Source organism: Aquipseudomonas guryensis, from assembly GCF_014164785.1.
Lineage (GTDB): Bacteria > Pseudomonadota > Gammaproteobacteria > Pseudomonadales > Pseudomonadaceae > Aquipseudomonas > Aquipseudomonas guryensis.
In genome coordinates this window covers 279,127-733,692 of sequence record NZ_JACJFN010000002.1, presented here as the reverse complement: position 1 = coordinate 733,692, position 454,566 = coordinate 279,127, and the positions used below count along the sequence as shown (strand labels likewise).

Here is a 454,566-nt window from a genome sequence, read left to right as displayed (position 1 = left end):
TCTTCGGCAAATTCGCGTTGCAAGCGGTTCAGGGCTGCCAGGAACGGCTTGAACGGGCCACCACCCAGCAACTCCCGCGCAGAAGCCTTCTCATGGTCCTGAAACGCGATCAGGCCGCCCTGCTGATAAACCCGCTCGGATTCATCGGAAAACAGCACGGCATCACCGTCGAAGGCGATGCGCAGCTCGTTGCTTGCTGCCCGCCGTGCCCCACCAGAAAGAATGGTGGCAGCGGCAAAGCCCGCATCCAGGGCACTGCGCACATCTTCGACATGGGTGGAGAGGAACAGGTGGCAGCCGAATGCAGCCAGATAGGGGTAAGGGCTGCGGCCGCCGACGAAGGCGGCGCGGGAAATGCCCAGACCGTAGTGCTGGATCGAGTTGAACACGCGCAGGCCGGTATCGGCACTGTTGCGTGACACCAGGATGACCTCGACACGGGCCTGGCCCAGACTGGTGTTGAGGCTGAGCAGCTTTTCCACCAAGGGGAAAGCGTCGCCAGGGCTGAGAATCTCCTCCTCGTGGTCGATCTGGTACTGGCGGTAGGCAGCGACCCCTTCGCTCTCGTAGATGCGATGGCTGTCACTCAGGTCGAACAGTGCTCGCGAGGAAATCGCCAGCACCAGCTTGTCACCCAGTCCCTTGCTCATATCGACCTCAATGTACGTCCAGAAAACGCAATGCCTGGTACAGCATGCGGGTTTTCGGTAATTCACAGCCGGCAGCAGCAGCGGCGGCCAGCGGTGCGGCGTAAATGGCCTCAAGCTCCAGCGGGCGCTGCAGCGTGAAGTCGTGGTACATGCTCGGCAGGTAGTCTGGCATGCGCTCGGTGGCCTCCAGCAGCTTGTCGGCACAACCTTCCGGCAACACATGGCCACAGGCAGCAGCACCCTGCACCACTTCGAGCATGATGGCGTGGATCAGCGCGCGACTATCGGCGTTCGCCATCAGGCGCGTAGTACCCGCGTTGAGCAGCACGGACAAACCGTTGTACGGCACGTTCCACACCAGTTTCTGCCAGCGCGCTTGCTCCAGTGCGACCATTGCCGTGGCCTCCAGCCCGGCGGCGCGGAACATCGCAGCGCCCTCCTCGACAATCGCCAGGCACTGCTCCGTACTGCTCGACGGGCCCGAGTGGTAACCCAGGCTCAGCGCCCCCAGTGCCTGGTGTTCGATCACCCCAGGCGCGGAACGATGCGCGCAGATATAGCAGAGCCCGCCGAGCAGGTGCAGGGAGTCCGGCAGCAGAGGGCGTAACTGCTCCTCCACCGCCAGGCCGTTCTGCAGCAACACAACCCTGGCCCCCGGCGCTGCGACGCTACCAATCAGCGGCGCCAGCTCGGCGTTACTGGTGGTCTTGGTACCTACCAGCAGCCAATCGCAAAGGGGCATTTGCTCCACGCTCGGCCAGGCCTGCACCGGCTGCAGATGCAGCCGGCCATGCACGGCACTGTTGAGTTGCAGACCATGCTCGGCAACGGCTGCATATTCGCTGCGCAGCAGGAAATGCACATCGAAACCGGCACGGGCCAGCATCAAACCGTAGAAGCCACCAATGGCACCGGTACCGATAATGCCAATGCGCGGGCCTGATCCATTTTGCATCAAGGTAACTCCTCGGACTCCAGGTGCAGGGCCTGCTCGATGGCCGCATTCAGGCCAGCGGTGCTCAAGCGGCACTGCAAGGCGCCAAAAAACTGGCCGTCACGGATCAGAAACAGGCTGGGAAGCTGGAAAACCTCATAGAGTTCGACCAGGCCGCCATTATCTCCGGCATCGACCCAGCACAGCTGCTCCACCGCCAGTGGCAAGCCAGGCAGCTCGCGGCGCACCCAGCGGCAACTGGCACAACCTATGCTGGTGAATATGAGCAAGGACGTGCCGTTCAGTTGCAACAGACGCTGCTCGGCATCGAAGTCGGTCAACTCCAGACTGGGCACTATACTGTTCATGTGTGATGTCAAATGAGTGGCATCCGGAGTAGTCAACATGCGTCATTTCTTGCGTCACCCCAGCGACATGCCAGTCGAACTGGTTCAACGCAAACACGCCTTCCTGCCGCGACAAAGGCTGAACAATATCAGTCTCGGGGGCGTGGCGTGCAATTCCAACAAAGGCTTTCGCAAGGGCACGGCAGTCGAGCTGCGCATTCCCTTGCTGGGCGAGCAGGCGCGCTATCCGGGCGTTGTGGCCTGGTGCCGCAAGCAGACCGAGGACTATCTGGTCGGCATTGCCTTTATCGATGAAGACACGCTGTTCCGTGCGCGCATGGTCGAGCAGGTCTGCCAGATCGAGCACTACCGCCATCAGAGGGAACGTGAGCTCGGCGAGGATCTGCCGGTCGAAGCAGTGGCTCGCGAATGGATTGCCCTGCATGCCGAAGAGTTCTCCGGCGCCAGCCTGAACTAGTGTTTTCGCGCCTGGCGCGGCTTTTAAGCGGCCGCGCCCATTGTCGAGCCCGCCCGTTACGCGCTAAGGTTCCGCTTCCCCGCTGCGCCCATGATTAGCTGTGCCTCTGGCGCCCGGCACCCGTGACCTGATGACTCTGACTGATGAATAGCACGATGGCTGATTTACCGATCGACGATCTTAACGTTGCCTCCAACGAAACCCTGATCACCCCGGCGCAGCTCAAGCGCGAAATTCCTCTCACCGCCGCCGCCCAACGCACCGTTGCCCATGGCCGCGAAGTGGTACGCAATATTCTCGATGGCAAGGACCACCGCCTGTTCGTGGTCGTCGGCCCCTGCTCTATCCACGACATCAAGGCTGCCCACGAATACGCCGAGCGCCTCAAGGTGCTGGCTGCGGAAGTGTCCGACAGCCTGTTCCTGATCATGCGCGTGTACTTCGAGAAGCCGCGCACCACGGTCGGCTGGAAAGGTCTGATCAACGATCCGTACCTAGATGACTCGTTCAAGATTCAGGACGGCCTCCACATTGGTCGCCAACTGCTGCGCGACCTGGCCGAGATGGGCCTGCCGACCGCCACCGAAGCCCTCGATCCGATCTCCCCGCAGTACCTGCAGGACCTGATCAGCTGGTCGGCCATCGGCGCGCGCACCACCGAATCGCAGACCCACCGCGAAATGGCCTCCGGCCTGTCCTCCGCGGTCGGCTTCAAGAACGGCACCGACGGCGGCCTGACCGTGGCGATCAACGCACTGCAATCGGTTTCCAGTCCGCACCGCTTCCTCGGCATCAACCAGGAAGGTGGCGTCTCGATCGTCACCACCAAGGGCAACGCCTACGGTCATGTGGTGCTGCGCGGCGGTAACGGCAAGCCGAACTATGACTCGGTGAGCGTGGCCATCTGCGAGCAGGAACTGGCCAAGGCCAAGATCCGCCCGAACGTCATGGTCGACTGCAGCCACGCCAACTCCAACAAGGACCCGGCCCTGCAGCCACTGGTCATGGAGAACGTGGCCAACCAGATCCTAGAAGGCAACAACTCCATCGTCGGCCTGATGGTGGAAAGCCACCTGGGCTGGGGCAGCCAGTCGATCCCCAAAGACCTCTGCGACCTCAAGTACGGGGTCTCCATCACCGATGCCTGCATCGACTGGGACACCACCGCGAAGACCTTGCGCAGCATGCATGCCAAACTCAAGGACGTCCTGCCCAAGCGCCAGCGCAGCTGATTGGAGCAGGAATGAAAACGCCGGGCATTGCCCGGCGTTTTTGTTTGTTCTGGCCTGTCAGTGGTTACGCTGACGCCGCTCCAGATAGCGCTCCACGTAGGAGCAGGACGGAATGACCGTGTAGCCCATGTGCTCCGCGTACTCCAGCGCCTGTTCGGTCAATGCCGCGGCAATGCCGCGACCGCGCAGTGGATTGGGCACGAAGGTACGGTAGATATCCAAGGTCTGCTTGCCCAGGTCCATATAGGCCAGGTACGCCCGATGGCCATCGATGATGGCCTCAAACTGGTGACCCGCCAGGTCATGGTGGATGGACAACCCTTCGCTCATTGCTACTCCTCAGCGGGTTCTAGAACAGAACCCTTACCTTATCGATCTTTTCCAGGCGAAGAAACATCTCGGCCGAGCCGGTACCAAACTGAACACTCAGGAAAACTTTGCCGTTCTCTACCTTGTGCAATAGGCCTTGATAGTAGGCACCGTCATAAGTAATGAACTGTAGTCGTTTTCCCGCATGTTCGGCCAGACTGGCGACTTCGACAAAATCGTACTGGCGCAACTTGCCTGGTTGCTCGACCTCAGGTGCACGCACCAACTCCTCCTCTTCTTCAGGAGCAGCCACCGCATCCGGGTCGACCCAGGAAAACGCCAGAGGATGCACCGCCTGCTGATTGATCAGCAGCACCGGACGCAGCATGGCTACTACATCCTTGGGCTCGAAGAACTGCAAGCCATCCCAGCTCATGCCTTCCGTGGGCGCCAGCTCCAGGCGCAGCGCCTGTGGGTCCTTGTAGTATGCGCCCAGCGACTTAAGCAACTCGGGGTCCAGAGCAATCCGCTGTGCGCGGAGAGCGCGATTAAGCTGATCCAGCGTAGTCTGCAGATAGGCTTCTTCAGTCTGGCCGAGTTTGCCGGCGCAATAGCTCTGGACCTTGCGCTGGTACTGATCATCATTGATCTCCAGCGTCACCGTGGACAAACGCGGTGGATTAACCCGCAAATCACCGGGCCGCTCTGACATATTGGCCAGTGCAAAATTGACACGATACTCACCCATGTCACGGGTGTCGGCTGTCAGATTGAAAGTCAGCGTCTGGGCGCCTGGCTGGTACAGGTAGGAAAACTGCGCATCGGTTTCCAGCGTGCGGTAGCCCATCTCAAGCAACTCATCACTGCCGATATAGCGAGAGCTGCCGCAAGCGACCTGCGACAGAGCGGTGTAAATAGACGCCTCCTCTGGCTGCTGGCTTATCTGCGTCATGAAAGGGCCATGCACGTCGAACTCCAGACCCTTGATGTTGACCGCCATCTGCTCCGGAAACTTGCCAGCACTCATGCTCTCCTTGAAGCGCAACAAGTCCATGAGTCCCTTGAACTTCAACTCGGCATGTTCGATGCGGAAATGGTCGCGCATCAGTGGCACTTGCACATTAATGCCGGAAATCCCGACCCGCCCATCGAAGGAGGAGGTAATCCCGGAATAACTTATGCGCATGATGGACGATAACTGCTCGATCGCATCGTTCATGATCGAACGGACCGACAACCACAGCGATGCCTTGATAAGCAGTGCCAGGGCAAGAACACCCAGCAAGCCCCATTTAATCAGCTTCGACATATGCAACGTCCTTGAAGTATTTCGGGAGAACAGCCTTCCCGCTGGCCGCCCCGGATGTTATCAGGCAGGCAGGACACCAGCCACGATCTGAGCTAAATTGCTGGCCAAGACGTCACTCTAAGCGCCTGATCTGTATGTTTTTTAAGCAAAACATAGAGGCATAGCTAGATAAAAGAAAAAAAGTGGCTTGTCTTGCGCTCGGTCAGTTTACTTACTAAAAGTAATGGGTAGTATGTAGCCCGGCTAATTTCCCAGTGTTGGGGAATTGCTTTTATGGAAAGTCCACCTCAAGGGGAACACGATGAACAACGTTCTGAAATTCTCTGCTCTGGCCTTGGCAGCAGTTCTGGCTACCGGTTGCAGCAGCATGTCCAAAGAAACTGAAGCCCGTCTGACCGCTACTGAAGACGCCGCTGCTCGTGCTCAAGCTCGTGCTGACGAAGCCTACCGTAAGGCTGATGAAGCTCTGGCTGCTGCTCAGAAGGCTCAGCAGACTGCTGACGAAGCCAACGAGCGCGCTCTGCGCATGCTGGAAAAAGCTAGCCGCAAGTAATACTTGCCAAGGCTTTGAAGAAGCCGACCTGTTCGCAGGTCGGCTTTTTTATTGCCTGTGAATTATCCAGGCCAATAAAAAGCCCGCCGATGCGTGGCATGGCGGGCTTCGAAACGCTCAATCTAGATCAGAACTGGAGCTGCGCGGCATTGTCTGCCAGCGAACCCTGCCCCTGCTGCGGTATGGCGATCTCGATAGGCATGCCATCTTCGGCAGCTACCACCTCGCGCACCACTTCCCAATCCAGACGCATCTGCCCAGCGACCTCGTCGCGCTTGAGCAGCGCGTTGATCACAGCCGTGTGCTTGTCCACCACTGAAGGTACGCCATGGTCATCCAGCGGCGCATGCGCTTCCAGGTAGACCTTGCCATTGCTCATGCCGAACTTGTACGGCTCGTTGATAATGCGCACCGAGGTACCCACAGGCGCCATCTTGGCCAATTCCAGCACGTTGTGGTTGAGCATGCGGAAACAGCCGTGACTGACGCGCATACCAATGCCGAACTTCTTGTTGGAGCCATGGATCAGGTAGCCCGGAGTACCCAGGGTGAACTTGAACGGCCCCAGCGGGTTGTCCGGGCCTGGCGGCACATAGGCCGGCAGCGGGTCACCGTCGGCAGCGTGCTCAGCACGGATAGACGCGGGCGGCGTCCAGCCCGGGTTGGGTGTTTTGGCGGTGATGGTGGTTTTCGCAATGGGCGACCCCCAGCCTTCCCGGCCAATTCCCAGCGGGAAGGTGTGCACCACATTCTGCCCTTTCGGGAAGTAGTACATGCGGTACTCGGCCAGGTTGATCACGATGCCCTCGCGCGGCCCTGGTGGCAGGATGAAGCGAGTTGGCAGCACGACTTCGGCGCCCGCGCCCGGTAGCCAGGGATCGACGCCCGGGTTGGCGACGACCATTTCCAGGTAACCGAGATCATTGGCTACGCCCAGATCCGCGAAGGTGTCTTCGTACTTGGCTTTGATCACCTGCACCTGGCCGACGATGTCATCGCCTGGAGCAGGAAGCGGCAGCTCCAGGGCTGCTACGGGGCCCGCCAGGCAAAAACTGGCGAGAGTCAGGTTACGGGCGACGGCAGGAACGCGCGACAACATCCGGAAATCCTTGGCATGAATGGCTGATAAATAGACTCGGAATTGTACACCGGCAATGCTGGTGCTGGGAGACCCCGCCAACCCGCAGAAATCAATTCGACGAGCTGGCCAAACCCTGCCTACAAAGCTTCGGGCCAGATCGATCGCTCACCTCGGCGCTGAGCCTCCAGCACGCTCTTGCAAGCCTGGCAAAGGCGCTTGTCGCGCAGACTGGTCTTATCCACTGCGCGCATCACCGGCAAGGCCGGCAGCAGGCCACCGCACAGCGTGCGATCGGCAAAACCCTGCAGTTCGAGCTGACGAGCGACCAGGTGTACACGCGCTTCGCGGCAGGCGAACAGGTCGAGCTGTTCGTCCGGCACGATCAATTGGTAGGCATGCAGGGACCAGGCAGGGCGCGGCATTGGGAGCTCCGAGAGGGGTCGCCACGATAGCCGAAAGGCTGCGTACGGGGAAGACTCAGAGCAAGGGTTGCAACTGTGGCCAGACGTTATCCAGCAGGCGTTGCTGGGCGCTCACGGTCGGGTGGATGCCATCGGCCTGGATCATTCCGGCCACACCACCAACGCCCTCGAGGAAGAACGGTACCAGCGGCACCTGTTTTTCCGCTGCCAGATTGGCATAGACGGCAGCAAAGGCACGCGTATAGCGCTGCCCGTAATTGGGAGGTAATTGCATACCCAGCAACAGCACCTTGGCACCGGCTGCACGTGAGCGGTCGACCATCGCCGCAAGATTCTGTTGCAATCCCGACTGAAGGCCAGGAACCCCATAAACTCAAGGGTTCCAGCCAATGCCCAGTCAATCGAATGCCGAAACTGTTAGAAATCTGTTAGAAAGCGCCCCGCCGAAACTGGCAACACCGCTCGCCAAGCCTTGGCACTACAGGCGGAACGGACGCTACTACCTGCGCATCCGAACCCAAGGCCGACCGTTCGTCACCTTTACCGTCTCTCTGCGGACCAGCGACCGAAGTACAGCAATGGAAATCTCTACCAACATTCAGCGTGCCCTCGCCTACTTCCACCTCGACAAGCCCGAGGCGAGCTGGGAGGAGCTGAAGGTGCGGCTGCTGGCCATCACTGATGAGTCTCTTGCGATTGCGCACGGCAACCTGGGGTCTGACTTCGCGCATAGCGAGTTCTACCAGGAGATGTATTTCGCCCTGCGGGAGGTCAGCAAGCAGGGCAACCTGAGCCTTGACCAGTACAGGGCACTGGCTACTGGGCAGAGCATCATGGCTGCTGCAAATGCTCGAATCGAAGGCCGACCGGAGGCGCTGGTCAAACTCATTGATAGACTCAATCAGAATGACCACCACAATAGCCAAGGAGGCGTTCACCCGTCCCTATCTGTAGGCGCACCGCAAGACCCTTTGAGTTGGAACGAGCTGTCCGAGCTGTACATGGTGGAACGCAGTATCAACCTCAAGGAGAAGAGCAGGAAAGGTGCCATGACGACCCATAGGGCCATCGGGGGCGCCTTCGAGTCCATCGGACTGAACGACTTGCGGGGCCATACGCGGGAAGATCTCATAGCGCTCCGTACTAAGCTCCTTGAGGGCCGCCAAGCCTCTACGGTGAATAACCTGCTGTCACAGCTCGGGGCCGTCTTGGAGTGGGCCGTTAGTACCGACAAGCTCACTAAGCACTATGCCGACAAGCTCAAGATAACCAAGGGGGCAGATAGCAAGCGTGAGGCGTTCACTCGGGAACAGGTGCTAACCCTCATGGAACAAGCAAACGCCCTTCCTGTGGCCTCCTGGGAGCGCTGGGCGCTGTCCCTGCTGTCCATCACAGGGGCTCGTGTTGGGGAGGTCAGTTTCCTTACCAAGGCCGACATCAAGCAGGTTGATGACCTATGGTGCATCGACATCAACGAAGATGAGGATGGCAAGTCCATCAAGACCAAACACAGCAAGCGCCTTGTGCCTCTTGTGGATGGAGCCCTTGGGTTTGACCTGTCGGCATTCCTTCAGGCAGTCGATGTAGGCGCCCTGCCCTCAGACCATGGCGTGAGCCCCGACAAGGCCAGCAAGGTTCTCGGCCAATTGATCAAGCAGACCCTTGGGGATGAATTAGGAGAGCACCGAACCCTCCATTCCCTGCGGCACCACATGGCAGCTTCGATGAAGGCGGCAGGTGTTGAACTTCAGTACGCCCAGGCCGTGACAGGTCATGCCTCGCGGACGATCACTTACGATACCTACGGGGGAAGCATCCCGGTCCAGAGAAAGCACGAGGCTATCTGCAAAGCCCTGGAAGAGGGTGTCGCGCAATGAGCACGCCTCAAGCCATGCAGGACTCCCTACGCCCGTTGCTGGGCCTCGCCTGCTACCCAAATGCCAAGGTGGCCCGAGGACAAACAGCAAGTCAACTCGGGAAGGGCTGAGCAGGTAAGCGCAAATCCCCTCACTGGAAGACAGACAACGTCTCCAGGAGGTGGACTATGCAAGCTGTACCCGATGACTTATCAACCAGCAACTCGTACTTCAAGCGCTGGGCTATGCAGCGACGAGCATGCCCTCACCTGCTCACTGACTTCGCGAAGGCCTCTGCCACGACGACCAAGAATGAGAGCACTACTCCTGCTCCCCCAGAAACAAACAGTCCAAGGAGGGGACGCCCGGAGCTCAGAACGGAAAACCCGGTCGCGAATCTCGTCCCGTTCCTGTCGCTCGACCGGCTCCGATGGTTTGACGACATCGTCTGCGGCTCAATAGCCACTTCAGCCGGGGCAAGTCGAGGCAGGTTGAATGTGCGACCGGGAGAAGTCATCGCGGCACTCCACCTTAAGACAATCTCGGCGAGTGCTATCGGACAGCGCGCAACCTCGAACAGAGGGGCGCAGGTCGTTGCCCAGGCAGCAAGACATGCAGCGCGAGGTGTCGAACACTATTTCTATCGCCATCCTCACGAGAGAAAACGCTTGGAGGCCGAATTGGGAATTAGCGCAGGGTAATAAAGACCACCTTCTACGAGGATCGTCCGCACGACGCCTTGTACATAGCCTCAATCTCTTCAGGCGGCTGTGGGTAGTCTCTGCGTGTCGACGGACTCGCTTTGTAAAGGAGCATAAATCGATCAGCTGTCAGGCAGTTGGACATGATCTGCTCAAGCGATGCTGGGGGTATATTTCTCGCAATGTCCGTCACGCAAGCTTCGTACTTAGAGCCGCGCAACTCTGAACAGTCCTTCAGCGGACCGTAGTAGCCCTTGTACAAAGTATGAGCCAGCATGCCAACAACGGGCACACCAACCAGCAGAGACAGTACCCCTATAGCTTTCATCATTGCGTGCAAGACTCCATGGTGGTGCTGCCATCATAAATCACCTACCCCTGTGAATGAGCCAGCCGTCGCACTGAAACGCACTGGTACACCATCGAGGCCGAAGCGCCATCAAGATGCTCACTGGGCGCGCTCGTCGTGAGCCGGATGGTGCCTGGGGAGTCTACGCCTGGGTCTTGATCGATGTCGGCTTCATGACCAAGAACGCCTACATGGGCGCCCAGAACATCACTGAGGCCGGCAAGAACCATCAAGTTCGGTTCTCGGCTCGTTCCCCTTCACCTGGCTCCTCCGTGAGTCGGGCAACTACATCATGGACGCTGAGCAGCAAGCCCTCCTGAAGTGAGATGACTTGCTGCCCCACTATATATTGTGGATTCAGACCAAGGCGAACACGACATATAGGCCCTCACTTAAAGGAGAACACAACATGACCTGTTAAGGAGGACACATTGAAAACTATCAAACCGCTCCCGCCACTCGAAGAGCTGGAGCGCTGTTTCCGCATCGACCCTACTGCCCCCAGTGGCCTTACCCGCATTGGCTCCCCAGGACGAAAACAGGGCAAGCTCGGCGCAACTGGGGGGATAGGTTCGGACGGATACTGGCGAGTGAACTTTCACGGATCAAGCTACCGAATCCATCGGATCATCTGGGCACTGGAGAATGGCCGAGACCCTGGCGAACTTCTCGTAGACCATATCGACGGGAACCCGTTGAACAACGCGACAAACAACCTCCGCGCGTGCACCGATGCCGAGAATCTACAGAACAAGCGATCACCGGGACGCGCTTCCAATAGCGACTTGCCCAAAGGGATCATCAGGCAAGGTCGTTATTACGTTGTACGAATAATGGCGCATGGAGTTCTTGAGGGGGCCAAACTGCTCAACCTCAGAGCTGCCACCCTATACGCACAACAGCTGCGGGCTGGGCTTCACGGGGATTTTGCGCGGGACGACTGAGGGCCAGCAAAAGTCCTCACTTAAAGGGAGGGGGCCTAAAGGTTACTTCTTAAAGTTCCTCTCCATGTCTTCTTTTGGATTCCCCCGCAGAGATGCTCGGGGCCTCCGCTGAGATGATCATCTTCAGTGAACAACCTGCGTACCCGACACTGGATACACCATCAACACAGGCTTGCCGATTGCACCTCATGCCGACTGCCAGTCTCCTTGTCGTGGACCTACACGCTGGTCGTGGCGCTGGAACAGTCCAAACTGCCTGAAGACAAAAGCGGAGCGACATAGTTCACAGAATTTGATAAAAGGCACTAAGGGGCATGCTTCATGCCTGTCCCGCAGGCACGCCCAGGGTAGCCAGGGTTCTCATAAGAAGCTGAACGGAAGTCGGCATGTTTAAAACCAGTTTGGGCGCATTTGACGGCACGAGTTGGGAAGCCCTGTGCCAGCAGGTCTTCAAAAAAAAGCACGCACAAGATGGCTACCAGCATATCCCCGCAACGCCAGGCGATTACGGCTTAGAGGGGTTTTGTTCTGCCACGGGGATCGGATTCCAGTGCTACTGCCCTAATAATCATTACACCCGAAAAGAGCTACATGAGCATCAACGTGACAAGATCACAACTGACCTAAAAAAGCTCAAAACCTATGAAGCTCAGCTCGCAAAGATACTGGCTAATACCACTATTTCTATTTGGCGCTTCGTAACACCCGAAATTGCCCATAACGACTTAATTTTGCACATAAGAGCAAAAGAGAAAGAAGTTAGATCCTGGGGGCTTCCGTTCTTGAGCGAAGACTTCACTATTGAACTGCACGATGCAGACTATTACATCCTTGAAATCAATGAGATCAGGACCGCCAGCGGCGAAGGAATAGACTTTAACGAAGACCCAGCAATTCTGCCGACATTGATTGAGGCGCACGAGGTCTATGAAGGTAACGTCCTGAGAAAAACCTCCGCGCGACTGGCAGCAAAAATCGACTCCACAAGGCATGCTGAGTTGGTAAATAAACTCCACCAGCAAACCCTCGACAGTTTTTTAGAGTCAGATGGTTATTTTCGTAGAGTAGAGAGAACCGCTCCAGTTCTCTACTTCAAGATGGTTAGGCTGATAAATGAATTTGAGCAGTACGTTCAAGAGCAAGCCTATGCCTATGAAGGCTCGCCGCAAGAGCTTACTGAGAGTGTGCGCCAGGGCTTGGAGCAGAGACTGCTAAAGCTCGGCCCAGAAATTACTGACGCCACTGCTGCCACAGTAGCACGACATATGGTAGCGCGCTGGCTTGCCATTTGCTCTCTTGACTACAACTGATGCCCACATGAATTTAATATTCCAGCAAAGACCAACACCTGTACTTCCAGAGCACAGACCACTTTATAAAATATCCCAGATTCTGTTGATTCTCTTTTTAGCTTCTCGCGGCAACAGGTCGAGCTTAGCAAGGCTGCATTTATTTAACTGGGCACTGAAGTCTCCAGATAGAACTGCTCGGCTCTCAGCGGCAGCCCGGTCCAAATCCCTCAACATATCTGCCTGGGGATTTGACCCCGCATTAGCAATCGCGATCAACTTTGCATGCGCAGAAGAGCTTATCTCTACATCTGGAGGCGGCTATGATCTCACCGACAAGGGGGAGGCACTTGCCAAAGAAATAACGCGAGACCCACACACACTGCCCGGCGAAAAAGAAGCACTAATAACAATTGGAAAAGGGATAACCGAGGGAATGGTCGAAGCAATCGCAAAGGGATGGGACTCAAAATGATCATTAGAGCAATCAAGCTCAGAATCAACACTCCCAAAGGGCTACACGGATTTTTCTTTTCATTCTCGCGAAACCTAACAGTCATCAAAGGGAATAACTCCAGCGGGAAAAGTACATTCTTCAACTCTTTGCTCTATTCGCTGGGCATGGAGGAGTTGGTTGGAGGAAAGAGCGAACGCATTCTCCCCTATGCTGTCAGGGACTACTTAGAGGACCCAGGCCAGAAGCTCAGTGTAATTTCATCAGAAATTCTGACAGAGATTGAGAACAGGAAGGGGGACATAGTAACGCTCCGAAGAGCCATCCGAGATGATGCCAAGGACAGTAAACTTGTAGAAATTGCACGAGGGCCAGTCTTAACCAATGGCCTGCCCTTTGATAACCCGACGCCAACATACTTGCATGACCCCGGCAGCGCTCAACGCAAGGAAGGATTCTTCCACTTCTTAGAAGACTTCTTGGACTTAAACCTTCCGAAGGTAGCAACAACAAATGGCCCAGAAGTAAAGTTATATCTACAAGCCATATTCGCCGCGCACGCTGTAGAGCAAAAGCGCGGCTGGACCGACTACATCGCCAGTATTCCTTTTTATGGAATTCGAGAAGCCCGCACAAGGGTCTCCGAGTACATATTAGGCCTCGGTGTTTTTGAAGCCATCTCCAAGCGCAATCAACTAAATACTGAATCCATCGCAATTGATCAAGAGTGGCGCCAGGTAGTATCCGAAATAAAATTAGAAGCCAGCTCACTTGGCTTTGTACTCCAAGACACACCATCTCAACCCAAAACAGACTTTGATCCAGAGCAAGTAAATTTGAGCCGCTCCATCGAAGGCGGCAGCGTGCTTCTACCTGATTACATTAGCAACCTGCTACGCGAGCACTCTGAGTTACTCATAAAAACCAATGACGCCAAAGAGCCAGCAAGCGCCTCCATCACTAAGCAACTGGAGTCCGCAGAAGAGGAAGTGCAGTCATTAAGCGTGCTGCATGAGAGAGCAAAGTCTAACCTTGCAATGCAACGAGCCTCGCTAATTGATTACGAGGAGCTGCTAAAAGAAGCCAAATCCGATCTCGACAAGAACAAGGCTGCCCTTAAACTCCAAGAGCTCGGGGCAAGCCATGCTATTCAATTAGCTGTCGGGCTCTGCCCTACGTGCCATCAAGGGGTAGATGACACCTTACTTAGAGAGTCGAAGACTGGTCCCAGCATGGACCTAAAAACAAATATCGGATACCTTGAAAGCCAGCACCGGATGCTTCAGCGGCAAATTGCTGGCCTTAAAGAAGACATCAGCAAATCAAGCACGACAATTGTTGGCATTGAGAGCCGTCTAAACTCAAAGAGAGATCACGCTGTATCCCTGCGAGGGAGCTTAGGTTCTACAAATTTGCAGCAAAAAACAATTTTACGCAGACAAGTTCAAATTGAAATTGAAATTGAGCGGTTACAGAAACTTGAAGAAAGCGTATCTAACAAATTAGAACCACTTCAACAAATAGCCAGACGATTGGAACTCAACCAACTGGCTCGCCGCGACCTACCGGCCAAACAGTATGATGAAAATGATGAATCTCGAATTTCGGTTTTCGAGAAAAACTTCAGAGCCAACGCGGGGTCATTTGGATATGAAAGCGTCTCAAACATATCAGAAGTCAAGATAAGCCGAGAGACCCTTGTGCCAGGGCTCGAACAAATAGAACTTCGAGAGATCATCAGAAAGCAGCCAAAAACCGATATTAAAGCGGACTCCAGTGCCAGCGACTTCGTACGACTAATCTGGAGTTACTTGCTTGCACTTTATCAAACATCGGCCAACCCGCACACACCGGGCAATCATCTCGGAATAATTCTTTTTGACGAACCAGGGCAGCACTCAATGCGCTGGGAAAGCCAGAGAGAGCTACTGCTACGGTTCGCGGCAGAGCCTACATTACAAAGCATTGTTGCTGCGTCATTCGATGAGTCGGAAACCGTCTTTAGGGACGTGACCAACAGTGTTCCGCACAAGCTCATTCGGTGGGAGGGAAAGCTCATACGACCGCTTACTGAGTAGCCACATTCAGAAATGTGTGGGGGCCATAGGCCTCCCCTTCGAAAAACCAACAGAAATTTCTGAGCCCTTATATCCACAATCAAGCCCAGCTCAATCCCCCCGTTACGCCACCCCTACCCCCCCTCGAAAGCCCGCTCCAGAGCGGCCATGTGTTAGAAAAAGAGTTAGAAGCCTGTTAGAAAATCTGATTGACAGACACAGCGGGGCGCCCATTAAGATGGCGCCTCCTGACCTTCTCAGGGACTACTTCAGAGTAGGGGTTTCAGTGCCGGCCAGACGTTATCAAGGAGCCGAGGCTGAGCAGCAGTAGTCGGGTGAATACCATCGGGCTGCATCATGGAGGGCACGCCAGCCACGCCTTCCAGCATGAAAGGCACCAAAGCAGCGCCGTACTCTTCGGCCACTTTGGGGAACACTTCGGCGAAAGCAGTGGTGTAGCGCTGACCGTAATTCGGTGGCAGACGCATCCCCAAAATGAGCACTTTGGCCCCCGCCTTCTGCGATAGCTGAACCATACCCGCAAGATTCTGTTGCAATTGCGCAGGGGCCTGTCCACGCAGTCCATCATTGCCACCCAGCTCGATAATCACCAGCTCCGGCTGATGCTGTGCAAGCAGCGTGGGCAGGCGCGCGAGACCGCCAGCACTGGTGTCGCCGCTGATGGAAGCGTTGATCACTGACTGCGGGAAACCACCCTCGGCCAGGCGTTCTTCCAGCAAAGCAACCCAGCCCTGACGGGTATCCATGCCAAAAGCGGCGCTGATACTATCGCCCACGACCAGCACGCTGCCGGCCATGGCGCCCTGGGGCCACAACACCTGGGCCAACAACAGTAGTGCAGCAGCACCGCTTACCCACCACGCACGCATCGGACTCTCCATGAGCGCTAGCATTCTTTCTGCGCGGCACCTTAGCAAAGTGGTACCCAGCACGGAAGGCGAGCTGAGCATCCTGCACGACCTCAGCCTCGAGCTGAACCGTGGCGACAGCCTGGCCATCGTCGGCAGTTCCGGATCGGGCAAGTCCACCCTGCTCGGCCTCCTCGCAGGTCTCGACCTGCCCAGCAGTGGCGACGTGGAGCTGGCCGGACACAACCTGACCAATCTGGATGAAGATCAGCGCGCACGAGTTCGCGCCGAGCATGTGGGTTTCGTCTTCCAGTCCTTCCAGTTGCTCGACAACCTCAATGCCCTGGAAAACGTCATGCTGCCGCTGGAGCTGGACGGCCGTCGCGATGCCCGCGAACGCGCCCGGGATCTGCTCGAACGTGTCGGCCTCGGTCAGCGCCTGACCCATTCACCCCGCCAACTGTCCGGCGGCGAACAGCAGCGCGTCGCCATTGCTCGCGCCTTTGCCGCCGAGCCGGCGGTGCTGTTTGCCGACGAACCGACCGGCAACCTCGACAGCCACACGGGCGAACGCATCAGCGACCTGCTGTTCGAGCTGAACCAGGAGCGCGGCGCGACCCTGGTGCTGGTCACCCACGATGAACGCCTGGCGCATCGTTGCCGGCGCCTGATTCGCCTGGAAGGCGGCCGTCTGGTCGACACTGTGGAGCCCTGATGCGCGCCCTGCCGCTGTCACGCTTGTTCGCCCTGGCCGTGCGCCAGTTGCTGCGCGATGCCCGTTCCGGCGAGCTGCGCGTACTGTTCTTTGCTCTGCTGATCGCCGTGGCATCCAGCACTGCCATCGGTTACTTCAGCGCGCGCCTGAATGGCGCCATGCTGTTGCGCGCCACCGAGTTCCTCGGTGCCGATCTGTTGCTCTCCGGCAGTGCGCCGGCTACGGCGGAACAGATCGCAGCAGGCCGCCAACTGGGCCTGGAGCATGCGCAGGTGGTCGAATTCTCCAGCGTGATCGCCACCGATCAGGGCATCCAGCTGGCCAGCGTCAAGGCTGCCAGCGCCGGCTATCCGCTGCGCGGCGAGCTGAAAAGCGCAGCGGCGCCTTATCAACCCGAACAGCCCGGTACAGGCCCGGGGCCCGGCGAAGCCTGGGCGGAGGCCCGGCTGTTTGCCGCGCTGGACCTGAAGATCGGCCAATCGATTGAAGTCGGCAACCTGCCACTGCGCCTGACCCGGGTACTGACTTACGAACCGGATCGTGCCGGTGATTTCTACAGCCTCACCCCGCGCGTACTGATGCACCTGGACGATCTGCCCGCCACCGGCGTTGTGCAGCCCGGCAGCCGAGTGCGCTACCGCGAATTGTGGCGCGGAGACGAGCAAGCCCTGCAACGCTACCAGGATGGTTTGCAAGCAGGCCTGGCGGCACACCAGAGCATTGAGGACGCGCGCTCCGGCAACCGCCAGATCGGTGGCGCATTGGGCCGTGCCGAACGCTACCTGAACCTGGCCAGCCTGGCTGCCGTGCTGCTTGCCGGCGTCGCTGTCGCCTTGTCAGCGGCGCGCTTCGCAGCCCGGCGCTTTGACAGCAGTGCACTGTTGCGCTGCCTGGGCTTGTCACGCCGCGAAGCCCTGAGCCTGTTCGCCCTGCAGCTGGCGCTGCTCGGTCTGCTGGCCTGCATCGCTGGCGCAGTGCTCGGCTGGGCTGGTCAGTTGATCCTGTTCAAGCTGCTCGCAGGCCTGCTGCCGGCCGGCGTGCCGCCTGGCGGCGCCCTGCCCGCACTGGCCGGCATGGCCACCGGCCTGGTGGCATTGGCCGGTTTTGCCCTGCCGCCTCTGGCCGCTCTGGGGCGCGTACCGCCATTACGGGTACTGCGCCGCGATCTGCTGCCGGTGCCGCCGAGTTCCTGGTTGGTCTACGGCGCAGCGCTGCTGGCCCTGGGGCTGATCATGTGGCGCCTGAGCCTGGACCTGAAACTGACCCTGGCCCTGCTCGGTGGCGGTTTGCTCACCACCCTGTTGCTAGGCGGTTTGTTGCTGCTCACGCTGCGTAGTCTGCGCCGGTTGCTGGCGCGAGCCTCACTGCCCTGGCGACTGGGCCTGGGTCAGTTGCTGCGTTACCCGCTGGCTGCTGCAGGACAAGCCCTGGCCTTCGGCCTGATCCTGCTAGCCATGGCGCTGATCGCCCTACTGCGCGGCGAGCTGCTGGATACCTGGCAGGACCAGTTGCCCGAACAGGCGCCCAATCACTTCGCCCTCAATGTGCTGCCGGCGGAAAAGGAGGCCTTCGCCGCGCGTTTGGCCGAGATCTCGCCGCAGCCAGCCCCGCTCTATCCAATAATTGCCGGGCGCCTGACCGAGATCAACGGCGCAGCGGTCAAGCAGATTGTCAGTAAGGACAGCACCGGCGACCGCGCTGTAAGGCGTGATCTGAGCCTGACCTGGTCGGCTGAGCTGCCGAGTGGCAACGAACTAGTCGCCGGCCAGTGGTGGACGACTGGCTCTGCCGGGCCAGTGCCGGGCGTCTCGGTGGAATCCGAGTTGGCCGAAAGCCTGCAACTGCAACTTGGCGACCTGCTGACCTTCGATGTCGGCGGCCTGCAACGTCAGGCCCGCGTCAGCAGCCTGCGCAAAGTCGAATGGGACAGTTTCCAGCCGAACTTCTACATGATCTTCGAGCCCGGCACCCTGCAGGATCTGCCCGCCACCTACCTGACCAGTTTCTACCTGCCGCCCAACAGCGAGCAGCAACTGGTGGAGCTGGCGCGCGCCTTTCCGGCGGCCACCCTGCTGCAGGTCGAAGCGCTATTGGCGCAACTGCGCAGCATCCTGGCCCAGGTCACCCTGGCCGTGGAGTACGTGTTGCTGTTCGTCCTCGCGGCAGGCCTGACCGTGCTGTTCGCCGGCCTGCAATCCACCCTGGATGAACGCATCCGCCAAGGCGCCCTGCTCCGCGCCCTGGGCGCCGAGCGCCGCCTGCTGATCGCCGCGCGGCGTACCGAGTTCGCCCTGCTCGGCGCCACCAGCGGCGTGCTGGCCGCACTCGGTTGCGAGCTGGTGAGCCTGCTGCTGTACCGCTTCGTCCTCGATCTGCCCTGGCAGCCGCATGCGTGGTTGCTGCTATTGCCGTTGATTGGCGCACTGCTGGTGGGGACTGCCGGTGTCATCGGCACCCGCCGCGCCCTCAACGTCAGCCCTTTGGCCGTACTTCGCGATACGTGAGAGCTGCATGAGCCGTTATCGTCCGCCGCGCACCGCCGGCACCGCGCTGATTACCCCGGAAGGGGAAGCGCGCCTGCGTGCAGAACTGCACGAGCTCTGGCATGTGCGTCGCCCACAGGTGACCCAGTCGGTCAGCGAAGCAGCGGCCCAGGGCGACCGCTCGGAAAATGCCGAATACACCTACGGCAAGAAGATGCTGCGGGAAATCGACAGCCGCGTGCGCTTCCTGACTAAGCGCCTGGAAAGCCTCAAGGTGGTCGACAGTCGTCCCGCCGATCCAAACAAGGTCTACTTCGGCGCCTGGGTGACCCTGGAAAATGACAATGGCGACGAGACCCGCTATCGCATCGTCGGCCCGGACGAACTGGACCTCAAGCTGGGATTGATCAGCATCGACTCACCGCTGGCAAGGGCGCTGATTGGCAAGGCGCTGGATGCCGAAGTACGGGTGCAGGCACCGGGCGGCGAGCAGACTTTCTACATCACCGCGATCGACTATCCCTAGAGCTCAGCGCAGGCTGATCAGCCCTTGGCGGGCAACCCGTACCAGTTGTTCGATCAGCTCGGCATTCACCGGCTGCGCCTCGCCACCAACCACCACCAGATCGAAGCCGTTGCTAGGCAGTTGCGCCAATGCTTCGGCGTCTGGCGAGGCGAACTTGATCAGAAAATTACGCGCTCCCGGCCAATGCTTGGGCCAGCCTTCGAGGCTCTTGAGCAAACGTGGTTGATGGCTGCCGACCAGCAGCACCTGCGGATGACGGCTGACCGCGGTACGCGGCAGGGAGGAGAAATACAGATGTGGGCGCGGGCAATTCATGGATACAGTCTCAGCCTCGTAATCCCGCCGGACTGCGGTGAGAGGCGACACCGGCCAGCGCTTTAGCGGTATTTGCCCAACCGGGCGGCGCCCCGCAAGTTGCTCTTAAATCGGCGCCATGGGTGATGCTAAAAATCCTCGCACCGCTCTGTCAAGCCGCAAGCAGACCGAGAGGTGTGGCTGTCGTTGTGCACTCTCCCGATCGCTTGATCACCTTCTTCTATTTGCTAAGCCGCGCAGGCCACTGATCACCGCTACCAGAGCGTCAGGCACCGGCCTTTATCTTCTGCAGCAGGCTGATCAGCCACGCCTGGGCGAGTGAGTTCCCATGTGACGTTTCTCCAGGTAACAACTCGGGGTTTGCAGGCAAGGTCGAGTAAATAGTGACCTGAATTTGCAAACGGCCGTTTAGAGCCTTCGCTCTAATATTCCTGCTTCTTGGCACATTTCCTGCCCTTCAAGCCGCAGCTGAAGTGCCTACCCAGGATGGTTACGGCTGGCTGAACCCAGGGAATACTGCCCATCATTGCTTGAGAGCACCCAATGAATAATAAGAAGACTCTGCTCGCCCTCTGCATCGGAACCGGAATCCTCCTGTCCGGTCAGGCCGAGGCCGGCCTGTTCGGTTCCACCGGCTACACCAAGACCAAGTACCCGGTCGTCCTGGCCCATGGCATGCTGGGCTTTGATAGCATTCTCGGTATCGACTACTGGTACGGCATTCCCTCATCGCTGCGCTCCGATGGCGCCAGCGTCTATGTCACCGAAGTCAGCCAGCTGAATACCTCCGAACTGCGTGGCGAGGAGCTGCTGGAGCAGGTCGAGGAAATCGCTGCCATTAGCGGCAAGGGCAAGGTCAACCTGATCGGCCACAGCCATGGCGGCCCGACCATTCGCTACGTCGCCGCCGTACGCCCGGACCTGATCGCCTCGGCCACCAGCGTCGGCGCCCCGCACAAAGGTTCTGACACTGCCGACCTCATTCGCCAGATTCCTCCGGGCTCTGCCGGTGAAGTGATTGTTGCCGGTATCGTCAACGGCCTCGGTGCACTGATCAACTTCCTCTCGGGCAGCTCCAGCACCTCGCCGCAGAATGCCCTGGGCGCCCTGGAATCGCTGAACAGCCAGGGCGCGGCAGCCTTCAACGCCAAGTACCCACAAGCCATTCCAACCAGTGCCTGCGGCGAAGGCGCCTACAAGGTCAACGGCGTCAGCTACTACTCGTGGAGCGGCAGCAGCCCGCTGACCAACTTCCTCGACATCAGCGACCTGCTGATGGGCGCATCCGCGCTGGCCTTCGACGAGCCCAACGACGGCCTGGTCGGCACCTGCAGTTCGCACATGGGCAAGGTGATCCGCGACAACTACCGGATGAACCACCTCGACGAGGTCAACCAGACCTTCGGCCTGACCAGCCTGTTCGAGACCGATCCGGTCACTGTCTACCGTCAGCACGCCAACCGCCTGAAAAACGCCGGTCTGTAATCAGCCTGTCGGGGCCTTCGGGTCCCTTTGGCTAGCCTATTCGAGTATCGACGTGAATCGAAAACTGCTTTTTGCCGCCCCTCTGGTAGTCGGAGGCAGTATTGCACTGACGCTCTACCTGAACCCCGCGGCCGACCTCCCGAAACCGGTCAACACGCCTGCAACGCCGACAACCACCAGCCAACCTGCGGCGATTACCAACAGCAACACGCAAACTGCAGCAACAAGCACTCAGGGCAATACGCCCTATGCCCTGCCCCCGTCCTTCAGCGGCACCACAGTAGACGGCCAGTTCCGCGTCGACAGCGCCGGCAATCTGCTGATCAGCGAGGATATCCGGCGGATCTTCGACTACTTCCTCAGTGCCCTGGGCGAAGACTCGCTGCAGCACAGCATCAAACGCCTGCAGGCCTACATCACCAGCCAGTTGCCAATGCCCGCCCGCGAACAAGCGCTGGCCCTGCTTGAACAGTACCTGCAATACAAGCAGCAACTGGTACAGCTGGAAAAGGACCTGCCGCAGATGGCCAGCGTGGATGCCATGCGCCAGCGCGAGCAAGCCGTGCAGGCCTTGCGCGCCTCGTTGTTCAGCGCCGAGGCGCATCAGGTGTTCTTCGGCAACGAAGAGGCCTACAACCAGTTCACCCTGCAGCGCCTGGCCATCCGCCATGACCAGAGCCTGAGCGATGACGAGAAAGCCGCGGCCCTCGATCAGCTGCGCAATAACCTGCCGGAGTCCATGCAGGAACTGATCGTGCCGCAACTGCAGACCGAGCTGCGCCAGCAGACGGCAGCCTTGCAGGCGCAAGGTGCCAGCCCGCAGCAGATCCAGCAGCTGCGTCTGCAACTGGTCGGTGCCGAAGCCACCGCACGCCTGGAGGCGCTCGACCAGCGCCGCCAGCAGTGGGCGCAGCGCCTCAACGACTATCGCCGCGAGAAGGCGCTTATCGAAGCCAACAGCGGCCTCAGCAGCAGCGACAAGGCGGCAGCCATCGACAGCCTGGCTGCCGAACGCTTCGACGATCAGGAGCGCCTGCGTCTGGCCGCCGCCGAAGAGCTGGTCAACGCCCGCGAACAGACACCCTAAGAATCTGTTTCTGATCTTTTGATCGTTCCTACGCTCCGCGTGGGAATGCTGCTGCAGACGCTCTGCGTCTGTGGGACGCAGAGCGTCCCAGGCTCGGGTTCCCACGCGGGAGCGTGGGAACCATCGGCAAGCCGGAAACGACGAGGCCCGCAGATGCGGGCCTCGTTCATTGCAGAGGGACTCAACCGGCGATGCGGCGATCCAGCGACAGCTTGCCGGCCCCCTCGATGACCAGGGTGGCACTGATCAGCGCCAGGATCATCGCGTACTCATAGCCATTGGCGCTCATGAAGAAGCCATTGACCCAGTGCACGCTGAAGATGGCGACCAACATGGCAATCAGCAGGGAGATCGCGGCCGGGCGAACCAGCAGGCCAACCACCAGGGCCAAGCCACCGAAGAACTCGGCGCTGCCAGCCAGGGCGGCCATCAGGTAGCCAGGGGTGATGCCGATGCTTTCCATCCACTGGGCCACGCCTTCCAGGCCGTAACCACCAAACCAGCCAAACAGCTTCTGGGCGCCATGGGCGGCGAAGGTCAGACCGGTGACGATGCGCAGCAGGGTGATGCCGTAACCGGCTTGGGTGGAGAGAGCGGTTTTGATCAGTGCGTTCATGCCAATGCGTCCTTTAGTGCGAGAAGTGAGAGTTAGCGGTTGCTGAAGAACAGATTAGATGAATTTATCGATTTAAAAAGTACAAATTTGCGCTAATTAAAATCGAAATAATCGATTACTTTCGCATGCTCACTTTCTGCCCCTGCGGTTCGATCAAATAGCGCTCGCGGTCGTAGGCCAGGTAGTACTTGTTCACGCTGCTCACGTAGCTGACCACACCCATGCCCAACTGCTCCATGGCGACGCGCTCGACCTGAAAAAACCAGCGATTGGGGTCCAACCCCCGGCGCCGCGCCTCGGCCCGCAGGCTCTGCACCCGTTGCGGGCCCATGTTGTAGCCGGCCAGGACAAAAGCCATGCGCTCTTCCTCGGCGATCTGCCGGCTGGAGAAGAACTCGCGGCGGATGCGCGCCATGTAACGGGTAGCGGCAAGCACATTGCTGTCCAGCGCCTGGATATTGCTAACTCCGACGCTGCGCGCCGCCGCCGGGGTGATCTGCATCAGGCCGGTGGCACCTGATGCTCCGCGCGCAGCCGGATTGAGGGTGGATTCCTTGTAGGCCACCGCCGCCAACCGCAACCAGTCGAGATCCTGCTGCTGGCCGTGTTTCTGCAGCACCTGACGGACCCTCTCCAGACGCTGACGGTCATTGCCCGTGAGAGGGTTACGCACCTTGTACAGACGGCGGTAGACACGCTGGAAGGTGGCATCCTGATCGGCAGGCTGGCGGTAGCTGGCCAGGAACCGATCGATACTGGCGCGCAGCATCAATGCATCGCGGCGCACGAACCAGCTCATGTCAGCCTTCTGCCCTACCAGCAGATGCCTCTCGATGCGCAGCCGGGGCAGCACCTTGCTCCAGCGCTCGGCAATCGGCTGCTCCACGGCCGTCCAGGGGTAGATGCCGGCCTGGACCATCTCCAGCACGTCCTCCACGGCGAGACTGGGGTCAGCCCACTCGACTACGATCGGCGGCTGCTTGCGTTCGGCCAGGCGCTGATTCACCTCGCGCAGGGCTTCAGGAACGGCACTGCCTGCCGGCAGAATCAGGCTGCGCCCGGCCATGTCTTCGAGTTTGCGGTAGTGACGATTGCCGCGATTACCCACCACCACAATCGCCACATCGCGGCGGATCGGCGCACTGGCCGTGACCCTGCGTCCGGTATGCGGGGCCAGCAATTCTCCCGGTGCCACCAGATCACCCTGGCCCTTCTGCAAGGCTGCAAGCAGTTGATCCTTGGGCAACGGGATGATCTTCAGGCGCAGGTTGCGGCCGTCACGGGCATTGCGATTGAGGTATTGCTCGAAGGCCCGCAGGCGATGACGCTCGACGCCTATCGCCTGGCCCTTCACTTCACCGGAGCTGTTGCGGCTCTGGTTGACCAGCACGCGCAACTCGCCACTCTTGCGCACCTCAGCGAGGTCGCGCAGCGGCTGATCACTGCCACGCACCTCAGCCGGCGAGCTGGCCAGACGCGCCTGGGCGGGCATGGGCAGCCAGACCAGGCAGCAGAACAGAAGCAGTAGCGCGCGGGTCATCCGGCCTCCGGGTTAAGCCAGGCACAGCACACGCCTGGCCGACTGAGAGCGCCCGCATGTCGGCAAGTTCCGGCAAACGGGGGCGCGGAGAGTGTCACAGACACTCGGCGCTCGCCACTCGAAGCTGGTAACCAACTTGAAATATCATAAATAACCCAATGAAATTATTGGCTTTATTGATAAATATCGAGCTCTGCTATGCTGCCCGGCGCAGCCCGGAGGTAGCACCATGCAACTCATCGACATCGGCGTCAATCTGACCCACCCCAGCCTGGCCCGGCAACGTGACGAAGTGCTCGCTCGCGCACAGGCTGCCGGCGTGTACCAATTGGTCCTGACCGGCACCAGCCTGGAAGAGAGCGAACAAGCCCTGGCCTTCTGTGAAGAACTGGACGGCACTGGCCAGCGCCTGTTCAGCACCGCCGGCGTACACCCGCACGATGCCAGCCAGTGGAACGCCGACAGCAGCCGCCAGTTGCGCGCCTTGCTGGCGCAAGCGCCGGTGCGCGCGGTGGGCGAATGCGGGCTGGATTTCAACCGCGATTTCTCCCCTCGCCCGCAGCAGGAAAAAGCCCTGGAGGAGCAACTGGCCTTGGCGGTCGAACTACAGCTGCCGGTGTTCCTGCATGAGCGCGACGCCAGCGAACGGCTGATCGCCATCCTTCGCGAGTTTCGCGACCGTCTGCCGGCGGCGGTGGTGCACTGCTTCACCGGCGAGAAAGCCGCGCTGTACGGCTACCTCGACCTCGACCTGCATATCGGCATCACTGGCTGGATCTGCGACGAACGCCGTGGCACTCACCTACACCCGCTGGTGCGCGAGATTCCGGCCGGGCGGCTGATGCTGGAAAGCGATGCGCCGTTCCTACTGCCGCGCAGCCTGCGACCGAAACCGAAGAGCGGGCACAACGAACCGGCGTTTCTGGGCGAGGTGTTGCGTGAGGTCGCCCTGCATAGAGGCGAAAGTCAGGAGGCGCTGGCAGTGCACACAACTGCCAGCGCGCGGGCGTTCTTCGATCTGCCGTTAATCAGCCAAACACCGTCACCGTCTGCCGACTGAGGGCCAGCAGCTCACCCGAGGGGCTCCACAGGCCGGCGGCGATATGCCCGTAGCCATCGCGGGCATGTTCGATCTCGGCCCGGTACAGGCACCAGTCATGAGTGGTCAGCTTGGCCACAGGCTGAACGAACTCGATGGTCCAGGTCAGCGAGCTGCCGGGTGTCGGCGTCTTCAGGTGTGACAGCGGAATCGGCGGCCAGGCATCGACCAGGGCCAGCAGATGGGTTTCGCTGATCTTGTCGTAGGACACATCACTGCGCAGGCGTACCCAGCCGCCCATCTCGCGCGAGGTGTTGCCGCTGAACGGCATGCCGCCCAGGCCCCAGCGCATGGCCAGGAAACGGGTGAACTCGGGAGTGACGCCGGCGATGTACGGCAGCTCCTGGCATTCTTCCACCGGTTTCATCGCCGGCGCTGGCACGGCGGGAACGTCGATTGCCGACTGACGCGAGGCACCAAAGCTGCCCTGCATGAGGGCCACCACTTCGCCGTTCTGCACCGCGCGACCCAGTATCTGGCTGACCGCCTTGCCTTCGCGCAGCACTTCGACCTCGAAGGCCACCGGCTCGCCCATCAGCAGCGGACCGACAAAGGTGATCGACAACGAACGCACCGGGCGTCCGGCCGGCACCTTGGCGCGCATGGCTTCGTAGATCATCGCCGCGACCAGGCCACCGAACGTGGCCCGCCCCTGCCCCCAGAGCGGTGGTACTACAACGTGTTGCGGGCGGTTATGCACCGCCTGGATCAGTTCAGCAAAAGTCATGCAGCAGTCTCCTGTTATCTGCTCAACAGCTTAGGAGAAAAGCACACCACTGCGGGAGGGGCGTTCTAGACAATTCAGCCGCGAAATTGCCGTCTATTCAGTCTCTTCCGGGAAGTGCTTGCAGAGTGCCTGCAAGGCCTGGTCGGCTTGTTGCTCGGCTTCATCCAGCTGAAGCTGCCAGAGCGCGGTACAGGGTTGCAGATCAGGCTCACTGGGCAGGCGGGCTAACCATTGCAGATGATCGTGCCAATCGCCCAGCGCACCCTGGGCCTGGCGCAGGCCACTCAGTGCACTGGCCGAGAGATCGCTATGGCGCGGATAAGCTTCGGCGCAGTAACGCAGACGCTTGATCAGCAGGCGCAGGCGATGGCGGTCATGGGCCGGATCGCGCAAGGCCGTGGCCAGTTGCCGGACCTGCTTCGCCAGGTACTTGCGTACGCGCTTGCGGCCCACCTGCCACTCCCCCTTCCTCAGGGCCTCGCGACAGTTGTCGGGCCAGTCGTCGAGGAGGATGAACAGGCGCTGCAGGGCCAGGCTGTCGAGCAACCTGGCATAGCCCGCTGCCAGCTGCATACGTCGCTGTCGAGCCAGGTCGGCGTGGTCCAAGCGCTGCAGTTCGCCGGCCAGCACCTCGAGGTCGCGCAGGGGGCCGCTGAGTTCACCCAGCGCCGCAGCGGCCTGTTCCAGCTGGGCGCAGAGCGCCTGCCGACGCAGCGGGCGCAACAGGCTGCGCAGTTTGCGCAAGGCAATGCGCAGGTCATGCAGGGCCTCGTTATCCGTTTGCGCCTGCAAACGGGCACAACAGGCGTAAAGCCGCACTTGCTGGCTCAGTATCTGCCCCTGCAGCTTGCTCAGTAATTCCGTCACTCTGCCCTCCCTGAAAGCTTCTGCCCCCATCATGGCCATATTGCCGTTGCTGTTGTGAGCAGCAAGTGGCCAATGGTCGCACGCTTACTTTAACTAACGTGGCTCCTGCGCCAAGGCAGCACGCGACGCAGCTGGCGCAACGCGGTGCGCAACTCATCAGGTGCACTGGGCTGGCCGGCATAGCGCTGCGCCTCATAGATCCGCGCAAAGGCCTGGATGGCCTCGGCCTGGACCGGCAGCTCCCGCGCCGCACGATGGGCAAAAGCGCGCATGCCTTCGCCGCGCTGGCGAACCACGGCGTGGCGCGCCAAGGCCCGCTCAAAGCCACGCAGCAAACGCTGTTGTGGATCGCTTTCGCGGCGCCAGGGTTTGAACAGCCAGAGCGCTACCAGCCCCAGTAGCACCCCGCCGCCACCCACCAGAGCCAGGGCCAGACGCTGCCAGTCGAGAGTACCGAACCAGCGTTGCAGCAGGCTCAGCTGCTGCTCTCCGCGATAACCGAGCACCCAGCGTTGCCAGCCGTAGTTGATGTTGTCCCAGGTCAGGCGCAGGTTGTTCAGCCAGCCGATATCGCGATAGCGCAACAACGACAGAGGCGACTCTTCGAGAAAGCTCTGTTCCTCGGCGAGAGCCTGTTCCAGGCCCAGTTCGATACGTTCGGGGGCCACCTGAAAGGTCGGATCGACGCTGATCCAGCCCTTGCCGTCCTGCCAGTATTCGACCCAGGCATGGGCATCGAACTGGCGCACCGACAGGTAATTGCCGGCCGGATTCAGCTCGCCGCCTTGGTAACCAGCCACCACCCGCGCCGGAATGCCGGCCGCGCGCAGGACGAAGGTCATGGCCCCGGCGTAATGGGCACAGAAGCCCTGGCGCGTGCGAAAGAGAAACTCGTCGATGCTGTCGGCGCCCACCGGTGGCGGCTTCAGGGTGTAGCCATAGGGCTCGCGGTTGAAATGCTGCAACAAGGCCGCCACTAGCGCCGCGTCCTTGTCGTACTTGCTCCGCAGCTGATCGGCCCAGGCACGGCTGCGCGGATCGCCCTGAGCGGGCAGCTGCAGGGCGCGTCGAGCCACTCCAGGTGGGAGTTCTGCCTGGCGCAGCGCCTGCGGCCAGGAGCTGACCTGATAGAGCAGGTTCTGCACCACCGGCTGGCGATTCTCCAGGCGGAAATCGTTCATCTGGCGCACACCGTCCTGGTTGCTCAGGCCGACATCCAGGGCGAACAACCACGGCTTGCCAGTGGGCTGCATGACGATGCTGTAGTCCAGCACCGGGCCTTGCTTGCGCCAGTCGGCAGCGCCGCTCTGTTTAGCCCCCTCCGACTGCGACCAACGCCGGCCATCGAAGTGCTCCAGGGTCAGCGCGCGCCAGTACAGCTCACTGCGTTCGGGTATCGAACTGCTGAAACTGGCGCGGAAGGCCAGCGCATCGGAACGGCTGAGCTCGGCAATATCAGCCGGCGCCATGCTGTCGGACAGGCCGGTAAAGGACTTGTTCGGATTGGGCAGGCTCCACAGCGGGCCCAGGCGCGGGAAGAACACGAACAGCAGCAGCATCAGCGGCAGCGCCTGCAATTGCAGGGTAACGGCCAGCTTCAGGGTGGCCCGCGGCTGCACCGCTACCCCGCTCTGCTGCAGACCGATCAGCGCCGCCAGCAAGGCGGTCACCGGCAACAGGCTGTACAGCGCGGCGAGCAGGCTGTCATCGAACAGGTAGGCCGTCACCACCACGAAGAAGCCGAGGAAGATCAGCACCATGGCATCGCGCCGGCTGCGCATTTCCAGCAGTTTGAGGATGAAGGTCGCTACCAGCAGCAGGACGCCGGCATCCAGGCCGATCAGACTGCCGCGTGAGAGGAACACCCCGGCGGCCGTGGCCAGCAGCAGGCCGACCCGCACCAGGGTACTGGGGTAGGTGGCGCGCATGCGGAACACCTGGACCCGCCAGCCGGCGCAGAACAGCCACAGGCCGATGATCCACGCCGGCAGGTGCAACAGGTGCGGCAGGATCACCAGCACCTGGGCCACCAGCAGCCAGGTCAGGGCAATCCGTGGAATCGGCTGGATGCTGCTCATGCGGCCACCCCGTACAGTGCCAGGGCGCGCAGGCAGGCCTCGCGGTGCGCGTCGCCATAGTCCGGTGCCAGCTCGCTACCGGGCAGGCGCAGACCGTAGGGCTGCTGACGATCGTCGAGCTGCAGCACCCAGTGGCAGAGCAGCGACAGGCGCGCTTCCGGGTCGCCGCCAATGGCCAGGAAGTCCAGCCACAGGTCGCGCCCAGCCAAGGCAGCGAAATCCTTGACCAGCAGACCCTGGCCGCGGGAATAGGCTTTCCAGTGCAGACGGCGCTTGGAGTCGCCGGGCTGGTAGGTTTTCAGCCCCTGGTAATCATCGGCGCCCTGCCCGCTGGCGCGAGAACCTTCATCTTCCTCGTCCTGACCGGCACCGGCGGCCAGGGGCAGATCGCCCTCCAGCGGCTTTGGATAAACCAGCACCGCCTGGTCCAGGTCGACCCAGCTCCAGGCCACCAGCAGGCCCAGCGGAAAGCGGCTTTCCACCCGCAGGCGTCCGGGGCGCAACCAGCCTCGGCGGGTTGCCGGCAGGCTCAGCTCGCACTCGCGCTGGCCGTTCTCCGGCACATCAAGGGTCTGCAGCTCGCCCTGGGGCCAGCCCAGACCGACGGCATGGTGCGGGCTGCCAACGCTCTCCAGGCGCACGCGAAAGCGCGCCTGCTCGCCGACGAACACCGCACCGCTGCTGCCGGCCTTGAGCACCAGCCCGGTGAAATTGCGGTAGGTGTGCAGGATCGCGACGATGAACACCGCCGCAAGGACGAAGGTCAGGCCATAGGCCAGGCTGTTCTCGTAGTTGATCGCGGCCAGCAGCATGAGGAACAGCACCAGGCCGAATGCCGCGCCGACCCGGTTGGGCATGATGAAGATGCGCCGCTGGTTGAGCTGCACCTGGGCCGCCGGCGGAATGCGCCGGGCCACCCAGTTGCGCCAGCGCGCCTGGCCGCGTTCGCGCAGGGTCAAACCGCCGGCACCTCGCGCAGCAGCCACTGCACCAGCGAGCCACCACCATGCCCGGCCGGATCGGCGCGCTCGCGCAAGCGGTGGCCGACCACCGAAGGCAGCACGGCCTGCACATCTTCCGGAATCACGTACTCGCGGTTGGCCAGGAAGGCCCAGGCCCGCGCCGCCGATAACAGCGCCAGGCTGGCCCGTGGCGACAGCCCCCAGGCGAACTGCGGCTCGCTGCGCGTGGCCTCGACCAGGCGCAGCACGTAGTCGACCAGCGCATCGCTGGCACGCACCTGGGGAATCAGCGCCTGGATGGCCGCCAGTTCGGCATGGTCGAGCAGCGGTTCCAGCTTCGGCAGCAAGTCGCGACGCGCCTCGCCCAGCAACAGGGCCTTTTCCGCAGCCCTGGCCGGATAACCCAGGGACAGACGCATGAGAAAGCGATCGAGCTGCGATTCCGGCAAGGCAAAGGTGCCGCCCTGGCTGACCGGGTTCTGCGTGGCGATGACGAAGAAGGGTTCCGGCAACGGGCGCGTGGCGCCTTCGATGGTCACCTGGCCCTCCTCCATGGCCTCCAGCAGCGCGCTCTGGCTTTTTGGCGTGGCGCGGTTGATCTCGTCGGCCAACACCAGCTCGGCAAAGATCGGCCCAGGGTGAAAAGTGAACTGGCCACTGTCCTTGTCGAACACAGAGGTGCCGAGGATGTCACCGGGCAACAGGTCGGAGGTGAACTGGATGCGTTGATAGCTCAGGCCGAGGATGCGGGCCAGGGCCTGGCTGAGGGTGGTCTTGCCCATACCCGGCAGGTCTTCGATCAGCAAGTGCCCGCGTGCCAGCAGGCAGGTCAGCGCCAGGCGCACCTGGGGTTCCTTGCCCAGCAGAATCTGGTTCACAGCATGCAGTACGGCATCCAGCTTGGTGCGCATCGATCACTCCTTCTAGTCAGACGCCGATGCTACTGCGCTGTCAGGCCCTGGCATAGGCCGTAGTAATTTTTGCTCACGAACTTCTGAGCATTGTGTTGATCCAGACCAAGGCCCACTCAACCTGCTGCACCTAACCTGTGAGCCTACCTCCGCAAAGGATGCGCGCCATGCAGATGCCCACACAGCCAGACTGGCACGCCCACACGGGCGAGGAAACGCTGCAGCAACTGCGGGTCAGCCAAGCGGGCCTGAGCAATGCCGAAGCCAGCGAGCGGCTGCGGCAACACGGCCCCAACCGGCTACACCAGCGTCAGGGCCCCAGCGCGCTGAAACGCCTGGCCCTGCAGTTCCATAACCTGTTGATCTACGTGTTGCTCGCCTCCTGCGTGGTCACCGTATTCCTCGGCGAGTGGCTGGACAGCGCCGTGATCCTCGGTGTGGTGCTGATCAATGCCGTGATCGGTTTCATCCAGGAAGGCAAGGCCGAACAGGCCATGCGCGCCATCCAGAAAATGCTCACCCTGGAGGCGCGGGTACGCCGTGACGGCCAGACGCAGAGCGTGCCCGCCGAACAACTGGTGCCGGGTGATCTGGTGCTGCTGGAAGCGGGTGACCGGGTACCGGCAGACCTGCGCCTGCTTGATACCCGCGACCTGCGCATCGAAGAAGCGGCGCTGACCGGTGAATCAGTGCCGGCCGACAAACAGTCCGCCGCCGTTGCCGCCAATGCCAGCCTGGGTGACCGCCACTGCATGGCCTACTCCGGTACGCTGGTCAGCACGGGCAGCGCCAGCGGCCTGGTGGTAGCCACGGCAGGCAATACCGAGCTGGGCCGCATCAATAACATGCTGAGTGCGGTGGAAAGCCTGCAGACACCACTGCTGGCGGACATGGCACGCTTCGCCAAGCACCTGACCCTGGTCATCCTCGGCCTGGCCGTACTGACCTTCGCCTTTGGGACCCTGCTACGCGGCTATAGCGCCGAAGATATGTTGCTGGCGGCTGTCGGCCTGGCCGTAGCGGCGATTCCCGAAGGTCTACCGGCGGTGCTGACCATCATCCTCGCCCTCGGCGTACAGCGCATGGCAAAGCGCCAAGCCATCGTGCGCCGCCTGCCGGCGGTGGAAAGCCTGGGGGCCGTCACAGTGATCTGCTCCGACAAAACCGGCACCCTGACGCGCAACGAAATGACCGTGCAGCAGGTATTTACCGCTGCCCACCGCTACCGGATCGACGGGATCGGCTACGCCCCGCAGGGCAGCGTGCACTGCGACGATGATCAGCTGTGCGATCTGGCCAGCGCCGACGACCTGCGCGAGCTGGCCCGCGCCGGGCTGCTGGCCAACAGCGCCACGCTGTGCCTGAGCGACGCGCAGTGGTGCATCAGCGGCGACCCCACTGAAGCGGCGCTGCTGACCCTGGCCGGCAAGCTCAGCCTGCGTCATGAGCATGAAGACGCGCGCCTACCGCGGGTCGATGCCATTCCCTTCAGCTCCGAACGGCGTTGCCTGGCCAGCCTGCACCACGACCACAGCGGCCATGCCCTGATCTACCTGGTTGGCGCCCCGGAGCGGCTGCTGGAAGTATGCAATCGCCAATGGCGTGAAGGTTCATCGGAGCCCATTGATCCGCGCTACTGGCACCGGATGCTGGGCGAAGGTGCCAGCCAGGGACTACGCATGCTCGGGCTGGCCCTGCGTCCCCTGCCCACCTCGCCGAACCAGCTGACCTACGAGGACCTGGAAGGCGATTTCATCCTGCTCGGCCTGGTCGGCATGATCGATCCACCGCGCGAGGAAGCCATACAGGCCATTGCTGAATGCCACAGTGCGGGCATCGCCGTGAAGATGATCACCGGAGACCACGCCGCAACGGCAGCAGCCATCGCAGAACGCCTGGGGCTGGGTCGTCACGCACCGCTGACCGGGGCGGAAATCGATGGCCTCGACGATGCCCAGCTAGATGCCCGCCTGGCCACCACGGCAGTGTTTGCCCGTACCGACCCCAGCCATAAGCTACGCCTGGTCGAACGCCTGCAAGCCTGCGGGGCACGGGTGGCAATGACCGGCGACGGAGTCAACGACGCGCCCGCACTAAAGCGCGCCGACATCGGTATCGCCATGGGCATCAAGGGCACCGAGGCCGCCAAGGAGGCGGCGCAGATGGTTCTGGCTGACGACAACTTCGCCACCATCGCCCACGCCGTGGAGGAAGGCCGCACGGTCTACGACAACCTGAAGAAATCCATCCTCTTCATTCTGCCCACCAACGGTGGCCAGGCGCTAGTGCTGCTGGTTGCCCTCGCCCTCGGGCTCACCCTGCCGATCACGCCGCTGCAGATTCTTTGGGTGAACATGGTCACTGCGGTAACCCTGGCCTTGGCGCTGGCCTTCGAGCCCGCCGAACAGGACCTGATGCTGCGGCCGCCGCGCGATCCCCGCGAACCGTTGCTGTCCGTGGCGCTGTTGTGGAAAGTTGGTTTCGTTTCGCTGCTGCTGACCCTAGCCAGCCTGGGCCTGTTCCTTGCGGCCCAGTACTGGGGCTGGAGCCTGGAAGCCAGCCGCAGCCTGGCCGTCAACGCGTTGGTGGCCGGCGAGATCGGCTATCTGTTCAGTAGTCGCCGGCTGCACGGCCCGGCACGCTTCAGCCTGCGTGACAACCCGATGGTCTGGGGCATGGTCGCGACCATCATGCTGCTGCAGCTGGCGTTCACCCAGTGGGCGCCCCTACAGGCATTGTTCGGCACGGCCTCCCTGAGTATCGCCGGCTGGGGACTCTGCCTGGCGATGGCGCCGGCCTGCTGCGCACTGGTTGAGCTGGAGAAATACCTGCTGCGCCGCTTGGCTAACTCGGGCGCTGCAGGCTGAACACATCGCGGGTCCGGCAATACTGGCTGCCGCCCAGGCGGCCGACCAGGTCCAGGCGCTGCGCATCGATCCGCCCCTGCTCGTTGAGCACGGCGTCATCAATATGTGCCAGCAGGACCTCGACGAAGATCAGGTGACAGTTGGGTGAGGTCCGCGGGAACGGCTGTACTTCCAGCAGGCGGCACTCGAATGTCACTGCCGCGCCAGCTACCCGGGGTGGCCGTACCAGCGTCGAAGACACGCTGGCAATGCCGCAGTGGGCGAACTCGCTGATGCCGTGGGGCAAGTGAGCGGCGCTGGCATTCATGGCCTCGGCCTGGGCGAAGGACACCAGCTGGATCACCATTTCGCCGGTGTCCTTTACGTTGCGCAGGGTGTCCTTGAGGCTGCCATCGTCACGCGAACCGACATTGATCATCAGGCTAGGCGGATCATCGCTGATCACCTGAAAGAAACTGAACGGCGCCAGGTTGCTGATACCCTCGCGCGACTGCGTAGAAACCCAGGCTATCGGTCGCGGAGTAACCGTGGAGGCCAGCCAACGGTAGGCCTCCAGTGCACTCAAACTTCTAAAATCGAGCTGCATGCCACCCTCACTCAACGGCCGGCACGCGACTCACGGATATAGAAACGCGCTTTCTGCGCCTTGGCCGCACAGCCTTCGAAGGCTTCGAACTGCTGCTGGGTCTTGGCCCCGGTTAGCAGCGACAACGCCTTGGAGTAGCTGACCGTACCGGCAAAGCCTTCAGCCTTGGCAATATCCAGCTCGCGCCAGGCGGCATCCAGCTGGTTGGCGCAGCTGTCGCGATAAGCTGTCTTGCTCGCACCGGCACAGCCACTGACGAGGATGACGAGCAGTGTCAGCAAGGTGAAATTCTTCATGGGGTAAGGCTCCTGAACAGCGGATTCTTGTATGGGATGCCGTAAGCGGCGAGAAGTGCCCGAGCTTTGCTTTTGCCAAGGTGCCGCCTGAACCAGCAGAGGCTTCCAATGCTGGCTGCGTTGCAGGCAAATTCTAGCAAAGCGCTCCTTGGCGCAAGGTAGCACCAAGGGTATGGTCAGGGCATGTATGGGGGAAATGTAAATGAGCAAAAAAGTAGCCCTGGTTCTCGGCTCAGGGGGCGCACGCGGTTATGCGCATATCGGCGTGATCGAGGAGCTGGAGGCCCGCGGCTATGAGATCGGCTGCATTGCCGGTTGTTCCATGGGCGCAGTGGTCGGCGGCATCTACGCTGCCGGTAAATTGCGCGAGTACCGCGAATGGACGGAAAGCCTGGATTACCTCGATGTGCTGCGCCTGCTCGATGTGAGCTTTCGTCTCGGCGCCATTCGTGGCGAAAAAGTCTTCGGCAAGATCCACGAAATGGTCGGTGAGATCGACATCGAGGACCTGGCCATCCCCTATACGGCAGTGGCAACCGACCTGACCAACCAGCAGGAAATCTGGTTTCAGGAAGGCTGCCTGCACAAGGCCATGCGCGCTTCTGCAGCCATTCCCAGCCTGTTCACCCCGGTCACCCAGGGTAATCGCATGCTGGTCGACGGAGGCCTGCTCAACCCGCTGCCGATCGTACCGGTGGTGGCCAGCCACTGCGACCTGATCGTGGCGGTCAACCTCAACTCGCTCAACCAGAAGCAGTACCACCTGCCGGTGATCGAACGGCCGGCGGCGATCAAGGGGCGCATCGACCACTTGATGGGCTCGCTCAGCGCCCGCCTGCCCTTTCTCAAGCGTGACAGTGACGAGGAAGAGGACGGCGATGTGGCCGTCGAGGTCAATCCCTGGCTGGAAAGCCGCCCCAGCAAGTCCAAAGCACTGATGGAAGAAGCCGCACCGAAATCGGCCAATAGCTCCCGCGTGCTGGGCAACGTCGGTCCCGCGTCGCTGCTGGAACTGGTCAACCAGAGTTTCGAGGCCATGCAGTCGTCGCTGACCCAGTACAAGATCGCCGGCTACCCGCCGGATATCCTGATCAACGTGCCCAAGCGCGTGTGCCGCTTCTTCGAGTTCCACAAGGCTCCGGAACTGATCATGCTCGGCCGGCAGATCGCCAGCGATACCCTCGACAAGTACGAGCGCGACCATCCGTAGCGTTTCGTAGGGTCGGAAACCGCGCAGGCTTCGCTAAGCGGGTTCCCCCCACCCTACAGCTCGCGCAGCCGATAGCCGACGCCGGCCTCGGTGAGAATGAAGCGCGGCGCCGCTGGGTCGTCGCCGAGCTTCTGCCGCAAATGACCAACCACCACGCGCAGGTAGTGACTGTCCTCGACATGGGTGGGGCCCCAGATGTCCTTGAGCAGTTGCTGCTGGGTCACCACGCGGCCGAGGTGGCGGGCAAGCATGGCCAGTACTGCGTATTCCTTGCGGGTCAGGGCGACTTCCACAGCATCCAGGGTCACTCGCCGATAGGCGAAATCCAGGCTCAGCGGCCCGCTGCTGACCACCGCCTCCTGCTGCTCACCCGCGCCGGCCTGGCGCAGCAGTACACGCACCCGAGCGAGAAACTCTTGAATGCCAAAAGGCTTGGTCACGTAATCATTGGCGCCGCCGTCCAGGGCCAGGACCTTCTCGCCTTCGCTGGCGCGTACCGAGAGCACCAGCACCGGCACCTGTGACCACTCACGCAGTTCGCGCAGCACCTGCTGGCCGTCCATGTCCGGCAGGCCGAGGTCGAGCACCACCAGGTCCGGCTTACCCAGCGCGGCCTGGGCCAGGCCCTCGCTGCCATTGGCACCCTCCAGCACCTTGTAGCCCTGGGCGGTGAGGCTGATACGCAGAAACTTGCGGATCTGCGCTTCGTCATCGATCACCAGGATGGTCGAGGGATTGCTGGTCATGCGGACTCATCTTCTGGCAAGGGTTGCGGCTGCAGCGGCAAGTGCAGGGTCAGGCTGGCGCCACGGCCATCCAGGCCATCGCCGACAGTGACGCGGCCGCCATGGGCGCCGAGCATGCCCTGGCAGATTGCCAGGCCCAGGCCGGTGCCCTGGCCGCCGCGATCACCACGCGCCGCGGTATAGAACATATCGAAGATCTTCTCCCGCTCGTGCTCGGGAATACCCGGGCCTTGATCGCTGACGACGAAACGCAGCTCGGCACCATCCGCCTCCACTGCTACGCGCAGACGGCCCTGGCTCGGCGAGAAGCGCGCCGCATTCTCCAGCACATTGACCAGCGCCTGTTCGATCAGCGCGGCATGCACATAGAGCAGCGGCAACTCGGCAGGCAGCGCGGTCTCGACCTGCAGCGGCGCCAGCACCGGGCGCAGGCGTTGCAGGGCGCTGGCGACGATATCGACCGGCGCCACCCAGTCGCGCGACAGCTTCAGGGCGCCATGCCCGAGGCGGGTCATGTCCAGCAGGTTCTGGATATAGCGGTCGAGCCGTTCGGCTTCGTCACGGGTGCCTTCCAGCAGCTCGCGGCGATCGGCCAGGGGAATCTGTTCCCCCAACGCCAGCAGGCTGTCGATGGAGCCGCGCATGGCGGTCAGCGGCGTACGCAGGTCATGGGACACCGAGGCCAGCAGCGCGCTGCGCAACTCTTCGGTTTGCCCATGCAGACGAGCGGCCTCCAGGTCTTCGGCCAGCTGCGCCCGCTCCAGGGCCTGGGTCAGCGGCTGGCCCAGCGCGGCGAGCAGGCGGCGCTGCTCCGGCGGCAACGCGCTGCCATCCTTGGGGCAGACCCCCAGCAAGGCCAGCGGTCCCTCCTCGCCCGATAACGGCCACCACCACCAGCGCCCGCCCGGCAAGGTGCCGGTGCCCAGACCGGCCGGCTGGTCGTGCTGCCATGACCAGTCGGCAGCGGCACGCTCCTGTTCGGCGAGCAGGCGCTGGGCGCCGGCTTCGACTTTCCACACGCCGTCTGTGCTGCGTGCCAGCAGGCTGACTTCCACTTCCGGCCACAGGGCGAACTGCTGCATCGCCGCTGCCAGCACAGCCTGGCGGTCGGTGGCGGCGGTCAGCTTGCGCGACAGTTCGAGCAGCGCGGTAGTTTCCGCCTGGGTCTGGCGCAAGGCCTGCAACTGACGGCGCTGGCGGGTGGCCAGGTTACCGGTGAGGGCTGCCATCAGCAGGAAGAACAGCAGGGTCAGCACATCCTCCTGGCGTTCGATGGTCAGGGTGAAGGTCGGCGGAATGAACAGGAAGTTGTAGGTCAGGAACGACAACCCGGCACAGGCCAGCGCCGGACCCAGGCTGCTGCGCACCGCCACCACCAGCACGGCAGCGAGGAAGATCAGGGAGATATTCGGCAGTTCCAGCACCTGGGAAAGCCCCAGGGCAATACCCGCGGCGCCAGCTGTGGCTAGCAACGCCAGCAGATAGTCACGCCAGACCAGCGGCTGACTGACCCGCGGCATTGGCGGGGCCTGGTCGACCTCGGTATCCAGCACGCTTATTTCCAGGCCCACGCCCAGACTGAGCAAGCGTTCGGCCAAGCCTAGACCGAAGCGCCAGCGGCGACGCAGGCGAGCGCGACTGCGACCGACCAGGATCAGGCTGGCACGGCGCTCGCGGGCATGTTCGAGCAGGGTATCGGCCACCGAGTTACCGCGCAGACTGACCACCTCGCCCCCCAGGCGCTCGGCCAGTTGCTGGGCGGCCTGCAGATTAGCCAGGCGGGTTTCGTCACGCTCGCCGCCGGTGTCCACATGCACCACCGACCAGGGCAGATGACGGCGTTCGGCAACCCGGCTGGCATGCCGCACCAGGCGCTCGGCCTGGGCATCGCCATCGATGCCGAGCAGCAGGCGGCCGCGCACGGTCGGCGCTTCCTGGCCCTGCAGGCGATAACGCCGGTTGAGGTCGGCATCCACCCGCGCCGCAGCAGTCTGCATGGCCAGTTCGCGCAGGGCGGTGAGATTGGTCTGGCTGAAGAAGGCGTCGATGGCAGCGCGTGCCTGTTCCGGCACGTACACCTTGCCCTCGCGCAGGCGCTCGAGCAACTCGCGCGGCGGCAGGTCGATCAGCAGGATCTCGTCAGCTTCCTGCAACACCCAGTCCGGCAGGGTTTCGCGCACCTGCACGCCAGTGATGTCGCGCACCTGATCATTCAGCGCCTCCAGATGCTGCACGTTGACCGTGGTGTAGACGTCGATACCGGCTTCGAGCAGCTCCTGCACGTCCTGCCAGCGTTTGCTGTGGCGGCTGCCGGGGGCATTGCTGTGGGCCAGTTCGTCGACCAGCACCAGCTTCGGTGGGTTGGCGAGGATACCGTCGAGGTCCATCTCGTTCAGCGCCACGCCACGGTATTCCAGATGGCGCTGCGTTTGCTGCGGCAGGCCGGCGAGCATGGCTTCGGTTTCTGCGCGGCCGTGGGTTTCCACCACCCCGACGCGCAGGTCGACGCCCTGGCGCAGTTGCGCCTGCGCCGCCTGCAGCATGGCGAAGGTCTTGCCCACGCCGGGCGCCGCGCCGAGGAAGACTTTCAGCCGGCCACGCCCCTCGCGGGGCATATCGGCCAGCAAGGCATCGGCGCGCTGGGTGTCACTCATGGAGTGGTCTCATGGAAAGCGATGGCGCGATTGTCGGCCAGGGCCAGGTTGAGCGCCAGTACGTTGACCACAGCCGGCCCCACCAGCGGTTGTTCCACATGTTGCTCGACCAGGCGCTCCAGGCTGTCCGCCGGAATGCCACGCGCCTCGGCGATACGGGCAATCTGGAAGCGCGCTGCCGCCGGCGACAGGTGCGGGTCGAGGCCGCTGGCGGAGGTAGTTACCAGTTGCATGGGTACAGGGCCCTGCCCTTCCCTCGCCAGACGTTGGGCATCCTTGCCGATGCGTTCGGCCAGCGCCGGGTTGCTCGGTGCGAGGTTGCTCGCACCGCTGGATACGGTGGCGAAAGCGGCAGCCGACGGGCGCGGCTGGAACCACTCGACACCTTCGAAGTTCTGCGCCAGCAGAGCGCTGCCACGCACGGCACCCTTGCCGTCGAGCACCAGGCTGCCGTTGGCCTGTTCGGGGAACGCCAGTTGCGCCACGCCGGTAACGGCCAGCGGATAAGCGACACCGGTAATCAGGGTCATAAAGGCCAGCACACTGAGGGCTGGGCGGATTTGCTTGAGCATGATGGATCTCCAGATTCTGTGTAGCCCGGATTGCATCCGGGCTACGGACTCATCTTGCAGGGTGGGAAGCGCTGTACGCTTGCCACCCTGCTCTCGGTTAAACCAGCCCGACGGCCACCAGCAGCACATCGATCAGCTTGATCCCTACAAAGGGCGCCAGCAGGCCGCCCAGGCCGTAGATCAGCAGATTGCGGCGCAGCAGGCTGGCGGCATCGGCGGCCTGCACCCGCACCCCGCGTAGGGCCAGCGGAATCAGCGCGACGATGATCAGCGCGTTGAACACGATGGCCGAGAGAATCGCGCTCTGCGGGCTGTGCAGCTGCATCAGGTTGAGCGCCCCCAGCTGCGGGTAGATGCCGGCGAACAGCGCCGGGAGGATGGCGAAGTACTTGGCCACGTCGTTGGCTACCGAGAAGGTGGTCAGCGCGCCACGGGTCACCAGCAGCTCCTTGCCCACCTGCACCACGTCGAGCAGCTTGGTCGGGTCGGAGTCGAGGTCGACCAGGTTGGCGGCCTCGCGGGCGGCCTGGGTACCGTCATTCATCGCCAGGCCAACGTCGGCCTGGGCCAGCGCCGGCGCGTCGTTGGCACCGTCGCCACACATGGCGACCATCTTGCCTTCGGCCTGTTCGGAGCGGATGCGTTGCAGCTTCTTCTCCGGGGTGGCTTCGGCGATCAGGTCATCCACACCCGCTTCGGCGGCAATCGCAGCGGCGGTCAGCGGGTTGTCACCGGTGACCATCACGGTGCGGATGCCCATGGCGCGCAGTTCGGCGAAACGCTCGCGGATGCCCGGCTTGACCACGTCTTTGAGGTGAATGGCGCCCAGCAGGCGTGCATCACCAGCCACCAGCAGCGGCGTACCACCGCTCTGGGCGATCTTCTCGATCTCGCGGGCCAGCGGTGCCGGCACTTCATCGCGGCTCATGCCCAGGTAATTGAGCACCGCATCCACCGCACCCTTGCGGTAGCTGTGGCCATTCCAGTCGGCTCCGGACAGACGCGTCTCGGCACTGAAGGCAATCGATTTGATCGCACTGCGCTCCGGCTCCTGCATCGGGCTCAAAGCGCGCAGGTACTCGACGATCGACTTGCCCTCGGCGGTGTCGTCGGCCAGCGAAGCCAGCAGCCCAGCTTCCGTCAGATCCTTGCCGGATACGCCAGGCGCCTTGATCATCGCGCTGCAACGACGGTTACCGAAGGTGATGGTGCCGGTCTTGTCCAGCAACAGCACATGCACATCACCGGCGGCTTCCACCGCACGGCCGGACTTGGCGATCACATTGAGGCGCACCAGGCGGTCCATGCCAGCGATGCCGATGGCCGAGAGCAGGCCGCCGATGGTGGTCGGAATCAGGGTCACCAGCAGCGCCACCAGATACACCAGCGGCAGGTCGCCACCGGCATAGCGGGCAAATGGCTGCAGGGTAGCCACCACCAACAGGAAGATCAGGGTCAGGCCGATCAGCAGGATATCCAGCGCCACTTCGTTGGGCGTCTTCTGCCGCTTGGCGCCTTCGACCAGGGCGATCATCCGGTCCAGGGTCGACTCGCCCGGGTTGGCGGTGATCTTTACCAGTAGCCAGTCGGAGACGACGCGGGTATTGCCGGTCACCGCCGAGCGGTCACCACCGGACTCGCGGATCACCGGCGCGGACTCACCGGTGATGGCCGCTTCGTTGACCGCGGCGATGCCTTCGATGACTTCGCCGTCGCCGGGGATCAGCTCGCCGGCTTCGACGCGGACGATATCGCCGCTACGCAAGCTGCTGGCCGCCACGGTCTCGAACTGCTGACCACTCTTGCGCCGCGCATTCAGGCCCTGGCTACCGGCCTTGAGGCTGTCGGCGCGGGCCTTGCCACGGCCTTCGGCCAGCGCCTCGGCGAAGTTGGCGAACAGCACGGTGAACCACAACCACAGGGCGATCTGCACGGCCAGGCCGGTAGAAACCTGTGGGTTGGGGATAAAGCACAGCACGGTGGTCACCACGGCAGTCAGTTCGACCACCAGCATCACCGGAGAGCGCAGCAGTTGGCGCGGATCGAGCTTGACGAAAGCCTGGCGCAGCGCCGGCTGCCACAGCGCGGCGAGGGAGGTTTTCGGCTGTTGTTTGGCGTCTTTCAGCGCCTGTTTATGTGGTTCGGTACGGGCATTCATCATGGTTCTCCCTTAGAAGCCCTGGAACAGGGTCAGGTGCTCGGCAATCGGGCCCAGGGCCAGTGCCGGCAGGAAGGTCAGGCCGCCAACCAGCAGAATGGTCAGGGTCAGCAGGGTGACGAACAGCGGGCCATGGGTCGGGAAGCTGTTGCTGCCCACCGGTGCGCGCTTCTTCGCCGCCAGGCTGCCAGCGATGGCGAGGATCGGCAGGATGTAGCCGAAGCGACCGATCAGCATGGCCAGGCCGATCATCAGGTTGTGGTACGGCGTATTGGCGCCGAAGCCACCGAACGCCGATCCGTTGTTGGCCGCGCCGGAGGTGTAGTTGTAAAGAATCTGGCTGAAACCGTGGGCACCTGGGTTGCTCACCGAGGCAGCCGGGCCCGGCAGGCTGGCGGCCAGGGCGCCGAGTACTAGCACACCGACCGGCATCACCAGCAGGGTGGCCACCAGCAGGCGGACTTCGCGGGCTTCCAGCTTCTTACCGAGGTATTCCGGGGTACGGCCGATCATCAGGCCGGCGAGGAATACCGCGATCAGGACGAACAGCAACATGCCGTAGAGCCCTGCGCCCACGCCGCCGAAGATCACCTCACCGAGCATCATGTTGAACATTGGGATCATCCCGCCCAGTGCACTGAAGCTGTCGTGCATGGCGTTGACCGAGCCGTTGGAGGCCGCCGTGGTAGTCACCGCCCACAACGCCGAGGCCGTGGTGCCGAAGCGGCTTTCCTTGCCCTCCAAAGAGCCGCCCTGCTCAATCGGCAACGCACTCAGCGCCGGGTTCGGCTGATGCTCGGCATACAGGGTGCCGCCCAGGCCGATGCTGAACAGAATCAGCATGCAGGCCAGCAGCGCCCGGCTCTGGCGCAGGTCCTTGACGTAGTGGCCGAAGGTGAACAGCAGCGCCACCGGAATCAGGATGATCGAGGCGGTCTCGAACAGGTTGCTCCAGGCCGTCGGGTTCTCGAACGGATGCGCCGAGTTGACGCCGAAGAAGCCACCACCGTTGGTGCCCAGCTGCTTGATGGCGATCTGGCTGGCAGCAGGACCCAGCGGTACGACCTGATCAGTACCAGTCAGGGTGTGCGCCGTCACGTATTCGAGGAAGGTCTGCGGCACCCCTTGCCACACCAGGAAAATCGCCAGCAGCAGACAGAACGGCAGCAAACCGTAGAGCGTGGCGCGAGTCAGGTCGACCCAAAAGTTGCCGACACTGTTGCTCGAACGACGGGCGATGCCGCGGCAGAACACCACCAGCACAGCCAGGCCGACCGCCGGGCTGACGAAGTTCTGTACACCGAGGCCGACCATCTGGCTGAAGTAGCTGAGTGCTGCCTCGCCGCTGTAGGCCTGCCAGTTGGTGTTGGTGACGAAGCTCACTGCGGTATTGAACGCCAGGGTCCACTCCAGGCCAGCGAAGCCCTGTGGATTAAGCGGCAGCATGCCTTGCAGCAGCAGGATGGAAAACAGCGCCAGCAGGCTGACCAGGGTGAAGGCCAGCAGCGCCAGGCTGTAGGTTTTCCAGTCCTGCTCGGCCTGGCTGTCGATGCCGGCCAGGCGATAACAAAGCCGCTCGACGGGTTCGAGCACGGGGCTCAGCAGGGTCCTCTGCCCTTCCATCACGCGGAACAGGTAGCGCCCGAGGAATGGTGCCGGCAGCAATACCAGCACGAAGAAGGCCAGGATCAGCCAGTAGTCTTGGACTTGCATGGCGCCTCCTAGCTACGCTCGGCGCGCAGCAGCGCAACCAGCAAATAAATAAAAAGTCCCACGGCCAGGCCGAGTGACACCCCGTCGAGAATGCTCATGTGTGTGCTCCTTGTTGCGGTGGTTACCGCTTGAGCGAATTTTCGGCAGGGAGGGCGTAAAGGAACGAGTGCCGAGCCCGTGGCGCGGCATAAAGAAAGCGTAAAGAAGTGCCTGGAACTGGCTGCGGCCGACTTGGGCAGGCCTTGAAAGGTTGTCGATACCAGCGTTGCTGGCCCCTGCGCGAAGCCAGGGCGGTTATGCGCAAGCAAACGACTTGAGCCGGTTCTCAAACAATGCGGCAGCTGTACCAGCGACTCGTCGAGCAATGGCGGGCAGCTGAATAGCTCGGCCAGAAACAGAACGGCCAACCGACCTGCGGCTGCAGGTGGGTTGGCCGTTGTTCAAGCGGCGGGCGACAAAGGTCACCCGACAGTGCTTATTGCTCGATCGAGGTTTCCTCGGCGGCACCTTCACTATCCATCAGTGCCGGGTCTTCGATGACCGGAGCCTCTTCCGACATATCGCCGCCCATGCCAGCCCCCAGGCCACCACCGGTGGCGAAGGCCATGGCGACGAACTCTTCGACGCTCATCTGCTTGCCGTTGAAGTTCACCTGATTGTTGGCGTAATGCAGGCTGGAAACGATGTTATCGCCTTCCATGGTGGCCAGTTCGGTGGCCACCGCCATGCCGCTGGCCATGTCGCTCATCATCGTGGCCTGCTGGGCAATGGCTTCTTTGTCGGTCTCGCCACCGATGGCCGCCTGCACACCCACCACGTCACCGATCATGGCCTTGGACACCAGCAGTTTGGCGTCCAGCTGAGCAATCAGCTGTTTGGCCAGTTCCGGTGCCGGCAGTTCAAAGGACTCGGGCTTGTTCAGGTCCAGTGCCAGGCTGAAGCTGCTTTCGCCGTTGGCGGTCTTGAACGAGAGTTTTTCCAGGGCCAGGCTCGGTTTGCCGGCCAGCAGCGTCTCGATGTCGGCCTTGAACAGTGCGGTTTGCTCTGCGCTCAACTCGGGCATGCCGGTTTCGCTGTCGACCTGGCCGGCCTGAAGCAGCTCGCCATACAGTTCGACCAGCGATTGCAGTGCCGTGGCATCGAGGTTCTTCACGCCCCAGATCATCTGCGAGCCGCCGATGTCGTTGCCCTGGTAGCTGATCATGCCGATGTCGTAGCTGTAGCGAGCGGACAGCTTGTTGTCGCTCTCGGTGGTTTCGTCACGCTGGACGAAATCCTTGAGCAGGATCGGCTGGCTGTCGCCCAGCAGCAGCTCGATGCTCTGCAGACGCACTTCGTTGTTGCCCAGGTAGAAATCGCTGCTGCCCTTGTGCGCTTCGCTGTCCAGGGTCAGGCCCTTGAACTGCAGGGTCATGTTCTGCGCGTTATCCAGCGTGGACGTGATCTTCAGGCTGTCCATCAGGCCATTGGCGCTGATTTCCTGGGCATCGGCGCTGCTGTCGAAGTCGATGTTGAGGCCGCTGAACTCGAGCGTGCTTTCTGCGTCCAGGGCGGCCTTGAGCGGCTGCAGTTGCAGGTTGCCGTCGAAGGAACGGTCATAGCCGAGGCTGACCTGGCCATTGAGCGGCGACACACCGTTGCTGGCGGCGAACCATTTTTCCAGTTCTGGGCTCTGTTCCAGCGCGTAGTTGCTGGTGGCCATGACCGGCATCAGCTTGAAGGCCTGCAGGCGCGACAGCGGGAACGGGCCGTGTTCGATGCGATCGGTGACCACCCACTCCAGGTTGCTCGGCGACTCGCCATCCAGCGAACCGGAGAACTTGACGCGGTAGCGCGCATTGCTGCTGAAGAACTGGCGCTCCAGCGACAGCAGCTCGATCGAGACGCTGATACCAACGGCAGGAAGGGTCTTGGCCATTTCCTCGTTGGCCTGCTTGATCGAGGTGTCGAGCAGCGCGGGAAGTTGTTGGCCGGTGTACCAGGCCCCAGCCGTGCCCAATGCCCCAATGGCCAGGATGACGCCTACCGCAATGCCTGCAGATTTTTTCATGGAATGACTCGCGATTGTCCGTTGTGTGGTGTTGTTCTTCCCTGCGCCCGCAAAGCCTCTAACGAGCTGTTGCGCGGGCTGAGGCGAGGCTGCTGCCCCGGCTTCAACTGCCTGAGGCAGCGACAAAGCGCTGCAAGGCTAACACCGGACAAAGCCTGCGACCAAGGCAGGGCTGGCAAGAAATTGCACAGGATGCCAACCCGGTCGAACAACCCGACAGGCCAGCAGACACAAGCAAACGCCGGTACTGCGGGATCAATCGCGGTTTTCTTCGCTGACCATGCTCACGGCCTGCACGGACTCCTTCGGCTCACGGCTGACCCAATCGCCAAGCAGACTGAAGGCCACGGCCAGCAGGGTCGGACCGAGGAACAGGCCCATGAAACCGAAGGCCAGAATGCCGCCGAACACACCGAGCAGTACCACCACCAGTGGCAGATTGCCGCCGCGGCTGATCAGGTAGGGTTTGAGGACGTTGTCCACGCCACTGATGACAAACATGCCCCAGAGACCGAGGAACACCGCGAAGCCGTACTCGCCCTGGCTGACCAGCCAGGCCGTGGCCGGGATCCAGACCAGCGGCGGACCCATGGGGATCAGGCTGAGCACAAAGGTGATAATGGCCAGTACCAGGGCGCCGGGCACCCCGGCGATATAGAAACCGATCAGCGCCAGCACGGCCTGCGCCGCCGCGGTGCCGATCACCCCGTTGACCACCCGCTGTACGGTGCCGGCCACCAGTTCCTGGTAATGCCCGGCACGCTCGCCGATCAGACGCTGCAGCATGCTTTGCACGAAGGCCGCCATACGCGGGCCGTCACGGTAGAAGAAAAACACCAGAATCAGGCTCAGCACCAGTTCGAGCATGCCCCCACCGACTTGTGCGCTGCGGGCCAGCAACCAGTTACCGACCTGGCCCAGATAAGGCCGGATCGCGGCGAACAGGGCCACGCCCTCCTCGTCGATACGGTTCCACAGCCCGACTAGGCGTTCGCCCACTAGCGGCAGGCCACCCAGCCAGCCCGGAGGATCCGGCAGGCCATCGACCTGAAAGCCTTTGAACAGCTCGGTCGCATCACGGACATGGTCGGCCAGGTTGAAGCCCAGCCAGACCAGCGGCACCGCTACCAGCACCATCCAGCAGGCGGTGAGAATGGCGGCCGCGGTGTTTTCCCGGCCATTCAGTGCTCGGGTCAACAAGCGCATCAGCGGCCAGCTGGCGAAGGCCAGCACGCCAGCCCAGAACAGCGCCGAGAAGAACGGTGCCAGTACCCAGGCGCAAGCGCCGAGCAACACCAGCAGGAGGATCTGTACCAGCAGGCGATCATTGTTAAGCATTGCAAAGGTCCTGCAAAAAGATCTCGATGGGCCGCCAGGCGACCCGACAGCACAGTATTCAGCGCAATTGTTGCAACAGCAGGCCATCACCTGTGGCAGTGCCAAGCTCCAGGCGGCTGGCACGCACGCCCTGCGCCTGCAGGGCCTGGCCCCATGCAGCGGCAGCCGGCCCGGACAATCTGACTCGCAGGGTGCTATCCAGGTTCAGGGTCCGCCCCAGCAATTCACTCCACACCTCATCCGGCGCGGCCAGATGCGGCAAGTCCAGCGCGCCATGTTCACGCAGTTGACGCAGCAGGGTCGCCGCAACCGGCAATACGACCGGCAGTGGCGTGCTGGCATCCAGTTGCTCGGCATGCAGATAACTACGCCGATTGCCGCGCGTAATCCCGTACAAGGCCAGCAGGCTGTCCTGCTGTGGCGGCGCCAGACGCAGCAGCAGATAGCTTTGGCGCTCCTCCGGGCCATACAACTTGGCATTATCGAAGATGTTGTTGGCCCAGAGGCTACTGGAGCCGCACTCACGGCCCTCGCACCAGTAAAGCAACTGGGCGCCCTGCTCGAGCAAGGCACGGCGCGCCGCCGCGAGGGCCTCGCGTGGCGGATGTTCGTCCGGCAAACGGTAGGTCAGTGCACGCAGGCGCCCTTCGACCAGCACTTCGCGTTCCAGACGCAGCTGGCTGCTGATGCGTTGCACCGCGCCCAGTGGGTAGCGTTTCTCCAGGCTGGCAACATCCTGGTAATCGACTATTTCGCTGCGTGGCAGGCGCGGCAGTACGTCGAGATCCTGACTGCCCGGCATATCGGCAGCCAGCGCAGAGCCACTCAGGCACAACAGGTAAAAGGAAAGTCTGGAAAGCATCCGGCCCTCAGCGTATCAACATGGTTTGCGCAGTTTTCACTACAGAGTCTTCGTCGCTTGCCCGTAGCGGAACCTGCAGCCCGCGCTGCACCGCCGGACGCGCCTCGATAGTTGCCATCCAGCGCTGCAAGTGCGGCAAGCCATCGACGGCAACCCCAGCCCAGTCATGTACGCGCACCCACGGATAGGTGGCGATATCGGCAATGCTGTAGTCACCGGCAAGGTAGTCGGCTTCGCCCAGGCGCGTGTCGAGCACTTCGTACAGCCGCCGGGTTTCGTGCTGGTAGCGGTCGATGGCGCCTTGCAGTTTCTCGGGAAAGTAGCGGAAGAATACGTTGGCCTGCCCCTGCATCGGCCCGACCCCACCCATCTGGAACATCAGCCACTGGATCACCCGCGAGCGGCCCTTGGCATCAGTGGGCATGAGCTGACCAGTCTTCTCGGCCAGATAGATCAGGATGGCGCCGGACTCAAACACGGCAAAGTTGTCGTTGTCCCGATCGACTATGGCCGGGATACGTCCGTTGGGGTTGATGGCGAGAAATTGCGCGGCCTTCTGTTCCCGCTTGTCGAAGGACAAGGCATGTACCTGATAGGCCAGGCCCAGCTCCTCGAGGGCGATGGATACCTTGTGGCCATTGGGTGTCGCGGCTGTGTAGAGATCGATCATGGCGGATTCCCCTGGCAATCTGCCCAGCCTCGGCAGTTGTCAGGGGCAAGTCAAGCGCGCGGGAAGAAACGATTGAAACAGTCTGCAACCTGCTGCGCACCAGCCTCATCGTTGAGATGCAGGTGATGGCCGCCAGTCAGTTTGTGCACCTCGAAATGGCTACCTTCGAGCAACCCGGCAATTCGTGGCTCGACCGCCATATGCCCCTGCGCTGCCAGCACCAGACTGACCGGACATTGCACGCTACGCACGAACTCCTGGACATGGGCGAAGGTCAGGCGCATCACCGAGGGCAAAGTCAGGCGGATGTCGGTACGCCAGGTGTAACCGCCCGGTACCGGCTCCAGGCCGCGCTGGGCGAGCAGTTCGGCGGCTTCGCGGCTGACCGCGACCACGCCCTGCATGCGCGCCTGTACTGCACGGTCGAGATCGCCATACACCGGCTTGCGTTTGTCACGTACGGCCAGGCGGGCGCGCAACGCATCGCCCAGGCGCTTGGCCGAACCTTCGGCTTCACCGGTGAAGGGGATCAGGCCATCGATCAATGCCAGGCGCTCGATGCGCTCCGGCACGGCGGCTGCCAGCAGGGTCGAGATGATCCCGCCGAGGGAATGCCCCATCAGGCTGAAGCGCTCCCAGCCGAGCTGTTCGGCTACCAGTAACACATCCTCCAGGTACTCCCACATGCTGTAGCTGGAGTTGCTGGCGTAGTGCCCGGAATGACCGTGACCGGGAAAATCCAACGCGACGATGCGCAGCCCGTGCAGCTTGGGCGCCAGGCGCGCGTAGGTCATGGCGTTGTCCAGCCAGCCATGCAGGGCGATCACCGGGATGCCATCCTCGGGGCCGAACAGGTGTGCGGCCAGCTCCACATGCGGCAGGCTGAAACGGGTTTCCTCGACGCTGAAGGTCATGCGCTGCGCTCCATGTCCTGGCCCTGCCAACGGCTGAACAGTTCGCGCAGCAGGCGCGCGGTGTCTTGCGGACGCTCCAGGGGGAACATATGCCCGCCGGGCATGGTGTGATACTCGCCCTGGGGAACACGGTTGACCAGCCGCGCATGGTGCGCCATCACTACCCGGCTGTGCCGACCGCGCACCAGGGCCAGCGGCACCTGCAACTGCTGAGGGCGGCCGGGACTGGTGTGCGGCACGCTGCGGTAGATGCTGATCTCGGTGGCCGGATCGAAGCGCAGGCGCAAACCGTCCGTATCCGGGCGCAGGCCATGCTGTACATAGTCATCCAGGCACTGCGGATCGAATCGGCTGAACAGGGTCTTGCCGGCAAAATAGCTGCGTGCCTCGGCCAAGTCATTGAAGGCTTCGCGGCGCCCAACAGTGCGGCCAGCCGGAGTGATTCGGTCGATGAAGCCGAAGCGCTTGGCGGCGCGGATCACCATCTGATCGACGCGGGTCAGCAGCGGTGAATCGAGCATCACCACACCGCGATAAAGGTCAGGCCGGCGCAGCGCCGCATGGTAGTGCAGCACGCCGCCGAGAGAATGACCGACACCCCAGACCGCTTGTTGCTGGGCCTCGAGGTGCGCGATCAGTTCATCGACCAGGTTCTGCCAGTTGTCATCCACCGGGAAGCGCGGATCGTGGCCGTGCTGTTCCAGATGCTGCACCTGGTAGTCCGGCGCCAGGGCGGCGAACAGCTTGCCGTAGGTGGCCGAGGGAAAACCATTGGCGTGGGCGAAGAACACGGATTGCGACATGACAGTGGGCTACGCGGGAAAGATGCCTGAATTGTCGGACAGCACAGCCCGAGCAGCAATCGGCGATCGGTCTTAGATCGGAGGCACAACGGCCAAAAAACAGCAGCGACGCGCCAGCAGGCGCGTCGCAGAGGGGTTAGCAGGCTTCTGCTTGCGCCTCGCCGCGCAGCTGATCGAGCGCCGCCGCCAGCAGCAGGGTCAGCGCCACCGGCACCACCCAGCCCAGGCCCTCGTTCGCCAATGGCAGCTGGGCGAGGAAGCCCGGCAGCAGCGCTTTGAAACCAGCGGCACTGATTGCATCGGCCAGGCCGAACAGCAGAGTCACCAGCATCACCGGAATGAACACCCGCGACGCCGAGTTCCAGAAGCGGCTGAGCAGGCTCAGACCGATCAGCACGATGGCCAGCGGGTACAGACCGACCAGCACCGGTACCGACACGCTGATCAGTTGCGACAGCCCCTGGTTGGACACCAGCAGGCTGAACAGGCCGAACGCCAGCACCACCTTGCGGTAGGACACCGGCAGCAGCTCGCTGAAGTACTCGCCACAGGCGGTCAACAGGCCCACGGCAGTGGTCAGGCAGGCCAGGGTGATAACCACCGCCAACAGCAGGCTGCCCGGCGTGCCGAAGGTGAACTGCACATAGGCGGTGAGAATTTGCACGCCGTTCTGCGCATCGCCGGCAATGCCCTGGCTGGTGGCGCCAAGATAGAACAGCGACAGGTAGACCAGCGACAGACCGGCAGCGGCGATCAGGCCGGCGATCACCGAGTAGCGCGTGACCAGGCGGCTGTCGCTTACCCCGCGGCCACGGATGGCAGTGGCGATCACGATGCCGAACACCAGCGCGCCCAGGGTATCCATGGTCAGGTAGCCCTGCAGGAAGCCCTGTATCAGTGGCATGTCCTGATAGTCGGCGCTGCTCTGGCCAATCTCACCGGCCGGCGCCAGCAGCGCCGCGCCACCGAGGACCAGCAAGGCAGCGAGCAGCACCGGGGTAATGTACTTGCCGATGCGGTCGACCAATTGTCCTGGATTGAGCGAGAGGAACAGCACCACGGCGAAATAAGCGACGCTGTAGATCATCAGCGCCAGGTCACTGTTGCCGCTGAACGGCGCCACACCCATCTCGAACGACACCACCGCAGTGCGTGGCGTGGCGAACAGCGGGCCGATGGCCAGATAGACCGCCACTGCGAACAGCGTTCCGGCCTTGCGCCCCAGTGGCGCAGTCAGGTTGGCCATGCCACCGCCGACGCGGGCCAGGGCGACCACGGTGAGCAGCGGCAAGCCGACGCCGGTCAGCAGGAAACCGAGGGCGGCGGCCCACAGGTTCTCCCCCGCCGCCATACCGGCGCTGGGTGGGAAGATGATGTTGCCGGCACCAAGGAACAGGGCAAAAGTCATGAAGCCAAGGGCCAGGAGATCGGGGCCTTTCAAACGGGTCATAGCGGGAAGTACCAAGCTGGAAAACAGGGAGAAAACGCAGGTTTCCTTTGAGTTCAGGAAGCGTGCCGCGCCCGGTTCAGGCGATTCACAGGTACCCGCCGCCAGCCCTTGTGGAGCCTCGCCGGGATATATAGTTGCAAGCCTAACGATTTTATCGATGCGCCGCGTCTGACAGCGGTCGGGCTGTCGATCGGACGCAACAATCTGTCGCCCCGACACAAATTTCTGATCGAATCGACAGCAATAAAAAAGGCCACCCGAAGGTGGCCTCTTTCAGATCAAGAACACCTTAGGCGTTCTTGGCCTGCCAGCCAGTCAGCTCGGCCAGGGCCTTGCCAATGTCGGCCAGAGAACGCACGGTTTTCACACCAGCGTCCTGCAGGGCAGCGAACTTCTCGTCCGCAGTACCTTTACCACCGGAAATGATGGCGCCGGCGTGGCCCATGCGCTTGCCGGGCGGCGCGGTGACGCCAGCGATGTAGGACACCACCGGTTTGGTCACGTTGGCCTTGATGTAGGCAGCAGCTTCTTCTTCAGCGGAACCGCCGATCTCGCCGATCATCACGATCGCCTCGGTCTTCGGGTCTTCCTGGAACAGCTTCAGGATGTCGATGAAGTTGGAGCCCGGAATCGGGTCACCGCCGATGCCGACGCAGGTGGACTGACCGAAACCGGCGTCAGTGGTCTGCTTCACGGCTTCATAGGTCAGGGTGCCGGAACGCGAGACGATACCGACTTTGCCTGGCAGGTGAATGTGACCCGGCATGATGCCGATCTTGCACTCGCCGGGAGTGATCACGCCCGGGCAGTTCGGGCCGATCAGGCGTACGCCCAGCTCGTCGCACTTGACCTTGGCTTCCAGCATGTCGATGGTCGCGATGCCTTCGGTGATGCAGACGATCAGCTTGATGCCGCCGAAAGCCGCTTCCAGGATCGAGTCCTTGCAGAACGGAGCCGGAACGTAGATCACCGAAGCGGTGGCGCCGGTGGCTTCAACGGCTTCCTTGACGGTGTTGAACACCGGCAGGCCCAGGTGAGTGGTGCCGCCCTTGCCAGGAGTCACGCCGCCAACCATCTTGGTGCCGTAGGCAATGGCTTGTTCGGAGTGGAAAGTACCCTGCGAGCCGGTGAAGCCCTGGCAGATGACTTTGGTGTCTTTATTGATCAGGACGCTCATTACTTGCCCTCCGCAGCTTTGACGACTTGCTCTGCAGCGTCGGTCAGGCTGGTTGCTGCGATGATGTTCAGGCCGCTTTCGGCCAGGACCTTGGCGCCCAGTTCAGCGTTGTTGCCTTCCAGACGGACCACGACCGGAATCTTCACGCCGACTTCTTTCACGGCGCCGATGATGCCTTCGGCAATCATGTCGCAACGAACGATGCCGCCGAAGATGTTGACCAGTACGGCCGCGACATTGCTGTCGGACAGGATGATCTTGAACGCTTCGGTCACGCGCTCTTTGGTCGCGCCGCCACCTACGTCGAGGAAGTTGGCTGGCTTGCCGCCGTGCAGGTTGACGATATCCATGGTACCCATGGCCAGGCCGGCACCGTTGACCATGCAGCCAATGTTGCCTTCCAGGGCTACGTAGTTCAGTTCGAACTTGGCAGCGTGGGCTTCGCGCGGATCGTCCTGCGACGGGTCATGCATGGCGCGCAGCTTGGGCTGGCGGTACATGGCGTTGCTGTCGATGTTGATCTTGGCGTCCAGGCAGTGGAGGTTGCCGTCTTTCTTGATGACCAGCGGGTTCACTTCCAGCAGTGCCAGGTCGTAGTCCTGGAACAGCTTGGCCAGGCCAACGAAGATGTGGGTGAACTGCTTGATCTGGTCGCCTTTCAGGCCCAGTTGGAAAGCCAGCTCGCGGCCCTGGTACGGCTGAGCGCCGACCAGCGGATCGATGGTGGCCTTGAGGATCTTCTCGGGAGTGTCGTGGGCGACTTTCTCGATGTCCACGCCACCTTCGGTGGAAGCCATGAACACGATACGGCGGCTGGAACGGTCGACGACGGCGCCGAGGTACAGTTCCTTGTCGATGTCGGTGCACGACTCGACCAGGATCTTGGTGACCGGCTGACCATTGGCGTCAGTCTGGTAGGTCACCAGACGCTTGCCCAGCCACTGAGCGGCGAACGCCTTGGCGTCTTCCTTGTTACGCACCAGCTTTACACCGCCCGCTTTACCGCGGCCACCGGCGTGCACCTGGGCTTTGACAACCCACTCGCTGCCACCGATCTTTTCGCAGGCCGCAGCCGCTTCTTCCGGGGTGTCAACGGCGAAGCCAGTGGAAACCGGCAGGCCGTATTCAGCGAACAGCTGCTTACCCTGATACTCGTGAAGATTCATGCTTATCTACCGTTCTTCGTTTAGGTATTGCGCATCGGTGCTGCGCTCGAAGGCGCCGCACCACCTGTGACTGCTCTGGTTAGCAGTCCTGACGGACATTCCTGCGACACACCGTGTGGGGCTGCCGCGGGCCGTACGCCGTGGTTCTTTTCCTGCGTTTGAGCGTCTGGCCAGGGCCAGACGCCGCATGCTCTAACGTTTCTTAACGCTTCTTGCGGTTGGCAATGTGGATGGCATGGCCATTCACCGCCAGGGCCGCTTCGTGCAGCGCTTCGGACAGGGTCGGGTGCGAGAACACCATCATGCCGAGGTCTTCGGCACTGGTACCGAATTCCATGCCAATGGCGCCCTGCTGCACCAGCTCGGCCGCGCTTGGGCCGATGACATGCACGCCCAGTACGCGGTCGGTCTTGGCATCGGCGATGACCTTGACCAGACCGGCAGTGTCGTTGGCAGCCATGGCACGGCCGCTGGCAGCGAACGGGAAGGTGCCGACGTTGATTTCAACGCCCTCGCCTTTCAGCTGCTGCTCGGTCTTGCCGACCCAGGCGATTTCCGGGTGGGTGTAGATGACCGACGGCACCAGATCGTAGTTCATCTGTGCCTTGTGACCGGCGATACGCTCGGCAACCATCACGCCCTCTTCCGAGGCCTTGTGCGCCAGCATCGCGCCGCGCACCACGTCGCCGATGGCATACACGCCCGGAACGCTGGTGGCGCAGTAGTCGTCGACGAAGATGAAGCCGCGCTCGTCGAGGGTCACGCCACTATCGGCAGCCAGCAGGTTGGTGGTCACCGGGCGACGGCCAACGGCCACGATCAGCTTGTCGAAGGTCAGCTTCTGCTCACCGGTAGCGTCGGTGAAGGTCACAGTCACCTGCTTCTTCTTCACTTCGCTGCCAGTCACACGGGCACCCAGGCGGATGTCCAGACCCTGCTTGCTGAAGATCTTCAGGGCTTCCTTGGAGATCTGCTCGTCGGCGGCAGCAAGGAACTTGTCCATGGCTTCCAGCACGGTGACTTCGGCGCCCAGGCGGGCCCACACCGAACCCAGCTCCAGACCGATAACGCCAGCACCGATCACGCCGAGTTTCTTCGGCACGGCCTGGAATTCCAGAGCGCCGGTGGAGTCGACGATCACATCCTGGTCAACCGGAGCCGGCGGAATGTCGACCGGCTTGGAGCCGGAAGCGAGAATCACGTTCTCGGCTTCGACGATCTGCACGGTGCCGTCGGTGCCGGTGACTTCAACCTTCTTGCCGGCCAGCAGCTTGCCGTGGCCTTCCAGCAGGGTGACGCCATTGGATTTGAACAGGCCGGCAACACCGCCGGTGAGGTTCTTGATGATGGTGTTCTTGCGCGCGACCATCGCCGGCACATCCATGGTCACGCCTTTGGCTTCGATACCATGGATTTTGAAGCCTTCATGGGCCTCGTGATACTTGTAGGAGCTGTCCAGCAGCGCCTTGGACGGAATGCAGCCGACGTTCAGGCAGGTACCGCCGAGGGCAACCTTGCCATCCTTGTCCTGGTACTTCTCGATGCAGGCGGTCTTCAGACCGAGTTGTGCGGCCTTGATGGCGGCCACATAGCCCCCAGGGCCAGCACCAATCACTACCACGTCGAATTTCTGGGTCATAACTCATTCCTTCTCGGATAAAACCGGGCGGCCCCTTGTGAGGACCGCCGCGTGTACAGCAGCGGGATCAGATGTCCAGCAGCAGACGAGCCGGGTCTTCCAGCAGGTTCTTGATGGTCACCAGGAAGCTCACGGCTTCCTTGCCGTCGATCAGACGGTGATCGTAGGACAGCGCCAGGTACATCATCGGACGGATGACCACCTGGCCATTGATGGCCACCGGGCGCTGGATGATGTTGTGCATGCCCAGAATCGCGGCCTGCGGCGGGTTGACGATCGGCGTCGACATCATCGAACCGAAGGTACCGCCGTTGGTGATGGTGAAGGTGCCACCGGTCATTTCTTCGATCGACAGCTTGCCGTCACGGGCCTTCTTGCCGAAGGTGGCGATGCCATTCTCGACTTCGGCCAGGCTCATCAGCTCGGCGTTGCGCAGCACCGGCACCACCAGGCCACGGTCACTGGACACGGCAACGCCGATGTCCTGATAGCCGTGGTAGACGATGTCGTTACCGTCGATCGAAGCGTTGACCGCTGGGAAGCGCTTGAGCGCCTCGACGGCAGCCTTGACGAAGAACGACATGAAGCCCAGGCGCACGCCGTTGTGGGTCTTCTCGAACAGATCCTTGTACTTCGAACGCAGGGCCATGACTTCGTGCATGTCGACTTCGTTGAAGGTGGTCAGCATGGCCATGGTGGACTGGGCCTCGACCAGACGCTCGGCGACCTTGGCACGCAGGCGAGTCATCGGTACGCGCTTTTCGACGCGATCGCCAGCGGCGAATACCGGGGCATCGGCAGCTGGTGCAGCCGGTTTGGCCACCGGGGCCGGCGCTGCTTTCTTGGCAGCTACAGCGGCGACGGCGTCTTCCTTGGTCACGCGACCACCTTTACCGGTGCCGGTGATGCTGTTCGGATCGATACCACCTTCTTCGGCGATCTTGCGCGCGGCCGGCGAGAGAATCGCTTCGTCATCGCCAGCGGCCGGGGCAGCAGCAGAAGCGGCAACCGGAGCGGCAGCAGCTGGGGCAGCAGCTACTGCTGCGCCAGCGGCACCCAGCTTGCCCAGCAGCTCGCCGGAGAGCACGGTGTCGCCTTCGTTCTTGACGATTTCGGCGAGCACGCCGTCGGCTTCAGCGAGGACTTCCATCACCACCTTGTCGGTTTCGATGTCGACGATCAGCTCATCGCGCTTGACCGCATCGCCCGGCTTCTTGTGCCAGGTAGCCACGGTGCCGTCGGCAACCGATTCCGGGAAGGTTGGGGCTTTGATCTCGATAGCCATTCTGAGTGTTTCCTTAAATTCGTTTTCTTCAAGGAGGCGACGGCCCGTGCCGTCGCCTCGATACGCGAAGGCGTTAGACAGTAAAGGCGTCGTTCAGCAGTTTTTCCTGCTGTTCGGCGTGCATCGAGGCGTAACCGCAAGCCGGCGCTGCCGAAGCATCGCGGCCGGCGTACTCGAGGAACAGGCCTTTCTTGTGCGCAGAAGCGACGCGACGCATGTGGTGCTGGCTGCAGTACCAAGCGCCCTGGTTCATCGGCTCTTCCTGACACCAGACGATGTGCTTGAGGTTCTTGTACGGGGCAATCGCCTCGGCCAGATCCTCTTCCGGAAACGGATAGAGCTGCTCGATGCGCACGATGGCGATGTCTTCGCGGCCTTCGGCACGGCGCTTGGCCAGCAGGTCGTAGTAGACCTTGCCGCTGCACAGGATCAGACGCTCGACCTTCTTCGGCTCGATCGGATCGATCTCGGGAATCACGGTCTGGAACGAACCTTCGGCCAGATCTTCCAGAGTCGAGATGGCCAGCGGGTGGCGCAGCAGCGACTTGGGCGTAAGCACGACCAGCGGCTTGCGCAGCGGACGAATCACCTGACGGCGCAGCAGATGGTAGATCTGTGCCGGGGTGGTCGGCACGCAGACCTGCATGTTGTGCTCGGCGCACAGCTGCAGGTAACGCTCCAGGCGCGCAGAGCTGTGCTCCGGACCCTGCCCTTCATAACCGTGCGGCAGCAGCATGGTCAGGCCGCACAGACGGCCCCACTTGTGCTCACCACTGGAGATGAACTGGTCGAACACTACCTGGGCGCCGTTGGCGAAGTCGCCGAACTGCGCTTCCCAGATCACCAGTGCGTTGGGCACGGTGGTCGAGTAGCCGTATTCAAAAGCCAATACCGCTTCTTCGGAGAGGAAGGAGTCGTAAAGGTCGAACTTCGGCTGGCCTTCGAACAGGTTTTGCAGCGGCAGGTAAGTGCTGGCGTCCTTCTGGTTGTGCAGCGCCGCATGGCGGTGCGAGAAGGTACCGCGGCCAACGTCCTGACCGGTGATGCGCACCGGGTGACCGGCTTGCAGCAGCGTGGCGTAGGCCAGGTTCTCGGCGTAACCCCAGTTGATCGGCATGGCGCCGGCGGTCATCTTGACCCGGTCTTCCAGCACCTTGGCCACCTGACGTTGCAGAACCAGACCTTCCGGCAGGTCGAGCAGCTTGCCGGCCAGATCCTGCAGGGTCTTCAGATCGCAGCGGGTGTCGTGACGGGCAGTCCAGGCATGGCCCAGGTACGGGCGCCAGTCGACGAACAGCTCCTTGTTCGGCTCCTTGACCAGGCTCTTGACCACGTGCTGGCCGTTGTCCAGCGCGTTGCGGTACTCGTCGATCTTGCTCTGCACGCGCTCGGCGTCAAGACGGCCGCCGTTAATCAGGCTTTCCGCATACAGCTCACGGGTGGTGCGCTGCTTGGCGATCTGCTGGTACATCAGCGGCTGGGTGCCGCTCGGCTCGTCGGCCTCGTTGTGGCCACGACGACGGTAGCAGACCAGGTCGATGACCACGTCACGCTTGAACTGCATGCGGTAGTCGACGGCCAGCTGGGTGACGAACAACACGGCTTCCGGATCATCGCCATTCACATGGAAGATCGGCGCCTGGATCATCTTCGCCACGTCGGTGCAGTACTCGGTGGAGCGCGAGTCTTCCGGACGGCTGGTGGTGAAACCGACCTGGTTGTTGATCACCAGGTGAATGGTACCGCCAGTCTTGTAGCCGCGGGTCTGCGACATCTGGAAGGTTTCCATGACCACGCCCTGACCGGCAAATGCCGCGTCACCGTGGATGGAAATCGGCAGTACGGTGTCGCCGTTCGGATCGCTGCGGCGATCCTGACGGGCACGCACGGAACCCTCGACCACCGGAGAGACGATCTCCAGGTGCGAAGGGTTGAACGCCAGTGCCAGGTGCACTTCGCCGCCCGGGGTCATGACGTTGGAGGAGAACCCCTGGTGGTACTTCACGTCACCGGAAGACAGGCCGTCGACCTTCTTGCCTTCGAACTCGTCGAACAGGTCGCGCGGGTTCTTGCCGAAGGTGTTGACCAGTACGTTGAGACGGCCGCGGTGGGCCATGCCGATGACGATTTCCTTGGTACCGTAGGAACCGCTGCGCTGGATGATTTCGTCCAGCAGCGGAATCAGGCTCTCGCCGCCCTCCAGACCGAAACGCTTGGTGCCCGGGTACTTGGTGCCCAGGTACTTTTCCAGGCCTTCGGCGGCAGTCAGACGCTCAAGCAGGTGACCCTGCACTTCCGCGGAGAATGCCGGACGGCCGCGCACGCTTTCCAGACGCTGCTGGAACCACTTGCGCTGCTCGGAATCGACGATATGGGTGAACTCGGCGCCAATGGTGCGGCAATATGTCTGCTGCAGCGCCTCAAAAATTTCCCGTAAAGTCGCCTCTTCCTTGCCGATGTAAAGCTCACCGGTACGGAAGGTGGTGTCGAGGTCGGCGTTGGTCAGACCATAGTGGTTGACCGCCAGGTCAGCCGGAGCCGGACGCTGCCACAGACCCAGCGGGTCGAGCGTCGCAGCCTGATGGCCACGCATGCGGTACGCCTGAATCAGACGCAGGACTTCAACCTGCTTCTTCTCGTGCTCGCTGCTGACACTGCCGGCGGAAACCGGTTGTGCGCGGCGCTGGTTCTTGGCCAGCAGCACGAAATGATCGCGGACGGTCGAGTGCGAAACGTCGGTGGCGGCATTGCCGTCAGTCGGCAATTTCTGGAAATAGGTGCGCCACTCTTCTGGCACAGCGTTGGGATCGTGCAGGTAGAGCTCATAGAGCTCTTCCACATAGGCAGCGTTACCACCGGATAGGTGGGCACTGTCCCACATGCGCTGCATCACGCTTTCTTGCATGCTTGGTCACCCTCGGTAAGGGGACACCACCGGCGTGGAGGCCGTAATTGAGGCTCAAAGTCCTGAAGCAGCGACGGGTAAGCCACTACGGATCCCGCAGATAGTCCGGGCACCAGCCCGGATGCCCCTGCTGGTCATCAAATTCTTTTCAAGTAAGAACCGCGGCTTTGTGAGCTGCGGTTCTGGTTTTACTGCAGCAGCGGAGTTACGCCGCTGCTGCAGGTGTCACGGGTAAAACTGAATCAGGTACCGCTCTGCAGCAGCATGTTACGTACGTGGCCGATTGCCTTAGTCGGGTTGAGACCTTTCGGGCAAACGTTCACGCAGTTCATGATGCCGCGGCAACGGAACACGCTGAACGGATCGTCCAGCGAGGCCAGACGTTCTGCGGTCTTGGTGTCACGGCTATCGGCGAGGAAGCGGTAAGCCTGCAGCAGTGCAGCGGGACCGAGGAACTTGTCCGGGTTCCACCAGAAGGACGGGCAGCTGGTGGAGCAGCACGCGCACAGGATGCACTCGTACAGACCGTCCAGCTTCTCGCGCTCTTCCGGTGACTGCAGACGCTCGATGGCCGGAGCCGGCGTGTCGTTCTGCAGGAAAGGCTGCACCTTCTCGTATTGCTTGTAGAAGATGCTCATATCGACCACCAGGTCACGAATGACCGGCAAACCAGGCAGCGGGCGAATCACCAGCTTGTTGCCCTTGACCACGGTGGAGATCGGCGTGACACAAGCCAGACCGTTCTTGCCGCTGATGTTCATGCCGTCGGAACCGCACACACCTTCACGGCAGGAGCGACGGTAGGAGAAGCCCTCGTCCTGTTCCTTGATCAGGGCCAGTACGTCGAGCACCATCAGGTCCTTGCCGTCGATATCGACGGTGAAGTCCTGCATGAACGGTGCGGCATCCTTTTCCGGGTTGTAGCGATAAACGCTGACTTGCAAAGTTTTACCAAGAGACATGATGACCACCCTTAATAAGTACGTACTTTGGGTTCAAAAGCAGGAACGGTCTTCGGCGCGAAGTTCACAGCGCGCTTGGCGACACGTTTCTCACCCGGGAAGTACAGGGAGTGGCACAGCCAGTTCTCATCATCGCGATCCTCGTAGTCTTCGCGGGCATGCGCGCCACGGGACTCGGTACGGGTATCGGCGGCGATGGCAGTGGCTTCGGCCACTTCCAGCAGGTTTTGCAGTTCCAGTGCTTCGATACGCGCAGTGTTGAATGCCTGGCTCTTGTCCGCGATCTTGACGTTCGCGATCCGCTCACGCAGGTCGGCCAGTTGGGTAATACCCTTTTGCATGTACTCGCCGGTGCGGAAGACACCGAAGTAGTTTTGCATGCACTGTTGCAGTTCTTTACGCAGCGGCGCGACATCTTCGCCGGTGCTGCGTTCGTTGACGCCAGCCAGACGCTTGAGCGACTGCTCAATGTCGGTTTCGCTGGCACCGCGGACTTCCACGCCTTCTTTCAGCGCTTTTTCCAGGTGCAGACCAGCGGCACGGCCAAATACCACCAGGTCGAGCAGCGAGTTGCCGCCCAGACGGTTAGCACCGTGTACCGACACGCACGCCACTTCGCCTACAGCAAACAGGCCTTCGATGATCTTGTCGTTGCCGTTGGCATCCTGGGTGATGGCCTGACCATGAATGTTGGTCGGCACGCCGCCCATCATGTAGTGGCAGGTAGGGATCACCGGAACCGGCGCAACTACCGGATCAACGTGAGCGAAGGTCTTCGACAGCTCGCATATGCCTGGCAAGCGGCTGTGCAGCACTTCTTCGCCGAGGTGATCGAGCTTCAGCAGCACGTGATCCTTGTCCGGGCCACAGCCGTTGCCGGCGATGACTTCCTTGACCATGGAACGGGCGACCACGTCGCGGCCGGCCAAGTCTTTGGCGTTCGGCGCATAACGCTCCATGAAGCGTTCGCCATGGGCGTTGATCAGGTAACCACCCTCACCACGACAGCCTTCAGTAACCAGTACACCAGCGCCGGCGATACCGGTCGGGTGGAACTGCCACATCTCGATGTCTTGCACCGGTACACCGGCACGCAGGGCCATGCCCACGCCGTCACCGGTGTTGATCAGGGCATTGGTGGTGGAGGCGTAGATACGACCCGCACCGCCAGTGGCCAGAACCACGGCCTTGGAGCGGATATAGACTGTTTCGCCGGTTTCGATGCAGATAGCGATGGTGCCGACGATGGCGCCGTCCTGGTTCTTCACCAGATCAACCGCGTACCACTCGTTGAGGAACGAGGTACCAGCCTTGAGGTTGGCCTGGTAAAGGGTGTGCAGCAGGGCATGACCGGTACGGTCAGCTGCGGCGCAGGTACGTGCAGCCTGAGTCGGGTTGTTCGGGCCTTTGGACTGACCGCCGAACGGGCGCTGATAAATGCGGCCTTGTTCGGTACGGGAGAACGGCAGACCCATGTGCTCCAGCTCAAATACAGCTTCCGGGCCTACGGAGCACATGTATTCGATCGCGTCCTGGTCACCGATGTAGTCGGAGCCCTTGACGGTGTCGTACATGTGCCAGCGCCAATCGTCGTTCGGATCGGCCGAAGCGATTGCGCAGGTAATGCCACCCTGAGCAGATACGGTGTGCGAACGAGTCGGGAAGACCTTGGTGACTACAGCAGTCTTGTGGCCGCCCTGAGCCAGTTGCAGTGCGGCACGCATGCCTGCACCGCCGCCACCGATGATGATGGCGTCATAGGAAAGAGTACGAATGCTAGACATTAATCAGACACCCCAGAGAATCTGTACGCCCCAGACGAAGAACGCGAACATGGCAATGCCGCAGAACGCCTGGAAGAGAAAACGCACGACAGTCGCCCACTTGCCCAGCGCCATTGGCGTCAGATAGTCAGTGGAGATGGTCCACATGCCGACCCAGGCGTGTACGCCCAGGGCCACCAAGGCCAGCAGACTGAAGATGCGCATCGCCGTGTGAGCGAACAGACCGTGCCATTCGGCATAGCCGAGGCCCGGATTCACCACGAGGAAGCCGATCAGAAACAGGAAATAAGCCGCGAGAACAACCGCAGACACACGCTGGGCCATCCAGTCGTAGAGGCCCGAGCGAGAGAAGTTCGTTACGTTGGTTACCATATCCACACCCCTGCCAGCAGGATCACCACCACGGAAACCACGATGACGATTTTCGAGCCCAGCTTGCCGCCTTCCAGCGACTCGCCGACACCCATGTCCATGATCAGATGGCGTACACCGGCCACCAGGTGATACAGCAGAGCGGACAAGAGGCCCCAGACAATCAGCTTGGCCAGCGGACTGGTCAGACACGCCTTGACTTCTGCAAAGCCTTCCTCGGTGCTCAGCGACTTGTCGAGTGCAAACAGCAGCACGGCAATGCCGACAAAGAGGATGACACCGGAAACACGGTGCAGAATGGACGTATAAGCAGTGATCGGGAGTTTGATAGTCCTGAGATCTAGGTTTACAGGTCGTTGGCTATTCACGGCTTTTTTCACACTAGAGGCCCCTAACAAACAGGGCAAGTTGTCGGGAAGTGCACTGGTCAGGTACCCCTCACCAAGGGAGTGCCAACCGCCAAAACGCAGGCCCTAAAGCCCCTGACGGCCGGTCGCAGAGTATAGACAGTTAGGCAACTAATGACAACGTAAAGACCCTCGCTAAAAGCGGATTGCGCCACCTTAATAAATGGCGTATTAGCGGCACATATAGCGACCCAAAACAGGGCTGGAAGCCGTCTGCCATCTGGCTTGGCGCAAATTGACATTCAAATTTATGTCTCTATAGTGTCCCGGGCCCTGCGTGGGGGGCCGTCTGATGATTTCAAGCATAAACAGGAGGCCGAACATGGCTGACAAAAAAGCGCAGTTGATCATCGAGGGCAATGCCCCCGTAGAGCTGCCCGTTCTGACCGGCACCGTTGGTCCCGATGTAGTTGACGTACGGGGCTTAACCGCCACGGGTCGCTTCACATTTGATCCTGGCTTTATGTCGACCGCCTCTTGCGAGTCGAAAATCACCTATATCGATGGCGACCAGGGCATCCTGCTGCATCGCGGCTACCCGATCGAGCAACTGGCCGAGAAATCCGACTACCTGGAAACCTGCTTCCTGCTGTTGAACGGCGAACTGCCGACGGCCGAGCAGAAAGCCCAGTTCGTCAGCACCATCAAGAACCACACCATGGTTCACGAGCAGTTGAAGAGTTTCTTCAACGGCTTCCGCCGCGATGCCCACCCGATGGCCATCATGTGCGGCGTAGTGGGCGCCCTCTCCGCCTTCTACCACGACTCCCTGGACATCAATAACCCGCAGCATCGTGAAGTATCGGCCATGCGCCTGATCGCCAAGATGCCGACCATCGCTGCCATGGCCTACAAGTACTCCATGGGCCAGCCGATGATGTATCCGCGTAACGACCTGAACTACGCGGAAAACTTCCTGCACATGATGTTCAACACCCCGTGCGAGATCAAACCGATCAGCCCGGTACTGGCCAAGGCGATGGACCGCATCTTCGTCCTGCACGCCGACCATGAACAGAACGCCTCCACCTCCACCGTACGCCTGGCCGGTTCTTCCGGTGCCAACCCGTTCGCCTGTATCGCCGCGGGCATCGCTGCGCTGTGGGGCCCGGCACACGGCGGCGCCAACGAAGCCGTGCTGACCATGCTGGACGAGATCGGCAGCGTCGAGAACATCGACAAGTTCATCGCCAAGGCCAAGGACAAGAACGATCCGTTCAAGCTGATGGGCTTCGGTCACCGCGTTTACAAGAACCGTGACCCGCGCGCCACCGTGATGAAGAAGACCTGCGACGAAGTGCTCGGCGAGCTGGGCATCACCAACGACCCGCAGCTGCAACTGGCCATGCGCCTGGAAGAGATCGCCCTGACCGATCCGTACTTCAAGGAACGCAACCTGTACCCGAACGTCGACTTCTACTCGGGGATCATCCTCAAGGCGATCGGCATTCCGACCAGCATGTTTACCGTGATCTTCGCCCTGGCGCGCACTGTCGGCTGGATCTCGCACTGGAAGGAAATGCTCTCCAGCCCTTACAAGATCGGCCGTCCGCGCCAGCTGTACACCGGCTACGCACAGCGCGACATCGTGCCGCTGGATCAGCGCAAGTAAGCGTCGCTGCAACAAGAAAAAAGGCTGCCATTGGCAGCCTTTTTCGTTTCAGCCGTTGCTCAACGCCCCTCGGCTTTGGCTCGCAACCCCTGCAGGGTGTTGAACGGCGCATCCACCACGAAGCTGTTAGCCAGCCAGGATGGCACGCTGCCGCCCGGTTCGGTGTGCACCTGGTAAGTGACCTCAACCTCCCCCGCCGACTTCGGCACGAAGCTCCAGTAACCTTGCAGACTGCTCACGCGCACATAGTCCTTATCCAGGGGCAGGTACTGGGGCAGACCCTCCATCTTGCGGACCAGGCTGCCGTCGGCATTTACCTGGGTCACCACACGCAGGATCGAATCGCGAGCGGTCACGGGCCAAGGCATCTCGAAGCGGGTATAGACCCAACTCTCCACCCCCTCATGTTTGAGCAGCATCTGCCCGGCGCAAGCATGAATCCAGGGGCAGGAACCCTGCACATCATCCTGCAGGGCGCGCAGCCTGGCGACATCACTCTTGATCGTGGTCACACCCCGGTAGGCCTTGTATTTCGACCCTTCAACGGCACTTAGATAGACACGGATACCCTCCTCATCCTTGACCAGCTGCCAGTCTTCTGCACGCGCCAACCCGCTGGCGGCCAATATACCGAGACCACAGAATGCAGCCACACGCGTCAATCCCTTCATGGGTATTCCTTAAGCAAGAAAAACAGTCGGCAGAAAGTGCTGACCGTATGAACATCACTATGCTGTGGCCTGTTCCAGCCAGCCCAACAGACGAATCGCCTCCTCCCGACTCTCGCCACACACCACAGGGTCGGCACTGAAGCCAGAACAAACGGCAGGACGCTCGGCCTGACCGAAGATGGCGCAGAGATTATCGAGCGTCAGATGGATACAACGCTGCCCCGCGGCCTTGCCATCGGGCATGCCGGGGATCGGCGAACTGATGGAAGGGGCGATGCAGCAAGCACCGCAACCCGCACGGCAATTCATGGCAACAAAACCTCTGAACAGTCTGATCAGCTAAGACAGCCGATTTTATCCGTGGTGCCGAAAAAACGCAGCCTGACCAGGCTTGTCGCACCGGCAACGCCTGACTAGGCTGGCCCAGGAATGTTAAGGAGCGCTGGCATGCCCATCTGGCTACAAACCGCAGTGATGCTGACCCTGTCGAACATTTTCATGACCTTCGCCTGGTACGGCCACCTCAAGTCCCTAGGCCACAAACCCTGGTACATCGCCGCCCTGATCTGCTGGGGCATTGCCCTGTTCGAATACCTGATCATGGTGCCGGCCAACCGCCTCGGTTACACCGAGCTTTCGGTCGGCCAGCTGAAGATCATGCAGGAGGTCATCACCCTGGCGGTGTTCGTGCCCTTCAGCTTGTTGTACATGCAGCAACCGCTGAAGCTTGACTACCTGTGGGCCGGTTTGTGCCTGTTGGGTGCGGTGTACTTTATCTTTCGCAGCTGATCAGCCTTTAGGCACCTGCTTGAGTCGCGCCAGCAGGCTGGAGGTGTCCCAACGTCCACCGCCCATGGCCTGCACATCCGCATAGAACTGATCGACCAGCGCCGTCACCGGCAGTTGCGCGCCGTTGCGGCGGGCCTCGTCCAGCAGGATCGACAGGTCCTTGCGCATCCAGTCCACCGCGAAACCGAAATCAAACTTGCCGGCCAGCATGGTCTGGTGACGGTTTTCCAGCTGCCAGGACTGTGCAGCGCCCTTGCTGATCACCTCCATCGCCGCATGCCCGTCGAGCCCTGCGCACTGGGCAAAATGCAGCGCCTCGGCCAGCCCCTGGACCAGGCCGCCGATGCAGATCTGGTTGACCATCTTGGTCAGTTGCCCGCTACCCACCGGGCCCATCAGCTTGACCATCTTGGCGTAGCTGTCGATCACCGGCGCGGCGCGCTCGTAGAAGGCCTGCTCGCCGCCGACCATTACCGTCAGCACGCCATTCTCGGCGCCGGCCTGACCGCCCGACACCGGCGCATCGAGAAAACCCAGCTCGCGCTCGGCAGCCAGCACCGCCAGCTCACGGGCGACATCCGCCGAGGCCGTAGTGTGGTCGACCAGCACGCTACCTGGCGCCATGCCGGCAAAGGCTCCGTCGACGCCGAGCACCACGCTGCGCAGATCGTCATCATTGCCCACGCAAGTCATCACCAGCTCGGCGCCCTGCGCCGCTTCACGCGGGGTCGCCGCCGACTCGCCGGCAAACTGCGCAACCCACGCCGCCGCTTTGGCAGCCGAGCGGTTGTACACACAGACCTGATGCCCCTTGCGCGCCAGATGCCCGGCCATGGGGAAGCCCATTACGCCCAGCCCGATAAACGTCACCTTCGCCATGCACACCTCCGTCATCAATGGACGCAAGCATAGCCTGCCACCTGGGGTGCCCGGCCAGCACAGCGGTGCAGGAAAACTGTATGGATATCGTTTTGCCCAAACGCCGCGCAACTCCCATACTGCCCGCAAGCAATGGAGGGCCTATGCGCAACTGGTTGGTAATCGACCTGGAAGCCACTACCGAAGAAGGTGGCTGGCCAGTGGAAGACATGGAAATCATCGAGATCGGTGCCAGCCTGGTGGCGGCCGATGGCCACGAACTGGACCACTTCCAGCGCTTCGTGCGTCCACTGCGCCGCCCCTGCCTGACCAGTTTCTGCCGGGAACTGACGCATATCAGCCAGGCCAATATCGACAGCGCCGCGCCGCTGACGAGCGTCTGGCCGAAATTCGAACGCTGGCTGGAACCGCACCTGGGCAAACTGACAGGCTGGGCCAGCTGGGGTGACTACGACCGTCGTCAGTTTGAACTGGAATGGCAGCGCCATGGCCTGCACAGCACCCTGCTGCAATATCCGCATGCCAACCTCAAACAGCGCTTCGCCGAGGCCCGTCAGCTCAAACGTGCCGTCGGCCTGCACATGGCCCTGCAACTGGCTGGCCTGAGCTTTCAGGGCCAACAGCACCGCGCCCTGGAAGACGCACGCAATACCGCGCGCCTACTGCCGCTGATCTTTCCCGGCTAAAGCCCGCCAAGTCCGTGACGGAGCGCGTCGCCTTGGGCATACTGACGGGCCCTTTTTCACCCCTTCGAGGAACCCCGCATGTTCAAGGTCAACGAGTACTTCGACGGCACCGTCAAATCCATCGGCTTCGCCATGAATGAAGGCCCGGCCACTGTCGGCGTGATGGCCCCTGGCGAATACGAATTCGGCACCAGCCAGCTGGAAATCATGCATGTGGTCGCCGGCGCCCTGACTGTCAAGCTGCCGGGCAGCGACAACTGGGAAACCTTTGCCGCCGGCAGCCAGTTCACTGTGCCGGCCAACAGCAAGTTCCAGCTGAAAGTTGCGATTGATACTGCCTATCTCTGCGAATATCGCTGAGTTAGGCCGCTCTGCAGAACCGGCCCCGGTGGCCGGTTTTTTTATCCTTGCAAAACGACCGACCAGTCATGTTTACGGAAAGCCCTATGCCCCGCTCCCGCGCCATTCTTCTGCCGATTCTCCTGCTCTTGGTGGCAATGGTCTCCATCCAGAGCGGTGCGTCCCTGGCCAAGGGCCTGTTCCCGTTGATCGGCGCCGAAGGCACCACCGCCCTGCGCCTGAGTCTTGGTGCGCTGATCCTCTGCCTGGTCATGCGCCCCTGGCGCACACCGGTCAATTTCTCCGCCTGGCCGTCGCTGCTGGGTTATGGCTTGTCGCTGGGCAGCATGAACCTGCTGTTCTACATGTCGCTGAAGACCATTCCTCTCGGCATCGCCGTCGCCCTGGAGTTCACTGGGCCGCTGGCCCTGGCGTTGTTTGCCTCGCGCCGGCTGCTGGATTTCGTCTGGATCGCCCTGGCGGTGTTCGGCCTCTGGCTGTTGCTGCCCACCGAACAAACCAGCGCCCATCTGGACCCGCTGGGCATGGCCCTGGCCCTGGGCGCCGGGGTGTGCTGGGCGCTATACATCGTCTTCGGGCAGAAGGCTGGAGCCGCCCACGGCGCGCAGACCGTGGCGTTTGGCACCATAGTGGCGGCACTGCTGGTGTTTCCGATCGGCCTCTGGCAGAACGGCAGCACACTGTTTTCCCTGGACCTCCTACCCATCGCCCTCGGCGTCGCACTGCTCTCCTCGGCCCTGCCCTACAGCCTGGAGATGATCGCCCTGACCCGCCTGCCAGCGCGTACCTTCAGCATCCTGATGAGCATGGAGCCAGCAGTTGCCGCGCTGATCGGCCTGCTGGTGCTCAGCGAGCGCCTGAGTGGCAACCAGTGGCTGGCCATTGGCGCGATCATCATCGCCTCGGTCGGCGCGGCGGCGACCAGCCGGGGGAAACCGGTGCCACCGGTCGAGCATTAAGCCCTCAGGGGCGCCGTCGCCGCGCCCAGAACAGCCCGACGATCTTCCAGGCCCGCCCTCCATCCAGGCGACGTGCCGGCCACAGGTTGCCGCAGGCGATAAACAGGTTGAAGAAACCGAGGAAGATCGCCACCGGGCCGTAATACCCCAAATCCGGGCCCAGCAGCGGCAATGGCAATAGCACCAGAGCCGCCACGCTGAACTGTGCCAGCACACCACCCCAAGCCACCTTGACCTCATCGAGAAAGTCCGCCGGCTTCTGGAATTGACACAGGCCGTGGAAGAACCCCAGCTGCACGGTGAACACCCGCAGGCCCAGGCGATTGGCAACGAAGGCATGGCCCCACTCGTGGATCAGGATGATTGCCAGGTAGCAAAGCGTTGCCATGCCCCCATAGAGCCCATACTCCGCTGCCCAGATCAGGCAGAGCCCGGCAAACAGCCCCACTGACCAATGCACGAAAACCGGAGCCGTGTAGATACGCAGCCACGGCACCAGCAGGTAGCCGTTGTTCATACCGATACGCCGGCCTCGGGCAACATCCGCAACTCACTGCTGATCGCCAACCCCTCCAGCTCAGCCAGGTACTCCTCCAGCGTCAGTAGGCCGAGACAGGGCAGCGCGCCGCGCGTGGCGAGAGTGCCGGCGGCCAGCTTGCGCGCCAGGGCGACCGCGGCCATGCAGGGAATGTTCGGACCATCGTTGTGCAGCGCCTGCAGTTCCCAGCACAGGGTTTGCGCCTGATTTGCCTGATCCAGGCCCTGCAGGCGCACGAACATGCCGCTCAGGCCATCACCCAGGGGTTCGACCAACACGGCGCCACGCCGGAGCAGACCGGCCAGCGGCACACCACTGCGTAGCAGGCCGCCGCGCACCAGCCAGGACAGCAGCCAGGTGCCGAACTGGGTCAGGCGCAGGCCGACGCCAGCCGAGAAGCGCACGCTGCGCACGCCCGGATAACGCGCCGGAAACAGCTGCAAATCGGGGATATCGCAGTTGCCCACCCAGCGCCGACCCAGCGGCGCGGCGAAGTCATGCGAACTGAGATCTTGCCAGCCATAAACCGCCTGCCAGGCACCATCACGCCACTGCTGAAAGGGTTTGCCGCAGTAATTGAGCACCGCCGCCAGGGTCGAGACACCCGGCGTCTTCTCCGATGAACTGATGCCATGCCAGATCGCATCCAGCCGCGAGAAGCGTGGCAGCAGGCTGTCGATCACCGCGGCACTGAGTGCCGGCACCGAGCTGGCGCCGCCACAGACCAATACGCCGGCCGCTTGCGCCGCCTGATCCAGTGCACCGATGCCACAGACGAACTCGCGGGCATCGGCCAGGTCGACGTAATGCGCGCCCGCCGCGATGCAGGCCTCCGCCACCCGGTAGTCCTGGTTCTGGAATGGCCCGGCAGTGGAAATTACCAGCTGCGCCCCCAACTCGCGCAAACGCTCGGCCAGATCGGCCTGGTTCATGTCCAGGCACACGGCCTGGCTGCCGGTTTCTGCCGCCAGCGCCTCGGCCTTGGCCAGATCACGCCCGGCCACCCACACGCGAATGCCGGCAATGCTGCACAGGCGCAGAACGATCACCGTGCCGAAATTGCCATAGCCGCCCAGCACCACCACCCGATAATCCGTCACCCGCCCTACTCCTTGTTCAGCCAGCGTCATTGCTGTCGCTATTGAACTGCAGCTCGGCTAGCCGCGCATACAGCGGATTGCTCGCCACCAGTTCGTTATGGGTGCCGATGGCCACCAGCTTGCCATGCTCGATCACCGCGATGCGGTCGGCACTCTTCACCGTGGCCAGGCGGTGGGCGATCACCAGGGTGGTGCGGCCCTGCATCAGGGTCGGCAAGGCCTGCTGGATCAGGTGTTCGCTTTCCGCATCCAGGGCGCTGGTGGCCTCATCCAGCAGCAGGATCGGCGCATCCACCAACAGCGCGCGGGCAATCGCCAGGCGCTGACGCTGGCCGCCGGACAGACCCAAGCCGGCATCGCCCAGGTGGGTCTGGTAACCCTGCGGCAGACGCTGGATAAACTCGTGGGCATGCGCCGCGCGCGCCGCTGCCTCGACCTCGGCCTGGCTGGCCTCGGGTTTGCCGTAGCGCAGGTTGTCTTCCACGCTGCCGTAAAACAGCGCCGGATTCTGCGACACCAGGGCAAAGCAGCGGCGCAGATCAGTCGGATCGAGCCGGTCAATGGCCACACCCTCGACCAGAATCCTGCCTTGCTGCGGGTCGAAGAAGCGCAACAGCAGGTCGAACAGGGTCGATTTGCCGGCCCCGGACGGCCCGACCAGGGCCAGGGTCTCACCGGCACGCACCGTGAGACTGATGCCATCCACGGCGAAATGCTCGGGCCGCGACGGGTAAGCAAAGCGCAGATCCTCCAGCACCAGCTCACCGCTGATCCGCGTCGGCAAACGCTGCAGATCGCTGCTGGGCGCGGTGATGGCATTGTCCGTCTGCAGCAGCTCGGCGATGCGCTCGGCGGCGCCGGCAGCGCTCTGCAGCTCGCCGATCACCTCGCTGACCGCACCGAAGGCCATGCCGACAATCAGGCTGTAGAACACGAAGGCGGCCAGGTCGCCGCCGGAAATCTTCCCGGCAATCACGTCCATGCCACCGACCCAGAGCATCACCCCGACCGCGCCGAGCACCAGCACGATAACCACGGTGATCAGCCAGGCGCGCTGCTTGATACGCTTGCGCGCCGTGTCGAAGGCCGCCTCCACCGTCAGACCGAAGCGGGTCTTGTCCTGGGCCTGGTGGTTGTAGGCCTGCACGGTCTTGATCTGGCCGAGGGTTTCGCCGACATAGCTGCCAACATCGGCCACGCGGTCCTGAGTCTGCCGCGACAGAGCACGCACGCGGCGGCCGAAGATCAGGATCGGCGCCACCACCAGCGGCAAAGCGACTATGACGATGGCGCTGAGTTTGGGGTTGGTGACGAACAGCAGAACGATGCCGCCGAGCATCATGATGATGTTGCGCAGGGCCATCGACAGCGAGGAGCCGATCACCGTCTGCAGCAGCGTGGTGTCGGCGGTCAGCCGCGACTGGATCTCCGAGGCGCGGTTGCTCTCGTAGAAGCCCGGATGCAGTTCGATCAGGTGGTTGAACACGCGCTTGCGGATATCGGCGACAAAGCGCTCGCCGATCCACGACACCAGGTAGAAACGGGTGAACGTACCGACCGCGAGGGCCAGCACCAGGGCGAAGAACAGCCCGATCGACTGGTTCAGCGCCTGCTGCGACTGAGTCGCCAGGCCTTGGTCGACCAGCAGGCGAATGCCCTGGCCCATGGACAGGGTGATGGCGGCGGTGAACATCAAGGCCAGCAAGGCACCCAGCACCCGCCAGCGATACGGCGCAACGAAGCGTGCAGCCATGCGCAAGGCAGTACGCTGGCGGGAAGACAGGATCGACGGCATGCGGTTCTCGCAGACAGGCCCATGGCCCGGATTAGTCGGTTGCCGCATGCCGCCATGAGCCAGCAGTGGCTTGTTCACCGGTACAGGCCGGCCTGTTACAGCAGATGGGGGCTGTACGGCAACAGATCAAGCCAGCAGTGTCTGGTGCGTTTATTCATGCAGGAAACGCCGCGCGTGGTCGGCATCCGGCAGCAGGCAGCTGGCGTAGCGCCCGAACAGGCGGTAGCGGTTCAACGCGATACGGTCATAGCACCAATCGCGCAGCGGGCGCGGAGTCAGCCGCAGCCAAGCCAACAGGCGCCAGGGAGCTGGCAGCTGGGCGAGAATGCGCAGCACGGCAGTGGAGCGGACAAACAGCTCGGCGCCTTCCACATAGGCCATGGTGTCGAAATGATCAGTCGGCAAACCGAACCACTGCAGGATCGCCTGGCCTTCGCTCGACTGCACAGAGCACAGGCGAAAGCGTACTTCGCGGTCATGGCGAATCAGGAACTTCGCCCAGCCATTGCACAGCTTGCACACGCCGTCGAACAGCACCACGCGCTCGCCGGGCTGGATAAAGGGTGGCACCGGGTTAGTGGTCATCGCACGCTCCTTGGCAATCTTGTCGGCATGCTACGCCAATCAGCGGCTGGCGAAGCGGTAATGACCGATCACCTTGAAGGCGAACAGGATGTCCTCTTCCTGGGTACCACGGCCGATGTTGTGCAGGATCAGCGGCACGCCTTGCGCGGTGCGGCGGTCGGAGACAATGCCGATATGGGTCAGGCCGCGGCCCAGATCCCAGGTGACGATATCGCCGGCCTGGTAATCCGCAGCCTGCTGGCTGATAACTTTGGCCAGGCCCTGGCGGCGTAACCAGGTCATCAGATTGGGCACCCGGCGGTGGTCGATATTGCGGTCGGGGCGCTTGAGCCCCCAGTTCTGCGGGTAGGCAGCGAAATGCCCGCGCATGTCTTCGTGCACCGCCTGCTGCAGGTCCAGGCCCTGGGCACGCAGGGCGCGGATCAGCACATCAGTGCACACGCCGGTAGCCAGCGGTACATCGCCGCCGGGATAGGCCAACTGGCGGTAGACCGGGTCATAGCTGAGGGTCACGCCAACCTGACTGCGAGCCGCACTGATCAGCTGCTCCGGCTGAATGACTGCGGCCCATACGGGCTGAGCCAGCAGCATCAGGAGCGCCAGCAGAACGCCCCAGCGCATGCAGGCGCGTTCAATGACCACAACTTGCTCCTTGGCAGCGCTCAGTGTTGAAGTCGTAGAGCGTGGAATGCCCCAGCTCTCCCTCGGGATATGGCACACCCTTGGGCAGGAAAAACGTTGCCAGATGCGCTCCATACAAGCCAGCCGGTAACCGCTGGGCCTTCAACAGGACATAGGCGTTATGCACAAACAGCTCCGGCGGTGCAGGTGGGCTGGCCATGGGGGGCAAGTCATGGCCAAGCTTGCTGGCCTTGTTCGCCTCTATTGCCTGCCAGGCCGCGATGTCGGCATCGCTTGCCGGACGCATCAGTCCCTTCTCCACTGCATCGGCCAGCCCAGCCGGACCGGCCTTGGGCAGACTGGGGTCGACAAAGCTTTGTGGAGGAGTGTCCGTCGAGGTGAGTTGCACCGCGTCTTGTGGCAATGGCTCGCCCACTACCATCGCCCCATTACTTATCTGATAGACCAGATCGACATTGCGCTTGAATACACGCTGCGCCAGAGGGTTCAGCTGACTTCTGTATTTTTCGTCAACATAGAGATAGCCGCAGGGCCCCTTGTCTTCATAGCTGCTGGTACGCAACGGTGTTTCGGCTGGAAGCCCTGCCACTACCTGACGGTGATAACCCACCGCGAGCACAGCCAGGATTTCACTGCCTTTAGTCCAGCCAATATTCCAGATCGACGGCTCGTACGCACCCAGAAGCAGTACAACCGGCCGCTCCGGTGAATTCACCAATACATCGAACTGGGTGGCTTGGTGACCGCTCTGATCGATCTGTACATCCAGCTCGCGCCCGCTGTAATTGCCTGCTGCATAAACCAGGGTATCGGCCGGCAGCTCCAGGCCCGGCAGCTCGCAGACGGGGCTGGCCTGCTTGGGCACGGTTGGTGGTATCGACACCTGGAAAGGCACCAGTTCTGGCGGGCTGTCAGCAGACAGAGCCTGGATGCGCTTACGGTAGAGAACGATCAGGCAATCCCTGTCATCGACGTTGCATAACTCGGTGCGCGAGGACAGCCAGCTGCGCTGGACCTGCAATGCAGCTTTGCGCTGAGCCCCGTCCAGCTTTTCCAGCTGTTCGCTGAAACGTCGACCGAGCAGCCCGTCCAACCGGTCCAGCTCCTGATAGGCGCAAATAGTGCGCTCGATGGGATGCTGCGCCTTGGCGCAATTGAAGCTCGCAGCAAACACCGACTCAGAAGCGAGCAGCAGCCCAATACAACTAAACAGCAAGCGCATAAAACCTCCTTGTTTGAGATAAAAACGACTCAGCGCAGTGGGTACAGTAACTCTTCCTTGTACCCCGCCCATACTCGCACCGCGTCGGGGAAGGCCTCGTCCAGCGCCGGATCGCCGCTATCCACCAGCAACGGCCGACCTTCCAGGGTGCCGAGTTTGCGCTTGGTGGCGATGACCCGCAGGTGATCCAGGCCGATGGCGCGCAGCACCCGTGGGCTGATCTGCTGGTTGCCGCGACCGATGATATGGCCCTGGCCACCGATGGCGGTGACCAGCAGGCGCGCCGGATAGCCGTCAACCAGTTCGAATAGCTGGGCCTCGGTGACGTCGTGGGCCAGCACCGCGCCATTCTCGATCACGTCGACGCCGAGCAGGGTGGTCTCCAGGCCGAGATTCTGCGCCAGCCCGTGCAGGGTCGAACCGGGGCCGAAGACGTAGCGCACGCCCTCCTCCCAGCTTTCCTGCAGCCAGTCGGCCAGGTCGACCAGCACCAGCTCCTCGGACTCCATGCCGGCCTGCTTGGTGTGCTGCATGAAGCTGCCTTCGACCGGCACCGTCAGCTCGCCATACCAACGGGCGCTGACCTTGCCATCGCGTAACGCCGTTTCGTCGAGATCGCGCACTTCGCCACTGGCCAGGCGCACCAGGCCGCCTTCCACCAGGCGTAGGGCCAGCTCGCCAGCGGCGCGCGGACTGATGGCGTAGACCCCGGAGTGGATCTTTACCCCGGCCGGAATACCCAGTACCGGTTGTTCCTCGCGGACGGCAGCGCAGATATCGCGAGCGGTGCCGTCGCCGCCAGCGAACAGGATCAGCGCACAGCCGGCATCCTGCAGCGCCTGCACGGCACGTTGGGTATCGGCGGCGCTGGTCGCGCCCTCGCCCAGATCACCCAGTACGCGATGGGCATAGCCCAGCTCAGCCAGCAGATCGGCACCCATCGGCCCGGGGAAACTGAGGAACTGCAGGCGCTCGGCCACCGGCCGCAGGCATTCCAAAGCGATGCGCGTGCGCTCGGCGGCCCGCGGCTCGGCGCCGCGGGCCAACGCCTCGGCGGCCACCCCGTCGCTACCCTTGAGCGCCGCGGCGCCGCCCAGGCCAGCCAAGGGGTTGATGATCAAGCCGATATGAAAGGTGGCGCTCATGCAGATTCCCGCTCCGACTACATACAAAGTCTGATTGGCAGACAGCGGACTTTGCCGAAAACTGCTGCAACCGACTATATAAAAACTTCAATTTGAACCGCAGGCCCGCTAAGCAGGTCAACCCTTGACGGGCGCGGTAAGCCGACTGGCTTAGTGCCCCGTTCTTCAAGCGCTCGTTTGGCGCTTCTAACTGTCACCGTGCGTTCACACAGCCTATCTAGACTGCGCGCATTCACCTGATGAGGAGACAGGCCATGAGCTTGAAAGACAGCAATTCCACCCCTCAACGTGTCGTACCGTTGCAACCTCAGCATCCGGTAGGCGGCTCGGTCATCGATGCCCAGGGTCGTGAAGTACCGATCACCGAAGGCATGATCCAGCGCGCCTGCCGCGAGCTGGAGAAGCACTGGTCGCTGCCCAAGCAAGCCTAAGCCTCATCCCCTCTGCCCTCTGGGCCAATCAACCCGGGCATTGCCCGGGTTTTTCTTTGCGCTCACATCAGCTGCGCACCCAGCGCGCCGACCAGTTGGCGTAGGGCCGGCGCCTCATCGTGCAAACGCACACGCAGCCCGTCGATCTCACGACGATAGGGGTAATGTTTGCGCAGGCCATCGAAGGCAGCCTTGCGCTGCTCGGCGTTACCCACCAGCGAGCGGCGGAAATCCGCATCGTCGCGGCGCGGGTCATACACCGCACGGCACAGGGTGGCCAGCGCCCATTCCGGCGTGGCATCGGCGTGCAGGCTCATTTCGTTCAGCCAGGCCGGCGGTAGCAAATCACTCAACTGCACCTGCTCAGCCAGTCCGCTGGCGGCGCAGTAGGCCTGGTAGATCTGCGCGGTGCCGCGCAGCTTGCCGTCGAGGCTGTAGCCGGCGATATGCGGGGTGGCGATCTGGCACAGCGCGGCCAGCTCGGGGTCGGCCTGCGGCTCGCCCTCCCAGACATCCAGCGCCACCTGCAGATTCGCCCCCGCGCGTAGATGACCGAGCAGCGCCTGGTTATCCACCACCGCGCCCCGGCTGGCATTGATCAGCCAGCTGCCAGGACGTATTTGCTGCAGCTCGCTGGCGCCGATCAGATGGCGGGTCGTGGCATCCAGCGGGGTGTGCAGGCTGAGCACATCGCAGTCACGCAGGATGCCTTGCAGCTCGACAAAGTCGCCCCCTTCGGCGGCTTGCCGGGGTGGGTCGCAGACCCGCACATCCCAACCCAGACCGCGCAGCACTTTGACCAGGCGTCCACCCACCTGGCCGGCGCCGATCACGCCATAGCAACGTTCGGCCAGCGGCTTGCCGGTTTTTTCTGCCAGGGCCAGCAGCGCGCCCAGCACGTAATCCACCACGCCGCGGGCATTGCAGCCAGGGGCGCTAGACCAGGCGATGCCGGCTTCCTTGAAGTAGTCGAGGTCGAGGTGGTCGGTGCCGATGGTGCATGTGCCGACGAAGCGCACCGCGCTGCCTTCCAGCAAGGCGCGGTCGACGCGGGTTACCGAACGCACCAGCAGGACTTCGGCATCGCCCAGGGCGGCACGGTCGATGGCGCGCCCCGGATGGCGGCTGATTGCGCCAAAACCGGCAAAGAACTCGTCGAGCAGGGGGATATTTTCGTCGGCTACGATACGCATGCGGCTCTCCACAACAGAGGCGCTATTCTAGGCGCAGCCGGGCCGGCTGGGTATTCGGCCTTTCCTGACCGTTCCGTCAGGGCGTAAACTAACGCGCCTCGCGCATTTTCCCGTTGGTCCCCGCATGTCCGCCCTATCTCGCCCCGCTCGCGTCCACACCGAACTGCGCGCCCTGCTCAAACTGGCTACGCCAATCATCATCGCCCAGCTGGCCAATACCGCCATGGGCTTCGTCGATACTGTGATGGCCGGTCGCGTCAGCCCCCGTGACCTGGCCGCCGTGGCGCTGGGCAACTCGCTGTGGGTGCCGGTGTTCCTGTTGATGACCGGCATTCTCCTGGCCACCACGGCCAAGGTGGCGCAACGCTTCGGTGCCGGCCAGGAAAGCGACATCGGCGCGCTGGTGCGCCAGGGCTTGTGGCTGGGCCTGGCGGTAGGTTGCGGCTCGGCCGCCCTGCTGTGGAACGCCACGCCGGTGCTGCGTCTGATGGACGTCGACCCCAGCCTGATCGAACCGGCCATGGGCTACCTGCGCGGCGTCGCCTTCGGCTTTCCGGCGGTGGCGCTGTATTATGTGCTGCGCTGCTACAGCGACGGCCTCGGTCACACCCGGCCGAGCATGGTCCTGAGCCTGTGCGGCCTGCTGCTGAATATCCCGCTCAACTATGTGCTGATCTACGGCAAGTTCGGCCTGCCGGCGCTGGGCGGCGTGGGCTGCGGCTGGGCCACTGGCATTGTCATGTGGTGCATGCTGCTGGGCATGCTGTGGTGGGTGAACTGGGCGCCGTTCTACAAGCCCAGCCAGCTGTTCAGCCGCTTCGACTGGCCGCAGTGGCCGGTCATTCGCCGTCTGCTCAGCGTGGGCGTGCCGATCGGCGTGTCGGTGTTCGCCGAGTCGAGCATCTTCGCCGTGATCGCCCTACTTATCGGCAGCCTAGGCGCCACCGTTGTAGCCGGGCACCAGATCGCCCTCAACTTCAGCTCGCTGATCTTCATGATTCCCTACTCGCTGGGCATGGCCGCCACCGTGCGCGTCGGCCAGGCGCTGGGGCGCGGCGAGCCGCGCAATGCGCGTTTCTCCGCCGGGGTGGCGATGGGCACCGCGCTGGCCTATGCCTGCCTGTCCGCCAGCCTGGTGTTGCTGCTGCGCGAGCAGATCGCGCAGATCTACACGCCGGACCCGGCAGTGATCGCCGTCGCGGCCACACTGATGATCTATTCGGCGCTGTTCCAGTTCTCCGATGCGGTGCAGGTGACTGCCGCCGGCGCCCTGCGCGGTTACCAGGACACCCGCGCGACCATGCTGTTCACCCTGTTCGCCTACTGGGGCATCGGCCTGCCGGTGGGTTATGGCCTGGGCCTGGCCGACTGGTTCGGCGAACCCTCCGGGCCCAGCGGGCTGTGGCAGGGGCTGATCGTCGGGCTGACCTGCGCGGCCATCCTGCTCGGCATTCGCCTGGCGCGCAGTGCCCGGCGACGCATCCGCGCTCAGTCGTCGAGTGCGACGGTAGCGGCCAACGCGGCCCAATAATCGGTCGACAGATAGGGCCGACCGGCCAGCAGGTGCTCCAGGTAAGCGCGGCTGGGCGCCAGCCCCTCGCTGCGCCAGAACGGATTGGCGATGTAGACCCAGGCGGTGATCGGTCCCTGCGCGGTCTGCACCGCCAGGCGCTCGCGGCTGTAGTACACCGGGGTGCCTTCGAAATGATCCAGTTTGAAGATCTCGTGCTGGTCAGCCAGGCGATACAGCACGCCCTCGACCACGCCGCCGAGCTGATGGCGAATATTGGCGTAGGCGCGGCCGGGATGGTCATGAGCGCGCTTGTTGAAGCACAGGGCAAAGCCCGGCAAATGCCCGGACAGCACCTCCTCCACCCGCAATCCGCGCGCCTGCATGCGCGCCGGGTTCATGTTGGAGCCATAGGCGAAGTAGTAAGGCATTACTCGACTTTCTTGCGAATCCAGTAGAGGTAGACGCCGCCCTCCTCGCTCTGCTCGACCAACTGGTGATCGAGGAACATGCAGAACTTGGGAATATCGCGACGGGTCGAGGGGTCGGTGGCGATCACCTTGAGCAGGCCACCGGGCGCCAGGTCGCGCACCTTGTTGTGCAGCATCATCACCGGCTCCGGGCAGTTGAGCCCGCTGGCGTCGAGAATGGCGTCGGGAATGGCGGCAGAGTGTTGGGACATCGAGTTACTCCAGAAACAGGCTGCAATTGTCGCCGATACGTGCCCCTCAGGACAGCCGACGCAGATGGCAGGTCACTTCCTCGCGGTCATGGTAAAGCTGCTTGCAGGCGATCGAGACCTTGATCTTGCGCGCGGCGAAGGCCTCCTCCAGGCGCTGCAGCAGGCGGCAGACTTCGGCATAGCGCTGCTTCATCGGCAGCTTGAGGTTGACCACTGCCTCGCGGCACAAGCCCTCACCGATCCAGGTTTCCAGCAGCGCGGCGTTGCGTGCCGGCTTCTCGACGATGTCGCAGACCATCCAGTCCACCGGCTGCTTGGGCTTCCAGGTGAAACCGTCGACCATCAGGTGCTGCACCAGACCGGTATCCATCAGGCTTTCGGCCATGGGGCCGTTGTCGATGGCGGTGACCAGCATGCCGCGCTTGACCAGTTGGTAGGTCCAGCCGCCCGGTGAGGCGCCGAGGTCGACACCGGTCATCTCGTCCGACAGGCGCGTGTCCCACTGCTCACGTGGGATGAAATAGTGCCAGGCCTCTTCCAGCTTGAGGGTCGAGCGGCTCGGCGCTTCACGCGGGAACTTCAGGCGCGGGATACCCATCGGCCATAGCGCCGAGTTGTTAGCCTCGGCGAGACCGAGGAACACCTCGCGGCCGCTCTTGAAGGTCAGCAGCAGGCGCGGTTTGCTCGGGTCGTCGACCAGCTTGCCGGCCGCCGTCAGGGCCTTGCGCAGCGGCGCCTTGAATTTCTTGCAGAAGTTCGACAGTTCCTTGCCGTCGTTGGTGTCGAACACCTCAAGCCACAGACTGCCGCACACCGGGTAAGCGGCCAGGTTGTTCAGCAACACGCTGATGCGGTCGGTTTCCGGCAACTCCACGTAACTGCCACGGGCCCATTGGCGCGGGAAGATCAATTTATTGAACCGCAGACCCTGCATCAGCCTCTCAGTACCATCGGCCTCGCTGCAAACAAACTCGGCGTGAGCGCTACTCGCCTTGCCCTTGGCATAGCCGGGCACCCCCAGGCGCGCGGCGTGGTCGCTGATCTCGGAACAGACTTCACCTTCGAAGCCGGGACGGCAGTGCAGTAGCAGGGTATTCATGGTGGTTCTCCTCAGGCCGCGCATGATAGCCGAGTCCACCCGGTGCAGTGCGTCCGCTAGCAGGGCGAAACTGGCGGGAGTTGACTGGGCGGTCTAGTTTCACTCTTTGGCCGCAACCGATGCTGACCATGCAGGAGATATGCAGATGGCTTCCCTTGATAGCCTCAATTGCCAGCGCAGCCTAGATATCGACGGCACGATCTACCACTACTACAGCTTGCCGGAGGCGGCCAGGAGCCTCGGCGATATCAGCCGCCTGCCGCTGTCCCTCAAGGTGTTGCTGGAAAACCTGCTGCGCTGCGAAGACAACGCCACGGTTAGCGTTTTCGATATCAAGGCCATAGTCGAGTGGCAGCAGGAGCGGCGCTCCGACCACGAGATCCAGTTCCGCCCGGCTCGCGTGCTGATGCAGGACTTCACCGGCGTGCCGGCGGTGGTCGACCTGGCCGCCATGCGCGCAGCCATGGCCGCGGCCGGTGGCGACCCGCAGAAGATCAATCCGCTGTCGCCGGTAGACCTGGTGATCGACCACTCGGTGATGGTCGACCAGTACGCCTCACCCGCTGCCTTCGGCCAGAACGTCGACATCGAGATGCAGCGCAATGGCGAGCGCTACGCCTTCCTGCGCTGGGGACAGGATGCCTTCGCCAATTTCCGCGTGGTGCCGCCAGGCACCGGCATCTGCCACCAGGTCAACCTGGAATACCTGGCACGCACTGTGTGGACCAAGCAGGAAAACGGCCAGACCTTGGCCTTCCCCGACACCCTGGTCGGTACCGACTCGCACACCACCATGATCAACGGCCTCGGCGTGCTCGGCTGGGGTGTCGGCGGCATCGAGGCGGAAGCAGCCATGCTCGGCCAGCCGGTGTCGATGCTGATTCCCGAGGTGATCGGTTTCAAACTCAGCGGCAAGTTGCGCGAAGGCATCACCGCCACCGACCTGGTGCTGACGGTAACGCAGATGCTGCGCAAGCAAGGCGTGGTCGGCAAATTCGTCGAGTTCTATGGCGACGGCCTATCCGAACTGCCCCTGGCCGACCGCGCGACCATCGCCAACATGGCCCCGGAATACGGCGCCACCTGCGGCTTCTTCCCGGTGGACGCGATCACCCTCGGCTACCTGCGCCTATCCGGGCGCCCGGAAGCCACCATCAAGCTGGTCGAGGCCTACAGCAAGGCCCAGGGCTTGTGGCGCGAACCCGGCCACGAGCCGCTGTTCAGCGCCAGCCTGGAGCTGGACATGGGCAGCGTCGAGGCTTGCCTGGCCGGACCCAAGCGCCCGCAGGACCGCGTACCGCTGCCGCAGGTAAGCCAGGCCTTCGACGACTTGCTGGCACTGCAACTCAAACCCGCTGCGGGCGGCCCCGGCAGTAGTAGCCTGGTCGAGCATGACAGCCAGAGTTACAAGCTGCAGGACGGCGCCGTAGTGATCGCTGCCATCACCTCCTGCACCAACACCTCCAACCCCAGCGTGATGATGGCCGCCGGCCTGCTGGCGAAGAAGGCCGTGGAGAAAGGCCTGAGCCGTAAGCCCTGGGTGAAAAGCTCGCTGGCCCCCGGCTCCAAGGTGGTCACCGAGTACTTTGCCGCCGCCGGCCTGACTCGCTATCTGGACGAACTGGGCTTTGCCCTGGTCGGCTACGGCTGCACCACCTGCATCGGCAATTCCGGCCCGCTGCTCGAACCGATTGAGGCAGCGATCCAGCAGGCCGACCTGACAGTGGCCGCGGTGCTTTCCGGCAACCGCAACTTCGAAGGCCGCGTGCATCCGCTGGTCAAGGCCAACTGGCTGGCATCACCGCCGCTGGTGGTGGCCTACGCCCTGGCTGGAACGGTGCGCATCGACCTCAGCAGCCAGCCGCTGGGAACCGGCCGGGACGGGGCGCCGGTGTACCTGCGGGATATCTGGCCAAGCCAGGCAGATATTGCCGCGGCCGTTGCCCAGGTCAGCAGCGCCATGTTCCGCCAGCAATACGCTGCGGTGTTCAGCGGCGATGCGCAGTGGCAGGCGATCGCAGTGCCGCAGGCCGCCACCTATGTCTGGCAGGCGGACTCCACCTATATCCAGCATCCGCCGTTCTTCGCCGATATTGCCGGCGATCCGCCGCATGTCGGTGATATCCACGGCGCACGCATCCTCGCCCTGCTGGGTGACTCGGTGACCACCGACCACATCTCCCCGGCCGGCAATATCAAGAAAGACAGCCCGGCCGGGCGCTACCTCGGCGAGCACGGCGTGGCCCAGGCCGACTTCAACTCCTATGGTTCGCGGCGCGGCAACCACGAGGTGATGATGCGCGGCACCTTCGCCAATATCCGCATCCGCAACGAGATGCTCGGCGGCGAGGAAGGCGGCAATACCCTGCACATGCCCAGCGGCGACAAGTTGGCGATCTACGACGCAGCCATGCGTTATCAGGACGAAGGCGTGCCGCTGGTGATCTTCGCCGGCCAGGAATACGGCACCGGCTCGTCCCGCGACTGGGCGGCCAAGGGCACCAACCTGCTGGGGGTCAAGGCGGTGATCGCCGAGAGCTTCGAGCGCATCCACCGCTCCAACCTGGTGGGCATGGGCGTGCTGCCGCTGCAGTTGCGTACCGGGCAAACGCGCAAGACCCTGCAACTGAATGGCACGGAGAAAGTCACCATCGGTGGTTTGGATGGGGTCAGCCTGCGCCCACACATGAGCCTGGCCCTGGACATCACCCGCGCAGACGGCAGCCATGAAGAAGTCGAAGTGCTGTGCCGCATCGACACGCAGAACGAGGTGGAATACTTCAAAGCTGGCGGCATCCTCCACCATGTGCTGCGGCAGATGCTGAAGAGCTGACTGAACAGGAACCTAGCCCGGTTGCAATCCGGGAAACATCCATCACGTCCCGGATTGTATCCGGGCTACACCTGAAGCGGGCAGGTGGTCTGCCTGCTTCAGGCCACCCCGTCAGTTGGTTACCGTGGCCTTCGGTGTGCGCCCGTAGACGTCCTCCAGGCGTTCGATGTCGTCCTCGCCCAGGTAGCTGCCGGACTGCACCTCGATGATCTCCAGAGGTATCTTGCCGGGGTTGCTCAGGCGGTGCACCGAAGCGATAGGGATGTAGGTCGATTGGTTCTCGGTGAGCAGGAACACCTTGTCGTCGCAGGTCACCTGCGCCGTGCCGGAGACCACGATCCAGTGCTCGGCGCGGTGGTGATGCATCTGCAGCGACAGCTGCGCACCGGGTTTGACCGTGATGTGCTTGACCTGGTGACGGGAGCCGTTGTCTACCGAGTCATAGCTGCCCCAGGGACGGTAGACGGCACAGTGACTCTGGGTTTCCTTGCGGCCCTGGGCATCGAGCAGGCTGACCATCTTCTTGACGTCCTGCACGGCATCCTTGTGCGCCACCATCACCGCATCCTTGGTTTCGACCACCACCACGTCACGCATGCCGATCAGGGTCACCAGCTTGGACGTGCCGTGCACGAAGCTGTTCTGGCTGCTATGGGTCACCACATCACCCTTGAGCACATTGCCGTCGCTGTCCTTCTCGTGCACATCCCACAACGACGACCAGGAGCCGACATCACTCCAGCCCGCCGCCAGCGGGACGACGCAGGCGCGCGCGGTTTTCTCCATCACCGCGTAGTCAATGGAGTTGTCCGGGCAGCACTCGAAGGTACCGGCATCGATGGTCAGCATGCCAACCGTGGCCTTGCTGCGTTCCAGGGTCAGTACGCAGGTGTCATAGATGTCCGGTTCATGGTTGCGCAGTTCATCCAGAAAGCGACTGGCGCGGAACAGGAACATGCCGCTGTTCCAGTAATAGCCACCGCTGCGCACAAACTCGCTGGCGCGCAACGCATCCGGCTTCTCAACGAACTGAGTCACCCGGTAGGCGCCAGGAGCCAGACCATCACCCTCCTCGCTGCGACCGGCCTTGATGTAGCCGAAGCCGGTCTCCGGTTTGTCCGCCGGCACGCCGAACAACACCATCTCTCCCTCTTCCGCCGCCGCGCGTGCCAGCTCCAGGGCCTTGCGCAGGTTCAGCTCGTCGCTGATCACATGGTCGGCAGGCAAGATCAGCATTAGCTCATCGCGCCCCTCGGCCAGCAGTTGCAAGGCAGCCATCGCCACTGCCGGCGCCGTGTTGCGACCAAAGGGTTCAAGCAGCATCGACTGGGCATGGCTGCCGATCTTGGCCAGCTGTTCGTTGACGATGAAGCGGTGATCCAGATTGCACACCACGATGGGCTTCTGCATACCTTCAAAAGCCAGACGCTGCAGGGTCTGCTGGAACAGAGACTGCTCGCCGGTAAGAGCAAGGAACTGTTTGGGATACAGCTTGCGCGACAGGGGCCAGAGCCGCGAACCGCTACCGCCGGAAAGGATGACCGGGATCATGGGGTGTCTCCATTTAATATCCGTTCAAATAGGACCTGTCCCTTGCAGCCGGAACGGATGTACCGGGCCTGGGAAATGCTTCAGGGCTTACCTCAAGGCAGTTGCCCGCATGATGCGAAGCGATCAAGTCGCCCGGCAGCCGGCAAAGTGCAGTCACACAGCGGTCGTCAAGGATACCAAGACGAGCCGTAATGAACCTCCGCCAACCGAGCAGCAGCTTCCCTGCGCGTCCTCCATGGCGGGCCGAGCAGCCGTTTTTCTTGGAAATTGTGTCAGCCGCCAGCAAGCGCGAACTGAATGGATAACGCCTTACCAGCCGATACCGACGAGTTGTTCGGTACTGGTATGGCGCATGAAACCAACCAGATCGAGCATCCTCTTCTCCGGCGCGAGCTTCTCGACCACGGCGGCGAACAGTTCATCGCCATTGCCCAGCACGATCACGTCGGCATCGGCCACCACCTGTTCGAGGTCGGTGCGCAGCAAGGACGATACGTGGGGTATCTTCGACTCGATGTACTCGCGGTTGGCCCCATGCACCCGGGCATATTCGACATTACGGTCATAGATCTGCAGGTCGAAGCCCTTGCCGATCAGCATCTCCGCCAGCTCCACCAGCGGACTTTCGCGCAGGTCGTCGGTGCCAGCCTTGAAGCTCAACCCCAGCAGCGCCACCTTGCGCTTGTCGAAGCCGGCGATGATGTTGAAGGCTTTCTGCACCTGGCCACTGTTGCTGCGCATCAGTGAATTGAGCAGCGGCGAGTCGACGTCCAGCTGGTTGGCGCGGTAGGCCAGCGCGCGCACATCCTTGGGCAGGCAGGAGCCACCGAAGGCGAAGCCGGGCTTCATGTAGTACTTGGACAGGTTGAGCTTGTGGTCCTGGCAGATCACATCCATCACCTCGCGCCCATCGACCCCGACCGCCATGGCGATATTGCCGATCTCGTTGGCAAAAGTGACCTTGGCCGCGTGCCAGACATTGCAGGTGTACTTGATCATCTCCGCGACTTCGATGCTCTTGCGGATGATCGGTGCGTCCAGCTCGCTGTAGATGGCTTCGAGCAGGTCACCGGAAGTGCTGTCCAGCTCGCCGATCACGGTCATGGCCGGGAAGTCGTAGTCCTTGATCGCCGTGCTTTCGCGCAGGAACTCCGGGTTGACCGCCACACCGAAGTCCTTGCCGGCCTTCAGCCCCGAGTACTTCTCCAGAGTCGGGATGACCACCCCACGCAAGGTTCCCGGAAGCACGGTACTGCGCACCACCACGGTATGCCGCGTGGCTTTCTCCGGCAGAATCTTGCCAATCTGCTGGCAGACTTCCTCGATATAGGACACATCGAGGTCGCCATTGCGCTTGCTTGGTGTCGGCGGAGCCAGGAAGGAAATATCCGTCGCCATCACCGCCTCACGCACATTGAGCGTGCCGCGCAAATTGCCGCTGCCGACCCCCTTTTGCAGCAGAGCTTCCAGGCCCGGCTCGACTATGGGTGATTTGCCACTGTTGATCAGGTCGATTTTCAACGCCGAGATATCCACCCCGACAATCTGGTGGCCACGCGCCGATAGACAACCGGCACATACCGCGCCGACATACCCCAAGCCAAAGATGCTGATGCGCATTGAACGATCTCCTCCTTGCGTTAACCCGTGCAGCAACCCCCAGGTAGCTGCACCCTCGCGAGACCGACAGGTACTACAGACTCCTCGTCCCACACTTCAAATTGCACATTCCACTGTTGCTTATTTGAAATGCTATTCCGGCATTCAACGTGTCGAGAGCAAAACGAATGCCAGTTATATCCAGCCAGACTCAAGACCGAACAATCTCAAACTTTCCTTACAAAACAGACATCTAGTTAGCACTGCTAAACACAGCGCAGCCAGAGCTAGCCAACATTACGGCACCAAAACAAGGCAACCGCTCTAGAATGCAGCGCACGGCAGGCTTTTTAGAAAACATCACCTAATAAATTAATAGCTAAAAATGAAATAAAAACACTGGTTTAGTAGCTAATTCTACTAACAGCCATTTTATTGACCCCAGCAGAGCCAACAGTTTTTTGCTCTGCACAGAGATGCCAGACCAAGATGAATAATTGGTTACGTCTTGCCGCCCCGTTATTGCAATAACTCATCGGCCACTTAATAAAAGTGAACGACAAGTACTGAAAATATTATTGACGCCAAAATTTTATTGACCGTCTTCTGCGGTTACACTGCAACCCCTTCAGGATCAGCCGCTAAACTTCCAGCAGCCACGGCCGATCCATCCTGGACAGCCACCCGCACAAGAATCGACACGCATGCGCAATAATCAGCCCGTCACACAGCGTGAACGCACCTTCCCCGCCCAGCAGCGCCTGATCTCCACTACGGACATCAAGGGCCAGATCACTTACTGCAATGAAGCCTTCATCGACATCAGCGGCTTTACTCGCGAAGAGCTGATGCGTGCGCCGCACAACCTGGTGCGTCATCCGGACGTACCGCCCGCCGTGTTCGAACACATGTGGACGACCCTGAAGAAGGGCCGCCCGTGGATGGGCATCGTCAAGAACCGCAGCAAGAATGGCGACCACTACTGGGTCAACGCCTATGTCACGCCAGTGCTTGATAACAACCAGGTGGTGGGTTACGAGTCGGTACGGGTAAAACCCACCAGCGAACAGGTCAAACGCGCAGAAGCCCTCTATGCGCGGATCAATGCCGGCAAGTCGGCCATTCCTAGTAGCGATGCCTGGTTGCCGATGTTGCAGGCCTGGCTGCCATTTATCCTGGTCAGCCAGATCGGTTTCCTGGTCGGCCACTGGATGGGCTCGACCTGGGGCTTCCTGCTCGCCGCCCTGCTCTCCGTGCCGCTGGGCCTGGCTGGTCTGGCCTGGCAGAACCGCGGGGTGAAACGCCTGTTGCGCCTGGCCGAACAGACCACCTCCGACCCGCTGATTGCGCAGATGTATACCGACAGCCGTGGCGCCGAGGCGCGCCTGGAAATGGCCATGCTCAGCCAAGATGCACGCCTGAAGACCTGCCTGACCCGCCTGCAGGACACCGCCGAGCGCCTAACCAAGCAGGCCCGCCAGGCCGATCAACTGGCGCACAACAGCTCCGCTGGCCTGGAGCGTCAGCGCGTGGAGACCGAACAGGTCGCCACCGCCATCAATGAGATGGCCGCCACCACTCTGGAAGTGGCCAGCAACGTGGCCCGCACCGCCATTGCCACCCAGGAAGCCAATCGCCTGACCGGCGAAGGCCGCAATGTCACGGCAGAAACCCGCGCGGCCATCCAGCGCCTCTCGGTATCGGTCGGTGAAACTGGTGAAACCGTGTCGCGCTTGGCTCAGGACAGCAACGAAATTGGTGGCGTGGTCGATGTGATCAAGGGCATTGCCGACCAGACCAACCTGCTCGCCCTCAACGCCGCCATCGAGGCGGCCCGCGCCGGCGAGATGGGCCGCGGCTTTGCCGTGGTGGCCGACGAGGTGCGCTCGCTGGCCCAGCGCACCGCCGAATCCACCGGGCAGATCCACGGCCTGATCGCCAAGCTGCAGCGCACCGCCGAGGAAGCGGTGATGACCATGGAGGTCGGTCGCAAGCAGGCCGACGAAGGCGTCGAGCGCGTACTGCAGGCCGACCAGGCCCTAACCGGGATCAGCGAGGCAGTGGCCAATATCGCCGACATGGCCAATCAGATCGCCGCAGCCGCCGAGGAACAGAGCGCAGTGGCCGACGAGGTGAACCAGAACATCACCACCATCGCCCAGCTGGCTGACCAGACTGCCGGAGAGGCCTTGAGTACGGCCCATCTCAGCCAGGAGCTGACAGCCACCGCACAGGATCAGTATTCGCTGGTCGAACGCTTCAACCGCTGATTCAACCTTCAACAAAAAGGCCGGCATATGCCGGCCTTTTTGTTGCGCACAGGTTTACCGCTGCAGGAACCCGACCACCGCATCGGCCGCCGCCTGCAGATGCTGCTCATGGCTGAAACCGGAAGCCTTCAGCGGCTTCAGGTCATGATCGCCAGCAGCCAGCCAGTGCAACTGGATACTTGGCGCCAGCGTATAGCCGGCCACCGTCTGGCGATTGCCCATGGCATCGCGCTCGCCTTGGACGATCAGGGTGGGTGTGCGCAAGTCGGCCAGGTGCGCCACCCGCGGCTTGTCCTGTTTGCCCACGGCATGGAAGGGATAACCGAGACAGACCAGCGCATCGGCCTGTAGCTCATCAGCCAGCAAACTGGCCATGCGCCCCCCCATGGATTTGCCACCAATCGCCAGTGGCCCGGTCACCTGCGCGCGCACGGCCGCATACACCTGGCGCCAACACTCCAGCAGCTGTGCCTGCGGGTTGGGCGGCCGTTTGCCGCCATCGACACGCCGCGCGGCCATATAGGGGAACTCGAAGCGCAATACGCTGACACCCCGCGCCGCCAGCAGCTCAGCCATGCCCTGCATGAAGCCGCTATCCATCGGTGCGCCAGCGCCATGGGCAAGTATCAGCGTGGTCTGCGGTATCTGGCCTGCCTGCGACATTCCGTCAGCCCCATTCCATAGCCACCCGTGCGCGCGGCATTGATCCCCGTCAATAACTGTCACCGTGCCATTACCCATGCTTAGCCTGCTTTTAATAAACCGTGGATGGAAGCCCAACACATGAACACAACCAGCAGCACCGCCTACAACTATAAGGTGGTCCGCCAGTTCGCCATTATGACGGTGGTTTGGGGCATAGTCGGGATGGGGCTCGGCGTGTTCATCGCCGCGCAACTGGCCTGGCCCGAACTCAACTTCAACCTGCCGTGGACCAGCTTTGGCCGCTTGCGCCCGCTGCACACCAATGCGGTGATCTTCGCATTCGGTGGCTGCGCGCTGTTTGCCACCAGCTATTACTCGCTGCAACGCACCTGCCAGACCCGGCTGATATCCGACAGTCTGGCCGCCTTCACCTTCTGGGGTTGGCAACTGGTGATCGTGCTCGCCGCGATCAGCTTGCCGCTGGGCTGGACCAGTTCCAAGGAATACGCCGAACTGGAATGGCCGATCGACATCCTGATCACCATTGTCTGGGTCGCCTACGCCCTGGTGTTCTTCGGCACCCTGCTCAAGCGCAAGACCAAGCACATCTATGTGGGCAACTGGTTCTTCGGTGGTTTCATCCTCACCGTGGCAATCCTGCACATCGTCAACAACCTGGAACTGCCGGTCAGCCTGACCAAGTCCTACTCGCTCTACGCCGGCGCCACCGACGCCATGGTCCAGTGGTGGTACGGCCACAATGCCGTGGGCTTCTTCCTCACCGCTGGTTTCCTGGGGATGATGTACTACTTCGTACCCAAGCAGGCCGAGCGCCCGGTGTACTCCTATCGCCTGTCGATCGTGCACTTCTGGGCGCTGATCACCCTGTACATCTGGGCCGGCCCGCACCACCTGCACTACACCGCGCTGCCAGACTGGGCACAGTCGCTGGGCATGGTCATGTCCCTGGTGCTGCTGGCACCGAGCTGGGGCGGCATGATCAACGGCATGATGACCCTCTCGGGCGCCTGGCATAAGCTGCGCAGCGACCCCATCCTGCGCTTTCTGGTGGTGTCCCTGGCGTTCTACGGCATGTCGACCTTCGAAGGCCCGATGATGGCCATCAAGACCGTCAACGCCCTGTCCCACTACACCGACTGGACCATCGGCCACGTGCACGCTGGCGCCCTCGGCTGGGTGGCGATGATCTCCATCGGCGCGCTGTACCACCTGATCCCCAAGGTCTTCGGTCGTGAGCAGATGCACAGCATCGCCCTGATCAACGCGCACTTCTGGCTGGCCACCATCGGCACCGTGCTGTACATCGCCTCCATGTGGGTCAACGGCATCACCCAGGGCCTGATGTGGCGTGCGGTCAACGAGGACGGCACCCTCACCTATTCCTTCGTCGAAGCCTTGGAAGCCAGCCATATCGGCTTCGTGGTGCGGGTACTGGGTGGCGCGATCTTCTTCGCCGGCATGTTGCTGATGGCCTGGAACACCTGGCGCACCGTGCGCGCCGTGCAAGCGGCCGAATATGACGCTGGCGCACTGATTGGCGAGGGGGCCCACTGATGAGCAGCAAACACGAAATACTCGAAAAAAACGTCGGCCTGCTGGCCTTGGCTATGGTTCTGGCCGTCAGCATCGGCGGCCTGACCCAGATCGTTCCGCTGTTCTTCCAGGACGTGGTCAACGAGCCGGTGCAGGGCATGAAGCCCTACACCGCACTACAACTGGAAGGCCGCGACATCTACATCAAGGAAGGCTGCGTTGGTTGCCATTCGCAGATGATCCGGCCGTTCCGTGCCGAAACCGAGCGCTACGGCCACTACTCGGTCGCCGGTGAAAGCGTCTGGGATCACCCGTTCCTGTGGGGCTCCAAGCGTACCGGCCCAGACCTGGCGCGCGTCGGCGGGCGCTACTCCGATGATTGGCACCGCGCGCACCTGTACAACCCGCGCAACGTGGTACCGGAGTCGAAGATGCCGGCCTATCCCTGGCTAGTGGAGAACAAGCTGGACGGCAAGGGCAGCGCCGCCAAGCTCGAAGCCATGCGCACCCTGGGCGTGCCCTACAGCGATGCCGAGATTGCCGGTGCGGCCGAGGCCGTGCAGGGCAAGACCGAGATGGAGGCGCTGGTCGCCTACCTGCAGGTCCTCGGCACCAGCCTGAAGAACAAGAGGTAAGCCATGGTCATTCACCCCAACCTGTTCCTGTCACGGAGTACACAGCCATGACCTCTTTCTGGAGTGGCTATATCACCCTGCTCACCCTTGGCAGCCTGGTCGCCTTGCTCTGGCTGATCTTCGCCACCCGTCGTGGCGAGCGCCCGGGCCCTACCGACCAGACCATGGGCCACGCCTTCGACGGCATCGAGGAGTACGACAACCCGCTGCCCAAGTGGTGGTTCATGCTGTTCCTCGGCACCATCGTCTTCGCCGTCGGCTACCTGGCGCTCTACCCCGGCCTGGGCAACTGGAAAGGCGTGCTGCCAGGCTATGAGGACGGCTGGACCCAGGTCGCCCAGTGGCAGCGCGAAATCGACAAGGCCAACCAGCAGTACGGGCCGATCTATGCCAAGTACGCGGCCATGCCGGTCGAAGACGTGGCCAAGGATGAGTATGCGGTGAAGATGGGCGGTCGCCTGTTCGCCTCCAACTGCTCGGTCTGCCACGGCTCCGACGCCAAGGGTGCCTATGGCTTCCCCAACCTGACCGACCGGCACTGGCGCTGGGGCGGCTCACCGGCCGAAATCAAGCAGACCATCAGCGCCGGCCGTCACGGCATGATGCCTGCGCAAGCACCGATGATCGGCGACGATGGCGTGCGTAACGCTGCCGCGTTCGTACTCGTCGAACTGGCCGGGCGCAAGCTGCCGGAAGGTGTCAGCGCGGATATCGAAGCCGGGCGCAAGGTCTTCTCCAGCACCTGCTTCGCCTGCCACGGCGCGGAAGGCAAAGGCACCCCGAGCATGGGCGCGCCGGATCTGACCAACCCCAGCGCCTTCATCTATGGCAGCAGCTACGCGCAGCTGCAGCAGACCATCCGCTATGGCCGTAACGGCAACATGCCCGCGCAATTGCCCTTTGTCGGCAGCGAAGACAAAGTGCATCTGCTGGCCGCCTACGTGTACAGCCTGTCACACGACGAACGCAGCGCTGCAGTCGAGCAATAATCGAAAAGGAGGGCGTCGCCCGACGCCCTCCTTCACCTAGCAATACACTCGCCCCCTGCCTGCAACCCTGACTGCAGGCGGCCTGCCGCTCTGCGACCCAGTGTCGCACCCCGCCGACAAGTTGCACCTCAGCCCCCTTGACATGGGCTAAGCTGCTGACAATCGCACGTTGTAACAACTCCAACGCGACCCCTTCTTCAGCGCAACACGCCCCAGCTGCGAAATGTTCGCAACTGGATGGCTATTTTTACCGTTCGAAACCAGGGTAAAAGCCGCTAAAACCTTGATCGTACAGGCATGTAGCGTTGCAATGGGCACCCCGTTTCTCCATACTTGCCGCCGATTTTTACCCCCCTAAGAAACCTCCATTAACCGTGGAACCCCTAGCATGAGCACAGCAATCAGTCAGACTGCTTATAACTACAAGGTGGTCCGCCAGTTCGCCGTTATGACGGTGATCTGGGGCGTCATCGGCATGGGTCTAGGCGTGTTCATCGCCGCACAACTCGTGTGGCCGGAACTCAACCTGAACCTGCCGTGGACCAGCTTCGGCCGCCTGCGCCCGCTGCACACCAACGCAGTAATCTTCGCCTTCGGCGGCTGCGCCCTGTTCGCCACGTCCTACTACGTGGTGCAGCGTACCTGCCAGGCCCGCCTGATTTCTGATGGTCTGGCTGCCTTTACCTTCTGGGGTTGGCAGGCTGTGATCGTGCTGGCCGTAATCACCTTGCCGCTGGGTTACACCAGTTCCAAGGAATACGCCGAGCTGGAGTGGCCGATCGACATCCTCCTGGGGATCGTCTGGGTCACCTATGCCGTGGTGTTCTTCGGCACCATCATCAAGCGCAAAGCCAAGCACATCTATGTAGGTAACTGGTTCTTCGGCGCCTTTATCCTGGTTACCGCCATGCTGCACATCGTCAACAGCATGGAAATTCCGGTCAGCCTGACCAAGTCGTACTCGCTGTACGCTGGTGCTACCGATGCCATGGTGCAGTGGTGGTATGGTCACAACGCGGTGGGCTTCTTCCTCACCACCGGTTTCCTGGGGATGATGTACTACTTCGTACCCAAGCAGGCCGAGCGTCCGATCTACTCCTATCGCCTGTCGATCGTGCACTTCTGGGCGCTGATCACCCTGTACATCTGGGCCGGCCCGCACCACCTGCACTACACCGCGCTGCCGGACTGGGCGCAGTCCCTCGGCATGGCCATGTCGCTAATCCTCCTGGCTCCGAGCTGGGGCGGCATGATCAACGGCATGATGAGCCTCTCGGGTGCCTGGCATAAGCTGCGCAGCGACCCCATCCTGCGCTTCCTGGTGGTGTCCCTGGCGTTCTACGGCATGTCGACCTTCGAAGGTCCGATGATGGCCATCAAGACCGTCAACGCCCTGTCCCACTACACCGACTGGACCATCGGCCACGTGCACGCTGGCGCCCTCGGCTGGGTCGCGATGATCTCCATTGGCGCGCTGTACCACCTGATCCCCAAGGTCTTCGGTCGTGAGCAGATGCACAGCATTGCCCTGATCAACGCGCACTTCTGGCTGGCCACCATCGGCACCGTGCTGTACATCGCCTCCATGTGGGTCAACGGCATCACCCAGGGTCTGATGTGGCGTGCAGTCAACGAAGACGGCACCCTCACCTACTCCTTCGTCGAAGCGCTGGTTGCCAGCCACGAGGGTTACCTGGTGCGCATGATCGGCGGTGCGTTCTTCGCCACCGGCATGCTGCTGATGGCCTACAACACCTTCCGCACCGTGCGCGCAGCCAAACCGACTGAATACGAAGCTGCCGCCCGCATTCCTGCCGAGGTTGCTCACTGATGAAAAGCCACGAAATAGTCGAGAAGAACATTGGCCTGCTGGCGTTCTTCATGGTCATCGCCGTCAGCATCGGCGGCCTGACCCAAATCGTTCCGCTGTTCTTCCAGGACGTCACCAACACCCCGGTCGAAGGCATGAAGCCGCGTACCGCGCTGGAAGTCGAAGGTCGTGACATTTACATCCGCGAAGGCTGCGTTGGCTGCCACTCGCAGATGATTCGTCCGTTCCGTGCCGAGACCGAACGCTACGGCCACTACTCCGTCGCCGGCGAAAGCGTCTGGGATCACCCGTTCCTGTGGGGCTCCAAGCGTACCGGTCCGGACCTGGCCCGCGTTGGCGGCCGCTACTCCGATGAATGGCAGCGTGCGCACCTGTACAACCCGCGCAACGTAGTGCCGGAGTCGAAGATGCCGGCTTACCCGTGGCTGGTCGAGAACAAGCTGGATGGCAAGAACACCGCCACCAAGCTGGAAGCCATGCGTACTCTGGGCGTGCCCTACACCGACGAAGATATCGCCGGCGCGGCAGAAGCTGTGAAAGGCAAGACCGAGATGGATGCGCTGGTCGCATACCTGCAAGGTCTGGGCACCTCAATCAAGAATAAACGGTAACGCATGATGGATATCGGGACGCTTCGCGGTATCGGCACCGCCGTGGTTTTCATCGCTTTCATTGGCGTGGTGCTCTGGGCCTACAGCAGCAGACGCAAAGACAGCTTCGACGAGGCCGCCAACCTGCCCTTCGCCGACGACGCACCCGCCAAAGAGCGTGACGAAAAAGCTTCTGGGAGCAATAAAGAATGACTACCTTCTGGAGTCTCTACATCACGGTGCTGAGCCTGGGCACCATCATCGCCATGGCCGTGCTGATCTTCAGCGTGCGCAAGGGCCAGCGCCAGGACGCCACCGAGGAAACCCTCGGTCACGAGTTCGATGGCATCGCCGAGTACGACAACCCGCTGCCAAAGTGGTGGTTCATGCTGTTCGTCGGCACCATCGTCTTCGCCCTCGGCTACCTGGTGCTCTACCCGGGCCTGGGTAACTGGAAAGGTCTGCTGCCAGGCTACAACGAAGCTGGTGACGGCAAGCCGTTCGCCAATGGTGAATCCGGCTGGACTGGCGTGCACCAGTGGGAAAAAGAGATGGTGCGGGCCGACAAGCAATACGCCCCGCTCTATGCCGCCTACGCCAAGATGCCAATCGAGGAAGTGGCCAAGGACGAAAAAGCCCTGAAAATGGGTAACCGTCTGTTCGCCTCCAACTGCTCGGTCTGCCACGGCTCCGACGCCAAGGGTGCCTACGGCTTCCCCAACCTGACCGACAACGAATGGCGCTGGGGCGGCTCGCCGGCCGAGATCAAGCAGACCATCATTGCTGGCCGCAGTGGCGCCATGCCGCCGCAGGCTCCGCAGATCGGCGAAGACGGCGTACGTAATGTTGCCGCCTACGTACTCACCGAACTGGGCGGCCGCAAACTGCCGGAAGGCGTGACTGCCGACATCGCTGCCGGTAAGAAAGTGTTCGAGACCACCTGCTTCGCCTGCCACACCAAGGAAGGCACCGGCAACAAGATGATGGGCGCACCGAACCTGACCAACCCCAGCGCCTTCATCTACGGCAGCAGCTACGCGCAACTGCAGCAGACCATCCGCTATGGCCGCAACGGCAACATGCCGGCTCAGCTACCCTATGTGGGCAGCGAAGACAAAGTGCACCTGCTGACCGCCTACGTGTACAGCCTGTCGCACGGCGAGAAAGCCGAGCAAGTCGAGAAGTAAGCAACACCCGCCCGGGACGCGACCGCTGGTCGCACCCGGGCACAGCTCGATCAGGCGTACCATAGAGCCGTGAAATTCTGACTCCTTCGGCAAGTATCGACAGGAGCACTCACCCAAGCCGTGGTACGACCCTGATGAGCGACCAGATTCCCGTTCGAAACATCACCCCTCCTGCCGCCACAGGCAACGCCGGCGTCGACCTCTACGCCAGCCAGGAAAAAATCTATACCCGCGCCTTTACCGGCCTGTTCCGCAACCTGCGGGTCAGCGGCGGAGCCTTTCTGTTCCTGCTCTATTTCGGTACCGCCTGGCTCAGCTGGAATGACCGGCAAGCAGTCTGGTGGGACCTGCCCGAGCGCAAGTTCTACATCTTCGGCGCCACCTTCTGGCCGCAGGACTTTGCCCTGCTGTCCTGGCTGCTGATCATCTGTGCCTTCGGCCTGTTCTTCATCACCGTGTTCGCCGGTCGCGTCTGGTGCGGCTATACCTGCCCGCAAAGCGTGTGGACCTGGGTGTTCATGTGGTGTGAGAAAGTCACCGAGGGCGACCGCAACCAGCGCATGAAGCTGGACAAGCAGCCCATGAGCGGCGAGAAATTCGCACGCAAGGCAGCCAAGCACAGCCTGTGGATTCTCATCGGCCTGGTCACCGGCCTGACCTTCGTCGGCTACTTCTCACCGATCCGCGATTTGATCCCCAACCTGCTCAGTGGCGAGGCCGATGGCTGGGCCTACTTCTGGGTCGCTTTCTTCACCCTCGCCACCTACGGCAATGCCGGCTGGCTGCGCGAGCAGGTGTGCATCTACATGTGCCCCTACGCGCGCTTCCAGAGCGTGATGTTCGACAAGGACACCCTGATCGTCTCCTACGATCCGCGCCGTGGTGAAAGCCGTGGCCCGCGCAAGAAGACCGCCGACTACAAGGCCGAAGGCCTTGGCGACTGCATCGACTGCACCATGTGCGTCCAGGTCTGCCCGACCGGTATCGACATCCGCGATGGCTTACAGATCGAGTGCATCGGCTGCGCCGCCTGCATCGACGCTTGCGACAGCATCATGGAGAAGATGAACTACCCGAAAGGCCTGATCAGCTACACCACCGAGCACAACCTCTCCGGACAGAAGACCCACCTGCTGCGCCCACGGCTGATCGGCTATGCGATTGCCCTGGTCGCCATGATGGGCCTGTTCGCCTGGGCGGTCGGCCATCGTTCGCTGGTGGAGCTCGACGTGCTCAAGGACCGCGTACTTTTCCGCGAGAACGAGCAAGGCTTCATCGAGAACGTCTACACCCTAAAACTGATGAACAAGGCCCAGCGCGATCTGACCTTCCTGGTCAGCGTCGAAGGACTGGATGGTTTGGTCTACGGCGGCAAGAGCGAACTCAAGGTCGCCGAAGGTGAGGTACTCTCCGTGCCGGTGGAGTTGTCCATCCCGCCGGAAAAACTGCCCTCCAGCGCCAACGAAATCCTCTTCAAGGTCCAGGCCGTTGAAGACCCGAGTATCCACAGCGACACCGACAGCCGCTTTATCGGCCCCAGCGTTCGCTAACCATAGGAAATTGCATGCAACCCGACACCTTCGCCCGGCCCTGGTACAAAGAATTCTGGGTCTGGTTCATTCTCGGCATTCTCGGCATGTCCGTGGTGCTGGGCACCTCCATGCTGGTGATCGCCACGCGCAATCCGCCGGGGTTGATCTCCGACAACTATTACGATGTCGGCAAAGGCATCAACACCTCGCTGGAGCGCGAAAACCTCGCCGTGCGCCTCAAGCTCAAGGCCAGTCTGCAGCTGGACAATGAGCGAGGCACCGCCAGCCTGCAGTTGCAGGGCTACAGTAAGCCGCCGCAACTGGTGCTCAACCTGATCTCGCCGACCCAGCCCGAGCGTGATCGCCGGGTAGTCCTGCAAGCCCAGGCGGACGGCAGCTATGCCGGCAACCTGCTGGATGCGGTCGAAGGCCGTCGTTTCGTCGAAGTCATCGGTCAGGAAGGCGGCCAGGACTGGCGCCTGTTCGAGGAAGAACAACTGGCCAGCGGCCAGTCGGTTCAGCTCGGCGAGTGATCCGCCCGCGTCCATGAGCAGCAGTCCCCTTCCCTGCTATCACTGCGGCCTGCCGGTACCTGCCGGCAGCCGTTTCGAGGCCCGCGTGCTGGGTGCGCCGCGGGCCTTGTGCTGCCCAGGCTGCCAGGCCGTGGCCGAAGCCATCGTCGCCGGCGGCCTGGAAAACTACTACCGCCACCGCAGCGACAACGCAATTAACCCGCAGGCCCTGCCCAAGGCCCTGCCGGATGAGCTGGAGCTTTACGACCGCGAGGAGGTGCAGCAGGACTTCGTCCAGCACCAGGGCGAACTCAGCGAAACCAGCCTGCTGATCGAAGGCATCAGCTGCGCCGCCTGCGGGTGGCTGATCGAGAAACACCTGCGCACCCTGCCCGGTGTTGCCGAAGCCCGTCTCAACCTGTCCAACCATCGCCTGACCCTGCGCTGGGCCGACAGCCTGCTGCCCCTCAGCCAGTTGCTCAAGGAGCTGCGCAGCATCGGTTATGCCGGCCACCCCTGGCAGGACGATGCAGCCAGCACCCGCCTGGCGGCCGAGAACCGCAAGTCGCTACGGCAGATCGGCGTCGCCGGCCTGCTGTGGATGCAGGTAATGATGGCGGCAATGGCCACCTGGCCGGAGTTCAATGTCGACCTGTCGCCCGAGCTGGACAAGATCCTGCGCTGGACCAGCCTGTTCCTCACCACGCCCATCGTCTTCTACTGCTGCGGCCAGTTCTTCCGCGGCGCCCTGCGCGACCTGCGCACCCGCCACCTGACCATGGACGTGTCGGTGTCGCTAGCCATCGGCGGCGCCTATGTCGCCGGTATCTGGTCCACCGTCACCGGCATCGGTGAGCTGTATTTCGACGCGGTCGGCATGTTTGCCCTGTTCCTCCTTGCCGGTCGCTACCTCGAGCGGCGCGCCCGCGAGCGCACGGCGGCGGCCACTGCGCAACTGGTCAGCCTGCTGCCACCGTCCTGCCTGCGCCTGGATGCCGAGGAGCGTAGCGAGCGCGTGCTGCTGCGCGAACTACAGGTCGGCGACCGCGTGCTGGTGCCACCGGGCGCACTGCTACCAGCCGACGGACACATCGTTGCCGGCCAATCCAGCGTCGACGAATCGCTGCTCACCGGCGAATACCTGCCGCTGCCACGCGGCATCGGCGATGCGGTGACCGCCGGCACCCTCAACGTCGAGGGGCCGCTGACCCTGCAGATCAGCGCTCTCGGTGCCGACACCCGGCTGTCTGCCATCGTCCGTCTGCTGGAGCGCGCCCAGGCCGACAAGCCGCGCATCGCCGAGCTGGCCGACCGGGTCGCGCAGTGGTTCCTGCTGATCGTCCTCGGCGTGGCCGCCATCGTCGGCCTGGTCTGGTGGCAGATCGACAGCGAGCGCGCCTTCTGGATCGTCCTCGCCCTGCTGGTCGCCACCTGCCCCTGTGCCCTCTCGCTGGCCACGCCGACCGCGCTGACCACCGCCACCGGCAGCCTGCACAAGCTCGGCCTGCTGCTGACCCGCGGCCATGTGCTGGAAGGCCTCAAGCAGATCGACACGCTGATCGTCGACAAGACCGGCACGCTCAGCGAAGGACGCCTGACCCTGGAGCGCATCGAGACCCTGCGCGAGCTGGATGGCGACGCCTGCCTGGCCCTGGCAGCGGCCCTCGAACATGGCTCCGAACACCCCATCGCCCGCGCCTTCGGTCACTGCACGCAAGGTGCCGAACAGCTCGCCAGCGAACCCGGCCAGGGCCTGCAAGGCGTGGTCGATGGGCGCCTGCTGCGTATCGGCCAGCCGGCCTATGTCGCCGCCCTCGCTGGGCGCAGTGCGCCGGCAATTCCTGGCGAGCACGGCCAATGGCTGCTGCTCGGTGACGAGCGCGGTCCGCTGGCCTGGTTCGTCCTCGGCGACCGCCTGCGCGAAGACGCCCCGCAGCTGCTGGAAGCCTGCCGCGCGCAGGGCTGGCAGATCATCCTGTTGTCCGGCGACAGTTCGCCGATGGTTGGCGAAGTGGCACGCCAGCTGGGTATCGACGACGCCCGCGGCGGCCTCACTCCGGATGCCAAACTGGCCGTGCTGAAGCAACTGCAACAGGCCGGCCACCGCGTGCTGATGCTCGGTGACGGGGTCAACGACGTGCCGGTGCTGGCCGGCGCCGACATCAGCGTGGCCATGGGCAGCGCCACCGACCTGGCCAAGACCAGCGCCGATGCCGTACTGCTGTCCAACCACCTGGGTAGCCTGGTGCAGGCCTTCGCCATGGCCCGCCGTACGCGGCGCATCATCCTCGAGAACCTGACCTGGGCAACGCTGTACAATGGCCTGGTGCTGCCCTTCGCCGCCCTGGGCCTGGTCACTCCGCTGTGGGCCGCGGTCGGCATGTCGGTCAGCTCGCTGCTGGTAGTGCTCAACGCCTTAAGGCTGGCCCGCACCTGATCCTGCTGTAGGAACGAGCTCTGCTCGCGAACGATCCAACAGAGGGCAATTTCGCGAGCAGAGCTCGCTCCTACACAAGCCCGCCCCGGAGACTTTATGTCCGCCATCTACATCCTGATCCCGATTGCCGTGGCCCTGGTCGGCTTCGCCATCTGGCTGTTCGTCTGGGCGGTGGACAACGGCCAGTACGACGACCTCGACGGCCCGGCCCACAGCATTCTGTTCGACGACGAAGACCCGCAGCACAAGGCCGGCATCGCCGAAGCCGACCAACCCGAACAGCAGGACCAGCCCCGTGCTTGAACTGGCCCCACTGCTGGTTTCCGCGCTGATCCTCGGTCTGCTCGGCGGCGGGCACTGCCTGGGCATGTGTGGCGGCCTGATGGGCGCGCTGACCCTGGCCATCCCCCCCGAACAACGGGCCCGGCGCTTTCGCCTGCTGCTGGCCTACAACCTCGGGCGCATTCTCAGCTACACCACGGCCGGGGTATTGATCGGCCTGGCCGGCTGGGCCGTGGCCAGCAGCCCGGCAGCCATGGTGTTGCGGGTGATCGCCGCGCTGCTGCTGATCGCCATGGGCCTGTACCTGGCCGGCTGGTGGAGCGGCCTGACCCGCCTCGAAGGCCTGGGCCGCCATCTCTGGCGCCACCTGCAACCCATCGCCACGCGCCTGATGCCGGTCAGCAGCCTGCCGCGCGCCCTGCTGCTCGGCGCCATCTGGGGCTGGCTGCCCTGCGGTCTGGTCTACAGCAGCCTGCTGTGGGCGGCCAGCCAGGGTTCGGCACTGGATAGCGGCCTGCTGATGCTGGCTTTCGGCCTCGGCACCTGGCCGGTGCTGCTGGCCACCGGCCTGGCGGCAGAACGTTTGACCGCCCTGCTGCGCCAGCGCGGCGTGCGCATGGCCGGTGGCCTGCTGGTGATCCTGTTCGGCCTGTGGACCCTGCCCGGCCCGCATCAGCACTGGCTGATGGGGCATTAGCCGGCACACGCTCTGCTCGCCGACGACGCAACGCAGCCTGGCGCGCTCCACCAGCTTGATACAGGTCAAGATCACCCGCCGCGCACCTCCCTAGACTCGCAACCACTGCTTGCCTATCCGGGGACAATCGTATGCTCGACGCCATTCGCTGGGACGCTGACCTGATCCGGCGTTATGACCTGCCCGGCCCGCGTTACACCTCCTATCCCACCGCCGTACAGTTCCACAACGAGGTCGGCTCGTTCGACTTGCTGCATGCGCTGCGCGACAGCCGTAAAGCCCTGCGCCCGTTGTCGCTGTATGTGCATGTGCCGTTCTGCGCGAACATCTGCTACTACTGCGCCTGCAACAAGGTGATCACCAAGGATCGCGGCCGCGCACTGCCTTACCTGGAGCGCCTGGAGAAGGAAATCAACATCCTCTCCTGCCATCTGGACCCGCGTCAGCCCGTCGAGCAGCTGCATTTCGGCGGTGGTACGCCGACCTTCCTCAGCCACGACGAACTGCGCCGGCTGATGGGCCATCTACGCCAGCACTTCAACCTGCTGGATGACGACACTGGCGACTACGGCATCGAGATCGATCCGCGCGAAGCCGACTGGTCGACCATGGGTCTGCTTCGTGAGCTGGGCTTCAACCGCGTCAGCCTGGGCGTGCAGGACCTCGACCCGGCGGTACAGCGGGCGATCAATCGCCTGCAGAGCCTGGAAGAAACCCGCGCCATTGTCGAAGCGGCGCGTACCCTGCAATTCCGTTCGGTGAATATCGATCTGATCTATGGCCTGCCCAAGCAGACTCCGGAAAGCTTCGCCCGCACCGTGGCCGAAGTCATTGCCCTACAGCCGGATCGCCTGTCGGTGTTCAATTACGCCCACCTGCCGGAACGCTTCCTGCCGCAACGCCGTATCAACAGCGACGACCTGCCCAGCCCCGCTGACAAGCTGGCCATGCTGCAAGGCAGCATCGAGCAACTCACCGCTGCTGGTTACCGCTATATCGGCATGGATCACTTCGCCCTACCCGACGACGAACTGGCAACCGCCCAGGAAGACGGCACCCTGCAGCGCAACTTCCAGGGCTACACCACCCATGGCCACTGCGATCTGATCGGGCTTGGCGTGTCGGCCATCAGCCAGATCGGCGATCTGTATTGCCAGAACAGCAGCGATCTGGGCAACTACCAGCAGAGCATCGACAATGGCCAGCTCGCTACGCTGCGCGGCCTGCAGTGCAACGACGACGACCGCATCCGCCGCGCCGTGATCCAGCAACTGATCTGTGAATTCCAGCTGGACTTCGCCACCATAGAAACGCAGTTCAACATCGATTTCCGCGGCTACTTTGCCCCGCTCTGGCCGCAGCTGCAGCAACAGGCATTGGACGGTCTGATCGACATCACGGACAGGGGTATCGACGTGCGCCCGGCAGGCCGCCTGCTGGTGCGCTCGGTGTGCATGTTGTTCGACCACTACCTGGAACAACAGAACCTGCAGCGCTTCTCACGGGTTATCTGAAGATTACCGGCGTAGCGCGGATGCAATCCGGGGCGTGCCCGTCCCGGATTGCATCCGGGCTACCACCGGCATATCCGCTTCTAGAACACTCACCCCAGCGCCAGTCCGGCCGCCGCCTGCATCTGCTCGTCACTCAAGCCGGCTTCGCGCATGGCCTTGAGCAAATTGGCACTGGCGCTGCTGAGCGCCCCTTGCAAGGAAGCCAGCTCGCTGCGCAGCGCCTCGACGCGCAACTGGCGAGCCTCGGGATTCAGCCCTGGCTCGGCCATCAGCGCCTCCAGCTCGGCCTTCTTCTCGGCGATCTGCTGCTTCAGCGCACGGATCAGCCTGAGCAGCTCCTTGAGGCTGTCCGGCAGGTTGCTCTCGTCGATATCCTCGTTCTTCGCGCTAGAGCGCACCTGCCCAAGCTCCGAAAGGCTCACGCGCAAGCCATCGGTGATTGCCTCCGCGCTAGGCGTTTCACCACGTTCCCGGGCCACCTGGCGCTGGATGCCCAGGCTCAGGCGCTCCGTCAGGCCACCCACATCAATCCGTAACATGAACTTGCCCTGCAGCTGTACTCAACGGCCTTGTCGGCGGACTGCCGAAAAACTTGAACATCCAGTCAAGGACTGGCCAGCCCACCCGCCCCTGCGTTACCCTTGCGCTTTATGGGTGTTAAGTCAGCAGGGATCTCCGAGATGTCCGAATCCATCAAGGTTCACACGCCGCATCAGGCCCATTGCAAGGATTGCAGCCTGGCAACGCTGTGCCTGCCGCTGTCGCTCAATCTCGAGGACATGGACTCCCTGGACGAAATCGTCAAACGTGGGCGACCGCTGAAGAAAGGCGAATTTCTTTTTCGCCAGGGCGACCCGTTCGGTTCTGTGTTCGCCGTGCGCAGCGGCGCGCTGAAGACCTTCAGCCTCTCGGACGGCGGTGAAGAACAGATCACCGGCTTCCATTTGCCCAGTGAGCTGGTAGGCCTCTCCGGCATGGATACCGAGTTCTACCCGGTTTCGGCCCAGGCCCTGGAAACCACCTCGGTCTGCGAGATTCCCTTCGAACGCCTGGACGAGCTGTCCGTCCAACTGCCCCAGCTGCGTCGCCAGCTGATGCGGGTGATGAGCCGGGAAATCCGTGACGACCAGCAAATGATGATGCTGCTGTCGAAAAAGACCGCTGACGAACGCATCGCCACCTTCCTGGTCAACCTGTCCGCGCGCTTCCGTGCCCGTGGTTTTTCCGCCAACCAGTTCCGCCTGGCCATGTCGCGCAACGAGGTGGGTAACTACCTGGGCCTGGCGGTGGAAACCGTGTCTCGCGTATTCACCCGTTTCCAGCAGAACGGTCTGCTCGCCGCGGAAGGCAAGGAAGTCCACATTCTCGACCCGATCGAGCTGTGTGCACTGGCCGGCGGCAACATGGATCGCTGATAATTCGCTGCCCATAGCGCCTGGAGTACCGCGATGATGTTCGACGAATTCAGCATCAAGTCCCTGATTCGCCCCGTACCCGACTTCCCCAAGCCGGGCGTGGTATTTCGCGATATCACCCCGCTGTTCCAGTCTCCGCGAGCCCTGCGCCTGGTCGCCGACAGCTTCATCCAGCGTTATGTGGAGAGCGACTTCAGCCACATCGCCGCCATGGATGCCCGCGGTTTTCTGATCGGCTCGATCATTGCCTACGAACTGAACAAGCCGCTGATCCTGTTCCGTAAGCAGGGCAAGTTGCCTGCTGATGTACTCGCTGAAAGCTACCAGACCGAATACGGCGAGGCGCTGCTGGAAGTGCATGCCGACAGCCTGTGTGAAGGCGATTCGGTACTGATCTTCGATGACCTGATCGCCACCGGCGGCACCCTGCTCGCCGCCGCCCGCCTGGTCCGGCGCATGGGCGCCACGGTGCACGAAGCCGCCGCGATCATCGACCTGCCCGAACTGGGCGGTTCGCAGAAGCTCAACGACAGTGGCATTCCCACTTTCTGCCTGACCGCTTTCGCCCTCAACGAGCGCTGAGTTCCACCGCACGCGGCGCAGTGGCCGCATGCGGCAATCAATCGTCGCGGGTCAGCACTTCCAGCAACTCGATCTCGAAGATCAGGTTGGAATTCGGCGGAATCGAACCCACCTGGCGTTCGCCATAGCCCAGGTGCGCCGGCACCCACAGCTTGCGCTTGCCGCCCACACGCATGCCCATCAGCCCTTGATCCCAACCTTGAATCACCCGGCGCGTACCGATCACGCACTGGAACGGCTTGCCGCGCTCGTAGGATGAGTCGAAGGAGCTACCATCCTCCAGCCATCCGCGGTACTGGGTGGTGATCAGGGCGCCCTTGACCACGGTCTTACCGTCGCCCAGCTGGATATCTTCAACCTGCAATTCGTTGCTCATCGCTCACTCTCGTTCGATCAATCGGCAACCTACCTCGGCGGCCCGCGCAGGCTTTTCGCAGGATTCTGCCGAACTGGCAAGCGACGCACAGCAACTTCGCCAGCCTATAAACTGCGTTTCAGGCTAATAACTGCACACCACTTGGCAGGCAAAGACAGAAAGCCTGCGCTTTCAGGCTAAAATGCCCGGCTGTCTACCGATCATCCTGTCGAAGCCTGAAACCATGTCCCTGCCCAAGCACCAGCTCGAACTGTTAAGCCCGGCGCGCGATGCCGCCATCGCCAAGGAAGCCATCCTGCATGGCGCCGATGCCGTGTATATCGGCGGGCCGAGCTTCGGGGCGCGGCACAACGCCAGCAACAGCGTGGCAGACATTGCCGGCCTGGTGGAATTCGCCCACCTGTTCCATGCCAAGGTCTTCGTCACCATCAACACCATTCTGCATGACGACGAAGTCGAGCCGGCGCGCCAGTTGATCCATCAGCTCTACGACGCCGGCGTGGATGCGCTGATCGTGCAGGACATGGGCGTGATGGAAATGGACATCCCGCCGATCGAGCTACATGCCAGTACCCAGTGCGATATCCGCACCCTGGACAAGGCCAAGTTTCTCTCCCAGGCCGGCTTCTCGCAGATCGTCCTGGCGCGTGAGCTGAACCTGGAGCAGATCCGCGCGATCAGCGACAGCGTCGATGCTGCCGTCGAGTTTTTCATCCACGGTGCGCTGTGCGTGGCCTTCTCCGGCCAGTGCAACATCTCCCACGCGCAGACCGGGCGCAGCGCCAACCGTGGCGACTGCTCGCAGGCCTGCCGCCTGCCCTACACCCTGAAGGATGACCAGGGCCGCGTGGTCGCCTACGACAAGCACCTGCTGTCGATGAAGGACAACAACCAGACCGCCAACCTGATCCACCTGGTCGATGCCGGCGTGCGCTCGTTCAAGATCGAGGGCCGCTACAAGGACATGAGCTACGTGAAGAACATCACGGCTCATTACCGCCAGGAACTCGACGCCATCCTCACCCAGCGCCCCGAGCTGGCGCGCAGCTCCAGCGGCCGCACCGAGCACTTCTTCACCCCGGACACGGAAAAGACCTTCCACCGTGGCAGCACCGACTACTTCGTCACCGACCGCAAGATCGACATCGGCGCCTTCGAGTCGCCCAAGTTCGTCGGCCTGCCGGTGGGCGAAGTGCTCAAGGTCGGCAAGCACGACCTCACCGTGCAGACCACTGAACTGCTTAACAATGGCGACGGCCTCAACGTGCTGATCAAGCGTGAGGTGGTGGGTTTCCGCGCCAACACCGTGGAGCAGCTGGCCCAGGTCGAAGAAGAAGGCAGCACGCAGTGGCAGTACCGCGTGGTACCCAACGAGATGCCGGCCGAGCTCAAGCAGCTGCGCCCGCACCACGTGCTCAACCGCAACCTCGACCACAACTGGCAGCAGGCGCTGCTCAAGACCTCGTCCGAGCGCCGCGTGGCGGTCAGCTGGCAAGTCGAGCTACGCGAAGCCGAACTGCGCCTGATGGTGACCAGCGAAGACGGCAGCAGCGCCAGTGTCAGCCTGCCGGGCCCGTTCGGCCCAGCCAAGGATGCGGAACAGGCACGCGCACAACTGGCCGACACCCTGAGCAAGCTGGGCACCACCATCTATTACGTCAGCGACGTGCAGATCGACGCGCCGCAAGCCTTGTTCATCCCCAACTCGCAACTCAAGGCTCTGCGTCGCGAGGCCATCGAGGCGCTGAGCGCTGCGCGCGTGGCCGCGCATCCACGCGGCAGCCGCAAGGCCGTCAGCGTGCCGCCGCCGGTGTACCCGGAGTCACACCTGACCTTCCTCGCCAACGTCTACAACGACAAGGCCCGCGCTTTCTACCAGCGTTTCGGCGTGCAGCTGATCGATGCGGCTTACGAGGCCCACGAGGAAAGCGGCGAGGTGCCAGTGATGATCACCAAGCACTGCCTGCGCTTCTCCTTCAACCTGTGCCCCAAGCAGGCCAAGGGCGTCACCGGCGTGCGCACCAAGGTGGCGGACATGCAGCTGATCCACCAGGACGAAGTGCTGACTCTGAAGTTCGACTGCAAGCCGTGCGAGATGCACATCATCGGCAAGATGAAGGGCCACATCCTGCACCAGCCGCAACCGGGCAGCGCGGCCAGCTCAGGCGGCATGGTCGGCTACATCAGCCCGGACGACCTGCTCAAGACCATCAAGCGCAAGCCGGCTGGTAGCCACTGATCACCAGCCCCAGCGCGCAGCCATAAACTGACCGACTGGGCCAAGCCCACTCAGCCAGCCAGGGCGTTTGGCTATTCAGCTGGTCAGGGTTGTGCGCGTACCTTGCATTGCATGGGCGTCGCCTCATAGCCCCAGACCACCGTGGCCTCACCCTGATGCTCCCACAGGGACTCGTTGCGTCCCTGGTATTTGCTGCCGCTAGCAGCAGGCTGCTGGTACATCAGCGACACGCTGTCCGCGAATTCGACCACAACCGTGGCCGGCTCGGTCGGATAAAAGGTGGCAATCACCTCCTTGCTTGGTACCCCATCACAGGCGTAGACCACCGGCCCGCTGCCCTCGACCAGGGCATAGCGAGCCTGCAATTCAGCAATGCGCTGGCGATAGCTGTCTCTTACACACAGCACCTGGTCATCACTCTTCCAGCAGTCATCACGCCCCTTGATCCAGCCTCGCTGCTCGGCTTTGAGCACCGGAGGGTGCTCATTGGTCGCCTTGGCGCTTGCCTGCTGATAGACCGTGGCCATGGACTGATCTAGCTCGGCCAGATCAGTGTTCTGACAGATCAGGGCCTCAATGCTGCCGGTTGCCACCTTGCTGCAATCGAATGTCGGCGTGAGGGCCGCCTGGGATATCAGCGGCAGCGCGGCCAGTGCCGACAGAAGTGCATGTCTGCAATGGATCATGAAACCTCCTTGAAATGTTCAGTGCGTGTAATAGGGGGCTGCGCTACCACTGCCCATTCATCACCCTACGGGTAGCCGCGCGCACGGCTTCAGGGTAGCCCGGCTGCATGTACCACACCGCCGGATGTTCACTGGCGCTGAGCGCACGTTGCTCCGGCTGCAGGTTGGTACGCATCAGCAGGATCACATCGCTGCTGACCCAGGGATGCCGGTACCAATAGTGGTGACCGACGATATCGAAGCCTCGGGCCATCTGGTTACCGGATACATCCAGCAGGGTGACATTGCCCAGGTAACGATCACGGGTGAACTGGCGCAGGCGCTGCTCTGCCTTGCTACTGCCAATACGCGGCCCGCCCGGCATCAGATGGTGGGCGTAGTCGAGGGCATCATCCTGGTCGGAAACGGTGATCAGCACCTGCTCTGCCACCCGGCTGATGGCCGGCAGGCGATGCTCGAACAGCTCTTCCGGCACATCGGCGGCGGCAAACACCACAGCACCGATTCGGTAGCGTTCCTGCAGCTGGGCAGTGGTCAGATCGGGATGACGGGCCTGAAAGGTTTGCAAGGCCAAGGATGCCACGCGTCCACCCGCGCTGTAGGCAATCAGGTTGATACGCTCGGCCGCCGTATGCCGGGCCAGCAGTTCGATCAGCTGCGCCAGCGCCTGACTGGATTGACGGGCGCGTTCGACATCGACGCCCAGCAGATAACTCATGATGTTCTGGTGCGACGGCCAGGCGAAGGCCAGGCCCACGAAATCGCGCCCGGCAAAGTGCACCAGCTCGCCGGTCAGGGACGCGGAGTTGGCGAAGTCGACCTTGGCACCATGTACATAGATGATGATTTCCTTGTCACGCGCCTTGGCCAGCTCCAGGTTGATAGCGTCCACATAGGCTTGAACCTGTGGATCCAGGGGCACCCCAATAGGGTTCTGCACAGCCAGTGCGGCCACTTGCCGAGCCTCGACCAGGCTCAGCGGTAGTTCTCGCTCGCGCGTTTCACTGAGCGATGCCTCGCGTAGCTCCGGCCAGCTGTCCTGATGATCGCCCAGCCGCACCTCAGCCCTTCCCAAATGCAGCGCCGAGCTGAAAGTATTGCCATAGGCCACGCCCTGCCGCTCACGGTTGGTCGCATAGAACAACTCTACGGTGGGCACCCGCTCGACGTCATCCAGGTGCGCAAATGGATCGACCGCAGCCTGGTGATAGATAACCGGGGTGTTCATCAGCACCAGCGGTGGCGGACTGTTACAGGCCGCAAGCAACAGAGCCAAACTAGAAGTCAGAATGGTGCGGATGGCGTGCGTCAATGGCTGGCACTCAGAAAGCGCGGCGCTCGGATGCTCGCCGCCACTCGCCTCTTATTACCCTATATCAAACGACCTCACCAGCCGTGCCCCGGTCACAACAGCCAAACCATCAACCGGACACGGCCACATGCAACGGTGGCCGTTAGCACTGATGGCGCGGGCCAAAAACGCCTGTTCAAGCAGGCGGCTACAGCCCCATCTGCTTGCTGATGATCTCGTTCATCACTTCGCGCGTGCCGCCGCCGATGGAGAGGATGCGGTTGTCGCGGTACAGGCGCTCGACCAGCGACTCGCGCATGAAGCCCATGCCGCCAAGCAACTGTGTCGCGTCGTAGGTGATGCGGTCGGAGACGTCGGTGGCGAAGTTTTTGGCCATGGAGATTTCCTTGATCACGCTTTTGCCAGCCGCCATCTTGGCGGCCTGGCGATAGGTGAACTCGCGCGACACTTCCAACTGGGTAGCCATCTCTGCCAGGCGATGCTTGAGCACCTGAAACTTGCCGATCGGTTTGCCGAAAGCATGCCGGTCATTAGCCCACTTCAACGCTTCCTCCAGGGCCAGCTGTGAGGTCATGTTGGCCATGATCGCCAGCGACAGGCGCTCGCTCTGGAAGTTGGCCATGATCCCGGCAAAGCCCATGTTCTCGGCACCAATCAGGTTGCCCACCGGCACCTTGCAGTCGTCGAAGAACAGCTCGGCGGTATCGGATGCCCACCAGCCCATCTTCTTCAGCGAACGACCGACGGTGAAGCCTGGCGTCCCCTTCTCGATCAGCAACAGGCTGACGCCGCCGAATCCTTCGCCGCCGGTACGCACCGCCACGGTGTAATAGTCGGCGCGCACGCCGCTGGTGATGAAGGTCTTGCTGCCGGTGACGCGGTAGAAGTCGCCCTCTTTCACCGCGCGAGTTTTCAGGCTGGCCACGTCGGAGCCGCCCGAAGGTTCGGTCACCGCCAGGGCCATGATCTTCTCGCCGGCCAGCACCTGCGGCACCACGCGCTCGCGCACTTCCGGGCGGGCCCACTTGAGTACCGGCGGCAGGCCGATATCCAGTGAACCGAGGCCGGCCACTAGGCCGCCGGAGCCGCAGCGCATCAACTCTTCGCTGGCCGCCACCTTGGCAAACAGGTCGCCCTCGTGACTGCCGCCGAACTGCTCCGGATAACCGATACCGAGGATGCCAGCAGCACCGGCCTTGCGGTACAGCTCGCGGGGAAACTCCTCGGCCTCCTCCCAGTCCGCCACATGCGGCAGTATCTCGCGCTCGACGAAACGGCGCACCGAGTCGCGCACCAGCTGATGGGATTCGTCGAAGTATTCCTGAAAGGCAGACATGGGCAAGCTCCGGATAAGGATGCAGTGACCTTAACCGAGCGCTTGCTTGGTTTTCAAGATGAGATTTCAGCCGTCTCCTGAGCCATACCGGTCGCACCGAAGCGCTCGCGATAGGCACTGGGCGGCAGACCGACACTATTGCGGAAAGCGATGCGAAAGCCCTCCACCGTGCGAAAGCCGCATTGCTCGGCAATCCGCTCGACGCTCTGCCCCCCGCCCTCAAGCAACGCACGGGCTCGCGCCAGGCGCTCGTGCTGCAACCAGGCCTTGGGTGACATGCCGGTGGCATCGCTGAAACGGCGCAGAAAGGTGCGCTCGCTCATCGCCACCCGCTTGGCCAACTGGCTGATTTCCAGCGGTTCGGACAAATGCTGACGCACCCACTCCAGCAGACCGGACAAGTCATGGCGCACGGCCTGAGCCACCGGCGCGGGAATGAACTGGGCTTGGCCGCCGGCACGCTGCGGAGCCATCACCAGACGCTGCGCCACGCGATTGGCCACCTGGCTGCCGAAATCCCGCGCCACCAGGTGCAGACAGGCATCGATACCGGCCGCGCTGCCCGCCGAGCTGATCAGTTGGCCGGCATCCACGTAGAGCACCTGCGGGTCCACCTCGATGGCCGGATAGCGCCGCACCAGCTCATCGGTATAACGCCAGTGGGTGGTGGCGCGCTGGCCATCGAGCAGGCCGCTGGCCGCCAGCACGAACACCCCGGAACAGATCGACAGCAGGCGCGCGCCGCGCTCATGAGCTGCGCGCAAGGCCTCAAGCAGTTCGGCGGGTGGCAATTCGGCACGGTCGCGCCAACCGGGGATGATGATGGTACGGGCTTCGGCCAGAGCCTCCAGGCCAGCGTCCGCCAGCACCTGGATGCCGCCCATAGCACGCATCGGCCCTTGGTCCAGGCCGACGATGCAGTGGCGGTACCAGGGGAAGTCGAACTCCGGGCGGGCCAGGCCGAACACTTCCACGGCAATGCCGAACTCGAAGGTACAGAGGCCATCGTAGGCAAGGATGGCCACCAGGCCGGGGTCGTTGCGCATTGGCGGATTTTTTCCTATCACTGTCTGAACCGCCACTGTAGCCAAGATTGGCGTCTGGATACAGTGGCGCCACACCCACCGACCGGAGCCTCACATGAGCCTGATCAGCCAACACCCCGCCGCCTCTTCCGCCATCGCTCTGATGCACTTCAGCCAGCGCCTGAGCTTCGAGACCGACTGCTCGGACGTACATGCCAGCCAGCAGGACGGCGATGTCGACTATGTATTGGTCGATGTGCGCGGCGAGGCGGCCTATGCCAGCGGCCATGTGCCAGGCGCCATCAACATCCCGCACCGGCTGATGGAGCGCGAGTACATGGCACGCTACCCGCGCGACACCCTGTTCGTCGTTTACTGCGCCGGCCCGCACTGCAATGGCGTGCACCGCGCCGCCGTGCGCCTGGCCAGCCTGGGTTATGCGGTGAAGGAAATGCTCGGTGGCGTCACCGGCTGGCTTGACGAAGGCCTGAGCCTGGTCGGCGCCCGCGGCGAGCAAACGGCCAACAGCCAGCCGGGCATCCGCTGCGCATGCTGAATCAGGCCAGAGTACGAGCAGCGCAGGTGACAGACATTCCCGCGTTGCTGGTACTCATGCGCGAGCTGGCGGCATTCGAGGATTACCTGACGGACTTCGCTGTTGATGCCCAGGCGCTGTGTGAACGGGCCTTTGGCCCCAGCGCGCAGTGCCAGGTGTTTGTCGCCGAGAGCGCCGGTGTGCCGTGTGGCTATGCCGTGGCGTTGCTGATCCCCTTCACCTACGATCTGCGTCCAACCTGCCTGCTCAAGGAGCTGTATCTGCAACCTGAACAGCGCGCGCAGGGACTGGGCAGGCAGCTGCTGGCCGGCGTGGCGAGCTGGGCTATAGACCAGGGCGCAGGGCGCATGAAGTGGGATGTATTGGTCGGCAACAGCCGTGCGGAACGCTTCTACCAGTGCCTCGGCGGACGCCCGGTGAGCAAGTGGCTGGCCTATGAAATGGCAGAGCCAGCCCTGGCGCAATTGGCCGGGCAGCTACCTGGATAACTCGCTCAGTCAGCGATTGGCCGGCGCCCGGCGAAGGCATGCGCCAGGGTGCCACCGTCCACCAGTTCCAGCTCGCCACCCAGCGGCACGCCATGAGCGATGCGCGACAGGATGATGCCCTTGCCGTGGAGCATCTGCGCGATGTAATGGGCCGTGGCCTCGCCCTCCACCGTCGGGTTGGTGGCGAGAATCAGCTCGGCGAAGTTACCGGCAGCCACCCGTGCGAGCAGCTCGGGGATACCAATGGCTTCCGGGCCCAGGCCATCGAGCGGCGACAGGTGCCCCTTGAGCACGAAGTAGCGGCCGCGGTAGCCGGTCTGCTCCACCGCAAACACATCCAGCGGCCCTTCCACCACGCACAGCAGCGAATCATCGCGGCGCGGGTCGGCACACTGCGGGCACAGCTCATCCTCGCTCAGGGTACGGCAGCGCGAGCAATGCCCCACCCCTTCCATCGCCGCAGTCAATGCCTGAGCCAGGCGCATGCCGCCACTGCGATCGCGCTCAAGCATCTGCAGCGCCATACGCTGAGCCGTCTTCTGCCCCACTCCGGGCAGGATGCGCAGGGCGTCGACCAGTTGGCGAATCAGCGGGCTGAAGCTCATGAGGAATACCGTAGGAGATGGCTTTGAATGGTAGGCACGGAGCGAGGGGTGATCAGACGCTGTGCAGAGCAAGGCGCGATTCGGTCCGGGCAGCGGAGTTTACTTGCCGTAAATGAGCATGCCCGGACCGAATCGCAACGCCGCTATGTGCTGCGGCTGGACGCCCCGGTTTAGAAAGGCATTTTGAAACCGGGGGGCAGCTGCATACCTGCGGTCATGCCGGACATCTTGTCCTGGCTGTTCTGCTCGACCTTGCGCACAGCGTCGTTGACGGCTGCGGCGATCAGGTCTTCGAGCACTTCCTTGTCTTCCTGCATCAGGCTGTCGTCCAGGGTGATGCGCTTGACGTCATGGCGACCGGTCATCACCACGCTGACCAGGCCGGCGCCGGACTGGCCGGTGACTTCGGCGTTGGCCAACTCTTCCTGCATCTTGGCCATTTTTTCTTGCATCTGCTGAGCCTGTTTCATCAGGCCTGCCATGCCACCTTTCATCATGGTGAACTCCTTAATTGTTCACAGGTTCGATGGAGTCGGCGCGGATCACCGCGGCGAACTGTTGAATCATCTGCTGCACCAGCGGGTCATCGTGGATCGACTGCTCCGCCTGGCGCTGGCGTTCGGCGCGCTTGCGCGAAGCCGCCTGGGCCGGGGTTTCCTGCTCGGGCAGGATCAACTCGATGCGCAGGTTGATACTACGCCCGAGATGCTGGTTCAGTGCATCGTTGAGGCGACGCTGCTGGGTGGCATTGAACAGGGCACTGTGGCCCGGGTCCAGGTGCAGCAACCAGTCATCGCCATTGGTTTCGATCAGGGTGCAGTTGGCGCCGATGCTGCCCGTCATACCGGACAGGCCCAGACGCGGGAACAGATCCAGCCACTCGGCAGCCAGGCCGGTGGCCGGCTGGGCCGCTGGCAAGGGTTCTGGCTCAGCGACAGGTTCGGCTGCCGACACATCGAAGTTGTAGTCGAGGCTGTCACCATCGACTTCGGCATAGTCGTAATCACCAGGAGGCGGCTCATCGTCATCGCCCTCGTCAACGACTGCAGCGACTGGCGCTACTGGTTCCGCCAGCGCGGCTGCCGGCGCAGGTTCCGGAGCTACTGCTGCGGGAACTGGCTCAGGCTCGCTTACAGGTTCCGTGACAACCGGCGGTGCCAGCGGCTCGACGGCCGCCTCAGCCGCTGGCGCGACTGGCTCGGTCGGTTTCTCTTCCCAGGGCAGATCGATCACTGGCGCTGCTGCAACCACGCTGGGCACGCTGACCGGCGAGCTGGCTTGTTCCTCGACAACCACTGGCGCAACGGCCGCGGCAACAGGCGCCGGCGCGGCAGCCACGGGCGCTGGCAGCACTGCAGCGGCTGGCTGCGCGGCAACAGGGGCAACGATAGGAGCCGGCTGGGCAGCAATGGCTGCGCCGGCCACTGGGTTGTGTGTGGAATCAGCTGTGGCCTTGCTGATTCCCAGATCCTTTGACGGTAACTCCTTCAAAGGTGAGCGTGGTGCTCCGTCGGCATCCGCGGGACGGAACGCCAACATGCGCAGCAGCACCATCTCGAAACCGCTGCGCGGGTCCGGCGCTAGCGGCAGGTCGCGGCGGCCGATCAGGCCCATCTGGTAATAGAACTGCACATCCTCAGCCGGCAGCGCCTGGGCCAGCGCCAGCACCTTGTCACGGTCGCCCTGGCCATTGTCCACCGCTTCCGGCAGGGCCTGAGCCACAGCCACACGGTGCAGCACGTTGAGCATCTCGGAAAGCACGCCGCCCCAATCCGGGCCTTGCTCGGCCAGATGACGCACCGCTTCGAGCAAAGCTCGGGCATCGCCTTCCAGCAGCGCATGCAACACGCCATACACCTGACCGTGGTCGAGGGTGCCGAGCATGGAACGCACATCAGCGGCCAGCACCTTACCTTCGCCAAAGGCGATGGCCTGGTCGGTCAGGCTCATGGCATCGCGCATCGAACCATCGGCGGCGCGGCCGAGCAGCCACAGGGCGTCGTCCTCGAACGGCACGCTCTCGGCGGTCAGGACGTGAGTCAGGTGCTCGACCACCCGCTCCGGCGGCATGTTCTTCAGGGAGAACTGCAGGCAGCGCGAGAGGATGGTGACCGGTAGTTTCTGCGGGTCGGTGGTGGCGAGCAGGAATTTGACGTGGGGTGGCGGCTCTTCGAGGGTCTTGAGCAGCGCGTTGAACGAGTGCGTGGAGAGCATGTGCACTTCGTCGATCAGGTAGACCTTGTAGCGCCCGCGGCTGGGTGCGTATTGCACGTTTTCCAGCAGTTCACGGGTGTCTTCGACCTTGGTGCGGCTGGCGGCGTCGACTTCGATCAGGTCGACAAAGCGGCCCTCGTCGATCTCGCGGCATACCGAGCACTGTCCGCATGGGGTGGAGCTGATACCGGTTTCGCAGTTCAGGCACTTGGCGATGATCCGCGCGATGGTGGTCTTGCCGACCCCGCGGGTGCCGGTGAACAGGTACGCATGGTGCAGGCGCTGGCTGTCCAGGGCATTGATCAGGGCCTTGAGCACATGGGTCTGGCCGACCATTTCGCGGAACGAGCGCGGACGCCATTTACGTGCAAGAACCTGATAACTCATTGAAAACCGTCGCGTCTGGGTAACCGAGGGGCTAATCCTAGCGGAGCACCGGGTAAATTGCATCCGCGCTGGCGGATTGCTCTGTCGGCAAGAGCCATGCGCAGCAGTCAAAGCGACTTTCTGCGCCAAGGACAAGACGTTTGCCCAGCCACAGCACGCAGGGCTAGCCAGCAAGAGAGTTGAGATAGGGAGGAGAAACGACTAACCCAAGGCGGGTTATGGAGGCGGCCCCACCAGCCACACCCCGGCACACGATGTTCCCGCTGTGGCTGCTTCCTTCCGGACCTGACCAGGTTAACGGGTAATCGTTGCGAGGGGACCGATGGGACCACCATAACGAAGCCCGTCAGACGACGGGCCGCGCCATTGTACTGGTTAGAAACAAACTTACAACCGCTTCAAGCACTTAGCTTAGCGAACAGGCAAACAGCCGCCGCCAGGTCAGACGCGGAAGCGCCCCACCAGCTGCTCCAGGCCGTGGGACAGTTCGGACAGTCGCGCACTGGCCTGGGTACTCTGTTCGGACGTTTGTGCCGCCTCGTTGGACAGGTCGCGGATATCGCTGATATTGCGCGCGATCTCTTCGGTCACCGCACTCTGCTCCTCGCAGGCGGTGGCGATCTGTGCCGCCATGTCATTGATCCGCGCCACCGAGTCACCGGTGGCCGACAACGCACCATCCACCCCAGCCGCACGCTCGACACTGTCACGGGCCTTCTCGCTGCCCGAGTGCATGGCCTTGACCGCATTCTGCACGCCTGTCTGCAGGCGCTCGATCATCTGCTGGATGTCCTTGGTCGAATCCTGGGTGCGCGCCGCCAAGGCACGTACTTCGTCGGCGACCACGGCGAAACCGCGACCTTGCTCACCGGCACGCGCGGCCTCGATGGCGGCATTCAGCGCCAGCAGGTTAGTCTGTTCGGCGATGCCCTTGATCACCGCCAGCACGGCGCCGATGTTGGCGGTCTCCTGCTCCAGGGTCTGGATGGTCGCCGAAGCGCTTTCCACTTCCTGGGCCAACTGGCGGATGGCATGGATAGTCGCGCCGACTACCTGCGCCCCGTCACGCGACTGACTTTCGGCACTGCGCGCCGCATCCGCGGCATTCTGCGCATTACGCGCCACCTCGTGTACCGCGCTGCTCATTTCGGTCGCTGCGGTGCTGACCTGATCCACCGCGGCATGTTCGCTGCTGATCAGGCGATCATTGGCCGCCGCCATACCGGCCAGGGACTCTGCCGAGTCGGCCACCTCACCGGTAACCCGACCGACCTCCTTGATCAGCGGCTGCAGCTTGTCGAGGAAGCGGTTGAAGGCATGGCTGAGCTTGCCCAGTTCGTCACGCGACAGCACATCCAGACGCACGCGCAGGTCACCATCACCATCGGCGATCTGCTCGATGCGGTGCAGCAGGTTGTGCAGTGGGCGGGTCACCAGAATCGGGAAGCCCACCACCAGCACAGCGCAGATCAACAGGCCGATGGCGATGATCCCGCCTTGCTGCCAGCTGCGTTTTTCGCCCAGGGCGATGGCTGCGGTGCCTTCGGCATTGGCGGCGGTGTCTTCCAGCTCACCGAGCTTGTCGATCGGGTCGCGGATAGCTTCGAACTGCGCCTCGCTGTCGCCATAACTCAGCAGAGAGGCGGCGGCAGGATCACTGCCCGCCAACTCCAGCACGCGACTGGAGGTGGCCTTCCACTGGGCGAAACCCCGATCAAAGTCCGCTACCAGCTTGAGCGCTTCAGGGCTCGGCTGCATCTCGGCGAACTTGTGCACGCGTTCATAGGCTTGCTGGGCATTCTCGGCATGGGCTGCCTTGAGCGCCTCGGCATGGTCGCTGGCACCCTCGTCGAGCAAACTGCGCTCGGCGACAAAAGCCTGGTACAGATCGCGATCAGCATTCAACAACAGGCTGATGGCGGGCAGGTAACGGTTGGTCAGGCGGGTACTGGAGTCGGTCACCTGGCTGATGCCCTGCATACCCAGAATGCCCATGAGCACCAGCAGCACGGCGAGCAGAAAAATCGGCAGGGCAATCTTCCAGCGGAATCCAAGATCGGCGAATAGACGAAACATGACAAGACTCCACAGCTTATGAGCAGTTTGTAGTTATGTCGGTAAGCATAGTCATTTTCCTGACCCGTGCTCCGAGCCCACTCGCCGCTACAGATGATGCGCCGGCAGCCACCTGTTAGCCTGTATGCCAGGTACGCAAAAGAACTTGTATGCGCATTTCCATCCATCCCTCGGGCCAAAGCCAGGCCACTGACACCCTCGCGAGCCACAGACTCTGGCTCGGTATCAGTCTGTTCTGCCTGCTAAGCAGTACCGCCCTGGCGCTCGCCAGTGGGCTTTATCTGCTGCAGATCCGTGAAACCAGCGGCACCCTGCTCGGCGGCCTGGGCAGTGCAAGTGCAGTGCTCCTGCTATTGCCGGCACTGCTGGCATTGGGCTCGGCCTGGCTGCTCGGCATGAGCGGCGCACGCATGCTCTGGGCCCTGACTTTTCTGTTGCTTGGCGCTGTAGCGCTGTATCGCTGGGCAACATTTCCAAGCGACCCGAGCGGCAATCTGCTCTATTCGCCGACGCAGGATGAACTGAGTAGTTTCGCCCTGTTCTGCGGTATAGCCCTGCTGCCTCTGCTGCTGCCCAGACGCCGACAGCGGAGCCCAGGCTGGTTACGCTGGTTGTTGGCAGGAGCGCTCGCATTACTCTGCCTGTGCGTCCTGTTGCTGGTGGCGCAGCAGGCGCAGATACATAGCCTGCCCTACTGTGCCTTCGACAGACAGAGCGGCCAGCAACTGAGCATCTGCCTGCATGATGAGCCACGCATACTGATCAACTAACCGCCCCTAAGCCTTGGCAGCGATGCCGAAACCACAGCGCGTTGTGGTAGCGTGCCAGCCGAATCACCCGCCCCGCGGGCCCCTTTCCCCTGTTGCATGGAGCGCCTCATGGCCATCACCAAAGACCAGCTGATTTCCGACCTCGCCGAAGCCATCGACCTGCAGAAGAGCGATGTCCGCGCCCTGCTCGAACAACTCGGGGAGATCGTTGCCGACGCCCTGGAGAACGACGGCGAAATCACTCTGCCAGGCATCGGCAAACTGAAAGTCAGCGAACGCCCTGCGCGTACCGGGCGCAACCCGCAAACTGGCAAGGCCATCGAAATCGCCGCCAAGAAGGTGGTCAAACTGGTACCGGCCAAGGCCCTGACCGACGCGCTCAACTAAATCGCCAGCCTGCCTGCGCGCCTGCATTGCTGTAGAACAGGTCAGGAAGTTGATCCAGGTTCAAGAACCATCAACGCGAGTTGCACCAAGGTCCAATGCTCCTTTAACGTCATCTGCACCTCGTCCAGCACGGCGAGGCCCCATGGATAGTTAAGAACAAGGAAATCACAGCATGTTGAAGAAGATTGTTACTGCCGCTGCACTCGCCACCCTGTTGAGCGGTTGCGCCACTGGCCTGTCGCCAGTCGGTGTTGGCCTGATCACTGACGTCAAAGGCCCGATCACCGCCACCACCGCTCAAGGCAGCAAGCAGGGTACTTCCTGCGCTACCACCATCATCGGTCTGATCAACAAGGGTGACGCCTCCATTGAAGCCGCCAAGGCCAATGGCAGCATCTCCAGCGTTGCCTCTGCCGACTACCACACCAAAGGTTTCTACCCGTTCTTCGGTAAGACCTGCGTGACCGTCACCGGTAGCTAAGCAGTACCGCGACCCCGGGCTTGCCCCGGGGTCGAACCGCGCAGTGCGTTAAGCGCCGAAGCCATTCAAGGCGGTCAGAAACTCCGCTTCATCCATCACCCGCACCCCCAGCTCACTGGCCTTGGCCAGCTTCGAGCCCGCGCCAGGTCCGGCAACCACGCAGGTGGTCTTGGCCGACACCGAACCTGCCACCTTGGCCCCCAGCGCCTCCAGCTTCTCCTTGGCAACGTCGCGGCTCATTACCTCCAGCGTGCCGGTCAGCACCCAGGTCTGCCCAGCCAGCGGCAAGCCCGCGACCTGCTTCTTCTCGCTGGCCCAGTGCATGCCGAACGCCAGCAACTGCTGCTCGATGGCGCGCGCCCTGGCGACGTTCTCGGCCACGGCAAAGAACTCGCGCAGCGACTGCTTGGCCTTCTCGTTGAGCCCCTTCATCACGCTCAGTTCCAGCCAGTCCTGACTGAGGGCGATCACGCCCTCCAGGCTGCCGCCTTTTTCCGCCAGGTTCTTCGCCCCGGTGGCGGCGATTCCGGCAATGTTCAGGCGATCGAGGAATTCGGCAAAGGTGGTGCAGGCGGCGAACTCGGCATGCAGCTCGCCCTCCTCCTGCAACTGCACACCGCGCTCCAGCAACTGGGCGATGACCGTCTGGTTGTGGCTGTCTTCGAAGAAGCTGTGAATTTCATGGGCCACTTCGCCACCGACATCCGGCAGCCAGGTCAGCACTTCGGGCAGCGCTACCTGGATGCGGGCGAGCGAACCCAGAGCCCGAGCCAGCAGCTTGGCCGTCTCTTCACCGACATCGGGAATGCCCAGGGCATAGATGAAACGCGCCAGGGTTGGGCGCTTGCTCTCGGCAATCGCCGCCAGCAGGTTGCGCGTGGACAGGTCGGCGAAACCTTCCAGCACCACCACTTGCTCGTAGGTCAGGGTGTAGAGATCGGCCGGTGAACTCACCAGACCGGTATCCACCAGTTGCTCGACGATCTTGTCGCCGAGCCCCTCGATATCCAGGGCACGGCGCGACACGTAATGGATGATCGCCTGCTTGAGCTGGGCGCCACAGGCCAGACGGCCGACGCAGCGGTATACCGAGCCTTCGCTGAAGGTTTCCTTGCCCTTGCTGCGCTTGACCAACTGGGTGCGTTCCACCGCCGAGCCGCACACCGGGCACTGCTCGGGTATATGCACCGGCCGGGCCTCAGCCGGGCGGCGTTCGAGCACCACCTGCATGACCTGCGGGATCACGTCACCGGCGCGGCGGATGATCACCGTATCGCCGATCATCAAGCCCAGGCGCGCCACTTCGTCCATGTTATGCAAGGTGGCGTTGGACACCATCACCCCGGCCACCTTGACCGATTTCAGCCGCGCCACCGGCGTGACCGCACCGGTGCGGCCAACCTGGAACTCGACGTCCAGCAGCTCGGTCAGTTCCTCACTCGCCGGAAACTTGTGGGCAATGGCCCAGCGCGGCTCGCGGGCACGGAAGCCCAGCTCACGCTGATAGGCAAGGTCGTTGACCTTGAATACCACGCCATCGATCTCATAGGCCAGACTGGCGCGGCGCTCACCGATATCGCGGTAATAGGCCAGACACTCATCGGCGCCCTTGGCCAGTTTCAGCTCACGGCTGATCGGCAGGCCCCAGACTTTCAGCTGCTGGAGAATGCCCACCTGGGTCGCCGGCAAATCGCCTTCGACCCGGCCGATGCCGTAGCAGCAGAACTCCAGCGGACGGCTGGCGGTAATCTTCGGGTCAAGCTGGCGCAGGCTGCCGGCTGCCGCGTTGCGCGGGTTGGCGAAAGTCTTGCCGCCACTCTCCAGCTGCCGTGCATTGAGCGCATCGAAGCCGGCCTTGGACATGAACACTTCGCCGCGCACTTCCAGCACGCTTGGCCAGCCTTCGCCATGCAGCTTGAGCGGAACGTTGCGGATGGTGCGCACATTGCTGCTGATGTCCTCGCCAGTGCTGCCGTCGCCACGGGTGGCGCCGCGCACCAGTAGGCCGTTCTCGTACAGCAGGCTGACGGCCAGGCCATCCAGCTTGGGCTCGCAGCAATACTCGACCTCCGCGCCACCACCAAACAGATCGCCGGCCGGCAGATCCAGGCCTTCGCGTACGCGGCGATCGAAATCGAGCAGGTCGCCTTCTTCGAAGGCGTTGCCCAGGCTGAGCATCGGCACTTCGTGTTTGACCTCGCCGAAGGCGCTGAGCGCCGCACCACCGACGCGCTGGGTCGGCGAGTCTGCCGTGACCAATTCGGGGTGCGCCGCCTCCAGCGCCTTCAGCTCGTTGAACAGGCGGTCGTACTCGGCATCCGGAATGCTCGGCTGGTCCAGCACGTAATAACGATGGTTGTGCAGATCCAGTTCGGCGCGCAGGGCGAGGATGCGGGCAGCAGTGGCGTCGGTCATTGCAGTGATCTCTCAAACGAAAAGAGCAGCCGGGGCTGCTCTTTCTGTGTAACGGCGGCGGTTAACGCTTGTGGGTCAGCTTCTTGCGCTCGAACTCGGCGATGCGCTGACGGTAATGCTCGATGGTCTGCGCGGTCATCACGCTGCGCTGGTCATCCTTCAGCTCGCCGTTCAGCTCATGGGACAGCTTGCGTGCGGCAGCCACCATGACGTCGAAGGCCTGTTTCGGATGACGCGGTCCCGGCAGGCCGAGGAAGAAGCTAACACCACGGGTGCTGAACAGCTCGATGTCGTCCAGGTCGAAGGTGCCCGGCTTGACCGCGTTAGCCATGGAGAACAGCACTTCGCCATTGCCGGCCATGCTTTCGTGGCGGTGGAAGATGTCCATCTCGCCGAAACGCAGGCCGCTTTCCAGGATGTTCTGAAGCAGCGCCGGGCCATTGAAGACTTCACCTTCACGGGCCACCACGTTGATCACCAGTACTTCCTCGACCGGCACAGCTTCCTTGGTCTGAGTCGGCTCAGATTCGGGACCATCATCGACCGGGTTGAGCAGCGTCGGCACCGGCTCTTCGGTGTCGAGGTTGAGGTCACCCTGCTGCGGCTCGATATTGCGCCGGCGATTCAGCTCGGTGGCGCTCATCGACGGCATGTCTTCTTCGGTCAGACCCGGTTCACGCTTGCGATCGAGGACACGCGGCGGGCTGAGCAGATCCGGATCGGCATCATCGTCCGGTAGATTGCTGAAACTGTGGTCGAGCTTGAACTTCAGTTTGCCCTTGCCGCCACGCATGCGGCGCCAGCCGTCGAAGAGAATGCCGGCAATGACGATGATGCCGATGACGATCAGCCATTCGCGCAGACCGATTTCCATGAAGTTTTCGAGCCCCTAAACCAGTAATTATGATGATGAAGAAAGGGCTTCCTGCCCTCTGAAAAACGCAGACAACTGTATGTTCTTACAGGTATTTTCTGCGCGTCACAAAATTGAGGCCTAAGCTAGCACGACGAACGGTAAATGTGCACCGTTGCCAGGCAATCTTGACCATATCGCCGCTAGGCCTCGACCAGCGACATTGCCTCCTCCACGTCCACTGCCACCAGGCGCGAGCATCCTGGCTCATGCATGGTAACCCCCATCAACTGATCGGCCATTTCCATGGCGATCTTGTTATGGGTGATATAGATGAACTGCACCGTGGCCGACATTTCCTTGACCAGGCGCGCATAGCGGCCAACGTTGGCGTCGTCCAGCGGCGCATCGACTTCGTCGAGCATGCAGAACGGCGCCGGATTGAGCTTGAAGATGGCAAACACCAGGGCCAACGCAGTCAGCGCCTTTTCCCCGCCGGAAAGCAGGTGGATGGTGCTGTTCTTCTTGCCCGGCGGCCGCGCCATGATCGCCACGCCGGTATCCAGTAAGTCTTCGCCGGTCAGCTCCAAATACGCGTGCCCCCCGCCGAACACCTTGGGGAACAGCGCCTGCAAGCCGGAGTTGATCTGGTCGAAGGTTTCCTTGAAACGGTTGCGGGTTTCCTTGTCGATCTTGCGGATAACGTTTTCCAGGGTATCCAGCGCCTCGACCAGGTCGGCGTTCTGCGCGTCCAGGTAGCGTTTGCGCTCGGATTGCTGCTGGTATTCGTCGATGGCCGCCAGGTTGATCGGCCCCAGGCGCTGGATCCGCGCAGCAAGGCGTTCCAGCTCCTCTTCCCAGGCCTTCTCGCTGGCCTCGCTCGGCAGGCTGGCGAGCACGCCGTGCAGGTCATAGCCGTCTTCCAGCAACTGATCGTGCAGCGCCTTGCGCCTTACGCTGAGCTCCTGCCACCCCATGCGCTGCTGCTCCAGCTGGCTGCGCAGCAACTGCGCCTGCTGCTCGGCCTGGGTGCGGCGCTTCTCGGCGTCGCGCAGTTCGCGATCCGCGTCCTCCAGGGCCAGGCGCGCCAGCTTGAGTTCGTCTTCCACGCCCATGCGCTTGTCGAGCAGCTCTTCCAGCTTGATACGCAGCTCTTCCAGCGGCGCCTCGCCCTCCTCCAGATTGAGGCTGAGCTGCTCGCGGCGCTCGATGGCGCGCTCGAATTGCAGTTCCAGGCGCTCCAGGGCCTGGCGGGTGGACTCGTGCTGGGCCTTGATCGAACCCAGGCGCACGGCCAGTTGGTGGGCATGATCCTTGTGCTGACGGGCCTCCTGACGCACCCGGTCGAGGCGCTCGCGCAACTGGTCACGCCTGGCCAGCAGCTGCTCGCGCTGCTCGGTGTCGACCGCCATGGCATCCAGAGCGTCCTGCAGGATCAGGCGTGACTCACCCAGCTGCTCCTGCTCCAGTTCGCGCTGCTCGGCGAGCTCCATCAGTTCAGCATCCAGACGGCGGCGGCGCAGGGTCAGCTGTTCGGCCTTGGCCTGACCGGCGGACAGCTGCGCCTTAAGCTCGCCCTGACGGCGGGCCTGCTCCTGCACCAGGCGGCGCTGCTGCTCGCGGGCCTCTTCCTGCTGACGCTGGCTGGCCTGCAGCTGCTGCAGGCGCTCTTCCAGATCGGCCAGCGCCGCTTCACGTTCTTCGCGTTCCAGCCCCAGGCGCTCCAGCTCCTGACCACGGGCTAGCACACCGCTTTCGGCGGCACTGGCACGGCGTACACGCAGGAAGTGCCGACCGACCCAGTAACCGTCACGGCTGATCAGGCTTTCGCCGTCACCCAGCTGACTGCGCCGCGCCAGGGCCTCATCAAGGGTCTCGACCGGGCGGACCTGACCCAGCCAGGGCGCCAGATCGAAGCCGGCCTCGACCTTGTCCAGCAGGCTGCCGGCCAGGCGCGCGCCGCCAGACTGCGGATTAACCAGGCGCAGTTCACCTTGGTCGAAGCCGGCCAGGTCGAGACCAGTGAAATCATCCAGCAGCACTGCCTGCAGGTCTGCACCGAGTACGGTTTCCACCGCCAGCTCCCAGCCGGCTTCCACTCGCAGGCCTTCGGCCAGGCGTGGGCGATTGTTCAGTTGCTGCTCGCGCAGCCATTCGGCGGCGCCCTTGCCGGGATTCAACGCGGCCTGTTGCAGGGCTTCCAGGGAGACGATGCGGCCATTCAGGCGCTGCAGTTCGCCCTGCGCTTGCTGCTGGGCCTGGCTGGCCTGTTGCAGCTCGCCGCGCAGTTGTTCGAGGCGTTCAACCAGAGAGTCTTCGGCAGCATGCAGCTCTTCCAGATTCAGCTCGCTGGCGGCCAGCTGCTCGGAGAGCTCGAGAATCGCCGCGTCTTCCGGATCGGCGGCCAGCTGCGCCAGTTCCTCGGCCAGCCGACGCTGACGTTCGCTCAGGCGCTCCAGGCTCTGTTCCAGCTGTTGCAGGCGCGACTGCTGCACTTCGGCCTGGCGCTGCGGCTCGGCACTGCGCTGGTTGAAGCCTTCCCACTGCTCCTGCCAGCCGTGCATGGCGCTTTCCGCCTCTTCCAGGCTGGCCGCGGACTCTTCGGCGGCGGCGGCGGTCAGCTCCTGCTCGGGCTCGAGCATCTCCAGCTCTTCACCCAGGGTGGCCAGCAGAGTGCGGTCGTGGCCGAGGTGCGATTCGGTTTCCAGACGCGCGCGCTCGGCCTCGTTGAGGTCATCCTGCAATTGGCGCAGGCGCTGCTGGCCATGCTGGATGCTCTGCTCGACGCGGGCGATATCGCCACCCACCGAGTAGAAGCGCCCCTGCACCTGGTTGAAGCGCTCGGACAACTCGTGGTGGCCGTCACGCAGGCGCTCGATGCTGGCGTCGGCATTGCGCTGCTCGGCGACCAGCGCTTCGAACGCCACTTCCTGGTCGCCGATCACCCGCTCGCGGTTGCCGACCTGCTCATTCAGCGCCTGCCAGCGCAGGGCCGACAGCTGGGCCTTGAGCTGACGCTCCTCGGCCTTGTATTCCTGGTATTTCTCGGCGGCCTGGGCCTGGCGGTGCAGGCGTTCCAGCTGGCGTTCCAGCTCTTCGCGCAGGTCGGTCAGGCGCGCCAGGTTCTCGTGGGTGCGGCGGATACGACTCTCGGTCTCGCGGCGGCGCTCCTTGTACTTGGAGATGCCGGCAGCTTCCTCGATGAAGTTACGCAGGTCCTCGGGCTTGGCCTCGATCAGCTTGGAAATCATGCCCTGCTCGATGATCGAGTAGCTGCGCGGGCCCAGGCCGGTGCCGAGGAAGATATCGGTGATATCGCGACGGCGGCACTTCACGCCGTTGAGGAAGTAGGTGTTCTGCGCGTCGCGGGTCACCCGGCGACGGATGGAAATCTCAGCCCAGGCCGCGTACTCGCCGCCCAGGCCACCATCGGAGTTGTCGAAGATCAGCTCGATGCTGGCCTGGCTCACCGGCTTGCGCGTGTTGGAGCCGTTGAAGATGACGTCGGTCATCGACTCGCCGCGGAGGTTCTTCGCCGAACTCTCGCCCATCACCCAGCGGACGGCGTCGATAATATTGGACTTGCCGCAACCGTTGGGCCCGACCACCGCCGCCATGTTGCTCGGGAAAGTCACCGTGGTCGGGTCGACGAAGGACTTGAAGCCGGCCAGTTTGATGCACTTCAGGCGCATGCCATGACCTCCCCCGGGGCAAAACCGGGAGACTGCAGAGCGAGGCTGTCCGCTGCCGTGAAGGTCATGTTTTTCCTTGGATTTCGGGGGTTGCGCGCAAGATCGGCGGAGTTTACCACAGGGTTTTTGCCGGCCAAGACTGCCGTTTGCCGGCAGTGCCGCACGCTGCCTGCCTTCCCATCAGCTCGCCGCGCTGACTACCCGACAACTGGCACCCTCAATAGTGCGAATCGTGCTGTTTTTTCTGCGACTTACCGCCCTTGTTCGAGCTTTTGCCCTGACCCTGACCTTGCGTCGACTGGCCATGCTCGTAGTTCTGCGAGCTGGACTTGCTCCCACCGCCCTGCTGGGAACGGTATTGTCCCTGCCCTTGCTGCCCCTGCTGATCGCCCCACTTATCCCGCTCATGCCCAGAGCCATGGCCGCCCTGATTGGCAGAATACGGATGCTCCCGGCTCAGGCCAGGCGGTATGCCCTGGTAGCCATGCGGCTTCCAGGGACCCCGATAATCATCGCCCGAATACCAGCCGTGGTCGTCCCAGCGATAGTAGATACGGTCGCGGAAATACAGACGCGGATAACCGATGCTGACATAGACATCCAGGTCGTCATCCCAGCGCCAATCCCCATAGGGCGGTGGCGTATGCCGAGGATGCCCGCCATAGCCGCCATAACCCGGATACACCGTGCAAGCCGACAATGGCAGAAGCAGGGCTAGCAAAAGCAAGATGCGCCGATTCATGACGGTAACCTCGGGCCAGGGACAACACTCAATTTGGACAGTTTAGTCCGCCCCAGGTTGCACGCCGGCTAGCGGTCAGGGCCTAGCGTAGCGCTGGCCCAGACCTGCCGGCACACTGCTGGCATCGGTCGGCTGCCACGGACCGTGCGGATTGCTCGCCCAATTCCAGCCATCGGCCCAGCGATAGTAGGTGCGCTCGCGGTAATAGAGATCGCGACTGCCCTTGAGCACGTACACGCCCAGCGCACCATCCCAGTAGCTGCTGCCACCCGGCGGCGGAGCGAAACGGGGATGGTTCTGCGCCTGTTGCGGGACGTTCGTGGGCACAGACGGCGCGATGCCGCCCAGACTGCAACCGCCGAGCAGAAGCAGCAACGCCAACGGCAAATGGCGCCCCAGACGGCTCATTTGCGCTGGTCCGCGCTGTCGATCAACAACTGCTGAGGATCGCGACTGCTACTGGCAATCGGCTGACTGTTGCCGATCCACTCGCCGGCAGTGGCATTGCCAGCCCGCGAAATCCGCGCCACCAGCTGTACTTGCGCGAAACTGGAAATCTTCAGTTGCTCCATCATCGCATCGCGGTCGCTCAGCTCGACGTCCGCCGGCAGCTCGGCCACCGTCAGGCGTTTGACCGCCAGCGGCATCGGCGGGCCGGACACCGCACGGGCAAAGACAAACACCGTGTCACCCGGCTGCACCTTGGCCTGCAGTGCAGGGGCCAGTTCGACGCGCACCTTGAGCAGCGGCATCGACTTGGTCAGCGTATCAGTATCGCCAGCCGGCGCAGGCTGACCCGCCGCTTGTAAGCGCTCGCGGGCCCGCTCGATACCGCCTTGAATCGACTGGCGGGACGGATCCTCCGCTGGCATCAGCGCCACCAGGCGCTGCCAATAGTCGATGGCTTCGGCGAAACGCTCATCCTCGAACGCGGCAATCCCCAGCAGGCCAAGACTGGTCGCTTCCTGTGGATCAGCTTTTAGCGCTTCGTCGGTCAGCGCCTGGATCTGTTCCGACCACTGTTTCTGATTGGCGAAGTACAGGGCCTGGGCCCACTGCCCGAGCAGCTCCGGCGCCCGCCCAGCAATGCCGACCGCCTGTTCATAGGCAGCAGCGGCCTCGCCGGCACGCTCCTGGGCCATGTAGATGCGACCGAGGAAGTACCAGGATTCAGCCGACTTGGGATCGTCCTGCACCGCCCGCTCCAGCTTGGCGGTCATCTCGCCGATGCCCGGCAGGCTTGGACTTTCCAGCTCGGCCAGCTGCTGGCTGGCGCCCCAGTGCATATACAGGCCCAAGCCGGCGAAGGGCACCAACAGTGCGGCAATCAGCGGCAGCGCCTTGCCCAGACGGGAGACACGCTCGCCAGTCGTGCCTTCGGTATCGGCCAGCAACTCGCGGGCGGCCTCGGCCTGCCCCGCCTGCAACTGCTCGGCAGTCAGCACACCAGCAGCCTGCTGGCCTTGCAGCTCAGCCAGGCGTTCCTGATAGAGAGCAACGTTCAGCGCGGTACGGTCTTCTTCGGCCTGCGCCTTGCGCCCACGCAGTACGGGAATCAGCAGAAAAGCCAGGGCGACCAGCAACAGCAGGCCGGCAGCGAGCCAGAATTCGATCATTTGGGGTCCTGGGAGTTTTGCTTGAGCAGCGCATCGAGGCGCTGGTTTTCACTGGTCGACAAGGCAACCTGTGCCGGATTGTTCTCCACCTTGCGCCGGCGCAGCACCAACACGCCGAGCCCAAAGACGCCCAAGCCGAGCAGTGCGAACGGGCCGTACCAGAGCAGGTAGGTGCGGGTATCTACCGGTGGTTTGTAGAGCACGAAGTCGCCGTAGCGCAGCACCAGGAAGTCGACGATCTCGGCGTTGCTCTTGCCCTCCTCCAGCATGCGGAAGATTTCCCGGCGCAGGTCGGTGGCAATCGGCGCATTGGAGTCGGCGATGTTCTGGTTCTGGCACTTGGGGCAACGCAGCTCCGCGGTGAGCGTACGGAAACGCTCGCGCTCGGCTTCGTCCTTGAACTGGTAGGTGTCGATGGCAGCCCAGCTCATGCCAACCAGACTCAAGCCGAGCAGACAGGCGATCAGCAGACGCTTCACGGCTTCTCCTCCAGCAGGGCCTGGTAGCGCGGCGCCAGCTCCTCGCGCCAGACTTTCTCATCGATAGCGCCGACGTACTTGTGGCGGATGATGCCCTGGGCGTCGATCAGGAAGGTTTCCGGCGCGCCATAGACACCCAGGTTGATGCCCAGCGAGCCCTGCGGGTCGGCTATGTTGACCTGATAGGGATCGAGGTAGTCCTTGAGCCACTGGCGTGCGGCCGCGCCGTCATCCTTGTAGTTGACCCCGTGGATCACCACACCGGCCTCGGCCAGGCGATTGAGCATCTGGTGCTCGGCCTTGCAGGTCGGGCACCAGGTAGCCCAGACATTGACCAGCGCTGGCCCCTTGAGGTCCTTCTCGGTGATCAGGCGCTGCTCGTTCTTCAGGTCCGGCAGGCTGAAGGCCGGCAGCGGTTTGTCGATGAGCGCCGAAGGCAGCTCCTGTGGATTGAGGAACAGGCCACGGTAGAGAAAGACCGAAACGCCGAGGAACAACACCAGCGGTAACAGCAGGATCAGCCGTTTCATGCTGCCACCCCATTCAAGCCGAGGGCATCGCGCACGCGGGTTTTGACCTTGACCCGGTAGCGCTTGTCGAAAGCGGCCAGCAGACCGCCCAGGCCCATCATCAGGCCGCCGAACCAGATCCAGCGCACGTAGGGTTTGATGTGCACGCGCACCGCCCAGGCGCCGTCTTCCAGCGGCTCACCGAGCGCCACGTAGAGGTCGCGGGTGAAACCGGCGTCGATACCGGCCTCAGTCATCGGCATGTTCTGCACGGTGTACAGGCGCTTTTCCGGATGCAGCAGCGCAACTTCCTCGCCGTCTTCAAGCACACGGATGGTGCCCTTGTCCGAAGTGAAGTTGGGGCCTTCGAAGTGTTCAGCGCCCTCGAAGACGAAACGGTAGCCACCCAGTTCCAGCGACTCGCCAGGGGCCAGGCGCAGGTCGCGCTCGGCGCTGCCCTGACTGACCAGCACCACGCCGATGGCGCACACGGCGATACCCAGATGCGCGAGCTGCATGCCCCAATAACTGCTGTTGAGACTCAGGATGCCCTTGAGCAGGCCCTTGTGCCGGGTCTTGTCGAACAGGTCGCGCACGCCGGCCAGCAGCACCCAGGCCGCCAGCAGGAACACCGCCAGCACAGCCCAGCTGAAGTCACCGAACAGCCAGGTAGCCAAGCCACCCAGCGCGGCGCTGCCGAGCAGTACCGGCGCGAGCATGCCGAGCAGCCAGCGTACCGGTGTGTCCTTCCAGCGCACCAGCACGCCGATCGCCATCACCAGCATCAGCAGGGCCATCAGCGGCACGAACAGCGCGTTGAAGTAAGGCGGACCGACCGACAGCTTGGCGCCGCTCAGCGCATCCAGCACCAACGGGTAGAGCGTGCCGAGCAGGATCATCGAGGCCGCCACCACCAGCACCAGGTTATTGGCCAGCAGCAGGGTCTCGCGCGACCACAAAGCGAAGCCGACCTGACTCTTGACCACCGGTGCACGCACGGCGAACAGCGCCAGCGAACCGCCGACCACCAGTAGCAGGAACGCCAGGATGAACACGCCGCGCTCCGGATCGGTGGCAAAGGCGTGTACCGAGGTCAGCACCCCGGAACGTACGAGGAAGGTGCCAAGCAGGCTCAGGGAGAACGCGGCGATGGCCAGCAGCACGGTCCAGCTCTTAAACACGCCTCGCTTCTCGGTCACGGCGAGGGAGTGGATCAACGCCGTGCCGACCAGCCAGGGCATGAAGGAGGCATTCTCTACCGGGTCCCAGAACCACCAGCCACCCCAGCCGAGTTCGTAATAGGCCCACCAGGAACCCAGGGCGATACCGATGCCGAGGAAGGCCCAGGCAACGATGGTCCATGGCCGCGACCAGCGCGCCCAGGCGGCATCCAGCTTGCCGCCGAGCAGCGCGGCGATGGCGAAGGCGAAGGCCACGGAGAAGCCGACATAACCCATGTACAGCATCGGCGGATGGACGATCAGGCCGATATCCTGCAGCAGCGGATTGAGGTCGCGGCCGTCCTGCGGCATGTCCGGCAGCAGGCGTTCGAAGGGGTTGGAGGTGACGATCAGGAACAGCAAAAAGCCGATGCTGATCATGCCCATCACCGCCAGCACGCGGGCCAGCATCACTTCCGGCAACTGCCGGGAGAAGATCGACACGGCAAAGGTCCAGCCCGCCAGGATCAGCGCCCACAGCAGTAGCGAACCTTCGTGGGCGCCCCACACGGCACTGAACTTGTAGTACCAGGGCAAGGCACTGTTGGAGTTGCTGGCCACGTAGGCGACGGAGAAATCGTCGACCATGAACGACCAGGTCAAACAGGCAAATGAAAACAGCAGAAAGGCGAACTGGCCCCAGGCTGCCGGCTGCGCCAGGCTCATCCACTGGCGATCACCGCGCCAGGCGCCGATCAGCGGCAAGCTGGCCTGCACCAGGGTCAGGCACAGGGCGAGGATCAGCGCCAGGTGGCCCAGCTCGGGCACCATCAGATTCAGGTTCATGCTCAACCCTCGCTCTTGCCAGGCTGCAGCTGACCGCTTTCCTGCAGCGCCTTGGTCACTTCCGGCGGCATGTAGTTCTCGTCGTGCTTGGCCAGTACTTCATCGGCCACCAGCACCCCATCGGCATTCAGCTTGCCCAGGGCGACAATGCCCTGCCCTTCGCGGAACAGATCCGGAAGGATGCCGCGATAACGGATGGTGACGTTCTTGGCGAAGTCGGTGACCACGAACTCCACGTCCAGCGAATCGCCGCTGCGTTTCAATGAGCCTTCGGCGACCATGCCGCCGGCGCGGATACGGGTATCGACCGGCGCTTCGCCATTGGCGATCTGAGTCGGCGTGTAGAACAGGTTGATGTTCTGGCTCAGCGCCATCAGGGCGAGCGCCACAGCGATGCCGGCGCCGATCAGGATGGCGAGGACGATGTACAGGCGTTTCTTGCGGACCGCGTTCACTGTTGTTTCTCCCGGCGCAAACGGCGCGCCTCGTCTTGCAGGTAACGACGCCGCGCCAGGATCGGCAGGGCGACGTTGAGAGCCAGTACGGCCAGGCTGATGGCATAGGCCGACCAGACATACGGTCCGTGGGTACCCATGGCAAGGAACTCACCGAAGGACGAAAAACTCATGCCTTACCCCCGACCAGCCGTGCTACTTCGGCCTGAGCCCAGCTGCTGCGGGCTTCGCGACGCAGCACTTCCAGGCGCATGCGCATAAACAGCACCGCACCCAGGAAGCAATAAAAACCCAGTACCGAGATCAGCAGCGGCAACCACATCTCCGCACTCATGCTGGCCTTGCCCGTGACCTTGAAGGTGGCCGGCTGGTGCAGGGTGTTCCACCACTCCACCGACTTCTGGATGATCGGGATGTTCACTGCACCAACCAGGGCTAGCACGGCACAGGCCTTGGCCGCGCTGTCGCGGTTGCTGATGGCATTGCCGAGGGCGATCACGCCAAAATAGAGGAACAGCAGGATCAGCATCGAAGTCAGCCGTGCATCCCACACCCAGTAGGTGCCCCAGGTCGGCTTACCCCAGATGGCACCAGTAACCAGCGCGATGAAGCACAGCCAGGCACCGATCGGTGCGGCCTGCTGCAGGGCGACATCCGCCAGTTTCATCTTCCAGATCAGCCCGACCGCACCCGCCACCGCCATCAGCAGATAACAGGACTGGGCGAGAAAAGCGGCCGGCACGTGGATATAAATGATCCGGTAGCTATTGCCCTGGTACTTCTCCGGCGGCGCGAAGGCCAGCCCCCAGACCAGGCCAACCACCAGCAGCACCACAGCGGCAGCAGCCAGCCAGGGCAGCCAGCGCCCGCTCATCTCGTAGAACCACTTGGGTGAGCCCCACTTGTGAAACCAGGTCCAGTTCATCTTCACGGTAACTCTGTAGTTATTCGCCAACGCTGATCTTCAAGCCAGCGGCAATTGCAAAGGGTGTCAGGGTGACTGCCAGGGCAGTCAGGCTGGCCAGCCACAACAGGTGACCGGCTGCCGGCAATCCTTGCAGGGCCGCCTGCAACGCCCCACTGCCAAGAATCAGCACCGGGATGTACAGCGGCAGAATCAGCAGCGCCAACAGCAGGCCGCCACGCTTGAGGCCGACAGTCAGCGCCGCACCCACCGCGCCAAGCAGGCTGAGCACCGGAGTGCCCAGCAGCAGAGACAACAGCAACACCGACAGGCAGCGCGTAGGCAAGCCCAGCATCAGTGCCAGCAACGGCGACAGGATGACCAGAGCTAACCCAGAGAAAGCCCAGTGTGCCAGCACCTTGGCCAACACCAGAAGAGGCAGGGGGTGCGACGAAAGGACCCACTGCTCCAACGAGCCATCCTCGAAATCACTGCGGAAAAGCCCGTCTAGCGAGAGCAACACGGCCAATAGCGCAGCCACCCAGACCAGGCCCGGCGAAAGGCTTTGCAACAATTGACTCTCAGGACCGACAGCCAAGGGAAAGAGCGCAATGACGATGGCGAAAAACACCAAAGGATTAGCCAGTTCCGCCGGACGGCGAAACAGCAGGCGTGCCTCGCGGGCAACCAATTGCAGGAAAACACTGCTCATGCTGCTGGCCTGCCGAGCTCAAGCTCGCGGTAGCCGGAGGGCTTTTCGCTGAGCGTGTGGTGAGTGGTCAGCACGACGATGCCGCCCTGCTCGCAGTGCCGGGCCAGATGGTTCTCCAGCTGGGCCACCCCCTGTTTGTCGAGGGCAGTGAAGGGTTCATCGAGAATCCACAGCGGCGGTGCATCGAGGTACAGACGGGCAAGTGCCACGCGGCGCTGCTGCCCGGCGGACAGGGTGTGACAGGGCACATCCTCGAAGCCGCGCAGGCCGACGGCGGCCAGCGCCTGCCAGATCGCCTCGCGCTCGGCCGGGCAATGCAGTGCGCACAGCCAGGCGAGGTTTTCTTCGGCAGTCAGCAGGCCCTTGATCCCCGCGGCGTGGCCGATCCATACCAGACTGCGGCCGAGCTCGCCATGCTGTTTGGCCAAGGACTTGCCATTGAGCAGCACCACCCCCGCCGTGGGCTGCATCAAACCCGCCAACAGGCGCAGCAGGCTGGTCTTGCCACTGCCATTGGGCCCACTGACCTGCAGCAGGGTGCCGCCGGACAGGTGCAGGTCCAGCCCCTCGAAGAGCAGGCGCCAATCCCGCTCGCAGGCAAGGGCTTGGGCTTCTAGATGCAGGCTGGTCAAGGCATGGCTACCCATCAGGGGTTCAAGTCGGCAATATTCAGGCCGCTATACTGACGCAAGTTGACTGCACAGCCGGCCCGAACGGGGCGGCATTATACATGCCGGGCTCCGCCCTCGAAGCCGGCTTTTTCGACAGGGTGTAACCCGGCAATGGCAGAAATCACCAGCCCTCGCCCACTTCCGCCAACACCGCCGCCAACGCGCCCGGCGCAGCCTGCTGCCGACCTGGCCGTCAAGTTGCTGCAGCCACTGGAAGGCCTGCTCGCGACTGGGCAGACGGCCAAGGCAGAGGTGGTGGCGCTCAAGGAAGTCGCGCAAAGCTTTCAACTGCTGCTCAAGCTGACCCTGGACAACGGCAAACAGACCACGGTGGAAGCCAGCAGCTCGCGCCCCTTGAACCAGGGCACGGCGCTGGCAGTAACCGCGCTGTCGGACACTCGCCTGCTGCTGGCCTTGCAAACCGGCAACAGCAAGGTGCTGACGAGTCTGGACCTGCAGCAACTGCCAATCGGTACCCTCCTGCAAGGCAAGGTCGAGGCTCGCGAACAGCTGGTACAGGTCAAGACCCAAGAGGCCGTCTACAAAGTGCTGGTCAGCTTGCTCAACACCCCGCTGGCCGGCAGCAAACTCAGTGTGGAAACCCCTCTGCCCCTGCCCATTGGCAGCCTGCTGACGGCCCAGGTACAGGGCAGCCAGGCACTTAACTTCCTGCCTCTGAGCGGTCGCCTCGATCAGTTGGTGCTGGGTCAACAACTGGCCACCCAGCAGGGTCGCCAAGGCTCACTGGAAGGGTTGTTGAAAAACCTGCAGGGCCTGAGCCAGCAAAACGCTCTGCCGGAAAACCTGCGCGCCAGTGTCGACAAGCTGCTCGGCCTGCTACCGGAAGCCGGCCAGCTGAGTACTCCCAAGGGCCTCGCCCAGGCCCTGGAAAACAGCGGCCTATTCCTCGAAGCAAAACTGCTGGGCGGCCAGACCAGCAACCTGCCACAGGATCTCAAGGCCAACCTGCTGCGCCTGGTCGCGCAACTGCTACCCAATCTACCGACCGCACCAGCACTGCCAGGCACTCTCGGCGCCGTCAGCACCGCTACTGCATTGGCTCAGGCACTGCCGGCCCTGGTGCGCAACGCCCTGGGCAGTCTCGGCCAGGCCAATCTGCGCCAGCAAGGGCTGAGTTTCCCCCTGCCCTCGCGCCTGCTGCAATCGATGGAGGGCGAGGCCGATCTGGAAGCCCTGCTGAAGCTGGCCGCCGCCGCCGTATCCCGCCTGCAGACCCATCAGCTGTCGAGCCTGGCGCAGAGCCAGGTAACGGCCGAAGGCAACCTGCTGACGACCTGGCAGCTGGAGCTGCCGATGCGCAATCACCAGGACATCGTGCCGCTGCAGATCAAGCTGCAGCGTGAAGAGCAGAACAACGCCAGCAAGAAGGAGCAGAAGGAGGTGCTGTGGCGGGTCGAGCTGGCCTTCGATCTGGAGCCGCTGGGGCCGCTGCAGGTCCAGGCGCAGTTGATCCGCGGCAGCCTGTCGAGTCAGCTATGGGCCGAACGCTCGAACACCGCCGAACTGATCGACCACGAACTGGGCCATCTGCGCGAGCGCCTGCTCGCTGCGGGGCTGGAGGTCGGCGAGCTGGCCTGTCGCCAGGGCATGCCACCGCAAGGGCCCAAAACCCATGTGGAACAACGCTGGGTAGATGAAACCGCATGAAGCAGAAAGCACCGCGCCAGGCCATCGCCCTGTCCTATGACGGCAGCAGCGCGCCCAGCCTGACCGCCAAAGGCGACGACGAGCTGGCCGAAGCCATCCTGGCCATCGCCCGCGAATACGAAGTGCCGATCTACGAGAATGCCGAACTGGTGCGTCTGCTGGCGCGCATGGAGCTGGGCGACGCGATTCCCGAACCACTCTATCGCAGCATCGCCGAGATCATCGCCTTCGCCTGGTACCTGAAGGGCAAGTGCCCGCCCGGATTTGACGAGGAGCGCGACGTCACCCCGCCACTACCGCTGCTCAGCGCCCCTCAAGAATAAGCGCGAGCATCTCGTTCTCGCTGCCCTTGCCCAGCGGGAAGTCCAGCAGCTGCCAGGCGAAATAGCCGGAGCGGAAGTAATACACCTGCTGGAAGCCCCAACCCACGGCACGCTGGGCCGCTTGCGCGCTGTGCGGGCAGACCTCGCTGTCGCAATACAGCACGATCGGCATGCTGCGCGGCCAGGCTGGCTCGGCTAGATCGGCGAAACGGCCATGCAGGTCCAGATGCAAGGCGCCGTGCACATGCCCCCACGCCCACTCGCGCGCAGGTCGCACATCGATGAACAGCACACCGAACTCATAGAGCTGGCGAGCCTGGATGGCATTCACCGTGGTCGCGCCCTTGACCTCCAGCGGCGCTTCGGCGGCTTCCACGCGCCAGACCAGCAACAGGCATAACAACAGCAGACTGCAACGCATGGCAGACCTCCATGGGAAGGCAAGACCCTGAGTTTCAGCTTAGGTGGGCGGTCATCGGCAGCTTGGAACCATTCGCGCAAGCGGGCGAAGGGCTAAGAGCAGGAGGGAGTAAGAACCTGTTTACGAGCTTCTAGATTAGAGCCAGACAAGACGCAACGACCAGAGGGAGTAACAGCCGCAGGCTGGCCCGAAGGGTGAACGTCAGCGAATCAAACGGCCGAGGAAGCGGAGTTTACGAGTTGTAAATGAGCTTTCCGAGGCCATTTTTAACGCAGGATGGCCGACAGCCAGGAGATCGTAGACAGGTTCTAAGAATTCAGGAGCGCTGTTTCTGGGCCAACTGCAGCTTGCTGACCAGCTCGGCTTCGGCCTTGGTTAGGCCGCAGGAATGAGTCAGGTCATCGACGCTGGCGCCCATGCCAGCCAGGCGTGCAGCCTGAGTGAAGGACAGGCTGGAAGGATCGCGCTGCTCCATCTGGTTGAGCTTGTCCGGCAGCGGCGCCACCACCCGACGCAGTTCATGCAGCTCTTCGCCCATGCGGATACTGCCGGTCAGATAGGTATCCAGGCGCCGGCTCAGCTCGCGCAGGCGCTGGTCACGAACGGTGTCGCGCTCACTCTGCAGCTGTGCCTGCTGGCGCAGGGTCATCACCAGCCAGAGGCAGGTACCTGCGAGCAGCACACAGAACAGGCCAAGCACGGCCACCGCGATCTCCAGCATGGATCAGAAGCTCTCCAGCTCGGACCATTCTTCTTCGGACATCATCTTGTCCAGTTCGACCAGAATCAGCAGCTCGCCGTTCTTGTTGCAGACGCCCTGGATGAACTTGGCGGACTCGTCGTTGCCCACGTTCGGCGCGGTTTCGACCTCGGACTGACGCAGGTAAACCACTTCCGCCACGCTGTCGACGAGGATGCCGACCACTTGTTTGTCAGCCTCGATGATCACGATGCGGGTGTTATCGGTAACTTCCGCCGAGTCGAGGCCAAAGCGCTGGCGGGTGTCGATTACCGTCACCACATTGCCACGCAGGTTGATGATGCCCAGTACATAGGCGGGAGCACCCGGCACCGGGGCGATTTCGGTGTAGCGCAACACTTCCTGGACCTGCATCACGTTGATGCCGTAGGTCTCGTTATCCAGGCGGAAGGTTACCCACTGCAGGATGGGATCTTCTGTACCTTGCGCAGACGTTTTCTTCATTTCCCTAGCCTCGTCTAGAACCGCATTGGGCGGCATACGCGGGTGCACCCCGCTGTCATTACTATAGAGCCCCACGCCAGGCGGGGCCGAGCAAATTAATGGCGCTTGGCAGATGCCTGATTGCGTGTCGCACCACTGGCGATCAACTCGGCCAGGGCAGACACATCCAGCAGCGCGCACATGTGTTCGATCACCGTACCGGCCAACCAGGGCCGCTGGCTACGCTGACTGCGCCACTTGACCTCATCCGGCACCAGGCGAATCGAGCGACTGACCTGATGCACCGCCAGCCCCCACTCGTAGCCCTCCACCGAAATCACGTACTGCAGACCATCGCGAAAATCATCACGATAACGCTCGGGCATGACCCAACGCGCCGTATCCAGCACCTTCAGATTGCCTGCCTGGCTGGGCAATATGCCGAGAAACCAGTCGGGCTGGCCGAACAGGGGCGTCAGCTCGGCATTTGCCAGCGGATAGATGGTCCCCAGACACACCAGCGGCACAGCCAGAGTGAGACCTGCGACATCGAACAGCAGGCACTCGAAAGAATCCTCGGCCCAGCTCGGCCGGCCATCGACGCTGAACTTAGCCGGTTCGACCGGAGCTTGCGGTGTCTGCTGCTCGACCCGCGCCTCGACTACCGGCGCAACGGGTTCAGCCAGCGGCACGCTGACGGCAGGCGGCAATTCGATAGTGGGCAAGACCAGGGGCCGCGCTTCGGCCAGCGCCAGCGGACGCTCGATGGGAGCGGCAAGCACCGGATGTGGCGTAAGGCGCGCATCACGCACCTGCTCCTCGATAACGGCCGCTTCGAATTCGTCCAGCGTGATGCTCTGTTCCAGCTCGGCAGCCGCTTCCTGCAGCAGGGCATCCAGATAGGACTGCAGGGCCTGCTGAGGTCGGGTGGCGGTGGCAACAGTACGACTCATGACGGACTTCCACAAAAAAGGGTTCTACAACCTATCGGCCGGCCTACTGCATGACTTGAACCGACATACTCAGCATAGGCCAGCATTTCAGGCTACCTGAGTTGCAGGCGATGCCGCCAGCAGATGCTTGAGCAAGGCCCGGTAGGCAATCACGCCACGGCTGTTGGCATCGAACTGCGACGGGGTCTGCCCCGCACGGCTGGCGTCGCGCAAGCGCGTATCAACCGGCACGTAAGCCTGCCACAGATGCTCCGGATAGGAATTGCGCAGCACGCGCAGGGTATTCAGCGACGCCTGGGTACGGCGGTCGAACAGGGTCGGCACGATGGTGTAAGGCAACGCCTGCTTGCGCGAGCGATTGATCATGGCCAGGGTACTGACCATGCGCTCCAGGCCTTTTACCGCGAGGAACTCGGTCTGTACCGGAATCACCAGTTGCTGGCTGGCTGCCAGCGCATTGACCATCAGCACACCAAGCAACGGTGGGCTGTCGATGATCGCGTGGTCGAACTGGTTCCATAGCTGCGCCAGGCTCTTGGCGATCACCAGGCCCAGGCCACTCTGCCCCGGCGATTGGCGCTCGAGCGTGGCCAGCGCGGTACTAGAGGGGAGCAGTGAAATACGTTCATTACTGGTCGGCAGCAACAGGCGTGCCGGCAAGCCTTCGGGCACAATCCCCTGGTGCTGGAACAGGTCGAAACAGCTGTGCTCCAGACTGTCCGGATCGTGCCCGAAATAGCTGGTCATCGAACCATGCGGATCGAGGTCGACGATCACCACTCGCTTGCCGGCATCGGCCAGCAGGCCGGCCAGAGCGATGGATGTGGTGGTCTTGCCGACCCCACCTTTTTGATTGGCTACTGCCCAGACTTTCATCTTCATCGTCCTCCCGGCACGGCCATTACCTTACCGAGAACTGATTGTCGCCTCATGGCGCAGGCGTCGGAATATTGGCGGAATCCCCCGCAGGGACCGCTACCGGCTTCACCGGTGCAGGTTGCGTGCCAGCCCGTTGCAGCGCCGCATCGGGCTTGGCATTGGCACTGCCTGTTCCACTGATACTGCGCCTTACCTCCAGATTACGCGAGATCACCAGCACCACGCGGCGGTTACGCGCGCGTCCGTCCGCAGTGGCGTTGTCCGCCACCGGCTGGAATTCCCCGTACCCCACCGCAGCCAGCCGCCCCGGATCAACCCCATCCATCGCCAGCATGCGGACGATGCTGGCCGCACGCGCTGTCGACAGTTCCCAGTTGCTGGGGTACTCAGCCGTACTGATCGGCAGGTTGTCGGTAAAGCCCTCGACATGGATCGGGTTCTCGTAAGGCGCGAGGATCTTCGCCACCTTGTCGATCAGGGTGAAGGCCAGTTCGTTCGGCACCGCATCGCCGCTAGGGAACAGCAAGCTGGAATTCAGCTCGATCTCGATCCACAGCTCGTTGCCGCGCACGGTCAGCTGTTCGGCATTGATCAGGTCACCGAAAGCATCTCGCACGCTGCTGGCAATCTCTTGCAGCGGATCTTTCGCTTGCGGCGATGAACTGTTCGGGTTGTCCTCGATCATCGAGCGATCGGGTTCCGTGGTGCGCGGCCTCTCGTCACCGATGGGAATCGGCTTGATTGCCCGTTCCGGCTCGCTGAACACCCCGACCAGGCTCTGCGAAAGCACCTTGTACTTGCCTTCGTTGATCGAAGAGATCGAGTACATCACCACAAAGAAGGCGAACAGCAGGGTGATGAAGTCCGCGTAGGACACCAGCCAGCGTTCGTGATTCTCGTGTTCTTCGTGGTTGCGTCGCCGGGCCATGTCGGTCCCCTGCCCCTGTCAGTCCATGAAGCCTTGCAGCTTCAGCTCGATGGAGCGCGGGTTCTCGCCCTCGGCAATGGACAGGATGCCTTCCAGCAACATCTCGCGATAGCGCGACTGCCGGACAGCAATGGCTTTGAGCTTGTTGCCCACCGGCAAGAGCAACAGGTTGGCGAAGGCCACGCCATAGATGGTGGCCACGAAAGCCACGGCAATACCGCTACCCAGTTTGCTCGGGTCAGCCAGGTTACCCATCACATGGATCAGGCCCATCACCGCGCCAATGATGCCGATGGTCGGCGCATAGCCGCCCATGCTTTCGTAGACCTTGGCAGCCTGGATATCGCGGCCTTCCTGGGTATACAGGTCGACTTCGAGAATACTGCGGATTGCCTCGGGCTCGGCGCCATCGACCAGTAGCTGCAGCCCCTTGCGGGCGTAGGGATCGTCCTCGGTGTCGGCAATCGGCTCCAGCCCGAGCAAGCCTTCCTTGCGCGCGGTCATGCTCCAGCCGACAACCTTGGCGATACCACCGGCCAAGTCGATCCGTGGGGGAAAAAGGATCCAGCGCAGGATGACCAGCGCGCGCTTGAACACGCTGACCGGCGCTTGCAGAAATGCGGCGCCCAGGGTGCCACCAATCACGATCAGCGCGGCCGGGCCATTCAGCAGAGCCCCTAGGTGGCCACCTTCCAGATAGTTGCCACCAATAATCGCGACAAATGCCAGGATGACCCCGACAAGACTCAGTACATCCATCAGATACAGGCCTCGGCCAAATGCCGACCAATATCTTCGAGACCGTATACCGCATCCGCCAGGTCAGCTTTGACAATGGCCATCGGCATGCCATAGATCACGCAACTGGCCTCGTCCTGCGCCCACACCTGGCTGCCGCTTTGCTTGAGCAGGCGCGCTCCTTCGCGGCCATCGGCGCCCATGCCGGTAAGCACCACGGCCAACACCTTGTCGTTATACGACTTGGCGGCGGAGCCGAAGGTGATGTCGACACAGGGTTTGTAGTTCAGACGCTCATCGCCCGGGAGGATGCGCACGGTGCCGCGCGGATCAACCATCATCTGTTTGCCGCCCGGCGCCAGCAGGGCGAGACCGGGGCGCAGCACGTCGCCATCTTCGGCTTCCTTGACAGAAATCCGGCACAGCTTGTCCAGGCGCTCGGCGAAGGCTTTGGTGAAGGCAGCCGGCATGTGCTGGATCAGCACGATGGGCGACGGAAAATTCGCTGGTAGTTGAGTCAACACCCGCTGCAGGGCCACTGGGCCGCCAGTGGACGTACCGATGGCCACCAGTTTGTAGGATTTACGCTTTGGGGCAGGCGAGTTCCCCCCGGCAGACGCCGTCGCGCCAGCCGGTGCAGCCGCCGAGCGAGCAGCCGGGGCCGCCGCCGGCGCGGCACTTCGGGCAGCTGGCGCAGGAGCAACGGGCGCCGCCACAGGCGCCGAACTGTAGCCGCTATAACGGCGGTTACTGCGCGCAATCGAATGAACCTTCTCGCACAGCAGCGCCTTGACCTTCTCCGGGTTACGCGAGATGTCTTCGAAGTTCTTCGGCAGAAAATCCACCGCGCCGGCATCCAGCGCGTCCAGAGTGACCCGGGCGCCTTCGTGGGTCAGCGAGGAGAACATCAAAACCGGCGTCGGACAGCGCTGCATGATGTTCCGTACCGCGGTGATGCCGTCCATCATCGGCATCTCGTAGTCCATGGTGATCACGTCAGGCTTCAAGGCCAGCGCCTGATCGATCGCCTCGCGGCCATTGGTCGCGGTACCGACCACCTGGATATTCGGGTCGGCGGAGAGAATTTCCGATACCCGGCGACGGAAGAAGCCGGAATCGTCCACCACCAGGACCTTGACAGCCATAAACACTCCTGAGCGGCTGGCAGAGCCAGGCCGCAATCAATCAGAGACGACGCGCGTAGCGCTTGAGCATACTCGGTACGTCGAGGATCAGGGCAATACGCCCGTCACCGGTAATGGTCGCGCCGGACATGCCTGGAGTGCCCTGCAGCATCTTGCCTAATGGCTTGATCACCACCTCCTCCTGACCGACCAACTGGTCGACCACGAAGCCGATGCGCTGGCTGCCCACGGTAAGAATCACCACATGCCCTTCACGCTGCTCTTCGTAGCTGGCGCCACGCACCAACCAGCGCTTGAGATAGAACAACGGCAGTGCCTTGTCGCGCACGATTACCACTTCCTGTCCGTCCACCACGTTGGTGCGTGACAGGTCGAGGTGGAAAATCTCGTTGACGTTGACCAGCGGGAAGGCAAAGGCCTGGTTACCCAGCATGACCATCAGGGTCGGCATGATCGCCAGGGTCAGCGGCACCTTGATGATGATCTTCGAGCCCTGGCCCTTGACCGAGTGCACGTTGATGATCCCGTTGAGCTGGGAAATCTTGGTTTTCACCACGTCCATGCCGACACCGCGGCCGGACACGTCGGAAATCTCGGTCTTGGTCGAGAAGCCCGGAGCGAAGATCAGATTGAAACACTCGGTTTCACTCAGGCGATCCGCCGCATCCTTGTCCATCAGGCCCTTTTCCACGGCCTTGGCGCGGAGAATTTCTGGATCCATGCCTTTGCCGTCGTCGGAGATCGACAGCAGGATGTGGTCGCCCTCCTGCTCGGCCGACAGCACCACCTTACCGCCACGCGCCTTGCCCGACTCCTCGCGCTCTTCCGGCGTCTCGATACCGTGGTCAACCGCATTGCGCACCAAGTGCACCAGTGGATCGGCTAGCGCCTCGACCAGGTTCTTGTCGAGGTCGGTTTCTTCGCCGACCAGTTCCAGGTTGATCTCTTTCTTCAGCTGACGTGCCAGGTCGCGAACCAGACGCGGGAAGCGGCCGAAGACCTTCTTGATCGGCTGCATGCGGGTCTTCATGACCGAAGTCTGCAGATCCGCAGTCACCACATCGAGGTTGGAAACGGCCTTGGACATGGCCTCGTCACCGCTATTCAGGCCCAGGCGCACCAGACGGTTACGTACCAGCACTAGCTCGCCGACCATGTTCATGATCTCGTCCAGGCGCGCGGTATCCACCCGCACCGTGGTTTCGGCTTCGCTGGCGGCTGGTGGGGCTTTGTCTGCGGCTGCGGCTGGCGCAGGCGTTGGTGCGGCAGCCTTGACCGGCTCGGCCTTGGCCGCAGGTTTGGCGGCCGGCTTGGCGGCAGCAGGCTTTGCCGCCGGCGCAGCTTTCACCGCTGCGGCAGGGGCGACGGTCGGCTGCACGGCGGTCTCGTCGAACTTGCCTTTGCCGTGCAACTGATCAAGCAGCGCCTCGAACTCATCATCGGTGATTTCGTCGCCTGCCGCCGCGCTCGCCGGCCCTTTGGCAACAATCGGGGCTGGTTCTTCCTCAGGTGCGACGAACTTGCCCTTGCCATGCAACTGGTCAAGCAGTGCTTCGAATTCGTCATCGGTGATCTCGTCACCGGCCTTGGCCGGAGCAGCCGCGACCGCAGACGGCGCAGCTACGACGGGCTCGGCGAACTTGCCCTTGCCGTGCAACTGATCGAGCAACGATTCGAACTCGTCATCGGTGATTTCATCACTGGAAGCAGGCGCAGGAGCCGCACCCGGCTCATCAGATTCACTGATCGCTTCGAGCAACTGCTCGAACTCGCTATCGGTGATGTCACCGGAGACAGCCTCGGCGGGCGCCTCTTCGGCTTCCAACTCCGCTTCAGGCTCGGCGACCTCAGCCACTTCATCCGCACTTTCCGGGTCAGCCAAGCGCGCCAGTGCCGCGAGCAACTCGGGTGAAGCCGGCGTGACAGTTGAACGCTCGCGCACCTGGCTGAACATCTCGTTGACTGCATCCAGAGCCTGCAGCACCACGTCCATCAACTCGGCAGTGACTCGCCGCTCACCCTTGCGCAGGATGTCGAAGACGTTTTCCGCGATGTGGCAGCACTCCACCAGCTCGTTCAGCTGGAGGAAACCTGCGCCCCCTTTGACCGTGTGAAAACCGCGGAAAATAGCATTGAGCAGATCCGTATCATCCGGTCGGCTTTCCAGCTCGACCAGTTGTTCGGACAACAACTCAAGAATTTCGCCGGCCTCTACCAGGAAGTCCTGGAGGATTTCTTCATCGGCGTCGAAGCTCATCGGTGCGCTCCAAAGGCTCTGTTAGAGCCTTAAAATCCCAGGCTGGACAGCAGATCATCGACATCGTCCTGATTGGATGCGACGTCCTCACGCTTATCGGCATGAATCTGCGGACCTTCACCCCGGGAAGGCTCTTTTTGTTTTTCTTGCTCGGCGCGTAGCGCCTCGTGGTCATGCTGGATACCAGCAAACCGATCGACATGGCTGGCCATCAACACCAGCTTCAACAGATTTCCTTCAACCTCGGTGACCAGTTGCGTCACACGCTTGATCACTTGGCCGGTCAGATCCTGATAGTCCTGCGCCAGCAAAATGTCGTTCAGGTAACCGGAGAGTTTCTGGCTGTCACGCTCGCTGTGGGCGAGGAACAGTTCAATACGCTTGGCCAGTTCACGGAAGGCATCGGCGCCCAGCTCGCGGCGCATGAACTTGCCCCAGTCAGCGCTGAGACTCTGTGCCTCGTCACCCAGGTCATTAACCAGCGGTGCGCTCTGCTCGACCAGGTCCATGGTGCGGTTGGCCGCTTTCTCGGTCATCTGCACCACGTAGGACAGGCGCTCGGTAGCGTCACTGATCTGCGAAATTTCCTGGGCGTGGGGATTACCGGGATCGATCTGGAAATTGACGATGGCGTTGTGCAGCTCACGCGTCAGCCGGCCAACTTCCTGGTACAGACCGCGATCGCGAGTCTGGTTGAGTTCATGAATCAGTTGTACAGCTTCGCCAAAACGGCCCTTTTCCAGGCTGTCGACAAGTTGCGTTGCATGCATCTTCAGGGTCGATTCGAGCTCGCCCAGGGAGTCATCGTGTGCCATAGCGCCCTCGTGGCGAACATCAGCCATTAACCCGCTCGAAGATCTTTTCGATCTTCTCCTTCAGCACCTGAGCCGTGAACGGCTTGACCACGTAGCCATTCACGCCGGCCTGCGCGGCCTCGATGATCTGGTCACGCTTGGCCTCGGCCGTCACCATCAGCACCGGCAGGGTTTTCAGGCGATCGTCGGCTCGCACCGCGCGCAACAGGTCGATGCCGGTCATGCCGGGCATGTTCCAGTCGGTCACCAGAAAGTCGAAGCTGCCACTCTGCAGCATCGGCAATGCCGTGACTCCGTCATCCGCCTCGGCGGTGTTGGTAAATCCCAAATCACGCAAGAGGTTCTTGATGATCCGTCGCATCGTCGAGAAGTCATCAACGATGAGGATTTTCATGTTCTTGTCCAAGTCGACCTCCGTACAGTCTTAAACGTCACCGGCCCCCGGGGACGCCGCAATCGTGAAACCGGTAGCCCTTCAGCTGGCCCGCCACTCACCCAGACGCGCGCGCAAACGTGCGGCGCACTGGCTGTGCAGCTGGCTGACACGGGACTCACTGACTCCCAGGACCTCACCGATTTCCTTGAGATTCAGTTCTTCGTCGTAGTACAGCGCCAAAACCAGGCGTTCGCGCTCCGGCAGATTGGCGATGGCATCGGCCAGCGCCGACTGGAAGCGCTCGTCTTCCAGCTCATGCAGAGGTTCGGTCTGGGTGCTCCCGGTGTCTTCATGCATGCCGCCATGTTCACCGTCCTGCATCAGGTCGTCGAAGCTGAACAGGCGGCTGCCCAAAGTGTCGCCAAGAATGCCGTAGTAATCCTCGAGACTCAATTGGAGTTCGGCCGCAACCTCTTGATCTTTAGCGTCTCGGCCCGTTCTTGCTTCAATCGTACGGATCGCATCACTGACCATGCGGGTGTTGCGGTGTACCGAGCGCGGCGCCCAGTCCCCCTTGCGCACCTCATCGAGCATGGCACCACGGATGCGGATGCCGGCGTAGGTTTCGAAACTGGCGCCCTTGCCTCCGTCATATTTCTTCGAGGCTTCGAGCAGACCGATCATGCCGGCCTGGATCAGATCATCCACCTGCACGCTGGCTGGCAGTCGCGCCAGCAGGTGGTAGGCAATGCGCTTGACCAGCGGCCCGTAGCGCTCAATCAGCTGGTGCTGGGAATCCTGCGCCTGCGCCTTGTTGTACATACGGAGTCCACTGGCTGCTGCTGTCATACCGCCGTTCCCGCGATCGGTTGCTGCACCAAACGTTCGACGAAAAATTCCAGATGGCCGCGCGGGTTGGCCGGTAAGGGCCAGGTGTCGACTTTCTGGGCGATCGCCTTGAACGCCAGTGCGCACTTCGAGCGCGGGAAAGCTTCATAGACCGCGCGCTGCTTCTGCACGGCCTTGCGGACTGACTCGTCGTACGGCACGGCACCCACGTATTGCAGGGCCACGTCGAGGAAACGGTCCGTCACTTTAGTCAGCTTAGCAAAGAGGTTGCGACCTTCCTGCGGGCTGTGGGCCATATTGGCCAGAACCCGGAAACGACTCATACCGTAGTCGCGGTTGAGCAGCTTGATCAGGGCATAGGCGTCGGTGATCGAGGTCGGTTCATCGCAAACCACGACTATCACTTCCTGGGCCGCGCGAACGAAGCTGACTACGCCATCACCGATCCCGGCGGCGGTATCGATCACCAGCACGTCGAGGTTATCGCTGATGTCACTGAAGGCCTGGATCAGACCGGCATGCTGCATGGGCGTCAGTTGCACCATGCTCTGCGTGCCAGAAGCCGCCGGCACGATACGAATGCCGCCGGGCCCCTGGATCAGCACGTCCTTGAGGTCACACTCGCCGGATATTACGTCGGCCAGGGTGCGCTTTGCCGTCAGGCCGAGCAGCACGTCGACGTTGGCCAGGCCAAGGTCGGCGTCCATCAGCATGACCCTGCGGCCGAGATCGGCCAGCGCCAGCGACAGATTCACCGATACGTTGGTCTTGCCGACGCCACCTTTGCCGCCGGTCACTGCAATCACCTGTACGGGATGCAAACTACCCATGTTTTCTACACACCTTGTCTTGCCTGGACTGGGCTGATCGGGCAACTACACCGACCTTTCCTCAACACTAGATCGCCTTGGCCGCTACCGCCTGCCCTAACCCGCTCGCCTGGCCGGATTGTGGTACAGGCCGGCGAATACATCCGCCATGGCTTCTTCGCTCGGATCTTCTGCGGTTTGCAGGCTGACAGCCCGGCTCACCAGTTGGTGGCTGCGCGGCACCTGCACATCGTCCGGAATCTTCGGCCCATCAGTTAGATAGGCTACCGGTAGATGCTGGCTGATAGCCAGCCCTAAAACTTCGCCAAGGCTGGTGGCTTCATCCAGTTTGCTCAGGATGCAACCGGCCAGGCCGCAGCGCTTGTAACTATGGTAGGCCGCCTTGAGCACTTGGCTCTGGCTGGTGGCGGCCAGCACCAGGTAATTTTTGGCATTCACGCCGCGCCCGGCGAGGCTTTCCAGCTGCATGCGCAGGGCCGGATCGTTGGCCGGCAGGCCGGCGGTATCGATCAGCACCACGCGTTTGCGCGCCAGCGGCGCCAGGGCCTGGACCAGCGACTGGCCCGGATCGACCAGGGTCACCGAGACATCGAGGATACGGCCGAGGGTCTTCAGCTGCTCCTGGGCACCGATACGGAAGCTGTCCATGCTCACCAGGGCAATACTCTGCGGGCCGTACTTGAGCACATAACGCGCCGCCAGCTTGGCCAGGGTGGTGGTCTTGCCCATGCCGGCCGGGCCGACCAGGGCGATCACGCCACCCTCCTCCAGCGGCTCTACTTTCGGCGTCTTGATCGCGTGGGCCAGGTGCGCCAGCAGCATGCGCCAGGCCTGGCGCGGCTCGGCCACCTTGGCAACACGCTCCAGCAGCGCCTTGGAAATTTCTGCGGACAGGCCCATGCGCTGCAGGCGACGCCACAGGTTGGCCTGTTGCGGCTTGCGGGTCTGCAGCTGACCCCAGGCAATCGAGCCCAGCTGCACTTCGATCAGTTCACGCAGGCCATGCAGCTCGAAGCGCATGGCATCGATGGCGCCCTGGTCTGCGCTCGGACGAGCCGCGACGGGTGCCGCCTGCGGGGCTGCCGGGCGCTGCGGCTTGACCAGGGAGGCAGGCAGTTCGGGGGCGATGATCGATTCGTTGGCGAACAGCTGGCGATCCTTACGCTCGTCGGCAATCGCCCGGCTGGTCAGGTCGGCCTGGGCATTGGCGATCTTCGCCTGGGTCTTGCGCAGCTCGGCCTCCAGCGCCGGGTTAGGCTGGCGCACCGGCTCGGCCGGCAGCTGATAGTCCAGCGCGGCAGTCAGCTCGACACCGCCGGCCACCCGACGGTTGCCGATGATGGCAGCGTCGGCGCCCAGCTCATCGCGCACCAGTTTCATGGCTTGACGCATATCGGCGGCGAAGAAGCGTTTGACTTGCATGGCTTAGAACCCTCAGTTCTGGCCGACCGTGGCAACGATCGTGACCTGCTTGTTATCCGGTATTTCCTGATAAGCCAGGACATGCATGCTGGGTACTGCGAGCCGCGCAAAGCGCGAGAGCATCGCCCGAACCGGGCCGGCCACCAGCAGTATCACTGGTTTGCCGAGCATTTCCTGGCGCTGCGCCGCTTCCACCAGGGAGCGTTGCAGCTTTTCGGCCATGCCAGGTTCGAGGAGGATGCCATCCTCGGAGCCCTGACCGGCCTTCTGCAGGCTATTGAGCAATATCTGTTCCAACCTGGGCTCCAGGGTGATCACAGGCAGCTCCGGCTCTAGTCCCACAACGCTTTGCACGATTGCACGGGCCAGCGCGACACGCACCGCGGCGACCATCGCGGCGGGATCTTGACTCTTTGGCGCCACATTGGCGATGGCTTCGGCGATGGTGCGGATGTCGCGCACCGGCACCTGCTCCTGCAGCAAGGCCTGCAGCACCTTGAGCAGGGTCGACAGCGACACCAGGCCCGGCACCAGCTCTTCGGCCAGCTTCGGCGAGCTCTTGGCCAGCAGTTGCAGCAGCTGCTGCACTTCCTCATGGCCGAGCAGTTCATGGGCGTGTTTGTGCAGCACCTGGTTGAGGTGCGTGGCGACCACGGTGCTGGCGTCCACCACCGTGTAGCCGAGTGATTGCGCCTGGTCGCGCTGGGTCGGATCGATCCACACCGCCTCCAGGCCGAACGCCGGGTCCTTGGCGGCGATGCCGTTGAGGGTGCCGAACACCTGCCCCGGATTGATTGCCAGCTCACGCTCCGGGTAGACCTCGGCCTCGGCCACGCTGACGCCCATCAGGGTCAGGCGGTAGGCGTTGGGCAACAGGTCGAGGTTGTCGCGGATATGCACCGAGGGCATCAGGAAGCCCATTTCCTGGGACAGCTTCTTGCGTACCCCCTTGATCCGCGCCAGCAGCTGCCCACCCTGGGCCCGATCGACCAGCGGGATCAGGCGATAGCCCACCTCCAGGCCGACCATGTCTACCGGGGTGACGTCGTCCCAGCCCAACTCCTTGACCTCCTGGGCGCGCTGCGCCGGCAGCAGCTCCTGCTGGCGCTGGACTTCCTTGACCTCTTCTTCCTTGCCCTTGCGCTGCTTGTTGGCGATCCAGTAGGCGGCGCCAGCAGCCGCAAGGCCGAGGCTAATGAAGGAGAAATGCGGCATGCCCGGCACCAGGCCCATGGCAATCATGATGGCCGCGGCGACCGCCAGTGCGCGCGGCGAAGCGAACATCTGCCGGCCCACCTGGGCGCCCATGTCTTCCGAGGTCGACACGCGGGTGACCATGATTGCCGCCGCAGTGGACAGCAACAGCGAGGGAATCTGCGCCACCAGACCGTCACCGATGGTCAGCAGCGTGTAGATGCGCCCAGCATCGGCAAAAGCCAGGTCGTGCTGGAACATGCCGATGGCGATGCCGCCGATCAGGTTGATGAACAGAATCAGCAGACCGGCAATGGCGTCACCGCGGACAAACTTGCTGGCACCGTCCATAGAGCCATAGAAGTCGGCTTCCTGGGACACTTCGGTACGCCGGCGCTTGGCTTCCGCCTGGTCGATCAGGCCGGAGTTGAGGTCGGCGTCGATGGCCATCTGCTTGCCGGGCATGGCATCCAGGGTGAAGCGTGCGCTCACCTCGGAAATGCGTCCGGCGCCTTTGGTAACCACCACGAAGTTGATGATCATGAGGATGGCGAACACCACCGCACCGACCACGTAGTTACCGCCGATCACCACCTCACCAAAGGCCTGAATCACCTTACCGGCAGCATCGTGACCGTCCTGGCCATGCAACAGCACCACCCGCGTGGACGCCACGTTCAACGCCAGACGCAGCAGCGTCGCGGCCAGCAGCACGGTCGGGAACACGGCAAAATCCAGCGGGCGCAAGGAATAGATCGCCACCAGCAGGACCACGATGGACAGGGCAATACTGAAGGTAAACAGCACGTCGAGCAGAAATGGCGGGATCGGCAGCATGACCATGGCGAGCATGACCAGCAGCATCAGCGGGATGCCCAGATTGCCGTGGCGTAATCCCGACAGGTTGGTGCGTACGTCACCGATGATTTGCGCGCGATCCACTGCCACTTGTTTTCCCCAGCCTATTCAATCTTTTGACGCGAAAGCGCGCCGTGCTGAGGTTATGGCAAGAAGCATTCCAATTTGCTCGACGAGCCTGCAGCACCCGCGAAACAAGGGCCGCCCTGCTTATTACAGGACGGCTCAGCGGCTAGGCGGCAATGCGCTGACGCGCCCGTGGATCGCCCGGCAGGTAACTACCCGTCACCAACTGGTAAGCCTCGGAAGTGCGCTTGCCGGGGATGCCGTCGACCTTGACGAAAATTCCAGGAAAGGTATTCAGCCAAGCCTGAAGGACCTCGACCCGCCGCGTCTGGAGTGGATCGGTGGACGCACTCATCGAGTAAGCCCCTACCAACGGCACCGTTGCCACCACGGGTTTTGGCTGATCGGCGAACTCGGTCAGGCCGCGCTCGGCCATGCGCCGCAGCAACACAGCGGCGCCACATTGCCTGGAAACCGCGCTGTCGGACCAGGTGCCATCGGCCACATATTTACCGCTGTTGTAGTGATTGGAGTAACTCCACAGATAGGGCGTCAGCACATGCGGGTGGTGCAGGCGGTAGCCGAAGCCGTTGTATAACTCCAATTGGTAGAGCGTACCGGCCAGACTCCAGTCGGTCATCGCGCCCAGTTTCTTCAGCAGCAGGGCATCTTCGGCGCTCTCCTCCCAGGTAAAGGGCGGATTTCCGCTCTTCGGCCGCCCGGCGGGTACCTGCACGGTACGCGCCGTGAGTGGATCGCCGTTGTGCAGGTGGCCGGTGAAGCTTTGACTGCTTTCCATATTGTGCACCACCGCGATAAAGCCCCAGGGCACACCTAGGGCCTGACCGACCTGCTGGTATCTGGCGCGGTTGCCATTCAATTTATCGATCAGGGCTTCGACCTCGCCGGCCTTGGCCGGACGGATCTGGCAGCTGTTGAAGAGGTGTTCGTATTCGCCGCGCAGGGCGCTCGTGAGGGCAATTCTGGCCATGGGATGCTCCGTAGCGAGTGATCTGACTCCGTTCAGGTTCAGTACCACGGCAACGGCAAGGCCACCGACCTACTAGCAGGTGTAGGTCGCACGGCAGAGCTGTCAAAGGCAGGCGACGAACGTGCAGCGCACTAATCGTCGCGGCGCAGATCCGGTGGAATCGGCAGATCCGGCAGCGGCCCTGGGCGCTTGCCCTTGCCGGCGCGGAACTGCTTGAGCTGGTAGACGTAGGCCAGCACCTGGGCCACGGCCAGGTAGAGGCCGGCGGGAATTTCGTGATCGATTTCGGTGGAGAAGTACACCGCCCGCGCCAAGGCGGGCGATTCGAGCAGGGTAACCTTGTGCTCCTGGGCGATCTCACGAATCTTCAGCGCCAGGAAGTCGCCGCCCTTGGCCAGCAGCACCGGCGCATTGCCCTTGGCCGGGTCGTACTTGAGGGCCACGGCGAAGTGCGTCGGGTTGGTAATCACCACGTCGGCCTCCGGCACCTGCTGCATCATGCGCCGCTCGGCCATCTGCCGCTGCAACTGGCGGATCTTCGACTTGACCTCGGGCTTGCCCTCGCTGTCCTTGTACTCGTCGCGCACTTCCTGCTTGGTCATCATCAGCTTCTGCTTGGCATCCCAGAGCTGAAAGGGCACATCCACTGCTGCGATAAGAATCAGACCACAGGCCAGCCACAGGGTGCTCTGGCCGACGATCAGCGCACCGTGAAAAATGGCCGAGTCGACCGATTCATTGGCCAGGGCCAGCAGGTCATCCTGGTCAGCCGAAAGCACTGCAAGCCCCACCAGCAGGATGATGACGAATTTGGCCAGGGCCTTGAGCAACTCGACCAAAGCATGGGTCGAGAACATGCGCTTGAGCCCTGCCAAGGGATTCATCCGGCTGGCCTTGGGCTGCAGGGCCTCAGCCGAGAACAGCCAGCCGCCCAGGGCAATGGGGCCGACAATGGAAGCAATCAGCAGCACGATCAGAAACGGCTGCATCAATTCCAGCGCCACCTTACCGGCTGCCAGCAAATGCAGAGACATGTTGCGCTCATCCAGCAGGTCTTCGCGCGACATGCTGAAGCTGCTACGCATGATGTCCAGCAGGTCATCGCCCATCTGCGCGCCGAACATCAGCAGCGCAATGGCACCTGCCAGAGTCACCGCGAGGGTATTGAGCTCCCGCGAGCGGGCAATCTGCCCCTTCTTGCGCGCCTCTTCCAGGCGCTTACTAGTGGGTTCCTCGCTTTTGTCGGCACCGCTCTCGCTTTCCGCCATGCGTTACCTCACCCGCGCCAGTTCGCGCAGCAGTTGCAGGGCCTCGCTGGTGAACATCTGGAAATGTGCGAGGAAATCGGCGGTGCCCACCCAGAAAATGAACAGCCCCAACACCAGGGTCAGGGGAAAACCGATGGAAAAGATGTTCAACTGCGGCGCCGCGCGGGTCATCACACCGAAGGCCAGGTTGACCACCAGCAGGGCGATCACCACCGGCAGCGACAGCAGCAGGCCGGCGGCCATGACCCAGCTGAGCTTGCCGGCCAGCTCCCAGTAGTGGTCGAGCAGCAGACCCTGCCCGACCGGCAAGGTGATGAAGCTCTCGGCGAGCACCTCGAACACCACCAGATGGCCATTCATGGCCAGAAACAGCAAGGTCACCAGCATCAGCAGGAACTGGCCGAGCACCGGCACCGACACGCCGTTGGCCGGATCGACCATGGAGGCGAAGCCCAGGCCCATCTGGATGGCGATGATCTGTCCGGCCACGGCGAACAGGTGGAAATACAACTGCAGAACGAAGCCGAACATCACCCCGATCAGCACCTGTTCGCCAATCAGCAGCATCGACTGCAGGCTCACCGAGTCGACCTGCGGCATCGGCGGCAAGGTCGGTGCCAGCACCAGGCAGATCGCCAGCGCCAGGTACAGGCGCACCCGCGCCGGCACCAGTTGGGTACCGATCACCGGCATGACCATCAGCATCGAGGCGATCCGAAACAGCGGCAGGAGGAACTGCCCCAGCCAGCCGCCGATCTGTGCGTTGGTCAGTTCGAGCATCAGCCGATCAACAGCGGGATGTTCTGGATCAGGTTCTGGGTGTACTCCATCAGCTGGCGTACTAGCCAGGGTCCGGCCCAGATCAGGGTGAGCAGCATCACCAGCAGGCGCGGGACGAAGCTCAGGGTCTGTTCGTTAATCTGTGTCGCAGCCTGAAACATGGCCACCAGCAGGCCCACCAGCAGGCTGGGCATAACCAGCAGGCCGACGATCAGAGCAGTCAGCCAGAGCGCTTCACGGAACAGGTCGACGGCGATTTCCGGAGTCATATCAGCCTCGCTATAGGGTGCCGAAACTGCCGGCCAGGGTACCCATGATCAGCGCCCAGCCATCGATCAGGACGAACAGCATGATCTTGAACGGCAGCGAGATGATCAGCGGCGAGAGCATCATCATACCCATCGCCATGAGGATACTGGCCACCACCATGTCGATGATCAGGAACGGGATGAAGATCATGAAGCCGATCTGGAACGCGGTCTTCAGCTCGGAGGTGACGAAGGCCGGAATCAGGATGGTCAGCGGCGCCTGCTCCGGCGAAGCGATATCGGTACGCTTGGACAGGCGCACGAACAGCTCCAGGTCGGAGGCGCGGGTCTGCGCCAGCATGAACTCCTTGATCGGCCCCTCTGCCTTGGCGATCGCCTGCTGCGCCGGCAGCTGCTCGTTGAGGTAGGGTTGCAGGGCATCCTGGTTAATCTTGTCGAACACCGGGGCCATGATGAACAGGGTCAGGAACAGCGCCAGACCGATGAGGATCTGGTTCGACGGCGTCTGCTGCAGGCCCAAGGCCTGACGCAGAATGGAAAACACGATGATGATCCGGGTGAAGCTGGTCATCAGCATGACGAACGCCGGAATGAAGCTCAGCGCCGTCATGATCAGCAGGATCTGCAGGCTGACCGAATACTCCTGTTGCCCTTCGGCGTTGGTGCTCAGGGTAATCGCCTTGAGCGACAGAGGGTCATCGGCGCCGAACGCCAGCGGTGCCGCCAGTGCCAGCAGCAGGGTCAGCAGAATGCGCCAGGCGCTCATGTCTTGTCCTTGTCCTTGGGGCCCTGCTGATCCTTGCCGAGCAGCTCCATCAGGCGCTGGGCAAATTCCGGCGTGGCCGGTTCGGCCTCACTGAGCAGCACCGGCTCCTTGAGCACATGCAGTGGAGTGATACGCCCGGCGCTGATACCCAGAAGAATCTGTTCGCCGCCCACCTGCACCAGCAATAAACGATCACGCGGACCGAGTGCCTGGCTGGCCACCAGTTTGATCGACTGGCCACCGCGCGGGCCGAACTGCTGCACCCGGCGCATGACCCAGGCCAGGGCGAAAATCAGGCCAATCACCAGCAGCAGGCCGAACAGCAGCTGTACCAGTTGACCACCGATGCCGGCGGTAGCCATCGGCGTCACCGCTGGTGCAGCCGCTTTCGCCGGCACCTCGGCCAGGGCCATCAGTGGCAGGGCCAGCAGCAAACCGAAGAGTTTGTGCATGATCGTCTCAGCGCAGTTTCTTGATGCGCTCGCTGGGGCTGATCACGTCGGTCAGGCGGATGCCGAACTTTTCGTTGACCACCACCACCTCGCCATGGGCGATCAGCGTGCCGTTGACCAGAACATCCAGCGGCTCGCCCGCCAGACGATCGAGTTCCACCACCGAGCCCTGGTTGAGTTGCAGCAGGTTGCGGATGGAAATATCGGTGCTGCCGACTTCCATGGAGATCGATACCGGGATGTCGAGGATCACGTCCAGGTTCGGCCCGTCCAGGCTGACCGGACCATTACCGGGCTTGGGCCCGGCGCCAAACTCTTCCATCGCCACGCGCGGTGCCGCCGGCTCTGCCGCGCCACCACCCTGGGCCATCAGCGCATCGATATCATCCTGCGCGGCGTCATCGCCGGCTTCGGCCAATGCCGCAGCCCACTCATCGGCCAGTGCCTGCTCCTCGGGGGAGGTGCCTTCTTCTTCGTCTGCCATCGCTATTCCTCGGCGGGCTAATTATTGGGGCAGGCCTGGTCACACCAGACCCTGGCGCCTGCTTAACGCAAACGCTCGATAGGTTCGATTACCTGCATGGCCAGGTTGCCTTTGTGCGCGCCCAGCTTGACCTTGAACGCAGGCACGCCGTTGGCACGCATGATCACGCTTTCCGGCAACTCCACCGGAATTACGTCACCCGGCTGCATGTGCAGAATGTCGCGCAGGCGCAGCTGGCGGTGAGCCACGGTGGCACCCAGCGGTACATTGACGTCGAGGATGTCCTCGCGCAGGGCCTTGATCCAGCGCTCGTCCTGGTCGTCGACATCGGACTGGAAGCCGGCATCGAGCATCTCGCGGATCGGCTCGATCATCGAATACGGCATGGTGATATGCAGGTCGCCGCCACCACCATCCAGCTCGATATGGAAGGTCGAAACCACAACCACTTCGCTGGGGCTGACGATGTTGGCCAGTGCCGGGTTCACTTCCGAGTTGATGTACTCGAAGTTGACATCCATCACCGCGTGCCAGGCTTCCTTGAGGTCGACAAAAGCCTGATCCAGCACCATGCGCACTACGCGCAGCTCGGTCGGGGTGAACTCACGACCCTCGATCTTGGCATGACGGCCGTCGCCGCCGAAAAAGTTGTCGACCAGCTTGAACACCAGCTTGGCGTCGAGAATGAACAGCCCGGTGCCACGCAGCGGCTTCATCTTCACCAGGTTGAGGCTGGTCGGCACGTACAGCGAGTGTACGTACTCGCCAAACTTCATCACCTGCACGCCCCCCACGGCCACGTCGGCAGAACGGCGCAGCAGGTTGAACATGCTGATGCGGGTGTAACGGGCAAAACGTTCGTTGATCATCTCCAGGGTCGGCATGCGCCCACGGACGATGCGGTCCTGGCTGGTCAGGTCATAGCTTTTGACGCTGCCGGGTTCGGCGTCCGCCTCGGTCTCGACCAGGCCGTCATCGACACCATGCAGCAGCGCATCGATTTCGTCCTGTGACAGCAGGTCTTGTACGGCCATGTGTAACTCCCGCCTACTGCAACACTAGATTGGTGAACAACACCTGTTCGACCACCGTTTTTCCGGTTTCCTTCTGCGCCAGTTCCTGCACCGTGGTGGTGGCCTGCTGACGCAGCATTTCCTTACCTAGCGGGGTGATCAAGGTCGCGAAGTCCTGGCCGGAGAACATCATCACCAGACGGTTACGTAGCACCGGCATATGCACCTTGAGGGCATCCAATTCGGCCTGATCGCGGGCCATCAGGGCCACGCTGACCTGCATGTAGCGCTGTCGGCCCTGGTGATTGAAATTGACGATAAAGGCCGGCGCTATCTGTTCATAAATAGCCAGCTTCTTGACGGGAGCCGCAGACTCGGCAGCGCCCTCCTCGGCCGGCACATCCTCTTGCGCCTTGCTATCGCTCTTGCCCAGCAGGAACAGCGTGGCGCCCACCGACAGACCAACAGCCAGCAGCAGCGCCACCACGATCAGGATGATGAGCTTCAACTTGCTCTTGCCAGCGGGTTTGTCGCCATCCACTGGAGGTTGCGGCGCTTGTTTCTTTGCCATGCCAAAAATCCGTCGCTGATCAGGGTTTTGTCTGCGGTCAAAGGCTTAGGAGCAAGTGTTATGCCACCTTGTAAACAAAATAGCTGCTCAAGCGCCCGCCGACACAGCCTGCCGATATACCAAGGCACAGACCGCCTGTCACCCGAAAACGACTGCGCCCGGCGCTTTTCTCAGCACCGGGCGCAGTTTTCACCTTGAATCGAGGTGCGACAGGTCAGGCGTAGTAGTCCACCAGGCCACGCGGAGCGCTGCTGGTGGGGCTGCGAACCTCGCTGATGCCACTGAGCAATTCTTCATCCCCCCCCAGGCCGGAACCACCGGAGCGGCCGGACTGACGCTGAGAATCCTCACCGCCACCTTGCCAGCCGCGCGCCAGCGACTGATCGGAGACGTTGACATCCAGCTGGCCTATGCCCTGCTGGGTGAACATGTCACGCAGGCGCTGCATCTGCCCTTCCAGCTGGTCACGCACGTTGGCGTTGGCACTGATGAAGGTCACCTGAGCGGCCTGATCCTTGTTCATCTCGATGCGCACTTCCAGGCGCCCCAGCTCAGCCGGGTCGAGCTGGATCTCCGCCGACTTGAGGTTCTGGCTGGACAGCCACATGACCCGGTCGACCACCGCCTCACTCCACGCGCCCTGCTGCATGGCGACTGCCTGCCCCGGCACCAGCGGCAAACGCTGTGCACCAGTCGTCTGCTGGGCAATCGCCTGGCTCAAGGCGCTGAGCTTGCTGGCCAGGGCATCGGCGCGTGCGTCCGTCTGCCCCTCACGCACACCCGGCAGGCTGCTTTCCACGCTTTCGCCAAGCAGTTCGGCCGTATCCAGCTCGCTGCTTTCGCCCTCTTCTGCGGGTACGGCATCACCGGCCATTGCCGCCAGAGCATTGGCAAAGCCTTCACTGGGATTGACCGCCTTCTGCGCCGCCAAGGCCCCGGGACTCAACTGCTGCTGAGCCGCCGCCTGGTTTTGCGCCCCTATTTCCAGCGCCATACGCACACCCGGCAGACTGTTGAGCATATCCAGCTCGGGATCATGACTGGCTTCGGTAAGTGTCGCTGGCGCAGCACTGTTCACCGTCGGGGTGGTAGGCGGCAGGGTTGGCAGCGCTGTATCGCTGCTGGCCTCGCCCTCGCCTTCCGGGACAACCAGGCCTTCACCCTCAACCGCGGTTTGCGCAACCTCTTCGACGGGTAGCTGGCCTGTCATGGCCATCAGCAGCAGAGGGTCGAGGGTCGACTCTTCCTCAGCCACACCTTCCTCCGGCAAGGCCTTGCCGCTATCGGCAACAACTGGCTGCTCCGCGGCCGCCTCGCCAGCCGCCGGCTCTGCCGATTTATTCTCGTCAGCCGACCGCGCGTCGGACTTGGCTGCCGCCTCCTTGCGTTCCGCCACCTTGTTCTGACGCTCCTTGGCGTACACCTCGGCAAAGCTGGAGGCCTCGTTTTTGACGGGCTCTGGCGCATTGGCCGGAGGCTTGGCTACAGCCGCCTTGGGCCGCACATCGGGCGCGGTCTGTAACAGGAAATCCGGTGCAACGGACATGGGTACTCTCCGTTTGGGTTGGGTCGTACCGGGATATAGCAAGCAGTGGGCCAGGTTCCTGATGCGCGACCAAGAACATGCCAAAGAGCGGGAAATTGGGCGCGAAAACTAGCGGTAACGCTGGCGCTCGGCGCGAAACAGGATGCGCACGATGGCGAACTCGCGCTCGACCTGTTCGATCAGCCCAGGGGCCGCATCCAGCTGTTCGCGACGCGCAGCCTCTTCCAGCTGCTTGCACAGGCCTGCCAGTAGTGGCGCGCCCATGTTGCTGCAGCTGCCTTTGAAGCTGTGCGCAGCCAGGCGCAAAGCCTGTGCATCGGCGGCCTGCAGGGCATGCTGCAGGCTACGCAGACGCTCATCGGAGTCGGCCAGAAAAGTATCCAAGAGCACCGGATACTCGTCTTCCATGACATCCTGCAGCGCTACCAGCACATTGTTGTCGAGGTGGAGGTCGGACACCTGCTCACTCCTTGATCGCGAGCGGCGATTATGCCTGAGCCGACCAGCAGAACTCCACGCTTACCCCACGACCGTCCGCCGACCACTCGCAGTGCTGGGTCAGCTGGCGCACCAGGCGCAAGCCACGGCCACTGAGTCCGGCGCTCACCTGCGTGCAATCCAGCGCACCGACGACATCGAAACCACTGCCACTGTCCTCGACCCGCACGCGCAAACGCCCGCCCTCGGTCTGCGGCAGGAGCTCCAGATGAAAGCGCACATAGCCGTCCTGCAGTTCGCCCAGGCGCGTGGCGCGTTGCTGGTAGTACTGGGCAAAACCATCGGCATTGCACTTGAGCGCCGAGTCCAGGCCCAGCACACCATGTTCCAGGGCATTGGAGTACAACTCGGCCAGTACCGTATACAGCGCTCCGCCCTGGGCGCGCAGGCCCTGCACTTCAAGCAGTAGCTGCAACAGGAAAGGCAGCGGATTGAAGCGTTTGAGGGTTTGCGCGCGGAACTCGAAACTGGCCGACCAGTCCAGCGGGCTACTCTGGCCGCTATCGGAGAAGGCCAGCGGCGGCCGACTCAGCCCGCCCTCCTCGATCAGGCCGAGTTCGATCATGCTCACGTCGTCCTGGGCCTCGCCACGGAACGCCGCTAGCGCCTGCTGGATCTCGTCAAACAGGCGCTCGGCAGGATGCTGCCCCTCGAAAATCGCCTGCAGGCGCTGCTCACCGAACATCTGCCCATCGCTGTCGCAGGTTTCCAGCACTCCGTCGGAGAATAGGAACAGCCGATCACCCAGGGCCAGCGGATGCACCTCGTAGTGGTCATTGAAGCTGGCAGACTCCAGCACCCCCAGCGGCAGGTAGCGCGAGACCAGGGCGGTGCGTTCGCCGGTAGCCGCGTGGTACAGATAGCCATCGGGCAAGCCACCGTTCCACACTTCCACCACCCGACGCTGGAAGCTCAGGTTGAGCACCGTCGCGCAGCAGAATACCCCTACCGGCAGGATGCGTTTGAGCTTGGCATTCATCTCACGGAGGATTTCCGCCATGGAAAAACCCTTGGCGGTCATACCGTAGAACACTTCGGCCAGGGGCATGGCGCCGATGGCGGCCGGCAAGCCATGGCCGGTGAAATCGCCGAGCAGCACATGCATACCACCCGAAGGCTTGAAGGCCGCCAGCAGCAGATCACCGTTGAACAGGGCAAAGGGCGACTGCAGGTAGCGGATGTTCGGCGCATTCAGGCAGCCCGAATGCGCCACCTTGTCGAATACCGCCTTGGCCACCCGCTGCTCGGTAAGCAGGTGCTCGTTGTGCTTGGCGATCAGGTCGCGCTGGCGCATGACCGTATCCTGCAAACGACGCAGACGATCCATGGCACGGATCTTGGCTTCCAGAATGACCCGGTTGTAGGGCTTGGCGAGAAAGTCGTCGCCCGCCTCCAGGCAACGCACCAGCGCTTCGCTCTCGGTCAGCGAGGTGAGGAAGATGATCGGCACCAGTGACTCGCCAGCGCAGGCCTTGATCCGCCGCGCCGCCTCGAAACCATCCATCACCGGCATCAACGCATCCATCAGCACCAGCTGCGGACGCTCCTGCTCGAACAGCATGACCGCCTCAAGGCCATTACTGGCAGTCAGCGCGCGATGCCCCTGGCGATTGACAATAGTGGACAGCAGCATGCGATCCGCGGCGTTGTCCTCGGCAATCAGAATGGACAAGCGCGTCGGCATGCTGGCTCAGCCGATCTGGAACAGCTGTTCGAAGTTGGAGATGGACAGAATCTTGCGCACGTCCGGATTGCAATTGATCAGGCTGATGCGCGCATGGTCGCCACCGGCATGGTCTCGCAGCAGCAGGAGCATGCCCAAGGCCGAGCTGTCGAGGTAAGTGGCAGCTTTGAGATCCACCACATAACGTTTGGGAGTCATGTTCACGCGCTCGTAGGCGTCGCGGAACTCCTGGTGCGCCGAAAAATCGAAGCGCCCCTGAATCTGAATGGTCAGTTCCTGTCCGTCATTCGAGGGCAGTGCGCTGATGCTCATGAAGCACTCCTTATTGTTTGTACGTGCTGCGCTGCGACAGATTTAGCACCGGCTGTCACAGCGGGCAACCGCGATCATCGTTGATCACGCATAGGCAGGCGTTGGGCCAGTTCGTCGAGCAGTTTCTGCTCGCGTTTGTCTTCAGCCAGGCGCGCCTCATCGAGGTAACGTTGCACCAGCTTGCGTAGGCCCTCCAGACGAGCATAGCGCTGTTGCCAGATGCTGCGCGCCTTAGCCAGATTTTCGCGGTGCCAGTTGACGCTCTGATGCTGCTGGCCAATGGCGGTTTCCAGTTGCGAGAGGAAACGCTGGTAGTTCATCAGCCACTGCCCGGACACGCCCTGGCGGCCTTCGGTGATCCATTGCTGCTGGTAGTCGCCACGGTAGCGCTCGAGTTCGCCAAGTTGCGCCTCGGCCTTGCCCAGCAGGCCCTGGCAGTGGCCCAACTGACGGGCGGCTTCGCGCTCGGCGCGCTCGGCCATCTCAACTACCGGTGCCAGGCGCGCGGCACGACTGTTGGCCATTTATCAGGCCTGCGCCGTGGGATTGAAGACCTGGCTCAACTGCGTGGCGCTGGCGTCGAGCCCTTCGCTCTCCTGCAGGCCCTGGCGCAGGTAGCGCGCCATGGCCGGTTGGCGGGCGATGGCCAGATCGGTATCGGCATCACCGCCAGGTACGTAGGCGCCGACGCTGATCAGATCGCGACTTTGCTGATAACGCGACCACAGCTGCTTGAACCGCTGGGCCTGGCGCATGTGTTCCGGGCTCACCACCTGCGGCATGACCCGGCTGATCGAGGCTTCGATGTCGATGGCCGGGTAGTGCCCCTCCTCGGCAAGCCGGCGTGACAGCACGAAGTGACCGTCGAGCACGCCACGGGCAGCATCGGCGATCGGATCCTGCTGGTCGTCACCCTCGGAAAGCACGGTGTAGAACGCGGTGATCGAACCGCCACCGGCCTCGGCATTGCCGGCACGTTCTACCAGCTTTGGCAAGCGGGCGAAGACCGAGGGCGGGTAACCCTTGGTCGCTGGCGGCTCGCCGATGGCCAGGGCGATCTCGCGTTGGGCCTGGGCGAAGCGGGTCAGCGAATCCATCAGCAGCAGGACGTTCTTGCCCTTGTCGCGGAAATATTCGGCGATCCGCGTGCAGTACATGGCGGCGCGCAGACGCATCAAGGGCGCGTCATCGGCTGGCGAGGCCACCACCACCGAGCGCTTGATGCCCTCCTCGCCGAGAATCTCGTCGATGAACTCCTTGACCTCGCGACCGCGTTCGCCAATCAGGCCCACGACGATGATGTCGGCCTCGGTGAAGCGGGTCATCATGCCCAGCAGCACCGACTTACCCACACCGGTACCGGCAAACAGGCCCAGGCGCTGGCCGCGCCCGACTGTAAGCAGGCCGTTGATCGAGCGAATGCCCACATCCAGCGGCTCGCTGATCGGATGGCGATTCAGCGGATTGATCGCCGGGCCGTCCATCGGCACCCAGTCTTCGGCCTTCATCCCGCCCTTGCCATCTAGGGCGCGACCGGCGCCATCGAGCACCCGGCCGAGCATCGACATGCCCATCGGCAGACGCCCGGCATCAGGCAGCGGCACTACTCGGGCACCCGGAGCAATCCCCGCCAGGCTACCGACGGGCATGAGGAAGATCTTGCCGGCGGAGAAGCCCATCACCTCGGCCTCCACCTGCACCGGGTGGTAGCTGTCATCGTTGATCACCAGGCAGCGACTGCCCAGCGCGGCACGCAGGCCTTCGGCCTCCAGGGTCAGGCCGACCATGCGCAGCAGGCGTCCCTCGACCACCGGCTGGCTCGGCAGCTCGACCGCCTCGCTGTAGCCAACCAGGCGCTTGGCGAAACTGATCCGCTCAAGGCGCATCGGGCATATCCAGGTCCACGCGGATATCCGCCTCAGGCGGATTGGTCACTTGCGTGCGCTGCTGCTCGAACAGCTGCTTGAGCGCCAGCGCCATACGCGTTTCTATGCTCGCATCGATGCGGCTGTGCTCGCTCTCCACCCGGCAACCGCCAGGCAGCAGGGATTCGTCCTCGACAATCCGCCAGTTTTCTTCATGGCGCTCGCGCAGGGCTTTGACCAGTTCGAAATCCTGCGGATGAATGTGAATGCGGATATTGCTGGCACCCATCGGCAGAAGGACCAGCGCCTCGCGCAGGACGCTGCGGATCTGACTGGAGTCGGTGGTCAGCTCGCGCTGGATCACCTGGCGGGTCATCTGGCTGACCAGGTTGACCAGGGCCTGTTCCAGCTCCTGATCCTGGTTGGCGATGGGTTCCAGCAGCTGGCTCATCAGCTGTTCCAGACTCTTGACCTTGAGGGCCAGGGCCGCCTCGCCTTCCTGCTTGGCCTTGAGCTGGCCGGCGTGGAAGCCATCCTTCTCGCCGATGGCAAAGCCTTCGTTGTAGGCATCCTGACGGATCGCCTCGACTTCATCGAGCGTCAGCGGTTTGACTTCCTCGATGGCAACCTCTTCCATCTGCGGCTGCAGCTCGGGTTCGGCAACCGGTTCGGGCTCCGGCTCGGCCGGCACTTCCACGGCAGGATCGAAGCTGGGCAAGGCCCAGCGATCGAAACCGCCGACATCCTTGGCGCGAATCAGCTCGCTGGGGGCTTCCTTGGGGGCCATGCCGGTGTCCGCCGCTTAGATCATCGCTTCGCCGCCCGCGCCGCCGAGAACGATCTCGCCAGACTCGGCCATGCGACGGGCAATGGTGAGGATTTCCTTCTGCGCGGTCTCGACGTCGCTGACGCGAACCGGCCCCTTGGCGTCCAGGTCGTCGCGCAGCAACTCGGCGGCGCGCTTGGACATGTTCTTGAAGACTTTTTCCTTGATTGCTTCGTCGGCGCCCTTGAGCGCCAGCACCAGCACATCGGACGACACCTCGCGCAGCAGCGCCTGGATGCCCTTGTCGTCGACATCGGCGAGGTTGTCGAAGACGAACATCAGATCTTCGATCTGGGTCGACAGGTCTTCGTCGACTTCGCGGATCGAGTCCATCAGTTGGCCTTCGATCGAACTGTCGAGGAAGTTCATGATGTCCGCGGCGCGCTTGACCCCGCCGAGGTTGGCGCGGGTGGTATTGGAGCTGCCGGAAAACTGCTTCTCGAGGATCAGGTTGAGTTCCTTGAGCGCCGCCGGCTGCACGGTGTTCAGCGAAGACACGCGCAGGACGATGTCCAGGCGCACCTTGTGGTCGAAGTGGCCAAGCACCTCACCGGCCTGATCCGGGTCGAGGTACGCGACCACGATGGCCTGGATCTGCGGGTGTTCGTAGCGGATCACGTCGGCCACGGCGCGCGGTTCCATCCATTTCAGGCTGTCCAGACCGCTGGTGCTGCCGCCCAGGAGGATACGGTCGATCAGGTTGCCGGCCTTGTCCTCGCCCAGGGCGGCGGTGAGCATCTTGCGGATATAGGCATCGGAGCCCACCCCCAGGCTGGTCTGATCGCCGACAATATCGACGAACTCGCCCATCACCTGCTCGACCTGCTCACGCTGCACATTGCGCATGCCGGCCATGGCCACGCCGACCCGCTGTACTTCCTTCGGCCCGAGGTGGCGCAGCACCTGCGCGGCATCGGTTTCGCCGAGGGACAGCAAGAGAATGGCGGCCTTGTCGACCTTGCTCAGTTTGGTGAGGCGGACGTTTTCGTTACTCATCGGCGTTGATCCACTCTTTCACAACCTGGGCAACGCGGCCCGGATCTTCTGCCACCAAACTCTTGATGGCGTTCAATTGTGCATCATACCCCTCGGAGGGGCTCGGCAGCAGAATGCTCTGCGGGCCACCGAGGCTGACGCGATCGGCCGACAGCTCGCCGTCCAGGCCGCCCATGTCACCCAGCTCGACATTGCCATCGGCGCCCACCCCGCCTTTGTTCGGGTTGGCGATGTTCTTCATCACCGGACGCAGGACGAACCAGACCAGGATGAAGATCAGCAGTGCCGGCACCAGTTGTCTCAGCCCGCCCATGGCCATCAGGAACAGTTCGTTCTGGTACCAGGGCAGTTCGACGACATCGGCCAGGTCGGTGGTGAACGAGGTGTTGATCACGCTGACACTGTCACCGCGGCTGGCATCGAAACCCACGGCGTCCTGCACCAGGCGAGTGAAGCGCGCCAGTTCCTCGGCACTCCAGGGCGCACGGCTGGCTTCGCCGGTTTCTGCGTTGATCTTGACCTGATCGTCGAGCACCACTGCTACCGACAGGCGCTTGAGGCGGCCCTGCTGCTGCTTGGTGTAGCTGATCGAACGGTCCAGCTCGAAGTTGCGGGTGGACTGCTCGCGCTTGTCCGCCGGATAAGGTGCCAGCATCGGCAGACCGGTCGCCGGATCGATGACCTGTTGACCATTGGCATCCAGCAGCGGCTGCCCAGAGGCCACCGGCCCAGGCGGCGCCGGTGCCGCTGCAGCCTGCTCCGGCGCGGAGGCGGCACCTGGCGGCTGGTTGCTCAGGGCACCCGGCACGCCTTGCGGCGGCAGGCTGCTGGAGCGCTGTTCGTTGACCTGCTGCTCGCTGCGCAGGGCCGGTTGGTCTGGGTTGAACATTTCCGAAGTTGATTCGACTGCGCTGAAGTCGACATCCGCCGACACTTCCGCCTTGTAGCGACCGGTGCCCAGCACCGGCTGCAGGATGTTGTGCACGCGCTGGGTGAACAGGCTTTCCATGCGCCGGCTGTAGTCGAACTGCTTGCCGGCCATGGTCAGCTCGGACATTTCCTGCTGATCGGAGAGCAGGTTGCCTTTCTGGTCGACCACGGTGATCTGCGATTTGCTCAACTCCGGCACGCTGGTGGCGACCAGGTTGACGATGGCCATAACCTGACTCGGCTCCAGGGTACGGCCCGGGTACAGCTCGACCAGCACCGAGGCGCTCGGCTTGCGCTCATCGCGCACGAACACCGAACTTTTCGGAATGGCCAGGTGCACGCGAGCACCTTTGACATTGTTCAAGCTGGAGACGGTGCGCGCCAGTTCGCCTTCCAGGCCGCGACGGTAACGCGTGGCCTCCATGAACTGGCTGGTACCCAGGCCTTGCTCCTGATCGAGGATCTCGAAGCCGATGTTGCCGTCGCTCGGTGCCACGCCGGCGCCGGCCAGTTTCAGCTGCGCACGGCCATAGTCTTCGGACTTGACCAGCAGCGCGCCGGAGTTCGGCTCGATGGTGTAGGCGATATCGGCAGCGGCCAGGGTCTCGATAACCTGGTTGGTGTCCATCCCCGCCAGGTTGCTGTACAGCGGACGATAATCCGGCTGTTGCGACCAGAGCACCACAGCGAAACCAATCGCCACGCTGGCGGCCAGGCCGACCAGCAGGCCGATCTGCCGCAGCATCGACATGTCGGAGAGGTTTTCCAGGAACGACAAACCGAGCAAGGGTTTCTTCGGTTCCGCCGCCGTGGTGGCGGGCATATTTGCAGCGACTGCTTCAGCCATGACTCAATTCCGCTCTGTTAAACCGGCATCTGCATGATGTCTTGGTAGGCCTGGACCAGCTTGTTGCGCACCTGGGTCATGGCCTGGAAGGAAACACTGGCTTTCTGCGAGGCGATCATCACGTCGGTGATGTCGACGCCGCCCTGGCCCATCTCGAAGGCGTTGGCCAGTTGCGTCGAGGCCTGCTGGGTCTCGTTCACCTTGCCCACCGCCTGGCCGAGCATCTCGGAGAAGCTCGGCGCACCCGGCTCCGGCGCGCTAATGGCAGGCGGCTTCTGCTTGGCCATGGCCTCCATCTGCATGGAGCGCATTTCCAACATCAGGCGATTGAACTCGACACCTTGACTCATGATCGTTCTCCGGCGGCCGCGGTTTTTTGACGCTACGCGGCTCTGTAAAGAGGTATCTGCAACAAGGGTGCCAAAAAGAAAGGCCCGCACGGGCGGGCCAAAGAGGGGTCTAGCGTGAAGCGTTCAGCCAGAGGACTGGCTGACTACTCAAGGAGCTATAGGCTCCTAGCTGGCGAACAGGTAAGCCTCGACATCCATACCGGCATCCCGCATCTGCGCCAGCTTGTAACGCAGGGTGCGCGGGCTGATGCCCAGGCGCTCGGCGGCCTCCTTGCGACGACCACGCTCGGAGCGCAGGGTATCGATGATCATCTGGAACTCACGGCGCCGCAGGTCGTCCCCCAGGGCACCGGATGCCTCCGCCGGCGACTCCTGCTCCAGCGGAGCCGGGCTGTTGATCACCAGACTGAGCGGTGGCGCAGTCATCGGCAGCGGCGCCATGCCGATAGGCGCGGTCAGACACAAGTCATGGGGCTGGATCAGCCCACCTTGCTGCAGGATCAGCGCACGCTGAATGGCGTTATCCAGTTCGCGCACATTACCCGGCCAGGGATGGGCAATCAGGCAGGCACGCGCCTGCGGAGAAAGCTGCACGGCGCCGTGATTCATTTTTTTGACGTGCTTGGCCAGCAGGCGCTCGGCCAGCGGCAGAATATCGGCAGTACGCTCGCGCAGGGCACGCCACGCCAGCGGGAAGACCGACAGGCGATAGTAGAGGTCTTCACGGAAACGCCCAGCAGCGACTTCGCCGGCCAGATCGCGGTTGGTGGTGGCCAGTACGCGGATATCCAGGGTGATCGGCTTGCGCGCGCCAACCCGCTCCACTTCGCGCTCCTGCAACACCCGCAGCAGCTTGGCCTGCAGCGCCATGGGCATCTCGGAAATTTCATCGAGCAGGATGGTGCCACCTTCGGCCAGCTCGAACTTGCCTGGCTGAGCGGCGATGGCGCCAGTGAACGCGCCCTTCTCGTGACCAAACAGGGTGGCTTCGAGCATGTTGTCCGGAATCGCCGCGCAGTTGATCGCAATGAACGGCTTGCCGGCCCGCGGCGATTGCTGGTGGATGTAGCGCGCCAGCACCTCCTTGCCGGTACCGGACTCGCCGGAGATCAGCACGGTCGAATCGCTGCGTGCCACCCGCGCGGCCAGCTCCAGCAATTGCAGGCTGGCCGGCTCGCAGGCAATCGGACCATCGCAATCGCTGGCACTGAGGCGGCCAAGTGCGTGACGAGCGACCAGATCCAGCAGGGCCTTGGGCTCGAAGGGTTTGACCAGGTAATCCGCAGCGCCCTGACGGATCGCATCCACCGCGCGCTCCACGGCGCCATAAGCGGTCATCAGCAGCACCGGCAGTTGCGGGTAACGGCTGCGGATCAAGGCCAGCAGTTGATGGCCGTCCATGCCCGGCATGTTGACGTCGCTGACCACCAGGCTGAAGGCCTCCTCGGTCAGCGCGACTAATGCCTCTTCGGCGCACGCCACGGCACGCAGGTCATGGCCGCCGAGCAGCAGGGTGTCGGCCAGTGCCTCGCGCAACGCGCGGTCATCTTCGACCAGCAGAATTTTGGCAGTCATGGCATTACTCCTGAGAAACCGGATGCGCTGCGGGCAGCAGCGGCAGAACGAGGGTGGCACAGGTGCCGCGGCCCACCCGCGAGCGCAGTTGCAGCTCGCCTTGGTGGGCACGTGCCACGGCCTGGACCACAGCCAGGCCGAGGCCGGTGCCGGTGGTCTTGGTGGTAAAGAACGGCTCGCCGAGGCGCGCCAGGGTCGCCGGATCGATACCGTCGCCGTTATCGCTGACGCACAGGCGCAAGGTGTTGCCACGGGCGTACAGATGAATCTTCAGACGCGCCTCGCGGCCGGCCGCCTGAATCGAGTTCTGGATCAGATTGAGTACGGTGCCGACCAGGGTGTCGCGGTTGCACAGCAACTCGCCGGCGCGGGCATCGCATTGCCAGCGCACGCTCATGTCCTGCACATGCACCTCGGCGGCGGCGCGCAGGGCATCGAAAAATACCGACGGCGCGATACGGTTGGGCAAAGGCAACTCGCCGCGGGCAAACACCAGCATGTCACGCACTTGGTGCTCCAGCTCATGCAGGCGCTCCTTGAGGCGCCCGGCGAAGCGCTGCTGCTGCTCCAGAGGCAAGGCCTGCTCGGTCAGATGGCTGGCATACAGCAGTGCCGCGGACAGCGGCGTACGAATCTGGTGGGCCAACGAGGCGACCATGCGGCCGAGGGCCGAGAGGCGCTCATGACGGGAGAGTTGATCCTGCAGGCGACGGGTTTCCGTCAGGTCAGTCAAAAGCACAAGCTGCCCCGGCTCGCCATGCAACGAACGGGTGGCAATGGATAGCCGGCGGCCATCCTTGAGGGAAATTTCATGACCATCATCTTCGCGTGGGGCAAAACTGCGGCTGATGACTTCACGCCAGAGCATGCCAACCAGCGGCTTCACCAGCAGAGTACGCGCCACCGGATTGGCCTCGCGGACCACGCCCTGGCCGTCGATCACGATCACCCCACCGGGGAGCAGATCGAGCAGGCTTTGGAGGCGATGGGCCAAGCGCTCCTTCTCCGCCAGCTCCTGCATGCGCTGGGCGCTGACCAGAGCCAGCTGCCCCTTGAGCTCGGTAACCCGAGCCTCAAGCATGCTGTAGGAGGCCGTGAGCTGCGTCGACATCTGGTTGAACAGCTCGAACGCCTGCTCCAGGCTGGCACGACTGGCCTGTTCAACCGGCGCGGCAACGGCGGCTTGAGGACTCGGGGATGGTTGGGCAGCTTGGCTCATGCTCTTCTCTCGCTTGGCAAACCGTCAGAAGACGGTCAGTCAGAAGAGTCATAGCAATCGCCGTGCCTAAAAAAATATTGTTTATTTTCAGATACTTAAAAAATAAAGCCGGAGGCTGCGTCAAAGCTCCGGCTTTAGGGGCTGGGTGAAGCGGCTTTCTCAGTCCTCTTCCCCTCCCTCCTCGTCCCGCCGACTCATGCCGTACTTGCGCATCTTCTCTACCAGCGTGGTGCGGCGGATACGCAGACGCTCGGCAGCTCGCGCCACGACCCCACCGGCGTCATCCAGGGCTTGCTGGATCAGTCCCTGCTCGAGGTTACCCAGGTAGTCCTTGAGGTCGAGGCCTTCCGGCGGCAGCATGGCTGCCGTAGAAACACCGGGGAGCCCAGCGCCAATGGCGGCGCGCTCCTCGAACTCCTCACGCAGACTGGTCGCCAGCTGTTCGTCTTCGTCATCGACATGACGGAACTTCTTCGGCAGCTCGCCAACGCCGATCACCCCATAGGGATGCATGATCGCCATGCGCTCGACCAGGTTTGCCAGCTCACGGACGTTGCCCGGCCAATCGTGGCGGCACAGCGACATGATCGAAGCAGAGTTGAAACGAATCGAACCGCGCTTTTCGAACTCCATGCGCGAGATCAGTTCGTTCATCAGCAACGGGATGTCTTCCACCCGCTCACGCAGGGGTGCCATCTCGATGGGAAATACGTTGAGGCGATAGTAGAGGTCCTCGCGGAAGGTGCCCTCTTCGATCATCTTTTCCAGATCTTTGTGCGTGGCCGCAATGATGCGTACATCGGCACTCTGCGTCTTGTTGCTGCCAACGCGCTCGAAGGTACGCTCCTGCAGCACGCGCAGCAGCTTGACCTGCATCGGCAGCGGCATATCGCCGATTTCGTCGAGAAACAGGGTGCCGCCATTAGCCAGTTCGAAACGTCCAGCACGGCTGGTGATGGCGCCGGTGAACGCGCCCTTCTCATGGCCGAACAGTTCGCTCTCCAGCAACTCAGCGGGAATCGCCCCGCAATTGACCGGCACGAACGGCGCTTCGCGACGCTTGGAGTGGTAGTGCAGGTTACGCGCGACCACTTCCTTGCCGGTGCCGGATTCACCAAGAATCAACACGCTGGCTTCGGTATCGGCCACCTGCTGCATCATCTGCCGCACCTGATGGATGGCACGACTGGTGCCCACCAGGCTGCGGAACAGGTTGGGTTCGCGCTGCCGGCCACGCTCGCGCGCCTGGTCGTACATCTCGCGGTAGACCTGGGCGCGGTGCAGGGAATCGAGCAACTTGTTGTAGCTGGCCGGCATTTCCAAGCTGGCCAGCACACGCCGACGCAGATCCTCCGACCAGTCGGCCGGGGCAGCTTCGCCAATCAGCAGCAGCGGCAGGTTCTCGTCCCAGGCCGTCAACTGCTTGAGCAGCTCCAGGGCACCGCCCTTGACTTGCACGTCGCCCAGCAGCACGCAAAGCACGGTGCGGCTCGAGTCCAGCGGCGCTACCGCCTCACGCCATGTGGCGCTATCGCAGGAGAAGTGCTCTTCACCGAGAAAATTGAGGATCACCGCCAGATCACGGCGGCGCTCGCTGTTGTCGTCAATCAGCAGGATCTTAGTTTCACGCCACATCTTATTAGGGTCTGACTCGCGAGCTGAAAATGAAGTTGCTCACTAAGGTCGTGGGCAACACCGGCAATTGGCCACTAGTAAAGTCAAAAATCAGGCGTGAGTCAATTTTATGACGTGAATTTTCTGCTTTTAAGCGATAAAAATTTGCTGCAAGAAGGGATAGTAAAGGACAACAGCCCATTGAAGGGCTGTATCAGGTGAACAGCTGGTAAACCTTGGCACCTTGCTGCGACTGGTTGAGCTGCACCAACTCGCCCGCCAGACGCCGTTGCTCGCTCTGGCACATGGTCACCAGTTCGCGATAGAGGTCGAGCAACTCCTGCATGCGCTCACGCAGCACACCTTCATCGTGCTCCGCCTCGACCATGGCCTCGTCAACCGCTTGCCGGCACTGGGCATCAAGCTCACCGATAGCCATCCAGTCCTGGCGAGCCAGGGCGTCACGCAAGGCACTGCCGGTCGCTTCGAGACGTTGCACAGATGAACTCATGACATTCCCCCTCGGTTACGGAAAGCCTTAGTGGCTGATGGCATCCCAACCGGATTTCACATTACGCAGCAGCCCCGCCACTTCATCGACCAGAGCCACATCATTGTTCAGGTTAGCCTCGATCAGGCGAGAAACCATATACTCGTAAAGCCGATCGAGGTTGGCAGCGACTTCACCGCCCTGCTGCAGATCCAGCCCTTCACGCAGGCCACCGATGATACCAATAGCCTTGCTGATCAGCTCACCCTTGATTGCCACCTGACCATGCTGCATGGCACCACGCGCCTGCGCCAGACGTGACATACCACCTTCCATCAACATCTGGATCAGTCGATGCGGGCTGGCATCGCCAACCTGCGCTTGGGTATTGACGGTTTGATACTGCTTGAGGGCCGCCATCGCGTTCATGATCACTCCACTGAACATTGCCTGGATACATCTTATGTATCGGCAATCCGGTGGACAGCTTTAACGCGAAAGACGCAGGAAAGGACGAAAAACGCAAATTAGCCGGCTGTCGCCGCAGGCTCTACCTCGGGACCGATAGCATCCCAGGCGGTCTTGATCTGGGTCAGCAATGCATGCACTTCATCGAGGCTGCTCAGGGTGCTATCCAGCGCCACGCCAGCCAGCTGGCGAGTCATATAGTCGTAGAGAGCATCGAGGTTTTCCGCGATCTCGCCACCCAGATCCTTGTCCAGACCGGCCTGCAGCACACCCAGGATGGTGATGGTGCTACCTACCGCAAGGCCACGAATCTCGGTATCCCCTTCTGCCTGCGCATGGCGCGCCAGACGAACACGCTCAAGGGCACCGTCCAGCAACATCTGCACGGTACGGTACGGCGATACGTCCTGGCTGGTCTTGACCTGCTTGTAGGTATCGATGGGTTTCTTGCTCATCTATCAATCCTTCTTCACGAAGCCCGGCAGGCTCGCCAGTTGGCTGGTCAGACTCTCGCTGGTCTTCTGCAAGCGCGCAACCAGACTGTCCATCGCGGAGTACTGCGCAACCAGACGCGCCTGAACCTTCTCGATGCGCAGATCCAGCGCTTCACGCTGATCATCGATATTGGCCAGAGTGCCGGAGAGCGACTTGGTGCGCTGATCGAGCACACCATCACTTTTCAGATAGTTGCCGACATTGCTCTCCAGCCGCGTCATCAAGCCATTGCTGCCACTGAAGTACTCGGCCACCCCTTCGAAGTTGTTATCCAGGGCAGTACTCAGCTTAGTGTCATCGATCTTCAGCGTACCGTCCTTCTGGGTGGTAATACCCAGCTCAGCCAGAGCACGCGCACCATCCGGGCCGGTCATCTTAACCAGCTCATTACGAATACCGGACATCAGGCCACGTACCGTGACATCACCCACCAACGGCCCGGCCACAGGGTTCCCGTCGGTTACCGGGACAACGGCGCTCAGCTGCCCAACAGTACTGATAAGGCTGTTATAGGCGTCGACAAACTTCTGCACATTGCTTTTAACCGTGCCCTTGTCGACACCGACCGTGACATCGACGGTCTTGCCGGCCAGAAGATCGGCGCTACTTTGGGCGCTGACCAGATTGAGGGTAAGACCGTCAATCGCGGTGGTCACCGTATTGCTATCACTGGTGACCTGCAGACCGTCGACATAAAGAATGGCCGACTGCGCCCTGGTGATCACCCCGGAAGCACCAGTGGTGGAATCGGGGCCTGCGCTAGTCGCGGTCACGCCAACAGCCGGATTGAGCGCAGTCAGGGCATTAGTACCCGTCACCCCACCCGAGGAAGTGGCGGCAAACGTAAGATCGCTTCCATTCGTGGAACTCAGGACCAGGCGAGCACCCGAACTGTCTGTCTCGATGACTGCCGAAATACCCTGCGGGTTGCCATTGATGTTGATCATGTCGCGAACGTCTTCGAGCGTGAAGCCATCAGCGATGCTCACGTTCAGATTGACGCCGCCAGAACTGATTGCAATATCACCGGCCTGGAAAGTAGAAGTCCCGCCGCCGGCAATGTTGCTCAATTCCAGGTTGACGGAAGGCTGGAACGCCTGGGTGGTCAGGGCCACAGTGCCGCTAGTGACACCATCTTCGGTAGCGGCCACCTGGATATCATTGCCCTCACCGGTCTTGCTGGAGCTGAGCACCAGACGCGAACCCGATGCATCGGTGACGATAGTGGCACTTATCCCTGCGCTCTTGCCTTCTGCGTTGATGCTGTCGCGAAGGCCACTGAGGGTATTGTTGTCTGCAGTGACATCGACTTCGATACTGGAGGAGCCGGCCGATATGGTCAGCTTACCGCTATTGAACGTGGTGCCTGAGGTGCTGGACACCGACTGCAAGGCGACCTTGCTGCTGGAGGCGAGCTGCTGCACCTGCATGCTGTACTTGCCGGCATCTGCCGAGCTGGCGGCCTTGGCCGTGAGTACGCTGCTGTTGTTGGATGATGCAGTACGCGTCTCAAACACCGAAGCCTTGCTCAGGCTTTGGATGGCTGTTTGCAGACCGCTGAGCGAGCCCTTGAGGGTGCCAAGCGCAGAGAAGCGCGAGGTGGTGACTTTTTCCAGTCGATCCAGTTGCTGGGTTTTCGGAGCTTTCTCCGCATTTACCAGCGCTGTCACGATGCTATCGATATCGATGCCCGATCCGATGCCCAGAATACCAGCCATGTTACACCTCGCCAAAAATATGACTATTCACGCCTTGTGAGCGCATAACAGTCAAAAGCCATGCCAAACTTTACGTCAGGCTTCGGCCTTGAACAGCAGACTACGAACCTCTTGCAAGCTCTCAGCCAGCTGCAGCGCCTCTTCCGAGGGAATTTGTCGGATGATGTCCCCGGAGGTGGAGTCAGTGACTTTCACTACCACCCTGCCGGAAGTATCTTCCAGAGAAAAATTGATATTACGGCGCACCGACTGCACGAACTCTTGAATGGTTGAAACAGCAGATTCAACCTGTTCGCGCGAGATGCTCGCGGTTTCGCCTGGTGCCGTTTGGGCCGCTCGCTCTTCGCCGGCCGGCTCAGCACCTACTACCTGCTTGCGCGCAGTGTCCACGGGAGTTGCGGCAGAAGCCGAACGCCCTGTGGCAAGCGCCGGATTCAGCGAATTCTTGATTGAGCCAACGTCCATAATTTTCTCCTCACAACGAGGGAACGGGGAGAAGAGCTGCGCCCTTCTCCCCGTAGTCTAGCGCCTCTAGCCTTAGCCGAGCAGGCTGAGTACAGCCTGCGGCAGCTGGTTGGCCTGAGCCAGGATTGCGGTACCGGCCTGCTGCAGGATCTGGTTTTTAGTCAGTTCCGAAGTTTCCGCAGCGTAGTCGGTGTCGCGAATCCGGCTACGAGCAGCCGAGGCGTTCTCGCCGATGTTCTGCAGGTTCGAGATGGTGTTCTCGAAGCGGTTCTGCACAGCACCGAGTTGAGCACGCTGGCTGTCGATGTTGGAGATCGCGGCGCTGATAATACCCAGGGAGTTCTGCGCACCGATGGAGGTGCTGATATCGACGCTGTCGACCGCCTCCAGGTTGCTGAACACACTGGCGGCCTGCACACCACCGTCAATACTGTCGAAGTTCTCGACCTGGAAGGCATCGGCAGACTCGAAGCGTACCTGACCGACCGATACAGCACCGGCACCGGCAGCCAGAGTAGCTACCGCACCGACCAGATCGCTGGCGTCTTCAAGGTCGTCGACACCGTTGTCGCCGTTGAAGGACAGGCTCTGCAGGTCAGCACCTACAGCGGCACCACCTTCCACTTCAGCAGCCCACTCGGTGATGACGATGTCGTCACCGCGCTCGCTGGTCATTTCCACGGTGCCGTCGTTGTTGATCTTGGCGGAGATACCAGTACGACCGGTCTCCTTGTTGATCTCGTCGGCCAGGGCGGACAGGTCGCTCCAGTCAGAGATGCTGGCGGAGATTGCCACGCCATCGCTCTCTTCGGCGTTATTCGAGCCGTAGAGGGTGAAGCTGATGGTGCCTGGATCGGTAGTGGTGCCAGTCAGGTTCTCCAGGCGAGCCGAAGTACGAGCAGTGGCGGTCACACCGGTGGAGCCGGACACGCCATTCACAGCCTCAGCCAGCTCACGAGCAGAGCTGCCGTCATTCAGGGCAACCGAAGCATCGCCCAGCTTGCCGGAGATGGTCAGACCATCACTGGTAGCCGGCGAAGAGGCGTAGCCATAGGCAGTGGTGTAGGCAGCGAAGTCAGCCACAGCCGAGGCGGCAATACCATCCTGCGAGTTGGTGGTATCGGCAACGCTGCTATTGAAGCGGCTGGCACCGATACGCGAAGCACCGGCGGCACCGATCGATACACTGATGGTCTCGAAGGCGTTGGCACCCACCTGGAAGCTCTGCGAGCCAAAGGTACCGTCGAGGATCTTGCGGCCACCGAAACTGGTGGTGTCGGCGATACGGTTCAGTTCCTGTTGCAGCTGAGCGACTTCAGACTGCAGGGCGGCACGTTCACTGGCGCCGTTGGAGCCGTTAGCCGACTGCAGAGCCAGGTCACGCATACGCTGCAGGATGCCGGTGGACTGCTGCAGGGCACCTTCAGCGGTCTGCGACAGGGATATACCGTCGTTGGCGTTGCGGGTGGCAACGTTCAGACCGTTGATCTGGCTGGTCAGACGGTTGGAGATCTGCAGACCGGCTGCGTCGTCTTTGGCGCTGTTGATGCGGAAACCGGTGGAAAGGCGCTGGAGGGAAGTATCCAGACCCTTGGACGAGGTGTTGAGGTTACGCTGAGTGTTCAGCGAGGCTACGTTGGTGTTGACTGTCAGGGCCATGGTGTTTGCCTCCAAAGGACCGTACTAACTGGGTTTGCCTGAGCTTGCGAGCTTTGGGCCTGCTTTGCTCAGACGCCCCGTGAAGTTCGCATTCGATCTTTGTATCGGCGTTACCCGGCGCAACTTTAGGAGGCTTTAACGAGGAAAAATCATTTTTTTTATTTCATTAAAAACAAACAGTTAGCCAATTTAATAAGTAAAAAACTGATTTCCACTGGAAGTTTGACGCGCCACAGCAGTGCTTTTGCGGTGGCGCATCAAGCATTTATCTGCTTAGACCCGTTTCAGCCAGGCATCCGGCCAGTGGGTAATGTTCTTGCTCAGGGTACTTTCATTGAACGGCCAGGCCGGCTGCTCGATGATGAACTGCGGATTAGCCGCAGCAAAATCGATAGCGGCGTTAGACGGGTTGTCAGTGCCCCAGTCCTTGCCGGCACGTGGCACATCCTTGACTTCCTTCATCACCCCATCGGTAGAGACGATGTAGGAACCCGGAGTCACCAGCGGCGAATACAGGCGCAGTTCTTCAGCCACATGGGCATAGGTGTGGTTGGAGTCGAGGATGACCAGCACCGTTTCCCCTGGCTTGATCAGCGACTTGACCTGCGCCACCACATCATCGGCAACCGAGCTGCCTTCGATCAGGGTCAGATAGCTGAACAGCTCGTGTTCCTCGATAGCCTTGCGGTTGTGCGGACGGATTTCGATATCGATACCGATCACCCGGCCCTTGCCCATGGCCTGGAACAGGCTGGCGTAATAGATCAGGGAGCCACCGTGGGCCACACCGGTCTCGACTATCACGTCCGGCTTGACCTTATAGATCACCTCCTGCATGCGGATCATGTCTTCCGGCAGCTGGATTACCGGACGGCCCATCCAGGAGAAGGTATAGGGATACTTCTGGTTCCAGCCGAGGTTGACCCATTGCTGGGACAACAGCTCGAAGGACTCGTCGGTGTATAGATCCAGCTCGCGGACAGCGCCGCCCTCTTCCAGGATCAGCTTCTTGTTATCGGTATCGACTGTCAGTTTCACGTCCTGCTCCTTTCCGAGTATCAAATTCGCCCACGCCACCAGGCGAGGGCATCATCCAAACCGCTGTGTAGATCGAATCGCGGCTGCCAACCGGTTGCCAGCAGGCGCTGGTTATCGGCGATCAGCAGCGGTGGGTCGTTGGCCGCAACCGGAATAGCTCCGAATTGCAGCAGGTGTTCAGCATTCAGCTGCCTGGCCAGATACTCGATGACCTCGCGCAGGCGTATCGGCTGACCACCGCCAATATTGAATGCACCATCGGCATTGCTGTGCATCAGTTGCACCAAAGCCGCGGCGACATCCGCCACATGCAGTAGGTCACGCAGCTGTTCACCATGGGAACAGCGCGCCGGCTCGCCCTTGAGCAGCGCCGCGAGCACAGCCGGCACCAGGCGCCCCGGCGCCTCGTATGGCCCATAGGCATGAAAGATTCGCGCCCAGGCCAGTGGTATGCCATGCAGCTGGCCGAACAGCTCGACCAACTCACGGGTGGCATTTTTACAGCGGCCGTAAGGGGTTGCCGGCTGCAGAGGAGTTTCATACTCCCGGCAGACGCCCTCGCCACTCCACTCGTACTCGGCGCAGCTGCCGACCAGCACAGCCTGCTCGCCGCCAGTGCGCTGAAAAACCTCCAACAGCTCCAGGGTCGCGCGCACCCAGGCGATATTCTCCGGCGAGGTCCAGTACACCCCGGGTTTGGCGCACCAGGCCAGGTGCAGCAATCGCGTCGGACGTACCGTCTCGATCAACGCGGAAGGCGTGCCGGGCTCAAGCAGGTCGACCTGATGCACACCCGCAAGCGCCCTACCCTCCAGTGTTTGGCGGCCACAGGCGGCATGCACCTCATGCCCCGCCGCCGCCAGCTGTTCGACCACCTGACGACCGACGAAGCCATTGGCTCCGGTGACCAGCACTCGCGCCATCAGAGGCACCGTAACTCGGGAACGGCCACCACAAAACGGCCTCCCCAGGACGTGACCGCGGCTTGCTGTTCCATCACTTCGGCCAGCAGGTTCCACGGCAACACCAGTACATAATCCGGCTTCTCGGTGGCAATACGCGCTGGTTCGACAATCGGAATGCGGCTACCGGGCAGGAACTTGCCCTGTTTGTGTGGATTGGCATCGGCCACCCAAGCCAACAAGTCGCCACGCACGCCGGCGTAGTTGAGCAGCGTGTTGCCCTTGGCCGCCGCACCATAACCCACCACCTTCTTGCCCTCGGCTTTGGCCTTGAGCAGGAAGCGCAGCAGCTCGTGCTTGATGTGCTCGGCGGCCGGTGCCAGGCTGGCGTAATAGCTGGCAGTCTTCACCCCGCTCGCCTCCTCGTGCGCCAGCATGGCAGCGACCGTCGCAGCAACTGGACGCTCGCCAGCAGCACGCTGGGCGAATACCCGCAGCGAACCGCCATGGGTCGACAGCTCTTCGACGTCGAACACAGCCAGGCCATTACGCGCGCAGAGTGCCTGCACGGCGGTCAGCGATAGATATGAATAGTGCTCATGGTAAAGCGTGTCGAACTGGTGTTCGGCCATCAGCCGCAGCAAATGGGGAAACTCGAAAGTCACCACGCCGGTGGGCTTGAGCAGCGCGGCGAAACCCTTGAGAAAATCGTTGATGTCCGGCACATGGGCCAGCACGTTGTTGGCCGCCATCAGGTCGGCGCTCCAGCCCTCTTCCGCCAGCATGCGAGCAACCGCCTCGCCGAAGAACAGTTCACGGATTTCCAGCCCCTTGTCCCTTGCGGCCCGCGCCGTGCTGGCGGTCGGTTCGATGCCCAGGCAGGGAATGCCGCGCTTGGCCACATACTGCAGCAGGTAGCCATCGTTGGCGGCGATCTCCACCACCCGGCTCTGCGTATCCAGGCCAAAGCGCTCGGTCATGCTCGAAACATAGTTCTCGGCATGCGCCAGCCAACTGCTGGAGAACGAGCTGAAGTAGGCATAGTCGGCATCGAACAGGCTGTCCGCGGCGCGGTAGTCCTCGGTCTGGACCAGCCAGCAGTCATCGCACACCAGTACCCGCAGTGGCACCCATTGCTCGGCTTGGTTCAGCTGCTCGCGAGTGACATAAGCGTTAGACGGCGGCGCGGTGCCCAGGTCGATCAACGGCAGGTGCAGATGCGCACCGCAGCCTCGGCAGTTCATAGTTGGACTCCTTGGAAACTCTCATCCAGCAGCGGATGGCCGGCATCACGGGCCGACAGGTTCTTGAATGGCAACGGCCAGTCGATGGCCAGACGCGGATCGCTGACGGACAAACCGCCTTCGTGCCCCGGGGTGTAATCGGCGCTGTGCAGATAGAGCAGCTCGGCGTCGTCGCTCAAAGCCTGGAACCCATGGGCAAAGCCCGGCGGCAACAGCAGACTGCGACCATCGCCCGCCTCCAGCCGCTCGGCATGCCAATGCAGGAAGGTCGACGAACCCTGGCGAACGTCCACCGCCACATCCCACACGGCGCCACGCATACAGCTGATCAGCTTGCTCTCGGCGTGTGGTGGATACTGGAAATGCAGACCCCGTACAGTGCCGCGCTCGCGGGTCAGCGACTGGTTGATCTGCCGAACATGGAACGGTTGGCCGAACAGCTGCAGGCTGCCCTCGCAATACAAGCGGGCGAAACGCCCACGCTCGTCCTGATGCACGCGGTGCTGCAGGACGAACAGCCCGGGCAGTGGCAGCTCGCTCAGTTGCAGCTCGCTCATGCCTGCCCCCAGTAGGTGGCCAGTTGCGCCAGGGTCACCGCGCGCATGTCTTCGCCGCGCCGCCAGGCCAGGTGCCAGTCGAGAGTCTGTTGCAAACAGTCATCCAGCGCCCAGCGTGGCTGCCAGCCGAGCAGCTGACGCGCGCGACTGCTGTCCAAGCGCAGCAAGCCGGCTTCATGCAGCTCACTTGGCTCGATCTGCAGTCCCGGCGCCTGCGGCCAGCGCGCAGCCAGACGCGCCACCACCTCACCGACGTTGCAGGTGTCGCTATCGGCCGGACCGAAGTTCCACGCACCGGCCACGGCCGGCCCCTGTTCGTAAAGCCCCTGGGCCAGTTGCAGGTAACCAGCCAGCGGCTCCAGGGCGTGCTGCCAGGGACGCACGGCCTGCGGGTAACGAAGGGTCACCGGCTCGCCACGCGACCAGGCGGCCAGTACATCCGGTACCAGACGATCCGGGGCAAAATCACCACCACCCAGCACATTGCCGGCGCGTGCCGTGGCCATGGCCAGGCCGTGTTCGACATAGCGAGCCGCGGGAAAATAGGAAGCGGCAAAGGATTGCGCCACCAGCTCACAGCAGGCCTTGCTGCTGCTATAGGGATCATGGCCGCCGAGCGGCTCGTTCTCCCGATAGGGCCAGGCCCACTCGTGGTTGGCATAGACCTTGTCGGTGGTCACCACCACGCAGGCGCGTACACCGCCGACCTGGCGCACGGCCTCGAGCAGATGCAGGGTGCCCATGACATTGCTGGCGTAAGTACCCAGCGGATCGCGGTAACCTTCACGCACCAGCGGCTGTGCCGCCAGATGCAGGACAATCTCCGGGCGTACATCCTGCATCACGTTCAGCAGTGCCGGCAGATCGCGCAGGTCGCCGATGCGACTGTCGATGCCCTCGCCCACCCGCGCCAGTTCGAACAGGCTGGGCTCGGTCGAGGGATCAAGGGCGAAGCCAGTCACCTGAGCGCCCCAGCTCTGCAACCAGAGCGCCAGCCAGCCGCCTTTGAAGCCGGTATGGCCGGTCAGCAGAACCCGCTTGCCCTGCCAGAAGGCCTGATTCAGCTCCACTGTTTCCACGGCGCCTCCCCGCTCTGCCACAGCTGCTCGAGGTAGTTCTTGTCGCGCAGGGTATCCATCGGGTGCCAGAAGCCTTCGTGCTGGTAGGCCATCAGCTGGCCTTCGCTGGCCAACTGGTCCAGCGGCTCGGCTTCCCAGGTGGTCGCATCCTTGTCGATATAGGGCAGCACCTTGGGTGACAGGACGAAGAAGCCGCCATTGATCCAGCCGCCATCGCCACGCGGTTTCTCGACGAAACCGGTGACTTGGTCACCTTCGCGGGCCAAGGCACCGTAACGCCCCGGCGGCTGCACGGCGGTGACCGTGGCGTACTTGCCATGTTGCTTGTGGAAGGCCACCAGGGCAGCAATGTCCAGATCGGACACGCCGTCACCGTAGGTGAAGCAGAAGGCCTCATCCTGCTCAAGGAAGCGCCCGACCCGGCGCAGGCGCCCGCCAGTCATGGTCTCTTCGCCGGTGTCGACCAGGGTCACGCGCCACGGCTCGCTGTAGTTCTGGTGCACTTCCATCTGATTGCTGCGCATGTCGAAGGTGACATCCGAGGTATGTAGAAAGTAGTTGGCGAAGAAATCCTTGATCGCATAGCCCTTGTAGCCCAGGCAGATGACGAAGTCCTGGATACCGTGGGCGGAGTACTGCTTCATGATGTGCCAGAGGATCGGCTTGCCGCCGATCTCGATCATCGGTTTGGGCTTGAGGTGCGATTCCTCGCTGATCCGGGTACCCAGGCCGCCGGCCAGGATCACTGCTTTCATTGTTGTTCTCCTTGTTCGCAGTAGCGTTGCCACATCTGCTGGTAAGTCTGCTCCATACGCCGGGCAAAATCAGCGCCATCGCACAGGGCCGAGGCTCGCATCTCTTCACGCAAGCCCTGACGTATTTCGGCCAGCCGCACGGAGTCTGCCGCCAGCTCAACCAGTTTCGCCAGGTACTCCTCCTCGCTGTCGGTACACCACTCGCCGCGCCCCACTCCGTGCAGAATCAGCGCGCCGACACGGCCCATGGAGGGCCTATCGCGCAGCGTGACGACCGGCAAGCCCATCCACAGGCTCTCGTAGAGCGTGGTGCCGGAGTTATGCGGGAAACAGTCCAGGGCAATATCCATCTTGCCCAATGCATCCCAGACCGGCGAGGTATAGCCGAATTCCAGGCGAGAGGCGTCAATGCCCTGCTCGGCGAACTTGTGCCGATAGTGCTCGCACAGGCCGGCGTCATCGAAGGCGCTGCTGTCGAGGATCAGACGCGAGTTGGCAACGCGCTTGAGCAGCTCAGACCAGACACGAATCACCCGATGATTGAGGCGTACCGGCCGAGTCAGACTCCCGAAAGTGATGAAGCCGTTGCTTTGCGCCGGCAGGGGCGAAACTTCCGGCAGCATCGCGTTGGGCATATAGGCCACCGCCGGGCCGGGCATGCGCCAGAGCTGTTCGGCGAACGCGTTCTCGCAGCCTGGAGGCAGCATCTGCTCATCGGCGAGGAAGTAATCCACCGCCTTCAATCCGGTACCGAAGGCGAAGCCCATCCACCAGCTGACTTGTACGGGCGCCGGCTTCAGCGCCAGGCAGGCCAGACCATTGTTGGCCGTGTGCCCGGCAAGGTCGATCAGAATATCGATCCGGTCCGCGCGTATCTGCTCGGCGACCAGCTCATTACTCAGGCCGACACAGTGCCGCCAATGATCGGCATAGCCCATGAAACGCTCGGTGACCTGATCCTCCAGGCGCACCAGCGAGTAGGCAAATACCTCGACCTTGTGATGATCGTGGTTACGCATCAGCGGCTCGATGAAGAGCGCACAAACGTGGTGGCGAAAGTCTGGCGAAATGTAACCGATGCGCAGCCTGCGCTTGGGCTCCAGGCTATTGGCATAATCGAAGTAGCGGCGCTTGGGGTAGAAACGCTCGATGATGTCCTGGTAGATGGCGAAGACCTGCTCGCCGCTCCAGTCTGCGTGATAGTTGGCGAAAAAGAAGGTGTTGGTGCGCGCCTGGGCGGTATCCAGCACGTCCCGCAACAGCTCGATGGCGCGATCCAGATTACCGAAGTTGGCCTCGACCCCCGCCAGATTGATCAGCACCGGCCGGTAATCCGGTGCCACGTCGAGAGCCTTCTGGTAGGCCTCGCGCGCCTCGCTGATGCGCTTGGCGGCGCTGAGAATGTTCCCGAGGTTGTTCCATAGGTTGGGCTCTCGGCCATTCAAGCTGATCCCCACATGCATGACCCGCTCGGCCTCATCGAGCAGCCGCGCATCCAGGTAGGTGTTGGCCAGGTTGTTCCAGGCCTCGGCCTGATCTGGGGTAATCGCCAATGCGCGCATGAAGCAACCCTCGGCCTCATGCTGGCGCCCTACCGAATGGTAGACCCCGCCGAGCATGTTCCAACCCACCTGGTAGTCGGGCTTTATCTGCAGGCCGAGCATCAGATGCTCCAATGCACGATGCGGATTCTGCTCGTTCTGGTAGGACTGCCCTATCCAGCACTGCGCCTCATGATGCCGCGGATCGAGAGCCAGGGCCTGCTGAAGATAGCCACGCCCCTCGTCGCCCCGGGCAGCCAGCACGGCGGACATACCGCGGTGGAACCAGGCCGTAGGGTTGTCCGGGCAGCGCTGTGTCCACTCACGCATCAGCAGCGCCTCATCCTGCTCGCGCTGCGACTTGCGCAGGAAGTTGCTCAGGCGCTGCCAGGCCGTGTCGCAAGCGGGGTCGAGGCGCACCAGCTCGCGTAGGGTCGCCTCTGCCGCCGTAGCTTGTCCCTGCCGGGCATAGACCGCGGCCAGCACCAGGCTGGCTCGCCACTGCCCAGGCTGTGCAGCCAGCACGAGTTCGGCCAGACGCTGCGCGGTAGCGACATCGTGGTCCAGCTCCAGATCGGCAAGCGCGGCAGCCACCTCCAGATCATCCGGCCATTCGCGTCGCGCCGACTTGAGCAACGGATAAGCTCGATCACGCTGCCCCAACTGATAGCGAGCCAGGGCCAGCACTAGTTGCTCTCGGGAAGAAAGTGACTCAAGGTCGGAAATCAGGCTGAGAACCTGCTGCCACTCACCGGCGGCATAGGCCTGTTCGATACGCTGCTGAACGAGCTGCTGCGAACTCTTGCGCAGGCAGCACTTCTTGTATTTCAGGCCGCTGCCGCAGAAGCACGGCGCATTGCGCGCGGGCAACACAGCGGGCAGTTGACCGAGGATGTCCAGCTTGGCCTGCAGCTGACCGATCAGTTGCAAGGCTTCGAGAGCCCCAGGATGCTCGGGCTGCAGCGCCAGAACCTGATCGAATGCAGAGATCGCCGCTGGCCAATCCTGCGCCTGCAGGCTGGCCTGACCGAGCTTCATGGCATAGTCGACGTTCTGTGGCTCGAGCTCCAGCAGTTGATCGAAGGCACGCAGGGCGGTGACGCTGTCGTGGCTGGCCAAGGCGGCCTCACCGAGAAGCTGCCAGGCCTCGCGGTCCTTCGGCAGCTGCCGAAGCAACTCACTACAGCAATTGCGGGTGCGGGTGTAATCCCCTTCCTCAAAACCGAGACGTGCCTGTCGGCGAAAAAAATCCACTAGCCACTCGGTATCAACTGACATGCCTGGTCCCGTCAATTTTTCATCACTATTTATGCAAGTTAGCAATTAACAAGCCAAATGGAATCAGAAAAATCAGGGAAGCACGAACCGCGGATAGCCCACATCAGCACTCCGCGGCCTGATACGGTGCCGATCAGCGCAACTGATTGAACAGGTTGAGCCCAGCGATCTTCACATAGCTCTGCTGCGCGGCTTCCAGAATCACGGTCTGGAAGGACAGCCGGGAAAGCGCCTCGGCATAGTCCAGCTCGCTTAGCTCGGCCTGGACGGCCTTGTTGACCAGAGTGACGTCTTCGTTGTCGACCTCGGTGGAATCAACCAGATTCAGGCGGGCACCAATCTCGGTCTGCACCTCCAGGACCTGGCCGATACCGTTGTCCAAGTTGGTCAGGGCGATGGCCACCTCATCGCGGATCGCCAGGTTGCCGACCGTGGTGGTCGGCGACGACTCCAGCGCCTGGCGCAGGCGCGAGATGCTGTTGAGGATGCTGCGCTGCTCTTGGAACTGCGGTTGCACGCCGAACTCGTCACCGGCCGCCGCCGCGGCACTCAGACTGAAGTCCACACCGAACACGCTGACCGTTGCCGGGTAAGGCCCAGGGGCCGAGCCGCTGGCGATCGGCGTACTGCTCGGTCCAACCGGTTGTGAGTAAACGTCGTAGTCACTGGCGTTGGTAAAGCGCAACACCACACCCGAGGTCGGGAACTGCGCGTTGAAAACGGCCTGGTTGGTGATGGTGCCGCCCGTAATCACGGCCGTCGAGGGGTTGGTCGAGGCGCGCGTTACCGCGAACTCGGTGGGTGCCGATTCCAGGGTGAAACTGTGCGTACCGATGCCTGGAGAGCCTGCCACGGCGGGCGGCTGGATATCCGCCAGAAGGTTGTCCAGGTCTTGTTCGTTGTCGCCTTCCTGCAACACCACGTCCAGCTGGAAGCGCATGCCACGGAAGTTGATGACATTGCCGCCGTTGGCCAGCGGATCGATCACTCCGCCCCCCGGAACCTCCGAGGTTACGTCAGCGCCGGCGGCATCATAGATGCGGAACTCGCTACCACTGACAAATGCCAGGGAGTAAGGCTCGCCCGCCCGGAAGATGCTGTTGAAGGCATCATTGTCATTGACCAGCCCCGGCGACATGAAGACACGCTGATCGGCACTCGGCACCGCAGGAATGGTCGTCGCCGGCAATGGCGGTACCTGGCCTGCCAGAGCGGCATTGTCGATGCCGCCGGTACTCAGCACACGGTTGGCATTGGTCACGTCTTCGAACAGGCGCTTGCCGTTGTCGTTGATCGCCACCGTGGTCGAACTGGCCACCTGCAGGCTACGCTGGCCTTCGTCACCGAAATACGAGTAGGTGCCATCCGGATTGCGCACGAACGGCTCGGTCTTGCCGAGAAAACCGGAAAACAGGTATTCGCCGCGGGCGTTACGGCTGTTCATCAGGTTGAGCAATTCGCCCTCGCGCTCGTCCAGTTCCTTGGCGATCGACTTGCGGTCATCGGCAGACAGCGCACCACCACCGGCCTGCACGGCCAGCTCGCGGATACGCTGCAGCACCGTATTGACCGAGTTGAGCGTGGTTTCTTCCTGGGTCAGGCTGTTCTTGGCCGCAGTCAGGTTTTCCTTGTACTGCCCGAGCAACGATTCCTGCTGCTGCAACTGCAGCAGACGCACCGACGCCACCGGGTCGTCCGCCGGAGTCAGGATGCGCTTGCCGCTGCTGATCTGCTCCTGGGTACGGATGACATTGGAGTAGTTGCGACCAATGCCGTTGACACCGTTATTGAAAGCCTGGATGGAAGAAATACGCATGACCATGATGGCAGTCCGGCTTTAGAAGGTGTTGATAAGGGTATCGAACAAGGACCGCGCAACTTGAATGATCTGCGCCGAAGCCTGGTAGTACTGTTCGAATTGAATCAGCTTTGCCGCCTCTTCATCCAGGTTCACCGCCGACACCGAATCTCGGTTGTCGGTCGCCTGTTTGAGGATCGAAGTAGTTGCTTCGCCATCGACCCGCGCCTGGCTGGTCAGGGTGCCGACCCGCTCGACCAGGTCACCGTAGGTATCAGTAAAACTCGTACCAGTGGTCTTGGGGAAGTTCGGGTCGATACCGACGGTCGTCTTGTTCTGCAGATCCGCCAGTTTCAGCGCATTGCGATTGTCGGAAACGCCGTTGGTGTTGAACGAGATGGTGAAGTTGTCACCGGTCTGGGGGCGGCCGCTGATGGTGAAGTCGAAGGTGAAATCATCCGGCGCGATACCGGCGGTAATCTGCTGGGTGTTGTTCTGCCCCGGCACGATAGTGTTGCTGCTGAGCACCGCACCGGTGGTGTCGACCACATCGTAGTCGGTGGTCGAGGTGAACACGATACGCAGCGGCGGCGCGGTACGTAGGCTGTTTTCCAGGGCAGCCTGGGCCACCGGATCGTAGATGTCGATCTGGGTGATCAGGCTCGGCTGGGTGATGGTGCCATTGCCGACATTGGCCGGGCTGGTTTCCGCTTTCAGCGGCGAGGCGAACGCCAGCTCCTGGGGGTTGGTCAGGTCGGAGCGAATGTAGCTGCCTTCGTTGCGGGTCGGCATGATGCGAAAGCGATCGCCGGCCGCGAAGGTGCCGGCTGCCACATTGACCGAGAAGCCATCGAAGACCAGCGGCGTACCGCTGGTGATGTCGTAGGGCGCCGGTGCCGCCACCAGAGGGGTATCCGGATCGGCATCGTCGTCATACAGGGCAGAAACCATCTGGCCGTCGGAAATCCGGCGCACCGTGTATTCGGTGGCACTGGTGAACTCCACTTCGTAGTCACTGGTGGTCAGCGTCGTGGTGTCCTCGATCAGCACGTTCAGGTTGGCCGTGCCGTCACTGTTGCCAATTCGCGCCAGGCTGCGCTGGGTCAACAGGGTCGGATCATTGATATCGCGAAACAGCGGCTCACCGAAATTGCCCTTGAGATCGAGCCCCTGCCCCAGCTGGGTATTGATCTGGTCGGCAACCGAAAGCGCCAGGCGGCCAACCGCATTCAGGGTCTCGTCGAGCACGTCTTCGCGGTAGCGAATCAGCCCGCCCATTTCACCACCGGTGATCAGCGAGGTGATGCCCTGGCGCGAGTTGCCGCTGACGAACTCCACTTCGCTACGCAGGGGGTCCGCGCGCCCTTGCACGACGGCCAACTGCGCAGCCGTTGAACCCACCACCAGCGGCTGGCCGGAGCCGATGAACAGGTTGTAGGTATTGTCATCCTGCGGCACCACGGTGACGCCGATGAACTCGGACAGCTGGCGCACCGCCTCTTCGCGGGCGTCCAGCAGGTCGTTCGGCTGCTGGCCATTGGCACCCGCGATGGCAATGGCATCGTTGTAGCCGGCAATCGAGGTGGCCAGCTGGTTGACCTGATCAGTCACCGCTTCGAGCTGTTTGTTGATGAACGCATTCTGCTCATACAGGCGGTCGTAGATCGTATTGAAACGCTTGGCCAGGCCTTCTGACTCGGACAACACCAACTGCCGCGCCGGGATGTTGGCCGGATCTTCCGCTGCGGTCTGCAGCGCCGCAAAGACCCGCTGCAGCCCCGGCGTAATACCGGTGGTGCTGCTGGCCAGCAACGAATCGAGCTGATTGATCTGGCTCAGATAGGCACTCACATCGCTATTCAGCGCCGTGCTGGTCCGCACCTGGGTGGTAAGGAATTCGTTGTAGATACGCCGCACGTCGACCAGCGTGGTACCCGAACCAATGTAGCCGGCGCCACTGAACTGCGGGATACGCGTGGCCTGGATCGTGTCCTGTCGGGAAAACCCGGGGGTGTTGACGTTGGTGATGTTGTGGCCGGTGACCGCCAGCGAAGTCTTGTTCGCCGAAAGCCCGGACAGGCCAATACTCAGTAGGTCAGCCATAACTCAGCCTCAAGTCCTCGTGGTCGAGCTGTCGACGGCAGCTACAGCTTCATAGGTCTGCATCTTGCGGGCGATCTGGTTAATCTTGCGCGCGTACTGCGGGTCGGTGGCATAACCAGCCTCCTGCAGTTCGCGTACGAAGCTTTCCGGGTTCTCCGTTGAAGCCAGCGCCTCCTGATAACGGCCGTTACTCTGCAGGAAGCTTACATAGTCGTTGAAGCTGTGCTGGAACGACTCATAGGTACGGAACGACGCCGCTTCCTTGACGGCTTTGCCACCCTGATATTCGGTGGTTAGCACCCGCGCTGAATCACCCTGCCAGCCGCCATGAGCCTTGATGCCGAACAGGTTGTGACTGCTGCTGCCGTCCTGCTGGCGGATGATCGACTTGCCCCAACCGGTTTCCAGCGCGGCCTGGGCCACTAGATAACGGGCATCGACGCCAATCTTCTGCGCAGCCTCTTCGGCCATCGGCAGCATGGTAGCGATGAACTCTTCGGCTGAACGGAACGCCGACTTGCCCGGCGCCAGCGGTGGTTGGGCGATACGCCGGCCACTGATGGCATCGCTGTCGGCCAGCTTCAGCGCCTCGCCCTTGGCGACGTTGCCGGGTTGCCCCACCAGCCAGTCGGCGCCCGCCAAGGGCTGCGCCTCGGCCTCGGCGCTGGCCGGGACGATACCGGCCAGCAGACGATCGGTGAGTTTGCTCGGCAGGCTCAGGCGCCGCTGATTGAGCAACGAGGAATCATCGCGTGCAGAGGCTGCCGACTCACTCTTGAAACCTTGCGGGATAGCGGCCGCAGACGCCTGCTCGGCAACCTGGGCAAAAGGATTCGGCCGTGCCCGGTCGCCGCCTTTCATCTTCGACAACTGACGCTCCAGCACATCGGCCAGGCCGATGCCGCCACCGCTCTTCGACATGGTCACGGCCAGCTGCTGGTCGTGCATATCCTGGTAGGTCTTGCTCTCGTTGCTGTTCATGAAGTTGCCTTCGGCGAACACTGCGTTCGCCGAGCGCATGGCCTTCATCATCTCGTTGAGGAACAGCGACTCGAACTCCTGCGCCACCTTCTTGATGTTGCTGTCACTGTCGCCATTAACCTTGAACTGATTGAGCCGGTTCAGGTCGGTGTAGGCACCGCTGTCGTAGGCTTTGCCGCTGACCAGGCCGGCGGCTGCAAGTTTGGAATCCATGGCCGCCTCCTTTAGATCACGATCAGGTCAGCCTGGAGTGCGCCGGCTTGCTTGAGCGCCTCGAGGATGGCCATAAGGTCGGAAGGTGCGGCGCCCACCTGGTTCACCGCACGCACAATTTCATCCAGGGTGGTGCCAGGGCCGAACTTGAACATCGGCTTGGCCTCCTCCACGGCATCGATCTTGGAATTGGGCACCACCGCTGTCTGGCCGCCGGAGAGTGCCTCAGGCTGGCTGACAATCGGGTCTTCGGTGATGGTCACGGTCAGGCTGCCGTGGGTCACTGCCGCCGGTTGCACGCGCACGTTCTGGCCAATGACGATGGTACCGGTGCGCGAGTTGATGATGACCTTGGCTACCGCCTGCCCTGCTTCGACTTCGATGTTTTCCAGCACCGACAGGTAATCGACGCGCTGATTCGGGTCCAGCGGCGCACTGACGCGGATCGAGCCGCCATCGATGGCTTGGGCCACGCCTGGGCCAAGCAGGCCGTTGATCTGGTCGACGATGTTCTTAGCCGTGGTGAAGTCCGGACGATTGAGGTTGAGCGTCAGGCTGTTGCCCTGCTCGAAGCCACTCGGCACCGGCCGTTCCACTGTGGCCCCGGCCGGAATGCGCCCGGCCGACGGCACGTTGACGGTAATACGCGAGCCATCGGCGCCGCCGGCATCGAAGCCACCAACCACCAGATTGCCCTGGGCCACGGCATACACGTTACCGTCGATACCCTTCAGCGGCGCCAGCAGCAAGCTGCCGCCGCGCAGGCTCTTGGCGTTGCCGATCGAGGAAATCGTCACGTCGATGGTCTGCCCAGGCTTGGCGAACGGCGGCAGTTCGGCGTGGATGGAGACCGCTGCGACGTTCTTCAGCTGCACGTTACCGCCACCCGCCGGCACTTTGATGCCGAACTGCGCCAGCATGTTGTTGAAGGTCTGCAGGGTGAACGGCGTCTGCGTGGTCTGGTCGCCGGTGCCGTTGAGGCCGACCACCAGGCCATAGCCGATCAGCTGGTTGGCGCGCACGCCCTGGATGCTGGCCAGGTCCTTCAGGCGCTCGGCCTGCACGGTGCTGGTAGCAAGCAGCAGGCAGAGGGCAGATATCAGTCGCTTCATGATCGGTTACCTGGTCAGAACGGGAACAGCGGGCTCATGAAGAATCGATCGAACCAACCCGGCTGGCTGGCATCGGCGAAGGCGCCAGTGCCTGAGTAGGTGATCCGGGCATTGGCCACACGGGTCGAGGAAACGGTGTTGTCAGTGGCGATATCGTCGGCGCGCACCATACCGGCAATACGCACCAGCTCATCGCCGGTATTCAGGGTCAGCCACTTCTCGCCACGCACGGACAAAATGCCGTTGGGCAGCACCTCGGCGACGGTCACGGTGATCGAGCCGGACAGGCTGTTGCTCTGGTCGGCAGCGCTGTCGCCTTCCGTCTCGCGGGTGCCGCTATAGCTGGCATCCAGACTGAGCCTGGCAGCATCGAGCGGGTTCAAGCCACTGCTGGGGTTATCGACGGACACTCCGCCGCCAAACAGGGAGGTCAGACCGATGCTGGTGCTACTGTCTTTGCCCATCTTCGAACCGGCTGATTTGCTTGCCTGGGTCTTCTCGCTGAGGGTGATGGTGATGATGTCGCCCACCCGATAGGCCTTACGGTCGTCATACAGATTGGTTTCAAAACCCGCCTGATAGATCGCGCCATTGGTTTGCGCCGCCGGCAGCGGCGTACGCGGCAGCACCGGGGCATAGTAAGGGTCATCCGGCTTCGGTGGTGGCGACACACAGCCACTCAGGGCGGTGACGCTCAGCACGGTAAGAAAAATCATCAGCCGGTTCATAACCACTACCTCACGGCGTTCGTGTTGCTTCAGGCAATCAGCAGGCCAGGCCTGCTATCGCGCGTTAAAGATTCTGGGTAATAAAGGACAGCATCTGGTCAGCGGTGGAGATGACCTTGGAGTTCATCTCGTAGGCACGCTGGGTGGTGATCATGTTCACCAGTTCCTCGACCACGCTGACGTTGGAGTTTTCCAGGGTGTTCTGCAGCATCACGCCGAGGCCAGTCAGGCCGGGGGTACCGACTTGCGGTGCACCGCTTGCCGCGGTTTCCAGGAACAGGTTGTTGCCGATAGCCTGCAGGCCCGCCGGGTTGACGAAGTCGGCAGTCTGGATATTGCCAATCACCTGCGCCGCCGGGTTGCCGAAGGTGGTGACCGAGACCGTACCGTCTTCACCCACGGTAAAGGTCTGCACCTCAGCCGGCAGCACGATGGCAGGTTCCAGGGCAAAGCCCTGGCTGGTGACAATCTGGCCATCTGAATCCAGGTGAAAACTGCCGTCACGGCTGTAAGAGACAGTGCCGTCCGGCAGCAGGACCTGGAAGAAGCCACGGCCGTTGATGGCCATGTCGAGCGGCTGCTCGGTGGTCTGCAGGCTGCCCTGGGTATGAATCTTCTGGGTGCCGGCAATGCGCACACCGGTACCCAGCTGCAGGCCGGTAGGCAGCTCGCTGTCCTGGCTGGACTGGCCGCCAGGTTGGCGACGGATCTGGTACAGCAAGTCCTCGAACTCGGCGCGATCACGCTTGAACCCGGTGGTCGAGACGTTCGCCAGGTTGTTGGAAATGGTGGTCAGGTTCATGTCCTGAGCGGACAGGCCGGTTTTGCTGACCCAGAGTGCCGGAAGCATAGCGTTCTCCTCGAGTGCCGGTTTTCCGGCACTGCGCGTTGGTAATTAGCTGAGTTGCATGACCCGTGCCATGGCGGTAGCGCCTTCCTCGGCGGTACGCATCATCTTCACGTGCAGTTCAAACTGGCGGGACAGCGAGAGGATCGCCGTCATCTCTTCCACGGCATTGACGTTGCTGGCTTCGAGAAAGCCGGACGTTACACGTACGTTGGCATCGGCCAGCTGCGGCTGGGTGGCGTCCTTGAGGCGGATCAGGCCGTCGGTGCCCTTCTCCATGTTCTGCAGATCTGGCTTGACCAGCTTGATGCGGTCAACCTCTGCCATTACGCTCGGCGCCTCGCCGAGGGCACGGATACTGATGGTGCCATCCTGACCGATCTCCACCTTCTGCTCCGGCGGCACGGCAATCGGCCCGCCATTGCCGAGCACCGGCAAACCGTTGCCGGTACGCAGCTGACCCAGAGCATCGATCTGCAAGCTGGCGGTACGGATATAGGCTTCGCTGCCATCGGCAGACTGCACGGCAATCCAGCCCTGACCATCGACGGCCACATCCAGCTCACGTCCGGTTTCCTGCAGGGTGCCCGGCGTGAAGTCGGTGCCGGGGCGCTCGCTCATGGCGTACACCCGCGCCGGGTAGCTCTCGCCGAACACCGGCATGGAACGGGCCTGCTCGAAATCGCGCTGAAAGCCATTGGTGGAAATGTTCGCCAGGTTGTTGGCGTGGGCACGCTGAGCCAGGGTGTTCTGACTGGCACCGGTCATGGCGACGTACAGCATCTTGTCCATGGTGTTCTCCGAGGGTCGGCGCTTGCCGCTCGCTACTCTGTTGCAAGCTATTCAGCAAATGCCGTGCCACACCCGAAAAACAATCATATATCTTTGATTTAAAAAGAATTATTAAATGCATAAAGGCTCCCGAAGGAGCCTTTATGGAAGATAGACGGCGACGGTTTGCCGCTGGCGGCAAGCCGTCGCCCGAGCCACCTCAATCAACGCAGGTTGATGATGGTCTGGGTGATGGCGCTTTCGGTCTCGATGGTCTTGGCGTTGGCCTGGTAGTTGCGCTGCGCCACGATCAGGTTGACCAACTGGTCCGACAGCTCGACGTTGGAGTCCTCCAGTGCACCGGACTGCAGGGCGCCCAGAGTCCCTGAGCGTGGCGTGCCCACTACCGGTTCACCGGATGCAAAGGACTGCACCCAGGCAGTCTTGCCCACCGGCGTCAGCCCTTGCACGTTGGCGAAGTTGGCCAATACCACCTGCCCTTGGACCAGCGACTGACCGTTGGTGTAGCGGGCAAAGATCACCCCGGTGTCGTCGATTTCCAGGCCGGACAGCTGGCCGGTGGTGTAGCCGTTCTGGCTGACGCTGCTGACGGAAAAGGCACTGGCGTTTTGTGTCGTACCACGTGGGTCGAAGGTGATGTTGTCGGTACTGCCCAGGGCGCCGTTCCAAACGAAACCAGTGGGTGAAGCGCCAGTGGTATCGACAGTGGCCGGAATCCAGCCGTCACCAGCAGAACCCGTGGTATCGGAGAGGAAAGTAATTTCGTTGGTCAGCGGGTCGATCGTGTAACCGGTGCCTGCGGTACCGCCCGTGGTGTCGGTAATGCTGCTCAGCTGCCCCGAGGTATCGAACGCAACGTTGAAGGACAGCGGTGTATTCGCCGCATCCTGCGGATTGAGCGGGTTCAGGCCGTCGATCAGCACATGCATGACCCAGGTATTCTGCCCGCCGGAAGCCGCAGTGGCATCGTCCTTGACGAAATACTGGGTCATCACATGGGAGTTGCCCTGGCTGTCATAGATGTTCAGCGAGGTGGACGAGTTGTAGGTCAGCGGATCGGCAGGATCGAAGGTCGGCGCCGCCGAGGTGCCAGCATTGCCGGGGCGCACATTGGTCGAGTTGAGGTTGAACACCTGGGAGATAGTCGAAGTCGCCTGCGGCTGCTGACTGGCCGTCTGGATGCGCAGGTCATCCACAATGCCGTTCTGCAAGTTGCCATTGGCATCCACGGTGTAGCCCTGCAGGCGATAGCCAAAGTTATTGACCATGTAGCCATCACGATCCGTACCGAAGTAACCGGCACGGGTGTAGCTCACCTCACCATTGTTGCTGGTCTGGAAGAAGCCGTTGCCGTTGATCGCCAGGTCCAGCGCATTCTGCGTGTAGTTGATGTTGCCCTGGTTGAACAGCTGCGACACATCCCCAAGCAGCACACCACTGCCTTGCGGGTTGGAACCACTGCCGAGTACCGAGGCGGCATATACGTCTGCAAACTCCGCCCGCGACTGCTTGAAGCCTGCAGTGCCAGCGTTGGCAATGTTATTACCGGTGACGTTGAGATCACTGGTGGCCGCGCGCAAGCCGCTGAGACCGATATTGAAACCCATGGAAGACTCCTTTGCCGTTACTGCCGGCGCTTACGATCTGTGCGTTATTGACCGATGACCTGGACCTGCGACAGCGGCACGCTGCCCAGCCCCGCGAGGTTCAACATCAGCTCACCACCGTTCTGCCCGAGGGTGACGCTGTCGACATTGGCTGGCAGCAAGGTGTACAGCCCCTTGGTTCCGTCGGCGTAGCTAGCCTGCGCCTCGAACTTGTAGGTGCCAGGCGGCATGACCTTGCCGCTGGCATCCTTGCCATCCCACATGAAGCTGACATTGCCGGCGGCCTGCTGACCGAGATTGACGCGATTCACCACAGCGCCTGCGCTGTCATAGACGTTGACGTAGACGTTGCTGCTGGTGACCGGCAGAACCAGGCTGGCCTTGAAGGTTTCAGCGGTATCCACCACGGCCTTGTCGGTCGGCACAATGACCTTGTGTCCGACCAGCGAAGAAGCCTGCAAAGCCTGCGAGGACTGGTAGCCAGACAGCAGCGAACCCATGCTGGTATTCAGCTTCTCGATACCTTCGACCTGGCTGAACTGCGCCAACTGGGCGATGAACTCACCATTGCCCTGCGGCTCCAGCGGATTCTGGTTATTCAATTGAGCCACCAGCAGGTTGAGGAACTCATTCTTGCCAAGCTCCTTGTTCTGGGTGGTGTCCTGCTTGATCTGATATTGATCCAGGGCCGAACTAACGCCACTAACGCTCATGGTCTTGCTCCTCGTTCGCGGCTTACTGGCCCAGGGTCAGTACGCGCTGCATCATCTGCTTGGCGGTATTCATCATTTCCACGTTGGTCTGGAAGGCGCGACTGGCAGAAATCATGTCGGCCATCTCCTCAACCACGTTGACGTTCGGGTAGTACACATAACCTTTCTCATCGGCGGCCGGATGGTTCGGCTCGTAGCGCGGCATCAGGCTGCTCTGATCCTCGACAATGCCCAGCACCTGCACGCCACGCCCCGCTTCGTCCTGCTCGGCGAACAGCGAACCACGATCGCCCTGCATGCTCGATTCGAACACGGTGGCGAATACCGGGTGGCGCGCGCGGTAGGTCTGGTTGATGCTGGAGGACACCGTCTCGGCGTTGGCAATGTTGCTGGAGATGGTGTTCAGGCGAGTGCTCTGCGCGCTCATGCCGGTTCCGGCGATATTGAAGACACTGGCAAGTGACATGTTAGGTATCTCCCTTATTCGCCGCGCAGGGCGCCGACCAGCCCTTTGAATTTGCTGTTGAGCAGGGTGAAGCTGGCCTGGAACTGCACCGCATTCTCGGCGTAGCTGGCTTGCTCCTGCTGCATGTCGACGGTGTTCTGATCAATGGACGGGTGGAACGGGGTACGGAAGCGCAGCGCCGGGTCAGCCAGTTCGATACCCGCAGCCGGGATGTGCTGGCTGTCGGTACGGCTGAGGTTGACCTGCTTGCGCGAGGTCTTGTCATTCTGCTCGGCCAGCACGGCAGCGAAATCCAGATCGCGAGCCCGGTAGTTCGGCGTATCGGCGTTGGCGATATTGTTGGACAGCACCTCTGCGCGCTGGGCGCGGAAACCGAGTGCCTTTTCATGGATACCGAGTGCCTTGTCGAAACTGATGCTCATGACCTTTAACCTTTGCCGGTGGGCGATCTGGCGGTGCTGTGCCAGATATTTAGCAAAGGCTATGCCAATATTTATTTTCCTTATTTATCAATAAATTAGAATAAGTATGGCAATCAAAAGAGCGGCAAGCGGCAAAGCTTTTCCGCTATAGGCAAGGCAAGCGGCAATACCAGACAAGGCGTTTGCCGCCCAAACGAAAACGGGAGGCCAGTGGCCTCCCGTTTATGTCTCGCTAACGCTGCAGGCGTTATTTCACCTTGTAGATGATCCCCGGACTGCACTGCACCATCTGATACAGATCCGGCAGAGCATTCAGCGCCTCGGATGCACCGAGGAACAGATAACCGCCCGGCTTCAGCGTGGCATGGATACGCGTGAGGATGTCCTTCTTCACCTCGGCAGAGAAGTAGATCAGCACGTTACGGCAGAACACGATGTCGAATTTGCCCAGCGCCGCATAGCTTTCCAGCAGGTTAAGCGGACGGAACTCCACGCGACTCTTGATCGGCGCCTTGACGGCCCAACGGCCCGGACCTTTAGGGTCGAAATAACGCTGCAAGCGCTCCTGCGACAACCCGCGCCCCATAGCCAGGCTGTCGTACTCACCCGACTTGCAGTTGCTCAGCATCGACGGCGACAGATCGGTAGCGACAATCTGTACGCCAGCCTTGAGCTGGCCCAGGTTGCTTTTTTCGAACTCATCGATGGTCATCGACAGCGAGTAAGGCTCCTGCCCCGAAGAACAGGCAGCCGACCAGATGCGCAAGCGCTGGTTCGGCGAGGCCTTGATCATCTCCGGCAATACCCGGTTCTTGAGGACTTCGAAGGGGTAGGTATCACGGAACCACAGGGTTTCGTTAGTGGTCATGGCATCGACGACCTGCTCGCGCAGACCACCGCGCGGCTGCGTCTGCATTTTCTGCACAAGCTCGCCAAGCGTCTTGATGCCTTGCTGTTCCATCAGCTTGTTGAGACGGCTGGAAACCAGGTACTGCTTGTTGCTACCCAGTAAAATACCGCACGCCTTCTCCAGGAAGGTCCGGAACTGCTCGAAATCCAAATTGCCTGAAGACACTAATGCCGCCTCACCATACATAGTTACTACCGAAGGCAGCGCCCTCAGCCCCCATCTGCGACACGGATGCGCTCAACCACACGGGAAGCCAGGTCATCCGGGCGGAACTTCGCCAGAAAGTCATCCGCCCCGACCTTCTTCACCATCGCCTGGTTGAACACGCCGGACAGCGAAGTATGCAGAATCACGTGCAGCTTCTGCATCCTTGGATCGGCCCGAATCTCCGCCGTCAGGGTGTAGCCGTCCATTTCCGGCATCTCGATGTCGGAAATCAACATAAGAAACTCTTCTGCCGGATTCTTGCCTTCCTCGACCAGCTTGCGCAGGTAATCGTAGGCCTGGCGTCCATCATTGAGCGCAACCACCTCGACCCCGATGCTTTCCAGGCAACGTGACACCTGCTTGCGCGCCACCGAGGAGTCGTCGCAAATCAGTACTCGCTGCGATACTGCCTTGGCCTGGGTTGCGGTATCCACCACGCCCTCGGATATGGCTTCAGACATGGGCGCGACTTCGGCGAGGATTTTCTCCACGTCGATGATTTCCACCAACTGATTGTCCACACGCGTCACTGCCGTCAGGTAATGGTCGCGCCCGGTGCCCTTGGGTGGCGGATGGATTTCTTCCCAGTTCATGTTGACGATGCGCTCGACCGAACGCACCAGAAAACCCTGAACCTTGGTGTTGTACTCAGTAATGATGACGAAGCTGTTCTTCAGGTCATCCAGCCCGGCACGCCCGGTCGCCATCGACAGATCCATGATCGGGATCGTGCCGCCGCGGATATTGGCCACCCCGCGCACCACCCGACTGGATTTGGGCATGATGGTGAGCTTGGGGCATTGCAGCACCTCCTTCACCTTGAATACGTTGATCCCGTACAACTGCTGCCCCTCAAGACGGAACAGCAGCAACTCCAAACGATTTTGCCCGACTAACTGGGTACGTTGGTTAACCGAGTCCAATACTCCGGCCATGCCCAGACTCCTTTTATTGTATGTAACCGGACGCCTTGCTCTAGCGTAGCAGGCGGCACGAGCCTTGCTTTGCAGTCAGCATGAACGCGATAACGACACTTTCCCGACGCCTGATGGCAAAACGCCGCACTCTTGCTGGAGTTTTACCTGCTTTGTGCCTGCTCGGCTACAGCTCACTGCAGGCCGGGTCTTTCACGCTACCTGAAGAGCTTATCGGCGCCAGCGAAGGCTTTCTTGAGTTCACGGTAGAAGACTATTTAGAGCGTAGCGAAATCCAGGCGCGCTATGAGATTCGTATCAATCCACTCGACCCGCGGTTACGCCTGGCAGCTTGCGACAGTGATTTGACGCAGAGCTTGGAAAGCCCAGTACAACCAGTGGGCCGCGTCACCGTCCGAGTCAGCTGCGAAGGCAGTTCACCCTGGACGGTATTCGTCCCCGCCCAGGTACGCCTGTTCCGTCCTATCGTCGTAGCCACCCGCCCCCTCAAGCGCGATCAGGTACTGGGGCCGGCAGACGTGAGCATGATCGAGCAGGACATCGGCCCTCTCAGCCGAGGCTATCTGACCGACGCAGCGCAGGCCATCGGCAAAAAACTGACACGCCCACTGCAAGCGGATCAGGTTTTGACTCCTGCGAGCCTGGAATTGGCTGAGTCGATTCGCCGTGGTGATCAGGTTGTGATCACCGCACGTAGTGGTACGATCAGTGTACGAATGCCTGGTGAAGCCCTCTCGGATGGGGTTCTTGGCGAGCAGATCAATATTCGCAACCAGCGTTCGCAACGCACAGTCAGGGCTCGCGTAGTGGGGCCTGGGCAGGTTGAGGTAGAAATGTAGGCATGATTCTTGTAGCGCTATTGGCCAAGGGTTTCCTACACTGTTAAGCAACGCACACTAAAGCGCCCTAAAGTTTCGACGGATCCAGCCGACAAGCTTGGCAAGCGTCCAGATACCGTCCGAGGTTTGAATCATGGTTATCGACTTCAACCGGCTGAACAATGCCACCACACCCGCCAATGCAGGGCGGACCGGTAGCACCCAGTCCAGCGGCCGTAACGAAGCCGTAAACAATCAGCCCACTGCCCTGCCAACTGCTGAAGAGCAGGCCAGCACGGCGAAAACCGGCGAGTCCGTACAGCTCAGCCGCGAGGCTCAGCAGTTGCAAAAGGTCAGCGATAAACTGCGCGACCTGCCGACCGTCGACAAAGAACGCGTGGCCAAGCTCAAGCAGGCGATTGCCGAGGGCAGCTACCAGGTCGACAGCCAGCGGGTTGCCGGCAAACTGCTCGATTTCGAATCCCAGCGCTAGTCCCAGGGCTGCGCTGGGGAGACTGGACGCCCAATCCCCAGAGCCAGCGATGCACGACACCAATCTGCTCCAACTTGTCACCGAGGATATCGACAGCGCCCAGCAACTGCTTGAGCTGATCGATGCCGAATACCAGGCCCTGGGTCAACGCGACCTGCCCCGCCTGCAGGAAATCCTCGCCAGCAAACTCCCACTGCTCACCCTTCTGGATCAGCACAGCGCTGCGCGCAGCAAACTTCTGCGCGAACAGCAGCTGAGCGCAGATCGTGCTGGCCTGCAGGCTCTGGCCGCACGCAGCCCGGATGGCGAAGCACTGCTTGCCCGCAGCGACGAACTGAATCAGCTCCTATCCAGCTGCCGCGATGCCAACCAGCGTAATGGCCGCGTGATTCGCGCCAATCAGGCATCGCTGACCAGCGTGCTCGGCATTTTGCGCGGTGGCGAGACACCAGGCCTCTATGACAGTCGTGGCGGGGCCGCTAGAATCGGCCAGCAGCGCCCGCTCAGCCAAGCCTGATCTAACGATTCAGTACGGCAGGACATACCGGCAATATGCCAGTATTCTACTGCCGCAATAATTTGTGCCTGGAGATTTTTGGACCGTGTCCAATGCATTCAACGAGGAAGATGGCCCACAACCTCCCAAGGTGCTCACCGCGCCCCTGGAAGTCTTCGCCAACCTGCGCCTGCTGCAACAGAGCCACGACCCGCTGATCATTACCTTCAAGGATCGCAACCAACGCTTTCAGAGCTACCTGATCGAGGTAAATCGCGAGCGCGGCGTACTGGCTTTCGACGAACTGGTGCCGAATGACGGCGAACGGTTTTTCGCTGCCGGCGAAACCTTTCGCGTTGAGGCCCTCCACGACGGTGTGCGGATTGCCTGGGAATGCGAAGACCCGGTAAAAATTGGCGACCTGCAAGGTGCCCGCTGTTACTGGGGCTATATGCCGGAGCGGATCACCTATCACCAGCGACGCAATGCATTCCGCGCCCACCTCAGCGCCGGCCAGTTGCTCAGCGTAGAACTATCCGGCAGCAAGCTGAGCCCCGCCCTCAAAGGCCAGCTCCTGGACATCTCGGCCACTGGCTGCAAACTGCGCTTCCAAGGCGACATCACCTCGCGCCTGCAACCGGGCCAGGTCTATGAAGGCCTGCGCGTACAATTGCCGTTCGGCGTGATGACCACCTCGGCAGAGTTGCGCCATCTGTACTTCGATGAAAAAACCGGCATGAGCTTTACCGGTATACGCTTCTACCGCATGAGCGGCCTGGAACAGCGCCAGGTCGAGCGCTTCGTCTACCAACTGCAACGCGAGGCCCGCCGCAGCGACGATTAGCAGGCTGTTGAAAAACTGCCTGCGTTGCCATCGCGGCGTTAAAAACAGGCTCACAGCTGAAAGCTGAACGCGCTTTAGCGCGGCCCCGAAGGGGTGAGCGCAGCGAATCAAATGCTCATTTACAGCTCGTAAACTGCGCTTTTGACTCACTACGTTCACCCCTGCGGGCCAGCCTCGGCTGTTACTCCGCGTTGCTCCGTTCCGCCTGTTTTGACCAGCCGGAGGCTGTTACTAACGTAGCGCCTTGCGCTGGCTGTCTCACCAACGTTTTTCAACAGCCTGCCAGCGGCCCCGCACTCAGAGCCGCCAGTCGAAAGCTAGACCTGACCCGCCAGCACGCGACGCTCCCACGGGGTTATCTCATCGAGGAAGCTGCTCAGCTCCAGCGTCTTGCTGGCGATATAGCCTTCGATGAACTCCTGACCAAACCACTCGCGCGCCAACTGGCTGCCTTGCAAGCGCGCCAGGGCAGCATGCAGCGTACACGGCAGACTCTGCCCTTCCGGCACCTCGAACTCCCCCTGAATCGGCGCAGTCGGCTGCACCTGCTCGCGCAGGCCATGCAGCCCGGCAGCCAGGCTCGCAGCCAAGGCCAGATAGGGGTTGGCATCCGCACCCGGCAGACGGTTTTCCACCCGCCGCGCCGCCGGTGCGCTGGCCGGAATGCGCAAGCCCGCCGCCCGGTTGTCATTCGACCAGCAGGCGTTGTTTGGTGACGCATAGGGGTGACAAAAACGCTGGTAGGAATTCACGTTGGGTGCAAACAGCAAGGCAAATTCAGCCAACGCAGCCTGCTGCCCACCGATGAAGTGATAGAAAGCCGGTGTCGCCTCCCCCGCGGCATCGGTGAAGATATTCCGCCCCGCCACCTGCTCGACCACGCTTTGATGGATATGCATCGAGCTGCCTGGCGTATGTGCCAACGGCTTGGCCATGAACACCACATTGAGGCCGTGCTTGAGCCCCACCTCACGCAGCAGGTGTTTGAACAGGAAGGTCTGGTCGGCGATCAGCAAGGCATCGCCATGCAGCAGATTGATCTCGAACTGACTGACGCCCATTTCATGCATGAAGGTATCGCGCGGCAACCCCAAGGCCGCCATACTGCTGTAGATCTCATCGAGGAACGGCCGCAACCCGCTGGCAGATGACACACTGAATGCCGAACAACCACTCTCGCGGCGCCCATCCAGGCCTATAGGGGGCTGAAAAGGCTGCTGAGGGTCGCTGTGCTTGTCGAAGATGAAAAACTCCAGCTCAGTCGCCACCACCGGCTCCCAACCATGCTCGGCATAAGCCGCCAGAACACGCTTGAGCAGGCCACGTGTAGACAAGCCTGAGCTGCGCCCATCCAGCTCGTCCGCATCACAGATCGCCATGGCCCTTGGCGGATTGCTCCAGGGCAAGCGGAACACCCTCTCTGGCGCACTGCTCAGCTGCAGGTCGCCATCATCACTGCCGTAGAAACGGGCCGGCGGGTAACCGCCCATGATGCACTGCAGTAGCACGCCACGGGCCAGCTGCAGCCGACGCCCTTCGAGAAAACCCTCAGCTGTCATGACCTTGCCTCGCGGCACGCCATTCAGGTCCGGGGTTACACATTCAACTTCGTTGATGCCGGTCAAGCGCTCGAGGAGCGAACTGCGGCCGTCGGTGGTCATGACTCTGATCCTTGTTATTCACGGGGCGTGTGTAGTGCACTGCGTACAAAATACGCATCACCCGTTTTAAATATCAAGCACACAAGTGACCACGGCAGCGCTAACGCAGAAAGTGCGCCACCTGCTCCGCCTCGAACGGCCAATCCAGCTCGGCGCCGTTGTCGCAGCGACGCAACACCGGAATGCGCAGACCATAGTGTTCGACCCAATCTTCGCGATCGGCGATATCCACCAGCTCGACCAACAGACCGTGTTCGACGAAAGGCATCAGCACGGCTTCTGCCACCTCACAGAGGTGGCAGCCCAGGGTGCCGAAAAGTTGGCATTCGGGAATCATGGCAGGTGTCTCTTGCTGCACTCAGAGCTGCAAGTTTACACCGCCATCAGGCAACGACGGGGTCAGCCTCAGGCTGCAGAAGCCCTTGCAGGCCATCCAGCAAGCGTTCATTGAGCGCCTTGGCCTTGTCCAACAGCGACTCGTCGAAGCGTTCGTCGAGGCTGAAGCCGCCGTCGAGCAACTGCTGCAGGGTGCCCTTGGCATCCTCGGCAATCTCGTTGGCGCTGCGCAGGGCATCCAGCAGGCCCTGGGCGTAATCGACCAGCGCACCATTGACGGCGCTGACCGGCTGGCCGCCCTGCTCGGCCACCGCACTGTAGGCATCGGTAGCCTGGCGTACGCGGGTCTGGGTCAGGCTGAGTGACATCGAAGCCAACTGCGAGCCATCCATATCCAGCTGCATGGCTCGGTCGAAGGCACCAGCAAGGTCGCCGGCGTAGAACTTGCTGGACAGGTCCTGCACCTGACTGAACAGATCCTCCAGGGCTGCACGCTCTTCCGCATCCAGTTCGCCCTCGACCGTCACCTGCCAGGCGCCGATCTGCATGCTGCCGGACTGACTGCTGGCCACCACTGCAGAACCATTGCCATCGCTCGCCGCGGCCACACTGGTCTGCGACCAACTGGCGGATGCCTGGGCGATGGAAATACTCAATCGATCACCATCACGGGTGGTCACCTGCATATCGAAGGTTTCCGCCATGGCGGCGAAACGCTCGCTGTAGCCCGCCAGCGCTACAGCACCGCCACTATTGGCGGCTGGGGCTTGCAGTCCATCCTGCAGCCCCTGCAAACCATCCTGGATCTTGTCGTAGGTCGTATCGATATCCTCGGCGATCTTGCCTTGCAGCACGCCCATACCGTCGAGAATCTTGCGCGCTTCGGCAAAGCCCTTTTCCACGCCCTCGCGAGCCTGGTCGAGCAAGGACTGCAGCTCCTGCGGATCGGCGCCGGCAGCCGCTTCGCTTTTCAGGCGCTGATCGATGAAACCGATGACCCGCTCGGCCACCTTGTCCGGGCTGAAATCATCTCGCTTGCCATTCAGCGCCCCGGGCTGCAGGCCCAGGCGTTCGGCAAGACGATTGGCCAAGGTGTTCTGCGCATTATTGGCAGCAGAGCGCGAGCCGGACTGGTTGTTCAGCGGCGAAGAGCCGGAGAAAGAGGGTGACAGCGAGGCCAGAGCATTCATGGCGGTATACCGGTGTAGGACATTCAATCCGTTGACGGCCCGGCAGAAGAAAACTTGAGCCGCCAGCGACAGACGGTTCAGCTTGCCCTGGATCAACAGATGCCGCGGTTGTCATGGACGCCGCCCCATGGCTTGGGCATGCTCGCGGGCAACCAAGGGAGAAGTATCTTGTTTGCCGACCTGCTGATCATCCTCGCCTGCTCGCTCGTGGTTATCGCGCTATTTCGTCGCCTGCGCCTGCCTCCGGTGCTCGGCTACCTGTGTGTCGGCTTGCTGATCGGGCCGACCGCACTGAACTGGATCAGTCACTCGCAAGACTTGCCCCGCCTGGCCGAACTGGGCGTGGTGTTCCTGCTGTTCACCCTGGGGCTGGAGTTCTCCCTGCCGCGCATGCTCGCTCTGCGCCATACCGTGTTCGGCCTGGGTAGCGCGCAGGTGCTGCTGTGTGGCACCGCCCTGAGCGGCACCCTGTATCTGTTCGGTTTGTCAGCCGCCAATGCAGTGCTGCTGGGGCTGGGCCTGGCGCTGTCATCCACGGCCATCGTCAGCAAGGAATTGAGCAGCCTGGGCGAGATATTCAGTGGCCACGGGCAGAGCGCGATCGGCGTGCTGCTGTTCCAGGACCTGGTTGCGGTACTGCTGCTAACCCTGGTACCGGCCATTGCCGGTAGCAGTGACGGTCTCTGGTACTGGGCCCTGCCACTCACCCTGGGCAAGACTGCCCTGCTCTTCTTCGGTCTGTTGCTGGCCAGTCGCTGGCTGCTACCGAAGTTGTTCCACGAAGTCGCCGAGGCTCATTCGGCAGAACTCTTCGTCATGCTGGCCCTGGTCATCGTCCTGCTGACTGCCTGGCTGACCCATCTGCTAGGGCTGTCCATGGCGCTCGGCGCCTTTCTCGCTGGCATGCTGCTCGGCGAGAGCCATTATCGCCACCAGATCGAAGCAGATATCCGCCCGTTCCGCGACATCCTGCTCGGTCTGTTCTTCGTCAGCGTCGGCATGCTGATTGATCTGCGCCTGTTCGCCGAGCATGGCTGGACGATTCTCGGCGTGACCCTCGGCCTGCTGGCCATCAAGGGCCTGCTGATCGCCGTACTGGTCAAGCTACGTGGTGAGAATGGCGAAACGGCCTGGCGCACCGGGCTTTCCCTGGCCCAGGCTGGTGAATTCTTCTTCGCCCTGGTCGCCCTCATGCATCAGGTAAAAATGCTGGATGAGCGCAGTGGCAGCCTGCTCCTGGCCGCCGCCTTCTGCTCGATGGCACTCACGCCACTGCTCATGCGCAGCGCCCCGTTGCTGGCCAAGCGCCTGCACGCCGGCACCACCCGGCAGAGCCAGATCGAGGAAATCGCCAGCAGTAGCAGTGAACTCAGCGGCCACGTGGTGATCTGCGGCTATGGCCGGGTCGGCCAGTCGATTGCACGCTTTCTGCAACGCGAACACCTGCCTTTTATCGCCCTGGATGATGACCCGGTGCGCGTCGAGGAGGCCTGCGCCGGCGAGGAGAACGTGCATTACGGCGACTCACGCCGTCGCGAACTACTCGAAGCCGTCGGTATCGCCCGCGCGCGCCTGCTGGTGGTGGCGGTAGACAAAGCCGATGCGGCCCTGGCGATAGTCGAACAGGTACGCCTGCAATGCGCCACCTTGCCGATTCTGGTACGCACCCGTGACGACAGTCGGCTGACCGAACTGCAGGCCGCGGGCGCCACCGAAGTCGTGCCGGAAGTGCTGGAATCGAGCCTGATGCTGGCCTCCCACGCCCTGGTCCTGCTCGGCGTGGCCGAGCACCGGGTCCAGATGCACATGGATGAAGTGCGCCGCAGCCGCTATCGCCTGCTGCACGGTTTCTACCATGGCGCCCAGGCCAACCTGCTGGATGCCCAGGGCCAGCCGCGGGTGCTGCTGCATGCGGTGAACCTGCCGACCAGCGCCCACGGCTGCGGCCAGCACCTGCAGAGCCTGGCCCTGGAAGCACTGGGACTAGAAGTCCAAGCCGTACGCCGCGATGGCAACAACCTGCCGCTGGACAGCGACCCGCTACTGCAGGAAGGCGATGCGGTGCTGCTGTCCGGTCCGCTGCAGGCGATCGAGGCAGGTGAGTCGCGCCTGCTGGGTGGCAATAACTAGTCAGACACCAGCAATGGCGAGCAGCGCCACGGCAGCGGCCTTGGCCTCCCGAGCCTGATCAGCCGGCCCCTGCAGGTGCGCCATGCTCAAGGCGCCTTCGAGCAGGAACTGCAGCTGATTGGCCAGCTGCTGCGGCTGAGCAACCGTCATGGCCTGCAGCAATTGCCGGAAATGACTGGCGACTTCCGCCTTGACCTGCGCCGCCTGGCGGTGAATGGGATGTTCCCGCGCCTGGAACTCGGCCGCCGCATTGATGAAGCTGCAGCCGCAGAAACCCTCCTGATGAATCCAGGCGTGCAAACCATCGAAGGTCGCCAGTAGCGCTTCACGCGGCGGCAGGTTGAGGCGCAGCGCCTGCAACTGCTCAAGCATCACCTGTTGGCGCTGATCCAGCACTGCCAGGATCAGCTCATCCTTGGAGCGGAAGTGCTTGTACAGGGTCATCTTCGCCACCCCGGACTCGGCCAGGATGCGATCAATGCCGGTGGCGTGATAGCCCACCCGATAGAACAGTTCCTGGGCAGTAGTGATCAGCTGCTCGCGTTTGCTCGATGCCAAGCGCAGTTCCTCTGAGGGCAAAAAGATAATGCTGGAATATACAGACCTGTCTATCTATTATCCAGCACAAGCACTCACCCGCCGCCCATCCAAGATCGTCCAGCACAAGGAACCCAGCATGCGTGCCCTGGCCATTCTCCTGCTCAGCAGTCTCAGCCTCATCAGCCTGCCCACCCCTGCCGCGGGCCTGCGCTTCGCGCTGGTCAAGACCGCCGAAACCGAAACCCGCGATGCCTTCACCATCGAGGACGGTGCCTGGGGCGAGAAGGTGATTGCCAACCATGTGGCCGTGCTGATCGAGCATCACGCCGCCACCCTGCTACTCGATACGTCGCTCGGCCGCCAGGTCGACCAGCAATTCGATGCGGAAATGCCCTGGTGGGACAAACCCCTGCTGCAATACGGCGCGGTCACCCCCGTCCGCGACCAGCTCGAGCGTGACGGCATCCGCATCGACCGCATCCTGCTCACCCACACTCACTGGGACCATGCCTCCGGCCTGGTCGACTTCCCGGAAGTGCCGGTCTGGGCACCTTACGAGGAAATCGAGTTCAGCCAGATTTCCACCCCGCCGGCCGTATTACCCAGCCAGTTCAAGCATCCGATCAAGTGGGTGCCCTTCACCTTCGCCGCCCATCCGTTCATGGGCTTCGAGCAGAGCCACGACCTGTTCGGTGACGGCAGCCTGGTGCTGGTGCCGCTGACCGGCCACACCCCCGGCTCGGTCGGCCTGTTCCTCACTTTGGATGACGACCGCCGCTTCTTTTTCACCGGCGATGCCAGCTGGCGCCTGGAAGGCTTCACCGGCCCCCGGGAGAAGTTCTGGATCAGCCGCCACATGGTCGATAACGATCGCGAGGGCACCCGCGCGCAACTGGAGAAAGTCCATCAGTTGCTGCAGCGCGAACCCAAGCTGCAGGTGATCCCCGCCCACGATGAAGCCGTGCAGCGCAAGCTCGGTTACTACCCGCAGTGGGTGGAGTGACCCGACCAAGGTCTAAAGGTCGCCAACGTTACGAAATGTTTTAGTCGCCTCGCTGCAACAGGACGGTCATCCGCCCTGCCACCACCAGCCGAGGAAACAATAACAATGAGCACGTCCCCACTCGCCCGCGTCGTGGCCCTCGCCACCCTGGGCACCAGCCTCACCCTGCCAGGCCTGGCCCAGGCCGCCTTCATCGACGACAGCAAGGCCAGCCTGGAACTGCGCAACTTCTACATGAATCGCGACTTCCGCCAGGAAGGCGGCAATGCCAGCAACGGCCACTCCAAGGCAGAGGAATGGGCCCAGGGCTTCCTCCTGCGCTACGAGTCCGGCTTCACCGAAGGCACTGTCGGCTTTGGGGTCGACGCCATCGGCACACTGGGTCTGCAACTCGACTCCGGCCAGGGCACCAGCGGCACCGGGCTGCTGCAACTGGATCGCGATAACGGCCAGGCCCAGGACAGCTATGGCGACCTCGGCGCGACAGCAAAGATCCGCGTATCGAAGAGCACGCTCAAGGCCGGCACCCTGATGCCCAAGCTGCCAACCGTGCAAGCAAACGACTCGCGCCTGCTGCCGCAGAGCTTCCAGGGGGGCTGGCTGAACTCCATGGAGATCGATGGCCTGACCTTCGATGGCGGCCAGTTGAGCCGGGTCAACCAGCGCGACTCCTCCGACCATGAAGTGATGACTCTGACAAGCGGCACCGGCCGCGGCTTTACCGGTATCAGCGGCGTCACCAGCGACGAGTTCAACTTCGCCGGCCTGAGCTACAAGTGGAATGATCAGCTAACCACTGCCTACAACTACGGCGCCCTGGACAACCTCTATAAGCAGCACATCGTCAACGCCACCCACCTGCTGCCACTGACTGACAAGCAGAGCCTGAAGAGTGACCTGCGCTTCGCCCGCTCCACGGACGACGGCAGCAGCAACGTCGACAACAAGGCCTTCGGCGCGATGTTCACCTACGCCTTGGGCTTCCACAGCTTCGGCCTGGGCTACCAGAAAATGAGCGGCGACACCGGCTACGCCTACATCGGCGGTACCGATCCGTTCTTGGTCAACTATGTGCAGATCGGCGACTTCGCCTTCAAGGACGAAAAGTCCTGGCAAGCGCGCTACGACTACAACTTTGCCGGCCTCGGCGTCCCCGGACTGACCTTCATGACCCGCTACCTCAACGGTGACAACGTCGACCGCGGTGCCGGCCTCTCCGAGGGGAAGGAATGGGAGCGCAACACCGACATCGCCTACGTAATCCAGGACGGGCCGCTGAAGAACGTCGGCATTAAATGGCGCAACGCTACGACCCGCTCCAACTTCGGCAACGACCTCGACGAGAATCGCCTGATCCTCAGCTACGTGCTGCCGCTCTGGTAGAACCCGGGAGCCCATGAAAAAGCCCGCCAATTGGCGGGCTTCTTTATATAGAGCCGGTCTCAGTCCTGGGTCGTGGCACCAATCTTGTGGATCGACAGGTCGGCACCGTAGTACTCCTGCTCCTGACTCAGGCGAATGCCCACTACCAGGCGCAAGGCCCCGTAGATCAGGAAGCCACCTACCAGCGCCACCAGCACCCCCAGAGCCGTACCCAGCAGCTGGCTGATCATGCTGACGCCACCCAGGCCGCCCAGCGCCTGCTGGCCGAAGATGCCGCAGGCAATCCCGCCCCATACACCGCACAGGCCATGCAGCGGCCAAACGCCGAGCACATCGTCGATTTTCCACTTCACCTGGGTCGCGGTGAACGCCCAGACGAACAGGGCTCCGGCAATCGCGCCGGTGGCCAATGCGCCGACCGGATGCATCAGGTCGGAGCCGGCGCAGACCGCCACCAGGCCAGCCAGCGGGCCGTTGTGCAGGAAGCCCGGGTCATTGCGACCGATCAGCAGGGCCGCCACGGTACCGCCAACCATCGCCATCAGCGAGTTCACTGCGACCAGGCCACTGATGCTGCCCAGGGTCTGCGCGCTCATCACGTTGAAGCCGAACCAGCCGATGATCAGGATCCACGAACCCAGGGCCAGGAACGGGATGTTCGACGGCGCGAATGCAACCAGGCGGCCCTCGCGATAGCGGCCATCACGGCGCCCGAGCAGGATTACCGCGCCGAAGGCCAGCCAGCCACCGACCGCATGTACCACCACCGAACCGGCAAAGTCATGGAAAGCGGCGCCAAACTGCTCGGTCAACCAGGCCTGGAAACCGAAATTGCCGTTCCAGATCAGCCCCTCGTAGAAGGGATAGACAAAGGCCACGATCAGCACCGTGGCGCAGATCTGCGGGCCGAACTTGGCACGCTCGGCGATACCACCGGAGATGATCGCCGGAATCGCTGCGGCAAAGGTCAGCAGGAAGAAGAACTTGACCAGCCCGTAGCCGCTGCCGGCGGTCAGCACCGACGCAGGTTCGAGGAAGGTGACGCCATAGGCCACCCAGTAGCCGATGAAGAAGTACGCCAGGGCCGAGACGGCGAAGTCGGAAATGATCTTCGACAGCGCGTTGACCTGGTTCTTGTGGCGCACCGTGCCCACTTCAAGGAAAGCAAAGCCCGCATGCATGGCCAGCACCATGATCGCGCCCAGCAGGATGAACAAGGTGTTGGAGCCGTGGATCAGGGTTTCCACGGCACTGTTGAGGTTTTCCATCGCAACGAAAACTCCAGCGTTCTGGAAAAGCACCAAAGCAGTTCATCGCCACCAACAATCGCACCATCCTGATGCCACACCGCACCAGATAAGCTCCCTAAAGAGACCTCAAATGACGCAGCGTGTATTGGCAGAACAAACAATTTTTTAGCGTTTTTCTATAGTTATCATTGAGTTGAGGTGTATTCCGCGCGCTCCATCCTTAGCCGGAAACGCACATTAAAAGAGCACCGCAACAGCTTTTCGCACCAAGCAAATGCAATAGCTATACCAGTCGCGCTATCCAAGACTCGCCAGTCATCCTGCAACGACAGCCCGCCGGCGTTACTGGCACCAGCGCAGTGCGCGAATAACATCCCGAGCCAACAGCCAGCCGCAAACACTGTGGCACCTAGCAAGACAAGTGCGCATCTTTCCCTGCCATCCGTGAAAAGCTGGCCACCTGAACAACTGGCCACAATCTTGCTTTAGCTGCACGTCCGCATACCGCCCGCCACGTGCGCCCTGCACCACTTACCAAGGAATACACCGTGATCGACGGGCAACCGCTCGCCTCCTTCCAGCCGTTCATTGATACCGCCACAGGCCGCATCGCCGGTGTCGAGGCGCTGGGCCGCCTGCGCCAGGCCGATGGGCGCCTGCTCTCGGTCGGTCCCTTGTTCGTCGACCCGAAAATGTCTCCCAGTGCGCTGCGACGCCTCGATCGACAGATTCGTGATGACGCCCTTTCACGCCTGCCCGAAGTGCCCGAGGACTGGTTTCTCAGCATCAACATCTCGCCGCGCTGGATCAGCCGGCTGCGCCCCAACCAATCACTACCCAGCCTCAAACAGCTGGAAAAGTACGGCGTGGCACCGGAGCGGGTGGTCTTTGAAATCACCGAACTGGGCGGCGGCAACCAGAAGCTGCAAGACGTCGTAGCCCGCTACCGCGAAGCCGGCGCACGCATAGCCATCGACGATTTCGGCGCCGGCTATTCGCAGCTCGATCGGGTATTGGCGCTGCAACCAGACATCCTCAAGCTGGACATGCGCCTGTTCCAGGAAGCCGCCCGCGGCGGGCCCAGTGGTGAAGTGGTCAAAGCGCTGGCGCAGATGGCAGAGAAGACCGGCTGCTGGATCATCGCCGAGGGTGTGGAAACCGAAGCCGAACTGGATTTTGCTCTGGAGTGCGGGGCACGCTATGTACAGGGTTACCTGTTCGCCAAACCTGAACTGCAGTTCCCCGCAGCCGACGCCTTCGTCGCCCGCTTTGCCACCCTGCGCGACCAATACGTGCAACACAAGCTCGCCGAACGGGCGCGCCTGATGACCCTGCGCCAGCAACTGACAGAGCTGATGAGCCTGCTGCGTGGCTGGGCAGAACGGGGTGGCGAGCTCGCCAACCTGCTCAACCCGAGCGACTACCCCTGGTTATTGCGCATCTACCAATGCGACCGCCACGGCACCCAGATCAGCCCTAACCTACATTGGAGCCTGGGCCGCTGGCATGAGGATTCGCGCTACCTGGGGCATAACTGGTCATGGCGACCGTACTTCTACCAACTGCTGGCCGAGGGCTGGGATGAGCGACGCATGACCGTTTCCAACACCTATCGCGACGCCAGCACCAATCAGTACTGCCTGACGGCTGGGCAATTCATCGACAACGGCCGCCGATTGCTGTTGCTGGATATCGACGCGGCCGGTCTGTGAGCTTCCTGCGTCGTGCCCGCCGCGCCACAGCCCTGACAAGTTGTTGCTAGATCAGAATCGGCCGGGCGAAAGGCGCCAGTTCCATACGATTGCGGCCATTCTGCTTGGCCCGGTACAGCGCCTTGTCAGATCGTTCGATCAGGCTGGGAATACCTTCCTGCAGGTAGTACTGCGCCACACCGATCGACGCGGTAACCCGGAAACCTGGCGGTAGCCCCTCGAAGCTGGTAGTGGCCAAGGCCTCCTGGATGCGTTTGATGCAGTGCTGGGCCATCTCCAGCGAGGTCTGTGGCAGGAACAGCAGGAACTCTTCGCCGCCATAGCGAGCCAGGAAGTCGGTACTACGCAGCAAAGGCTCGACGGTCGCGGCAAAAGTCTTCAGCACCGTATCGCCAGCCGCATGGCCATAGTTGTCGTTGACCCGCTTGAAGTGGTCGAGGTCGAACAGGCACACGCAAAAGCCACCGCCGCCACGGTCGGTGCGGTTTTTCTCGTGACCGAGCATTTCCAGCAGGTAACGGCGGTTATACACGCCGGTCAGCTCGTCATGAGTGGCCAGCTCGGTCACCTGCTGCAGCACTTCCTGCAGCTGGGCATTGCTGGCCATCAACTTCTTGCGCAGGTCACTGATACTGCCACCGAGAATGGAGATGAACGGCAGGAAGGCGGAAAAGCTGCACCAGAGGATGACCTCCACCGCCAGATTGAAGCGTTCTCCTTCGATCTCGCGAACCAGAGGCATCGTCAGGGCATAGGCGAGGATGGTCAGCAGGCTGAGAATCAGCAGTTGGCGGGTATGCAGCTTGAAGCAACCAAACACCATGATGATCAGCAGCACTACCAGATAGGCACCACGCGCTTCGCCAGCATACAGCTGGGTGAACAGCACCAGGATAATCGCCGCGACCATTTGCGCCATGGTCATGCTGGGGTCCCTGAAGCGCAGGCTGAAATTGCTGCGGATCGCCAGGTAGAAGCCCAGGTTGAAGACCACCGCGTAAGCAGCCCAGGTGTACATGACCCAGGCCGGAGAAATGCCGTTATAGAGGGAAACGCCCTGTGGCACGGCACTCAGGACATACATGGCGACGCTCATCAGCAAGCGACGGATGCGCAATTGCTTGTGCGAATCCTCGGGCAAGGCAGTGCCTGGAGTCACGACGGATATCTCTTGTTATTGGTTTTATTGGTAGTTTTTCGACCATAGCATTCAGCCCACAATCTTCATACGGTCGTTTCAATACCGCCCGTCGCCCGCCCGACAGTAGTGGAAAAAGGCCTCTAGTACAGGCCCGCTACTTGCAGACGTCCCCCTGAACAACGAAGCTAGCCCTCACCCCACCGGCGAGGACAGCCCTTGGACTGGCAAACACTGCTCACCCGCGAACGGCTCGGCAAACCGGTACACAGCCCGGACGAGCTGGGCCGCAGCCCGTTCCACAAAGACCACGACCGCATCATCTTCTCCGGCGCCTTCCGCCGCCTGGGGCGCAAGACCCAGGTGCACCCGGTCTCCAGCAACGACCATATCCACACCCGCCTGACCCACTCGCTGGAAGTCAGCTGCGTCGGCCGCTCGCTGGGCATGCGCGTCGGCGAGATGATCCGCGACGAACTGCCGGACTGGTGCGACCCGGTCGATCTCGGCGTGGTCGTGCAGTCCGCCTGCCTGGCCCACGACATCGGCAATCCACCGTTCGGCCACTCCGGCGAGGATGCCATCCGCCACTGGTTCCAGCAGGCCGCCGGGCGCGGCTGGCTGGATGCCATGAGCGAGGCCGAGCGCGGCGATTTCCTCAACTTCGAGGGCAACGCCCAGGGCTTTCGCGTACTCACCCAGCTGGAGTACCACCAGTTCGACGGCGGTACCCGGCTGACCTACGCGACCCTCGGCACCTACCTGAAGTACCCCTGGACCGCCCGCCACGCCGAGGCCCTGGGCTACAAGAAGCACAAGTTCGGCTGCTACCAGAGCGAGCTGCCACTGCTCGAACAGATCGCCAGCAAGCTGGGCCTGCCACAGATTGAGGATCAACGCTGGGCGCGCCACCCGCTGGTGTACCTGATGGAGGCGGCCGACGACATCTGCTACGGCCTGATCGACCTGGAAGACGGCCTGGAAATGGAGCTGCTCGACTACCCGGAAGTCGAAGCCCTGCTGCTCGATCTGGTCGGCGACGACCTGCCGGAAACCTACCGCCTGCTCGGCCCACGCGACTCGCGCCGACGCAAGCTGGCGATCCTGCGCGGCAAGGCCATCGAACACCTGACCAATGCAGCCGCCCACGCCTTTGTCGCCCAGCAACCGGCGCTGCTGCGCGGCGACCTGCCGGGCGACCTGGTCGAACACATGCACGGCCCGGCCAAGCGCTGCGTGCAACAGGCCAAAGCCCTCGCGCGGGAGAAGATATTCCAGGACAAGCGCAAGACCCTGCATGAGATCGGCGCCTACACCACCCTGGAAATCCTCCTCAACGCGTTCTGCGGCGCGGCCCTCGAACAGCATGGTGGCGGCAGCCTGTCGTTCAAGAACCAGCGCATTCTCGACCTGCTCGGGCATAACGCGCCGGATCCGAGCTGGCCGCTGCATCGGGCCTTCCTGCGCATGATCGACTTCATCGCCGGCATGACTGACAGCTACGCTACGGAAATGGCCCGGGAGATGACCGGGCGTTCCAGCCCGGTATGACGAGACCATGAAGAAACCGCAACAGCGCATGCTGGCCTGGCATTCCGGGCCACCGGAATGGGGGCCGGGCATCATTGCCGGGCTGGGCTGTGCCCTGCCACTGCTGCTTGGCCTGCTCAGCGGCCATCCGGGTTTTCTCTGGGCCTCGGTCGGCGCCTTCCTGGCCGCCCAAGCCAACCCGCTGCACCGCTTCGGCATGTTTCGCCTGTTGCTGCTGACCTTGCTTGGCGCTCTCAGCGCCGGGCTGGGCTTCTGGTCGGCGACCGAGCCGGTACTAAGCTTTGTCCTGTTCGCCCTCTACGGCTTCATCCTCGCCTGGTTGCAACGCTTCGGCAGCGAAGCCGGCAAGCTGGGCATCTCGCTGGCCGTGTGCCTGTGCCTGGGCCAAGGCCAGTTCGGCATCCTCAACCTGAAGAATGCTGATGCGGTCGCCGCCCTGTTCATCCTCGGCGGTCTCTGGGTCGCCCTGCTCGCCTTCGGCCTGCGCGGCCTGCATGGCCTGCGCATGTGGCCGTACATGCCGCGCTTCGTCAGCCTATTCCGCGTACTCAGGCGCTATGCCAAACGCCTGCCGGAGCAGCGCTGGCGCCTGCACGCCCTGCGCTGCACCCTAGCCTGTGGCGCAGCCGGGCTGATCGTCAACCTGGCCGACCTGCCCCGTGGCTACTGGCTGACCCTGGCGCTGATCGGCACCTTGCAACTGGAGTTCAAAGGCAGCCTGGTGCGCGCCCTGCAGTCCAGCCTGGCCAGCCTGGCCGCCGCTGCCCTGCTGATCTACCTCGGCTATAGCCTGCAAAGCCCGCCACTGATGGTCGCCACCCTGCTGCCGCTGATCGTGCTCAGCCGCACCCTGCAGGCTCACAGCTACAGCCTGTTCGTGCTGCAGGTGACGCTAAGCTTCGTGCTGCTGGCCGAAAGCCTATCCACGGACTGGCAATTGGCGCAGATGCGCCTGTTCAACAGCCTGATCGGCGTGACCCTGGCGCTGTTGGTGGCCCTGTTGGTCTATGGACTCGAGCAGCACCTGCTGCGCCGCCAGGTAGTGGCACCAAGCTGAAAATTTGTACCTAGTGAGCCGCGCCCACGACAGCCAGGGCAAGGCTTCACTATGCTTTGCCCAGATCAACATGCAGTCGACGGAGTGAAGGCAACATGCGGGCACCCAGTCAAAGCCAAAAGCGACGTTTCCCTCTTCACGTGCATATCGGCGTGCTGTTCACCCTGCTGCTGGTCAGCACGGGGGTAGTGCTGGGCTTTTTCAACTACCGCCAGACCAGCCAGATTATCCTCTCCAGTAGCAATCAGCTGTTCGAGCAGATCCGCCAGGAGGTCGAATCCGACCTACGCTACACCTACCAGCCAATTCGTCACCTGCTCAGCCTGCTGGTGCTCAGCGAGCAGAATCAGGCCAGCGATGCCTACCAGCGCATGGATCTGCTGCCTGCCTTCGCCCAGGCCCTGCGCGACAATCCGAAACTCGCTTCGCTGTACCTCGGCTACGAAGATGGCGACTTCTTCATGGTTCGCCCGCTGCGCAGCGCTGCGCTCAAACAGCGCTTCGACGCCCCAGCCAACGCTGCCTATCAGGTCTGGACCATCGACCGCAGCGGCGATGCCCGACCGATTTCCGAGTCGCAGTATTTCGATGCGGATCTGCAATGGATCAGTCGCCGGCAGAACCTCAAGGAGACCTTCGACCCGCGCACCCGCCCCTGGTACAACAGCGCGGTGGCCGATGGCGCGCAGATCACCACCGAGCCCTACTTATTCTTCTCCACCGGCGTGGTCGGCACCACCCTGGCCCGCCTGAGCCGCAACAAGACCGTACTGGCGGCCGACCTGACCCTCGCCGACCTCTCCGAGACCCTGGCCAAACACAAGGTCACGCCCTCAACCGAGGTGGTGCTGTACCGTCCGGATGGCGCCGCGGTGGCCTATCCCGATATCAACCGGCTGATTGTTCAGAATGGCACCACTCACCTGAACCAAGTGGAGCAGCTCAGCCCGGCACTCGGTGAACTGTTTGCCCGTGGCCTGCAACAGGACAAGCAAGGCGCCATGCAACTGGCCAAGCGGCGCTGGCAGGTGTCCTACACCCAGCTCGCCGAAGGTGGCCCCAACGGCCTGCGCCTGGCCCTGCTGGCGCCGGAAGATGAGCTGCTGGCCGAGGCCTACCGCATCCGCTGGCAGGGCGCGATGCTCACCCTGGCCATCCTGCTGCTGTGCATTCCCCTCGGCTGGCTGATGTCGCGCATTCTGGTGCGCCCACTGCGCGCCCTGGTGCTGGAGGCCGAAGCGATCCGCAGCTTCAATTTCGACTACCCGGCCAGCGGCCGCTCGCCGGTGCTGGAAGTCGATCAGTTGGCCGTGGCCATGGCCAAGATGAAGGACACTATCTCCAGCTTCCTCGACATCACCGCCAGCCTTTCCGCAGAAACCCGCTTCGACGCCCTGTTGCGCCGGGTACTGCGGGAAACCGTCGACCTCAGCGAAGCCAGCGGCGGCCTGCTCTACCTGCGCGACAGCAACAGCGGCCGCCTGGAGCCCCATGGCCTGTTCCTCGGCGGCGAGCAGCACAACGTCGAGGAACATCGCATCCCCGCTTTCGATCAGGGCGATCAATCCATACCGGACTGGCTGGAGCAGCCGGCCCAGGGCGGCGACAGCAGGGTCGCATCAATCGGCTTCGACCAGGCCGGTGGCTTCCAGAGCCTGTTGCATAGCCTCGACAGCCCGCGCGTGCACCTGGTCTGCACCGGCCTGCACAATCGCCAGGGTGAAACGGTTGGCGTGCTGATGCTGCTGCACCGCGATACCGGCGATGAGGCCGAGCTGGCCATGCTGCGCCCGGAACGCATTGCCTACGTCGAGGCGGTATCCGGAGTGGCGGCGCTATGCATCGAGAGCCAGCGCCTGCTCGATCAGCAGAAGAAACTGCTCGACGCCTTTATCCAGCTGATCGCCGGCGCCATCGACGCCAAGAGCCCCTACACCGGCGGCCACTGCCAGCGCGTGCCAGAGCTGACCCTGATGCTCGCCCGCGCCGCCGCCGAGAGCGAGGCGGAGCCGTTCCGCCACTATCAACCCGACGACGAGGAATGGGAGGCCCTGCACATCGCCGCCTGGCTACACGACTGCGGCAAGGTCACCGTGCCCGAGTACGTGGTCGACAAGGCTACCAAGCTGGAAACCATATACGACCGCATCCACGAAGTACGCATGCGCTTCGAAGTGCTCAAGCGCGATGCTTGGATTGCCTACTGGGAGGGGCTGGCCAAGGGCGCTGACGAGCCGCAGCTGAGCAGCTTGCGCGATGCCACCCTCGCCGCACTGGATGACGAGTTCGCCTTTATCGCCCGCTGCAACCTGGGCGGCGAAGCCATGGCCGATGCCGACCTGGAGCGTCTGCGCAGCATCGGCGCACGCACCTGGACCCGCACCCTGGATGATCGCCTCGGTGTGTCCTGGGAAGAGAACCAGCGCCAGGCACGCACCCCGGCACCGAGCCTGCCGGTGCAGGAGCCGCTGCTCAGCGACAAGGCCGAACACCTGCTGGAGCGCCCGGCCAGCGAGCTGATCGCCGACGACAACCCCTGGGGCTTCAAGCTCGACGTACCGCAGTACAAACACAACCGCGGCGAGCTCTACAACCTCGGCATTGCCCGCGGCACCCTGACCAACGAAGAACGTTTCATCATCAACGGGCACATGGTGCAGACCATCCGCATGCTCAGTTACCTGCCCTTCCCCAAGCACCTGGCCAACGTCACCGAGATCGCCGGTGGCCACCACGAGAAGATGGACGGTACCGGCTATCCGAAGCGCCTGAAGCGCGAGGACATGAGCCTGCCAGCCCGGATGATGGCCATCGCCGACATCTTCGAGGCACTGACAGCGGTGGATCGCCCCTACAAGAAGGGCAAGACCCTGACCGACTCACTCACCATCATGGCCGGCATGTGCCGTGGCGCCCATGTCGACCCGGAGCTGTTTGGCCTGTTCGTCAGCGCCGGCATCTACCAGAGCTACGCCGAGCGCTACCTGCGCCCGGAGCAGATCGATCAGGTGGATGTCGCGGCGATCCTGGCCAAGGCGGGCCTAGCATGAGAGCCTGCCTACGATCTCTTGATCGTCGGCCATGCTGCGTTGGAATTGGGCTCGGGCTGCTCATTTACGACTTGTAAACTCCGCGCCCTCGCCCAATTTCGCCTTGCCTGGCTCTAGCTCAAAAGATCGTAAACAGGCTATGAGAACCTGTTTTCGGCCTCGGAAACTCCCCTCTCCCACTTGTGGGAGAGGGGCTGGGGGAGAGGGCATTGGCCCTGCCACCCTCTCCCCAAGCCTTGGCATTGGCTTCCAGCGTTGTAGCCGGATGCAATCCGGGAGCGAATCTGCCTGTTTCCCGAATTACATCCGGGCTACGAGTGCGTAACGCATTCCAGGCAAATCCCGCGCAACAAAAAGCCCGACCTGAGTCGGGCTTTTTGTTGGCTGGCAGGTCACCCCGCCGAGCAGGAAAATCAGGCCGGGTTGACCGCGTTTTCCGGGTACCACACGTCCATCAGCGGGCTCAGGGTGAAGCCGGTCAGCTCGCTACGGCTTTTCAGCCACGCTTCCAGCTTGTCACGCTGCTCGGCGCTGACCGAACCACGCTCGGCCAGGCAGACGAAACCGTAGTCATCGCCACCGACATAACCCAGGCCGTTGCTTTCGACGGCATCACCCAGGAAGGCTTCGACGAAGCTGTCCATCTCGGCGTCGGACAGGCCGTCGCGGAAGCTCAGGGTCAGCTCGCAGCCCAGCTCCTGGAATTCATCGACGCAGAGTTTCTTGCGCAGACGACGGGAACGGTTAGTGGCCATGTAAAACTCCTCAACACTCATAGAAATATCCGGCGGCACTCTAGCAGCTTGGCGCCATTACCGCCTACCTAACCGACGCAAAGCCAGAAAAAACCACAACAGGCGGTCAGTTTCACCTTAGTGCAGAAGCCACGGCGCGCCACCTTGGGGCATAATGCGCGCCATTCTCAGATTACCTGCAGCGGCCTGACTAAAGGCCCTGCGCAATTTTCTGCCCCAGTCTTCCGGGCCTGCCAAATGATCAAATCACTGCGTTCCCTGCTTCTCGTCAGCGCTCTGCTGCCACTCGCCCTGCCCACCTTCGCCGCCACCAGCACGGCGCTGCCGCCCAAGGTGCAAAAGGCCATGAAAGCCAACAAGCTGGGCGGCAACAGCCTGTCGCTGGTGGCCATTCCACTCAACGGCCCCGGTACCAGCATCGTCTACAACGCCGATGTCTCGGTGAATCCGGCCTCGACCATGAAACTGGTCACCACCTACGCCGCCCTGGAACTGCTCGGCCCCACCCACCAGTGGCAGACCGAGTTCTACACCGACGGCCCGCTGAAAGGCGGTGTGCTCAACGGCAATCTCTACCTCAAGGGTGGCGGTGACCCCAAGCTGAACATGGAAAAACTCTGGTTGCTGATGCGCGACCTGCGCGCCAATGGCGTGCAACAGGTCACCGGTGACCTGATCCTCGACCGCAGCCACTTTGTCCCCCCGCAACTGCCCAGCTTCAACGACGACGGTGGCGACAAGAACAAGCCCTTCCTGGTCGGCCCTGACTCCCTGTTGGTCAACCTCAAGGCCGTGCGCCTGATCACCCGCACCTCCGGCGGCCAGGTCAGCGTGATGATGGAGCCGCCGCTGACCAACGTGCGCATCGACAACAAGGTCAAGGCCTTGCCGGCCAGCAAGTGCCCGGGCTGGCCGGATGTGCGCTTCAACCCGGTGACCCAGTACGACGGCACCACTCTGATCGTCAGTGGCAAGCTGGCCGAAGGCTGCAGCGCGCAGAGCTACCTGGCACTGCTCGATCACCCTGCCTACGCCGCCGGCGCCGTGCGGGCGATCTGGCAGGAACTGGGCGGCAGCATCCTCGGCAAGGACCAGGTCGCCAATGTGCCGAAGAGTGCTCGCCTGCTGGCCCGCGCCTATTCGCCGGATCTGGTGGAGATCATCCGCGACATCAACAAGTACAGTAATAACACCATGGCCCAGCAGCTGTTCCTCAGCCTGGGCGCGAAGTTTCGTGATCGCGTCGACACCGACGATGCCAAGGCCGCCCAGCGGGTGATCCGCAACTGGCTGGCACGCAAGGGCATTACCGCGCCCCATCTGGTGATCGAGAACGGCTCCGGCCTGTCACGCGCCGAACGGGTCAGCGCGAGGGAGATGGCCGCCATGCTGCAAGCAGCCTGGCAGAGCCCCTATGCCGCCGAGTTCATTGCCTCGATGCCCCTGGTCGGCATGGATGGCACCATGCGCAAACGCCTGCGCCGTACCGGCATGGAAGGTCTGGCGCATATCAAGACCGGCACCCTGAACAACGTAAGGGCCATCGCCGGCTATACCCGCGACGCCAAGGGCACCACCTGGGCCGTGGTGGCAATTCTCAATGATCCTCGCCCCTGGGGCGCCTCGGCGGTGCTCGACCAGGCATTGCTGGATATCTATGGCCGCTGAGTAAACGCCTAGGGCATGGCCTGCAAACGGTCACGCCCGGCGTCCTTGGTTCGGTAGACCGCTGCACCCACTCGACTAAGCATGGCCGCACTGCTTTCACCAGTGCGCCAGGCTGTGATGCCGAAGCTGGTCGTCACCATACCGACACCTTCTACCGGCTCACTGCGCAACACCTGCCACGGCGCCTCGGCCAGGATAGCCGCCTGCTCTACGCTAATCCCCGGCGCCAGCACGATGAACTCCTCCCCGCCCAGGCGGCAGAACACATCGATGTTGCGCAGGCGCTGGCGAATGCGATTACACACCGCCTGCAATACCTGGTCATCGGTGTCATGGCCGAAGCGGTCGTTGATCAGTTTGAAATGATCGATATCCAGCATCAGCACTGCCGGACCTTTGGCAGCATGCCGCTTGGCCCGCGCTATCTCCAGCTCCAGACGTTCCTGGAAATAGCAACGGTTATAGGCGCCGCTCAGGGTGTCGGTAATCGACAGGGTGCACAGCTCCTGCCACACCAGCTTCGGCCCGATGACATCGGTCAGGTAGCCATGCCACAGCACCCGGCCAACGGTTCAGGCGAGGCTTCGCCACGCAACCAGCGCAAGCCCTGACACGGCAGCAGCGCACGGTACTCCTCGCGCGCAGCCTCTAAGTGCCAATAACCCTGAGTTAGCGTGCCATTAGCTTCCAGGCCCGGTGAATCTTCGGATTGCGCGCGAAATCCTGGTCAATCGTACTGGCACTGATCTCCTCGACCACATAACGCGCTGCCAGCCCTTCATCGAGTTGGAACTTGCGAAAGTTGTTGGAGAAATACAGCACGCCGCCTGGCGCCAGGCGGTTCATGGCCAGGTCAAGCAGCTGCACATGGTCGCGCTGGACGTCGAACACCCCTTCCATGCGCTTGGAGTTGGAGAAGGTCGGCGGGTCGATGAAGATCAGCTCGTATTCGCCGCGATCGGCCGCCAGCCAGGCCATCACATCGCCCTGCTCCAGCTTCTGCTTATCGGAGAAGCCGTTCAGGCTGAGGTTGCGTCGAGCCCAGTCGAGGTAGGTTTTCGACAGGTCGACGCTGGTGGTGCTGCGCGCACCACCCTTGGCCGCGTGCACGCTGGCCGTGGCGGTGTAGCAGAACAGGTTGAGGAAGCGCTTGCCGGCCGCTTCCTTCTGGATGCGCAGGCGCAGCGGACGGTGGTCGAGGAACAGGCCGGTATCCAAGTAATCGGTGAGATTGACCAGCAGCTTGATGCCGCCCTCGTTCACTTCCAGGAACTGGCCCTGGGTCGCCTGGCGCTCATACTGCTTGGTGCCGCTCTGGCGCTCGCGGCGCTTGATCACCACCTTGTCCTGCGGCACGCCGAGGGCCACGGGAATCGCCGCCAGGGCATCGAGCAGGCGGGCCTGGGCCTTTTCCGGGTCGATCGAACGCGGTGGCGCGTATTCCTGCACATGCACCCAATCCTGGTACAGGTCGATAGCCAGGGCGTACTCGGGCATGTCGGCGTCATACAGGCGATAGCACTGGATATCAGCCTTGCGCGCCCACTTGCCGAGAGTCTTGAGGTTCTTCTGCAGGCGGTTGGCGAACATCTGCCCGCCTTCGGACAGACGCGCCGCCTGGTTGGCCTGAGCCACCAGCGGCTGCTGCTCGTCGCTGTCGCCGGTGTCATTGGCACGACTGGAGCGGCGTTCGCCGGTGACGAACTGCTCCGGCAAGATCTTGAACAGCAGCAACTTGCACGGCAGCGCGCCGTTCCAGAAGGCGTATTGCTTGTGGCTGCGCAGGCCCATGCGCTTGCCCAGCTCGGGCGCGCCAGTGAACACTGCCGCCTCCCAATTCAGGCAGCTCTGGCGCAGGCGTTCGCCGAGGTGCTGGTAGAGATAAAGCAGGCTCGCCTCGTCACCCAGGCGCTCACCATAGGGCGGGTTGCTGACCACCAGGCCGGTCTGGTTCTGGTCCGGACGCGGCTCGAAGGTCGCCAGTTCGCCCTGGTAGACCTTGACCCAGTCGCTCAGGCCGGCCCGTTCGATATTGTTGCGCGCCGGCTGGATCAGCCGCGGATCGGCCTCGTAGCCGCGAATCCACAGTGGTGGCTTGCGCAGGCCGATGGCCGCACGTTCCTCGGCCTCGGCATGCAGTTTCTTCCACAGCGCCGGCACGTGACCCAGCCAGTAGCTGAAGCCCCATTGCTCGCGGCGCAGGTTGGGCGCCTGGTCGGCGGCGATCATCGCCGCCTCGACCAGGAAGGTGCCGACGCCGCACATGGGGTCGGCCAGGGCGCCGCCGGCAGCGGCAATTCGCGGCCAGCCGGAACGGATCAGCACCGCCGCAGCCAGGTTTTCCTTGAGCGGAGCGGCGCCCTGCTGCAGGCGGTAACCGCGCTGGTGCAGGCTGTGCCCGGACAGGTCCAGCGACAGCACCGCCTCGCCACGGTCCAGGCGCAGATGAATGCGCAGGTGCGGGTTGATCTTGTCGATCGATGGTCGCGTGCCATCAGCGGTGCGCAGCTTGTCGACGATCGCATCCTTGACCTTCAGCGCGCCAAAGTGGGTGTTGTCGATACCCGAGCCATTACCACTGAACTCCACGGCCAGGGTACCGGAAGGCTCCATGTGCTCGGCCCAGTCCACGGCCAGCACGTCCTGGTACAGGGACTCGGCATCCACCACCGGGAAACGCCGCAGCACCAGCAGCACGCGGTTGGCCAGGCGCGACCAGAGGCACAGGCGGTAAGCCGTTTCCAGCCCGGCGAAACCGCGTACCGCCGCGGTCTGCTCACGCACCTCTTCCAGGCCCAGGCCCGCGGCCTCTTCGGCCAGCAGGCTTTCCAGGCTCTTGGGGCAGGTAAGGATCAGTTCGTAACGGTCCGACATGTGACTTCCAGTAAAAAGTGGCGGCTTGCTAGCCAAAATATGTGACAGAACGTCGCTGCGCGACCCTTCGTCGGAATAAGCACTGCTCGCAGACGCGACGAGTTCGCAATGGCAAAACGCCGCAGTCCCCTGGCGCGACTCCCGCAGCACGGGGGCTGGGGCAGAAAACGCGAAGAAAACTGCTGGGACCTTATGGCCCCATACCCAAATGCGTTACGTCCTTATGACAAAACGATCATTCACAGGCCACGACGCATTCGTTAGAAATCAACTCAGGTTGATGCCGCAACGGCATCGACAGGCAGTCCGCCACGCCGGCAGCGGACTCCAACGGCAGAGCATTTCTGCCTGGCTCCAACCTGGAGCTCAAGGACATAACAGTCAACAAGTGAGGGCAACACCCTATGAGAAGACTTAAGCGTGATCCGATGGAACGAGCTTTCCTGCGCGGCTATCAGCACGGCATTCATGGTAAATCCCGCGACATGTGTCCTTTCACCCATCCCACCACACGCCAAGCCTGGATCAACGGCTGGCGCGAAGGTCGCGGCGACAACTGGGACGGATTGACCGGCACCGCTGGCATCCACCGACTCAACGAACTGCACGCCGTCGGCTGAACTAGGATCACCACCCGACTTCACCAGGCCGTCCCATCCGGACGGTGGGCGCAAGCCCAGGGGCCCCTCCGGGGCCCTTTTTATTGCTTTCAGCCTTTCGGCAACGCAGCGATGGCATCCACCGCCTCACGGATCAGCGCCGGGCCCTTGTAGATGAAGCCCGAGTAGATCTGCACCAGGCTGGCCCCGGCGGCGATTTTCTCAGCCGCATGTCCCCCTTCGGTGATACCACCCACGGCAATGATCGGTAGGCGGCCCTTGAGCTCGCCAGCCAGTACCTTGACCGTGTGCGTGCTCTTCTCGCGTACTGGCGCGCCGGACAGACCACCGGCTTCATCACCGTAAGGCAGGCCTTCGACACCTTCGCGGCCGAGCGTGGTGTTGGTGGCGATCACCGCATCCATGCCGGTTTCCACCAGGGCCTGAGCAACCTGCACGGTTTCCTCGTCGCTCATGTCCGGGGCGATCTTGATTGCCAGCGGCACACGTTTGCCTTGCTGCGCGGCCAGGTATTCCTGGCGCTGACGCAGGGCTTCGAGCAACTGTTTGAGCGAGTCGCCGAACTGCAGACTGCGCAGGCCAGGAGTGTTCGGCGAACTGACGTTGACCGTGACGTAGCTGGCGTGGGCGTAGACCTTGTCCAGGCAGATCAGGTAGTCATCCACCGCCCGCTCGACCGGTGTGTCGAAGTTCTTGCCGATATTGATGCCCAGCACGCCCTTGTACTTGGCCGCCTGCACTCGGGCCAGCAGATGATCGACACCGTGGTTGTTGAAACCCATGCGATTGATGATCGCCGTGGCCTGCGGCAGACGGAACAGCCGCGGCTTGGGGTTGCCCGGCTGCGGGCGGGGCGTTACGGTACCGATCTCGACGAAACCAAAACCGAGCTGGGCAAAGCCATCGATAGCATCGCCGTTCTTGTCCAGGCCGGCAGCCAGACCGACCGGATTGGCGAAATCGAGGCCCATGACCCGCACCGGCAAGCTCGCCGGCGTCTTGCTCAGCAGGCCATTGAGGCCCATGCGACCGCCTGCACCGATCAGGTCGATGGACAGTTCGTGGGAAGTTTCCGGGGACAGTTTGAACAGCAGCGCGCGGGCCAGGTCATACATGGGCGAGTCGGCTCGGATAGAGTGGCGTTGGGAAGCAGGCCGCGATTATAGCCGCGCCCACTAGCCTCAGGCGAGGCAAGCAGGTAATAAGACAGGTAATGAGGGCGCTTATTGCAGTTGGCGCAGTTCCAGCAGCTCGCCAGCCACGCTGAATTCGAGCTCGAACACCCCATAGATACCATCGTGGCGCAGGAAAGGCCGCAAATGATGGGCCGGCAAGCTAACCTTGCGACCATCGCGACTGAACAATAACACCCGGTTGGCGCGCCCCTGATAAACGGCGCGAAAACGCTCTGCCGGCAGAGCGATATCCAGCACGAGGCTGGGCATGGAGGCTACCTCATCGTGATTTTCCCGATTCTGCCACAGCTGCTGTGGCTTGCAGAGCCCGAACAGGCTGGCCTTGAGCGCCGGACTAGTGCGCGCCGGCAGCAGCTCTGCCACACTGGCACCAACGTTCCAGGAATGCACTGCGGCTCATGAGTCTGTCCGAATCCACCACCAACCTGGCATCACGGCTTACCGCTCTGGCTCAGCGCCTGGGCTTGAGCGGGCGTGTAGCACGCATGGTATTCGAGCGCTCCCGCACCCTGCAGCTGCCTTTCCAGCCCCTGCCGGCAACGGCGGACAGCATCTGGTGGCTGGCTGGCCCGCCCTTGCAGCGCCTGGTCAACCTGCCACGCGACGCCCTCTCCGGCCCGGTCCAGGAAGACAAGGCCGAAGCCCGCGCCGTACTGATGCGGGTGGTCGAGCAGGAGCAACTGAGCTTCAGCAACTTCGATCTGCGCCGTATCGACGGCCTGTGCAGCCCACCACCGGAAACTGGCGGCATGTTCAGCACCTTCGAAGAGTTTGCCGCGACCCAGACCTGCCGCAGCGTGCGCATCATCAGCTACAAGGACTTCCTCAAGACCATCAGCACGGCACTGCCACGCTTTCTCGCGGGCGAGCCGATCGAACTGTGCCAGGCCAGCTGGTATGGCGAGCGGTTGTTCTGGGCCTCAGAGCAATACGGCGAGCCCTTCGCCTGCGCCATCGCCTATGCCCGCCTGCGTGGCCTGGAAGTCAACCTGCCGGCACAGCTGACGCGCTATCGCCTCAGCCAGTACGGCCTGGCCGAACTGAAACAGCACTACCACGTGCTGGCCATGCCGGTGCAGGCCTGGAGCGACCCGGCGTTCATGGGCCTGCTGCTGGACAACCACCTGCCCTACGCGCGTCTTTCGCTGCTGCGCAACCCTGGTGCGCCGGAGTTCCTCCTGCTGCCCAAGGCTTCCGCCGAAGCCAATGCCCTGGGCGAAGGCCTCCGCCTGGCCGGCGCCCCCGACGTGATTGCTCACCTGGAGCAGCTGCACAAGCGCACGGCCGGCTGAGCCCAGCACACGATAAGAATAAGGGAAGCAACTTGAACACCGGCCAACCCGTGGGTCAGCCGGCGTGGAGGCACTGGTATCTAACGCGGGCTGGCGCGAACTTCCTGCGTCACACCCCACCCATCCAGCACACCGCCAAGCGGTACGACCAGCGACTCCAGGTCTTGCTCGAAATCACCAATGCCTGCATGGGTGGCGTACATCACCTTGCTCACCTGCAGGTGCCAAGCCCCGTCATCACGCACACTGACCTGGGCATTCAACGACTCACCACGAAACGTACCTGCCACCTGCCGAGCCCGCTCCTCGTCGGGAAAAATGGCGTAGAACTCGATGGGATGGACCCGAGCGAAATCGAACCCCCCTTCCTTCATGCGGCGCAGAACATTGTTGCTGACATCTTCCTGAATGACTGTGCTCATCTAACGACCTCCTCTCAGGCGATTGATAGACCGCAGCCGGCACTAAAGACCGACTTGGCAGCACCAGACGGTGCCGCACGAGACCCGCGCCGGGTAGCAACCCGACGTTGACGCACACAGAGACAGAAGCGTGTTGCACCAAAAGGCTGGCTTGGCAGAACACCAACCGGAACCTTTCACCTGCAGAGTAGTCCTCGGCGCCAGCGGCTGTCGCCTGGAGAATCGATCAAATTGTTACCGTCGCGACAAACGGAGCTTACGCACGACTGAGCCAACGCATCATCAGGCGATTGACCCAGGCTGGCGAAACCTGGCCGCTCCAGTACATCAACTTGAACAACCAGTGGATCGGTCGATGCACCTGCGACTGCCCGGCCTGCAGCCAGACGGCAGCGGCAATGTCCTCGGCGCGTAACTTGACGCCCAGGCGGCGCAGCGCCGGTGGTTCGAAGCGCTGGCTGTCGACCATCGGCGTGCGCACGAACGGTGGCATCAGGTCGCCCACACGGATGCCATGGCGCTGCCACTCCAGCTCCAAGGCCTCAGTCAGACCGCGCACGGCGAACTTGGAGGCCGAGTAGCTGACCATATGCGGCGTGCCATACAGCCCTGAGGCCGACCCCATGTTGATCACCTGCGCGTCGCGGGTTGCCTTCAGATAAGGGAAAGCCGCATGAGTCATCTGCAGCAGGCCGAGCACGTTGATTTGCAGGATGCGCGCATGCTCCTCCAGGCTGATTTCCTCAAAGTGGCCGAAACGCAGCACACCGGCGCAGTTGAACAGCAGGCGCAGCTGGCCGCCATGCAGTGCGGCAAAATCGGCCAGGGCCTCACGCACGGCGCCAGGGTCAGCCACATCCAGTTCGGCATGCCAGACCCCGCCCAGTTCTGCCGCCAGCTCGGCCAGGGCGCTGTGGTTGATATCCAGCAAACCGACCTTCCAGCCACGGCCATGGAACAGCCGTGCCGTGGCCGCACCTATACCGGAAGCGGCCCCCGTGATCAGGATATTGTTCATGGACAACCTCGCTGGCGGAGAAAGCCGAGCACCCGCTGCAGGGCCTGATCGGCGCTGGGCAGCAGCCCGCAATTGATCTGGAACACATGCCACTGACGCCGATACAGCTCCAGCGTGCAGTCCACGCCTGCCGCCTGCGCATGCTCGGCCAGCAGTTGGCTCTGGCACAGGAGAATCTCATCCTCGCCGACCTGCACCAGCAACGGCGGCAGCCCCTGCAACTCAGCATAGAGCGGCGACACAGCGGGATCACGCCGATCCATGCCCGCCGGGCAGTAAGCGTCTATCCCCTGTCCCAGCCATGCCTCATTCAGCAGCGGATCGCCGGCGGCTGGATGGTGCTGGGTGGCACCACTGACATCGGTGACCGGGGAGAAACACACCAGCGCTGCCGGCAATGGCAGGCCCAGCTCGCGCATACGCAGCGCGGTGGCCAGGGTCAGGTTACCGCCAGCCGAATCGCCAGCAATCACGATGCGCTCGGCCGGCTGTCCCTTGGCGAGCAGCGCGCGATAGGCCGCCAACGCATCGTCGCGCGCCGCCGGAAACGGCTGCTCCGGCGCCAAACGATAGTCCAGGGCACAGACAGCCAGGCGTCCGTGCCGGGCCAGGTAACTGGTGAGGCTGCGATGGGTCTGCGGCGCACCGACGATAAAGGCGCCACCATGCAGATAGAGCAGCACCCAGCCGTTGCCCTGGACGGGGCGCAACCATTCGCAAGGCACGCCACCCAGCTCGCCCGACTCGATATGCACGCCAGGGGAAACCGGCGTGATGCGGGTGCACAGGCGCAGCAGGCGGCGCTGAGCCTGGGCACTCACCCGCGGCTGGAAAAAACTGCGAAACAGCAGCCAGGTCATGCCGCGCAACAGCGGCGCCAGGCAGCGCTGTCGCAGCCCGCTTGGCGCGGCCAGCTCAACGGACCCGGTCATAGTCGCTCCAGTCCGGTTGGCGGGTGTGCCGGCGATAGCTGAAGGTGAAGCCGGACCAGTTGTTGGTGTGCTTGCCGGCGGCGTTCTTGTACCAACTGTTGCAGCCCTGCTCCCACACCGAATGCTCGATGGCATGTTGCAGGCGCTGGTTCCAGGCCTGCTGCACCGGCGCGCGCACGTCGAGGTAACGCACGCCCTGTTGCAGTTGCTGCAGGCAGCTCAGCACATAGGGAAACTGGCTCTCGAGCATGTAGATGATCGAGTTGTGGCCCAGGTTGGTGTTCGGCCCGTAGAGGATGAACAGGTTGGGGAAGCCATTGACGCTGATGCCCTTGTAAGCCTCGGCACCCTCCTTCCAGGCCTGGTTCAGTTCAAGGCCGCCGAGGCCGCGGATGTGCATCGGTGCGAGGAAATCGCTGGCGGCAAAACCGGTGCCATAGATCAGTACGTCCGCCGCATGCTCGCGGCCATCGGCGCTGATCACCCCATGCTCGCTGACTTCGTGGATCGCCTGGTTGACCACCTCCACCTGCGGCTGTGCCAGCGCCGGGTAGTAATCGTTGCTGATCAGGATGCGCTTGCAACCCAGCGGGTAATCCGGGGTCAGCCTGGCGCGCAACTCGGGGTCGCTAACCTGGCGCTGCAGATGGCGGAGAAAACTGCCGCGATACAGCTTCATCAACCCCGGCAGGACGAAAAAAGCCACACCACGCGCCTCGTGATAGAGGTACTGCAAGGCCCGGTCGAGTTTCTGCGTCCAGGGAAAGCGCTGCATCAGCGCCAGCTCGAAGCGGCTGTAGGCGCGATCCGGCTTGGGCAGCACATAGGCGGCCGTGCGCTGAAACAGGGTCAGCTGCTGCACCTTGGGCACGATCTCGGGGACGAACTGGATGGCGCTGGCGCCGGTGCCGATCACAGCCACGCGCTTGCCACTGAGGTCGATGTCATGCCGCCAACGCGCCGAATGGAAGCTCTCTCCAGCGAAGCGCTCGATACCGGCAATCTGCGGGTACAGCGGGCGGTTGAGCTGGCCACAGGCACTGACCAGCGCCCGCGCACTGAACTGCGCGCCATCGACAGTCGTAACCCGCCACAGCGCCGCCGACTCATCGAACCAGGCCTCGCTCACTTCGCTGCTGCAGCGGATACGCGGCTGCAGCTGGTACTTGGCAATGCATTGCTGCACATAGGTGAAGATCTCCGCCTGCGGGGCGTAGCGTCGGCTCCAGTCGGTCTTCGGCTCGAAGGAAAAGGAATACAGGTGCGAGGGCACATCGCAGGCCGCGCCGGGGTAGTCATTGTCGCGCCAGGTGCCGCCGGGTTGGTCGGCCTTTTCCAGGATCAGGAAGTCATCGCTGCCCTGCTGGCGCAGGCGCATGGCCAGGCCCAGGCCGGCAAAGCCCGAACCGATGATCAGCACGCCCAGGGGCGCCTGCTCAGGAGTGTTGTTATGCATTCTTGTCTCCGTGAAACGCGATTAAGCGATGAGCAGATCCTACGTACTGCACGGCCCCCGAGTTATGGCATAGTCGGCCATAAAATTGTGACTTTCGGACAAACTTGCATGACCGCTACACCTCACTGGCCCGCCCGGCGCAGCGCCATCAGCGTGCAACTGCTGGCCCAGTTCGGCCTCGACCAGGGTCTGTCGCTTGATGCCTGCCTCGCCGGCACCGGCCTGAGTTGGCATCTGCTGGCTGACCCCGCCAGTGAAATCGCCGCCGAACAGGAGCTGCTATTGATCCGTAATCTGGTCACAGCCCTCGGCGAGCAACCGGGGATCGGCCTGCTGGCGGGCAAACGCTATCAACTGAATACCTATGGCATCTGGGGTTTTGCCCTGCTCAGCAGCCCAACCTATCGCGACGCCGCGCGGCTGGGCCTGCGCTACCTGGACCTGACCTACGCTTTTCACAACATGCAGCTGGAGGAGTATGGCGACGAGGCGCATCTGTTGCTCGACGACAGTGCCGTGCCGCCAGACCTGCGCACCTTCATCCTCGAGCGTGACTTGGGTGGCATGCTCAATGCCCAACGCGAGCTGATCAACGCCCCCCTGCCGATTCGCCGTGTCGATCTGTGCATCCCGGCCCCCGCCGACCCCAGCCTGTACCTCAGCGAGATCGGCGTGCTGCCGAACTTCAACCAGCCCTGCAACCGCTTCGTGGTCGATCGTCAGTTGCTCGACCGCCCGCTGCCCGGGGCCAATTCACGGACGCTGGAGTTGTGCGAGCAACAGTGCCAGCTCCTGCTGGACAAGCGCCGCCAGCGCAGCGGCCTGGCCGGACGGATTCGCAGCTTGCTGCTCAGCCGCCCCGGTCGCTTGCCGGATATGGAGGAAGTCGCCGCCAGCCTGTGCATGAGTTCGCGCACCCTGCGCCGGCGCCTGGACGAGGAAGGCAGCAGCTTTCGCAGCCTGCTGGAAGAAGTGCGCCAGGCCCTGGCCGAAGAACTGTTGGCCACCGGCGGCCTGAACCTGGAGGAAATCGCCGAGCGCCTCGGTTATGGCGAAGTATCCAACTTCATCCACGCCTTCAAACGCTGGAAAGGCGTACCACCGCGCCAGTACCACAAAATCTGAAAAGCTTGCGTATGCAGGTGGCGCTGACTAAACAGACCGGCGGTACAACGGCTGCACCTCACCTACCGCGCCCCAAAATCCAGCGAGCAATTCGCCCCCCAAGGGCTTATGCCCACTAAAAAGCACGACGCCATCAAGGCCAGATCGTTGATAGTGGCTACGCCAAGTGAGACCTGTTTCAGCACCAACCCCAGGCACCTGTGCAACAATTCGCGCAGTCTGCGGGCTCTGATGTCTTGAGTCCGGAACGTGATGCAGCGATCTGCAAGCACCGCCCAGCCGGGAATGACTCGCGGCTTATACACCCACCAAGGAAGATGACCGATGAAACTGCAATTCCCCTTTTCCGCCCTCGCCTTCGCCACCCTGCTCAGCGGCTGCCAGAACATGAGCCCGGACGCCATGCTGCAGACCGGTGTGATGGCCATGCAGGCCGCCACCCTCAGCGACGCCGAAGTGAAGAGCCAGGCCGACCAGGCCTGCGTGCAGATGGACGCCGAAGCGCCCATCGCACCGGCAGACAGCGAATACAGCCAGCGCCTGGACAAGATCGCCGCCAACCTCGGTAGCCAGGTCAACGGCACGCCGGTGAACTACAAGGTCTACCTGACCGACGAGGTCAACGCCTGGGCCATGGCCAACGGTTGCGTACGCGTGTACAGCGGCCTGATGGATCTGATGACCGACAACGAAGTGGAAGGCGTACTCGGCCACGAGATGGGCCACGTGGCTCTGGGTCATACCAAGAAGGCCATGCAGGCAGCCTACGCCACCTCGGCCGCACGCAATGCCGCCGCCTCTTCGGGCAATGGCGCTGCGGCGGCGCTGTCCAGCTCGCAGATCGGCGAACTGGGCGAGGCACTGGTCAACGCGCAGTTCTCCCAATCGCAGGAGTCCGATGCGGATGACTTCTCCTTCGACCTGCTGACCCAGCGCGGCGTCAACCGCGAAGGCCTGGTCACCGCCTTCGAGAAACTGGCCAAGCTGGGCAGTGGCGAGAGCAGCATGTTCGACTCCCACCCGGCTTCCGCCGAACGCGCCGCACATATCCGCGCACGCATCGCCGCTAACAAGTAAGTTGCAATCACGGGGCTGCGACCCCGTTTTTGTAGGAGCCAGCTTGCTGGCGATCAGTGGCGACGCGGATCGCCAGCAAGCTGGCTGCTACAGGTCACTCGCCAACAGAGGCCGCAAGCGTGTGGCCTCTGCCGACCGGCAGTTGAGCACTACCCGCTGCAGCCCCAACCAGCTAGCCAGCGCGTTCAGCTGCCTCGCCAGCGCCAGCAGTGCGTCTTCGTCCAAGCCACTTTCCTCCACATGTACGGCATGCACCGCCAGGCGCCCTTGCGCCCGCTCGCTGCGCAGGTCGAGGCGCGCCTGCAAGCGCTCGTCATGCAGAAACGGCAGCACGTAGTAGCCATGCACGCGCTTGTGTTGTGGCGTATAGATTTCCAGACGGTAGTGGAAGTCGAACAGTCGCTCGGTGCGTTCGCGCGCCCAGATCAGTGAGTCAAAAGGCGACAGCAGCGCGCTGGCCTTGATCCGCCGCGGCAGCTTTGGCTCGCCACGGCAATAGGCCGGCTGCGACCAACCCTCGACCGCAACATGCTGCAACTCACCGGCCTCGACCAGCTCGGCGATGCGCACCTTGCTGTCGGCTGCATCCAGCCGGTAGTAATCGCGTAGATCCTTCGCCGTCGCCACCCCCAGGGCATCTGCCGAGCGCAGCAACAACTGGCGCTGCGCATCGTCTTCATCCAGTTCGGGATGCTCGAACTGCGCCAGCGGAATCACTCGCTCCGGCAGGTCGTAGAGACGCTCGAAGCCGCGCCGCCCAGCCACCGTCACCTGGCCGGCGGCGAACAACCATTCCAGTGCATGCTTCTCTGCGCTCCAGTCCCACCAGGGCCCGGCCCGCTCGGTACGAGTGGTCAGGCTGCCGGCACCCAGGGCTCCCTGCTCGCGCACGCTGCGCAATACACGAGCAATGACCTCGCGCTGCTGCCGGCCGAACTCAGCCAGTTGCCGGTAGATGCCCTGGCCATCGGCTGCACGGCGCATACGCCAGCGCAGCAACGGATACAGCTCCAGTGGCAATAGCGAGGCTTCGTGCCCCCAGTACTCGAACAGAGCGCGGCGCCGCGGCTGGCCCCAGGCCAGTTCGTCGAGCAACTCTACTGGGTAGAGACCAAGACGCGAGAAGCCCGGCAGGTAGTGCGAACGCACCAAGGCGTTGACCGAATCGATCTGCAGCACGCCGAGGCGCTCGATCTGCGCCAGCAACTGACGCTGGCCGACGCCCCCGCGCGGCGTGCGACCAAAGCCCTGGGCAGCCAGGGCCAGGCGACGAGCTTGCGACAAGGACAGGGAAAGGCTCATGCCGGCCTATGCTAGCCGCATTGCCCAGCAGCGCCAGCCCAATTCAGGCACAGGGCGAGGCAAGCGGTGCGACAAAGCGCTCGCGAAAGCTGAACGCCTCGGCAGTCGGCCCCAGCTCACGCAGCAGACGCAAGCGCTCGGCGGCCTCATAAAGATCCGGCAGATGCCCAGCCGGCACCCACCACAGCACCATGTGTACATCGCCCAGGCGGCTGAACCATTCGTTGCGGCGTTTGAGCATCTCGCTATGGGCAGACTTGTATACGTAGTCGCTGAGCGATTCGACATCCTGCCAGACCGACAGATTGACCAGCACGTCCTCGCCGAACGGGCGAATCGCGGTGGCATCGCCAGCCTCGTCCTGCAGCCGCCAGACGTAGCCTGGCGAGCACTCAGCCAGGGCATTGATGCGCTCCAGATTGGCGACGAAGTCGGCCATGCCGGGCGACTCCAGGGGCTCTTTCATGCTGGCGATATTCAGTTGTGCTAGGTGGTAACGGGACATACTGGCTCCTTGCTCTAAAACCCTATTTCTAATTCAGCCAACCGGCATGCTACCAGCCGCCACGTGCGCCTCGGTCCTGGCAGCTTGCCGGCGTGATCCCAGCAGCCCTTTACCACACCTCGCGACACCACTGCTCAACGCTTGAGCGGATCGTCCCAGAACGGCCGTTCGCTTTCCTGCATGACATCGGCGCGGCTCAGGCCCATGTCCTTCAGCGCATCTCCATCCAGCATCGCCAGCCGGCGACGCTGCTCGGCCAGTTGCCACCAGCGTACTACTTGACCCCAGGCGGCCTTGAGTAGATACAGGGGACGTACCCGTCCGATACTGATCGACTGCGCTACGGCATAACCTTTTTGACCTTTCATCTCGACGCCCTCCTTGTGGGGTTGGCGCCAGTCTCGCGCTGGGATTAAGATCAATCCAACGAATGTTTCTTATACGAGACATCTTGGAGATTGATCAATGGCCAATTACCCAAGCATCGACACCGAGCTGTTGCGCAGCTTCGTTGCCATCGCCGACCTGGGCGGTTTCACCCGTGCGGCCGAGGCGGTCAACCGCACCCAGTCGGCTATCAGCATGCAGATGAAGCGCCTGGAAGAAGACGTGCTGCAACGCTCGCTGTTCCAACGTGATGGCCGCCAGGTACGCCTCACTGCCGAAGGTCAGGTGCTGCTGGGTTACGCCCGGCGCATCCTCAAGTTGCATGGTGAGGTGTTCAATACCCTGCGCGAGCCGCACATGGTCGGCTCGGTGCGCATCGGCACACCAGACGACTACGTGATGCGCTTCATGCCGGGCATCCTCGCGCGCTTTGCCCAGGCCTACCCGCTGGTGCAGGTGGAGCTGCACTGCGAGCCGTCCTACCAGCTGCTGCAGCGCCAGGATCTCGACCTGACCATCGTCACCCGCGAGCCGGGCAAGGAAATCGGTCAGCTACTGCGCCAGGAACGCTTCGTCTGGGCCGAGGCCATCGGCTTCAGCCCCCACGAGCAGACGCCCATGCCGCTGGCCATGTTCAATGCCGACTGTTTCTGCCGCGCCTGGGCCTGCAACGCCCTGGACGCCATGGAGCGCGAGTACCGCATCGCCTACACCAGCCCCAGCCTATCGGCGATCTTCGCCGTGGTCAGCGCCGGCCTGGCGGTTACCGCCCAGTTGCAGAGCCTGATCACCCCGGACATGCGCATCATCGGCGAGGCCGAAGGCCTGCCGACGCTGCCGCAGACCAGTATCGTGCTGTTGCGCAGCCAGCACAGCCAATCGCAGGTCACGGAAACCCTGGCCGAGCATATCGTCGAGGGTTTCCGCCTCTAGACGCCGACCTATTGCAGCAACAGGCCCAGCGAGCAGGCCAGCAGAAAACCGCAGAACAACAGACGCAGCAGCTTGTCCGGCAGGGCGTGGGCGATACGCACGCCCCAGCTGATGCTGAGCAGACCGCCGCAGGACAGCGCCAGCCCCATCCCCCAGGCAACCTGACCGTGAGCGGCAAACGTGGCCAGGGTCACCCCGGTGCTCGGCAGGGCCATTGCCAGCGCCAGGCCTTGCGCCGCCACCTGGCTCAGGCCGAACACACTGGTCAGCACCGGCGTGGCTACCACCGCCCCGCCCACGCCGAACAGACCGCCAGCCAGCCCGGCAAAAGTACCCAGTACAGCCAGCTGACCCGTACTGGGCGCACCTTGCGCACTCTGCAGCGGCACCGGCCGATACAGACGCCAGCCGTTATACAGCATCAGGGTCAGCAGAAAGACGACGAACAGTTGGCGCATCAGGGTTGCCGACAGGCTGGCGGCCAGGTTGGCACCGAGCAGCGCCCAGCAGAAACCGGCCAGCGCCAGCACAGCGGCCCAACGCCAATTGAGGCGATTGCGCTGGTTGTAACGCCATAGCGCCAGCATCACGTTCGGCACCACCATGACCAAGGCTGTGCCCTGGGCCAGGTGCTGATCCAGGCCGAACAGCAGACCGAGCATGGGAATCGCGATCAGCCCCCCACCAATACCGAACAGCCCGCCGATAGTCCCCAGGCACAAACCCAGGCCGATATTGATCAGCACTTCACTCAACAGCATGCGACCTCCGCATTCAGAGGCATCCATGCTAATCAGCGCTACTTGGATCGGAAACGCACAAAGATGCACAATGGCTGTGCCCATAACGCACAGGCATGCCATGAATCCGCCCCAACTCAGCGATCAACTCGATCTTTTCCTCGCCGTACTGGAAAGCGGCAGCTTCTCCGCTGCCGCGCGCCTGTACCAGCTCACACCTTCGGCCGTGGCACGGCGCATGGACAGCCTGGAACAGGCGCTCGGGGTAAGCCTGTTCCTGCGTAACACCCACGCGGTACGAGCCACCCCGGCGGGTGTCGCCTTCGCCGAACGCAGCCGGCGCGTCCTCGACGAACTGCGCCTGGCCAGAGCCGAGGCCGTGTCGCTGAGCAGCGCCCAGGAAGGTCTGATCCGCATCGACGCACCGAGCCCTTTCGGTCGCCGCCACCTGGCCCCAGCCATTGCCGACTTCCTCGCACTAAACCCCGGCCTGGATGTGCAACTGCGCCTGATCGACAGCTTCATTGACCTGGACGGCGAGCACTTGGGCGAGGTCGATCTGGTGATCCGCATCGGACCATTGGGTGACAGCCGCCTGGTTGCCACACCGCTGGCCTCGATGATGCGCATCGCCTGCGCCAGCCCGAGCTACCTGCGCCAACGTGGCACACCGCTGAGCCCGCAGGAGTTGGCAGGCCATGATGGCCTCGACTGGGCCACCCTGGCGCCGCCTTACGCCTGGCGCTTTGCCCACCAGGGCAAGCTGCAGCTCTGTCGGCCCGGTCGCCTGCGCATGACCAGCAACAACTGCGAAACCCTGATCCACGGGGTGTGCAATGGCCTGGGCATCGCCCATCTGCCGACCTGGCTGGCCAGCGAATACCTGCTGCGCGGCGAGTTGCAGCCGCTGTTCTGCGACAACGGCTTGCCGCCCCCCGAACCCAGCAGCATCTACGCCCTGCGCCTGGAGCGCGAAACCAGCCCACGCGTGCGCCTGCTGCTGGCCTTCCTCAGCGAGCGCTTCGGCCACCCGCCGCCCTGGGACCAGGCCCTGCACAACCGCCTGCCAATTGGCAGCTGAAATGAAAGAGCCCGGCACATGGCCGGGCTCTTTGTCACACGCGGTACAGACGGAAGGCTTAAGCCTGCGGCGCCTGGGTACGGCCTTTGTAGGAACCGTCGCGGGTGTCGATCTCGATCCAGTCGTCGATGTTGCAGAAGTCTGCAACCTTGACTTCGGTACCGTTGCTCAGCTTGGCCGGCTTCATGACCTTGCCGGAAGTGTCGCCACGGGCGGAACCTTCGGTGTAGCTGATCTGGCGCACGATGGTGGTCGGCAGGTCAACGGAGATCACTTTGCCTTCGAAGAACACGGCTTCACAGATGTCGGTCATGCCTTCTTCGATGAACGGCAGAACGCTTTCCAGGTCTTCTTCGCGCAGTTCGTAGGAGTTGAACTCCGGGTCCATGAACACGTAATCAGTGCCGCTGATGTAGGACAGGGTCACTTCCTTACGCTCGAGGATCACCGGCTCCATCTTGTCGTCGGCCTTGTAAACGGTCTCGGTCTTCGAGCCGTTGATCAGGTTCTTCAGCTTCATTTTGACGATGGCGCTGTTACGACCGGACTTGGTGAACTCGGCTTTCTGGATCAGCCAAGGTTGACCGTCGATCAGGGCCACACTGTTGGGCTTCATTTCTTGTGCGGTTTTCATACGAATATCCGGATTTTGATGGAGGTACGAATTTCTAAGCCGCGCATGATAGCCAATTTTGGTAAAACTCTGCCAGCGCCGCAGCAAGATCAGGACGAGAGGCCTGTTGCAGACACCAGCGCTCGGCATGCGCGCTCACCTCGGGGGCGACTTTCTGCAACGCCGCCCAGCTCTCGCCCATGCCCTGCCCGCTATTCCATGCCCGCCACAAACTACCCAGCGCTGCGGCGGCCTCTGCCGTCAGCCCTTGCAGATACAACTGCAGAAACGCCTCAAGCTTGTCGAGGTGCGCCTGCTCCTGCTGCACATAGATATGCCAGAGCAGCGGTCGCCCGGCCCACTGGGCGCGGACGAAGGAGTCCTCGCCGCGCACCGCGTTGAAATCGCAGCTCCACAGCAGCAGGTCGTAGTCTTCCTGGCGGACGAACGGCAGCAGCTGAACCTGCAGATTGCCGCGCCGCCAGCTGCCGCCAGGCGGCAACTCGGCCTCGCCCAGCCAGGCCTGCAGATCGCCGAGGATGCGCCCTTGCGGCACCAGCAACTGGGTCGGCCGGGCATCCGCGGCTAGCGCCTCCAGCCAGCTCGCCAAGCCCGGATTTTCGTAGGCGAACAGGGAGACCAAGCGGGCGCCATCGAGCGGCTGCACATCCAGCCCCGCCAGAAACGTCGCGCGCGCCGCCGGATCGGCCTGGAACGCTCGGCGCCGCGCCAGCAAATCACCTTCGCGCAACAGGCCGCCGGTCTGCGCGGTAAAACCGGGAAAGAAGAAGAACTTCTGCAGGCCATCCGGCTGCGGCGATGGCAGCCCATGGCAACCGCCGACCCAGTCTTCGGCACTCAGGTATTCCAGGTTCAGCCACAGCGGTTTACGCGCCTGCGCGGCCATCGCGCTGACGAACGCCGCCGGCAGATGACAGGCAAAGGCCTCGATCACCACCTCGCCGGGCTGCACGGGCTGCCAGTCGGCAGGCCAGTGACAGACCTCGACACCTTCCAGCCATTGGCTGGCAGCCTGAATGTCGGCTTGCGGGCACAGGCGCTGCAGCGCGGCCAGCTCGTCTACCCACAGACGCACGAGCACGCCGTGCTCAGCCACCAGTTGCCGAGCCAGGCGCCAGGTCACGCCGATGTCGCCGTAGTTGTCCACCACCGCGCAGAAAATGTCCCAACGGGCGCGCATAGGCCGCTCCCCTGCAAAGAATCGACGCACCTTAAGCGCTTGGCAGGAAGAGGAAAAGTCCTAGGGCGACAGGGAAAAGCGATTCCTCCCCGCCTGCTTGGCCTGGTAGAGCGCCTGATCGGCTTTTTCCAGCAGGGTTTCCGGGCAAGGCGTCTGCGCATCGAGCATGGCCACGCCGATGCTGGTGGAGACCGCCAGGCTGTGCTGACGAATCTGCAACGGCTCGACCATGGCGTCGATGACCTTGGCTGCCACTTCACAGGCAAGCTCGGCCGACGACAGGTGCTGCAACAGAATGACGAACTCATCGCCCCCCAGACGCGCCACCACATCGCTGGTGCGCACACTGCGCTGCAGGCGTGCGGCAAAGATCTTCAACACCTCGTCTCCCACGGCATGCCCGAGGTTGTCATTGATCTCCTTGAAGTGGTCGACATCCAGGTAGAGCAAGGCCAGATCGCGACTACCAGGCCCGTGCTCGGCAATCGCACGCTCCAGTGCCTCCATGATCGCGGCACGATTGAGCAGACCGGTCAGGCTGTCGCGCAGGGCCCGCAAGCGGAACTGCTGCTCCAGCGCCCAGCGCTCGGTAATGTCCCAGAGAATCAAATAGAAACCGCGCACCTCGCCGCCAACATCGCGCTCCGGCACATAGCGCGCCTCCATATAGCGCTCGTTGCCCTGCACCTTGAGCGCCCGCTCGAAGGAAGTCTGCTGCCCCGCCAGGGCCTGCGTCACATGGGGCTGGATGAAGGCGTATTCATCGGCACCGAGCAATTCGAGCAATGAATGCCCCAGACACTGCGCTTCGATCTTGCCGAACGTCTGCAGGAACGGCTTGTTGCAGTACCGCAGCACTTCGCGCGTGTCGATAAAGGCCACCACTGCGGGAATGGCATCGGTGACCGAACGCAGCAACTGCTGATTGAGCAGCACTTCCTGTTCGGTGCGCTTGCGCTCGGTGACATCGCGCATGAAGGCACTGAACTCGCGCTCCGCGCCGTTGCCACTGGTGCTGATGGTGATCTCCACGATCAGCTCGCTGCCATCCTTGCGCAGGGCCGGCAACTCGACCCGGCGATTGATCACCGGCCCCTGACCGGTTTTGATGAAACGCGCCATGCCTTCATGATGCGCGCTGCGCAGGCGTTCCGGGATGATCACCGAGGTCAGCGGGCGCCCTATCACTTCGCCCCGCTCCCAGCCAAAAATCCGGCAGGCCTCGGAGTTCCAGTCGGTAATCTCGCTCTGTTCGTTGACGCAGACGAAGGCTTCGTGAGAGCTCTCGATGATGCGTTGAGTACGCTCCATGTTGGCCCGCAGCACCGCCTCGGAAGCCATGCGCTTGGCCACTTCCTCGGTACGCTCAGCGAGCAGGCGCTGGTTGTTCTCGAAATCGACCTGATGCCCCAGCTCCGAGCCCAGCAGGCCAGCCATCAGCTGCAACGTCTGCACATCTGCAGCGCTAAAAGCGTTCGCTTGCGACGCCATGATCTTCAGCACACCGACAGCCCTGCCCGCCAGCAACAGGGGCGCCACCACCATCGACGCCACGCCAATCTTGCGGCACGCAGCCTGGTCGACCCGCGGATCCTGCTCGGTATCGGCCGACATCAGCACCGTGGCCGAACGTACACAGAGCCCGGACAGGCTGCTGCCAATACCCAGGCGCACGCCCACGAATGGCGCCACGCTGCCGGATGCTGCGCGATAGACCATTTCCTCACCATCGACCAACTCGACCGCCGCCCCTGAAGCCGGCGTCAGCTCCTGCATCTGCTGCACCACCAGGTTGAGGAATAGGTCGAGATCCAGCTCGGCCTCGGCCAGACGGGTCTGGGTCGCGATAATCCGCGCCAGGTTATCGGTGTGCGACTGCAACTGACGCAGCAAATACTCGCCCTTCTGCACTTCTGCCAGCAGGTGGGTATTTACCCGCTCGATCAGCATCGTGCGCTCGAGCACCTGTTCCTGCAGGCGTTGCTGAACCCCAGCCAGAGACTCGGCGGCGCGTTTCTGGTCATCGATATCGGTACAGGTGCCCAGCCACTTGAGAATCTGCCCGCTAGCCTCACGCAGTGGCTCGGCACGCCCCAGGTGCCAGCGGTAGGTCTGGTCGACAGCCCGCAGGAAGCGATACTCCATCTCATAGGACTCGCCAGTGACCAGCGCCTGCTGCCAGCGGGCCAGCGTAGGGGGCAGATCATCGGGATGGAGGATATTCTGCCAGCCCCTCTCGTCCGGGGCGCCTGGCCTGGCTCCGATGAAGTCCCACCAGCGCCGATTGAAATAGTCGACAACGCCATCCGCACGGGCCGTCCAGACGATCAGCGGCAAGCCATCGGCCATCTGGCGGAACCAGCGCTCGCCATCCAAACCCTGTAGCGTCTGGGCGAGCTCGATGGCCAGGGTGCTTCCAGGGTCAGCTTCGCTCATCGCACATCCGCGCCAGCTCGGGGCTGGATCTAGGCTGGAGGGGGTATCGATTCCCTATAACAGTAGTCCAGCACCTTGGGCTTGGCAGTAATCCTGATCCGCGACAGTGGGACTGCGCATCCGAGCCATCAGGAGCAGCCGCAAACCTGCTCGCGCAGCACTTGCCGGGGATTTTCGGGCGAGAGGAACAAAAAACCCTGAAAGACTGCTCTTTCAGGGGTTTTAGTTGTCTGGCGGTTAAGGTGGGATTTGAACCCTATCTTAAGCGTCCCGTTGCGTCGCAAACCCGCTCAATCTGAGGTCTCAGCACTCTCGTCCGTTTCACTACGTACCTATCCGGCACAGTGATTTCGACAATTGCTCGACACTGACTAGGTGGAGCGTAGCTGGGCACTTAATGCGCAAGGGGTCTTGCCAATCCTAAGTATTTCAGGGATGTTTTGCAGCGATTCCTACCTTCCCCCTCTACAGTGCTAGATTTCAATTTTGTAATTCTGAGGTCATCCTCGCGTTAGCTTCATCTTCGTAAGATCTACGCATCTTCACAGATGCTCACGAAATAGATCACACGAACTGATAGAGGCCTAACTTATGAAAATTGCAAATATTGCACTCGCTGGAATGCTTGTCCTTGGCGCTACTACCTCCGTACTTGCGGAGGATGGTTTCGACCGCACTTTGAAAGCAGCAAGTGATTTCAAGCAAACTCAAGAAAGTATTCACGGGAAAGATAACAAGGCTACTCAAGTTGTTAGCCAGAAAGGCGCGACCACTGAAAAAGGTATTGCAGAAGGCAACCACGCAACCAAAGAGTGCTGACTTCTTCCCCCTTCCGAGTCCACCTCTAAGGCCCCATGAGCTCCTTTGCAAAGAGATTTACCCTATGCGCCCTCCCCTGGGCGCTTTTTTTTGCGATCCCCACCGAGTTGGGTAAACCCTGATCCTGATATAACGCGCAGCTATCTGCCTGCCAGTAGCGGCCTTGCCCGAAAGCGACCTCAGCATGTCAAAGCTAACCTTAACCTATTGAAATAATGAGCTTCTTGGGAAAGGAGACAGGGTCCGGTTTTCGACACTTCATCGACACTGGCGGACACCAGAAACAAAAAACCCCTGAAAGATTGCTCTTTCAGGGGTTTGATTTGTCTGGCGGTGAAGGTGGGATTCGAACCCACGATACGGTTTCCCGTATACACACTTTCCAGGCGTGCTCCTTCAACCGCTCGGACACTTCACCGGGTCTCGTCGAACTGGTCAGTCCGTCGAGGCGCGCTAATGTAGCCGAACGGCCGGCTTAAGGCAAAAGTTTTTTTCAGTCGATTCATGCGCTTATGCAGAATGCCGAGCGCGCTGGCGGCGTTCCTGCCTGACCTCAGTGAAGCGCTGGCCACCAAACAGAAGGAAACCCAGGGAAAAGAACAGGCTCAGGGCAAACACCTGCAACACGCCATAAGGTGTGTGACTGTGGCTGCTGCCGGCCCACAGGATCAGACCCAACAGCAGAAGCACTGCGCTGACCCGCAAAATCAGGGGGATCATTCGATACATGTTCGGCACTCCTCAGGTTGCTGGCTAACCTAAGACAGTCATGGGTATAGCAGCCAATTGGCTGAGCCGATGACCTCGATAGATGACAGCAGACCAATGGCAATGACCAGGCGGTCAGCCAAAGCGCTTTACCCGCAGCGCCACGCTGGGTAACGTCAGCGCCACTTCAGCCCACTCCAGGACTAGGAACCCCGCCATGAGCGACCTGATCAGCTACCAACTCGAAGACGGCATTGCCACCCTGACCCTGAACAACGGCAAGGTGAACGCCATCTCCCCGGATGTGATTGCCGCCTTCAATGCCGCCCTGGATCAGGCCGTGCAGGATCGCGCCGTGGTGATCATCACCGGCCAGCCGGGCATCCTGTCCGGCGGTTACGACCTCAAGGTGATGACTTCCGGCCCGCAGAACGCCGTGGCCCTGGTCACCGCTGGTTCCACCCTGGCCCGTCGCATGCTGTCGCACCCCTTCCCGATCATCGTCGCCTGCCCGGGCCACGCCATTGCCAAGGGCGCCTTCATCCTGCTCTCGGCCGACTACCGCATCGGCGTGGAAGGCCCGTTCAACATCGGCCTGAACGAAGTGCAGATCGGCATGACCATGCACCACGCCGGCATTGAGCTGGCCCGTGACCGTCTGCGCAAGTCGGCCTTCCACCGTTCGGTGATCAATGGCGAGATCTTCAATCCGCAAGGCGCCGTAGATGCCGGCTTCCTCGACAAGGTTGTGCCAACCGAAGAGCTGATGGCCACCGCCGTCGCTACCGCCCAGCAGTTGAAGAAAATCAACATGACCGCGCACAAGAACACCAAGCTGAAAGTGCGCAAGGCCTTCCTGGAAACCCTGGACAAGGCCATCGAGCTGGATCAGCAGCACCTCGGCTGATTACCTCGTTCCCTGCAAAGCCCGGCCAAGTGCCGGGCTTTTGCTTTCAGGGCCGAACAGGCCACGTACCGGCAGCTATCGGAGTGGAAATGCCCGGTAATAACCTCTGATCGGGGTCAATTGCCGAAAGCAGTGCACGCCCGTACACTGCGCGCCTTTTTGTCTGCCTACAGGCCTACTCGATGCTTTTCCTCCCCCGCATGCTGCTGATGGGTCTGCACTTCATCATTGCCGGAATTCTTGGCTTGCTGCTCGGCCTGTGCCGCCCGTTCAACCCGGACAACAGCCGCCTGTGCGCGCGCCTGTATTCGCTGCCGGCCCTGTGCATGCTGCGTCTGCGGGTTAAAACCGATGTGCAGAGCCTGTTCAACCAGAAACAGTCCTGCGTGATCATTGCCAACCACCAGTCCAACTACGACCTGTACGTACTCGGCCGCGTGGTGCCGCCGCGCACGGTGAGCATCGGCAAGAAGAGTCTGAAGTGGGTGCCATTCTTCGGCCAACTCTACTGGCTGGCCGGCAACGTGCTGATCGACCGGGGCAATGCGCGCAAGGCCAAAGAGGCCATGCTCACCACCACCGAGACCCTGCAGCATCGCGATACCTCGATCTGGGTGTTCCCGGAAGGCACCCGCAACCTCGGCAACGGCCTGCTGCCGTTCAAGAAAGGCGCATTCCAGATGGCCATCGCCGCCGGCGTACCGATCATTCCGGTGTGCGTCAGCAGCTACGCCAAGCGCATCAAGCTCAACAGCTGGGACAGCGGCCGCATCATGATCCGCTCGCTGCCGGCCATCCCGACCCTGGACCTGACCCTGGACGACCTGCCGCAGTTGATGGAACGCTGCCAGACGCTGATGCGCGAGTGCATCGAGCAGCTCGACCAGCAGCTCGTCGAAGCCAGGTAATTGCAATAAGTTCTTTTCCACTCAATGCATTGGCACATGGCCATCACTTGGTTATCGTAGCGTTCTGCACTGGATAGACACTGCAGGCATGGAGGCCTGATACATCATCGTTTCGGTCATGAAACGGGCCTCTGACGTTTACTGGATGCGAGCACTCATTTGCTCCGCGTCTTTCCATAAATCCGTCAGAAAGAACTACTCCCTATGCGAATTTCCTCCGTTCTCAAACTGTGTGGTGCCCTGCTTGCTGCAGCGCTGACCACCGGCTGCGTGACGTCCATCCCGTTCGAGCAGCAACTGCCACAACCGGCCTACCAGAATGACGACAGCGTGTTGATCACCGTGATCGACAACCGCACACGCGTCCAGAAGGGTAAACCGCGCGAGTTCGTCGGCGTGGCCCACGGCTCCTTCGGTATTCCCTTCGACTGGAGCGTGCCACAGGTACTCGCAGTCGCCGAAGGCGATAAGGAGCGCGACCTGGCTGAATTCCTTGAGCATCGCCTGAGCAATGGCCTGCAGCAGAAAGGCTGGCAAGCACAGGCCGTGAAGATGGATCACCTGCCCAGCGCCGCCGAAGCCGAGGCGGCCCTTAAGCAAGCCAATGCCAAGACCCTGCTGGCGCTGGAGTTGAAGGAGTGGTACTTCAGCATCAACCTCAACTGGGTATCGGACTTCAACTTCGACACCGACACCAACATCCGGGTTTACCAGATAGATAGCGGCGAAGTGCTCAGCAAGAACATTACCGAGCGTGATGTGATCGTGCAGAAGGCCAGTGACTCGCCACAGAACAACATCCTGATCGCCTACCGCGAACAGCTGCGGCAGATCATCGATGACCCGCAGGTCCGCGCAGTCCTGGCAAAGCAGTGAGCCCACAGGCCCGGCACAGTCCGGGCCTTTTTCCATCTGCATGCGCGGCGGGTTAAGCTGCGTCATCGCACCGCAGAGGAATACCCATGGGCCAGATCGTTGCCGCCGCTGCCTACAGCAAAGGTCGGAAAGTCGCCGACTTCACTCTCGATGAAGGCAAGCAGTGGGCCACCCGCCCCGAGCATTTCGTCTGGATCGGTCTGCGCGACCCCAGCAGCGAGGAACTGCAGTGCCTGCAGCAGCAGTTCAACCTGCACGAGCTGGCCATGGAAGACGCCATCGCCCAGCACACCCGCCCCAAGCTGGAAACCTTCGGCGATGCGCTGTTTATGGTGCTCTATTCGCCGATCCGCGATGAAGGGCGCCTGCAATTCATCGAAACCCAGTTGTTCGCCGGCAAAGGCTATGTAATCAGCGCCCGCTACGGCAACTCGGCGCCCTACTCCACGGTGCGCCAGCGCTGCGAAGCCAAGCCACTGCTGCTAGAACACGGCGAGGACTTCGTGCTCTACGCCCTGCTCAGCTTCGTCATGGAAAACTACCGGCCGCTGATGGACTGCATTCACGGCGAACTGGAAGACATCGAACAAACCGTGCTCGGTCGCCCACTGACCCAGGCCGACGTGGAGCGCATCCACGGCCTGCGGCGTGACCTGCTGCGTCTGCGCCGGCAGATTGCACCGATGGTGGAGATCTGCCAGGAGCTGCAACAGCTCGACTTTCCCTTCATCGACAAGCACATGCGCCCGTACTTTCGCGACATCGCGATCCACGTCACGCGCCTGTTGGAAGACCTGACCGGGCTGCGCGAGATGGCCGACCACGCCATCGAGATAGGTCTGCTGCTGGAGTCATCGCGGCAAAGCCTGACCCAGCGCAAGTTCGCCGCCTGGGCGGCGATCCTGGCGTTCCCTACGGCGGTGGCGGGGATTTACGGCATGAACTTCCAGCACATGCCGGAGCTGACCTGGCACTACGGCTACTTCGGCGTGCTCGGCATCATCGGCGTGGGCTGCGTCGGCCTGTTTGCCAACTTCAAGCGGATGAACTGGCTGTAAAACCTAGCCCGGATGCAATCCGGGAATTACAGGCACCCAAGCGATCACCAGCGGCCGCCCCGGATTGCATCCGGGCTACGGGCGCTGGCGACTTGCTATCTCAGGCGGTCTGCGTGCCCTTGCCGTGGGCGACGAAACGCATCATCCATTCGGCAACCAGATGCCCCTGATGATCCTGCTCCAGGCTGGCCACGGCCTGCTGGTAGGTCGGCTCGCCAATGCACTTCTGACGGATATCCAGCAGCGCCCGCGAGTAGTCGTGGATGAACTCCGGATGGCCCTGGAAGCACAGCACCTGGTCGTCGATGCAGTAGGCGGCAATCGGGCAGAACGGACTGGACGCCAGCAGCGTGGCCTTTTCCGGCAGCGCAGTGACCTGGTCCTGGTGGCTGATCAGCAAGGTCAGCTGCTGCAGCGCCGGGCTCATCCAGGCCGGTTGTTGCTTGACCTCGTAACGATGGATACCCACGCCCCAGCCCTGCTGCGCACGCTCGGTATGGCCGCCAAACATCAGGGCCAGCAGCTGGTGGCCGAAACACACGCCGAGCAGCTTGTCGCCACGCTGGTAGCGCTGCTGCAGGTAAACCTTGAGCGTCTGGATCCAGGGGTCGCTGCCGAAGGAATCGGCCTTGCTGCCGGTAATCAGGTACGCATCGTATTGCTCGTCATCGCTCGGGTAGTCGCCCTGCATGACGTTGTACACGCTGAACTGCGCAGGTATCGGCTGACGCTCGAACAGGCGCTCGAACATGCGGCCGTAGCCCTGGTATTGCTCGATCAGTTCAGGGCGAAGGACATCGGTTTCCAGAATGCAGATGCGCAGTGACATTAAGCGGATTACCTGACTCGACGGAGGGTTGGAAGAAGGCGCTAAGCCTGCATCGAAGTGCTCTGCAACGCAATATCCACGGGGCTGTCAGGCGCATCAGCCGACATCCGGCAACCATCATCGGCCTTGATAGTTACCATGCTCGCCATTCACTTCTGTCGATGGGGCGTCTCGTCAATGATGCAGGCGTCGGATTCAACCCATCACCCGTACAGGAGATACCCCATGAGCAGTTTCGCAGCCATCGCCAGCCTGATCGCGGCTTCCGCCTTCCACAGCCCCGCCGCCGCGCACAACCACCAGGCCCAACAGGCCACCCACCGCAAGTAAGCCAGAGGGGCCGCTACCCGGCCCCGGCTAACGAGGACGTGACGATGACCATCAACGAAGCCTTCTCCAGCACCCGTACCTACGGCGTCACCTATGCCAGCTTTGACGAGTCCGGCTTGCGCTTCGAGTCGGAAGCCACCGTGCACCTGGAGGACGGCAGCCTGTTGACTCTGCGCATGCCAACCCGCCAGGACGAGAAGCTGGATATCCACGAAGTGGTGTGCATGCAGAACGGTTGGTGCCAGGCTGCCTGATGAGCCTGGCCGCTGCTCTAGCGGCTCAGAGCAATTTCAGGCGCTTGAGCACCTCACGCACGCCGGCTATTTCTTCCGCCGTCGCACTGCCGCTATCGCCACACACGCTGTAGTCCAGACGCTGGGCCAGCGCCAAAGGCTGTAGATCGCGCGAGCGCAAGGGCACGTAGATGTACTCGACGACGCCGACCTTGAGGGGGCTGCGCTCGATCTTCTCCTGGTGACCAATGCGCATGCCACCGACGCGCACATCGATCTGATCGCACCCTAGGTAACGCGGTTTATCGTCGCCACGCATCAGCACCAGGGTCAACTGCACTTCGCGGCTTTGCGGATCACTCATTCCGAAGAAATTCAGGGTGATGCGCTGCGAGACGGCCTCTTGAACAAAGCTCACCACCCGGGCACCGCTCTGCGGGTCGTTTTGGTCGTTGATCTTGCCCTCGGCATGGGCTGCCGAAACAGCCAAACCGACCAGCCAGGCCACGCCCAGCATCCCTGCTCGCCTGCATCGGCGCTTCATGGCGTGTTCCATATCTACCCCCACAGCTCGCAAGCCGGCTCAATGCACTTGTCGCCCAGCCTACAGGGAAAGCCCCGCGCAATGCAGTTCAAACACTGCAGAGGCTCCAGAACAGCGGAACTGCAGCCGGCCCTGCAAAGCATCTCTACCCTGCATGCTTGAGTGCAGTCCTGCATCGACAGTCAGTCAGACCAATAAAAAACCGGCCCACAGGGGCCGGTTTGTCAGGGCATTGCCAACTCGCCGGGCAAACTCAGAACTGTTCGCCCTTGGCTGCCTTTTCCAGCAGCAGCGCCGGCGGCAGGAAGCGCTCGCCGTACTGCTCGGCCAGGTACTGGGCGCGGGCAACGAAGTCCTGGATGCCGTACTGGTTGATGAACTGCAGCGCCCCGCCGGTCCAGGCGGCGAAGCCGATGCCGAAGATCGAGCCGATATTGGCGTCCGCGACGGACTTCAATACACCCTCCTCCACGCAGCGCACGGTCTCGATCGCCTGGATAAACAGGATGCGATCACGCACGTCTTCCTGAGATATCTGCGCATCGGCCTTCTCGAAGCGCGCCTTGAGCTGCGGCCACAGGTGCTTCTTGCCACCCTCCGGGTACTCGTAGAAACCACCGCCGGCGGCCTTGCCCGGACGTTTGTACTCCTTGAGCATCAGCTCGATGACGTTGAACGCCGGGTGCTGCGGGATGCTCTTGCCCTCGGCTGCCAGGTCGGCGACGGTCTGCTGGCGGATATGTTCCATCAGGCTCATCGACACTTCGTCGCTGATCGCCAGCGGGCCCACCGGCATGCCGGCCTTGCGCGCCTCGTTCTCGATCATCGCCGCGCTGACGCCCTCGCCGAGCATGGCGATGCCTTCGTTGGTGAAGGTGCCGAACACCCGCGAGGTGAAGAAGCCGCGGCTGTCCTCGACCACGATCGGGGTCTTCTTGATCTGCAGCACGTAGTCGAAGCCACGGGCCAGGGTCTCGTCGCTGGTCTTGGCGCCGCGGATGATCTCCACCAGTGGCATCTTGTCGACCGGGCTGAAGAAGTGCAGGCCGATGAACTTGTCCTGCTTCTGCACCGCCGTGGCCAGGCCGGTGATCGGCAGGGTCGAGGTGTTTGAAGCGATCACCGCGTCGCTCAGCGCAGCGCTTTCGGCGGCGGCGGTGACCTTGGCTTTGAGACCGCGATCCTCGAACACCGCCTCGATGATCAGGTCGCAGCCGTCGAAGTCGGCGTCGCTGACGGTCGGCTTGATCCGCGCGAGGAAGGCCTCGCGCTTCTCGGCCGTCATCTGCCCACGGCTGACCTTTTTGTCGAGCAGCTTGGCCGAGTAGGCCTTGCCCTTCTCCGCCGCCTCGATGGACACGTCTTTCAGCACCACCTCGATGCCGGCGGCCGCCGACACATAGGCGATGCCGGCGCCCATCATGCCGGCGCCGAGCACGCCGACCTTCTTGGTAACGTACTGCGGGATACCCTGCGGGCGTGAGCTGCCGGCGTTGATCTCGTTGAGCTGGAACCAGAAGGTGCCGATCATGTTCTTCGCCACCTGGCCGGTGGTCAGCTCGGTGAAGTAGCGCGCCTCGATGATCTGCGCGGTGTCGAAGTCGACCTGCGCGCCCTCGACGGCGGCGCACATGATCTTCTCCGGCGCCGGGAAGCAGCCTTTGGTCTTGTCACGCAGCACGCTCGGCGCGATGGCCAGCATCTGCGCCACAGCCGGGGTGCTCGGGGTGCCGCCGGGGATCTTGTAGCCCTTGGTGTCCCACGGCTGCACGGCGGTCGGGTTGGCGGCAATCCAGGCGCGCGCCTTGCTCAGCATCTCTTCGGCAGTCGCGGCTGTATCGTGGATCAGGCCGGCTTTGAGCGCCGCATCCGGGCGCACCTTCTTGCCTTCGGCCAGGTACGGCAGCGCCTTCTCCAGGCCTAGCAGGCGCACCATGCGTACCACGCCGCCGCCACCGGGCAGCAGGCCGAGGGTCACTTCCGGCAGGCCAAGCTGAACACTGGAGTTGTCCAGGGCGATGCGGTGGTGGCAAGCAAGGCAGATTTCCCAGCCGCCGCCCAGCGCGGCGCCATTGATGGCAGCGACCACCGGCTTGCCCAGGGTCTCCAGGCGGCGCAGCTGGCCCTTGATGCCTAGGACCATGTCGTAGAACGGCTTGGCGTCGGCCTTGGTGACCTTGATCAGCTCGCCCAGGTCGCCGCCAGCGAAGAATGTCTTCTTCGCGGAAGTGATGATGATCCCGGCGATGGAGTCCTTCTCGGCCTCCAGGCGCGCCACGGTGGCACCCATGGCCTCGCGGTACTGGGCGTTCATGGTGTTGGCGCTCTGGCCAGGCATGTCGATGGTCAGGACGACGATATTGTCCTGGCCCTTTTCGTAACGGATGGCGTCAGTCATTTTTCTTATCTCCGCCTCAAACTCTTTCGATAATCGTCGCGATGCCCATGCCGCCGCCGACGCACAGCGTGGCCAGGCCGTAGCGCAGCTCGCGCTTCTCCAGCTCGTCGAGCAGGGTGCCGAGGATGGCGCAGCCGGTGGCGCCCAGCGGGTGGCCCATGGCGATGGAACCGCCGTTGACGTTGACCTTGTCCTCGGACACGCCCATGTCCTTCATGAACTTCATGACGACGGATGCAAAAGCCTCGTTGACCTCGAACAGGTCGATGTCCTCGACCGACAGACCGGCCTTGGCCAGCGCCTTGCGCGTGGCCGGTGCCGGGCCGGTGAGCATGATGGTCGGGTCGGTGCTGGTCACCGCGGTGGCGACGATACGCGCTCGCGGCTTGAGGCCCAACTCGCGGCCCTTGGCTTCGGAGCCGATCAGCATCAGCGCGGCGCCATCGACGATGCCCGAGCTGTTGCCAGGCGTGTGTACGTGGGTGATCTGCTCGACATGGCTGTAGACGCGCAGCGCGGTGGCGTCGAAGCCCATCTGGCCCATCATCTCGAAGCTCGGCTTGAGCTTGCCCAGGCCTTCCAGCGTGCTGTCGCCGCGAATGAATTCGTCGTGATCGAGGATGACGATACCGTTCTGGTCGGTCACCGGAATCAGCGACTTGGCGAACGAGCCATTAGCACTGGCCCGCGCGGCCTTCTGCTGCGAGCGCAGGGCGAAGCTGTCGACGTCAGTGCGGCTGAAGCCTTCAAGGGTGGCGATCAGGTCGGCGCCGATGCCCTGCGGAGTGAAGTGAGTCTGCATGTTGGTTTCCGGGTCCATCACCCAGGCGCCGCCGTCCGAACCCATCGGCACGCGCGACATGGACTCCACGCCGCCGACCACCACCAGGTCCTCGAAGCCGGAGCGCACCTTCATCGCGCCGATGTTTACCGCTTCCAGGCCCGAGGCGCAGAAGCGATTGAGCTGCACGCCAGAGACGCTGACATCCCAGTCGGCGACCATCGCGGCGGTTTTGGCGATGTCGGCGCCTTGGTCGCCCACCGGGGTCACGCAGCCAAGCACCACATCATCGACCTGGCGGGTGTCCAGACCGTTGCGCTCCTGCAGCGCGCGCAGCAGGCCCGCCACCAGGCTGACCGGCTTGACGCTGTAAAGCGCGCCGTCCTTCTTGCCCTTGCCGCGCGGGGTGCGCACGGCGTCGAAAATCAGTGCTTCAGTCATGACGTCCTCGGTAGCTGGCAGCGGCAAAAGCCGGGTTGCCTAACCTTAGCCCCACGCGGGCCGGACTCAATGACCGATACGCTCAGGGCCATTGACCGTTCGGCTCAGACAGGCGGTAAAGATTGTCAGGCATTCCACCCGCGCTGAAGCAAGCGCTCTGGCGCCAGGCCTGCGCATCGATTGTTTAGCCGATGCAATAACTACAGGCTTTTGCCTATGCCGTGCTAGGAGCCAAGTCGTCTAAGCTCCACGTGACGCGGGCCCTAGAGTTATCAAGGCAAAGTGCCGCCGCCGGGTTTTGCCGGGGTGGTTTATGGTCTGAGCCAAGGTGTTGTGCCCGTGTCTACCAGCCACTGGTTGCTGACAAAAGCCAATACACCAACAAGAAGAAAGGCAGTAGCAGCATGTTCAAACAAGCCAAGTACCGGCAGGCGACCCTGATCGTCCTGGCCACCGCCGTTATCCTGATCCTGCCCAACGTGACTCGTCTGGTCAGTTGATCATTCTTCCCTGCCGTGGCCTGACGCCGTAGCTGCTCAGGCCACGGAACAACTTATCCCCCTCAACCCGTGCCAGCAGGTGTGCTAGCGTGGCACTTCATTGCTTCTGTGAGGTGAACCCTATGCGCCACCTACTGCTCAGCCTTGCCCTGATCCTGCCGTTTGCTCAGGCCGGAGAAATCGACCAGAGCGCCGCCTTGCGCACGCTTGTCCTGCCGGACACCGTACTGATCGACGTGCGCAGTGCCGATGAGTTCGCCAGCGGCGCCCTGCCCGGTGCTCAGTTGATCCCCCACGACCAGATTGGCGCACGCATCGCGGCGGTGGTGCCAGACAAGAACACCCCCGTCGTGCTGTATTGCCGAAGCGGCCGACGCTCATCGCAGGCCCAGGACGAACTGCGTGCACTGGGTTACACGCAAGTGATGAATGCCGGCGCCTATGAACAACTCAAACTGGCCACCACGCCTCGGGATAAGGAAGCGGCATGCGTCGACTGCTGAATGCACTTTCCAGCCTGGCATTACTGGCCAGCCTGCACGCTGCAACCACGCATGCCGCCGAACTGCACATAGAACTGCCTAGCGGAACGCGCACCTGGAACAGCAGCAGCCTGCTCAGCCACCCCCAGACCGAAACCATCAGCATCAGCGCCGACGTGGCCTACAAGCGCGACATGCAGTACCGCGCCATTCCCCTGGTGGTACTGCTGGAGGGCGTAGCCCCAGGCGACCACTTGCAGGCAGTGGCCCTCGACGGTTTTGCTGCCGAACTGCCAGCCGCGCCATTGCTGGCGACCAAAGGCGCGCGCGCCTGGCTGGCCATCGAAGACCCACAACAACCCTGGCCTGCACTGGCCGAAGGCAAACCCAGCGCGGGGCCGTTCTACCTGGTCTGGCAAAACCCTGAAGCGGCGCAGATCGGGCCGGAACAGTGGCCGTTCCAGGTTTCCCGCATCCGCCTGCTGGAAGCAGTCGCCAAACGCTTCCCTGCCCTGCTCCCCGCAGCGAACGCCAATGGCGATGTGCAGGCCGGCTTCGCCCAGTTCCAGAAAAACTGCCTGGCCTGCCACCGCCTGAATGGTGCGGGGGATTCGCAGTTCGGGCCCGATCTGAATATTCCGCATAACCCAACGGAGTATTTCGCAGGGGATTTTTTGCGGCAGTACATTCGTGATCCGCAGAGCCTGCGGCGCTGGCCTCAAGGGCGAATGCCGGCTTTCAGCGAAAGCGTTATCAGCGACAGCCAGCTCGAGCAACTGATTGGTTACCTGCGCCACATGTCCACGCGCAAAACCGAACACTAGGAAGAGCAGCCCAGCACCTGCCCAGGCTTTACCCGCCAAGCGACAGACGCTAGCGTGGCAACAGCAACAACGGAAATCGACAGAGGCCAGGAATGCCCAAACCCACCACAACTCGCCTTCGCCATCTGAAATATCTGGCCTGAACCTGTCCTGCGGTGTACGGCGGAAAGCCACTGTCGCTCATTACCAGCCGCATTGTCGTATTTGCTCTAGTTGGGAATGAAAAATCAGAGCGTTACAAAATAGACAAGAACATTACCCGACGCCCTATCGGATGTTATGCGACAGCAATGCCACCTAACTTTAGTTAACTACCTTCAGGAAAGCATCGTGTCGACCATAGCAAAAACTCCAGAACCACCATATTACGCTGTAATTTTTACATCGCTACGAACTGAGGGCGACAATGGCTATTCTGAAACAGCATCCAACATGCTTATGCTAGCAAGCGAGCAGCCTGGGTACTTGGGAGTAGAGTCTGCAAGAGAAGATCTAGGCATAACTGTATCGTACTGGTCAGACCTAGAATCCATAAGAAATTGGAAACTCAATATTGAGCACCAAGAGGCCCAGAAAACCGGCCACGAGAAGTGGTATTCATCTTTCAAGGTAAGAATTTCAAGAGTTGAGCGTGATTACGGTATCTAACAATGCGTTCAAAGCGCCCACTCGCTCACAGGGACCGGCTAAAACCGGCCCCTTAACAAAGTGTTAGGTGTCCATTCATGCTCTTCGCAAGCCCCCTCGCGGCGTTCTTGCTGGCCACAGTACCTATTGTGCTGCTTATTGCCGTAGGCGTCGTACCCTCTATCCGAAAGAGAATGCACAGGGCAATCTCGGCAACAGCGCTCGCCATGGGGGTCGCGCTTCTTGCGTTCCAACTCCTCGTCATTGGAACCCTTAGCATCGATGTCCTGTATGGTTTTGGTGATTCTAGGCTCATCATAGTTGGGTTGCCGCTCGCAGCCTTCTTCATCTCGCTGGGTTTCTTGTCGCATCGCAGTAGGCTCTCGCTTCCGATTGCTGCCTCATGCGGAGTCATTGGCGCTATCGGGCTTTGGTATCTCGGGGGCTTTGTTGTTATCAACACCGCGTGCGGCCTATTTCATAGCGGTGGATGTTAGTCCAGATCACACCTAACTATGCGCTCAAAGCGCTCACTCTACTCGCCGGGATCGCCAAGCCGGCACATCAACTTAATCATCAAACATCAAGGAAGAACCATGCAGTGCTTTAATCACCCCAAAGAAGCAATCGGAATCTGCAAACACTGTCAGCGCGCCCTATGCGTTGATTGCTGCACAGACTTAAAGGACGGACTTGCCTGCAAGGGTGTGCATGAAGCAGAAGTCACTCACCTTAACAGTCTTCTGCAAAATACCAAGAAAGCTTACTCATCCTCACCTACAGCTTCCTTGTTCGGCCCTATCTTTAATATATTTACCGGACTTGCCTTTATAATTTTCGGAATTCAAAGCAGCAGCAGTAATTTCTTAATAGTTTTAGGCGCCGGATTTTTCACTTTCGGCTTGGCAATTATCATCTACAACACAAAGTACTTTAAGAAAATCACCACCAACTATGACGCCTAGCGAAGTGCGCTAGGCCCTGAGCGCATCAGGAGATAGGAGGATGCCGAAACACCGAAACGACTCACCTCCTTCGCTGCGGTTTATCCAATGTACGCAGAGGGGCTGAGCGCAAGAAAATCTGACATAGTCATTCGCTGCTTTACAGAGCCAGGCTATTGCACCAACCCGGACAGCGGGCAAACTTTCTGAAAATCTAGCGATAGAGCGTTGAGGATATGACTGGCAATTGGACTGGGCGGTTAGCGTCCAGGCATCTTTACTTGCACAGACGGACTAAGGACACAGCATGATCATTATCCTCAACGGCCCACTGGGAATAGGAAAATCAACACTCGCCGAAGCACTCATGGAGGAAATAGACCACTGTGTAATGCTGGATGGTGATCATGTAATAGCCATGAACCCGCCGCCGCCCAACGAAGTGGAATACCTGCATACGGCACTGTCTTTCTTGATCGAACATCACAAGAGTCACGGCTATCGAAACTTTGTGATCAACCATATCTGGCGCACGCCGGATGATCTCGACGATTTGTGTCGCAGACTCAGCCATATAGAAGCGGATATCCGCTCCTTTCTGCTCACACTGCCGCTGCAAGAGAACCTTCGGCGAATTGAAGTACGCCAGAGTGCGCGCGCTCTTGATGAGCAGGCGTTTGAACGGCACACCGTCATGGAGGAGCGTGAAGCTCTGTATGCCCGCGCCAATAGCGGCCTAGGAGAGGAGCTTGATGTATCAGCCCCACCAGAAGCGCTGGTCACGGCGCTCCTCTCGCGGCTGGATGCTAAATGAAACCCAGGGAGAAACGGGCCGGCAGCCAATACATCCTAGCTTCATCCATGAAGGCTCTCGTATCACCTTTTGTGCTGCTGACACTTGCAGGCTGCGCGCCCACCCCAGGCTCAGTCGGGCCCGCGGCTGATTACCCCGCCGGGAAAAACCAACAGGAGTTTGCCTCATGGGCTGCCAAGCCGTGGGCGTTCGTGGTTTCCGACTTGAATGGCCACCGGCTCAGATCGGTCACGCTCAGATTCACAGACGAGCCTGCTGACACGTGCACGCCCGGTAATTGGAAGAAGGTCGTCCTACTCGACCAACAAACGCAACCCAGCCCTGGATTTACGCCGGATGAGGCGGCCTATCACGTGCAAGGCAGCGTGCTGACCCTCAACCTCACAGCGAATTTCTGTGACGTCTACATAGAGATTCAAGGCCGGATCACCCCGAGCGGTTTTTCCGGCCAGTACTCATTCTCGGACCTGACGGGCATCCAGAGCCTGGGGGTTGTCCATGGCGCACCGGTGCGCCCTCTACGGGCGGATTAGCAACACTCCCCTGCCCCCTTCGCCCACTCAGTGTTGCAGCACCCCGCTAGCAGAGCACTGCTGCCAAACGTGCCTCGCTGACGACTACTGCTGCACCTGCAGCAACGGCGAAACCTTGACCCGTGCATGCATCTGCTCGCCACCACCACCACGGCGCATGCCGCGTACCGGGCAGGCGTCGAGGTAGTCCAGGCCGACGGCCAGTTTGAGGTGACGTTCCGGCCGGGACAGCTGGTTGGTCACGTCGAAGCTGTACCAGGCGTCATCCAGCCAAGCTTCGGCCCAGGCGTGGCTGGCCAGGTGGCCGCTGTCTTCGGTGAACAGGTAGCCCGACACGTAACGCGCCGGCACGCCCAGGCTGCGGGCGCAGGCAAGGAAGGCATGGGTGTGGTCCTGACAGACCCCGGCGCGGCCGGCGAAGGCTTCGGCAGCGGTGCTGTCGACCTTGGTGGCGCCGGGGGTATAGGGCATCTGCTCGTGCAGGCCGTGCATCAGGCTGATCAGGCTGTCGCGATCGCGGCGACCGGCGCTGCTGGCCTGGGCGAAGTCGTACAGGGCGTCGTCCGGCTGGGTCAGGCTGGTGAAGCGCAGGTATGGCAGAGCCGAGTGGTTGTCGCCTTCGGATTCGCAGTGTTCGTCGATCTCGACCTGGCCGCGGGCACCGATCACCAGGGCTTCGTGCGGTTCATCGAGGGTCAGTACATGCAGGATGTTGCCGTGCGGGTCGCGCTGGGCACGCACTGCGCGCGGCAGGTCGAGCTGCCAGCTGAGCACGTGCTGGCGCACGCTCTCCTGCGGCGTCAGGCGCAGGTACTGGATGCTGGAACGCACCTGGTCATCGTAGTTGTAGGTGGTGTCGTGACGGATCGAGAGTCTCATACGACCTCCAGATAGGACGTGTGGATGGAGCTGCCCAACTGCCGGACGAGCAGGATGAAATCGGTAAGCCAGACATGCAGGCCCTCATCGAGGACCTCGTCAATGCTGGTGTAGCGCAGGCGCGCGTCGAGCTCGGCGGCCATGCGCTGGGCCGGGCGGCCGTTCTCGCCGGGCAGGCCGGAAAGCATCAGGTTGAGTTCTTCCATGCACGAGCGCAGCGAACGCGGTACGTCCGGACGCAGCAGCAACAGTTCGGCGATCTTGCGGGTGCGCGGTGAGCCGCGGTAGATCTCGGTGAAGGCCTCGAAGGAGGACAGCGCACGCAGCAGCGCGCTCCATTGGTAGTAGCCGCGCGCCGAGGTGTCGCTGACCGCATCGGCCTCCTCGCCCAGCATCTCGTAGCGTGCGTCGAGCAGGCGCAAGGTGTTGTCGGCGCGCTCGAGGAAGGTACCCAGGCGGATGAAGCGATACGCCTCGCCGCGCATGATGGTGCCGAAAGTGGCGCCGCGGAACAGGTGCGAGCGCTCCTTGACCCACTCGCAGAAACGGCTGATGCCGTAGCGCCCCAGGCCCTGGGCGGCGATGCCGCGCATCTCCAGCCAGGTGGCGTTGATGTTCTCCCACATGTCGGCGGTGATGCGTCCGCGCACGGCGTGGGCGTTGGTACGCGCGGCCTGCAGGCAGCAGTAGATGCTCGCCGGGTTGTCTGCATCCAGAGCGAAGAAGTGCAGCATGCGCTCGGCGTGCATCTCGCCGTGGCGTTCCAGGTAGTCGTCCAGGGTGCCGGTGATCAACAGCGGCATGGCCAGTTCGTCGATGCCGTCGCCACGGCCGTCCTGCGGCATCAGCGACAGCGAATAGCTGACGTCGAGCATGCGCGCGAGGTTCTCGGCGCGCTCCAGGTAGCGCGACATCCAGTACAGATCGGAGGCAGTTCTACTCAGCATGATTAGTCCTCGACCACCCAGGTGTCTTTGGTCCCGCCGCCTTGCGACGAGTTGACCACCAGCGAGCCTTCGCGCAGCGCCACGCGGGTCAGGCCGCCGGGCACCAGGCGGGTTTCGCGGCCGGACAGGACGAACGGGCGCAGATCGATATGGCGCGGCGCGATGCCGCTTTCGACGAAGGTTGGGCAGGTCGACAGGCACAGCGTGGGCTGGGCGATGTAGGCCGCCGGATTAGCCTTGAGACGGGCACGGAAGGCCTCGATCTCGGCCTTGCTCGCCGCCGGGCCAACCAGCATGCCGTAGCCGCCGGAGCCCTGGGTTTCCTTGACCACCAGTTCGGGCAGGTTGGCCAGCACGTGGGACAGATCCTCGGGCTTGCGGCACTGCCAGGTCGGCACGTTCTTCAGGATCGGTTCTTCATCCAGGTAGAAGCGGATCATGTCGGTGACATAGGGGTAGATCGACTTGTCATCCGCCACCCCGGTGCCCACCGCGTTGGCCAGTACCACATTGCCGCTGCGATAGGACGAGAGCAGCCCGGCCACGCCGAGCATGGAATCCGGGTTGAAGGCCAGCGGGTCGAGGAAGGCGTCGTCCAGGCGGCGGTAGATCACATCCACCGCCTGCGGGCCGGAGGTAGTGCGCATGAACACCTTGTCGTCACGGACGAACAGGTCGGCACCTTCCACCAGCTCCACACCCATCTCGCGGGCGAGGAAGGCGTGCTCGAAATAGGCACTGTTGAAGCGCCCAGGGGTCAGCACCACCACATTGGGGTTGTCCAGCGGACTGGAGCTTTTCAGGGTTTCCAGCAGCAGGCTCGGGTAGTGGTCGATGGGTGCCACGCGCTGCATGGCGAATAGCTCGGGGAACAGGCGCATCATCATCTTGCGGTCTTCGAGCATGTAGCTGACGCCGCTGGGGGTGCGCAGGTTGTCTTCCAGCACGTAGTAGGTGCCGTCGCCATCGCGTACCAGGTCGACCCCGGCGATGTGCGCGTAGATATCGCGGTGCAGGTCGAGGCCCTGCATCGCCAGTTGGTAGCCCTCGTTGGCCAGCACCTGCTCGGCGGGGATGATGCCGGCCTTGATGATGCGCTGGTCGTGGTAGAGGTCGGCGAGGAACATGTTCAGCGCCTGCACGCGCTGGATGCAGCCGGCCTCGACGATGCGCCATTCGCTGGCGGGGATGCTGCGCGGGATGATGTCGAAGGGGATCAGGCGCTCAGTGCCCTGCTCGTCCCCGTAGAGAGTGAACGTGATACCGGCGCGGTGGAACAACAGGTCGGCTTCGCGGCGGCGCTGGGCCAGCAGCTCTTCCGGCGTAGCAGCCAACCAGCGAGCGAACTCCCGGTAGTGCGGGCGAACGATGCTGCTCGCTTCATACATTTCATCAAAAAAGGTGCGGACCATGCCGTACTCCTTGCCACCTGGTCGTGAGAACCATCGCAAGGGCCGTGCCATAGGATTTTATTGATTAAATTCAACAACTTGAATATCAGACCGAAGGGTCACGCACCATGTCGGCGCGTTAATCCAAGCCCCAAAACAGGTCACGCCCCAATCAGAGGCAGGCATGGCAAGGCAGATTGCCGAGGCTTTGCTCCCTTTAGCGAAAGCGACTTTGGCTAGGATGGGCGACCCGGCGTGCGGCACGGCATCGCGGCAGCAGCCGTGCCCAAGGGAAGTGGCGTGCATTTATCGCAGGCAAAAAAACGGCCCAACGCCGGGAGACGTGGGCCGCAAAGCACTATCGGGTCGTGCGTGGTGCCCCGCCGTCAGGTCCTGGACCTGAGGCGAAGCGAAGACGCGACTGGACGACCGGCCAGCCACGCCTGGGGGTATCAGATATGGGCGTCCTGGTATTCCTTCTCGGCCATGTCGAAACGCTGTTGCATGGTTTTCGACGCGCCGTTGCCGATGCGGCTGAACAGCAGAATGGCCAGGGTGGCGAGGATGAAGCCCGGGATGATTTCGTACAGGCCCAGACCGATCCAGTTCTTCCACACCACCACGGTCACCGCACCGACGATCATGCCGGCCAGGGCGCCGTTTCGGGTCATGCCTTTCCACATCACGGAGAGGATCACCACCGGACCGAAGGCGGCACCGAAGCCGGCCCAGGCGTAGGAGACCAGGCCCAGCACACGGTTTTCCGGGTTGGAGGCCAGGGCAATGGCGATCACCGCAACCAGCAGCACCATGGCACGGCCGACCCAGACCAGTTCGTTCTGGCTGGCGCCTTTGCGCAGGAAGGCCTTGTAGAAGTCTTCGGTCAGGGCGCTGGAGCACACCAGCAGCTGGCAGCTCAGGGTGGACATTACGGCGGCGAGGATGGCCGACAGCAGCACACCAGCGATCCACGGGTTGAACAGCAGCTTGGACAGCTCGATGAATACGCGCTCCGGGTTCTCGGTAACCGGGCCAGCAAGGTCCGGGTTAGCGGAGAAGTAGGCGATACCGAAGAAGCCTACCGCTACGGCGCCGCCGAGGCAGAGAATCATCCAGGTCATGGAGATGCGACGGGCAGCCGGGATCGACTTGACCGAGTCAGCCGCCATGAAGCGCGCCAGGATGTGCGGCTGACCGAAGTAGCCCAGACCCCAGGCCATCAGCGAGATCACGCCGATGAAAGTAGCGCCTTTGAGCATGTCGAAGTTGGTGGCGTCCTTCAGCTCGATGGCAGCGAAGGTGCTGTCCATGCCGCCAGTAGCCACCAGCACCATCACTGGAGCGAGGATCAGGGCGAAGATCATCAGGGTGGCCTGCACGGTGTCGGTCCAGCTCACCGCGAGGAAACCCCCGATGAAGGTGTAGGCGATGGTTGCGGCGGCACCGGCCCACAGGGCGGTTTCGTAGCTCATGCCGAAGGTGCTTTCGAACAGGCGCGCACCGGCCACCACGCCCGAGGCGCAGTAGATGGTGAAGAACACCAGGATCACCAGGGCAGAGAAGATGCGCAGGATGCGGCTGTTGTCTTCAAAGCGGTTGGTGAAGTAGTCCGGCAGGGTCAGGGCGTTGCCGTTGTGCTCGGTCTGCACACGCAGACGGCCGGCGACAAGCAGCCAGTTCAGGTAGGCACCGACGATCAGGCCGATGGCGATCCAGCCTTCGGACAGGCCGGACATGTACACCGCACCCGGCAAGCCCATCAGCAGCCAGCCGCTCATGTCGGAGGCACCAGCGGACAGCGCGGTAACAAAACTACCGAGGCTGCGACCGCCGAGAATGTAGTCGGACAGGTTCTTGGTACGCAGGTAGGCGAATAGCCCGATCAGAACCATCGCGGCGATGTACACCACGAAAGTGATCAGCATGGGGGTGCTAGCGGTCATGGGAGGATGCCCTCTCGTTTGTTGTTATGACGCTGCGGCGAATCGTCCGCAGCCTGGTTGGCATTACGCCCGCTTGTGGCGGGCCGCTGAACAACCCGCCCCTATGCAGGAACGGGTCATGAATGGGGTGGCGCCATCCGCGCTGCCATGCTGCTCTCGGTCATCCGGGTGAGAGCCAATCAACCTACGTCTCTACTCAACTTTAGCTCGCGCCGGCGAAAACAGGTTGCAACCTGGCCGGGAGAGCAAACACGCCGCGAACAACCGGGTTGCGACGCGGCTTGGTGGGATGCAGGACTCTAGTGACTGGGAGGTGACAGCTTCTTGCAGAAAACTCCGGAGTTTTTGCGGAAAACTCCGAGGCAGGGAACTTTATCCATACACACGTTTGAAACCAGCGCGCCGGCAAAGGTGCCGGCGCGTGGAGGGTGGAGCAAGGCTTACTGCACAGTGTCAACCAGGTACTTGTGTACCAACTGGCTGTCCATGCGCTCGTTGAAGGCGAAAATGATGTAGTCGGCATCGTCCTTCTGCAGGTCGACTTCACTCTTCGCCCGGCCGATTTCCTGGCCATCCTTGTCATACGCCTTGGCCAGCAGAGTACCTTTGAATGGCTCGTTGGCCACCAGATAGACGCTGAAGCTCTTTTGCGCGTCGGCCATACCGTTGGACTTGGCGGTGGTCTTGACCAGACCGGCCTTGCTCGCGCCTGCGCCAAGCTCAGTCTCGACCACCATGCTCTGGTCGATACCACTGCCTACGCCGGAGAGAAAACCGGTGACACCCTCACCCACCGCTTTGCCGGCTTTCTCCGAGAGGGTCTGCTCGCTATCGCCGCAGCCGACGAGAACCACAGCACTGAAAAGACCTACCAGCAGGCTCTTGTACTTCATTTTTCACTCCCTGAATCAATGGTCTATACAAAGGCGACCAGCAGCAGCGTGCCAATCGCAGCTGCGCAGAATACGCCAAAGCCTGCGCCGGTCGCGCTAATGCAGTGCGTGGATGTGAAGGAGTTGGCGAGCTGAACGGGTGCCATCTATCGCGCCCAGGTTGCCAGCAGTCACCCGAGGATGACCTAACGTTCGATGATCTGCCCACGCATTGGCGCCAGGCGCGCCAGCAGGCGATTTTGTGCGGCGACCGGAATGCCCTCGGCGTCCATCGCATCGATCAGGTCTTCGACCAGGGCATTGAAGTCGCCCCGGTCGATATTCAGGCCCTTGTGGCTCTCTTCCATGCTGTCGCCAGTGTATTCGCAGGGACCGCCGGCCTCGACGCAGACCTGTTCGACCAGCTTGTCGCGCAGGCGCTCGATGTCGATGTCGCGGAAGTAGTGGGCGATGCGCGGGTTGCGCGCCGAGTTGAGCAGCATGCCTTCGACGATACGGGTGATCCCGGCTTGCTCGCCGAGGCTGCGGTAGAGGCTGTCATCCCTGGGCGGCTGGCTGGCGCAGGCGGCCAGGGTCAGGCACAGCACAGCGAGGAGAATGCGCATGCTCAGAAGCTCCCCTGGATGGACAGATAGGCGCCGTCTTGATTGTCCAGCCCAGCGATTTCACCCAGGCGCGCATAGGCCAGCACCACAGCCAGATGCTTGTTGGGGAAGTAGCCGATGAACACATCGGACCAGTCGTTCTCGCCGGCGAAGGACAGGTTGTCCGGCTTCTCGCGGTACTCAACGCCCAGCGCCCAGCGCGGGTTGAACAGTACGGCCACGGAGCCTTCCTTGAGCACTGAGTGCTGGTCGCGGCGATCACCACCGAAGCCCAGCAGGCCCAGCTCGTTAGCCCGGCTGTAGCGCAGGTTACCGTTGAGCAGCAGGTTGTAGCCGAACGCGCCACCGAGCAGCAGGCGGCTGGCGGCGATGTAGGCCTCGGTGTCTTCGTCACGCTGGGCGCCGATCAGGCTCGGCACCAGAAAATCTTTCTGCCGCTTGTGCTGGATGCCCAGGGACACCTGCGGCAGCTGGTCGTAGATCAGGTCGCCGAACAGGCGCACCTTGAGACCGAGAATGTCCTGGCTGAGGCTGTTGTCCGGCAGGCTGAGGTCGCGGGCCAGGGTGCCGAGGTCGAAACGCTGGCGCGCGTAGGACAGCTCCACACGATTGCCGTAGGACGCCGCCATACCGGACACATCCAGGCGGTAATCGCCAGTCTCGACGCGGGTGGCGAAGGCGCTGGCGCCCCACTCGCCCTGCTCGCCATAACCAGACAGCACAGCCCAGGGCGTGATACCGCCACCGGCAGCGCCTTCGATGCTGCTCGCACCACCAGTGGCCAACAGGCGCCCCTGCTCGGCCAGAACCAGGCCAGGGCATAGCAGCCCGAGGAGGATCAACGCGAGGGGCTTGCCCATGTTCAATGTGCTCCAGCCAGAGTCGATGGTTGCCACTGCTGCATCCACTGTTCGAAGGCCTGGGCCGGCAGCGGCCGGCTAATCAGGTAGCCCTGGGCGGTGTCGCAGTTCCACAGCCGCAGCAGATCGAGATTGCGCTGGAATTCGACTCCCTCGGCCACCACCTTGAGGCCGAGGCTGTGACTCATGTCGATGGTCGAACGGACGATCACCGCGTCATCACTCTGCTCATCCAGCTCGCGGATGAACGATTGGTCGATCTTCAGCTCCTGCACCGGCATGCGCTTGAGCTGGGCCAGCGAGGAATAGCCGGTGCCGAAGTCATCCACTGACAGGTGAATGCCGCAGTTGCGCAGGCTGTGCAGCACCTCCAGGGCGCGTTCGGGGTCCTGCATCACCGCACTCTCGGTGATCTCGAACACCAGTTGCTCGGCCGCCACCGCCTGGCCGGCCAACAGCGCCGCGACGCGCTCGGCGAGTTGCAGACTACCCAGGTCTTCGGCAGAGATATTCAACGACACCTGCATATGCAAACCGCGGCTGTTCCACTCATGCAGCTGGCGCACCACTTCTTCGATCACCCAGGCGGTGAGAATCTGGATGCTGCCGGTGCGCTCGGCCAGGGGGATGAATTCGCCCGGTGAAACCATGCCGTACTGCGGATGATTCCAGCGCAGCAGGGCCTCGGCCTCGTGCACCTGGCCGGCACGGATATCCAGCTTGGGCTGGTAATACAGCAGCAATTCCGCATTGCTCGCCGCATGGCGCAGATCACGGATCAGGCTGATCTGCCGCTGATGGGCATCGTCGCGGCCCTGCTGGTAAACCTGCAGGCGGCCCGGCAGGTGCGCGGCATCCTGCATAGCAATGGCGGCTCGGCGCAGCAGCTCATCCGGGGTTGTGCCATGCACCGGATAAACGGCAATGCCGATGCAGCAATCCAGGCTGATGACCAGGTTGCCAATGTGCATGGGCTTGATCAGCAACTGCTGCAGTTTGTCGGCGGCGGCGATAGCGCTATCGCTGTCACAGTGCTCCAGCAACAGCAGCATTTCATCCGCCACCAGGCGCGCCAGGCTGTCGCCAGGACGCAGGGTCGCCTGCAGGCGCCGGGCGAGCTGCTGCAGGGCCAGATCGACGCCATCCGCACCGCTGCTTTCCAGAATGCTGCGGAAGTTGCTCACGCTCAGGTAGAGCAAGGCGGTTGGTCGCCCTGCGGTAATCGCACTGCCCAGGCGCTCGACGGCCAGGGTGCGGTTGGGCAATCCGGTCAGGGCATCGTGCAGGGCGTTGTGCGCCAGTTGCCGTTCACGCTCGGCAATGCCCTCCTGCATGCTCTGGAAGGTCTGCGCCAGGCTGCCCAGCTCATCACGGCGCTGCAGGGTGATGGGCGTCTGGTAGTCGCCCTGGCCGATGCGTTCGGCCACCCGCGCCAGCTGGCGTACCGGCTGCGATAGGTTGCGCGCCAGCAACAGAGCGCCCAGCAACGAGGCGAACAGGGCCGCCAGGGCGATCAGCAGAATGTCCTGATCGAGTGGCGCAAAGGCCGCCTCGGCCTGATCCAACGACTTGTGTAACAGCGCCAGCACCTTGTAGTTCGGGCCGCTGGCAAGGGTGCGCCACTCACCGAGATAGCGCTGGCCATCCTGCTCCAGCAAACGGCTGCCGCTATCGAGGTTGTACTGCATGATCTCCGCGCGCAGGCCGCCGTGCAGGGCGGCCGGCAAGGTGCTGATCCAGCCCGCCGGCTTGCCCTGCTCGATCGATACCAGGGTCAGCTCCAGGTGAGTCAGCTCGCGCAATTCGTTGGCGAAGGCCTCGTCGACATGAAAGCCCATCACCACCCGGGCGATGGGTAATGGCGCACTGACGATGGCCTCGACCAGCAGGAATACTTCACCATCGATGGGCAGCAGGAATACCTGCGGGCCGCTGCCGGCAGGGTCCTGCATCTGCCCGGCCAGGCGACTCACCGAGTCGCTGCCGATCTGTTCGGCGGTGCTGACCTGCAGGCTGCCATCCAGCCCTAGCAGCATCACCACCCCGGCATTGATCCGCGCACCATGGTTGCCCAAGGCGGAGCGGATGGTATCGGCATCGCCACTGGCTACCGCATCCTTGAAGCCGAAATCCGCCGCCAGCACACGCACCGCATCGTGCAACTGACGGCCACGCACTTCGAGCAATTGCTCGAAGACCCGGCCACCGACGCCCAGTTCCTCGCGCAACTGGTTCTGCACGGCTACACCGGTGGCGGCCTTGACCGAAAAATACAGGGCCCCGATCACTACCAGCAACAGCAGGATCAGGACGCTGGCGATACGCGCCTGGAAGCTATGGCTGAACTTCACGCGTGGCCTTCTTGAATGCATCACCAAAGGAACTTGGCGCCGGCGCGGCAGGCACTGCCTGCACCGGACCCGAGAGCTGCAGGGTAAAGCGCTGTTGCAGGCTGGGTTCGACAACCTGCAGTTCACCCGCAGCAACCGGCAACATGTTCGGGCTTTGCGGATGCCACAGGCTGGCCTGGTAACTGCCGGCCGGCAGACCGTCGATCTTCAGCCGGCCCTGCTCGTCGCTGACGGCAAACCAGGGATCGTCGGTGACATACACGTAGCCGAGCATCCAGTCATGGATATTGCAGCCAAGCACCACCACCCCCGGCTTATCGAACAGCACCGGCTCGCTGGGCGTGCCCTGGTACAGGCGCAGCTCGAAACGCTTGGCCGGCGAGAAGGAATAGACCTGATGGCGAATGTTGTCGCTATTGGGGAATTTCACCGAGGTGCCGCTGCGCACAGCCAGCACGCTGGGGGCAAACTGCTTGTCACGCTGATCCATGATGGACTCGCCTGGCGCGGCACCCGGCGCGCCACGCAGGGTGAGCACGGCATTGGCCAGCGGCTGGCCCTGGCCATCCACCAGGTCGACCAGCAGGCTCGCGGCGCTGGCGGGGAACACAATGCCCAGGGTAACTCCGAGGGCAAGACAGCAAGGCTTGATCATGCGACGTTCCAGTACCCAAGCAGACTCGGGAGCACAGTGTGAATACAGGCCGTCCTGGCACTTCTTATTTTGCTCGCATGCAGATTAGCTGAGGCCGCTATGAAGATCACGCAATGCAGTCGTTCAGCGCAGGTTCAGGACAGCACACTGCGATCGAAGATAAACGCCCCACGGCCCTGCGGCCGATGCGCCAGCAGGCTCTGCGGCCGCCCCATCTTCGGGTAGTTCTTCTCGCCGGTATCACTGATCCAGCCCTGCTGCTTCATCTTGTCCAGGCGCCCACGCAGGGTGGTGTGCTGTACCGCCTGGCCCAGGCAGGCCTGAAACGCGGCCAGCGCCTCGGTCACGGTAAAACGTGGAGCCAGCAGATAGAGCGGCAGCGAGGTGTACACCGACTTGCTGGCCAGCCGCTCCAGCGCCTGCGCCACCAACTGCACATGGTCGAATGGCAGTGGAAAGCGCTCGTCGAGCACCTGCGCCAGGCTGGCAAAGCACAAATCCTCGCCCGGCAACTCGGTATCGGCAGGCAACAGGGCCAGGTAGAAGGTGCTCAACGACCAGCCGCGCGGGTCACGCACCGCGTTGCCCACCGTCGCCACCTGCTCCAGGTGCTGCGGTTGCACCCGCGCCTTTTCCTGCAGCGCACGGGTCGCCGCGGCATCCAGGCTGAGATCGGCACAGCGGCCGTTGACCAGCACGCCGGGCAACGCCCACTGCCCGGCGAACGGCTCCTGCGCACGACGAATCAGCAGCAGCTCCAGCTCGCCCGCCTCGCTCAGGCGCAGCGCGACGATATCCACGCTGGCCAGCACTTCTGCAGAACCCATCATTCCTCCAGTCCCTTCGACTTATTTCATCTTGACCAATAACTAGGTGAATTTCACTTTTTTCGCAGAAAAGCGCTTGACCACATATTACATCAGATGGAATATGTAGCCACGCAACCCAGCGAAAAGGAGTGTCAGGATGAAAATCGCCAGCTTCGACGTCGATGCGCAAAAGGGCTTCACCCCACTGTGCCCAGATGAGCTGCCGGTGGCTGGTGGCGAACAGATCGCTCCTGCCCTGAATGAGCTGGCCAGCCGCGCCCACCTGCGCCTGGGCAGCAAGGACGCGCATAGCCCGCAAGCCGCCTGGATCGCGCCGAGCCATGCAGAAATGCTCAAGCCGCTGCCGCTGGCCAACGCCGATCTCAGCTGGGTCAGCCACTGCGTGCCGGGCACGCCTGGGTTCGAGCTGCTGGATGAACTGCCGCAACCGCTGGACTACGACTACTTCGTGTGGAAAGGCGTAGAGCCAGACCTGCACCCCTACGGCGCCTGCTACCACGACCTGGCCGAAAAGCGCAGCACGGGCGCCATCGAGTTTCTCCGGCACAATGGCGTGCAGCGCGTACTGGTCGGCGGCCTGGCCCTCGACTACTGCGTGAAGACCACCGCTCTGCAATTACGCCGTGCCGGTTTCGAGGTCGGCGTGTACCTGCCGGCCTGCCGTGCCATCGCCGAGAGCACCGCGCAAACTGCCTGCGCCGAGATGCGTACCGCGGGCATCGAGCTGTACGCCAGCCTGGATGAGCTGGACGCGGCCCTCAACACGGACAAGGAGATCTGATCATGGGTGAAAGCGTATTTGCCGAGCGTATCGTGCAGAACCTGCTGGATACCGATTTCTACAAGCTGACCATGATGCAGGCGGTGCTGCACAACTACCCCAACGCCGAGGTGGAGTGGGAGTTCCGCTGCCGCAATGCCGAGGACCTGACGCCCTACCTGGCGGAAATCCGCTACCAGATCGAGCGCCTGGCCGAGCTGAGCATGAGTGCCGACCAGCTGGCCTTCCTCGAACGCATTCCGTTCATCAAGCCGGACTTCATTCGCTTTCTCAGCCTGTTCCGCTTCAACCTGCGCTACGTGCACACCAGCGTCGAAGACGGCCAGCTGTGCATACGCCTGCGCGGACCCTGGCTGCACGTGATCCTCTACGAGATCCCGCTGCTGGCCATCGTCAGCGAAGTGCGTAACCGCTATCGCTACCGCGAGGTGGTGCTGGAACAGGCCAGCGAGCGCCTGTACCAGAAGCTCGACTGGCTCAAGGGAGAGGCCTCGGCCACCGAACTGGAAGGTTTCCAGATCGCGGACTTCGGCACCCGCCGGCGCTTCTCCTACCGGGTGCAGGAGCAGATGGTGCACATCCTCAAGCGCGACTTCCCCGGACGCTTCGTCGGCACCAGCAACGTGCACCTGGCCCGCGAGTTCGACCTCAAGCCGATCGGCACCATGGCCCACGAATGGCTGATGGCCCACCAACAGCTCGGCCCACGGCTGATCGACAGCCAGAGCGCGGCGCTGGACTGCTGGGTGCGCGAGTACCGCGGCCTGCTTGGCATCGCCCTGACCGACTGCATCACCATGGATGCCTTCCTGGCCGACTTCGACCTGTACTTCGCCAAGCTGTTCGACGGCCTGCGCCACGACTCCGGCGACCCGCTGCAGTGGGCGGAAAAAGCCATCGCCCACTACGAAAAGCTCGGCATCGACCCGATGAGCAAGACCCTGGTGTTCTCCGACGGACTCACCCTGGAGAAGTCGCTGCGGCTCTACCGTGCACTTTGCGGGCGGATCAACGTAAGCTTCGGCATCGGCACCAACCTGACCTGCGACATCCCCGGGGTCGAACCGATGAACATCGTGATCAAGATGACCGCCTGCAATGGCCAACCGGTCGCCAAGATCTCCGATGCGCCAGGCAAGACCCAATGCCGCGACGACAACTTCGTCAGCTACCTGAAACATGTTTTTCGCGTCCGCGACGCCCAGTGAGGACTTTGAAATGAGCAATCGCCAAGCCGAAATCGCCGCCGCCCTCGATGTGGTGCCGCCTTTCACCGATACCGCCGCGCTGGTGGCGCAGATCGACAAGCGCAAGGCCTTCATCAAGCAGTGCCTGCGCAACTCCGGCCTGAAAGTGCTGGTGCTGGGCATCAGCGGTGGCGTCGACTCGCTGACCGCCGGCCGCCTCGCACAGCTAACGGTCGAGGAGCTACGTGCGGAAACGGGCGACTCGGGGTACCGCTTTATCGCCGTACGCCTGCCCCATGGCACCCAGCACGACGAGCAGGATGCCCAGGACTCGCTGAAATTCATCCGCGCCGACGAGGAAGACACCGTCAACATCGAAGACAGCGTGCGTGGCCTCGGCGAGCAGGTCAGCCACCTGCAGCAGCTCAGCGATGCCCGCCGCGACTTCGTCACCGGCAATATCAAGGCGCGCATTCGCATGGTCGCCCAGTTCGCCATCGCCAACGCCAACAATGGCCTGGTGATCGGCACCGACCACGCCGCCGAGGCGGTGATGGGCTTCTTCACCAAGTTCGGCGACGGCGCCTGCGACCTCGCCCCGCTGTCCGGCCTGGTCAAGGGTCAGGTACGGGCCATCGCCAAACACCTCGGCGCCCCGGAAAATCTGGTATTCAAGGTGCCGACCGCCGATCTGGAAGAGCTGCGCCCCGGCAAACCGGACGAGGAAGCGCATGGCGTCAGCTATGCCGAGATCGACGCCTTCCTGCATGGCCAACCGGTCAGCGAGCACGCCTACGCCACCATCGTGCGCACCTACGACAACACTCGGCACAAGCGCGAGCTGCCGTTGGTACCCTGATAGCCGCACATCCGACAAAACGGGCTTTGCCGTAGGGGGCACTGTACGCATCAGGTTCTGAGCAGCAATGCCGCAGGCTCATATGCCTGCGGCAGGCTACGCTTTTTGAAGTAACGACCTAGTCACTCAAGTCGGGCAGGTATAAGCCACTTCAGGAAAGGAGAGCCATATGTCGCCGAACACCACGCCAGAACGGATATTTACCCGATCCCTGCTCGACACCCTGATCCGTGCGGGCCTGATCGCCGCCCTGGTGGTCGCCTGCTACGAAGTCTTCAGCCCCTTCCTCAGCCTGATGTTCTGGGCCCTGATCCTAGCCGTCACCCTCTACCCGCTGCACGGCATGCTCAAACGCCGGCTCGGCGGCGGCGAAGGCCGCTCCGCGACCCTGCTGGTGATTATCGCCATCGCCATCCTGCTGGTACCCGCCTATCTGCTCGGCGCCTCGCTGACCGAGTCCGTGCAGAGCGCCATCACTGTCGTCAAGGAAGGCAACCTGCACCTGCCGGCGCCACCCGACTCCGTGGCCCAGTGGCCGCTGATCGGCAAGCCCCTGCATGCCTTCTGGGCCCAGGCGGCCTCCGACATCAGCAGCGTGCTGCAGCAGATCGCTCCCCACGTCAAAGACACTGCCCTGGGGTTGCTGGGCAAGCTGGCCGGAGCCGGCCTCGGCCTGCTGGCGTTCATCGGCTCGCTGATCATCGCCGGCATCATCATGGCCTATGGCGAGAGCGGTCACCAAAGCGCCCGGCGCATTTCCGCCCGCATCGTCGAGCCAAGCCGCAGCGACATGCTGGTCGATTTGTGCACCGCCACCATCCGCGCCGTGGCCCAGGGGGTGATCGGCATCGCCTTCATCCAGATGCTGCTGGTCGGCGCCGGCTTCATCGTCAAGGGCGTGCCGGGCGCAGGTCTGCTGGCCTTGGGCGTGCTGATCCTGGGCATCATGCAGCTGCCAGCCACCCTGATCATCCTGCCGGTGATCGTCTATGTATTCTTTGCCGAAGGGGCCACCCTCGGCACCATCGTCTTCGCCATCTACGTGCTCATCGCCGGCCTCGCCGACAACGTGCTCAAGCCCCTGCTGCTGGGGCGCGGGGTGGATGTGCCGATGCCGGTGGTGCTGATCGGCGCCCTCGGCGGCATGGTCAGCGGCGGCATCATTGGCCTGTTCATTGGCCCGGTCTTGCTGGCCGTGGGCTACAAGCTGTTCTGGCAATGGGTCGAGACCCCGGCCCTCGAAGCGGCCGGGCCGCAGGATGGCGAATAAACGTCTGCGCGCCTGGCCCCTGCTGGCCGCAGCCACCCTGGGTGGGTGCGTGCGCATGGGCCCGGACTTCCAGTCGCCGCGCCAGGACTGGATCGACCACTGGGACAGCCAGGCCCTCGACGCGGCCAGCCAGCAGCGCCCGCAGCCGAACCAGCGCCAGTGGTGGGCGCAGTTTGACGACCCGCTGCTCGACCGGCTGATCGCCAAGGCGGACGTGCACAACCCCAACCTGCGCATCGCCGCCCTGCGCATCCTTGAGGCCCGCGCCCAACTCGGCATCGCCCGCAGCGGACGCTACCCGCAGCTGCAGCAGGCCAGCGCCGATGCTTTCTACCTGGATCGCAGCCAGTACGACGGTACCCCCGAACTGGACAGCAGCGCCTGGCAATACGGCGCCGGTTTCGACATCGGCTGGGAGCTGGATTTCTGGGGCCGTTATAGCCGCGCCATCGAGTCGGCCGACGCCAGCTACTTCGCCGCCCAGGCCAACTACGAGGATGCCCTGGTGCTGCTGCGTGCCCAGGTCGCGCAAACCTACTTCGCCCTGCGCACCGCCGAGGCGCGCCTGGGAATCGCCCGCAACAACGCCCAGTTACAGAAGCGCAGCCTGGATATCACCGAACGCCTATTCAACAGCGGCAACAGCGACGAACTCGACCTGCAGCAGGCCAAGACCCAGTACCTCGGCACCCTGAGCAGCGTGCCCGAACTGGAGACCCAGGTCGCGCAGACGCGCAACGCTTTGACGGTGCTGATCGGCCAGCCACCCGGCAGCCTGCCGGAGCTGAGCGCCGAAACCGGCCTGGTCCCGCTGGTCGATCAGGCCCTGCTCGACGACGTACCGGCCAACCTGTTGCTGCGCCGCCCCGATGTGCGTGCGGCCGAATGGCAGGTGGCCGCCCAGTCCGCGCTGATCGGCGTGGCCGAGACCGACCTATACCCCTCGCTCAGCCTGCTCGGCACTATCGGCTGGTCGGCCAGCAGTCTGAATGGCAGCCCCGAGACAGTCAGCCTCGGCGCCGGCCCCAGCCTGACCTGGAACCTGTTCGACCATGGCCGCCTGCGCAACAACGTGCGCGTACAGGATGCCCGCCTGCAGCAGCTGATCGAAGCCTATCGCGACCGCGTGCGCCAGGCCGCGCGCGAGGCTGACGACGCCGCCACCGGCCTGAGCAAGGCTCTGCAGCGCGAACGAATCCTGCGCGAGGCGTCCTTCTCGGCCAAGCGCTCGCTGACCCTGGCCAACGCCCAGTACCGCGAGGGCTATTCCGATTTCCAACGGGTGCTGGACGCCCAGCGCGCCCTGTTCGTCCAGCAGGACGGCTACCTGGTGGCACGCAGCGCCGCGCTGAGCAGCCTGATCGACTTGTACCGCGCCCTCGGCGGTGGTTGGTATAGCAACCAACCGCTGGTCGATACCGCCACCCGCGAGCAGATGCAGCAACGTACCGACTGGGGCGACCTGCTCGACGAGCCGCCCACTCCGTCCGCCCAGGCAGAAACGCCATGACCGACAAGACCAAGACCGCCGCTCCATCCGTCGCCAAGGAGCAGGACCCCAGCCGCCGTGGCGTGCAGATCGTCCTGGCGCTGATCGGCCTGACCCTGCTCTGGTACCTGCTGGCCGACCGCTTTACCCCCTACACCCAGCAGGCGCGGGTGCAGGCCTATGTGGTGGCGGTGGCGCCGGAAGTGGCCGGGCGCATCAAGCACGTGCGGGTCGGCAACAACCAGATGGTCGAGGCCGGCCAGGTACTGTTCGAGATCAACCCCGAGCCTTACGCGATCGCCCTGGCCAAGGCCCGCGCCGAGCTGCAGAACATGCGCGGCCAGGTCGGCGCCAGCACCGCCGCCATCGACTCGGCCCTGGCCTCGCAGCGCGCCGCCGAAGCCGGCGAGCTGGAAGCGCGGCAGGACCGCGAGCGCCTGGAGCGGCTGTACCGCGAAGACCCCGGAACCATCTCTCTGCGCCGCCTGGAAATCTCGCGGGCCAATCTGGCCCAGGCCACCAGCCAGGTGGCCGCGGCCCGCGCCGAAGTGCAGCGTGCCCGCGAAACCGAGGGTGGCAGCGGCGATGAAAACGCCCGTCTGCGCAGCGCCACCGCGGCGGTAGAGCAGGCTGAGCTGGACCTGAGCAAGACCCAGGTGCGCGCCGCTTCCGCAGGTCTGATCACCGACCTGCGCAGCGAAGTGGGCCAGTACGCCGCGGCCGGCAGCCCGCAGATGACCTTGATCGGCCTCAACGATCTGTGGATCAGCGCCGAAATGAGCGAGAACAACCTCGGCCATCTGCAGCCCGGCACGCCGGTGGCCATCGTCCTCGACGCCCGCCCCGGGCACGTCTATCGCGGCAAGATCCGCAGCATCGGCTACGGCGTCAGCGTCGGCCAGAGCAGCGCCCCGGGCAGCCTGCCGACGGTGGAGAACAATCGCGACTGGCTGCGCGCGGCGCAGCGCTTCCCGGTGATCGTCGAGTTCGAGGCCGGCGAGCTGGGCGACTACCGCGGCCTGCGCGTTGGCGGCCAGGCCGAGGTGATGGCCTTCCCCAGCGAGGGCAACCCGCTGAACCTGCTCGGTCACGCCTTCCTGCGCGTGATGAGCTGGCTGTCGTTCGCCTACTGATGAACCCGTCCGTGACCGATCCCCGCCCGCAACGTGCCCTGCGCCTGGCTGTCGGTGTGGCCCTGGGTACCGCGCTGGGCTTCGGCCTGGCACTGCCGCTGCCTTTTCTCACCCCGGTGCTGGTGCTGTTCCTGCTGGCCATGAGCAACCAGCCGCTGGGCCTCAAGGGCAGTCTGATCCTGGCCCTGGTGGTGGGCCTGACCTGCAGCTGCGGCCTGCTGCTGTTGCCCCTGCTGCGCCACTCACCACCCAGTGGCGTGCTGCTGGTGGCGCTCGGCCTGTTCCTGTGTTTCCGCTTCGCCCTGCGCGGCGGCAGCGGCCTGGTCGCTAACCTGATGGTGGTTGGCCTGACCCTGATCACCGCCGCCGGCACCGCCTCCATGGCACTGGGCCAGGAAGTGCTGATCGCCCTGGTCAAGGCGGCGCTGCTGACCGGCTTGTGCGTCAGCCTGGTTCACGCACTGTTCCCCGAACCGATTGGCCTGCCGCCAACTCCCGCGCCCACACCGGCGAGCGACCCACTCAGCAGCTGGATCGCCCTGCGCGCCACCCTGGTGGTGGTGCCCACTTGGCTGCTGGCAATGGTCGACCCGGCCAGCTACCTGGCCCTGATCATGAAGGCCGTCAGCCTTGGCCAGCAGACCTGCGTGACCAACGCCCGCATGGCCGGCCGCGAGCTGCTCGGTTCCACCCTGCTCGGCGGCCTGCTGGCCATTGCCCTGTGGTCGCTGCTGAGCATCCTGCCGCACCTGTGGCTGTTCTTCCTGCTGGTTCTTTTGTTTGTCCTGCTGCTCGCGCGGCGCCTCTACCAGTTGACCAGAACCCGCTACAGCGCCAGCTTCTGGCTCAACACGGCAATAACCCTGCTGATCCTGCTCGGCCAGTCTGTGCAGGACAGCGCCAGCGGCAAGGATGTCTACACGGCCTTCGCCGTCCGTATGTGCCTGTTCATCCTGGTCACCCTGTACGCCTACCTGGCAGTGTTGTTGATCGACCAGCGCAGCCCAATACCTGGAGCGGACAAAACATGCTCATGAACCTGTTGCTCGGCATCCCCATGACCGTTCTGTGCCTGGTGCTACAAGCCGTGATGGTGGGCCTCAGCCTGCCCCTCTACATGGATTACCGACAGCATCAGGAGCGCCACAGCCGAGGCACTACCATCCTGGTTCTGAGCCTGGTGATGATGCTGATGCTGCTGGGCAACCTGATGCAGATGGGTCTCTGGGCCCTACTGTTCGTCGTTCTCGGCGAGTTCGACAGCTTCGCCCGGGCGCTTTACTTCTCCGGCGTAACGTTCGCCACCCTCGGTTACGGCGACGTGGTGCTGTCACCCAGATGGCAGCTGCTGAGCGCCCTGGAGGCGGCCAACGGCATCCTCATGTTCGGCGTTTCCACCGCGGTCATCACCACCGCCCTCGGCGACGTGATGAAGCGCTACCTGCAACAGCTAGGACGGTAGCGGCTCGGTCAATGTGCGTTGAACTGCACAGTTATCGACACCAGCACCTGCTGCTCGGGATCGTCACCCAGGTGGTAATCCGGCGCGGCGCCATAGCCCAGCCAGAGCTGCTGGCCGTTCTTGATCCGCACATCGGAGCGCTCGTCGCCATCCCCCTCCAGCCCGACGAGCAAGGCGCTCACCTGCGCACGCGGCATGCCCAGGCGCAGCCGGTCATCGACCACGAAACCCTGCATGTCGGCCCTCGGCTCGACTTGCTGCAACCAGCCGAGGAACAGGTCATCGGTAAACTGTTCCAGCTTCCAGCAGCGCACCTCACGCAGCGTCTCGCCCTCGAACTCCAACAGCAACGAGTTGCCATAAAGCAAACCGCGCCGCCCCTGACGCAACGGCAGTTCGGCCGTCGGTGACCCCAGTCGCTCGATAAATGCGGCCGGCGGCGCGCTGGGTGGCAAACCGAACACGCCCTTGCCCGCCTGCACCTGCAACTCGGCCCGCACCAATCCGGAACCGCCCAATAGCAGCAGGATCGCCACCAGTTTCAGTATGTTCATCGCCATCTCCTTTGACTGTACTGTTTGAGCAGATACAAAAAAGCCGGGTCAAAAACCCGGCTTTTCAGCAATACGACGTTAATCAGGTTCTCGGCAGGGTTACGCCAGTCTGGCCCTGGTACTTGCCGCCGCGATCCTTGTAGGACACTTCGCAGGACTCGTCGGACTGCAGGAACAGCATCTGCGCCACACCCTCGTTGGCGTAGATCTTCGCCGGCAGCGTGGTGGTATTGGAGAATTCCAGGGTCACGTGACCTTCCCACTCGGGTTCCAGCGGGGTGACGTTGACGATAATGCCGCAGCGCGCGTAGGTGCTCTTGCCCAGGCAGATGGTCAGCACGTCACGCGGGATGCGGAAGTACTCGACGGTACGGGCCAGGGCGAAGGAGTTCGGCGGGATGATGCACACCGGGCCTTTGACATCGACAAAGCTCTTCTCATCGAAGTTCTTCGGGTCGACGGTGGCCGAGTGGATGTTGGTGAAGACCTTGAATTCGTCGGCGCAGCGCACGTCGTAACCGTAGCTGGATACCCCGTAGGAAATCAGGCGCTCGGCGCCTTCGGTGCGCACCTGGCGCTCGACGAAGGGCTCGATCATCCCGTGTTCCTGGGCCATGCGGCGAATCCACTTGTCCGATTTGATGCTCATGGCGGGCGTCCTGACTCAAGGTGTGGTGAAAAACTGAGCGCGCATCTTACCGGGAGGCAGGGCGCGGTTCAAAGGCCCCTCGTCTGTAGGAGCCGGCTTGCTGGCGATCAACGCCCAGCAAGCAAATAGATCGCTAGCAAGCTGGCTCCTACAAGAGCGGCATTAATCGTCGCTGATTTCGATGTTGGGCATGGCGCTGGCGCCCAAGCCGCTCTGGGCAATGCGCGCGCCGACGCAGCGGGCCATTTCCTGGTAGATCATGGCGATCTGGCTTTCCGGATCGGCGATGGTGGTCGGCTTGCCGCCGTCCGACTGCATGCGGATGGCCATCGACAGCGGCAAGGAGGCCAGCAGATCGACGCCGTACTGGCTGGCCAGCTTCTCGCCGCCGCCTTCGCCGAACAGATGCTCGGCATGCCCGCAGTTGGAGCAGATGTGCACGGCCATGTTCTCCACCACGCCGAGCACCGGGATATTGACCTTGCGGAACATCTCCACGCCTTTCTTAGCGTCCAGCAGAGCCAGGTCCTGCGGGGTGGTGACGATCACCGCGCCGGCCACCGGCACCTTCTGCGCCAGGGTCAGCTGGATGTCGCCGGTGCCCGGCGGCATGTCGACCACCAGATAGTCCAGGTTGTCCCAGGCGGTCTGGGTGATCAGCTGCAGCAGCGCGCCGGAGACCATCGGCCCGCGCCACACCACCGGGGTGCTGTCGTCGGTGAGGAAGGCCATCGACATGACCTGCACGCCATGCGCCTCCAGCGGCACGAAGAACTTCTCGTCGCGCACCTTCGGCCGGGTACCTTCGGCGATGCCGAACATGATGCCCTGGCTCGGGCCGTAGATATCCGCATCGAGAATGCCGACCCGCGCGCCTTCGCGGGCCAGGGCCAGGGCCAGGTTGGCCGCGGTGGTCGACTTGCCCACACCGCCCTTGCCGGAGGCCACGGCGATGATGTTCTTTACATTGGCCAGCGCCGGCACCTGGGCCTGGGCCTTGTGCGCCCCGATCACGCAGTCGACCTCGACCTTGGCGCTGTCGATGCCTTCGACCCCTTCCAGAGCCATCTGCAGCATCTGCGCCCAGCCGTTCTTGAACAACCCGGCGGCGTAGCCCAGCTCCAGGCGCACGCGGACCTTGCCGCCGTCGATAGCGACTTCGCGCAGACAGCCGGCGGACACGGGGTCCTGGTTGAGGTTGGGGTCGGTGAACTGGCGCAGGGTCGCTTCGACCACTTGGCGGGTAACGGCGCTCATGGGGCAACTCCGAAAGGCTGAGCAAAACAGGCGGGCATCTTACCCCAGGCCCAGCTTCTGTAGGAGCGAGCTCTGCTCGCGATGCTTCTGCACTGTTTGTGTTCGCGAGCAGAGCTCGTCCCCACCGTTTACGGCCGCCACGGGTGAAAAAAAACCGCCGCGCCTATATAGTTGCCGGCTTCCCTCGTAACACCAGTGCAGCCGATCATCATGTCCGAAGCCCGCAAGATTCTCGTCACCAGCGCCCTGCCCTACGCCAACGGCTCGATTCACCTCGGCCACATGCTCGAATACATCCAGACCGACATGTGGGTGCGCTTCCAGAAGCTGCGAGGCAACCAGTGCATCTACGTCTGCGCCGACGACGCCCACGGCTCGGCGATCATGCTGCGCGCGGAAAAAGAAGGCATCACCCCGGAACAACTGATCGCCAACGTGCAGGCCGAGCACAGTGCCGACTTCGCCGACTTCCTGGTCGATTTCGACAACTTCCACTCGACCCACGCCGAGGAAAACCGCGAGCTGGCCACCAGCATCTACCTCAAGCTGCGTGATGCCGGGCATATCGCTACCCGTTCGGTGACCCAATACTTCGACCCCGAAAAGGGCATGTTCCTCGCCGACCGCTTCATCAAGGGCACCTGCCCCAAGTGCGCGGCCGAGGACCAGTACGGCGACAACTGCGAGAAATGCGGTGCCACCTACGAGCCGACCGAGCTGAAGAACCCGCGCTCGGCCATCTCCGGCGCCGTGCCGGTGCTGCGTGATTCCAAGCACTTCTTCTTCAAGCTGCCCGACTTCGAGGTCATGCTGAAGACCTGGACTCGCAGCGGCACCCTGCAGGATGCCGTGGCCAACAAGATTGCCGAATGGCTGGATGGCGGCCTGCAGGAGTGGGACATCAGCCGTGACGCGCCCTACTTCGGTTTCGAGATCCCCGACGAGCCGGGCAAGTACTTCTACGTCTGGCTGGACGCGCCAATCGGCTACATGGCCAGCTTCAAGAACCTGTGCAGCAAGCGCCCGGAGCTGGACTTCGACGCGTTCTGGAACAAGGACTCGACCGCCGAGCTGTACCACTTCATCGGCAAGGACATCGTCAACTTCCACGCCCTGTTCTGGCCGGCCATGCTCGAAGGCGCCGGCTACCGTAAGCCGACCGCGGTCAACGTGCACGGCTACCTGACGGTGAACGGCCAGAAAATGTCCAAGTCGCGCGGCACCTTCATCAAGGCGCGCACCTACCTGGACCACCTGAATCCGGAATACCTGCGCTACTACTACGCCAGCAAGCTGGGCCGCGGCGTCGACGACCTCGACCTGAACCTCGAGGACTTCGTACAGAAGGTCAACTCGGACCTGGTCGGCAAGGTGGTCAACATCGCCAGCCGCTGCGCCGGTTTCATCCACAAGGGCAACGCTGGGGTTCTCGTAGACGCCAACCCCGAGCCGGAACTGTGGGCGGCCTTCCAGGCCGCCGCGCCGAGCATCGCCGACGCCTATGAAGCCCGCGACTTCTCCCGCGCCATGCGCGAGATCATGGCCCTGGCCGACCGCGCCAATGCCTGGATCGCCGACAAGGCGCCGTGGGCGCTGAACAAGGTCGAAGGCAAGCAGGCCGAAGTGCAGGAAATCTGTGCCCTGGGCGTCAACCTGTTCCGCCAGTTGGTGATCCTGCTCAAACCCGTGCTGCCAAAGCTGGCCGCCGACGCCGAGGCTTTCCTCAACGTCGCCCCGCTGAGCTGGACCGATCTGAGCACGCCGCTGGCCAACCACCAGTTGAACCCGTTCAACCCGCTGCTGACCCGCATCGAGCCGGCGAAGATCGACGCCATGACCGCCGCCTCCAAGGAAGACCTCGCCGCCACCGACGCGCCGGCCGCTCCCGCCGGCAACGGTGAGCTGATGAAGGACCCGCTGGCCGCCGAGATCGCCTTCGACGCCTTCGCCGCCGTCGACCTGCGCATCGCCCTGATCGAGAAGTGCGAGTTCGTCGAAGGCGCCGACAAGCTGCTGCGCCTGACCCTGGACATCGGCGATCAGAAGCGCAACGTGTTCAGCGGCATCAAGAGCGCCTACCCGGACCCGAGCAAGCTGGAAGGCCGCCTGACCCTGTACGTGGCCAACCTGGCCGCGCGCAAGATGAAGTTCGGCATCAGCGAAGGCATGGTCCTGGCCGCCGGCCCCGGCGGCGAAGAAATCTACCTGCTCAGCCCGGACAGCGGCGCCAAGCCGGGGCAGCGGGTCAAGTAGGGGGATTTAGATCTGCCACTGGCAACAGTGGCAGATCCATCTGCCAACTGCGGGCTCAGGAGCAGGTGCCGGTGTTGGTTGTGCTCACACTCGTTCGGCCCAGGGTGGAGACTGTCACGACTCGCTCCTGCGTACCTACCGACGGGGTTGCCCGGCATACCGTTGCCGACATCCCAGGCCCCAGGCCATTGGCGGCAAAGGTCAGGCTGGTTGCAGCTGAGCTCACAAGATACCCGGCGTTGACTGCCGGCCAGGCATGCACAACTACATTATCACTGGTGATCACGATCCAGCCCTGCTCCCAGCTACCGGATGTCGTGCAACTCAAACCATCAGCAGACATGCACAAGCGTACCTGAGCGTTGCGTTTGAGTGCCTCGCTGCGCGCCAAGCGAGCCGCGGCAGCAAAATCGTTAGAGTAGGTTCGTAAGCGACTACCCAGGATAAAGCTGTCGAATGCCGGCAGGGCAATCGTTGCCAGGATGCCCAGGATTGCCATCGCAATCATCAGCTCCACCAAGGTAAAGCCGACGCTGCGCTTCAGAGCGAACCGGGCACTCATTGCTCAATGTTCCAATAAACCCGCGACGTCGGCTGAGTCAACGACGGCGGTGTAACCGGCGGACTGCCTTCCAGCGGGGAGTCCGGATTGGCGCCGATAACGAAGGGCACGGTTGTACCATCGTCCAGGGTCACCATGCCGGCAACTGGCGAAGGCGGCAGACCATCACCCGCCAGGTCTGCGAAACGGATGCCGTCTGGCCCCTCTGCATCCTCGTAGCCGATGTTATAGACCCTTGACTCGCCCAGGCTTGAGCAAAGCCCCGGCGTCGCTACTGCTGGCTGATGGGTGCTGAAGGTTACCAAGCCAAAAACGGTAATGGCCGAGGTAACCACTTGCTCGGTAGAGGTCATGCCCAGATACCAGCCCTTTTTAGCAGCCAGATCAGCAGCAGAGGGAGTGGCATCGGTCAGGATTGGCAAGAGCGAGTTGCGGCAGATCACTGCACTGCCGCAGGTGCCGCTTTCCGAGGTCAGCCAGGTCGCATCAGCTGGCTGATCCTTCACCATGAAGAAGTGATTGCTCACGCTGGCGGCACCGGTATAGCTGAGCAGCGGCTTTTCACGATCACCGCTGCCCATCAGCACTAGATAACCACCAGCATCAGATACCACGTCCGGAGCGAACATGAACTTGCGGTTGTTGGTGCAGCTGGCCGTGGTATCGCAGCCCAGGGAGGCCAGTTTGGTCATCGACCAGGATGCTGGCGCCAGGTTGCCAATGGTGATGCGGTAGAGGTTACCGCCCAGGTCTACGGCATAGGCGTAGATCGCCTTGCCGGAGCTATCCGGCACAATGGTTACATCGGCAATCACCCCGCGGTCGGTGGTGAAGGTCTGCAGCAGGGCACCGGTATCGGCGTCCAGCACATAGATCTTGTTGCCCTTGCTCGCTGCAGTGCAGGTATTCGGATCGCCATCTTCGCAGGTGTCATAGCCACCACCCATGATCAGCATGTTGCTGGCGCCTGCACCATAACCAGCAGACTTGAGAGCTTTCGGTGAAGACCAGGTCTGGCCGATACCACTGAAGCCCGTGGTGCAGCCGGTATCATCGACAGCTCCGCTAGTCGGGAAATTATTCGGGCAGCCTTTCTTCCACTTCAAGCTCGGTGCTGCCGGGTTGCTTACATCGAAGGCATACAGTGCACGGCCGCCACGACGCATGGTCGCGTACAACCAGGCGCTACTGCTTTCCTTGATTGCGGTTACCGGGCCATCGAAACCATAAGGTTTGGGTAGCGGCGCCGGGGTGGTCACCGTGGTGCCAGGGTAGCTGATGCTGACCGAGTTATCATAGATGCGCTTGATGCTGCCGTAGAACTCCGGCGCCATGAACGACCAGATCTCGCGCCCTGCCGCGTAGCCACCGAAACTGCCATCCCGATCGCCGTTCACGGCACGCAACAGACCGTCATTGCCACCATAAAAAACCACCACATCGGGGCTGGCATCGGTACCGTAGTTGATCGCAACAGGACGTGAGTGCACCACGTCGCCATGCACAGAAGCACGAGTGTCAGAGGTATTAGGATTACCTGAGACTAGATCGCCATTCTCGTTCTGCAGATCCTGGCCAACTGCCCAATTGATCATATTGGTGCGTTCAGTCGCGTTCGCGGCCCCCAACAACCCTTGGGTGATGGCGGTATTGGCGTTGTTGAAATTGGTCAGCGACGTACAGGAGGCAAAGGTTGGCGAGCAGGTTTTCACCGTGCGGCCCGTGTCGTTACGCAAGCGATAAGCCTGTGCACCTTTCTCGACAATATTACCGTCCGGGGAGTTTGAGTTACCGGAGTCGGTAACGGTCAGGCACTCACCGCGCGGGGCAAAGCCCCAGTAGTTATCAGCTGCACTGGGGGTCCAGAAGCTACGTGCGCACTCGGTGACGAAACCCGAACTGGCGTTGATCGCACTGTTGTCATCCGCATCCAGCAAGCGCAAGTCCGTGTTCACCAGGCCCAGCTTGTATTGTTTGAGGTTGCCCATCCAGCGCGGCAGGCCATCCGCGTCAGGGCGGAACATGCCGACATATACCTGATTCAGGTAGGTACCCTGAGTGTTAACGCTGACCGGCAAGCTTACCGAAGCGAATACGCTGTTGACCGACTGGATCTCGGAAAGAATCGAATTCAGCGCGTTGACGATTTCGGAGGCGTTGCTGGATACCGAGAAGTACTTGCCGCTACTGACCCGGGACACGCTCTGCAGCAGCGCCGTCATGTTCGGTCCCTGCCCGGTGGTACCGCGATCGATCTCCACGGTATAGGTGGTAATGCCCAGCGCGCTCTTCTTCATGAAGCGCGACCACTCGTCCGCCGGGTTGTCCTGCAAGCCGCTGGGTGAAATGGCAATCGCCGCAGTCGATCCGCCAGCAGCCGCCAGGGCCGTGTTGGCCTGGGTCTTGTCGCTGTTGTTGTCGGTTGCCGGACCGTTGCTGATGTAGATGATGAAGTTCTTCGCACAGCCGGTAACGATAGGGTTGTTGTACTGCGTACCCGCCTTGCTATTCAGGGCATTGGCCGCAAGTGCGTAGATCGCCTGGGACGCAGCAGTGCCACTGGTGTTGCCCAGATAGTCGGCCTTGACCTTATTGTTGCCGGCATGCGGTACGCCGGCGGAAAAGTACAGGTAACTCTCTTCCATAGCCTTGGCCAACTTGGCGCCGTTGCCCTTGTCATCCAGCTTGTCCAAGCTGTTGACCAGATTCTGGTAGGTTGCTTTGTTCGCCGTGTCCATGGTGCGGATGGCTGCCCGCACGTAGGCGCCGTCATTACCCGAATTACCGCTACCGGTCTCGGTGAACATCAACAAGCCGACACGGAATGTATTGACCGGCATGCCACTGATCACAGACGCCAGCGCCGCTTTTTCGTTGGCGTAGGCCTGGCTCCAGTTGGCGGTGGTATCCAGCACGATCAACACGTTGGGAGCATCAGCCCCGGTCGGCGGATTGGATACAAACAGATCGATGTCTTCTGCCAGAGCAGCACTGCTTATGCCCATGCCAACGACGAGTGACACCCAACCGAATAGGGACTTCATGGCCAATACCTCGCGCCAGTACACATTAAGGACACAACAGCTGCTTCTGTGAATCGCTCAACAACACTCGAACACCCGAGCGCACCTGAACCGCAGCGCCGGTAACCGGGTCGTCCACGCTGGCCTGCACGGCAAACACGGTGTTCCAGGTATTGCTGGATATTCCGGCCAGGGTCACGCTGCTGGGCGCGGCGCTGCTAGCCAGGCTAGTCCGTTCACAGACCGGTTCAGTCACGGCAACCTGGTATTCGCTGGTACTGTCCTGGTTGATATCGATGGGAATCGTCTGCGCCTGTGGTGAGGTGGTGAATGCCGAACCAATCACCTGTTCCAGAGCCGCATCGGCCGCAGCAACCGCCTCACTGCGCCATTGCTGGTTGCTCACCGAATCCAGGCTGCCCGAACTCAAGGTGAAAGCACTGGCCACCAGCAGGGTGACCAGCAGCAACATCACCAGGCCAACAACCAGAACCACCCCCTGTTGTGCACGCTGCAAGGTTTTCATGGCGTTTCCCTCCGGCCGGAGACATTGGTGAGGCGCACACTGGTCGTGTAGACATGGCGCTTGAAGCCATCACTGAACGGGCCGAATTCGGCATCGCTATCACCCGGATCACCGACGAAGTAAGTCTTGTCGGAGGTGTAGCCCTGGGTTTCATTCAGGGTCCGCACCAGCAGGTAAGCCTTGACCATCACCGTATTGATCTGATCAGCCAGGGTGCAGGGCGTGGCTGAGCGGCACAGGGCATCTGCGGCACCATCGCCACGATTGGTGGGGGAAGTGCGCACTTCCGTATTGGCCCAGGCCACCGGATCCGTGGACACCACTGCCAAGCCGGCATCACTGACCTGATCCACACCCAGCTCGAAGCGCATGGCTTCGACCCCTTCGATCAGCGCCACTGCCGGCTGCTGAACTCCAGCCGAAAAGCTCGAACGCATCAGGGTGGGAATACCGTCACCCGGCGTGGTGGAGTAGGTGCGCAGGTAGTAGATGTTGTTCACCCATTGCCGGCGCTCGGCGAGGGTGCTGCAGTCACGCTGGGTCAGGGTGCCGCCGCCCAGTTCAATGGAATAACGCACGGCATCACTGTTGCACTGCGAGGCCTGGAAGTAGGCATCTGCGGCATTGAGTGCCGCACAATTGGCGGTACCGGGCACGCAGGTCTGCGCATAACGCACGACCAGTACATCGCTGTCAGCCACGCGGTCGGGCAATTGGGTCGTGCAACCGGTCGGCACATCATCGAAGAGCTGAATGGCCATGCCCACGCGATTGGCTTTCTCGGTTGCCGTCCAACTGGAAAAAGCCAGGCAAGGGCCAGGTGCCGCAGTAGGGTAATCGGTCGGTGCCGTAGAGAAAGTGAAATCATCGAACTCCGGCACGTAACCGTTCCAGAACCCGGCATGCAGCAGATCTTCGCGCAGCACCTGGATGGCCACACCACCGGCCTCTATCTGCTGATTGACTCGAGCCATGTCCTGATGGCTGCGATTGAGATCGAGATAAAGCTTCAGGGTCGCCCCCATCAACAACAAACCGATGGCCATGGCGACCAACAGTTCGATCAGACCGAAGCCTCTGGATTGCGGCCTGGCCGCCAACGTAAAGCTGTTCATAGAGTGGCCACCCGTACTACGGTGGTTACTACTCGGCGACACAGGTCACCGGTACATTCGCTGCCTGCCAGGTTGTAGCTGTTGGCCGCACAGGCGGCGCCACTCGGTGGTGCCGTCAATGCGCCAAGCCCCTGCCATGCCACGGTGATCAGGTATTGTCCGGAACCCAGCGACTCGACGCAGCCGCGGCCGCCCAGCATGGCGCCGACATTGCCCGTAGCGTCCGTTTCCGCCGCGCCCTGCAAGGCGTTGCACCACTCGGCACGATCGCGCTCCAGCTGCGTAGCCCCAGACGCCGGGCAGGTCATGCCTGCCCCCAGCGGGCTGTTCGGGCCGGTGACATAGCTGGCCGCCTGGTTGCGGTTTGCCGCCAGCCGGCTGGCCATGTCCTGCAACAGGATCAGCGCCTGGGTACGCTGATAAACCTCGGCCTCCGACTGCTGCAAGCGGGCCTGCATGCCCATGATACCCAGCATACCAACTGCCAGAATGACCAAGGTGACCAGCACCTCGATCAGACTGATGCCCTGCTCTTTACGGAAAATGTTCGCCATATAGGTCACCATTTATCCGCTGGAGTCTTTACGCCAGCACTGTTCAGCGTGAGATCGCCATCGGCCGCCTGCGAGCCAATGGCGGTAAAGGTAATGACGAAGGTAGGTAGAGTGCCGCTGCCAACCGTTATGGCGTAGCTGTAGCGGGAGCCAAGATCCGCTGGCAGCGCATAGCCGGAAGCTTCCAGGTCTGCCTTGCCGACATAGGCGCGGTTAGCAAGGAGAAACTGCTTCTGCCGATTGGCGATATCCATCATTTCCGCTTGGGCGGCTGCGCGATTGCTGCGCAGGATGTACTGCTGATAGTTGGGAATGGCGATGGCCGCCAAAATGCCGATGATGACGATGACGATCATCAGCTCGATAAGACTAAAGCCACGCACCTGCTGGGATTCCAATTCTGGACACTCCTGCGAACTTCGAATGCGCTAGGCGCATTTGCTGGAGACCTTCCTTGGCGATGTTGTTTTTACAGCCCATCATTCCGTTGAAGTTGAGCTTAGTTATAGCAATGTGCGGCAACATTAGCAGACAGACAAATGGTACACCAATTGGGAGGAGCGGACATTTTTCACCCCTGAGCGGTAGTTCACGCCGCGCATTGCAGGTGCAGAGGCTCTTCCCGATAATAGGCACCCTTTTAATCCGGCCTTTCTGCCCGCAACGGTAACCCGATGACCGAACTCGCCTTGATCATGGTCAGTGCCATCCTGGTCAACAACTTCGTGCTGGTGCAGTTTCTCGGCCTGTGCCCGTTCATGGGCGTATCGAAGAAGATCGAGACCGCCATCGGCCTGTCGCTGGCCACCACCTTTGTCCTCACCCTGGCCGCCATGTGCAGCTACCTGGTGCAGGAATACGTGCTGGAGCCACTGGGTCTAGAGTTCTTGCGCACCATCAGCTTCATCCTGGTGATCGCTGTGGTGGTGCAGTTCACCGAGATGGTGGTGAACAAGACCAGCCCCCTGCTCTACCGCGTGCTGGGCATCTTCCTGCCGCTGATCACCACTAACTGCATCGTACTCGGCGTGGCCCTGGTCAACGCCAACAAGGCCGAGTTCACCTTTATTACCGCCACCGCCAACGGCTTTGCCGCCGGCCTGGGTTTCTCCCTGGTGCTGGTGCTGTTCGCCGCCATGCGGGAGCGCATTGCCATCGCCGATGTGCCGCAGTCCTTCCAGGGCGCCGCCATCGGCATGATCACCGCCGGGCTGATGTCGCTGGCGTTCATGGGCTTTGCCGGGCTGATCAAGCTATGAGCCTGATTCTGATTGCCGTCCTCGCCCTCCTGGCCCTGTGCCTGCTGGCGGGCGCCATCCTCGGTTATGCGGCGGTGCGTTTCCGGGTCGAGGGTGACCCGATCGCCGAGCAGATCAACGCCCTGCTGCCGCAGACCCAGTGCGGCCAGTGCGGCTATCCCGGCTGCAAGCCTTACGCCGAGGCGATTGCCGGTGGCGACAAGATCAACAAGTGCCCACCCGGCGGCGAGGCGACGATCCAGGCCCTGGCCGATCTGCTGGATGTCGAGGCCGAGCCGCTGGACGCCGTCGAAGGCGAGAAGCCGCAGATGGTCGCCTATATCCGCGAAGCCGAGTGCATCGGTTGCACCAAGTGCATCCAGGCCTGCCCGGTGGATGCCATCGTCGGCGCGGCCAAGCAGATGCACACGGTGATCGTCAGCGAATGCACCGGCTGCGACCTCTGCGTAGAGCCTTGCCCGGTCGACTGCATCGACATGATCCCGCTCGGCAGCACCGTGCAGACCTGGAAATGGCAGCTGCCGCTGGCCCCCGGCCAATTGATCGCCAGCGACCGGGAGCAAGCCGCATGAGCGCGTTGATCGACCACACCCAGCAGATCTGGGACATCCCCGGCGGCATCCACCCGGCGGAGCAGAAGACCCTCTCCAACCGCACGCCGATCCAGCCGGCGCCACTGCCCAAGCGCCTGATCCTGCCGCTGGGCCAGCACATCGGCGCCGCCGCCGAGCCTTGCGTGACGGTGGGCGAACATGTGCTCAAGGGCCAGAAGATCGCCGAGGCCAATGGCTTCGTTAGCGCCGCCGTGCATGCGCCGACCTCCGGCACCGTCAGTTTTATCGGCGCGCAGCCCTACCCGCATGTGTCCGGCATGCCGGCAGCGGCCATCGTCATCGACAGCGACGGCCTGGAGCAGTGGACCGACCTGCAGCCCTGCCCGGACTATCGGCACATGGAAGCCGCCGAGCTGCTGGAGAAGATCCGCCAGGCCGGCATCAACGGCCTGGGCGGTGCCGGTTTCCCTACGGCGGTCAAGCTTACGGCGCGGCCGACGCAGAAGATCCACACGCTGATCATCAACGGTACCGAGTGCGAGCCGTACATCACCGCCGACGATATGCTGATGCGTGAACGCGCCGCCGAGCTGATCTCCGGCATCGACATCCTGGTGCAACTGATCCAGCCCGACCAGGTGCTGATCGGCATCGAGGACAACAAACCCGAGGCCATCACCGCCGTGCGCGCCGCCCTGGTCGAGCGCAGCTACAGCCTCAAGGTGTTCCCGACCAAGTACCCGTCTGGTGGCGAGAAGCAGCTGATCCAGATCCTCACTGGCGTGGAAGTGCCCAGCGGCGGACTGCCGGCCGATATCGGCATGCTCTGCCAGAACGTCGGCACCTGTGTGGCCATCCATGACGCCATCGTGCTGGGCAAGCCGCTAATCTCGCGCATCACTACCCTGACTGGCGAAGCCCTGAGCCGTCCTGGCAACGTCGAGGCACTGATCGGCACTCCCGTGGGCGAGCTGCTCGACTTCGCCGGGCTGGACCAAGCCAAGCTCAATCGCCTGGTGATGGGCGGGCCGATGATGGGCTTCAGCCTGCCCGACCTCGGCGTGCCGCTGATCAAGACCAGCAACTGCCTGCTGGCTTCAACAAGTGCCGAGCTCCCCACCCCGCCGCCGGCCATGCCGTGCATCCGCTGTGGTGAATGCGCCGAAGCCTGCCCAGCCAGCCTGCTGCCACAACAGCTGCACTTCTTCGCCCTCGGCCAGCAGCATGAGCAGCTTAAGGCGCACAACCTCTTCGACTGCATCGAGTGCGGCGCCTGCGCCTATGTCTGCCCGTCGAGCATCCCGCTGGTGCAGTACTACCGCGCCGCCAAGGCCGAGATCCGCGACCTGGAACAGAAGCAGCAGAAGGCCGAGCACTCCAAGCAGCGCTTCGAACTGCGCCAGGAGCGCCTGCGCCGCGAGGAAGAACGCAAGGAAGCCGAGCGCATCGCCCGCGCCGAGCGTGCCGCCAAGGCCAAGGCGGCCCAGGCCGAAGCAGCAAGCAGCGCGCCAGTTGCCGCTGCACCTGCCGCCGACGACCAGCTCAAGCGCCTGAAGATCGAAGCCAGCATGGCCCAGGTCGCCCTGAAAAAAGCCGAGAAACAGCTGGCCAGCCACGACACCCCCGAGCTACAGGCCCAGGTCAGCACTCTGCGCGCCGCCGCCGAAGCCGCGCAGAAAGCCCTGGAAGCCGTGCAGGCCAGTGCCCCGGCCGTTACAGCCGCACCGCCGGCTGACGAAGCACTGAAGAAGGCCAAGATCGAAGCCGCCATGCTCAAGGCTCAGCTGCGCAAGCTGGAGAAGCTGGAAAGCCCCACGGCCGAGCAGCAGAGCGAACTGGAACAGGCTCGCCGGCAGCTGGCCGCCGCCGAGCAAGCCGTGGAAAGCCTGCAGAGTGCAGCGCCCGCTCCCGCCGCCAAACCGGCCGGCGACGAAGCGCTGAAGAAAGCCAAGATCGAAGCCGCCATGCTCAAGGCACAGCTGCGCAAGCTGGAGAAGCTGGAAAGCCCCACGGCCGAGCAGCAGAGCGAACTGGAACAGGCCCGCCAGCAGCTGGCTGCCGCCGAGCAAGCCGTGGAAAGCCTGCAAAGCGCAGCGCCGGCTCCCGCCGCCAAACCGGCCGGCGACGAAGCGCTGAAGAAAGCCAAGATCGAACTGGCGATGAAACGCGCCGAACTGAAGAAGGCAGAAAAGGCTGCTGCCGGGGAAGCCGAGCTGGCGCCCCTGCGCGCCGCCCTGGCCGCCGCCGAACAGGCCCTGCATGCCGCCGAAGAGGCCTCGAACAAGCCGGCCCCCGAGTTGGTGCGTACCGACAAGGGCCCGGTGGATGAAGCCTTGCGCGCCCTGAAAACCGAACTCGCTTTCGCCCGCGCCGACCTGCGCAAACTGGAGCGCGATGAGCAGGCCGCCAGCGAGGCACTTGATGCCGCCCGCGCACGCCTGGCCGAGGCCGAACAGAAACTGGCGGAGCAGCAGAAACCGTAGCCCGGATGCAATCCGGGGAAGGCCGCGCGACACCATCGATGGTCTGCGCTACCTGCAAGCAAGACAACGCCCCTCTCGCACAATCGCAGAGGAGCAGGATTAACCGAACGATCTGCGGATCGCCCGCCCGGATTGCATCCGGGCTACAGAACAGCGCTGCGCCGCCCCAATGACGGCGCAAGCAGACACGGAGCATCAATGGCCCTGCCCCGCATCACCTCGCCCCACGCCAAGGGCAGCAACCGTACCCAGCGCGTCATGCTGCTGGTAGCCGCCGCCTGCGCGCCGGGCGCCCTGGTCCTGACCTGGCTGTTCGGTATCGGCACCCTAGTCAACCTGGTCTGGGCCAGCGTCGTCGCCCTGGCCGTGGAAGCGGCGATCCTGGCCGCGCGCCAGCGCCCGATCGCCTTCTTCCTCAAGGATGGCAGCGCCCTGGTCACCGCCGTACTGCTGGCCCTGGCCCTGCCGCCCTACGCGCCCTGGTGGCTGACGCTGGTCGCGGTCGGCTTCGCCATCGTGTTCGGCAAGCAGCTGTATGGCGGCCTCGGCCAGAATCCGTTCAACCCGGCGATGATCGGCTACGTGGTGGTGCTGATTTCCTTCCCCATCGAGATGACCAGCTGGCCCAAGCCGCACACGGTGGGCGCCTGGGACGGCATCCAGCAGATCTTCGGCCTCGCCGCCCTGCCCGACGGCTGGAGCCAGGCCACCGCCCTGGACAGCCTGAAAATCAACAAGAGCCTGACCATGGACGAGCTGTGGGCGCAGAACCCGGCCTTCGGCGAGTTCGGCGGCAAGGCGGTGGAATGGGTCAACCTGGCCTTCCTGCTGGGCGGCCTGTTCCTCATCTACAAGAAGGTGATCAGCTGGCACGCGCCGCTGGGCATGCTCGGCGCGCTGTTCGTCATCAGCCTGCTGTGCTGGAATGGCTCCGGTTCGGATTCCAACGGCTCTCCGCTGTTCCACCTGCTGACCGGCGCGACCATGCTCGGCGCCTTCTTCATCGTCACCGACCCGGTGTCCGGCGCCACCAGCAACCTGGGGCGAATCCTCTTCGGTGCCGGCGTTGGCGTGCTGGTCTATATCATCCGTACCTGGGGCGGCTACCCGGATGGCGTGGCCTTCGCCGTGCTGCTGATGAACCTGTGCGCCCCGACCATCGACTACTACACCCGCCCGCGCACCTACGGCCATCGCAAGCCGGAGCGCGGCTTCAAACTGGGGGAATGACATGGCCCTGCCGGAAATTTCCCGCTCGATGCTGAAAAACAGCCTGGTGCTCGGCCTGTTCGCCGTGGTCACCGTCGGCGTGGTGGCGATCACCCAGCAAGGCACCGCCACGCGCATCGCCGCCGCCGAGCGCGAAGCCAAGGCCCAGGCGTTGGCGCAGATCCTCCCCGCCGGCAGCTACGACAACCACCTGTTGGATCACCCGCGCCAGGTGTTCGACCCGCTGCTCGGCAACAAGACACCCAGTCCGGCCTACCTGGCCACCCTGCAGGGCGAGCCGACGGCGGTGATCCTCCAGGCCACCGCGCCGGACGGTTACAGCGGCAGCATCTTCCTGCTGGTGGGCATCCATGCCGATGGCCGCCTGGCGGGCGTGCGCGTGGTCGGGCACAAGGAAACCCCAGGCCTGGGCGACAAGATCGAGCTGGCCAAGAGCCCGTGGATCAACAGCTTCGCCGGCCAGTCGCTGCAGTCGCCGGATGCCGCCGGCTGGGCGGTGAAGAAGGACGGCGGCCAGTTCGACCAGTTCGCCGGAGCCACCATCACCCCGCGCGCGGTGGTCAAGGCGGTGCACAAGGCGCTGCAGTATTTCGACGCACACCAGGCCGAGCTACTCGCGCCGGTTACCAGTCAGGGCGGGGAAAACAACAATGGCTAGCTACCGCGAAATCGCCATCAACGGCCTGTGGAAGAACAATCCGGGCCTGGTCCAGCTGCTCGGCCTGTGCCCGCTGCTGGGGGTGAGCAACTCGGTGGTAAACGCCCTCGGCATGGCCATCGCCACCGCCCTGGTGCTGGCCTGCTCGAACGCCGCTGTAGCTCTGATCCGCCGCCAGGTCACCGATGCCGTGCGCCTGCCGGCTTTCGTCATGATCATCGCCGCGCTGACCACCTGCATCGAGTTGCTGATGCAGGCCTTCACCTATGAGCTGTACCAGATCCTCGGCATCTTCATCCCGCTGATCACCACCAACTGCATCATCCTCGGCCGCGCCGAAGCCTTCGCGGCGAAGAACAGCGTCGGCCATGCCGCTTTCGACGGCCTGATGATGGGCACCGGTTTCGGCCTGGTGCTGCTGGCCATCGGCGCGGTGCGCGAACTGCTCGGCACCGGCGCACTGCTAGCCAACATGCACCTGCTGTTCGGTCCGATTGCCGCCAACTGGCAACTGGTAATGTTCGCTGACTACCAGGGCTTCCTGCTGGCCATCCTGCCGCCAGGTGCGTTCCTCGTCCTCGGCCTGCTGATCGCCCTGAAGAACCGTATCGATGCCCTGGTCGCCGAGCGTGCCAAGGCCGCCCAGCCGGAAGCTGAGCCCGCCGCCAGCCGCCGTGTACGAGTTACCGGGGTGATCGAGTGAACGCGGCCAAGCGCTACGAGATCTTCCGCCGGCTGCACGAGGACAACCCCGAGCCGAAGACCGAGCTGGCCTACAGCACGCCCTTCGAGCTGCTGATCGCGGTGATTCTCTCCGCTCAGGCCACCGACGTTGGAGTAAACAAGGCCACGGCCAAGCTCTATCCGGTGGCCAACACCCCGGAAGCGATCTACGCCCTGGGCTATGAGGGCCTGTGCGAGTACATCAAGACCATCGGCCTGTACCCGAGCAAGGCGAAGAACGTCATCGAGACCTGCCGCATCCTGGTGGAAAAGCACAACAGCCAGGTGCCGGATAACCGCGAAGACCTTGAAGCGCTACCCGGCGTTGGCCGCAAGACCGCCAACGTAGTGCTCAACACCGCCTTCCGCCAGCTGGCCATGGCCGTAGACACGCACATCTTCCGCGTCAGCAACCGCACCGGCATCGCGCCGGGCAAGAACGTGCTGGAAGTGGAAAAGAAACTGCTCAAGTTCGTGCCCAAGGACTTTCTCCTCGATTCGCACCACTGGCTGATCCTCCACGGCCGCTATGTCTGCCAGGCGCGCAAGCCGCGCTGTGGCAGCTGCCGCATCGAGGATCTGTGCGAATACAGGGCAAAAACCTCCGACGATTAACCGGCCATTGATTAAGCCAATACATCGATTGAAAAAATCTTTTTTACCCTGTTCCGCTTTGTCGCTATAAGGTCGCCAACATCGCCCCCTGAGTTGGAGTGAACCTGATGAGCACTGACAAAGAAGAACTCGTACTCGACGATGACTTTGTCGCCGAAGACGCCGAAGAAACCACCGAGCGTCCGGTGGTGGAAGTCGCCAAGACCAACCTGGCCAAACGCCGGGTCATCGACAACTACCTGGAAGAGCGACGCCTGCAGAAACAGCTCGGCGACTACGACTTCGACCTCTGAAGGTCGGCCATGAAAAAGCCCCGCACTTGCGGGGCTTTTTTTTGCGCAGCGCTGATGCTACTCACCTATGCCTGACGGCAGGATCAGCCGCGACCAGACCGCACTAGCGACAAAACTGCTAGCGCCGACAGCTCCCGCAACAGCCTGCCACCTAGGAAAAATGCGGCACAGCAGATCAGTCGTTGCGACTCGGAGACAGCAGCTCGATCTTGTAGCCGTCCGGGTCTTCGACAAACGCCAGAATGCTGGTGCCGTGCTTCATCGGCCCCGGCTCGCGGGTGATCTTGCCGCCGCGCGAACGGATGTCCTCGCAGGCCTTGTACACATCGGCCACTTCCAGGGCGATATGGCCGTAGCCAGTGCCCAGCTCGTAGCTGTCGACGCCCCAGTTGTAGGTCAGTTCGATCACGCTGTTGTGGGCTTCGTCGCCATAGCCAACGAAGGCCAGGGTGAATTGGCCGTCCGGGTAATCCTTGCGGCGCAGCAGGGTCATGCCCAGCACTTCGGTGTAAAAGGCGATGGACTTGTCCATGTCGCCAACGCGCAGCATGGTATGCAGCAGTCTCATTGAGTTTCTCCTCTGTGACCCGTATCCGGGCCCTTGAATGCAAAACCCCGGCTCGTGGCCGGGGTCCTGTAGCTTGCCTGGCAGCTTATCAGAACAACTTGCGGCCCTTGCCGGCAGCGATGCGCATGCGCAGCGCGTTGAGCTTGATGAAGCCCGCCGCATCGGCCTGATTGTAAGCGCCGCCGTCTTCTTCGAAGGTGGCGATATTGGCGTCGAACAGCGAGTCGTCGGACTTGCGGCCGGTGACGATGACGTTGCCCTTGTACAATTTCAGGCGCACCACACCATTCACGTGGGCCTGCGAGGCATCGATCATCTGCTGCAGCATCAGGCGCTCTGGACTCCACCAGTAGCCGGTGTAGATCAGGCTGGCGTACTTGGGCATCAGCTCGTCTTTCAGGTGGGCCACTTCGCGATCCAGGGTGATCGACTCGATGGCGCGGTGGGCGCGCAGCATGATGGTGCCGCCGGGAGTCTCGTAGCAGCCACGGGACTTCATGCCGACATAGCGGTTCTCGACGATGTCGAGACGACCGATACCGTTCTCGCCGCCGATCTTGTTCAGCGTGGCCAGCACGGTGGCCGGAGTCATTTCCACGCCGTCGATGGCGACTATGTCACCCTTGCGGTAGGTCAGCTCAAGGTAGGTCGGCTTGTCTGGAGCGTTCTCTGGCGAGACGGTCCATTTCCACATGTCTTCTTCGTGCTCGGTCCAGGTGTCTTCCAGCACGCCGCCTTCATAGGAGATGTGCAGCAGGTTCGCATCCATCGAGTACGGCGATTTTTTCTTGCCGTGGCGCTCGATCGGGATGGCGTGCTTCTCGGCGTAGTCCATCAGCTTCTCGCGGGACAGCAGGTCCCACTCGCGCCAAGGGGCGATGACTTTCACGCCCGGCTTGAGTGCATAGGCGCCCAGTTCGAAACGCACCTGGTCGTTGCCCTTGCCGGTGGCGCCGTGGGAGATGGCATCAGCGCCGGTCTCGTTGGCGATCTCGATCAGGCGCTTGGCGATCAGCGGACGGGCGATGGAGGTACCCAGCAGGTACTCGCCTTCATAGACGGTGTTGGCGCGGAACATCGGGTAGACGAAGTCGCGGACGAATTCTTCGCGCAGGTCGTCGATGTAGATTTCCTTGACGCCCATGGCCTGGGCCTTGGCACGAGCCGGCTCGACTTCTTCGCCTTGGCCGAGGTCAGCGGTGAAGGTCACCACTTCGCATTCATAGGTGTCCTGCAGCCACTTGAGGATTACCGAGGTATCCAGGCCACCGGAATAAGCCAGAACTACCTTCTTAACGTCCGCCATGCCAATCAACTCCACGGGGTTGTACGGAAAACCCGCGATTCTACCGGCCGCGCCCGGCGATTTACAGGGGCGCGACAGGCACTGGCGACAAAGCGACAGATTTATTTAAGCGTGGGACCTCAGGAAGTGGCCGCCGGATCAGCGGGTGGGGGCGGTGCAGCCGGGGCTGGGGCCGCCTCATCTGCCGGTTCGGCCACCGGCTCGCGGGACAGGGTCATGGTCACCCGGCGGTTCTTCGCCCGGTTGCTTTCGCTGCTGTTCGGTACCAGTGGGTAACGTTCGCCATGGAAGCGCACGACGATCTGCTCGGCGGGCACGCCATTGGCCTTGAGGTACTCCTCCACGGCGAGCGCCCGGCGCCGCGAGGTATCGCGGTTGGTCAGGCGGTTGCCGCTGTTGTCGGAATGCCCATCCAGCTCGATGCGATTGACGCTGGGATCGGCCTTGAGAAAGTCAAGAATGATCTCCAGCTTGGCCCGCCCCAGGTCATCGAGTACCGCCCCGCCGCCGGGGAAGCCAATCTGTGCCTTGCGAATTTGGTCGAAATTGACCGGCAGCAGGCCGGCGGTGCACTTGAGGTAGTCGCTGTAGGCCTGGTTGAACTTGACCGGCAGCAGGCGCACATCGAGGCTGTCGCCGCCTGCAGTGGTACGGTGCTTGACCAGCGGGCTGCGGCCTTCCATCAAGCCAGTGAGCAAACGGCCAGCCTGCTCCTGGGAACTGTTGAACGGCACTTCGCCTGCCACCACGGTAACCGGGCCGAGGTTGATATCGCCGCGTCCTGGCTGCCAGGGCGCAGCCGCCGCCAGCAGGGTGGCCGAGCCTGCTCCCAGCCAGCGCTCGCGGGTCTTCAGGCGGAATGTCGCCTGCTCGCCAGCGCGACGGACGAACTCGCCGCTGCCAAAATCCGCGATCGGCTGCGACAGCCGGCACTCGAACTTGTCGCCCTCGACTTTCCACTCCACCTTTTCCATGCGCGTCTGGAAAGTGATGGCCGCAGCAGGCTGGCCCAGGGATAGGCAGGCCAGCACGCTTAGCAGGGTCAGATAGGGTTGGCGCACGACAGGCTCCACACGGAGAAACGGCATTCCCCTGAAGTATCGGTCAGCCTCGGGAAAACTTGATAGCCGTGCCGGCGAAGGCCATTTCCGGTAGCATGCCAGCACGTTTTACCCGCCTGGAAACCTCCATGTCCGACCGCATTACCCTGCTGCGCCCCGACGATTGGCATATTCACCTGCGCGACGGCGCTGTACTGCCGCATACCGTTGCCGACGTTGCGCGCACCTTTGCCCGCGCCATCATCATGCCCAACCTGGTACCCCCGGTACGCAACACCGCCGAGGCCGATGGCTACCGCCAGCGCATCCTCGCCGCCCGTCCGGCCGGCAGCCAGTTCCAGCCGCTGATGGTGCTGTACCTCACCGACAACACCTCGGCCGAAGATGTGCGCAGCGCCATGGCCAGTGGTTTCGTGCATGCCGCCAAACTCTACCCGGCCGGTGCCACCACCAACTCCGACTCCGGGGTGACCAGCATCGACAAGATCTTCCCGGCGCTGGAAGCCATGGCCGAAGTCGGCCTGCCGCTGCTGGTGCATGGCGAAGTGACCCGTGCCGAGGTCGACGTGTTCGACCGCGAAAAGCGCTTCATCGATGAGCACCTGGTACGGGTGGTCGAACGCTTCCCCAGCCTGAAAGTCGTCTTCGAGCACATCACCACCAGCGACGCGGTGCAGTTCGTCAACGCCGCTTCGAGCAAGGTCGGCGCGACCATCACCGCCCACCACCTGCTGTACAACCGCAACCACATGCTGGTCGGCGGCATCCGTCCGCACTTCTATTGCCTGCCGATCCTCAAGCGCAATACCCACCAGGAAGCCCTGCTGGATGCTGCCACCAGCGGCAGCGCCAAGTTCTTCCTGGGTACCGACTCGGCGCCGCACGCCAAGCATGCCAAGGAAGCCGCCTGCGGCTGTGCCGGCTGCTACACCGCCTACGCCGCCATCGAACTGTATGCCGAGGCCTTCGAGCAGCGCAACGCGCTGGACAAGCTGGAAGGTTTTGCCAGCCATTTCGGCCCCGACTTCTACAATTTGCCACGCAACACCGACCGCATCACCCTGGTGCGTGAAGAGTGGACCGCCCCGGCCAGCCTACCGCTGGGCGAACAGACCGTAATCCCCCTGCGCGCCGGTGAGAACCTGCGCTGGCGCCTGCTGGAGAACCCCGCGTGAGCGAAGAGAACTACGACGACGAACTCGACGGCAATCTGCCTTCAGGCCCCCGCCACCCGATGGCGGCGCGCTTCCGCGGCTACCTGCCGGTAGTGGTGGATGTCGAGACCGGCGGCTTCAACTGCGCCACCGACGCCCTGCTGGAGATCGCCGCGACCACCATCGCAATGGATGAAGGTGGTTTCGTCTACCCGGACCACACCCACTTCTTCCGCATCGAGCCGTTCGCCGGCGCCAACATCGAGCAGGCGGCCCTGGAGTTCACCGGGATCAAACTGGACCATCCGCTGCGTATGGCGGTCAGCGAAGAGCATGCGCTGGGTGAAATCTTCAAGGGCTTGCGCAAGTCGATCAAGGCCAATGGCTGCAAGCGCGCCATCCTGGTCGGCCACAACAGCAGTTTCGATCTCGGCTTCCTGAATGCCGCCGTGGCCCGCTGCGACATCAAGCGCAACCCCTTCCACCCCTTTTCCAGCTTCGACACCGCCACTCTGGCCGGCCTCGCCTACGGCCAGACCGTACTGGCCAAGGCCTGCCAGACCGCCGGCATCGCCTTCGACGGCAAGGAAGCGCACTCCGCGCGCTACGACACCGAGAAAACTGCCGAGCTGTTCTGCGGCATCGTCAACCGCTGGAAGGAAATGGGCGGCTGGGACGAGTTCGACCACTAAGTCCGTGCAGCCGCAAAAGGAAAACCCGGCCCAGGCCGGGTTTTTTGTGCCTATTGCAAAGCCGGATTAAAGGTTCGGCGTACTTGAACCCAGACAGTTATCAGTCAGACGGGAAAAGCTAGCGCAAAGTTTTGACAAGCATTCTCATTAACATTAGTATCCCCTGCCAACAGCAACCCATTCTCATCCGAGCCTGCCCATGTACGTTTGCCTCTGCCAGGGTGTTACCGACGGTCAAATCCGCGATGCCATCTATGACGGTTGCTGCAGCTACCGCGACGTTCGCGAAACGCTGGGCGTTGCCAGCCAATGCGGCAAATGTGCCTGCCTGGCCAAGCAAGTAGTGCGCGAGACCCTGAGCGAAGTACAGAGCAGCCAGGCCGGCCTCGCCTACCCGGCCAGCTTCGTCGCCGCCTGAGCCATTGCTCCCGGTCAAATAAAGGATGCTTCGGCATCCTTTTTTGTGGGTTCACCTTGCACCCCACCCAGCTCAACCCGTAGCGTGCAGCCTGGGGTCGCTGGTTTGCGGCTCATACACTGAACATCCGGGAGTTTCCTTTATGAAACACTGCTTTCTGATTCTGCTCTGTGCTGTCGGTCTGGCCGGTTGTGCCAGCGAATACATCATCACCACCACCGACGGGCAAATGCTCACCAGCGACGGCAAGCCAGAACTGGACCGCGACACCGGCATGCTCGAATTCGAAGACAGTGAAGGCCGCAAGCAGCAGATTCCACAGGATCATGTTAAGCAGATGATGGAGCGTTAATCCCCATCTGCTCCAGCAAACCCCGCTCCGGCGGGGTTTTGTTTTTCTGCCGCAGCACTGCTGGCATATCGCTTGCTAGAACGAAAACAGCAGAACTCTCTCCAACGGCGGAGTCAGTTCATAGACAATGGCGTCGTTTCTGGTTACCACCTGCGTGGTAGCTGGGGGCGGCGCCTTTTTTGTTCAACGGCGGAACAACGTACATGAGCGAAATCGAAAGCACCCGTAACGACAGCCTGGCCTGGGTCGCAGGCTCCGATGCACCGGAAAAGAGCGTGCTGGACCTGGGTTTCATGGCCCTCACCGACTCCGCCTCGCTGATCGTCGCAGCCACCCAGGGCTTCGCCCAGCCCTATGGCCTGACCCTCAACCTGCAGCGCCAAGCCTCCTGGGCCACCCTGCGCGACAAGCTGCTGTCCGGCGAACTGGACGCCGCCCAGGCGCTGTACGGCCAGGTCTACGGCATTCACCTGGGCCTCAGCGGCCCGGCCACCGAGATGGCCATCCTCATGGGCCTGTGCCAGAACGGCCAGGCAATCAACCTGTCCGAACCTCTCAAGCAGGCCGGCGTGACCAGTGCCGAGGCACTGGCCAGTCGCGTGCGTCAAAGCGGTGCAAAACTGACCTTCGCCCAGACTTTCCCCACCGGCACGCATGCCATGTGGCTGAACTACTGGCTGGCCAGCCAAGGCATTCACCCACTGGAAGATGTCAACAGCGTGGTGGTACCGCCGTCACAGATGGTCGCCCACCTCAAGGCCGCACGCATCGATGGCTTCTGTGCAGGCGGCCCCTGGGGCGCACTGGCCGTGGAAGAAGACCAGGGCTTCACCCTGGCCACCAGCCAGATGATCTGGGCCGACCACCCGGAGAAAGTGCTGGGAGTGACCCGCGAATTCGTCGAGCAGTACCCCAATACCGCTCGCGCCCTGACCATGGCGGTACTGGAAGCCAGCCGTTTCATCGATGAAAATGAAGAGAACAAGCGCAGCACCGCACAGCTGATCAGTAGCCGCGAATACGTCGATGCGCCGCTGTCGGCCATCGAACCGCGCTTCCTCGGTCAGTACGAAGACGGTCTCGGCCATGCCTGGCTGGACGCCCACCCGCTGCGTTTCTTCGCCGACGGCGAAGTGACCATGCCCTGGCTGTCCGATGGCATGTGGTTCATGACCCAGTTCCGCCGCTGGGGCCTGCTCAAGGACGACCCGGACTACCTGGGTGTCGCCCGGCAGATTCACCAGCTCGATCTCTACCGCCAGGCTGCCGAAGCGCTGGGTATTGCCGTGCCCAAGAACCCGATGCGCAGCGCCACCCTGCTCGATGGCAAGGTCTGGGATGGCAGCGATCCAGTTGGCTACGCCGGCAGCTTTGCCATTCACGCGCGCAGCGGCCTTGCCGCGCCCATCGCCCTGTAACACTGCGAGACGAACGCCAACATGCTACGAATTCTGCTGATCAACGACACCCCGAAGAAGGTCGGACGCCTGAAGAGCGCACTGATCGAGGCGGGCTTCGAGGTCATCGACGAGTCGGGGCTGACCATCGACCTGCCCGAGCGCGTCGAGGCCGTACGCCCCGACGTGGTGCTGATCGATACCGAGTCCCCCGGCCGCGACGTGATGGAACAGGTGGTGCTGGTCACCCGCGACCAGCCGCGCCCGATTGTCATGTTCACCGACGAGCACGACCCCAGCGTGATGCGCCAGGCCATCCAGTCCGGCGTCAGCGCCTACATCGTCGAAGGTATCCATGCCGAGCGCCTGCAACCGATCCTCGATGTGGCCATGGCCCGCTTCGAGAGCGACCAGGCCCTGCGCGCGCAACTGGTAGCGCGCGACGAGCAATTGGCCGAACGCAAACGCATCGAACTGGCCAAGGGCCTGCTGATGAAGATGAAGAGCTGCAATGAGGAAGATGCCTACACCCTGATGCGCCGCCAGGCCATGAGCCGTCAGCAGAAGCTGATCCAGGTGGCCGAACAGATCATCGCGATGCACGATATGCTAGGTAACTGAAACGGTACCGGCGCCCGGCAGAATCTGTATACGATCTCGCGAGCTAGAGCCAGGCAAGGCGAAAACAGACGAGGAAGCGCAGTTTACGATTAGTAAATGAGCATTCCGAGCCTGTTTTCAACGCAGCATGGCCGACGTGCAGCAGATCGTAGGCAGATTCTAAGGGCGGCAGAACTGTACTGGTCAACCTTGCACTGTTACCCCATCCGTACCGTGTCAGTCTTCAACTGTACGACTCACTCCCTGCAACTGTGTATCTGCGCTGACAGGCCCTGATTGGCTAAGGTGACGGCACTAGCGCCTACCACCGAGATCGCCATGCCCACCACCCACGAAGAACGCCAGCTACTGGCCGACGCGGATCGCCGCGCCCTCGACTATTACGATGGCATCGACAGCCGTCCGGTCTTCCCCCCGCCCTCCGCCATCGCCGCCCTGCAGGCCTTCGAGCAGCCGCTGCCCGAACAGGGCCTGAATGATCAGGACGTACTGCGCCAGCTCGACGAGATTGGCTCACCGGCCACCGTGGCCAGCAACGGTCCGCGCTACTTCGGCTTCGTCATCGGCGCCACTCTGCCCGCTGCTGCAGCGGCCGAGCGCATGGTGCTGGCCTGGGACCAGTGCGCCTCTTCCTTCGACAATGCCCCGGTCGCCGATGTACTGGAGCGCACCGCCGGACGCTGGGTGCTGGAAGCCCTTGACCTGCCGCGCAGCAGCGCTGTCGGCTTTGGCACCAGCGCCACCGCCTGCACCCTGGCCAGCCTGTCGGCCGCCCGTCGTGCACTGTTGGCGCGCAAGGGCTGGGACTTCGATGGCGACGGCCTGATCGGCGCGCCGGAAGTGCGCATCGTGGTCTCCGCCACCTGCCATATCACGGTGAAGAAAGCTCTGCGCATCCTCGGCTTCGGCATGAACCGACTGATCGTCGCCCCCACCGATGCCCAGGGCCGCATCGACCCCGCGCAGCTGCCGGCACTGGATGACCTGAGCATCCTCTGCCTGCAAGCCGGCGAGGTGAACACCGGCGAATTCGATCCCTTCGCCGAGCTGATCCCGCGGGCCAAGGCCGCCGGTGCCTGGGTGCATGTCGATGGCGCCTTCGGCCTGTGGGCCCGGGCCTCTTCTTCTGCGCAGTTGGCCGCCGGCGTGGAGTTGGCCGACAGCTGGACCTGCGACGGCCACAAGTGGCTGAACACCCCCTATGACGGCGCCATGGCCATCTGCCGCGATGCCGATGCCCTGGCAACGGCGATGAACAGCGACGCCGCCTATGCCAGCGCGAGCAAGGACGCGCAGAAGAACCTGACCCTGGAGTTCTCCCGCCGTGCTCGCGGAGTGGCGATCTGGGCGGCCCTGGCCAGCCTCGGCCGCGACGGTCTGCGCGAACTGATCGACCGGCATATTCGCCAGGCCGGCCTGCTGGCCGAGCGCCTGCGCGAGAGCGGATACCCGCTGCTCAACCGCGTGGTGCTCAACCAGGTGCTGGTGCGCGGCGATAGCGATGCGCAGACCGTGGCCATCCGCGAAGCGGCGCAGGCCAGCGGCGAGGTCTGGTTCGGCCCGACCATCTGGCAGGGCCACCCGGCCTTTCGCCTCAGCGTTTCGTCGTGGCGCACCACGGATGCCGACATAGAGCTGCTGGCCGATTTGCTGCTACGCCTAAAGCGACAGATTCCGGCTTGAACACCGGCGCAACTGCGGGGCTCGACAAGGCCCCGCCGCAGCGCTTATCTTCGCCGCCTGGCCAGCGCACTGGCCAACGTCGCTCGGACGGTTCCGGGCGCTTACGTACTCTGAGGAAAGCATGGCTGAACAAGCTAAGCGTCGTTTTGCGCGCATCGATCGTCTCCCCCCCTACGTTTTCAACATCACCGCCGAACTGAAGATGGCAGCCCGCCGCCGTGGCGAGGACATCATCGACTTCAGCATGGGCAACCCCGATGGCGCCACACCGCCGCATATCGTCGAGAAACTGGTGCAGGTCGCCCAGCGCGACGATACCCATGGCTACTCCACTTCCCGTGGCATCCCGCGCCTGCGCCGCGCCATCTCGCGCTGGTACAAGGACCGCTACGACGTCGAGATCGACCCGGAAAGCGAGGCCATCGTCACCATCGGTTCCAAGGAAGGCCTGGCACACCTGATGCTGGCCACCCTGGACCATGGCGACACCGTACTGGTGCCCAACCCCAGCTACCCGATCCATATCTACGGCGCGGTGATCGCCGGTGCCCAGGTGCGTTCGGTGCCGCTGGTGCCCGGCGTGGACTTCTTCGCCGAACTGGAACGGGCGATTCGCGAGTCGATCCCCAAGCCGAAGATGATGATTCTCGGTTTCCCCTCCAACCCCACCGCGCAGTGCGTGGAGCTGGACTTCTTCGAGCGCGTGGTGGCCCTGGCCAAGCAGTACGACGTACTGGTGATCCACGACCTGGCCTACGCCGACATCGTCTACGACGGCTGGAAAGCCCCGTCGATCATGCAGGTGGAAGGTGCCAAGGACATCGCCGTGGAGTTCTTCACCCTGTCCAAGAGTTACAACATGGCCGGCTGGCGCATCGGCTTCATGGTCGGAAATCCCGAACTCGTAAGCGCGCTGGCGCGGATCAAGAGCTACCACGACTACGGCACCTTTACCCCGCTGCAGGTAGCCGCCATCGCTGCCCTGGAAGGCGACCAGCAGTGCGTGCGCGATATCGCCGAGCAGTACCGCCAGCGCCGCAACATGCTGGTCAAGGGTCTGCATGAAGCCGGCTGGATGGTGGAGAAGCCTAAGGCTTCGATGTACATCTGGGCCAAGATCCCCGAGCCCTATGCCCACCTCGGTTCGCTGGAGTTCGCCAAGAAGCTACTGCTGGAAGCCAAGGTCTGCGTCTCGCCCGGTATCGGCTTCGGCGACTACGGCGACGACCATGTGCGCTTCGCCCTGATCGAAAACCAGGACCGCACCCGTCAGGCGATCCGCGGGATCAAGGCGATGTTCCGCGCCGATGGCCTGGTTCAGGTACTTGCCAGCAATTCACGCAAGGCTGAAGGCTGAAACCATATTGTGGGAGCGGCTTTAGCCGCGATGATAAGGGCGCTCGGAGTGGCCTGCTTATCGCGGATGAATCCGCTCCCACACAAACTCGATACAGCTTTACCAAACGACAAGGCCCCAGCAGCGCAATCTGCCGGGGCCTTGTCGTTTCAGCTGGAGTAATCCAGTGCGGTCCAGGCGCGGCTCAAGCCGTTGCCGATCAGGCAGTCAGGGCGATCCAGCTGCTCATTGCCGCTCGGCGCCAGGCGGGTGATCTCACCCAACTCGTCGCGTTCGGTGAGCCACTGCAACTTGCCGCAATTGGCCGTCTCGATCACGTAGCTGGCGGCGATGCTTGAGTGCTGGCCGGGCAGCTTGACCACATCCAGTACCCGCCCCGCTTCCGCGACCCGCTTGCCATCGGACACCAGCACCGCCCAGGCGGCGCCGTCCTCGATCACCAGATAGGCGCCATTGGCCTTGGGCTGTTCCAGTTGTGGCTGCGCGCAGCCGGCCAGCAGGGCCAATAGCAGAAGTGTCATCAGCTTGTGGTGCATATAAGCGGCTCCTCTCTCGGTGAATCCCCTGCGAGGCAGGTGGAGATAACTGATCGGTAGTGCGTGAGCCAACTATCATCGAATACTGTTTATTTGTACAGTATTTTTCTATTACGCTAGCGCCACCCGCACAATCCGCACCGCCGCCGCGGTGCACCGCAGAGGATCGCCACCATGCAGGACGTACTGCTGCTGAAGAAAAAAGTGAACCAGATGCCGCTGGAGAGCGTACGCGCCATGGTCGAGGAACTGCACCTGGAGGGCCTGGTGACCGGCAGCAAGACGCCGTTCACGCGCGTGCACTTCAACACCTGTTTTGCCGAGATCGAAGCCCTGCTGCAACGCGCCGGCTATCACCGCCAGCTGGACGTGGTTGGCTACCAGGGCCAGGCCTATGCCCTGTTCGATCCGGCGCGCTGGGAGGCAGTGGAAGTCTTGCGTTGGCTGCGCGATTACGTCGAGGCGCTCGCCACTCAGCCCCTGGTAACCCTGCGCGGCTAGCGCGCACGCCGAACCAAAAGCGCACACGGCGATGCCCGCAAGCACCGCTGTGACTCGCCAAGCACCCAGCGGAGCCTTCTGCGGGCGCATCACTCACAGTTTTCCGAACACGCCAATAAACACGCTAACCAATTGATTAAATTGCACTATTTCAACAGCTGCCAAGCCTGCTGACGCGCCTGGCGGGTTCGTCGCGCCTGCTCCCGACGAAAACTGGCAAGCCCCTTGCAATACCTCCTGCAGATTCCTGCGCAGCACACCAACGGCGGTGGGCCGCGGATCACGGACAACGGCGTCCGCCAGAGCACCCTCTCCCATCGGGTCCCTCTGGCGTACGCCGTTTTTGTTTGCCCATGAAAAAGGAAAACTCCATGAGTGATCGTGATTCCAAAGACCCGGTTAACAACAACCGCCGTAACTTCCTCAAGCAGTCCATCGCCATCGCCGGCACCGTCGGCGGCATCGCCGCCCTCGGCCTGTCCGCCCCAGGTTTCCTGCGCAGCGCAGCCTACGCCGCCGGCTCCGATGCCCCGGAAAAGGCCGTGCTGAATATCGGTTTCATCCCGCTGACCGACTGCGCCTCGGTGGTGGTCGCTGCCACCCAGGGCTTCGCCGCCAAATACGGCCTGACCATCAACCCGAGCAAGGAAGCTTCCTGGGCCGGGGTGCGCGACAAGCTGAACACCGGCGAACTGGATGCCTCCCACGTGCTGTACGGCATGATGTATGGCTCGCAGCTGGGTCTGGCCGGGCCGCAGAAGGACATGGCCGTGCTCATGGGCCTGAACCAGAACGGCCAGGCTATCACCCTGTCCAAGCAGCTCAAGGAAGCCGGCGTCACCACCGGCGAGCAACTGGCCGCACACATCAAGAAAGGCGGCAACCCGCTGACCTTCGCCCAGACCTTCCCCACCGGCACCCACGCCATGTGGCTGTACTACTGGCTGGCCCACTACGGCATCAACCCCTTCACCGACGTGAAAACCATCACCGTGCCGCCACCGCAGATGGTCGCCAACATGCGCGTCGGCAACATGGACGGCTACTGCGTCGGCGAGCCATGGGGCGCGCGTGCGGTGTTCGACAAGATCGGCTTCACCGCCACCACCACCCAGCAGATCTGGGCCGACCATCCGGAGAAGGTGCTGGGCTGCTCCCGCGAGTTCGTCGAGCAGAACCCCAACACCGCGCGCGCGCTGGTCATGGCCATCCTCGACGCCAGTCGCTTCATCGATGCTTCCGAGGCGAACAAGAAGGCCACCGCCAAGCTCATCTCCGGCAAGGCCTACGTCAACGCTCCGACCGAAGTGATCGAGCAGCGCTTCCTCGGCAACTACGAGGACGGCCTGGGCAACAGCTGGCAGGACAAGAACCCGATGGCCTTCTGCAAGGACGGCAGCGTGAACTTCCCCTATCACTCCGACGGCATGTGGTTCCTCACCCAGTTCAAGCGCTGGGGCCTGCTCAAGGACGAGCCGGACTACGCCGCCGTGGCCGCCGGCATCAACCAGACCAAGCTCTTCAGCGAAGCCGCCAGCGCCCTTGGGCTGAGCGTGCCGAGCAGCGTGATGCGCTCCAGCACCCTGATCGACGGCAAGGTGTGGGACGGCTCCAATCCGGCCGCCTACGCCAATTCCTTCGCGATTAAAGCCTGATTTTCGGAGGCACCTAGATGAACGCTCCAGTGAAAACACCACTGACAATGGCCACCCCGGTTGCCCCCAGCAGCACTCCGCGCCGGGCCCTGCCTGGCGCCGAGGCTTTCACCAACCTGATCAAGGCAGTTATTCCGCCGCTGCTCGGCATTGCCCTGTTCATCGGCGTCTGGGCCCTGATCGCCACCCGCAGCGAAGGTCTGCCGGGCCCCTTGTCGACCTGGTATTCGGCACTGGAGCTGTTCGCCGATCCGTTCTATGACAACGGCCCGAACGACATGGGCATCGGCTGGAATATCCTGCATTCCCTTGGCCGTGTCGGTCTGGGCTTCGGCCTGGCGGCGCTGATCGGTATTCCGCTGGGCTTCGCCATCGGCCGCTTCGCCTTCCTCGCCAACATGCTCTCGCCGATCATCAGCCTGCTGCGTCCGGTTTCGCCGCTGGCCTGGCTGCCGATCGGCCTGCTGGTGTTCGAGGCTGCCGGTCCGGCGTCGATCTGGGTGATTTTCATCAGCTCGATCTGGCCGATTATTCTCAACACCGCAGCCGGCGTCGCCAGCGTGCCGCAGGACTACCTCAACGTGGCGCGCGTGCTCAAACTGTCGGAGTTCAAGGTGCTCACCCGCATCCTCTTCCCTGCCGTGCTGCCGCACCTGATGACCGGCATCCGCCTGGCCATCGGCGTGGCCTGGCTGGTGATCGTCGCCGCGGAAATGCTCACCGGCGGTACCGGCCTGGGCTTCTGGGTGTGGGACGAGTGGAACAACCTCAACGTCGAACACATCCTCATCGCCATCATCATCGTCGGCCTGGTCGGCCTGGCCCTGGAGCAAGCCCTGCTCCTGCTGGCTAAGCGCTTCGACTACGCCAACTAATCAATTTTCGTAGGAGCCAGCTTGCTGGCGATCCATAACGGCAGCTAGTAGCCAATGATCGCCAGCAAGCTGGCTCCTACACCAGACAGGAGAGTTCGCATGGACAAGTTCGTCGAGCTGACCAACGTCAGCAAACACTTCGATACCAAGAAAGGCCGCTTCCAGGCGCTCAGTGACGTCAACCTGAGCATAGCCAAGGGCGAGTTCGTTTCGCTGATCGGCCACTCCGGCTGCGGCAAATCCACCGTGCTCAACCTGATCGCCGGCCTGCTCGAGGCCAGCGAAGGCGGCCTGATCTGCAACGGTCGCGAGATCGACGGCCCCGGCCCGGAGCGCGGCGTGGTGTTCCAGAACCACAGCCTGCTGCCCTGGATGACCTGCTTCGGCAACGTCTACCTGGCGGTGGAAAAAGTCTTCGCCGGCAAGGAAAGCAAGGCCCAGCTCAAGGCACGCACCGAAGCGGCCCTGGCCATGGTTGGCCTCAGCCACGCCACCTACAAGCACCCCAACGAGATCTCCGGGGGCATGAAACAGCGCGTCGGCATCGCCCGCGCCCTGGCCATGGAGCCTAAGGTGCTGCTGATGGACGAGCCGTTCGGCGCGCTGGACGCCCTGACCCGCGCCCATCTGCAGGACGAGCTGCTGCGCATCGTCGGCGAGACCCACAGCACCGTGGTGATGGTTACCCATGACGTCGACGAAGCCGTGCTGCTCTCGGACCGCATCGTGATGATGACCAACGGCCCGGCGGCGACGATTGGCGATATCGTCAAGGTCGAGCTGGAGCGACCGCGCAATCGCCTGGCCTTGGCCAACGACAGCCAGTACCACGCGTATCGCACGGCCGTGCTGGAGTTCCTTTACCAGCGCCAGCAACGTCCCGCCGCCTAGCTCTGATTAGGATCTCGCGAGCTAGAGCGAGACAAGGCAAGAACAGCCGAAGAAGCGCAGTTTAAGAATTGTAAATGAGCATGACTCGTTTCACTCGCCCTTCGGGTCGCGCGGAAGCGCGTTAGCCGCAAGCGGCTTGCTGAGGCTGTTCTTAACGCCGTATCGCCGACGCGCAGCAGATCCGATTTTTCCGGCCTGCCGGCCCCTCGAAAGCCCGACCTGGTGTCGGGCTTTCTTTTACCCGCCATAACCCCAGGGAATCACCGCCATGAGCACTGGCGCTTTTACATCGCCAGCCCCTGCCCCTAATCTCGCCAGTGCCCCTAACAACAACGAGAAACACCCATGCCCTATAGCGTCTATATCGCCGCGATCCTATCCCTGTTGCTGATCGGCCTGTCACTCAACATCACCCGTCTGCGCATGCGTCACCAGATCGCCTTCGGCGACGGGGGCAAGAGCGACCTGCTCAAGGCCGTGCGCGCTCATGGCAACAGCCTGGAACAGTCGGTGCTGTTCATCGTCCTGCTCTACCTGGGGGAAACCAGCGGACAGATCAGCCCGGCGCTGACCGCCGCCCTCGGCTTCGCCTTCATCATGCTGCGCCTGCTCTACTGCGCCGGCTTGTTCGCCCGCCTGCTCCTGCTGCGCCAGGCCAGCCATGGCCTGACCGTGCTGGTGCTGCTGGCCGTCAGCGTGCTCCTGCTGCTGCCGTAATGAGCAGCGACGAACAGAAGATTGCCCTCTACCGGCGGGTCAACGGTTTCACCGGGCCGCTGGCGCGCAGCGGCTGGCACTGGCGCACGCGCTGGCTGGCACGCCTGCTGGCGAGCTTCATCTGGCGCAAGAACCGTGGTCGACCGCAGCAAGGCACCCTGGCGATTGCCGAGGAATGGCGCCGCCTGTTCGACCTGCCGCAGTTCTGGAGCATCGAGCGCCTGGAGGACGACACCGCCTACTGCGAGATTCGCTTTCCCTGCGCGCTGGAAGGCAGCGGTGACGTAGCTGCCTGCCATCGCCTGATGGAGTACGACCGCGCTCTGCTGAAGAAGATCGGCGGGCAGCTGGTGGTGCTGCAATCGCGCGCCGATCCCCAGGTGCGCGGCGCTTGTCAGGTGGCCATTCGCCGGATCGATGACCCACGCAGCGACCTGATCCCGGCGCGCCTGCTCGACTGAGCGGGCTTGCCCGCGCCCCAGACAGCGGAGAAGATGGCGCCGGCAGCCTTGCCAGGGAAATGGAGCCACTTACGTGCGCCTGGAAATGAAACACCTGCGCCTGGTGCGCAGCATCAGCCAGACCGGCAACCTGACCCGCGCCGCCGAGGCGCTGTTCATCTCGCAACCGGCGCTGAGCAAGCAACTGGCCGAACTGGAAGAACGCCTGGGCCTGGCGCTGTTCCAGCGTACGCAGAAGGCCATGCTGCCGACCGAGGCCGGCCTGGCCTTCGATGACCACGCCCAGCGCATCCTAGGCGACGTGGCGGTGCTGGAAGAGCATCTGGCGCGCTTTGCCCGTGGCGACTCCGGACGCCTGCGCCTGGCTATCGACCGCATGCACCTGAGCGACTGGCTGGCGGAATTCCTGCAGGAATTCCGCCGACGCTTCCCGCAGATCGAGGTGCAGGTCAAACAGGTGCCCAACCTGCTCGACAGCCTGCTAGCCCACGACTGCGATATCGCCATCCTCGGCGAAACCAGCGCTGCCAGCGGGGTCAACTGGCTGGCACTGAACCGTGACGAGATAGTCGCCATCCTGCCGCCAGCCCATCCGCTGGGCGCCAAGCCCTGGCTGGAGGCCAGCGACCTGACTGGGGTCGACCTGCTCTATCACTTCAAGCTGGAGCAGTCATTGCTCTACCGCCGCTACCTGCACCCGCAACGCATCGAGCTGGGCTCGCTGCAGCATATCCAGGACATCGCTACGATCATCGCCTTGGTGCGCGCCGGACTCGGTATCAGCCTGCTGCCACGCCGCCAGCTGCAGGGCGACGAAAGCGGCCTGCTGGTCAGGCCGGTGGGCACCAGCGGCATGGCTTTTCGCTGGCAGGCTGCCGTGGCCAGCGACGAACGCCGGCCCTTCGTGCAAGGCGCGCTGCAGTTGCTGCAGGCGCAGCTGTATCAATCCACCAATCTCACTACGCCGGCAGTTGCCCCAGCCAGCCCTTGATGCTGGCCACCACGCCCTGCGGCGCCTTCAACCAGGCGCTGTGCGGGTTCTCATGGGGCGGGCGTGGCGATGCTAGCTGCTCGATACGCGGTTCAGCCTGAATCAGCTCGGCCAGGCCACGGGTCGAGGCCAGCGGGGCGAAGTTGTCGTCGGCGATCTGGATATACAGCGAATTCACTCGACTGTGGCTGGCTGGCGCCAGTGATAGGCCGAGATGGCGATAATTGCCACTGAACGCCACCCGCCCCCAGTCGCGCATCAGCCGCCGCGGCTCATGGCCGCCAAAGCCGATGCGCTTGCCCGGCAGGTGGCCGAGCGTGCTGGCCAGCAGGTTGCACAGCAGCGCCACGCTGGGAGTGAGCAACCGCCCCAGGCCCGTCCAATGGCGGTAGTGGATATTGCCGCAGGCCACGCCCACCACCGGCACCCGACTGGCCGGATTGGCAGCGGCATACAGGGTGGCGATATGCCCACCGAGGCTATGCCCCAGCAGCACTGGCTGGGTGTCGGGAAAATGCCGCTGGGCCACCAGCAGCAACTTGGGCAGGAACTCCTCGACCAGTTGCCGATAGCCGTAATTGAAGCGCCAGCCAGGCCGGGGCAGGCTTTCCCCCTGCCCCGGCCAGTCGGTGGTCAGCACGTTGTAGCCGGCGCCCACCAGCACCTGAGCGAGCATCGCGTATTTGCGCGCCGTGACCCCGAGAGCCGGCAGGACGATCACCGTGCGCTGGGCATGGCGCGCGGGATAACAGGTAACCGGGCAGGTGAACTGGCTGTTGGAAAACTGCAGGGCATCGACCATGTCGCCTTCTCCTGAATACTGTTGGGCGGCTTTGGGCGAATCTAGAGCAACTGCTCTAGCAACTCCAGCACAATCCATGCGCCAACAGCCCAGCAGACGCGGCCAAATCGCAGGCAAAAAAAAGCCGCGAAACGCGGCCGAGAAACAAGCACAGCAACTACTTAACTAAGAGGCATGTTCCGCCCTCTTTGTGACAGCCTCATGACCATCGCTCGATGGCGTGGCCACCTCGAGTGGCAACGGATGTGGCGCGCTGAGCCGCTGTTGCAGGCGCTCGACGAACTGGCCGGCCTCCTGATGCGAAGAAAAAGGCACCACACACAGACCAAGCCGGACGACCCAGCCGCGCTCGGCGACTTCGCTCATGCTGATATCCATTGTTGAATCCCCCCTCAGTGAAGATGACGGCAATGCGAGATTAGGCCGCCAAGGTGATAGTTCAAAGTCTGATTTGTTCTAAACCTATGCACCCAGGTAATGAACAAAAAACAGGCAGGCAGCGCTCTGCAATGCACCTTTTAGGCTCACGCACTGAGCCGCTCACGCAGGCGGCCGAGCATGCCTAGCAGGCTACCGACCCGCTCGCGTTCGGGCTGCTCGCGCGGCACCTCGGCCAGGCGCGTTACCACCTGCTGCGGCTGCGCGCGATAGATCAGTGCCTGCTCGGCGGCCGCGCGCAGGCCCTTGTCGAACAGGCCACGGCGGATCGGCTTGGGCAGGTAGCGGAAGATCTGCGCCTCGTTGATCAGCTTGAGCAACGCCTGGGTATCGCAGAACGGCGTCACCACCAGGCTGAGCAACTTGGGATGGGCCTGGGCCAGGCTCTTGAGCAGCGGCGCAGTGTCTTCGCCTGCCAGGCGCAGGTCGCTGACCAGCAGATCGACCCGTTCGCTGTTAAGCACCTGCAACGCCTCACCCAAGCTGGCGGCACGCAGCAGGCGGTGGCCGCTGGTCATGCAGAAGGCCCCCACGCAGTCGAAGGTTTCCTCGGCGTCATCCAGCAGCAGCACGTTCAACCCCTGCGGCGCGCTTGGCAATGTGGCGCGCGCCGGCAGCTGTTGCTGGCTCTGAGCGATCTGCGCGGCCTGCCGCAGGGTGAAGGCCATCTCCTGCGGGTCCCAGGGCTTGGTCAGGTAGCGGAAGATGCCTCCATCGTTCAAGGCCTCGATCGCCGCCTCCAGGTCGGAATAGCCGGTGAGCAGGATGCGCATGGCGTCCGGCTGCAGCTCGCGGGCCTGGGCCAGCAGCTCGGCGCCGCTCATCTGTGGCATGCGCTGATCGCTGACGATCACCTGCACCGGCTCATGGCGCAGGCGCTCCAGAGCGCGGCGCGGGTCGCTCTCAGTGAGCACCTCGTAGTCGCGGCGAAACTGCAGGGCCAGACTGCGCAGGATGCGTTCCTCGTCGTCGACGAAGAGGATGCGGATCGGTTGGCTCATGGGTCAGGCGCTCCGTTGCAGGGCAGCCGCCTGGCTGCACGGCAGGCTGATAAGGAAGCGCGTGCCGCGCCCCGGTTCCGATACCACGCGGATGCTGCCGCCGTGGTCCTGGATGATCTTGAAGCTGATTGACAGGCCCAGGCCGGTGCCCTGGCCGACCGGCTTGGTGGTGAAGAACGGGTCGAAGATGCGCTTGAGCACCTCGGGCGGCATGCCGCGGCCGTTGTCCTGCACGGAGATCAGCACCTGCTGCGCCTGCGTCCAGCTTTTCACCTGGATGCGACCGAAGCCGTCCATGGCTTGGGCCGCATTGTTCAGCAGGTTGAGCAGCACCTGATTGATCTGCGACGGCGCGCAGGCGACACGCGGCAACTCGCCAAGCTGCTGCTGCACCTCGGCCTTGTCCTTGATGTTGTTGCGGGCGATCAGCAGGGCGCTGCGGATGCAGTCGTTGAGATCGACCTCCTCGCTCATGGCGCGATCCAGGCGGGCAAAGTCCTTGAGGCCGACCACAAGTTCGCCGATCTGCTGCAGGCCATAAGTGGTGTCGTCGAACAGCTGCGCAAGGTCATCGGCCAGCAGTTCTGGGGCGGCCAGTTTGCGGGCCTGGGCGGCATCGGCGAAGGCCTGCGCCAGCTGCGCCTCGTCACAGCCCGGATCGCTCAGGCAGTCGCCGAGCCGGGCCTGGGCTGCGGCCAGTTCCAGCAGCGGGCTGGTCAACTCGTGCAGCAGCTGCACATTGTTCTTCACATAGCCCAGCGGGGTGTTCAGCTCGTGGGCCACGCCGGCGACCATCTGCCCCAGCGAGGCCATCTTCTCCGACTGCACCAGCTGCGCCTGGGATTCCTTGAGGTCGATCAGCGCCTTGCGCAGCACCCGGTTGCGCTGCGCCACCTGGCTTTCCATGGCCTTGAGCAGGTCGAGCACGGTGCCCAGGCCGCGGTACCGGCCGTGTTCGTCGATCAAGATGAAGTCGTCACGAATCGGCGACTGCAGCTGCGCGGTGATCTGCCGGGCCGCCTCCTCCAGACTGGTGTGCAGGCTGACCACCAGGGGCGCCGGGTTCATCACTTCGCGCACTGGCTTGCGGCCCCACAGGTCGCGGCCGAAGCGCTGCATGAAGATGTCCTGCAGGGTCGAGCGGCTGACCAGGCCAAGCGGCCGCCCCTGCTCATCCACCACCGGCAGGGAGAGGAAGGCCTTGTGTTCGGGCATCAGCAGCTGGTCGGCCACATCGCTGATGCTGATCGTGGCAAGCAGGGGCGAAACCGGCCGCAGCAGGTGCGTCAGGGCGGGAACAACATCCATGGAACCAATCCCGATCAGTACGAATGGCCGGCATTGAAGCAGCACCAGGTTGCTGGCGTGTGACAGCCGTCACGATTGACCGGTCTTGCAGCCGCGATATAGAGCATCGCGCTGGCACAACGGGCGCACTACCGGCGCTCGTGGCTGCACCAGGATGCATCATCGCCCGGCCCTGGCGCGGCAGCGTTATGCTAGCCGGGCCCAGCGCTACGCCAGGCCGGCGCCAAACCGGCAAACTGGCATGCGCACTGCAGGCGCCACAGCACGTCATTTGCCACCGGGAAGCTCCCATGCCCTACCAGACCACCGTCGGCAGCCAGGTCTATCGCTTCGGCGACCTCAAGACCCTGCTGGCCAAGGCCAGCCCGGCGCGCTCCGGCGACTACCTGGCCGGCCTCGCCGCCGCCACCTACGAAGAACGCATGGCGGCCAAGCTGGCCCTGGCCGATGTGCCGCTCAAGACCTTCCTCAACGAGGCGCTGATTCCCTACGAGCAGGATGAAGTCACCCGCCTGATCATCGACCGCCACGATGCGCGCGCCTTTGCCCCGATCAGCCACCTGACGGTCGGCGACCTGCGCGACTGGCTGCTGCTCGACTCCACCGACAGCGCCACCCTGAGCGCCGTGGCCATGGGCCTGACTCCGGAGATGGTGGCCGCAGTGAGCAAGCTGATGCGCAACCAGGACCTGATCCTGGTGGCCAAGAAGTGCCGGGTGATCACCCGCTTCCGCAATACCATCGGCCTGCCCGGCCATCTCTCGGTGCGCCTGCAGCCCAACCACCCGACCGACGATGTGCGCGGCATCGCCGCCAGCCTGCTCGACGGCCTGCTGTATGGCTCGGGCGATGCCACCGTCGGCATCAACCCGGCCAGCGACTCGCTGCCGACCCTGATGCGCCTGTGGCAGATGATGGATGAGGTGCGCCAGCACTTCGACATCCCCATGCAGAGCTGCGTGCTCACCCACGTCACCACGCAGATCCAGGCCATCGAGGCTGGCGCACCGATCGACCTGGTGTTCCAGTCGATCGCCGGCAGCGAGAAGACCAACGCCAGCTTCGGCGTGTCGCTGGCCATCCTCAAGGAAGCCCACGAGGCGGCGCTGAGCCTCAAGCGCGGCACCCTCGGCGACAACCTGATGTACTTCGAGACCGGCCAGGGCAGCGCGCTGTCGGCCGGCGGCCACCATGGCGTCGACCAGCAGACCTGCGAGACCCGCGCCTATGCCGTGGCCCGCGAGTTCAAGCCGCTGCTGGTGAATACCGTGGTCGGCTTCATCGGCCCGGAGTACCTGTACGACGGCAAGCAGATCATCCGCGCGGGCCTGGAAGACCATTTCTGCGCCAAGCTGCTCGGCCTGCCGATGGGCTGCGACGTGTGCTACACCAACCATGCCGAAGCCGACCAGGACGACATGGACAGCCTGCTGACCCTGCTCGGCGCAGCCGGCCTCAGCTTCATCATGGGTATCCCCGGCGCCGACGACATCATGCTCAATTACCAGAGCACCTCGTTCCACGACGCGCTGTACCTGCGCTCAGTGCTGGGCCTCAAGCGCGCCCCGGAATTCGATGCCTGGCTGACGCGCATGGCGATCACCGAACCCTGCGGCGCGCTGCGCGAGATTGGTCGCGGCCATCACCTGCTCAAACAACTGCCTTTCGTTTCGGGAGCCGCCTGATGAGCGATAAGGACCTGACGCAACACAACCCCTGGGACGAACTGCGCGCGCACACCTCGGCGCGCATCGCCCTCGGCCGGGTCGGTTCGAGCCTGCCGACCAGCGAAGTGCTCAAGTTCGGCCTGGCCCACGCCCAGGCCCGCGACGCCGTGCACCGCCCGCTGGATTTCGCCGAACTCAAACAGCAGCTGCGCCACGCCGGCTTCCGTACCCTACAAGTACACAGCAGCGCCGCCGACCGGCAGACCTACCTGCTGCGCCCGGACTACGGCCGCCACCTCAGCGAGGAATGCCGCGTGCGGCTGCTGCATGAACTGGCCGCGCCGGAGCTGGCCATCGTCCTCGCCGATGGCCTGTCCTCGGTGGCCATCCAGCGCCATGCCCTGCCGCTGCTGGAGCTGTTTCGTGAACGTTTCGATACCGACTGGGCCAACACCCCGGTGGTACTGGCCGAACAGGGCCGCGTGGCGATTGGCGACGGTATCGGCGAGGCCCTGCGCGCGTGTCTGGTCATCGTGCTGATCGGCGAACGGCCTGGGCTCAGTTCGCCGGACAGCCTGGGCATCTACCTCACCTATCAGCCTGGGGTGGGCAAGATGGACAGCCAGCGCAACTGCATCTCCAACGTGCGCCCAGAGGGCCTACCCTACGCCCTGGCCGCGCACAAACTGGACTTTCTCGCCCGCCAGGCCCTGCGTTTGCAATTGTCCGGGGTCGAGCTGAAGGACGACAGCAGCCTGCAAAGTGTGCTGGGCAACTGACAGCTCTGGCGTACGGGGTTATGGTGGAACTCTGGATAAAGGAGAACAACATGCCTTGGTACGCCTGGTTAATCATGATCCTGGCCCTAGGTTCGATCCTCGGCAGCCTGATGTTGCTGCGGGACAGCGCACGCAAACTGCCACTGAGCGAAGAACAGCTCAAGCGCATTCATGAGCGCAATATCGAGCAGGATGCCAAGGACGCCGAGAGCCGCTGAGTTCAACCCCTGCCCTAGACAAATCCGCTACGCCCCGTCCCGGATTGCATCCGGGCTACGCCACAAGGAAGTTGCATGCCACCCCTGCACCTGCGCTTGCTGTTACCGGTCATAGCCCTCGGCCTGGGCCTGGCATTCGGTTTTGTCCAGCCGCTGGGTCTGTTGTTTGCCGTTCTGTTGATTGGCTGGCTGCTGTTTGCCGAGCCCTATCTGCCGCACTGGCTGTGGTGGTCGCTGGGCCTGCTCGCTGGCATCGCTCTGGCCGCCCACCTGCTGCCCGGCTTCCTGCCTGTGGAATTGTGGCCACCACGGCAAATCAGTGCGGATGCCCAGCCCTATGCCCTGCGCCTATCCTGGGACAAGCTGCTGCTCGGCCTGACCCTGATGGCCTGGTGGCTGGGTCAGCCATCTCGTAGTCAGCCCTTGGGAAAACCACTGTGGCTGGTGATGAGCCTGACCTTGCTGCTGGTGCCGCTGCTGGCCCTGCTGTTGGGAGTGGTGAGCTGGCAAGCGAAGTTGCCGCAGGACCTGTGGCTATGGCTGGCGGTGAATCTGGGTGTGGCGGTGTTGGCCGAGGAGTTGTTGTTCCGCGCCTGGCTGCAGACGCAACTGGTCAAGACGCTGGGTGTGTGGCCGGGGCTGCTGCTGACCTCCGTACTGTTCGGCGCCGCACATATTCCGTTCAGCCCGCTATTTGCCCTGGTCGCCGGGCTGGCCGGCCTCGGCTACGGCCTGGTGTTCCACTACAGCGGACGCCTGAGCCTGGCCATCGCCCTGCACGGTGCGGTCAATCTGTTGCACTTGTTGCTGCTGAGCTACCCGCTACGCGAGGTCTGACAGCGATTCCGTAAGGCGCGAAGATCCGCTCCAACTGGCCGTTCTCACGCAACTGCTGCATCAACTCACGGAACCGCTCGGCACTGATCGGCGCCTGTGGCCGCAGAATCACGTAATGGCGGTAGACCTGATCCACCCACTCCGAAATCAGCAGCTGTGAGCGCAGCTCGGGGTTGTCTCGCAGGTAGGCGCCGAGCCAGGAACGGGTAATGGGCGCCACGTCGACACGGCCGCGCAAGACCATGTTCAGGTTGCTCTGGTGGGAGTAGGTCACCTTTGCCTGGAAGTTCTCGGCCAGCCACAGCGGGTCGTTGTTGAAACCGGCAAAACCGTAGTGATAGCCGTTGAACAGGGCCATGCGTTTACCCATCAGGCTATCGAAGTAGTCTTGGGTACGCCCAGGCAAGGCGCGGGCCACGAAGATTTCGGCATCTTCCAGGCCCATGTCGATACGCGCGCCAGCGATACCCTGCCACTGCCAATCGGGATTCTCGAAGATGGCCAGGTCGATGCGACCCTGTTGGAGGTCATTGAAGCGGCGATTGAGTGAGGTGGCACGCAGCACGAACTGATAGTCGCTCTGAATCTGGTTGAGCGCCTCGACCAGCTTAACCAGCAGGCCCTGGGACAGGCCTGTTTCAGGTTTGATCACATAGGGGGGGAAGTGGACGGCGGCAACCTGAATCTTTTGTGCCGCGCTAACGCTATTGCTACCCAGAAGCAGAACAGCCATTAGCCAGGCAAACCAGAAGCCCTGTCGCAAACAATCCATGTTGACCCCACCGACAACTTAACTATGCCGAGACTAGCCCAGAGCATCACAGCTGCATAGGGTTGGCCTGCTCATGTTCTTCGCCCGTCGTAGGGCGCAAGTGGTAACGCGCCAGCAACGCCGGGAGCTTGCCACTACTCTGCAGACCTTCGAGCAAGCGTGCCAGGTCCTCAAGCCTGAGCGGGCCGCCACGGCGCAGCAGGGCTTGGTGGTGATAGACCTGATCGGCCCGCTCGGACACCAGCAGCTGCTGGCTTTGCTCGGGCTGGCTCTGCTGGTAGAGGCGCAGATAGGAGCGCGGCACCACGCTGAGTTCGACGCGCCCGTGCAGCAGCATGAGCAGGTTACTGTCATGGGAATAGGTCAGCACGGCCTTGAAAGTGCGGGTGAGATAGTCCTGGTCGGCATTGAAACCGGCAAAACCATAGTGATAGCCGTTGTAGAGAGCCATCCGCTTGCCCTTGAGGCTATCGAAGTAATCCTGGCCACGGCCGGGCTCGGCGCGGGCGACATAGACTTCGGCATCGCTGACATGCAGGTCGAGCCTGTCCAGCTCGATGCCCTGCCAGCCCCACTCCGGCGACTCGAAGAAAATCAGGTCATAACGCGCCTGGGTGAAGTCCCGATAACGGCGGGTGACCGAAGTGGGCACCAGCGTGAAACGATAATCTTGCTGTGCGGCGTTGAGTTGCACCAATAGTTCGGGCAACACCCCGCCAGGCTCAGCGCTCTCCGGTTTATCTACATAAGGAGGGAAATGGTAGGCGCCGACCCTTACCAGCTCGGCGGCCATGGCCAGCGGCTGCAGGCAGAGGCCCAGCGAGATCAACAGCAGCCTGACAATAGAATGCAAGGCAAAGCACCTCGGCCAAGATGGAAGCAGGAATGATCACGTCACGTCGCCCGGACATCCCTGATCCAGTCACCGGTCGCTGACCAGCACCTGCAGCTTAGCCTATCCCGGTCAGGTTTCCTTGATCACCAAGGCCAAGGCTTCTTCAGCCAGTTGATCGAGGCTCATCTTGCCGTCTTGGCGGAACCAGGTGGTGGTCCAGCTCAGCGCGCCGGTGAGGAAGCGGCGCAGGATGAACGGATCACCCTTGACGTAGCCCGCCGCGCGCGCCTCGCCGAGGACGTCCAGCCAGATCTGCTCGTAGGTGTCACGCAAGGCAAGGATATGCGCGCGGCCCTCTTCCGACAGCGAACGCCATTCATACACCAGCACGCCCATGGCCTCGCCGGTACCGCCCATGATCGATTGCAGTTCGCAGCGGATCAGCGCCAGCACGCGCTCGCGCAGATCGCTGGCATCGGCCAGGGCGGCGTGCATCAGCGCGGTGTTGTAGCGCACCGTTTCCTCCATCACCGAGCGGAGGATTTCGTCCTTGCTCTTGAAGTGGTGAAAGATGCTGCCGGACTGAATGCCCACCGCGCCGGCCAGGTCACGCACCGTGGTGCGCTCGTAGCCCTTGCTGCGAAACAGGTGGGCAGCGGTCTGCAACAGCTTGCCACGGGCGCTTTCCGGGTCGGTCACCTGGCCGCTGGCCACCAGTTGCTGCATCACGGCGCGAGCCTTGTGATCGTCCAAACGTGTTTCTCCGGCTAAAACAGGAAGGCAGGGTGTCATCGCCTGCTGGGATAAGGGCTTTATGGACGAAATTTACGGCTCCCCGGCCACCCAAGCAAGCGCTTGGCTGAAAAGTTGCTCGCAATGCTTTTCAACCAAGCGCTTGCTTGGTAATGTCTTCCCATCTTCTGGCGTCGATGGAAATACCTATAAATGAGCAAGACCATCCGCATTGGCTGCGCCTCCGCCTTCTGGGGCGACACCTCTACCGCTGCCGCCCAGCTGGTGCATGGCACCGAGCTGGATTACCTGGTGTTCGACTACCTGGCCGAAGTGACCATGTCGATCATGGCTGGCGCGCGCATGAAGAAGCCGGACGAAGGCTACGCCACCGACTTCGTCGAAGTGCTCGCCCCGCTGCTCGGCGAGATCGCCGCGAAGAACATTCGGGTCATCAGCAACGCCGGCGGGGTCAACCCCAGCGCCTGCGCCGCGGTCCTGTCCGCTGCCTGCGCCAAGGCCGGGGTCGAGCTGAAGATCGCCGTGCTGCATGGCGATAACCTGCAACCCAAGCTCGGCGAACTGGCCAAGGCCGGCACCGTGGAGATGTTCACGGGCGCCGCGCTGCCGCCGATGTGCGTATCGGTCAACGCCTACCTCGGCGCGCCGGGTATTGTCGAAGCGCTGAAGCTCGGTGCCGACATCGTCATCACCGGCCGCGTGGTCGACAGCGCGGTGGTCAGCGCGGCCCTGGTGCACGAATTCAACTGGGCCTGGAATGATTATGACAAGCTGGCCCAGGCCGCCCTGGCCGGCCATATCATCGAATGCGGCGCACAATGCACCGGCGGCAACTTCACCGACTGGCGCGACGTGCCGGACTATGAACATATCGGCTTCCCGGTGGTTGAGGTGCAGGCAGACGGCAGCTTCGTGGTCAGCAAGGCGCAAGGCACCGGCGGCCTGATCTCCACCCTGTCGGTCGGCGAGCAGATGCTCTACGAAATCGGCGACCCGCGCGCCTACTACCTGCCCGACGTGATCTGCGACTTCACCCAGGTCGAGCTGACGCAAGTCGGCGCCAACCGCGTCGAGCTGAAAGGCGCCCGCGGCCTGCCGCCGACCAGTCAATACAAGGTCAGCGCCACCCACCCGGACGGTTTCCGCTGCACCGCCAGCTGCCTGCTGGCCGGCATCGACGCGGTGGCCAAGGCCGAGCGGGTCAGCCAGGCGATCATCGCCAAGACCGAGGAAATGTTCGCCGCACGCGGCTGGGGCCCGTACAAGGAAGTCTGCATCGAATTGCTCGGCTCCGAGGCCACCTACGGCCAGCGCGGGCAGCGATGCGACACCCGCGAAGTGGTGGTCAAGATCAGCGTGCGCCACGCCAAGAAGGAAGCCCTGATCCTGTTCTCCCGCGAGATCGCCCAGGCCGCGACCGGCATGGCGCCGGGCCTGACCGGCATCGTTGGCGGGCGCCCCACGGTGTACCCGGTGATCCGCCTGTTCAGTTTCCTGGTAGACAAGAGTGCCTGTAGCCTGGAGGTCGAACTCAACGGTGAGCGCAGCCCGCTCGCCCTGCCCCAGCTGGACTCCTTCAGCCCGGCGCAGATCGCCGCCGACGTCACTGTGCCGGCTACCAGCGGCCAGGCCGACGCCACGGTGCCGCTGATCCAGCTGGCCGTGGCCCGCTCCGGCGACAAGGGCAACCACAGCAATATCGGCGTGATGGCCAGAAAGCCCGAGTATCTGGCCTGGATCGCGGCTGCGCTCTCCGAGGGTGCCGTGGCCGAATGGATGCAGCACGTACTCGACAGCCAGACCGGCAAGGTCAGCCGCTGGTACCTGCCGGGCAGCCACAGCCTCAATTTCCTGCTGGAGAACGCACTGGGTGGCGGCGGCGTGGCCAGCCTGCGCATCGACCCGCAGGGCAAGGCCTTCGCCCAGCAGTTGCTGGAGTTCCCGATTCCGGTGCCGCGCGCACTGGCTGACAGCCTGTAACAAGGACAATAACAATGGCATACGACTCAGTCTTCAAACCCGGCCTGTTCAGCGGCCAGACCATCCTGGTTACCGGCGGCGGCAGTGGCATCGGTCGCTGCGTGGCCCACGAACTGGCCCACCTGGGCGCCCATGTGGTACTGGTCGGGCGCAAGCTGGAGAAACTGGAAAAGACCGCCGGCGAAATCAGTGAGGACGGCGGCAGCGCCAGCTTTGCCGTGTGCGACATCCGCGAGGAAGAAGCGGTCAAGGCTATGGTCAAGGCGGTGATCGCCGAGCGCGGGCCGATCCATCACCTGGTCAACAACGCCGGCGGCCAGTTCCCCGCGCCGCTGGTGTCGATCAACCAGAAAGGCTTCGAGACCGTGGTCAGAACCAACCTCGTAGGCGGTTTTCTGATCGCCCGCGAAGTGTTCAGCCAGAGCATGAGCAAGACCGGTGGCAGCATCGTCAACATGCTCGCCGACATGTGGGGCGGCATGCCCGGCATGGGCCATTCCGGCGCCGCCCGCGCCGGCATGGAGAACTTCACCAAGACCGCCGCCTACGAGTGGGGCCACGCCGGTGTGCGGGTCAACGCCGTGGCGCCGGGCTGGATCGCCTCCAGCGGCATGGACACCTACCCCGAGTCGATGAAGAACATGATCCGCAACCTCAAGGACCACGTGCCGCTGCAGCGCATCGGCACGGAGTCGGAAGTGGCGGCGGCCATCGTCTTCCTGCTCTCCCCCGGCGCCAATTTCATCAGCGGCAACACCATCCGCATTGACGGCGCCGCCAGCCAGGGCACACGCGCCTGGACCCTGGGCAAGGCGAAGAACAGCGAGTCCTACAACGGCTTCCACCGGGCCTACGTGCCCGATGTGCTCAAGGGAGAATGATGCGATGCCGGTGATTCAGTCCGAACTCGACGTCCACGGCGACAGCTTCGCGCAGAACCGCGAGGCCATGCTGGCGACCGTCGCCAGCTTCCGCGACGTCGAACAGAAGGTCCTCGACAAGGCCGCCGAGGCCAAGCCCAAGTTCATCAAGCGCGGCCAACTGCTGCCGCGCGAGCGCATCAACCTGCTGCTCGATTCCGGCGCGCCGTTCCTCGAGCTGGCCTCGCTGGCCGGCTACAAGCTGCACGACGATAAAGATGGCACCCAGGCCGGCGGCGGCATCATCGCCGGTATCGGCTACGTGGCCGGCGTGCGCTGCCTGGTGATCGCCAACAACAGCGCGATCAAGGGCGGCACCATCTCGCCCACCGGGCTGAAGAAATCCCTGCGCCTGCAGCAGATCGCCGTGGAAAACAAACTGCCGGTGATCACCCTGGCCGAGAGCGGCGGCGCCAACCTCAACTACGCTGCCGACATCTTCGTCGAAGGCGCGCGCGGCTTCGCCAACCAGGCGCGCATGTCGGCCATGGGCCTGCCGCAGATCACTGTGGTGCATGGCTCCAGCACCGCCGGCGGCGCCTATCAGCCGGGCCTGTCGGATTACGTGGTGGTGGTGCGCGGCAAGGCCAAGATGTTCCTCGCCGGCCCGCCGCTGCTGAAAGCCGCCACCGGCGAAGTGGCCACCGACGAGGAACTGGGCGGCGCCGAGATGCATGCTCAGGTCGCCGGCACCGCCGAATACCTGGCCGAGAACGACGCCGACGGCGTGCGCATCGCTCGTGAGATCGCCGGCCTTCTGCCGTGGAACGCACAGCTACCGGCACGCCCGGCCAAGACCTGGAGCGAGCCGCTGTACCCGGCCGAAGAGCTGCTCGGCATCGTCCCGGTCGACGCCAAGAAGCCCTACGACGTGCGCGAGATCATCGCCCGCATCGCTGACGGCTCGCAGTTCCTCGACTTCAAGAACGAGTTCGACAGCCAGACCGTCTGCGGCCACCTGGCCATCGAGGGCCAGCCCTGCGGTTTCATCGGCAACAACGGGCCGATCACCCCGCGTGGGGCTGCGAAAGCGGCGCAATTTATCCAACTGTGCGAGCAGAGCAACACGCCGATTCTGTTCTTCCACAACACCACCGGCTTCATGGTCGGCACCGAATCGGAACAGAACGGCGTGATCAAGCACGGCTCCAAGCTGATCCAGGCCGTGGCCAACTGCACGGTGCCGAAGCTGACCATCGTCGTCGGCGGCTCCTACGGTGCCGGCAACTACGCCATGTGCGGCCGCGGCCTCGATCCACGCTTTATCTTCGCCTGGCCCAACAGCAAGACCGCCGTGATGGGCGGCGCCCAGGCCGGCAAGGTGCTACGCATCGTCACCGAGGACAAGCATCGCAAGGAAGGCAAGGAGGCCGACCCGAAGATGCTCGACATGCTGGAAATGGCCACCGCGCAGAAGCTCGACAGCCAGTCCACCGCGCTGTACGGCACTGCCAGCCTGTGGGACGACGGCCTGATCGACCCGCGTGATACGCGCAAGCTGCTCGGCTTCCTGCTGGACATCTGCGCAGAAGCAGAAGTACGTCCTCTCAAATCCAACTCGTTCGGCGTCGCCCGCCTGTAACCCTTCGGAGAACAACAAGATGATCTTTACCCAGGAACACGAAGAACTCCGCCGCACGGTGCGCAATTTCGTCGACAAGGAAATCAACCCGCACGTCGACGAGTGGGAAAAGGCCGGCAAATTCCCCATCCACGAAATCTTCAAGATGGCCGGTGACCTCGGCCTGCTCGGCATCTCTAAGCCGGAGAAGTTCGGTGGCATGGGCCTGGACTACAGCTACTCGATCGTCGCCGCCGAAGAGTTCGGCACCATTCGCTGCGGCGGCATCCCGATGTCGATCGGCGTGCAGACCGATATGTGCACCCCGGCCCTGGCGCGCTTCGGCTCCGATGAACTGCGCGAGGAATTTCTCAAGCCGGCGATTGCCGGCGACATGGTCGGCTGCATCGGCGTCTCCGAAGTCGGTGCCGGTTCCGACGTCGCCGGGTTGAAGACCACCGCGCGCAAGGACGGCGACGACTATGTGATCAACGGCAGCAAGATGTGGATCACCAACTCCCCTAGCGCCGACTTCATGTGCCTGCTGGCCAACACCAGTGACGACAAGCCGCACGTCAACAAGTCGCTGATCGTGGTGCCGATGAACACCCCGGGGGTGAGCGTCAGCCCGCACCTGGACAAGCTCGGCATGCGCAGCTCGGAGACCGCCCAGGTGTTCCTCGACAACGTGCGCGTCCCCCAGCGCAACCGCATCGGCCATGAGGGCGCCGGCTTCATGATGCAGATGCTGCAGTTCCAGGAAGAGCGCCTGTTCGGCGCGGCCAACATGATCAAGGGTCTGGAATACTGCGTCGACAGCACCATCGAGTACTGCAAGGAACGCCAGACCTTCGGCGCGCCTTTGATCGACAACCAGGTCATCCACTTCCGCCTGGCCGAGCTGCAGACCGAGATCGAATGCCTGCGCGCGCTGGTCTACCAGGCCACAGAGATGTACGTGAAGGGCCGCGACGTGACCAACCTGGCTTCCATGGCCAAGCTCAAGGCCGGCCGCCTCGGCCGTGAAGTGTCCGACGCCTGCCTGCAGTACTGGGGCGGCATGGGCTTCATGTGGGACAACCCGGTGTCGCGCGCCTACCGCGACGTGCGCCTGGTCTCCATCGGCGGCGGTGCCGACGAAATCATGCTCGGCATCATCTGCAAGCTGATGGGCATTCTGCCCGGCAAGAAGAAGGGCTGAGGACGCGACCATGGCCGAACTACCGAACTGCCAAGCCCTGCTGCTGGAACGGGTCGAGGGCGTGCTTTACGTCACCCTCAACCGTCCGGACAGCCGCAACGCCATGAGCCTGGCGATGGTCGAGGAACTGCGTGCCGTGCTGCGTGCGGTACGCGGCGACCAGGCCGTGCGCGCCCTGGTGCTGCGCGGCGCGGGCGGCCACTTCTGCGCCGGTGGCGACATCAAGGACATGGCCGGCGCGCGAGCCAAAGGCGGCGACGCCTACCGCGAGCTGAACCGCGCCTTCGGCAGCCTGCTGGAGGAAGCCCAGTACGCGCCACAGGTACTGGTCGCCGTGCTGGAAGGCGCGGTGCTCGGCGGCGGTTTCGGCCTGGCCTGCGTCTCTGATATCGCCATCGCCCACCAGGGCGCCAAATTCGGCCTGCCGGAAACCAGCCTGGGGATTCTGCCGGCACAGATCGCGCCGTTCGTGGTCAAGCGCATCGGCCTGACCCAGACCCGCCGCCTGGCCCTGACCGCCGCCCGTTTCGACGGCGCCGAAGCCCTGCGCCTGGGCCTGGTGCACTTCAGCGAAGCCGACGACCAGGCCGTGGTCGACCGCCTCGCCGAATGCCTGCAGCAGATCCGCCAGTGCGCCCCCGGCGCCAACGCGGCGACCAAGGCGCTGCTGTTGGCCACCGAAACGGAAAACCTCGGCAGCCTGCTCGACCACGCAGCCGGCCAGTTTGCCGAAGCGGTGCTGGGCAGCGAAGGTGTGGAAGGCACCATGGCGTTCATGCAGAAACGCAAACCGAAGTGGGCTGAGTAACTCTTCCCGCTCCCATTCATGGGAGAGGGGCCGGGGGAGAGGGTCGTGTCCGGCCCTCTCTCCCTAACCCTCTCCCCGGGGGGAGATGGAATAAATCGAAGTAGCCCGGATGCAATCCGGGAACCGACCACCCCGGATTGCCTCCGGGCTACGACTAGCAGGAGCACGACGATGCCCGCCTTCAACAAGATCCTCATCGCCAACCGTGGCGAGATCGCCTGCCGGGTGATGCGCACCGCGCAGGCCCTGGGCTACCGCACCGTGGCGGTGTACTCCACCGCCGACGCCGGCGCGCGCCATGTGCAGCTGGCCGACGAGGCCGTGTGCATCGGCCCGGCACAGGTCAACCAGTCGTACCTGGTGATCGATAACATCATCAAAGCAGCGCAGAAGACCGGCGCCGATGCCATCCATCCCGGCTACGGCTTTCTCTCCGAGAACGCCGACTTCGCCCGCGCCTGCGAGGCGGCCGGCATCGTGTTTATCGGCCCGACCGTGGAAGCCATCCACCTGATGGGCAGCAAGCGCCTGTCGAAGATCGCCATGCTCGAAGCCGGCGTGCCGTGCATCCCCGGCTACGAAGGCGCGGCACAGGACGATGAGACCTTGAGCCGCGAGGCGGCGCGCATCGGCTATCCGCTGATGATCAAGGCCAGCGCCGGTGGCGGTGGCCGCGGCATGCGTCTGGTGCATGAGGCCAGCGAACTGCTGGCACAAATCCGCACCGCCCGTTCCGAGGCGCAGAACGCCTTCGGCTCCGGCGAGCTGATTCTCGAACGCGCGGTGATCCGCCCGCGCCATGTGGAAATCCAGGTGTTCGGTGACCAGCACGGCAGCATCGTTTATCTGGGCGAGCGCGACTGTTCGGTGCAGCGCCGCCACCAGAAAGTGGTCGAGGAGGCGCCCTGCCCGGTGATGACACCCGCGCTGCGCCAGGCCATGGGCGAGGCGGCGGTGAAGGCCGCTGCGTCGGTCAACTACGTCGGCGCCGGCACCGTGGAATTCCTCCTCGACCAGAGCGGCGAGTTCTTCTTCCTGGAAATGAACACCCGCCTGCAGGTCGAGCACCCGGTCACCGAGCTGATCACCGGCCAGGACCTGGTCGCCTGGCAGATCCACGCGGCCGAGGGTCAGCCGCTGCCGCTCAAGCAGGACGAAATCCGCCTCACCGGCCACGCCATGGAAGTGCGTCTGTACGCCGAGGATTCGGCACACAACTTCCTGCCGCAAACCGGCGCAGTGCTGCGCTGGGAACCGGCGTTGCTCTATGGCATCCGCATCGACCACGGCCTGGTCGAAGGCCAGGCCGTCACCCCCTTCTACGACCCGATGCTGGCCAAGGTCATCGCCTACGGCGCCACCCGCGACGAGGCCCGGCGCAAGCTGGCGCGTGCGGTCGAGGACTGCGTGCTGCTCGGCGTCAACGGCAACCAACGCTTCCTCGCCAACCTGCTCAAACACCCGGAGTTCGCCGCCGGCAACGCCACCACGGCGTTTATCGGTGAACACTTCGCCGACGACCCGAGCCTGACCCCGCAAGCACCGGCTGCCGCCGAGCTGGCGACTGCCGCCGCCCTGCTCTACCAGGGCTCGGCCAATGCCCGCGCGCACCAGGGCGGCCTGGCCGGCTGGCGCAACGCCGGCGGTGCGCCCTGGCACTTCGTGCTCAAGCAGGGCGAGCAGAAGCATGTAGTCGAGCTGGAAGTGCTGGAGTCCGGCGCACAGCCACTGCTACGCGCCCAGGTCGGCGACAGCCAGGTCGAACTGCGCCTGCTGGCCAGCGACGGCCGCTGGGCGACATTTGAGCTGGACGGTATCCGCCAGCGCCGCGCCTATCACCTGGCGGGGGAGCAGGTGTGGCTTTACGGTCATGCCGGCAATCTGGAGCTGACCGACGTCACCCACGAACCGGCCGGCGGGCAAAACGCCGCCAGCTCCGGCACGGTCAAGGCACCGATGGATGGCGCGATCGTCGAAGTACTGGTGACCGAAGGTGAACGGGTCAGCAAGGGCCAGCTACTGGTGGTGCTGGAAGCGATGAAGATGGAGCACCCGCTCAAGGCTGGCATCGACGGAGTGATCCGCCGCGTGCAGGTCAGCCAGGGCGATCAGGTGAAGAATCGCCAGTTGCTGGTGGAAGTCGAAGCCGCAGAAGCCTGACCCTGCGAACTTACCCTGTAGGAACCAGCTTGCTGGCGATCTGGCCCCGCTGATCGCCAGCAAGCTGGCTCCTACAAATGATGCCCGCACACTCCACGTAAGGGTCTCGACAACAAACAACAAGCCACGGAGCACGAGCATGTCCCTGCAAGGCAAAACCCTGTTCATCACCGGCGCCAGCCGTGGCATCGGCCGCGAGATCGCCCTCAAGGCCGCCGCCCAGGGCGCCAATATCGTCATCGCCGCCAAGAGCGCCGAAGCCCACGCCAAGCTGCCGGGCACCATCCACTCGGTGGCTGCCGAGGTCGAGGCCGCCGGCGGCAAGGCCCTGGCCCTGCAACTGGACGTACGCGACGAAGAAGCGGTGAAGACCGCCATGGCCCAGGCCGCCGCCCACTTCGGCGGCATCGACGCGCTGGTCAACAACGCCGGTGCCATCCGCCTCAAGGGCGTCGAACACCTGGAGCCCAAGCGCTTCGACCTGATGTACCAGATCAACAGCCGCGCGGTGATGGTCTGCAGCCAGGCAGCCCTGCCCTACCTCAAACAGAGCAAGGGCCACATCCTCAGCCTCAGTCCGCCGATCAACCTCGACCCCAAGTGGTTCGCCAGCTACGGCCCCTACACCACCACCAAGTATGGTATGAGCATGCTGACCCTAGGGATGCATGAGGAATTCCGGAAGTACAGCATCAGCGTCAACTCGCTGTGGCCGAAGACGGTGATCGCCACCGCCGCCATCGAGTTCGAGGCCGGCGGCCCTGCGGTAATGAAAGCCGCACGCCTGCCGGCGATCATGGCCGACGCCGCCTGCGCCATCCTCTCCAGCAGCGAACGCACCATCAGCGGCCGCCTGCTGATCGACGAAGAGATTCTGCGCGAACAGGGCCAGACGGACTTCGAGCAGTACCGCTACGATCCGACCGGCAAGCTGATGACCGATTTGTTCGTCGACTGAACCCTACGCTAGCGCGCCAGCCTTGCACTAGCGCGCCGTTCATCGGTAAAAAACCCTAGTCACAGGCGCGGCAAAATTAAGGCACAATGCCAGCACTCGACCGGCTGGCAGCAATCGCCGGAAATATGCGTCGAAAACAATAAATACTGCCCGTTGCACTATCGACCGGCTTTCGTCCGGCCTTCCTGGGGAAATCATGAACAAAGCCTTTCGCATCGTCTGGAGCCACGTCCGTAATGCCTTCGTCGTGGTCGACGAACACACTAGCGCATGCGGCAAACGCAGTGGCGGTGTACAGATTCTCGCAGGGCTGGGCCTGAGCCTGCTGGCAAGCAGCGCACAGGCCGTCGGCACTTGCTTCGGGGCCAGTACGACCATCAGCAGCGCCGAGACCTCTCAGTGCGACCTGCCTGATGGCAGCAGCGTGACGGTCACCAGTACCGGTAGCATCACCGAATCAGGCGCCCCTGCTGTCTACGCCTTCCAGAGCTTCGGCACCATCAGCAACGCCGGCAGCATCATCAATACCGGCGGTACCGATTCCGACGATGGGTCCGCCATTTTGCTGTATGCCGGTGAGGGCACGGAAAGCGGTACCAGCATCAGCAACCTGGCCACTGGCACCATTGAAGGCGCATACGCCGGCATCACCCTGGATGGCTTCGCGTATAGCCTGAGCGTCGACAGCATCAGCAATGCCGGCACCATTAGCGGCGATCTCGGCATCTACACGCAGAACGAAGTCACTGTCGATACGCTCGACAACAGCGGCATCATCAGCGGTAGCGGAAGCATGGGCTTTGGTGTCTATCTCAATGGCGAGACAAGCCTCAGCACGCTTAACAACAGCGGCACCATCAGCGGTGACAACGTCGCGCTTGTCATAGGCGGGAATAGCCAGTTGGGGACGCTCAACAACAGTGGCACCCTCAGCGGCGATCAATTCGCCATTTCGGCCACTGACACGGGCAACAGCCTGCCTCAGATCAATATCATTGGTACTCAAGCGCGCCTGATTGGCGACGTGGCAGCCCTGGAAAGTACCCTTACCCTCAAGTCAGGTGCCGATTTCGCCAATGAAAATGCCATCTACGTCGATCGCCTGATCATCGAGAACGGCGCCACACTGAGAATGAGTGCGGGCATTTCCAGCTCCGGCATCGAGTATGGCGATGGCATCGTAGTCAGCAACGGCCTCAGTAACGCCGGTACCCTGAGCCTGGCTGCCGGCGTGACCGGCAACCTGCATGGCGACTACAACCAGAGTTCGAGCGGCGCCCTGAAAATCGGCGTGGCCAGCGACAGCAGCTACGGCAAACTGGCGGTCGACGGCACTGCCACTCTGGCCAGCAATGCCAAGATCGTGGTCGATGTCAGCAACCCCAACTACAGCTTCAGCACCAAGAGCCTGCAGGATGTGCTGAGCGCCAGCAGCCTGAGCAGCGATGGCACCTTCGCCGTCAGCGACAACTCACAGCTGTTCGACTTCGGTGCCGTCAAAGACGGCAATACCGTCGACCTGACGCTGAGTAAGGGCAGCAGCGTGCTGGATAGCGTGATAAACACCGGTAACAGCCCTGCCAAAGGCGCCGCTGGCGTACTGGACGAGGCCATCGGCAACGATCCGGACGGCGAGCTGGCCGGCTACTTCGTTGGCCTGAGCAGCGAGCAAGAAGTCTCCGACGCTGTCACCCAGACCCTGCCCACCGTCGCCGGCAATACCAGCAACGCCATCGGTAACACGCTGAGCGGCATCAATCGCGTGATTCAGGCCCGCCAGGGTGACAACAGCGGCCTGTCTTCCGGTGATGCGCCTCTGTCCGAAAAAAACCTGTGGATCAAAACCTTCGGTTCCTGGGCCGATCAGGACGAGCGCGACGGTATCTCCGGCTTCGATGCCGATACACAGGGCCTGGCCATCGGTGCCGATGCGGCGGTATCTGAAAACACTCGCCTCGGCCTGGCCTTCGCCTACGCCCAGACCAATCTGGATAATGACTCGAACATTGCCCCGCAAAGCGCCGACATCGACACCTTCCAGTTGATCGGTTACGGCAGCTATGCCCTGTCAGCAGACACCGAGCTGAACTTCCAGCTCGACGGCGGCCAGAACCGCACCGATAGCAAGCGCCACATGCCCTTCGCCGACGCCACCGCCAAAGCCGACTACGACGGCTACAACTTCCACGCCGGCGTCGGTATCGGCCACAGCCTGCGCCTGTCCGAGCAGCTGACTTTCGTACCCTCGGCCCGTGCCGACTACACCTGGATCGAGAGCGAGTCCTACCGCGAGAAAGGGGCTGGCGCGCTCGATCTGGATGTCGACAGCAACGACGCCGAGGAGCTGCTGCTCAGCGTCGATGGCAAGCTCGACTTCAACCTGAGCGATGCCACTGTGCTCAGCGCCAACCTCGGTGCCGGCTATGACGTGATCGATGAGGACAGCTCCATCACCTCGACCTATGCCGGCGCATCCAGTGCAGCCTTCAAGACCCCAGGCCTGGACTTGGAGCCCTGGCTGGCGCGCGCCGGCCTGGGTCTGAGCCACACCTTGGCCAGCGGTACCGAAGTCACCCTGCGCTACGACGCCGAGGCCCGCAGCGACTTCACCAACCAGGGCGCCTCGCTCAAGGCACGCTGGGCCTTCTAAACAGCGCCATGTGAATGCAAAAGGCCACGACTTATGTCGTGGCCTTTTGCTTTGCACGCTCAGGTGCCCGGATCAGACCTCGGCCCAGCGCCGCAGCAAGTTGTGGTACACCCCGGCCAGCTGCACGCAGCTGGCATGACCGCCACCCAGTTCGCGATTGAGCTGCTGCACGCTGTTGTCCAACTGGAACAACAGGCTGCGCTCGGCATCGTCGCGCACCATGCTCTGAATCCAGAAAAAGGCCGCGATCCGCGCCCCTCGCGTCACCGGCGTGACACGGTGCAGGCTGCTTGCCGGATAGAGAATCAGGTCGCCTGCCGCCAGCTTGACGCTGTGGCTGCCGTAGGTGTCGTCCACCAGTAACTCACCGCCGTCGTACTCCCCTGGCGCACTGAGGAACAGGGTGGCAGACAGATCGGTGCGCATGCGCTCCCCCTGCTCACCAAACACCGCATTGTCGACGTGCGCACCATAGGACTGGCCGCTCTGGTAGCAGTTGAAGCGCGGCGTGAGGATTTTTTTCGGCAACGCTGCCGAGATGAACAGCGGATTGCGCTCCAGCGCCTGCAGAATCACCTGCCCCAGGGCCTTGGCCTCTGGCGCATCGACCGGCAGCTGCAGGTTGTCCTTGACCTTTACGGCCTGGTGCCCGGCCGTAGCGCGGCCATCCATCCAACGCGCATGCAGCAACACCTGGCGAAACTCGCCGAGCTGCTGTTCGCTCAGGACCTGCGGAATACGCAGCATCATCTTTGATTTCTCCCCAATCAACGCGCCAGCTGCGCAACAGATAGCGACTCGCTCTCGGCTTGTGAGCACAACAAACACAAGCTCAGGCGGAAACAGCTAGCCCCGGCGCCACCAACACCTTTTCGCCATGCAACTCGACATTGATCTGCGCCAGGCGCCCACGATAGTACCTGTGGAACAGACAAGCGTGTGCGTCCTCTCCAATCGCTGCATAAGTCTCCCTGGCAGATATGCCCCGTTTCGTTCGCGAACCGCTTTGCTGCGCCACCTCCGCCAACATGGCGGCATGTCTGCCCACGCCGTGGCAGATAATCCTCCATGGAGGCTGCGCGAAACGGCCCGCGCACGGCTATGGATCGAGTCGACCGTTACTGCGGCGTGGCACTGGTGCAGCAGTACCAAGTGGTGCAGCATGCTCCCGATGCCATTGAGGTACGCCTGGTGGTAAAACGCATGCTCGGCACTAACCAGCAGGCTGTGCTGGCACGCATCATTCGGGATGCGCTAGGCCATCCGTTCAGGCTCAGCTTGCACTACTTCGCCGATGCCATTCCCCCGTGCTCCGGGCGGCAAATTCGAGGAGTTCATCCGTACATGCGACTGAGCCATCTCCTGCCGCTGTTCGGCGTGGCACTAGTGGCGGCCTGCGCCTCCTTTCCCAGCCCCGACGAACGTCGTCAGCAGGCGTCAATCCTGGCGCAAAGGCAGCACTGGCAGGCACTGCAGCTGCAAACAGGGATCTTCCGTGTACAAGCCTATGCACCGTCAGCCCGCAGCGAAGAGCTGACCATCTATCTGGAAGGCGACGGTTTCGCCTGGCTCAATTCTCGCCAGTCGTCAGCCGACCCGACCCCGCTCGACCCCATCGCCTTGCGCCTGGCCCTGGCGCAGCCCAGTGGTAATGCCGCCTACCTGGGCCGGCCCTGCCAGTACCTTGACGCTGACCGTGAGCCCTGCCAAAAGCGCTACTGGACCGACGCACGTTTCGCCGAAGAGGTGGTGCACAGCCTCGACCAGGCCGCCGAGCAGTTGAAAGTGCGGGCCGGCGCTCAGCGCCTGGTACTGATCGGCTATTCCGGCGGCGGCGCCCTGGCCCTGCTATTGGCGGCGCGGCGCGAGGATGTGGCGCGCGTGATCACGGTCGCCGGCAACCTCGATCATGCCGCCTGGACTCGCCATCACCGGGTCACGCCGCTGCAGGATTCACTCAATCCAGCCGACCTGCGCCCTGCATTGGCCATGCGGCAGCAGGTACATCTGGTCGGTAGTCTGGATCGAGTGATACCGCCCGAGCTGGCTGCAGCCTTTGTCGCCGGCTATCCGGCTGGCAATCACGCCCTAGTAAAGGTGATGGAAGGCTACGACCACCACTGCTGCTGGGCCGATAACTGGGCACAGCTGTGGCGCCAGAACACCCAGCCCTGACCAGCAACAAGCCGTTGAAAATCTATCCGCCTTGGCGAGATAAGGTTTTTCGTCGGTTTGCTAGTTACGAAACTCGAACTGCAGCTCGGCGCCTTCCACCGAATCCCAGTAGTCCTCGCTCTGGTCATTGGTGATCAAGCGACCATTGAGCTGAAACGGACCCGGCTCGGCTGGTTTCTCCACGAACAACGGTGGCAACAAGGGCTCTGCCGGTAATTCCTCTAGCGGCTCGAACTCCATCTGCTCGACCAGTTCAGCCGGCAGACGCAGATCGAGTTTGGCCGGAGGCAATGGCTGGGGTTTGACCGGCCGCACCTTAGCGACCGCTGGCGACTGCACCTTGGCGGGAACGGGCTGGTTCTTTTGCGGCTGACTGGGCGTTGCAGCAGGTTTGGCGCTGACGGCCGGCTTGCTGGCAGCCGCCTCAGTGACGACTGGAGTGACGACTGGCTCTGCCGGCGCATGGGCCGGCGGCTCGCTCGCCGGAGCGGGCGCTGCCTCGGTGCGCGGCGGGGTCGGCAGCGGCGCGCGGGGCTTGGGTGGTTCGTCGCAGGCCGCAAGCAGGCCTAGCGCCAGCACCAGAGCAGTGATACGAAAAGCTGTCATGGCAGGCAGGATCGAAACAGGACGCCTTATGCTCACCCCTGCCCGGCGTTATGGCAAGCAGACCGCTTTGCCATGATGTTTCCAGACTATTTAGCTAAGGCGCCAGGGTTGCAGATGGCTGCTCTCCAGGCGCTGCCACTGGCCGGCCCGTGCGAGTTCCTCGGGGGGTAGCCACAGCGCGCCACACGCTTCGAACTCGACCGAGCACAACGCCAGCAGCTGGCTCAGGTCGATATGCCGCGTCTGCCATTCGCTGGCCGAGTCTTCGTGCTCCCAGTCGCTGGGCAGCACCCGCAGCTCGATGCCGTTGGCGTCGAAACCGAGGAACTGTGGCATGCAGCCGATATGGCTGGCCGTATCGCGCAGGGTGCGCTGCTGCACATCGAGCACCAGCAGGTGCCACTGATCGGTGTCGACCCGCTCGCTGGCCTCCATGCGCCGGATATAACGGGTCAGGGCCAGGTAGCGGCCATCCTCCGACCAGATCAGCGACGGCCCCACGTTGGCCAGGGCCAGGCCGGAAGCGGTGAGTAAACAGCCGCCGCCGCGTGGATGGCGCTCGCGCAGATAGTGGTCGCAAAACTCGCTCTGCGTGCCGAACAACCAGGCCGCATCACGGCCGCCCGGCGCGGGCAGGACGAAGTCGCCATCGGCATTGGCCACCTGCGGTCGCTCGATCAGGCGCCAGTTCGGCAGCGCCAGCAGATCCTGCTCACCGACGCGCAAAGCGAGTGGCTGGTAATAGGGCCGCGTGTTGGCGTCTCCCTCGACAAAGCGCGCGGCGCGCTTGGCGGCCGGGGCGGCCTGGTCGAAACGGCGCAGCGGCGTATCGCATTCATCGCGGCCGAAGCGCCCCAACACCTCGGCCAGGCTCAGCACGCCGCCGCGAAAGTCCAGCAGGCGCGCCACCAGCGGCTGCCCGGCGTAAGCCAGCAGGCGGCGCTGTTGCAGATCGGCCACGCAGACTCGATGTGGCACCGCCGGGATCTCGGCAAAGGCGACCAGGGCCAGGTAACGGCCGCAGTCGGAAACCCGGTGATCGAGCAGCCAGTCGCCGTCCAGCTGCCAGTCGCCGATGCGGCAGGAATAGACGCCCAGGCGGCCATCCTGGCTGTCGCGGCGCCAGTCGAAGCGTGCCGCTACGTCGCCGAGCAGCGGTTGGCTCAACAGCCCCGCTTCACCGCGTACGCCCTGCCCGGCCAGCGGCTGTAGCAGGGTCAGGCGGCTGCGGCGGTACTCGCCGAGCAGAATGCGCCCTTCAGCATCGTGGCCCACGCCAACCTCGTTATCGCTGTAGGTGCTGTGCAGGCTGTAGCCAAAATGCAGGTGATCGAGATAGGGCGCGTTGAAGGTGCCGGCCAGTTGCAGCTGATCCTGGTCCAGACGAATCGGCGCATCCCAGGACAGGTCCGGCTCGTCTTCTGCCTGAATCCAGCCGGCGGGCAGTTGCCGCCAGCTTTGGTCGGCCTGCCACAGCCACAGCTCGCGCGGCCAGCGCCGGGTGGCGCCCAGGGTGATGGCGTGGCAGACCAAGGCCTGACCATCGGCGCGCCACAGCGGCTGCTCGTCGGCATCGATCAGCAGTTCGCTCAGCGCGCCATCGACTTCCAGGCGCAGCGCCGGGTAGCGCAGCAGCTCGGTGGGGTCGTCCAGCTCGCGCAGGCTGTCCGGCAGGTGGCTGATGCCACGCAGGCGATGCTCGCCGGTCGGCGCGGGGAACGTCTTGTACGCAGGCGCCGCTTGCCAGCCCGGTTCCAGCCACAGGTCGCGCACCGCCACCAGGTCGACGCCCGTGCTTTGCGCCAGCAGGTCGGTCAGCGCCATGCGATAGCTCTGGTTACCCACCAGCGGGCTGTGCCGGCCGCTGATGGCCTGGTCGGTGAACTCGTCGATTTCCCAGAACTCGCCGATCTCGGCATTGCGGTACACCCGCCGCTCCTGCCGATCGAGGATCAGCAGGCCCCAACTATCACGGCTCGGCAAGGGCGCGGCGAAGTAGCGGCCGCTGTTGGAAAAGCGCAGCGAGGAACCCAAGCCGTCGAGCAGCACGCCATCGGGAAACAGGTAGGTGCCGTAGGTCGGCCCACCCATGGCGATTTCGCCCATGGACAGGCAGCGCACCGGCTCGCCCTCCGGCGTCAGCAGGTCATCGCCATGCCAGGCACTGGCCCCGCGCTGCGCGAACGTCTCGATCGGCTGCGGCTTGGCCTTGGCCAGCCCCAGGTAGCGCTCGTAACTGCTCACAGAGGCCATGCCGACCAGCAGCAGAATGACGCAGACAGGGATACCCCACCAACTGGGCATCCAGCCGAACACGGCAAAGCTCAAGCCGATGACCGAGGCAGTCAGCAACCAGCTCAGCGCCTTGGCGGTTTTCGGCCACTTGAGCCAGGCGCACAGGCAGGTCAACAGGCTGAACGACAGCACCACCGCCAACGCCGCCAGAGGATGCAGCAGGGCCACGGCGGCAATCGGCACGATCAGCTTGGCCAGTTCCCAGAGCAACATCAGGACGATCTTGCTCAGCGGTGCCTTGGCCTCTTCTGGGGTTTCTTCGTACGACACGGCGCGGCTCCTTGCGCGAGAAGGAGCCGCATTTTAGCCGTACACCAGCGCCACTAGCGGGAACTGGCCGGCTTTTCCGTCTCGCCCTGCAGGCGCTTGAGCTCGGCATCCAGATCCAGTTGCGGATATTCCGCGCGCAGGGCCTGCAACAGTTTGTCGGCCTCGTCCTGCAGGCCTTCCGTGCGCAGGCGCAAGACATCGCGCAGACGCGGCTCCAGCGCGGGCCCCTCCTCGGCCAGCATCGAGGCCTGGCCCGTAGGCAACGTCTGCGCACGCGCCTGTGCCTCCTGAGCCCGGGCTTTGGCCTGGACCACTGCCATCGCCTTGGCCTTGGCCGCCGCACGGGCGCGGGCCTCTGCCTCGGTCAGCGGGGCTGCCGGTACGGCTAGGTCTTCAGCGGCAGCCGCATCGCTCAGTGCTTCGGTCGGCGGCGCTAAAGCCGGCTTGGCCGGTGCTGCCTGAGGCTGCACAGCGGTGACCGATGGGGCGGCCCTGTAGGCCACGTTGGGGGCGACCGCTCCGGCAACGGAATCGGCTGCCTCGGCCTTCTTGCTCGCCGCCTCGGCTTTTTTCTTCTCCACCTCGGCATACGGCTGATGAACCTCGCGGGCCACCTGTGGCGCCATTTCACGCAGCATGGGGGCTGCCGGCGCCTCGGCAGCGACCGGCGCAGGCATGTCGTAGGCAGTAGGCGCCTGTTCCTGAGTGCGCCAGGTCAGGCTCAGGCTGATACCGAGCGTGGCCAGGCCGGCAAATGCCACCGACCAGCGGGTACGGCTGCCGCGGCCGAACAGCCAGCCATGCAGGCGCTGGGCAGCGCTGGGCGTGGCCGGCGCGATGGCCTGGCGGGCGGCGGCGAGGATCAGCGCATCCACGGCGGCAGATGGCTCGCCCTGGCTGTGCTGACGGTAGTGCTGCAGCAGTTGCTGCTCCTGCTGCAGGTCTTTGTCCTGCAGTTCTTTGTCTTGGGGGCTCATGCGGATACCTCCTCGGCCGAAGCCGGATCGGCCAGCAGCCGACGCAACTTGTTCAACGCGTAACGCAGACGACTTTTCACGGTTTCCGCCGGGGTCTGAGTGAGGTCGGCAATCTCGTGCAATTCCAGGTCGCAGTGGGTGCGCAGCAGGAACACTTCGCGCTGCTCCTCGGGCAAATCGGCCAGGGCCGCCTGCAGGCGCTCCTGGTCGCGACTGAGCAGCAGTTGCTGCTCGGGGCCGGGGCCCGGATCGGCGCTGGCATGCTGCTGCTCGTCGTACTCATCGAGCTTTCCCTGGTGACGACCAGACTTGCGCCAGTGATCGATCAGGCGGTTACGCGCGATCTGGTACAGCCAGGTCTTGAACAGCACCGCCTCGCGTTGCTCGCTGGCGCTGCGGATCAGGCTCATCCAGGTGTCCTGGAACACCTCCTCGGCCAGCGCATGGTCGCCGCACAGGCCCAGCAGAAAGCGGAACAGGCCGAGGCGATGGCGCTCGTAGAGCTGCGCAAACGCCGCGGCCTCGCCATTGCGATAACGCCGCAACAAGGCGGCGTCAGCGTCTCTCAAGGGTTGGTTCAATTAGTCGGCCCTGACTTGAACGTTTTGCGGAGTTTGCAGGCATTTTTCTTTCAAAGGTACTCCAAAATCAGCTTGTGACACTGGGTTCACTATGTAGACGTAGCACCCTCACAAGCGGGGTTAAGAGCTTGGCAACTTTCTGTGAGGGTGACTAGGCGTCTTCACAAGACAGCAAACAGCAGTACAGGATGGGCCCAGACTGGGCCTCAATCGATCCGCAAAGCACAGTACTTACTAGGGGAATAGCCCCTGAAAACGCCGACCTGTAGTGAGGAGCTACTTAGCTACCACCTTGCCAAGAAAACGATTTTAGAAGGTGATAAAGGCGAGTATCTATTTTTTCAAAAAAACGTTTATCCCATGCGTGAAACTCAAGATTCTAAGTTACAGAAATATCCATACCGATTGATTGCATGAAAACTCTAGGGGAATAACTTCATTGACAATGGCGATGGATGCTTAGCCAGCAACTCTAGAGCATAATGGCGAGCTCTAGTAATTCTAAAATATCCAAACTCTTTACAGGCTCTAGTTTTTGTGAATGAGCATCTACATACTTAGAAATCACAGACATAAAAAAGCCCCCTTAACTGGGGGCTTTTTGCAAACAAAATTTATGCCACTACTTTCATTGCGCGTTGAACAGTGGAGAGTGATACGGATAATGATTCTGCTGCCTTCCTGTAGGAATTACCTTCTGCAATGAATGCGCGAATCTGATCATCATTTACAGTTTTCACCCTACCTTTGTACACGCCTGCTTCCTTAGCCTTGGCGATGCCTTCACGCTGGCGCTCTTTGATCATCGAGCGCTCGAATTCTGCGAAGCTACCCATCATCGACAGCATCAGCTTCTGCATAGCACTGTGTTCACCAGTGAAATGGAGCTGTTCTTTGTGGAAATGAATAGCTATGCCCTTGGAAGTCAGGGACTCCACAAGTGACAGGAGGTCGGCCAAAGAGCGGGCAAGGCGGTCGATGCTATGGACGTTGATAGTGTCGCCTTCTCGGACGTACTCAAGCATTGCTTGAAGCTGTGGGCGGTCGGTGGTTGCACCGCTCACCTTATCTTCAAATACCTTGTCGAGTGACACACCATCTAACTGGCGTGCTGTGTTCTGGTCAACCGAGCTAACGCGAACGTATCCAACCTGTGCCATTTGAAGCCTCTCTGTATTCATTTACCTCTAGATGCTGGTAGTCTGGGCTGTATTCATACCAAAATCAACCCTAATGAATACGGTATTTGTGTTCACTGACGAGTGGTCTTATGGCTCTACTCAAATGAATTCACTCTGATGCCTGCGGAGCGTTGAATCCACGAATGACCCAAGCAACCACCCAACCAAGAACATAAACAAGCAAGCTAGATACAATCCAGAGAATAACCCCACTAAAAATGTAGATATCCCGATCAGCCTCTAGCCGATTGAAACGAGGTTGATAGACCTGCTCTACAACTATCCTGCGCGTGACAACATCTAGCTCACTCCAAGCGACTCCGTTGTAACCCAAAATTAGCTCGTTGTGCCTAGCAGCATTAGTAGGTAGTACCCCTAATAATGCTGCAGACATCTCCTTCTGAAGCCCCTCCCTAGTCGGCACTGAACGGTTGAAATCAATAGCACAAGCTACTCCCAACAGTACGACCACAACAACCCAAACGCGTAGCCATCCGGTGCGGCTTCCAAAGCTTAGTGCCATATTTTTGCATCCAAAAAAGGGGGGAACGGACAGCTATCAGATACTTCCTGAGTATCACATCCCAAGCGATGCTTGACCATGCGCCCAGCCCCTGTCACTTGCCGAACATTTTTCGTAGAAGCGTCATTGTGAAAGACTCAGCGGGCTTTGCAGGCTTTGGCTGTGCTGGCACTACTGGTGCTTTGAGTACTGGTGCCGATTTGACTGGTGCTGCTTTGACTGAATTGGCAGTCACCTTCTTAGCCTGGGCCTGGGCCTGAGCAACCGCTAATTTCTGTTTGAGAATCAATAGCTCGTTTTCCAGAGCTATCATCTGTTGCTGCTTCTGTTCCAATTTCCGTTGAATCACAGAAGCCTTTGTTTTCTCAGCATCAATAGCCTCTGTGATTGTCATTTCCTGTAGTGGGAATTGCATCCGGGCTTTAAAAAGATCAGTTAGCATTTAATCCTTTCCTCAAATTTCAATTTGATCGGCATTCGTTAGATAAACACCTTTCGAAATTTTAGTGATTGTCGGCGGCGTGACGCTGTATCGCGCAGCTATATCCTTTTTCAATATTTTCCCTTCCCTCAACAAAACGAGGATTTCAGCCACCTGCTGTGCCGATAGACGGCGGGGTCTACCTCTTTGGTTGCGGCCTTCAAGACGGTTTTTGGTGGCTTTTATGGCTTGTTCGATTGAATTGAGATTGAGTGTAAACACTAGATCAACTAGGCGCTCATCCCGAAAGATAATGGTTGGGGTCATATTAAATTGTTCCTTTTATTTGGTTTGTGATTTCAGCTAAGCGCTTGTCTTTCTTTAGTTGTGCAGCCTGTGATTGCTTGGCTTCTTCTGCGTCTAGCAAGGCCTGCGCTGCTGCCTCCAGCCACTGAGCCTTATAGACCTCAAGGTCTCGCCTGTAGGCGGCTTCTGCTTGCGTCATTACATCCACTAGCTCTGACTGCTGTGTTGATAATGGTTTCGTCAGCCAAACTGAGTAAAACGCTGGTAGTACAAACTGGTGTGTGTAACGCGATGTGGGCTCATAGCCCAATGTGTATAGCTTCTGAATCTCTCTCAGCATCTCTCCCGGATTTTGAAACACAAAATTCTGTGATGTTTCGTATCCAGCCTTAGCCTGCTCAATTACTTGATCTAGCTTTTCTTGATTAAAGGTTGCTAGGGATTTCAATTGTTCAATTTCTTGATTAGTCATTTGTATTTTCCTTTTATGTTTGAAAAACCACACGCCAGCAGACACCCAGCTCAAGAGGTGTCCGCCAGCGTTTTATGTGGAGAACCTAGGTTTTTAAATTTGGTGTTTTGAATTTATGTTTATTTGTTTTGCTGCTTTATATAGAGCTTATTTTTAAACAGCAGAAAGCATGAAATTAACAGGCATGAGGATGGCCTGTTATATTCTTTATTTTAAATGTCAGATATAGCTACAGGGTGCGAGATTGCTGCATTCTTTGCGAATTCAGCGATTATCAGGCGTTTGCTTTGCAGAGATTTCTATCAGTTTAGCCATAGAGGCTATAGACCATTTAGGCAATTTACACACGCTTTCTAGCTATCGCCTGATGGATTTGTTTTGCTTTTGGAAAGGTCTCAGAACAGCATTTACGCCGAAACACCATCTAAATATGTCACAGTTAAAAACGCTGAAACCCTTGTGGCACTAGGCGTGTAGAGCAAAAAGGTGAGACAAAATCAAAAGCAGTGAGAGGAATATCAGAAATCTAGTGTGATTTCGTCCCACGGATCGTTTTTAGGCCATCTGTAGCCCTTACTGTTAACCCCCTCCGCTTGGTCTATGTCCAAGATTGGGACATACGCAATGCGCTCTATAAGGCTTTCTGTCCCATGATGGGTTTCTAGAGAGATGCAATGCAGTTCGCCTTCTTGCCAAATCAACAAGGTTTTGTGGTCAATATCTTCCTTTGATTCTAGTTTGTAGGCAAAACAACCAGAAACATAGGAGTTGTGTAGATAATCCCAATTCGGCTCCGCACAGAAAACGTTGCTTTCATCTACATATGCCCCAAGACGCACTGCCTCCTCCCAATATACTAAATGCACAGGCGTGGATGGAGTGCAAAATGATCTTGCATCACAATCATGAGATACGTACCGCTCTACCAGATTTGAAAGCGTTTCATAGTCAGTATGGTGATTGACAGGTACAGGGCACTCTAGATTTTTAAGCTTGTCTGCAAGTTTTTTGTTTGCACTAGCCGCTAGCTTTGTTGACTCTAGAAAGTCATCAAAACCTCTACCCAGCACCTTGGCAATCAACTGCTCGATTCTGGATGTTGTCTCATTTCCATAGATCGTAAAGGAGTCGTCTATTTGATCGGCAGTTAGGTATTTACCAGAAACGCCATCCCAACTATTCCCCCGAGCTGAGTTGTAGCTTGTTGGGGCAACGATAAGGTTCTGTGGATGTAGTAAGGCTAGGATGCCTTGGCGGTTTGTAACTGGAGCAATGTGTGACAGACAATATCGGTCACTTAGCCCGCTGTTAAACCCGTTGTATTTACTACATCTGCTCCAGAGGTTATACAGAGACTGAATGTCTACACCCTGTATTATCTGAACAGTCCTTGAGCGCCTGCATTGGTTTATTAACCACTTTCCAAAGGATGTTGCGCTAAAGTTTTCTTTTTGAATTTTTGATAATTTTCTTCGCTGTAACGCTTTGCGGCAAGATGTATTGCAAGTGATTTTCTTACTATTGGACGTTCTAATTGGCTTGCGGCAAGCCTTGCATTTCCTTTCTATTTTCATTATTTTCCTCGCTCGGGAATTGTTTAGTTGTTTTATAGTGCTTGATTAATTCAATGACAGTAAGAGATGGAGTTCCGCAGTTAAGCTCATTCATCACAGAAATCAACTCTCTTTCAGTCTGCTCATTTAGTCCGATTCGCACAGGGTTTACCTTTTAGGTTCTATTGAGTGTTAGCGCGCAGCGAATACTGCAACATTTGACTTTATCGCCTACGGCGGTGAAGTATTTACCACAGCAAAAACAGCATTTAATTTCAGTGCTCATTCAAATGTTAGTTTCCTTTTGTGAAAGAAACGCAAAAAGCAAGCGCGCAAATATGCGGCTCGCGGAATGGGTTTCCGGAGTTATTAAATTATTTAGGGAGTGGGTGCGACGGAGTACAGATAGAGATAAATTAAAACCTCTACCTTATACCTATATTATAACACTTAAGTGCGATAAATGCAAGCTTTATTTAAACTAAAGCTTGCATTTATTGTTATTTCTTGCTAGAGCGCCCGTGCAGCCTTAGAGCCCAGGGGATACAGCCCCTATCAGGTTTCCTAACTGTTACTCAGAAGCTCACCACGGGAGACCGAGCAGAAGTCTGGCGCCTCGATCATAAGCCTTATGTGGTCACGAGCATCGCGTCTGATTGTGATGGTGATGCCGTCTTGCAATAGGGTTTTAAGCTCAGCTTCGGTGATATCAGAAGGGAAGGAGAAGGCTAGGGATTCTCCATCCTTACGGGTCAGTACCAATGCCATCAGGTGCGCCTCCATGCGTGTTCGATGGCCAAGAATAGCAGGAAAAAAAGAGCAAGCTTGAAACCTATTCATATTTTAATATGATTAGTTTCTATTAGCGAAGCCATCGCAGTCTAGTCAACCGAGAGAACCATGGAAGACAACATTTATATTCAAGGCGTTGCGATCTCCAACTATCGCGGCATCGGTCATAAGATTCAATACATTGCGCCATTTTCCCGATTTAACTTCTTCATAGGAGAAAACAATGCGGGAAAGTCCAATGTTTTGAATTTTATTACAAACCATCACGGTGCAGTTCTAAACAAAATCAAAACCCCTCGAACGAGCCCACCTAACTTTTCACCACTAGAGATCCATCATGGAGCTTCAACATCTCAAATTACTGCTGCAACAGGAGTGCCGTATAAGGATTTCTGGAGGAAAATCAAAAAAACCACCACGGCCAACTCTAACTATAGCGAACTAAATGATGAGTACCTTGAAATATTAATTCGCAGCTTAACAAAAAACAACTTCGTTTGGATTAAAGGTGGCGATGGCAACTCACCGCCGACCCTGTTGCATGACGACATTGAAAGCTTAGTTGACATTATTCCTGTCCACGCATGGCAAAGGATATGGAGAGCACTTTGCAATCGAACAGGCGGGGACATTAGAGCGCATTGGATACCACAAATTCTGGAAGTTCTGACCTCCAATATGGAGCTTCAAAATCCGAAGGTATCTTTAGTTCCAGCTATTCGTGAAATATCAAATCTGGATAGGCCGTTTGAGAGCTTGAGCGGAGCAGGACTTATTAACAAACTTGCCGAGCTTCAACAGCCAGCACTCACCGAAAGAGCCAATCTCGAAAAATTTAAACTAATAAACAATTTTCTCAAAGCAGTTGTTGACAACAGCACTGCCAGAATAGAAATACCACATACGCGAGAGCATGTATTAGTTGAAATCGATGGGAAAATCCTACCACTTGAATCGCTAGGCACAGGCATTCATGAAGTAATTATGCTAGCCTCTTTCTGCACTATTTTAGACAACCAAGTTGTATGCATTGAAGAACCAGAAATACATTTACATCCTATTCTTCAGCGCAGACTAATACGATATCTAAACAAATACACTAGCAATCAATACTTTATTGCAACCCACTCCGCCAGCTTAATAGATACTTCTGGCGCATCTGTTTTCCACGTGCGTAACGTTGAAGGATGCACAGAGATAACACCTGCCATTACTGGCAATGAGCGATTCAACATATGCAATGATCTTGGTTACAAGGCATCCGATCTACTTCAGGCCAACTTCATAATTTGGGTGGAGGGCCCATCAGATCGCATATACATTAGCCATTGGATTGAGTCTTTGGATTCTAGTCTAAGGGAAGGAATCGAATATTCTATTATGTTTTACGGCGGTAGATTACTGAGCCACCTAAGCGCTAAAGACACTGACTTCAGTGAGGAAGGCGCTGACGCGCTTATAAGTTTACGTCAGCTAAACAGAAACATGGCAATCATTATAGACAGCGACAAAAGATCTGATTCAGATGCCGTGAATTCTACTAAGTTAAGAATTAAGGAAGAAGTAGAACTTGATGGCGGGATAGTTTGGATTTGCGATGGGCGTGAGATCGAAAATTACATTCCTAAAGAGACCATGACAGCAGCTCTTAAAGATGTATATAAAGAAAGACTCTTGGAACGTCACAATACGGGTAAATTTGATCACGTCCTTCCCTTCCGGGAATCTAACGGTGATATATTTAAAAATATTGACAAAGTAAAAGTTGCGAAATCCGTGTGTAACTATGATGCAGAGTTAGACATTTACGATTTGGCTGACAAAATTGAAGCCTTAGTTTCGGCCATTAAAAAAGCAAACAACCTATAGTTTCACAGAATGGCGCTATTACCTGTAGACCCACTCACTATTATCGAAATATTTACTATGGGAATTTGCACCAAAAAAAACAATTAGCGCTTAATGAAACGCTTGTATCTGACAATTGATTCTTCATTGTTAGATACGATTGTTTTAAATGCAGCCTTTGCAACTAAGGTATTTAGCCGATCAGCCTCGCTCTCTGTAATTGACCTAGATTTCTGAGTCACAGGCTTTGACTCTGGCATATAAAATGCCAATCCGGGCGAAAGCGGATAATAGAAGTCAATACTTTCTGGCTCCGTGCCTGCTGGCTTTACTACCTCATCAGGGTGTACATTATTTACAGGCCTATCGCTTGTTATAAAAGGCTTAGCCGATGAATTTTTCAAAAGACAATAACCACCCACCCCTAACATATCAAATATATTCTTCGCCATATTTGATGCAAGCATGATCATTATCAAGTTCCAATTCCTCTCAAAAAACAAATTAGACCTTTCTAATAAAATGGTATTCTCATGCTTTATAGTCCCCAGCCTTGCTATTGTTTCGTCCCTCGGGCCTTTATTTCTCAAAGCCTGGAAACTTAGGAACAAACAGAATTTCCTTCGTTCCTCTTTATCATCTAAAGCATTTAAATCCCCACGCCATAATTTTTTTAGACTTGGCAAGGCATCAAGCTCCACACTAGATTGAATATCTTCAATAGTGTTGTTTATTATTGAATCCTGTAAATTTTTGTCGCCAATATCACACGACAGGTAATATCCTTTAGATAACATCAAGAAAAAATTTAGCAGCTCAACACTACTTTTCCAATGCACGGGAGAAAATTTGCTTATATACAGCTCAAATATTTCTTTGTCACCACTCCTGAGAGGATTGAATTTATAAAAATAGTCTTCCCTCAATATTCCAGTAACGCTATCTGAAGAAATCTTTCCTTTCTTACTCAAATAGTAAACTTCAGTTTCACTTCCATCCCTCACCCAACTCTCTAGATATTTTCTATATACATAATGATGTTTTTTCTTTATATCCACATTCATAAAAAGCCTATTTTTATCGCAAACATCTAGCGACAGACAATGCCTACGCATTTAAAAATTATAAACTAATATTCTTCTAGAGTAGCTAGATGCCGCTTTGATGCAAAATTTAGAATCTCCAAAACGCCAGAGCCCGTAGATAAAATATATGCATCTTTCCTTTTACTGTAACCTTCGTACTTGCAAGGATTAAGCTCAATTCCATTTATATCCTTACAAGGCACTTCAATAGTCCCATTCGTAAAAGCCTTGAGGGCATATCCAACCGATCTTAAAAGTGCATTTGCTCTTTCAGGCTCATCAATTCGCATATCGTCACTAATTTCTACTGCTGCGCCCCAATCCTCGTTCACTGATGAAATAACCTCTAGCGCCTTGATCTGCACTTGCGCCTGATCCCGTTCAAAAATTTTACGCTCAATTTCCTGCTGCAATTCATCTGTTAAGTTTATTGCTGCCAGCTTATACAAATTGCTAAGCTGTTTACCAAGCTCATCAACCTTACCGCGAAGAACAATTGCCTTCTTTTCACTGTCAGATAACTGATGCCTGCGTAACGCCTGCTGCATTGCCTCGGTCGAGGTTGTAGTTATTAAATAGAGGAACACATCAAGAGGGAAATTCTTGGAGTTAGAGCAAGCATCAATGCCTTTACGGGAGCGTGTTCCACATACAACTTTCGCAGATTTTAATTTATCGATTTTACTGACCATATTCCCACCACAAACACCGCAGACTATAAGCCCCGTTTCAAAGTGCTTCCTCGGATTACGAGTAGGAATTGATCTAACAGGTCTATTATTTGCGCGATAAAATAATTCAGCATCGACTACGGCAGGATAAACACCAGGGATATCTCGCCAATAACCTATAGCTGTTTTATTGCGCACCCACTCACTAATTGTAGAAACATTAACCTTCTTCAAGGCTGGGTGTTGGTCTTGAATTTTTTTGAGTATTGACCATGCCCCTACTCCCTCTGCCCATAGTTCGAATACCTGACGAATTATAGGAACCAAATCTTCTATTAGCTCGCCATCCTTAAGCCAAATAGGGGTTCTGACTTTTACTTTCTCACCAGCTTTCGCTCTATCCACCCGATTGGCATATGATTTTTTTATCCGATCAGAGAGCAAAGAGCTGTAATTGTGAGCCTGCTGAATTTTGGCTAGCAGAAGAAATAAATGATTATTGTTTACGGATTCGAGAGTGTATGTGATCCCATCGTCTAGAGTGACGATGTTTACTCCGGCCTTCACAATCCCCGAGAGGATCGGGAACATATCGGATGGCGGTAGGCGTCCAGCTCGGTCAAACGCCTCAACAAGGATAACGTCCCCGCTGCTGATCAAGCCGTCTTCAATAGCTTTCAGCATTTTCCCGAAACCGAACTTCAGATGTTCTCCGCTGAACCCTGAGCGACCTAGGTCTTTATAGGTCTTGGGGTACAGGGTGTACTCGGGATGCTTCCCCAGCCATTCACCGATCATCATCTCCTGCCGCTCGATAGAGGAGCCGCGCCCTTGACGACTGAAGCTAAATCGCATGTAAGGGACTGCATAAGGCACGGCTACTGCTCCAGAAAGGCTAGAACGTCACTCTATCGCTACTGGTGTACCTTTAGAAGATAGTTGCAGGCTTTGCGCCAATTCCACCAACTGTACAAACTCGGCGCGCAGGCCGTAGCGGTCTTCACCCTTGGCGCCACGGGCCAGCTTGGCGCTGTCGGCCAGGCCGAAGTCGCCAGTGTACTGGCCCTCTTTTAGCTGCTGGGCGAAGGCGGCCACGGCGGCGGCGAAGCGCAGGTCCTCGCTGGCCTGGGCGATCGGGGTAACGCTCTCGCCCTTGCCGATCGGCACCTCGACCAGTTTGCTGCTGCCACCCTCTGGCGCCTTGTAGCGCAGGCGCAGCCAGGCGATCTCGCCGGGTTTGCCCGCGTCCTTGCCGGCCTGGGCATAGCGCAGCGGTTCCAGCCAGCCCTTGGCGCCGACCGGGACGATTTCATACAGCGCGGTGACCGTATGCCCGGCACCGATCTCGCCGGCATCGATCTTGTCGTTACTGAAGTCCTCGCGTTTCAGCGCGCGGTTCTCGTAGCCGAGCAGGCGGTACTCGCTAACCTCGGCCGGGTTGAACTCGACCTGGATTTTCACATCCTTGGCCACCACGGCCAGGGTCGAGCTGAGCTGATCCACCAACACCTTGCGCGCCTCGCGCAGGTTGTCGATATAGGCGTAGTTGCCGTCGCCAGCGTCGGCCAACTGCTCCATCAACTGCTCGTTGTAGTTGTCGGTGCCGAAGCCCAGGGTGGTCAGCGACACGCCGGTCTTGCGCTTGTCGGCGGCCAGCTGCTTGAGGGTTTCGAAGTCGCTGATGCCGACGTTGAAGTCACCGTCGGTGGCCAGCAGGATGCGGTTGATACCATCCCTGAGCAGGCCCTTCTGCGCCTCCTGGTAAGCCAGCTGGATGCCCGATTCGCCAGCAGTGGAGCCGCCAGCGCTGAGCTGGTCGATGGCCGCGCGGATCTTGGCTTTTTCGCTGCCGGCAGTGGATTCCAGCACCACGCTGGCATTGCCGGCATAGGTGACCAGGGCCACGCGGTCCTGCGGGCGCAACTGGTCGACCAGCAGTTTCAGGGTGCTCTGCACCATTGGCAGGCCTTCGCGGCGATCCATCGAGCCGGACACATCGACCAGGAATACCAGGTTGGCCGGCGGCAGCTCGGCGGCCTGCATATCGGAGGCCTTGATCGCCACGCGTAGCAGGCGGGTCTGCGGGTTCCACGGTGAGGTGGCCAGCTCGGTGCCGACGCCGAATGGAGTGTCGCCCTGGGGTTGCGGGTAGGCATAGGGGAAGTAGTTGACCAGCTCCTCCAGGCGCACCGCATCCTGGGGCGGCAGGCTGCCGTCGTTAAGGAAGCGCCGCACGTTGGCGTAGCTGCCGGTGTCGACGTCGATACTGAAGGTCGACACTGGTTGCTCGGCCACGGCATGCACCGGGTTGTCGGCGACTTTCTGGTACTGCTCGCGGTACACGTCCTGATAGCCGAACTGGGCGCTGTCGGCCATGGGCGCCGGCGCGATCATCGGCAGGCTCTGCGGCATCATCTTGCGCGCTTCCATGGCGCCGGCGACGCTGGCGGCTTCGGCCTTGATCTTGGCCGGCGCGCGATAGGCCGCATTGGCGTCGACTTCCTCATGCAGCACGTGCTGCTGCACGACCGGTTCAACCGGTTTGGCCGCGGCCTTTTTCTCGGCGTCGCTATGGGCGTCGTTATTGGCGGCACTGCAGGCGGCCAGCGCCAGGGCCAGGCCGGCGCTGAAACCGGCGAGCAGGGGTTGGCGGATCAGGGTGGTGAGGTCGGACATGATGGCGGTCTCCTGGGGCGAAAGGTTCACTCGCTCAGGTAGACGACGCCATCAAATCATTCGGGTTAAGCCGGGTGAACAATCAATCTCTCAGAACCTGTTTACGATCTTCTGAATTAGAGCCAGACAAGGCAAAAGTGGCCGAAAAAGCGCAGTTTACGAAGTGTAAATGAGCATTTTGAGGCCACTTTTAACGCGGTATGGCCGCGAGTCAGGAGATCGTAAACAGGTTCTCAGTGCAGCACGCCGGCCTCCTGGCAAAGCTGCCCGGCCAGCATGCCGATGGTCATCATCGCCCGCTCGGCCTCGCGGTTCCACGGTACGCCGCAGGTCAGGCGCAGGCAGTTGTTGAACTGCTCGGTGTTGCTGAAGATCAGCCCCGGCGCCACGCTGATGCCCTGTTGCAAGGCCCGCACATGCAGTTCCTTGGCGCTGACCCGCCCCGGCAGGCTGACCCAGAGAATGAAACCGCCATGCGGGCGGGTCATCTGCGTACCTTCCGGGAAGTACTGTTGCACAGCCAACTGGTAGGCGGTCATGTTCTTGCGGTACTCCTGGCGGATATGGCGCAGGTGACGATCGTAACCGCCATTCTCCAGGTAGGCGGCCACGCCCATCTGGGTGACGCTGCAGGCCGAGTGGGTGCTGAAGGTCTGCAGGCGCTCGATCTCGTCCTGATGGCGCCCGGCAATGATCCAGCCGATGCGCACCCCCGGCGAGATGGTCTTGGAGAAGCTCGAGCAGTACACCACCTGATCCTCGCGGTCGTAGGCCTTGAGCGCCTTGATCCTACCCGGCTCGAACAGCAGCTCGCCGTAGATATCGTCCTCGATCACCTGGATGCCGTAGTCGCCAGTGAACTTGAGCAACTGCTTCTGGCGCTCCTCGGGCATGCTGCCGCCCATGGGGTTGCTCAGCCGCGAAGTCAGCACCAGGGCCTTGATCGGCCACTGGTTGGCCGCCAACTGCAGGGCTTCCAGGCTCACCCCGGTAGTCGGGTCGCAGGGAATCTCGATGACCTTGAGACCGAGCAGCTCGGCCAGCTGCAGCAGGCCGTAGTAGGTCGGCGACTCGGCGGCAATCAGGTCGCCAGGCTTGGTCAGCACGCGCAGGGCCATGTGGATGGCATCCACGCAACCATGGGTGATCACCACTTCCGACGGATCGACCACCACCCCAGCATCGCGCATGCGGATCGCCACCTGGCGCCGCAGCGGCTCGAAACCGGGGCTGAACATGTAGCTGAAGGCACGCGGGCTGTGGAAACGGGTGACCTTGGCCAACTGCTGGTGCAGCGCCCGCGCCGGCAGGTAATCGACGTGCGGCACGGCGGCGCCCAAGGGGAACACACCCTCCTGACGAGAATCGGTCAGCACCTGGCTGATGATGCTGCTGCGGGTGACCAGCCCCGGCAGCTCGACCCGGGCGATGTCCGGGGTCGAGGCGGTCAGCGCGGCACTCTGGTGCACATAGAAGCCGGATTGCGGACGGGCTCGGATCAGCCCCTGATCTTCCAGATTGGCGTAGGCCTGCAACACGGTGGCGTGGCTGACGCTGAGCTGCGAGCTCATCTTGCGTACCGAGGGCACGCGCTCGCCAGGCTGGTAGACGCCGCGGCGAATATCCTCGGCGAGCTGCTGGGCGATGCGTTGGTAAAGCAACAAACTGGTCATGGCGAAAACTCACTGAGCTTCTGTACCAGAACAGTAGCCGAACATGCGCAATAACGATGGGTACAGTTGTCGTTTTTCTCGACCATACAGCACAGTCGCGTTCGTACAACTCAGGCAACTGTGCCACCCACCCTGCCCGTTTCGCGCAGACAGAAAAAAACCCGGAGCCTTGCGGCTACCGGGGCTGTGTCGAGTCTTGCGTGGCTCAGCGACCGGGTTGCAGCTGCCCGGTCTCATCGGAAAAGACGATTTCCACCCGGCGATTCTGCGCACGACCACGACTGGAGGCGTTATCCGCGACCGGATAGGCCTCGCCAAACCCCTTCACGCTGATGCGCTGGCTGTCGATGCCCAGATCGACCAGCACATCGGCCACAGCCTGCGCGCGGGCATGGGACAACTCGAGGTTCTCCTTGGCATCGCCACGCCCGTCGGTGTAGCCCTCGATGCGCACAATGCGCCGCGGGTTGAGCTGGAGGAACTGCACCAGCTTGAGCACCGTACGGTTGGCCGACGCCTTGAGTTCGGCACGCCCGGCATCGAACAGGACATCGCCCAGGGTCATCACCAGACCACGGTCGGTTTCGGTGGCGGCCAGGTTGTTGGCCATCTGCTCATCGAACCACTGGCCGTGTTGTTGCAAGCTGAGCAGCTTGGCTTCGCGCAGGGCCAGTTGCAGGCGCTGACGCTCCAGTTCCAGCTTGACTGCACGCTCCTGATTCAGGCTCAGCTCGCTGTGCTGGCTGGCGATCTCGCTATAACGCTGGCTGAGATAGGCGTAATGCAGCACATCGTCGCTGCTGCCCCAGTAGCTGGACAGGCGCTGCGCACGTGCCAGGGACTCGCCGGCGCGGATCACATCCTTCGGTGCACTGCGCAAGACGTCCGGGTTTTCCTTGACCTTCTGGAAGCTCGCTTCGGCAGCAGTCAAGGCTTCGACGCTGTCCTGGCTGGTGGCACAACCACCGAGCAGGGTAAGGCACAGCAGCGCGCCGGCCAGGCCATGATGACGGGTCACTGCTGATCTCCCAGCTGCTTGCGCAGACGCGTGATGCGGGTATTCAACTCGTCCAGTTGCGCCTGACTCTTCTGCGTCAGCACCTTGGCCTCGGCCAGGCGCGCATCCAGTTCGGCCTGTTCGGCGAACACCCGGGCGCGTTTGAAATCTTCCTCGCCCATGTTCTTTTCCGCACGGGCGAGTTTCTTCTCGGCCAGCTGCATTTCGGCAATCTGCCCATCGGCACCTACCGCACGGGCCTGTTCCACAGCCTTGACGGTGAGCCCCATCTGGGCGGTCGGTGCAGGGTCGTTGGCACAGCCGACCAGAAGCAGCGAGGCCAGGGCGGCGCTTGCAATTTGCTTGTTCACTGAACGTTTCCTACTCACTCGGCGGGACACTGGCGGGCTGCAGCTGCTGGACTTTCCAACGCTCAAGATTGCGTTGCAACAAGGTTTCCGGCAGCCCGGTGGCGGTCAATTCTGTCATTTTTTTCGCCAACTGTCCGCGCAGCCAGGGATCGTTGCAGGCGGAGTTGTGCGACAGGGTAAGGAACAGGCCCTCGCTGGAAATTGGGGGTTCCAGCGCCTGTAGGTCTTCCATCAGGCCAAGAGTATTGGCCAGTGCCACGCCGGGGTAGCGTTCGTAGAGCACGTATTCGGTGCGCCCGAGCAGCAGTTTCTGGAAGGCCTGGGTCAAGCTGGGCACGTTCTCCAGGGTCAGGTTGGCCTTGGCGAAGGCATCGAACTGCTGGCCAAAACTGTTGTTGACCAGTGTCCCGCCGACGCGACCGCGCAGGTCTTCCCAGCCGCTGTAGGGAAACTCGTGGCCCTTGCGCACCCAGACCATGCTCGGCGTGATATAGAAGGCCGGATGCACGTAATCCATGCTTTCCAGGCGTGGCAAGGTGAGGAAGGCGCCGGCCAAAAGATCGACGCGGCCGGTGCGCACTTCATCCTGGGCGCGCGACCAGGGACCGGTGTGCACGACCTCGATCTCGACGCCGATCTGCTCGCCGATCTGCTGCAACAGATCGGCATTGGCGCCGATCAGCTTCTGTGGATTCTGCGGGTCACGCCAGAGGTAAGGCGGGTACTCCGGATTACCTGTCGCCACCAGGCGCTCGCACTTGCCTGCTGCCACTGCCAGCATCGGGGCCAGCAGACTCAGCAGAAGCAGCGAAGACGTAACAAACGACGGAGCGCGCATGGGCAATGTCCCGGCTTGATGTTCAAAGAGGCATGCGTCATATCTGACAGCCCGGAAGCGTATTAATGCTAGCGTAAAGCCAACCTAAATAATTATTAGCGATAAGGATTCGCCATGAAAAAACTCCTATTCGGTCTCATTTTACTGCTGGCTGCGGGTGCCGGGGCGCTTTACCTGTCGCCGAGCGCACTGATCGGCAGCGTGCAGCTGGTCGAACGTGGCTTGGCCGGCCTCTCCTCCAAGCAAATCCAGGTCGATAATGGGCAGATCACCTACTACGAGGGTGGCCCGGCAGATGCTGAGACCATCGTGATGATCCATGGTTTCGGCGCCAACCGCGACAACTGGCTGCGCTTCGCCCGTCACTTCACCGACCGCTATCACGTCATCGCCCTCGACCTGCCCGGCTTCGGTGAAAGCAGCAAGCAGGATGCCAATTATGACGTCGCCTCTCAGGCCGAGCGCCTGCAGGCCTTTCTCAAGGCCCTGGACATCGAGCAAGCCCACCTGATCGGCAATTCCATGGGCGGGCATATTGCTGCGCTATACGCCGCGCGCCACCCGGAACAGGTTGTGACCCTGGCGCTGCTGGACAACTCCGGCGTGACCTCGCCGAAGCAAAGCGAGATGTTCGAACGCATCGAGCGCGGCGAACCCAACCCGTTGGTGGTACGCAAGGCCGAGGACTTCGAGACACTGATGAATTTCGTCTTCGTCAGTCCACCGCCCCTCCCCGACTCGCTGAAGCGCCACTTCGCCGAACAGTCCATGGCCAATCAGGCGCACTACGACCGGATCTTCGCGCAACTGCGTGAGCGCTATATTCCGCTGGAACCGGAGCTACCGAAGATCTCGGCCCCAACCCTGCTGCTCTGGGGTGAGCAGGATCGTGTACTGGACGTGTCCAGCATCGAGGTGATGAAGCCACTGCTGCGCCAACCCAGCGTGGTGATCATGAAGGATTGCGGCCATGCGCCAATGATAGAACGCCCCGAAGAGACGGCCGGACACTATCAGGCCTTCCTCGAGAGCAAGCGCTACTAGGAGTCTGTTTACGATCTTCTGGATTAGAGCCATTTTTAAATCAGGATGGCCGACAGTCAGGAGATCGTGGACAGGTTCTAAGCGCAGGCAACAAAAAACCCGCTCAATGAGCGGGTTTCTTGTTTGGAACGGGAAGCTGGCTTACACCAGTTTTTCCAGTTCCGGTACGGCTTCGAACAGGTCAGCGACCAGGCCGTAGTCAGCCACCTGGAAGATCGGCGCTTCTTCGTCCTTGTTGATCGCGACGATCACTTTGGAGTCCTTCATGCCCGCTAGGTGCTGAATGGCACCGGAGATGCCGACCGCGATGTACAGCTGCGGTGCGACGATCTTGCCGGTCTGGCCAACCTGCATGTCGTTCGGTACGAAACCGGCGTCGACAGCGGCGCGCGAAGCACCCACAGCAGCGCCCAGCTTGTCGGCCAGGGCGTACAGGTGCTTGAAGTTGTCACCGTTCTGCATGCCACGACCGCCGGAAACGACGATCTTGGCAGCGGTCAGTTCCGGACGATCAGACTTGGCCAGCTCTTCGCCGACGAAGGCGGATTTGCCAGCATCAGCCGCACCGCTCACCGCTTCAACAGCAGCGGAACCACCTTCGGCGGCAACCGGGTCGAAACCGGTGGAACGCACGGTGATCACTTTCACGGCAGCCGAAGACTGCACGGTGGCAATGGCGTTACCGGCATAGATCGGGCGCTTGAAGGTGTCGGCGCTTTCTACGGCGATGATCTCGGAGATCTGATCGACGTCCAGTTGGGCAGCAACGCGCGGCAGCACGTTCTTGCCGTTGCTGGTGGCGGCAGCCAGGATGTGGCTGTAGCCCTTGCCCAGCTCGGCAACCAGCGGCGCAACGTTTTCCGGCAGCTGATGAGCATAGGCAGCGTTGTCGGCAACCAGAACCTTGGCTACGCCAGCGATCTTGGCAGCAGCTTCAGCAGCAGCGCCGCAAGCAGCGCCAGCAACCAGAACATGGATGTCGCCACCGATTTTCGCGGCAGCGGCAACAGTGTTCAGCGTGGCAGGCGCCAGGGCAGCATTGGTGTGTTCAGCGATAACCAGGATAGTCATTTAGATTACCTTCGCCTCGTTCTTCAGTTTCTCGACCAGTTCAGCCACGGACTTGACCTTGATGCCGGCGCTGCGGGCAGCAGGCGCTTCGACTTTCAGGGTCTTGACGGTGGAAGCGGTGGAAACACCCAGGGCGTCCGGGGTAACCACGTCCAGCGGCTTCTTCTTGGCTTTCATGATGTTCGGCAGCGACGCATAGCGCGGTTCGTTCAGGCGCAGGTCGGTGGTGACGATTGCCGGCAGATTCAGCGCAACGGTCTGCAGACCGCCGTCGATTTCGCGAGTCACATTGACCTTGTCGCCAGCCACTTCGACTTTCGAAGCGAAGGTGCCTTGGCCGTAACCAGTCAGGGCGCCCAGCATCTGGCCGGTCTGGTTGTTGTCGCTGTCGATGGCCTGCTTGCCCATGATGACCAGCTGCGGCTGCTCTTTATCAACCACGGCTTTCAGCAGTTTGGCCACGGCCAGAGAGTTCAGCTCGTCGTTGGACTCGACCAGGATGGCACGGTCAGCACCCAGAGCCAGAGCGGTACGCAGCTGCTCCTGAGCGGTGTTCGGGCCGATGGTGACGACGACGATTTCGCTCGCAACACCCTTTTCTTTCAGGCGTACGGCTTCTTCCACGGCGATTTCGCAGAAGGGGTTCATCGACATCTTGACGTTGGCGAGGTCGACGCCGGAGTTGTCCGCTTTGACGCGAACTTTGACGTTGTAGTCGACCACTCGTTTGACAGCTACAAGAACCTTCATGGATTCCTCGTTACTCTCCGGTGAATAAGAATGTCGCCAAGTCGAGCCTGGCCGGTGATGCAGGTCGGCCGGAACCGACGGTCAGCCCATACGGCGAACGCAAAACCGACCGTATCTTGACCGGAACGCCTTTTTCGGTCAACACGAAAAACCGCCCTTCCATCCGCCGCCAAGCCTTGTACGGCCGGGGTTTAACAAAATTCAAACAAACGTTTGTATTGGACGAGTCCGAGGCTGTAGATATAATGCCCACGCGCAGGCCAGAGAAAGCCTAGCCCCAAAGCAAAATCAATAACACCGAAGAGCCTTGAGTAGGAGATTTCTGTGGAACGCGAATTTATGGAATTCGACGTCGTCATCGTCGGTGCCGGCCCGTCCGGTCTGTCCGCCGCCTGCCGACTGAAGCAGAAGGCCGCCGACGCCGGCAAAGAGATCAGCGTCTGCGTGGTCGAGAAGGGTTCCGAAGTCGGCGCTCACATCCTCTCGGGCGCGGTGTTCGAGCCGCGCGCGCTGAACGAGCTGTTCCCCAACTGGCAGGAGCTCGGCGCCCCGCTGAACACGCCGGTCAAGCGCGACGACATCTACATGCTGAAAAGCGCCGAAGGCGCGATCAAAGTCCCCGACCTGTTCGTGCCGAAAACCATGCACAACGAGGGCAACTACATCATCTCCCTGGGCAACCTGTGCCGCTGGCTGGCCCAGCAGGCCGAAGCCCTCGGCGTCGAAATCTACCCGGGCTTCGCCGCCCAGGAAGCCCTGATCGACGAGAATGGCGTAGTGCGCGGTATCGTCACCGGTGACCTGGGTGTCGACCGTGAAGGCCATCCGAAGGAAGGCTATTACACCCCCGGCATGGAACTGCGTGGCAAGTACACCCTGTTCGCCGAAGGCTGCCGTGGCCACATCGGCAAGCAGCTGATCAAGAAATTCAACCTGGACAGCGAAGCCGACGCCCAGCACTACGGCATCGGCATCAAGGAAATCTGGGACATCGACCCGGCCAAGCACGAGCAGGGCCTGGTGGTGCACACCGCCGGCTGGCCGCTGGACGTGGTCGGCACCGAGAACACCGGTGGCTCCTTCCTCTATCACCTGGAAAACAACCAGGTGGTGGTCGGCCTGATCGTCGACCTGTCCTACGGCAACCCTTACTTGTCGCCGTTCGACGAGTTCCAGCGCTACAAGCACCACCCGGTGATCAAGCAGTACCTGGAAGGCGGCAAGCGCGTGGCCTACGGCGCTCGCGCCATCTGCAAAGGCGGCCTGAACTCGCTACCGAAGATGGTCTTCCCGGGCGGCGCCCTGATCGGTTGCGACCTCGGCACCCTGAACTTCGCCAAGATCAAGGGCAGTCACACTGCCATGAAGTCCGGCATGCTGGCTGCCGAAGCGGTAGCCGACGTGCTGCTGGCCGATGGCCAGGGCGGCGATCTGCTCAATGGCTACGTCGATGGCTTCAAAGCCAGCTGGCTGTACGATGAGCTGTTCCGCAGCCGTAACTTCGGCCCGGCCCTGCACAAGTTCGGCCCGCTGATCGGTGGCGGCATTAACTGGCTGGACCAGAACGTCTTCGGCGGCAAGATCCCCTTCACCCTGCACGACACCAAGCCGGACTATGCCTGCCTGAAGCCCGCTGCAGAATCGAAGCGTATCGACTATCCGAAGCCGGACGGCAAGCTGAGCTTCGACAAACTGTCCTCAGTGTTCCTGTCCAACACCAACCACGAGGAAGAGCAGCCTTGCCACCTGAAACTGGCCGACGCCAGCATTCCGTTGAGCAAGAACCTGCCGCTGTACGACGAACCGGCGCAGCGCTACTGCCCGGCTGGCGTGTACGAAATCGTCACCCAGGAAGACGGCGAGAAGAAGTTCCAGATCAACGCGCAGAACTGCGTGCACTGCAAGACCTGTGATATCAAGGACCCGGCCCAGAACATCACCTGGATCGCTCCGGAAGGCACTGGCGGCCCGAACTACCCCAACATGTAATTCGAGCCGTAGTGAAAGAGCCGCCGCAAGGCGGCTTTTTCTTGCCTGCGATTTGTCGCACCCCGCTGCCGAAGCCCCCTCAGTGCTCCACTACCGGCAGCCAAGCCCGAACAGCCTACTTGGCCTACCCTTCCCTGCCGTTACACCGGCCATAGCCCCAAACGCACAGGCAACTGGCGATCATAGCTGTCGCTTCAGCCGCAAAGCCGCTTGAGCGAAAAACAGCACCCGCCTAAATAGCGAGCAATAAAAAGGGCTCCCGAAGGAGCCCTCTTGTACAGCACTAGAGGATCAGTGCGCGAACAGCGAACCACCGACCTTGCCGGCCAGTTTCTCCGGCTTGATCAGGAAGCGCGCCAGGGCTGGCAGCAGCCACAAGGCACCGAACATGTTCCACAGCAGCATGAAGGTCAGCATCAGACCCATGTCAGCCTGGAACTTGATCGCCGAGAAGATCCAAGTCACCACACCGATGGCCAGGCACAGACCGGTGAACAGCACGGCCTTACCAGTGGACTTCAGGGTCTGGTAGTAGGCTTCCTGCAGGGTCATGCCGGCACGCAGGAAACTCTCCAGACGGCTGTAGATGTAGATGCCGTAGTCGACACCGATACCCACACCCAGCGCGATCACCGGCAGAGTCGCCACCTTCACGCCGATACCCAGCCAGGCCATCAGGGCGTTACCCAGGATGGAGGTGAGGATCAGTGGCAGGATGATGCACAGCATGGCGCCAAACGAGCGGAAGGTGATCAGACACATCACCGCCACACAGATGTACACCAGCACCAGGATGATCAGCTCGGACTTGGCAATGACCTCGTTGGTCGCAGCCTCGATACCAGCGTTACCGGCAGCCAGGAGGAACTCCAGACCGTCCTTGTTGTGCTCATCGGCGAACTCCTGCACCACACCTACGGCGCGCTTGAGGGTTTCCGCCTTGTGGTCGTTGAGGAACACCAGCACCGGTGCCAGCGAGCAATCAGCGTTGTACAGGCCATCGGCACGGGCAATGGAGTTGTTCAGCACGTCCGGGTTGCGCGACAGGGTTTCCCATTTCAGGTTGCCCTCGTTCATGCCCTTGATCACCTGCTTGGACACGCTGACCATGGAAATGGCCGATTGCACGCCCTCGGTGTTCTGCATGCGCCACATCAGCTCGTCCATCGGCGCCATGGCTTCGTAAGTCGAGCAACCTTCATTGGCAGTCTTGACCATCACCACCAGCACATCGGAGCTGGTCGAATAGTTGCTGATAATGAAGTTGTTGTCCTGGTTGTAGCGCGAGTCCGGACGCAGTTCCGGCGCACCCTGATCGAGGTCACCGATCTGCAGGTTGGCCTTCTGGTACCAGAAACCACCGACACCTGCGGTCAGGGCGATAACGACCGAGATCGGTGCCACCACCGGATGGGCGAAGTTGGACAGCAGGCGCCAGAACGGATGCTCGCGGCAGGCGTCCTTCTTGCTGCGCTCGACCGCCTTCTTGCTGATACCGATGTAGGAAATCGCTACCGGCAGCAGGATCAGGTTGGTGAAGACGATCACGCCGACACCGATGGAGGCGCCAATGGCCAGCTCGCGGATCACGCCGATATCGATTACCAGCAGGGTGATGAAGCCGACAGCGTCCACCAGGATGGCGATCATCCCCGGCAGGAACAGCTGACGGAAGGTGCGACGGGCGGCGGTCAGGGCGTTGTCGGCATCACTCGACTGCAGGGCGATACCGTTGATCTTCTGCACGCCGTGGGAGATACCAATGGCGAAGATCAGGAACGGCACCAGCATCGAGTACGGGTCGAGACCGAAGCCGACCAGGTGCATCAGGCCCAGCTGCCAGATCACCGCGATCAGGGTGGTCGAGACCACCGAGATGGTGGATCGGATACACCAGCTGAACCAGTACAGCAGCACCAGGGTGATGGCCAGGGCGATGCCGAAGAACGCCACGACCATGATCAGGCCGTCGATCAGGTCACCGACCTTCTTGGCAAAACCAACAATGTGGATCTGCACATTGGGGTTCTGCGCCTGGAACTTGGTGCGGATCTTGTCTTCCAGCTCGTGGGAGAACTGGCGATAGTCGAGCTTGAGCAGCTCGCTCTGGTTTTCCGGGTTCGGATAGGACTCCAGGAGCGGCACGTCGACGATGCTGGACTTGAAGTTGTTCGCCACCAGGCGACCGACCTGACCCGACTTGAGCACGTTGCCACGCAACTCTTCCAGGCTCTGCGGCGAGCCGTCGTACGTCTGCGGGATTACTTCACCGCCGTCGAAGCCCTCTTCGGTCACTTCGGTCCAGCGCACGCTGGGACTCCACAGCGACTTCAAGCCGGAACGATCGACGCCGGAGATGTAGAACACCTCGTCATGGATCTGCTTAAGCGTCTCCATGTACTCCTTGCTGAAGATGTCACCGTCCTTGGCTTCCACGGAAATACGCACGGTATTACCGAGGTTGGCCAGGTCGTTGCGGTGTTCCATCATCTTCTGGATGAAGGGGTGATCCAGCGGAATCATCTTCTCGAAACTGGTCGAGGGACGAATCATCGAGGCCTGCCAGAGCAGGAACGCGGTGACCAGCAGACAGAGTGTGATCACTATCGGCCGGTTGTTGAAAATCAGGCGTTCCAGAAAGGTTGCCTTGTCCTGGTGATGGCTACTCATCGTACTCATACCCTAAAAAGCCCGGCTTATTGTTGTTGGCCCGGTGTGGCGCCATTCTCTGTCGCGAGCAGCGCGCCACCTTGACCGACGAGGATCAGGTTGCCTGCCGCATCATCTGTTACGCCGGCCAGAGAGGCACGGTCGGAACGGTTGACCACGGAGAAGCTGCGCCCAGCGTCCGTGCTCTTCAGCACACTGCCACCATGCCCGACGATGACCACAGAGCCATCCTTGAGCAGGCTGCTGCCGGCCAGGCCGAACTCCAGCACGCCGGAATCGGAGCGCAGCTGCAGGGCTTGCCAGGTGTTACCGAAGTCGGCCGAGCGGAACAGATTTCCGCGCAGGCCATACACCAGCAGGGTGTTCGGGCTGGTAGTACCTTGCGCGCCAAAAAGCGAACCTTCATACGGGCCCGTCACGCGTTCCCAGGTCTGCCCCCAGTCGGCGGAGCGGAACATGCTGCCCTGCTCGCCCACCACGAACAGGCCAGCATCCTTGACGGCGGCAATGCCGTTCAGGTGATAGCCGTCTTCGTTGTCCAGGCGGTCGCTGACATCGTTCCAGGTCTTGCCGGCATCGCTGGTTTCCAGCAACGCGCCATATGCACCCACGGCATAGCCACGGTTCTCGTCCTGGAACCAGATATCCAGCAGCGGGGCTTCACGTTCGAGGTCTTCGTGCTGCAGGGTCCAGTTGGCACCACCGTCAGTGGTGGCCAGAATCTGCGCATCGTGACCGACGGCCCAGCCTTTCTTGTCATCGACAAAGAACACGCCGGTGAGCATCTGCCGGGACGGCACACGGGCCTGAACCCAGTTGCGTCCGGAGTCGTCGGAAAACAGGATATGGCCACGATCACCTACCGCCACCAGACGCTTGCCGGCATGGGCAATATCCAGCAGCAGGCTGCTGGCAGCCTTGGGTGACTCGATGGCGAACACCGCAGCAGCTTCCGCGGCGACGGTTTGCGTGGGTGCAGCCAACGCCAGGGCAGAGACGACACCGAGCACAGACAAAGCCTTGGCCAGCGGTGATTGAATACGATTGAAAACCTGGACGGAGTGCAGGTTGCCGGAGCGGGTGGGCCGCAGAACGGGCTCACGCATAAAACTTCCCCCTTTATTCTTATAGGTGGGTGCATGCCTTATTGGCAGACCCAGCATGCTATACGGCTTTGGAAAAATCTGACAATCGGCGTGACGTTATGTTTTGTTAAGCGACCTGCCCCGCGGCTGCGCGCAGTTCCGCAGCTTATATGACAAAGGCCGCTACAACTGTAGCGGCCTTTGTGCCTTCAGCGTTTTTTCAACGCGTACCGAGACGCCGCAGCGTGGCCACCGAGAAGTGACTGGCCTCCGGCGTGGGCTGACTGAAGTCACTGGTGCCACGCTCTTCGTTATCCAGGTTCTGCACGTAATAGCGCCCGGATTGCAGATCATGGAACACATCCAGCGCCGACCAAGTGGTCGGCAGCTCGTAGTAGTTCTTCAGGTAGGCCAGCGAGACGCGCCACAGCTCGCCGCGACTGTCGTACTGGTCGACGGCGGCAGCCTGCCAACTGTCCTCGTCGAGGTACAGGGTGCGCTTGCCATACACATGGCGGGCGCCCGCCTTCAGTTTGCCCTCGACCACCCAGACCCGGTGCAGCTCGTAACGGGTATACTGCGGATCGAGATGGCCCGGCTTGATCAGCTGCTCGTACTTCACGTCCGGGCTGGACAACCGGTAGTTGTTGTACGGAATGTAGATCTCGCGTTTGCCCAGCAACTGCCAGTCGTAACGATCCGGCGAGCCGTTGAACATGTCCTTGTCGTCTGCGGTCATCAGATTGTCCGCGGTGGTCAGGGGCGTGTCGTAGGCCACGTTCGGCGCCCGCCGCACGCGCCGCTGGCCGGCGGCATAGGCCCAGGCCTGTCGGGCCTGGGTGACCTGATCAAGGGTCTCGTGCACCAGCAGTGCGCCACCGGCCAGTCGCGCCGGACTCTTGGTCACCGCCATGTAGTAGAACAGCAGATTGTCCAGATCAGCCGCCGAACCACCGGGCTGGTAGTAGTTGAACAGCGCTTCCTGGCGTACGGTAACCAGGCCGTAGCTGCCGTTGCGCTGCACGCTGGCATCCGAGGACTGACGCACCGCATAGGTGCCGCGATAACGCGCGATATGGTTCCACAGCGCTTCGAGGCCATCCTGGGCAATCGGGAACGGAATGCCGCCGTAAGCGCCGGTGAAACCATTGCCGTCCTTCAGCAGCGTGGCTGCGCTGGCGTTCTTGCGCGTGTTGTCATACACCCACTGCGGCGCCGACGCAGTGCGGCGGCTCGGGTAGACCGGAATCTGGAAGCTGCCCGGATAGGCCTTGAACAGAGCGATCTGGCCCGCGGTCAGGTTGGCCTTGTACTGTTCCAGATTGGCCTGGGTGATTGTGAACAGCGGCTTATCGTCCGCAAACGGATCGACATGGTGCTGCCCTGCCCCGGCGTAACCTGCTGGCGGCTGAGTAATGCCGCCGCTCCAGGCGGGGATGGTGCCTGCGGCATTCGCCGCCTTCTCTCCCCCCAGCGGCGTCAAGCTGACCCCGAGCTTGTCCGCTTCCTGTGGCGACACAGCCGCCATGGCATTCGACAGGCATACCAGCAGGCCCGCCGCGAAAACTCCTTTCAACATTCCGTTGCTCCCTTCGTTCAGGCCAGCCAAGCCAGCCGCTTCTACAGATCACCGCCAGGTTGCGCCGGAAAACCCATGCATTCCGGAAAACCTGCCGCACTACCAGGCGCGCGCATGGTACAGGGCATTGTCGGTAATGACTCAGTGGCGAATTAGGGTCTGTTGCCGTTTCGTTCGCGAACCGCGTTGCAGCGCAAAATCGCGCCAGGCTAGGCGCGGGACGCAGGCAATGGTCATTCCCTTGCCAAGTCTCGCAACGACGCATGGCGCGATTTTGCGCGCAACCCTCAGGGACGGGCCCGTTTTTGCGCGGGACGTCGTTACTCGACGGCTCATTTGGACGACCAAACTTCGCGTCTCGCGCCTAGCCCCGCGCAAAAAAGGGCTCCGTCGCGGCCGTGAACGAAACGACAACAGACCCTAAGCTCGACCGCGGCGCAGTTAAGCAGATTGATAGTGGCAAAAGCGCCGAGCAGCGCACGCGCAAAGGAAGCGACCAAGAAGTCCGAAACAGGCTGTAAGGTCAGGCGAAAAAATGTCGGCACGGTCACAGACCGTGCCGCAAAGGGCCGCTCGAGCGAGCGGCCGGAGTAGCACGTGGGCGCGACGCAGGCTAGGCATGCGCCGGGGTGCAGGAAAAACTCAGCGGGTACCGCGGCGACGCAGGGCGGAAGGCGTGAACTCACTGTCCTCGGGGACTTTCTGGAAGAAGTCGACGGTGCCCGGCTCCTCGCTGTCGAGGTTCTGCACGTGGTAACGACGGCCCTGCAGGTCGTGGTAGGCCTCCATCGCCGACCAGGTGGTGGGCAGGTCGTAGTAGTTCTTCAGGTAGGCGATCGACACGCGCCACAGCTCGTTGCGCCCGTCGTACTGGTCGACCACTGCGGCCTGCCAGCTGTCCTCGTCGAGGTACAGGGTGCGCTTGGAGTAGATGTGCCGCGCACCGGGCTTCAAGGTGCCCTCGACCACCCAGACCCGATGCAGCTCGTTGCGCGTCAGCGCCGGATTGACGTGACCGACCTGCAGCAGGTCGCTGTATTTCACCTCCGGGCTGGAGATCTTGTAGTTGTTGTAGGGAATGTAGATTTCCTTCTTGCCCAGCAGCTTCCAGTCGTAGCGATCCGGTGCGCCGTTGAACATGTCGGTGTCATCGGCGGTACGCAGCCCCTCGGAGGCGGCAATCGGCGTGTCGTAGGCCAGGTTCGGCGCACGCCGCACCCGGCGCTGACCGGCGCTGTAGGCCCAGGCCTGGCGCTGCTCCTTGACCTGATCGAGGGTCTCGTGGACCAGCGCCGCACCACCGGCCAGGCGCGCCGGGCTCTTGGTGAAGGACAGGTAGTAGAACAGGATGTTGTTCAGATCGGCGTAGGCGCTTTTCGGATCGTAGTAGCGGAACAATGCCTCCTGCTCCGACACCACCGGCGAATAGGCGCCATTGCGCTGCACCGCCACTTCCGCCGAGCGGCGCACGATGTAGCTGCCGCGATAACGCACGATATGGTTCCACAGCGCCTCGACGCCGCTCTGCGGAATCGGGAAGGGAATGCCACCATAGGCATCGGCAAAGCCATTACCACCATCCAGCAGCTTGGCCGTGGCAGCATTCTTGATGCTGTTGTCGTACACCCACTGCGGCGCCGAGCCGGAACGCCGGGTCGGGTAGATCGGCATCTGGAAGCTGTCCGGGTAGTTGTTGAACAAGGCGATCTGCCCCGCCGTCAGCTGGTCCTTGTACTGCTCCAGATTGGCCTTGGTGATGGTGAACAGCGGCTTATCATCCGGGAACGGATCGACATGGTGCTTGCCCTTGCCCGCATAGCCAGCCGGAGCCTGAGTGATGCCGCCGGTCCATTCGGGAATGGTGCCAGCGGCGTTGCCGGCCTTCTCTGCGCCGAAGGGCGTCAGGCTGGAACCCAGCTTGGCGATATCCTGCGGTGCGACTGCAGCCAGCGCCCCGCCTGCATACAGGGCCAGAGCCACCGCCGCGCCGATCAGCGAGCGTGTCTTCAACATTGCAATTCTCCGTTAACGTGTCAGCGGCCAGGTCTGTGGAGCCTGACTGCTGCGAAAGGGGTTAGAAGGAATACTTGACGTTGATCCCGACGTTGTCGCGGTCACGCCCACTGTTGTTCTGCCCGCCGCCGTAGAACTCGGTGTACTGCAGTTCCGCTTCCAGGCTGTTGAGGTAACTGGCACTCACGCCAACCGTGTAGGCCATGGCCCCTTCGACGAAGTTACCGGTCTGGTGCGAGTTACCCTGGAAGTTGTGCTTGAACACGGCGAAGGGCGACAGGTTGACCCCGGCATAGACGTCGTTCCAGGTGCCGTAGAGGGCCATGGTGTAGCCATAGGCATCCCGGCTGATCTGATCGCCATCGGCGTAACCGGACACATAGGCACCATTGGGCCGCCCGGCGAAACCGCGCTGGGAACCGTCATAGGCGGTGTAGCTCAGGCTGCTGGCACGGACATGCTCGGAGGCCAGCTCGGCCACGCCGAACAGCGAGTCGAAGCTGAGCCCCGCGCCGAAGTTGTAGATAGTGCCCAGCGAAGCGTTGTAGGCCTCGACCCGCTCGTAGTTATGGAAGATCGGACTGCGGCACAGCTGCTTGCCGGAGATAGCGGCACAAGCCTGGTCATCTGGCACGCTGGCATCATAGATATCGGTTGCAACCGGGGTGATTCCAAACCCCTGTACCAGCAGATCACCCAGCAGGTCGTTGGTGGCGCTGATACCGACCGGCAGGTTGGGCCGGTAGGCCAGCTCGCCGAACACCGAGGCCTCGCCAATGGTGGTGTTGAAACTGAAACCGTAGACGCGGATGTCTTCCACGTACTCGCGGCGGGCGATGGCATTACTGGCCGCGTCAAAGGTGGCGACCGCCGGGGCAAAAAGCCCCTGTGCGGCGCCCAGGGCCGCCATATCGACACCCTGATAGTCGCCCATGTCCACCGCTATCTGCGGCTCTTTCGAATGGTAGTTGATGTAGTACAGGCCAAACTCGGTCAGGTTCAGCTCCTCGGCCACATAGCGCAGAGCGAAGCCGTACTGGCCGTCATTCTTGGCGTTGATGTCGCCGCCGACGTTAGCCACTTTGAATGTATTGGTATTTGAATCCAGATAAGCATTCGGCCCGAAAGGCCCATTACCCACCAGGCCGGAAGCGGTCTCTGCCTGGTAAGCAGACATCACCGTACCGACCAGCGGGTTGTCATACACGGTGTAGGCGGTATTACCGCCCGCGGCGAACAGATCGGTCTCGGAGAAATAGGTACCGACCGGGTCGATCGCACTCTCCTTCCAGTTCCACTGGTAGAAGGATTCCAGCGACAGGTTATCGGTCAGGCCGATGTTGAAGTTGAAGGCCTCGACCGGCACCAGCACTTCTTTCAGCTCGGCCCCCGGCAGGCGGAACTTGGCCGCATCCACCGGGTTGGTGGTGTTGATCCCGCCGCGGTAGAAGATGCCCTCACCCCAGTTGAACACCTGGCTGCCGACCTTGACGGTCAGCGGCATATCGCCCACATCCCAGTTGCCATACACATAGGCATCGAGGATCTGCGCATCGCGCCCAGCCTTGTGCCGGGTCTCGTCGGTGAAGTGGTTGTTGTTCGGGTAACCCTGGCTGGGCCGGTAGTCGTCGTTGTCGTTGCGCTTGTCCATGATCTGCGTGTCATAGAACGCCGTGCCACGCACGAACAAACCGTAGTTCTGGTAATTGGCCTCCAGCTCGGAGGTGATCTTGAACACCTCGGAAACCAGGCCGGTATCGAAGTTGCGGTTACCGTCGTTGCCGTTGGTGTCATCGTTGCTCTTATCCTGGCCCTGCACCCGGTACAGCTGGCCATAGGACAGCGTGGTATCCAGCGAACCGGTGATTTCGTCGTCGGCGACACTGAATTCCACGGCTTGCGCCGGCACTGCCAATAGCAAGGGCAAGAGTCCCGCCAGGGCAAAACCCGCACTGGCAGGCGCCAGGCTCAGTGAAGATTTGCGCAAAGGCATATCCATCTTCGGCTCCAATGGTGTGTTGTTCTTGTTATGGGCAGATGACGCCTGCAGCTAGTGCGCGATGAGCGCTTCGTGTGCAGGCAAGCGGAGTAGCCAATACAAGATCGATACCAGAAGCGCCGAAACCATCGGTGTTTTTTCCAGCCATGGCGAAGGCTGTAGAAGAGCCGAAAAAGCCGATCAAAAAATGATCACAGCCAAAAAATCAGACGGCTTTGTCCCGATTCGACCGTGCATTTGGCGCAATCGAACCTTGAGTAATTGAGGGTGTTTTAAAGCAGAGAAAAGCCAGGAAAACCGGGCTTCCGAGAGGGAAAAACTGATCAGGCGGAAAGGAAACAGACTGACGCGTAGCGGTAACAGATAGCGCTACCAAGCAAGCGCTAGGTAACACTCTTTACGCCCCTTCCCTGACAGCAGGAAAGGGGCGTAAAGAGCATCAGGCGAGGCTCTTGCTGACCACCTCGAAGACATCGCTGGACAGCTCGCCGGAAGCCAGGATGCGCTCCAGTTCAGCCTTCATCAGCGCCTGGCGCGAGGCGTCGTACTTGCGCCAGCGGGTCAGCGGGCCCAGCTGGCGCGAAGCGATCTGCGGGTTCGAGGCGTTCAGGCTGATCACCTGGTCGGCCAGGAAGCGGTAACCGCTGCCGTCGGCCGCATGGAAGTTGATCAGGTTCTGCCCGGCGAAGGCACCGATCAGCGCGCGTACCTTGTTCGGGTTCTTCATGGTGAAGGCCGGGTGCTGCATCAGCGCCTGCACCCGCGACAGGCCACCTGGCAAGGTGCTGGCGGCCTGCACGCTGAACCACTGATCCATGACCAGGGCGTTGTCCTTGAAATGCTCGGCGAAGGACTTCAGTGCCTCGTTCTTCTCCGCCTCAAACGACGAGTTGACCAGCACGGCCAGGGCGGCGAGGCGCTCGGTCATGTTGTCGCAGACCTCGAACTGCTCCAGGCAGGCGGCCAGCACCTCGGCCTTGCCGGTCAGCATCAGGTAGGACAGCGCGATGTTCTGCAGGCTGCGGCGGGCGAAATGCGCCGACTCGGCGACATAAGCGGTGCTGCGCGACAGCTCGCGGTTGGCCTGGTAGCGCGCCCACAGCGGTTCGAACAGCGCACTGGCCAGCTCACTGCGAGCAAACTCGCGGGCGGCATGGATGGCGTCGACATCGGCCACATCGCTGATCTCGGTGAGGTAGCCCTCGCCCGGCAGCGAGAGCATCTCCGCGACCATGGCCTGATCCAGGCTGGCGTTTTCCAGCACGCTGCGCAGCGCCGTGACCAGGCGCTGATCGAGCACCAGTGCTTCACCGCGCTGATGCTGGCCGATCAATTCCTGCAGCACCTGCACGGATAGCTGCTGGCCGGCTTCCCAGCGGTTGAAGCCGTCGCTGTCATGCTGCATGAGGAACATCAGCTGGTCGCGGCTGTAGGGGAAGCTCAGCTTGACCGGCGCGCTGAAACCACGCAGCAGCGACGGCAGCGGCTTGGCCTCAAGGTTGAGGAAGGTGAAGGCCTGCTCGGCCTGGGTCACCTGCAGCACGCGGGAGCGCCCTACAGGCTTGTCTTCACCGACCAGTTGCAACGGCAGCTCACGGCCTTCGGCATCCAGCAGCGCCAGCTCGACCGGGATGACGAACGGCAGCTTCTCGGCTTGCCCCGGCGTGGCCGGGCAGCTCTGGCGGAACTGCAGGCGGTAGCTGTTGGCTGCCGCGTCGTAGCTCTCGCTGACTTCCAGACGCGGCGTGCCGGCCTGGGTGTACCAGCGTTTGAACTGGCTCAGGTCGACGCCACTGGCGTCTTCCATGGCCTTGACGAAGTCGTCGCAGGTCACCGCCTGGCCGTCGTGACGGGCGAAGTACAGGTCCGAACCTTTGCGGAAGGTCTCGGCGCCGAGCAGGGTGTGGATCATGCGCAGCACTTCGGAACCCTTCTCGTAGATGGTCAGGGTGTAGAAGTTGGAGATTTCCATATACGCATCCGGGCGTACCGGGTGGGCCATCGGACCAGCATCCTCAGCGAACTGATGGGTGCGCAGGTAGGCCACGTCTTCGATGCGTTTGACCGTGCGCGAGTTCATGTCGGCGCTGAACTCGCTGTCGCGGAACACGGTGAAGCCTTCCTTGAGCGACAGCTGGAACCAGTCGCGGCAGGTCACGCGGTTGCCCGACCAGTTGTGGAAGTATTCATGGGCCACCACCGCCTCGACGCGCTGGTGCGCGGCGTCGGTGGCGGTCTCGGCACGGGCCAGCACGCAGCTGGAGTTGAAGATGTTGAGGCCCTTGTTCTCCATGGCGCCCATATTGAAGTCGTTGACCGCGACGATCATGAAGATGTCCAGGTCGTACTCGCGCCCGTACACCTCTTCGTCCCACTTCATCGACTTTTTCAGGCTGTCCATGGCGTGCTGCACCTTGTCGATGTTCTCCGGCTCGACATAGATGCGCAGGGTCACTTCGCGGGCGCTCATGGTGGTGAAGCGGTCTTCCACGCACCAGAGGTCGCCGGCGACCAGGGCGAACAGGTAGGCCGGCTTCATGAACGGATCTTCCCAGGTCGCCCAGTGGCGGCCGTCGCCTTCGCTGCCAGTAGCGATCGGGTTGCCGTTGGAGAGCAGCACCGGGTAGCTGTGCTGCTCGGCGCTGACGGTCGTGGTGAACTTGCTCATCACGTCCGGGCGGTCGAGGTAATAGGTGATCTTGCGGAAGCCTTCGGCCTCGCATTGCGTGCAGAACATGCCGCTGGACTTGTACAGGCCCTCAAGCGCGGTGTTGCTTTCCGGGTGGATGCGCACGCTGCTGTCGATGACGAAGCGTTCCTGGGTCGGCTGCAGGGTCAGGTGGCTGTCGTCCAGCTGGTAGTCGGCGGCCGTCAGCTCACGGTCATCCAGGGCCAGGTTCAGCAACTCCAGCTGCTGACCATCCAGCACCAGCGGCGGCAGGCCGGCGCCGCAGGCCGGGTTGCGGCGCATCACCAGTTGGGCATGCACCAGGGTGTGATCCTCGTACAGCTCGAAAGTCAGGTGGGTCTCGTCGATCAGGTAGTCGGGGGCCTGATAGTCCTTGAGGTAGATCATTTTCGGCTGTTCGGTACGCATCGGCTTGTGGCCTCTTATTCGGTGAGTACGGCGACCTGGTAGGCCGTGTATTTGCGCAGGTTGATCACGCCCGTGTCGAGAATCAGGTACTGGCCCTTGATGCCCTTGAGGATACCCTCGACCACCGGGGTCTTTTCCAGATCGTGGCTGGCCACCTTGGTCGGGTAGGCCTCGACCGGGTAGCGAATTTCCAGCACCTCGACATCGCTGACCGGCTGGATCGCCTGCAGGCCGAAGCGCTGCTGCAGTGCGGCAATGCCTTCGGCGCAGCTGCTCATAAGCTGCTCGCGCACGCCGGCGAGGTCGACCGGCTCGGCATCGCCCTTGAGCAAGGCGCGCCAGTTGGTCTTGTCCGCCACCTGGCTGCGCAGCAGATCTTCGACGAAACCGGACTGCTGGCGGGTGGCCACGCGGAAGATCGGCAGCGCCTGGCTGGCGCCCTGATCCAGCCAGCGCGTGGGCAGCTGGCTGGCACGGGTAATGCCGACCTTGATCCCCGAGGAATTAGCCAGGTACACCACATGATCGGTCATGCAGAACTGCTCGCCCCACTGCGGCTCGCGGCAGGTGCCGGCGTCATAGTGGCAGCGCTCGGGGCTCATGATGCAGCTGTCGCACTGCGCCAGCTTGGTGAAACAGGGATAGCAGTAGCCCTGGGCGAAGCTCTTCTTGGTCTTGCGCCCGCAGTGGGTACAATGGATGGCGCCAAGGAACTCCAGACGGATGCGCTTGCCCAGCAACGGGTTGACCGGCACTTCCTGCTCGTCTAGACGGAAAGCGTATTGCGCCGTCTCGCCCAGGCGTATGGTCATCTTGCTCAGTGCGCCGCGGCCCAGCTCGTTCATGGTCTGGGTCATCAATGCAGGGTGTCGTTGGATTTAAACAGGATATTGGGGATCGGCGCGGCGTGCGACTGGCACTCCTGCGGGCCCATGTAGCCGGTGCGCTGGTCCTCGGGCAGGTTCTGCACTTCCCAGGCGATCATGGCCTGCAGCGACAGCTCCTTCTGCTCCTGGGTCAGCTTGCGGCCGTCCGGCCATTTGCCGATTTCCACCGCCAGTTTCAGGCTCTGGTAGATCTCGGGGGTGATGTTTTCAATCATTTCGGCAAACGAGGACATCGCAAACTCCAACAGCAGGAGGCTAGAACAGGCTGGCAGTTTACCGGCGCGCGCGCGCCAGTGCACCGCCCAGCAGGCCGGTGGCGCAGCCGGCGAGCAGACCGCCGACATGGGCGGCGTTGGCAATCGCGCCAAAACCGAGCAGGTCGACGGCGCCACTCAGGCATACCAGCAGCCAGATCAGCATCATCACCAACACGCCGCGCGGCAGTACATAGGCCGGGGTCGGCGCCAGCAGCTGGAAGATCCAACAGTAGCCCAGCAGGCCGTAGAGCACGCCGGAAAGACCGCCAAACCTACCGGAGCCTTCAAACCAGAATTGAGCCGAGTTGGATAGCAGGCCAAATAGCAACGTAAGACCGAGCAGCCCCAGACGCCCTTGACGGTATTCGATACGCCTACCTAGCTCCCAGTACCACATGCCATTCATTGCCAGGTGCAGCCAGTTCAAATGCAGCAACATGGGACTAAACAAACGCCACCATTCACCCGCCTTAAGACTGTCGAGCCAGGGCACGAAATAGGCGTATTCGCCATGCACCTGATAGTCAACAAAGGTGATCCAGTGAGTGACGGCATGGTTGTCGCCAAACTGACTCAACAAGGTCACTACCAGCGTTAGCAGCAGCACCAGTGCGGTCAACGGGCTGTCGCGCAGCTGCGTGGCAACCCCGCGCCACGCCGACGGCCGGCCGGGATCTACCTGAACCTGCGCCTCGCCACCTTGCGGGTAGCGCTGGAACAGCCCGCGCACCTCTTCGGCCAGTTGCTCGTCCGGCACCCACAGCACCTGTTCGCCCGCCTCTTCACTGACCCGGTGCGGTACATCAAGTTGCCGCAGCATCCGTACGAAACCGCTCAAATCCTCGCCCAGCGGCCGGCGCAGCGCAGCCACGATGCTCATCGTGGCGCCTCCGGGGGCTCGACTTCGACCCAGACGAACTTATGCGGATCGATCTGTGTTTCCTGATCCAGGCGATAGGCCACCAGCTTGCCAGCCATTACCGCGCTGTAGTCCAGGCAGGCCAGATTGGGCCGGATCGGCGCCGGCAGGCCACGCCGCCAATAGTGGCCAACGAACAGCATTGGCTGATCCAGGCCGTATTGCAGCAGGCGGTTGCGATCGTCCGGCGACAGCGGCGTACGGGCCACCTCGTCGGGCAAGGCATCGGGCTGGAAGACCACGTCGCCGTAGGTTTGCGGGTTGTCTTCCCAGAACTTGGTACGGAAGAAGGCGCGGGTAAAACCTTCCTCGCTGGTCAGGGTCAGGCCCTGCGGCAAACGCATGTCGGTGCCACGCAGCAGGCGTTCGAAGACCCGGTTGGCGAAGCTGCCGGGCACGCCCGAGGCCTTGACGAAGGCCTCGTCGATGCGGCCATCGGCATGTTCGGCGCGCAGGGCGGCAATCAGTCCAGCATCCCAGCAGGCGTGCACCATACGGAAACGGCCGGCATCGAGAAACAGCGGCAGTTGGTAGAACCAGCCGAGGAAATCCTGCCAGTCGGCCGGGTGGCCCTCGAACTGCAGCAGGGTCTGCTCCAGCAGGCGTTCGTGGCGCGGCGTGTGCTCACGGACGAACTGCTTGCCGCTGCCTTCCAGCGCCGGCGTACACCAGCCCAGGGCGTTGTATTCGTGGTTACCCATGATGCACAGCGCCTGGCCGGCGGCGACCATGTCGTGGACCAGATGCAGGGTCTCGCGGATGCGCGGGCCCCGGTCGATCAGGTCACCGAGGAACAGCGCCATGCGCTGCGGATGACGCCAGACGCCGGCATGCCGCTGGTAGCCCAGCTGCTCGAGCAGGCGCGCCAGGCTATGGGCACAACCGTGCACATCGCCAATCAGGTCGTAGCCGCGCGCGGGGTCGAGCATCTAGTCGTTGCCCCCCAGACGGCTGCCCCAGCCCAGCTTGGTGCGGCAAGCCTCGTAGTAGTTGTGTCCGAGCGGATGGATCAGGCGCAGCTTGTGCGGCTTCTTGGCCACCGTGATGGTGTCGCCCGGGGCGCAGGTGAAGTGGTTCTGCCCGTCGCAGGAAACCAGCGGGTAGATCGGCAGGTCATCCGCCACCACAACCTTCAGCTCGCTGTTGCCATCGACCACGATTGGCCGGCTGGACAGGGTGTGCGGGTACATCGGCACGATGACCATGGCATCCAGCTTGGGGTGCATGATCGGCCCGCCGGCGGACAGCGAATAGGCGGTGGAGCCGGTCGGAGTGGCGATGATCAGGCCGTCGGCCTTCTGGCTGCAGACAAATTGACCATCGATATACAGCTCGAACTCGATCATCTTGGTCGACTTGCCCGGGTGCAGCACCACGTCGTTGAGCGCATCGCCCTGGCCGATGGCTTCGCCGTGGCGGCGCACCTCGGCTTCCAGGAGGAAGCGGCTCTCCTCGAGGAAATTGCCCTCGAGCACCTCGGCGACCTTCACTTCCAGCTCGTCCGGGCGGATATCGGTGAGAAAGCCCAGGCTGCCGCGGTTGATGCCGAGTACCGGAATCTTGTGCCGGGCCAGGGCGCGGGCGGCACCGAGCATGCTGCCATCGCCACCGACCACGATGACCAGGTCGCAGACCTCGCCGAGGATCTTGCGCGAACTGGTCTGCAGGCCGTGGCCCGGCAGCACTTCGGCGATGGTGTCTTCGAGAATCACATGCAAGTGACGATCGATGAGGAATTTTTTCAGGCGGCGAATGGTATCCAGCACCTGCGCGCTACCCAGACGACCGATGATGCCGATATTGCGAAATTGCTCCATGGGGCGCTCTGCAACGGGAGGAATTGCCCGGATTATGGGCGAAAGGCCGGCACAGCGGCAAACCGGCCTCGGCTATGCTCGGCAAATGCACACCCTACCCCACCTCGACGAGCTGCTCGAGCAGCTGCGCCACCCCCAGGTACGCGACCTGGCCTGGGCCCTGCTCGCCCCACCGTTGCTGCAGGACAGCGCCGCCTTGCCGCTGCGCCATCCGCTGACGGCCAGCAGCTGGCTGCGCGAGCCGCACCGAATCAGTGACTGGTTGCTTAGCCTGGAGCGCGACAGCCAGGCCTTACTGCAGTTTCTCTCCAGCGGTTCCAGTCGCCTCGGTCGTTATTACGAGCGTCTCTGGCAATTCGCCCTGCAGGCGGCGCCGGATGTGCAGGTACTGGCGGCTAACCTGCCAATTCGCGCCCAGGGCCGCACCCTCGGCGAACTGGACCTGCTATTGCGCGACGATCACGGCATTCATCACCTGGAGCTGGCGATCAAGCTCTACCTTGGTCCACGCCGCCATCCCGGCTCAGAAGCCGGGCACTGGCTGGGACCGGCCAGCGACGATCGCCTGGGACTCAAACTGCAACACATGGCCGCGCACCAGCTGCCGCTATCGGCCACGCCGCAGGCGCGCAGCGCATTGGCCAGCATCTGCGAGCAACCCGCGCAGCCAGGCATGTGGCTGAGCGGCTACCTGTTCTATCCCTGGGCAACCTCCTGCCATGCGCCTGCCGGCGCCAATCCGCTACACCTGCGCGGACGCTGGCTGCACCGGCGCGAGTGGGCGGACTTCACCCTGCAGAATCAAGAGGCGCACTGGCAGGTCCTGCCGCGCCAGGCCTGGTTGGCGCCGGCGCGCCTGGCGGCCGAGGCGCTCTGCCCTGCCGAGCCAGCGCGCGACTGGCTGGAGAGCCTGGCGCCAACGGCACCGGCGCAACTGCTGGTGCGCCTAGAGGCGGGAGCGGATGGTGACTGGCACGAAGCCGAGCGGGTCTTTGTGGTCAGCGATGACTGGCCGAACCCGGCATCCCTGTAGGAGCGAGCTCTGCTCGCGAAGCAAACCGAGTCACAGCCCTTCGCGAGCAGAGCTCGCTCCTACGACAAAAGCGCCAGGAGCGGATCGTCCGCCTCTGCGGGCATGCTTCAGTGACTGCGTTCGGTACGTCCGCCGGAACGAGCCAGGTAGCCGGGGCCGCTTTCGCAGAGCAGGGCATCACGCTGGATCGGCGGCAGCGCATCCAGGCCATCGCGCAGGGCGTAGGCGCTGAAACCCAGCTGGGAGAGGAGAAACACCGCACTGGCACTGCGCTTGCCGCTGTCGCAGTAGCACAGGTAGGTCTTGCCCTTGTCCAGCAGACGGGTTTTCAGGCGTAGCAGCTGCAACGGCATGTTCAGGGAGTGCTGCGCATGGGAGCGTTCGTACTCGTCCTGCAGGCGCACATCCAGCCACTGCGCGCCATTACCCAGCAGGCGAGCCGCCTCGCCGAAGGAGACTTCGTCGACCACCGGCGCCTTGAGCAGGGAGAAGAAATCCTGGCGATCCAGGCGCAACACCACACCGGCTTCGATCATGGTGACACTGGCATTGCGTGGCTGATCGGAAAGCAGCGCCTCCTCGCCAAAACAAGCGCCAATCTCCAGTTCGGCCAATACTTGGCGCGCGCTGTCGGCACCGCGAATCACCTCGGCGCGGCCACTCTTGAGGAAATAGCAGCAATCTCCACTCTCCCCCTCGACCAGCACGCGGCTGTCGGCAGGCAGATCGATCGGGTGCAGGCGTTCGAGCATGGCGCGCACGTTGGCCGGCGGTACCTTGGTGAACAGCGGGTTCTCCAGTAGCCGCTCCAGCCATTCGGTGTCTTCACCGTTACCCGCCAGTTCCAGCAACAGATCCTGGTAAGCCAGACGCCAGGTCAACAAGCGCCCGAGGGTCGCGCTGTCTAGTGCCAGTACGCTGGCATCGCTGAGCGCACGCGCCTCATGCAGACGCGGCAGGCTCGGTGAAAGCGGATGGCAGCTGGCTGCAGTGCCGGCCTGCAGACGCTCTTCCTGGCCATCGGCGCCGCACAACAACAGCTCGCCGGACAGCAGATAGTAAGTGGTACGTGCCTGGTCGCCCTGGCGAAACAACAACTGCCCGGCCAGCAGATGCTGCGGCACCAACTGGCTGCGCAACTCCCGCCATTGCTGTTCGGACAGCACATTGAGCGGGGTGAAACTGCGCAACTGTTCGGGGTTCAGGGGCTCACTCATCAGAACCTATCCTTTGATTATTCTTGCCGGCATCACTGCTCAAGACGCAGCCAGTTGCTGCAGACGTTCTGCCTGGGCCCGACGCCCCTGCAAACCGCCAGTGTGCAGAAACAACAGGCGCGTGCCTCGCGCAAAGTAACCGGCCTCAACCTCGCTGCGCAATGCCAGCAATGCCTTGGCGGTATAGACCGGTTCCAGCGGTACCCCAGACTCGCTTTGCACCTCGTCGATAAATACTGCCAAGTCTGCGTCCAAACGGGCGAAACCGCCGCGACTGGCATCCAGTAGACGATAACCACCAGGCGCCTGCCCAGCCTCGGCCAGCAGGCTGGCCACTGTATTTTCCACGCCCTGCCCCGGCGGCACAGCCAGCGCTCCATAGACGTGATGCTGCCCCGCCTCGGCCAGCACCAGTCCGGCCAGGGTCGTCCCGGTACCGGCTGCCAACCACCAGCCTTGATAATCAGTCCAACCCAGTTGCGCCAGTTGTGCCTGTGCCATCTCGACTATAGAGACGCAGGCTCGCGCCGCAGGCAGGCCGGCGCCACCTTCGGCCACTGGATACAGGTGGGGATATCGATGCTGCCAGGGCAGCCAGAAATCTGCCTGGTGGCGCGCGCGATAACCGCCGTACCCCAGCCAGTGCAGGTGCATGCCCATGGTCTGCAGGTCGTCAGTGGTCGGGGTATCCTGGGGCTCGCCACGCAGCAAGCCCACTGTCGGAAAAGCGAAGCGTTGCCCGGCCGCCGCCAGCGCATGCAAATGATTAGAGTGGGCACCGCCCAGACTGATCAGCCCGTTGGCACCGGCTGCTTCGGCAGCCAGCAGATGGGGCAGCAACTTGAACCACTTGTTGCCGGAAACCAACGGATCGAGCAGATCGAGACGCAGCACCGCTACCTCGACATCGGCAGCCGCCAGCCAGCCCAAAGACAACCGCTGCAGCGGCGCGCTCGGCGTCCACTGCGGAACGCGCAGCGTCACTAGCTGACGGTACGCAAACGGCTACCTGCCTTGTGCCGGGCGCAGCAGTTGGAATCACCGATGACGAAGCGGCTGGGGGTTTCCACCCGATCGATCGGCATCGCGCAGCGATCACCGGAGGGCAAGGTCGCCTCGCAGGTGGGCTGCTGGTAATGACTCAGCCATTGGCGATACTGAGCCTCGGAGACGAAGCACTTGGCCGCGGCATAGCTCATCGGGTTGTCCTGGTAGCGGGCAATATCCTGCAGCGGGATGGTCAGGTGCCCGGCGCCCGGGTGATAGACCACGAACACCACGCCGAGCTTGGAAAGACGCTCGAGAATCTGCCCGCCACCCTGGCTGGCGAACTCGTCACGCTCGCGCTTGAGACGCTCCAGCTCCTGCTGCAGTTGGGCATCCTGCTCGGTGCGGTAGGCCAGTTCGACATCACGAATAGCCACCTGCTCTTTATATTCGGCCACCGCCGCCGCCACCTTGGCCTGCAACTCGCTTTCGAACTGCGAACGCAGGATATCCACCTCGGTACGCCCATGCCGCTCCAGAGCTCGCAGCTGCTGGGTCATTTCCTCACGGCTTTTCTGCAGTGTCGCGCCCTGCCCGTTCAGTTGCTCTTTCAGGCTGGCGTTCAGCTCTTCCTGCTGGCGCAGAGCCTGATGCAGGTTGTGCACTTCGGTCTGCAGGCTGCGCAAGCGCTCTTCGCCGGCCAACTTGAGACGGGCCACTTCTTCTTCGTACTGTTTGCCCAGGGTGGTAATACGCAACCGCTGCTGCTTGATCAGCTGGGCGGTCTTCAGGCGGTGTTCCTGATCCTTCTGCTCGACCTGTTGTTGCGCCGCCTCACGAACGGCGTCAGGGGCCTGCCACTTGTCCTCGGCCACCATCTGCAGGCGCTCGGGCGATACCAGGGCAGCGGAATCATCCTCCACCAGCAGACCCAGAGCGTTACGCTTGACCGCATCGCGCAGCAGCACCAGATCATTCTTGCCTGGCGCCAAGCTCGGATCCCACAGGTGCATCTGGTGCCAGGACACCGGGCACTGGCTGCGGCAGGCCAGGCGGATCGGACCAGCACCCAAGTCGGGACCGCGCCCGGCGTTGTCGGCCAGATGACGCAGCGGCAGGTTCCAGCCCTTGTCGGCGGCGCCTTTTTCGTCGAAATCCAGGTAGAAAAACACCACGGAGCGGATCAGCAGGCGCGGGTTGATCAGCAGGTAGGCCATGCGTACCTGCTCGTCGGCGAACTCCGGCATGTTGACCACACCGTCGAGTAATGCCTCAAATTCGGGAAAGAACATTTCCTTGCAGATGCCGCGTTGTTCATTGAAGAACATCACGGCTTCGACCATCTGCGGTTTGTTCTGCATGCTCATGACTTTCCTCGCGACACCTGGCTGACACGTGCTGTCTTGCGGGCCATCTTCCTGGGCACGCGAAACCGGTAAAACAGGCATTACTCCTTGCCTCAGGCAAGTCTAGGGGAAAATGCAAAGCGGGCAATGTGACTGGGTTGGCAGTCACCTGCCACCAGTCGCAGATGGGCCGGCGGCAGGATCAAACTGTGATGGGGTTTTGCCCAATCAGGCCGGTTTGGCCGCCAGGAAGGGCGCCAGACGCCGCCCCATCTCCTCGCCGAGGGCTTGCAGGCCGCTCATTGGCCGAATCATCACCTCAAACTCAACGATCTTGCCGGCCTCATCGAAGCGGATCATGTCGATACCCTTGAGCTCGCGCTCACCGACCTTGGCACTGAATTCCAGCACCACATTCAGGCCATCGGCACTGGCCAGCTCGCGGTGATAGACGAAGTCGACGAACACCTTGCTCACGGTATTGAGAATCAGCGAGACCATGGGCGCGCCGGCATAGGGCTTGTGCGCCATGGGCGAGCGGAATACCGCCTGCGGGTGCAGCAAATCGGGCAGTTTGCTGAGATCGTTTTTTTGCATCAAGCCATGCCACTGCGCGAGGGTGACGGCGGCTGCCGGTTGCAGTTGAAGGTTAGCGGACACGGGCTTCTCCTTATTGTTATGGGCCACATACAAAACGCCCCGCACTAGGCGGGGCGTCGGGTGCTTTAGAGTTCGGCGGCGAGGCGCGAGCCCTGGTTGATCGCGCGCTTGGCGTCCAGCTCACTGGCGACATCGGCGCCACCGATCAGGTGCACGTTCTGCCCGGCGGCAACCAGGCCATCCTGCAGCTCGCGCAGCGGATCCTGGCCGGCGCAGACGATCACGGTATCCACCGGCAGCACCTGCGGCTCGCCTTCGCCGATACGGATGTGCAGGCCGGCGTCGTCGACCTTGAGGTATTCGACCGAGTTGAGCATCTGCACGTTCTTGTTCTTCAGGCCGGTGCGGTGGATCCAGCCGGTGGTCTTGCCCAGGCCGTCGCCGACCTTGGATTTCTTGCGCTGCAGCAGGAACACTTCACGCGCCGCCGGGTGCGGATGCGCCTGCACGCCCGCCACGCCGCCGCGGGCTTCCAGAGCGGTGTCGATACCCCATTCCTTCCAGAACTCGTCGCGATTGAGGCTGGTCGCCTCGCCCTGGTGGGTGATGAACTCAGACACGTCGAAGCCGATGCCGCCGGCACCAATCACCGCAACCTTCTGACCAACCGGCTTGCGCTGCAGGATGGCATCCAGGTAGCTGATCACCTTGGCGTGCTCGATGCCCGGAATGGCCGGAGTGCGAGGTGCGATACCGGTGGCCAGAATGATTTCGTCATAGCCGCCCTTGGCCAGGTCATCAGCCGACACACGGGTATTCAGGCGCAGATCGACACCGGTGGTTTCCAGCTTGCGCTTGAAGTAGCGCAGGGTCTCATAGAACTCTTCCTTGCCCGGCACGCGCTTGGCCACGTTGAACTGGCCACCGATTTCGCTGGCCGAATCGAACAGGGTCACGCTGTGGCCACGCTCGGCGGCCACGGTGGCGGCGGACAGGCCTGCGGGGCCGGCACCGACCACGGCAATCTTCTTCACGGCGGTGGTCGGGATGTAGTTCAGTTCGGTCTCGTGGCAGGCACGCGGGTTGACCAGGCAGCTGGTCAGCTTGCCGCCGAAGGTGTGGTCCAGGCAGGCCTGGTTGCAGCCGATGCAGGTATTGATTTCGTCGGCACGGCCTTCTGCCGCCTTGTTGACGAAGTCCGGGTCGGCGAGGAACGGACGGGCCATGGACACCATGTCGGCATCGCCCTCGGCCAGTACCTGCTCGGCCACTTCCGGGGTGTTGATGCGGTTGGTGGTGATCAGTGGGATGCTGACTTCACCCTTGAGCTTGGCGGTAACCTTGGTGAAGGCCGCGCGCGGCACCTTGGTGGCGATGGTCGGGATACGCGCTTCGTGCCAGCCGATACCGGTGTTGATCAGGGTCGCACCGGCCTTCTCGATGGCCTTGGCCAGCAGGACGATCTCATCCCAGGTGCTGCCGCCCTCGACCAGGTCGAGCATCGACAGGCGGTAGATAATAATGAAGTTCGGGCCAACGGCCTCACGCACGCGGCGGACGATCTCCACCGGCAGGCGCATGCGGTTCTCGTAGCTGCCGCCCCAACGGTCGGTGCGGTGGTTGGTGTGGGCAGCGAGGAACTGGTTAATGAAATAACCTTCCGAACCCATGATCTCGACGCCGTCGTACTCGGCCTGCTGGGCCAGCAAGGAGCAGTTGATGAAGTCCTGGATCTGCTTCTCGATGCCTTCCTCGTCCAGCTCTTTCGGCTTGAACGGGTTGATCGGCGCCTGGATCGCACTCGGCGCTACCGATTTCGGGCTGTAGGCATAACGGCCGGCATGCAGGATCTGCATGCAGATCTTGCCATCGGCCTCATGCACCGCGCGGGTGACGATCTTGTGCTTCTCGGCTTCCTCGACAGTGGTCAGCTTGGCTGCACCGGAGTACACGCCACCTTCCTCGTTCGGACCGATACCGCCGGTGACCATCAGGCCGACACCACCGCGGGCGCGCTCGGCAAAGTAAGCCGCCATGCGCTCGAAGCCATTGGCCTTTTCTTCCAGGCCGGTGTGCATGGAGCCCATCAGGGTGCGGTTCTTCAGGGTGGTGAAGCCGAGGTCGAGGGGGGCCAGCAGGTGCGGGTAACGAGCGGTCATGGAGTTCTCCAGAGCAGGCTTGAGCAATTCACGGGGTGCCGCAGTCTCAACAGGACCGCGATCGGTTATGCAGCAGAAGATAAAGAGCCGCCGCCAGGCACTCAATGATCGAAAGTGACAACTTATTGATCAAAAATAGCAGCTCGACTTGGCTTTGTCGGCTCACTCCCCTAACCTCATCGACGAATCCCTCAACAGCACCGCCATGCGTACTCTGCTCTCCCTGCTCCTCGCCACCCTCCTCCTCGGCCTCGCCGGCAGCTACCTGTTCTGGCTGCGCGATGCGCCACCCGGCCACTACCTCACCGATCTGCGCACCGATATCGCAGAGCTGGGCGGGCCGGCGGACTGGCACGGCAACCTGCTGACCCTCAACCCCGCCCTGTACCCCAGCGACTACAGCAGTTCGCAGCAACTCAGCCGCAAGCTCGACAGCATCCTGCTGCAGGCGCGCGACAACGCTCTGCTCACGCCGGAGACGGTGGTGATCCTGCCCGCCCAGATCGGCACCTGGCTGTTGCTGAGCCACGAAAAACCGCAGGTCTACAGCGCCCGCAGCCTCGACGAGGTGAAACTGCAGCTGGCGCTGAACAATCCACTCAGCCTGCTGCGCACTTGGCTGTTCACCGATGACGCCTCCTGGAACGAACTGCTGCTGCGCATGAAGGCGCAACAGGCGGCGGACGATTACCTCAAGGTCTTCGCCCATCTGGCACGCAAGCACGCCGTGACCCTGCATGCCGGCAGCATCACCCTACCCTCACCGCAACTGCTTGATGGCCGCATCGTCACCGGTTATGGCGAGCTGCAGGCATTCGGTCTGACCTTCGCCAGCGATGGCAGCATCCTCGGCCCGCCACGCAGCCAGAGCCTGCAGGCCAGCAGCGTTGCTCCTCAACCCATCGAGCAGACGCTGGGCGAGGATCTGCTCAGCACCCAGGGCAATGGCGACAATGGCCCGCCGCTCGAAATCGTCACCTTGCGGCGTAACCAGAGCATCGCCAGCAGCGTGACCTTCCTGCGCGGCCGGCTCTGGCCGGTGCAAACCGATCAGCTCAACCTGCGACTCACGGCAACGATGACTGACAGCCACAGCCAGCTGCTTAATTTCTGGATCGCACCCTGAAAAGCTCACGCGTGCGCCTGGGCGACCTGTCCGTGGGTTTCATTCACGGCCTGATCGCCGCCGTGCGCGAAGCCGGCCAGGACCCCGCCCCCCTGCTCGCCCAGTTCGGTCTGGACGCCGCTCGCCTGGCAGAGCCCCAGGGGCGCCTGTCGATTCCGCGCTACATGCGCTTGGGCCACGCGGCCATACAGCTATGCAACGAGCCGGCCCTGGGCCTGGCCATGGGCCGCTTGAGCCATCTCGGCCAGCTGGGTCTGGCCGGCGTCACGGCGGCCCAGGCACCGACCCTGCGCGAAGCGGCACGCACCCTCACGCGTTTCGAGCCGCTGTATGCGCACAACTACCGCGGCCAGTCGAGCTTCCACGAAGACAGCCAGGGCGCCTTGCTGCGCTTCTATTCCATCAGCCCGTACAACGCTTACAACCGCTTCGTGGTCGACTCGGTGCTGGCGGGCTGGCACAGCCACCTGAGCCAACTGGCAGGCGTGACACTGAAGGTGGAAAAGGTCGAGATCGAATTCGCCGCGCCCAGCTATGCCGAACGCTACAGCGAAGCCTTCGGCTGCCCGGTGGAATTCTCCGCTGGCGCCAACCAGCTGCGCCTGAGCCTGCCGACTCTGGCCCTGCGCGGCCAGGCGCACTGCCCGAGTACCTGGCAGCAACTGCTGGCCCTGGGCGAGCGCGAACTGGAACAACTGACCCGCACCCGCAGCCTGCGCGAGCGCATCACGCGCCTGCTTGGGCCATTGCTGCATGGCCGGGAACCGGATCTGGAGGAAGTGGCGGCACGCCTGCAACTGCCGGTGTGGACACTGCGGCGCAAGCTGGCGGAAGAAGGGACGCAATACCGGGCGATTCTCAACGATACCCGGCGCGATCTGGCGATGGCCTATATACGCGACACCGAACTGGCGTTCGGCGAAATTGCCTATCTGCTCGGCTTTGCCTCGGCAGAGGCCTTTCAGCGGGCCTTCAAGCGCTGGAGCGGGCAGACTCCGGGGGAGTTCCGCCGCCACCAGCGCCTACAGCCCTGACAGCACTCACAGCTCGGTGGCGTCTTCGGCGGGCTCCGCCGGATCGCGCTCATCGGCGTGGCAGTCGAGCAGTTCTTCTACGTAATCATCCATTGGACTTCCTCCTGTTGTGACGATATGGCCTAAACAAAGACCATGCCAACAGCCTGAAGATTCCCGATGACAAAGCGATGACGGTAAAAAATTTTCCGCCAGATGCGAAAAACCCCCAGCTCTTGCGAGCTGAGGGCTTCTCTAATATGGCGCAGCGGACGGGACTCGAACCCGCGACCCCCGGCGTGACAGGCCGGTATTCTAACCGACTGAACTACCGCTGCGCGTCGGTTCTCGCAAGAGACTGGTGGGTGATGACGGGATCGAACCGCCGACCCTCTGCTTGTAAGGCAGATGCTCTCCCGGCTGAGCTAATCACCCGAGTAGCCTTGCGAGGTGGCGAAATTTACGCAGCTAGCTCACCTAAGTCAACACCCTGCTTGAAGTTTTTTTCTTTGAGGTGGTTTTAGCGAGCATTTCCCCGCCCCACCATCGGGCACACAGTCGCTGCAGACGGGCGCTATAAGCCCGCCCATTTTCAGTGCAAAGACTGCTGGCAATGCCTCCTGACGGTGACCTTCAGGCGCCACTGCGTAGCAACAGTCGACTGCTCACCAGCTCCTTGTCGGCCCGCTCCAGGCCGGCTTCGTCGACCCGCACGCCCTGCTCTTCCAGGCTCACCAACCAGCGCAGCAGGCGGCTGAACTCGGCAGGCTGCAGGCTGACCTGCACCGCACCGTCTCCCTGGCTGTCCAGACGCTCGACATTCAGGCCATGGCTGCTGGCGCTGGCGGTAACCAGGCCCTGCAACTGCGCCGGATCGACGCTGACCTGCGGTTTGCCGCTCTGCGCACGCAGCTGCGGCGCATGCTCCTGCAGGTACTGGTGCAAGGCGCGCTGCTGCTGCAGGTAGGCACGCGCCTGCACCACCTGCTGCGCCGCCGGGCGCCAGAGCGCCAGATAGAGTAATGCCAGCAGCAGGAACAGACCCAGCAGGCCCAGGGCCAGGCGATCACGCGACGGCAGGCCGCGCCAGTACGGCAGCAGGCCAAGCTGCTCCAGGCGCGCCTGCAGTGGCTCAGTCAGTCGATTGAAACGGCTCATCCATTACCCCCGATCACCAGGCGCGCACTGACGCCATTGTCCTCGCGACTGGCCGAGCCCATCTCGACCGCCAGTCCAGCCTGCTGCAGGCGCGTACGCAAACGCTCCAGGGCGGCGAAATCCTGGGCCTGCAGGTTCAACGCCAGGTCGCCGCGCTGGGAATTGAAATCCAGCTGTTCGACGCGCACCTGCGCGCCCTCGGCGTTGATCGCCTGCGCCGCCTGATCGAGCAGACCGAGCAAGAGGTTCTGCCCGCTGCCTTCGGCCTCGGCCAGGTGCTGGTCGAACTGCGCACGCAGGTTGATCAGCTTGTTGTCGTCCGGGAACAGCTCGCGGTACAGCGCCTCGCTGGCGCTGGCGTAGCCCTCGGCCTCGCGCTGCAGCTGCCAGCCCTGCACCAGATTGAAACCCCACTGCAGCACCAGCCAGAGGCCGAGCAGCGCCAGCAGCGGACGCCAGCGCCCCAGATCATTGGCCGCTTCGCGACGGGCGAAGGCACCCTGGGCCAGGTTGCCGCCCGCTTTCTGCTGGGCCAGCCAGACGTAGGGCTGAGCCAGTTCGTGGCACTCGTCGACCTGCGCCGGCATGGCCTGACCAACCGCCACGTGCGCCACCCGCGGCGCCGGACAGAGCGCCTGCAGCTGCGGCCAGTCCTGCGCCTGCAGGGCCAGGCGCGCCTCGCCGCTGCCGCCGAGCAACCAGCGCTCGCCCAGGCAGAGCAACTGGCTGCCTTCACCACCGAGCAAATCGGCATCCACCTCGATACGCTGTGGCAGACAGGCACCACATAGCGCCAGCCAGGCAGCCAGCCAGTCGCGGCGCACGGCATATACGCGCTGCCGGCCATCGGCCAAGGTCTCGCCGACGCACAAATGGAACAGCTCGACATCCTCGGCCAGCAGCTCTTCCACGGCAAACGGCAGCGCCTTCTGCAGCCAGCGCGCCTTGGTGGTCGGCAACTGCACGACACACACGGTCACCGCCTCCACCGGCAGGATCAGGCGCCAGGCCTGGTCCGCCGCCGGCACAGCCTTGGCAAACGGCAACTGCTCGACCGTACCACTCTGCACGCGCCGCACCAGCAGCTCGGGATCGACGGCAGAACAGGCCGCCGGCGGCAGAAATACACAAAGCGCACTCATTGCTTGGACTCCTTGGAGGGCTCAGGCGGCGCAATGCCGCTCTGCCCCAGATCACGCGCCAGCACACGCACGCGCCCATCATTGCCACGTTGCAGATAACTGACCAGCACCTGGCGGCGCTCGCCCAGGCTCGCCTCGCTGATCACCTGAAAATACTGACTGCCGATATCCAGACCCGCGGGTACCTCTGGCACCCCGAGCTGCTGGGCAAAACCCGCGAGGTCACGATAACCACCACGTTTCTGCATGGCGACCACCCCATCCAGCGCCGACGCTGAAACATTCTCGCCCAGGCTGGCCAGCACCTGGGCGCTGGCGGTGTTCACATTCAGCTTGGCCTCGACTGGCAAGGCGCTGACGAAAGGCAGCAGACGCCGGTACTCGGCCTCCTTCATGCCCAGCAGCAGGCGCAGCTCGGAGACCTCGCGAATCAGCCCCGGCCCGGTGCGATAAGGCGGCTGCAGCAGCAGGTAGTGGGCATCCTCGGCGCCATTGCCGCCGAGGTTTTCCTGGTCCTGATCCAGCCAGTCCTGCAGGCGCTCGGCATATTCGACCGGCAGCTGCAGCTGCTGCAGCAGCAGGCGCAAACGCTGCAGGGCAATTGCCGCGGTGGCACTACCGTTGGCCAGACTATTGAGGTTGAAGCGCCCGGACAGGTCGATGATGCGCAGGCGCAGCTCGCCGCCTTCATCCAGGGGAAAACTCAGTTTCGGGTTAGCCCAGGGCTCGCCCAGATGATCCAGCGGCTGGCGCGGATCGCCCTCACGCAGGTCGCGCTGCAGGATCGCCTTGGCCAACAGCTCGCCGCCTTCGGCGTAGTACTGCGCCTGGCGCACCAGCAACTGGTTGCCGGTGCTGCGGATGGCCAGCTGCTGACGCAGTACCAGGCCGGTGCAGACCACACTGACCAGGGCCACCACCAGCAGCACGGTGATCAGCGCCACTCCGCGCTGACGGCTCATGCGGACGGCTCCGGCGCCGGCTCTTCAGGCAGCAGCTCGCCGCCGTCGCCACCGGGCACGCCCTGCTGAGCCTGCTCAGCAGTCTCCGGCAGACGCCAGAGGCGTCGCAGCTCACCGTAATGACGCTGCTCGATAACCAGCTCGACGGCCTTGGGCAACAAGGTCAGCGACTCATCGCTATTGCTATTGGCGGGCGGCCAGTTCTGCAACCAGCGCCCCTCATCATCGAGAAAGCGCAGCTCGAAACGCCGCACCCCGCCCAGCGCCTGCTGCACCCGCGGCTGGCTATCCTGCGCCTGATCCAGCACCGCCCAGTAACTGCGCTGCCATTGCTCGCCCTGCAACTGCCAGCGCACCCGCTGCAAGGTGGCGCGATTCAGGCCCAGCGGGTTGCGCCAGCCATTGCGGGTGAACTCCAGGCTGCTGGCCGTGCTGCTGTCACCGAGCATGCTCGGCTGCACGTCGCCCAGCGGATCGCGCACCGGCCGCCGCCACACCTGCAGCAGGTCGCGCTCGAAAGCCGCCATGGCGCGAGTCAGCTCGCGCAGGCGCTGCTCCTGGGCACGCTGGCTGCGATCGGCCTGCATCACGCTGTCGAACATGCGGTAGGTGGCCAGGCCGAGCAGCGCGAAGATGGCGATGGCGATCAGCAGTTCGAGCAGGGTGAAGCCACGGCTGCGCCTCATGGCTCGCTCCCGAGGAAGCCGCTGAGGGTCACCAGCGCCTGTTCTTCGACCTTGCCACGCAAACCGCTCTCGGGGCGCAAGGCCACCCAGATGGTGACGCGGCGCATGCCGGGATCGCTGGTCGTCTGCACCTGGCTCTGCCACAGCCAGCGCCGCCCGGCGTAGGTTTCTTCGCCCTTCTCGCTGCCGTCGTCCGGCGGCGTCTCGGCCAGTTGCAGCTCCTGCATGCGGTTGTCCGCCAGCCACAGGGCGAAGGTCTTGTCTTCCAGGCGCGCGGCGGTCTGCAGTGAACGCGCAGTGGCGGTCAGCACGCTGGCGGCGACCAGGGCGAAGATGCCCAGGGCCACCAGCACTTCCAGCAGGGTAAAACCGCGCGCGCGCTTCATGGCACCTTACCTGGCGACTTTTCCGCCTCGATCAGCGGCTCGCTGAAACCATCGCTGGAAATCAGCAGAGCCGGCCCACCGCGCTCGCGCCCGGACAGGCGCAGGCGAAACGGGCTGAGCTCGCCGCTGGAGAGGATCAGCAGCTGCGGTACCGGCAGCTTCGCCGCGCCCTTGCCGGTAGGGCTGGGCAGGGTCAGAGCCTGCTCGTCCAGCTCGATACTCAGCTCCACCCAATCGGGCAGACCGTGCACCCTGGCGTCGTCTTCCAGCGCCTGCCACTGGCCACGCTGTGGCTCGTAGCGCAGCACCTGGTAGGACTGGCGCTCGAAGCGCACACCGTATTCGCGGTTATCCAGCACGGCTTCGTCGAGCAGCACGCGCAGCAGGCCGGCCAGCCGCTCGGCCTCGTCGTTCAGCTGGCGCGCCGGGCTGGCAGCCATGCCGCTGCCGAGCACGGCCATGCCGGTCAAGGCGCCGAGTATGACCAGCACCACCAGCAACTCGACCAAGGTAAAGCCGCGCGCGGCTCTCATCGGGAATCAGAGATCCCAGTTGCCAATATCGGCGTCACCACCCTCGCCACCTTCCTGGCCGTCGGCGCCCAGGGAATAGAGGTCAATCTTGCCGTGGGTGCCCGGTGCCAGGTACAGGTAGGTGTTGCCCCACGGGTCGACCGGCAGCTTCTTCAGGTAGCCCTCGGCGTTCCAGTTCTTCGCCGGCGGGTTGCCGGTGGGCTTCTTCACCAGCGCCTCGAGGCCCTGCTGGGTGCTCGGGTAGCTCTGATTGTCTAGCTTGTACATGTCCAGTGCGGCGCCGATGGCGCGGATATCGTTCTGCGCCACGGTGACCTTGGCCTGGTCCGGCCGGCCCATCACCTGCGGCACCACCAGCGCGGCGAGGATGCCGAGGATCACCACCACCACCATGATTTCAATCAGCGTGAAGCCTTGTTGCTTGTGCATCGTTTTCAACCCACCAGTTGGTTCAAAGACAGAATCGGCAGGAGGATGGCCAGTACGATCACCAGCACCACCGCCCCCATGAAGACCAGCATGAACGGCTCGAACAGCCCGACCAATAGGCCGATGGTGGCCGCCAGGTCGTTTTCCTGATTACGCGCGGTGCGCGCCAGCATCTGGTCCAGCTCGCCGGAGCGTTCGCCGCTGGCGATCATATGCAGCATCATCGGCGGAAACTGCCGGCTGGCCTCCAGCGCCCGTGACAGGCTACCGCCCTCGCGCACGCGCTGGGTGGCCTGGATCACGTCATGACGGATCACCCGGTTGACCACCACTTCGCTGCCAATCGCCAACGCCTCGACCAACGGTACGCCGCTGCGCACCAGAATCGCCAGGGTCGAGGCGAAGCGCGCGGTCTCGGTGGCGCGGACCAGCCCGCCCACCAGCGGCACGCGCAGGACGAAGCCGTGCCAGCGCTGGCGCATACCCTCCTCGCGCACCGCGCGGCGAAAGCCCAGCACGCCGAGCACAATGAGGATCAGCGCCAGCCAGCCCCAGCCCTTAACCAGCTCGCTGACCAGGATCAGGCCACGGGTAAGCGCCGGCAGGGTCTGCCCGGAGTCGATGAACACCCGCACCACATCCGGCACCACATAGCCAAGCAGGAAGCCGACGATGATCAGCGAGGTGATCATCAGGATCAGCGGATAAAGCAGCGCCAGTTGCACCTTCTGCCGCGACTGCTGGCGTTGCTCGGTGTAGTCGGCCAGTTGCTCCAGCACCGGGCCCAGGTGCCCGGCATGCTCGCCGGCGGCCACGGTGGCGCGGTACAGCTCGGGAAAGGCCGCCGGAAACGCCGCCAGGCTGGCGGCCAGGCCGTGGCCCTCGAGCACCCGGGCGCGCACGGCCAGCAGCATCGACTGGATCCGCGGCTGGCGCGACTGGGCGGCGGCGGCGCGCAGGGCTTCCTCGATGGGCAGCGCGGCGCTGATCAGGGTCGCCAGCTGGCGGGTGACCAAGGCCAGGTCGCGCGCGGCCAGCCCGCGGCGCAGGCTGAACCCACTGCCCTGCGGCGCCTCGCGGCTGCGCATGGCTTCCACCTGCAGCGGCGCCAGTTGCTTCTCGCGCAGCAGCTGGCGTACCTGGCGGGCGCTGTCGGCTTCCAATACGCCTTTCTGCTGGCGGCCCTTGGCGTCGAGGGCGATGTATTCGAAGGCGGCCATCAGTCGCTCCTAGCCATCAGTCTTCCCGGGTGACGCGCAGCACTTCTTCCAGGGTGGTCACCCCTTCCAGCACCTTGCGCCGACCGTCTTCGCGGATGCCGGGGCCGAGGCTGCGCGCATGGCGGGTCAGCTCCTGTTCGCCGGCGCCATTGTGCACCAAGGAGCGCATCTGCTCGTCGAAGATCACCAGTTCGTAGATGCCGGTACGCCCACGGTAGCCCTGCTGGTGGCATTCGCTGCAGCCCTGGGCGTGGTAGATGATCGGTGCGGCCTGCGGTTCGAGGCCGAGCAGGCTGCATTCGGCCGCGTCAGCCGGACGCGCTTCGCGGCAGTGCGGGCAGAGCACGCGCACCAGGCGCTGAGCCAGCACGCCGAGCAAGGAGGAGGAAAGCAGGAACGGCTCGACGCCCATGTCGACCAAACGGGTGACGGCGCCCACCGCGCTGTTGGTGTGCAGGGTCGACAGCACAAGGTGACCGGTGAGCGAGGCCTGCACGGCGATGTCGGCGGTTTCCTGGTCGCGGATCTCGCCGACCATCACCACGTCCGGGTCCTGGCGCAGGATGGCGCGCAGGCCACGGGCGAAGGTCATATCGACGCGCGGGTTGACCTGGGTCTGGCCGATGCCTTCGAGGTAGTACTCGATCGGGTCTTCGACGGTGAGGATGTTGCGCGTGCGGTCGTTCAGGGTGACCAGGCCGGCGTACAGGGTGGTGGTCTTGCCCGAGCCGGTGGGGCCGGTGACCAGCAGGATGCCATGGGGCTTGCGCAGATTCTCGTCGAGCAGGCGGCGGTCGCGCTCGCTCATGCCCAGGTGTGTCAGCGACAGGCGCCCGGCCTGTTTATCCAGCAGGCGCAGCACCACCCGCTCGCCGTTGGCCGAGGGCAAGGTGGAGACACGGATGTCGACTTCACGCCCCGCCACCTTGAGCGAGATACGCCCGTCCTGCGGTACGCGCTTCTCGGCGATGTCCAGCCGCGCCATGACCTTGACCCGCGACACCAGTAAGGCCGCCAGCTCGCGACGCGGTTCGATCACTTCACGCAGGATGCCGTCGACGCGAAAACGCACGACCAGGCGTTTCTCGAAGGTTTCCAGGTGGATGTCGGAGGCGCCGGCCTTGATCGCCTCGCCGAGGATGGCGTTGATCAGGCGGATGATCGGTGCGTCATCTTCCTGCTCAAGCAGGTCGCCGGACTCGGGGGTCATTTCCGCCAGGCTGGCCAGGTCCAGTTCGGCACCCAGGCCTTCGGCCATCAGGCGTACTTCCGAGGAGTCGCGCTGGTAGGCGGTAGTCAGGGCCTGTTCGAATTCGGCGGGGCTCAGCCAGTGCAGCGCCAGCACCTGGCGGGCAAAGCGCTGGGCTTCCTGCAGAGCGGCCAGGGTCGCGCCTTCGCGCAGACACAGGCTGACCTGGCCAGCGTCTTCGCGCAGCAGCACGCCGTGGCGTTTGGCAAAGGCGAAAGGCAGCGGGCGCAGGGGCACGACTGCCGGAGCCGCTAGCGCGGCGTGAATATCGCTGGACATGCGCGGGCCCGTTCCTGAATGGCGGATTGCATCGGTTCTTATTGTTATATGGCGCAACAGAGCGGCCAAGTTAACGGATTCAGTGGAAAAATAAAGGCCCGTGATTGCGCTTTGTCGCGACAGTGCGGGCAATCACAGAACGACACTGGATAAAAAAGGCCCCAGCATGAGCCGGGGCCTGGTTTTGCTGGGCGGTTTGCGCCGCCGTTTTACTTGTCTTCGTGGCGCTGGTGCTTGAAGAACACCCCGCTGTCACCGAACGCCGAGGCGATCAGCGGCGAAGTCAGCTCCAGTTCGCCGACCTTCACCGCACTGCTGCGGCGCTGCTGGGCGTAGGTACGGCTGGTGGACGGGATGATGGAGGTCTTGATCTCCATTGAGGTGGCATACACGTCATACAGCTTGGTACCGGCAGTCAGGGTCAGCAGATCGCCGCGAAAGTCGTGAGCGGCAGTGGAGAAACGGCTACGCAGCTCGCTTTTCGGCACGAAATAGATCTGCGTCGGCGCCTTGGGCGTGGTCACGGCCTGGCCGTTCTGCGCCACCTTGGCGAAGTCGTCGACCCGCAGCAGGGTCGGCTTCAGGCTCACCGCCGAGAACAGGATGGTGGTGCCCAGGGTGTCGTTGACTTCCGGAACCACGTACTGCGAAAGCTCGTTGGCGAAGAAGTTGTAGTTACTGCCCTGGCCGCTGAGGCTGACGAGCGCGGAGACGTTCTGCGACGGTTTGCCGTTGACGAAGGCCTTCCACGCCAGCCCCGGCTGGAAGCCGTTCTTGGCCGGATCACCGGCTACCGACAAGCGCAGCAGGCCACTGTCGGCGCCCTGGAACAGACCGGTGTAGGGGTTACCCGCGACCGGAATGAACTTGACCTTGGCCATCACGCCATTGGGGTGCATGGCCTTTTCATGGCCCACCGGGGCGACGTCGGTGCGCGTCTGCACCTTCTTCCACAGCACCGAGCCGATCAGCCCACCGACGTCCACCGGCGGGATCACCGGCAACTGGCCTTCGGCATACTGGGTGCGCAGTGCACCGTTGACCCACAGGTTGTCCTGCTTGGCCTGGGCCGGCCAGTTTTCGTAGTCGACCGGGATGTTCAGGCCCCAGGGTTTGAAGGCGTTTTCCACGCCCAGCAGGCTGCTGTCCAGCTGCGGGTTGTGACGCTTGAGCACGTCGACCATGGTGGTGTTTTCCACCCAGGCCAGACCTTCGGCGGTGTACACCTCAGGACGGTAGTCCTTGGTGTAGAAGCGGTCGGTCATCAGGCGGCGCGAGGCGTTCATGATGAAGATCTGGAACGCCGTTTCGCCGAAGGCGAAGCCGTCCGGACGCACGGTTTCGGCGAGCATACCGACCAGAGTGTCGATCTTCTCGATGTCGTTGCCGTAGACGCGCTTGAGGTTGGCCAGGGCCACCGGCTCGGTGGTCAGATCCTCGAACTTGGTGATCGGGTTGAGGCCGATCTCGCGGCGGAACTCGTTGTAACGCGGCACGCCACGCTCACGGTCGCGCAGTACGTCGACGGTCGCCAGATCGATGTTGCCGACCAGCGGAATCGACAGGTTGCGCAGGAAGTTCGGGTAGTTGTTGAGGGTCAGCGAACCCGGGTTGGTGATACCGAAGGAGTACCACAGGCGCTCCGGACTTTCGCTGGAAAGCAGGTCCTCGGCGTCACCATCGCGGGTGTTGGGCAGCGGGATCGAATTGGCGATCACGTTCGAGCCGATGTCGTAGACATCCACCTTGTCGCGCATCAGCGGGTGCATGCGGTACACGGCGACGAACTCTTCGGTGAGGGTGTACGGTACCCCGTAGTTGTTCGGATTGGTCGAACCGACGATACCGGCCAGGGCATGGTCGATGGCCGAGCTGCCGGCCTGGCTGCCGTCGATGCCGAGGATGCGCAGGACGAAGGAATTCGAGCTGGCCAGGTCCTCCTGCAGCATGCGCGCCTCATCCTGGTACTTGTCGCGGTTCGGCCCGGAACCCAGCAGGCCCCACCAGTTGGCGTACATCGCGCGCTCGGTGACCGGGTTGGCGATGACCGCCGGGGTCCATTCCACGGTGTGGATCTTGGCCATCAGCGCCGAGTTGACCAGGCGCGCGCGGTCATACAGCCACTGGTCGCTCTGGCTCGGGTACTTCTGCTTGAGCATGCTGGCGATGGCGTTGTGTTCCTTGGTGAACAGCTGGTGCAGCATGCTCAGACCAACCCACCAGTTTTCGTTGACGCCGGTGATCGGCTTGCCGCTGAGGTACTCGCTGGGCAGGGTGCCATCGGCATTGATCTTCAGCTTGCCATCGACGAAGGAACGCACCTTGTCGTTGGTTTCCTTGCTGCTGCCGTACAACTGCGAGCCGTCCCACCAGTGGGTGTTGTGGTTGCGGTAGGTCTGCGGCTTGCCGGCTTCGGCGGCGGTGCGGGTCGGATCAAGCTGGGTGCGGCGCACCGACAGCGCACCGCTGCCGAAGGCGTCACCGGCCGGCAGCGGAATCTGGATCGGGTTGTCTTCGGCGTTAGGGCCGTGGTCGACCCAGTCATGGACCATGAACTGGATCCACGAAGCGGCGATGAAGTTGAGGCTCGGCGCCGGCTTGAACTCGCCACGGGCCATTAGCACGTTACTGACTTCACGCGGGTTGGGGCTGAGCAGGGTGTCTGCTTCGGTTTCACCGTGGGTAACCGTCGGATCGACGTTACGTCCGAAACGCCGGTAGACCGAGCCTTCGGCCGGGTTGGCGAGGATGTTACAGGTGCCATCCTCGGTGCGTGCGCCCTGACTGCGCGCATCGCAGGTGATGTTGGCGTTGGCCGCCGGCAGGTTATCGACGTCGAACAGATTGTTCTTGAACAGCACATCGCGCTCGAGCGCGAGCGTGATCAGGCCGGCATAAATGCCCAGGGTGCCGAGCTTGACCAGACTCGGCCATGTGACCCAAACAGACATGGCTATATCTCCCGTTTTTTCTTGTAGTAGTTACGGCTAGGGGCCGGTTTTCCAGCTGCCGGGAGAGTAGGGATTTGCGCCGCCCCCTCCCCCCCTCTGCGGGAGGGGAAAGTGGCGATTCGCCTGCCGTTGGTCGCGGCGATTAGTTGCGCGGATGCTGGCTGAGGATGGCTTCGGTACGGCTGGAGAGATTCAACTTCGAGTAGATGTTCTTCAGGTGCCACTTGGTGGTGGACAGGGCGATGCCCATGCGTGCACTAATTTCCGTGTTGGACAGGCCGCTGAGCAGGCAGTCGAAGATCTCCACCTCCTTGCCGGTCAACAGGCTTGCCAGATCGGGCGCGGGCGCCGGTGCGGTGCTCTCGGCCAGGAGGAACTCGGCATAGGTCTCGCGGTACTTTTCCGGCACGTCCAGCTGCCCCGACTGCAGTAGGCCGAGCACCGCTTCGGCGAAGCCGGGCGCCTCGTCGAACACCGAGCGGTTGATATTGACGATGCCGTAGTGCTGCACCAGTTGCAGCAGCGCGCGCAGCTGCTCGTCCTTGCTCAGTTGCGGCGCACTGAGCACCAGCAGGTTGGCCTCGACCACCAGGGTGCGCGCCTTCATCTCGCTGCGCCGCAAGGACTCGGCGAGCACCTTGAGGATGCGACAGGCGCGCGGCTGGGCGCCACGCTGCACCAGCCAGTACACGGCGGCCAGGCCATAACGCTCCCAGCATTCATCGTAGGGCCGCGCCCGCTCCCACTCCCCCGCCGCCAGCCGCTCTTCGATGCCCAGGCGCTGGGCCAGGGCATCCAGGGCCGCCGGACGACTGCCGAGGAAGGCCTGGCGCATGGTCTCCTGCGCCACCTGGCTGGCGAAACGGGCATAGTTACCCAGTTGCAGGATGCGTGACAGCTGCTCCAGCAGGCGCCCGGCACGGCCGTCGGACTGGCGCCGATAGAGCAGGCGCGACAGGGTGATGTGCACGGTGGCGATGGTCTCGGTGGCCGAAGACGAGCTGACCACAGCCATCAGATCCTCGCACAGCTGCTGGGCCGCGGCCAGCTGGTTCTGCTCATACAGCGCCACCACCATGGCTGTGGCTCGGTTGACCCAGGCCGGCGAGGAGCGTTCGGTGCGCTGGTAGTCGTGGTAGACGTCCTTGCGCGCACTGGTGGCGCGGCAGGCGTTGCGGTTGCACAGGGCGATGATCAGGTCGGCATAACTTTCCAGAAAGCTCTGCCCGGTCTGTCCCAGCAGCGCCTTGGCCTCCAGCGCCATGCTGATGGCCTGCTGCAGCCGGGCGTTGAGCAGATGGTGATAGGACAGGATGCTCAGCGCCAGCGCGCGGATTTCCGGCGGCACTCCAACGGCCAACAGATCGGACCAGCGTTCACCGGGGGTGAAGCCGAGATCGAACTGGAACAGCTCCAGATTGAGTTCCAGCAGCTGACGGGTCAGCACATCCACCGTCGGCTCGCGACTGGCGCGGGCACCCAACTCGTCCAGACAATAGCGTGCCTGATGGAAACGCCGCGACAGGGTCAGCGCATAGACCATCGGCACCAGCAGGCGCGGGCTGGCGAACAGTTCGCTTTCGCTGAGCGGCTCCAGCCACTTGAGCACCTCGGCGAAATGCCCGGAGCGCACCCACTGTTCGCAAGCCTCCTCCAGCATGCGCCGGAACAGTCCCGCATCATTGCTGCGCTGGGCATGCTGCAGGGCTTGCTCGAGATCGCCGCGCTGCTGGAAACATTGTGCCGCGCGGCGGTTTAGCGCACCGATGCTGTGCGGCTGTTCGACCGCCAGGCGCGCGGCCAGGAAGTCATGCAGCAAGGCATGGTAGCGATACCAGCCCGGCTGATTGTCCACCGGCAGCATGAACAGCTCGCGCACGGCGATATCTTCCAGCAGCAGCGCCGAGCCACTGCGCTCCAGCACGTGGTCACACAGCTCGCCATCAAAACGCTCGAAGATCGCGCTACACAGGAAGAAGTCGCGCAGGTGCGGCGACAGGCGCTTGAGCACCACATGGCCGAAGTAATCGACGATCTCCGGCTGGCTGCCGTTGAAGCGCTCCAGGGCGATGGTGCCGAACCGCGCATAGGCCAGCAGCGCCACCTTGACCCCGGCGACCCAGCCCTCGGTCATGGCCATCAGGCTGTCGACATAGGTCAGGCTGAGGCTCGGCCCGCCGAGGTGCGCATTGAGCTGCTGGATCTGCGCCGCAGTCATACGCAGGTCGTGCTGGTCGATGCACAGCAGCTTGTTTTCCAGCTTCAGCCGACTGAGGGAGAATCCGGGATGGTTGCGGCTGGAGAGGATCACCCGGGTATCGCCGGACAGGCGTTCGAGCATCGCCGAAAGCACGTCGAGAATGGTCGGCTGGCTGATGTACTGGAAGTCATCGAGGGTGATGTACAAACCGCCGGCAATTCGCTCCAGGGCATCGGCCAGGTATTCACCGACCACTTCGGGCGCCTGGTGCATTTCGCCGGCGAAGGGGTTGAACCAGGAGATGTCAAAGTCTTCGACCTGGCTGCGGATGGTCTCCGCCAGGCGACGGAAGAAACGCACGGGATCATTGTCGCGTGCCTGCAGCGGGTAGTAGACCACCGTGCGCCGGGTGTGCCCCGCCTGCCAGTGAGCCAGCAGGGTGGACTTGCCCGAGCCTGCAGGAGCCAGCAGCAGGGTCAGGGGGAAATACTCGCAGTGGCTGAGCAGCTCCAGCAGTTCCTCGCGGGCAAATCCAGGAGGAATGGCGGAGGAAGGCTTGCGGTCTTCCATGGCAGTGTCCCGTCGGGCTTATTTTTATTGTTGAACGGAAAGCGCTTGGCGGCCGATGATAACGGCCGGGTGTCGGGAAAATCCGAAGCAGATCACGCTTCTGGCAGCAAAACTGCCCGGTCGCTGACTGACGCAGCGGTACCTTTTATCGTTTTCGCCGGCGCGAATCGCGGCAAACGCCTGGTGGTGGCCTTTTTCACCGCACTGTCAGAGATTTCTGGCTGAATCGCCAACTGCATGACAGAGCGCGCACAGCCCGAACAGTTGCGGTATGGTTGGCGCTGCTCCGCGCATGACGGAGTGAGCAGGCGCGGCGCGAGTGCGCCGCCTGGCTTAATAGAATAAGAAAATCATTGGGGGATGATGCATTGAGCGCAACAGGCACCCGCCTTCCTGGCTGGCTGCAACGCCATGGCGTGAGCGGCCTTTGCCTGCTCGTGGTGGCCGGCATGAGCCTGAGCCTCTCCTGGCAGATCGTCGACCTGCGGCGTCTGCTGCATAGCCCGCCGCCAGTGAGCGACAGCGCACCTGCTACCAACCAGAACCAACCGCTGGCGGTAGAACCCCTGCAGGGCCTGTTCGGCACGCCCGTACTGCAGAATGGTGATCAACCGGCGCCACCTACCAATCTGCAGTTGACCCTGCTAGGCAGTTTCGTCAATCCAGACAGCAAACGCTCAACGGCGATTATCCTGGTAGCTGGCGGCAAGCCCCGGCGCTTGACCGTCGGCGATGAAATCAATAGCGGCGTGCGCCTGCAGGCCGTACATCAGGACCATGTGGTGCTGAGCCGCAACGGCCGCGAGGAAAGCCTGCATTTCCCTCGCCTGCGCACGGCGACAGCTGCAGCAGCCACCTACAGCGAACAGTACGATCCGCAGTATGACCCTGCGGAACCGACCGCCGAACAGCTTGAGCAACTGCAGAGCGAAGACGTCCAGCAGTTGCAACAGCGCATGGAAGTTCTCCGTCAACAAATGGAAGGCGATGGCACCACGCCGCCGACCGAAGCGCCAGAAGCCGAAATCAGCCAATGACCCACTTCAGATCCGCATCGCCGAAACACCTGCCTCTCGCCCTGCTCCTGGCCATGAGCTGCCTGGGCAATCCGCTGCCTGTCGCCCTGGCCAACCAGCCCGCCGGCATCACCAGCGAACAGGGTGAAACCTGGACCATCAACATGAAGGATGCGGATATCCGCGACTTCATCGAACAGGTGTCCAGCATCAGTGGCCAGACCTTCGTCGTCGACCCTCGCGTCAAGGGTCAGGTGACCGTGGTATCGCAGGCCCCGCTGGGCCTCAGCGAGGTCTACCAGCTGTTCCTTTCGGTGATGAGCACCCATGGTTTCTCGGTGGTCGCCCAGGGTGATCAGGCGCGTATCGTGCCGAATACCGAAGCCCGCGCCGATGGCTCCCTGGAGGGCAGCGCCGCTAACACCCTGGAAACTCGGGTGATCCAGGTGCAGCAGAACGCGGTTAATGAACTGATCCCGCTGATTCGCCCACTGGTCCCGCAGTATGGCCATCTGGCTGCTGTGGCCTCGGCCAATGCGCTGATCATCAGTGACCGGCCGGCCAACATCACCCGCATCGAGCAGGTGGTGCGCCAGCTGGACCAGGCCAATCAGCAAGACTACACGGTCTATGACATGCGCCACGCCTGGGTCATGGATGCCGCCGAGGTACTCAACAGCACCCTCAACCGCGGCCAGGCCAAAGGCACCGGCGGTGCCACCCAGGTGGTCGCCGACAGCCGCACCAATCGCCTGATCCTGCTCGGCCCACCGGAAGCCCGAGCGAAGATGCTGGCCCTGGCCAAGTCCATCGACACGCCCTCCTCGCGCTCGGCCAATACCCGCGTGATCCGCCTGCGCCACAACGATGCCAAGAGCATGGCGGAAACCCTCGGCGAGATCGGGGAAAGCCTGAAAACCGGCGAAGCGGGCGGCGAAGCAGCCGGCGGCAAGCCGAAGCAGATGCTGATCCGCGCGGACGAGAGTCTCAACGCCCTGGTAATCCTTGCCGACCCGGATACCGTCACCATGCTTGAGGACATCGTCCGTCAACTGGATGTGCCGCGCGCCCAGGTGCTGGTCGAGGCCGCCATCGTGGAGATTTCCGGGGATATCCGTGATGCCTTGGGCGTGCAGTGGGCAGCACGTGGCGACAATGCCATCGGCGGGGTGAATTTCAACAACACCGGCTTTTCGATCGGCACCTTTCTCGGCGCACTGCAAGACCAGAAGATCCCCTCGCCGTTGCCCAGTGGTGCGATCATCGGCATCGGTAACAGCGACTTCGGCGCGCTGATCACCGCACTGTCGTCCAACAGCAAGAGCAACCTGCTGTCCACCCCGACGCTGCTGACCCTGGACAACCAGGAAGCGGAAATCCTGGTCGGCCAGAACGTGCCGTTCCAGACCGGGTCCTACACCACCTCAACCGACGGCGCGAGCAACCCCTTCACCACCATCGAGCGCCAGGACATCGGCGTAACGCTCAAGGTGACCCCGCACATCAACGAAGGTGCCACCCTGCGCCTGGAGATCGAACAGGAAATTTCCTCGCTGGTGCCGGCCCCGGCCAACGTCAACGTGTCCGATGTGATCACCAACAAGCGCTCGATCAAGAGCACTATCCTCGCCAGCGACGGCCAGGTCATCGTGCTCGGCGGGCTGATCCAGGACGACGTCACCCGCAGCGACTCCAAGGTGCCGATCCTTGGCGACATTCCGCTGTTGGGGCGCCTGTTCCGCTCCACCGAAGACACTCACGTCAAACGCAACCTGATGGTCTTCCTGCGCCCGGCAGTGGTCCGTGATGCCAACGGTCTGGCCAGTCTGAGCAACAAGAAATACAGCGATATCCGTGTGCTCAGCCAGCCTATCGGCGGTGAGCAGAGCCTGCTGCCAAGCGACCCGCAGCGTCTGTTCGATCGCCAGGACAGCTACGAGTCGACCATCGACCTGCGCCCACAACAGTAAGCGTCTAGCAAGGCCCTGCTCTGCCCCTTTAGCCGGGCAGAGCAAGGCTGATCAGGCTTTCTTGATCAGGCCGACGATAAACAGCAGCACCAGAGCGCCGATCACCGCCGTCACCAGCGAACCGATCAGGCCGCCGCCCGCCGACACACCCAGATAGCTGAACAGGTGGCCGCCGATCACCGCGCCGACTATGCCGACCACCAGGTTGCCGATCAGGCCGAAGCCACCACCACGCAGCAACTTGCCAGCGATCCAGCCGGCAATGGCGCCGATCAACAGAAAAAGTATGAGACTCATGGGTGCTCCTAGTCGGGGTTACTCATCCCAAGACTAGACCACGACAGGCAGGAGGCATTCCCGGCGGCGTGCCCGCCGGGAACAATGGCTCTTAGATTGCAGCGAGGCCGCGAGCCAGATCAGCTTTGAGATCGGCAATATCTTCGAGGCCCACGGCGACCCGGACCAGGTTATCGCGGATCCCGGCATTGGCTCGCTCCTGAGGTGACAGGCGGCCGTGGGAGGTGGTCGCCGGGTGAGCGATGGTGGTCTTGGTGTCACCGAGGTTGGTAGTGATCGAAATGACTTTCGTCGCGTCGATAAAGCGCCATGCCGCGTCCTTGCCACCCCTCACCTCGAAGCTGACTACCGCACCGAAACCACTCTGCTGCCGTTTGGCCAGTTCGTGTTGCGGATGGCTGGGCAGGCCGGAGTAGTAGACATGCTCGATGCCCGGCTGCTGCTCCAGCCATTCGGCCAGGTGCTGGGCGCTGGCACAGTGGGCCTGCATGCGCACGCGCAGGGTTTCCAGGCCCTTGAGGAACAGCCAGGCATTGAACGGGCTGAGGGTCGGCCCGGCAGTGCGCAGGAAACCAACCACACCTTCCATCTGCGCCTTGCGTCCCGCCACTACACCGCCGAGAGCACGGCCCTGGCCATCGATGTACTTGGTCGCCGAGTGCATGACAATGTCCGCACCCAGCTTCAGCGGCTGCTGCAGAGCCGGAGTGCAGAAGCAGTTGTCGACCACCAGCAACGCACCATGGGCATGGCTGATTTCCGCCAGCGCGGCGATATCCACCAGTTCGGCCAGCGGGTTGGACGGTGACTCGACGAACAGCAGCCTGGTATTGGCCTTGAATGCTCCTTCCCAGCCGGCCAGATCGGCCAGCGGCGGGTAATCAACCTCGATCCCGAAGCGCTTGAGGTACTTCTCGAACAGGCTGATGGTCGAGCCGAATACGCTGCGCGACACCAGCACATGATCGCCGGCGCTGCACAGGCTCATGACGATGGCCAGGATCGCCGACATGCCCGACGAGGTAGCTACCGCCTGCTCGGCACCTTCCAGAGCAGCCATGCGCTCCTCGAAGGCACGCACGGTCGGGTTGGTGTAGCGCGAGTAGACGTTGCCCGGCACTTCACCGGCGAAGCGCGCGGCAGCATCGGCAGCAGTGCGGAACACGTAGCTGGAGGTGAGGAACAGTGCTTCGCCATGCTCGCCTTCCGGCGTGCGGTGCTGCCCGGCGCGCACGGCCAGGGTGTCGAAGCCAACGCCGTCGAGGTCGCTGTCCAGCCGTCCTGCATCCCAATCCTGGCTCATCGGCGGCTCCTCGCTATCAGTCGTTGTGCAGATCGATGATGGCGCTGACCGCTTCGGCCGTGGCCTTGCTGGCATCGTTACGCGCCTGTTCGATCTTGTTCAGGTAGACCTCGTTGACGTCACCGGTGACGTACTGGCCATCGAACACTGCGCAGTCGAAATGCTCGATCTTGACCTTGCCGCCACCGACCGCGTCGATCAGGTCCGGCAGGTCTTGGTAGATCAGCCAGTCGGCACCGATCAGCTCGGCCACCTGCTCGGTGCTGCGACCGTGGGCGATCAGCTCGTGCGGGCTGGGCATGTCGATACCGTACACGTTCGGATAACGCACGGCCGGTGCAGCGGAGCAGAAATACACATTCTTCGCCCCGGCTTCGCGGGCCATCTGGATGATCTGCTTGCAGGTGGTGCCGCGTACGATGGAGTCGTCCACCAGCATCACATTCTTGCCGCGGAACTCCAGCTCGATGGCGTTGAGCTTCTGGCGTACCGATTTCTTGCGCGCCGCCTGGCCGGGCATGATGAAGGTACGACCGATGTAGCGGTTCTTGACGAAGCCTTCGCGAAACTTCACACCCAGGTGGTTGGCCAGCTCCAGCGCCGAGGTGCGGCTGGTGTCCGGAATCGGGATGACCACGTCGATATCGTGATCCGGGCGCTCGCGCAGGATCTTTTCGGCCAGCTTCTCGCCCATGCGCAGACGCGCCTTATACACCGACACGCCGTCCATCAGCGAGTCAGGGCGGGCCAGGTAAACGTGTTCGAAGATACACGGCGACAGTTGCGGGTTAGCCGCGCACTGGCGGGTATGCAGGTTGCCGTCTTCGGTGATGTACACCGCTTCGCCCGGCGCCAGATCGCGGATCAAGGTGAAGCCGAGCACGTCGAGGGCGACGCTTTCGGAGGCGATCATGTACTCCACACCTTCGTCGGTGTGGCGATGGCCAAAGACGATCGGACGGATCGCATAGGGGTCGCGGAAGCCGACCACACCGTAGCCGGTGATCATCGCCACCACCGCGTAACCGCCCTTGCAACGCGCATGCACACCGGCAACGGCGGCAAACACGTCTTCCTCGGTCGGCTGCAGCTTGCCGCGCACCGCCAGCTCATGAGCGAACACGTTGAGCAGCACTTCCGAGTCGGAGTTGGTGTTGACGTGGCGCAGGTCGGATTCGTAGATCTCGCGCGACAACTGCTCGACGTTGGTCAGGTTGCCGTTGTGCGCCAGGGTGATGCCGTAGGGCGAGTTGACGTAGAACGGCTGCGCCTCGGCCGAACTGGAGCTGCCGGCCGTCGGGTAGCGCACATGGCCGATGCCAACCTGGCCGACCAGGCGTTGCATGTGGCGCTGCTGGAACACGTCCCGTACCAGGCCGTTGTCCTTGCGCAGAAACAACCGGCCGCCATGGCTGGTCACGATACCGGCAGCGTCCTGGCCGCGATGTTGGAGGACGGTCAGCGCGTCATACAGCGACTGGTTGACGTTGGACTTACCGACAATACCGACAATGCCACACATGTGACGCAACCCCTACGTTGTGAATCAGGCTAGATCTACAGGCTTTCAGGCAGTTTAGGCTGCGAAAAAGCCTCTTTGAACGGCAGATCGGCCGGCGCGCTGATACCGCTCGCCAACCACTGACTGGACAGACTGAGAATCAGGTTCTTCGACCAGTCCGCCACCATCAGAAAATGTGGCAGCAGACTCGACTGCTGCCACCATTTGTCCTGTTGCACCGGCGCCAGGCTGACCAGCCCGACCAGCACCACTACCAGCAAGGCACCACGCGCTGCGCCGAAGACCATGCCGAGAAAACGATCGGTGCCCGACAGACCGGTCACCCGGATCAGTTCACCAATAAGGAAATTGACCAGCGCACCGACCAGCAGAGTGGCGATGAACAAAATGGCGCAAGCGGCGATGACGCGCATCGACGGGGTTTCGATAAATTCAGTGAGGTGCTGTGACAGGGCGCCGCCGAACATCCAGGCCACAACGCCTGCGATGATCCAGGTCAGCAGCGACAGCGCTTCTTTGAAGAAGCCGCGTTTCAGGCTGATCAGACTGGAAATGGCGATGACGGCGATAATCGCCCAATCGACCCAAGTGAATGCCACGATGCTGCCTACAGACGGGAAAGGCGGCGGATTTTAACAGAGCCAGCCCCGCCGGGTAAGCCGGGGCTGCTATATGGTCGCGATAGAGAAGTTAGCCATTTTCCGGCTGGAAGCGCACCACGAAGCCATTGAGCTTCTGCTGGCGATTCAACTGGTCACGCAGGCGATCGGCCTCGGCGCGCTCGACCAGGGGGCCGACGAACACCCGATTCATGCCTTCGAAGGTGCGCACATAGGCGTTGTAGCCCTGGCTGCGCAGTTTTTTCTGCAGCTCTTCGGCACCACTGCGGCTGGACAGGCTGGCCAGTTGCACCGACCAACTGACTGGCAGGCTGCTGGCATCCAGACGCTCGGGCTTGCTCGGTTCGACTGCCGCTGGAGTAGCCGCAGCTGGCTCAGTCGGCGCCTCGGCAACTTCCGGAACCTCCAGCGGCTCAACCGGCGGTACCTGCTCGGGGGCGATTGGTTGGGGCACCTCGACCGGATCCAGGGCAACCTCGGGCATGGCAGGCGCCTGCGGCATGGCAGGCGCATCGACTACCACCTGGCGCAACTCATCCTCACGGGAAAACAGCATCGGCAGAAAGATCACCGCCAGCGCAACCAGCACCAAGGCGCCGACGATCCGCTGCTTCAACCCTTTATCCAGCACTGCCATTCCCCGCCTCCGCCTGTTGCCCCAGCCATTCCAGAGCCTCGGCCACACAATAGAAAGAACCGAACACGAGGATTTCATCCTCGGCGGTCGCCTGTCGACATTGTGTCAACAATGCCTCGGCAACGCTGTCACAGGCAAGCACGTTGGCGCCGAGATTGCGCAAAGTCGCCTGCAGTTCACCGACGGGACGGCTACGCGGACTCGGCAAGGGCGCCACCGCCCAGCCCTGCACTTCGCCCAGCAGGGGCGTCAGCACACCCGCCAGATCCTTGTCCTGCAACAGACCGAAAACCGCCAGTCGCCGCCCCACAGGTGGCCTTGCCGCCAAGCGGGTAGCCAGATAATCAGCCGCATGCGGGTTATGCCCGACATCCAGCAGCAACTGCAGGGTCTTGCCCTGCCACTGCAGCTGGCGGCGATCCAAACGCCCGGTCACTCGCGTAGCCAGCAGGGCCGCCTGAATCGCACTCGCCTGCCAGGGCAGATCCAGCAAGGCGTAGGCCTGCAGAGCCAGGGCAGCATTTTCCATGGGCAGATCGAGCAATGGCAGATCGTGCAACTCCAGCACGCTACCGGCGGCATTCAGCCCCCACCAGTGCCAGTTCTGCTCGGTAACAGCGAGGTCATAGTCGCGACCGCGCAGGAAGAACGGGCAATCGAGCCTGGCCACCTGATCCAGCAGCGGCTGCGGCGGATCGAGATCGCCACACAGAGCCGGACGGCCCTGGCGGAAGATACCCGCCTTTTCGAAGGCCACCGACTCGCGACTGTCGCCCAGCCAGTCGGCATGATCGATACCGATGCTGGTCACCAGCGCAATATCCGCATTGATCAGGTTGACCGCATCCAGGCGCCCGCCCAGGCCGACTTCCAGCACTACGGCATCGAGGCCGGCGCGCTCGAACAGCCAGAAGGCTGCCAGGGTGCCCATCTCGAAGTAGGTCAGGGAGATTTCGCCACGCGCCGCCTCTACTGCGGCAAAAGCAGTGCACAGGGACGCATCGTCGGCCTGCACATCATTGATCAGCACGCGCTCGTTGTAGCGCAGCAGGTGGGGCGAACTGTAGACCCCGACCTTGAGCCCCTGTCCGCGCAGCAGCGCAGCCAGGAAGGCGCAGGTGGAACCCTTGCCATTGGTGCCGGTGACCGTAATCACCCGCGGCGCGGGCTTACCCAGGCCGAGCCATTCGGCGACCTGGCGGCTGCGCTCCAGGCCCATGTCGATGGCACTGGGGTGCAGCTGCTCCAGATAGGCGAGCCAGTCGGCGAGGGTACGTGCAGTCATGCCGTGGCCGGAACCTGGCTCAGGGCAGGTGCCGGCAGGTGCTGCAGCTGCGCCAGCAGGCGAGCCAGGCGCGGACGCAGCTCCTGACGATGAATGATCATGTCGATGGCGCCATGCTCAAGCAGAAACTCGCTGCGCTGGAAGCCTTCCGGCAGCTTCTCGCGCACGGTCTGCTCGATCACTCGCGGGCCGGCGAAGCCGATCAGCGCGCGCGGCTCGGCGACAATCACGTCACCGAGCATGGCCAGGCTGGCGGAAACGCCACCGTAGACAGGGTCAGTCAGGACGGAAATGAAGGGAATGCCCTCTTCGCGCAGACGCGCCAGCACGGCGGAAGTCTTGGCCATCTGCATCAGGGAGATCAGCGCTTCCTGCATGCGCGCACCACCGGAAGCGGCGAAGCACACCAGCGGGCAGCGTTTTTCCAGGGCCACGTTGGCGGCACGCACGAAGCGCTCACCGACGATGGCACCCATGGAGCCGCCCATGAAACTGAACTCGAAGGCGCAGGTGACGATCGGCATGCCCAGCAGGGTACCGCTCATGGAGATCAGCGCATCCTTCTCGCCGGTATCCTTCTGCGCGGCGGCCAGGCGATCCTTGTACTTCTTGCTGTCACGGAATTTCAGGCGATCCACCGGCTCCAGCTCGGCGCCGATTTCCTCGCGCCCTTCCGGGTCGAGGAAGATGTCCAGGCGGCTACGCGCATCGATGCGCATGTGGTGGTTGCATTTGGGGCAGACGTCTTCGGTCTTTTCCAGCTCGGGGCGATACAGGACGGCATCACAGGACGGGCACTTGTGCCACAGTCCTTCCGGCACCGAGCTCTTCTTGACCTCGGAACGCATGATCGAAGGGATCAGCTTTTCTCTCAACCAGTTGCTCATGCTCACTCTCCGTAGCTGACCCGGTGCGACGCTATGGCGCTCCGGCAAACTCATATTCACGGTCCATGCAGCTCAGCCAAACTGGCCTGCCTGGACGACTCAAAGACTGCTTATGGACGGCAGGCAGCGCCAGCCCGTCACATCAAGCGCCGCGTGCCGCACGAATAAAAGCCCGAACCTTGTCGGCATCCTTGATGCCCTTCGCCGACTCCACACCACCACTGATATCCACCGCGTAGGGACGTACCTGAGCGATGGCTGCCGCGACGTTATCCGGGGTCAACCCACCGGCCAGAATCACTGGCTTAGGCAGCTCGGCCGGCACCAGCGACCAGTCGAAGGCCAGACCGGTACCACCGGGGACACCTTCGACGAAGGTGTCCAATAGAACGCCAGAAGTACTGGGGTAGCGTGCCATCTGCGCCGCAATATCATCGCCAGCCTTGACCCGCAGCGCCTTGATATAGGGACGACCGTAACCCTCGCACTGCTCGACCGACTCATCACCATGGAACTGCAAGAGATCCAGTGGCACCTGGGCCAGGATTTGCTGCAACTCGGCCCGCGGCATATCCACGAACAAGCCAACCGTGGTCACGAACGGCGGCAGGGCCGCAATGATCTGTTGCGCCTGCGCCACACTGACCGCGCGTGGACTTTTGGCGTAGAACACCAGGCCTATGGCATCGGCACCCGCAGCAGCGGCTGCAAGTGCGTCCTCGACACGGGTAATACCACAAATCTTGCTGCGAACGGCTGACAAGTACTGGCACCTTGTAGGCAAAAAACGATGATAGCAAAGCTGCCGGGTATTTTTCGCAGCTGATAGCGACCTAGCGCCCCGCCATCACATCCGGCAACCCGGAAAGAAAATGCGGCCCCAGGTAACGCTGCGGCAATTCGAACTCTGCCGGATATTCGACCTGCACCAGGTACAGGCCGTAGGGATGTGCAGTGACCCCACCGGTACGCCGCACACGGCTTTCCAGCACCTCCTCCACCCACTCCACCGGCCGCTCGCCGGCACCGATGGTCATCAGCACGCCAGCGAAGTTACGCACCATGTGATGCAGGAAGGCATTGGCACGAATATCCAACACGATGAAACGCCCGTGCTCGAGCAGTTCCAGATGGTGCACGGTCTTGATCGGCGACTTGGCCTGACACTGTCGCGCACGGAAAGCGCTGAAGTCATGGGTACCCACCAGATAGCGAGCCGCCGCACGCATGCGCTCGATATCCAGCGGCCGGTGATTCCAGGTGACCTCTTCAGCCATATGCGCCGGACGGATCTGATCGTTGTAGATCACGTAGCGATAGCGCCGGGCCATGGCACTGAAGCGCGCATCGAACTCCCGCGGCATGGCCTTGGCCCAGGTAACGCTGATATCGGCCGGCAGGTTGAGGTTGGCCCCCATCGTCCAGGAGTGCATGGTGCGCTCGACACTGGTATCGAAGTGCACCACCTGGCCACTGGCATGCACCAGCGCGTCGGTACGCCCGGCGCAGCTCAAGGTGACCGGCGCGCCACCGGCGACCTTGGACAGCGCCTTTTCCAGGCTCTCCTGAATAGACGGAACGCCAGCCCGCTGACGCTGGAAGCCACGATATCGCGAGCCCCGGTATTCGACGCCCAGGGCAATCCTGGAAACGCCAACGGCAGCCGATTCGGCTGCCGTTGATGGTATTGCTTCAGACATTTATCAAACCAGTTTGCTGATCAGCTCACGCGCTTCCTGCTGCTGACCTTCGTTACCTTCGGCGACTACTTCGTCGAGGATATCGCGAGCACCTTCGGCGTCGCCCATGTCGATGTAGGCACGCGCCAGATCCAGCTTGGTCGCGGTTTCATCGGTCCCCGAAAGGAAGTCAAAGTCGTCGTCCATATCCAATCCTGTTGCAGCCGACTCCGGGGCCGCAGCCATCGGCAGTTCGTCAGCCAGCAGAGGCTCGTCCAGACCGCCACTCAGTTGCTCCAGTTCGGCACTCACCTCATCCAGCTGAGCCGCGAAACTGTCGGCAGCCGGGGCAGTGGCAACCGGCTCATCGGCCAGGGACAGGTCGAAGTCGGCCGACATATCCAGCTCGGCTTCTGCCGGAGCAGAACTCAACGACACCGCTGGCTCATCTTCCAGGCTGAGCATGAAATCATCTTCGGCCAGCTCGGCAGGCTTGCTGTCGGCCTCCAGATCCAGGCTGAAATCCGCCAGATCATCGCCCAGCTCCAGAGCATCGGCAGTGTTGTCTGCACCCAGGTCCAGATCGAAATCGAGATCGGCGGCCGCACTGGTTTCAGTGGCTGGCAGATCAAGACTCAGCTCATCCAGATCGGACGCGCTCGACTTGGCAGCTTCCTGCAGATCGCTATCCAGGTCATCCAGGCTCAGATCGAAAGCATCATCCAGATCGGCGCCCTTGGACGGAGCAGCAGGCTCATCCAGGGTCAGGTCATCGAGGCTGAAAGAGTCCAGATCGTCCAACGCAGCCATACCGGCGGCAGCACCGACCACCATGGCCGGGTATTTGGCCTTGAGCTGATCAACAGCGGCAGCTCCACCGCCGATTTCACGCAGCTCCTGCTCCTGACGGGCAAAGCCATCACGATCACCCAGCTCGGCATAGACTTCCATCAGTTTCAGACGCAGATCGCTACGCTGCGGCTCATCATTGATGGCGTTCTGCAGCAGCTCGGCTGCCTGGCTGAATTTGCCGTAAGCAATATAGATATCCGCCTCGCCCAAGGCATCGGCAGTCTGCGGAGCAACACGCTCCTGCTCGCGCACTTCGGTATCCGAGGAAGCGCTATCCAGACCGGCAAAGCTGTCTTCCGGCATATCCAGATCAGCCTCGAAAGGGCTAGCGGAGACATCATCGCTGGCCAGGCTCTCTTGCAGCTCGGCCTCTTTCATCGCGTTGCGACGCGAAACCACCATCAGGCCAACCAGCAAGGCCAACAGGGCACCACCGCCTAACGCACCCAGCAGCATCGGGTTTGCCATCAGGTCATCGATGAAACTGGTCGGCGCAGGTTCCTGCACGACTACGGGCTTCTTGACCGGCGGCTGCTCGGGCTTTACGACTTCTGCCGGCTTGGCCGGGGCCACAGCAACCGGCTTGACCGGCTCTACCTTGGGCGCCGGCTCTTCGCTGTAGTTGTAATCAGGCACCGCAGGCTTGGGCGTCTCGACCTTGGGCTCGGTAACAGGAGCTTTGGCTTCAACCGGTTTGCTTTCGACTGGGGTCTTCGCCTCCACCGGAACCGGCGGCGCCACCGGAGTAGTGGCAGCAGGAACGACCTTGCTCTGATTGGCCAGGTCACCCTGCAACTTGGCCAGCTGATTGTCTTTCAACTCGATCAGCTTCTGCAGCTTGTCCAACTGGCCCTGCAGATCACCCATGCGATCCTTCAGCTCTTCGTTCTCACGACGCGTGGAGTCCAGGCTCTCTTTGGTCACGGCCAACTGATCATTCAGTGCCTTGCTGTCGCCGGCGCCTTTCTCGCTACCGCCAGCAGACTTGCCGCTTTCGGCAGCAACCAGTTTCAGGCTGTCCTTGCTCTCGGCCTTGGCCGGGGCAGCACCCGCTTCGGAGCGCTTGGTCGCATCCAGCTGGCGTGTACCGGTGGCCGACAGACTGCGACCTTCACGCCATGCCGTGTTCTGCTCGGTAACCTGGGCAATCGCTTCCGCCTGGCTACGACTCTTGACCTGCTGTTCGTCAGGAAGACGCAACACCTGGCCGCTTTTCAGCCGGTTGATATTGCCATCGACGAAGGCGCTCGGATTGAGCTCCTGGATCGCCAGCATGGCCTGATGTACGGAGCCGCTGTGGCGCGAACGCTGGGCAATTTCCCAGAGTGTGTCGTTGGAGGTGGTCTTGTACTGATCACCGGAAATCTGCGCGGCGGTGCTGGCAGCAGGCGTCGGCCGCGGTGCAGCCGGAGCTGCCGGTGCAACCGGACGCGGCGTCGGCGCGACGCTCTGCGGACGTGGTGCAGGGGCGGAAACAGGCGCAGATACAGGCAGGCGTGGCGCTGCGGCAACGACAGGCTGTGGCGAATACATGGGCGGATCAAGCAGCAGGGTGTACTCACGCAGCAGGCGGCCGTTGGGCCACAGCACTTCTACCAGGAAGTTCAGGTAGGGCTCGCGCACCGGCTTGCTGGAGGTGATGCGGATTACACTCTTGCCGTTGGGCTTGATCACCGGCGTGAACTTGAGGTCGGTCAGGAAGTACTGGCGATCGACGCCAGCCTTGTTGAACTCCTCGGGGGACGCCAGGGTCGGAATCACTTCGGTAGTGCCCAGATCGCGCACCTCGAGCAATTCGATTTCCGCCACCAACGGCTGGCTCAGCGAAGACTTGAGGGTAACTTCCCCCAGCCCAAGCGCATGCGCCGCACCGGAAGTCATCGCCGAAGCAGCCGCGATTGCCAGCACTAGTTTGCGAACCCGAACCATAGCGTAATCCCTTGTTTTATCTTTTTTTCTCGATAATCGAGAGGATTTTGAAGGTCACTGCCTGCACCCGCTTAAAGCGGTTCCCCGTCAGCGATCAGCCAAACCAGTATTGCCAAGCTAGAAAGATTCTTCAAATTTGGGGCTAAGTATCTTTTACAGATAGTGTTTTATCAACAACTCGGCTATTTGCACAGCATTTAGCGCTGAGCCTTTTCGTGCATTATCAGACGCAATCCACAAATTGAGTTCTGCCGGGTCATCCAGCCCCGCACGCAGACGCCCGACATAGACTTCATCCTGCCCCACCGCATCGCTGACCACGCTGGGATAATCGCCCGCCTCGACCAACTCGATACCCGCTTGTGCCTCCAGCCCCTGAGCAGCCCCGGCAACATCCACCGGCTGCGCGGCCTGCAGCGAAATCGCCAGGCTGTCCCCGAAGAAAACCGGCGCCTGCACGCAAGTTGCCGAGACTCGTAACGCCGGCAGCGCCAGCACCTGCTTCAACTCATCTGCCACACGCCGTTCGAGAACGGCATGGCCGCCCTCCTCCAGCCCCCCGACCCGAGCCAGCAGATTGAACGCGATCTGCTGATCGAACACCTTGGGCTCCAGCGGGCGCATGTTGAGCAGCTCGGTAGTCTGCTTCGCCAGCTCGGCAATCCCCCCCCGCCCTTGACTGGAGACCGCCAGCGCTGCAGTAAGCGTGACTTTCTGCAGGTCGAGTCGTGCCCGCAGCGGTGCCAGCACCAGCGCCAGCGCGGCCACCACCGGCACGGGACTGGCCAATAGATAAGGCGCTTTGAGCGTAGCCAACAATTCTGCGTTCGCTTCCGGCACCAAGCGCGGCGCCTGCTGCAGCGACAGCCCGGCGCTCAGGTCGATCACCGAACAGCCTGCTGCCTGAGCCTTGAGGGCCGACGCTCGACTGATCGCCTCACCGGCACAGAAGAAGGCCAGACGCACCTGGCTGAAGTCGAAATCCGCCAGCTCGCGCACGCGCAGGTTCTTGCCGCGAAACGGCACGGATTGCCCGGCAGACGCACTACCAGCCAGCAGATGCAGGGTACCGACAGGGAATTCACGCTCATCGAGCAGTTGCACGATGGTTTCACCCACCGTACCGGTGGCGCCGACTACCGCGATATCTAAGGACTGGGACATGGGTACCTTGCATAAGAGAGCTGAATGGGCGGCACTCTACCTGCCGCCCGAAAGGCTGACCACAGAAACAAAAAAGGCCGGTGATCACCGGCCCTTTTCTGCTTGCCTGCTGACGAATCAGCGCTCCAGAAGGATACGCAGCATGCGCCGCAGCGGCTCAGCCGCGCCCCACAGCAACTGGTCACCGACGGTGAAAGCACCAAGGTACTGGGTGCCCATGTTGAGCTTGCGCAGACGGCCGATCGGCACGCTCAGGGTACCGGTCACGGCAGTCGGGCCCAGATCGCGGATGCTCGCTTCGCGCTGATTCGGCACCAGCTTGACCCAGGGGTTGTGCTGGCTGATCAGGCCTTCGATGTCGGCCAGCGGCACATCCTTGTTCAGCTTGATGGTCAGCGCCTGGCTGTGGCAGCGCATGGCGCCGATGCGCACGCACAGGCCGTCAACCGGGATCGGGCTCTTGTTGCGACCGAGGATCTTGTTGGTCTCGGCCTGGCCCTTCCACTCTTCGCGGCTCTGCCCGTTCGGCAGTTCCTTGTCGATGTAGGGGATCAGGCTGCCGGCCAGCGGCATGCCAAAGTTATCCACCGGGAAGGCTTCACCGCGCATGGTTTCAGCGACCTTGCGGTCGATGTCGAGGATGGCGCTGGCCGGGTTGGCCAGATCATCCGCCACGGCACCATGGATGGCGCCCATCTGCTTGATCAGCTCGCGCATGTTCTGCGCACCGGCACCGGAAGCGGCTTGGTAGGTCATAGCGCTCATCCACTCGACCAGACCGGCTTCGTAGAGGCCGCCCAGGGCCATCAGCATCAGGCTGACGGTGCAGTTGCCGCCGATGTAGTTCTTCACACCGCCGTCCAGCGACTGGTCGATGACCTTGCGGTTGACCGGGTCCAGCACGATTACCGAGTCATCGGCCATGCGCAGGCTGGAGGCCGCGTCGATCCAGTAGCCGTTCCAGCCGGCTTCGCGCAGCTTGGGGAAGACTTCGCTGGTGTAGTCGCCGCCCTGGCAGGTCAGGATCACATCGAGGCCCTTGAGCTCGTCGATGTTGTAGGCATCCTTGAGCGGGGCGACGTCCTTGCCCACGGCCGGGCCCTGGCCGCCGACATTGGAGGTGGTGAAGAACACCGGCTCGATCAGGTCGAAGTCACGCTCTTCCAGCATGCGCTGCATGAGCACGGAACCGACCATACCGCGCCAACCGATCAGACCTACACGTTTCATAGCCACTACACCCTAAAGAAGAAGCAGGCCGCTGCCGCGCAGCGGGCCGCAGAGATTACAGATTACGCAGGGCTTCGACCACTGCATCACCCATGCCGGCCGTACCGACCTTGGTCATGCCAGCGGAAAAAATGTCACCGGTACGCAGGCCCTGATCCAGCACCTTGCTTACCGCCAGCTCGATGGCATCGGCGGCCGCACCCTGGTTGAAGCTGTAGCGCAGCATCATCGACACCGAGAGGATGGTCGCCAGCGGGTTGGCGATGCCCTGACCGGCAATATCCGGCGCCGAGCCATGGCACGGCTCGTACATGCCCTTGTTGTTGGCATCCAGCGAGGCGGACGGCAGCATGCCGATGGAACCGGTGAGCATGGAAGCCTCATCCGACAGGATGTCGCCGAACATATTGTCGGTAACCATCACGTCGAACTGCTTGGGCGCGCGCACCAGCTGCATGGCCGCGTTATCGACGTACATATGGCTGAGTTCGACGTCCGGGTAACCCTTGGCCACTTCCTCGACCACGGCGCGCCACAGCTGGCTGGACGCCAGCACGTTGGCCTTGTCCACCGAGCAGAGTTTCTTGCCGCGCACGCGGGCCATGTCGAAACCAACCTGGGCGATGCGACGGATCTCGCTCTCGCTGTACGGCAGGGTGTCGTAGGCCATGCGCTCGCCGTTTTCCAGCACCTTGCTTTCGCGCGGCTGGCCGAAGTAGATGCCGCCGGTCAGCTCACGAACGATAAGGATATCCAGGCCCGCGACCACTTCCGGCTTCAGCGACGAAGCGTCGGCCAGTTGCGGATAGAGAATGGCCGGTCGCAGGTTGGCGAACAGGCCCAGCTGCGAACGGATCTTCAGCAGACCGCGCTCGGGACGGATGGCCGGGTCGATCTTGTCCCACTTCGGCCCACCGACGGCGCCGAGCAGGATGGCATCGGCGGCGCGCGCACGCGCCAGGGTCTCGTCGGCCAGCGGCACACCGTATTTGTCCACGGCGGCGCCACCCAGCTCGTCGAAGCTCAGCTCGAAGCCCAGGCTGTACTTGTCATTGGCCAGCTGCAGCACCTTGACCGCCTCGGCCATGATTTCCGGGCCGATGCCGTCGCCAGGGAGAACCAGAATCTGCTTGCTCATGCTTAATTCCTAAATCACTTGATCGCGCCGAACAGCCAGGGGCTGCTCTGCTGGTGTTTGGCTTCGAAGGCCTTGATCGCCTCAGCGTCCTGCAGGGTCAAGCCAATATCGTCCAGGCCGTTGAGCAGGCAGTGCTTGCGGAAGGCGTCGACCTCGAAACGGTACTGCACGCCATCCGGACGGGTCACGGTCTGCGCCGCCAGGTCGACGGTCAGCTGGTAGCCCTCGGTGGCCTCGGCCTGCTGGAACAGCGCGTCGACCTCTTCATCCTTGAGGATGATCGGCAACAGGCCGTTCTTGAAGCTGTTGTTGAAGAAGATATCGGCGAAGCTCGGCGCGATGATGGTACGGAAACCGTACTCTTCCAGCGCCCACGGCGCGTGCTCGCGGCTCGAGCCACAGCCGAAGTTCTCGCGCGCCAGAAGTACGCTGGCGCCCTGGTAGCGCGGGAAGTTGAGTACGAAATCCTTATTGAGCGGGCGACCGGAGCTGTCCTGGTTAGGCTGACCGACATCCAGGTAGCGCCATTCGTCGAACAGGTTGGGGCCGAAGCCGGTGCGCTTGATCGACTTCAAGAACTGCTTGGGAATGATCTGATCGGTGTCGACGTTGGCGCGATCGAGCGGTGCGACGAGACCGGTGTGTTGGGTAAAGGCTTTCATGGTCGGTCTCCTCAGGCCTGCATCAGTTCGCGTACATCGATGAAACGACCAGTCACCGCAGCAGCGGCAGCCATTGCCGGGCTGACCAGGTGGGTACGCCCGCCGGCGCCCTGACGGCCTTCGAAGTTACGGTTGGAAGTGGACGCGCAATGCTCGCCGCTGCCCAGCTTGTCCGGGTTCATCGCCAGGCACATGGAGCAGCCCGGTTCACGCCATTCGAAACCGGCTTCGATGAAGATCTTGTCCAGGCCCTCGGCCTCAGCCTGCGCCTTGACCAGACCCGAGCCCGGTACCACCAGCGCCTGCTTGACGGTACTGGCGACCTTACGGCCCTTGGCCACTTCGGCGGCGGCGCGCAGGTCTTCGATCCGCGAGTTGGTGCAGGAACCGATGAACACGCGATCCAGCTGGATGTCGGTGATCGCCTGGTTGGCGGTCAGGCCCATGTATTTCAGGGCGCGCACGATCGAGTCGCGCTTGACCGGGTCGGCTTCGCCAGCCGGATCCGGCACACGCTGGTCGACGGCCAGGACCATTTCCGGCGAAGTGCCCCAGCTGACTTGCGGCTTGATGTCTTCGGCACGCAGCTCGACCACGGTGTCAAACACCGCATCGGCATCGGACACCAGATCAGCCCAGGCGGCCACGGCCTTGTCCCAGTCACTGCCTTTCGGCGCGAAAGGGCGGCCCTTGACGTATTCGACTGTCTTCTCGTCTACCGCCACCAGGCCGACGCGGGCACCGGCCTCGATGGACATGTTGCAGATGGTCATGCGCCCTTCCAGCGACAGCTCGCGAATCGCGCTGCCGGCGAACTCCAGGGCATGGCCGTTGCCGCCGGCGGTGCCGATCTTGCCAATGACAGCAAGAACTATGTCCTTGGCGGTGACGCCGGCCGGCAACTGGCCTTCGACGCGCACCTGCATGTTCTTCATCTTCTTGGCGACCAGGCACTGGGTGGCGAGCACATGCTCGACCTCGGAAGTACCGATGCCGTGGGCCAGGGCGCCGAAGGCACCATGGGTGGAGGTATGCGAGTCACCGCAGACCACGGTCATGCCTGGCAGGGTCGCGCCCTGCTCCGGGCCGACCACGTGGACGATGCCCTGACGGCTGTCGTTCATCTTGAATTCGAGGATGCCGAAGTCGTCGCAGTTCTCGTCGAGGGTCTGCACCTGGATGCGCGACACTTCGTCAGTGATCGACTCCAGACCGCCCTGGCGCTCGGCCTTGGTGGTCGGTACGTTGTGATCCGGGGTGGCGATGTTGGCATCGATGCGCCAGGGCTTGCGCGCCGCCAGACGCAGCCCTTCGAAGGCCTGCGGCGAGGTCACTTCGTGAAGGATCTGCCGGTCGATGTAGATCAGCGACGAACCATCGTCGCGGCGCTTCACCTCATGCATTTCCCAGAGCTTGTCGTAGAGCGTTTTGCCGGCCATCGGAACGATCCTCATCAGCGGTTTGTGGGGCGCAGGGTCTATGGCCCTTTTACCTATGTGGCGATCCTAGGGGCTGGCATCAAATAACTCCAATTCATATTTTTTATTCAAAGCATTCCCAGGCGGAATACAGCAGCGCTAAGCTGCACGCCTGACATTGCCAGCAGATGCTCACCATCTCTTTATATGGCTGCCGCCCGGAGCTATGCCCATGGATCTCGCCAACCTCAACGCCTTTCTCGCTATCGCCGAATCCGGCAGCTTCTCCGAAGCCGCCGAGCGCCTGCACCTGACCCAGCCAGCCGTAAGCAAGCGCATCGCCGGCCTGGAACAGCAGCTCAACGTGCGCCTGTTCGACCGCCTGGGCCGGGAGGTCGGGCTGACCGAGGCCGGGCGCGCCCTGCTGCCGCGGGCCTACCAGATCCTTAACGTGCTGGATGACACACGCCGCGCGCTGACCAACCTGAATGGCGAAGTCACTGGCCGCCTGACCCTGGCTACCAGCCACCATATCGGCCTGCACCGTTTGCCACCGCTGCTACGCGCCTTTACCCGCGCCCACCCGCAGGTGGCTCTGGATATTCAGTTCCTCGACTCGGAAGTGGCCTACGAGGAAATCCTGCATGGTCGCGCCGAACTGGCGGTGATTACCCTGGCCCCGGAAACCCGCTCGCCGGTGCGCGCCGTGCCGGTGTGGGACGACCCGCTGGATTTCGTCGCCGCCCCCGAGCATCCGCTGGTACGCGGCACCATCAGCCTGGCCGATGTGGCGCGGCATCCAGCGGTATTCCCCGGCGACAACACCTTCACCCACCACATCGTGCGCCGCCTGTTCGAGGCCGAAGGGCTGACGCCGAACATCGGCATGAGCACCAACTACCTGGAGACCATCAAGATGATGGTTTCCATCGGCCTGGCCTGGAGCGTGCTGCCGCGCACCATGCTCGACGAACAGGTGGTGCGCCTGCCGCTACCCGGTATCCAGTTGCGCCGCCAGCTCGGCTACATCCTGCATACCGATCGTACCCTGTCGAATGCGGCCAAAGCCTTTATGCGCCTGCTCGACGAGCAGCGCTCAGAACCTGCTCAAAGCCTCGCGAGCTAGAGTCAGGCAAGGCTCAACGACCCGCGGGAGTAACAGCCGCCGGCTGTTACTGTGTAGCAACGCAGCATGGCCGACGCGCAGCAGGCTTTGAACGGGTTCTCAGGCCTTGCCTAGAGGCCTCTCCTGCGGCTAACGTGAGGCCATAACGATAAGAAAGGCCCTGCATACTCCAGTCCTACCCACTTCTGCGGGTGCTGACTGGCCGTGCACAGAACGAGCCCGCGATGTCCAAACCGCCTAAATCGCTGCCACCCCTGCCGTTCATCCCGGCCCTGGATCCCGTCGAGTTCGAGAAGACCTGGCACGATGCTCCGCGCCTGCTGGCGGCGCTGAACGGCGCGCACCTCGGTGCCTGGTACTGGGACATCGACAGCGGCAAGGTCAATTGGTCGCGCGGCGCCCAGGCCCTGTTCGGCCTCGACCCCAAGCACCCCCTGCAGCAGCGCGTCGACTACATCGAGCTGATCCCCGAGGAAGATCGCGCCACTGTCCTGCAGCTATTCCAGCAAGTCCTCAGCGGCATCCCCAATCCCGAACCCCTGCGCCACCGCATCCGCTGGCCCGATGGCAGCCTGCACTGGCTGGAAATCAGCGGCCGCCCGCAGGTCGATAGCGACGGCCACAAACGCGTGTTCGGGGTGATCCGCGACATTACCGAACAGCAGGAGCGCGCCACCGCGCTGAGCCAGTCGGAACGACTCTTCTCCAGCCTGTTCCACATGAGCCCCGACGCCGCCTTGCTGATCCGCCTGGCAGACAGCTCGATCTTCGAAGCCAATCAGCATTTCGAAAATCTGTTCGGCTGGAAGCGGGCCGAGATCAAGGGCAAGACCACCCTGGAACTACAGATCTGGTGCGATCTGCAGCAACGGGACGAACTGCGCTGCGCTGCGCAACCGGATCAGGAGCCGATCGTTCAGGACGTCCAGCTCCAGACCCGCGACGGCCGCCGCCTGCATGGTGTGCTGCGCAGCCAGTACATCGAGATCGAACACGAGCCCTGCCTGTTCAGCACCTTCCTCGACACCACCGAGCGCAAGCAGGCCGAGGCAGCGTTGCGCGCCAGTGAGGAAAAGTTCGCCAAGGCTTTCCGTCAGACCCCCGACGCCGTGGTGATCACAGACAAGAGCAACGGCGCCTTCGTTGATATCAACCCGGCTTTCGAGCAGCGTTTTGGCTGGAGCAAGGACGAAGCCATTGGCCGCACTTCACTGGAGCTGGGCATCTGGAAAAGCCCCGCCGATCGCCAACGGTTACTGGACGCCATGCAGCATGACGGCAGCTGCCACAACCTGCCGGCAGAACTGTTCAGCCGCGATGGCCAGCTCAGCCACAACCTGATTTTCGGTGGCGAAATCGAACTGGCGGGCAAGCCCTGCCTGGTTCTGACCGTGCGCGATGTCAGCCATGAGCGCGTGCAGGAGCAGGCCCTGCGCGACAGCCAGGAACGCCTGAGCCTAGCCCTGGATTCCGCCAACCTGGGCAACTGGGACTGGGATATTCCCAGCGACACCCTGTTCGGCTCGGAGCGCGCCTCCCTGCTGCATGGCCTACCCGCGCTGCAGTACCACGGCAAGTTCCGCGAGTTCTTCAAGCATGTGCCACTGGAAGACCGACACCGGATGCGCGTGACCTACAACGAACTGGTCGAGGGTAAGCGCGACAGCTATCAGGTCACCTACCGCACGCGCTTCAGCAATGGCGAAATTCATTACCTGGAAAGCACCGCCAAACTCTATCGCGATGAGGCCGGTCAGCCGCTGCGCATGGCCGGCATCCTCGTCGACATCAGCGAGCGGGTGCAACGTGAACAGCGCCTGGCGGCCTCCGAGGAAAAGTTCGTCACCCTATTCCAGGCCAGCCCGGAGCCGATCTGCGTGTCGCGCATTCGCGACGGTGCGTTCATCGAGGTCAACCCCAGCTTCAGCGAAACCTTTGGCTGGCAACCCGCTGAAATCGTCGGTCAGAGCGCCCCGCAACTAAGGTTTTGGGTCGATGAGGAGCAACGCAATCGACTGTTCAAGCAGCTCACCCGCAACCAGGGCCTGAGCAATGAAGTCGCCTGTTTCCGCACCAAGGATGGCCGCGAGCTGACCTGCGTGTTCTCCAGCCGCTTCATCCGCGTCGAGCGTCAGCTGTGCATCACCACCACCTTCCGCGATATCAGCGAGAAGCAGAAGGCCGAGGCGGCACTCAAGTCCAGCCAGGAGAAGTTCGCCAAGGCGTTCCACTCCAGCCCGGACGCCATCACCATCACCGAGCGTGATACAGGGCGCTATATCGAGGTCAACGAGGGCTTCACCCGCCTCACCGGCTACCAGGCCGAGGAAGTCATCGGCCGCAACTCGCTGGAGCTGGAAGTCTGGGCCGACCCCAGCGAGCGGGTGGCGATGATCGAGACCCTCAAGCGCGACGGCCGCGTCTATCACCTGGAAATGCATGGCAAGAACCGCGACGGCAGCATTCGCCTGGTGGAAGTCTCGGTCGAACCGATCGAGCTGGACGGTGTCGCCTGCCTGCTGCTCAACGCCCGCGATGTCAGTGAACTGAAGGATGCCCAGGCGCAGATCCAGCACCTGGCCTACCACGACCCGCTGACCAACCTGCCCAACCGCGCCCTGCTGATGGATCGCCTGATCCAGCAGATCGCCTTGCTCAAGCGCCACAACCTGCGCGGCGCCCTGATGTTTCTCGACCTCGACCACTTCAAGCACATCAACGACTCGCTCGGCCATCCGGTCGGCGATGCCGTGCTCAAGCTGGTCACCGCGCGCCTGGAAGCCAGCGTACGAATGGAGGACACGGTCGCCCGCCTGGGCGGCGACGAGTTCGTCGTGCTGCTCTCCGGCCTGGAAGGTAGCCGCGCGGAAATTAGCCGCCAGGTGCGCCAAGTGGCGGAAAAACTGCGCCAGCTGCTGGCCGAGCCGATGCTGCTCGACGGCCACCACCTGCAGGTCACCCCCAGCATCGGCATCGCCCTGCTGCCCGACCACGGTGACAACCCGACCGACCTGCTCAAGCGCGCCGACATCGCCCTGTACCGGGCCAAGGACTCCGGGCGCAACACCGTGCAGATGTTCCGTAAGGCCATGCAGGACGAAGCCAGCGAACGCCTGCGCCTGGAGAACGACCTGCGCCTGGCCCTGGCCCGCGGCGAGTTCGAGCTGCACTTCCAGCCCCAGGTGGATGCCCGCAACAACCAGATCATCGGTGCCGAAGCCCTGCTGCGCTGGACCCACCCAACGCTCGGCCCGCAGTCGCCGGGGCAATTCATCCAGGTCCTCGAAGAGAGCGGGCTGATTCTCGAAGCCGGCACCTGGGTACTCAGCGAAGCCTGCCACGCCTGCGCCACCCAGCTGCGCGAGGGCCTGGTGGATGCGCACAGCTTCCAGCTCTGTGTGAACATCAGCCCGCGGCAGTTCCGCCAGAACGACCTGGTCGAGCTGGTCGAACTCAGCCTGAAAGAAAGCGGCCTGCCGGCGCCTATGCTGAAACTGGAGATCACCGAAGGCATCGTGATCCAGAACCTCGACGACACCATCGCCAAGATGCACCGCCTGAAGAAGCTTGGCGTCAGTTTCGCCATGGACGACTTTGGCACCGGCTACAGCTCGCTGACCTACCTCAAGCGCCTGCCGGTGGATGTGCTGAAGATCGACCAGTCATTCGTACGCGACGCCACCACCGACCCCAACGACGCCGAGATCATCCGCGCCATCGTGGCCATGGCCCGCAGCCTGAACCTGGAAATGATTGCCGAAGGCGTCGAGCAGAACGAGCAGCTGGAGTTCCTGTTGCAGGAAGGCTGCCACCTGTACCAGGGCTATCTGTTCAGCAAGCCGCTGCCGCTGGACGACTTCCGTCAGCTGCTGGCGCTCAACCAGCACTAGCGATCGGCCCAGATGAGCCATCACTGAGTAGAAGGCATGAAAAAGGGCGCCCGCAGGCGCCCTTTTTCGTTACTGCAGGAACTCAGCTCTGCAGTGCAGGTTGCAGACCATTGATCGGAATGCGCTTGGCCTTGGCCTCTTCCGGCACGATACGCACCAGGTCGACATGCAGCAGGCCGTTGATCAGGCTGGCCGCCTTGACCTCGATATGGTCGGCCAGGCGGAACGACAGCTTGAAGCCGCGCTGGGCGATGCCCTGGTGCAAGTAGGTGACGTTTTCCGCGCTGCGCTCGCGCTTGCCGCCGACCACCGTCAGCACGCCGCGCTCGACCTGCAGTTCGAGGTCTTCCTCATGGAAACCGGCAGCCGCGATAACGATGCGGTACTGGTCGTCGCCGTGCTTCTCGACGTTGTACGGCGGGTAGGAACTGCCCGCTTCATTGCTGCGCAGGGCCGACTCGAACAGGTCATTGAAACGGTCGAAGCCGATGGATTGGCGAAACAGCGGGGCCATGGAAAATGCAGTGCTCATGGTGAATCTCCTGAATTTCAGCGAGTGGTTGAGTCCGGGGCCCGACTTCGGCACCCCGTACTCAGCTAGATAGGGACAGGCCAAAAAATTTCAAGAGGCCCCACACCCGCTACCGGCTACCCGGCTCTCTTGGGCAGGCCGTAGCCCGGATGCAATCCGGGAATTACCACGACCTAGCCCCCCGGATTGCATCCGGGCTACCAGAGCGCCATGAATCAGCCCAGCAGCTTGCTGGCCTTCAACTCGGCGATCTGCGCCTCGCTGTAACCGATCTCGCGCAGCACCTCGGCGCTGTGCGCGCCCACCGCCACGCCGGTATGCCGCGGCGCTTCAAGGCCCGCGGAGAACTTGATCGGGCAGGCGAGCTGCGCCTGCGCCGGCTTGCCCGCACGCGGCACGGCGGCGACCAGGCCACGCGCCTGCAGCTGCGGGTGTTCGACCGCCTCGGACAGGTTGAGCACCGGCTCGACGCAGGCATCCACCGCGGCGAAGCGTTGCTGCCACTCGGCCAGGTCGTGCTTCTCGATCTCGATCTCGATCTCGCGCTTGAGCGCCTTCTGCTCCTCCGGCTTGGGCGACAGGCCGCGCCCAGCCAGCTCCGGACGGCCGATAACGGCGCAGAACTGCTGCATGAACTGCGGCTCCAGGCTGCCCACCGACAGCCAGCGGCCATCGCGGGTGCGGTAGTAGTCGTAGAAGCTGCCGCCATTCAGTGCCTGGTTCTCCATCGCCGGCTCCACCCCGGCGCCGAGGTAGCCGGCGCCGGCCATGGCGTGCAGGCTGAAGGCGCAGTCGGTCATGCTGATGTCCACGTGCTGGCCCTGCCCCGTGCTCTGCCGAGCAATCACTGCGGCGAGCAGGCCGATCACCCCGTGCAGCGAGCCGCCGGCGACATCCGCCAGCTGCACGCCCAGCGGCAGCGGGCCGGTGTCGCGACGCCCGGTGTAGCTGGCCAGGCCGCTCAGGGCCAGGTAGTTGAGGTCATGGCCGGCGCGATCCTTGTACGGCCCAGTCTGGCCGTAGCCGGTGATGGAGACGTAGATCAGCCGCGGATTGATCGCCTTCAGCGCATCAAAGCCGAGGCCGAGCTTGTCCATCACCCCAGGGCGGAACTGCTCCAGCACGATGTCGTACTCGGCCACCAGCTTGTGCACCACCGCCAGCGCTGCGGGATTTTTCAGGTCGAGGGCCAGCGAGCGCTTGTTGCGGTTGAGGTAGGCGTGGCTGGTACTGCTGTCGCCATCGAACGGCGGCAGCACACGCACCAGGTCGACCCGCGTCGGCGACTCGATGCGCAGCACCTCGGCGCCCATGTCGGCCAGCAGCAGCGAGGCGAACGGCCCCGGCAGCAGGGTGGAGAAGTCGAGAACCTTCAACGAAGACAGCGGGCCCTTCATCAGCAATTTTCCCAATACAGTGGTGGTTTGCCCGGCAAGCTGCTGACCAGCGCGGCGTAGCGCGCCTCCAGCACATTGCGGCGGATTTTCATGGTCGGGGTCATGCAGCCGTTGTCCACGGTCCAGGCCTCGCTGACCAGCACCAGATGGCTGAGCCGCTCATGGGGCTGCAACGCGGCGTTGAGCTGGGCCAGGGTTGCCTGCAAATCGGCACTGACCTGCTCGCGCGGCTGGCTGCGCGCCGCCGGCGACAGCTCGATCAGAGCCAGCGGCTGGTCGAGGTTGCTGCCCATCAGGCAAACCTGCTCGACCCAGGTATTCTTGGCGATCTCGCCCTCGATCGGCGCTGGCGCCACGTACTTGCCCTTGCTGGTCTTGAAGATGTCCTTGACCCGCCCGGTGATGCGCAGGTAGCCGTCGCCATCCACCTCGCCCTTGTCGCCGGTGTGCAGCCAACCGCCCTCCAGGGCCTTGGCGCTCAGTTCGGGCTCACGGTAATAGCCCTGCATCAGGGTCGGGCCACGGAACAGCACTTCGCCATTGTCGGCGATGCGCAGCTCCAGGTTCGGCATCGGCCGGCCGACGCTGCCGAAGCGCACCTGGCCCGGCCGGTTGAAGGTGCCATAGGCGAAGTTCTCGGTCATGCCGTAACCCTCGCAGATCACCAGGCCCAGGCGCCGGTACCAGTCGAGCAGCCCCGGCGAAATCGCCGCCGCGCCGGAGACCAGGATGCGCGCGCGATCCAGGCCCAGGCCGCGCTTGATCTTGCGCGCCAGCAGGCCGCCGAGCAGCGGAATATTCAGCAGCAGGTCGAGCCTGCGCTGTGGCAGGCGCTCAAGCACACCCTGCTGGAAACGCGTCCACAAGCGCGGCACGGAGAAGAACACGGTCGGCCGGATATAGCGCAGGTCGCTGGCGAAGCTGTCCAGCGACTCGACGAAGGCCACCTGGGCGCCGCTGTACAGGCTGTTCATCTCCACCAGAAAGCGCTCGGCGGCGTGCGACAGCGGCAGGAAGGAGAAGAACTGATCGCGCTCATCGATGCGCAGCTCGGCACAGGAGCTGGCGGCGGCGCAGGCCATGGCCTGCGCCGAGAGCATCACGCCCTTGGGCTGGCCGGTGGTGCCGGAGGTGTAGAGGATGCTCAGCAGCTCGTCGGCCTGCTGCACAGGCGCCGTCGGCAGCGGAGCATGGGCCTGCAGCTCGTGCCACTGGTAGTCGGCGCGCAGGGTCGGATAGGGCATGGCCAGGCGCAGCACCTGTGGCCCGATGCCGCTTTCCAGCTTGGCCGGATCGTCCAGCTTGCCGAGGATGATCGCCTTGCAGGCCGCATGTTCCAGCACATAGGCGATGCTCTCGGCAGACTGCAACGGATACAGCGGCACGCTGACCAGTCCGGCCAGCTGGATGGCCAGGTCGCTGATGAACCACTCGGCACAATTCTTCGCCAGCAGCGCCACCCGCTCGCCCGGCGCGCAACCCAGCGCCTGCAGAGCAGTAGCCAGACGGCGGGCCTGATCGTCGACCTGGCGCCAGGTGAAGTCATGCCAGACCCCGGCGACCGGCTGGCGCAGCCAGACCTTATCGGGGCACTGGGCAACCCAGTGCTGGAAACGTTGCAGCGGCAGTTGTTCGGACATCGGGCACTCTCTTGTTTTTATTGGAGCCGGGTACGATCAAACGGAACACTCAGCAGGTTAGGCAGCCCCTGAAACGAGCTCAATGACCCAAGCGCTCGGCGGCATTGACCCAATCGCCCAGAGCGCCTCAAGCGATGCCGCGCGAGCCGAGAAACGCCTGCAGGTAATCGATGAAGGCCACCACTTTGCCCGTGGCCCGGCGGTGACTCGGGTAGACCGCGAGGATCTGCGGACCGAAAGCATCCGGGTCGATCTCGTACTCCGTCATCAGTCGCACCAGGCGGCCATCGGCCAGATAAGGCGCAGCACTCCACAGCGGCGTGTGCAGCACGCCACAACCAGCCAGGGCAGCAGCCAGCAGCAGGTCGTAGTTGTCACTTTCCAGGCGTGCCTGGCGCGGCTGGGGTACGCCGATACGCTGGCCCTCGTACTCCACCCACCAGACGCTACGGCCTAGCGCCGGGTGCTGATACATCAGCCAGTCATGCTCCTCGATGCTGTCCGGCGTCAGCGGTTGTGGCTGACGCGCCAGATAGGCCGGGCTGGCGCAGAGGGCGATGCGATTCTGCCCGACCACCCGCGCGATCAGCCCCGGCAGGTCGCTGCGACCCTCGCGCAGGGCCAGGTCGTAGCCGCTTTCCACCAGATCGACGAAGGCATCGCACAGATCCACCTGCAGCCTGATCTGCGGGTACTGGGCGAGGAAGCCAGCGCACACCTGGTCGAGAAAAGCGCGGCCAAAGGCCAGCGGCGCGGTGATGCGCAGGTTGCCATGCAGGCCGTGCTGCAGCTGGCCGATTTCCTCGCCCACCTCATGCAGACGCTGCAGCACTTGCCGCGCAGTTTCCAGGTAGACCCGCCCGGCCTCGGTGAGCACCGTACGGCGGGTGCTGCGTTCGAACAGGCGCGCGCCGAGCTCGGCCTCCAGGTGGCTGACCGCCTTGGTCAGCGCCGACGGCGTCTTGCCCAGCTGCTCGGCCGCACGGCTGAAACTGCCGTACTCGGCTGTGGCGACAAACATGTTCAGGGCACCGAGCTTGTCCATCAGACTCTTTCCAATCTGGCAAAAGGGTTTTGCACGATAGAGCCGTTCTGGCCCCCGGCAGCAATCGCTAGTCTCCGCTGCAACTCAATAAAAACAAGGGGGTTGTCGTGAAAAGGTTCGTTCCGAGCTTACTGGCCAGCGCTGTGGCTTTTTCCTCACTGGAAGCCATGGCCGCCGCCGATCTGGTGCTGTTCAACGCCAAGGTGTTCACCGCCGAAGCCGGCCAGCCACGCGCCCAGGCCATTGCTGTGGAAGACGGCAAGATCCTCCAGGTCGGCTCCGACAGCGCCATCCTGGCCCTGGCCGATGCCGACACGCAGCGCATCGATCTCGGTGGCAAGGTGTTGATGCCCGGCATGATCGACACCCACAGCCACCCGATCATGGGCGCCCTGGCCAGCCTGCGCGCCAACCTTTACGACGAGGTCAAGCCGCTGGCCGAGCTGGAACAGTGGATCATCGAGCAGGATGCGGCCGGCACCGCGCGCCTGGGCGACATCGTGGTGATCTCCGGGGTCAGCTCGGCGTACTGGCAGCACAGCCGCGAGCTGGCCAAGCGTTTCAACCAGGGCCGCTGGGCCAATCAGCCGCTGGTACTGGACGGCATCGACGGGCACACCGGCTGGGCCAACAACGCCATGCTGCAACGGGTCGGCATCGACGCCAAACTGGTCAAGAGCCTGGCGGCCAAGGAAGCCAGCTTTATCGAACACGACGCCGACCTGACGCCCACCGGCTTCCTCAGTGAAACCGGTTGGGATCGGGTGCGCGGCCAGTTGCCCAAACCCTCTGCGGAACTGATGCTGAAAGCCGCCCACGAAGCCGTGCGGGTCAACCTGCAGGTAGGCGTGACCGCCTGGATGGATGCCGCGGCCAATGGCGGCGGCGAGCAGTCGCTGTTCGAAATGCGCCCTACCACCAAGGACCTCGGCGTGCTGCCGCTGTACCGCCAGCTGGCCGAACAGGGTGAGTTGAACGTACACGTCGCCGCCCTGCTGCTCGCCCATCCGCAGAGCAAGCCGGACGACCTCAAGGTGCAGGCGAACGTGATGCAGCAGTTCCAGGGCGTGCCGAACCTGACCTTCCCCGGCATCAAGGTATTTGCCGATGGCGTGCTCGAATTCCCCGGGCAGACCGCTGCGGTAATCGACCCGTATAACAACAGCCAGCAGCAGGGCCAGCTGCTGATCGATCCGCAGGGCTTCGGCAAGCTGATCGCCGCCACCGAGCAGCGCGGCTGGATCACCCATATCCATGCGGTCGGCGACCGTGCCGTGCGTGAGTCGCTGAACGCCATCGAATATGCCCGCTCACTCAAACCCGCGCCGGTGCCGCACAGCATCAGCCACCTGCAGCTGGTCAACCCTAAGGAGTTTGCGCGCTTCAAGGAGCTTGGCGTGATCGCCTCCATGCAGTTGTTGTGGGCCACCGCGGAAAGCTATACCGAGGAGCTGGTCAAGCCGTACGTGAGTGCCTTCACCTACCGCTACCAGTACCCGGCCCGCTCGCTGCACAAGGCCGGCGCCACCATCGCTGGCGCCAGCGACTGGCCAGTGTCCAGCCCCAACCCATGGAACGCCATCGCCCAGGCCAGCACCCGTACAGGCCCGCTCGGCGTGCTCAACAGCGCCGAGAGTATCGACCGCGAAACCATGTTCTATGCCTACACCATCAACGCCGCCAAGGCCCTGCGCCTGGAGCAGCAGATCGGCTCGCTGGCGCCCGGCAAGCAGGCCGACCTGATAGTCCTCGACCGCGACGTGTTCAAGGTCAGCGATGCCGAACTGTTTGACACCCAGGTGCTGCAGACCTGGTTCGCCGGCAAGCCGGTGTACCAGGCACCCGCCAGTGCCGAAGTCGCCAAAGCTCAATAACAACAAACCTACCGCCCTGCCCTGCGCCTGATCTCAGTGCGCAGCGGCAGGCTGCGGCCTTGCATCAGCTGCCGAACAACAACCACAACAGGGCTTCTCCATGCACGCACGCAAATCCCTCACTCTGACCATCGCCGCCCTGACCTGCAGCCTGCAGGCTGGCGCCATCGAGCTGAACGAGCAGCTTTCCCTGATCGTCACTCCGGCCGTTTTCAGCGACTACCGCTCCAGCGGTATCTCGCAGACCCTGGGCGACCCTGCCGCCCAACTGGACATCATGCTCAGCCATGCCAGCGGCCTGTATGCCGGGGTATGGACCAGCAATGTCGAGTACGGCTACGACTGGGAGAACGACGATGACTACGGCACCCGCCAGGAAATCGACTACTACGCCGGCTACTACTGGCAGATCAGCGACGCCATCAGCCTGGACGGCTACTACAACAAGTACACCTACCCGGGAGAGAGCCAGTTCAACGGTTCAGATCTCTATCTGACCCTGGACGCCTACGGCTTCTTCATCGGTGGCAAACACTCCTTCGATACCGAGGAGAGCTACTTCAACACCTATGTCGGCTACCGCACCCAGCTACCGCTGGAGATCGGCCTGGAGCTGCGCTACGAGAATGTCGACTACAAGGACGACGTGTTCTTCAACGCCGACTACAGCAAGGCCGAGCAGGACTACAACAACTGGGAGATCGAACTGACCCGCGACCTGTTCGGTGCCACCTGGGGCCTGAGCTATGTCGACACCGACCTGTCGGATGCCCAATGCGCCAGCTTCAGCGGCTACGACGACCTCTGCTCTGCCGGGGCGGTGGCCAGCGTCAGCAAGGCATTCTGATAGCCTGCAGGGTGCACCGCGGCCAGGCACGACTGCTGGTGAGCGCGGTGCACCCTGGCCAACTGTATGGCCAATTTGAAAGTCAGCTGCGCATTGCATGAAGCGTTGGCTGGCGTACCCTGAGCGGCTCTGCCCAAACGTGCCGCCCGATGAAACCTGCCGACCTGTTCCGCCTCATGCTGCTCGCCGCCATCTGGGGCGCCAGCTTTCTGTTCATGCGCGTGGCCGTCCCGGTGCTCGGCAGCATGCCCACCGCCTTCTTCCGCGCCTCCCTTGGCGCCATTGGCCTGCTGTTGTTCCTCCTGCTGGTGCGTCCGGCCTGGGTGTTTAGCGGCAAGTTCAAGACCTGCCTGGTGCTTGGGGTGATCAACGCCGGCTTGCCTTCGGCCATGTACTGCCTGGCCGCGCAGATTCTGCCAGCCGGCTACTCGGCGATATTCAATGCCACCACCCCGCTGATGGGCGTGCTGATCGGCGCGCTGTTCTTCAGCGAAGCCATGACCCCGAGCAAGGCGGCTGGCGTGGCCCTCGGCCTGTTCGGCGTGGCGGTGCTGACCCGTACCGGCCCGGTCGCTTTCGACCTGGAACTGCTGCTCGGCGCCGGCGCCTGCCTGGTGGCGACCACCTGCTATGGTTTCGCCGGCTTTCTCACGCGCAAATGGATCGGCCAACAGGGCGGTCTGGATAATCGCCTGACCGCCTTCGCCAGCCTGTGCGGTGCCAGTCTGTTTCTTCTGCCGCTGTTCGCCGGCAGCCTGGTGCTGCAGCCACCGGCCAGCTGGGGCGGCATCGAGGTGTGGCTGTCGCTGGCGGCGCTGGGCCTGGTCTGCACCGCCTTCGCCTACGTCCTGTACTTCCGCCTGCTCAGCGATATCGGCCCGATCAAGGCCAGCACCACCACCTTCCTGATCCCGCCGTTCGGCGTGCTGTGGGGCGCCCTGCTGCTGGACGAGCCGCTGACCTGGGCCTACCTGCCAGGCAGCGTGCTGATCGCCATCGCCCTGTGGCTGGTGGTGCGCCCGAGCAGCACTGGCAAGGTACTGGCAAGGCGTAGCCCGGATGCAATCCGGGGCCGACTCGCAAGCCGCCGTCCCCGGTGATCGTTCCCACGCTGCGCGTGGGAACGCAGTGACAGACGCTACGCGTCTGCGGGACGCAGAGCGTCCCAAGACGGGCTCCCACGCAGGAGCGTGGGAGCCATCACTATCCTGGCTACATGAAACGAAAAAGCCGCCCTCGGGCGGCTTTTTCATGCAGTAAAACGGCTTACTGCTGCAGCTCCTGCTCGGTGAACAGATCACTGAACAGCATGCTAGACAGGTAGCGCTCGCCGGAGTCCGGCAGGATCACCACGATGGTCTTGCCCTGCATCTCCGCGCGCTCGGCCAGGCGCACCGCCGCCGCCATCGCCGCACCGCAGGAAATGCCGCAGAGAATGCCTTCTTCCTGCATCAGGCGCAGGGCCATGGCCTTGGACTCTTCGTCGCTAACCCGCTCGACGCGATCGACAATCGACAGGTCGAGGTTTTTCGGCACAAAACCGGCGCCGATACCCTGGATCTTGTGTGGGCTCGGCTTGATTTCCTCGCCGGCCATGGCCTGGGTGATCACCGGCGAAGCGATCGGCTCGACCGCCACCGAAAGAATCGGCTTGTGCCGGCTGTGCTTGATGTAGCGCGAGATGCCGGTGATGGTGCCGCCGGTACCGACACCGGCTACCAGCACGTCGATGGCGCCGTCGGTGTCGTTCCAGATTTCCGGACCAGTGGTCTTCTCGTGAATCGCCGGGTTGGCCGGGTTGTCGAACTGCCCTGGCTGGAAGTACTTGGCCGGATCGGAACTGGCGATTTCATTGGCTTTCTCGATCGCGCCCTTCATACCCTTGGCCGGCTCGGTCAACACCAGCTCGGCGCCCAGCGCCTTGAGCACCTTGCGCCGTTCCAGGCTCATGGAAGCCGGCATGGTCAACAGCAGCTTGTAGCCACGGGCGGCAGCGACGAAGGCCAGGCCGATACCGGTGTTGCCGGAAGTCGGCTCGACGATGGTCATGCCCGGCTTGAGTACGCCGCGCGACTCGGCTTCCCAGATCATGCTGGCGCCAATCCGGCATTTGACCGAATAGCCCGGGTTTCGCCCTTCGATTTTCGCCAGAATGGTCACGCCCTTGGGGCCAAGGCGATTGATCTGGACCAACGGCGTGTTGCCAATGGACTGGGCGTTGTCGGCGTAGATGCGGCTCATGGCAAGGTCCTTGTGCAGGCGGAAGCAGGATTTCCAAGCCTATGCCGCCAGCTTGAGCGCGTCCAGCCATGCAAACGTGGCCACAGAGCCGGTGACCCGCCATTCAGTGACTGAATGGCGCGTCTGCGTTCACAGTCTGCCAGGCAGCGCGGTATAGTCGGTTTTTGCGTTTCTACAGCGCCGGACAAGCAGTTCCGGGGCGTTACCGTTCGAGGATTACACGATGAAGTTCGAAGGCACTCAGTCCTACGTCGCCACCGACGACCTCAAGCTGGCGGTCAACGCCGCCATCACCCTGCAGCGCCCGCTGCTGGTCAAGGGTGAGCCGGGCACCGGCAAGACCATGCTCGCAGAGCAACTGGCCGACGCCTTCGGCGCCAAGCTGATCACCTGGCACATCAAGTCCACCACCAAGGCCCACCAGGGCCTGTACGAGTACGACGCGGTCAGCCGCCTGCGCGACTCGCAGCTGGACTCGGACAAGGTCCATGATGTGCGCAACTACATCAAGAAGGGCAAGCTGTGGGAGGCCTTCGAGGCCGAGGAACGCGTCATCCTGCTGATCGACGAGATCGACAAGGCCGACATCGAGTTCCCCAACGACCTGCTGCAAGAACTCGACAAGATGGAGTTCTACGTTTACGAGACCAATGAGACGATCAAGGCCAAGCAGCGTCCGATCATCATCATCACCTCGAACAACGAAAAGGAACTGCCGGACGCCTTCCTGCGCCGCTGCTTCTTCCACTACATCGCCTTCCCCGACCGCAGCACCCTGCAGAAGATCGTCGACGTGCATTACCCGAACATCAGCAACGAGCTGGTGGCCGAGGCGCTCGACGTGTTCTTCGACGTGCGCAAGGTACCAGGCCTGAAGAAGAAGCCGTCCACCAGCGAACTGGTCGACTGGCTCAAGCTGTTGATGGCCGACAACATCGGCGAAGCGGTGCTGCGCGAGCGCGATCCGACCAAGGCCATCCCGCCACTGGCCGGGGCCCTGGTGAAGAACGAGCAGGATGTACAACTGCTCGAGCGTCTGGCCTTCATGAGCCGTCGCGCTTCGCGCTGATTGCTTGTCTCCCCTCTCCGCTTGCGAGAGAGGGGCCGGGGGAGAGGGAACGCCGGCTACTCGGCGTTGCCCGTTCACCCTCTCCCTAGCCCTCTCCCTCAAGGGAGAGGGAATTGTCCGTACATGCCTAGAGGTACGCAGCCATGCTGCTCAACCTGTTCAATGAAATGCGTGCAGCCAAGGTGCCGGTGTCGGTACGCGAACTGCTCGACCTGATCAATGCGCTGAAACAGCACGTGATCTTCGCCGATATGGACGAGTTCTACTTTCTCGCCCGCACGGTAATGGTCAAGGACGAGCGCCACTTCGACAAGTTCGACCGCGCCTTCGCCGCCTACTTCAAGGGCCTGGAGAAGCTCGACGACTTCCTCGAGGCGATGATCCCGGAAGACTGGCTGCGCAAGGAATTCGAGAAGCACCTGACCGACGAGGAGAAGGCGCAGATCCAGACCCTCGGTGGCCTGGACAAGCTGATCGAGGAGTTCAAGAAGCGCCTCGAGGAGCAGAAGGAACGCCACGCTGGCGGCAACAAGTGGATCGGCACCGGCGGTACCAGCCCGTTCGGCTCCGGCGGCTACAACCCGGAAGGCATCCGCGTCGGCGACGCCGGCAAGCGCCAGGGCAAGGCTGCCAAGGTGTGGGACCAACGCGAGTACAAGAACCTCGACGATCAGGTCGAGTTGGGCACGCGCAACATCAAGGTAGCCCTGCGCCGCCTGCGCAAGTTTGCCCGCGAAGGCGCCGCGGAAGAATTCGACCTTGGCGGCACCATCGACCACACGGCGAAGGACGGCGGCCTGCTGAATATCCAGATGCGTCCGGAGCGGCGCAACACGGTCAAGCTGCTGTTGCTGTTCGACATCGGCGGTTCGATGGACGCCCACGTCAAGGTCTGCGAGGAGCTGTTCTCGGCATGCAAGACCGAGTTCAAGCATTTGGAATATTTCTACTTCCACAACTGCGTGTACGAGTCGGTGTGGAAGAACAACCTGCGCCGCACCTCCGAGCGCTTCTCCACCCTCGATCTGCTGCACAAGTACGGACCGGACTACAAGGTGATCTTCGTCGGCGATGCAGCCATGGCGCCCTACGAAATCACCCAGCCCGGCGGCAGCGTCGAGCACTGGAACGAGGAAGCTGGCTACGTGTGGATCAAGCGCTTCATGGACAAGTACAAGAAGCTCATCTGGATCAACCCGTACCCCAAGGACGCCTGGAGCTACACCGCCTCCACCAACATCGTCCGCGAGCTGATCAACGACCAGATGCACCCGCTGACGTTGCGCGGCCTGGAAGAAGGCATGCGCTTCCTGACCAAGTAAAACAACGGGCCCGCAGGGGCCCGTTTGGTTTTACCGCCTATATGCCGTTTCAGGGCGTCGCCAGGGTTTCGTTCTCGGCATCATCTGCCACCTCCTGCCAACTGCTGTCCGGATCGAACAGACTCATGGCCGTCGCCAGCTTGGCGCCGTCCGCGCCGAGATCCTTCTCGAACACCTGGCCATCGTGGCTGATCATGAAGCTCATCACCCCACTGTCGGCATAACGCGCCGGCCAGGCGATCAGGGCGAAGCCGCGGCTCATGTTGTCGCCAAGCTTGTAGTCATAGGCCCCGCCCGGTGCCGATGGGCCCTGGGCAGTGAGGATGCGGTAGTGGTAGCCGTGCCACTCGCCATCGGGCAGATCATCGCCAAACAGCGGGCCAAGCGGGCTTTCCTCGATGCCCGGCTCCTCGACCCAGTACAGCCCGTCGTACAGGCCATCGCTGCTGACGAACTGCTGCGCGTACTCGAGCACCCCGTCGTCGTCGCGGTCGACTTCGGCGTAGTCCATCTGCGCATCGTGATAGGCCAGTGCCGCCTGCACCGTAGCCAGCTCGTTGCGGCCAATGCGCCGCACCCGGACTTCCTCGCCGCCCGCCTGGACATCGAAGACCCAGCCGTCCTTGGCCTTGACTAGCGGCAGCGGAAAGCTCCACGGCGTATTGCCAACCACCAGGGTGGCCCGCTCTGGCGCAGCGCTTTCGATGACATGCTTCTCACGGTACAGGCCAAGGAACGCATCGACATCCTCACGTTCCAGGTCGTCGGTCGGGATATAGCTTTGCCAATCGCTACCCAGCAGGGCCGCCAGGCGTTCGGCATCGGCCTTGTCGCTGCCCAGCGCGGCCACCAGCGCGGCGGCGGCGGCATCCGCGGTGGGATAAGCCTGCTGTGCCTGGGCGACGTGGCTCAGCCCCAGCACCAGCAGCAGCGGAAAAACACGTAATCCGGTAATCATGATCAATCTCCTTTCAGCGCCGACGGCCGCCGCCAGAGCGGGAGGATGCGCGGGGTGCGCGCTGCACGGTCTGGCCACTCGCACGGCTCGCCTGAGGTCGGCTGGCCGTAGCTCGACTGGCCTGACCACGGCTGGCTTGCGCCCGCGCCTGTTCGGGGTTGCGGGCACCAGCAAAGGCGTTGTCGCGCGTGCGCGGGGTGCTGGCTTGCTGCTGACGCACCTGCTGGCGTGCCTGCGGATTGCTCGCCGCCCGCTGCTGGCGCGCCTGGGCATCACGGGTCGAGGCCTGAGCGCGCTCGCGGGCCTGATCACGGCTGACATCACGGGTCGAACCCTGCAGCCGCTCACGGGCCTGTGGATCGCGGTCAAGCTCGCGAGTTGCCGCCTGGGCACGATCGCGGGCCTCGCGGTTGCTGGTAGCTGGCGTTTCAATGCCACGCTCCTGCAGGGACTGGCGGGCGCGCTCACGGTCAGCGGTTTGCACCGTATCGCGCCCACGAAACGCATCGCGCTGCTCGCTGCCGGGCAGCCGCTGGTTGAATTTCTCGCGGCTGCTCGGGTCACGGTAGGGCACGCCGTCACGGTTAACCGCGTTGTGCTGCCAGTTGTTCTGGTTGGCATTGATCTGCCGGTTGGAGTTGATGTTGTTGTAGCGATCGACGTCGATATCGATGTCGTCGTTGTCCCAGTCGCAATCGCCCCACAGCGAATCGATGATCGCCACGCCTGCCGCGAAGCCCAGGCCGGTAGCCAGCGCACCGCCAAAGTAGTAGCCCGGCGGTGGCGGGTAATACACCGGCTGCGACGGATAGGGCCAGGTGCCATAGACCACATTCGGGTTGTAGCTGGGCACATAGACGACCTGCGGCTGGGCCGGCTCGATGATGATGGTGGACGGCGCAGCCGGCTGCTGGACCACCTCGCCCGAGCTGTTCGGCGCGGGTGTCGGGGCAGGTGCGGCGGGCTGCTCAGTGACGCGCTGCTGCTCGTTGGATTCCAGGTTGCCGGCAGCCTGTGCCTGACGGCGCAAACGCTGCACCGAATCCATCACGGCGTTGGGATCGGCGAGGAAGGCATCGCCCACCCGCTGCACCCAGGCCGGATCCTGACCGAGGGTGACCAGCGCCGCGGGGAAAGCCACCAGCGATTGCACACTGGGGTCCCATGGCTGCTCGGCGACCGCTCGCACGGCAATATCGCCACTGCTGTCCGGGTTAGCCTTGGACCAGGCCACCGCGTCGGCGACATCACCCGGATAGGTGGCGGCCATCAACACCTGAGCCAGCAGCGCATCCGGATACAGCGCCAGCGGCGCCAGCATCTGGTCGAGTTGTTCCGGTGTGAATATGGCATTGGCCGTCGCTGCTGCTGTCGCGGGCGCGGCGGCTGGAGGTGGGCTCACCCCTGAAGCGGGCGCAACCGGGGCGACGGCCGAGGTCTGTGCCTGGGGCGGAGCTTCCTCGTCAGGACAACCGGACAAGACCATTACGGCAAGCAGGATGGTGCAGTGATGGGTAACACGCATGGCGCTTCTCCACAGGAAGAAAGCGGGTCTAGAAACCGGGCCACGGTAATCGCCGTCAGCACGACCCGATCCGTGAGTCGCACACCTACAAGCGGGGGGCGCAACGATCTCCCTCAGCCTAGTCAATCAACCCGGCTTTGCTGTCGCCGTTCCGGATTACTGCTGCCTCCGCCTGCCCATCCAACAAACGGCAGGCCTTTACCAACCCGATAAACCGAGCAGATACAACAAGGGCCCCATCGGGGCCCTTGTTGCTCTAGTACATCAACAGGCTCAAGCCTTTTCGTCTGCCTTGTTCAAATCCAGCACGGTACTCGCGGGCGGCTGCACGGCCTCGGCAGCTAGCGGTTCGGCTACTGGCTCGGCAGCAGCCACCGGCGTTTCGGCCTGCTTCTTGCCAAACAGGCGCTTGCCCAGCCAGCCGATAAGCAGCAGCGGCACGATCCAGAACTTCTTCAACAGCAGTGCCAGCGTGGCAAACAGGCCGGCCTTGGTCGCCAGCTTGCCGGCGATCAGTGCACCGATGCCATAAGCGGCCACTTCGTCCAGATCCGGGTCGAACTCGGCATAGCGATGCCCCTGGTTGAAGTCGGTCATGGCCAGCACGCTCGGCAGATTGCTCTGGATCTCGGGCAGCTGATCCATATTGGCGATGAAGTTCAGCACCAGCACGCCTTTGCGGCCCAGCACGCGAATGTTGTAGTTGAGGGTGTTGGTGTCGCTGTCACCGAACTTGAGCTCCTTGGCCCAATGCAGCTTCTTGCCTTGCGCATCGTAGTGCGGCTGCGCGGCCCAACCGAGCAGTTCGACCGGCTCGTAGCCGTTTTCGGCACGCCACTGGTTGTCGGTAGCGGCTTCTTCCTTGAGGTCTTCAAGCATCTCGCTGTAATCGATGTCTTCGGCATCTTCGTCGGAGACATAACCGCTAGCCTCATATTCAATGGTGACTGCCCAGGACTCATCGGCCAACGGTGATATGCCTGCCGGCAATACCATGCCCAGCGGCAACCCGGCATCCGGCGGATTGCCCCAGGCCTCGACCAGCAGGCGCTCGGCGTCCTCGCCGTTGAGGAAGACCAGGTGATCGGGAAGATTGAGGGTGGCCAGGTTGTCGCCGAGCACCACCTTGCCGGTCTGGAAGTTCAGGCTGGCAATGAAGGCTTCTTCGTCAAACTCTTCGAATTCTTCCTCGGTGACCGCAGCGCTCTCCTCTTCCGGCGCGGCGGCCTCGGAAATGGCAGCAGAAGCCGGAGCATCGGGAGCCACGACAACAGCCTGGGCAGTGGGTACACAGGCGACCAGCAGGGTGGCCATGATCAATTCCTTGATCGACATAAAAACTCCATTACGACGGTTGACGGTGAGGCGCCACCCTAGCACGCACCTTCAGGCATTTCGGCGAGCCAGTGCAATATTTTGCAACAAACTCGCGAGAGCTGTTGCTCAGCGCCAGTGCCGCTGCTCGTGGGCGATAACCTTATGCTTGCGCCCAACACCGAGGGTCCAGCCGGCGCCCAGCACGAGCAGCTCCACCAGCCAGGCCAGCAGCAGCCCGCACGCCAGAGCCCAGGCAATCGCCTGCGGCGCCAGCAGGACCTGATAGCTGTAGGCTGCGATGGTTTCGTCGAGCAGCTCGCGGTCCGCCGCACTGACCAAATGTAAGGCCTGGGCATACCAGGGACCCTGCATGGCCAGCCACTCGCTTTCCAGCAGTTCGGCGCGGCGCACCAGATGCTCGACACTTTGTGCGTCGCTGCGCATCACCTCATCGCTGCTGGCTCGATAGTGGCTGACCAGGGCGTTGAGATCGCCATTGAAGAAGCGCGCGGCAGTCTCGCGGAAACCAGTCAGGCTTTCCTCGGATTCGGCTCGGTGCGCGGCAACGCGCTTGCCGTAATCGTCGATAAACCCCGGCACCTGCACCCCGATCAGCAGACCCAGACCGAACAGCACCAGACGCAGATAACCTCGAAACATTGCCCTACTCCCCCATCTGCCCGTGGGCCAGGCGCTCGCCGCGGCGCCACAGGCTCCATTCGCCTGGCTGGAACAGATTCCAGCGCTCGTTATCAGTCAGCGGCTCGGTGGCAATCACCGTCACCACATCGTTGGGCGTGGTTTCCGCCTGGAAATCCACCAGTACTTCGGCATCCTTCAGTCGCGCCGGGCCGAACGGCGCACGGCGGGTTATCTGCGCCAGCTTGGTCGAGCAGAAGGCAAACAGCCAGTCGCCATTGCTCAACAGGCAGTTGAACACACCGTGGCGGCGGTAATGCTGGGCCGCCTGGATCAGCACCGGCAGCAAGGCTTCGACCGGTACCGGTTCGGGAAATGCGGCGCGCACGCGGTTGAGCAGGTCGCAGAAGGCCGCTTCGCTGTCGGTATCGCCCACAGGCCGGTAGAAGCTGGTCGAGGGGGCGAAATCGGCCAGTTGGCCGTTATGCGCGAAACACCAGTTGCGCCCCCACAGCTCGCGCACGAAGGGATGGGTGTTGGCCAACGAGACCTGGCCGACGTTGGCCTGGCGAATATGGCCGATCACCGTTTCGCTCTTGATCGGGTAGCGCTGCACCAGGCGCGCGACTTCCGACTCGACGCTGGCGGCCGGGTCCTGGAACAGGCGCAGGCCACGCCCCTCGTAGAAAGCGATGCCCCAGCCGTCGCGGTGCGGGCCAGTGCCGCCACCACGCTGCATCAGCCCGGTAAAGCTGAACACGATATCGGTGGGGACGTTGGCACTCATGCCGAGCAATTCACACATGCTTGCTAGCTCTCATTGCAGGGCGCTGCGCAGCAGCTGTGCCTCGCGCTGCAGACGCGCCTCGATGCGCTTGCGGCCCAGCGGCAGGAAGCGGGTAAGGATGCGCCAGCATAGCGCCGCCAAGTCGCCGGTGCGGCGCGGAATCAGGTGCAGATGCAGGTGCGGTACGTGCTGATTGGCTACCGGGCCGTCGTTGATCAGGAAGTTGATCCCCAGCACGCCGGGATCGCTGCGGTAGAGCGCTTGGCCTACCCGGTCGGCCAAGGCCAACAGGGCCTCGCGGGCAACCGGCGGCAGGTCGGCGAGGAGCGGTGCGTGGCCCTTGGCGACGATCAGCAGATGGGCCGGGCGCAACGGGAAGATATCCAGCAACACCAGGAAGTGTTCGTCCTCATGGACGATGTGGGCCGGCAACTGGCCGTCAGCGATGGCGCAGAACACGCAGTTCATCGGCACTCCTTGTCTCTGCCTGGCGCAGTCCGCGCAAGAGCCGGTGTTAAAGACGCGGCTCGATGCGCAGGCGGCGGTCGCCGTTGGCATCCATGCGGGTGTCGGCCGCGAAGCTGTCGTCGCGGGCCATCATTTCACGCAGGGTCGGTTCGTCTTCCGCCGCCAGGGTAGTTGCCGGCGCACGCCGCGCTTGCCACCAGCGTTCGATCGGCCAGCGCAGGCCGGCGAAGGCCAGCCACACAGCAAAAGCGATCAGCCCATACATGGCCAGGTCAGCGACCGCACGCCAGGCGTTGTTACCCACTTTGAGCAGCAGGTCCATGGCGGTAATGGCGATGGCCGGGGCGAACAGATCCCGGGCCGGATCGACCGGGGTCGGGGTCAGCAGCAGCACGGCCACCAGCAGGCGCAGCGGCTCGCGCAGCCAGCGCCAGATCCAGCCGGTCAGCTGGAACCAAACCAGCAGGCAGCCAAGTGCAGAAATGGCGTAAATGGCCCAGGCAAGCAGATAGTCTTGTTCAGTCATGCGGGTTGATGGCTTGGCCGGCAAAGGGGCGATTATGATAACGGCTTTTCCGCGCCCCGGCGCCCCTGCCGTCGCCGGCGCCACTCAGCCACTCTGGAAACCCCATGCCCAACGCCCCGATTGCTCGTCGCGCCGCCGCTGCCGACCCCTACCACTGGCTTGAGCAGCGCGATGCCGCCGAGGTGCTCGACTACCTCAAGGCGGAGAACGCCTACCTGGAAGCCGAGCTGGCCGAGCAGGCGCCGCTGCGCGAAGCGCTGTTCGAGGAGATCAAGGGCCGCATCCGCGAGACCGACCTATCGTTGCCGACGCCCTGGGGCCCCTGGCTGTACTACCAGCGCACCACTGCCGGCGACGAATACCCGCGCCACTACCGCTGCCCGTTGCCGGCCGACGGCAGCCTGGCGGTGGACGAAAGCGCCGAACAGCTGCTGCTCGACCCCAACGCACTGGCCGGCGACGGCTACCTGTCGCTGGGTGCCTTCACCACCAGCCCGGACCACAACCTGCTCGGCTACAGCCTGGATACCGCGGGCGACGAGATCTACCAGCTGTTCGTCAAGGACCTGCGCACAGGTACCATTACCGCCCTGCCCTTTGACGACTGCGACGGCAGCCTGACCTGGGCCAACGACAGCCAGACCCTGTTCTTCACCACCCTCGACAATACCCACCGCCCGCACCAGCTGCACCGCTATCGCCTGGGTGAAGACGCGGCGCAGCTGGTGTTCGAAGAAAGCGACGGGCGCTTCTTCCTCAGCTGCTACCGCTCCAGCTCCGAGCGCCAACTGGTGCTGCTGCTGGGCAGCAAGACCACCAGCGAGAGCTGGGTGCTGGATGCAGAGACGCCGCAGGACGCGTTCGCCTGCCTGGCGCCACGCGAGGAAGGCCACGAATACTATGTGGATCACGGCCAGCTGAACGGCACCTGGGCCTGGCTGATCCGCAGCAACCAGAGCGGCATCAACTTCGCCCTGTTCCATGCCGATGAACAGCAGCCGAGCCGCGCGCAGTGGCAGGAACTGATCGGCCACGACCCGCAACGCATGCTCGAAGGCGTCAGCTTGAATGCCGGCGCCTTTATCCTCAGCCTGCGCCAGGGCGGCCTACCGATCATCGAAGTGCATCCGCAAGGCGCCGCGCCCTACCCGGTGCAATTACCGGACGCCGCCTACAGCCTACACGTGCAGGACAGCCTGGAATTCACCAGCCCGGTGATCCGTCTGCGCTACGAGGCACTCAACCGCCCGGCACAGATCCGCCAGCTGGACCTGCGCAGCGCCGAACAGAAAGTCCTCAAGCAGACCCCGGTGGAAGGCCCGTTCGACGCCGACGCCTACGAGAGCCGCCGCCTGTGGGCCAGCGCTGCCGATGGCACGCAGGTGCCGATCAGCCTGGTGGCACGCCGCGAGGTGCTCGCCGCTGGCACCTCCGCGCCGCTCTATCTGTATGGTTATGGTGCCTACGGCGAATGCCTCGACCCCTGGTTCTCCCACGCGCGCCTGTCCCTGCTGGAGCGCGGCTTCGTCTTCGCCATCGCCCATGTGCGCGGCGGCGGCGAGCTGGGCGAGGCCTGGTACCGCGCCGGCAAGCTGGAGCACAAGGAAAATACCTTTAGCGATTTCATCGCCTGTGCCGAACACCTGATCGACGCGGGTCTGACCTCGCCCGCGCAGCTGGCCATCAGCGGCGGCAGCGCCGGCGGCCTGCTGATCGGTGCAGTGCTCAACCAGCGCCCCGACCTGTTCGCTGCAGCCATCGCCGAAGTGCCCTTCGTCGACGTGCTCAACACCATGCAGAACCCCGATCTGCCGCTGACCGTCACCGAGTACGACGAATGGGGCGATCCGCACCAGCCCGAGGTATTCAAACGCATCAAGAGCTACGCGCCCTATGAGAACGTATGCGCCCAGGCCTACCCGGCGCTGCTCGCCGTGGCCGGCTACAACGACAGCCGCGTGCAGTACTGGGAAGCTGCCAAGTGGGTGGCCAAGCTACGCGCCACCCGTACCGACAACCACCTACTGCTCTTGAAAACCGACCTCGGCGCTGGCCACGGCGGCATGAGCGGGCGTTACCAGGGGCTGAAAGATGTGGCGCTGGAATATGCCTTCCTGTTGAAAGTGCTGGGGCTGGTCTGAGAACCAGTAAAAACGGATCGCGAGGGATCGCCCATGCAAAATCTGCTCTATCGCTGGCTGCTCGCGGTTGGCCTCGGCCATGTGCTGCTCGGCGTCATCCTGGCCTTCACCGCGCAGCTGCCCATCGCCGCGCCCTACTTCCAGTACCTGTATGCCAGCGTGGGCGCCAGCCAGGCGCCGACGGCGGAATACCACAGCCTGCTGACCACCATGGTGCGCCTGTTCGGCCCCACGGTCGCAAGCTGGGGCCTGCTGTTCAGCCTGCTGGTACACCTCTACCGCCAGCACGGCCACGCACTGATCAAGCCCGCACTGTTCGCCGCCCTGCTGCTCTGGTGCGTGCTGGATAGCGTAATTTCTGCCTACTACGGCATCCTGGCCCACACTTATCTGAACACCCTGGCGGCACTGTCGATTGCCTTGCCGCTGCTGGCCCTACATCCGTTAACCAAGGCTCAGGCAGGCTAATCCAGCTGCTCCGCCGGATGCTGCGGATTGGCCTTACGCTGCTGCTCCAGCTGCGGCAAGGGCCGATCCTTGGGCAAGGGTTGCGGCGGGGTCAGCGGCCTCGGTTGCGCCGGACTGTTCAGCAGCGGCGGATTGCGGTTGCTACTGCCCAGCGGACGAATCTGCGGCTGGCTGTAGGGTTGCGGCGTGGCCGTGCCGGGTGAACCGGACGTCGGACGGCGCAGCAAGTCCGCAGCCGAGAGCGGAGCGATCTGCAGCAGCCCGGCAGACAGGGCGAACACAATAAAAAGACGCATGCAGGACTCCAGCTTCGCGGACTTTGGCTTTATTCTGACTGCATCGGAACGCCCGCGTTCGCCACCCGACCACAGGTCCTGTCATGAGCAGCAAACCCAGCTACACCTTGTCGGCCAAGGCCGAAGCAGACTACCGGCAGAAAGCCCTGAAGATGTACCCGCACGTGTGCGGCCGTTGTGCCCGCGAGTTCAGCGGCAAGCGCCTGAGCGAGCTGACCGTGCACCACCGCGACCACAACCATGACAACAACCCGCAGGATGGCTCCAACTGGGAGCTGCTGTGCCTGTTCTGTCATGACAACGAGCACTCGCGCTACACCGACCAGCAGTACTTCGCCGAAGGCTCCACCGCCAGCCCGCAGGCGGCGAAGACCACCTACAAGGCCTTCGGTGACCTGGCCAGCCTGCTGAAAAAGGACTAGTGGCAGGCACGGCGCCGAGGGCAGCCGTATAATCGCGTCTTTTTTGCGCGAGCATCATCGTGGCCAACAAACGTTACAGCTGCATCGGCCTGTTCAACCCCAAGTCACCGGAGAACGTCGGCTCGATCATGCGCGCCGCCGGCTGCTATGGCGTCAGCTCGGTGTTCTACACCGGTACCCGCTACGACCGCGCCAAGGATTTCGTCACCGACACCAAGAAGGTCCACCAGGACATTCCGCTGATCAACATCGACGACCTGCGCCGCATCGTGCCGCTGGGCTGCACCCCGGTAGCGGTGGAACTGGTGGAAGGCGCCCGCGCCCTGCCCGACTACACCCACCCGGATCGCGCGCTCTACATCTTCGGCCCGGAAGACGGCTCGCTGGACAAGGAAATCCGCGACTGGTGTGGCGATGAAGTGGTGTACATCCCCACCAATGGCTGCATGAACCTGGCGGCCACGGTCAACGTGGTGCTCTATGATCGCCTGGCCAAAGGCAACAACACCCGCTCGGGGCCGTTGTTCTAAAGCACGCGTTTTTCGCAGGAGCGGCTGACACCGCTCACAGGAGCAGTCCTGGTTCAGCGCAACAACGGGCTATCCAGTACATCCGAGGCGCGACCCATGACGTTCTCGCTGATCTCGATCAGGTCCTTGGTGCTGGCCCTGTCCAGGCGCATCAGGCCGCGGGTGACGTCGTCCAGCGAGCGCTGGTTGTTGGTGTTCTTGCGCAGTTCCCGATCCAGCTCCTGCAGCAGCAACACCGCACGGGCGGTGATCGGCCCGCTGGACTCCTCGGTGCGCAGGGTCTTGACCGGCTTGCTCCAGCCAATCAGCTTCTTGCGGATGGCCTGGTAGCGGTCCTCGCTCATGCCCCCGGCACGACGCATCAGTTCGATGGCGTAATACTCGGCGATACCTTCACTGATCCAGTCGCTCTTGTCGGTGTCACGGATGCGGCTGAACACGTGGACCAACTCGTGCACCAGGGAACTGGTGCCGTTCTCGCTGACCAGTGGGCGGTCGCTGTGCATGAACAGCGAATTGGGCGCCGACAGGCCGCCGCGCCACATTGGATCACCGGCGCCGACGATGAGCAACTTGGCCGGATCACGCGGGAACACCGCCTGGGCCTCCGGCCAGATGAAGGTCAGCAGGGTGATGATGTCCATCCGGCGCAGCCCTTCGCCCACCGGCGCGGCCACGGTCACGTCGGTATCGCCGAGCTGGGCACGGCGGCTGCCGATCTTGCCAGCGAGGATCCAGCCGGTCGGGCGATCCAGCTTGCGGGTCGGGTTGTCGATGCGGAAGCGGTTCTCGCCGATGCGCGGCCAGCCGGTCTCCACCCCCTTCCAACCTTTCGGCAGCTCGAACTGCAGGCGCGCGACCAACTCGATGCTGTCGTCCTTGATCAGGTGCGCACTGGGCACCAGATCATCGCCACGCAGCAGCGCCCAGTCCGGGGTCATCCGTGCATCGAAACTGCCGGATTTGCGCGGGTGGCTGATGCGCACCTTGTAGCTGAGCTTGCTCTGCCCCTTGCCCGGCTGCCAGACACCTTTCTCGGTGCCGTCCAGCTGCCAGTTGCCATCGGCCTGGAAGTCGCTGTAGTAGTCCTTGCCGCCCAGATCGAAAGTCAGGCTGCGCACCAGATCGGCCTGTTCCAGAGTCAGGCTGACTTCGGCCTGGTCGCTTTCCGGGAGAAAACGCACGTGATAATCAAGGTCGATTTTCTTCGCCGCCCAGAGCGGTGCGCTCAGGCTCAGCAGTAGGGCGGCAGACAGCAGTTTGAGACGGGCGGGCATTGTGCAAGCTCCATGCGTGAGCAGGTATAGACCTATCGCCAGCGCGAAAGGCTCAACCGGCGCGGAAAATCAGATGATCTTCCCAGTCATCCTCGGCCACGCTGTTTTCGCTGAGCATGCGTCCGGACTGGGAAATGCGTTCGTGGTGTACCGCATCGCGGTCGCCGCAGACCAGATGGTGCCAGAGCGGCAGGTCCTTGCCTTCACTGACTAGGCGATAGGCGCAGGTCGGCGGCAGCCACTGGAACTGATCGGCCTGCGCCGGGGTGAGCTGGATGCAGTCTGGCACCTGGGCACGCCGGTTGGCGTAGTCGGTGCAGCGGCAGGTCTGCATATCTAGCAGTTTGCAGGCGATACGCGTGTAGTAAACGCTGCCGTCATCCTCGTCTTCGAGTTTCTGCAGGCAGCACAGGCCGCAGCCGTCGCACAGCGACTCCCACTCGTCCTGGTCGAGCTGGGCGAGAGTCTTGCGTTTCCAGAAGGGTTCGACTTTGGCGGCCATGACAGACTACAAGGGTGAAAAGGCCGGCAGTCTAGCCCGTGTGCGAGGGCGGGCCAAGCGCGGGCGACTGATGGTTGGCGAAGCGGCCAGGTAACTCAGACGCGCTTTTTCATTCGGTAATTTTACTGACCAGAATTACAGCTTTTTACTGAAATCAGGCAGATCTGGTCTAGGCTGAACGCAGCGCTGGCCTATCGCCACGTCTTTGCGAAGACCGCCTTTCGTCAAGGAAGATAACCATGAAAAGCTGGAAGATCAGAACCCATCTGTTACTGCTGGTCGCTGCCCTGCTATCGGGCCTGCTGCTGGTCGGCCTTCTTGGAATGCAGGGTCTGAAAACCACCGTACGCGGCCTGGAAACCGTCTACCTCGATCGCGTGGTGCCACTGCGCGACCTCAAGCTGATCGCCGATCTGTATGCGGTGAACATCGTCGACGCCACCCACAAGGCACGCAGCGGCACCCTCACTCCAGCAGCGGCACAAGAGTTGATCGAGCAGGCCGAACAACGCATCGAACAGACCTGGCAGGCCTATCTGGCAACCCAGCTGATCGCCGAAGAGACGCGCCTGATCGACGAGATCAAACCGCTGATGACCAACGCCGACCAGCCGTTAGGCGAACTGCAGCGCATGCTGCAGCAAAACGATCTCGTGGCTGTAGGGCAATTCGCCGACAGCCGCCTCTATCCGCTGATCGACCCGCTCTCGGCGAAATTCTCCGAACTGATCGAGGTGCAATTGCTGGAGGCCAAGCGCCAGTTCGAGCTGGGCCAGAACACCTATAGCAACGACCTGCAACTGAGCAGTGGCGTACTGTTGCTCGCGCTACTTTTCGGTGCCGCCCAGGCGCTGTACTTTGCCCGCCTGCTGAAACGCCAGCTGGGCGCCGAGCCCGGCGAACTGGAAGCCATCAGTGCGCGCATCGCCCAGGGCCAACTGGCCACCCAGGCAGGCCTGGAACAAGCCAGTACCGGGGTGATGAAATCGGTGCAGAGCATGCACCACGGCCTGCGCGACATGATCGGCAATATCGGCGAGGCTTCCGAGCAGATCGAGTGCGCCTCCCTGCAACTGGCCGCCTCCTCTGAGCAGGTACTCAACAGCGCCAATATCCAGAGTGATACCGCCTCGGCCATCGCCGCCACCATGGAAGA

420 protein-coding genes, 3 tRNA genes, 1 other RNA gene and 3 pseudogenes (2 of these 427 cut by a window edge) are annotated in these 454,566 nt (G+C 62.4%); 144 read left to right on the top strand and 283 right to left on the bottom strand.

Translation table 11 applies throughout. The annotated features are described in order from the left end of the window. The 3 genes in view from H3H45_RS11170 to H3H45_RS11160 are tightly spaced (at most 7 nt apart) and all read right to left on the bottom strand, a layout consistent with a single transcriptional unit that may run on beyond the window. Window positions 1–650: the 5' portion of a 5'-nucleotidase gene (locus H3H45_RS11170; RefSeq protein ID WP_182833789.1), read on the bottom strand. 256 nt of this gene lie to the left of the window's left edge; 650 of the gene's 906 nt are visible here — the first part of the coding sequence; its start codon is at window positions 648–650; its stop codon lies beyond the left edge, outside the window. Between the two features lie 7 nt (window positions 651–657). Then, complete coding sequence (locus tag H3H45_RS11165) at window positions 658–1,605, bottom strand: putative 2-dehydropantoate 2-reductase (protein ID WP_182833788.1); 948 nt, start codon at window positions 1,603–1,605, stop codon at window positions 658–660. Beyond that, complete coding sequence (locus tag H3H45_RS11160) at window positions 1,605–1,991, bottom strand: YbbN family protein (RefSeq protein WP_182833787.1); 387 nt, start codon at window positions 1,989–1,991, stop codon at window positions 1,605–1,607. The genes H3H45_RS11165 and H3H45_RS11160 overlap by 1 nt, the downstream gene beginning before the upstream one ends. Between H3H45_RS11160 and H3H45_RS11155 the strand changes: the two genes are divergently transcribed. Beyond that, complete coding sequence (locus H3H45_RS11155; protein WP_182833786.1) at window positions 1,990–2,409, top strand: PilZ domain-containing protein; 420 nt, start codon at window positions 1,990–1,992, stop codon at window positions 2,407–2,409. The two genes, H3H45_RS11160 and H3H45_RS11155, sit on opposite strands and share 2 nt — an antisense overlap. Window positions 2,410–2,564: 155 nt before the next feature. Next, window positions 2,565–3,641 (top strand): 3-deoxy-7-phosphoheptulonate synthase, encoded by a 1,077-nt coding sequence (locus tag H3H45_RS11150; RefSeq protein ID WP_182833785.1) that lies wholly within the window; start codon window positions 2,565–2,567, stop codon window positions 3,639–3,641. A gap of 57 nt (window positions 3,642–3,698) precedes the next feature. On the opposite strand, the gene H3H45_RS11145 is transcribed toward H3H45_RS11150, so the two are convergent. Both H3H45_RS11145 and H3H45_RS11140 read right to left on the bottom strand, forming a co-directional pair. Beyond that, window positions 3,699–3,971: a GNAT family N-acetyltransferase gene (locus H3H45_RS11145; protein ID WP_182833784.1), complete on the bottom strand. Its 273-nt coding sequence runs from the start codon at window positions 3,969–3,971 to the stop codon at window positions 3,699–3,701. Between the two features lie 19 nt (window positions 3,972–3,990). After that, window positions 3,991–5,259 (bottom strand): hypothetical protein, encoded by a 1,269-nt coding sequence (locus H3H45_RS11140; RefSeq protein ID WP_182833783.1) that lies wholly within the window; start codon window positions 5,257–5,259, stop codon window positions 3,991–3,993. 301 nt (window positions 5,260–5,560) lie between these two features. On the opposite strand from H3H45_RS11140, the gene oprI reads away from it, so the two are divergent. Continuing rightward, entirely contained in the window at window positions 5,561–5,812 is a 252-nt protein-coding gene (gene oprI, locus H3H45_RS11135) for an outer membrane lipoprotei OprI (protein WP_003239826.1), read from the top strand. Window positions 5,813–5,939: 127 nt separating this feature from the next. On the opposite strand, the gene H3H45_RS11130 is transcribed toward oprI, so the two are convergent. The 3 genes and pseudogenes from H3H45_RS11130 to H3H45_RS11120 all read right to left on the bottom strand — a co-directional run. Continuing rightward, on the bottom strand, window positions 5,940–6,911 hold the full coding sequence (locus tag H3H45_RS11130) for a L,D-transpeptidase family protein (protein ID WP_182833782.1): 972 nt from the start codon (window positions 6,909–6,911) through the stop codon (window positions 5,940–5,942). Between the two features lie 119 nt (window positions 6,912–7,030). Then, on the bottom strand, window positions 7,031–7,315 hold the full coding sequence (locus H3H45_RS11125) for a hypothetical protein (protein ID WP_182833781.1): 285 nt from the start codon (window positions 7,313–7,315) through the stop codon (window positions 7,031–7,033). Window positions 7,316–7,370: 55 nt separating this feature from the next. Then, a pseudogene (locus tag H3H45_RS11120) lies at window positions 7,371–7,658 on the bottom strand (GDSL-type esterase/lipase family protein); the annotation flags it as partial. Between the two features lie 235 nt (window positions 7,659–7,893). Between H3H45_RS11120 and H3H45_RS11115 the strand changes: the two are divergent. The 5 genes from H3H45_RS11115 to H3H45_RS11095 all read left to right on the top strand — a co-directional run bounded on the left by H3H45_RS11115 (window position 7,894) and on the right by H3H45_RS11095 (window position 14,986). Next, window positions 7,894–9,192 carry a tyrosine-type recombinase/integrase gene (locus H3H45_RS11115; RefSeq protein WP_182833780.1) on the top strand — a complete coding sequence of 433 codons (1,299 nt, stop codon included), beginning with the start codon at window positions 7,894–7,896 and terminating at the stop codon, window positions 9,190–9,192. A gap of 1,619 nt (window positions 9,193–10,811) precedes the next feature. Beyond that, window positions 10,812–11,165: an HNH endonuclease gene (locus tag H3H45_RS20410; RefSeq protein WP_407926696.1), complete on the top strand. Its 354-nt coding sequence runs from the start codon at window positions 10,812–10,814 to the stop codon at window positions 11,163–11,165. 386 nt (window positions 11,166–11,551) lie between these two features. Then, complete coding sequence (locus H3H45_RS11105; protein WP_182833778.1) at window positions 11,552–12,475, top strand: hypothetical protein; 924 nt, start codon at window positions 11,552–11,554, stop codon at window positions 12,473–12,475. A gap of 7 nt (window positions 12,476–12,482) precedes the next feature. After that, entirely contained in the window at window positions 12,483–12,929 is a 447-nt protein-coding gene (locus tag H3H45_RS11100) for a hypothetical protein (RefSeq protein WP_182833777.1), read from the top strand. Continuing rightward, the gene (locus H3H45_RS11095; protein ID WP_182833776.1) at window positions 12,926–14,986 is read left to right on the top strand and encodes an AAA family ATPase; all 2,061 of its coding nucleotides are present in this window, start codon (window positions 12,926–12,928) and stop codon (window positions 14,984–14,986) included. The genes H3H45_RS11100 and H3H45_RS11095 overlap by 4 nt, the downstream gene beginning before the upstream one ends. Before the next feature lie 248 nt (window positions 14,987–15,234). On the opposite strand, the gene H3H45_RS11090 is transcribed toward H3H45_RS11095, so the two are convergent. Continuing rightward, the gene (locus H3H45_RS11090) at window positions 15,235–15,855 is read right to left on the bottom strand and encodes an arylesterase (protein ID WP_182833910.1); all 621 of its coding nucleotides are present in this window, start codon (window positions 15,853–15,855) and stop codon (window positions 15,235–15,237) included. Between the two features lie 10 nt (window positions 15,856–15,865). On the opposite strand from H3H45_RS11090, the gene H3H45_RS11085 reads away from it, so the two are divergent. From H3H45_RS11085 to greB, 3 genes are read left to right on the top strand one after another with little or no spacing between them, the layout of a single operon-like run. Further along, window positions 15,866–16,549 (top strand): ABC transporter ATP-binding protein, encoded by a 684-nt coding sequence (locus tag H3H45_RS11085; protein WP_182833775.1) that lies wholly within the window; start codon window positions 15,866–15,868, stop codon window positions 16,547–16,549. Beyond that, window positions 16,549–19,053, top strand: a complete 2,505-nt coding sequence (locus tag H3H45_RS11080) for an ABC transporter permease (protein ID WP_182833774.1) — start codon at window positions 16,549–16,551, stop codon at window positions 19,051–19,053. Before H3H45_RS11085 ends, H3H45_RS11080 begins: the two co-directional genes overlap by 1 nt. Window positions 19,054–19,060: 7 nt before the next feature. Next, window positions 19,061–19,558, top strand: a complete 498-nt coding sequence (gene greB / locus H3H45_RS11075; protein WP_182833773.1) for a transcription elongation factor GreB — start codon at window positions 19,061–19,063, stop codon at window positions 19,556–19,558. A 3-nt stretch (window positions 19,559–19,561) separates the two neighbouring features. Here the strand turns inward: greB and H3H45_RS11070 are convergent, their stop codons facing one another. Continuing rightward, window positions 19,562–19,873 carry a class I SAM-dependent methyltransferase gene (locus H3H45_RS11070; RefSeq protein ID WP_182833772.1) on the bottom strand — a complete coding sequence of 104 codons (312 nt, stop codon included), beginning with the start codon at window positions 19,871–19,873 and terminating at the stop codon, window positions 19,562–19,564. A gap of 543 nt (window positions 19,874–20,416) precedes the next feature. On the opposite strand from H3H45_RS11070, the gene H3H45_RS11065 reads away from it, so the two are divergent. Continuing rightward, window positions 20,417–21,358, top strand: coding sequence for a triacylglycerol lipase (locus tag H3H45_RS11065; protein WP_182833771.1), 942 nt, complete (start codon window positions 20,417–20,419; stop codon window positions 21,356–21,358). 52 nt (window positions 21,359–21,410) lie between these two features. Further along, window positions 21,411–22,445, top strand: coding sequence for a lipase secretion chaperone (locus tag H3H45_RS11060; protein WP_328822314.1), 1,035 nt, complete (start codon window positions 21,411–21,413; stop codon window positions 22,443–22,445). A 181-nt stretch (window positions 22,446–22,626) separates the two neighbouring features. On the opposite strand, the gene H3H45_RS11055 is transcribed toward H3H45_RS11060, so the two are convergent. Together H3H45_RS11055 and H3H45_RS11050 are read right to left on the bottom strand one after the other, a co-directional pair. After that, a complete protein-coding gene (locus H3H45_RS11055) occupies window positions 22,627–23,061 on the bottom strand; it encodes a DoxX family protein (protein WP_182833770.1) in 435 nt (144 codons plus the stop codon). Between the two features lie 115 nt (window positions 23,062–23,176). Beyond that, window positions 23,177–24,601 (bottom strand): MltF family protein, encoded by a 1,425-nt coding sequence (locus H3H45_RS11050; RefSeq protein ID WP_182833769.1) that lies wholly within the window; start codon window positions 24,599–24,601, stop codon window positions 23,177–23,179. A 229-nt stretch (window positions 24,602–24,830) separates the two neighbouring features. On the opposite strand from H3H45_RS11050, the gene H3H45_RS11045 reads away from it, so the two are divergent. Next, entirely contained in the window at window positions 24,831–25,661 is an 831-nt protein-coding gene (locus tag H3H45_RS11045) for a TatD family hydrolase (RefSeq protein WP_182833768.1), read from the top strand. Here the strand turns inward: H3H45_RS11045 and H3H45_RS11040 are convergent. From H3H45_RS11040 to H3H45_RS11020, 5 genes are all read right to left on the bottom strand, one after another. Then, window positions 25,630–26,427: an acyl-CoA thioesterase gene (locus tag H3H45_RS11040; protein ID WP_182833767.1), complete on the bottom strand. Its 798-nt coding sequence runs from the start codon at window positions 26,425–26,427 to the stop codon at window positions 25,630–25,632. The genes H3H45_RS11045 and H3H45_RS11040 overlap by 32 nt on opposite strands. Before the next feature lie 93 nt (window positions 26,428–26,520). Beyond that, window positions 26,521–27,294: a CHAD domain-containing protein gene (locus tag H3H45_RS11035; RefSeq protein WP_182833766.1), complete on the bottom strand. Its 774-nt coding sequence runs from the start codon at window positions 27,292–27,294 to the stop codon at window positions 26,521–26,523. Between the two features lie 89 nt (window positions 27,295–27,383). Continuing rightward, entirely contained in the window at window positions 27,384–29,372 is a 1,989-nt protein-coding gene (locus H3H45_RS11030) for a transglutaminase TgpA family protein (RefSeq protein ID WP_182833765.1), read from the bottom strand. Next, the gene (locus H3H45_RS11025; protein ID WP_235983664.1) at window positions 29,369–30,325 is read right to left on the bottom strand and encodes a DUF58 domain-containing protein; all 957 of its coding nucleotides are present in this window, start codon (window positions 30,323–30,325) and stop codon (window positions 29,369–29,371) included. Before H3H45_RS11025 ends, H3H45_RS11030 begins: the two co-directional genes overlap by 4 nt. A gap of 2 nt (window positions 30,326–30,327) precedes the next feature. Next, a complete protein-coding gene (locus H3H45_RS11020; protein ID WP_182833764.1) occupies window positions 30,328–31,245 on the bottom strand; it encodes an AAA family ATPase in 918 nt (305 codons plus the stop codon). A gap of 167 nt (window positions 31,246–31,412) precedes the next feature. Here H3H45_RS11020 and H3H45_RS11015 point away from each other — a divergent pair, with 167 nt between their 5' ends. After that, on the top strand, window positions 31,413–34,112 hold the full coding sequence (locus H3H45_RS11015) for an HAD-IC family P-type ATPase (protein WP_182833763.1): 2,700 nt from the start codon (window positions 31,413–31,415) through the stop codon (window positions 34,110–34,112). Here the strand turns inward: H3H45_RS11015 and H3H45_RS11010 are convergent. Together H3H45_RS11010 and H3H45_RS11005 are read right to left on the bottom strand one after the other, a co-directional pair. Continuing rightward, a complete protein-coding gene (locus H3H45_RS11010) occupies window positions 34,090–34,698 on the bottom strand; it encodes a flavin reductase family protein (RefSeq protein ID WP_182833762.1) in 609 nt (202 codons plus the stop codon). The two genes, H3H45_RS11015 and H3H45_RS11010, sit on opposite strands and share 23 nt — an antisense overlap. Before the next feature lie 11 nt (window positions 34,699–34,709). Then, the gene (locus H3H45_RS11005) at window positions 34,710–34,994 is read right to left on the bottom strand and encodes a hypothetical protein (protein ID WP_182833761.1); all 285 of its coding nucleotides are present in this window, start codon (window positions 34,992–34,994) and stop codon (window positions 34,710–34,712) included. 202 nt (window positions 34,995–35,196) lie between these two features. Here H3H45_RS11005 and H3H45_RS11000 point away from each other — a divergent pair, with 202 nt between their 5' ends. Further along, window positions 35,197–36,204, top strand: a complete 1,008-nt coding sequence (locus H3H45_RS11000) for a patatin-like phospholipase family protein (RefSeq protein WP_182833760.1) — start codon at window positions 35,197–35,199, stop codon at window positions 36,202–36,204. A gap of 53 nt (window positions 36,205–36,257) precedes the next feature. Here the strand turns inward: H3H45_RS11000 and H3H45_RS10995 are convergent, their stop codons facing one another. The 22 genes from H3H45_RS10995 to sdhC form a co-directional block, all read right to left on the bottom strand. Beyond that, the gene (locus H3H45_RS10995) at window positions 36,258–36,950 is read right to left on the bottom strand and encodes a response regulator (protein WP_182833759.1); all 693 of its coding nucleotides are present in this window, start codon (window positions 36,948–36,950) and stop codon (window positions 36,258–36,260) included. Further along, window positions 36,947–39,604 (bottom strand): sensor histidine kinase, encoded by a 2,658-nt coding sequence (locus H3H45_RS10990; protein WP_182833758.1) that lies wholly within the window; start codon window positions 39,602–39,604, stop codon window positions 36,947–36,949. The genes H3H45_RS10995 and H3H45_RS10990 overlap by 4 nt, the downstream gene beginning before the upstream one ends. After that, a complete protein-coding gene (kdpC, locus tag H3H45_RS10985; RefSeq protein WP_182833757.1) occupies window positions 39,601–40,176 on the bottom strand; it encodes a potassium-transporting ATPase subunit KdpC in 576 nt (191 codons plus the stop codon). Before kdpC ends, H3H45_RS10990 begins: the two co-directional genes overlap by 4 nt. A gap of 97 nt (window positions 40,177–40,273) precedes the next feature. Further along, the gene (gene kdpB / locus H3H45_RS10980; RefSeq protein WP_182833756.1) at window positions 40,274–42,334 is read right to left on the bottom strand and encodes a potassium-transporting ATPase subunit KdpB; all 2,061 of its coding nucleotides are present in this window, start codon (window positions 42,332–42,334) and stop codon (window positions 40,274–40,276) included. A gap of 12 nt (window positions 42,335–42,346) precedes the next feature. Then, the gene (gene kdpA / locus H3H45_RS10975; RefSeq protein WP_182833755.1) at window positions 42,347–44,047 is read right to left on the bottom strand and encodes a potassium-transporting ATPase subunit KdpA; all 1,701 of its coding nucleotides are present in this window, start codon (window positions 44,045–44,047) and stop codon (window positions 42,347–42,349) included. An 8-nt stretch (window positions 44,048–44,055) separates the two neighbouring features. Then, window positions 44,056–44,145, bottom strand: coding sequence for a K(+)-transporting ATPase subunit F (gene kdpF, locus H3H45_RS10970; protein ID WP_182833754.1), 90 nt, complete (start codon window positions 44,143–44,145; stop codon window positions 44,056–44,058). A gap of 377 nt (window positions 44,146–44,522) precedes the next feature. Further along, a complete protein-coding gene (locus H3H45_RS10965) occupies window positions 44,523–46,097 on the bottom strand; it encodes a YdgA family protein (protein ID WP_182833753.1) in 1,575 nt (524 codons plus the stop codon). Window positions 46,098–46,352: 255 nt separating this feature from the next. Continuing rightward, window positions 46,353–47,435 carry an AI-2E family transporter gene (locus tag H3H45_RS10960; protein WP_182833752.1) on the bottom strand — a complete coding sequence of 361 codons (1,083 nt, stop codon included), beginning with the start codon at window positions 47,433–47,435 and terminating at the stop codon, window positions 46,353–46,355. A 58-nt stretch (window positions 47,436–47,493) separates the two neighbouring features. Further along, a complete protein-coding gene (locus H3H45_RS10955) occupies window positions 47,494–48,297 on the bottom strand; it encodes a DUF4892 domain-containing protein (RefSeq protein ID WP_182833751.1) in 804 nt (267 codons plus the stop codon). Between the two features lie 7 nt (window positions 48,298–48,304). Then, window positions 48,305–48,967 (bottom strand): glutathione S-transferase family protein, encoded by a 663-nt coding sequence (locus tag H3H45_RS10950; RefSeq protein WP_182833750.1) that lies wholly within the window; start codon window positions 48,965–48,967, stop codon window positions 48,305–48,307. Window positions 48,968–49,017: 50 nt separating this feature from the next. Continuing rightward, window positions 49,018–49,881, bottom strand: a complete 864-nt coding sequence (locus tag H3H45_RS10945) for an alpha/beta fold hydrolase (protein ID WP_182833749.1) — start codon at window positions 49,879–49,881, stop codon at window positions 49,018–49,020. Then, window positions 49,878–50,684 (bottom strand): alpha/beta fold hydrolase, encoded by an 807-nt coding sequence (locus H3H45_RS10940; protein ID WP_182833748.1) that lies wholly within the window; start codon window positions 50,682–50,684, stop codon window positions 49,878–49,880. The genes H3H45_RS10945 and H3H45_RS10940 overlap by 4 nt, the downstream gene beginning before the upstream one ends. A 136-nt stretch (window positions 50,685–50,820) precedes the next feature. Beyond that, on the bottom strand, window positions 50,821–52,134 hold the full coding sequence (gene brnQ, locus H3H45_RS10935) for a branched-chain amino acid transport system II carrier protein (RefSeq protein ID WP_182833747.1): 1,314 nt from the start codon (window positions 52,132–52,134) through the stop codon (window positions 50,821–50,823). 289 nt (window positions 52,135–52,423) lie between these two features. Further along, complete coding sequence (sucD, locus tag H3H45_RS10930) at window positions 52,424–53,311, bottom strand: succinate--CoA ligase subunit alpha (protein WP_182833746.1); 888 nt, start codon at window positions 53,309–53,311, stop codon at window positions 52,424–52,426. After that, entirely contained in the window at window positions 53,311–54,477 is a 1,167-nt protein-coding gene (sucC, locus tag H3H45_RS10925) for an ADP-forming succinate--CoA ligase subunit beta (protein WP_182833745.1), read from the bottom strand. The genes sucD and sucC overlap by 1 nt, the downstream gene beginning before the upstream one ends. A 202-nt stretch (window positions 54,478–54,679) precedes the next feature. Then, window positions 54,680–56,116: a dihydrolipoyl dehydrogenase gene (lpdA, locus tag H3H45_RS10920; RefSeq protein ID WP_182833744.1), complete on the bottom strand. Its 1,437-nt coding sequence runs from the start codon at window positions 56,114–56,116 to the stop codon at window positions 54,680–54,682. A gap of 67 nt (window positions 56,117–56,183) precedes the next feature. Further along, window positions 56,184–57,401 (bottom strand): 2-oxoglutarate dehydrogenase complex dihydrolipoyllysine-residue succinyltransferase, encoded by a 1,218-nt coding sequence (odhB, locus tag H3H45_RS10915; RefSeq protein WP_182833743.1) that lies wholly within the window; start codon window positions 57,399–57,401, stop codon window positions 56,184–56,186. Between the two features lie 73 nt (window positions 57,402–57,474). After that, on the bottom strand, window positions 57,475–60,306 hold the full coding sequence (locus tag H3H45_RS10910; protein ID WP_182833742.1) for a 2-oxoglutarate dehydrogenase E1 component: 2,832 nt from the start codon (window positions 60,304–60,306) through the stop codon (window positions 57,475–57,477). 242 nt (window positions 60,307–60,548) lie between these two features. Further along, on the bottom strand, window positions 60,549–61,268 hold the full coding sequence (locus H3H45_RS10905) for a succinate dehydrogenase iron-sulfur subunit (RefSeq protein WP_182833741.1): 720 nt from the start codon (window positions 61,266–61,268) through the stop codon (window positions 60,549–60,551). 11 nt (window positions 61,269–61,279) lie between these two features. Next, window positions 61,280–63,052, bottom strand: coding sequence for a succinate dehydrogenase flavoprotein subunit (gene sdhA, locus H3H45_RS10900; protein WP_182833740.1), 1,773 nt, complete (start codon window positions 63,050–63,052; stop codon window positions 61,280–61,282). A gap of 3 nt (window positions 63,053–63,055) precedes the next feature. After that, window positions 63,056–63,424 carry a succinate dehydrogenase, hydrophobic membrane anchor protein gene (sdhD, locus tag H3H45_RS10895; protein ID WP_173206186.1) on the bottom strand — a complete coding sequence of 123 codons (369 nt, stop codon included), beginning with the start codon at window positions 63,422–63,424 and terminating at the stop codon, window positions 63,056–63,058. Next, window positions 63,418–63,804, bottom strand: coding sequence for a succinate dehydrogenase, cytochrome b556 subunit (gene sdhC, locus H3H45_RS10890; RefSeq protein ID WP_182833739.1), 387 nt, complete (start codon window positions 63,802–63,804; stop codon window positions 63,418–63,420). Before sdhC ends, sdhD begins: the two co-directional genes overlap by 7 nt. A gap of 349 nt (window positions 63,805–64,153) precedes the next feature. On the opposite strand from sdhC, the gene gltA reads away from it, so the two are divergent. Then, the gene (gltA, locus tag H3H45_RS10885; RefSeq protein ID WP_182833738.1) at window positions 64,154–65,443 is read left to right on the top strand and encodes a citrate synthase; all 1,290 of its coding nucleotides are present in this window, start codon (window positions 64,154–64,156) and stop codon (window positions 65,441–65,443) included. 59 nt (window positions 65,444–65,502) lie between these two features. Here gltA and H3H45_RS10880 read toward each other — a convergent pair whose 3' ends face one another. Both H3H45_RS10880 and H3H45_RS10875 read right to left on the bottom strand, forming a co-directional pair. Continuing rightward, the gene (locus tag H3H45_RS10880; protein ID WP_182833737.1) at window positions 65,503–66,114 is read right to left on the bottom strand and encodes an START domain-containing protein; all 612 of its coding nucleotides are present in this window, start codon (window positions 66,112–66,114) and stop codon (window positions 65,503–65,505) included. 57 nt (window positions 66,115–66,171) lie between these two features. Then, window positions 66,172–66,423, bottom strand: a complete 252-nt coding sequence (locus H3H45_RS10875) for a YkgJ family cysteine cluster protein (protein WP_182833736.1) — start codon at window positions 66,421–66,423, stop codon at window positions 66,172–66,174. 138 nt (window positions 66,424–66,561) lie between these two features. Between H3H45_RS10875 and H3H45_RS10870 the strand changes: the two genes are divergently transcribed. Continuing rightward, window positions 66,562–66,903, top strand: coding sequence for a DMT family protein (locus tag H3H45_RS10870; protein WP_182833735.1), 342 nt, complete (start codon window positions 66,562–66,564; stop codon window positions 66,901–66,903). Here the strand turns inward: H3H45_RS10870 and H3H45_RS10865 are convergent, their stop codons facing one another. Beyond that, window positions 66,904–67,782 (bottom strand): NAD(P)-dependent oxidoreductase, encoded by an 879-nt coding sequence (locus H3H45_RS10865; RefSeq protein ID WP_182833734.1) that lies wholly within the window; start codon window positions 67,780–67,782, stop codon window positions 66,904–66,906. It lies immediately after the preceding gene. Window positions 67,783–67,925: 143 nt separating this feature from the next. Here H3H45_RS10865 and H3H45_RS10860 point away from each other — a divergent pair, with 143 nt between their 5' ends. From H3H45_RS10860 to rhtA, 3 genes are all read left to right on the top strand, one after another. After that, window positions 67,926–68,468, top strand: coding sequence for an exonuclease domain-containing protein (locus H3H45_RS10860; RefSeq protein WP_182833733.1), 543 nt, complete (start codon window positions 67,926–67,928; stop codon window positions 68,466–68,468). Window positions 68,469–68,546: 78 nt separating this feature from the next. Beyond that, window positions 68,547–68,828, top strand: a complete 282-nt coding sequence (gene ppnP, locus H3H45_RS10855) for a pyrimidine/purine nucleoside phosphorylase (RefSeq protein ID WP_182833732.1) — start codon at window positions 68,547–68,549, stop codon at window positions 68,826–68,828. 86 nt (window positions 68,829–68,914) lie between these two features. After that, a complete protein-coding gene (gene rhtA, locus H3H45_RS10850; RefSeq protein ID WP_182833731.1) occupies window positions 68,915–69,787 on the top strand; it encodes a threonine/homoserine exporter RhtA in 873 nt (290 codons plus the stop codon). A 4-nt stretch (window positions 69,788–69,791) separates the two neighbouring features. Here the strand turns inward: rhtA and H3H45_RS10845 are convergent, their stop codons facing one another. The 7 genes from H3H45_RS10845 to H3H45_RS10815 form a co-directional block, all read right to left on the bottom strand. Beyond that, window positions 69,792–70,304, bottom strand: a complete 513-nt coding sequence (locus tag H3H45_RS10845; protein WP_182833730.1) for a zinc metalloprotease — start codon at window positions 70,302–70,304, stop codon at window positions 69,792–69,794. Beyond that, complete coding sequence (locus H3H45_RS10840; RefSeq protein WP_328822311.1) at window positions 70,301–71,425, bottom strand: saccharopine dehydrogenase family protein; 1,125 nt, start codon at window positions 71,423–71,425, stop codon at window positions 70,301–70,303. The genes H3H45_RS10845 and H3H45_RS10840 overlap by 4 nt, the downstream gene beginning before the upstream one ends. A 16-nt stretch (window positions 71,426–71,441) precedes the next feature. Continuing rightward, a complete protein-coding gene (locus H3H45_RS10835; protein ID WP_182833728.1) occupies window positions 71,442–73,220 on the bottom strand; it encodes an ABC transporter transmembrane domain-containing protein in 1,779 nt (592 codons plus the stop codon). Between the two features lie 150 nt (window positions 73,221–73,370). Continuing rightward, complete coding sequence (locus H3H45_RS10830) at window positions 73,371–73,805, bottom strand: thiol-disulfide oxidoreductase DCC family protein (RefSeq protein WP_182833727.1); 435 nt, start codon at window positions 73,803–73,805, stop codon at window positions 73,371–73,373. A 39-nt stretch (window positions 73,806–73,844) separates the two neighbouring features. After that, entirely contained in the window at window positions 73,845–74,396 is a 552-nt protein-coding gene (locus tag H3H45_RS10825) for a DUF1287 domain-containing protein (RefSeq protein WP_407926695.1), read from the bottom strand. A 40-nt stretch (window positions 74,397–74,436) separates the two neighbouring features. Continuing rightward, window positions 74,437–75,669 (bottom strand): lysozyme inhibitor LprI family protein, encoded by a 1,233-nt coding sequence (locus tag H3H45_RS10820; RefSeq protein WP_182833726.1) that lies wholly within the window; start codon window positions 75,667–75,669, stop codon window positions 74,437–74,439. A gap of 29 nt (window positions 75,670–75,698) precedes the next feature. Further along, window positions 75,699–76,814, bottom strand: coding sequence for an ATP-NAD kinase family protein (locus H3H45_RS10815; protein ID WP_182833725.1), 1,116 nt, complete (start codon window positions 76,812–76,814; stop codon window positions 75,699–75,701). A gap of 254 nt (window positions 76,815–77,068) precedes the next feature. Here H3H45_RS10815 and H3H45_RS10810 point away from each other — a divergent pair, with 254 nt between their 5' ends. Further along, window positions 77,069–77,245, top strand: a complete 177-nt coding sequence (locus tag H3H45_RS10810) for a PA1571 family protein (protein ID WP_182833724.1) — start codon at window positions 77,069–77,071, stop codon at window positions 77,243–77,245. Between the two features lie 62 nt (window positions 77,246–77,307). On the opposite strand, the gene pdxB is transcribed toward H3H45_RS10810, so the two are convergent. Then, entirely contained in the window at window positions 77,308–78,438 is a 1,131-nt protein-coding gene (pdxB, locus tag H3H45_RS10805) for a 4-phosphoerythronate dehydrogenase PdxB (RefSeq protein WP_182833723.1), read from the bottom strand. Between the two features lie 124 nt (window positions 78,439–78,562). On the opposite strand from pdxB, the gene H3H45_RS10800 reads away from it, so the two are divergent. Next, a complete protein-coding gene (locus H3H45_RS10800; protein ID WP_182833722.1) occupies window positions 78,563–79,969 on the top strand; it encodes an MATE family efflux transporter in 1,407 nt (468 codons plus the stop codon). On the opposite strand, the gene H3H45_RS10795 is transcribed toward H3H45_RS10800, so the two are convergent. Genes H3H45_RS10795 through rlmM form a run of 3 tightly spaced genes read right to left on the bottom strand, consistent with a single transcriptional unit; the run spans window position 79,927 to window position 81,729 of the window. Then, entirely contained in the window at window positions 79,927–80,379 is a 453-nt protein-coding gene (locus tag H3H45_RS10795) for a gamma-glutamylcyclotransferase family protein (RefSeq protein ID WP_182833721.1), read from the bottom strand. The genes H3H45_RS10800 and H3H45_RS10795 overlap by 43 nt on opposite strands. Continuing rightward, window positions 80,379–80,630, bottom strand: coding sequence for a sulfurtransferase TusA (gene tusA / locus H3H45_RS10790; protein ID WP_182833720.1), 252 nt, complete (start codon window positions 80,628–80,630; stop codon window positions 80,379–80,381). The genes H3H45_RS10795 and tusA overlap by 1 nt, the downstream gene beginning before the upstream one ends. Before the next feature lie 46 nt (window positions 80,631–80,676). Further along, window positions 80,677–81,729 (bottom strand): 23S rRNA (cytidine(2498)-2'-O)-methyltransferase RlmM, encoded by a 1,053-nt coding sequence (gene rlmM, locus H3H45_RS10785; protein WP_182833719.1) that lies wholly within the window; start codon window positions 81,727–81,729, stop codon window positions 80,677–80,679. Between the two features lie 145 nt (window positions 81,730–81,874). Between rlmM and acnA the strand changes: the two genes are divergently transcribed. Next, entirely contained in the window at window positions 81,875–84,562 is a 2,688-nt protein-coding gene (gene acnA, locus H3H45_RS10780) for an aconitate hydratase AcnA (RefSeq protein WP_182833718.1), read from the top strand. Between the two features lie 111 nt (window positions 84,563–84,673). Here the strand turns inward: acnA and H3H45_RS10775 are convergent, their stop codons facing one another. Continuing rightward, the gene (locus H3H45_RS10775) at window positions 84,674–86,113 is read right to left on the bottom strand and encodes a mannose-1-phosphate guanylyltransferase/mannose-6-phosphate isomerase (RefSeq protein ID WP_182833717.1); all 1,440 of its coding nucleotides are present in this window, start codon (window positions 86,111–86,113) and stop codon (window positions 84,674–84,676) included. 309 nt (window positions 86,114–86,422) lie between these two features. Further along, the gene (locus tag H3H45_RS10770; RefSeq protein WP_182833716.1) at window positions 86,423–87,733 is read right to left on the bottom strand and encodes a nucleotide sugar dehydrogenase; all 1,311 of its coding nucleotides are present in this window, start codon (window positions 87,731–87,733) and stop codon (window positions 86,423–86,425) included. 683 nt (window positions 87,734–88,416) lie between these two features. Here H3H45_RS10770 and H3H45_RS10765 point away from each other — a divergent pair. Then, window positions 88,417–89,982 carry a methyl-accepting chemotaxis protein gene (locus H3H45_RS10765; protein ID WP_182833715.1) on the top strand — a complete coding sequence of 522 codons (1,566 nt, stop codon included), beginning with the start codon at window positions 88,417–88,419 and terminating at the stop codon, window positions 89,980–89,982. Window positions 89,983–90,036: 54 nt separating this feature from the next. Here the strand turns inward: H3H45_RS10765 and H3H45_RS10760 are convergent, their stop codons facing one another. Beyond that, window positions 90,037–90,723, bottom strand: a complete 687-nt coding sequence (locus tag H3H45_RS10760) for an alpha/beta family hydrolase (RefSeq protein ID WP_407926691.1) — start codon at window positions 90,721–90,723, stop codon at window positions 90,037–90,039. 42 nt (window positions 90,724–90,765) lie between these two features. Here H3H45_RS10760 and ccoN (H3H45_RS10755) point away from each other — a divergent pair, with 42 nt between their 5' ends. The 13 genes from ccoN (H3H45_RS10755) (at window position 90,766) to hemN (ending at window position 104,387) form a co-directional block, all read left to right on the top strand. After that, a complete protein-coding gene (gene ccoN, locus H3H45_RS10755) occupies window positions 90,766–92,202 on the top strand; it encodes a cytochrome-c oxidase, cbb3-type subunit I (protein WP_173206116.1) in 1,437 nt (478 codons plus the stop codon). Further along, a complete protein-coding gene (gene ccoO, locus H3H45_RS10750; RefSeq protein ID WP_182833713.1) occupies window positions 92,202–92,816 on the top strand; it encodes a cytochrome-c oxidase, cbb3-type subunit II in 615 nt (204 codons plus the stop codon). The genes ccoN (H3H45_RS10755) and ccoO (H3H45_RS10750) overlap by 1 nt, the downstream gene beginning before the upstream one ends. Window positions 92,817–92,863: 47 nt before the next feature. Beyond that, window positions 92,864–93,805, top strand: a complete 942-nt coding sequence (gene ccoP / locus H3H45_RS10745; RefSeq protein WP_182833712.1) for a cytochrome-c oxidase, cbb3-type subunit III — start codon at window positions 92,864–92,866, stop codon at window positions 93,803–93,805. A gap of 388 nt (window positions 93,806–94,193) precedes the next feature. Continuing rightward, the gene (gene ccoN / locus H3H45_RS10740; protein WP_182833711.1) at window positions 94,194–95,636 is read left to right on the top strand and encodes a cytochrome-c oxidase, cbb3-type subunit I; all 1,443 of its coding nucleotides are present in this window, start codon (window positions 94,194–94,196) and stop codon (window positions 95,634–95,636) included. Then, window positions 95,636–96,247 carry a cytochrome-c oxidase, cbb3-type subunit II gene (ccoO, locus tag H3H45_RS10735; RefSeq protein WP_173206104.1) on the top strand — a complete coding sequence of 204 codons (612 nt, stop codon included), beginning with the start codon at window positions 95,636–95,638 and terminating at the stop codon, window positions 96,245–96,247. Before ccoN (H3H45_RS10740) ends, ccoO (H3H45_RS10735) begins: the two co-directional genes overlap by 1 nt. Window positions 96,248–96,253: 6 nt before the next feature. Next, the gene (locus tag H3H45_RS10730) at window positions 96,254–96,439 is read left to right on the top strand and encodes a cbb3-type cytochrome oxidase subunit 3 (protein ID WP_182833710.1); all 186 of its coding nucleotides are present in this window, start codon (window positions 96,254–96,256) and stop codon (window positions 96,437–96,439) included. Further along, complete coding sequence (gene ccoP / locus H3H45_RS10725; RefSeq protein ID WP_182833709.1) at window positions 96,436–97,413, top strand: cytochrome-c oxidase, cbb3-type subunit III; 978 nt, start codon at window positions 96,436–96,438, stop codon at window positions 97,411–97,413. The genes H3H45_RS10730 and ccoP (H3H45_RS10725) overlap by 4 nt, the downstream gene beginning before the upstream one ends. Window positions 97,414–97,547: 134 nt before the next feature. After that, entirely contained in the window at window positions 97,548–98,963 is a 1,416-nt protein-coding gene (ccoG, locus tag H3H45_RS10720; protein ID WP_182833708.1) for a cytochrome c oxidase accessory protein CcoG, read from the top strand. Window positions 98,964–98,977: 14 nt separating this feature from the next. Next, window positions 98,978–99,478 carry a FixH family protein gene (locus H3H45_RS10715; RefSeq protein WP_182833707.1) on the top strand — a complete coding sequence of 167 codons (501 nt, stop codon included), beginning with the start codon at window positions 98,978–98,980 and terminating at the stop codon, window positions 99,476–99,478. A gap of 13 nt (window positions 99,479–99,491) precedes the next feature. Beyond that, window positions 99,492–101,894 (top strand): heavy metal translocating P-type ATPase, encoded by a 2,403-nt coding sequence (locus H3H45_RS10710; RefSeq protein ID WP_182833706.1) that lies wholly within the window; start codon window positions 99,492–99,494, stop codon window positions 101,892–101,894. Between the two features lie 96 nt (window positions 101,895–101,990). Beyond that, window positions 101,991–102,197: a cbb3-type cytochrome oxidase assembly protein CcoS gene (gene ccoS / locus H3H45_RS10705; RefSeq protein WP_173206094.1), complete on the top strand. Its 207-nt coding sequence runs from the start codon at window positions 101,991–101,993 to the stop codon at window positions 102,195–102,197. Continuing rightward, window positions 102,190–102,873, top strand: coding sequence for a sulfite exporter TauE/SafE family protein (locus H3H45_RS10700; protein WP_182833705.1), 684 nt, complete (start codon window positions 102,190–102,192; stop codon window positions 102,871–102,873). Before ccoS ends, H3H45_RS10700 begins: the two co-directional genes overlap by 8 nt. 131 nt (window positions 102,874–103,004) lie before the next feature. Next, the gene (gene hemN, locus H3H45_RS10695) at window positions 103,005–104,387 is read left to right on the top strand and encodes an oxygen-independent coproporphyrinogen III oxidase (protein WP_182833704.1); all 1,383 of its coding nucleotides are present in this window, start codon (window positions 103,005–103,007) and stop codon (window positions 104,385–104,387) included. A gap of 89 nt (window positions 104,388–104,476) precedes the next feature. Here the strand turns inward: hemN and H3H45_RS10690 are convergent, their stop codons facing one another. Continuing rightward, window positions 104,477–104,926, bottom strand: a complete 450-nt coding sequence (locus H3H45_RS10690) for a hypothetical protein (protein WP_182833703.1) — start codon at window positions 104,924–104,926, stop codon at window positions 104,477–104,479. A 141-nt stretch (window positions 104,927–105,067) separates the two neighbouring features. Between H3H45_RS10690 and fnr the strand changes: the two genes are divergently transcribed. Both fnr and H3H45_RS10680 read left to right on the top strand, forming a co-directional pair. Next, window positions 105,068–105,802, top strand: a complete 735-nt coding sequence (gene fnr / locus H3H45_RS10685) for a fumarate/nitrate reduction transcriptional regulator Fnr (protein WP_182833702.1) — start codon at window positions 105,068–105,070, stop codon at window positions 105,800–105,802. Window positions 105,803–105,835: 33 nt separating this feature from the next. After that, window positions 105,836–106,384 (top strand): adenine phosphoribosyltransferase, encoded by a 549-nt coding sequence (locus H3H45_RS10680; protein WP_182833701.1) that lies wholly within the window; start codon window positions 105,836–105,838, stop codon window positions 106,382–106,384. Between the two features lie 37 nt (window positions 106,385–106,421). Here the strand turns inward: H3H45_RS10680 and H3H45_RS10675 are convergent, their stop codons facing one another. After that, window positions 106,422–106,760, bottom strand: a complete 339-nt coding sequence (locus H3H45_RS10675; protein WP_182833700.1) for an FKBP-type peptidyl-prolyl cis-trans isomerase — start codon at window positions 106,758–106,760, stop codon at window positions 106,422–106,424. 223 nt (window positions 106,761–106,983) lie between these two features. Between H3H45_RS10675 and H3H45_RS10670 the strand changes: the two genes are divergently transcribed. Continuing rightward, entirely contained in the window at window positions 106,984–108,999 is a 2,016-nt protein-coding gene (locus tag H3H45_RS10670) for a peptidase U32 family protein (protein WP_182833699.1), read from the top strand. An 83-nt stretch (window positions 109,000–109,082) separates the two neighbouring features. Here H3H45_RS10670 and H3H45_RS10665 read toward each other — a convergent pair whose 3' ends face one another. The 4 genes from H3H45_RS10665 to ftrA all read right to left on the bottom strand — a co-directional run bounded on the left by H3H45_RS10665 (window position 109,083) and on the right by ftrA (window position 113,379). Continuing rightward, the gene (locus H3H45_RS10665) at window positions 109,083–109,685 is read right to left on the bottom strand and encodes an MliC family protein (protein ID WP_182833698.1); all 603 of its coding nucleotides are present in this window, start codon (window positions 109,683–109,685) and stop codon (window positions 109,083–109,085) included. 43 nt (window positions 109,686–109,728) lie between these two features. Then, window positions 109,729–110,913: an alpha/beta hydrolase gene (locus tag H3H45_RS10660; RefSeq protein ID WP_182833697.1), complete on the bottom strand. Its 1,185-nt coding sequence runs from the start codon at window positions 110,911–110,913 to the stop codon at window positions 109,729–109,731. A gap of 271 nt (window positions 110,914–111,184) precedes the next feature. After that, window positions 111,185–112,333 carry an acyl-CoA dehydrogenase family protein gene (locus tag H3H45_RS10655; protein ID WP_182833696.1) on the bottom strand — a complete coding sequence of 383 codons (1,149 nt, stop codon included), beginning with the start codon at window positions 112,331–112,333 and terminating at the stop codon, window positions 111,185–111,187. A gap of 53 nt (window positions 112,334–112,386) precedes the next feature. Next, entirely contained in the window at window positions 112,387–113,379 is a 993-nt protein-coding gene (ftrA, locus tag H3H45_RS10650; RefSeq protein WP_182833695.1) for a transcriptional regulator FtrA, read from the bottom strand. A gap of 94 nt (window positions 113,380–113,473) precedes the next feature. Between ftrA and H3H45_RS10645 the strand changes: the two genes are divergently transcribed. Further along, the gene (locus tag H3H45_RS10645; RefSeq protein ID WP_182833694.1) at window positions 113,474–113,914 is read left to right on the top strand and encodes a rhodanese-like domain-containing protein; all 441 of its coding nucleotides are present in this window, start codon (window positions 113,474–113,476) and stop codon (window positions 113,912–113,914) included. 26 nt (window positions 113,915–113,940) lie between these two features. After that, the gene (locus tag H3H45_RS10640; RefSeq protein ID WP_328822306.1) at window positions 113,941–114,402 is read left to right on the top strand and encodes a GNAT family N-acetyltransferase; all 462 of its coding nucleotides are present in this window, start codon (window positions 113,941–113,943) and stop codon (window positions 114,400–114,402) included. 5 nt (window positions 114,403–114,407) lie between these two features. Here H3H45_RS10640 and recR read toward each other — a convergent pair whose 3' ends face one another. The 5 genes from recR to H3H45_RS10615 all read right to left on the bottom strand — a co-directional run bounded on the left by recR (window position 114,408) and on the right by H3H45_RS10615 (window position 119,684). Next, window positions 114,408–115,007, bottom strand: a complete 600-nt coding sequence (gene recR / locus H3H45_RS10635) for a recombination mediator RecR (protein WP_182833692.1) — start codon at window positions 115,005–115,007, stop codon at window positions 114,408–114,410. A 170-nt stretch (window positions 115,008–115,177) separates the two neighbouring features. Next, window positions 115,178–115,504: a YbaB/EbfC family nucleoid-associated protein gene (locus H3H45_RS10630; RefSeq protein ID WP_160489699.1), complete on the bottom strand. Its 327-nt coding sequence runs from the start codon at window positions 115,502–115,504 to the stop codon at window positions 115,178–115,180. A 10-nt stretch (window positions 115,505–115,514) separates the two neighbouring features. Continuing rightward, window positions 115,515–117,608 (bottom strand): DNA polymerase III subunit gamma/tau, encoded by a 2,094-nt coding sequence (gene dnaX / locus H3H45_RS10625; protein ID WP_182833691.1) that lies wholly within the window; start codon window positions 117,606–117,608, stop codon window positions 115,515–115,517. Between the two features lie 228 nt (window positions 117,609–117,836). Next, window positions 117,837–117,933, bottom strand: an RNA gene (ffs, locus tag H3H45_RS10620) — signal recognition particle sRNA small type. Window positions 117,934–118,049: 116 nt separating this feature from the next. Further along, window positions 118,050–119,684: a methyl-accepting chemotaxis protein gene (locus tag H3H45_RS10615; protein ID WP_182833690.1), complete on the bottom strand. Its 1,635-nt coding sequence runs from the start codon at window positions 119,682–119,684 to the stop codon at window positions 118,050–118,052. 149 nt (window positions 119,685–119,833) lie between these two features. Between H3H45_RS10615 and H3H45_RS10610 the strand changes: the two genes are divergently transcribed. The 3 genes from H3H45_RS10610 to H3H45_RS10600 all read left to right on the top strand — a co-directional run bounded on the left by H3H45_RS10610 (window position 119,834) and on the right by H3H45_RS10600 (window position 121,322). Then, complete coding sequence (locus H3H45_RS10610) at window positions 119,834–120,454, top strand: hypothetical protein (protein ID WP_182833689.1); 621 nt, start codon at window positions 119,834–119,836, stop codon at window positions 120,452–120,454. A 108-nt stretch (window positions 120,455–120,562) separates the two neighbouring features. Continuing rightward, window positions 120,563–120,841, top strand: coding sequence for an HU family DNA-binding protein (locus tag H3H45_RS10605; protein WP_182833688.1), 279 nt, complete (start codon window positions 120,563–120,565; stop codon window positions 120,839–120,841). A gap of 172 nt (window positions 120,842–121,013) precedes the next feature. After that, a complete protein-coding gene (locus tag H3H45_RS10600; RefSeq protein WP_182833687.1) occupies window positions 121,014–121,322 on the top strand; it encodes a TRL-like family protein in 309 nt (102 codons plus the stop codon). 48 nt (window positions 121,323–121,370) lie between these two features. Here the strand turns inward: H3H45_RS10600 and ligA are convergent, their stop codons facing one another. The 14 genes from ligA to ccmA all read right to left on the bottom strand — a co-directional run bounded on the left by ligA (window position 121,371) and on the right by ccmA (window position 136,337). Continuing rightward, window positions 121,371–123,737 carry an NAD-dependent DNA ligase LigA gene (gene ligA / locus H3H45_RS10595; RefSeq protein WP_182833686.1) on the bottom strand — a complete coding sequence of 789 codons (2,367 nt, stop codon included), beginning with the start codon at window positions 123,735–123,737 and terminating at the stop codon, window positions 121,371–121,373. Between the two features lie 61 nt (window positions 123,738–123,798). Then, window positions 123,799–124,611, bottom strand: coding sequence for a cell division protein ZipA (gene zipA, locus H3H45_RS10590; protein WP_182833685.1), 813 nt, complete (start codon window positions 124,609–124,611; stop codon window positions 123,799–123,801). 182 nt (window positions 124,612–124,793) lie between these two features. Then, the gene (smc, locus tag H3H45_RS10585) at window positions 124,794–128,282 is read right to left on the bottom strand and encodes a chromosome segregation protein SMC (RefSeq protein WP_182833684.1); all 3,489 of its coding nucleotides are present in this window, start codon (window positions 128,280–128,282) and stop codon (window positions 124,794–124,796) included. 217 nt (window positions 128,283–128,499) lie between these two features. Then, window positions 128,500–129,024, bottom strand: a complete 525-nt coding sequence (locus H3H45_RS10580; protein WP_182833683.1) for a hypothetical protein — start codon at window positions 129,022–129,024, stop codon at window positions 128,500–128,502. Window positions 129,025–129,099: 75 nt separating this feature from the next. Continuing rightward, entirely contained in the window at window positions 129,100–129,432 is a 333-nt protein-coding gene (locus tag H3H45_RS10575; protein WP_182833682.1) for a hypothetical protein, read from the bottom strand. Beyond that, window positions 129,429–130,640: a c-type cytochrome biogenesis protein CcmI gene (gene ccmI / locus H3H45_RS10570; protein WP_182833681.1), complete on the bottom strand. Its 1,212-nt coding sequence runs from the start codon at window positions 130,638–130,640 to the stop codon at window positions 129,429–129,431. The genes H3H45_RS10575 and ccmI overlap by 4 nt, the downstream gene beginning before the upstream one ends. Beyond that, window positions 130,637–131,119 carry a cytochrome c-type biogenesis protein gene (locus tag H3H45_RS10565; protein WP_182833680.1) on the bottom strand — a complete coding sequence of 161 codons (483 nt, stop codon included), beginning with the start codon at window positions 131,117–131,119 and terminating at the stop codon, window positions 130,637–130,639. Before H3H45_RS10565 ends, ccmI begins: the two co-directional genes overlap by 4 nt. Continuing rightward, window positions 131,116–131,649 (bottom strand): DsbE family thiol:disulfide interchange protein, encoded by a 534-nt coding sequence (locus H3H45_RS10560; protein ID WP_182833679.1) that lies wholly within the window; start codon window positions 131,647–131,649, stop codon window positions 131,116–131,118. Before H3H45_RS10560 ends, H3H45_RS10565 begins: the two co-directional genes overlap by 4 nt. Next, entirely contained in the window at window positions 131,646–133,619 is a 1,974-nt protein-coding gene (locus H3H45_RS10555; RefSeq protein WP_182833906.1) for a heme lyase CcmF/NrfE family subunit, read from the bottom strand. The genes H3H45_RS10560 and H3H45_RS10555 overlap by 4 nt, the downstream gene beginning before the upstream one ends. A 17-nt stretch (window positions 133,620–133,636) precedes the next feature. Next, window positions 133,637–134,089, bottom strand: a complete 453-nt coding sequence (gene ccmE, locus H3H45_RS10550) for a cytochrome c maturation protein CcmE (RefSeq protein WP_182833678.1) — start codon at window positions 134,087–134,089, stop codon at window positions 133,637–133,639. Next, entirely contained in the window at window positions 134,086–134,262 is a 177-nt protein-coding gene (ccmD, locus tag H3H45_RS10545) for a heme exporter protein CcmD (RefSeq protein ID WP_182833677.1), read from the bottom strand. Before ccmD ends, ccmE begins: the two co-directional genes overlap by 4 nt. Next, a complete protein-coding gene (locus tag H3H45_RS10540) occupies window positions 134,259–135,014 on the bottom strand; it encodes a heme ABC transporter permease (RefSeq protein ID WP_182833905.1) in 756 nt (251 codons plus the stop codon). Before H3H45_RS10540 ends, ccmD begins: the two co-directional genes overlap by 4 nt. Before the next feature lie 19 nt (window positions 135,015–135,033). After that, window positions 135,034–135,705, bottom strand: a complete 672-nt coding sequence (gene ccmB / locus H3H45_RS10535; RefSeq protein WP_182833676.1) for a heme exporter protein CcmB — start codon at window positions 135,703–135,705, stop codon at window positions 135,034–135,036. After that, the gene (ccmA, locus tag H3H45_RS10530) at window positions 135,702–136,337 is read right to left on the bottom strand and encodes a cytochrome c biogenesis heme-transporting ATPase CcmA (protein WP_407926694.1); all 636 of its coding nucleotides are present in this window, start codon (window positions 136,335–136,337) and stop codon (window positions 135,702–135,704) included. The genes ccmB and ccmA overlap by 4 nt, the downstream gene beginning before the upstream one ends. Before the next feature lie 150 nt (window positions 136,338–136,487). Between ccmA and fliK the strand changes: the two genes are divergently transcribed. Both fliK and H3H45_RS10520 read left to right on the top strand, forming a co-directional pair. After that, a complete protein-coding gene (gene fliK / locus H3H45_RS10525; RefSeq protein ID WP_182833674.1) occupies window positions 136,488–138,044 on the top strand; it encodes a flagellar hook-length control protein FliK in 1,557 nt (518 codons plus the stop codon). After that, window positions 138,041–138,367 (top strand): EscU/YscU/HrcU family type III secretion system export apparatus switch protein, encoded by a 327-nt coding sequence (locus H3H45_RS10520; RefSeq protein ID WP_173206009.1) that lies wholly within the window; start codon window positions 138,041–138,043, stop codon window positions 138,365–138,367. The genes fliK and H3H45_RS10520 overlap by 4 nt, the downstream gene beginning before the upstream one ends. Here H3H45_RS10520 and H3H45_RS10515 read toward each other — a convergent pair. From H3H45_RS10515 to H3H45_RS10205, 63 genes are all read right to left on the bottom strand, one after another. Then, entirely contained in the window at window positions 138,348–138,788 is a 441-nt protein-coding gene (locus tag H3H45_RS10515) for a rhodanese-like domain-containing protein (RefSeq protein WP_182833673.1), read from the bottom strand. The two genes, H3H45_RS10520 and H3H45_RS10515, sit on opposite strands and share 20 nt — an antisense overlap. A gap of 316 nt (window positions 138,789–139,104) precedes the next feature. Then, window positions 139,105–139,509, bottom strand: coding sequence for a DUF2802 domain-containing protein (locus tag H3H45_RS10510; protein WP_182833672.1), 405 nt, complete (start codon window positions 139,507–139,509; stop codon window positions 139,105–139,107). Window positions 139,510–139,512: 3 nt separating this feature from the next. Next, the gene (locus H3H45_RS10505; RefSeq protein WP_173206002.1) at window positions 139,513–139,992 is read right to left on the bottom strand and encodes a chemotaxis protein CheW; all 480 of its coding nucleotides are present in this window, start codon (window positions 139,990–139,992) and stop codon (window positions 139,513–139,515) included. Between the two features lie 95 nt (window positions 139,993–140,087). Next, entirely contained in the window at window positions 140,088–140,924 is an 837-nt protein-coding gene (locus tag H3H45_RS10500; protein WP_182833671.1) for a CheW domain-containing protein, read from the bottom strand. A gap of 87 nt (window positions 140,925–141,011) precedes the next feature. Next, window positions 141,012–141,800 (bottom strand): ParA family protein, encoded by a 789-nt coding sequence (locus H3H45_RS10495; protein ID WP_182833670.1) that lies wholly within the window; start codon window positions 141,798–141,800, stop codon window positions 141,012–141,014. A 52-nt stretch (window positions 141,801–141,852) separates the two neighbouring features. Next, window positions 141,853–142,731: a flagellar motor protein MotD gene (gene motD, locus H3H45_RS10490; protein WP_182833669.1), complete on the bottom strand. Its 879-nt coding sequence runs from the start codon at window positions 142,729–142,731 to the stop codon at window positions 141,853–141,855. Between the two features lie 18 nt (window positions 142,732–142,749). Next, the gene (locus H3H45_RS10485) at window positions 142,750–143,490 is read right to left on the bottom strand and encodes a flagellar motor protein (protein ID WP_182833668.1); all 741 of its coding nucleotides are present in this window, start codon (window positions 143,488–143,490) and stop codon (window positions 142,750–142,752) included. Then, the gene (locus tag H3H45_RS10480; protein WP_182833667.1) at window positions 143,490–144,614 is read right to left on the bottom strand and encodes a protein-glutamate methylesterase/protein-glutamine glutaminase; all 1,125 of its coding nucleotides are present in this window, start codon (window positions 144,612–144,614) and stop codon (window positions 143,490–143,492) included. Before H3H45_RS10480 ends, H3H45_RS10485 begins: the two co-directional genes overlap by 1 nt. A gap of 40 nt (window positions 144,615–144,654) precedes the next feature. Continuing rightward, window positions 144,655–146,871, bottom strand: a complete 2,217-nt coding sequence (locus H3H45_RS10475; protein WP_182833666.1) for a chemotaxis protein CheA — start codon at window positions 146,869–146,871, stop codon at window positions 144,655–144,657. Window positions 146,872–146,900: 29 nt separating this feature from the next. Continuing rightward, window positions 146,901–147,686, bottom strand: coding sequence for a protein phosphatase CheZ (locus H3H45_RS10470; RefSeq protein WP_182833665.1), 786 nt, complete (start codon window positions 147,684–147,686; stop codon window positions 146,901–146,903). Window positions 147,687–147,705: 19 nt separating this feature from the next. Then, window positions 147,706–148,080 (bottom strand): chemotaxis response regulator CheY, encoded by a 375-nt coding sequence (locus H3H45_RS10465; protein WP_090254048.1) that lies wholly within the window; start codon window positions 148,078–148,080, stop codon window positions 147,706–147,708. Window positions 148,081–148,161: 81 nt separating this feature from the next. Continuing rightward, window positions 148,162–148,911 (bottom strand): RNA polymerase sigma factor FliA, encoded by a 750-nt coding sequence (gene fliA, locus H3H45_RS10460; RefSeq protein ID WP_182833664.1) that lies wholly within the window; start codon window positions 148,909–148,911, stop codon window positions 148,162–148,164. Beyond that, on the bottom strand, window positions 148,908–149,741 hold the full coding sequence (fleN, locus tag H3H45_RS10455; RefSeq protein WP_182833663.1) for a flagellar synthesis regulator FleN: 834 nt from the start codon (window positions 149,739–149,741) through the stop codon (window positions 148,908–148,910). Before fleN ends, fliA begins: the two co-directional genes overlap by 4 nt. A 96-nt stretch (window positions 149,742–149,837) precedes the next feature. Further along, the gene (flhF, locus tag H3H45_RS10450; protein WP_182833662.1) at window positions 149,838–151,163 is read right to left on the bottom strand and encodes a flagellar biosynthesis protein FlhF; all 1,326 of its coding nucleotides are present in this window, start codon (window positions 151,161–151,163) and stop codon (window positions 149,838–149,840) included. 12 nt (window positions 151,164–151,175) lie between these two features. Then, complete coding sequence (gene flhA, locus H3H45_RS10445; protein WP_182833661.1) at window positions 151,176–153,299, bottom strand: flagellar biosynthesis protein FlhA; 2,124 nt, start codon at window positions 153,297–153,299, stop codon at window positions 151,176–151,178. Window positions 153,300–153,447: 148 nt separating this feature from the next. Next, on the bottom strand, window positions 153,448–154,272 hold the full coding sequence (locus H3H45_RS10440) for a hypothetical protein (RefSeq protein WP_182833660.1): 825 nt from the start codon (window positions 154,270–154,272) through the stop codon (window positions 153,448–153,450). 131 nt (window positions 154,273–154,403) lie between these two features. Continuing rightward, the gene (gene flhB, locus H3H45_RS10435; RefSeq protein WP_182833659.1) at window positions 154,404–155,540 is read right to left on the bottom strand and encodes a flagellar biosynthesis protein FlhB; all 1,137 of its coding nucleotides are present in this window, start codon (window positions 155,538–155,540) and stop codon (window positions 154,404–154,406) included. Window positions 155,541–155,543: 3 nt separating this feature from the next. Continuing rightward, window positions 155,544–156,320 carry a flagellar biosynthetic protein FliR gene (gene fliR / locus H3H45_RS10430; RefSeq protein WP_182833658.1) on the bottom strand — a complete coding sequence of 259 codons (777 nt, stop codon included), beginning with the start codon at window positions 156,318–156,320 and terminating at the stop codon, window positions 155,544–155,546. Next, window positions 156,320–156,589, bottom strand: a complete 270-nt coding sequence (gene fliQ, locus H3H45_RS10425) for a flagellar biosynthesis protein FliQ (RefSeq protein WP_182833657.1) — start codon at window positions 156,587–156,589, stop codon at window positions 156,320–156,322. The genes fliR and fliQ overlap by 1 nt, the downstream gene beginning before the upstream one ends. A gap of 10 nt (window positions 156,590–156,599) precedes the next feature. After that, complete coding sequence (fliP, locus tag H3H45_RS10420) at window positions 156,600–157,355, bottom strand: flagellar type III secretion system pore protein FliP (RefSeq protein WP_182833656.1); 756 nt, start codon at window positions 157,353–157,355, stop codon at window positions 156,600–156,602. Next, entirely contained in the window at window positions 157,352–157,807 is a 456-nt protein-coding gene (fliO, locus tag H3H45_RS10415) for a flagellar biosynthetic protein FliO (RefSeq protein ID WP_182833655.1), read from the bottom strand. The genes fliP and fliO overlap by 4 nt, the downstream gene beginning before the upstream one ends. A gap of 7 nt (window positions 157,808–157,814) precedes the next feature. Continuing rightward, the gene (fliN, locus tag H3H45_RS10410) at window positions 157,815–158,291 is read right to left on the bottom strand and encodes a flagellar motor switch protein FliN (RefSeq protein WP_182833654.1); all 477 of its coding nucleotides are present in this window, start codon (window positions 158,289–158,291) and stop codon (window positions 157,815–157,817) included. A 62-nt stretch (window positions 158,292–158,353) separates the two neighbouring features. Next, window positions 158,354–159,325 carry a flagellar motor switch protein FliM gene (gene fliM / locus H3H45_RS10405; protein WP_182833653.1) on the bottom strand — a complete coding sequence of 324 codons (972 nt, stop codon included), beginning with the start codon at window positions 159,323–159,325 and terminating at the stop codon, window positions 158,354–158,356. Window positions 159,326–159,338: 13 nt separating this feature from the next. Continuing rightward, window positions 159,339–159,875 carry a flagellar basal body-associated protein FliL gene (gene fliL, locus H3H45_RS10400; protein WP_182833652.1) on the bottom strand — a complete coding sequence of 179 codons (537 nt, stop codon included), beginning with the start codon at window positions 159,873–159,875 and terminating at the stop codon, window positions 159,339–159,341. A 214-nt stretch (window positions 159,876–160,089) separates the two neighbouring features. After that, entirely contained in the window at window positions 160,090–161,421 is a 1,332-nt protein-coding gene (locus H3H45_RS10395; protein ID WP_182833651.1) for a flagellar hook-length control protein FliK, read from the bottom strand. Between the two features lie 108 nt (window positions 161,422–161,529). Then, the gene (locus tag H3H45_RS10390) at window positions 161,530–161,880 is read right to left on the bottom strand and encodes an Hpt domain-containing protein (RefSeq protein ID WP_182833650.1); all 351 of its coding nucleotides are present in this window, start codon (window positions 161,878–161,880) and stop codon (window positions 161,530–161,532) included. 28 nt (window positions 161,881–161,908) lie between these two features. Continuing rightward, the gene (locus H3H45_RS10385) at window positions 161,909–163,603 is read right to left on the bottom strand and encodes a fused response regulator/phosphatase (RefSeq protein WP_182833649.1); all 1,695 of its coding nucleotides are present in this window, start codon (window positions 163,601–163,603) and stop codon (window positions 161,909–161,911) included. Window positions 163,604–163,609: 6 nt separating this feature from the next. Continuing rightward, window positions 163,610–163,915: an STAS domain-containing protein gene (locus tag H3H45_RS10380; protein WP_182833648.1), complete on the bottom strand. Its 306-nt coding sequence runs from the start codon at window positions 163,913–163,915 to the stop codon at window positions 163,610–163,612. Window positions 163,916–163,989: 74 nt separating this feature from the next. Next, window positions 163,990–164,439 (bottom strand): flagellar export protein FliJ, encoded by a 450-nt coding sequence (gene fliJ, locus H3H45_RS10375; RefSeq protein ID WP_173205937.1) that lies wholly within the window; start codon window positions 164,437–164,439, stop codon window positions 163,990–163,992. Between the two features lie 3 nt (window positions 164,440–164,442). Further along, complete coding sequence (fliI, locus tag H3H45_RS10370) at window positions 164,443–165,801, bottom strand: flagellar protein export ATPase FliI (RefSeq protein WP_182833647.1); 1,359 nt, start codon at window positions 165,799–165,801, stop codon at window positions 164,443–164,445. Continuing rightward, a complete protein-coding gene (fliH, locus tag H3H45_RS10365) occupies window positions 165,791–166,567 on the bottom strand; it encodes a flagellar assembly protein FliH (protein WP_182833646.1) in 777 nt (258 codons plus the stop codon). The genes fliI and fliH overlap by 11 nt, the downstream gene beginning before the upstream one ends. Window positions 166,568–166,582: 15 nt before the next feature. Beyond that, window positions 166,583–167,602 (bottom strand): flagellar motor switch protein FliG, encoded by a 1,020-nt coding sequence (gene fliG / locus H3H45_RS10360; RefSeq protein ID WP_182833645.1) that lies wholly within the window; start codon window positions 167,600–167,602, stop codon window positions 166,583–166,585. After that, window positions 167,595–169,379: a flagellar basal-body MS-ring/collar protein FliF gene (gene fliF / locus H3H45_RS10355; RefSeq protein ID WP_182833644.1), complete on the bottom strand. Its 1,785-nt coding sequence runs from the start codon at window positions 169,377–169,379 to the stop codon at window positions 167,595–167,597. Before fliF ends, fliG begins: the two co-directional genes overlap by 8 nt. Window positions 169,380–169,396: 17 nt before the next feature. After that, entirely contained in the window at window positions 169,397–169,729 is a 333-nt protein-coding gene (gene fliE / locus H3H45_RS10350) for a flagellar hook-basal body complex protein FliE (RefSeq protein ID WP_182833643.1), read from the bottom strand. Between the two features lie 165 nt (window positions 169,730–169,894). Beyond that, window positions 169,895–171,304 carry a sigma-54-dependent response regulator transcription factor FleR gene (gene fleR / locus H3H45_RS10345; protein WP_182833642.1) on the bottom strand — a complete coding sequence of 470 codons (1,410 nt, stop codon included), beginning with the start codon at window positions 171,302–171,304 and terminating at the stop codon, window positions 169,895–169,897. Window positions 171,305–171,308: 4 nt separating this feature from the next. Next, on the bottom strand, window positions 171,309–172,523 hold the full coding sequence (locus H3H45_RS10340; RefSeq protein WP_182833641.1) for a sensor histidine kinase: 1,215 nt from the start codon (window positions 172,521–172,523) through the stop codon (window positions 171,309–171,311). Window positions 172,524–172,682: 159 nt separating this feature from the next. After that, window positions 172,683–174,158, bottom strand: coding sequence for a sigma-54-dependent transcriptional regulator (locus H3H45_RS10335; protein WP_182833640.1), 1,476 nt, complete (start codon window positions 174,156–174,158; stop codon window positions 172,683–172,685). 193 nt (window positions 174,159–174,351) lie between these two features. Beyond that, on the bottom strand, window positions 174,352–174,648 hold the full coding sequence (gene fliT, locus H3H45_RS10330) for a flagellar protein FliT (RefSeq protein ID WP_182833639.1): 297 nt from the start codon (window positions 174,646–174,648) through the stop codon (window positions 174,352–174,354). A 27-nt stretch (window positions 174,649–174,675) separates the two neighbouring features. Beyond that, the gene (gene fliS / locus H3H45_RS10325) at window positions 174,676–175,056 is read right to left on the bottom strand and encodes a flagellar export chaperone FliS (RefSeq protein WP_173205908.1); all 381 of its coding nucleotides are present in this window, start codon (window positions 175,054–175,056) and stop codon (window positions 174,676–174,678) included. Window positions 175,057–175,154: 98 nt separating this feature from the next. Next, entirely contained in the window at window positions 175,155–175,550 is a 396-nt protein-coding gene (gene fliS / locus H3H45_RS10320) for a flagellar export chaperone FliS (protein WP_182833638.1), read from the bottom strand. Window positions 175,551–175,553: 3 nt separating this feature from the next. Then, window positions 175,554–177,308: a flagellar filament capping protein FliD gene (fliD, locus tag H3H45_RS10315; RefSeq protein ID WP_182833637.1), complete on the bottom strand. Its 1,755-nt coding sequence runs from the start codon at window positions 177,306–177,308 to the stop codon at window positions 175,554–175,556. A 75-nt stretch (window positions 177,309–177,383) separates the two neighbouring features. Beyond that, complete coding sequence (locus H3H45_RS10310; RefSeq protein ID WP_182833636.1) at window positions 177,384–177,773, bottom strand: flagellar protein FlaG; 390 nt, start codon at window positions 177,771–177,773, stop codon at window positions 177,384–177,386. 72 nt (window positions 177,774–177,845) lie between these two features. Next, a complete protein-coding gene (locus H3H45_RS10305) occupies window positions 177,846–179,432 on the bottom strand; it encodes a flagellin (protein WP_182833635.1) in 1,587 nt (528 codons plus the stop codon). 273 nt (window positions 179,433–179,705) lie between these two features. Further along, the gene (locus tag H3H45_RS10300) at window positions 179,706–180,470 is read right to left on the bottom strand and encodes a cephalosporin hydroxylase family protein (protein ID WP_182833634.1); all 765 of its coding nucleotides are present in this window, start codon (window positions 180,468–180,470) and stop codon (window positions 179,706–179,708) included. A gap of 20 nt (window positions 180,471–180,490) precedes the next feature. Further along, complete coding sequence (locus tag H3H45_RS10295) at window positions 180,491–181,393, bottom strand: NAD-dependent epimerase/dehydratase family protein (RefSeq protein ID WP_182833633.1); 903 nt, start codon at window positions 181,391–181,393, stop codon at window positions 180,491–180,493. Next, complete coding sequence (locus H3H45_RS10290) at window positions 181,393–182,616, bottom strand: class I SAM-dependent methyltransferase (RefSeq protein ID WP_182833632.1); 1,224 nt, start codon at window positions 182,614–182,616, stop codon at window positions 181,393–181,395. Before H3H45_RS10290 ends, H3H45_RS10295 begins: the two co-directional genes overlap by 1 nt. After that, window positions 182,613–183,173 carry a dTDP-4-dehydrorhamnose 3,5-epimerase family protein gene (locus H3H45_RS10285; protein WP_182833631.1) on the bottom strand — a complete coding sequence of 187 codons (561 nt, stop codon included), beginning with the start codon at window positions 183,171–183,173 and terminating at the stop codon, window positions 182,613–182,615. The genes H3H45_RS10290 and H3H45_RS10285 overlap by 4 nt, the downstream gene beginning before the upstream one ends. Next, the gene (gene rfbG / locus H3H45_RS10280; RefSeq protein ID WP_182833630.1) at window positions 183,170–184,252 is read right to left on the bottom strand and encodes a CDP-glucose 4,6-dehydratase; all 1,083 of its coding nucleotides are present in this window, start codon (window positions 184,250–184,252) and stop codon (window positions 183,170–183,172) included. The genes H3H45_RS10285 and rfbG overlap by 4 nt, the downstream gene beginning before the upstream one ends. Further along, window positions 184,234–185,007: a glucose-1-phosphate cytidylyltransferase gene (gene rfbF, locus H3H45_RS10275; RefSeq protein WP_182833629.1), complete on the bottom strand. Its 774-nt coding sequence runs from the start codon at window positions 185,005–185,007 to the stop codon at window positions 184,234–184,236. Before rfbF ends, rfbG begins: the two co-directional genes overlap by 19 nt. Beyond that, a complete protein-coding gene (locus H3H45_RS10270; protein ID WP_182833628.1) occupies window positions 185,004–187,826 on the bottom strand; it encodes a tetratricopeptide repeat protein in 2,823 nt (940 codons plus the stop codon). The genes rfbF and H3H45_RS10270 overlap by 4 nt, the downstream gene beginning before the upstream one ends. Window positions 187,827–187,959: 133 nt before the next feature. After that, window positions 187,960–189,648, bottom strand: coding sequence for a flagellar hook-associated protein 3 (locus H3H45_RS10265; RefSeq protein WP_235983569.1), 1,689 nt, complete (start codon window positions 189,646–189,648; stop codon window positions 187,960–187,962). Window positions 189,649–189,663: 15 nt separating this feature from the next. After that, window positions 189,664–191,727, bottom strand: coding sequence for a flagellar hook-associated protein FlgK (gene flgK, locus H3H45_RS10260; RefSeq protein ID WP_182833627.1), 2,064 nt, complete (start codon window positions 191,725–191,727; stop codon window positions 189,664–189,666). Window positions 191,728–191,736: 9 nt separating this feature from the next. Continuing rightward, the gene (flgJ, locus tag H3H45_RS10255; RefSeq protein WP_182833626.1) at window positions 191,737–192,921 is read right to left on the bottom strand and encodes a flagellar assembly peptidoglycan hydrolase FlgJ; all 1,185 of its coding nucleotides are present in this window, start codon (window positions 192,919–192,921) and stop codon (window positions 191,737–191,739) included. 11 nt (window positions 192,922–192,932) lie between these two features. Then, window positions 192,933–194,033: a flagellar basal body P-ring protein FlgI gene (locus tag H3H45_RS10250; RefSeq protein WP_182833625.1), complete on the bottom strand. Its 1,101-nt coding sequence runs from the start codon at window positions 194,031–194,033 to the stop codon at window positions 192,933–192,935. Between the two features lie 14 nt (window positions 194,034–194,047). Next, the gene (gene flgH / locus H3H45_RS10245; protein ID WP_182833624.1) at window positions 194,048–194,761 is read right to left on the bottom strand and encodes a flagellar basal body L-ring protein FlgH; all 714 of its coding nucleotides are present in this window, start codon (window positions 194,759–194,761) and stop codon (window positions 194,048–194,050) included. 64 nt (window positions 194,762–194,825) lie between these two features. Then, window positions 194,826–195,611 carry a flagellar basal-body rod protein FlgG gene (gene flgG / locus H3H45_RS10240; protein ID WP_182833623.1) on the bottom strand — a complete coding sequence of 262 codons (786 nt, stop codon included), beginning with the start codon at window positions 195,609–195,611 and terminating at the stop codon, window positions 194,826–194,828. A 45-nt stretch (window positions 195,612–195,656) separates the two neighbouring features. Beyond that, entirely contained in the window at window positions 195,657–196,400 is a 744-nt protein-coding gene (locus H3H45_RS10235) for a flagellar basal body rod protein FlgF (RefSeq protein WP_182833622.1), read from the bottom strand. Between the two features lie 203 nt (window positions 196,401–196,603). After that, window positions 196,604–198,007, bottom strand: a complete 1,404-nt coding sequence (flgE, locus tag H3H45_RS10230) for a flagellar hook protein FlgE (protein ID WP_182833621.1) — start codon at window positions 198,005–198,007, stop codon at window positions 196,604–196,606. Between the two features lie 44 nt (window positions 198,008–198,051). After that, the gene (flgD, locus tag H3H45_RS10225; RefSeq protein ID WP_182833620.1) at window positions 198,052–198,720 is read right to left on the bottom strand and encodes a flagellar hook assembly protein FlgD; all 669 of its coding nucleotides are present in this window, start codon (window positions 198,718–198,720) and stop codon (window positions 198,052–198,054) included. 22 nt (window positions 198,721–198,742) lie between these two features. Further along, complete coding sequence (flgC, locus tag H3H45_RS10220; RefSeq protein WP_182833619.1) at window positions 198,743–199,186, bottom strand: flagellar basal body rod protein FlgC; 444 nt, start codon at window positions 199,184–199,186, stop codon at window positions 198,743–198,745. A gap of 14 nt (window positions 199,187–199,200) precedes the next feature. Then, complete coding sequence (flgB, locus tag H3H45_RS10215) at window positions 199,201–199,608, bottom strand: flagellar basal body rod protein FlgB (RefSeq protein WP_182833618.1); 408 nt, start codon at window positions 199,606–199,608, stop codon at window positions 199,201–199,203. Window positions 199,609–199,855: 247 nt separating this feature from the next. Beyond that, window positions 199,856–200,683 carry a protein-glutamate O-methyltransferase CheR gene (gene cheR, locus H3H45_RS10210; RefSeq protein WP_182833617.1) on the bottom strand — a complete coding sequence of 276 codons (828 nt, stop codon included), beginning with the start codon at window positions 200,681–200,683 and terminating at the stop codon, window positions 199,856–199,858. A 44-nt stretch (window positions 200,684–200,727) separates the two neighbouring features. Beyond that, a complete protein-coding gene (locus tag H3H45_RS10205; protein WP_182833616.1) occupies window positions 200,728–201,660 on the bottom strand; it encodes a chemotaxis protein CheV in 933 nt (310 codons plus the stop codon). Between the two features lie 80 nt (window positions 201,661–201,740). Here H3H45_RS10205 and flgA point away from each other — a divergent pair, with 80 nt between their 5' ends. The 4 genes from flgA (at window position 201,741) to H3H45_RS10185 (ending at window position 204,311) form a co-directional block, all read left to right on the top strand. After that, window positions 201,741–202,499, top strand: a complete 759-nt coding sequence (gene flgA, locus H3H45_RS10200) for a flagellar basal body P-ring formation chaperone FlgA (RefSeq protein ID WP_182833615.1) — start codon at window positions 201,741–201,743, stop codon at window positions 202,497–202,499. A 133-nt stretch (window positions 202,500–202,632) separates the two neighbouring features. Beyond that, window positions 202,633–202,971 carry a flagellar biosynthesis anti-sigma factor FlgM gene (gene flgM, locus H3H45_RS10195; RefSeq protein ID WP_182833614.1) on the top strand — a complete coding sequence of 113 codons (339 nt, stop codon included), beginning with the start codon at window positions 202,633–202,635 and terminating at the stop codon, window positions 202,969–202,971. Between the two features lie 49 nt (window positions 202,972–203,020). After that, the gene (locus tag H3H45_RS10190; RefSeq protein ID WP_182833613.1) at window positions 203,021–203,488 is read left to right on the top strand and encodes a flagella synthesis protein FlgN; all 468 of its coding nucleotides are present in this window, start codon (window positions 203,021–203,023) and stop codon (window positions 203,486–203,488) included. 85 nt (window positions 203,489–203,573) lie between these two features. After that, on the top strand, window positions 203,574–204,311 hold the full coding sequence (locus H3H45_RS10185) for a flagellar brake protein (protein ID WP_182833612.1): 738 nt from the start codon (window positions 203,574–203,576) through the stop codon (window positions 204,309–204,311). Window positions 204,312–204,628: 317 nt separating this feature from the next. On the opposite strand, the gene H3H45_RS10180 is transcribed toward H3H45_RS10185, so the two are convergent. The 3 genes from H3H45_RS10180 to H3H45_RS10170 form a co-directional block, all read right to left on the bottom strand. Continuing rightward, a complete protein-coding gene (locus H3H45_RS10180) occupies window positions 204,629–205,972 on the bottom strand; it encodes a glutamine synthetase family protein (RefSeq protein WP_182833611.1) in 1,344 nt (447 codons plus the stop codon). A 100-nt stretch (window positions 205,973–206,072) separates the two neighbouring features. Next, window positions 206,073–206,309 (bottom strand): glutaredoxin family protein, encoded by a 237-nt coding sequence (locus tag H3H45_RS10175; RefSeq protein WP_182833610.1) that lies wholly within the window; start codon window positions 206,307–206,309, stop codon window positions 206,073–206,075. Between the two features lie 46 nt (window positions 206,310–206,355). After that, window positions 206,356–207,498 (bottom strand): DUF5610 domain-containing protein, encoded by a 1,143-nt coding sequence (locus H3H45_RS10170; RefSeq protein WP_182833609.1) that lies wholly within the window; start codon window positions 207,496–207,498, stop codon window positions 206,356–206,358. A 168-nt stretch (window positions 207,499–207,666) separates the two neighbouring features. On the opposite strand from H3H45_RS10170, the gene H3H45_RS10165 reads away from it, so the two are divergent. Further along, complete coding sequence (locus tag H3H45_RS10165) at window positions 207,667–209,628, top strand: monovalent cation:proton antiporter family protein (protein WP_182833608.1); 1,962 nt, start codon at window positions 207,667–207,669, stop codon at window positions 209,626–209,628. Here H3H45_RS10165 and H3H45_RS10160 read toward each other — a convergent pair whose 3' ends face one another. Next, complete coding sequence (locus H3H45_RS10160) at window positions 209,629–210,186, bottom strand: TetR/AcrR family transcriptional regulator (protein ID WP_182833607.1); 558 nt, start codon at window positions 210,184–210,186, stop codon at window positions 209,629–209,631. It abuts the gene before it with no gap. 118 nt (window positions 210,187–210,304) lie between these two features. On the opposite strand from H3H45_RS10160, the gene H3H45_RS10155 reads away from it, so the two are divergent. Both H3H45_RS10155 and H3H45_RS10150 read left to right on the top strand, forming a co-directional pair. Continuing rightward, window positions 210,305–211,171, top strand: a complete 867-nt coding sequence (locus tag H3H45_RS10155; RefSeq protein WP_182833606.1) for an MBL fold metallo-hydrolase — start codon at window positions 210,305–210,307, stop codon at window positions 211,169–211,171. Between the two features lie 105 nt (window positions 211,172–211,276). After that, window positions 211,277–212,554 (top strand): OprD family porin, encoded by a 1,278-nt coding sequence (locus tag H3H45_RS10150; protein WP_182833605.1) that lies wholly within the window; start codon window positions 211,277–211,279, stop codon window positions 212,552–212,554. Between the two features lie 59 nt (window positions 212,555–212,613). Here H3H45_RS10150 and H3H45_RS10145 read toward each other — a convergent pair whose 3' ends face one another. Beyond that, window positions 212,614–213,822 carry an ammonium transporter gene (locus tag H3H45_RS10145; protein ID WP_182833604.1) on the bottom strand — a complete coding sequence of 403 codons (1,209 nt, stop codon included), beginning with the start codon at window positions 213,820–213,822 and terminating at the stop codon, window positions 212,614–212,616. 530 nt (window positions 213,823–214,352) lie between these two features. On the opposite strand from H3H45_RS10145, the gene H3H45_RS10140 reads away from it, so the two are divergent. Next, window positions 214,353–215,516 carry an EAL domain-containing protein gene (locus H3H45_RS10140; protein WP_182833603.1) on the top strand — a complete coding sequence of 388 codons (1,164 nt, stop codon included), beginning with the start codon at window positions 214,353–214,355 and terminating at the stop codon, window positions 215,514–215,516. A gap of 46 nt (window positions 215,517–215,562) precedes the next feature. Here H3H45_RS10140 and H3H45_RS20345 read toward each other — a convergent pair whose 3' ends face one another. Then, window positions 215,563–216,675: a GGDEF domain-containing protein gene (locus tag H3H45_RS20345; protein WP_182833602.1), complete on the bottom strand. Its 1,113-nt coding sequence runs from the start codon at window positions 216,673–216,675 to the stop codon at window positions 215,563–215,565. Between the two features lie 198 nt (window positions 216,676–216,873). Between H3H45_RS20345 and H3H45_RS10130 the strand changes: the two genes are divergently transcribed. The 3 genes from H3H45_RS10130 (at window position 216,874) to H3H45_RS10120 (ending at window position 222,312) form a co-directional block, all read left to right on the top strand. After that, window positions 216,874–218,205: a deoxyguanosinetriphosphate triphosphohydrolase gene (locus tag H3H45_RS10130; RefSeq protein WP_182833601.1), complete on the top strand. Its 1,332-nt coding sequence runs from the start codon at window positions 216,874–216,876 to the stop codon at window positions 218,203–218,205. A gap of 7 nt (window positions 218,206–218,212) precedes the next feature. Further along, the gene (locus H3H45_RS10125; protein ID WP_182833600.1) at window positions 218,213–219,262 is read left to right on the top strand and encodes an FUSC family protein; all 1,050 of its coding nucleotides are present in this window, start codon (window positions 218,213–218,215) and stop codon (window positions 219,260–219,262) included. Between the two features lie 95 nt (window positions 219,263–219,357). Beyond that, window positions 219,358–222,312 (top strand): HD domain-containing phosphohydrolase, encoded by a 2,955-nt coding sequence (locus tag H3H45_RS10120; RefSeq protein ID WP_182833599.1) that lies wholly within the window; start codon window positions 219,358–219,360, stop codon window positions 222,310–222,312. 413 nt (window positions 222,313–222,725) lie between these two features. Here H3H45_RS10120 and H3H45_RS10115 read toward each other — a convergent pair whose 3' ends face one another. Then, window positions 222,726–223,067, bottom strand: a complete 342-nt coding sequence (locus tag H3H45_RS10115; protein WP_182833598.1) for a YggL 50S ribosome-binding family protein — start codon at window positions 223,065–223,067, stop codon at window positions 222,726–222,728. 237 nt (window positions 223,068–223,304) lie between these two features. Here H3H45_RS10115 and dacB point away from each other — a divergent pair, with 237 nt between their 5' ends. Next, window positions 223,305–224,735, top strand: coding sequence for a D-alanyl-D-alanine carboxypeptidase/D-alanyl-D-alanine endopeptidase (gene dacB / locus H3H45_RS10110; protein WP_182833597.1), 1,431 nt, complete (start codon window positions 223,305–223,307; stop codon window positions 224,733–224,735). Between the two features lie 8 nt (window positions 224,736–224,743). On the opposite strand, the pseudogene H3H45_RS10105 reads toward dacB, so the two are convergent. Beyond that, window positions 224,744–225,390, bottom strand: a pseudogene (locus H3H45_RS10105) (GGDEF domain-containing protein); the annotation flags it as partial. Between the two features lie 14 nt (window positions 225,391–225,404). Further along, the gene (gene rlmKL, locus H3H45_RS10100; RefSeq protein ID WP_182833596.1) at window positions 225,405–227,609 is read right to left on the bottom strand and encodes a bifunctional 23S rRNA (guanine(2069)-N(7))-methyltransferase RlmK/23S rRNA (guanine(2445)-N(2))-methyltransferase RlmL; all 2,205 of its coding nucleotides are present in this window, start codon (window positions 227,607–227,609) and stop codon (window positions 225,405–225,407) included. Between the two features lie 404 nt (window positions 227,610–228,013). Between rlmKL and rmf the strand changes: the two genes are divergently transcribed. Further along, window positions 228,014–228,229, top strand: a complete 216-nt coding sequence (gene rmf / locus H3H45_RS10095) for a ribosome modulation factor (RefSeq protein WP_160489598.1) — start codon at window positions 228,014–228,016, stop codon at window positions 228,227–228,229. An 89-nt stretch (window positions 228,230–228,318) separates the two neighbouring features. Here the strand turns inward: rmf and H3H45_RS10090 are convergent, their stop codons facing one another. Then, window positions 228,319–229,344, bottom strand: coding sequence for a quinone-dependent dihydroorotate dehydrogenase (locus tag H3H45_RS10090; protein ID WP_182833595.1), 1,026 nt, complete (start codon window positions 229,342–229,344; stop codon window positions 228,319–228,321). Between the two features lie 108 nt (window positions 229,345–229,452). Beyond that, complete coding sequence (locus tag H3H45_RS10085) at window positions 229,453–229,674, bottom strand: DUF2835 domain-containing protein (RefSeq protein WP_182833903.1); 222 nt, start codon at window positions 229,672–229,674, stop codon at window positions 229,453–229,455. Window positions 229,675–229,823: 149 nt separating this feature from the next. Here H3H45_RS10085 and H3H45_RS10080 point away from each other — a divergent pair, with 149 nt between their 5' ends. After that, window positions 229,824–230,717, top strand: a complete 894-nt coding sequence (locus H3H45_RS10080) for a DUF6685 family protein (protein ID WP_182833594.1) — start codon at window positions 229,824–229,826, stop codon at window positions 230,715–230,717. 80 nt (window positions 230,718–230,797) lie between these two features. Here the strand turns inward: H3H45_RS10080 and H3H45_RS10075 are convergent, their stop codons facing one another. The 4 genes from H3H45_RS10075 to H3H45_RS10060 all read right to left on the bottom strand — a co-directional run bounded on the left by H3H45_RS10075 (window position 230,798) and on the right by H3H45_RS10060 (window position 234,545). Further along, window positions 230,798–231,139, bottom strand: coding sequence for a ribonuclease E inhibitor RraB (locus H3H45_RS10075; RefSeq protein ID WP_173205773.1), 342 nt, complete (start codon window positions 231,137–231,139; stop codon window positions 230,798–230,800). Between the two features lie 256 nt (window positions 231,140–231,395). Continuing rightward, window positions 231,396–232,157: an SDR family oxidoreductase gene (locus H3H45_RS10070; protein WP_182833593.1), complete on the bottom strand. Its 762-nt coding sequence runs from the start codon at window positions 232,155–232,157 to the stop codon at window positions 231,396–231,398. Then, window positions 232,154–233,089 carry an alpha/beta hydrolase gene (locus H3H45_RS10065; protein WP_182833592.1) on the bottom strand — a complete coding sequence of 312 codons (936 nt, stop codon included), beginning with the start codon at window positions 233,087–233,089 and terminating at the stop codon, window positions 232,154–232,156. The genes H3H45_RS10070 and H3H45_RS10065 overlap by 4 nt, the downstream gene beginning before the upstream one ends. Further along, window positions 233,073–234,545 carry a flavin-containing monooxygenase gene (locus H3H45_RS10060; protein WP_182833591.1) on the bottom strand — a complete coding sequence of 491 codons (1,473 nt, stop codon included), beginning with the start codon at window positions 234,543–234,545 and terminating at the stop codon, window positions 233,073–233,075. The genes H3H45_RS10065 and H3H45_RS10060 overlap by 17 nt, the downstream gene beginning before the upstream one ends. Window positions 234,546–234,653: 108 nt before the next feature. On the opposite strand from H3H45_RS10060, the gene H3H45_RS10055 reads away from it, so the two are divergent. Further along, a complete protein-coding gene (locus tag H3H45_RS10055) occupies window positions 234,654–235,670 on the top strand; it encodes an AraC family transcriptional regulator (RefSeq protein ID WP_182833590.1) in 1,017 nt (338 codons plus the stop codon). A 324-nt stretch (window positions 235,671–235,994) separates the two neighbouring features. Further along, on the top strand, window positions 235,995–236,747 hold the full coding sequence (loiP, locus tag H3H45_RS10050) for a metalloprotease LoiP (protein ID WP_182833589.1): 753 nt from the start codon (window positions 235,995–235,997) through the stop codon (window positions 236,745–236,747). 87 nt (window positions 236,748–236,834) lie between these two features. Here the strand turns inward: loiP and H3H45_RS10045 are convergent, their stop codons facing one another. The 3 genes from H3H45_RS10045 to H3H45_RS10035 form a co-directional block, all read right to left on the bottom strand. Further along, window positions 236,835–238,049 carry a winged helix-turn-helix domain-containing protein gene (locus tag H3H45_RS10045; protein ID WP_182833588.1) on the bottom strand — a complete coding sequence of 405 codons (1,215 nt, stop codon included), beginning with the start codon at window positions 238,047–238,049 and terminating at the stop codon, window positions 236,835–236,837. A gap of 43 nt (window positions 238,050–238,092) precedes the next feature. Next, the gene (locus H3H45_RS10040) at window positions 238,093–238,554 is read right to left on the bottom strand and encodes a DUF3291 domain-containing protein (protein WP_182833587.1); all 462 of its coding nucleotides are present in this window, start codon (window positions 238,552–238,554) and stop codon (window positions 238,093–238,095) included. Window positions 238,555–238,688: 134 nt separating this feature from the next. Next, complete coding sequence (locus tag H3H45_RS10035) at window positions 238,689–238,922, bottom strand: DUF1127 domain-containing protein (protein ID WP_182833586.1); 234 nt, start codon at window positions 238,920–238,922, stop codon at window positions 238,689–238,691. Window positions 238,923–239,019: 97 nt separating this feature from the next. Between H3H45_RS10035 and H3H45_RS10030 the strand changes: the two genes are divergently transcribed. Continuing rightward, on the top strand, window positions 239,020–239,874 hold the full coding sequence (locus H3H45_RS10030; protein WP_182833585.1) for a LysR substrate-binding domain-containing protein: 855 nt from the start codon (window positions 239,020–239,022) through the stop codon (window positions 239,872–239,874). Window positions 239,875–239,882: 8 nt separating this feature from the next. Here H3H45_RS10030 and H3H45_RS10025 read toward each other — a convergent pair whose 3' ends face one another. Continuing rightward, complete coding sequence (locus H3H45_RS10025; RefSeq protein ID WP_407926693.1) at window positions 239,883–240,629, bottom strand: sulfite exporter TauE/SafE family protein; 747 nt, start codon at window positions 240,627–240,629, stop codon at window positions 239,883–239,885. Window positions 240,630–240,735: 106 nt separating this feature from the next. On the opposite strand from H3H45_RS10025, the gene H3H45_RS10020 reads away from it, so the two are divergent. Beyond that, complete coding sequence (locus H3H45_RS10020; protein ID WP_182833583.1) at window positions 240,736–241,695, top strand: LysR family transcriptional regulator; 960 nt, start codon at window positions 240,736–240,738, stop codon at window positions 241,693–241,695. 58 nt (window positions 241,696–241,753) lie between these two features. On the opposite strand, the gene H3H45_RS10015 is transcribed toward H3H45_RS10020, so the two are convergent. From H3H45_RS10015 to H3H45_RS10005, 3 genes are read right to left on the bottom strand one after another with little or no spacing between them, the layout of a single operon-like run. Further along, window positions 241,754–242,329: an elongation factor P gene (locus H3H45_RS10015; protein WP_182833582.1), complete on the bottom strand. Its 576-nt coding sequence runs from the start codon at window positions 242,327–242,329 to the stop codon at window positions 241,754–241,756. Window positions 242,330–242,363: 34 nt separating this feature from the next. Then, window positions 242,364–243,509: an elongation factor P maturation arginine rhamnosyltransferase EarP gene (gene earP, locus H3H45_RS10010; protein ID WP_182833581.1), complete on the bottom strand. Its 1,146-nt coding sequence runs from the start codon at window positions 243,507–243,509 to the stop codon at window positions 242,364–242,366. A gap of 60 nt (window positions 243,510–243,569) precedes the next feature. Next, a complete protein-coding gene (locus H3H45_RS10005; protein ID WP_182833580.1) occupies window positions 243,570–245,945 on the bottom strand; it encodes a PAS domain S-box protein in 2,376 nt (791 codons plus the stop codon). Between the two features lie 591 nt (window positions 245,946–246,536). On the opposite strand from H3H45_RS10005, the gene H3H45_RS10000 reads away from it, so the two are divergent. After that, window positions 246,537–246,764, top strand: coding sequence for a hypothetical protein (locus tag H3H45_RS10000; RefSeq protein ID WP_182833579.1), 228 nt, complete (start codon window positions 246,537–246,539; stop codon window positions 246,762–246,764). A gap of 328 nt (window positions 246,765–247,092) precedes the next feature. Here the strand turns inward: H3H45_RS10000 and H3H45_RS09995 are convergent. Both H3H45_RS09995 and H3H45_RS09990 read right to left on the bottom strand, forming a co-directional pair. Beyond that, window positions 247,093–247,182, bottom strand: a tRNA-Ser gene (locus tag H3H45_RS09995). Window positions 247,183–247,274: 92 nt separating this feature from the next. Beyond that, window positions 247,275–247,493, bottom strand: a complete 219-nt coding sequence (locus H3H45_RS09990) for a hypothetical protein (RefSeq protein WP_182833578.1) — start codon at window positions 247,491–247,493, stop codon at window positions 247,275–247,277. Between the two features lie 196 nt (window positions 247,494–247,689). On the opposite strand from H3H45_RS09990, the gene H3H45_RS09985 reads away from it, so the two are divergent. From H3H45_RS09985 to H3H45_RS09970, 4 genes are all read left to right on the top strand, one after another. Beyond that, a complete protein-coding gene (locus H3H45_RS09985; protein ID WP_182833577.1) occupies window positions 247,690–248,379 on the top strand; it encodes a crotonase/enoyl-CoA hydratase family protein in 690 nt (229 codons plus the stop codon). A 182-nt stretch (window positions 248,380–248,561) separates the two neighbouring features. After that, complete coding sequence (locus H3H45_RS09980; RefSeq protein ID WP_182833576.1) at window positions 248,562–249,287, top strand: 1-acylglycerol-3-phosphate O-acyltransferase; 726 nt, start codon at window positions 248,562–248,564, stop codon at window positions 249,285–249,287. Window positions 249,288–249,491: 204 nt separating this feature from the next. Then, the gene (locus H3H45_RS09975) at window positions 249,492–250,163 is read left to right on the top strand and encodes a hypothetical protein (RefSeq protein ID WP_182833575.1); all 672 of its coding nucleotides are present in this window, start codon (window positions 249,492–249,494) and stop codon (window positions 250,161–250,163) included. Between the two features lie 86 nt (window positions 250,164–250,249). Further along, on the top strand, window positions 250,250–251,221 hold the full coding sequence (locus tag H3H45_RS09970; RefSeq protein ID WP_182833574.1) for a magnesium and cobalt transport protein CorA: 972 nt from the start codon (window positions 250,250–250,252) through the stop codon (window positions 251,219–251,221). Window positions 251,222–251,321: 100 nt separating this feature from the next. On the opposite strand, the gene H3H45_RS09965 is transcribed toward H3H45_RS09970, so the two are convergent. Further along, window positions 251,322–252,050, bottom strand: a complete 729-nt coding sequence (locus H3H45_RS09965) for an amidotransferase (RefSeq protein WP_182833573.1) — start codon at window positions 252,048–252,050, stop codon at window positions 251,322–251,324. A gap of 374 nt (window positions 252,051–252,424) precedes the next feature. Here H3H45_RS09965 and ptrC point away from each other — a divergent pair, with 374 nt between their 5' ends. After that, the gene (gene ptrC / locus H3H45_RS09960) at window positions 252,425–252,634 is read left to right on the top strand and encodes a type III secretion system co-regulatory protein PtrC (RefSeq protein ID WP_182833572.1); all 210 of its coding nucleotides are present in this window, start codon (window positions 252,425–252,427) and stop codon (window positions 252,632–252,634) included. A gap of 25 nt (window positions 252,635–252,659) precedes the next feature. Here ptrC and H3H45_RS09955 read toward each other — a convergent pair whose 3' ends face one another. The 3 genes from H3H45_RS09955 to H3H45_RS09945 all read right to left on the bottom strand — a co-directional run bounded on the left by H3H45_RS09955 (window position 252,660) and on the right by H3H45_RS09945 (window position 256,777). Next, window positions 252,660–253,157, bottom strand: coding sequence for a hypothetical protein (locus H3H45_RS09955; protein ID WP_182833571.1), 498 nt, complete (start codon window positions 253,155–253,157; stop codon window positions 252,660–252,662). Window positions 253,158–253,410: 253 nt separating this feature from the next. Beyond that, complete coding sequence (locus H3H45_RS09950; protein ID WP_182833570.1) at window positions 253,411–255,555, bottom strand: 3-hydroxyacyl-CoA dehydrogenase NAD-binding domain-containing protein; 2,145 nt, start codon at window positions 255,553–255,555, stop codon at window positions 253,411–253,413. A gap of 16 nt (window positions 255,556–255,571) precedes the next feature. Continuing rightward, on the bottom strand, window positions 255,572–256,777 hold the full coding sequence (locus H3H45_RS09945) for an acetyl-CoA C-acetyltransferase (protein ID WP_182833569.1): 1,206 nt from the start codon (window positions 256,775–256,777) through the stop codon (window positions 255,572–255,574). A 622-nt stretch (window positions 256,778–257,399) separates the two neighbouring features. Between H3H45_RS09945 and H3H45_RS09940 the strand changes: the two genes are divergently transcribed. The 6 genes from H3H45_RS09940 to H3H45_RS09915 all read left to right on the top strand — a co-directional run bounded on the left by H3H45_RS09940 (window position 257,400) and on the right by H3H45_RS09915 (window position 261,501). Beyond that, the gene (locus H3H45_RS09940; RefSeq protein WP_182833568.1) at window positions 257,400–257,780 is read left to right on the top strand and encodes a rhodanese-like domain-containing protein; all 381 of its coding nucleotides are present in this window, start codon (window positions 257,400–257,402) and stop codon (window positions 257,778–257,780) included. Continuing rightward, window positions 257,765–258,583, top strand: a complete 819-nt coding sequence (locus tag H3H45_RS09935) for a c-type cytochrome (protein WP_182833567.1) — start codon at window positions 257,765–257,767, stop codon at window positions 258,581–258,583. Before H3H45_RS09940 ends, H3H45_RS09935 begins: the two co-directional genes overlap by 16 nt. A 330-nt stretch (window positions 258,584–258,913) precedes the next feature. Then, the gene (locus H3H45_RS09930; protein WP_182833566.1) at window positions 258,914–259,231 is read left to right on the top strand and encodes an antibiotic biosynthesis monooxygenase family protein; all 318 of its coding nucleotides are present in this window, start codon (window positions 258,914–258,916) and stop codon (window positions 259,229–259,231) included. Between the two features lie 575 nt (window positions 259,232–259,806). Further along, on the top strand, window positions 259,807–260,175 hold the full coding sequence (locus H3H45_RS09925; RefSeq protein ID WP_182833565.1) for a hypothetical protein: 369 nt from the start codon (window positions 259,807–259,809) through the stop codon (window positions 260,173–260,175). Window positions 260,176–260,461: 286 nt separating this feature from the next. After that, entirely contained in the window at window positions 260,462–260,968 is a 507-nt protein-coding gene (locus H3H45_RS09920; protein ID WP_182833564.1) for a Gar/GrdA family gentamicin resistance ATP-binding protein, read from the top strand. After that, entirely contained in the window at window positions 260,965–261,501 is a 537-nt protein-coding gene (locus H3H45_RS09915) for a hypothetical protein (protein WP_182833563.1), read from the top strand. Before H3H45_RS09920 ends, H3H45_RS09915 begins: the two co-directional genes overlap by 4 nt. Before the next feature lie 84 nt (window positions 261,502–261,585). On the opposite strand, the gene H3H45_RS09910 is transcribed toward H3H45_RS09915, so the two are convergent. The 10 genes from H3H45_RS09910 to H3H45_RS09865 form a co-directional block, all read right to left on the bottom strand. Then, window positions 261,586–262,380 carry a transglutaminase family protein gene (locus H3H45_RS09910; RefSeq protein ID WP_182833562.1) on the bottom strand — a complete coding sequence of 265 codons (795 nt, stop codon included), beginning with the start codon at window positions 262,378–262,380 and terminating at the stop codon, window positions 261,586–261,588. Continuing rightward, on the bottom strand, window positions 262,377–263,327 hold the full coding sequence (locus H3H45_RS09905) for an alpha-E domain-containing protein (protein ID WP_182833561.1): 951 nt from the start codon (window positions 263,325–263,327) through the stop codon (window positions 262,377–262,379). Before H3H45_RS09905 ends, H3H45_RS09910 begins: the two co-directional genes overlap by 4 nt. Window positions 263,328–263,329: 2 nt before the next feature. Continuing rightward, complete coding sequence (locus H3H45_RS09900; RefSeq protein WP_182833560.1) at window positions 263,330–264,739, bottom strand: circularly permuted type 2 ATP-grasp protein; 1,410 nt, start codon at window positions 264,737–264,739, stop codon at window positions 263,330–263,332. Window positions 264,740–265,170: 431 nt separating this feature from the next. Further along, window positions 265,171–266,661: a sodium/proline symporter PutP gene (putP, locus tag H3H45_RS09895; RefSeq protein WP_182833559.1), complete on the bottom strand. Its 1,491-nt coding sequence runs from the start codon at window positions 266,659–266,661 to the stop codon at window positions 265,171–265,173. A 440-nt stretch (window positions 266,662–267,101) separates the two neighbouring features. Beyond that, window positions 267,102–267,554 (bottom strand): hypothetical protein, encoded by a 453-nt coding sequence (locus H3H45_RS09890; protein WP_182833558.1) that lies wholly within the window; start codon window positions 267,552–267,554, stop codon window positions 267,102–267,104. Window positions 267,555–267,739: 185 nt separating this feature from the next. Next, a complete protein-coding gene (locus H3H45_RS09885; protein ID WP_182833557.1) occupies window positions 267,740–268,159 on the bottom strand; it encodes a group I truncated hemoglobin in 420 nt (139 codons plus the stop codon). A gap of 2 nt (window positions 268,160–268,161) precedes the next feature. Beyond that, on the bottom strand, window positions 268,162–269,019 hold the full coding sequence (locus tag H3H45_RS09880; protein ID WP_182833556.1) for a DUF3034 family protein: 858 nt from the start codon (window positions 269,017–269,019) through the stop codon (window positions 268,162–268,164). A 2-nt stretch (window positions 269,020–269,021) separates the two neighbouring features. Continuing rightward, window positions 269,022–271,370, bottom strand: a complete 2,349-nt coding sequence (locus tag H3H45_RS09875; protein ID WP_182833555.1) for a putative bifunctional diguanylate cyclase/phosphodiesterase — start codon at window positions 271,368–271,370, stop codon at window positions 269,022–269,024. Beyond that, window positions 271,354–272,025, bottom strand: a complete 672-nt coding sequence (locus tag H3H45_RS09870) for a methylamine utilization protein (protein ID WP_182833554.1) — start codon at window positions 272,023–272,025, stop codon at window positions 271,354–271,356. Before H3H45_RS09870 ends, H3H45_RS09875 begins: the two co-directional genes overlap by 17 nt. Window positions 272,026–272,159: 134 nt before the next feature. Continuing rightward, the gene (locus H3H45_RS09865; RefSeq protein WP_182833902.1) at window positions 272,160–272,852 is read right to left on the bottom strand and encodes an NUDIX domain-containing protein; all 693 of its coding nucleotides are present in this window, start codon (window positions 272,850–272,852) and stop codon (window positions 272,160–272,162) included. Between the two features lie 139 nt (window positions 272,853–272,991). Between H3H45_RS09865 and H3H45_RS09860 the strand changes: the two genes are divergently transcribed. The 8 genes from H3H45_RS09860 (at window position 272,992) to H3H45_RS09825 (ending at window position 281,036) form a co-directional block, all read left to right on the top strand. Further along, window positions 272,992–273,636 carry a nicotinamidase gene (locus tag H3H45_RS09860; protein ID WP_182833553.1) on the top strand — a complete coding sequence of 215 codons (645 nt, stop codon included), beginning with the start codon at window positions 272,992–272,994 and terminating at the stop codon, window positions 273,634–273,636. Between the two features lie 2 nt (window positions 273,637–273,638). Then, a complete protein-coding gene (gene pncB / locus H3H45_RS09855; protein WP_182833552.1) occupies window positions 273,639–274,844 on the top strand; it encodes a nicotinate phosphoribosyltransferase in 1,206 nt (401 codons plus the stop codon). A 10-nt stretch (window positions 274,845–274,854) separates the two neighbouring features. Beyond that, window positions 274,855–275,682: an ammonia-dependent NAD(+) synthetase gene (gene nadE, locus H3H45_RS09850; RefSeq protein WP_182833551.1), complete on the top strand. Its 828-nt coding sequence runs from the start codon at window positions 274,855–274,857 to the stop codon at window positions 275,680–275,682. Between the two features lie 169 nt (window positions 275,683–275,851). Beyond that, entirely contained in the window at window positions 275,852–276,952 is a 1,101-nt protein-coding gene (locus H3H45_RS09845) for an AI-2E family transporter (RefSeq protein WP_182833550.1), read from the top strand. Continuing rightward, window positions 276,942–278,462 (top strand): efflux transporter outer membrane subunit, encoded by a 1,521-nt coding sequence (locus H3H45_RS09840; RefSeq protein WP_182833549.1) that lies wholly within the window; start codon window positions 276,942–276,944, stop codon window positions 278,460–278,462. Before H3H45_RS09845 ends, H3H45_RS09840 begins: the two co-directional genes overlap by 11 nt. Then, a complete protein-coding gene (locus H3H45_RS09835; RefSeq protein ID WP_182833548.1) occupies window positions 278,459–279,574 on the top strand; it encodes an HlyD family secretion protein in 1,116 nt (371 codons plus the stop codon). Before H3H45_RS09840 ends, H3H45_RS09835 begins: the two co-directional genes overlap by 4 nt. Further along, window positions 279,574–280,611 (top strand): DUF2955 domain-containing protein, encoded by a 1,038-nt coding sequence (locus H3H45_RS09830; RefSeq protein WP_182833547.1) that lies wholly within the window; start codon window positions 279,574–279,576, stop codon window positions 280,609–280,611. Before H3H45_RS09835 ends, H3H45_RS09830 begins: the two co-directional genes overlap by 1 nt. After that, window positions 280,602–281,036 carry a potassium channel family protein gene (locus H3H45_RS09825; RefSeq protein WP_182833546.1) on the top strand — a complete coding sequence of 145 codons (435 nt, stop codon included), beginning with the start codon at window positions 280,602–280,604 and terminating at the stop codon, window positions 281,034–281,036. Before H3H45_RS09830 ends, H3H45_RS09825 begins: the two co-directional genes overlap by 10 nt. An 8-nt stretch (window positions 281,037–281,044) precedes the next feature. Here H3H45_RS09825 and H3H45_RS09820 read toward each other — a convergent pair whose 3' ends face one another. The 3 genes from H3H45_RS09820 to apbC all read right to left on the bottom strand — a co-directional run bounded on the left by H3H45_RS09820 (window position 281,045) and on the right by apbC (window position 283,496). Further along, window positions 281,045–281,590 (bottom strand): hypothetical protein, encoded by a 546-nt coding sequence (locus H3H45_RS09820; protein WP_235983567.1) that lies wholly within the window; start codon window positions 281,588–281,590, stop codon window positions 281,045–281,047. Between the two features lie 82 nt (window positions 281,591–281,672). Then, window positions 281,673–282,239, bottom strand: a complete 567-nt coding sequence (gene dcd, locus H3H45_RS09815) for a dCTP deaminase (RefSeq protein WP_182833545.1) — start codon at window positions 282,237–282,239, stop codon at window positions 281,673–281,675. A gap of 162 nt (window positions 282,240–282,401) precedes the next feature. Then, the gene (apbC, locus tag H3H45_RS09810; protein ID WP_182833544.1) at window positions 282,402–283,496 is read right to left on the bottom strand and encodes an iron-sulfur cluster carrier protein ApbC; all 1,095 of its coding nucleotides are present in this window, start codon (window positions 283,494–283,496) and stop codon (window positions 282,402–282,404) included. Window positions 283,497–283,706: 210 nt separating this feature from the next. Between apbC and metG the strand changes: the two genes are divergently transcribed. Continuing rightward, window positions 283,707–285,749, top strand: a complete 2,043-nt coding sequence (metG, locus tag H3H45_RS09805) for a methionine--tRNA ligase (protein WP_182833543.1) — start codon at window positions 283,707–283,709, stop codon at window positions 285,747–285,749. Between the two features lie 55 nt (window positions 285,750–285,804). Here metG and H3H45_RS09800 read toward each other — a convergent pair whose 3' ends face one another. From H3H45_RS09800 to H3H45_RS09775, 6 genes are read right to left on the bottom strand one after another with little or no spacing between them, the layout of a single operon-like run. Then, a complete protein-coding gene (locus tag H3H45_RS09800; protein ID WP_328822300.1) occupies window positions 285,805–286,311 on the bottom strand; it encodes a GspH/FimT family pseudopilin in 507 nt (168 codons plus the stop codon). Then, window positions 286,308–289,355 carry a pilus assembly protein gene (locus H3H45_RS09795; RefSeq protein ID WP_182833542.1) on the bottom strand — a complete coding sequence of 1,016 codons (3,048 nt, stop codon included), beginning with the start codon at window positions 289,353–289,355 and terminating at the stop codon, window positions 286,308–286,310. Before H3H45_RS09795 ends, H3H45_RS09800 begins: the two co-directional genes overlap by 4 nt. A 25-nt stretch (window positions 289,356–289,380) precedes the next feature. After that, on the bottom strand, window positions 289,381–289,860 hold the full coding sequence (locus H3H45_RS09790) for a PilX N-terminal domain-containing pilus assembly protein (protein WP_182833541.1): 480 nt from the start codon (window positions 289,858–289,860) through the stop codon (window positions 289,381–289,383). Then, window positions 289,857–290,975 (bottom strand): PilW family protein, encoded by a 1,119-nt coding sequence (locus H3H45_RS09785; RefSeq protein ID WP_182833540.1) that lies wholly within the window; start codon window positions 290,973–290,975, stop codon window positions 289,857–289,859. Before H3H45_RS09785 ends, H3H45_RS09790 begins: the two co-directional genes overlap by 4 nt. Continuing rightward, the gene (locus H3H45_RS09780) at window positions 290,972–291,529 is read right to left on the bottom strand and encodes a prepilin-type N-terminal cleavage/methylation domain-containing protein (RefSeq protein WP_220494226.1); all 558 of its coding nucleotides are present in this window, start codon (window positions 291,527–291,529) and stop codon (window positions 290,972–290,974) included. The genes H3H45_RS09785 and H3H45_RS09780 overlap by 4 nt, the downstream gene beginning before the upstream one ends. Before the next feature lie 5 nt (window positions 291,530–291,534). Continuing rightward, entirely contained in the window at window positions 291,535–291,885 is a 351-nt protein-coding gene (locus tag H3H45_RS09775; RefSeq protein ID WP_220494255.1) for a type IV pilin protein, read from the bottom strand. A gap of 318 nt (window positions 291,886–292,203) precedes the next feature. Here H3H45_RS09775 and rsxA point away from each other — a divergent pair, with 318 nt between their 5' ends. The 8 genes from rsxA to H3H45_RS09735 all read left to right on the top strand — a co-directional run bounded on the left by rsxA (window position 292,204) and on the right by H3H45_RS09735 (window position 299,344). Continuing rightward, window positions 292,204–292,788: an electron transport complex subunit RsxA gene (gene rsxA / locus H3H45_RS09770; protein ID WP_173207495.1), complete on the top strand. Its 585-nt coding sequence runs from the start codon at window positions 292,204–292,206 to the stop codon at window positions 292,786–292,788. After that, window positions 292,785–293,360, top strand: coding sequence for an electron transport complex subunit RsxB (gene rsxB / locus H3H45_RS09765; protein ID WP_182833537.1), 576 nt, complete (start codon window positions 292,785–292,787; stop codon window positions 293,358–293,360). Before rsxA ends, rsxB begins: the two co-directional genes overlap by 4 nt. Next, window positions 293,357–295,825 (top strand): electron transport complex subunit RsxC, encoded by a 2,469-nt coding sequence (gene rsxC, locus H3H45_RS09760; protein ID WP_182833536.1) that lies wholly within the window; start codon window positions 293,357–293,359, stop codon window positions 295,823–295,825. Before rsxB ends, rsxC begins: the two co-directional genes overlap by 4 nt. A gap of 198 nt (window positions 295,826–296,023) precedes the next feature. After that, the gene (gene rsxD, locus H3H45_RS09755) at window positions 296,024–297,055 is read left to right on the top strand and encodes an electron transport complex subunit RsxD (protein ID WP_182833535.1); all 1,032 of its coding nucleotides are present in this window, start codon (window positions 296,024–296,026) and stop codon (window positions 297,053–297,055) included. A gap of 1 nt (window position 297,056) precedes the next feature. Next, window positions 297,057–297,713: an electron transport complex subunit RsxG gene (rsxG, locus tag H3H45_RS09750; protein ID WP_182833534.1), complete on the top strand. Its 657-nt coding sequence runs from the start codon at window positions 297,057–297,059 to the stop codon at window positions 297,711–297,713. Continuing rightward, entirely contained in the window at window positions 297,706–298,416 is a 711-nt protein-coding gene (locus H3H45_RS09745; protein ID WP_182833533.1) for an electron transport complex subunit E, read from the top strand. The genes rsxG and H3H45_RS09745 overlap by 8 nt, the downstream gene beginning before the upstream one ends. Continuing rightward, window positions 298,413–299,051, top strand: a complete 639-nt coding sequence (nth, locus tag H3H45_RS09740; protein ID WP_182833532.1) for an endonuclease III — start codon at window positions 298,413–298,415, stop codon at window positions 299,049–299,051. Before H3H45_RS09745 ends, nth begins: the two co-directional genes overlap by 4 nt. Window positions 299,052–299,158: 107 nt before the next feature. Continuing rightward, window positions 299,159–299,344 carry a PA3496 family putative envelope integrity protein gene (locus H3H45_RS09735; RefSeq protein ID WP_182833531.1) on the top strand — a complete coding sequence of 62 codons (186 nt, stop codon included), beginning with the start codon at window positions 299,159–299,161 and terminating at the stop codon, window positions 299,342–299,344. Window positions 299,345–299,519: 175 nt separating this feature from the next. Here H3H45_RS09735 and gloA read toward each other — a convergent pair whose 3' ends face one another. The 3 genes from gloA to H3H45_RS09720 form a co-directional block, all read right to left on the bottom strand. Next, the gene (gloA, locus tag H3H45_RS09730) at window positions 299,520–299,912 is read right to left on the bottom strand and encodes a lactoylglutathione lyase (protein WP_182833530.1); all 393 of its coding nucleotides are present in this window, start codon (window positions 299,910–299,912) and stop codon (window positions 299,520–299,522) included. 88 nt (window positions 299,913–300,000) lie between these two features. Further along, entirely contained in the window at window positions 300,001–301,218 is a 1,218-nt protein-coding gene (locus tag H3H45_RS09725; protein WP_182833529.1) for an argininosuccinate synthase, read from the bottom strand. Between the two features lie 119 nt (window positions 301,219–301,337). Next, on the bottom strand, window positions 301,338–302,279 hold the full coding sequence (locus tag H3H45_RS09720; protein ID WP_407926689.1) for a flagellar protein MotY: 942 nt from the start codon (window positions 302,277–302,279) through the stop codon (window positions 301,338–301,340). Between the two features lie 128 nt (window positions 302,280–302,407). Between H3H45_RS09720 and pyrC the strand changes: the two genes are divergently transcribed. The 8 genes from pyrC (at window position 302,408) to alaC (ending at window position 309,953) form a co-directional block, all read left to right on the top strand. Then, window positions 302,408–303,454: a dihydroorotase gene (gene pyrC, locus H3H45_RS09715; protein ID WP_182833527.1), complete on the top strand. Its 1,047-nt coding sequence runs from the start codon at window positions 302,408–302,410 to the stop codon at window positions 303,452–303,454. Then, on the top strand, window positions 303,451–304,125 hold the full coding sequence (rnt, locus tag H3H45_RS09710; protein ID WP_182833526.1) for a ribonuclease T: 675 nt from the start codon (window positions 303,451–303,453) through the stop codon (window positions 304,123–304,125). The genes pyrC and rnt overlap by 4 nt, the downstream gene beginning before the upstream one ends. A 199-nt stretch (window positions 304,126–304,324) precedes the next feature. Then, window positions 304,325–304,543, top strand: coding sequence for a bacterioferritin-associated ferredoxin (locus H3H45_RS09705; protein ID WP_182833525.1), 219 nt, complete (start codon window positions 304,325–304,327; stop codon window positions 304,541–304,543). 142 nt (window positions 304,544–304,685) lie between these two features. Further along, window positions 304,686–304,895 (top strand): YgdI/YgdR family lipoprotein, encoded by a 210-nt coding sequence (locus tag H3H45_RS09700; RefSeq protein WP_173207529.1) that lies wholly within the window; start codon window positions 304,686–304,688, stop codon window positions 304,893–304,895. A gap of 203 nt (window positions 304,896–305,098) precedes the next feature. Then, window positions 305,099–306,313: a CmpA/NrtA family ABC transporter substrate-binding protein gene (locus tag H3H45_RS09695; protein WP_182833524.1), complete on the top strand. Its 1,215-nt coding sequence runs from the start codon at window positions 305,099–305,101 to the stop codon at window positions 306,311–306,313. A gap of 21 nt (window positions 306,314–306,334) precedes the next feature. Then, a complete protein-coding gene (locus H3H45_RS09690; RefSeq protein ID WP_173207535.1) occupies window positions 306,335–306,913 on the top strand; it encodes an ANTAR domain-containing response regulator in 579 nt (192 codons plus the stop codon). A gap of 318 nt (window positions 306,914–307,231) precedes the next feature. After that, window positions 307,232–308,596: a pyridoxal phosphate-dependent decarboxylase family protein gene (locus tag H3H45_RS09685; RefSeq protein WP_182833523.1), complete on the top strand. Its 1,365-nt coding sequence runs from the start codon at window positions 307,232–307,234 to the stop codon at window positions 308,594–308,596. Window positions 308,597–308,717: 121 nt separating this feature from the next. Next, window positions 308,718–309,953: an alanine transaminase gene (gene alaC, locus H3H45_RS09680; protein ID WP_182833522.1), complete on the top strand. Its 1,236-nt coding sequence runs from the start codon at window positions 308,718–308,720 to the stop codon at window positions 309,951–309,953. A gap of 149 nt (window positions 309,954–310,102) precedes the next feature. On the opposite strand, the gene H3H45_RS09675 is transcribed toward alaC, so the two are convergent. Continuing rightward, the gene (locus H3H45_RS09675; RefSeq protein WP_182833521.1) at window positions 310,103–310,489 is read right to left on the bottom strand and encodes a hypothetical protein; all 387 of its coding nucleotides are present in this window, start codon (window positions 310,487–310,489) and stop codon (window positions 310,103–310,105) included. A 174-nt stretch (window positions 310,490–310,663) separates the two neighbouring features. Here H3H45_RS09675 and H3H45_RS09670 point away from each other — a divergent pair, with 174 nt between their 5' ends. The 7 genes from H3H45_RS09670 (at window position 310,664) to H3H45_RS09640 (ending at window position 316,580) form a co-directional block, all read left to right on the top strand. Further along, window positions 310,664–310,990 (top strand): transcriptional regulator, encoded by a 327-nt coding sequence (locus H3H45_RS09670; RefSeq protein ID WP_182833520.1) that lies wholly within the window; start codon window positions 310,664–310,666, stop codon window positions 310,988–310,990. 371 nt (window positions 310,991–311,361) lie between these two features. Continuing rightward, window positions 311,362–312,645, top strand: a complete 1,284-nt coding sequence (locus tag H3H45_RS09665; protein WP_182833519.1) for a CmpA/NrtA family ABC transporter substrate-binding protein — start codon at window positions 311,362–311,364, stop codon at window positions 312,643–312,645. A gap of 17 nt (window positions 312,646–312,662) precedes the next feature. Further along, window positions 312,663–313,520, top strand: coding sequence for a nitrate ABC transporter permease (gene ntrB / locus H3H45_RS09660; protein ID WP_182833518.1), 858 nt, complete (start codon window positions 312,663–312,665; stop codon window positions 313,518–313,520). 99 nt (window positions 313,521–313,619) lie between these two features. Beyond that, window positions 313,620–314,411, top strand: coding sequence for an ABC transporter ATP-binding protein (locus H3H45_RS09655; RefSeq protein WP_182833517.1), 792 nt, complete (start codon window positions 313,620–313,622; stop codon window positions 314,409–314,411). Window positions 314,412–314,756: 345 nt separating this feature from the next. Continuing rightward, a complete protein-coding gene (locus H3H45_RS09650; RefSeq protein ID WP_182833516.1) occupies window positions 314,757–315,128 on the top strand; it encodes an MAPEG family protein in 372 nt (123 codons plus the stop codon). Next, window positions 315,128–315,589, top strand: coding sequence for a hypothetical protein (locus H3H45_RS09645; protein WP_182833515.1), 462 nt, complete (start codon window positions 315,128–315,130; stop codon window positions 315,587–315,589). Before H3H45_RS09650 ends, H3H45_RS09645 begins: the two co-directional genes overlap by 1 nt. 73 nt (window positions 315,590–315,662) lie before the next feature. After that, window positions 315,663–316,580 carry a LysR family transcriptional regulator gene (locus H3H45_RS09640; RefSeq protein ID WP_182833514.1) on the top strand — a complete coding sequence of 306 codons (918 nt, stop codon included), beginning with the start codon at window positions 315,663–315,665 and terminating at the stop codon, window positions 316,578–316,580. On the opposite strand, the gene H3H45_RS09635 is transcribed toward H3H45_RS09640, so the two are convergent. From H3H45_RS09635 to H3H45_RS09620, 4 genes are all read right to left on the bottom strand, one after another. Next, the gene (locus tag H3H45_RS09635; RefSeq protein ID WP_182833513.1) at window positions 316,549–317,382 is read right to left on the bottom strand and encodes an alpha/beta fold hydrolase; all 834 of its coding nucleotides are present in this window, start codon (window positions 317,380–317,382) and stop codon (window positions 316,549–316,551) included. The two genes, H3H45_RS09640 and H3H45_RS09635, sit on opposite strands and share 32 nt — an antisense overlap. 165 nt (window positions 317,383–317,547) lie before the next feature. Then, window positions 317,548–317,748, bottom strand: a complete 201-nt coding sequence (locus H3H45_RS09630; RefSeq protein WP_182833512.1) for a hypothetical protein — start codon at window positions 317,746–317,748, stop codon at window positions 317,548–317,550. 158 nt (window positions 317,749–317,906) lie between these two features. Next, a complete protein-coding gene (locus tag H3H45_RS09625) occupies window positions 317,907–318,821 on the bottom strand; it encodes a response regulator (RefSeq protein ID WP_182833511.1) in 915 nt (304 codons plus the stop codon). Window positions 318,822–318,824: 3 nt separating this feature from the next. Next, window positions 318,825–320,129, bottom strand: coding sequence for an ATP-binding protein (locus tag H3H45_RS09620; RefSeq protein WP_182833510.1), 1,305 nt, complete (start codon window positions 320,127–320,129; stop codon window positions 318,825–318,827). 290 nt (window positions 320,130–320,419) lie between these two features. Between H3H45_RS09620 and H3H45_RS09615 the strand changes: the two genes are divergently transcribed. From H3H45_RS09615 to H3H45_RS09600, 4 genes are all read left to right on the top strand, one after another. Further along, entirely contained in the window at window positions 320,420–321,814 is a 1,395-nt protein-coding gene (locus tag H3H45_RS09615) for an ethanolamine ammonia-lyase subunit EutB (RefSeq protein ID WP_182833509.1), read from the top strand. Continuing rightward, a complete protein-coding gene (gene eutC / locus H3H45_RS09610; protein ID WP_182833508.1) occupies window positions 321,814–322,575 on the top strand; it encodes an ethanolamine ammonia-lyase subunit EutC in 762 nt (253 codons plus the stop codon). The genes H3H45_RS09615 and eutC overlap by 1 nt, the downstream gene beginning before the upstream one ends. Before the next feature lie 50 nt (window positions 322,576–322,625). Further along, entirely contained in the window at window positions 322,626–322,793 is a 168-nt protein-coding gene (locus tag H3H45_RS09605) for a DUF2897 family protein (protein ID WP_182833507.1), read from the top strand. Between the two features lie 75 nt (window positions 322,794–322,868). Beyond that, a complete protein-coding gene (locus H3H45_RS09600) occupies window positions 322,869–323,630 on the top strand; it encodes a CPBP family intramembrane glutamic endopeptidase (RefSeq protein ID WP_182833506.1) in 762 nt (253 codons plus the stop codon). Here H3H45_RS09600 and H3H45_RS09595 read toward each other — a convergent pair. From H3H45_RS09595 to H3H45_RS09585, 3 genes are all read right to left on the bottom strand, one after another. Further along, complete coding sequence (locus H3H45_RS09595) at window positions 323,581–324,363, bottom strand: substrate-binding periplasmic protein (protein ID WP_235983564.1); 783 nt, start codon at window positions 324,361–324,363, stop codon at window positions 323,581–323,583. The genes H3H45_RS09600 and H3H45_RS09595 overlap by 50 nt on opposite strands. A gap of 85 nt (window positions 324,364–324,448) precedes the next feature. Then, complete coding sequence (locus H3H45_RS09590) at window positions 324,449–325,255, bottom strand: substrate-binding periplasmic protein (protein WP_407926688.1); 807 nt, start codon at window positions 325,253–325,255, stop codon at window positions 324,449–324,451. Window positions 325,256–325,366: 111 nt separating this feature from the next. Next, window positions 325,367–325,990 (bottom strand): TetR/AcrR family transcriptional regulator, encoded by a 624-nt coding sequence (locus tag H3H45_RS09585; protein WP_182833504.1) that lies wholly within the window; start codon window positions 325,988–325,990, stop codon window positions 325,367–325,369. A gap of 192 nt (window positions 325,991–326,182) precedes the next feature. Here H3H45_RS09585 and H3H45_RS09580 point away from each other — a divergent pair, with 192 nt between their 5' ends. From H3H45_RS09580 to H3H45_RS09545, 8 genes are all read left to right on the top strand, one after another. Then, window positions 326,183–327,970: an acyclic terpene utilization AtuA family protein gene (locus tag H3H45_RS09580; RefSeq protein WP_182833503.1), complete on the top strand. Its 1,788-nt coding sequence runs from the start codon at window positions 326,183–326,185 to the stop codon at window positions 327,968–327,970. 14 nt (window positions 327,971–327,984) lie between these two features. After that, on the top strand, window positions 327,985–328,851 hold the full coding sequence (locus H3H45_RS09575; protein WP_182833502.1) for an SDR family oxidoreductase: 867 nt from the start codon (window positions 327,985–327,987) through the stop codon (window positions 328,849–328,851). A 4-nt stretch (window positions 328,852–328,855) separates the two neighbouring features. Next, window positions 328,856–330,472, top strand: coding sequence for a geranyl-CoA carboxylase subunit beta (atuC, locus tag H3H45_RS09570; RefSeq protein ID WP_182833501.1), 1,617 nt, complete (start codon window positions 328,856–328,858; stop codon window positions 330,470–330,472). 19 nt (window positions 330,473–330,491) lie between these two features. Next, window positions 330,492–331,652: a citronellyl-CoA dehydrogenase gene (gene atuD, locus H3H45_RS09565; RefSeq protein WP_182833500.1), complete on the top strand. Its 1,161-nt coding sequence runs from the start codon at window positions 330,492–330,494 to the stop codon at window positions 331,650–331,652. A 10-nt stretch (window positions 331,653–331,662) separates the two neighbouring features. Further along, window positions 331,663–332,460: an enoyl-CoA hydratase/isomerase family protein gene (locus H3H45_RS09560; RefSeq protein ID WP_182833499.1), complete on the top strand. Its 798-nt coding sequence runs from the start codon at window positions 331,663–331,665 to the stop codon at window positions 332,458–332,460. A 171-nt stretch (window positions 332,461–332,631) separates the two neighbouring features. Beyond that, a complete protein-coding gene (atuF, locus tag H3H45_RS09555; protein ID WP_182833498.1) occupies window positions 332,632–334,620 on the top strand; it encodes a geranyl-CoA carboxylase subunit apha in 1,989 nt (662 codons plus the stop codon). A 139-nt stretch (window positions 334,621–334,759) separates the two neighbouring features. Beyond that, window positions 334,760–335,578: an SDR family oxidoreductase gene (locus H3H45_RS09550; RefSeq protein ID WP_182833497.1), complete on the top strand. Its 819-nt coding sequence runs from the start codon at window positions 334,760–334,762 to the stop codon at window positions 335,576–335,578. Window positions 335,579–335,774: 196 nt separating this feature from the next. Beyond that, a complete protein-coding gene (locus H3H45_RS09545; RefSeq protein ID WP_182833898.1) occupies window positions 335,775–338,228 on the top strand; it encodes an autotransporter domain-containing protein in 2,454 nt (817 codons plus the stop codon). A 72-nt stretch (window positions 338,229–338,300) separates the two neighbouring features. On the opposite strand, the gene H3H45_RS09540 is transcribed toward H3H45_RS09545, so the two are convergent. Beyond that, on the bottom strand, window positions 338,301–338,978 hold the full coding sequence (locus tag H3H45_RS09540) for a Fe2+-dependent dioxygenase (protein ID WP_182833496.1): 678 nt from the start codon (window positions 338,976–338,978) through the stop codon (window positions 338,301–338,303). A gap of 351 nt (window positions 338,979–339,329) precedes the next feature. On the opposite strand from H3H45_RS09540, the gene H3H45_RS09535 reads away from it, so the two are divergent. Continuing rightward, window positions 339,330–340,403: an alpha/beta hydrolase gene (locus H3H45_RS09535; RefSeq protein ID WP_235983549.1), complete on the top strand. Its 1,074-nt coding sequence runs from the start codon at window positions 339,330–339,332 to the stop codon at window positions 340,401–340,403. 60 nt (window positions 340,404–340,463) lie between these two features. Here the strand turns inward: H3H45_RS09535 and H3H45_RS09530 are convergent, their stop codons facing one another. The 10 genes from H3H45_RS09530 to H3H45_RS09485 all read right to left on the bottom strand — a co-directional run bounded on the left by H3H45_RS09530 (window position 340,464) and on the right by H3H45_RS09485 (window position 350,356). Beyond that, a complete protein-coding gene (locus tag H3H45_RS09530; protein WP_182833495.1) occupies window positions 340,464–341,009 on the bottom strand; it encodes a hypothetical protein in 546 nt (181 codons plus the stop codon). A gap of 90 nt (window positions 341,010–341,099) precedes the next feature. Continuing rightward, window positions 341,100–343,574 (bottom strand): hypothetical protein, encoded by a 2,475-nt coding sequence (locus tag H3H45_RS09525; RefSeq protein ID WP_182833494.1) that lies wholly within the window; start codon window positions 343,572–343,574, stop codon window positions 341,100–341,102. Between the two features lie 53 nt (window positions 343,575–343,627). Continuing rightward, window positions 343,628–344,551, bottom strand: coding sequence for a hypothetical protein (locus H3H45_RS09520; protein WP_182833493.1), 924 nt, complete (start codon window positions 344,549–344,551; stop codon window positions 343,628–343,630). Beyond that, window positions 344,548–345,132 carry an RNA polymerase sigma factor gene (locus tag H3H45_RS09515; protein WP_182833492.1) on the bottom strand — a complete coding sequence of 195 codons (585 nt, stop codon included), beginning with the start codon at window positions 345,130–345,132 and terminating at the stop codon, window positions 344,548–344,550. The genes H3H45_RS09520 and H3H45_RS09515 overlap by 4 nt, the downstream gene beginning before the upstream one ends. Window positions 345,133–345,746: 614 nt before the next feature. Further along, the gene (locus H3H45_RS09510) at window positions 345,747–346,292 is read right to left on the bottom strand and encodes a recombinase family protein (RefSeq protein WP_182833491.1); all 546 of its coding nucleotides are present in this window, start codon (window positions 346,290–346,292) and stop codon (window positions 345,747–345,749) included. 638 nt (window positions 346,293–346,930) lie between these two features. After that, a complete protein-coding gene (locus tag H3H45_RS09505) occupies window positions 346,931–347,278 on the bottom strand; it encodes a hypothetical protein (RefSeq protein WP_182833490.1) in 348 nt (115 codons plus the stop codon). 12 nt (window positions 347,279–347,290) lie between these two features. Then, window positions 347,291–347,584 (bottom strand): helix-turn-helix domain-containing protein, encoded by a 294-nt coding sequence (locus H3H45_RS09500; protein ID WP_182833489.1) that lies wholly within the window; start codon window positions 347,582–347,584, stop codon window positions 347,291–347,293. A gap of 1 nt (window position 347,585) precedes the next feature. Continuing rightward, on the bottom strand, window positions 347,586–348,035 hold the full coding sequence (locus H3H45_RS09495) for a hypothetical protein (RefSeq protein ID WP_182833488.1): 450 nt from the start codon (window positions 348,033–348,035) through the stop codon (window positions 347,586–347,588). 518 nt (window positions 348,036–348,553) lie between these two features. Further along, entirely contained in the window at window positions 348,554–349,609 is a 1,056-nt protein-coding gene (locus tag H3H45_RS09490; RefSeq protein ID WP_182833487.1) for a hypothetical protein, read from the bottom strand. A 543-nt stretch (window positions 349,610–350,152) separates the two neighbouring features. Next, window positions 350,153–350,356: a carbon storage regulator gene (locus tag H3H45_RS09485; protein ID WP_182833486.1), complete on the bottom strand. Its 204-nt coding sequence runs from the start codon at window positions 350,354–350,356 to the stop codon at window positions 350,153–350,155. A 132-nt stretch (window positions 350,357–350,488) separates the two neighbouring features. Between H3H45_RS09485 and H3H45_RS09480 the strand changes: the two genes are divergently transcribed. Then, the gene (locus tag H3H45_RS09480) at window positions 350,489–352,249 is read left to right on the top strand and encodes an ATP-dependent nuclease (RefSeq protein ID WP_182833485.1); all 1,761 of its coding nucleotides are present in this window, start codon (window positions 350,489–350,491) and stop codon (window positions 352,247–352,249) included. 83 nt (window positions 352,250–352,332) lie between these two features. Here H3H45_RS09480 and H3H45_RS09475 read toward each other — a convergent pair whose 3' ends face one another. From H3H45_RS09475 to H3H45_RS09445, 7 genes are all read right to left on the bottom strand, one after another. Next, window positions 352,333–353,292, bottom strand: a complete 960-nt coding sequence (locus H3H45_RS09475; RefSeq protein WP_182833484.1) for a DUF4238 domain-containing protein — start codon at window positions 353,290–353,292, stop codon at window positions 352,333–352,335. 65 nt (window positions 353,293–353,357) lie between these two features. Beyond that, entirely contained in the window at window positions 353,358–354,860 is a 1,503-nt protein-coding gene (locus tag H3H45_RS09470; protein ID WP_182833483.1) for a recombinase family protein, read from the bottom strand. Window positions 354,861–354,887: 27 nt separating this feature from the next. Then, window positions 354,888–356,660, bottom strand: a complete 1,773-nt coding sequence (locus tag H3H45_RS09465) for a vWA domain-containing protein (RefSeq protein ID WP_182833482.1) — start codon at window positions 356,658–356,660, stop codon at window positions 354,888–354,890. 233 nt (window positions 356,661–356,893) lie between these two features. Beyond that, the gene (locus H3H45_RS09460; protein ID WP_182833481.1) at window positions 356,894–358,333 is read right to left on the bottom strand and encodes an aminotransferase-like domain-containing protein; all 1,440 of its coding nucleotides are present in this window, start codon (window positions 358,331–358,333) and stop codon (window positions 356,894–356,896) included. A gap of 205 nt (window positions 358,334–358,538) precedes the next feature. Continuing rightward, window positions 358,539–359,351 carry an OmpA family protein gene (locus H3H45_RS09455; RefSeq protein ID WP_182833480.1) on the bottom strand — a complete coding sequence of 271 codons (813 nt, stop codon included), beginning with the start codon at window positions 359,349–359,351 and terminating at the stop codon, window positions 358,539–358,541. Beyond that, the gene (locus tag H3H45_RS09450; protein ID WP_182833896.1) at window positions 359,348–359,620 is read right to left on the bottom strand and encodes a DUF4398 domain-containing protein; all 273 of its coding nucleotides are present in this window, start codon (window positions 359,618–359,620) and stop codon (window positions 359,348–359,350) included. The genes H3H45_RS09455 and H3H45_RS09450 overlap by 4 nt, the downstream gene beginning before the upstream one ends. Before the next feature lie 91 nt (window positions 359,621–359,711). Beyond that, the gene (locus H3H45_RS09445; RefSeq protein WP_182833479.1) at window positions 359,712–360,539 is read right to left on the bottom strand and encodes a substrate-binding periplasmic protein; all 828 of its coding nucleotides are present in this window, start codon (window positions 360,537–360,539) and stop codon (window positions 359,712–359,714) included. 114 nt (window positions 360,540–360,653) lie between these two features. On the opposite strand from H3H45_RS09445, the gene H3H45_RS09440 reads away from it, so the two are divergent. Next, window positions 360,654–361,583, top strand: a complete 930-nt coding sequence (locus H3H45_RS09440) for an alpha/beta fold hydrolase (protein WP_182833478.1) — start codon at window positions 360,654–360,656, stop codon at window positions 361,581–361,583. 141 nt (window positions 361,584–361,724) lie between these two features. Here the strand turns inward: H3H45_RS09440 and H3H45_RS09435 are convergent, their stop codons facing one another. Both H3H45_RS09435 and H3H45_RS09430 read right to left on the bottom strand, forming a co-directional pair. Next, a complete protein-coding gene (locus H3H45_RS09435) occupies window positions 361,725–362,654 on the bottom strand; it encodes an electron transfer flavoprotein subunit alpha/FixB family protein (protein WP_182833477.1) in 930 nt (309 codons plus the stop codon). Continuing rightward, window positions 362,655–363,404 (bottom strand): electron transfer flavoprotein subunit beta/FixA family protein, encoded by a 750-nt coding sequence (locus tag H3H45_RS09430; RefSeq protein WP_173207656.1) that lies wholly within the window; start codon window positions 363,402–363,404, stop codon window positions 362,655–362,657. Window positions 363,405–363,728: 324 nt separating this feature from the next. On the opposite strand from H3H45_RS09430, the gene H3H45_RS09425 reads away from it, so the two are divergent. Beyond that, window positions 363,729–365,393 carry an electron transfer flavoprotein-ubiquinone oxidoreductase gene (locus H3H45_RS09425; protein ID WP_182833476.1) on the top strand — a complete coding sequence of 555 codons (1,665 nt, stop codon included), beginning with the start codon at window positions 363,729–363,731 and terminating at the stop codon, window positions 365,391–365,393. Between the two features lie 291 nt (window positions 365,394–365,684). Here H3H45_RS09425 and H3H45_RS09420 read toward each other — a convergent pair whose 3' ends face one another. The 11 genes from H3H45_RS09420 to H3H45_RS09370 all read right to left on the bottom strand — a co-directional run bounded on the left by H3H45_RS09420 (window position 365,685) and on the right by H3H45_RS09370 (window position 381,716). Further along, window positions 365,685–368,063, bottom strand: coding sequence for an efflux RND transporter permease subunit (locus tag H3H45_RS09420; protein WP_407926687.1), 2,379 nt, complete (start codon window positions 368,061–368,063; stop codon window positions 365,685–365,687). A gap of 26 nt (window positions 368,064–368,089) precedes the next feature. Next, window positions 368,090–369,169: a WD40/YVTN/BNR-like repeat-containing protein gene (locus tag H3H45_RS09415; RefSeq protein WP_182833474.1), complete on the bottom strand. Its 1,080-nt coding sequence runs from the start codon at window positions 369,167–369,169 to the stop codon at window positions 368,090–368,092. Window positions 369,170–369,368: 199 nt separating this feature from the next. After that, entirely contained in the window at window positions 369,369–370,727 is a 1,359-nt protein-coding gene (locus H3H45_RS09410) for a DUF1329 domain-containing protein (protein WP_182833473.1), read from the bottom strand. A 642-nt stretch (window positions 370,728–371,369) separates the two neighbouring features. Next, window positions 371,370–372,740, bottom strand: a complete 1,371-nt coding sequence (locus H3H45_RS09405) for a DUF1329 domain-containing protein (RefSeq protein WP_182833472.1) — start codon at window positions 372,738–372,740, stop codon at window positions 371,370–371,372. Between the two features lie 61 nt (window positions 372,741–372,801). Next, window positions 372,802–374,739 (bottom strand): DUF1302 domain-containing protein, encoded by a 1,938-nt coding sequence (locus H3H45_RS09400; protein WP_182833471.1) that lies wholly within the window; start codon window positions 374,737–374,739, stop codon window positions 372,802–372,804. Between the two features lie 439 nt (window positions 374,740–375,178). After that, complete coding sequence (pepN, locus tag H3H45_RS09395; RefSeq protein ID WP_182833470.1) at window positions 375,179–377,836, bottom strand: aminopeptidase N; 2,658 nt, start codon at window positions 377,834–377,836, stop codon at window positions 375,179–375,181. 14 nt (window positions 377,837–377,850) lie between these two features. Further along, window positions 377,851–378,681 carry a DUF2797 domain-containing protein gene (locus H3H45_RS09390; protein WP_182833895.1) on the bottom strand — a complete coding sequence of 277 codons (831 nt, stop codon included), beginning with the start codon at window positions 378,679–378,681 and terminating at the stop codon, window positions 377,851–377,853. 11 nt (window positions 378,682–378,692) lie between these two features. Further along, window positions 378,693–378,956, bottom strand: a complete 264-nt coding sequence (locus H3H45_RS09385; protein WP_182833469.1) for a YeaC family protein — start codon at window positions 378,954–378,956, stop codon at window positions 378,693–378,695. 40 nt (window positions 378,957–378,996) lie between these two features. Then, the gene (locus H3H45_RS09380; protein ID WP_182833468.1) at window positions 378,997–379,860 is read right to left on the bottom strand and encodes a rhomboid family intramembrane serine protease; all 864 of its coding nucleotides are present in this window, start codon (window positions 379,858–379,860) and stop codon (window positions 378,997–378,999) included. Next, complete coding sequence (locus H3H45_RS09375; RefSeq protein WP_182833467.1) at window positions 379,857–380,828, bottom strand: metallophosphoesterase; 972 nt, start codon at window positions 380,826–380,828, stop codon at window positions 379,857–379,859. Before H3H45_RS09375 ends, H3H45_RS09380 begins: the two co-directional genes overlap by 4 nt. Next, on the bottom strand, window positions 380,829–381,716 hold the full coding sequence (locus H3H45_RS09370) for an NAD(+) kinase (protein ID WP_182833466.1): 888 nt from the start codon (window positions 381,714–381,716) through the stop codon (window positions 380,829–380,831). A gap of 85 nt (window positions 381,717–381,801) precedes the next feature. Between H3H45_RS09370 and H3H45_RS09365 the strand changes: the two genes are divergently transcribed. Then, the gene (locus tag H3H45_RS09365) at window positions 381,802–382,749 is read left to right on the top strand and encodes a DUF1853 family protein (RefSeq protein WP_235983546.1); all 948 of its coding nucleotides are present in this window, start codon (window positions 381,802–381,804) and stop codon (window positions 382,747–382,749) included. Between the two features lie 107 nt (window positions 382,750–382,856). Here H3H45_RS09365 and H3H45_RS09360 read toward each other — a convergent pair whose 3' ends face one another. The 5 genes from H3H45_RS09360 to H3H45_RS09340 all read right to left on the bottom strand — a co-directional run bounded on the left by H3H45_RS09360 (window position 382,857) and on the right by H3H45_RS09340 (window position 389,058). Then, window positions 382,857–383,966, bottom strand: a complete 1,110-nt coding sequence (locus H3H45_RS09360) for a cyclic nucleotide-binding domain-containing protein (RefSeq protein WP_182833464.1) — start codon at window positions 383,964–383,966, stop codon at window positions 382,857–382,859. Between the two features lie 39 nt (window positions 383,967–384,005). After that, on the bottom strand, window positions 384,006–384,950 hold the full coding sequence (locus H3H45_RS09355; RefSeq protein WP_182833463.1) for a 1-aminocyclopropane-1-carboxylate deaminase/D-cysteine desulfhydrase: 945 nt from the start codon (window positions 384,948–384,950) through the stop codon (window positions 384,006–384,008). After that, window positions 384,950–386,320 carry a coiled-coil domain-containing protein gene (locus H3H45_RS09350; protein WP_182833462.1) on the bottom strand — a complete coding sequence of 457 codons (1,371 nt, stop codon included), beginning with the start codon at window positions 386,318–386,320 and terminating at the stop codon, window positions 384,950–384,952. The genes H3H45_RS09355 and H3H45_RS09350 overlap by 1 nt, the downstream gene beginning before the upstream one ends. 207 nt (window positions 386,321–386,527) lie before the next feature. Then, window positions 386,528–386,959, bottom strand: a complete 432-nt coding sequence (locus tag H3H45_RS09345) for a nuclear transport factor 2 family protein (protein WP_328822295.1) — start codon at window positions 386,957–386,959, stop codon at window positions 386,528–386,530. A 65-nt stretch (window positions 386,960–387,024) separates the two neighbouring features. After that, complete coding sequence (locus H3H45_RS09340; RefSeq protein ID WP_182833461.1) at window positions 387,025–389,058, bottom strand: NADPH-dependent 2,4-dienoyl-CoA reductase; 2,034 nt, start codon at window positions 389,056–389,058, stop codon at window positions 387,025–387,027. A gap of 205 nt (window positions 389,059–389,263) precedes the next feature. Here H3H45_RS09340 and H3H45_RS09335 point away from each other — a divergent pair, with 205 nt between their 5' ends. Continuing rightward, window positions 389,264–390,184 (top strand): hydrolase, encoded by a 921-nt coding sequence (locus H3H45_RS09335; protein WP_182833460.1) that lies wholly within the window; start codon window positions 389,264–389,266, stop codon window positions 390,182–390,184. Continuing rightward, a complete protein-coding gene (locus tag H3H45_RS09330; protein ID WP_182833893.1) occupies window positions 390,181–391,218 on the top strand; it encodes an AraC family transcriptional regulator in 1,038 nt (345 codons plus the stop codon). The genes H3H45_RS09335 and H3H45_RS09330 overlap by 4 nt, the downstream gene beginning before the upstream one ends. Before the next feature lie 240 nt (window positions 391,219–391,458). Here the strand turns inward: H3H45_RS09330 and H3H45_RS09325 are convergent. The 13 genes from H3H45_RS09325 to H3H45_RS09265 all read right to left on the bottom strand — a co-directional run bounded on the left by H3H45_RS09325 (window position 391,459) and on the right by H3H45_RS09265 (window position 404,962). Next, window positions 391,459–391,535, bottom strand: a tRNA-Asp gene (locus H3H45_RS09325). A 21-nt stretch (window positions 391,536–391,556) separates the two neighbouring features. Then, a tRNA-Val gene (locus H3H45_RS09320) sits at window positions 391,557–391,632 on the bottom strand. Between the two features lie 198 nt (window positions 391,633–391,830). After that, the gene (locus H3H45_RS09315) at window positions 391,831–392,355 is read right to left on the bottom strand and encodes a type II secretion system protein M (protein WP_182833459.1); all 525 of its coding nucleotides are present in this window, start codon (window positions 392,353–392,355) and stop codon (window positions 391,831–391,833) included. Continuing rightward, the gene (gene gspL / locus H3H45_RS09310; protein ID WP_182833458.1) at window positions 392,352–393,497 is read right to left on the bottom strand and encodes a type II secretion system protein GspL; all 1,146 of its coding nucleotides are present in this window, start codon (window positions 393,495–393,497) and stop codon (window positions 392,352–392,354) included. The genes H3H45_RS09315 and gspL overlap by 4 nt, the downstream gene beginning before the upstream one ends. Then, window positions 393,494–394,459 carry a type II secretion system minor pseudopilin GspK gene (gspK, locus tag H3H45_RS09305; protein ID WP_182833457.1) on the bottom strand — a complete coding sequence of 322 codons (966 nt, stop codon included), beginning with the start codon at window positions 394,457–394,459 and terminating at the stop codon, window positions 393,494–393,496. The genes gspL and gspK overlap by 4 nt, the downstream gene beginning before the upstream one ends. Continuing rightward, window positions 394,456–395,145 (bottom strand): type II secretion system minor pseudopilin GspJ, encoded by a 690-nt coding sequence (gene gspJ / locus H3H45_RS09300; protein WP_182833456.1) that lies wholly within the window; start codon window positions 395,143–395,145, stop codon window positions 394,456–394,458. Before gspJ ends, gspK begins: the two co-directional genes overlap by 4 nt. Continuing rightward, the gene (gene gspI, locus H3H45_RS09295; protein ID WP_182833455.1) at window positions 395,142–395,531 is read right to left on the bottom strand and encodes a type II secretion system minor pseudopilin GspI; all 390 of its coding nucleotides are present in this window, start codon (window positions 395,529–395,531) and stop codon (window positions 395,142–395,144) included. The genes gspJ and gspI overlap by 4 nt, the downstream gene beginning before the upstream one ends. Beyond that, on the bottom strand, window positions 395,528–396,064 hold the full coding sequence (gene gspH, locus H3H45_RS09290; protein WP_182833454.1) for a type II secretion system minor pseudopilin GspH: 537 nt from the start codon (window positions 396,062–396,064) through the stop codon (window positions 395,528–395,530). Before gspH ends, gspI begins: the two co-directional genes overlap by 4 nt. A gap of 6 nt (window positions 396,065–396,070) precedes the next feature. Continuing rightward, entirely contained in the window at window positions 396,071–396,493 is a 423-nt protein-coding gene (gene gspG / locus H3H45_RS09285; protein ID WP_182833453.1) for a type II secretion system major pseudopilin GspG, read from the bottom strand. Window positions 396,494–396,498: 5 nt separating this feature from the next. Further along, window positions 396,499–397,713, bottom strand: a complete 1,215-nt coding sequence (gene xcpS / locus H3H45_RS09280; protein ID WP_182833452.1) for a GspF family T2SS innner membrane protein variant XcpS — start codon at window positions 397,711–397,713, stop codon at window positions 396,499–396,501. A gap of 16 nt (window positions 397,714–397,729) precedes the next feature. Then, window positions 397,730–399,241, bottom strand: a complete 1,512-nt coding sequence (gene gspE, locus H3H45_RS09275) for a type II secretion system ATPase GspE (protein ID WP_182833451.1) — start codon at window positions 399,239–399,241, stop codon at window positions 397,730–397,732. A gap of 209 nt (window positions 399,242–399,450) precedes the next feature. Then, window positions 399,451–402,192 (bottom strand): peroxidase family protein, encoded by a 2,742-nt coding sequence (locus H3H45_RS09270; protein WP_182833450.1) that lies wholly within the window; start codon window positions 402,190–402,192, stop codon window positions 399,451–399,453. A 142-nt stretch (window positions 402,193–402,334) separates the two neighbouring features. Continuing rightward, the gene (locus H3H45_RS09265; RefSeq protein ID WP_182833449.1) at window positions 402,335–404,962 is read right to left on the bottom strand and encodes a LuxR C-terminal-related transcriptional regulator; all 2,628 of its coding nucleotides are present in this window, start codon (window positions 404,960–404,962) and stop codon (window positions 402,335–402,337) included. A 45-nt stretch (window positions 404,963–405,007) separates the two neighbouring features. Between H3H45_RS09265 and H3H45_RS09260 the strand changes: the two genes are divergently transcribed. The 3 genes from H3H45_RS09260 (at window position 405,008) to gspD (ending at window position 407,948) form a co-directional block, all read left to right on the top strand. Then, window positions 405,008–405,187 (top strand): hypothetical protein, encoded by a 180-nt coding sequence (locus tag H3H45_RS09260; RefSeq protein ID WP_182833448.1) that lies wholly within the window; start codon window positions 405,008–405,010, stop codon window positions 405,185–405,187. A gap of 191 nt (window positions 405,188–405,378) precedes the next feature. Further along, a complete protein-coding gene (locus H3H45_RS09255; protein WP_328822327.1) occupies window positions 405,379–405,999 on the top strand; it encodes a type II secretion system protein N in 621 nt (206 codons plus the stop codon). Between the two features lie 53 nt (window positions 406,000–406,052). Further along, entirely contained in the window at window positions 406,053–407,948 is a 1,896-nt protein-coding gene (gene gspD / locus H3H45_RS09250) for a type II secretion system secretin GspD (protein ID WP_328822326.1), read from the top strand. A gap of 51 nt (window positions 407,949–407,999) precedes the next feature. Here gspD and H3H45_RS09245 read toward each other — a convergent pair whose 3' ends face one another. The 15 genes from H3H45_RS09245 to leuC form a co-directional block, all read right to left on the bottom strand. Then, window positions 408,000–408,245, bottom strand: a complete 246-nt coding sequence (locus H3H45_RS09245; protein WP_182833445.1) for a GlsB/YeaQ/YmgE family stress response membrane protein — start codon at window positions 408,243–408,245, stop codon at window positions 408,000–408,002. Between the two features lie 91 nt (window positions 408,246–408,336). Then, window positions 408,337–409,548, bottom strand: coding sequence for an O-succinylhomoserine sulfhydrylase (locus H3H45_RS09240; RefSeq protein ID WP_182833444.1), 1,212 nt, complete (start codon window positions 409,546–409,548; stop codon window positions 408,337–408,339). Between the two features lie 16 nt (window positions 409,549–409,564). After that, window positions 409,565–411,070 carry an amidophosphoribosyltransferase gene (purF, locus tag H3H45_RS09235; protein ID WP_182833443.1) on the bottom strand — a complete coding sequence of 502 codons (1,506 nt, stop codon included), beginning with the start codon at window positions 411,068–411,070 and terminating at the stop codon, window positions 409,565–409,567. A gap of 35 nt (window positions 411,071–411,105) precedes the next feature. Next, entirely contained in the window at window positions 411,106–411,669 is a 564-nt protein-coding gene (locus H3H45_RS09230) for a CvpA family protein (protein WP_182833442.1), read from the bottom strand. A 91-nt stretch (window positions 411,670–411,760) separates the two neighbouring features. Beyond that, window positions 411,761–412,327 carry an SPOR domain-containing protein gene (locus H3H45_RS09225; RefSeq protein WP_182833441.1) on the bottom strand — a complete coding sequence of 189 codons (567 nt, stop codon included), beginning with the start codon at window positions 412,325–412,327 and terminating at the stop codon, window positions 411,761–411,763. Then, a complete protein-coding gene (folC, locus tag H3H45_RS09220) occupies window positions 412,311–413,612 on the bottom strand; it encodes a bifunctional tetrahydrofolate synthase/dihydrofolate synthase (protein ID WP_182833440.1) in 1,302 nt (433 codons plus the stop codon). The genes H3H45_RS09225 and folC overlap by 17 nt, the downstream gene beginning before the upstream one ends. Continuing rightward, window positions 413,609–414,499 carry an acetyl-CoA carboxylase, carboxyltransferase subunit beta gene (gene accD / locus H3H45_RS09215; protein ID WP_182833439.1) on the bottom strand — a complete coding sequence of 297 codons (891 nt, stop codon included), beginning with the start codon at window positions 414,497–414,499 and terminating at the stop codon, window positions 413,609–413,611. Before accD ends, folC begins: the two co-directional genes overlap by 4 nt. A 142-nt stretch (window positions 414,500–414,641) precedes the next feature. Then, window positions 414,642–415,262, bottom strand: a complete 621-nt coding sequence (locus tag H3H45_RS09210) for a phosphoribosylanthranilate isomerase (protein ID WP_182833438.1) — start codon at window positions 415,260–415,262, stop codon at window positions 414,642–414,644. Window positions 415,263–415,332: 70 nt separating this feature from the next. Then, window positions 415,333–416,199: a tRNA pseudouridine(38-40) synthase TruA gene (truA, locus tag H3H45_RS09205; RefSeq protein ID WP_182833437.1), complete on the bottom strand. Its 867-nt coding sequence runs from the start codon at window positions 416,197–416,199 to the stop codon at window positions 415,333–415,335. Between the two features lie 3 nt (window positions 416,200–416,202). Further along, the gene (locus tag H3H45_RS09200; protein ID WP_182833436.1) at window positions 416,203–418,959 is read right to left on the bottom strand and encodes a FimV family protein; all 2,757 of its coding nucleotides are present in this window, start codon (window positions 418,957–418,959) and stop codon (window positions 416,203–416,205) included. A 153-nt stretch (window positions 418,960–419,112) separates the two neighbouring features. Then, window positions 419,113–420,123 carry an aspartate-semialdehyde dehydrogenase gene (locus tag H3H45_RS09195; RefSeq protein ID WP_182833435.1) on the bottom strand — a complete coding sequence of 337 codons (1,011 nt, stop codon included), beginning with the start codon at window positions 420,121–420,123 and terminating at the stop codon, window positions 419,113–419,115. 117 nt (window positions 420,124–420,240) lie between these two features. Then, window positions 420,241–421,353 carry an aspartate-semialdehyde dehydrogenase gene (gene asd / locus H3H45_RS09190; protein ID WP_173207785.1) on the bottom strand — a complete coding sequence of 371 codons (1,113 nt, stop codon included), beginning with the start codon at window positions 421,351–421,353 and terminating at the stop codon, window positions 420,241–420,243. 55 nt (window positions 421,354–421,408) lie between these two features. Next, the gene (gene leuB / locus H3H45_RS09185; RefSeq protein ID WP_182833434.1) at window positions 421,409–422,491 is read right to left on the bottom strand and encodes a 3-isopropylmalate dehydrogenase; all 1,083 of its coding nucleotides are present in this window, start codon (window positions 422,489–422,491) and stop codon (window positions 421,409–421,411) included. Window positions 422,492–422,505: 14 nt separating this feature from the next. Next, complete coding sequence (leuD, locus tag H3H45_RS09180; protein WP_182833433.1) at window positions 422,506–423,153, bottom strand: 3-isopropylmalate dehydratase small subunit; 648 nt, start codon at window positions 423,151–423,153, stop codon at window positions 422,506–422,508. Window positions 423,154–423,164: 11 nt separating this feature from the next. Then, window positions 423,165–424,592 (bottom strand): 3-isopropylmalate dehydratase large subunit, encoded by a 1,428-nt coding sequence (leuC, locus tag H3H45_RS09175; protein ID WP_182833432.1) that lies wholly within the window; start codon window positions 424,590–424,592, stop codon window positions 423,165–423,167. 211 nt (window positions 424,593–424,803) lie between these two features. On the opposite strand from leuC, the gene H3H45_RS09170 reads away from it, so the two are divergent. Then, window positions 424,804–425,697 carry a LysR family transcriptional regulator gene (locus tag H3H45_RS09170; protein ID WP_182833431.1) on the top strand — a complete coding sequence of 298 codons (894 nt, stop codon included), beginning with the start codon at window positions 424,804–424,806 and terminating at the stop codon, window positions 425,695–425,697. Between the two features lie 224 nt (window positions 425,698–425,921). After that, on the top strand, window positions 425,922–429,587 hold the full coding sequence (locus tag H3H45_RS09165) for a sensor domain-containing protein (protein WP_182833430.1): 3,666 nt from the start codon (window positions 425,922–425,924) through the stop codon (window positions 429,585–429,587). Between the two features lie 82 nt (window positions 429,588–429,669). Here the strand turns inward: H3H45_RS09165 and H3H45_RS09160 are convergent, their stop codons facing one another. From H3H45_RS09160 to H3H45_RS09145, 4 genes are all read right to left on the bottom strand, one after another. Beyond that, window positions 429,670–430,119 carry an Hsp20 family protein gene (locus H3H45_RS09160; protein WP_182833429.1) on the bottom strand — a complete coding sequence of 150 codons (450 nt, stop codon included), beginning with the start codon at window positions 430,117–430,119 and terminating at the stop codon, window positions 429,670–429,672. A gap of 215 nt (window positions 430,120–430,334) precedes the next feature. Continuing rightward, window positions 430,335–431,516 carry a CaiB/BaiF CoA transferase family protein gene (locus H3H45_RS09155; RefSeq protein ID WP_182833428.1) on the bottom strand — a complete coding sequence of 394 codons (1,182 nt, stop codon included), beginning with the start codon at window positions 431,514–431,516 and terminating at the stop codon, window positions 430,335–430,337. Then, window positions 431,516–433,156, bottom strand: coding sequence for an AMP-binding protein (locus H3H45_RS09150; RefSeq protein ID WP_182833427.1), 1,641 nt, complete (start codon window positions 433,154–433,156; stop codon window positions 431,516–431,518). Before H3H45_RS09150 ends, H3H45_RS09155 begins: the two co-directional genes overlap by 1 nt. A 127-nt stretch (window positions 433,157–433,283) precedes the next feature. Beyond that, window positions 433,284–434,201 (bottom strand): LysR family transcriptional regulator, encoded by a 918-nt coding sequence (locus H3H45_RS09145; protein WP_182833426.1) that lies wholly within the window; start codon window positions 434,199–434,201, stop codon window positions 433,284–433,286. A gap of 107 nt (window positions 434,202–434,308) precedes the next feature. Here H3H45_RS09145 and H3H45_RS09140 point away from each other — a divergent pair, with 107 nt between their 5' ends. The 3 genes from H3H45_RS09140 (at window position 434,309) to H3H45_RS09130 (ending at window position 438,022) form a co-directional block, all read left to right on the top strand. Next, window positions 434,309–436,075, top strand: coding sequence for an amidohydrolase (locus H3H45_RS09140; protein ID WP_182833425.1), 1,767 nt, complete (start codon window positions 434,309–434,311; stop codon window positions 436,073–436,075). A 100-nt stretch (window positions 436,076–436,175) separates the two neighbouring features. After that, window positions 436,176–436,922 carry a TorF family putative porin gene (locus H3H45_RS09135; protein WP_182833424.1) on the top strand — a complete coding sequence of 249 codons (747 nt, stop codon included), beginning with the start codon at window positions 436,176–436,178 and terminating at the stop codon, window positions 436,920–436,922. Window positions 436,923–437,071: 149 nt separating this feature from the next. Then, complete coding sequence (locus tag H3H45_RS09130) at window positions 437,072–438,022, top strand: DMT family transporter (protein WP_182833423.1); 951 nt, start codon at window positions 437,072–437,074, stop codon at window positions 438,020–438,022. A 166-nt stretch (window positions 438,023–438,188) separates the two neighbouring features. On the opposite strand, the gene cysK is transcribed toward H3H45_RS09130, so the two are convergent. Beyond that, on the bottom strand, window positions 438,189–439,163 hold the full coding sequence (gene cysK / locus H3H45_RS09125) for a cysteine synthase A (RefSeq protein ID WP_182833422.1): 975 nt from the start codon (window positions 439,161–439,163) through the stop codon (window positions 438,189–438,191). Window positions 439,164–439,386: 223 nt separating this feature from the next. Between cysK and H3H45_RS09120 the strand changes: the two genes are divergently transcribed. Together H3H45_RS09120 and H3H45_RS09115 are read left to right on the top strand one after the other, a co-directional pair. Beyond that, window positions 439,387–440,232: an AAA family ATPase gene (locus tag H3H45_RS09120; RefSeq protein WP_182833421.1), complete on the top strand. Its 846-nt coding sequence runs from the start codon at window positions 439,387–439,389 to the stop codon at window positions 440,230–440,232. 143 nt (window positions 440,233–440,375) lie between these two features. Then, window positions 440,376–441,554 (top strand): vWA domain-containing protein, encoded by a 1,179-nt coding sequence (locus tag H3H45_RS09115; protein WP_182833420.1) that lies wholly within the window; start codon window positions 440,376–440,378, stop codon window positions 441,552–441,554. A 49-nt stretch (window positions 441,555–441,603) separates the two neighbouring features. Here H3H45_RS09115 and H3H45_RS09110 read toward each other — a convergent pair whose 3' ends face one another. The 7 genes from H3H45_RS09110 to H3H45_RS09080 all read right to left on the bottom strand — a co-directional run bounded on the left by H3H45_RS09110 (window position 441,604) and on the right by H3H45_RS09080 (window position 447,774). Continuing rightward, window positions 441,604–442,512 carry a DUF2950 domain-containing protein gene (locus tag H3H45_RS09110; RefSeq protein ID WP_182833419.1) on the bottom strand — a complete coding sequence of 303 codons (909 nt, stop codon included), beginning with the start codon at window positions 442,510–442,512 and terminating at the stop codon, window positions 441,604–441,606. A gap of 13 nt (window positions 442,513–442,525) precedes the next feature. Then, complete coding sequence (locus H3H45_RS09105; RefSeq protein WP_182833418.1) at window positions 442,526–444,037, bottom strand: DUF3300 domain-containing protein; 1,512 nt, start codon at window positions 444,035–444,037, stop codon at window positions 442,526–442,528. A gap of 273 nt (window positions 444,038–444,310) precedes the next feature. After that, window positions 444,311–445,372: a DUF2167 domain-containing protein gene (locus tag H3H45_RS09100; protein WP_182833417.1), complete on the bottom strand. Its 1,062-nt coding sequence runs from the start codon at window positions 445,370–445,372 to the stop codon at window positions 444,311–444,313. A 108-nt stretch (window positions 445,373–445,480) separates the two neighbouring features. Further along, the gene (locus H3H45_RS09095) at window positions 445,481–446,014 is read right to left on the bottom strand and encodes a DUF2937 family protein (protein WP_182833416.1); all 534 of its coding nucleotides are present in this window, start codon (window positions 446,012–446,014) and stop codon (window positions 445,481–445,483) included. Between the two features lie 4 nt (window positions 446,015–446,018). After that, a complete protein-coding gene (locus tag H3H45_RS09090; RefSeq protein ID WP_182833415.1) occupies window positions 446,019–446,798 on the bottom strand; it encodes a class II glutamine amidotransferase in 780 nt (259 codons plus the stop codon). Between the two features lie 12 nt (window positions 446,799–446,810). Further along, window positions 446,811–447,248, bottom strand: a complete 438-nt coding sequence (locus tag H3H45_RS09085) for an HIT family protein (RefSeq protein WP_182833414.1) — start codon at window positions 447,246–447,248, stop codon at window positions 446,811–446,813. 46 nt (window positions 447,249–447,294) lie between these two features. After that, window positions 447,295–447,774: an MFS transporter gene (locus H3H45_RS09080; RefSeq protein WP_182833413.1), complete on the bottom strand. Its 480-nt coding sequence runs from the start codon at window positions 447,772–447,774 to the stop codon at window positions 447,295–447,297. 104 nt (window positions 447,775–447,878) lie between these two features. On the opposite strand from H3H45_RS09080, the gene H3H45_RS09075 reads away from it, so the two are divergent. Together H3H45_RS09075 and H3H45_RS09070 are read left to right on the top strand one after the other, a co-directional pair. Further along, a complete protein-coding gene (locus H3H45_RS09075; RefSeq protein WP_182833412.1) occupies window positions 447,879–449,915 on the top strand; it encodes a S9 family peptidase in 2,037 nt (678 codons plus the stop codon). Window positions 449,916–449,948: 33 nt separating this feature from the next. Further along, window positions 449,949–450,383 (top strand): hypothetical protein, encoded by a 435-nt coding sequence (locus H3H45_RS09070; protein ID WP_182833411.1) that lies wholly within the window; start codon window positions 449,949–449,951, stop codon window positions 450,381–450,383. On the opposite strand, the gene H3H45_RS09065 is transcribed toward H3H45_RS09070, so the two are convergent. Beyond that, window positions 450,380–450,679: a hypothetical protein gene (locus tag H3H45_RS09065; protein ID WP_182833410.1), complete on the bottom strand. Its 300-nt coding sequence runs from the start codon at window positions 450,677–450,679 to the stop codon at window positions 450,380–450,382. The genes H3H45_RS09070 and H3H45_RS09065 overlap by 4 nt on opposite strands. A gap of 122 nt (window positions 450,680–450,801) precedes the next feature. Here H3H45_RS09065 and H3H45_RS09060 point away from each other — a divergent pair. Next, window positions 450,802–451,101: pseudogene (locus H3H45_RS09060) on the top strand (YajD family HNH nuclease); the annotation flags it as partial. A gap of 59 nt (window positions 451,102–451,160) precedes the next feature. After that, a complete protein-coding gene (locus H3H45_RS09055) occupies window positions 451,161–451,631 on the top strand; it encodes an RNA methyltransferase (protein WP_173204940.1) in 471 nt (156 codons plus the stop codon). Between the two features lie 53 nt (window positions 451,632–451,684). Here the strand turns inward: H3H45_RS09055 and H3H45_RS09050 are convergent, their stop codons facing one another. Next, the gene (locus tag H3H45_RS09050; protein WP_182833408.1) at window positions 451,685–452,908 is read right to left on the bottom strand and encodes a hypothetical protein; all 1,224 of its coding nucleotides are present in this window, start codon (window positions 452,906–452,908) and stop codon (window positions 451,685–451,687) included. A gap of 52 nt (window positions 452,909–452,960) precedes the next feature. Then, window positions 452,961–453,410 (bottom strand): YcgN family cysteine cluster protein, encoded by a 450-nt coding sequence (locus H3H45_RS09045; RefSeq protein WP_182833407.1) that lies wholly within the window; start codon window positions 453,408–453,410, stop codon window positions 452,961–452,963. A gap of 239 nt (window positions 453,411–453,649) precedes the next feature. On the opposite strand from H3H45_RS09045, the gene H3H45_RS09040 reads away from it, so the two are divergent. Then, window positions 453,650–454,566, top strand: the 5' portion of a protein-coding gene (locus H3H45_RS09040) for a methyl-accepting chemotaxis protein (RefSeq protein ID WP_182833406.1). Its footprint extends 706 nt past the window's final position; 917 of the gene's 1,623 nt are visible here — the first part of the coding sequence; the start codon lies at window positions 453,650–453,652; its stop codon lies off the right edge, out of view.

What these genes read in the sequence shown, in the direction of transcription:
- H3H45_RS10305 (WP_182833635.1), bottom strand. Translation starts at nt 179,432, where the DNA reads ATGGCCCTGACAGTCAACACCAACGTAGCCTCGCTGAACACTCAGCGT.
- fleN (WP_182833663.1), bottom strand. Translation starts at nt 149,741, where the DNA reads ATGGGTAGTTTGCATCCCGTACAGGTGATTGCAGTGACCGGCGGCAAA.
- H3H45_RS10950 (WP_182833750.1), bottom strand. Translation starts at nt 48,967, where the DNA reads ATGATCGATCTCTACACAGCCGCGACACCCAATGGCCACAAGGTATCC.
- ptrC (WP_182833572.1), top strand. Translation starts at nt 252,425, where the DNA reads ATGACCATCAACGAAGCCTTCTCCAGCACCCGTACCTACGGCGTCACC.
- flhB (WP_182833659.1), bottom strand. Translation starts at nt 155,540, where the DNA reads ATGGCGGAAAGCGAGAGCGGTGCCGACAAAAGCGAGGAACCCACTAGT.
- H3H45_RS09045 (WP_182833407.1), bottom strand. Translation starts at nt 453,410, where the DNA reads ATGGCCGCCAAAGTCGAACCCTTCTGGAAACGCAAGACTCTCGCCCAG.
- H3H45_RS10045 (WP_182833588.1), bottom strand. Translation starts at nt 238,049, where the DNA reads ATGAGCCTTTCCCTGTCCTTGTCGCAAGCTCGTCGCCTGGCCCTGGCT.
- H3H45_RS09170 (WP_182833431.1), top strand. Translation starts at nt 424,804, where the DNA reads ATGGATCTCGCCAACCTCAACGCCTTTCTCGCTATCGCCGAATCCGGC.
- H3H45_RS09390 (WP_182833895.1), bottom strand. Translation starts at nt 378,681, where the DNA reads ATGAACGAGCTGGGCCGCGGCGCACTGAGCAAGATGACCATACGCCTG.
- fliF (WP_182833644.1), bottom strand. Translation starts at nt 169,379, where the DNA reads ATGGCTGAAGCAGTCGCTGCAAATATGCCCGCCACCACGGCGGCGGAA.
- truA (WP_182833437.1), bottom strand. Translation starts at nt 416,199, where the DNA reads ATGTCTGAAGCAATACCATCAACGGCAGCCGAATCGGCTGCCGTTGGC.
- H3H45_RS09845 (WP_182833550.1), top strand. Translation starts at nt 275,852, where the DNA reads ATGTCGCCGAACACCACGCCAGAACGGATATTTACCCGATCCCTGCTC.
- H3H45_RS09535 (WP_235983549.1), top strand. Translation starts at nt 339,330, where the DNA reads ATGGATCGAGTCGACCGTTACTGCGGCGTGGCACTGGTGCAGCAGTAC.
- H3H45_RS09245 (WP_182833445.1), bottom strand. Translation starts at nt 408,245, where the DNA reads ATGAGTCTCATACTTTTTCTGTTGATCGGCGCCATTGCCGGCTGGATC.
- H3H45_RS10310 (WP_182833636.1), bottom strand. Translation starts at nt 177,773, where the DNA reads ATGGACGTTGGCTCAATCAAGAATTCGCTGAATCCGGCGCTTGCCACA.
- metG (WP_182833543.1), top strand. Translation starts at nt 283,707, where the DNA reads ATGTCCGAAGCCCGCAAGATTCTCGTCACCAGCGCCCTGCCCTACGCC.
- flgD (WP_182833620.1), bottom strand. Translation starts at nt 198,720, where the DNA reads ATGAGCGTTAGTGGCGTTAGTTCGGCCCTGGATCAATATCAGATCAAG.
- H3H45_RS09460 (WP_182833481.1), bottom strand. Translation starts at nt 358,333, where the DNA reads ATGACCAGTTTGTTGCTTTACCAACGCATCGCCCAGCAGCTCGCCGAG.
- H3H45_RS09560 (WP_182833499.1), top strand. Translation starts at nt 331,663, where the DNA reads ATGGCCGAACTACCGAACTGCCAAGCCCTGCTGCTGGAACGGGTCGAG.
- folC (WP_182833440.1), bottom strand. Translation starts at nt 413,612, where the DNA reads ATGACTGCACGTACCCTCGCCGACTGGCTCGCCTATCTGGAGCAGCTG.
- H3H45_RS09430 (WP_173207656.1), bottom strand. Translation starts at nt 363,404, where the DNA reads ATGAAGGTTCTTGTAGCTGTCAAACGAGTGGTCGACTACAACGTCAAA.
- motD (WP_182833669.1), bottom strand. Translation starts at nt 142,731, where the DNA reads ATGGCCCGGCGACGCAACCACGAAGAACACGAGAATCACGAACGCTGG.
- H3H45_RS10150 (WP_182833605.1), top strand. Translation starts at nt 211,277, where the DNA reads ATGAGCACGTCCCCACTCGCCCGCGTCGTGGCCCTCGCCACCCTGGGC.
- H3H45_RS10265 (WP_235983569.1), bottom strand. Translation starts at nt 189,648, where the DNA reads ATGGTCATGCGTATTTCTTCCATCCAGGCTTTCAATAACGGTGTCAAC.
- H3H45_RS10945 (WP_182833749.1), bottom strand. Translation starts at nt 49,881, where the DNA reads ATGACCTTCAGCGTCGAGGAAACCCGTTTCAGCCTGCCGCATGTGGAG.
- H3H45_RS10825 (WP_407926695.1), bottom strand. Translation starts at nt 74,396, where the DNA reads ATGCTGCTGGCTCAGCCCGTATGGGCCGCAGTCATTCAGCCGGAGCAG.
- H3H45_RS09935 (WP_182833567.1), top strand. Translation starts at nt 257,765, where the DNA reads ATGCGTCGACTGCTGAATGCACTTTCCAGCCTGGCATTACTGGCCAGC.
- H3H45_RS09270 (WP_182833450.1), bottom strand. Translation starts at nt 402,192, where the DNA reads ATGTCTGTTTGGGTCACATGGCCGAGTCTGGTCAAGCTCGGCACCCTG.
- H3H45_RS09985 (WP_182833577.1), top strand. Translation starts at nt 247,690, where the DNA reads ATGAGCGACCTGATCAGCTACCAACTCGAAGACGGCATTGCCACCCTG.
- fliT (WP_182833639.1), bottom strand. Translation starts at nt 174,648, where the DNA reads ATGAGTTCATCTGTGCAACGTCTCGAAGCGACCGGCAGTGCCTTGCGT.
- H3H45_RS09485 (WP_182833486.1), bottom strand. Translation starts at nt 350,356, where the DNA reads ATGGCATTGGTACTGACCCGTAAGGATGGAGAATCCCTAGCCTTCTCC.
- H3H45_RS09790 (WP_182833541.1), bottom strand. Translation starts at nt 289,860, where the DNA reads ATGAAAACCTTGCAGCGTGCACAACAGGGGGTGGTTCTGGTTGTTGGC.
- H3H45_RS09135 (WP_182833424.1), top strand. Translation starts at nt 436,176, where the DNA reads ATGCACGCACGCAAATCCCTCACTCTGACCATCGCCGCCCTGACCTGC.
- H3H45_RS10960 (WP_182833752.1), bottom strand. Translation starts at nt 47,435, where the DNA reads ATGCTTAACAATGATCGCCTGCTGGTACAGATCCTCCTGCTGGTGTTG.
- rsxG (WP_182833534.1), top strand. Translation starts at nt 297,057, where the DNA reads ATGGCCCTGCCGGAAATTTCCCGCTCGATGCTGAAAAACAGCCTGGTG.
- H3H45_RS09090 (WP_182833415.1), bottom strand. Translation starts at nt 446,798, where the DNA reads ATGTGTGAATTGCTCGGCATGAGTGCCAACGTCCCCACCGATATCGTG.
- H3H45_RS10580 (WP_182833683.1), bottom strand. Translation starts at nt 129,024, where the DNA reads ATGAATCGGCGCATCTTGCTTTTGCTAGCCCTGCTTCTGCCATTGTCG.
- H3H45_RS09665 (WP_182833519.1), top strand. Translation starts at nt 311,362, where the DNA reads ATGAGTGATCGTGATTCCAAAGACCCGGTTAACAACAACCGCCGTAAC.
- sucC (WP_182833745.1), bottom strand. Translation starts at nt 54,477, where the DNA reads ATGAATCTTCACGAGTATCAGGGTAAGCAGCTGTTCGCTGAATACGGC.
- H3H45_RS10865 (WP_182833734.1), bottom strand. Translation starts at nt 67,782, where the DNA reads ATGGCGAAGGTGACGTTTATCGGGCTGGGCGTAATGGGCTTCCCCATG.
- H3H45_RS10075 (WP_173205773.1), bottom strand. Translation starts at nt 231,139, where the DNA reads ATGAGCACAGTCATTCAGGAAGATGTCAGCAACAATGTTCTGCGCCGC.
- H3H45_RS09630 (WP_182833512.1), bottom strand. Translation starts at nt 317,748, where the DNA reads ATGAGCGAAGTCGCCGAGCGCGGCTGGGTCGTCCGGCTTGGTCTGTGT.
- H3H45_RS11010 (WP_182833762.1), bottom strand. Translation starts at nt 34,698, where the DNA reads ATGCAGCTCGATTTTAGAAGTTTGAGTGCACTGGAGGCCTACCGTTGG.
- H3H45_RS09380 (WP_182833468.1), bottom strand. Translation starts at nt 379,860, where the DNA reads ATGAGCATCGTGGCTGCGCTGCGCCGGCCGCTGGGCGAGGATTTGAGC.
- H3H45_RS11065 (WP_182833771.1), top strand. Translation starts at nt 20,417, where the DNA reads ATGAATAATAAGAAGACTCTGCTCGCCCTCTGCATCGGAACCGGAATC.
- H3H45_RS10875 (WP_182833736.1), bottom strand. Translation starts at nt 66,423, where the DNA reads ATGAATTGCCGTGCGGGTTGCGGTGCTTGCTGCATCGCCCCTTCCATC.
- H3H45_RS10030 (WP_182833585.1), top strand. Translation starts at nt 239,020, where the DNA reads ATGGCCAATTACCCAAGCATCGACACCGAGCTGTTGCGCAGCTTCGTT.
- H3H45_RS09490 (WP_182833487.1), bottom strand. Translation starts at nt 349,609, where the DNA reads ATGAAAATAGAAAGGAAATGCAAGGCTTGCCGCAAGCCAATTAGAACG.
- fliM (WP_182833653.1), bottom strand. Translation starts at nt 159,325, where the DNA reads ATGGCCGTACAAGACCTGCTGTCACAGGACGAAATCGATGCGCTGCTG.
- H3H45_RS09600 (WP_182833506.1), top strand. Translation starts at nt 322,869, where the DNA reads ATGCCACCCCTGCACCTGCGCTTGCTGTTACCGGTCATAGCCCTCGGC.
- H3H45_RS09100 (WP_182833417.1), bottom strand. Translation starts at nt 445,372, where the DNA reads ATGTCGATCAAGGAATTGATCATGGCCACCCTGCTGGTCGCCTGTGTA.
- H3H45_RS10035 (WP_182833586.1), bottom strand. Translation starts at nt 238,922, where the DNA reads ATGAAAGGTCAAAAAGGTTATGCCGTAGCGCAGTCGATCAGTATCGGA.
- H3H45_RS10655 (WP_182833696.1), bottom strand. Translation starts at nt 112,333, where the DNA reads ATGTCTGCCTTTCAGGAATACTTCGACGAATCCCATCAGCTGGTGCGC.
- H3H45_RS10470 (WP_182833665.1), bottom strand. Translation starts at nt 147,686, where the DNA reads ATGGCACACGATGACTCCCTGGGCGAGCTCGAATCGACCCTGAAGATG.
- rsxC (WP_182833536.1), top strand. Translation starts at nt 293,357, where the DNA reads ATGAGCGCGTTGATCGACCACACCCAGCAGATCTGGGACATCCCCGGC.
- H3H45_RS11115 (WP_182833780.1), top strand. Translation starts at nt 7,894, where the DNA reads ATGGAAATCTCTACCAACATTCAGCGTGCCCTCGCCTACTTCCACCTC.
- H3H45_RS10795 (WP_182833721.1), bottom strand. Translation starts at nt 80,379, where the DNA reads ATGCCTTACTACTTCGCCTATGGCTCCAACATGAACCCGGCGCGCATG.
- H3H45_RS11015 (WP_182833763.1), top strand. Translation starts at nt 31,413, where the DNA reads ATGCAGATGCCCACACAGCCAGACTGGCACGCCCACACGGGCGAGGAA.
- H3H45_RS09335 (WP_182833460.1), top strand. Translation starts at nt 389,264, where the DNA reads ATGCGTACTCTGCTCTCCCTGCTCCTCGCCACCCTCCTCCTCGGCCTC.
- H3H45_RS09445 (WP_182833479.1), bottom strand. Translation starts at nt 360,539, where the DNA reads ATGCGCGCTCCGTCGTTTGTTACGTCTTCGCTGCTTCTGCTGAGTCTG.
- H3H45_RS10020 (WP_182833583.1), top strand. Translation starts at nt 240,736, where the DNA reads ATGAATCCGCCCCAACTCAGCGATCAACTCGATCTTTTCCTCGCCGTA.
- H3H45_RS09800 (WP_328822300.1), bottom strand. Translation starts at nt 286,311, where the DNA reads ATGAGTGCCCGGTTCGCTCTGAAGCGCAGCGTCGGCTTTACCTTGGTG.
- H3H45_RS09130 (WP_182833423.1), top strand. Translation starts at nt 437,072, where the DNA reads ATGAAACCTGCCGACCTGTTCCGCCTCATGCTGCTCGCCGCCATCTGG.
- sdhA (WP_182833740.1), bottom strand. Translation starts at nt 63,052, where the DNA reads ATGTCTAGCATTCGTACTCTTTCCTATGACGCCATCATCATCGGTGGC.
- H3H45_RS10285 (WP_182833631.1), bottom strand. Translation starts at nt 183,173, where the DNA reads ATGAGCGAGCTGCAACTGAGCGAGCTGCCACTGCCCGGGCTGTTCGTC.
- H3H45_RS09400 (WP_182833471.1), bottom strand. Translation starts at nt 374,739, where the DNA reads ATGGATATGCCTTTGCGCAAATCTTCACTGAGCCTGGCGCCTGCCAGT.
- H3H45_RS09365 (WP_235983546.1), top strand. Translation starts at nt 381,802, where the DNA reads ATGCACACCCTACCCCACCTCGACGAGCTGCTCGAGCAGCTGCGCCAC.
- H3H45_RS09110 (WP_182833419.1), bottom strand. Translation starts at nt 442,512, where the DNA reads ATGATTACCGGATTACGTGTTTTTCCGCTGCTGCTGGTGCTGGGGCTG.
- tusA (WP_182833720.1), bottom strand. Translation starts at nt 80,630, where the DNA reads ATGTCCCAACACTCTGCCGCCATTCCCGACGCCATTCTCGACGCCAGC.
- leuC (WP_182833432.1), bottom strand. Translation starts at nt 424,592, where the DNA reads ATGGCCGGCAAAACGCTCTACGACAAGCTCTGGGAAATGCATGAGGTG.
- eutC (WP_182833508.1), top strand. Translation starts at nt 321,814, where the DNA reads ATGAGCGATAAGGACCTGACGCAACACAACCCCTGGGACGAACTGCGC.
- fliE (WP_182833643.1), bottom strand. Translation starts at nt 169,729, where the DNA reads ATGAGTCAAGGTGTCGAGTTCAATCGCCTGATGTTGGAAATGCGCTCC.
- H3H45_RS09415 (WP_182833474.1), bottom strand. Translation starts at nt 369,169, where the DNA reads ATGCGTGAGCCCGTTCTGCGGCCCACCCGCTCCGGCAACCTGCACTCC.
- H3H45_RS09775 (WP_220494255.1), bottom strand. Translation starts at nt 291,885, where the DNA reads ATGATCGTCATCGTCATCATCGGCATTTTGGCGGCCATCGCCATTCCC.
- H3H45_RS09650 (WP_182833516.1), top strand. Translation starts at nt 314,757, where the DNA reads ATGCCCTATAGCGTCTATATCGCCGCGATCCTATCCCTGTTGCTGATC.
- H3H45_RS09795 (WP_182833542.1), bottom strand. Translation starts at nt 289,355, where the DNA reads ATGAAGTCCCTATTCGGTTGGGTGTCACTCGTCGTTGGCATGGGCATA.
- H3H45_RS09925 (WP_182833565.1), top strand. Translation starts at nt 259,807, where the DNA reads ATGCAGTGCTTTAATCACCCCAAAGAAGCAATCGGAATCTGCAAACAC.
- ccmD (WP_182833677.1), bottom strand. Translation starts at nt 134,262, where the DNA reads ATGAGTTTTTCGTCCTTCGGTGAGTTCCTTGCCATGGGTACCCACGGA.
- accD (WP_182833439.1), bottom strand. Translation starts at nt 414,499, where the DNA reads ATGAGCAACTGGTTGAGAGAAAAGCTGATCCCTTCGATCATGCGTTCC.
- flgH (WP_182833624.1), bottom strand. Translation starts at nt 194,761, where the DNA reads ATGAACCGGCTGATGATTTTTCTTACCGTGCTGAGCGTCACCGCCCTG.
- H3H45_RS10615 (WP_182833690.1), bottom strand. Translation starts at nt 119,684, where the DNA reads ATGTTTCGTCTATTCGCCGATCTTGGATTCCGCTGGAAGATTGCCCTG.
- H3H45_RS09080 (WP_182833413.1), bottom strand. Translation starts at nt 447,774, where the DNA reads ATGACTGAACAAGACTATCTGCTTGCCTGGGCCATTTACGCCATTTCT.
- H3H45_RS10560 (WP_182833679.1), bottom strand. Translation starts at nt 131,649, where the DNA reads ATGAAACGGCTGATCCTGCTGTTACCGCTGGTGTTGTTCCTCGGCGTT.
- sdhD (WP_173206186.1), bottom strand. Translation starts at nt 63,424, where the DNA reads ATGGTAACCAACGTAACGAACTTCTCTCGCTCGGGCCTCTACGACTGG.
- H3H45_RS09825 (WP_182833546.1), top strand. Translation starts at nt 280,602, where the DNA reads ATGCTCATGAACCTGTTGCTCGGCATCCCCATGACCGTTCTGTGCCTG.
- H3H45_RS09780 (WP_220494226.1), bottom strand. Translation starts at nt 291,529, where the DNA reads ATGGCGAACATTTTCCGTAAAGAGCAGGGCATCAGTCTGATCGAGGTG.
- H3H45_RS09695 (WP_182833524.1), top strand. Translation starts at nt 305,099, where the DNA reads ATGAGCGAAATCGAAAGCACCCGTAACGACAGCCTGGCCTGGGTCGCA.
- kdpF (WP_182833754.1), bottom strand. Translation starts at nt 44,145, where the DNA reads ATGAGCATTCTCGACGGGGTGTCACTCGGCCTGGCCGTGGGACTTTTT.
- H3H45_RS09940 (WP_182833568.1), top strand. Translation starts at nt 257,400, where the DNA reads ATGCGCCACCTACTGCTCAGCCTTGCCCTGATCCTGCCGTTTGCTCAG.
- rhtA (WP_182833731.1), top strand. Translation starts at nt 68,915, where the DNA reads ATGCCCCGCTCCCGCGCCATTCTTCTGCCGATTCTCCTGCTCTTGGTG.
- H3H45_RS09945 (WP_182833569.1), bottom strand. Translation starts at nt 256,777, where the DNA reads ATGACTGAAGCACTGATTTTCGACGCCGTGCGCACCCCGCGCGGCAAG.
- gspG (WP_182833453.1), bottom strand. Translation starts at nt 396,493, where the DNA reads ATGCACAAGCAACAAGGCTTCACGCTGATTGAAATCATGGTGGTGGTG.
- H3H45_RS10670 (WP_182833699.1), top strand. Translation starts at nt 106,984, where the DNA reads ATGTCCCTGCCCAAGCACCAGCTCGAACTGTTAAGCCCGGCGCGCGAT.
- H3H45_RS09885 (WP_182833557.1), bottom strand. Translation starts at nt 268,159, where the DNA reads ATGCGCATTCTCCTCGCTGTGCTGTGCCTGACCCTGGCCGCCTGCGCC.
- H3H45_RS10065 (WP_182833592.1), bottom strand. Translation starts at nt 233,089, where the DNA reads ATGACCGGGTCCGTTGAGCTGGCCGCGCCAAGCGGGCTGCGACAGCGC.
- H3H45_RS10510 (WP_182833672.1), bottom strand. Translation starts at nt 139,509, where the DNA reads ATGCTGGAGATCGCGGTGGCCGTGCTTGGCCTGTTCTGTGTGCTGCTC.
- H3H45_RS11055 (WP_182833770.1), bottom strand. Translation starts at nt 23,061, where the DNA reads ATGAACGCACTGATCAAAACCGCTCTCTCCACCCAAGCCGGTTACGGC.
- H3H45_RS10250 (WP_182833625.1), bottom strand. Translation starts at nt 194,033, where the DNA reads ATGAAGCGACTGATATCTGCCCTCTGCCTGCTGCTTGCTACCAGCACC.
- H3H45_RS11080 (WP_182833774.1), top strand. Translation starts at nt 16,549, where the DNA reads ATGCGCGCCCTGCCGCTGTCACGCTTGTTCGCCCTGGCCGTGCGCCAG.
- H3H45_RS09890 (WP_182833558.1), bottom strand. Translation starts at nt 267,554, where the DNA reads ATGAAGTACAAGAGCCTGCTGGTAGGTCTTTTCAGTGCTGTGGTTCTC.
- gspJ (WP_182833456.1), bottom strand. Translation starts at nt 395,145, where the DNA reads ATGAGGCGCAGCCGTGGCTTCACCCTGCTCGAACTGCTGATCGCCATC.
- gspK (WP_182833457.1), bottom strand. Translation starts at nt 394,459, where the DNA reads ATGAGCCGTCAGCGCGGAGTGGCGCTGATCACCGTGCTGCTGGTGGTG.
- H3H45_RS09480 (WP_182833485.1), top strand. Translation starts at nt 350,489, where the DNA reads ATGGAAGACAACATTTATATTCAAGGCGTTGCGATCTCCAACTATCGC.
- H3H45_RS11030 (WP_182833765.1), bottom strand. Translation starts at nt 29,372, where the DNA reads ATGAGCAGCATCCAGCCGATTCCACGGATTGCCCTGACCTGGCTGCTG.
- H3H45_RS09165 (WP_182833430.1), top strand. Translation starts at nt 425,922, where the DNA reads ATGTCCAAACCGCCTAAATCGCTGCCACCCCTGCCGTTCATCCCGGCC.
- H3H45_RS10505 (WP_173206002.1), bottom strand. Translation starts at nt 139,992, where the DNA reads ATGAAGAAAACGTCTGCGCAAGGTACAGAAGATCCCATCCTGCAGTGG.
- H3H45_RS10555 (WP_182833906.1), bottom strand. Translation starts at nt 133,619, where the DNA reads ATGGTGCCCGAGCTGGGCCACCTGGCGCTGATCCTCGCCCTGTGCCTG.
- flgB (WP_182833618.1), bottom strand. Translation starts at nt 199,608, where the DNA reads ATGAGCATCAGTTTCGACAAGGCACTCGGTATCCATGAAAAGGCACTC.
- H3H45_RS09920 (WP_182833564.1), top strand. Translation starts at nt 260,462, where the DNA reads ATGATCATTATCCTCAACGGCCCACTGGGAATAGGAAAATCAACACTC.
- H3H45_RS10290 (WP_182833632.1), bottom strand. Translation starts at nt 182,616, where the DNA reads ATGAACTGCCGAGGCTGCGGTGCGCATCTGCACCTGCCGTTGATCGAC.
- H3H45_RS09910 (WP_182833562.1), bottom strand. Translation starts at nt 262,380, where the DNA reads ATGAGACTCTCGATCCGTCACGACACCACCTACAACTACGATGACCAG.
- H3H45_RS09315 (WP_182833459.1), bottom strand. Translation starts at nt 392,355, where the DNA reads ATGAGCCGTTTCAATCGACTGACTGAGCCACTGCAGGCGCGCCTGGAG.
- fliG (WP_182833645.1), bottom strand. Translation starts at nt 167,602, where the DNA reads ATGAGTAACGAAAACGTCCGCCTCACCAAACTGAGCAAGGTCGACAAG.
- H3H45_RS10155 (WP_182833606.1), top strand. Translation starts at nt 210,305, where the DNA reads ATGCGTGCCCTGGCCATTCTCCTGCTCAGCAGTCTCAGCCTCATCAGC.
- fliP (WP_182833656.1), bottom strand. Translation starts at nt 157,355, where the DNA reads ATGAGCGCCTGGCGCATTCTGCTGACCCTGCTGCTGGCACTGGCGGCA.
- H3H45_RS09620 (WP_182833510.1), bottom strand. Translation starts at nt 320,129, where the DNA reads ATGGATGTTGTTCCCGCCCTGACGCACCTGCTGCGGCCGGTTTCGCCC.
- gloA (WP_182833530.1), bottom strand. Translation starts at nt 299,912, where the DNA reads ATGAGACTGCTGCATACCATGCTGCGCGTTGGCGACATGGACAAGTCC.
- H3H45_RS10145 (WP_182833604.1), bottom strand. Translation starts at nt 213,822, where the DNA reads ATGGAAAACCTCAACAGTGCCGTGGAAACCCTGATCCACGGCTCCAAC.
- atuF (WP_182833498.1), top strand. Translation starts at nt 332,632, where the DNA reads ATGCCCGCCTTCAACAAGATCCTCATCGCCAACCGTGGCGAGATCGCC.
- rmf (WP_160489598.1), top strand. Translation starts at nt 228,014, where the DNA reads ATGAGAAGACTTAAGCGTGATCCGATGGAACGAGCTTTCCTGCGCGGC.
- H3H45_RS09550 (WP_182833497.1), top strand. Translation starts at nt 334,760, where the DNA reads ATGTCCCTGCAAGGCAAAACCCTGTTCATCACCGGCGCCAGCCGTGGC.
- H3H45_RS10775 (WP_182833717.1), bottom strand. Translation starts at nt 86,113, where the DNA reads ATGATCCCGGTCATCCTTTCCGGCGGTAGCGGTTCGCGGCTCTGGCCC.
- kdpC (WP_182833757.1), bottom strand. Translation starts at nt 40,176, where the DNA reads ATGCTCAAGCAAATCCGCCCAGCCCTCAGTGTGCTGGCCTTTATGACC.
- H3H45_RS09950 (WP_182833570.1), bottom strand. Translation starts at nt 255,555, where the DNA reads ATGACTGACGCCATCCGTTACGAAAAGGGCCAGGACAATATCGTCGTC.
- H3H45_RS11155 (WP_182833786.1), top strand. Translation starts at nt 1,990, where the DNA reads ATGCGTCATTTCTTGCGTCACCCCAGCGACATGCCAGTCGAACTGGTT.
- leuD (WP_182833433.1), bottom strand. Translation starts at nt 423,153, where the DNA reads ATGAAAGCCTTTACCCAACACACCGGTCTCGTCGCACCGCTCGATCGC.
- H3H45_RS10815 (WP_182833725.1), bottom strand. Translation starts at nt 76,814, where the DNA reads ATGAGCGCCACCTTTCATATCGGCTTGATCATCAACCCCTTGGCTGGC.
- H3H45_RS10645 (WP_182833694.1), top strand. Translation starts at nt 113,474, where the DNA reads ATGAGCCTGATCAGCCAACACCCCGCCGCCTCTTCCGCCATCGCTCTG.
- kdpB (WP_182833756.1), bottom strand. Translation starts at nt 42,334, where the DNA reads ATGAATGCCCGTACCGAACCACATAAACAGGCGCTGAAAGACGCCAAA.
- H3H45_RS10830 (WP_182833727.1), bottom strand. Translation starts at nt 73,805, where the DNA reads ATGACCACTAACCCGGTGCCACCCTTTATCCAGCCCGGCGAGCGCGTG.
- H3H45_RS09785 (WP_182833540.1), bottom strand. Translation starts at nt 290,975, where the DNA reads ATGAACAGCTTTACGTTGGCGGCCAGGCCGCAATCCAGAGGCTTCGGT.
- sucD (WP_182833746.1), bottom strand. Translation starts at nt 53,311, where the DNA reads ATGAGCGTCCTGATCAATAAAGACACCAAAGTCATCTGCCAGGGCTTC.
- H3H45_RS10860 (WP_182833733.1), top strand. Translation starts at nt 67,926, where the DNA reads ATGCGCAACTGGTTGGTAATCGACCTGGAAGCCACTACCGAAGAAGGT.
- fliL (WP_182833652.1), bottom strand. Translation starts at nt 159,875, where the DNA reads ATGGCAAAGAAACAAGCGCCGCAACCTCCAGTGGATGGCGACAAACCC.
- H3H45_RS10835 (WP_182833728.1), bottom strand. Translation starts at nt 73,220, where the DNA reads ATGCCGTCGATCCTGTCTTCCCGCCAGCGTACTGCCTTGCGCATGGCT.
- H3H45_RS09915 (WP_182833563.1), top strand. Translation starts at nt 260,965, where the DNA reads ATGAAACCCAGGGAGAAACGGGCCGGCAGCCAATACATCCTAGCTTCA.
- fliJ (WP_173205937.1), bottom strand. Translation starts at nt 164,439, where the DNA reads ATGGCCAACAGTCGTGCCGCGCGCCTGGCACCGGTAGTTGAGATGGCC.
- H3H45_RS11095 (WP_182833776.1), top strand. Translation starts at nt 12,926, where the DNA reads ATGATCATTAGAGCAATCAAGCTCAGAATCAACACTCCCAAAGGGCTA.
- oprI (WP_003239826.1), top strand. Translation starts at nt 5,561, where the DNA reads ATGAACAACGTTCTGAAATTCTCTGCTCTGGCCTTGGCAGCAGTTCTG.
- brnQ (WP_182833747.1), bottom strand. Translation starts at nt 52,134, where the DNA reads ATGACCCGTTTGAAAGGCCCCGATCTCCTGGCCCTTGGCTTCATGACT.
- H3H45_RS09880 (WP_182833556.1), bottom strand. Translation starts at nt 269,019, where the DNA reads ATGGGCAAGCCCCTCGCGTTGATCCTCCTCGGGCTGCTATGCCCTGGC.
- H3H45_RS09385 (WP_182833469.1), bottom strand. Translation starts at nt 378,956, where the DNA reads ATGTCCTCGTTTGCCGAAATGATTGAAAACATCACCCCCGAGATCTAC.
- cysK (WP_182833422.1), bottom strand. Translation starts at nt 439,163, where the DNA reads ATGAGCCGCATCTACGCCGACAACGCCCAGTCCATTGGCAACACGCCG.
- H3H45_RS10995 (WP_182833759.1), bottom strand. Translation starts at nt 36,950, where the DNA reads ATGACCAGCAATCCCTCGACCATCCTGGTGATCGATGACGAAGCGCAG.
- H3H45_RS10205 (WP_182833616.1), bottom strand. Translation starts at nt 201,660, where the DNA reads ATGGCCGGAGTATTGGACTCGGTTAACCAACGTACCCAGTTAGTCGGG.
- ccoP (WP_182833712.1), top strand. Translation starts at nt 92,864, where the DNA reads ATGACCTCTTTCTGGAGTGGCTATATCACCCTGCTCACCCTTGGCAGC.
- alaC (WP_182833522.1), top strand. Translation starts at nt 308,718, where the DNA reads ATGGCTGAACAAGCTAAGCGTCGTTTTGCGCGCATCGATCGTCTCCCC.
- H3H45_RS09240 (WP_182833444.1), bottom strand. Translation starts at nt 409,548, where the DNA reads ATGAGCCAGGATTGGGATGCAGGACGGCTGGACAGCGACCTCGACGGC.
- H3H45_RS11145 (WP_182833784.1), bottom strand. Translation starts at nt 3,971, where the DNA reads ATGAGCGAAGGGTTGTCCATCCACCATGACCTGGCGGGTCACCAGTTT.
- H3H45_RS11040 (WP_182833767.1), bottom strand. Translation starts at nt 26,427, where the DNA reads ATGACTTTTGCTGAACTGATCCAGGCGGTGCATAACCGCCCGCAACAC.
- gspI (WP_182833455.1), bottom strand. Translation starts at nt 395,531, where the DNA reads ATGAAGCGCGCGCGCGGTTTTACCCTGCTGGAAGTGCTGGTGGCCCTG.
- H3H45_RS10820 (WP_182833726.1), bottom strand. Translation starts at nt 75,669, where the DNA reads ATGCGCTTGCTGTTTAGTTGTATTGGGCTGCTGCTCGCTTCTGAGTCG.
- putP (WP_182833559.1), bottom strand. Translation starts at nt 266,661, where the DNA reads ATGACCGCTAGCACCCCCATGCTGATCACTTTCGTGGTGTACATCGCC.
- fliS (WP_173205908.1), bottom strand. Translation starts at nt 175,056, where the DNA reads ATGAACGCGATGGCGGCCCTCAAGCAGTATCAAACCGTCAATACCCAA.
- ccmB (WP_182833676.1), bottom strand. Translation starts at nt 135,705, where the DNA reads ATGAGCAGTGTTTTCCTGCAATTGGTTGCCCGCGAGGCACGCCTGCTG.
- H3H45_RS09745 (WP_182833533.1), top strand. Translation starts at nt 297,706, where the DNA reads ATGGCTAGCTACCGCGAAATCGCCATCAACGGCCTGTGGAAGAACAAT.
- H3H45_RS09670 (WP_182833520.1), top strand. Translation starts at nt 310,664, where the DNA reads ATGCAGGACGTACTGCTGCTGAAGAAAAAAGTGAACCAGATGCCGCTG.
- gspE (WP_182833451.1), bottom strand. Translation starts at nt 399,241, where the DNA reads ATGTCCAGCGATATTCACGCCGCGCTAGCGGCTCCGGCAGTCGTGCCC.
- flgM (WP_182833614.1), top strand. Translation starts at nt 202,633, where the DNA reads ATGGTTATCGACTTCAACCGGCTGAACAATGCCACCACACCCGCCAAT.
- H3H45_RS10495 (WP_182833670.1), bottom strand. Translation starts at nt 141,800, where the DNA reads ATGAAAGTCTGGGCAGTAGCCAATCAAAAAGGTGGGGTCGGCAAGACC.
- H3H45_RS10085 (WP_182833903.1), bottom strand. Translation starts at nt 229,674, where the DNA reads ATGCCCAGCCTCGTGCTGGATATCGCTCTGCCGGCAGAGCGTTTTCGC.
- H3H45_RS09200 (WP_182833436.1), bottom strand. Translation starts at nt 418,959, where the DNA reads ATGGTTCGGGTTCGCAAACTAGTGCTGGCAATCGCGGCTGCTTCGGCG.
- H3H45_RS09370 (WP_182833466.1), bottom strand. Translation starts at nt 381,716, where the DNA reads ATGGAGCAATTTCGCAATATCGGCATCATCGGTCGTCTGGGTAGCGCG.
- pdxB (WP_182833723.1), bottom strand. Translation starts at nt 78,438, where the DNA reads ATGCGTATCGTAGCCGACGAAAATATCCCCCTGCTCGACGAGTTCTTT.
- H3H45_RS09085 (WP_182833414.1), bottom strand. Translation starts at nt 447,248, where the DNA reads ATGAACTGCGTGTTCTGCGCCATCGCTGACGGCCAGTTGCCGGCCCAC.
- H3H45_RS10015 (WP_182833582.1), bottom strand. Translation starts at nt 242,329, where the DNA reads ATGAAAACCGCACAAGAAATGAAGCCCAACAGTGTGGCCCTGATCGAC.
- H3H45_RS09830 (WP_182833547.1), top strand. Translation starts at nt 279,574, where the DNA reads ATGAACCCGTCCGTGACCGATCCCCGCCCGCAACGTGCCCTGCGCCTG.
- H3H45_RS11000 (WP_182833760.1), top strand. Translation starts at nt 35,197, where the DNA reads ATGAGCAAAAAAGTAGCCCTGGTTCTCGGCTCAGGGGGCGCACGCGGT.
- ccoP (WP_182833709.1), top strand. Translation starts at nt 96,436, where the DNA reads ATGACTACCTTCTGGAGTCTCTACATCACGGTGCTGAGCCTGGGCACC.
- H3H45_RS09070 (WP_182833411.1), top strand. Translation starts at nt 449,949, where the DNA reads ATGCAAAATCTGCTCTATCGCTGGCTGCTCGCGGTTGGCCTCGGCCAT.
- H3H45_RS10080 (WP_182833594.1), top strand. Translation starts at nt 229,824, where the DNA reads ATGAGTCTGTCCGAATCCACCACCAACCTGGCATCACGGCTTACCGCT.
- H3H45_RS09965 (WP_182833573.1), bottom strand. Translation starts at nt 252,050, where the DNA reads ATGTCACTGCGCATCTGCATTCTGGAAACCGATGTCCTTCGCCCTGAA.
- H3H45_RS10810 (WP_182833724.1), top strand. Translation starts at nt 77,069, where the DNA reads ATGAGCTTGAAAGACAGCAATTCCACCCCTCAACGTGTCGTACCGTTG.
- H3H45_RS10540 (WP_182833905.1), bottom strand. Translation starts at nt 135,014, where the DNA reads ATGAACTGGACCTGGTTTCACAAGTGGGGCTCACCCAAGTGGTTCTAC.
- flhF (WP_182833662.1), bottom strand. Translation starts at nt 151,163, where the DNA reads ATGCAAGTCAAACGCTTCTTCGCCGCCGATATGCGTCAAGCCATGAAA.
- H3H45_RS10475 (WP_182833666.1), bottom strand. Translation starts at nt 146,871, where the DNA reads ATGAGCTTCGACGCCGATGAAGAAATCCTCCAGGACTTCCTGGTAGAG.
- H3H45_RS09975 (WP_182833575.1), top strand. Translation starts at nt 249,492, where the DNA reads ATGCGAATTTCCTCCGTTCTCAAACTGTGTGGTGCCCTGCTTGCTGCA.
- H3H45_RS09980 (WP_182833576.1), top strand. Translation starts at nt 248,562, where the DNA reads ATGCTTTTCCTCCCCCGCATGCTGCTGATGGGTCTGCACTTCATCATT.
- H3H45_RS09195 (WP_182833435.1), bottom strand. Translation starts at nt 420,123, where the DNA reads ATGTCCCAGTCCTTAGATATCGCGGTAGTCGGCGCCACCGGTACGGTG.
- H3H45_RS09075 (WP_182833412.1), top strand. Translation starts at nt 447,879, where the DNA reads ATGCCCAACGCCCCGATTGCTCGTCGCGCCGCCGCTGCCGACCCCTAC.
- ppnP (WP_182833732.1), top strand. Translation starts at nt 68,547, where the DNA reads ATGTTCAAGGTCAACGAGTACTTCGACGGCACCGTCAAATCCATCGGC.
- odhB (WP_182833743.1), bottom strand. Translation starts at nt 57,401, where the DNA reads ATGGCTATCGAGATCAAAGCCCCAACCTTCCCGGAATCGGTTGCCGAC.
- H3H45_RS10175 (WP_182833610.1), bottom strand. Translation starts at nt 206,309, where the DNA reads ATGATTCCCGAATGCCAACTTTTCGGCACCCTGGGCTGCCACCTCTGT.
- H3H45_RS10880 (WP_182833737.1), bottom strand. Translation starts at nt 66,114, where the DNA reads ATGAAGGGATTGACGCGTGTGGCTGCATTCTGTGGTCTCGGTATATTG.
- ccoN (WP_173206116.1), top strand. Translation starts at nt 90,766, where the DNA reads ATGAACACAACCAGCAGCACCGCCTACAACTATAAGGTGGTCCGCCAG.
- H3H45_RS09870 (WP_182833554.1), bottom strand. Translation starts at nt 272,025, where the DNA reads ATGATCAAGCCTTGCTGTCTTGCCCTCGGAGTTACCCTGGGCATTGTG.
- pncB (WP_182833552.1), top strand. Translation starts at nt 273,639, where the DNA reads ATGGGTGAAAGCGTATTTGCCGAGCGTATCGTGCAGAACCTGCTGGAT.
- H3H45_RS10690 (WP_182833703.1), bottom strand. Translation starts at nt 104,926, where the DNA reads ATGTTACGGATTGATGTGGGTGGCCTGACGGAGCGCCTGAGCCTGGGC.
- H3H45_RS09865 (WP_182833902.1), bottom strand. Translation starts at nt 272,852, where the DNA reads ATGGGTTCTGCAGAAGTGCTGGCCAGCGTGGATATCGTCGCGCTGCGC.
- H3H45_RS09050 (WP_182833408.1), bottom strand. Translation starts at nt 452,908, where the DNA reads ATGCCCGCCCGTCTCAAACTGCTGTCTGCCGCCCTACTGCTGAGCCTG.
- ccmI (WP_182833681.1), bottom strand. Translation starts at nt 130,640, where the DNA reads ATGATCGAATTCTGGCTCGCTGCCGGCCTGCTGTTGCTGGTCGCCCTG.
- H3H45_RS10680 (WP_182833701.1), top strand. Translation starts at nt 105,836, where the DNA reads ATGATGTTCGACGAATTCAGCATCAAGTCCCTGATTCGCCCCGTACCC.
- pyrC (WP_182833527.1), top strand. Translation starts at nt 302,408, where the DNA reads ATGTCCGACCGCATTACCCTGCTGCGCCCCGACGATTGGCATATTCAC.
- H3H45_RS10060 (WP_182833591.1), bottom strand. Translation starts at nt 234,545, where the DNA reads ATGCATAACAACACTCCTGAGCAGGCGCCCCTGGGCGTGCTGATCATC.
- H3H45_RS11165 (WP_182833788.1), bottom strand. Translation starts at nt 1,605, where the DNA reads ATGCAAAATGGATCAGGCCCGCGCATTGGCATTATCGGTACCGGTGCC.
- H3H45_RS09510 (WP_182833491.1), bottom strand. Translation starts at nt 346,292, where the DNA reads ATGGCACAGGTTGGATACGTTCGCGTTAGCTCGGTTGACCAGAACACA.
- H3H45_RS09725 (WP_182833529.1), bottom strand. Translation starts at nt 301,218, where the DNA reads ATGGCGGACGTTAAGAAGGTAGTTCTGGCTTATTCCGGTGGCCTGGAT.
- ccoS (WP_173206094.1), top strand. Translation starts at nt 101,991, where the DNA reads ATGTCCGCCATCTACATCCTGATCCCGATTGCCGTGGCCCTGGTCGGC.
- greB (WP_182833773.1), top strand. Translation starts at nt 19,061, where the DNA reads ATGAGCCGTTATCGTCCGCCGCGCACCGCCGGCACCGCGCTGATTACC.
- H3H45_RS09835 (WP_182833548.1), top strand. Translation starts at nt 278,459, where the DNA reads ATGACCGACAAGACCAAGACCGCCGCTCCATCCGTCGCCAAGGAGCAG.
- H3H45_RS09700 (WP_173207529.1), top strand. Translation starts at nt 304,686, where the DNA reads ATGAAACACTGCTTTCTGATTCTGCTCTGTGCTGTCGGTCTGGCCGGT.
- H3H45_RS09820 (WP_235983567.1), bottom strand. Translation starts at nt 281,590, where the DNA reads ATGAACATACTGAAACTGGTGGCGATCCTGCTGCTATTGGGCGGTTCC.
- H3H45_RS10120 (WP_182833599.1), top strand. Translation starts at nt 219,358, where the DNA reads ATGCGGGCACCCAGTCAAAGCCAAAAGCGACGTTTCCCTCTTCACGTG.
- H3H45_RS11090 (WP_182833910.1), bottom strand. Translation starts at nt 15,855, where the DNA reads ATGCGTGCGTGGTGGGTAAGCGGTGCTGCTGCACTACTGTTGTTGGCC.
- H3H45_RS09420 (WP_407926687.1), bottom strand. Translation starts at nt 368,063, where the DNA reads ATGAGTAGCCATCACCAGGACAAGGCAACCTTTCTGGAACGCCTGATT.
- atuC (WP_182833501.1), top strand. Translation starts at nt 328,856, where the DNA reads ATGCCGGTGATTCAGTCCGAACTCGACGTCCACGGCGACAGCTTCGCG.
- H3H45_RS10610 (WP_182833689.1), top strand. Translation starts at nt 119,834, where the DNA reads ATGCGCATTTCCATCCATCCCTCGGGCCAAAGCCAGGCCACTGACACC.
- H3H45_RS09575 (WP_182833502.1), top strand. Translation starts at nt 327,985, where the DNA reads ATGGCATACGACTCAGTCTTCAAACCCGGCCTGTTCAGCGGCCAGACC.
- H3H45_RS09625 (WP_182833511.1), bottom strand. Translation starts at nt 318,821, where the DNA reads ATGAGCCAACCGATCCGCATCCTCTTCGTCGACGACGAGGAACGCATC.
- ligA (WP_182833686.1), bottom strand. Translation starts at nt 123,737, where the DNA reads ATGACCGACGCCACTGCTGCCCGCATCCTCGCCCTGCGCGCCGAACTG.
- H3H45_RS09435 (WP_182833477.1), bottom strand. Translation starts at nt 362,654, where the DNA reads ATGACTATCCTGGTTATCGCTGAACACACCAATGCTGCCCTGGCGCCT.
- H3H45_RS10630 (WP_160489699.1), bottom strand. Translation starts at nt 115,504, where the DNA reads ATGATGAAAGGTGGCATGGCAGGCCTGATGAAACAGGCTCAGCAGATG.
- pepN (WP_182833470.1), bottom strand. Translation starts at nt 377,836, where the DNA reads ATGCGTACCGAACAGCCGAAAATGATCTACCTCAAGGACTATCAGGCC.
- H3H45_RS09410 (WP_182833473.1), bottom strand. Translation starts at nt 370,727, where the DNA reads ATGTTGAAAGGAGTTTTCGCGGCGGGCCTGCTGGTATGCCTGTCGAAT.
- fnr (WP_182833702.1), top strand. Translation starts at nt 105,068, where the DNA reads ATGTCCGAATCCATCAAGGTTCACACGCCGCATCAGGCCCATTGCAAG.
- H3H45_RS09150 (WP_182833427.1), bottom strand. Translation starts at nt 433,156, where the DNA reads ATGTCCGAACAACTGCCGCTGCAACGTTTCCAGCACTGGGTTGCCCAG.
- H3H45_RS10295 (WP_182833633.1), bottom strand. Translation starts at nt 181,393, where the DNA reads ATGGCGCGAGTGCTGGTCACCGGAGCCAATGGCTTCGTCGGTCGTCAG.
- H3H45_RS10520 (WP_173206009.1), top strand. Translation starts at nt 138,041, where the DNA reads ATGAAGCAGAAAGCACCGCGCCAGGCCATCGCCCTGTCCTATGACGGC.
- H3H45_RS10800 (WP_182833722.1), top strand. Translation starts at nt 78,563, where the DNA reads ATGTCCGCCCTATCTCGCCCCGCTCGCGTCCACACCGAACTGCGCGCC.
- H3H45_RS10335 (WP_182833640.1), bottom strand. Translation starts at nt 174,158, where the DNA reads ATGTGGCGTGAAACTAAGATCCTGCTGATTGACGACAACAGCGAGCGC.
- H3H45_RS09735 (WP_182833531.1), top strand. Translation starts at nt 299,159, where the DNA reads ATGAGCACTGACAAAGAAGAACTCGTACTCGACGATGACTTTGTCGCC.
- rlmKL (WP_182833596.1), bottom strand. Translation starts at nt 227,609, where the DNA reads ATGTCGGACCGTTACGAACTGATCCTTACCTGCCCCAAGAGCCTGGAA.
- H3H45_RS10710 (WP_182833706.1), top strand. Translation starts at nt 99,492, where the DNA reads ATGAGCAGCAGTCCCCTTCCCTGCTATCACTGCGGCCTGCCGGTACCT.
- H3H45_RS09265 (WP_182833449.1), bottom strand. Translation starts at nt 404,962, where the DNA reads ATGGAAGACCGCAAGCCTTCCTCCGCCATTCCTCCTGGATTTGCCCGC.
- H3H45_RS11085 (WP_182833775.1), top strand. Translation starts at nt 15,866, where the DNA reads ATGAGCGCTAGCATTCTTTCTGCGCGGCACCTTAGCAAAGTGGTACCC.
- H3H45_RS11125 (WP_182833781.1), bottom strand. Translation starts at nt 7,315, where the DNA reads ATGCCGCGCCCTGCCTGGTCCCTGCATGCCTACCAATTGATCGTGCCG.
- fliR (WP_182833658.1), bottom strand. Translation starts at nt 156,320, where the DNA reads ATGCTCGAACTGACCAACGCACAGATCGGCGGCTGGCTGGGGCAGTTC.
- H3H45_RS10870 (WP_182833735.1), top strand. Translation starts at nt 66,562, where the DNA reads ATGCCCATCTGGCTACAAACCGCAGTGATGCTGACCCTGTCGAACATT.
- H3H45_RS10770 (WP_182833716.1), bottom strand. Translation starts at nt 87,733, where the DNA reads ATGCGCATCAGCATCTTTGGCTTGGGGTATGTCGGCGCGGTATGTGCC.
- fliA (WP_182833664.1), bottom strand. Translation starts at nt 148,911, where the DNA reads ATGACAGCAGCAGCCAGTGGACTCCGTATGTACAACAAGGCGCAGGCG.
- H3H45_RS09530 (WP_182833495.1), bottom strand. Translation starts at nt 341,009, where the DNA reads ATGACAGCTTTTCGTATCACTGCTCTGGTGCTGGCGCTAGGCCTGCTT.
- zipA (WP_182833685.1), bottom strand. Translation starts at nt 124,611, where the DNA reads ATGGAAATCGGTCTGCGCGAATGGCTGATCGTCATCGGCATCATCGTC.
- flgG (WP_182833623.1), bottom strand. Translation starts at nt 195,611, where the DNA reads ATGCTTCCGGCACTCTGGGTCAGCAAAACCGGCCTGTCCGCTCAGGAC.
- H3H45_RS10485 (WP_182833668.1), bottom strand. Translation starts at nt 143,490, where the DNA reads ATGGATGTACTGAGTCTTGTCGGGGTCATCCTGGCATTTGTCGCGATT.
- rfbF (WP_182833629.1), bottom strand. Translation starts at nt 185,007, where the DNA reads ATGAAAGCAGTGATCCTGGCCGGCGGCCTGGGTACCCGGATCAGCGAG.
- gspL (WP_182833458.1), bottom strand. Translation starts at nt 393,497, where the DNA reads ATGAGTGCGCTTTGTGTATTTCTGCCGCCGGCGGCCTGTTCTGCCGTC.
- H3H45_RS10910 (WP_182833742.1), bottom strand. Translation starts at nt 60,306, where the DNA reads ATGCAAGAAAGCGTGATGCAGCGCATGTGGGACAGTGCCCACCTATCC.
- H3H45_RS10905 (WP_182833741.1), bottom strand. Translation starts at nt 61,268, where the DNA reads ATGTCTCTTGGTAAAACTTTGCAAGTCAGCGTTTATCGCTACAACCCG.
- H3H45_RS09375 (WP_182833467.1), bottom strand. Translation starts at nt 380,828, where the DNA reads ATGCTCGACCCCGCGCGCGGCTACGACCTGATTGGCGATGTGCACGGT.
- H3H45_RS09225 (WP_182833441.1), bottom strand. Translation starts at nt 412,327, where the DNA reads ATGGCAGTGCTGGATAAAGGGTTGAAGCAGCGGATCGTCGGCGCCTTG.
- H3H45_RS11130 (WP_182833782.1), bottom strand. Translation starts at nt 6,911, where the DNA reads ATGTTGTCGCGCGTTCCTGCCGTCGCCCGTAACCTGACTCTCGCCAGT.
- H3H45_RS09105 (WP_182833418.1), bottom strand. Translation starts at nt 444,037, where the DNA reads ATGCGTGTTACCCATCACTGCACCATCCTGCTTGCCGTAATGGTCTTG.
- atuD (WP_182833500.1), top strand. Translation starts at nt 330,492, where the DNA reads ATGATCTTTACCCAGGAACACGAAGAACTCCGCCGCACGGTGCGCAAT.
- nadE (WP_182833551.1), top strand. Translation starts at nt 274,855, where the DNA reads ATGAGCAATCGCCAAGCCGAAATCGCCGCCGCCCTCGATGTGGTGCCG.
- fliN (WP_182833654.1), bottom strand. Translation starts at nt 158,291, where the DNA reads ATGGCAGACGAAGAAGAAGGCACCTCCCCCGAGGAGCAGGCACTGGCC.
- H3H45_RS10125 (WP_182833600.1), top strand. Translation starts at nt 218,213, where the DNA reads ATGAAGAAACCGCAACAGCGCATGCTGGCCTGGCATTCCGGGCCACCG.
- H3H45_RS10990 (WP_182833758.1), bottom strand. Translation starts at nt 39,604, where the DNA reads ATGAGTGACACCCAGCGCGCCGATGCCTTGCTGGCCGATATGCCCCGC.
- fliK (WP_182833674.1), top strand. Translation starts at nt 136,488, where the DNA reads ATGGCAGAAATCACCAGCCCTCGCCCACTTCCGCCAACACCGCCGCCA.
- H3H45_RS11140 (WP_182833783.1), bottom strand. Translation starts at nt 5,259, where the DNA reads ATGTCGAAGCTGATTAAATGGGGCTTGCTGGGTGTTCTTGCCCTGGCA.
- H3H45_RS09645 (WP_182833515.1), top strand. Translation starts at nt 315,128, where the DNA reads ATGAGCAGCGACGAACAGAAGATTGCCCTCTACCGGCGGGTCAACGGT.
- H3H45_RS09580 (WP_182833503.1), top strand. Translation starts at nt 326,183, where the DNA reads ATGAGCAAGACCATCCGCATTGGCTGCGCCTCCGCCTTCTGGGGCGAC.
- asd (WP_173207785.1), bottom strand. Translation starts at nt 421,353, where the DNA reads ATGAAACGTGTAGGTCTGATCGGTTGGCGCGGTATGGTCGGTTCCGTG.
- H3H45_RS09905 (WP_182833561.1), bottom strand. Translation starts at nt 263,327, where the DNA reads ATGCTGAGTAGAACTGCCTCCGATCTGTACTGGATGTCGCGCTACCTG.
- H3H45_RS09340 (WP_182833461.1), bottom strand. Translation starts at nt 389,058, where the DNA reads ATGACCGCTCGTTACCCGCACCTGCTGGCCCCCCTCGACCTCGGCTTC.
- rsxA (WP_173207495.1), top strand. Translation starts at nt 292,204, where the DNA reads ATGACCGAACTCGCCTTGATCATGGTCAGTGCCATCCTGGTCAACAAC.
- H3H45_RS10340 (WP_182833641.1), bottom strand. Translation starts at nt 172,523, where the DNA reads ATGAGCCAAGCTGCCCAACCATCCCCGAGTCCTCAAGCCGCCGTTGCC.
- rsxB (WP_182833537.1), top strand. Translation starts at nt 292,785, where the DNA reads ATGAGCCTGATTCTGATTGCCGTCCTCGCCCTCCTGGCCCTGTGCCTG.
- H3H45_RS09540 (WP_182833496.1), bottom strand. Translation starts at nt 338,978, where the DNA reads ATGATGCTGCGTATTCCGCAGGTCCTGAGCGAACAGCAGCTCGGCGAG.
- flgE (WP_182833621.1), bottom strand. Translation starts at nt 198,007, where the DNA reads ATGGGTTTCAATATCGGTCTCAGCGGCTTGCGCGCGGCCACCAGTGAT.
- H3H45_RS09160 (WP_182833429.1), bottom strand. Translation starts at nt 430,119, where the DNA reads ATGAGCACTGCATTTTCCATGGCCCCGCTGTTTCGCCAATCCATCGGC.
- H3H45_RS09465 (WP_182833482.1), bottom strand. Translation starts at nt 356,660, where the DNA reads ATGTCCGACCTCACCACCCTGATCCGCCAACCCCTGCTCGCCGGTTTC.
- H3H45_RS10040 (WP_182833587.1), bottom strand. Translation starts at nt 238,554, where the DNA reads ATGTCCCGTTACCACCTAGCACAACTGAATATCGCCAGCATGAAAGAG.
- H3H45_RS09970 (WP_182833574.1), top strand. Translation starts at nt 250,250, where the DNA reads ATGGGCCAGATCGTTGCCGCCGCTGCCTACAGCAAAGGTCGGAAAGTC.
- H3H45_RS09545 (WP_182833898.1), top strand. Translation starts at nt 335,775, where the DNA reads ATGAACAAAGCCTTTCGCATCGTCTGGAGCCACGTCCGTAATGCCTTC.
- gspD (WP_328822326.1), top strand. Translation starts at nt 406,053, where the DNA reads ATGAGCTGCCTGGGCAATCCGCTGCCTGTCGCCCTGGCCAACCAGCCC.
- loiP (WP_182833589.1), top strand. Translation starts at nt 235,995, where the DNA reads ATGAAACTGCAATTCCCCTTTTCCGCCCTCGCCTTCGCCACCCTGCTC.
- H3H45_RS09860 (WP_182833553.1), top strand. Translation starts at nt 272,992, where the DNA reads ATGAAAATCGCCAGCTTCGACGTCGATGCGCAAAAGGGCTTCACCCCA.
- H3H45_RS10500 (WP_182833671.1), bottom strand. Translation starts at nt 140,924, where the DNA reads ATGAGTCGTACTGTTGCCACCGCCACCCGACCTCAGCAGGCCCTGCAG.
- flgA (WP_182833615.1), top strand. Translation starts at nt 201,741, where the DNA reads ATGAACGCGATAACGACACTTTCCCGACGCCTGATGGCAAAACGCCGC.
- smc (WP_182833684.1), bottom strand. Translation starts at nt 128,282, where the DNA reads ATGCGCCTGAAGTGCATCAAACTGGCCGGCTTCAAGTCCTTCGTCGAC.
- dcd (WP_182833545.1), bottom strand. Translation starts at nt 282,239, where the DNA reads ATGAGCATCAAATCGGACAAGTGGATTCGCCGCATGGCCCAGGAACAC.
- gspH (WP_182833454.1), bottom strand. Translation starts at nt 396,064, where the DNA reads ATGAGAGCCGCGCGCGGCTTTACCTTGGTCGAGTTGCTGGTGGTGCTG.
- H3H45_RS10730 (WP_182833710.1), top strand. Translation starts at nt 96,254, where the DNA reads ATGGATATCGGGACGCTTCGCGGTATCGGCACCGCCGTGGTTTTCATC.
- H3H45_RS09120 (WP_182833421.1), top strand. Translation starts at nt 439,387, where the DNA reads ATGAAGTTCGAAGGCACTCAGTCCTACGTCGCCACCGACGACCTCAAG.
- H3H45_RS09500 (WP_182833489.1), bottom strand. Translation starts at nt 347,584, where the DNA reads ATGACCCCAACCATTATCTTTCGGGATGAGCGCCTAGTTGATCTAGTG.
- fleR (WP_182833642.1), bottom strand. Translation starts at nt 171,304, where the DNA reads ATGACTGCCAAAATTCTGCTGGTCGAAGATGACCGCGCGTTGCGCGAG.
- H3H45_RS10600 (WP_182833687.1), top strand. Translation starts at nt 121,014, where the DNA reads ATGTTGAAGAAGATTGTTACTGCCGCTGCACTCGCCACCCTGTTGAGC.
- leuB (WP_182833434.1), bottom strand. Translation starts at nt 422,491, where the DNA reads ATGAGCAAGCAGATTCTGGTTCTCCCTGGCGACGGCATCGGCCCGGAA.
- fliQ (WP_182833657.1), bottom strand. Translation starts at nt 156,589, where the DNA reads ATGACTCCGGAAATCGCCGTCGACCTGTTCCGTGAAGCGCTCTGGCTG.
- H3H45_RS09605 (WP_182833507.1), top strand. Translation starts at nt 322,626, where the DNA reads ATGCCTTGGTACGCCTGGTTAATCATGATCCTGGCCCTAGGTTCGATC.
- H3H45_RS10660 (WP_182833697.1), bottom strand. Translation starts at nt 110,913, where the DNA reads ATGAACACCCCGGTTATCTATCACCAGGCTGCGGTCGATCCATTTGCG.
- flgJ (WP_182833626.1), bottom strand. Translation starts at nt 192,921, where the DNA reads ATGGATTCCAAACTTGCAGCCGCCGGCCTGGTCAGCGGCAAAGCCTAC.
- H3H45_RS09990 (WP_182833578.1), bottom strand. Translation starts at nt 247,493, where the DNA reads ATGTATCGAATGATCCCCCTGATTTTGCGGGTCAGCGCAGTGCTTCTG.
- H3H45_RS10180 (WP_182833611.1), bottom strand. Translation starts at nt 205,972, where the DNA reads ATGACCACCGACGGCCGCAGTTCGCTCCTCGAGCGCTTGACCGGCATC.
- H3H45_RS10480 (WP_182833667.1), bottom strand. Translation starts at nt 144,614, where the DNA reads ATGGCTGTCAAGGTCCTGGTGGTGGACGATTCCGGCTTCTTCCGTCGC.
- H3H45_RS09475 (WP_182833484.1), bottom strand. Translation starts at nt 353,292, where the DNA reads ATGAATGTGGATATAAAGAAAAAACATCATTATGTATATAGAAAATAT.
- H3H45_RS10760 (WP_407926691.1), bottom strand. Translation starts at nt 90,723, where the DNA reads ATGGGTAATGGCACGGTGACAGTTATTGACGGGGATCAATGCCGCGCG.
- xcpS (WP_182833452.1), bottom strand. Translation starts at nt 397,713, where the DNA reads ATGGCCGCCTTCGAATACATCGCCCTCGACGCCAAGGGCCGCCAGCAG.
- H3H45_RS10715 (WP_182833707.1), top strand. Translation starts at nt 98,978, where the DNA reads ATGCAACCCGACACCTTCGCCCGGCCCTGGTACAAAGAATTCTGGGTC.
- H3H45_RS09685 (WP_182833523.1), top strand. Translation starts at nt 307,232, where the DNA reads ATGCCCACCACCCACGAAGAACGCCAGCTACTGGCCGACGCGGATCGC.
- dacB (WP_182833597.1), top strand. Translation starts at nt 223,305, where the DNA reads ATGATCAAATCACTGCGTTCCCTGCTTCTCGTCAGCGCTCTGCTGCCA.
- H3H45_RS10605 (WP_182833688.1), top strand. Translation starts at nt 120,563, where the DNA reads ATGGCCATCACCAAAGACCAGCTGATTTCCGACCTCGCCGAAGCCATC.
- H3H45_RS11160 (WP_182833787.1), bottom strand. Translation starts at nt 1,991, where the DNA reads ATGTTGACTACTCCGGATGCCACTCATTTGACATCACACATGAACAGT.
- H3H45_RS10675 (WP_182833700.1), bottom strand. Translation starts at nt 106,760, where the DNA reads ATGAGCAACGAATTGCAGGTTGAAGATATCCAGCTGGGCGACGGTAAG.
- hemN (WP_182833704.1), top strand. Translation starts at nt 103,005, where the DNA reads ATGCTCGACGCCATTCGCTGGGACGCTGACCTGATCCGGCGTTATGAC.
- gltA (WP_182833738.1), top strand. Translation starts at nt 64,154, where the DNA reads ATGGCTGACAAAAAAGCGCAGTTGATCATCGAGGGCAATGCCCCCGTA.
- H3H45_RS09675 (WP_182833521.1), bottom strand. Translation starts at nt 310,489, where the DNA reads ATGCACCACAAGCTGATGACACTTCTGCTATTGGCCCTGCTGGCCGGC.
- H3H45_RS09405 (WP_182833472.1), bottom strand. Translation starts at nt 372,740, where the DNA reads ATGTTGAAGACACGCTCGCTGATCGGCGCGGCGGTGGCTCTGGCCCTG.
- H3H45_RS10385 (WP_182833649.1), bottom strand. Translation starts at nt 163,603, where the DNA reads ATGCCGACGCGCTTGTCCATTCTGATTGCCGAGGACAACGCCGCGGAT.
- H3H45_RS09635 (WP_182833513.1), bottom strand. Translation starts at nt 317,382, where the DNA reads ATGGTCGATGCCCTGCAGTTTTCCAACAGCCAGTTCACCTGCCCGGTT.
- H3H45_RS10090 (WP_182833595.1), bottom strand. Translation starts at nt 229,344, where the DNA reads ATGTATGACCTGGCCCGCGCGCTGCTGTTCAAACTGTCCCCGGAAACT.
- ccoO (WP_173206104.1), top strand. Translation starts at nt 95,636, where the DNA reads ATGAAAAGCCACGAAATAGTCGAGAAGAACATTGGCCTGCTGGCGTTC.
- H3H45_RS10965 (WP_182833753.1), bottom strand. Translation starts at nt 46,097, where the DNA reads ATGAAAAAATCTGCAGGCATTGCGGTAGGCGTCATCCTGGCCATTGGG.
- H3H45_RS09155 (WP_182833428.1), bottom strand. Translation starts at nt 431,516, where the DNA reads ATGAAGGGCCCGCTGTCTTCGTTGAAGGTTCTCGACTTCTCCACCCTG.
- ccoN (WP_182833711.1), top strand. Translation starts at nt 94,194, where the DNA reads ATGAGCACAGCAATCAGTCAGACTGCTTATAACTACAAGGTGGTCCGC.
- H3H45_RS09350 (WP_182833462.1), bottom strand. Translation starts at nt 386,320, where the DNA reads ATGAGCATGCAGAACAAACCGCAGATGGTCGAAGCCGTGATGTTCTTC.
- H3H45_RS09115 (WP_182833420.1), top strand. Translation starts at nt 440,376, where the DNA reads ATGCTGCTCAACCTGTTCAATGAAATGCGTGCAGCCAAGGTGCCGGTG.
- H3H45_RS10070 (WP_182833593.1), bottom strand. Translation starts at nt 232,157, where the DNA reads ATGAACAATATCCTGATCACGGGGGCCGCTTCCGGTATAGGTGCGGCC.
- H3H45_RS10465 (WP_090254048.1), bottom strand. Translation starts at nt 148,080, where the DNA reads ATGAAAATCCTCATCGTTGATGACTTCTCGACGATGCGACGGATCATC.
- H3H45_RS10115 (WP_182833598.1), bottom strand. Translation starts at nt 223,067, where the DNA reads ATGGCCACTAACCGTTCCCGTCGTCTGCGCAAGAAACTCTGCGTCGAT.
- H3H45_RS10765 (WP_182833715.1), top strand. Translation starts at nt 88,417, where the DNA reads ATGCGCAATAATCAGCCCGTCACACAGCGTGAACGCACCTTCCCCGCC.
- rsxD (WP_182833535.1), top strand. Translation starts at nt 296,024, where the DNA reads ATGGCCCTGCCCCGCATCACCTCGCCCCACGCCAAGGGCAGCAACCGT.
- H3H45_RS09065 (WP_182833410.1), bottom strand. Translation starts at nt 450,679, where the DNA reads ATGCGTCTTTTTATTGTGTTCGCCCTGTCTGCCGGGCTGCTGCAGATC.
- ntrB (WP_182833518.1), top strand. Translation starts at nt 312,663, where the DNA reads ATGAACGCTCCAGTGAAAACACCACTGACAATGGCCACCCCGGTTGCC.
- H3H45_RS10190 (WP_182833613.1), top strand. Translation starts at nt 203,021, where the DNA reads ATGCACGACACCAATCTGCTCCAACTTGTCACCGAGGATATCGACAGC.
- H3H45_RS10380 (WP_182833648.1), bottom strand. Translation starts at nt 163,915, where the DNA reads ATGAGCATCAGCGCACTGCCCTCGAATGACGGACAGGAACTGACCATT.
- fliS (WP_182833638.1), bottom strand. Translation starts at nt 175,550, where the DNA reads ATGAGCAAGAAACCCATCGATACCTACAAGCAGGTCAAGACCAGCCAG.
- H3H45_RS10055 (WP_182833590.1), top strand. Translation starts at nt 234,654, where the DNA reads ATGACCGCTACACCTCACTGGCCCGCCCGGCGCAGCGCCATCAGCGTG.
- acnA (WP_182833718.1), top strand. Translation starts at nt 81,875, where the DNA reads ATGGCTTCCCTTGATAGCCTCAATTGCCAGCGCAGCCTAGATATCGAC.
- flgC (WP_182833619.1), bottom strand. Translation starts at nt 199,186, where the DNA reads ATGTCACTTGCCAGTGTCTTCAATATCGCCGGAACCGGCATGAGCGCG.
- H3H45_RS09900 (WP_182833560.1), bottom strand. Translation starts at nt 264,739, where the DNA reads ATGGTCCGCACCTTTTTTGATGAAATGTATGAAGCGAGCAGCATCGTT.
- fliI (WP_182833647.1), bottom strand. Translation starts at nt 165,801, where the DNA reads ATGCGCCTTGAGCGGATCAGTTTCGCCAAGCGCCTGGTTGGCTACAGC.
- H3H45_RS10000 (WP_182833579.1), top strand. Translation starts at nt 246,537, where the DNA reads ATGAAAATTGCAAATATTGCACTCGCTGGAATGCTTGTCCTTGGCGCT.
- ftrA (WP_182833695.1), bottom strand. Translation starts at nt 113,379, where the DNA reads ATGCGCAACGACCCCGGCCTGGTGGCCATCCTTGCCTACGATGGCCTC.
- ccoG (WP_182833708.1), top strand. Translation starts at nt 97,548, where the DNA reads ATGAGCGACCAGATTCCCGTTCGAAACATCACCCCTCCTGCCGCCACA.
- H3H45_RS11005 (WP_182833761.1), bottom strand. Translation starts at nt 34,994, where the DNA reads ATGAAGAATTTCACCTTGCTGACACTGCTCGTCATCCTCGTCAGTGGC.
- H3H45_RS10955 (WP_182833751.1), bottom strand. Translation starts at nt 48,297, where the DNA reads ATGCTTTCCAGACTTTCCTTTTACCTGTTGTGCCTGAGTGGCTCTGCG.
- H3H45_RS09095 (WP_182833416.1), bottom strand. Translation starts at nt 446,014, where the DNA reads ATGTTTCGAGGTTATCTGCGTCTGGTGCTGTTCGGTCTGGGTCTGCTG.
- H3H45_RS11050 (WP_182833769.1), bottom strand. Translation starts at nt 24,601, where the DNA reads ATGACCCGCGCGCTACTGCTTCTGTTCTGCTGCCTGGTCTGGCTGCCC.
- H3H45_RS10575 (WP_182833682.1), bottom strand. Translation starts at nt 129,432, where the DNA reads ATGAGCCGTCTGGGGCGCCATTTGCCGTTGGCGTTGCTGCTTCTGCTC.
- purF (WP_182833443.1), bottom strand. Translation starts at nt 411,070, where the DNA reads ATGTGTGGCATTGTCGGTATTGTCGGTAAGTCCAACGTCAACCAGTCG.
- H3H45_RS09690 (WP_173207535.1), top strand. Translation starts at nt 306,335, where the DNA reads ATGCTACGAATTCTGCTGATCAACGACACCCCGAAGAAGGTCGGACGC.
- H3H45_RS09495 (WP_182833488.1), bottom strand. Translation starts at nt 348,035, where the DNA reads ATGACTAATCAAGAAATTGAACAATTGAAATCCCTAGCAACCTTTAAT.
- fliO (WP_182833655.1), bottom strand. Translation starts at nt 157,807, where the DNA reads ATGCACAAACTCTTCGGTTTGCTGCTGGCCCTGCCACTGATGGCCCTG.
- H3H45_RS10440 (WP_182833660.1), bottom strand. Translation starts at nt 154,272, where the DNA reads ATGGCCAGAATTGCCCTCACGAGCGCCCTGCGCGGCGAATACGAACAC.
- H3H45_RS10845 (WP_182833730.1), bottom strand. Translation starts at nt 70,304, where the DNA reads ATGAACAACGGCTACCTGCTGGTGCCGTGGCTGCGTATCTACACGGCT.
- H3H45_RS09955 (WP_182833571.1), bottom strand. Translation starts at nt 253,157, where the DNA reads ATGAAGCGCCGATGCAGGCGAGCAGGGATGCTGGGCGTGGCCTGGCTG.
- H3H45_RS09450 (WP_182833896.1), bottom strand. Translation starts at nt 359,620, where the DNA reads ATGGGGCTCACCGTCAAGGCTGTGGAACAGGCCCGTGCGGTAGGTGCC.
- dnaX (WP_182833691.1), bottom strand. Translation starts at nt 117,608, where the DNA reads ATGAGTTATCAGGTTCTTGCACGTAAATGGCGTCCGCGCTCGTTCCGC.
- H3H45_RS10235 (WP_182833622.1), bottom strand. Translation starts at nt 196,400, where the DNA reads ATGGACAAGATGCTGTACGTCGCCATGACCGGTGCCAGTCAGAACACC.
- H3H45_RS11045 (WP_182833768.1), top strand. Translation starts at nt 24,831, where the DNA reads ATGCAACTCATCGACATCGGCGTCAATCTGACCCACCCCAGCCTGGCC.
- H3H45_RS11070 (WP_182833772.1), bottom strand. Translation starts at nt 19,873, where the DNA reads ATGAATTGCCCGCGCCCACATCTGTATTTCTCCTCCCTGCCGCGTACC.
- H3H45_RS09840 (WP_182833549.1), top strand. Translation starts at nt 276,942, where the DNA reads ATGGCGAATAAACGTCTGCGCGCCTGGCCCCTGCTGGCCGCAGCCACC.
- ccoO (WP_182833713.1), top strand. Translation starts at nt 92,202, where the DNA reads ATGAGCAGCAAACACGAAATACTCGAAAAAAACGTCGGCCTGCTGGCC.
- H3H45_RS10395 (WP_182833651.1), bottom strand. Translation starts at nt 161,421, where the DNA reads ATGTCCGTTGCACCGGATTTCCTGTTACAGACCGCGCCCGATGTGCGG.
- H3H45_RS10940 (WP_182833748.1), bottom strand. Translation starts at nt 50,684, where the DNA reads ATGTCGCAATCCGTGTTCTTCGCCCACGCCAATGGTTTTCCCTCGGCC.
- fliD (WP_182833637.1), bottom strand. Translation starts at nt 177,308, where the DNA reads ATGGCTGGTATTCTGGGCATCGGATCGGGCATCGATATCGATAGCATC.
- fliH (WP_182833646.1), bottom strand. Translation starts at nt 166,567, where the DNA reads ATGGCCCCCAAGGAAGCCCCCAGCGAGCTGATTCGCGCCAAGGATGTC.
- H3H45_RS11105 (WP_182833778.1), top strand. Translation starts at nt 11,552, where the DNA reads ATGTTTAAAACCAGTTTGGGCGCATTTGACGGCACGAGTTGGGAAGCC.
- H3H45_RS10515 (WP_182833673.1), bottom strand. Translation starts at nt 138,788, where the DNA reads ATGCGTTGCAGTCTGCTGTTGTTATGCCTGTTGCTGGTCTGGCGCGTG.
- H3H45_RS09595 (WP_235983564.1), bottom strand. Translation starts at nt 324,363, where the DNA reads ATGGCTGTTCTGCTTCTGGGTAGCAATAGCGTTAGCGCGGCACAAAAG.
- H3H45_RS11100 (WP_182833777.1), top strand. Translation starts at nt 12,483, where the DNA reads ATGAATTTAATATTCCAGCAAAGACCAACACCTGTACTTCCAGAGCAC.
- H3H45_RS10005 (WP_182833580.1), bottom strand. Translation starts at nt 245,945, where the DNA reads ATGAGCGAAGCTGACCCTGGAAGCACCCTGGCCATCGAGCTCGCCCAG.
- H3H45_RS10270 (WP_182833628.1), bottom strand. Translation starts at nt 187,826, where the DNA reads ATGTCAGTTGATACCGAGTGGCTAGTGGATTTTTTTCGCCGACAGGCA.
- H3H45_RS09440 (WP_182833478.1), top strand. Translation starts at nt 360,654, where the DNA reads ATGAAAAAACTCCTATTCGGTCTCATTTTACTGCTGGCTGCGGGTGCC.
- earP (WP_182833581.1), bottom strand. Translation starts at nt 243,509, where the DNA reads ATGCGCGCCCGTTGGGACATTTTCTGCGCGGTGGTGGACAACTACGGC.
- H3H45_RS09520 (WP_182833493.1), bottom strand. Translation starts at nt 344,551, where the DNA reads ATGAGCCCCCAAGACAAAGAACTGCAGGACAAAGACCTGCAGCAGGAG.
- recR (WP_182833692.1), bottom strand. Translation starts at nt 115,007, where the DNA reads ATGAGCTTCAGCCCGCTGATTCGCCAACTGGTCGACGCCCTGCGCATC.
- H3H45_RS09705 (WP_182833525.1), top strand. Translation starts at nt 304,325, where the DNA reads ATGTACGTTTGCCTCTGCCAGGGTGTTACCGACGGTCAAATCCGCGAT.
- H3H45_RS11020 (WP_182833764.1), bottom strand. Translation starts at nt 31,245, where the DNA reads ATGCGCACCAAGCTGGATGCCGTACTGCATGCTGTGAACCAGATTCTG.
- H3H45_RS10170 (WP_182833609.1), bottom strand. Translation starts at nt 207,498, where the DNA reads ATGAATGCTCTGGCCTCGCTGTCACCCTCTTTCTCCGGCTCTTCGCCG.
- H3H45_RS11150 (WP_182833785.1), top strand. Translation starts at nt 2,565, where the DNA reads ATGGCTGATTTACCGATCGACGATCTTAACGTTGCCTCCAACGAAACC.
- H3H45_RS10665 (WP_182833698.1), bottom strand. Translation starts at nt 109,685, where the DNA reads ATGATCCATTGCAGACATGCACTTCTGTCGGCACTGGCCGCGCTGCCG.
- kdpA (WP_182833755.1), bottom strand. Translation starts at nt 44,047, where the DNA reads ATGCAAGTCCAAGACTACTGGCTGATCCTGGCCTTCTTCGTGCTGGTA.
- flgK (WP_182833627.1), bottom strand. Translation starts at nt 191,727, where the DNA reads ATGGCTGACCTACTGAGTATTGGCCTGTCCGGGCTTTCGGCGAACAAG.
- apbC (WP_182833544.1), bottom strand. Translation starts at nt 283,496, where the DNA reads ATGAGCGCCGTTACCCGCCAAGTGGTCGAAGCGACCCTGCGCCAGTTC.
- H3H45_RS09360 (WP_182833464.1), bottom strand. Translation starts at nt 383,966, where the DNA reads ATGAGTGAGCCCCTGAACCCCGAACAGTTGCGCAGTTTCACCCCGCTC.
- H3H45_RS09615 (WP_182833509.1), top strand. Translation starts at nt 320,420, where the DNA reads ATGCCCTACCAGACCACCGTCGGCAGCCAGGTCTATCGCTTCGGCGAC.
- H3H45_RS09655 (WP_182833517.1), top strand. Translation starts at nt 313,620, where the DNA reads ATGGACAAGTTCGTCGAGCTGACCAACGTCAGCAAACACTTCGATACC.
- rlmM (WP_182833719.1), bottom strand. Translation starts at nt 81,729, where the DNA reads ATGAATACCCTGCTACTGCACTGCCGTCCCGGCTTCGAAGGTGAAGTC.
- H3H45_RS09505 (WP_182833490.1), bottom strand. Translation starts at nt 347,278, where the DNA reads ATGCTAACTGATCTTTTTAAAGCCCGGATGCAATTCCCACTACAGGAA.
- H3H45_RS09145 (WP_182833426.1), bottom strand. Translation starts at nt 434,201, where the DNA reads ATGGACAAGCTCGGTGCCCTGAACATGTTTGTCGCCACAGCCGAGTAC.
- lpdA (WP_182833744.1), bottom strand. Translation starts at nt 56,116, where the DNA reads ATGACCCAGAAATTCGACGTGGTAGTGATTGGTGCTGGCCCTGGGGGC.